Annotated in this window: 452 protein-coding genes, 15 tRNA genes, 1 rRNA gene, 9 pseudogenes, 5 riboswitches and 1 other annotated feature (2 of these 483 cut by a window edge); of the genes and pseudogenes, 133 read left to right on the top strand and 344 right to left on the bottom strand. The window is 50.3% G+C overall.

Features of this window, described 5'->3' with window-relative positions; translation table 11 throughout:
* A protein-coding gene (locus ACLIN2_RS05475) for a protein phosphatase 2C domain-containing protein (protein WP_411503432.1) crosses the window boundary here: on the bottom strand, window positions 1–488 show its 5' portion. It extends 358 nt beyond the left edge of the window; the window shows 488 of its 846 coding nt (coding positions 1–488); the start codon lies at window positions 486–488; the stop codon falls past the left edge of the window.
* Window positions 489–637: 149 nt separating this feature from the next.
* On the opposite strand from ACLIN2_RS05475, the gene ACLIN2_RS05470 reads away from it, so the two are divergent.
* The gene (locus ACLIN2_RS05470; RefSeq protein WP_411503431.1) at window positions 638–1,933 is read left to right on the top strand and encodes a glutamate-1-semialdehyde 2,1-aminomutase; all 1,296 of its coding nucleotides are present in this window, start codon (window positions 638–640) and stop codon (window positions 1,931–1,933) included.
* Between the two features lie 146 nt (window positions 1,934–2,079).
* Here ACLIN2_RS05470 and ACLIN2_RS05465 read toward each other — a convergent pair.
* Window positions 2,080–2,579: pseudogene (locus ACLIN2_RS05465) on the bottom strand (methyltransferase); the annotation flags it as partial.
* A gap of 251 nt (window positions 2,580–2,830) precedes the next feature.
* Here ACLIN2_RS05465 and ACLIN2_RS05460 point away from each other — a divergent pair.
* From ACLIN2_RS05460 to ACLIN2_RS05440, 5 genes are all read left to right on the top strand, one after another.
* Window positions 2,831–2,971 (top strand): hypothetical protein, encoded by a 141-nt coding sequence (locus ACLIN2_RS05460; protein WP_170184504.1) that lies wholly within the window; start codon window positions 2,831–2,833, stop codon window positions 2,969–2,971.
* Between the two features lie 244 nt (window positions 2,972–3,215).
* Window positions 3,216–7,745 carry a glutamate synthase-related protein gene (locus ACLIN2_RS05455; RefSeq protein WP_411503430.1) on the top strand — a complete coding sequence of 1,510 codons (4,530 nt, stop codon included), beginning with the start codon at window positions 3,216–3,218 and terminating at the stop codon, window positions 7,743–7,745.
* Window positions 7,746–7,965: 220 nt separating this feature from the next.
* The gene (locus tag ACLIN2_RS05450) at window positions 7,966–8,649 is read left to right on the top strand and encodes a zinc metallopeptidase (RefSeq protein WP_092267007.1); all 684 of its coding nucleotides are present in this window, start codon (window positions 7,966–7,968) and stop codon (window positions 8,647–8,649) included.
* A gap of 96 nt (window positions 8,650–8,745) precedes the next feature.
* Window positions 8,746–9,564 carry a pyrroline-5-carboxylate reductase dimerization domain-containing protein gene (locus ACLIN2_RS05445; protein ID WP_400588336.1) on the top strand — a complete coding sequence of 273 codons (819 nt, stop codon included), beginning with the start codon at window positions 8,746–8,748 and terminating at the stop codon, window positions 9,562–9,564.
* Window positions 9,565–10,434: an NAD(P)-dependent oxidoreductase gene (locus ACLIN2_RS05440; RefSeq protein WP_400588347.1), complete on the top strand. Its 870-nt coding sequence runs from the start codon at window positions 9,565–9,567 to the stop codon at window positions 10,432–10,434.
* A 132-nt stretch (window positions 10,435–10,566) separates the two neighbouring features.
* On the opposite strand, the gene ACLIN2_RS05435 is transcribed toward ACLIN2_RS05440, so the two are convergent.
* Complete coding sequence (locus ACLIN2_RS05435) at window positions 10,567–11,112, bottom strand: flavodoxin family protein (RefSeq protein WP_411503429.1); 546 nt, start codon at window positions 11,110–11,112, stop codon at window positions 10,567–10,569.
* A gap of 264 nt (window positions 11,113–11,376) precedes the next feature.
* Between ACLIN2_RS05435 and ACLIN2_RS05430 the strand changes: the two genes are divergently transcribed.
* The gene (locus ACLIN2_RS05430) at window positions 11,377–11,916 is read left to right on the top strand and encodes a GNAT family N-acetyltransferase (RefSeq protein WP_092267011.1); all 540 of its coding nucleotides are present in this window, start codon (window positions 11,377–11,379) and stop codon (window positions 11,914–11,916) included.
* 85 nt (window positions 11,917–12,001) lie between these two features.
* Here the strand turns inward: ACLIN2_RS05430 and ACLIN2_RS05425 are convergent, their stop codons facing one another.
* From ACLIN2_RS05425 to ACLIN2_RS05405, 5 genes are all read right to left on the bottom strand, one after another.
* The gene (locus ACLIN2_RS05425; RefSeq protein WP_411503428.1) at window positions 12,002–13,255 is read right to left on the bottom strand and encodes an MFS transporter; all 1,254 of its coding nucleotides are present in this window, start codon (window positions 13,253–13,255) and stop codon (window positions 12,002–12,004) included.
* A 131-nt stretch (window positions 13,256–13,386) separates the two neighbouring features.
* Window positions 13,387–14,601, bottom strand: a complete 1,215-nt coding sequence (locus ACLIN2_RS05420; protein ID WP_092267472.1) for an MFS transporter — start codon at window positions 14,599–14,601, stop codon at window positions 13,387–13,389.
* A gap of 66 nt (window positions 14,602–14,667) precedes the next feature.
* Window positions 14,668–16,428, bottom strand: coding sequence for an ABC transporter ATP-binding protein (locus ACLIN2_RS05415; protein WP_411503427.1), 1,761 nt, complete (start codon window positions 16,426–16,428; stop codon window positions 14,668–14,670).
* A 58-nt stretch (window positions 16,429–16,486) separates the two neighbouring features.
* On the bottom strand, window positions 16,487–17,023 hold the full coding sequence (locus ACLIN2_RS05410; protein ID WP_092267014.1) for a DUF402 domain-containing protein: 537 nt from the start codon (window positions 17,021–17,023) through the stop codon (window positions 16,487–16,489).
* A gap of 48 nt (window positions 17,024–17,071) precedes the next feature.
* Complete coding sequence (locus tag ACLIN2_RS05405; protein WP_092267015.1) at window positions 17,072–17,485, bottom strand: GNAT family N-acetyltransferase; 414 nt, start codon at window positions 17,483–17,485, stop codon at window positions 17,072–17,074.
* 648 nt (window positions 17,486–18,133) lie between these two features.
* On the opposite strand from ACLIN2_RS05405, the gene ACLIN2_RS05400 reads away from it, so the two are divergent.
* Both ACLIN2_RS05400 and ACLIN2_RS05395 read left to right on the top strand, forming a co-directional pair.
* Window positions 18,134–18,280 (top strand): hypothetical protein, encoded by a 147-nt coding sequence (locus ACLIN2_RS05400; RefSeq protein ID WP_170184503.1) that lies wholly within the window; start codon window positions 18,134–18,136, stop codon window positions 18,278–18,280.
* A gap of 136 nt (window positions 18,281–18,416) precedes the next feature.
* Window positions 18,417–18,581 (top strand): YrzI family protein, encoded by a 165-nt coding sequence (locus tag ACLIN2_RS05395; protein ID WP_122924919.1) that lies wholly within the window; start codon window positions 18,417–18,419, stop codon window positions 18,579–18,581.
* A gap of 143 nt (window positions 18,582–18,724) precedes the next feature.
* On the opposite strand, the gene mutY is transcribed toward ACLIN2_RS05395, so the two are convergent.
* Together mutY and ACLIN2_RS05385 are read right to left on the bottom strand one after the other, a co-directional pair.
* Window positions 18,725–19,849, bottom strand: a complete 1,125-nt coding sequence (gene mutY, locus ACLIN2_RS05390) for an A/G-specific adenine glycosylase (protein WP_092267017.1) — start codon at window positions 19,847–19,849, stop codon at window positions 18,725–18,727.
* A gap of 24 nt (window positions 19,850–19,873) precedes the next feature.
* Window positions 19,874–20,242, bottom strand: coding sequence for a hypothetical protein (locus ACLIN2_RS05385; protein ID WP_411503426.1), 369 nt, complete (start codon window positions 20,240–20,242; stop codon window positions 19,874–19,876).
* An 84-nt stretch (window positions 20,243–20,326) separates the two neighbouring features.
* On the opposite strand from ACLIN2_RS05385, the gene ACLIN2_RS05380 reads away from it, so the two are divergent.
* Together ACLIN2_RS05380 and ACLIN2_RS05375 are read left to right on the top strand one after the other, a co-directional pair.
* Complete coding sequence (locus ACLIN2_RS05380) at window positions 20,327–21,322, top strand: metal-dependent hydrolase (protein ID WP_400588333.1); 996 nt, start codon at window positions 20,327–20,329, stop codon at window positions 21,320–21,322.
* A gap of 143 nt (window positions 21,323–21,465) precedes the next feature.
* Window positions 21,466–22,029 carry a pyridoxamine 5'-phosphate oxidase family protein gene (locus tag ACLIN2_RS05375; protein WP_411503425.1) on the top strand — a complete coding sequence of 188 codons (564 nt, stop codon included), beginning with the start codon at window positions 21,466–21,468 and terminating at the stop codon, window positions 22,027–22,029.
* A 65-nt stretch (window positions 22,030–22,094) separates the two neighbouring features.
* Here the strand turns inward: ACLIN2_RS05375 and ACLIN2_RS05370 are convergent, their stop codons facing one another.
* The 12 genes from ACLIN2_RS05370 to ACLIN2_RS05315 all read right to left on the bottom strand — a co-directional run bounded on the left by ACLIN2_RS05370 (window position 22,095) and on the right by ACLIN2_RS05315 (window position 35,686).
* Window positions 22,095–22,955, bottom strand: coding sequence for an alpha/beta fold hydrolase (locus tag ACLIN2_RS05370; protein ID WP_411503424.1), 861 nt, complete (start codon window positions 22,953–22,955; stop codon window positions 22,095–22,097).
* 307 nt (window positions 22,956–23,262) lie between these two features.
* Complete coding sequence (locus ACLIN2_RS05365) at window positions 23,263–23,709, bottom strand: carboxymuconolactone decarboxylase family protein (protein ID WP_411503423.1); 447 nt, start codon at window positions 23,707–23,709, stop codon at window positions 23,263–23,265.
* 75 nt (window positions 23,710–23,784) lie between these two features.
* Complete coding sequence (locus ACLIN2_RS05360) at window positions 23,785–24,672, bottom strand: RNA polymerase sigma-70 factor (RefSeq protein ID WP_411503422.1); 888 nt, start codon at window positions 24,670–24,672, stop codon at window positions 23,785–23,787.
* Entirely contained in the window at window positions 24,672–25,466 is a 795-nt protein-coding gene (locus tag ACLIN2_RS05355) for a dioxygenase family protein (RefSeq protein WP_411503421.1), read from the bottom strand. The genes ACLIN2_RS05360 and ACLIN2_RS05355 overlap by 1 nt, the downstream gene beginning before the upstream one ends.
* A gap of 139 nt (window positions 25,467–25,605) precedes the next feature.
* A complete protein-coding gene (locus tag ACLIN2_RS05350) occupies window positions 25,606–27,294 on the bottom strand; it encodes a methyl-accepting chemotaxis protein (RefSeq protein WP_411503420.1) in 1,689 nt (562 codons plus the stop codon).
* 118 nt (window positions 27,295–27,412) lie between these two features.
* Complete coding sequence (locus ACLIN2_RS05345; RefSeq protein WP_411503419.1) at window positions 27,413–29,128, bottom strand: glycerol-3-phosphate dehydrogenase/oxidase; 1,716 nt, start codon at window positions 29,126–29,128, stop codon at window positions 27,413–27,415.
* Between the two features lie 145 nt (window positions 29,129–29,273).
* Window positions 29,274–29,831 carry a glycerol-3-phosphate responsive antiterminator gene (locus ACLIN2_RS05340; RefSeq protein ID WP_092267026.1) on the bottom strand — a complete coding sequence of 186 codons (558 nt, stop codon included), beginning with the start codon at window positions 29,829–29,831 and terminating at the stop codon, window positions 29,274–29,276.
* Window positions 29,832–29,885: 54 nt separating this feature from the next.
* Window positions 29,886–30,656 carry an HAD-IIA family hydrolase gene (locus ACLIN2_RS05335; protein WP_400588330.1) on the bottom strand — a complete coding sequence of 257 codons (771 nt, stop codon included), beginning with the start codon at window positions 30,654–30,656 and terminating at the stop codon, window positions 29,886–29,888.
* Between the two features lie 36 nt (window positions 30,657–30,692).
* Complete coding sequence (locus ACLIN2_RS05330) at window positions 30,693–32,399, bottom strand: ABC transporter permease (protein ID WP_092267028.1); 1,707 nt, start codon at window positions 32,397–32,399, stop codon at window positions 30,693–30,695.
* Window positions 32,399–33,529: an ABC transporter ATP-binding protein gene (locus tag ACLIN2_RS05325; RefSeq protein WP_400588329.1), complete on the bottom strand. Its 1,131-nt coding sequence runs from the start codon at window positions 33,527–33,529 to the stop codon at window positions 32,399–32,401. Before ACLIN2_RS05325 ends, ACLIN2_RS05330 begins: the two co-directional genes overlap by 1 nt.
* Window positions 33,530–33,544: 15 nt before the next feature.
* A complete protein-coding gene (locus tag ACLIN2_RS05320; RefSeq protein ID WP_092267030.1) occupies window positions 33,545–34,618 on the bottom strand; it encodes an extracellular solute-binding protein in 1,074 nt (357 codons plus the stop codon).
* A 459-nt stretch (window positions 34,619–35,077) separates the two neighbouring features.
* Window positions 35,078–35,686: a superoxide dismutase gene (locus ACLIN2_RS05315; protein ID WP_411503418.1), complete on the bottom strand. Its 609-nt coding sequence runs from the start codon at window positions 35,684–35,686 to the stop codon at window positions 35,078–35,080.
* A 194-nt stretch (window positions 35,687–35,880) separates the two neighbouring features.
* Here ACLIN2_RS05315 and ACLIN2_RS05310 point away from each other — a divergent pair, with 194 nt between their 5' ends.
* Both ACLIN2_RS05310 and ACLIN2_RS05305 read left to right on the top strand, forming a co-directional pair.
* Window positions 35,881–36,648 (top strand): TSUP family transporter, encoded by a 768-nt coding sequence (locus tag ACLIN2_RS05310; RefSeq protein WP_092267032.1) that lies wholly within the window; start codon window positions 35,881–35,883, stop codon window positions 36,646–36,648.
* Between the two features lie 149 nt (window positions 36,649–36,797).
* Complete coding sequence (locus tag ACLIN2_RS05305) at window positions 36,798–38,387, top strand: glutamate synthase-related protein (RefSeq protein WP_411503417.1); 1,590 nt, start codon at window positions 36,798–36,800, stop codon at window positions 38,385–38,387.
* A 266-nt stretch (window positions 38,388–38,653) separates the two neighbouring features.
* On the opposite strand, the gene ACLIN2_RS05300 is transcribed toward ACLIN2_RS05305, so the two are convergent.
* The gene (locus ACLIN2_RS05300; RefSeq protein WP_092267035.1) at window positions 38,654–38,839 is read right to left on the bottom strand and encodes a hypothetical protein; all 186 of its coding nucleotides are present in this window, start codon (window positions 38,837–38,839) and stop codon (window positions 38,654–38,656) included.
* A gap of 20 nt (window positions 38,840–38,859) precedes the next feature.
* On the bottom strand, window positions 38,860–39,090 hold the full coding sequence (locus ACLIN2_RS05295; protein ID WP_092267036.1) for a YneF family protein: 231 nt from the start codon (window positions 39,088–39,090) through the stop codon (window positions 38,860–38,862).
* Window positions 39,091–39,241: 151 nt separating this feature from the next.
* On the opposite strand from ACLIN2_RS05295, the gene ACLIN2_RS05290 reads away from it, so the two are divergent.
* Together ACLIN2_RS05290 and ACLIN2_RS05285 are read left to right on the top strand one after the other, a co-directional pair.
* Window positions 39,242–40,057, top strand: coding sequence for an N-acetylmuramoyl-L-alanine amidase family protein (locus ACLIN2_RS05290; RefSeq protein ID WP_092267037.1), 816 nt, complete (start codon window positions 39,242–39,244; stop codon window positions 40,055–40,057).
* Window positions 40,058–40,074: 17 nt separating this feature from the next.
* A complete protein-coding gene (locus ACLIN2_RS05285; RefSeq protein WP_411503416.1) occupies window positions 40,075–40,371 on the top strand; it encodes a hypothetical protein in 297 nt (98 codons plus the stop codon).
* Here ACLIN2_RS05285 and ACLIN2_RS05280 read toward each other — a convergent pair.
* From ACLIN2_RS05280 to ACLIN2_RS05250, 7 genes are all read right to left on the bottom strand, one after another.
* Window positions 40,356–41,177 (bottom strand): metallophosphoesterase, encoded by an 822-nt coding sequence (locus tag ACLIN2_RS05280; protein WP_400588326.1) that lies wholly within the window; start codon window positions 41,175–41,177, stop codon window positions 40,356–40,358. The two genes, ACLIN2_RS05285 and ACLIN2_RS05280, sit on opposite strands and share 16 nt — an antisense overlap.
* Before the next feature lie 96 nt (window positions 41,178–41,273).
* The gene (locus tag ACLIN2_RS05275) at window positions 41,274–41,903 is read right to left on the bottom strand and encodes a response regulator (protein WP_092267040.1); all 630 of its coding nucleotides are present in this window, start codon (window positions 41,901–41,903) and stop codon (window positions 41,274–41,276) included.
* 8 nt (window positions 41,904–41,911) lie between these two features.
* Window positions 41,912–43,060: a HAMP domain-containing sensor histidine kinase gene (locus ACLIN2_RS05270; RefSeq protein WP_092267041.1), complete on the bottom strand. Its 1,149-nt coding sequence runs from the start codon at window positions 43,058–43,060 to the stop codon at window positions 41,912–41,914.
* A gap of 13 nt (window positions 43,061–43,073) precedes the next feature.
* On the bottom strand, window positions 43,074–43,877 hold the full coding sequence (gene liaF, locus ACLIN2_RS05265; RefSeq protein WP_411503415.1) for a cell wall-active antibiotics response protein LiaF: 804 nt from the start codon (window positions 43,875–43,877) through the stop codon (window positions 43,074–43,076).
* Between the two features lie 36 nt (window positions 43,878–43,913).
* Window positions 43,914–44,471: a class I SAM-dependent methyltransferase gene (locus tag ACLIN2_RS05260; RefSeq protein ID WP_411503414.1), complete on the bottom strand. Its 558-nt coding sequence runs from the start codon at window positions 44,469–44,471 to the stop codon at window positions 43,914–43,916.
* Between the two features lie 91 nt (window positions 44,472–44,562).
* Window positions 44,563–45,258, bottom strand: a complete 696-nt coding sequence (locus ACLIN2_RS05255) for a PspA/IM30 family protein (protein WP_411503413.1) — start codon at window positions 45,256–45,258, stop codon at window positions 44,563–44,565.
* A gap of 57 nt (window positions 45,259–45,315) precedes the next feature.
* Complete coding sequence (locus ACLIN2_RS05250) at window positions 45,316–45,714, bottom strand: LiaF transmembrane domain-containing protein (protein WP_411503412.1); 399 nt, start codon at window positions 45,712–45,714, stop codon at window positions 45,316–45,318.
* A 295-nt stretch (window positions 45,715–46,009) separates the two neighbouring features.
* Window positions 46,010–46,151, top strand: a riboswitch (cyclic di-AMP (ydaO/yuaA leader).
* Between the two features lie 4 nt (window positions 46,152–46,155).
* Here ACLIN2_RS05250 and ACLIN2_RS05245 point away from each other — a divergent pair.
* From ACLIN2_RS05245 to ACLIN2_RS05235, 3 genes are all read left to right on the top strand, one after another.
* Complete coding sequence (locus tag ACLIN2_RS05245; RefSeq protein ID WP_400588324.1) at window positions 46,156–46,686, top strand: C40 family peptidase; 531 nt, start codon at window positions 46,156–46,158, stop codon at window positions 46,684–46,686.
* Between the two features lie 227 nt (window positions 46,687–46,913).
* Window positions 46,914–47,636 (top strand): response regulator transcription factor, encoded by a 723-nt coding sequence (locus ACLIN2_RS05240; RefSeq protein WP_411503411.1) that lies wholly within the window; start codon window positions 46,914–46,916, stop codon window positions 47,634–47,636.
* On the top strand, window positions 47,637–49,016 hold the full coding sequence (locus tag ACLIN2_RS05235) for a sensor histidine kinase (RefSeq protein ID WP_092267046.1): 1,380 nt from the start codon (window positions 47,637–47,639) through the stop codon (window positions 49,014–49,016).
* Between the two features lie 166 nt (window positions 49,017–49,182).
* On the opposite strand, the gene ACLIN2_RS05230 is transcribed toward ACLIN2_RS05235, so the two are convergent.
* The 3 genes from ACLIN2_RS05230 to ACLIN2_RS05220 form a co-directional block, all read right to left on the bottom strand.
* Window positions 49,183–50,523, bottom strand: a complete 1,341-nt coding sequence (locus tag ACLIN2_RS05230) for a cytochrome P450 (protein WP_411503410.1) — start codon at window positions 50,521–50,523, stop codon at window positions 49,183–49,185.
* Window positions 50,524–50,636: 113 nt separating this feature from the next.
* Window positions 50,637–51,200, bottom strand: a complete 564-nt coding sequence (locus tag ACLIN2_RS05225; RefSeq protein ID WP_092267048.1) for a biotin transporter BioY — start codon at window positions 51,198–51,200, stop codon at window positions 50,637–50,639.
* 92 nt (window positions 51,201–51,292) lie between these two features.
* The gene (locus ACLIN2_RS05220; protein ID WP_092267049.1) at window positions 51,293–51,859 is read right to left on the bottom strand and encodes a hypothetical protein; all 567 of its coding nucleotides are present in this window, start codon (window positions 51,857–51,859) and stop codon (window positions 51,293–51,295) included.
* Between the two features lie 132 nt (window positions 51,860–51,991).
* On the opposite strand from ACLIN2_RS05220, the gene ACLIN2_RS05215 reads away from it, so the two are divergent.
* On the top strand, window positions 51,992–52,303 hold the full coding sequence (locus ACLIN2_RS05215; RefSeq protein WP_411503409.1) for a hypothetical protein: 312 nt from the start codon (window positions 51,992–51,994) through the stop codon (window positions 52,301–52,303).
* An 85-nt stretch (window positions 52,304–52,388) separates the two neighbouring features.
* Here ACLIN2_RS05215 and ACLIN2_RS05210 read toward each other — a convergent pair whose 3' ends face one another.
* From ACLIN2_RS05210 to ACLIN2_RS05190, 5 genes are all read right to left on the bottom strand, one after another.
* The gene (locus tag ACLIN2_RS05210) at window positions 52,389–52,913 is read right to left on the bottom strand and encodes an ankyrin repeat domain-containing protein (protein WP_411503408.1); all 525 of its coding nucleotides are present in this window, start codon (window positions 52,911–52,913) and stop codon (window positions 52,389–52,391) included.
* A gap of 370 nt (window positions 52,914–53,283) precedes the next feature.
* Window positions 53,284–53,418, bottom strand: coding sequence for a hypothetical protein (locus tag ACLIN2_RS05205; protein WP_411503407.1), 135 nt, complete (start codon window positions 53,416–53,418; stop codon window positions 53,284–53,286).
* Window positions 53,419–53,560: 142 nt separating this feature from the next.
* Window positions 53,561–53,722: a protein YhfH gene (gene yhfH / locus ACLIN2_RS05200; RefSeq protein WP_411503406.1), complete on the bottom strand. Its 162-nt coding sequence runs from the start codon at window positions 53,720–53,722 to the stop codon at window positions 53,561–53,563.
* Between the two features lie 183 nt (window positions 53,723–53,905).
* Window positions 53,906–55,153, bottom strand: a complete 1,248-nt coding sequence (gene ilvA / locus ACLIN2_RS05195) for a threonine ammonia-lyase IlvA (RefSeq protein WP_092267475.1) — start codon at window positions 55,151–55,153, stop codon at window positions 53,906–53,908.
* 117 nt (window positions 55,154–55,270) lie between these two features.
* Window positions 55,271–55,533, bottom strand: a binding site (T-box leader).
* Between the two features lie 159 nt (window positions 55,534–55,692).
* Window positions 55,693–56,034 carry a hypothetical protein gene (locus ACLIN2_RS05190; protein WP_092267054.1) on the bottom strand — a complete coding sequence of 114 codons (342 nt, stop codon included), beginning with the start codon at window positions 56,032–56,034 and terminating at the stop codon, window positions 55,693–55,695.
* 162 nt (window positions 56,035–56,196) lie between these two features.
* Here ACLIN2_RS05190 and rlmD (ACLIN2_RS05185) point away from each other — a divergent pair, with 162 nt between their 5' ends.
* A complete protein-coding gene (gene rlmD / locus ACLIN2_RS05185) occupies window positions 56,197–57,579 on the top strand; it encodes a 23S rRNA (uracil(1939)-C(5))-methyltransferase RlmD (RefSeq protein WP_411503405.1) in 1,383 nt (460 codons plus the stop codon).
* Between the two features lie 84 nt (window positions 57,580–57,663).
* Here rlmD (ACLIN2_RS05185) and ACLIN2_RS05180 read toward each other — a convergent pair whose 3' ends face one another.
* Window positions 57,664–58,686 carry an HNH endonuclease gene (locus ACLIN2_RS05180; protein ID WP_411503404.1) on the bottom strand — a complete coding sequence of 341 codons (1,023 nt, stop codon included), beginning with the start codon at window positions 58,684–58,686 and terminating at the stop codon, window positions 57,664–57,666.
* An 87-nt stretch (window positions 58,687–58,773) separates the two neighbouring features.
* On the opposite strand from ACLIN2_RS05180, the gene ACLIN2_RS05175 reads away from it, so the two are divergent.
* Both ACLIN2_RS05175 and ACLIN2_RS05170 read left to right on the top strand, forming a co-directional pair.
* Window positions 58,774–59,094, top strand: a complete 321-nt coding sequence (locus ACLIN2_RS05175) for a phosphoribosyl-ATP pyrophosphohydrolase (RefSeq protein ID WP_411503403.1) — start codon at window positions 58,774–58,776, stop codon at window positions 59,092–59,094.
* On the top strand, window positions 59,081–59,461 hold the full coding sequence (locus ACLIN2_RS05170) for an HIT family protein (protein ID WP_411503402.1): 381 nt from the start codon (window positions 59,081–59,083) through the stop codon (window positions 59,459–59,461). Before ACLIN2_RS05175 ends, ACLIN2_RS05170 begins: the two co-directional genes overlap by 14 nt.
* A gap of 84 nt (window positions 59,462–59,545) precedes the next feature.
* Here the strand turns inward: ACLIN2_RS05170 and ACLIN2_RS05165 are convergent, their stop codons facing one another.
* The 10 genes from ACLIN2_RS05165 to ACLIN2_RS05120 form a co-directional block, all read right to left on the bottom strand.
* Window positions 59,546–59,965, bottom strand: coding sequence for a hypothetical protein (locus ACLIN2_RS05165; RefSeq protein ID WP_411503401.1), 420 nt, complete (start codon window positions 59,963–59,965; stop codon window positions 59,546–59,548).
* Entirely contained in the window at window positions 59,962–60,258 is a 297-nt protein-coding gene (locus ACLIN2_RS05160) for a hypothetical protein (protein WP_411503400.1), read from the bottom strand. The genes ACLIN2_RS05165 and ACLIN2_RS05160 overlap by 4 nt, the downstream gene beginning before the upstream one ends.
* 53 nt (window positions 60,259–60,311) lie before the next feature.
* Window positions 60,312–60,704, bottom strand: a complete 393-nt coding sequence (locus ACLIN2_RS05155) for a hypothetical protein (protein WP_411503399.1) — start codon at window positions 60,702–60,704, stop codon at window positions 60,312–60,314.
* 210 nt (window positions 60,705–60,914) lie between these two features.
* The gene (locus ACLIN2_RS05150; protein WP_411503398.1) at window positions 60,915–61,166 is read right to left on the bottom strand and encodes a hypothetical protein; all 252 of its coding nucleotides are present in this window, start codon (window positions 61,164–61,166) and stop codon (window positions 60,915–60,917) included.
* Between the two features lie 200 nt (window positions 61,167–61,366).
* A complete protein-coding gene (gene istB, locus ACLIN2_RS05145) occupies window positions 61,367–62,089 on the bottom strand; it encodes an IS21-like element helper ATPase IstB (RefSeq protein WP_411502515.1) in 723 nt (240 codons plus the stop codon).
* Complete coding sequence (gene istA / locus ACLIN2_RS05140; protein WP_411502516.1) at window positions 62,089–63,597, bottom strand: IS21 family transposase; 1,509 nt, start codon at window positions 63,595–63,597, stop codon at window positions 62,089–62,091. Before istA (ACLIN2_RS05140) ends, istB (ACLIN2_RS05145) begins: the two co-directional genes overlap by 1 nt.
* A 135-nt stretch (window positions 63,598–63,732) precedes the next feature.
* Window positions 63,733–64,773: a site-specific integrase gene (gene xerC, locus ACLIN2_RS05135; RefSeq protein WP_411503397.1), complete on the bottom strand. Its 1,041-nt coding sequence runs from the start codon at window positions 64,771–64,773 to the stop codon at window positions 63,733–63,735.
* A gap of 13 nt (window positions 64,774–64,786) precedes the next feature.
* Window positions 64,787–64,984: a helix-turn-helix domain-containing protein gene (locus tag ACLIN2_RS05130; RefSeq protein WP_411503396.1), complete on the bottom strand. Its 198-nt coding sequence runs from the start codon at window positions 64,982–64,984 to the stop codon at window positions 64,787–64,789.
* A gap of 29 nt (window positions 64,985–65,013) precedes the next feature.
* A complete protein-coding gene (locus tag ACLIN2_RS05125; RefSeq protein WP_411503395.1) occupies window positions 65,014–66,078 on the bottom strand; it encodes a replication initiation factor in 1,065 nt (354 codons plus the stop codon).
* Between the two features lie 239 nt (window positions 66,079–66,317).
* The gene (locus ACLIN2_RS05120; RefSeq protein WP_411503394.1) at window positions 66,318–66,452 is read right to left on the bottom strand and encodes a hypothetical protein; all 135 of its coding nucleotides are present in this window, start codon (window positions 66,450–66,452) and stop codon (window positions 66,318–66,320) included.
* A 162-nt stretch (window positions 66,453–66,614) separates the two neighbouring features.
* Here ACLIN2_RS05120 and ACLIN2_RS05115 point away from each other — a divergent pair, with 162 nt between their 5' ends.
* The 4 genes from ACLIN2_RS05115 (at window position 66,615) to ACLIN2_RS05100 (ending at window position 71,174) form a co-directional block, all read left to right on the top strand.
* On the top strand, window positions 66,615–67,316 hold the full coding sequence (locus ACLIN2_RS05115; RefSeq protein ID WP_411503393.1) for a S24 family peptidase: 702 nt from the start codon (window positions 66,615–66,617) through the stop codon (window positions 67,314–67,316).
* A gap of 97 nt (window positions 67,317–67,413) precedes the next feature.
* Window positions 67,414–68,709 carry a hypothetical protein gene (locus tag ACLIN2_RS05110; protein ID WP_411503392.1) on the top strand — a complete coding sequence of 432 codons (1,296 nt, stop codon included), beginning with the start codon at window positions 67,414–67,416 and terminating at the stop codon, window positions 68,707–68,709.
* A 230-nt stretch (window positions 68,710–68,939) separates the two neighbouring features.
* Window positions 68,940–69,929 (top strand): pentapeptide repeat-containing protein, encoded by a 990-nt coding sequence (locus ACLIN2_RS05105; RefSeq protein WP_411503391.1) that lies wholly within the window; start codon window positions 68,940–68,942, stop codon window positions 69,927–69,929.
* 471 nt (window positions 69,930–70,400) lie between these two features.
* Entirely contained in the window at window positions 70,401–71,174 is a 774-nt protein-coding gene (locus ACLIN2_RS05100; RefSeq protein WP_411503390.1) for a hypothetical protein, read from the top strand.
* A 228-nt stretch (window positions 71,175–71,402) separates the two neighbouring features.
* On the opposite strand, the gene ACLIN2_RS05095 is transcribed toward ACLIN2_RS05100, so the two are convergent.
* Window positions 71,403–71,789 (bottom strand): carboxymuconolactone decarboxylase family protein, encoded by a 387-nt coding sequence (locus ACLIN2_RS05095; RefSeq protein ID WP_327929825.1) that lies wholly within the window; start codon window positions 71,787–71,789, stop codon window positions 71,403–71,405.
* 100 nt (window positions 71,790–71,889) lie between these two features.
* On the opposite strand from ACLIN2_RS05095, the gene ACLIN2_RS05090 reads away from it, so the two are divergent.
* The 9 genes from ACLIN2_RS05090 (at window position 71,890) to ACLIN2_RS05050 (ending at window position 78,431) form a co-directional block, all read left to right on the top strand.
* Complete coding sequence (locus tag ACLIN2_RS05090) at window positions 71,890–72,264, top strand: MerR family transcriptional regulator (RefSeq protein ID WP_411503389.1); 375 nt, start codon at window positions 71,890–71,892, stop codon at window positions 72,262–72,264.
* 99 nt (window positions 72,265–72,363) lie between these two features.
* Window positions 72,364–72,930, top strand: a complete 567-nt coding sequence (locus tag ACLIN2_RS05085) for a DUF4256 domain-containing protein (RefSeq protein ID WP_411503388.1) — start codon at window positions 72,364–72,366, stop codon at window positions 72,928–72,930.
* A gap of 608 nt (window positions 72,931–73,538) precedes the next feature.
* Window positions 73,539–74,312, top strand: a complete 774-nt coding sequence (locus ACLIN2_RS05080) for an Abortive infection protein AbiEi (protein WP_411503387.1) — start codon at window positions 73,539–73,541, stop codon at window positions 74,310–74,312.
* A 122-nt stretch (window positions 74,313–74,434) separates the two neighbouring features.
* Window positions 74,435–75,247 (top strand): nucleotidyl transferase AbiEii/AbiGii toxin family protein, encoded by an 813-nt coding sequence (locus tag ACLIN2_RS05075; RefSeq protein ID WP_411503386.1) that lies wholly within the window; start codon window positions 74,435–74,437, stop codon window positions 75,245–75,247.
* A gap of 83 nt (window positions 75,248–75,330) precedes the next feature.
* Complete coding sequence (locus ACLIN2_RS05070; protein WP_411503385.1) at window positions 75,331–75,762, top strand: GNAT family N-acetyltransferase; 432 nt, start codon at window positions 75,331–75,333, stop codon at window positions 75,760–75,762.
* 140 nt (window positions 75,763–75,902) lie between these two features.
* On the top strand, window positions 75,903–76,373 hold the full coding sequence (locus ACLIN2_RS05065) for a class I SAM-dependent methyltransferase (RefSeq protein WP_411503384.1): 471 nt from the start codon (window positions 75,903–75,905) through the stop codon (window positions 76,371–76,373).
* Between the two features lie 319 nt (window positions 76,374–76,692).
* Window positions 76,693–77,037 (top strand): YojF family protein, encoded by a 345-nt coding sequence (locus tag ACLIN2_RS05060; RefSeq protein WP_092267063.1) that lies wholly within the window; start codon window positions 76,693–76,695, stop codon window positions 77,035–77,037.
* Between the two features lie 23 nt (window positions 77,038–77,060).
* Window positions 77,061–77,717 carry a bacillithiol biosynthesis deacetylase BshB2 gene (gene bshB2, locus ACLIN2_RS05055; protein WP_092267064.1) on the top strand — a complete coding sequence of 219 codons (657 nt, stop codon included), beginning with the start codon at window positions 77,061–77,063 and terminating at the stop codon, window positions 77,715–77,717.
* 171 nt (window positions 77,718–77,888) lie between these two features.
* On the top strand, window positions 77,889–78,431 hold the full coding sequence (locus ACLIN2_RS05050) for a histidine phosphatase family protein (protein ID WP_411503383.1): 543 nt from the start codon (window positions 77,889–77,891) through the stop codon (window positions 78,429–78,431).
* 135 nt (window positions 78,432–78,566) lie between these two features.
* Here the strand turns inward: ACLIN2_RS05050 and ACLIN2_RS05045 are convergent, their stop codons facing one another.
* From ACLIN2_RS05045 to ACLIN2_RS04975, 15 genes are all read right to left on the bottom strand, one after another.
* Complete coding sequence (locus tag ACLIN2_RS05045) at window positions 78,567–78,746, bottom strand: DUF2992 family protein (protein ID WP_411503382.1); 180 nt, start codon at window positions 78,744–78,746, stop codon at window positions 78,567–78,569.
* Window positions 78,747–78,882: 136 nt separating this feature from the next.
* Window positions 78,883–79,170, bottom strand: a complete 288-nt coding sequence (locus ACLIN2_RS05040; RefSeq protein ID WP_411503381.1) for a hypothetical protein — start codon at window positions 79,168–79,170, stop codon at window positions 78,883–78,885.
* A gap of 74 nt (window positions 79,171–79,244) precedes the next feature.
* Complete coding sequence (locus tag ACLIN2_RS05035) at window positions 79,245–80,039, bottom strand: serine hydrolase domain-containing protein (RefSeq protein WP_411503380.1); 795 nt, start codon at window positions 80,037–80,039, stop codon at window positions 79,245–79,247.
* Window positions 80,040–80,102: 63 nt separating this feature from the next.
* Window positions 80,103–80,441 (bottom strand): cupin domain-containing protein, encoded by a 339-nt coding sequence (locus ACLIN2_RS05030; RefSeq protein WP_092267068.1) that lies wholly within the window; start codon window positions 80,439–80,441, stop codon window positions 80,103–80,105.
* A gap of 30 nt (window positions 80,442–80,471) precedes the next feature.
* On the bottom strand, window positions 80,472–81,464 hold the full coding sequence (locus tag ACLIN2_RS05025; protein WP_411503379.1) for an ABC transporter ATP-binding protein: 993 nt from the start codon (window positions 81,462–81,464) through the stop codon (window positions 80,472–80,474).
* Complete coding sequence (locus tag ACLIN2_RS05020) at window positions 81,457–82,452, bottom strand: ABC transporter ATP-binding protein (protein WP_411503378.1); 996 nt, start codon at window positions 82,450–82,452, stop codon at window positions 81,457–81,459. The genes ACLIN2_RS05025 and ACLIN2_RS05020 overlap by 8 nt, the downstream gene beginning before the upstream one ends.
* 15 nt (window positions 82,453–82,467) lie before the next feature.
* Window positions 82,468–83,787, bottom strand: a complete 1,320-nt coding sequence (locus ACLIN2_RS05015; protein ID WP_092267071.1) for an aspartate aminotransferase family protein — start codon at window positions 83,785–83,787, stop codon at window positions 82,468–82,470.
* A gap of 13 nt (window positions 83,788–83,800) precedes the next feature.
* Window positions 83,801–84,973: a hypothetical protein gene (locus ACLIN2_RS05010; RefSeq protein WP_411503377.1), complete on the bottom strand. Its 1,173-nt coding sequence runs from the start codon at window positions 84,971–84,973 to the stop codon at window positions 83,801–83,803.
* A 1-nt stretch (window position 84,974) separates the two neighbouring features.
* The gene (locus ACLIN2_RS05005) at window positions 84,975–85,910 is read right to left on the bottom strand and encodes a succinylglutamate desuccinylase/aspartoacylase family protein (protein WP_092267073.1); all 936 of its coding nucleotides are present in this window, start codon (window positions 85,908–85,910) and stop codon (window positions 84,975–84,977) included.
* A 15-nt stretch (window positions 85,911–85,925) separates the two neighbouring features.
* Window positions 85,926–86,765: a nickel transporter permease gene (gene nikC / locus ACLIN2_RS05000; RefSeq protein WP_411503376.1), complete on the bottom strand. Its 840-nt coding sequence runs from the start codon at window positions 86,763–86,765 to the stop codon at window positions 85,926–85,928.
* 12 nt (window positions 86,766–86,777) lie between these two features.
* Window positions 86,778–87,761 (bottom strand): ABC transporter permease, encoded by a 984-nt coding sequence (locus ACLIN2_RS04995; RefSeq protein ID WP_092267075.1) that lies wholly within the window; start codon window positions 87,759–87,761, stop codon window positions 86,778–86,780.
* Window positions 87,762–87,813: 52 nt separating this feature from the next.
* Entirely contained in the window at window positions 87,814–89,430 is a 1,617-nt protein-coding gene (locus ACLIN2_RS04990; RefSeq protein WP_411503375.1) for an ABC transporter substrate-binding protein, read from the bottom strand.
* A gap of 48 nt (window positions 89,431–89,478) precedes the next feature.
* The gene (locus ACLIN2_RS04985) at window positions 89,479–90,576 is read right to left on the bottom strand and encodes a M24 family metallopeptidase (protein ID WP_400588234.1); all 1,098 of its coding nucleotides are present in this window, start codon (window positions 90,574–90,576) and stop codon (window positions 89,479–89,481) included.
* Between the two features lie 273 nt (window positions 90,577–90,849).
* On the bottom strand, window positions 90,850–92,037 hold the full coding sequence (locus ACLIN2_RS04980) for a M24 family metallopeptidase (RefSeq protein ID WP_411503374.1): 1,188 nt from the start codon (window positions 92,035–92,037) through the stop codon (window positions 90,850–90,852).
* A 222-nt stretch (window positions 92,038–92,259) separates the two neighbouring features.
* Window positions 92,260–92,610: a DUF3870 domain-containing protein gene (locus ACLIN2_RS04975; protein WP_092267079.1), complete on the bottom strand. Its 351-nt coding sequence runs from the start codon at window positions 92,608–92,610 to the stop codon at window positions 92,260–92,262.
* Window positions 92,611–93,181: 571 nt separating this feature from the next.
* Between ACLIN2_RS04975 and ACLIN2_RS04970 the strand changes: the two genes are divergently transcribed.
* Window positions 93,182–94,660 (top strand): Lsa family ABC-F type ribosomal protection protein, encoded by a 1,479-nt coding sequence (locus ACLIN2_RS04970; protein ID WP_411503373.1) that lies wholly within the window; start codon window positions 93,182–93,184, stop codon window positions 94,658–94,660.
* Window positions 94,661–94,854: 194 nt separating this feature from the next.
* Entirely contained in the window at window positions 94,855–95,382 is a 528-nt protein-coding gene (locus ACLIN2_RS04965) for a superoxide dismutase family protein (protein ID WP_400588237.1), read from the top strand.
* Window positions 95,383–95,503: 121 nt separating this feature from the next.
* Here ACLIN2_RS04965 and ACLIN2_RS04960 read toward each other — a convergent pair whose 3' ends face one another.
* From ACLIN2_RS04960 to ACLIN2_RS04940, 5 genes are all read right to left on the bottom strand, one after another.
* On the bottom strand, window positions 95,504–96,334 hold the full coding sequence (locus ACLIN2_RS04960; RefSeq protein WP_411503372.1) for a 1,4-dihydroxy-6-naphthoate synthase: 831 nt from the start codon (window positions 96,332–96,334) through the stop codon (window positions 95,504–95,506).
* Window positions 96,334–96,996 (bottom strand): futalosine hydrolase, encoded by a 663-nt coding sequence (locus tag ACLIN2_RS04955; protein WP_411503371.1) that lies wholly within the window; start codon window positions 96,994–96,996, stop codon window positions 96,334–96,336. The genes ACLIN2_RS04960 and ACLIN2_RS04955 overlap by 1 nt, the downstream gene beginning before the upstream one ends.
* Window positions 96,997–97,154: 158 nt before the next feature.
* Entirely contained in the window at window positions 97,155–101,219 is a 4,065-nt protein-coding gene (locus ACLIN2_RS04950; protein ID WP_411503370.1) for an Ig-like domain-containing protein, read from the bottom strand.
* Window positions 101,220–101,379: 160 nt separating this feature from the next.
* Window positions 101,380–102,033, bottom strand: a complete 654-nt coding sequence (locus ACLIN2_RS04945; RefSeq protein ID WP_327929801.1) for a response regulator transcription factor — start codon at window positions 102,031–102,033, stop codon at window positions 101,380–101,382.
* 8 nt (window positions 102,034–102,041) lie between these two features.
* Window positions 102,042–103,370: a sensor histidine kinase gene (locus ACLIN2_RS04940; protein WP_411503369.1), complete on the bottom strand. Its 1,329-nt coding sequence runs from the start codon at window positions 103,368–103,370 to the stop codon at window positions 102,042–102,044.
* 374 nt (window positions 103,371–103,744) lie between these two features.
* Between ACLIN2_RS04940 and ACLIN2_RS04935 the strand changes: the two genes are divergently transcribed.
* A complete protein-coding gene (locus tag ACLIN2_RS04935; protein ID WP_005830059.1) occupies window positions 103,745–103,945 on the top strand; it encodes a cold-shock protein in 201 nt (66 codons plus the stop codon).
* 67 nt (window positions 103,946–104,012) lie between these two features.
* On the opposite strand, the gene ACLIN2_RS04930 is transcribed toward ACLIN2_RS04935, so the two are convergent.
* A complete protein-coding gene (locus tag ACLIN2_RS04930; protein WP_122924968.1) occupies window positions 104,013–104,342 on the bottom strand; it encodes a YnfA family protein in 330 nt (109 codons plus the stop codon).
* A gap of 314 nt (window positions 104,343–104,656) precedes the next feature.
* Between ACLIN2_RS04930 and ACLIN2_RS04925 the strand changes: the two genes are divergently transcribed.
* Window positions 104,657–105,538, top strand: a complete 882-nt coding sequence (locus ACLIN2_RS04925; protein ID WP_122924969.1) for a YitT family protein — start codon at window positions 104,657–104,659, stop codon at window positions 105,536–105,538.
* Window positions 105,539–105,595: 57 nt separating this feature from the next.
* Here ACLIN2_RS04925 and ACLIN2_RS04920 read toward each other — a convergent pair whose 3' ends face one another.
* Both ACLIN2_RS04920 and ACLIN2_RS04915 read right to left on the bottom strand, forming a co-directional pair.
* The gene (locus ACLIN2_RS04920) at window positions 105,596–106,300 is read right to left on the bottom strand and encodes an HAD family hydrolase (RefSeq protein WP_122961651.1); all 705 of its coding nucleotides are present in this window, start codon (window positions 106,298–106,300) and stop codon (window positions 105,596–105,598) included.
* Between the two features lie 116 nt (window positions 106,301–106,416).
* Entirely contained in the window at window positions 106,417–106,827 is a 411-nt protein-coding gene (locus ACLIN2_RS04915) for an acyl-CoA thioesterase (protein WP_411503368.1), read from the bottom strand.
* A gap of 161 nt (window positions 106,828–106,988) precedes the next feature.
* Between ACLIN2_RS04915 and ACLIN2_RS04910 the strand changes: the two genes are divergently transcribed.
* From ACLIN2_RS04910 to ACLIN2_RS04875, 8 genes are all read left to right on the top strand, one after another.
* On the top strand, window positions 106,989–107,444 hold the full coding sequence (locus tag ACLIN2_RS04910) for a DinB family protein (RefSeq protein WP_411503367.1): 456 nt from the start codon (window positions 106,989–106,991) through the stop codon (window positions 107,442–107,444).
* Window positions 107,441–107,971 carry a GNAT family N-acetyltransferase gene (locus ACLIN2_RS04905; RefSeq protein ID WP_411503366.1) on the top strand — a complete coding sequence of 177 codons (531 nt, stop codon included), beginning with the start codon at window positions 107,441–107,443 and terminating at the stop codon, window positions 107,969–107,971. Before ACLIN2_RS04910 ends, ACLIN2_RS04905 begins: the two co-directional genes overlap by 4 nt.
* Window positions 107,972–108,112: 141 nt before the next feature.
* Window positions 108,113–109,030, top strand: a complete 918-nt coding sequence (locus ACLIN2_RS04900) for a DMT family transporter (RefSeq protein WP_092267478.1) — start codon at window positions 108,113–108,115, stop codon at window positions 109,028–109,030.
* A 184-nt stretch (window positions 109,031–109,214) separates the two neighbouring features.
* Entirely contained in the window at window positions 109,215–110,309 is a 1,095-nt protein-coding gene (locus ACLIN2_RS04895) for an iron-containing alcohol dehydrogenase family protein (RefSeq protein WP_411503365.1), read from the top strand.
* On the top strand, window positions 110,306–111,415 hold the full coding sequence (hisC, locus tag ACLIN2_RS04890; RefSeq protein WP_411503364.1) for a histidinol-phosphate transaminase: 1,110 nt from the start codon (window positions 110,306–110,308) through the stop codon (window positions 111,413–111,415). Before ACLIN2_RS04895 ends, hisC begins: the two co-directional genes overlap by 4 nt.
* 22 nt (window positions 111,416–111,437) lie before the next feature.
* Window positions 111,438–112,451 carry an ABC transporter substrate-binding protein gene (locus tag ACLIN2_RS04885; protein ID WP_411503363.1) on the top strand — a complete coding sequence of 338 codons (1,014 nt, stop codon included), beginning with the start codon at window positions 111,438–111,440 and terminating at the stop codon, window positions 112,449–112,451.
* A gap of 120 nt (window positions 112,452–112,571) precedes the next feature.
* Window positions 112,572–113,369 carry an ABC transporter permease gene (locus tag ACLIN2_RS04880; protein ID WP_122924976.1) on the top strand — a complete coding sequence of 266 codons (798 nt, stop codon included), beginning with the start codon at window positions 112,572–112,574 and terminating at the stop codon, window positions 113,367–113,369.
* A gap of 1 nt (window position 113,370) precedes the next feature.
* Entirely contained in the window at window positions 113,371–114,156 is a 786-nt protein-coding gene (locus tag ACLIN2_RS04875) for an ABC transporter ATP-binding protein (RefSeq protein WP_411503362.1), read from the top strand.
* 753 nt (window positions 114,157–114,909) lie between these two features.
* On the opposite strand, the gene ACLIN2_RS04870 is transcribed toward ACLIN2_RS04875, so the two are convergent.
* From ACLIN2_RS04870 to ACLIN2_RS04845, 6 genes are all read right to left on the bottom strand, one after another.
* The gene (locus ACLIN2_RS04870; RefSeq protein ID WP_400588246.1) at window positions 114,910–115,308 is read right to left on the bottom strand and encodes a hypothetical protein; all 399 of its coding nucleotides are present in this window, start codon (window positions 115,306–115,308) and stop codon (window positions 114,910–114,912) included.
* 161 nt (window positions 115,309–115,469) lie between these two features.
* Complete coding sequence (locus ACLIN2_RS04865) at window positions 115,470–116,915, bottom strand: sensor histidine kinase (RefSeq protein ID WP_310229647.1); 1,446 nt, start codon at window positions 116,913–116,915, stop codon at window positions 115,470–115,472.
* Window positions 116,915–117,610 (bottom strand): response regulator transcription factor, encoded by a 696-nt coding sequence (locus ACLIN2_RS04860; RefSeq protein ID WP_092267095.1) that lies wholly within the window; start codon window positions 117,608–117,610, stop codon window positions 116,915–116,917. Before ACLIN2_RS04860 ends, ACLIN2_RS04865 begins: the two co-directional genes overlap by 1 nt.
* 222 nt (window positions 117,611–117,832) lie before the next feature.
* On the bottom strand, window positions 117,833–119,188 hold the full coding sequence (gene brnQ, locus ACLIN2_RS04855; RefSeq protein WP_411503361.1) for a branched-chain amino acid transport system II carrier protein: 1,356 nt from the start codon (window positions 119,186–119,188) through the stop codon (window positions 117,833–117,835).
* A 193-nt stretch (window positions 119,189–119,381) separates the two neighbouring features.
* Window positions 119,382–120,344, bottom strand: coding sequence for a DNA-3-methyladenine glycosylase family protein (locus ACLIN2_RS04850; RefSeq protein WP_411503360.1), 963 nt, complete (start codon window positions 120,342–120,344; stop codon window positions 119,382–119,384).
* Window positions 120,345–120,425: 81 nt separating this feature from the next.
* Window positions 120,426–121,346, bottom strand: coding sequence for a proline dehydrogenase (locus ACLIN2_RS04845; RefSeq protein ID WP_327929786.1), 921 nt, complete (start codon window positions 121,344–121,346; stop codon window positions 120,426–120,428).
* Window positions 121,347–121,575: 229 nt separating this feature from the next.
* Between ACLIN2_RS04845 and ACLIN2_RS04840 the strand changes: the two genes are divergently transcribed.
* From ACLIN2_RS04840 to ACLIN2_RS04830, 3 genes are all read left to right on the top strand, one after another.
* Complete coding sequence (locus tag ACLIN2_RS04840) at window positions 121,576–123,285, top strand: sigma-54 interaction domain-containing protein (RefSeq protein WP_411503359.1); 1,710 nt, start codon at window positions 121,576–121,578, stop codon at window positions 123,283–123,285.
* On the top strand, window positions 123,276–124,409 hold the full coding sequence (locus ACLIN2_RS04835) for a winged helix-turn-helix domain-containing protein (protein ID WP_411503358.1): 1,134 nt from the start codon (window positions 123,276–123,278) through the stop codon (window positions 124,407–124,409). The genes ACLIN2_RS04840 and ACLIN2_RS04835 overlap by 10 nt, the downstream gene beginning before the upstream one ends.
* A 67-nt stretch (window positions 124,410–124,476) precedes the next feature.
* Window positions 124,477–125,724: an MFS transporter gene (locus tag ACLIN2_RS04830; RefSeq protein WP_411503357.1), complete on the top strand. Its 1,248-nt coding sequence runs from the start codon at window positions 124,477–124,479 to the stop codon at window positions 125,722–125,724.
* Window positions 125,725–125,934: 210 nt separating this feature from the next.
* Here ACLIN2_RS04830 and ACLIN2_RS04825 read toward each other — a convergent pair whose 3' ends face one another.
* The 3 genes from ACLIN2_RS04825 to ACLIN2_RS04815 form a co-directional block, all read right to left on the bottom strand.
* Window positions 125,935–126,771, bottom strand: coding sequence for a TrmB family transcriptional regulator (locus ACLIN2_RS04825; RefSeq protein WP_092267480.1), 837 nt, complete (start codon window positions 126,769–126,771; stop codon window positions 125,935–125,937).
* Window positions 126,772–126,817: 46 nt separating this feature from the next.
* Window positions 126,818–127,705 carry an AEC family transporter gene (locus ACLIN2_RS04820; protein ID WP_411503356.1) on the bottom strand — a complete coding sequence of 296 codons (888 nt, stop codon included), beginning with the start codon at window positions 127,703–127,705 and terminating at the stop codon, window positions 126,818–126,820.
* 120 nt (window positions 127,706–127,825) lie between these two features.
* The gene (locus ACLIN2_RS04815) at window positions 127,826–128,446 is read right to left on the bottom strand and encodes a PilZ domain-containing protein (RefSeq protein WP_301172544.1); all 621 of its coding nucleotides are present in this window, start codon (window positions 128,444–128,446) and stop codon (window positions 127,826–127,828) included.
* Window positions 128,447–128,563: 117 nt separating this feature from the next.
* Here ACLIN2_RS04815 and ACLIN2_RS04810 point away from each other — a divergent pair, with 117 nt between their 5' ends.
* Complete coding sequence (locus ACLIN2_RS04810; RefSeq protein ID WP_170184319.1) at window positions 128,564–128,737, top strand: DUF5325 family protein; 174 nt, start codon at window positions 128,564–128,566, stop codon at window positions 128,735–128,737.
* Window positions 128,738–128,748: 11 nt separating this feature from the next.
* Here the strand turns inward: ACLIN2_RS04810 and ACLIN2_RS04805 are convergent, their stop codons facing one another.
* The 3 genes from ACLIN2_RS04805 to ACLIN2_RS04795 form a co-directional block, all read right to left on the bottom strand.
* Entirely contained in the window at window positions 128,749–129,804 is a 1,056-nt protein-coding gene (locus tag ACLIN2_RS04805; RefSeq protein WP_301172543.1) for a tetraprenyl-beta-curcumene synthase family protein, read from the bottom strand.
* A gap of 73 nt (window positions 129,805–129,877) precedes the next feature.
* Window positions 129,878–130,795 (bottom strand): response regulator, encoded by a 918-nt coding sequence (locus ACLIN2_RS04800; RefSeq protein WP_092267104.1) that lies wholly within the window; start codon window positions 130,793–130,795, stop codon window positions 129,878–129,880.
* A gap of 4 nt (window positions 130,796–130,799) precedes the next feature.
* On the bottom strand, window positions 130,800–132,080 hold the full coding sequence (locus ACLIN2_RS04795) for an ATP-binding protein (RefSeq protein WP_411503355.1): 1,281 nt from the start codon (window positions 132,078–132,080) through the stop codon (window positions 130,800–130,802).
* A gap of 191 nt (window positions 132,081–132,271) precedes the next feature.
* On the opposite strand from ACLIN2_RS04795, the gene ACLIN2_RS04790 reads away from it, so the two are divergent.
* Genes ACLIN2_RS04790 through ACLIN2_RS04780 form a run of 3 tightly spaced genes read left to right on the top strand, consistent with a single transcriptional unit; the run spans window position 132,272 to window position 135,751 of the window.
* Window positions 132,272–133,270 (top strand): TAXI family TRAP transporter solute-binding subunit, encoded by a 999-nt coding sequence (locus ACLIN2_RS04790; protein ID WP_310229659.1) that lies wholly within the window; start codon window positions 132,272–132,274, stop codon window positions 133,268–133,270.
* 12 nt (window positions 133,271–133,282) lie between these two features.
* The gene (locus ACLIN2_RS04785) at window positions 133,283–133,798 is read left to right on the top strand and encodes a DUF1850 domain-containing protein (protein WP_411503354.1); all 516 of its coding nucleotides are present in this window, start codon (window positions 133,283–133,285) and stop codon (window positions 133,796–133,798) included.
* A complete protein-coding gene (locus ACLIN2_RS04780) occupies window positions 133,799–135,751 on the top strand; it encodes a TRAP transporter permease (RefSeq protein ID WP_310229661.1) in 1,953 nt (650 codons plus the stop codon).
* 79 nt (window positions 135,752–135,830) lie between these two features.
* Here ACLIN2_RS04780 and ACLIN2_RS04775 read toward each other — a convergent pair whose 3' ends face one another.
* Complete coding sequence (locus ACLIN2_RS04775) at window positions 135,831–136,736, bottom strand: CvfB family protein (protein WP_411503353.1); 906 nt, start codon at window positions 136,734–136,736, stop codon at window positions 135,831–135,833.
* A 193-nt stretch (window positions 136,737–136,929) separates the two neighbouring features.
* Between ACLIN2_RS04775 and ACLIN2_RS04770 the strand changes: the two genes are divergently transcribed.
* Window positions 136,930–137,709, top strand: a complete 780-nt coding sequence (locus ACLIN2_RS04770; RefSeq protein ID WP_411503352.1) for an undecaprenyl-diphosphate phosphatase — start codon at window positions 136,930–136,932, stop codon at window positions 137,707–137,709.
* Window positions 137,710–137,748: 39 nt separating this feature from the next.
* Here ACLIN2_RS04770 and ACLIN2_RS04765 read toward each other — a convergent pair whose 3' ends face one another.
* Both ACLIN2_RS04765 and ACLIN2_RS04760 read right to left on the bottom strand, forming a co-directional pair.
* Complete coding sequence (locus tag ACLIN2_RS04765) at window positions 137,749–137,973, bottom strand: hypothetical protein (protein WP_310229663.1); 225 nt, start codon at window positions 137,971–137,973, stop codon at window positions 137,749–137,751.
* A gap of 56 nt (window positions 137,974–138,029) precedes the next feature.
* The gene (locus ACLIN2_RS04760; protein ID WP_310229664.1) at window positions 138,030–138,377 is read right to left on the bottom strand and encodes a toprim domain-containing protein; all 348 of its coding nucleotides are present in this window, start codon (window positions 138,375–138,377) and stop codon (window positions 138,030–138,032) included.
* A gap of 147 nt (window positions 138,378–138,524) precedes the next feature.
* Between ACLIN2_RS04760 and ACLIN2_RS04755 the strand changes: the two genes are divergently transcribed.
* The 6 genes from ACLIN2_RS04755 to ACLIN2_RS04730 all read left to right on the top strand — a co-directional run bounded on the left by ACLIN2_RS04755 (window position 138,525) and on the right by ACLIN2_RS04730 (window position 143,973).
* On the top strand, window positions 138,525–138,677 hold the full coding sequence (locus tag ACLIN2_RS04755; protein WP_170184320.1) for a hypothetical protein: 153 nt from the start codon (window positions 138,525–138,527) through the stop codon (window positions 138,675–138,677).
* Between the two features lie 230 nt (window positions 138,678–138,907).
* Window positions 138,908–140,149: an MFS transporter gene (locus tag ACLIN2_RS04750; RefSeq protein ID WP_411503351.1), complete on the top strand. Its 1,242-nt coding sequence runs from the start codon at window positions 138,908–138,910 to the stop codon at window positions 140,147–140,149.
* Window positions 140,150–140,273: 124 nt separating this feature from the next.
* Window positions 140,274–141,608: an ammonium transporter gene (locus ACLIN2_RS04745; protein ID WP_092267112.1), complete on the top strand. Its 1,335-nt coding sequence runs from the start codon at window positions 140,274–140,276 to the stop codon at window positions 141,606–141,608.
* A complete protein-coding gene (locus ACLIN2_RS04740) occupies window positions 141,502–142,671 on the top strand; it encodes a DUF294 nucleotidyltransferase-like domain-containing protein (protein WP_411503350.1) in 1,170 nt (389 codons plus the stop codon). Before ACLIN2_RS04745 ends, ACLIN2_RS04740 begins: the two co-directional genes overlap by 107 nt.
* A gap of 12 nt (window positions 142,672–142,683) precedes the next feature.
* Complete coding sequence (locus tag ACLIN2_RS04735; RefSeq protein ID WP_122961638.1) at window positions 142,684–143,418, top strand: exonuclease domain-containing protein; 735 nt, start codon at window positions 142,684–142,686, stop codon at window positions 143,416–143,418.
* 48 nt (window positions 143,419–143,466) lie between these two features.
* Window positions 143,467–143,973 (top strand): GNAT family N-acetyltransferase, encoded by a 507-nt coding sequence (locus ACLIN2_RS04730; protein ID WP_092267115.1) that lies wholly within the window; start codon window positions 143,467–143,469, stop codon window positions 143,971–143,973.
* Window positions 143,974–144,021: 48 nt separating this feature from the next.
* On the opposite strand, the gene ACLIN2_RS04725 is transcribed toward ACLIN2_RS04730, so the two are convergent.
* From ACLIN2_RS04725 to ACLIN2_RS04665, 13 genes and pseudogenes are all read right to left on the bottom strand, one after another.
* A complete protein-coding gene (locus tag ACLIN2_RS04725) occupies window positions 144,022–144,498 on the bottom strand; it encodes a YbaK/EbsC family protein (RefSeq protein ID WP_411503349.1) in 477 nt (158 codons plus the stop codon).
* A gap of 43 nt (window positions 144,499–144,541) precedes the next feature.
* Window positions 144,542–145,261: an MOSC domain-containing protein gene (locus tag ACLIN2_RS04720; protein WP_411503348.1), complete on the bottom strand. Its 720-nt coding sequence runs from the start codon at window positions 145,259–145,261 to the stop codon at window positions 144,542–144,544.
* Window positions 145,262–145,285: 24 nt separating this feature from the next.
* Window positions 145,286–146,086, bottom strand: a complete 801-nt coding sequence (locus ACLIN2_RS04715) for an NAD kinase (RefSeq protein WP_122925009.1) — start codon at window positions 146,084–146,086, stop codon at window positions 145,286–145,288.
* Between the two features lie 103 nt (window positions 146,087–146,189).
* Entirely contained in the window at window positions 146,190–146,642 is a 453-nt protein-coding gene (locus ACLIN2_RS04710; protein WP_122961636.1) for an NUDIX domain-containing protein, read from the bottom strand.
* Window positions 146,643–146,873: 231 nt separating this feature from the next.
* Window positions 146,874–147,272, bottom strand: a complete 399-nt coding sequence (locus ACLIN2_RS04705) for a YugN family protein (protein WP_122961635.1) — start codon at window positions 147,270–147,272, stop codon at window positions 146,874–146,876.
* Window positions 147,273–147,399: 127 nt separating this feature from the next.
* Window positions 147,400–148,263 (bottom strand): hypothetical protein, encoded by an 864-nt coding sequence (locus tag ACLIN2_RS04700; RefSeq protein WP_122961634.1) that lies wholly within the window; start codon window positions 148,261–148,263, stop codon window positions 147,400–147,402.
* A 115-nt stretch (window positions 148,264–148,378) separates the two neighbouring features.
* Window positions 148,379–149,482: a glycine oxidase ThiO gene (gene thiO, locus ACLIN2_RS04695; protein WP_411503347.1), complete on the bottom strand. Its 1,104-nt coding sequence runs from the start codon at window positions 149,480–149,482 to the stop codon at window positions 148,379–148,381.
* Between the two features lie 98 nt (window positions 149,483–149,580).
* A riboswitch (TPP riboswitch) is annotated at window positions 149,581–149,693 on the bottom strand.
* A gap of 70 nt (window positions 149,694–149,763) precedes the next feature.
* Window positions 149,764–149,988 (bottom strand): excisionase family DNA-binding protein, encoded by a 225-nt coding sequence (locus ACLIN2_RS04690; RefSeq protein WP_311133303.1) that lies wholly within the window; start codon window positions 149,986–149,988, stop codon window positions 149,764–149,766.
* 15 nt (window positions 149,989–150,003) lie between these two features.
* Window positions 150,004–151,353 (bottom strand): annotated as a pseudogene (locus tag ACLIN2_RS04685) (glucose-6-phosphate isomerase); the annotation flags it as partial.
* A gap of 448 nt (window positions 151,354–151,801) precedes the next feature.
* Entirely contained in the window at window positions 151,802–152,752 is a 951-nt protein-coding gene (locus ACLIN2_RS04680) for an aldo/keto reductase (protein WP_411503346.1), read from the bottom strand.
* 91 nt (window positions 152,753–152,843) lie between these two features.
* On the bottom strand, window positions 152,844–153,020 hold the full coding sequence (locus tag ACLIN2_RS04675; protein ID WP_170184322.1) for a hypothetical protein: 177 nt from the start codon (window positions 153,018–153,020) through the stop codon (window positions 152,844–152,846).
* Between the two features lie 51 nt (window positions 153,021–153,071).
* Window positions 153,072–153,221 (bottom strand): hypothetical protein, encoded by a 150-nt coding sequence (locus ACLIN2_RS04670; RefSeq protein ID WP_170184323.1) that lies wholly within the window; start codon window positions 153,219–153,221, stop codon window positions 153,072–153,074.
* Window positions 153,221–153,496, bottom strand: coding sequence for a YqkE family protein (locus tag ACLIN2_RS04665; protein WP_122925019.1), 276 nt, complete (start codon window positions 153,494–153,496; stop codon window positions 153,221–153,223). The genes ACLIN2_RS04670 and ACLIN2_RS04665 overlap by 1 nt, the downstream gene beginning before the upstream one ends.
* Before the next feature lie 113 nt (window positions 153,497–153,609).
* Here ACLIN2_RS04665 and sspK point away from each other — a divergent pair, with 113 nt between their 5' ends.
* Window positions 153,610–153,741 carry a small acid-soluble spore protein K gene (sspK, locus tag ACLIN2_RS04660; protein ID WP_003391014.1) on the top strand — a complete coding sequence of 44 codons (132 nt, stop codon included), beginning with the start codon at window positions 153,610–153,612 and terminating at the stop codon, window positions 153,739–153,741.
* Between the two features lie 29 nt (window positions 153,742–153,770).
* On the opposite strand, the gene ACLIN2_RS04655 is transcribed toward sspK, so the two are convergent.
* Window positions 153,771–154,607: a glycosyltransferase family 2 protein gene (locus ACLIN2_RS04655; protein WP_411503345.1), complete on the bottom strand. Its 837-nt coding sequence runs from the start codon at window positions 154,605–154,607 to the stop codon at window positions 153,771–153,773.
* Window positions 154,608–154,725: 118 nt separating this feature from the next.
* Between ACLIN2_RS04655 and ACLIN2_RS04650 the strand changes: the two genes are divergently transcribed.
* The 4 genes from ACLIN2_RS04650 to ACLIN2_RS04635 all read left to right on the top strand — a co-directional run bounded on the left by ACLIN2_RS04650 (window position 154,726) and on the right by ACLIN2_RS04635 (window position 158,333).
* Complete coding sequence (locus ACLIN2_RS04650) at window positions 154,726–155,079, top strand: DUF3905 domain-containing protein (RefSeq protein ID WP_092267126.1); 354 nt, start codon at window positions 154,726–154,728, stop codon at window positions 155,077–155,079.
* A 104-nt stretch (window positions 155,080–155,183) separates the two neighbouring features.
* Complete coding sequence (locus ACLIN2_RS04645) at window positions 155,184–155,483, top strand: (Fe-S)-binding protein (RefSeq protein WP_411503344.1); 300 nt, start codon at window positions 155,184–155,186, stop codon at window positions 155,481–155,483.
* Between the two features lie 105 nt (window positions 155,484–155,588).
* Window positions 155,589–156,704, top strand: coding sequence for a site-2 protease family protein (locus ACLIN2_RS04640; RefSeq protein ID WP_411503343.1), 1,116 nt, complete (start codon window positions 155,589–155,591; stop codon window positions 156,702–156,704).
* A gap of 288 nt (window positions 156,705–156,992) precedes the next feature.
* A complete protein-coding gene (locus tag ACLIN2_RS04635; protein WP_400588261.1) occupies window positions 156,993–158,333 on the top strand; it encodes a hemolysin family protein in 1,341 nt (446 codons plus the stop codon).
* A gap of 87 nt (window positions 158,334–158,420) precedes the next feature.
* Here ACLIN2_RS04635 and ACLIN2_RS04630 read toward each other — a convergent pair whose 3' ends face one another.
* The 6 genes from ACLIN2_RS04630 to atoS all read right to left on the bottom strand — a co-directional run bounded on the left by ACLIN2_RS04630 (window position 158,421) and on the right by atoS (window position 165,231).
* Window positions 158,421–159,398 (bottom strand): cation diffusion facilitator family transporter, encoded by a 978-nt coding sequence (locus tag ACLIN2_RS04630; protein WP_092267130.1) that lies wholly within the window; start codon window positions 159,396–159,398, stop codon window positions 158,421–158,423.
* A gap of 157 nt (window positions 159,399–159,555) precedes the next feature.
* Entirely contained in the window at window positions 159,556–159,870 is a 315-nt protein-coding gene (locus tag ACLIN2_RS04625; protein WP_122925025.1) for a DMT family transporter, read from the bottom strand.
* Window positions 159,867–160,220, bottom strand: a complete 354-nt coding sequence (locus ACLIN2_RS04620) for a DMT family transporter (protein ID WP_327929756.1) — start codon at window positions 160,218–160,220, stop codon at window positions 159,867–159,869. Before ACLIN2_RS04620 ends, ACLIN2_RS04625 begins: the two co-directional genes overlap by 4 nt.
* Window positions 160,221–160,329: 109 nt before the next feature.
* Window positions 160,330–160,431, bottom strand: a riboswitch (guanidine-I (ykkC/yxkD leader).
* Between the two features lie 85 nt (window positions 160,432–160,516).
* On the bottom strand, window positions 160,517–161,842 hold the full coding sequence (locus tag ACLIN2_RS04615; RefSeq protein WP_411503342.1) for a TIGR00366 family protein: 1,326 nt from the start codon (window positions 161,840–161,842) through the stop codon (window positions 160,517–160,519).
* Between the two features lie 168 nt (window positions 161,843–162,010).
* On the bottom strand, window positions 162,011–163,405 hold the full coding sequence (locus tag ACLIN2_RS04610; protein WP_411503341.1) for a sigma-54-dependent transcriptional regulator: 1,395 nt from the start codon (window positions 163,403–163,405) through the stop codon (window positions 162,011–162,013).
* Window positions 163,402–165,231 carry a two-component system sensor histidine kinase AtoS gene (gene atoS / locus ACLIN2_RS04605; protein ID WP_246070833.1) on the bottom strand — a complete coding sequence of 610 codons (1,830 nt, stop codon included), beginning with the start codon at window positions 165,229–165,231 and terminating at the stop codon, window positions 163,402–163,404. Before atoS ends, ACLIN2_RS04610 begins: the two co-directional genes overlap by 4 nt.
* Window positions 165,232–165,315: 84 nt before the next feature.
* On the opposite strand from atoS, the gene ACLIN2_RS04600 reads away from it, so the two are divergent.
* On the top strand, window positions 165,316–165,777 hold the full coding sequence (locus tag ACLIN2_RS04600; protein WP_411503340.1) for a low molecular weight protein-tyrosine-phosphatase: 462 nt from the start codon (window positions 165,316–165,318) through the stop codon (window positions 165,775–165,777).
* A gap of 82 nt (window positions 165,778–165,859) precedes the next feature.
* Here ACLIN2_RS04600 and ACLIN2_RS04595 read toward each other — a convergent pair whose 3' ends face one another.
* Together ACLIN2_RS04595 and ACLIN2_RS04590 are read right to left on the bottom strand one after the other, a co-directional pair.
* Window positions 165,860–166,660 carry an alpha/beta hydrolase gene (locus ACLIN2_RS04595; protein WP_411503339.1) on the bottom strand — a complete coding sequence of 267 codons (801 nt, stop codon included), beginning with the start codon at window positions 166,658–166,660 and terminating at the stop codon, window positions 165,860–165,862.
* Window positions 166,661–167,542: 882 nt separating this feature from the next.
* On the bottom strand, window positions 167,543–168,103 hold the full coding sequence (locus ACLIN2_RS04590) for a DJ-1/PfpI family protein (protein ID WP_092267137.1): 561 nt from the start codon (window positions 168,101–168,103) through the stop codon (window positions 167,543–167,545).
* 147 nt (window positions 168,104–168,250) lie between these two features.
* On the opposite strand from ACLIN2_RS04590, the gene ACLIN2_RS04585 reads away from it, so the two are divergent.
* Window positions 168,251–168,631, top strand: a complete 381-nt coding sequence (locus ACLIN2_RS04585; RefSeq protein WP_092267138.1) for a winged helix-turn-helix transcriptional regulator — start codon at window positions 168,251–168,253, stop codon at window positions 168,629–168,631.
* A gap of 33 nt (window positions 168,632–168,664) precedes the next feature.
* On the opposite strand, the gene motB is transcribed toward ACLIN2_RS04585, so the two are convergent.
* The 4 genes from motB to ACLIN2_RS04565 form a co-directional block, all read right to left on the bottom strand.
* Window positions 168,665–169,474: a flagellar motor protein MotB gene (motB, locus tag ACLIN2_RS04580; RefSeq protein WP_328210881.1), complete on the bottom strand. Its 810-nt coding sequence runs from the start codon at window positions 169,472–169,474 to the stop codon at window positions 168,665–168,667.
* Complete coding sequence (motA, locus tag ACLIN2_RS04575) at window positions 169,467–170,270, bottom strand: flagellar motor stator protein MotA (RefSeq protein ID WP_092267140.1); 804 nt, start codon at window positions 170,268–170,270, stop codon at window positions 169,467–169,469. Before motA ends, motB begins: the two co-directional genes overlap by 8 nt.
* A 99-nt stretch (window positions 170,271–170,369) precedes the next feature.
* The gene (locus ACLIN2_RS04570; RefSeq protein WP_411503338.1) at window positions 170,370–171,101 is read right to left on the bottom strand and encodes a ZIP family metal transporter; all 732 of its coding nucleotides are present in this window, start codon (window positions 171,099–171,101) and stop codon (window positions 170,370–170,372) included.
* 114 nt (window positions 171,102–171,215) lie between these two features.
* Window positions 171,216–171,818, bottom strand: coding sequence for a flavin reductase family protein (locus ACLIN2_RS04565; RefSeq protein ID WP_092267142.1), 603 nt, complete (start codon window positions 171,816–171,818; stop codon window positions 171,216–171,218).
* 185 nt (window positions 171,819–172,003) lie between these two features.
* On the opposite strand from ACLIN2_RS04565, the gene solA reads away from it, so the two are divergent.
* Entirely contained in the window at window positions 172,004–173,137 is a 1,134-nt protein-coding gene (solA, locus tag ACLIN2_RS04560; protein WP_411503337.1) for an N-methyl-L-tryptophan oxidase, read from the top strand.
* A gap of 56 nt (window positions 173,138–173,193) precedes the next feature.
* Here solA and ACLIN2_RS04555 read toward each other — a convergent pair whose 3' ends face one another.
* The 10 genes from ACLIN2_RS04555 to ACLIN2_RS04510 form a co-directional block, all read right to left on the bottom strand.
* Window positions 173,194–174,012 (bottom strand): protein-glutamine gamma-glutamyltransferase, encoded by an 819-nt coding sequence (locus ACLIN2_RS04555; protein ID WP_411503336.1) that lies wholly within the window; start codon window positions 174,010–174,012, stop codon window positions 173,194–173,196.
* 113 nt (window positions 174,013–174,125) lie between these two features.
* Window positions 174,126–175,037 carry a DMT family transporter gene (locus ACLIN2_RS04550; protein ID WP_411503335.1) on the bottom strand — a complete coding sequence of 304 codons (912 nt, stop codon included), beginning with the start codon at window positions 175,035–175,037 and terminating at the stop codon, window positions 174,126–174,128.
* Window positions 175,038–175,368: 331 nt separating this feature from the next.
* Window positions 175,369–176,067, bottom strand: a complete 699-nt coding sequence (locus ACLIN2_RS04545; protein WP_122961624.1) for an LrgB family protein — start codon at window positions 176,065–176,067, stop codon at window positions 175,369–175,371.
* A complete protein-coding gene (locus tag ACLIN2_RS04540; protein WP_122925038.1) occupies window positions 176,045–176,434 on the bottom strand; it encodes a CidA/LrgA family protein in 390 nt (129 codons plus the stop codon). Before ACLIN2_RS04540 ends, ACLIN2_RS04545 begins: the two co-directional genes overlap by 23 nt.
* Before the next feature lie 97 nt (window positions 176,435–176,531).
* Window positions 176,532–177,416 (bottom strand): LysR family transcriptional regulator, encoded by an 885-nt coding sequence (locus tag ACLIN2_RS04535; RefSeq protein WP_122961623.1) that lies wholly within the window; start codon window positions 177,414–177,416, stop codon window positions 176,532–176,534.
* A 245-nt stretch (window positions 177,417–177,661) separates the two neighbouring features.
* Entirely contained in the window at window positions 177,662–179,047 is a 1,386-nt protein-coding gene (locus ACLIN2_RS04530; protein ID WP_411503334.1) for an Ig-like domain-containing protein, read from the bottom strand.
* 83 nt (window positions 179,048–179,130) lie between these two features.
* The gene (locus ACLIN2_RS04525; protein WP_411503333.1) at window positions 179,131–179,880 is read right to left on the bottom strand and encodes an SDR family NAD(P)-dependent oxidoreductase; all 750 of its coding nucleotides are present in this window, start codon (window positions 179,878–179,880) and stop codon (window positions 179,131–179,133) included.
* A 15-nt stretch (window positions 179,881–179,895) separates the two neighbouring features.
* Window positions 179,896–181,371, bottom strand: a complete 1,476-nt coding sequence (gene pepV / locus ACLIN2_RS04520; protein WP_411503332.1) for a dipeptidase PepV — start codon at window positions 181,369–181,371, stop codon at window positions 179,896–179,898.
* 62 nt (window positions 181,372–181,433) lie between these two features.
* Window positions 181,434–182,351: a homoserine O-acetyltransferase MetA gene (gene metA / locus ACLIN2_RS04515; RefSeq protein WP_092267155.1), complete on the bottom strand. Its 918-nt coding sequence runs from the start codon at window positions 182,349–182,351 to the stop codon at window positions 181,434–181,436.
* 140 nt (window positions 182,352–182,491) lie between these two features.
* Complete coding sequence (locus ACLIN2_RS04510) at window positions 182,492–183,940, bottom strand: nicotinate phosphoribosyltransferase (protein WP_092267156.1); 1,449 nt, start codon at window positions 183,938–183,940, stop codon at window positions 182,492–182,494.
* 130 nt (window positions 183,941–184,070) lie between these two features.
* On the opposite strand from ACLIN2_RS04510, the gene ACLIN2_RS04505 reads away from it, so the two are divergent.
* Window positions 184,071–184,718 carry an MOSC domain-containing protein gene (locus ACLIN2_RS04505; RefSeq protein WP_411503331.1) on the top strand — a complete coding sequence of 216 codons (648 nt, stop codon included), beginning with the start codon at window positions 184,071–184,073 and terminating at the stop codon, window positions 184,716–184,718.
* Between the two features lie 12 nt (window positions 184,719–184,730).
* On the top strand, window positions 184,731–185,417 hold the full coding sequence (gene rluF / locus ACLIN2_RS04500) for a 23S rRNA pseudouridine(2604) synthase RluF (RefSeq protein ID WP_411503330.1): 687 nt from the start codon (window positions 184,731–184,733) through the stop codon (window positions 185,415–185,417).
* Window positions 185,418–185,500: 83 nt separating this feature from the next.
* Here the strand turns inward: rluF and ACLIN2_RS04495 are convergent, their stop codons facing one another.
* The 11 genes from ACLIN2_RS04495 to ACLIN2_RS04445 form a co-directional block, all read right to left on the bottom strand.
* A complete protein-coding gene (locus ACLIN2_RS04495; protein WP_411503329.1) occupies window positions 185,501–185,809 on the bottom strand; it encodes a putative quinol monooxygenase in 309 nt (102 codons plus the stop codon).
* Window positions 185,810–185,832: 23 nt separating this feature from the next.
* On the bottom strand, window positions 185,833–186,663 hold the full coding sequence (locus ACLIN2_RS04490) for an alpha/beta fold hydrolase (protein ID WP_122961621.1): 831 nt from the start codon (window positions 186,661–186,663) through the stop codon (window positions 185,833–185,835).
* Entirely contained in the window at window positions 186,660–187,064 is a 405-nt protein-coding gene (locus ACLIN2_RS04485; protein WP_122961620.1) for a hypothetical protein, read from the bottom strand. Before ACLIN2_RS04485 ends, ACLIN2_RS04490 begins: the two co-directional genes overlap by 4 nt.
* 77 nt (window positions 187,065–187,141) lie before the next feature.
* Complete coding sequence (locus ACLIN2_RS04480; protein WP_411503328.1) at window positions 187,142–187,927, bottom strand: N-acyl homoserine lactonase family protein; 786 nt, start codon at window positions 187,925–187,927, stop codon at window positions 187,142–187,144.
* A 118-nt stretch (window positions 187,928–188,045) separates the two neighbouring features.
* The gene (locus tag ACLIN2_RS04475) at window positions 188,046–189,494 is read right to left on the bottom strand and encodes an aldehyde dehydrogenase family protein (RefSeq protein WP_122961618.1); all 1,449 of its coding nucleotides are present in this window, start codon (window positions 189,492–189,494) and stop codon (window positions 188,046–188,048) included.
* 25 nt (window positions 189,495–189,519) lie between these two features.
* Entirely contained in the window at window positions 189,520–190,851 is a 1,332-nt protein-coding gene (locus ACLIN2_RS04470; protein ID WP_411503327.1) for an MFS transporter, read from the bottom strand.
* Between the two features lie 131 nt (window positions 190,852–190,982).
* Window positions 190,983–191,753 (bottom strand): carboxymuconolactone decarboxylase family protein, encoded by a 771-nt coding sequence (locus ACLIN2_RS04465; protein ID WP_411503326.1) that lies wholly within the window; start codon window positions 191,751–191,753, stop codon window positions 190,983–190,985.
* Entirely contained in the window at window positions 191,750–192,661 is a 912-nt protein-coding gene (locus ACLIN2_RS04460; protein WP_411503325.1) for an NAD(P)-dependent oxidoreductase, read from the bottom strand. Before ACLIN2_RS04460 ends, ACLIN2_RS04465 begins: the two co-directional genes overlap by 4 nt.
* A gap of 40 nt (window positions 192,662–192,701) precedes the next feature.
* The gene (pcaC, locus tag ACLIN2_RS04455) at window positions 192,702–193,079 is read right to left on the bottom strand and encodes a 4-carboxymuconolactone decarboxylase (protein WP_092267179.1); all 378 of its coding nucleotides are present in this window, start codon (window positions 193,077–193,079) and stop codon (window positions 192,702–192,704) included.
* A gap of 338 nt (window positions 193,080–193,417) precedes the next feature.
* The gene (locus ACLIN2_RS04450; RefSeq protein WP_411503324.1) at window positions 193,418–194,065 is read right to left on the bottom strand and encodes a GntR family transcriptional regulator; all 648 of its coding nucleotides are present in this window, start codon (window positions 194,063–194,065) and stop codon (window positions 193,418–193,420) included.
* 234 nt (window positions 194,066–194,299) lie between these two features.
* On the bottom strand, window positions 194,300–194,626 hold the full coding sequence (locus ACLIN2_RS04445; protein ID WP_092267182.1) for a DUF1904 family protein: 327 nt from the start codon (window positions 194,624–194,626) through the stop codon (window positions 194,300–194,302).
* 270 nt (window positions 194,627–194,896) lie between these two features.
* Between ACLIN2_RS04445 and ACLIN2_RS04440 the strand changes: the two genes are divergently transcribed.
* Window positions 194,897–195,727, top strand: coding sequence for an undecaprenyl-diphosphate phosphatase (locus tag ACLIN2_RS04440; RefSeq protein WP_122961616.1), 831 nt, complete (start codon window positions 194,897–194,899; stop codon window positions 195,725–195,727).
* Between the two features lie 108 nt (window positions 195,728–195,835).
* On the opposite strand, the gene ACLIN2_RS04435 is transcribed toward ACLIN2_RS04440, so the two are convergent.
* Window positions 195,836–197,869, bottom strand: coding sequence for an ABC transporter ATP-binding protein (locus ACLIN2_RS04435; protein ID WP_411503323.1), 2,034 nt, complete (start codon window positions 197,867–197,869; stop codon window positions 195,836–195,838).
* Between the two features lie 4 nt (window positions 197,870–197,873).
* Window positions 197,874–199,625 carry an ABC transporter ATP-binding protein gene (locus tag ACLIN2_RS04430; RefSeq protein ID WP_411503322.1) on the bottom strand — a complete coding sequence of 584 codons (1,752 nt, stop codon included), beginning with the start codon at window positions 199,623–199,625 and terminating at the stop codon, window positions 197,874–197,876.
* 418 nt (window positions 199,626–200,043) lie between these two features.
* On the opposite strand from ACLIN2_RS04430, the gene ACLIN2_RS04425 reads away from it, so the two are divergent.
* Entirely contained in the window at window positions 200,044–201,402 is a 1,359-nt protein-coding gene (locus tag ACLIN2_RS04425; protein ID WP_411503321.1) for a TrkH family potassium uptake protein, read from the top strand.
* Window positions 201,403–201,559: 157 nt separating this feature from the next.
* Here the strand turns inward: ACLIN2_RS04425 and ACLIN2_RS04420 are convergent, their stop codons facing one another.
* The 5 genes from ACLIN2_RS04420 to ACLIN2_RS04400 form a co-directional block, all read right to left on the bottom strand.
* Window positions 201,560–202,063, bottom strand: a complete 504-nt coding sequence (locus ACLIN2_RS04420; RefSeq protein WP_411503320.1) for a GNAT family N-acetyltransferase — start codon at window positions 202,061–202,063, stop codon at window positions 201,560–201,562.
* 232 nt (window positions 202,064–202,295) lie between these two features.
* Complete coding sequence (locus tag ACLIN2_RS04415) at window positions 202,296–203,699, bottom strand: M20 family metallopeptidase (RefSeq protein ID WP_411503319.1); 1,404 nt, start codon at window positions 203,697–203,699, stop codon at window positions 202,296–202,298.
* 61 nt (window positions 203,700–203,760) lie between these two features.
* Window positions 203,761–205,020 (bottom strand): amidohydrolase, encoded by a 1,260-nt coding sequence (locus ACLIN2_RS04410; RefSeq protein ID WP_411503318.1) that lies wholly within the window; start codon window positions 205,018–205,020, stop codon window positions 203,761–203,763.
* A 39-nt stretch (window positions 205,021–205,059) separates the two neighbouring features.
* Window positions 205,060–206,577, bottom strand: a complete 1,518-nt coding sequence (locus ACLIN2_RS04405; RefSeq protein ID WP_170184331.1) for an AbgT family transporter — start codon at window positions 206,575–206,577, stop codon at window positions 205,060–205,062.
* 524 nt (window positions 206,578–207,101) lie between these two features.
* The gene (locus ACLIN2_RS04400) at window positions 207,102–208,406 is read right to left on the bottom strand and encodes a hypothetical protein (protein WP_092267210.1); all 1,305 of its coding nucleotides are present in this window, start codon (window positions 208,404–208,406) and stop codon (window positions 207,102–207,104) included.
* Window positions 208,407–208,617: 211 nt separating this feature from the next.
* Here ACLIN2_RS04400 and ACLIN2_RS04395 point away from each other — a divergent pair, with 211 nt between their 5' ends.
* Window positions 208,618–210,264, top strand: coding sequence for a peptide ABC transporter substrate-binding protein (locus ACLIN2_RS04395; RefSeq protein ID WP_092267212.1), 1,647 nt, complete (start codon window positions 208,618–208,620; stop codon window positions 210,262–210,264).
* A gap of 78 nt (window positions 210,265–210,342) precedes the next feature.
* Here the strand turns inward: ACLIN2_RS04395 and ACLIN2_RS04390 are convergent, their stop codons facing one another.
* The 6 genes and pseudogenes from ACLIN2_RS04390 to ACLIN2_RS04365 form a co-directional block, all read right to left on the bottom strand.
* Entirely contained in the window at window positions 210,343–210,780 is a 438-nt protein-coding gene (locus ACLIN2_RS04390; protein ID WP_411503317.1) for an MFS transporter, read from the bottom strand.
* Window positions 210,743–211,402, bottom strand: coding sequence for an MFS transporter (locus ACLIN2_RS04385; protein WP_411503316.1), 660 nt, complete (start codon window positions 211,400–211,402; stop codon window positions 210,743–210,745). Before ACLIN2_RS04385 ends, ACLIN2_RS04390 begins: the two co-directional genes overlap by 38 nt.
* Window positions 211,403–211,568: 166 nt before the next feature.
* Window positions 211,569–212,957: an L-cystine transporter gene (locus tag ACLIN2_RS04380; protein ID WP_411503315.1), complete on the bottom strand. Its 1,389-nt coding sequence runs from the start codon at window positions 212,955–212,957 to the stop codon at window positions 211,569–211,571.
* A gap of 268 nt (window positions 212,958–213,225) precedes the next feature.
* Window positions 213,226–213,474, bottom strand: a complete 249-nt coding sequence (locus tag ACLIN2_RS04375; protein ID WP_092267216.1) for a hypothetical protein — start codon at window positions 213,472–213,474, stop codon at window positions 213,226–213,228.
* Window positions 213,475–213,751: 277 nt separating this feature from the next.
* Window positions 213,752–213,886 (bottom strand): annotated as a pseudogene (locus ACLIN2_RS04370) (RNA polymerase sigma factor); the annotation flags it as partial.
* Between the two features lie 306 nt (window positions 213,887–214,192).
* Entirely contained in the window at window positions 214,193–214,990 is a 798-nt protein-coding gene (locus tag ACLIN2_RS04365; protein ID WP_411503314.1) for a carbon-nitrogen hydrolase family protein, read from the bottom strand.
* 82 nt (window positions 214,991–215,072) lie between these two features.
* Between ACLIN2_RS04365 and ACLIN2_RS04360 the strand changes: the two genes are divergently transcribed.
* From ACLIN2_RS04360 to ACLIN2_RS04340, 5 genes and pseudogenes are all read left to right on the top strand, one after another.
* On the top strand, window positions 215,073–215,651 hold the full coding sequence (locus tag ACLIN2_RS04360; RefSeq protein WP_411503313.1) for a hypothetical protein: 579 nt from the start codon (window positions 215,073–215,075) through the stop codon (window positions 215,649–215,651).
* Window positions 215,652–215,767: 116 nt separating this feature from the next.
* Window positions 215,768–217,246: a sensor histidine kinase gene (locus ACLIN2_RS04355; RefSeq protein ID WP_411503312.1), complete on the top strand. Its 1,479-nt coding sequence runs from the start codon at window positions 215,768–215,770 to the stop codon at window positions 217,244–217,246.
* Window positions 217,243–217,935: a response regulator transcription factor gene (locus tag ACLIN2_RS04350; RefSeq protein ID WP_411503311.1), complete on the top strand. Its 693-nt coding sequence runs from the start codon at window positions 217,243–217,245 to the stop codon at window positions 217,933–217,935. Before ACLIN2_RS04355 ends, ACLIN2_RS04350 begins: the two co-directional genes overlap by 4 nt.
* Window positions 217,936–218,077: 142 nt before the next feature.
* A complete protein-coding gene (locus ACLIN2_RS04345) occupies window positions 218,078–219,559 on the top strand; it encodes an S-layer homology domain-containing protein (protein ID WP_411503310.1) in 1,482 nt (493 codons plus the stop codon).
* A gap of 148 nt (window positions 219,560–219,707) precedes the next feature.
* Window positions 219,708–220,016: pseudogene (locus ACLIN2_RS04340) on the top strand (ankyrin repeat domain-containing protein); the annotation flags it as partial.
* Window positions 220,017–220,072: 56 nt separating this feature from the next.
* On the opposite strand, the gene ACLIN2_RS04335 reads toward ACLIN2_RS04340, so the two are convergent.
* The 7 genes from ACLIN2_RS04335 to ACLIN2_RS04305 all read right to left on the bottom strand — a co-directional run bounded on the left by ACLIN2_RS04335 (window position 220,073) and on the right by ACLIN2_RS04305 (window position 228,049).
* Window positions 220,073–220,771 carry a YczE/YyaS/YitT family protein gene (locus ACLIN2_RS04335; RefSeq protein ID WP_411503309.1) on the bottom strand — a complete coding sequence of 233 codons (699 nt, stop codon included), beginning with the start codon at window positions 220,769–220,771 and terminating at the stop codon, window positions 220,073–220,075.
* A gap of 193 nt (window positions 220,772–220,964) precedes the next feature.
* Window positions 220,965–221,897, bottom strand: coding sequence for an adenine deaminase C-terminal domain-containing protein (locus ACLIN2_RS04330; RefSeq protein ID WP_411503308.1), 933 nt, complete (start codon window positions 221,895–221,897; stop codon window positions 220,965–220,967).
* A gap of 82 nt (window positions 221,898–221,979) precedes the next feature.
* The gene (gene speD, locus ACLIN2_RS04325; protein WP_342769224.1) at window positions 221,980–222,780 is read right to left on the bottom strand and encodes an adenosylmethionine decarboxylase; all 801 of its coding nucleotides are present in this window, start codon (window positions 222,778–222,780) and stop codon (window positions 221,980–221,982) included.
* A 229-nt stretch (window positions 222,781–223,009) separates the two neighbouring features.
* Entirely contained in the window at window positions 223,010–224,221 is a 1,212-nt protein-coding gene (gene lhgO, locus ACLIN2_RS04320; RefSeq protein WP_411503307.1) for an L-2-hydroxyglutarate oxidase, read from the bottom strand.
* A 36-nt stretch (window positions 224,222–224,257) separates the two neighbouring features.
* Complete coding sequence (locus ACLIN2_RS04315) at window positions 224,258–225,571, bottom strand: (Fe-S)-binding protein (protein ID WP_411503306.1); 1,314 nt, start codon at window positions 225,569–225,571, stop codon at window positions 224,258–224,260.
* Between the two features lies 1 nt (window position 225,572).
* Complete coding sequence (locus ACLIN2_RS04310; protein ID WP_411503305.1) at window positions 225,573–226,988, bottom strand: FAD-binding oxidoreductase; 1,416 nt, start codon at window positions 226,986–226,988, stop codon at window positions 225,573–225,575.
* Between the two features lie 347 nt (window positions 226,989–227,335).
* Window positions 227,336–228,049, bottom strand: a complete 714-nt coding sequence (locus ACLIN2_RS04305; RefSeq protein WP_092267226.1) for a FadR/GntR family transcriptional regulator — start codon at window positions 228,047–228,049, stop codon at window positions 227,336–227,338.
* Between the two features lie 313 nt (window positions 228,050–228,362).
* Here ACLIN2_RS04305 and ACLIN2_RS04300 point away from each other — a divergent pair, with 313 nt between their 5' ends.
* From ACLIN2_RS04300 to ACLIN2_RS04290, 3 genes are read left to right on the top strand one after another with little or no spacing between them, the layout of a single operon-like run.
* A complete protein-coding gene (locus ACLIN2_RS04300; RefSeq protein ID WP_411503304.1) occupies window positions 228,363–229,097 on the top strand; it encodes an MBL fold metallo-hydrolase in 735 nt (244 codons plus the stop codon).
* A gap of 47 nt (window positions 229,098–229,144) precedes the next feature.
* A complete protein-coding gene (locus ACLIN2_RS04295; RefSeq protein WP_411503303.1) occupies window positions 229,145–230,011 on the top strand; it encodes a DUF6282 family protein in 867 nt (288 codons plus the stop codon).
* 32 nt (window positions 230,012–230,043) lie between these two features.
* Window positions 230,044–231,321, top strand: a complete 1,278-nt coding sequence (locus ACLIN2_RS04290) for an MFS transporter (RefSeq protein WP_092267231.1) — start codon at window positions 230,044–230,046, stop codon at window positions 231,319–231,321.
* 143 nt (window positions 231,322–231,464) lie between these two features.
* Here ACLIN2_RS04290 and ACLIN2_RS04285 read toward each other — a convergent pair whose 3' ends face one another.
* The 3 genes from ACLIN2_RS04285 to ACLIN2_RS04275 form a co-directional block, all read right to left on the bottom strand.
* Window positions 231,465–231,839: a hypothetical protein gene (locus ACLIN2_RS04285; protein ID WP_411503302.1), complete on the bottom strand. Its 375-nt coding sequence runs from the start codon at window positions 231,837–231,839 to the stop codon at window positions 231,465–231,467.
* 212 nt (window positions 231,840–232,051) lie between these two features.
* Window positions 232,052–232,393 carry a helix-turn-helix transcriptional regulator gene (locus tag ACLIN2_RS04280; RefSeq protein WP_411503301.1) on the bottom strand — a complete coding sequence of 114 codons (342 nt, stop codon included), beginning with the start codon at window positions 232,391–232,393 and terminating at the stop codon, window positions 232,052–232,054.
* Window positions 232,394–232,430: 37 nt separating this feature from the next.
* Window positions 232,431–232,799 carry a hypothetical protein gene (locus ACLIN2_RS04275; RefSeq protein WP_411503300.1) on the bottom strand — a complete coding sequence of 123 codons (369 nt, stop codon included), beginning with the start codon at window positions 232,797–232,799 and terminating at the stop codon, window positions 232,431–232,433.
* A gap of 247 nt (window positions 232,800–233,046) precedes the next feature.
* On the opposite strand from ACLIN2_RS04275, the gene ACLIN2_RS04270 reads away from it, so the two are divergent.
* On the top strand, window positions 233,047–234,435 hold the full coding sequence (locus ACLIN2_RS04270; protein WP_411503299.1) for an SMI1/KNR4 family protein: 1,389 nt from the start codon (window positions 233,047–233,049) through the stop codon (window positions 234,433–234,435).
* A gap of 58 nt (window positions 234,436–234,493) precedes the next feature.
* Here ACLIN2_RS04270 and ACLIN2_RS04265 read toward each other — a convergent pair whose 3' ends face one another.
* The gene (locus tag ACLIN2_RS04265; RefSeq protein WP_092267237.1) at window positions 234,494–235,783 is read right to left on the bottom strand and encodes a DUF1963 domain-containing protein; all 1,290 of its coding nucleotides are present in this window, start codon (window positions 235,781–235,783) and stop codon (window positions 234,494–234,496) included.
* A 98-nt stretch (window positions 235,784–235,881) separates the two neighbouring features.
* On the opposite strand from ACLIN2_RS04265, the gene ACLIN2_RS04260 reads away from it, so the two are divergent.
* Together ACLIN2_RS04260 and ACLIN2_RS04255 are read left to right on the top strand one after the other, a co-directional pair.
* On the top strand, window positions 235,882–236,295 hold the full coding sequence (locus ACLIN2_RS04260; RefSeq protein ID WP_411503298.1) for a hypothetical protein: 414 nt from the start codon (window positions 235,882–235,884) through the stop codon (window positions 236,293–236,295).
* Between the two features lie 136 nt (window positions 236,296–236,431).
* Window positions 236,432–237,001 (top strand): DJ-1/PfpI family protein, encoded by a 570-nt coding sequence (locus ACLIN2_RS04255; RefSeq protein ID WP_411503297.1) that lies wholly within the window; start codon window positions 236,432–236,434, stop codon window positions 236,999–237,001.
* A gap of 115 nt (window positions 237,002–237,116) precedes the next feature.
* On the opposite strand, the gene ACLIN2_RS04250 is transcribed toward ACLIN2_RS04255, so the two are convergent.
* The 5 genes from ACLIN2_RS04250 to ACLIN2_RS04230 all read right to left on the bottom strand — a co-directional run bounded on the left by ACLIN2_RS04250 (window position 237,117) and on the right by ACLIN2_RS04230 (window position 242,681).
* Window positions 237,117–237,620, bottom strand: a complete 504-nt coding sequence (locus ACLIN2_RS04250) for a hypothetical protein (RefSeq protein WP_092267489.1) — start codon at window positions 237,618–237,620, stop codon at window positions 237,117–237,119.
* Window positions 237,621–237,768: 148 nt separating this feature from the next.
* Window positions 237,769–238,368: a response regulator transcription factor gene (locus ACLIN2_RS04245; protein ID WP_092267240.1), complete on the bottom strand. Its 600-nt coding sequence runs from the start codon at window positions 238,366–238,368 to the stop codon at window positions 237,769–237,771.
* A complete protein-coding gene (locus tag ACLIN2_RS04240; protein ID WP_411503296.1) occupies window positions 238,365–239,504 on the bottom strand; it encodes a histidine kinase in 1,140 nt (379 codons plus the stop codon). Before ACLIN2_RS04240 ends, ACLIN2_RS04245 begins: the two co-directional genes overlap by 4 nt.
* A 65-nt stretch (window positions 239,505–239,569) precedes the next feature.
* Window positions 239,570–240,625, bottom strand: coding sequence for a fatty acid desaturase (locus ACLIN2_RS04235; protein ID WP_411503295.1), 1,056 nt, complete (start codon window positions 240,623–240,625; stop codon window positions 239,570–239,572).
* 271 nt (window positions 240,626–240,896) lie between these two features.
* Window positions 240,897–242,681, bottom strand: a complete 1,785-nt coding sequence (locus ACLIN2_RS04230; protein ID WP_411504512.1) for an amidohydrolase — start codon at window positions 242,679–242,681, stop codon at window positions 240,897–240,899.
* 228 nt (window positions 242,682–242,909) lie between these two features.
* Here ACLIN2_RS04230 and ACLIN2_RS04225 point away from each other — a divergent pair, with 228 nt between their 5' ends.
* Window positions 242,910–243,296, top strand: coding sequence for a VOC family protein (locus ACLIN2_RS04225; protein ID WP_092267244.1), 387 nt, complete (start codon window positions 242,910–242,912; stop codon window positions 243,294–243,296).
* A gap of 203 nt (window positions 243,297–243,499) precedes the next feature.
* Here the strand turns inward: ACLIN2_RS04225 and ACLIN2_RS04220 are convergent, their stop codons facing one another.
* Genes ACLIN2_RS04220 through ACLIN2_RS04210 form a run of 3 tightly spaced genes read right to left on the bottom strand, consistent with a single transcriptional unit; the run spans window position 243,500 to window position 244,570 of the window.
* Window positions 243,500–243,973, bottom strand: coding sequence for a GNAT family N-acetyltransferase (locus ACLIN2_RS04220; protein WP_411503294.1), 474 nt, complete (start codon window positions 243,971–243,973; stop codon window positions 243,500–243,502).
* Window positions 243,974–244,357: a DUF4180 domain-containing protein gene (locus tag ACLIN2_RS04215; protein WP_411503293.1), complete on the bottom strand. Its 384-nt coding sequence runs from the start codon at window positions 244,355–244,357 to the stop codon at window positions 243,974–243,976.
* Window positions 244,358–244,384: 27 nt separating this feature from the next.
* Window positions 244,385–244,570 carry a response regulator transcription factor gene (locus ACLIN2_RS04210; RefSeq protein ID WP_411503292.1) on the bottom strand — a complete coding sequence of 62 codons (186 nt, stop codon included), beginning with the start codon at window positions 244,568–244,570 and terminating at the stop codon, window positions 244,385–244,387.
* 151 nt (window positions 244,571–244,721) lie between these two features.
* Between ACLIN2_RS04210 and ACLIN2_RS04205 the strand changes: the two genes are divergently transcribed.
* A complete protein-coding gene (locus ACLIN2_RS04205; protein WP_411503291.1) occupies window positions 244,722–245,153 on the top strand; it encodes an SDR family oxidoreductase in 432 nt (143 codons plus the stop codon).
* A 79-nt stretch (window positions 245,154–245,232) separates the two neighbouring features.
* On the opposite strand, the gene ACLIN2_RS04200 is transcribed toward ACLIN2_RS04205, so the two are convergent.
* The 40 genes and pseudogenes from ACLIN2_RS04200 to ACLIN2_RS04005 all read right to left on the bottom strand — a co-directional run bounded on the left by ACLIN2_RS04200 (window position 245,233) and on the right by ACLIN2_RS04005 (window position 287,921).
* Entirely contained in the window at window positions 245,233–246,381 is a 1,149-nt protein-coding gene (locus ACLIN2_RS04200; RefSeq protein WP_411503290.1) for a Gfo/Idh/MocA family protein, read from the bottom strand.
* A 10-nt stretch (window positions 246,382–246,391) separates the two neighbouring features.
* Window positions 246,392–247,222 carry a sugar phosphate isomerase/epimerase family protein gene (locus tag ACLIN2_RS04195; protein ID WP_411503289.1) on the bottom strand — a complete coding sequence of 277 codons (831 nt, stop codon included), beginning with the start codon at window positions 247,220–247,222 and terminating at the stop codon, window positions 246,392–246,394.
* Window positions 247,223–247,451: 229 nt separating this feature from the next.
* Window positions 247,452–248,621: an MFS transporter gene (locus ACLIN2_RS04190; RefSeq protein ID WP_411503288.1), complete on the bottom strand. Its 1,170-nt coding sequence runs from the start codon at window positions 248,619–248,621 to the stop codon at window positions 247,452–247,454.
* Window positions 248,622–248,627: 6 nt separating this feature from the next.
* Window positions 248,628–249,647 (bottom strand): LacI family DNA-binding transcriptional regulator, encoded by a 1,020-nt coding sequence (locus tag ACLIN2_RS04185; RefSeq protein WP_122961587.1) that lies wholly within the window; start codon window positions 249,645–249,647, stop codon window positions 248,628–248,630.
* A gap of 177 nt (window positions 249,648–249,824) precedes the next feature.
* Window positions 249,825–250,823, bottom strand: coding sequence for a sugar ABC transporter substrate-binding protein (locus ACLIN2_RS04180; RefSeq protein ID WP_122961586.1), 999 nt, complete (start codon window positions 250,821–250,823; stop codon window positions 249,825–249,827).
* Between the two features lie 70 nt (window positions 250,824–250,893).
* Window positions 250,894–251,931, bottom strand: a complete 1,038-nt coding sequence (gene iolG / locus ACLIN2_RS04175; RefSeq protein WP_411503287.1) for an inositol 2-dehydrogenase — start codon at window positions 251,929–251,931, stop codon at window positions 250,894–250,896.
* A 34-nt stretch (window positions 251,932–251,965) separates the two neighbouring features.
* Entirely contained in the window at window positions 251,966–252,964 is a 999-nt protein-coding gene (locus tag ACLIN2_RS04170) for an ABC transporter permease (RefSeq protein WP_310229770.1), read from the bottom strand.
* Window position 252,965: 1 nt separating this feature from the next.
* Window positions 252,966–254,456: a sugar ABC transporter ATP-binding protein gene (locus tag ACLIN2_RS04165; RefSeq protein ID WP_301172446.1), complete on the bottom strand. Its 1,491-nt coding sequence runs from the start codon at window positions 254,454–254,456 to the stop codon at window positions 252,966–252,968.
* A gap of 153 nt (window positions 254,457–254,609) precedes the next feature.
* Window positions 254,610–255,488, bottom strand: a complete 879-nt coding sequence (gene fba / locus ACLIN2_RS04160) for a class II fructose-1,6-bisphosphate aldolase (protein ID WP_301172445.1) — start codon at window positions 255,486–255,488, stop codon at window positions 254,610–254,612.
* Between the two features lie 14 nt (window positions 255,489–255,502).
* On the bottom strand, window positions 255,503–256,963 hold the full coding sequence (locus ACLIN2_RS04155; RefSeq protein ID WP_301172444.1) for a CoA-acylating methylmalonate-semialdehyde dehydrogenase: 1,461 nt from the start codon (window positions 256,961–256,963) through the stop codon (window positions 255,503–255,505).
* Window positions 256,964–257,012: 49 nt separating this feature from the next.
* Entirely contained in the window at window positions 257,013–258,014 is a 1,002-nt protein-coding gene (gene iolC, locus ACLIN2_RS04150; protein ID WP_301172443.1) for a 5-dehydro-2-deoxygluconokinase, read from the bottom strand.
* 4 nt (window positions 258,015–258,018) lie between these two features.
* Complete coding sequence (gene iolB, locus ACLIN2_RS04145) at window positions 258,019–258,828, bottom strand: 5-deoxy-glucuronate isomerase (RefSeq protein ID WP_301172442.1); 810 nt, start codon at window positions 258,826–258,828, stop codon at window positions 258,019–258,021.
* 32 nt (window positions 258,829–258,860) lie between these two features.
* Window positions 258,861–259,760: a myo-inosose-2 dehydratase gene (gene iolE, locus ACLIN2_RS04140; RefSeq protein ID WP_411503286.1), complete on the bottom strand. Its 900-nt coding sequence runs from the start codon at window positions 259,758–259,760 to the stop codon at window positions 258,861–258,863.
* Between the two features lie 14 nt (window positions 259,761–259,774).
* The gene (gene iolG, locus ACLIN2_RS04135) at window positions 259,775–260,782 is read right to left on the bottom strand and encodes an inositol 2-dehydrogenase (RefSeq protein WP_411503285.1); all 1,008 of its coding nucleotides are present in this window, start codon (window positions 260,780–260,782) and stop codon (window positions 259,775–259,777) included.
* Window positions 260,783–260,833: 51 nt separating this feature from the next.
* The gene (iolD, locus tag ACLIN2_RS04130) at window positions 260,834–262,702 is read right to left on the bottom strand and encodes a 3D-(3,5/4)-trihydroxycyclohexane-1,2-dione acylhydrolase (decyclizing) (protein WP_411503284.1); all 1,869 of its coding nucleotides are present in this window, start codon (window positions 262,700–262,702) and stop codon (window positions 260,834–260,836) included.
* Window positions 262,703–262,949: 247 nt separating this feature from the next.
* Complete coding sequence (locus tag ACLIN2_RS04125) at window positions 262,950–263,333, bottom strand: Rid family detoxifying hydrolase (RefSeq protein ID WP_092267272.1); 384 nt, start codon at window positions 263,331–263,333, stop codon at window positions 262,950–262,952.
* A 32-nt stretch (window positions 263,334–263,365) separates the two neighbouring features.
* On the bottom strand, window positions 263,366–264,637 hold the full coding sequence (locus tag ACLIN2_RS04120; RefSeq protein WP_411503283.1) for an MFS transporter: 1,272 nt from the start codon (window positions 264,635–264,637) through the stop codon (window positions 263,366–263,368).
* 19 nt (window positions 264,638–264,656) lie between these two features.
* Window positions 264,657–265,313: a carboxymuconolactone decarboxylase family protein gene (locus ACLIN2_RS04115; protein ID WP_310229780.1), complete on the bottom strand. Its 657-nt coding sequence runs from the start codon at window positions 265,311–265,313 to the stop codon at window positions 264,657–264,659.
* A gap of 22 nt (window positions 265,314–265,335) precedes the next feature.
* Window positions 265,336–266,523 (bottom strand): MalY/PatB family protein, encoded by a 1,188-nt coding sequence (locus ACLIN2_RS04110; protein WP_411503282.1) that lies wholly within the window; start codon window positions 266,521–266,523, stop codon window positions 265,336–265,338.
* Between the two features lie 364 nt (window positions 266,524–266,887).
* The gene (locus ACLIN2_RS04105) at window positions 266,888–267,574 is read right to left on the bottom strand and encodes a helix-turn-helix transcriptional regulator (RefSeq protein WP_400587757.1); all 687 of its coding nucleotides are present in this window, start codon (window positions 267,572–267,574) and stop codon (window positions 266,888–266,890) included.
* 123 nt (window positions 267,575–267,697) lie between these two features.
* Window positions 267,698–269,725, bottom strand: coding sequence for a dipeptide ABC transporter ATP-binding protein (locus ACLIN2_RS04100; protein ID WP_411503281.1), 2,028 nt, complete (start codon window positions 269,723–269,725; stop codon window positions 267,698–267,700).
* Between the two features lie 54 nt (window positions 269,726–269,779).
* The gene (locus tag ACLIN2_RS04095) at window positions 269,780–270,673 is read right to left on the bottom strand and encodes an ABC transporter permease (protein WP_246070840.1); all 894 of its coding nucleotides are present in this window, start codon (window positions 270,671–270,673) and stop codon (window positions 269,780–269,782) included.
* 34 nt (window positions 270,674–270,707) lie between these two features.
* Entirely contained in the window at window positions 270,708–271,886 is a 1,179-nt protein-coding gene (locus ACLIN2_RS04090) for an amidohydrolase family protein (protein WP_122961577.1), read from the bottom strand.
* A gap of 15 nt (window positions 271,887–271,901) precedes the next feature.
* A complete protein-coding gene (locus tag ACLIN2_RS04085) occupies window positions 271,902–272,828 on the bottom strand; it encodes an ABC transporter permease (RefSeq protein WP_092267283.1) in 927 nt (308 codons plus the stop codon).
* A gap of 37 nt (window positions 272,829–272,865) precedes the next feature.
* Entirely contained in the window at window positions 272,866–274,518 is a 1,653-nt protein-coding gene (locus tag ACLIN2_RS04080) for an ABC transporter substrate-binding protein (protein WP_411503280.1), read from the bottom strand.
* A 297-nt stretch (window positions 274,519–274,815) separates the two neighbouring features.
* The gene (locus ACLIN2_RS04075) at window positions 274,816–275,268 is read right to left on the bottom strand and encodes a GNAT family N-acetyltransferase (RefSeq protein ID WP_411503279.1); all 453 of its coding nucleotides are present in this window, start codon (window positions 275,266–275,268) and stop codon (window positions 274,816–274,818) included.
* 68 nt (window positions 275,269–275,336) lie between these two features.
* Window positions 275,337–276,032 carry an FtsW/RodA/SpoVE family cell cycle protein gene (locus tag ACLIN2_RS04070; RefSeq protein WP_411503278.1) on the bottom strand — a complete coding sequence of 232 codons (696 nt, stop codon included), beginning with the start codon at window positions 276,030–276,032 and terminating at the stop codon, window positions 275,337–275,339.
* A gap of 35 nt (window positions 276,033–276,067) precedes the next feature.
* A pseudogene (locus ACLIN2_RS04065) lies at window positions 276,068–276,217 on the bottom strand (permease prefix domain 1-containing protein); the annotation flags it as partial.
* Window positions 276,218–276,328: 111 nt separating this feature from the next.
* Window positions 276,329–277,114, bottom strand: a complete 786-nt coding sequence (locus tag ACLIN2_RS04060; protein ID WP_411503277.1) for an inositol monophosphatase family protein — start codon at window positions 277,112–277,114, stop codon at window positions 276,329–276,331.
* 16 nt (window positions 277,115–277,130) lie between these two features.
* Window positions 277,131–278,252: an ABC transporter ATP-binding protein gene (locus ACLIN2_RS04055; protein WP_411503276.1), complete on the bottom strand. Its 1,122-nt coding sequence runs from the start codon at window positions 278,250–278,252 to the stop codon at window positions 277,131–277,133.
* Complete coding sequence (locus ACLIN2_RS04050; RefSeq protein WP_411503275.1) at window positions 278,252–279,952, bottom strand: ABC transporter permease; 1,701 nt, start codon at window positions 279,950–279,952, stop codon at window positions 278,252–278,254. The genes ACLIN2_RS04055 and ACLIN2_RS04050 overlap by 1 nt, the downstream gene beginning before the upstream one ends.
* 63 nt (window positions 279,953–280,015) lie before the next feature.
* The gene (locus tag ACLIN2_RS04045; protein WP_411503274.1) at window positions 280,016–281,122 is read right to left on the bottom strand and encodes an ABC transporter substrate-binding protein; all 1,107 of its coding nucleotides are present in this window, start codon (window positions 281,120–281,122) and stop codon (window positions 280,016–280,018) included.
* Window positions 281,123–281,160: 38 nt separating this feature from the next.
* A complete protein-coding gene (locus ACLIN2_RS04040; RefSeq protein ID WP_411503273.1) occupies window positions 281,161–281,976 on the bottom strand; it encodes a Cof-type HAD-IIB family hydrolase in 816 nt (271 codons plus the stop codon).
* Window positions 281,977–281,983: 7 nt separating this feature from the next.
* Complete coding sequence (locus ACLIN2_RS04035; RefSeq protein WP_411503272.1) at window positions 281,984–282,985, bottom strand: LacI family DNA-binding transcriptional regulator; 1,002 nt, start codon at window positions 282,983–282,985, stop codon at window positions 281,984–281,986.
* Window positions 282,986–283,162: 177 nt separating this feature from the next.
* The gene (locus ACLIN2_RS04030) at window positions 283,163–283,609 is read right to left on the bottom strand and encodes a HEAT repeat domain-containing protein (RefSeq protein ID WP_122961569.1); all 447 of its coding nucleotides are present in this window, start codon (window positions 283,607–283,609) and stop codon (window positions 283,163–283,165) included.
* 60 nt (window positions 283,610–283,669) lie between these two features.
* Window positions 283,670–284,545 (bottom strand): radical SAM/SPASM domain-containing protein, encoded by an 876-nt coding sequence (locus tag ACLIN2_RS04025; protein ID WP_092267497.1) that lies wholly within the window; start codon window positions 284,543–284,545, stop codon window positions 283,670–283,672.
* Between the two features lie 366 nt (window positions 284,546–284,911).
* Window positions 284,912–285,475, bottom strand: coding sequence for a hypothetical protein (locus ACLIN2_RS04020; RefSeq protein WP_411503271.1), 564 nt, complete (start codon window positions 285,473–285,475; stop codon window positions 284,912–284,914).
* A 398-nt stretch (window positions 285,476–285,873) separates the two neighbouring features.
* Complete coding sequence (locus tag ACLIN2_RS04015; RefSeq protein WP_411503270.1) at window positions 285,874–286,200, bottom strand: hypothetical protein; 327 nt, start codon at window positions 286,198–286,200, stop codon at window positions 285,874–285,876.
* A 173-nt stretch (window positions 286,201–286,373) separates the two neighbouring features.
* Window positions 286,374–286,922 carry an NADPH-dependent FMN reductase gene (locus ACLIN2_RS04010; protein ID WP_328210921.1) on the bottom strand — a complete coding sequence of 183 codons (549 nt, stop codon included), beginning with the start codon at window positions 286,920–286,922 and terminating at the stop codon, window positions 286,374–286,376.
* A gap of 234 nt (window positions 286,923–287,156) precedes the next feature.
* Window positions 287,157–287,921, bottom strand: coding sequence for a sigma 54-interacting transcriptional regulator (locus ACLIN2_RS04005; RefSeq protein ID WP_411503269.1), 765 nt, complete (start codon window positions 287,919–287,921; stop codon window positions 287,157–287,159).
* Window positions 287,922–287,938: 17 nt separating this feature from the next.
* On the opposite strand from ACLIN2_RS04005, the gene ACLIN2_RS04000 reads away from it, so the two are divergent.
* Window positions 287,939–289,156, top strand: coding sequence for an IS256 family transposase (locus tag ACLIN2_RS04000; protein ID WP_411503268.1), 1,218 nt, complete (start codon window positions 287,939–287,941; stop codon window positions 289,154–289,156).
* A gap of 336 nt (window positions 289,157–289,492) precedes the next feature.
* Here ACLIN2_RS04000 and ACLIN2_RS03995 read toward each other — a convergent pair whose 3' ends face one another.
* Window positions 289,493–290,332 carry an ArdC family protein gene (locus tag ACLIN2_RS03995; RefSeq protein WP_411503267.1) on the bottom strand — a complete coding sequence of 280 codons (840 nt, stop codon included), beginning with the start codon at window positions 290,330–290,332 and terminating at the stop codon, window positions 289,493–289,495.
* 500 nt (window positions 290,333–290,832) lie between these two features.
* Here ACLIN2_RS03995 and ACLIN2_RS03990 point away from each other — a divergent pair, with 500 nt between their 5' ends.
* The 3 genes from ACLIN2_RS03990 to ACLIN2_RS03980 all read left to right on the top strand — a co-directional run bounded on the left by ACLIN2_RS03990 (window position 290,833) and on the right by ACLIN2_RS03980 (window position 292,816).
* Window positions 290,833–291,267: a hypothetical protein gene (locus ACLIN2_RS03990; RefSeq protein ID WP_400588552.1), complete on the top strand. Its 435-nt coding sequence runs from the start codon at window positions 290,833–290,835 to the stop codon at window positions 291,265–291,267.
* Between the two features lie 145 nt (window positions 291,268–291,412).
* Entirely contained in the window at window positions 291,413–291,811 is a 399-nt protein-coding gene (locus ACLIN2_RS03985; RefSeq protein ID WP_411503266.1) for a hypothetical protein, read from the top strand.
* Between the two features lie 270 nt (window positions 291,812–292,081).
* A complete protein-coding gene (locus ACLIN2_RS03980) occupies window positions 292,082–292,816 on the top strand; it encodes a hypothetical protein (RefSeq protein ID WP_411503265.1) in 735 nt (244 codons plus the stop codon).
* 492 nt (window positions 292,817–293,308) lie between these two features.
* Here ACLIN2_RS03980 and istB (ACLIN2_RS03975) read toward each other — a convergent pair whose 3' ends face one another.
* Window positions 293,309–294,031 (bottom strand): IS21-like element helper ATPase IstB, encoded by a 723-nt coding sequence (gene istB, locus ACLIN2_RS03975; RefSeq protein ID WP_411502515.1) that lies wholly within the window; start codon window positions 294,029–294,031, stop codon window positions 293,309–293,311.
* A complete protein-coding gene (gene istA, locus ACLIN2_RS03970) occupies window positions 294,031–295,539 on the bottom strand; it encodes an IS21 family transposase (RefSeq protein ID WP_411502516.1) in 1,509 nt (502 codons plus the stop codon). Before istA (ACLIN2_RS03970) ends, istB (ACLIN2_RS03975) begins: the two co-directional genes overlap by 1 nt.
* 152 nt (window positions 295,540–295,691) lie before the next feature.
* Here istA (ACLIN2_RS03970) and ACLIN2_RS03965 point away from each other — a divergent pair, with 152 nt between their 5' ends.
* Window positions 295,692–296,552 carry an RNA ligase family protein gene (locus ACLIN2_RS03965; protein WP_411503264.1) on the top strand — a complete coding sequence of 287 codons (861 nt, stop codon included), beginning with the start codon at window positions 295,692–295,694 and terminating at the stop codon, window positions 296,550–296,552.
* A gap of 152 nt (window positions 296,553–296,704) precedes the next feature.
* Here ACLIN2_RS03965 and ACLIN2_RS03960 read toward each other — a convergent pair whose 3' ends face one another.
* Window positions 296,705–297,013, bottom strand: coding sequence for a hypothetical protein (locus ACLIN2_RS03960; RefSeq protein WP_328210925.1), 309 nt, complete (start codon window positions 297,011–297,013; stop codon window positions 296,705–296,707).
* A 585-nt stretch (window positions 297,014–297,598) separates the two neighbouring features.
* Complete coding sequence (locus tag ACLIN2_RS03955; protein WP_400588548.1) at window positions 297,599–297,919, bottom strand: hypothetical protein; 321 nt, start codon at window positions 297,917–297,919, stop codon at window positions 297,599–297,601.
* 567 nt (window positions 297,920–298,486) lie between these two features.
* Here ACLIN2_RS03955 and ACLIN2_RS03950 point away from each other — a divergent pair.
* The 8 genes from ACLIN2_RS03950 to ACLIN2_RS03915 all read left to right on the top strand — a co-directional run bounded on the left by ACLIN2_RS03950 (window position 298,487) and on the right by ACLIN2_RS03915 (window position 305,741).
* Window positions 298,487–299,218 (top strand): aminotransferase class I/II-fold pyridoxal phosphate-dependent enzyme, encoded by a 732-nt coding sequence (locus ACLIN2_RS03950; protein WP_411503263.1) that lies wholly within the window; start codon window positions 298,487–298,489, stop codon window positions 299,216–299,218.
* Between the two features lie 19 nt (window positions 299,219–299,237).
* Window positions 299,238–299,438, top strand: coding sequence for a DUF3311 domain-containing protein (locus tag ACLIN2_RS03945; protein WP_400588546.1), 201 nt, complete (start codon window positions 299,238–299,240; stop codon window positions 299,436–299,438).
* The gene (locus ACLIN2_RS03940; protein ID WP_411503262.1) at window positions 299,435–300,163 is read left to right on the top strand and encodes a sodium:solute symporter family transporter; all 729 of its coding nucleotides are present in this window, start codon (window positions 299,435–299,437) and stop codon (window positions 300,161–300,163) included. Before ACLIN2_RS03945 ends, ACLIN2_RS03940 begins: the two co-directional genes overlap by 4 nt.
* Window positions 300,060–300,890: a sodium:solute symporter family transporter gene (locus ACLIN2_RS03935; protein WP_411504511.1), complete on the top strand. Its 831-nt coding sequence runs from the start codon at window positions 300,060–300,062 to the stop codon at window positions 300,888–300,890. The genes ACLIN2_RS03940 and ACLIN2_RS03935 overlap by 104 nt, the downstream gene beginning before the upstream one ends.
* A 133-nt stretch (window positions 300,891–301,023) precedes the next feature.
* Window positions 301,024–302,139: a M20 metallopeptidase family protein gene (locus ACLIN2_RS03930; protein ID WP_411503261.1), complete on the top strand. Its 1,116-nt coding sequence runs from the start codon at window positions 301,024–301,026 to the stop codon at window positions 302,137–302,139.
* Window positions 302,140–302,286: 147 nt separating this feature from the next.
* Entirely contained in the window at window positions 302,287–303,606 is a 1,320-nt protein-coding gene (locus ACLIN2_RS03925; RefSeq protein WP_411503260.1) for a spore germination protein, read from the top strand.
* A 3-nt stretch (window positions 303,607–303,609) separates the two neighbouring features.
* On the top strand, window positions 303,610–304,674 hold the full coding sequence (locus tag ACLIN2_RS03920) for a GerAB/ArcD/ProY family transporter (protein ID WP_411503259.1): 1,065 nt from the start codon (window positions 303,610–303,612) through the stop codon (window positions 304,672–304,674).
* Window positions 304,671–305,741 carry a Ger(x)C family spore germination protein gene (locus ACLIN2_RS03915; RefSeq protein WP_411503258.1) on the top strand — a complete coding sequence of 357 codons (1,071 nt, stop codon included), beginning with the start codon at window positions 304,671–304,673 and terminating at the stop codon, window positions 305,739–305,741. Before ACLIN2_RS03920 ends, ACLIN2_RS03915 begins: the two co-directional genes overlap by 4 nt.
* A gap of 64 nt (window positions 305,742–305,805) precedes the next feature.
* Here ACLIN2_RS03915 and ACLIN2_RS03910 read toward each other — a convergent pair whose 3' ends face one another.
* From ACLIN2_RS03910 to ACLIN2_RS03900, 3 genes are all read right to left on the bottom strand, one after another.
* Window positions 305,806–306,360, bottom strand: a complete 555-nt coding sequence (locus ACLIN2_RS03910) for a cupin domain-containing protein (protein ID WP_400588541.1) — start codon at window positions 306,358–306,360, stop codon at window positions 305,806–305,808.
* Between the two features lie 152 nt (window positions 306,361–306,512).
* The gene (locus ACLIN2_RS03905; protein WP_400588540.1) at window positions 306,513–306,830 is read right to left on the bottom strand and encodes a hypothetical protein; all 318 of its coding nucleotides are present in this window, start codon (window positions 306,828–306,830) and stop codon (window positions 306,513–306,515) included.
* A 46-nt stretch (window positions 306,831–306,876) separates the two neighbouring features.
* Window positions 306,877–307,860 (bottom strand): LacI family DNA-binding transcriptional regulator, encoded by a 984-nt coding sequence (locus ACLIN2_RS03900; RefSeq protein ID WP_411503257.1) that lies wholly within the window; start codon window positions 307,858–307,860, stop codon window positions 306,877–306,879.
* Between the two features lie 123 nt (window positions 307,861–307,983).
* Here ACLIN2_RS03900 and ACLIN2_RS03895 point away from each other — a divergent pair, with 123 nt between their 5' ends.
* Window positions 307,984–308,616, top strand: a complete 633-nt coding sequence (locus ACLIN2_RS03895; protein ID WP_400588538.1) for a YczE/YyaS/YitT family protein — start codon at window positions 307,984–307,986, stop codon at window positions 308,614–308,616.
* Between the two features lie 129 nt (window positions 308,617–308,745).
* Here the strand turns inward: ACLIN2_RS03895 and ACLIN2_RS03890 are convergent, their stop codons facing one another.
* The 6 genes from ACLIN2_RS03890 to ACLIN2_RS03865 form a co-directional block, all read right to left on the bottom strand.
* Entirely contained in the window at window positions 308,746–311,955 is a 3,210-nt protein-coding gene (locus ACLIN2_RS03890) for a chromosome segregation protein SMC (RefSeq protein ID WP_411503256.1), read from the bottom strand.
* On the bottom strand, window positions 311,952–312,650 hold the full coding sequence (locus ACLIN2_RS03885) for a hypothetical protein (protein ID WP_327929583.1): 699 nt from the start codon (window positions 312,648–312,650) through the stop codon (window positions 311,952–311,954). Before ACLIN2_RS03885 ends, ACLIN2_RS03890 begins: the two co-directional genes overlap by 4 nt.
* The gene (locus ACLIN2_RS03880) at window positions 312,607–314,013 is read right to left on the bottom strand and encodes a hypothetical protein (RefSeq protein WP_411503255.1); all 1,407 of its coding nucleotides are present in this window, start codon (window positions 314,011–314,013) and stop codon (window positions 312,607–312,609) included. Before ACLIN2_RS03880 ends, ACLIN2_RS03885 begins: the two co-directional genes overlap by 44 nt.
* The gene (locus ACLIN2_RS03875; RefSeq protein WP_411503254.1) at window positions 313,989–315,314 is read right to left on the bottom strand and encodes a DUF2399 domain-containing protein; all 1,326 of its coding nucleotides are present in this window, start codon (window positions 315,312–315,314) and stop codon (window positions 313,989–313,991) included. The genes ACLIN2_RS03880 and ACLIN2_RS03875 overlap by 25 nt, the downstream gene beginning before the upstream one ends.
* A gap of 304 nt (window positions 315,315–315,618) precedes the next feature.
* Window positions 315,619–317,574 carry a GTP-binding protein gene (locus ACLIN2_RS03870; protein ID WP_411503253.1) on the bottom strand — a complete coding sequence of 652 codons (1,956 nt, stop codon included), beginning with the start codon at window positions 317,572–317,574 and terminating at the stop codon, window positions 315,619–315,621.
* A gap of 222 nt (window positions 317,575–317,796) precedes the next feature.
* Entirely contained in the window at window positions 317,797–318,504 is a 708-nt protein-coding gene (locus tag ACLIN2_RS03865) for a DNA alkylation repair protein (RefSeq protein ID WP_411503252.1), read from the bottom strand.
* Window positions 318,505–318,913: 409 nt separating this feature from the next.
* Between ACLIN2_RS03865 and ACLIN2_RS03860 the strand changes: the two genes are divergently transcribed.
* Window positions 318,914–319,309, top strand: coding sequence for a VOC family protein (locus ACLIN2_RS03860; protein WP_400588534.1), 396 nt, complete (start codon window positions 318,914–318,916; stop codon window positions 319,307–319,309).
* Between the two features lie 398 nt (window positions 319,310–319,707).
* Window positions 319,708–320,847, top strand: a complete 1,140-nt coding sequence (locus ACLIN2_RS03855) for a zinc-dependent alcohol dehydrogenase (RefSeq protein ID WP_411503251.1) — start codon at window positions 319,708–319,710, stop codon at window positions 320,845–320,847.
* Window positions 320,848–321,136: 289 nt separating this feature from the next.
* On the opposite strand, the gene ACLIN2_RS03850 is transcribed toward ACLIN2_RS03855, so the two are convergent.
* Window positions 321,137–321,979: an aldo/keto reductase gene (locus tag ACLIN2_RS03850; RefSeq protein WP_400588533.1), complete on the bottom strand. Its 843-nt coding sequence runs from the start codon at window positions 321,977–321,979 to the stop codon at window positions 321,137–321,139.
* A 578-nt stretch (window positions 321,980–322,557) separates the two neighbouring features.
* On the opposite strand from ACLIN2_RS03850, the pseudogene ACLIN2_RS03845 reads away from it, so the two are divergent.
* A pseudogene (locus tag ACLIN2_RS03845) lies at window positions 322,558–322,686 on the top strand (hypothetical protein); the annotation flags it as partial.
* Here ACLIN2_RS03845 and rlmD (ACLIN2_RS03840) read toward each other — a convergent pair.
* A complete protein-coding gene (gene rlmD, locus ACLIN2_RS03840; RefSeq protein WP_411503250.1) occupies window positions 322,670–324,106 on the bottom strand; it encodes a 23S rRNA (uracil(1939)-C(5))-methyltransferase RlmD in 1,437 nt (478 codons plus the stop codon). The pseudogene ACLIN2_RS03845 and the gene rlmD (ACLIN2_RS03840) sit on opposite strands and share 17 nt — an antisense overlap.
* A 107-nt stretch (window positions 324,107–324,213) precedes the next feature.
* Complete coding sequence (locus ACLIN2_RS03835) at window positions 324,214–325,104, bottom strand: diacylglycerol kinase (protein WP_411503249.1); 891 nt, start codon at window positions 325,102–325,104, stop codon at window positions 324,214–324,216.
* Window positions 325,105–325,252: 148 nt separating this feature from the next.
* Between ACLIN2_RS03835 and ACLIN2_RS03830 the strand changes: the two genes are divergently transcribed.
* A complete protein-coding gene (locus ACLIN2_RS03830; protein ID WP_411503248.1) occupies window positions 325,253–326,224 on the top strand; it encodes an ROK family glucokinase in 972 nt (323 codons plus the stop codon).
* Window positions 326,225–326,354: 130 nt separating this feature from the next.
* Here the strand turns inward: ACLIN2_RS03830 and ACLIN2_RS03825 are convergent, their stop codons facing one another.
* The 5 genes from ACLIN2_RS03825 to ACLIN2_RS03805 form a co-directional block, all read right to left on the bottom strand.
* On the bottom strand, window positions 326,355–327,263 hold the full coding sequence (locus tag ACLIN2_RS03825) for an EamA family transporter (RefSeq protein ID WP_411503247.1): 909 nt from the start codon (window positions 327,261–327,263) through the stop codon (window positions 326,355–326,357).
* Between the two features lie 49 nt (window positions 327,264–327,312).
* Window positions 327,313–328,494, bottom strand: coding sequence for an ABC transporter permease (locus ACLIN2_RS03820; RefSeq protein ID WP_411503246.1), 1,182 nt, complete (start codon window positions 328,492–328,494; stop codon window positions 327,313–327,315).
* The gene (locus ACLIN2_RS03815) at window positions 328,494–329,222 is read right to left on the bottom strand and encodes an ABC transporter ATP-binding protein (protein WP_310238745.1); all 729 of its coding nucleotides are present in this window, start codon (window positions 329,220–329,222) and stop codon (window positions 328,494–328,496) included. The genes ACLIN2_RS03820 and ACLIN2_RS03815 overlap by 1 nt, the downstream gene beginning before the upstream one ends.
* Before the next feature lie 52 nt (window positions 329,223–329,274).
* Window positions 329,275–329,739, bottom strand: coding sequence for a hypothetical protein (locus ACLIN2_RS03810; protein WP_411503245.1), 465 nt, complete (start codon window positions 329,737–329,739; stop codon window positions 329,275–329,277).
* Between the two features lie 69 nt (window positions 329,740–329,808).
* Entirely contained in the window at window positions 329,809–330,168 is a 360-nt protein-coding gene (locus tag ACLIN2_RS03805; RefSeq protein ID WP_092267355.1) for a hypothetical protein, read from the bottom strand.
* 174 nt (window positions 330,169–330,342) lie between these two features.
* On the opposite strand from ACLIN2_RS03805, the gene ACLIN2_RS03800 reads away from it, so the two are divergent.
* Entirely contained in the window at window positions 330,343–332,070 is a 1,728-nt protein-coding gene (locus tag ACLIN2_RS03800) for an RNA polymerase sigma factor (RefSeq protein WP_411503244.1), read from the top strand.
* Window positions 332,071–332,257: 187 nt separating this feature from the next.
* Here the strand turns inward: ACLIN2_RS03800 and ACLIN2_RS03795 are convergent, their stop codons facing one another.
* The 5 genes from ACLIN2_RS03795 to asd form a co-directional block, all read right to left on the bottom strand.
* Window positions 332,258–332,794 (bottom strand): YcdB/YcdC domain-containing protein, encoded by a 537-nt coding sequence (locus tag ACLIN2_RS03795; protein ID WP_411503243.1) that lies wholly within the window; start codon window positions 332,792–332,794, stop codon window positions 332,258–332,260.
* 151 nt (window positions 332,795–332,945) lie between these two features.
* Complete coding sequence (gatB, locus tag ACLIN2_RS03790) at window positions 332,946–334,382, bottom strand: Asp-tRNA(Asn)/Glu-tRNA(Gln) amidotransferase subunit GatB (RefSeq protein WP_122960177.1); 1,437 nt, start codon at window positions 334,380–334,382, stop codon at window positions 332,946–332,948.
* 4 nt (window positions 334,383–334,386) lie between these two features.
* A complete protein-coding gene (gatA, locus tag ACLIN2_RS03785) occupies window positions 334,387–335,859 on the bottom strand; it encodes an Asp-tRNA(Asn)/Glu-tRNA(Gln) amidotransferase subunit GatA (protein ID WP_400588528.1) in 1,473 nt (490 codons plus the stop codon).
* A gap of 31 nt (window positions 335,860–335,890) precedes the next feature.
* The gene (gene gatC, locus ACLIN2_RS03780) at window positions 335,891–336,181 is read right to left on the bottom strand and encodes an Asp-tRNA(Asn)/Glu-tRNA(Gln) amidotransferase subunit GatC (protein ID WP_092267360.1); all 291 of its coding nucleotides are present in this window, start codon (window positions 336,179–336,181) and stop codon (window positions 335,891–335,893) included.
* Between the two features lie 525 nt (window positions 336,182–336,706).
* Window positions 336,707–337,549 (bottom strand): archaetidylserine decarboxylase, encoded by an 843-nt coding sequence (gene asd / locus ACLIN2_RS03775; RefSeq protein ID WP_092267362.1) that lies wholly within the window; start codon window positions 337,547–337,549, stop codon window positions 336,707–336,709.
* A gap of 198 nt (window positions 337,550–337,747) precedes the next feature.
* Between asd and ACLIN2_RS03770 the strand changes: the two genes are divergently transcribed.
* Window positions 337,748–338,665, top strand: coding sequence for a diguanylate cyclase domain-containing protein (locus tag ACLIN2_RS03770; RefSeq protein WP_122960181.1), 918 nt, complete (start codon window positions 337,748–337,750; stop codon window positions 338,663–338,665).
* Between the two features lie 15 nt (window positions 338,666–338,680).
* Here the strand turns inward: ACLIN2_RS03770 and ACLIN2_RS03765 are convergent, their stop codons facing one another.
* The 21 genes from ACLIN2_RS03765 to ACLIN2_RS03665 form a co-directional block, all read right to left on the bottom strand.
* Window positions 338,681–339,715 carry an MraY family glycosyltransferase gene (locus tag ACLIN2_RS03765; RefSeq protein ID WP_411503242.1) on the bottom strand — a complete coding sequence of 345 codons (1,035 nt, stop codon included), beginning with the start codon at window positions 339,713–339,715 and terminating at the stop codon, window positions 338,681–338,683.
* Window positions 339,716–339,782: 67 nt separating this feature from the next.
* Window positions 339,783–341,330: an L-glutamate gamma-semialdehyde dehydrogenase gene (pruA, locus tag ACLIN2_RS03760; protein ID WP_122960182.1), complete on the bottom strand. Its 1,548-nt coding sequence runs from the start codon at window positions 341,328–341,330 to the stop codon at window positions 339,783–339,785.
* Between the two features lie 573 nt (window positions 341,331–341,903).
* Window positions 341,904–342,980 (bottom strand): CamS family sex pheromone protein, encoded by a 1,077-nt coding sequence (locus ACLIN2_RS03755; RefSeq protein ID WP_092267365.1) that lies wholly within the window; start codon window positions 342,978–342,980, stop codon window positions 341,904–341,906.
* 106 nt (window positions 342,981–343,086) lie between these two features.
* Window positions 343,087–343,938: a WD40/YVTN/BNR-like repeat-containing protein gene (locus ACLIN2_RS03750; protein ID WP_246011125.1), complete on the bottom strand. Its 852-nt coding sequence runs from the start codon at window positions 343,936–343,938 to the stop codon at window positions 343,087–343,089.
* A gap of 88 nt (window positions 343,939–344,026) precedes the next feature.
* Complete coding sequence (gene ligA, locus ACLIN2_RS03745) at window positions 344,027–346,042, bottom strand: NAD-dependent DNA ligase LigA (protein ID WP_411503241.1); 2,016 nt, start codon at window positions 346,040–346,042, stop codon at window positions 344,027–344,029.
* Between the two features lie 34 nt (window positions 346,043–346,076).
* Entirely contained in the window at window positions 346,077–348,407 is a 2,331-nt protein-coding gene (pcrA, locus tag ACLIN2_RS03740) for a DNA helicase PcrA (RefSeq protein ID WP_092267368.1), read from the bottom strand.
* Window positions 348,408–348,516: 109 nt separating this feature from the next.
* Window positions 348,517–349,341: a VanW family protein gene (locus ACLIN2_RS03735; protein ID WP_092267369.1), complete on the bottom strand. Its 825-nt coding sequence runs from the start codon at window positions 349,339–349,341 to the stop codon at window positions 348,517–348,519.
* A 715-nt stretch (window positions 349,342–350,056) separates the two neighbouring features.
* Window positions 350,057–350,671 carry a hypothetical protein gene (locus tag ACLIN2_RS03730; protein WP_411503240.1) on the bottom strand — a complete coding sequence of 205 codons (615 nt, stop codon included), beginning with the start codon at window positions 350,669–350,671 and terminating at the stop codon, window positions 350,057–350,059.
* Between the two features lie 24 nt (window positions 350,672–350,695).
* Window positions 350,696–351,313 (bottom strand): hypothetical protein, encoded by a 618-nt coding sequence (locus ACLIN2_RS03725; protein WP_411503239.1) that lies wholly within the window; start codon window positions 351,311–351,313, stop codon window positions 350,696–350,698.
* 72 nt (window positions 351,314–351,385) lie between these two features.
* A complete protein-coding gene (locus ACLIN2_RS03720; protein ID WP_411503238.1) occupies window positions 351,386–351,802 on the bottom strand; it encodes a hypothetical protein in 417 nt (138 codons plus the stop codon).
* A 141-nt stretch (window positions 351,803–351,943) separates the two neighbouring features.
* Window positions 351,944–352,303, bottom strand: a complete 360-nt coding sequence (locus ACLIN2_RS03715; protein ID WP_411503237.1) for a hypothetical protein — start codon at window positions 352,301–352,303, stop codon at window positions 351,944–351,946.
* 190 nt (window positions 352,304–352,493) lie between these two features.
* Window positions 352,494–353,513: a galactose/methyl galactoside ABC transporter permease MglC gene (gene mglC / locus ACLIN2_RS03710; protein ID WP_092267373.1), complete on the bottom strand. Its 1,020-nt coding sequence runs from the start codon at window positions 353,511–353,513 to the stop codon at window positions 352,494–352,496.
* 20 nt (window positions 353,514–353,533) lie between these two features.
* Window positions 353,534–355,051 carry a sugar ABC transporter ATP-binding protein gene (locus ACLIN2_RS03705; protein ID WP_400588109.1) on the bottom strand — a complete coding sequence of 506 codons (1,518 nt, stop codon included), beginning with the start codon at window positions 355,049–355,051 and terminating at the stop codon, window positions 353,534–353,536.
* A 240-nt stretch (window positions 355,052–355,291) separates the two neighbouring features.
* Entirely contained in the window at window positions 355,292–356,398 is a 1,107-nt protein-coding gene (locus ACLIN2_RS03700) for a galactose ABC transporter substrate-binding protein (protein WP_092267375.1), read from the bottom strand.
* Between the two features lie 123 nt (window positions 356,399–356,521).
* Entirely contained in the window at window positions 356,522–357,499 is a 978-nt protein-coding gene (locus ACLIN2_RS03695) for a substrate-binding domain-containing protein (RefSeq protein WP_411503236.1), read from the bottom strand.
* 4 nt (window positions 357,500–357,503) lie between these two features.
* Window positions 357,504–359,270, bottom strand: a complete 1,767-nt coding sequence (locus ACLIN2_RS03690; protein WP_092267377.1) for a sensor histidine kinase — start codon at window positions 359,268–359,270, stop codon at window positions 357,504–357,506.
* Window positions 359,271–359,273: 3 nt separating this feature from the next.
* Window positions 359,274–360,878 (bottom strand): response regulator, encoded by a 1,605-nt coding sequence (locus ACLIN2_RS03685; protein ID WP_092267378.1) that lies wholly within the window; start codon window positions 360,876–360,878, stop codon window positions 359,274–359,276.
* 51 nt (window positions 360,879–360,929) lie between these two features.
* Window positions 360,930–361,415 carry a tetratricopeptide repeat protein gene (locus tag ACLIN2_RS03680; protein ID WP_411503235.1) on the bottom strand — a complete coding sequence of 162 codons (486 nt, stop codon included), beginning with the start codon at window positions 361,413–361,415 and terminating at the stop codon, window positions 360,930–360,932.
* 208 nt (window positions 361,416–361,623) lie between these two features.
* Entirely contained in the window at window positions 361,624–362,310 is a 687-nt protein-coding gene (locus tag ACLIN2_RS03675) for a heptaprenylglyceryl phosphate synthase (RefSeq protein ID WP_092267380.1), read from the bottom strand.
* Window positions 362,311–362,328: 18 nt separating this feature from the next.
* On the bottom strand, window positions 362,329–362,619 hold the full coding sequence (locus ACLIN2_RS03670) for a YerC/YecD family TrpR-related protein (protein WP_092267381.1): 291 nt from the start codon (window positions 362,617–362,619) through the stop codon (window positions 362,329–362,331).
* A gap of 116 nt (window positions 362,620–362,735) precedes the next feature.
* On the bottom strand, window positions 362,736–363,794 hold the full coding sequence (locus ACLIN2_RS03665; RefSeq protein ID WP_411503234.1) for a DUF3048 domain-containing protein: 1,059 nt from the start codon (window positions 363,792–363,794) through the stop codon (window positions 362,736–362,738).
* Window positions 363,795–363,976: 182 nt separating this feature from the next.
* Here ACLIN2_RS03665 and ACLIN2_RS03660 point away from each other — a divergent pair, with 182 nt between their 5' ends.
* Complete coding sequence (locus ACLIN2_RS03660; protein ID WP_327929535.1) at window positions 363,977–364,678, top strand: response regulator transcription factor; 702 nt, start codon at window positions 363,977–363,979, stop codon at window positions 364,676–364,678.
* Complete coding sequence (locus ACLIN2_RS03655) at window positions 364,675–366,075, top strand: HAMP domain-containing sensor histidine kinase (RefSeq protein ID WP_092267383.1); 1,401 nt, start codon at window positions 364,675–364,677, stop codon at window positions 366,073–366,075. The genes ACLIN2_RS03660 and ACLIN2_RS03655 overlap by 4 nt, the downstream gene beginning before the upstream one ends.
* 170 nt (window positions 366,076–366,245) lie before the next feature.
* On the opposite strand, the gene ACLIN2_RS03650 is transcribed toward ACLIN2_RS03655, so the two are convergent.
* Window positions 366,246–366,728 (bottom strand): DinB family protein, encoded by a 483-nt coding sequence (locus ACLIN2_RS03650; RefSeq protein ID WP_400588104.1) that lies wholly within the window; start codon window positions 366,726–366,728, stop codon window positions 366,246–366,248.
* A gap of 19 nt (window positions 366,729–366,747) precedes the next feature.
* Window positions 366,748–367,533 carry a GNAT family N-acetyltransferase gene (locus ACLIN2_RS03645; RefSeq protein WP_400588103.1) on the bottom strand — a complete coding sequence of 262 codons (786 nt, stop codon included), beginning with the start codon at window positions 367,531–367,533 and terminating at the stop codon, window positions 366,748–366,750.
* Window positions 367,534–367,633: 100 nt separating this feature from the next.
* Between ACLIN2_RS03645 and ACLIN2_RS03640 the strand changes: the two genes are divergently transcribed.
* Window positions 367,634–369,136 carry an IMP dehydrogenase gene (locus ACLIN2_RS03640; RefSeq protein ID WP_092267386.1) on the top strand — a complete coding sequence of 501 codons (1,503 nt, stop codon included), beginning with the start codon at window positions 367,634–367,636 and terminating at the stop codon, window positions 369,134–369,136.
* A gap of 51 nt (window positions 369,137–369,187) precedes the next feature.
* Here ACLIN2_RS03640 and ACLIN2_RS03635 read toward each other — a convergent pair whose 3' ends face one another.
* Window positions 369,188–370,162, bottom strand: coding sequence for an aldo/keto reductase (locus ACLIN2_RS03635; protein WP_122960195.1), 975 nt, complete (start codon window positions 370,160–370,162; stop codon window positions 369,188–369,190).
* Between the two features lie 216 nt (window positions 370,163–370,378).
* On the opposite strand from ACLIN2_RS03635, the gene ACLIN2_RS03630 reads away from it, so the two are divergent.
* The 4 genes from ACLIN2_RS03630 (at window position 370,379) to ACLIN2_RS03615 (ending at window position 373,962) form a co-directional block, all read left to right on the top strand.
* Entirely contained in the window at window positions 370,379–370,846 is a 468-nt protein-coding gene (locus tag ACLIN2_RS03630) for a MerR family transcriptional regulator (RefSeq protein WP_400588102.1), read from the top strand.
* A gap of 60 nt (window positions 370,847–370,906) precedes the next feature.
* Window positions 370,907–371,524 (top strand): IS607 family transposase, encoded by a 618-nt coding sequence (locus ACLIN2_RS03625; RefSeq protein WP_327929659.1) that lies wholly within the window; start codon window positions 370,907–370,909, stop codon window positions 371,522–371,524.
* Window positions 371,508–372,620, top strand: a complete 1,113-nt coding sequence (locus tag ACLIN2_RS03620) for an RNA-guided endonuclease InsQ/TnpB family protein (RefSeq protein ID WP_400588101.1) — start codon at window positions 371,508–371,510, stop codon at window positions 372,618–372,620. Before ACLIN2_RS03625 ends, ACLIN2_RS03620 begins: the two co-directional genes overlap by 17 nt.
* A gap of 166 nt (window positions 372,621–372,786) precedes the next feature.
* The gene (locus ACLIN2_RS03615) at window positions 372,787–373,962 is read left to right on the top strand and encodes an MFS transporter (RefSeq protein ID WP_411503233.1); all 1,176 of its coding nucleotides are present in this window, start codon (window positions 372,787–372,789) and stop codon (window positions 373,960–373,962) included.
* A gap of 81 nt (window positions 373,963–374,043) precedes the next feature.
* On the opposite strand, the gene ACLIN2_RS03610 is transcribed toward ACLIN2_RS03615, so the two are convergent.
* The 5 genes from ACLIN2_RS03610 to ACLIN2_RS03590 are packed head-to-tail and all read right to left on the bottom strand — an operon-like array spanning window position 374,044 to window position 379,058.
* Window positions 374,044–375,180 carry a M20 family metallopeptidase gene (locus ACLIN2_RS03610; protein WP_411503232.1) on the bottom strand — a complete coding sequence of 379 codons (1,137 nt, stop codon included), beginning with the start codon at window positions 375,178–375,180 and terminating at the stop codon, window positions 374,044–374,046.
* A 15-nt stretch (window positions 375,181–375,195) separates the two neighbouring features.
* A complete protein-coding gene (locus tag ACLIN2_RS03605; protein ID WP_301172346.1) occupies window positions 375,196–375,996 on the bottom strand; it encodes an ABC transporter permease in 801 nt (266 codons plus the stop codon).
* Window positions 375,993–376,835 carry an ABC transporter permease gene (locus tag ACLIN2_RS03600; RefSeq protein WP_122926777.1) on the bottom strand — a complete coding sequence of 281 codons (843 nt, stop codon included), beginning with the start codon at window positions 376,833–376,835 and terminating at the stop codon, window positions 375,993–375,995. Before ACLIN2_RS03600 ends, ACLIN2_RS03605 begins: the two co-directional genes overlap by 4 nt.
* A gap of 3 nt (window positions 376,836–376,838) precedes the next feature.
* The gene (locus tag ACLIN2_RS03595; RefSeq protein WP_301172345.1) at window positions 376,839–377,930 is read right to left on the bottom strand and encodes an ABC transporter ATP-binding protein; all 1,092 of its coding nucleotides are present in this window, start codon (window positions 377,928–377,930) and stop codon (window positions 376,839–376,841) included.
* A gap of 9 nt (window positions 377,931–377,939) precedes the next feature.
* A complete protein-coding gene (locus ACLIN2_RS03590) occupies window positions 377,940–379,058 on the bottom strand; it encodes an ABC transporter substrate-binding protein (protein ID WP_411503231.1) in 1,119 nt (372 codons plus the stop codon).
* Between the two features lie 202 nt (window positions 379,059–379,260).
* Between ACLIN2_RS03590 and ACLIN2_RS03585 the strand changes: the two genes are divergently transcribed.
* Entirely contained in the window at window positions 379,261–380,019 is a 759-nt protein-coding gene (locus tag ACLIN2_RS03585; protein WP_301172343.1) for an IclR family transcriptional regulator, read from the top strand.
* A gap of 69 nt (window positions 380,020–380,088) precedes the next feature.
* Here ACLIN2_RS03585 and ACLIN2_RS03580 read toward each other — a convergent pair whose 3' ends face one another.
* The 5 genes and pseudogenes from ACLIN2_RS03580 to ACLIN2_RS03560 all read right to left on the bottom strand — a co-directional run.
* Window positions 380,089–380,412: an AzlD domain-containing protein gene (locus tag ACLIN2_RS03580; protein ID WP_301172342.1), complete on the bottom strand. Its 324-nt coding sequence runs from the start codon at window positions 380,410–380,412 to the stop codon at window positions 380,089–380,091.
* Window positions 380,409–381,086 carry an AzlC family ABC transporter permease gene (locus tag ACLIN2_RS03575; RefSeq protein ID WP_301172341.1) on the bottom strand — a complete coding sequence of 226 codons (678 nt, stop codon included), beginning with the start codon at window positions 381,084–381,086 and terminating at the stop codon, window positions 380,409–380,411. Before ACLIN2_RS03575 ends, ACLIN2_RS03580 begins: the two co-directional genes overlap by 4 nt.
* Window positions 381,087–381,133: 47 nt before the next feature.
* Window positions 381,134–382,594: a PLP-dependent aminotransferase family protein gene (locus ACLIN2_RS03570; protein WP_411503230.1), complete on the bottom strand. Its 1,461-nt coding sequence runs from the start codon at window positions 382,592–382,594 to the stop codon at window positions 381,134–381,136.
* Between the two features lie 208 nt (window positions 382,595–382,802).
* Window positions 382,803–383,108: pseudogene (locus ACLIN2_RS03565) on the bottom strand (oligopeptide/dipeptide ABC transporter ATP-binding protein); the annotation flags it as partial.
* A gap of 12 nt (window positions 383,109–383,120) precedes the next feature.
* A pseudogene (locus ACLIN2_RS03560) lies at window positions 383,121–383,186 on the bottom strand (hypothetical protein); the annotation flags it as partial.
* A 141-nt stretch (window positions 383,187–383,327) separates the two neighbouring features.
* On the opposite strand from ACLIN2_RS03560, the gene ACLIN2_RS03555 reads away from it, so the two are divergent.
* The 4 genes from ACLIN2_RS03555 to ACLIN2_RS03540 all read left to right on the top strand — a co-directional run bounded on the left by ACLIN2_RS03555 (window position 383,328) and on the right by ACLIN2_RS03540 (window position 386,792).
* Window positions 383,328–383,459 carry a YjcZ family sporulation protein gene (locus ACLIN2_RS03555; protein ID WP_092267506.1) on the top strand — a complete coding sequence of 44 codons (132 nt, stop codon included), beginning with the start codon at window positions 383,328–383,330 and terminating at the stop codon, window positions 383,457–383,459.
* A 157-nt stretch (window positions 383,460–383,616) separates the two neighbouring features.
* On the top strand, window positions 383,617–384,258 hold the full coding sequence (locus tag ACLIN2_RS03550) for a TetR/AcrR family transcriptional regulator (RefSeq protein ID WP_411503229.1): 642 nt from the start codon (window positions 383,617–383,619) through the stop codon (window positions 384,256–384,258).
* A gap of 235 nt (window positions 384,259–384,493) precedes the next feature.
* Complete coding sequence (locus tag ACLIN2_RS03545; RefSeq protein WP_411503228.1) at window positions 384,494–385,681, top strand: HlyD family secretion protein; 1,188 nt, start codon at window positions 384,494–384,496, stop codon at window positions 385,679–385,681.
* A complete protein-coding gene (locus ACLIN2_RS03540; protein ID WP_411503227.1) occupies window positions 385,665–386,792 on the top strand; it encodes an ABC transporter permease in 1,128 nt (375 codons plus the stop codon). Before ACLIN2_RS03545 ends, ACLIN2_RS03540 begins: the two co-directional genes overlap by 17 nt.
* Window positions 386,793–386,863: 71 nt before the next feature.
* On the opposite strand, the gene ACLIN2_RS03535 is transcribed toward ACLIN2_RS03540, so the two are convergent.
* From ACLIN2_RS03535 to ACLIN2_RS03510, 6 genes are all read right to left on the bottom strand, one after another.
* Window positions 386,864–387,571: an ABC transporter ATP-binding protein gene (locus tag ACLIN2_RS03535; RefSeq protein WP_092267402.1), complete on the bottom strand. Its 708-nt coding sequence runs from the start codon at window positions 387,569–387,571 to the stop codon at window positions 386,864–386,866.
* Between the two features lie 15 nt (window positions 387,572–387,586).
* The gene (locus ACLIN2_RS03530; RefSeq protein WP_092267403.1) at window positions 387,587–388,363 is read right to left on the bottom strand and encodes an ABC transporter ATP-binding protein; all 777 of its coding nucleotides are present in this window, start codon (window positions 388,361–388,363) and stop codon (window positions 387,587–387,589) included.
* A gap of 18 nt (window positions 388,364–388,381) precedes the next feature.
* Complete coding sequence (locus ACLIN2_RS03525; protein WP_092267508.1) at window positions 388,382–389,665, bottom strand: branched-chain amino acid ABC transporter permease; 1,284 nt, start codon at window positions 389,663–389,665, stop codon at window positions 388,382–388,384.
* 9 nt (window positions 389,666–389,674) lie between these two features.
* Window positions 389,675–390,628, bottom strand: a complete 954-nt coding sequence (locus tag ACLIN2_RS03520) for a branched-chain amino acid ABC transporter permease (protein ID WP_122926792.1) — start codon at window positions 390,626–390,628, stop codon at window positions 389,675–389,677.
* 245 nt (window positions 390,629–390,873) lie between these two features.
* Window positions 390,874–392,136: a branched-chain amino acid ABC transporter substrate-binding protein gene (locus ACLIN2_RS03515; protein WP_400588093.1), complete on the bottom strand. Its 1,263-nt coding sequence runs from the start codon at window positions 392,134–392,136 to the stop codon at window positions 390,874–390,876.
* Window positions 392,137–392,430: 294 nt separating this feature from the next.
* Window positions 392,431–394,185, bottom strand: a complete 1,755-nt coding sequence (locus ACLIN2_RS03510; protein WP_411503226.1) for an adenine deaminase C-terminal domain-containing protein — start codon at window positions 394,183–394,185, stop codon at window positions 392,431–392,433.
* Window positions 394,186–394,369: 184 nt separating this feature from the next.
* Here ACLIN2_RS03510 and ACLIN2_RS03505 point away from each other — a divergent pair, with 184 nt between their 5' ends.
* From ACLIN2_RS03505 to ACLIN2_RS03490, 4 genes are all read left to right on the top strand, one after another.
* Entirely contained in the window at window positions 394,370–394,954 is a 585-nt protein-coding gene (locus ACLIN2_RS03505; RefSeq protein WP_411503225.1) for a YgaP family membrane protein, read from the top strand.
* A 12-nt stretch (window positions 394,955–394,966) separates the two neighbouring features.
* Entirely contained in the window at window positions 394,967–395,101 is a 135-nt protein-coding gene (locus tag ACLIN2_RS03500; protein WP_258957623.1) for an EYxxD motif small membrane protein, read from the top strand.
* An 87-nt stretch (window positions 395,102–395,188) separates the two neighbouring features.
* Window positions 395,189–395,632, top strand: a complete 444-nt coding sequence (locus ACLIN2_RS03495) for a MarR family winged helix-turn-helix transcriptional regulator (RefSeq protein WP_400588090.1) — start codon at window positions 395,189–395,191, stop codon at window positions 395,630–395,632.
* 11 nt (window positions 395,633–395,643) lie between these two features.
* Window positions 395,644–396,858, top strand: coding sequence for an MFS transporter (locus tag ACLIN2_RS03490; RefSeq protein ID WP_400588089.1), 1,215 nt, complete (start codon window positions 395,644–395,646; stop codon window positions 396,856–396,858).
* A gap of 59 nt (window positions 396,859–396,917) precedes the next feature.
* Here the strand turns inward: ACLIN2_RS03490 and purD are convergent, their stop codons facing one another.
* The 10 genes from purD to purC all read right to left on the bottom strand — a co-directional run bounded on the left by purD (window position 396,918) and on the right by purC (window position 407,486).
* Window positions 396,918–398,198, bottom strand: a complete 1,281-nt coding sequence (gene purD / locus ACLIN2_RS03485) for a phosphoribosylamine--glycine ligase (RefSeq protein ID WP_411503224.1) — start codon at window positions 398,196–398,198, stop codon at window positions 396,918–396,920.
* A 35-nt stretch (window positions 398,199–398,233) separates the two neighbouring features.
* On the bottom strand, window positions 398,234–399,781 hold the full coding sequence (gene purH / locus ACLIN2_RS03480) for a bifunctional phosphoribosylaminoimidazolecarboxamide formyltransferase/IMP cyclohydrolase (RefSeq protein ID WP_327929509.1): 1,548 nt from the start codon (window positions 399,779–399,781) through the stop codon (window positions 398,234–398,236).
* A 221-nt stretch (window positions 399,782–400,002) separates the two neighbouring features.
* Window positions 400,003–400,374 (bottom strand): hypothetical protein, encoded by a 372-nt coding sequence (locus tag ACLIN2_RS03475; RefSeq protein ID WP_328210959.1) that lies wholly within the window; start codon window positions 400,372–400,374, stop codon window positions 400,003–400,005.
* Between the two features lie 150 nt (window positions 400,375–400,524).
* On the bottom strand, window positions 400,525–401,133 hold the full coding sequence (purN, locus tag ACLIN2_RS03470; protein WP_328210960.1) for a phosphoribosylglycinamide formyltransferase: 609 nt from the start codon (window positions 401,131–401,133) through the stop codon (window positions 400,525–400,527).
* Window positions 401,127–402,167: a phosphoribosylformylglycinamidine cyclo-ligase gene (purM, locus tag ACLIN2_RS03465; RefSeq protein ID WP_400588088.1), complete on the bottom strand. Its 1,041-nt coding sequence runs from the start codon at window positions 402,165–402,167 to the stop codon at window positions 401,127–401,129. Before purM ends, purN begins: the two co-directional genes overlap by 7 nt.
* A 34-nt stretch (window positions 402,168–402,201) precedes the next feature.
* The gene (purF, locus tag ACLIN2_RS03460; RefSeq protein ID WP_092267415.1) at window positions 402,202–403,620 is read right to left on the bottom strand and encodes an amidophosphoribosyltransferase; all 1,419 of its coding nucleotides are present in this window, start codon (window positions 403,618–403,620) and stop codon (window positions 402,202–402,204) included.
* Window positions 403,605–405,848 (bottom strand): phosphoribosylformylglycinamidine synthase subunit PurL, encoded by a 2,244-nt coding sequence (purL, locus tag ACLIN2_RS03455; RefSeq protein WP_411503223.1) that lies wholly within the window; start codon window positions 405,846–405,848, stop codon window positions 403,605–403,607. Before purL ends, purF begins: the two co-directional genes overlap by 16 nt.
* On the bottom strand, window positions 405,829–406,521 hold the full coding sequence (purQ, locus tag ACLIN2_RS03450; protein WP_411503222.1) for a phosphoribosylformylglycinamidine synthase subunit PurQ: 693 nt from the start codon (window positions 406,519–406,521) through the stop codon (window positions 405,829–405,831). The genes purL and purQ overlap by 20 nt, the downstream gene beginning before the upstream one ends.
* Before the next feature lie 4 nt (window positions 406,522–406,525).
* The gene (gene purS / locus ACLIN2_RS03445; protein ID WP_092267418.1) at window positions 406,526–406,774 is read right to left on the bottom strand and encodes a phosphoribosylformylglycinamidine synthase subunit PurS; all 249 of its coding nucleotides are present in this window, start codon (window positions 406,772–406,774) and stop codon (window positions 406,526–406,528) included.
* On the bottom strand, window positions 406,767–407,486 hold the full coding sequence (purC, locus tag ACLIN2_RS03440) for a phosphoribosylaminoimidazolesuccinocarboxamide synthase (protein ID WP_411503221.1): 720 nt from the start codon (window positions 407,484–407,486) through the stop codon (window positions 406,767–406,769). Before purC ends, purS begins: the two co-directional genes overlap by 8 nt.
* A 253-nt stretch (window positions 407,487–407,739) precedes the next feature.
* Between purC and ACLIN2_RS03435 the strand changes: the two genes are divergently transcribed.
* The 6 genes from ACLIN2_RS03435 to ACLIN2_RS03410 all read left to right on the top strand — a co-directional run bounded on the left by ACLIN2_RS03435 (window position 407,740) and on the right by ACLIN2_RS03410 (window position 411,609).
* Window positions 407,740–407,892, top strand: a complete 153-nt coding sequence (locus ACLIN2_RS03435) for a hypothetical protein (protein WP_246070859.1) — start codon at window positions 407,740–407,742, stop codon at window positions 407,890–407,892.
* 94 nt (window positions 407,893–407,986) lie between these two features.
* Entirely contained in the window at window positions 407,987–408,361 is a 375-nt protein-coding gene (locus ACLIN2_RS03430) for a HAMP domain-containing protein (protein WP_411503220.1), read from the top strand.
* A 1-nt stretch (window position 408,362) separates the two neighbouring features.
* Window positions 408,363–408,797 carry a methyl-accepting chemotaxis protein gene (locus ACLIN2_RS03425; protein ID WP_411503219.1) on the top strand — a complete coding sequence of 145 codons (435 nt, stop codon included), beginning with the start codon at window positions 408,363–408,365 and terminating at the stop codon, window positions 408,795–408,797.
* 47 nt (window positions 408,798–408,844) lie between these two features.
* A complete protein-coding gene (locus tag ACLIN2_RS03420; protein WP_411503218.1) occupies window positions 408,845–409,099 on the top strand; it encodes a hypothetical protein in 255 nt (84 codons plus the stop codon).
* A 110-nt stretch (window positions 409,100–409,209) separates the two neighbouring features.
* Complete coding sequence (locus ACLIN2_RS03415) at window positions 409,210–410,409, top strand: iron-containing alcohol dehydrogenase (RefSeq protein ID WP_411503217.1); 1,200 nt, start codon at window positions 409,210–409,212, stop codon at window positions 410,407–410,409.
* Between the two features lie 84 nt (window positions 410,410–410,493).
* Entirely contained in the window at window positions 410,494–411,609 is a 1,116-nt protein-coding gene (locus tag ACLIN2_RS03410) for an aminopeptidase (RefSeq protein WP_092267421.1), read from the top strand.
* 133 nt (window positions 411,610–411,742) lie between these two features.
* On the opposite strand, the gene ACLIN2_RS03405 is transcribed toward ACLIN2_RS03410, so the two are convergent.
* Complete coding sequence (locus ACLIN2_RS03405) at window positions 411,743–412,537, bottom strand: DUF169 domain-containing protein (RefSeq protein WP_411503216.1); 795 nt, start codon at window positions 412,535–412,537, stop codon at window positions 411,743–411,745.
* 197 nt (window positions 412,538–412,734) lie between these two features.
* On the opposite strand from ACLIN2_RS03405, the gene ACLIN2_RS03400 reads away from it, so the two are divergent.
* Window positions 412,735–413,319, top strand: a complete 585-nt coding sequence (locus ACLIN2_RS03400; RefSeq protein WP_411503215.1) for a hypothetical protein — start codon at window positions 412,735–412,737, stop codon at window positions 413,317–413,319.
* A gap of 22 nt (window positions 413,320–413,341) precedes the next feature.
* On the opposite strand, the gene ACLIN2_RS03395 is transcribed toward ACLIN2_RS03400, so the two are convergent.
* The 14 genes from ACLIN2_RS03395 to ACLIN2_RS03330 form a co-directional block, all read right to left on the bottom strand.
* Window positions 413,342–414,652 (bottom strand): VWA domain-containing protein, encoded by a 1,311-nt coding sequence (locus ACLIN2_RS03395; RefSeq protein WP_411503214.1) that lies wholly within the window; start codon window positions 414,650–414,652, stop codon window positions 413,342–413,344.
* 13 nt (window positions 414,653–414,665) lie between these two features.
* A complete protein-coding gene (locus tag ACLIN2_RS03390) occupies window positions 414,666–415,349 on the bottom strand; it encodes a pilus assembly protein TadG-related protein (RefSeq protein ID WP_400588079.1) in 684 nt (227 codons plus the stop codon).
* A 1-nt stretch (window position 415,350) separates the two neighbouring features.
* The gene (locus ACLIN2_RS03385; protein ID WP_092267426.1) at window positions 415,351–415,764 is read right to left on the bottom strand and encodes a TadE/TadG family type IV pilus assembly protein; all 414 of its coding nucleotides are present in this window, start codon (window positions 415,762–415,764) and stop codon (window positions 415,351–415,353) included.
* A gap of 4 nt (window positions 415,765–415,768) precedes the next feature.
* Window positions 415,769–416,476, bottom strand: a complete 708-nt coding sequence (locus tag ACLIN2_RS03380; protein ID WP_092267427.1) for a hypothetical protein — start codon at window positions 416,474–416,476, stop codon at window positions 415,769–415,771.
* 28 nt (window positions 416,477–416,504) lie between these two features.
* Entirely contained in the window at window positions 416,505–417,359 is an 855-nt protein-coding gene (locus ACLIN2_RS03375) for a hypothetical protein (RefSeq protein ID WP_411503213.1), read from the bottom strand.
* A 40-nt stretch (window positions 417,360–417,399) separates the two neighbouring features.
* Window positions 417,400–418,467: a hypothetical protein gene (locus ACLIN2_RS03370; protein ID WP_411503212.1), complete on the bottom strand. Its 1,068-nt coding sequence runs from the start codon at window positions 418,465–418,467 to the stop codon at window positions 417,400–417,402.
* A gap of 54 nt (window positions 418,468–418,521) precedes the next feature.
* Entirely contained in the window at window positions 418,522–419,952 is a 1,431-nt protein-coding gene (locus ACLIN2_RS03365; protein WP_411503211.1) for a VWA domain-containing protein, read from the bottom strand.
* Window positions 419,953–420,052: 100 nt separating this feature from the next.
* Window positions 420,053–420,259, bottom strand: coding sequence for a hypothetical protein (locus ACLIN2_RS03360; RefSeq protein WP_092267509.1), 207 nt, complete (start codon window positions 420,257–420,259; stop codon window positions 420,053–420,055).
* Between the two features lie 99 nt (window positions 420,260–420,358).
* Window positions 420,359–421,297: a type II secretion system F family protein gene (locus tag ACLIN2_RS03355; protein ID WP_411503210.1), complete on the bottom strand. Its 939-nt coding sequence runs from the start codon at window positions 421,295–421,297 to the stop codon at window positions 420,359–420,361.
* Between the two features lie 4 nt (window positions 421,298–421,301).
* Complete coding sequence (locus ACLIN2_RS03350) at window positions 421,302–422,228, bottom strand: type II secretion system F family protein (protein ID WP_310236527.1); 927 nt, start codon at window positions 422,226–422,228, stop codon at window positions 421,302–421,304.
* Window positions 422,206–423,582 carry a CpaF family protein gene (locus ACLIN2_RS03345; protein ID WP_411503209.1) on the bottom strand — a complete coding sequence of 459 codons (1,377 nt, stop codon included), beginning with the start codon at window positions 423,580–423,582 and terminating at the stop codon, window positions 422,206–422,208. Before ACLIN2_RS03345 ends, ACLIN2_RS03350 begins: the two co-directional genes overlap by 23 nt.
* 13 nt (window positions 423,583–423,595) lie before the next feature.
* Window positions 423,596–424,753 carry an AAA family ATPase gene (locus ACLIN2_RS03340; RefSeq protein ID WP_400588075.1) on the bottom strand — a complete coding sequence of 386 codons (1,158 nt, stop codon included), beginning with the start codon at window positions 424,751–424,753 and terminating at the stop codon, window positions 423,596–423,598.
* Window positions 424,750–425,535 carry a flp pilus assembly protein CpaB gene (locus ACLIN2_RS03335; RefSeq protein ID WP_411503208.1) on the bottom strand — a complete coding sequence of 262 codons (786 nt, stop codon included), beginning with the start codon at window positions 425,533–425,535 and terminating at the stop codon, window positions 424,750–424,752. The genes ACLIN2_RS03340 and ACLIN2_RS03335 overlap by 4 nt, the downstream gene beginning before the upstream one ends.
* 27 nt (window positions 425,536–425,562) lie before the next feature.
* The gene (locus ACLIN2_RS03330; RefSeq protein WP_246070861.1) at window positions 425,563–426,015 is read right to left on the bottom strand and encodes a prepilin peptidase; all 453 of its coding nucleotides are present in this window, start codon (window positions 426,013–426,015) and stop codon (window positions 425,563–425,565) included.
* Between the two features lie 232 nt (window positions 426,016–426,247).
* On the opposite strand from ACLIN2_RS03330, the gene ACLIN2_RS03325 reads away from it, so the two are divergent.
* Together ACLIN2_RS03325 and ACLIN2_RS03320 are read left to right on the top strand one after the other, a co-directional pair.
* Window positions 426,248–426,439, top strand: a complete 192-nt coding sequence (locus ACLIN2_RS03325) for a CDGSH iron-sulfur domain-containing protein (RefSeq protein WP_310236517.1) — start codon at window positions 426,248–426,250, stop codon at window positions 426,437–426,439.
* Between the two features lie 93 nt (window positions 426,440–426,532).
* On the top strand, window positions 426,533–426,853 hold the full coding sequence (locus ACLIN2_RS03320) for a thioredoxin family protein (protein WP_092267438.1): 321 nt from the start codon (window positions 426,533–426,535) through the stop codon (window positions 426,851–426,853).
* 11 nt (window positions 426,854–426,864) lie between these two features.
* Here the strand turns inward: ACLIN2_RS03320 and ACLIN2_RS03315 are convergent, their stop codons facing one another.
* Window positions 426,865–427,455 carry an AAA family ATPase gene (locus tag ACLIN2_RS03315; RefSeq protein WP_400588073.1) on the bottom strand — a complete coding sequence of 197 codons (591 nt, stop codon included), beginning with the start codon at window positions 427,453–427,455 and terminating at the stop codon, window positions 426,865–426,867.
* A 59-nt stretch (window positions 427,456–427,514) separates the two neighbouring features.
* Window positions 427,515–427,796, bottom strand: a pseudogene (locus ACLIN2_RS03310) (LysR substrate-binding domain-containing protein); the annotation flags it as partial.
* 286 nt (window positions 427,797–428,082) lie between these two features.
* On the opposite strand from ACLIN2_RS03310, the gene ACLIN2_RS03305 reads away from it, so the two are divergent.
* Window positions 428,083–428,289 (top strand): hypothetical protein, encoded by a 207-nt coding sequence (locus tag ACLIN2_RS03305; RefSeq protein ID WP_092267442.1) that lies wholly within the window; start codon window positions 428,083–428,085, stop codon window positions 428,287–428,289.
* Window positions 428,290–428,369: 80 nt separating this feature from the next.
* Here the strand turns inward: ACLIN2_RS03305 and ggt are convergent, their stop codons facing one another.
* From ggt to ACLIN2_RS03095, 42 genes are all read right to left on the bottom strand, one after another.
* Entirely contained in the window at window positions 428,370–429,980 is a 1,611-nt protein-coding gene (ggt, locus tag ACLIN2_RS03300) for a gamma-glutamyltransferase (RefSeq protein WP_411503207.1), read from the bottom strand.
* Between the two features lie 29 nt (window positions 429,981–430,009).
* The gene (locus tag ACLIN2_RS03295) at window positions 430,010–430,540 is read right to left on the bottom strand and encodes a chromate transporter (protein WP_411503206.1); all 531 of its coding nucleotides are present in this window, start codon (window positions 430,538–430,540) and stop codon (window positions 430,010–430,012) included.
* Window positions 430,537–431,118, bottom strand: coding sequence for a chromate transporter (locus tag ACLIN2_RS03290; RefSeq protein WP_122926831.1), 582 nt, complete (start codon window positions 431,116–431,118; stop codon window positions 430,537–430,539). Before ACLIN2_RS03290 ends, ACLIN2_RS03295 begins: the two co-directional genes overlap by 4 nt.
* Window positions 431,119–431,139: 21 nt before the next feature.
* The gene (locus ACLIN2_RS03285) at window positions 431,140–432,126 is read right to left on the bottom strand and encodes an ABC transporter ATP-binding protein (RefSeq protein ID WP_092267446.1); all 987 of its coding nucleotides are present in this window, start codon (window positions 432,124–432,126) and stop codon (window positions 431,140–431,142) included.
* Window positions 432,123–433,097 (bottom strand): ABC transporter ATP-binding protein, encoded by a 975-nt coding sequence (locus tag ACLIN2_RS03280; RefSeq protein ID WP_411503205.1) that lies wholly within the window; start codon window positions 433,095–433,097, stop codon window positions 432,123–432,125. The genes ACLIN2_RS03285 and ACLIN2_RS03280 overlap by 4 nt, the downstream gene beginning before the upstream one ends.
* A 55-nt stretch (window positions 433,098–433,152) precedes the next feature.
* The gene (locus ACLIN2_RS03275) at window positions 433,153–433,983 is read right to left on the bottom strand and encodes an ABC transporter permease (RefSeq protein WP_122926833.1); all 831 of its coding nucleotides are present in this window, start codon (window positions 433,981–433,983) and stop codon (window positions 433,153–433,155) included.
* Window positions 433,983–434,939 carry an ABC transporter permease gene (locus ACLIN2_RS03270; protein WP_092267449.1) on the bottom strand — a complete coding sequence of 319 codons (957 nt, stop codon included), beginning with the start codon at window positions 434,937–434,939 and terminating at the stop codon, window positions 433,983–433,985. The genes ACLIN2_RS03275 and ACLIN2_RS03270 overlap by 1 nt, the downstream gene beginning before the upstream one ends.
* 61 nt (window positions 434,940–435,000) lie before the next feature.
* Window positions 435,001–436,569 (bottom strand): ABC transporter substrate-binding protein, encoded by a 1,569-nt coding sequence (locus ACLIN2_RS03265; protein WP_092267450.1) that lies wholly within the window; start codon window positions 436,567–436,569, stop codon window positions 435,001–435,003.
* Between the two features lie 151 nt (window positions 436,570–436,720).
* Window positions 436,721–437,197 carry an Lrp/AsnC family transcriptional regulator gene (locus ACLIN2_RS03260; protein WP_092267451.1) on the bottom strand — a complete coding sequence of 159 codons (477 nt, stop codon included), beginning with the start codon at window positions 437,195–437,197 and terminating at the stop codon, window positions 436,721–436,723.
* A 249-nt stretch (window positions 437,198–437,446) separates the two neighbouring features.
* Window positions 437,447–437,917: a nucleoside deaminase gene (locus ACLIN2_RS03255; RefSeq protein ID WP_092267510.1), complete on the bottom strand. Its 471-nt coding sequence runs from the start codon at window positions 437,915–437,917 to the stop codon at window positions 437,447–437,449.
* Between the two features lie 118 nt (window positions 437,918–438,035).
* Window positions 438,036–439,922, bottom strand: a complete 1,887-nt coding sequence (locus ACLIN2_RS03250) for an FtsX-like permease family protein (protein WP_400588066.1) — start codon at window positions 439,920–439,922, stop codon at window positions 438,036–438,038.
* Window positions 439,897–440,667: an ABC transporter ATP-binding protein gene (locus ACLIN2_RS03245; protein ID WP_411503204.1), complete on the bottom strand. Its 771-nt coding sequence runs from the start codon at window positions 440,665–440,667 to the stop codon at window positions 439,897–439,899. Before ACLIN2_RS03245 ends, ACLIN2_RS03250 begins: the two co-directional genes overlap by 26 nt.
* Window positions 440,668–440,734: 67 nt before the next feature.
* A complete protein-coding gene (locus ACLIN2_RS03240) occupies window positions 440,735–441,751 on the bottom strand; it encodes a sensor histidine kinase (RefSeq protein WP_411503203.1) in 1,017 nt (338 codons plus the stop codon).
* Complete coding sequence (locus ACLIN2_RS03235; RefSeq protein WP_122926838.1) at window positions 441,748–442,446, bottom strand: response regulator transcription factor; 699 nt, start codon at window positions 442,444–442,446, stop codon at window positions 441,748–441,750. The genes ACLIN2_RS03240 and ACLIN2_RS03235 overlap by 4 nt, the downstream gene beginning before the upstream one ends.
* A gap of 149 nt (window positions 442,447–442,595) precedes the next feature.
* Window positions 442,596–443,111 (bottom strand): RNA polymerase sigma factor, encoded by a 516-nt coding sequence (locus tag ACLIN2_RS03230; RefSeq protein WP_411503202.1) that lies wholly within the window; start codon window positions 443,109–443,111, stop codon window positions 442,596–442,598.
* A gap of 322 nt (window positions 443,112–443,433) precedes the next feature.
* Window positions 443,434–444,729 carry an adenylosuccinate lyase gene (gene purB / locus ACLIN2_RS03225; RefSeq protein ID WP_092267459.1) on the bottom strand — a complete coding sequence of 432 codons (1,296 nt, stop codon included), beginning with the start codon at window positions 444,727–444,729 and terminating at the stop codon, window positions 443,434–443,436.
* Window positions 444,726–445,889 carry a 5-(carboxyamino)imidazole ribonucleotide synthase gene (gene purK, locus ACLIN2_RS03220; RefSeq protein ID WP_411503201.1) on the bottom strand — a complete coding sequence of 388 codons (1,164 nt, stop codon included), beginning with the start codon at window positions 445,887–445,889 and terminating at the stop codon, window positions 444,726–444,728. Before purK ends, purB begins: the two co-directional genes overlap by 4 nt.
* Window positions 445,886–446,374, bottom strand: a complete 489-nt coding sequence (gene purE / locus ACLIN2_RS03215; protein ID WP_411503200.1) for a 5-(carboxyamino)imidazole ribonucleotide mutase — start codon at window positions 446,372–446,374, stop codon at window positions 445,886–445,888. The genes purK and purE overlap by 4 nt, the downstream gene beginning before the upstream one ends.
* 176 nt (window positions 446,375–446,550) lie before the next feature.
* Window positions 446,551–448,089 (bottom strand): M1 family metallopeptidase, encoded by a 1,539-nt coding sequence (locus ACLIN2_RS03210; RefSeq protein WP_411503199.1) that lies wholly within the window; start codon window positions 448,087–448,089, stop codon window positions 446,551–446,553.
* Between the two features lie 20 nt (window positions 448,090–448,109).
* Window positions 448,110–449,639, bottom strand: coding sequence for a M1 family metallopeptidase (locus tag ACLIN2_RS03205; RefSeq protein WP_411503198.1), 1,530 nt, complete (start codon window positions 449,637–449,639; stop codon window positions 448,110–448,112).
* Window positions 449,640–449,686: 47 nt separating this feature from the next.
* On the bottom strand, window positions 449,687–450,994 hold the full coding sequence (locus ACLIN2_RS03200; protein WP_400588060.1) for a histidine--tRNA ligase: 1,308 nt from the start codon (window positions 450,992–450,994) through the stop codon (window positions 449,687–449,689).
* A gap of 346 nt (window positions 450,995–451,340) precedes the next feature.
* Window positions 451,341–452,714, bottom strand: a complete 1,374-nt coding sequence (locus tag ACLIN2_RS03195; protein WP_092267465.1) for an NCS2 family permease — start codon at window positions 452,712–452,714, stop codon at window positions 451,341–451,343.
* A gap of 118 nt (window positions 452,715–452,832) precedes the next feature.
* Window positions 452,833–452,934: riboswitch (purine riboswitch) on the bottom strand.
* A 134-nt stretch (window positions 452,935–453,068) separates the two neighbouring features.
* Window positions 453,069–454,607, bottom strand: a complete 1,539-nt coding sequence (guaA, locus tag ACLIN2_RS03190; protein WP_301172282.1) for a glutamine-hydrolyzing GMP synthase — start codon at window positions 454,605–454,607, stop codon at window positions 453,069–453,071.
* A gap of 212 nt (window positions 454,608–454,819) precedes the next feature.
* Window positions 454,820–454,922: riboswitch (purine riboswitch) on the bottom strand.
* Window positions 454,923–454,942: 20 nt separating this feature from the next.
* Window positions 454,943–457,186, bottom strand: a complete 2,244-nt coding sequence (locus ACLIN2_RS03185; RefSeq protein WP_411503197.1) for a DUF4129 domain-containing transglutaminase family protein — start codon at window positions 457,184–457,186, stop codon at window positions 454,943–454,945.
* Window positions 457,183–458,394 (bottom strand): DUF58 domain-containing protein, encoded by a 1,212-nt coding sequence (locus ACLIN2_RS03180; RefSeq protein ID WP_411503196.1) that lies wholly within the window; start codon window positions 458,392–458,394, stop codon window positions 457,183–457,185. The genes ACLIN2_RS03185 and ACLIN2_RS03180 overlap by 4 nt, the downstream gene beginning before the upstream one ends.
* A 14-nt stretch (window positions 458,395–458,408) precedes the next feature.
* Entirely contained in the window at window positions 458,409–459,362 is a 954-nt protein-coding gene (locus ACLIN2_RS03175) for an AAA family ATPase (RefSeq protein WP_092267469.1), read from the bottom strand.
* A gap of 222 nt (window positions 459,363–459,584) precedes the next feature.
* Window positions 459,585–459,661: transfer RNA gene (locus tag ACLIN2_RS03170), tRNA-Arg, on the bottom strand.
* Between the two features lie 3 nt (window positions 459,662–459,664).
* Window positions 459,665–459,740, bottom strand: a tRNA-Gly gene (locus ACLIN2_RS03165).
* Window positions 459,741–459,791: 51 nt separating this feature from the next.
* Window positions 459,792–459,873 (bottom strand) — tRNA-Leu (locus tag ACLIN2_RS03160).
* 71 nt (window positions 459,874–459,944) lie between these two features.
* Window positions 459,945–460,020: transfer RNA gene (locus ACLIN2_RS03155), tRNA-Lys, on the bottom strand.
* 6 nt (window positions 460,021–460,026) lie between these two features.
* Window positions 460,027–460,101: transfer RNA gene (locus tag ACLIN2_RS03150), tRNA-Gln, on the bottom strand.
* Window positions 460,102–460,108: 7 nt separating this feature from the next.
* A tRNA-Thr gene (locus ACLIN2_RS03145) sits at window positions 460,109–460,184 on the bottom strand.
* Between the two features lie 18 nt (window positions 460,185–460,202).
* Window positions 460,203–460,278 (bottom strand) — tRNA-Phe (locus ACLIN2_RS03140).
* 36 nt (window positions 460,279–460,314) lie between these two features.
* Window positions 460,315–460,391: transfer RNA gene (locus ACLIN2_RS03135), tRNA-Asp, on the bottom strand.
* A 5-nt stretch (window positions 460,392–460,396) separates the two neighbouring features.
* Window positions 460,397–460,473 (bottom strand) — tRNA-Met (locus ACLIN2_RS03130).
* A gap of 30 nt (window positions 460,474–460,503) precedes the next feature.
* Window positions 460,504–460,579, bottom strand: a tRNA-Val gene (locus ACLIN2_RS03125).
* A 4-nt stretch (window positions 460,580–460,583) separates the two neighbouring features.
* A tRNA-Glu gene (locus ACLIN2_RS03120) sits at window positions 460,584–460,660 on the bottom strand.
* 17 nt (window positions 460,661–460,677) lie between these two features.
* Window positions 460,678–460,762, bottom strand: a tRNA-Leu gene (locus ACLIN2_RS03115).
* Between the two features lie 9 nt (window positions 460,763–460,771).
* Window positions 460,772–460,848 (bottom strand) — tRNA-Met (locus tag ACLIN2_RS03110).
* Window positions 460,849–460,874: 26 nt separating this feature from the next.
* Window positions 460,875–460,965, bottom strand: a tRNA-Ser gene (locus tag ACLIN2_RS03105).
* A gap of 7 nt (window positions 460,966–460,972) precedes the next feature.
* Window positions 460,973–461,048: transfer RNA gene (locus tag ACLIN2_RS03100), tRNA-Asn, on the bottom strand.
* 53 nt (window positions 461,049–461,101) lie between these two features.
* Window positions 461,102–461,373, bottom strand: a 23S ribosomal RNA gene (locus tag ACLIN2_RS03095); it runs 2,655 nt beyond the window's last position.

Raw genomic sequence — 461,373 nt, 5'->3', positions numbered from 1 at the left:
TCCGAGTGCTGACGGATACCTGCGGAAATACAGGACTCCCATTTTGCGAAGGCAGCCTGCTCTAAATGACTGACTTGCGGGTGTGTAAGGGGGCGTACCGTATCGTCTGCATAAACAGCAAAAATCATGCAATCCCCGGTTTGGGCATAATCGATAAATTTATCCTCTACGCGAACAACCGCACACGCTGCTCCCCAAAGGGCTTCTTTTTTCTCCAGATTGATCCGGTCATTGCGCATACATGCGTAGAGCCTTTCGTTCGCTGCAGCCAACAGCTCCGGTAAGCTTTGCTCCCCATTTTCTTCCTCCAGATGCTCCTTCACGATTTGGGCCGCAATCGCACCTCCAGTCAGCCCGTCTGCATTTTCATACGGAACGAGCGAAGACACCCCATCCACAACTGCAAAAAGATGCTTCGTCTGATTCGTGACGTACGCATCCTCATTCATCCTGCCGCTGCCGGCGACGCATAGGCATTCCATTTTCATCGTGACATTCGCCTTCTTTCCCCATATTCAGTTGCTGGAAAATTGTATCATTTTTCCTTTTCCCCTTCCAGACATCTCCGTGCATACCCACCTTTTCTTTGGCTGTGGTAAGATAGGGAAGACCTTTTGGACAGAAAGAGGGAAAAAGAATGAACCGTGAAAAATCCGCACACCTGCACCAACAAGCCATGGATGTGATTCTGGGAGGCGTCAACAGCCCATCCCGCTCCTTCAAGGCTGTAGGAGGCGGTGCCCCCGTCACCATGGAACGCGCCCAGGGAGCGTATTTCTGGGACGTGGACGGAAATCGATACATTGACTATTTGGCAGCCTATGGCCCCATCATCACAGGCCACGCCCATCCTCATGTAACTCAAGCCATTTGCGAAGCAGCAGCAAACGGTACGCTGTACGGAACTCCTACTCCTTGGGAAGTGAAGTTTGCCGGTATGATCCGCGAAGCGATTCCTTCCATGGAGCGCATCCGCTTTAACAACTCCGGTACGGAAGCCGTCATGACGTGCATCCGTGTCGCACGCGCCTACACAGGCCGTGTCAAAATCATCAAATTTGCCGGCTGCTATCACGGCCACTCTGATCTCGTCCTGGTAGCGGCGGGATCTGGGCCTTCCACGCTCGGCATTCCGGATAGTGCGGGTATTCCGCAAAGCATCGCCAACGAAGTGTTTACCGTACCGTTCAACGACGTCGATGCATTTGCAGATGCGATGAAACGCTGGGGCAGTGAGACAGCAGCCGTTCTCGTCGAGCCAATCGTTGGAAACTTCGGTATCGTGACGCCAGAGCCAGGCTTTTTGGAAGCTGTCAATCGAATCACGCACGAAGCCGGTGCGCTCGTCGTTTACGATGAAGTGATTACGGCTTTCCGCTTCTGCTACGGCGGAGCGCAAAATCTGCTCGGAGTCGAGCCAGATCTGACTGCTTTGGGGAAAATTATCGGGGGTGGCTTACCGATCGGAGCTTACGGTGGCCGCAAAGAAATCATGGAGCAGGTCGCTCCACTGGGACCTGCTTATCAAGCCGGAACCATGGCGGGTAACCCAGCTTCTATCCGCGCCGGCATCGCGTGCCTGGAGGTATTGAAGCAGCCAGGCGTGTACGACGAGTTCGAGCGTTTGGGTGCCATGCTGGAAGCTGGAATTCGCCAAGCAGCAGAGAAGCACGATGTAACCATCCAGCTCAACCGCGTCAAAGGCGCTATGGCGGTGTACTTTACGGACGAGCCGGTACACGATTACGATGCAGCTCAAAAAGCAGATGGTGAGCTGTTCGCCCGTTTCTTCCGCCTGATGCTGGATGAAGGCATTTGCCTGGCTCCATCCAAATACGAAGCCTGGTTCGTTACTACTGCACATACGGAAGAAGACATTCGTGAAACGATCGCAGCAGTGGATCGTTCCTTTGCCGCCATGAGCGGAAAATAAAGTGGCTTCAAAAGGAAAGAGGCAGTCAGGAAATCTTCTGATTGCCTCTTCTTTGTGTGTATTTATCGTCATGTTACCTTCTGCAAAACAGGCTAGGGACGAGTACCAATCACAATCGTAGCGTCAAGCTCTGGATCCGTTGCCACCTACGGAATGAATCCGCTGCTTTTGAAGATATCGACCGTCTTCGGCACCTGTCGTTCACTCGTCTCAACCAATACGTGACCACCCGGAACCAGCCAGCGTGCAGCTTCGCCTGCCACTCGCCGCATTACATCCAGCCCATCCTCTCCTCCGTTTAAGGCTACAGACGCTTCGTATATTCGCGCCTCTGGGGGAAGCAACCTGATCGACTGGGTTGGTACGTAGGGTACATTGGCTACGAGAACGTCGACACAGCTGAGAAGTGTGGCGGGCAGAGGTCACCTTCGTAGACGCGACCACCCGTGATTGCGATGTTCCTTTGCGCGCATCGTACTGCGGCGGGATCGAGGTCCACTGCATGCAGCTCGATCCTCTCTACATGTAAGGCTAGTACGGCCCCCAGCGCCCCTGAGCCGCAGCACAGGTCGACCACTACGTTTCCTGGGCGGGCAAGGGCGATCGCTTGTCGGACGAGAAACGCGGTACGCTTGCGGGGTACAAAACAAAGACACAGCCGGCAGCACGGAGCTTGTTTTCGATCATTTTAGAAATGAATCATCTACTCCTACTGTAAATTTTTTTATACTCCCTTTCATTTCGTGAATTTCACAAGAAATCCTGTCAAGCCGGTGATCCATCAGACACTACCCACGTAAGCCATAGCAAAACGAGCTCAGGGAACGGTTTCCTATGCCATGACCCAAGCCTTTCGGGAATACTACTCATGCAGTTACCCAAGAGGAGGGATCCCGGTTGTCAAAAGGTGAGCATATGTATCCGCAAGCACCTGAAAAAACGTTGGACTCCAAAGAGAGCTCCAAAATGCTCGAAGTCGTCGGTTTCCAAAAACCAAGAAAAACCGAACATCACAAGACGCAAAATCACGATCGTTAACCATCTGAAACAGACATATCCCTCCGCTTACCGGTCAGGGTGTGTCTGTTTTTTTCGTGAAATATCAACCCTTTTATCGAACAGAAACATTTTCTTGAACAGGAAGCGCTTACATCCTTTCGCGTATCCTGTCCCTTTCTTGTGCTGACCTTCTGTTCGTGTTATCCTAAAACCTACAATATCGTTAGAAATTTCAGAATATTCAACGGGAGGTGGGTGGTCAGTTCCTCTACTGACCGGAATCATGCTGAATAGAGACCAGAAAAAAGAAACCATCGAACAGTTTCGCGAGTATCATCGCATCGAGCATGACAGCTGCGCCATCGTTTGTGTCATTGAAAAACAGGGGAGTCCGACTCGCAGCAATGTAGATGAGACCATTCGCACCATGATTCAGATGGAACACCGCTCCGGCTTTATCAACGGCGAGGGTGATGGCTGCGGGATATTGACGGATATTCCTCGCGCGCTCTGGTCTGATTATCTGGATGACGCCGGACTCGATCGGTCGCATGCCTATGATCCCCGCTTTTCCATCGCTCATCTGTTCATTCCTCGAAAAGGCCATGACATGCGAGCGACTCAACAAGAAATTCGCTCTGCTTTCACCCAAGCGGGGCTGACCATTTTGCTGGAGCACGAAAATGCTGTTGATTCCTCTGTCCTAGGAAAAAACGGCAAGCGGGATGAGCCGATCTTTTGGCAGCTCGCCGTGTGGGCGTCGGAAGAGCTGACAGAAGACGAGTATTCCCGTAAGCTGTTTGCTATTCATGTCACACTAGAGGCAGCCTACCACGTGCATGTCGCATCACTTAGTCCGGTCAGCACGGCTTACAAGCTGATGGGCTCGGCAAATCTGCTGTCCCAATACTTCCACGATGTGGCGGACGGGCGCTTCGTTTCATCTGTTACCATCGGCCATAACCGCTACTCGACCAACACCTTGTCCAACTTCTTTCGCGTGCAGCCCTTCTCCCTGCTAGGTCACAACGGCGAGATCAACACGATCAGCAAGCTGGAGGAAGAGGCCAAAATGCTGGGTGTGCCACTCGTAGATGGTGGCAGTGATTCCCAAAATCTCAACCGGACAATCGAGACTCTCATCCACCGCTTTGGGCTGAGCCTGTTCGAAGCCATGGAAGTCGTCTTCCCTCCGATCCATCACGAAATGAAAAGCCTCCCCTCTCACTTGCAGGATCTCTATGTGTACCTGCGCCAAGCATGGGGACATTTTGCACAAGGCCCGGTCGGCATCGTTTCCCGCTTCTCGTCGGAGTGTGTATTTACTGTAGATGCCCTCGGGCTGCGTCCGCTCTGGATGGTGGAAGGTGCGACTTCTCTGTACTTCTCTTCGGAGCAAGGAGTCATCAGCGTCCACGATATGGCGAGCGAGCCCAAAGCTTTAGCACCTGGCGAAAAGGTAGCGGTGCGCCTTCATAAAGACAAACCCGTAGAAGTCATCTTGCATCATCAGCTTCAACAGATCGTCTACGAAAGATTTTCACAGAAAATTCAGCCGAATGAAGCCCGTCAGCATTTGCATTTTGCTTATGACCTAGAAGCTCTGTCTACGGAACCTGATGTCCCTGCTCCGACTTCCTCCGTTTACAGTGCTTTCGGATGGGACCGTGAACAGGTCCAGCTGGTGGAGCAAATGGCATCCAACGGCGCAGAGCCGATCCGCTCCCTTGGGCATGACGGACCGCTTGGCGCCCTTTCCAAGGAAAGACAGAATCTGGCGGACTACATAAAAGAAAGTGTAGCTGTCGTCACGAATCCTGCCATCGACCGCGACCGTGAGATGGAGCACTTCTCCACACGCATCCTCCTCGGCTCCCGCGTACCGCTCGCCTCCAAATCAGTCACGACACCGCAGCTGGAATTGCCTTCCCCCATCCTTTTGGAAGGGCAGTCCCTGCAAAAAACCGCTCGCCAGCAAGGGACTCTTTCTCTGGAGCAAATCATTCATGCCTTTCATAACCATCCAACCAGCATCGCCATTCTCTCTACTCATTTCCAAGAACAGGACGGGTATGCGGCTGGTCTGAATGAACTGCGCCAGGCAGCCGTCAAAGCTGTAGAAAAGGGAGCAGTGCTGATCATTCTGGACGATACGGACACCCATCAGCAGGAGCATTACTGGATCGATCCGCTGCTCGCCATCTCGGTCGTCGATCAAAGCCTGAAAACGGCGTTTGCAGAGGACGGGATCAGCCTGCGCCGCAAGACGAGTCTGATCTTGCGCTCCGGGGCGATCCGTTCCCTCCACGATCTTGCTCTTTCCATCGGGTCAGGTGCTGACGCTGTTTCTCCCTACCTGATGTTTGCCACTGCCTCTGCCAAAAATACCGAAACGGCTCCAGGTCATTTATATGGAGCTTTGAGCAAAGGCTTGGAAAAGGTCATTTCCACGCTCGGCATCCACGAGCTGCGCGGCTACGGCCGGCTTTTCTCATCGATAGGTCTGCAAGATGAGGTTGCCGCAGCACTTGGCATCGTCAACTTCTGTGGTTCGGAGCATGCCGGACTGTCACTTGCCAACCTGCAGGAGGACAGCATTCGCCGCCATCACGACTTTTCCAGCGAAACGGCACGCGAATCCAAGACGTTCCATATCTTCCCTCGCTTGTGGAAGCTGATCGGACAGATGGCTGCCGGCGATATTCCCTACTCGGACTACGCTTTGAAGCTGGATGAAAACGAGCGGGAAAATCCCATCGCGATCCGTCATACGACTGACTTTGCCTTTGACAAAGCAGCTGCCCATGTAGAACCGGAGCAGGTGGACATCAGCGTCGGGGAGCACTCGCTGCCGTTCCTCATCTCGTCCATGTCGTTTGGCTCCCAAAACGAAACGGCTTTTCGCGCCTATCCTAAGGCAGCGGATCAACTGAATATGATCTGTATGAACGGAGAAGGCGGCGAGATCAAAGACATGCTCGGGCGCTATCAGAAAACGCGCGGCATCCAGATCGCATCCGGCCGCTTTGGCATCAACATCGAGCTGGCAAACGCCGCAAACCTTTTGGAAATCAAAATCGGGCAAGGCGCAAAGCCAGGAGAAGGCGGACATTTGCCTGGCTCGAAGGTCACAGCCAAAATCGCTGCTGCTCGGAATGCCGCGATCGGGTCAGATCTGATTTCCCCTTCCAACAACCACGACATCTACTCCATCGAAGACCTGGCGCAAATGATCACCGAACTGAAAACCGCCAATGACAAAGCCAAGATTTGCGTAAAGGTGCCGATCGTGCCCAATATCGGGACGATTGCCGTCGGTGTTGCCAAAGCCGGAGCGGATTTCATTACTTTATCTGGCTTTGACGGTGGGACAGGAGCTGCCCGCGTCCACGCCCTGCAGCATGTCGGACTGCCTGCGGAAATCGGCGTCAAAGCAGCCCATAACGCCCTCCTCGAAGCTGGTCTGCGCCATCAGGTCGAGCTGTGGTCAGACGGGGGCGTGAAAAGTGCCGCTGACGTCGTCAAACTGATGCTCCTGGGTGCGAATCGTATCGGTTTTGGGACGCTTGCGATGATCGCTGTCGGCTGCACGACTTGCCGTGGCTGCCATCTGGATACCTGCCATGTCGGGATTGCTACCCAGATCGACAGCATAGAGGAAGCCCATGAAAAAGGACTTCGACGCTTCGTTCCCCGGCAAACGGACCTCGCCGTCTCCGGGCTCAAGACATTCTTTGGCTTGTTTGGCGATGAGGTACGGCGCATTACCGCTGGGCTTGGCTTTACCCGCGCGCAGGATTTGGTCGGACGCTCCAATCTCTTGGTACAGACGAGACTGCTGGACAAAATCGATCTTACTTCCCTTTTACACGTCCATCCGCTTACTGGGCAAATGACAGATACCGTCTCCGAAGAGGATCGCATATTGGTCGCAGCAGCCACTTCCCTTCGCAGCCATACCAGCGATTCCTTTTCGGACGGACGCCCCATCCAACATACGTTCAAGCGCATCCTCTCCGGTGAGCGTGTACTGGGCAGCCGCTGGGCAGGTGCGCGGGTCGAAAATCATCTGGATGGAAGCTACACGTCATTGCCAGAGGTTTCTCTGCACTTCGTGGAAGGCAGCGTACCGGGGAATGGTCTAGCTGCCTACAACGTCCAGGGCGTAAATATCCGCGTCGAAGGAGGCGCTCAGGATGGAGTGGGAAAAACCAGCTTTGGCGGCCGTATTTCCGTTCTGAAGGCAAAGGGGCTGCGCGGTGTCTTCGTCAACGGATCTGTCGGGAAAAGCTTTGGCTACGGTGCGCAAAGAGGACTGTTTGTCGTGCAGGGCAATGCTGACTCTCGTGCCTGCATCCGCTTGTCTGGTGCAGACGTCGTTTTTGGTGGAGAAATGACGGAGCCGATCCGCGACGAGCTGGGTGGAATCGGGGCGCGGGCAAACCTGAAGGGCTTCGCCTTTGAATACATGACAAATGGCCGTGCGGTGGTTCTCGGGGATCCGGGCCCATGGATTTGCGCAGGGATGACGGGTGGTGTGGTCTACGTCAAGCTGACGCCGGAGATGGGCTTTGACAAAGCTGCGCTCGAACGCCGGATTGCCAAGGGAGCAAAAGTGTTCCTGTACTCCCTCGACAAGCAGGGCATACAGGATGTTCAGGAGCTGCTCGGTGCGTATGTGCAAGAGCTGCTCGCTACTGCCCAATATGAAACGGCAGGGCGTGTCCAGGCTTGGAGCGATGATGCTGCCTCGCAGTTCATCATGATTTCCCCCAAAAAAGAGCAGGCAGACCCTTCTGTCTCTACCGAGTAATCCCTGTATACCTGCATTTCAAACTCCTCCTAGGTATTGGAGGAGTTCTTTTTGCCATACATATAAGCACGTGATAATATTGTCAAAACATGGTCATGGATTGTACAATAAAAAATGAAACTGCCAGATGGGATATTCGTATACATAGATATGGGACACAATGATGTAATGAAATTGCAATCGTAACGATACGAACGATTACTATAAGGAGTGATTGTAAATGTTTTTTCATCCCATGGACTTTTTGATCATAATTGCGTTCCTGCTTTCCCTGTGGGCCCAATTTCGGGTAAAGGGCACATTTAACAAATATGCAAATGTCCCTGCCTCCTCCGGGATGAGCGGCGCAGAGGCGGCACGTCGGATGCTGGATGCAAACGGCTTGACCAGCGTTCCAGTCGAGCATATCCCAGGTACGCTGACAGACCACTACGATCCTCTCTCTCGTGTTGTGCGCCTGTCGGATCCCGTTTACTTTGGCAACTCTATCTCTTCTCTGTCCGTTGCTTGCCATGAGGTAGGCCATGCGATCCAGCACAAAGTTTCCTATCCGATGCTGGTAGCTCGTCACCGGATCTTTCCGGTCGTCAACCTCGTGTCTGGTGTAGCTCCGTTGCTGTTGTTGGCTGGTTTCTTTTTCAAAATGACCGGACTTCTCTTGATCGGGATTATCTTTTTCTCTGCTGCCGTTGCCTTCCAGCTGATTACACTGCCGGTTGAGTTCAATGCCAGCAGCCGGGCGAAAAAGCTGATGGTGCAAATGGGCTTCATCCGCAACACCGAAGAACGTGAAGCCAGCAAGGTACTCGGTGCAGCTGCTCTCACTTACGTAGCGGCCGCTTTGATCTCTGTTCTGGAGCTGGCGAAGTACATCATGATCTTCCGCGGCTCTGACGAAGACTAATATCCAAACAGCCTCCCAAGGTACAGCTTCCCCTTCGCGGGTGCTGTACCTTTTTTCGTTGGCTTGCGTTACAATATCACCTAGGAGGTTGGGCCAATGAATATCGGAATTATCGGATTGGGCAGTATCGGTCAAATGCTCGTAAAAGCATTTTGCAAAAGCGGTGCTGTCGCTCCAGAGGAACTAGTTGTTTTCAACCGAACCCGGGAAAAAGCAGACAATCTGCGAGCAGAATACGACCTGAAAATTGCTGACACGGCTCAAGCGGTGTGCAATCAGATGGATATCGTCTTTGTCTGCACCAAGCCACTGGAAATTCTTCCCTTGCTGCGCACACTCACCATCCCGGCGAAGACGCATGTAGTCTCAGTCGCAGCCGGCGTAAGCATTGCCGATTTGGAAGGTGTACATACAGGCTCCGTCAGTAAAGTAATCCCGACCGTCACCTCTTCCCAGCTGCGCGGCGTTTCCCTGTTTGCTTGCAGCGAGCGTCTTTCTTCTGAGCAGCGAGAGCAATTGAAATGGCTTTTATCGCGCATCAGCGTGGCACAGGACATAACTGAAGAAGAAATAGAGACGGCGACGATTTTGACGAGCAGCGCACCCGGCTTGATTGCCGGAATACTCGAGTCTTACGCGCAGGCAGCCGTACGCAAGACTCCTGCGCTGTCTATTGAGAAAGCACGGGAAATGCTCGTTGAAACCATGCTCGGAACGGCTACGCTCCTGCAAAACGAAAAGCTCGGCTTTGATCAGTTGATCGAGCGTGTGGCAACCAAGGGCGGCATTACCGAGGAAGGGCTGCGGGTTCTCGGCAAGACGCTCCCTAAAGGATTTGACGAGCTGTTTGACATGACAGCGTCCAAGCATGATACGCTCAAGCAAATGATTCATAAGCAAAATTCAACGCTATAACTGAAAAAGGAGATTGCAACGATGAAAATAGGTTGGATTGGTTTAGGTAACATGGGTATTCCGATGGCGAGCAACCTGCTTGCTGCAGGCTATGAGGTAGCCGTCTGGAATCGCTCACCGGAGAAAGCTTCCCCTCTGCTCGCTCTGGGGGCAACACTGGTCCCTACGGTATCACAGCTGGTGGATCAATCCGATATCTTGTTTACGATGGTCAGTGACGACGATGCAGTAAAAGCAGTCTACAGCGGGCCAGAAGGGATATTTGCTGCAGCCGCACATGGCAAGCTGGCGATCGATATGAGCACGATCTCGCCCGATTCTTCTCGCTGGATCGCGGGTGAAAGCAAGCAAGCGGGCCTACGCTTCTTGGATGCCCCTGTGTCGGGGAGTGTGGGGCCAGCAAAAGAAGGTACTCTCGTCATCATGGTGGGTGGAGATGAGGCAGATTACAAACAAGCCAAGCCGCTGCTGGACAAACTCGGAAAAGCGGCGATCCATCTGGGGCCAAACGGTGCGGGAGCTTCTGCAAAGCTAGCTATCAACCTGCTGCTTGGCATCACCGTCCAGGGGGTAGCAGAAACCTTGTTATTTGCCCGCTCGCTCGGAATCGGCACAGATCAGATGCTGAACATCATTTCTGAAAGTGCAGTGGGAACCCCACTCATTCGCGGCAAAGCAGCGTCTATTTTGGCCGATGACTTTCCAGCTGCTTTTGCCCTCAAGCATATGGCGAAGGATTTGCGCCTGGCGACAGCAGCAGGCGTATCCACTCCTTTGGCGGAATCGGCAAACGCCAGCTACCGGCACGCTTTGGAGAGCGGTCTGGGAGATCTGGACCTGATGGCGATCATCAAGCATTTGGAAGGATAAGAGCTGTAAAGACGCACACCCCCTATTTCCGTCTTTTAAACGGAGAAATAAGGGGTGTTTTTTCATTCTCTTCACGATTCGAATACGGCGGAAGAAATCCCGCGGCCATTCACTCTCGGTCTTTTTCTTATCCTATCTCTTAGCGCTCCACTGCTCGTTCCAAATACTCGCCTCTGCCACCGCTCGCTTATCCGACAGAACATCGCCAGGCTTGTTGCCCTCCCCGATGATGTATCCCGCAAATGGCATGCCGACAAAACCAAAGATGTATTGGAACTGTTGAATGAGAGGCAAGCCCTTCACACGCGGATCATCGCCTCCTGTCGTGATGACAAACCCTTGCTTTTGCGCCAAGGCTTGCTTGAAGCTGTAACGCTTGTCACGCAGGCTCTGCGACCAGCGATCCACGAAATCCTTCATGAATCCAGACATCCCGTACCAGTAAATCGGGGTGGCAAAAACGATCACGTCATGCTCCAGCACGGCTTCAACGATCGCATCGTAATCGTCGTCTACAGCTGTGAAGCCCTCTGGATCATGCCGCTGATCGTGGATCGCCCGGATGTTTTTTTCGCGCAAATGGATTTGTGTATGAGGGATCCCTTGCAAAACAAGCTGACTGAGCTGCTCCGTATTGCCATTTTCTCTCGAGCTGCCTTGCAGTACCAAAATCTTCATCTCTCTCACTCCGTTCATTCAATGGGTGGCTTGGGATGAAGCTTCTGCGCTAGAGCATATCCCTGCCAGCTGCTATTTGCCTCCTATTTTATCACCTTTTGCATAAAAACAAATCTGTATCCTTGGAAGGGAATCGGGATTCCAGTCGTGCCTCCCCTGCTCTCGCCCTGGAAGGACAAGCCGTTGTAGTGCCTGAGTGTTTATTGGCAAATGTGTATAAGCTATAGAGGGTTTATCACGAGTGATCAAGTGGGGGAATAACTCATGGATTGGTATGACCGACTCAATGAATACTTTCCAGAATATGAAATGAAAAAGGAAGGCCAGATTCAGGCGCTCATCCGGGAAACAGACATTTACCGCAAAGTCGATACCGACAAATTCCTTTTGCTGTACGCAGAGTTTCCAACATTTATTTTCATCGATTACCTCCTGATCAATCCTGCCACACGTGGACAAGGGATCGGCACTAAGGTCATTTCGTCACTCAAAAATAGAGGAAAGGACATCATTCTAGAGGTAGAACCTATCGATCGAAATGACGAAGATACCATCAGGAGAGTCCATTTTTATCAAAAGAACGGATTTGTAAAAGCAGACCGCATCAAGTACAGCTGGGAAGAAGAAAATGGCGAGACGTATGAAATGAACATCTATTACTGGAGCCCCCATGAGAATCTGCCTCAGGAGGTCGTCCTCGAGAATATGGCAAAGGCCTGTAAGGAGATCCATAACTTCCGTGCCCAACAATACTACGGCCGCAGTGTGGCCAATCCGGATGAAGTGCTGCATTGGAAGCACTGATGACGTCCCCTCATTTTCCTGCATCAAAAAACCTCCTCTCGATTGCAGGCAATCGCTGCTGTGAGAGGAGGCTTCGTCCTATTTTTTACACATGATCGTTGCTGCCATAGCTTCCGTACTCGCATTCTGTGTGCTGATACTGCAGCCTGCGAAAATGCCAGGCGAACAATACCGCTACACACAAAATACCTGCAGACAAAAAGTACACGGTCCGCGTCCCCAGCCATTCCGCCAACGCCCCCATGACCAGGGCAGAAATCCCGAAAACCATGGTATCAACCGTCCCTTTTGCAGACAGGACGTACGGCAGACGTTCCTCGGGAGTAGCTTGCTGCAGCAAGGTTTGCTTGGAAATGGCATGGACCTCGTACAAGGGACCCAAGGCAAAGGAAAAGAAGAGGGCGAGTAATGGATGCGTGCTGCTTCCAAACCCGACGGTAACCACTGCGGAGCCAATGATCCCTGCCATGATCCAGTGTGGCAAGTGCTTTTGCATCCGCTGCGCCTTGGCCAGCAGAAGTATGCCTCCAATGATAGCACCCAGCAGGTAACCGGCATTGATGTAGCCCCACCACTCTTCTCCTTTTTCCAGCTCCTGCACGGCAAAAGGCAGCATGATCGCTGCAATCCAAACGGCATTCGCCAGCCCGATCACCGCATCCACGGTGACAACGAAACGTACCTTTGGATTCGTGCGGATGAACCTCCAGCCGGTCAGAAGGCTTGGATTCCCTGCCTCCGCTTTTGGTTGGGCACGCTCCCGACCCGCGTCGGGTGCAACCCCTAACATCGCAAGCGTCGATACCAAATACGCAGCGACTGTTCCGGAAATAACCAAGCCGGACCCGATCCAGGCGACCAGTACACCACCCAGCGCCCAGCCGGCAAAGAAAGCCGTTTGATCGGAAGTTGCCAGCAAACCGTTTGCTCTCATCAGCTCTGACCGCGGCACCACCTGAGGAACCAGGGAGTTCCGCGCTGGATTTGACCATCCATCCATAAAAGCAATCGCTGCTCCTACTGCCAAAAGAGCTGAGACGAGCTGAGGTCCCTTATCTTCTGCCAATGGAACAACCAGTACAGCTGCAGCGAGGAAAAGCGTTTTGCTCCCTTGGGATACCACTAGCATCTGCGGCAGTGACAGCCTTCGGAAAACAAAAGGAGCCGTCAACGCCCCCGCTGATTGCGCTGTCAGATTCATGACGGGGATCAGCGAAGTATACATGACAGAGTCTGTCACAGCGTAGACGGCGGAAATAAACGCGACAATATAAAAAACATCCCCCAGGTTGGCCAATGTCTGACCACCCCAAAGGAAAATAAACCTTCTATTCCACATCAAAGGTTCCTCCCAGTCGGCTGCAGATACAGAATATCCGCCTATTTAGTTGAACGTGCCAAAACTCGTTCAAACCGACTCAGAATCACAAGGGAGGTACACCTCTTTTCAGAAATTTTCTCTATTATAGTTTAGCTGCCCATTCCCTGTATAGTGCCTTTGTGACGGAAAAATGTGTAGTACACCCAGCCCGCATTGATCAGCAAAAAGGCGCTCGTCATGAAAAAGACACCCTCGATACTGACATAGCCTGCCAAAAAGCCGCCGATCATGGGACCGAGCATGCTGCCGATACTGACGAAGCTCTGATTGTAGCCGTAAACACGGCTGATCATATGTGTCGGTGTCGCTCGGCGCAGCAGGGCATTGACGGATGGCAGCAATCCTCCCAATGACAGCCCCAGCAAAAAGCGCAGGATGACCAGCTGCCAGACCGTTGCGACTAAGCCTTGCGGAATAAAGATAATGGCCGATGCCAGCAAAGCGAAGAGCAGAACTTTTTGCGAGCCAAACCGGTCCCCCAAAATCCCTAGCCGCGGAGCCGCAACGACGTTTGCCACGCCCATCGCCGCTTGAACAATACCTGCCCATAGCGCGACCCTGCTGCCTTCCGAACCCAACAGCTGCGCGATGTAAATCGGCAGAATCGGTACGATGCTGAACAAGGCAAACTGAATCATCACGGTTACAAAAAAGAGCGCCGGCAGTTCTTTGGACGAGAAGATCATCTGAAAATCTTCCCGCAGATTGGACCGGTCCTTTTTTTCAGGTGGTACAAAGTTCTCTTTCACCGTAAACGTGATGACCAATGTCGCGAGCAGCAGCAGACAGCCCGTGATCACAAAGATCATCCGAAACCCGATACGGCCAGCCAATACCCCGCCAAATAACGGCCCCATGATCGTTCCTGCTGTCACGAAGGATTGAAGCATTCCTTGCGCCCACCCGATTCTGTCCCTTGGTACGGATGAGGCGACGAGTGCAGTGCTGGCAGGGATGATTCCACCGACCAAGCCGTTGATCAAACGCAATGCCAGCAGCTGCCACAGGCTTCCCGCAAAGCCCGTCAGCGCTACCGTGATGGACATGAAATAGCCCGACCGTAAAATCATGATCTTTCGCCCGTGCTTGTCGGCAAGGTTTCCCCAAATCGGAGAAACCAAACCCGCCGTCAAAAAGTTTGCCCCAAATATGATTCCCGCCCAAGCCGTGACCTCGTGCGGATCTTCAATCCCGAAATCCTGCTGAATGTACAGCGGCAAAAACGGCATGATCATACTCATCGCCATCATGACAACAAACAGTGAGCCGCACAATACGTATAGATTACGCCGCCATGTCTCCACCGGCTGCATCTCCCTTCTCTTCTATCCACCCTGCTCTTGTATGCGCGAGTGTAGAAGCCGCCCCGTTTACTTCCCTAGATCCTGAACACTCCACAGGCCATGGTATACCCCTCTATTCTCCAGAAGCTCCTCGTGCTTGCCTTGCTCCACGATCTGCCCTTCCTTCATCACAACAATTTTATCTGCATGCGTGATGGTCGAAAGTCGATGGGCGACAATGATTGTCGTTCTGCCCTTCGTCAAGCGAGCCAGTGATTCCTGGATCATATGCTCCGATTCCAGATCGAGAGCCGAAGTCGCTTCATCCAGAATCAGAATACCCGGATCGCGTAGAAATACACGTGCGATGGCTACCCGCTGCTTTTGCCCTCCCGACAGCTTGACGCCTCTCTCCCCCAGCTCCGTATCGTACCCGTTCGGCAGGCTGGAGATAAAGTCGTGAGCATTTGCTGCCTCGGCCGCCCTCACAACCTCCTCGTGGCTGGCGTCGGGCTTCCCCATCAAAATATTGGCCCTGGCCGACTCGCTAAAGAGGATGTTATCCTGCTGCACCATCCCGATGTGATTGCGCAGGCTGCTAAGCTTGACGTCCCGCACATCCATGCCATCTACGAGGATTCGTCCTTCTGTCACGTCCCAAAAGCGGGGCAATAGACTGATCATGGACGATTTTCCTCCGCCCGACATACCGACGAGAGCAACCGTCTCGCCTGGCTCAATCGTGAGGGTAATGTTCTCAAGCACCAGCGGCCCCTCCCCCCGATAGCGAAAAGACACATTTTCAAAGCGCACTTCACCGCGAATTCGCTTCGTAACAGGGTCTACTGGCAGATTTCGCGCCCCAGGCCGATCGACGATGTCATAGTCCTCATCGAGAAATTCAAACATCCGGTCCATGGAAGCAACGGCCTGCGTCAGTACGGTCGATGAGTTCACCAGACGTCGTAGTGGCGTGTAGAGCCGATCGAGATACGCATAAAAGGCGACAAGCGTCCCTACGCTCATGGAGCCGCCAACCACCTGATAGCCCGCGTAAGCGATGACCAGAAGGGGCGCGATGTCTGTCACCGTATTGACGACAGCAAACGTATTGGCATTCCACCGGGTGTGTGCCAATGCTTTTTTCAAAAAGTGATCGTTTTCCTTGGAGAACTGCTTGCTCTCATGCTCTTCGAGGGCGAAGCTGCGGATCAGCGACATTCCGTTTACCCGCTCGTACAAATGGCCTTGCAGATGAGCCAGTGCCGCTGACCGTTCTCTTGTCAGCTGACGTAAACGCTTGTAGAAATACTTAACGGAGATGCTGTACAGTGGAAATACGATGATCGCGACAATCGTCAGCTCGAGATCCATATAAAACATGATTCCCAGGGTCAGCACGATGGTGATGAGATCCAGCCACAGATTCATGAGCCCTGTTTCCACAAAGGTCTTGGTGGATTCGACGTCGTTGATCACCCGAGAAATGATTTCGCCCGTTTTCGTATTGTTGTAGTACCGCATCGAAAGTCGCTGCAGATGGGAAAACAGCTGATTGCGGATATCGAACAATATCCGGCTGGATACCCACTGGGCATAGTATTGCCTGATGTACTCCACAGGCGCACGAACAACCGTAAACAAAAGGAAGGCTCCGAGCATGAGCCAAAATAATTTCGTCAGCTTTTCTTCCTGGGGAATAGGGCTTGGCAGCAAATCGTCAATGACGTATTTGATCAAAAGCGGCAATAAAAGAGGAATGGCAAACTTGATGATTCCGATAAATACGGTGCCTACGATCATTTTCCAATAAGGCAGCACGTAGGATAAATAACGCCTTATGCTCAATCGCTACACACTCCTTTGCAAACAAGGAAATCCCTCCCCCGGCTTTACGGGAAAGGGATTATTCCTCATCATCTCTTACTAAAAGATAACGCTCGTACCAACGTTGGACAAAGCCACTCTGAAAAGGTCCTCGGCGTGCACGAACCCAATCAAGCACTTCCCGCAAAGCAGTCTGTACCTGTTCCACCACAATCGGAGGATAATTCATCTGCTTGCTATGCAAAAGGAATTCCTCTTCGTCTAAAATGGAATACGTCATGTCGGGATAGACTTTTACGTCCAGATCGTAGTCTATGTAACTCAGCAGTTGCCCCTTCATACTGAATGGCGAACCTATGTTGCAGTAATAATAAATGCCGTCATCACGAATCATGGCAATGGTATTGAACCACTGACCTCGACCAAATGTACAAATAGCCGGTTCGCGCGTACGCCACTCCCGCCCGTCTGCCTCTGTCACCTTGACTCGATCATTTCCCCCAATCACGACCGCATCACTGGTATGAATCAACGTAGATTTGTCCCATATGCGGTGCAACGAATGGTCATGTTTATAACTTTCAATGCGGATGTTGGAGCCTGGAGTCGGCGACATGACTCTCCCCTTTCTTCTCTTCTCTATCTGAATGGGGACAAGCCTCCTTTAAGAAGAGAGCTTTTTGGAAAGTGTAACATATTTTTGCATTTCATAGCCAAGCGAATGGTAAAAGGGCAGAACTTCTGGGTTATCCTGATTCACCATGATCAGTACGCGATTTACGCCTCGTTGCTTGAACCGCTTCTCGATTGCTTCCACCAGCTGTCTGCCTATGCCTGTTCCTTGTTCACTTGGTAAAACGGCAAGTCTGTAAAAATAGGCGCGAGCCCCATCGATGGTGCCAACCACGACCCCTATGACTTTGCCTTCCTTTTCTGCAACCATCACTAAATCGCTGTCCCATGCCAATTGTTGGGCCAAATCGTTCAACGACTCCGTGTCCGATTGGTCCAAACCGGTTTCCTGCCAGATGCTAGTTATAGCCGAATAGTCACCGAGTCGAAACGGACGAATCAGCATACGTTGCCTCCTTCGTTGCCTTCTTCTACTATTGTACACCACTTACACAAGTTTGTCTTGCACGTGACATACTCAGATCACCTGCAAAATCGGTCAGAAATTAATTATACAACTCCCCTCTCTCTTGCGCTACCCGCTTCGCGCACGGAAGATGTTTGGTTCAGATTCGCTGTCCACTTTCGATGCATGGGCATCCTGCAGACTTGTCCAGGCCGCACCATGAACAGTGGGCTTTGCCAGCAATTCGCAAGATAATTATCAGAATATATTTTCTTTTTGAACTTGGGTAAAAAGTGCTTTACACGGGGAAAAAATTCCCATATTCTAAGAGTAAGATTTTACAACTACTCGAAAGAAAGGAGGCTGCAACAAAATGATGACTGTCGTTATGAACCACCTCACTTATGCGGATCGTCTTATGGTTGCTACAACTGAATATCGCAACGCCTCCTGGAAAAACGAATTGTAGTTGTTATTCGTGTCTTTACCAATGACTATTCGTTAAATACCAGACCGCAGGCGTTGTCGCTTGTGGTCTTTCCTTTTGGGAGAGCTGTTTCCAGACCGCAGGCCGTCGTCCGCGGTCTTTTCTGTGTCAAGCAACATCCATTTTTTTCTAAAATCCACCTTGAGAGGAGGTGATTCAATATGGTACTCAACTTTCTTTTCTTCACGATCAAAATTGAACGTTCTTCTGCTGTAGAACGCATGGTTGAAGGCGAACGCTCCCGCTATTTGGAAAAGCGCGCGGAAGCTCACGCATACGAAGCTGCACAACTGCTCAGCCGCATCTAATGCCACGTAAAAAAATCATTCAGGAGGGATGTTTTTATGAAAAGCAGAAAAAAGCGTCAGGTGATGAGGTTTACAGGAGTCAAATCGATAGACGGCGGCTGACTGACCAATTCCTTTGGGATGGGAGGGATATAGAGTGTACATTCCAATGATTTTTTTCACCATCACGATCAAATTCGAAAAGCGGCAATTAACGCCCGCACAACGTGAAGCAAGATGCAAACGGGATCTTGCTATCGCTGAAATGGAAGAGCGCAAGCGTCAAATCGCAGCGCAGTATCCGGAATTTTGGTTTCGTTAATAGACAACAATTGAACTTAGCCTACGTTAGAAAACTTGGCTCCGCCAAGCTTTGCGGTGGAGCCTTAGTTGCACTTATACTGGCTAAGAATCTTATAAATTCTTACTGTACAAGAAAGCCCTGCAAAGAAGCAGGGCTTTTGTTTATCTGGCAGACTCATTTCGTTTTTGCATTAAATCGCGAATTTTGTGATGGGCCCCAGGAAAAGTATAGGTATCCAGTTCATCGATCTCCACAAATCGGGCATGAGGCGGCAATTCCTCACCATCGATCCAGTCACAGGACCTCACTTGCATATTCCATTGCAAGTGGGAAAAGGTATGCTGAACGTCTCCCAGCATATCGATCACTTCGATATCGATGCCGAAGCGCTCGCGAATCCCGTTTGCCAATACTTCCTGCTTGGCAGCGTCACGCTCTACGTCAGTCTCCACCATCGGGAACTCCCACATGCCAGCCAAAAGTCCGGTTTCCGGTCTCTTGTTGATCAAGACTTTCCCTTCTTTCATGATGACACCTACCTGGAGATGAATCGGACGCGGCGGCTTCGCTTTTCCTTTGATCGGGAGGTCTTCCTGTACCCCCTCCTGACGAGCCATGCAATAATCAAAAACCGGACAGGTCAGGCATTGCGGCGTGCGCGGCACACAGACCATCGCGCCCAGCTCCATCAGCGCCTGATTGAAATCGCCGGCTCGTCCATGCGGAATCACCTGACGAACGAGATGCTCGATTTTGATCCGTGTCGCCGGTTTGGCAATATCATCTGTCAAATACAGCAAGCGAGAGAAAACGCGCATCACGTTGCCATCGACAGCAGGCTCTGCTTTTTCATAAGCAATGCTCAAAATCGCCCCGGCTGTATAAGGTCCTACTCCTTTTAGTGTGGCGATTTCCTCCGGCGAGTCGGGTACCACTCCACCGTAGCGCGCCTGAACCTCGCGTGCTGCTGTCTGCAGGTTGCGTGCCCGCGAGTAATAGCCAAGTCCTTCCCACGCTTTTAGCACTTCGTCTTCGGGAGCTTCTGCCAATGCGCCGATCGTCGGGAATTTCTCCATGAAATTCGCATAATAAGGTTTAACGGTTTCTACGCGCGTTTGCTGCAGCATGATTTCCGATACCCACACGCGGTAAGGGTCTCGGTTGATCCGCCAAGGCAGATCCCGCTTTTGCGAATCGTACCAAGCCAGCAAATCGGATGAGAAACCAAAGACATGAAATTCTTCTGGCAATGTATAAGTCAGTTCTTTTGTTTTCTTTCCAGCCATCTTTTGTACGTTTGCTCCTTTTCGTTATCGCTTCACGGCACGGAACGCCCAGACGTTCAGCTTGGCAGCACCGCCTGACACACAGGCACAAAAAGCTTCATCTGCCAAACGCCATGCCTTGATTTTCTCGTACTGCTCGACTTCTTCGACTTCAAACATTTCGACGAACAAGCCTGGCTGATCGATCCCTTCCAAACAGGAGTATGAAGCGGCTCCCATCGCGGACAGCTTTTCAGCCATTCCTTGGAGCAGTATGAGCGCATCCTGTCGCTTGGCAGGGTCCAGCTTATATTCGATAAACACAGTCAGCATCACTTTGTCCTCCCCTTCGAGGTCAATCTTCCTCATCATACTTGTTTGTGGAAAACCGAACAAGATCACAATTTTTTTCAAATGAGGCGGGAATTCTCCTGCTCTCCACGCTATAATAAACCATAATAAATACAACAGGGAGGAAAGGAGGGGTACGCCGATTCCATGGATACCGCCACACATTTTGCTATGGGCTTCGGATTGGCAGGTCTCGCCTATCTCGATCCTGTCGTAGCATCGACTCCAGGACTCGCGGAAGCTGTGATGATCGGCACGGTCATCGGCTCACAAGCACCTGATCTGGACGGCTTGATCCGTATACGCGGCACCGCAGCTTATGTTCGCAACCATCGAGGCGTATCGCATTCAGTGCCAGCTCTGTTTCTCTGGACAGGGGCTACATTTGCTCTTATTCAGACCATCATGCCACAAACCTCGTGGCTCCATTTATTAGGCTGGATCTTTCTGGCGGTCTGCTTACACGTTTTCGTCGACTTGTTCAATTCCTATGGTACCAAGGGGTTGTATCCGTTTCGAGACAAATGGGTCGCTCTGAACGCCATTTTTATTTTTGACCCGTTCATCTTTGCTGCGCATCTGGTTGGCTTTATGCTATGGGCAGCAGGCCTTGAGCCGGGAAGGCTGTTTCTTTGGATTTATGTGATCATCGCCGTGTACTACTACTGGCGATGCCAAGCACAGAAGCGAACGACGGAGCTCGTCCGTCAAAGCATAGGCAAGTCAGGCACCTATACGATCATTCCCACGATTTCGTGGTCAAATTGGACTTTCGTTGCCAAGACCGAGCATCATTGGTACGTGGGCGAGATCCACTCGGGTGAAGTGATCATTCTCGACACCTTTTCGATCAAGCCCGAAAACGAACGAATCGCTGCAGCCAAAAAAAGTCGCAAGGTGCAGTCCTTCCTCTCGTTCACCCATCATGTGCACGTAGAGACAACAGAGCGCCCCTTCGGCTATGAGGTCAAATGGATCGATCTGCGGTATCGTTCACGCTTCCAGGGAAAAAGCCACTACATGTTCGTCGCCGTTGTTTACCTGGGCTTTGATTTGCAAATACGGGATTCGTTTGTTGGCTGGATCCATCGCGGAGAAGATCAGTTGACCAAGAAAATGGACCCCAATCGCCAGCTCGGATAACCTCTCGCCGTCCTCTCCATGGGCGGCTTTTTTGTATTTTGACCTGCCCCTTCTGTGGAAAACTGCCCCTTTTTACCGAGTCAAAAAAGCTCTAAGCTAAGGCTACTACTGCTCGTGGAACTTGTCCGATGGAGGGATTTATCATGATACCCATTCGCTATTCAAAGCGAACGCTAACCGATCAAGCACAAATCGATGCGTTCCTGTCTCATGCCAAAGTAGGGAATCTCGGATTATCCAATGGAGATGAACCGTATATCGTTCCCTTGAATTTCTGTTGGTGGAATGGACAGATTTACTTTCACGGGGCGGACTCCGGTCGTAAGGTCGAGATGATCGACGCGAATAGCCGTGTTTGTTTTAGCGTAACCGAGGAATACGGCACCATCGCCGACCCGATCCCTGCTCATACCGATACCGCCTATATGAGCGTTTTTTTGTCCGGAACAATCGCGCGTGTGCAGGAGCCTGAGGAAATGCGGGATGCCATGCAGGCGATGCTCGACAAGTACGTACCTGGCTACTACAAAGAGCCTCTTTCCCTGCAGCATGTTCTCAAATACCGTTCCTCGATGGGCAGTGTCACGGCTGTTTTCCGCATCACGCCAGACAGCTTGACGGCAAAAGGAAGTCCGGTCCCGGAGGAAAAGCTATATTATCCAGGTAGAACAGTGGGTGACGATACAGGAAAACCCGCTCAGTCGTAGTCTGCTGTATGAATAAAGGGGTTGCGATCGGCGCAAACCGGTCACAACCCCTTTTGTATGCTCACTTACTCTGCCGAGCTCGTATGCCTGTACATACCTTTGATGACCGTTTCCCAATCATCGCTGTGCATCTCATGACCGGTCCCTTCAAGCGTCAATAGCGTCGCGGCCGGAATCTCCGCTGCGAGCGCCTCTGCGTGCGGAAAAGGCAGAATCGTATCATGCGTGCCGTGGATCACCAGTGTCGGTGCTTTGATTTCGGATTGCCGCCCTTCAAAAGCGTCATCTCCCACCAGCTGCGCGTGATTGAACATGCTAAGCAGGTTGTTGGCACGCTTGATTTCCTCCGTGACTTGCGCGTAAACGCGTTCTTCCTCAAAGACGTGGGCAGGACCGCACAAAATGGCTGAGCCTGCTACCAAATAATCCGCAACGGCCTTTTCATCTGTCCAGTCGAGCGAAGCCCCTTTTGCATGATAGGCAAGAACACTCTCGTCCATCGGCGGCAGATTGCGATGATTTTTGTCTGATCCAAACAAGCCGGAAGCAATCAGTGTCATCGACTGCACGCGCTCCGGATAATAGACCGCAATGACCTGCGCGATCATTCCCCCCAGCGACATCCCGACGAGATGCGCCTTTTCAATCTGGTACGCATCAAGCACGCCAACCGCGTCGTTTGCCATATCCGCTACCGAGTAATTTTTTGTCCCTGGAGCATAGACAGTAGAACGCCCGACATCCCGATTGTCAAAACGGATAACGTAGCGGCCCGTCTCAGCCAATCGTTCGCAAAACGCGGTATCCCAATACACCATCGAGCACATGGCCCCCATAATCAGCAAGACAGCTGGATCTTTCGGATCGCCAAAGCTCTGCGCACATATTTCAACACCGTTTACTTGATGGATGGTTTCCGGTCTCATGTGTAGTTCCCCATTTCATTCGTTTTTAGGCAATACGGAAGAAAGACAGACTCAAATAAACCCAAGCATTTTACAGAAAAATGAATGAGCCGCTTGAGAAACTCTCCCCATTATCGCAGACGAATGAATTTGATAATCATGCTACACACCTCGAAGCTACATGGAATTGGGAATACTCCCTTTCCCATTGTACCAGATTCGGCGTCTTTTGATCGATTCGCAATAAATCCTTTTTTAGATAAAAAAAGGAAGGGCATAGGAAAGATCGCTCTCCCCATGCCCCTCATGTTTTTCACTCTCGAACCGCTTACAGCTCAGCGGGTGCCGTCATCCCTGTAGTGATAGCCAGACGATTCCAAGCGTTGATCACGTTGATCGCCATAATCAAAGACACGAATTGCTTTTCATCAAAATGCTTGCGAACCTCTTCGTACAGCTCATCGGATACGCCGCCGACCGAGATCGTGGTAACCGCTTCAGTCAGAGCGAGTGCTGCACGCTCAGCATCTGTGTAGAAGGAAGCCTCTCTCCACGCGCTGAGCAAATAAATGCGTTGCTCGGTTTCCCCTAGCTTACGTGCATCCTTCGTGTGCATGTCGAGGCAGAAGGCGCAGCCATTGATTTGCGAAGCACGGATTTTGATCAGCTCCATCAGGCCCTTTTCCAGCCCGCACTCCTGGACGTAGCCCTCGAGCTTTATCATCGCTTGAAACGCTTGCGGATTTGCAGATCTATAATTCATTCTCGCTTTCATGTTCATCTTTCCCTTCGCTTGTTTTTGGCTTTACATTCTCCTAGACGAGGGAAGGGATACTCTTGTGACCAAAAATCACGCTTTCGGGGAAAAATGGGTCAATTTTTCTGGATTGACCACGAAATAGATCCTTTCGATCCTATCCTCATGCGGATTGAGTACCAGCGAGATGACTCGAATCGGCTGTCCCTCAACGGCTACGATGAGACCCGGCTGCCCGTTGATAGAACGAATCTGCAGATCGACACGGGCGTCTTCCCATTTGCGCCAGATGCCAGTGAGAAATGCCACAATACGCTGATCGGAGAAAATCGGATGCAGCGCAGCACGCGTTTTCCCTCCGCCATCCGAAATCAGCACCGCGTCCTCACTCAACAGCTGCACCAGTGCCTGTGAATCCGCGTGAGAGATCGCTGAAATCAGCTGCTCGACCAGTCTTTTGGAGCGTTCCGGCTGGACTTCTACCTGCAAGCCCGCTCCGTTCAGCTTTTGCTGGGCACGGCTGAGCAGCTTGCGGCAGGCAGCCTCGGATTTGTTCAATATCTCAGCGATGGTACTGTACTCATACCCAAGCGCAGTCCGCAATACGTAGACCACACGTTCATCCGGCGACAAAGTCTCCAGCAGGACGAGAAGCCCATAGGATACCGATTCTTCCATCAAAACTGACTGAAGAGGGTCACTGCCTGTCGCATCATCCGCCAGTGGCTCGGGCAGCCACTCTCCCACGTACTGCTCCCTTTTCCAACGAGCGGACTTCATCGTATCCAGGCAGCGATTGGTCACTGCTTTGCAGAGATAGCTTTTTATGTGTTGAATGTCATCGATGTCGCTCTGCGTCAAGGCAAGAAACGTCTCCTGTACGATGTCCTCCGCCTCAGCCACGGAGCCCAGCATGCGATAGGCGAGGGAAAACATCAGCGATTTGTACTGCCGATAGACATCCTCCATGAGCCTCGTCATTATTCTGCCTTCCCGAATTGCCAGATCGTATGGCTGAGACTGCCATAACGAAAGCTCATATGCAGACGCTGCGCGATGCGATCGTCATCCGCCGCTCCCATCGCATAGACGAGAGGGACAAAGTGCTCACTGCCATAGGCTGGAACCGCTTTTTCAGCGTGGGGTGCCAGCGTGCGATATTGCGCCAGATCGGTCACGTTCCATTCCATCAGCGTTTCCTTGAGCCATTCTTCAAACTGCAGGGACCACTCAAAGGCTCCGCCCGAGGTTTCCCGCATGTCGAGATAGGAGAAATTATGGATCGTGCTGCCGCTTCCGATAATCAGGACATCTTTGGCACGCAGGGGTGCCAGTGCTTTTCCGATCATGTACTGCTGCTCAATCGTCATATTCGGATTCACGGAGAGCGCCACAACAGGCACATCTGCATCCGGATATACTTTTCGCAGCACCACCCAATGACCGTGATCCAGGCCGCGGGAACGGTTCAGGTTGACCGGGATACCCGCCGCTTGCAGCAGCGCTACTGCTTCCTGCGCGATCTCCTCATCCCCTTTTGCGGGATACTGAATTTCGTACAGTGCCTGCGGAAAGCCGCCGAAATCGTGAATGGTCGGGAATGTCTCCATGACACCAACTTCTTGGGCAAACGCTTCCCAGTGAGCAGAGAACATCACGATCGCGCGAGGACGGTGCGGGAGCAGATTCGGCAGGTTATGCAGCGCTTGTGTATAGGAATTGTCTTCTATTGCGAGCATGGGTGAGCCGTGAGCAATGAACAGGGATGGCATCATCTGAAACACTCTCCTCTTTCCTATTTCAACACGGTTACTTTTCGTAAGTATTATAACCGATCCGCTTTCCTTTTTCTATCCTTAGCATCGCCCTGATCGCAATAGGCGCCTTTTCCTCGCCACAATCCTCTGAAATCACCTATCGGAACCACTCAACTGCTCGCTTTAACTCTTCTGCCTGCCTCTCTAGCGAACGAGAGGCAGCATTTACTTCTTCACACGCCCGCACCTGTGTCTGGGTAGCCTCCACTATCTTATACGTTTGCTGGGCTCCCCCCTTCACCACGGAAGCTGTCTGCACAGAAGATGCGGACAATTGCTCCACACTGGCGGACATCTCCTCCGTAATGGCCGATACCTCTTGCACCTGACTCGAAATCTGTCCCATCCCGTGAGTGATTTGCTCAAAAGCTACCTCTGCTTCCTTCAATACGGATGCACCGTAGTGAACGTCCTGAGACATGCTTTGCATGGAAACGACCGCTTGGTTAGCCTCTACTTGTACGTTTTTGATCAGGACGGCGATCTGCTTGGCAAACCGGTCTGAGCTCTCTGCTAGTTGGCGTACTTCTTCCGCTACGACAGAAAATCCTCGTCCCTGCTCTCCTGCCCGCGCTGCCTCGATCGCCGCATTGAGCGCAAGCAGATTTGTCTGGGACGCAATCTGTGTGATCATCTCGACGATTTGATGAATCTTCTGCGAGCTTTCTCCCAACAGTTGTATCGCAATAACCGATTCATCCATCGCCGTAGTAATAGCGTCCATCTGAGTCGTTGCTTTTACTAGCGCGTGAATACCATGATTCGCATCTTGTGCGGCCCAGATCGATGCCTCTGCCAATGAAGCCGTAGACTCGGCCACACGTTGAATGCCAATTGCCATTTCTTCCATGGCCTTGGCGCTCTCATCTGTGCTCGCGACAGTAGCGTCGCTTCCCGCAGAGATTTCTGCCATCGCAACAGCAATTTGGTTGCTTGCTTCAAGCGTCTCCTCGGCATGTCCACTCAATTGTACAGACGAGTGCGTAACATGCTGGGCGGTGGCGTTTACTTGCATGGCAAATTCCCGCAGCTTGTTACGCATTTCATTGACATGTTTGGCCAATTCTCCGATTTCATCCCGATTTAACACGACGAGGTCCGTCTTGCCCAGCTGCCCCTCTGTGACCAGCTTGACCGCATGTACAACCTGCAGCAAAGGACGGCGGATGTGTCTGGTCAGCATAAACGAGAGCAGCAAACTGATTAAGAGGGCGACCCCCATGCTGATCAGCGTATTTTTTCTCCCCGACTCATGTAGAGAAGTGGCCTGAGCTGTTGCAGTCGCCGCTCCCTCCTGACTCATGCGTATCAGATTTTCTAAATAGCCCTCCATCACCTGAAACATGGTGTCTGCTTCCCGTTGTAAATCTGCCACCGAGACTTCCTCCGACTGCTCCACCAGTGTCTGATAAGCCAGTTGATAGTTGGACCAGGAAGCCTTCAAGGATTGAAAATACTTTTCCTCCTCTTTGCTCAAGGGATGGTTTCCATACTCCTCAAATTGCTTTTGGATCTGTTCAAGCGTCTGCTTTGCTTCTCCGTCGATAATGCCTTTTTTGCTCAAATCGCTCGTACTTGCGTATTGAAGCTGCAATGAAAAAAAGTGCTCTGTCTGATATTTGATATGTAAGATTGCTGTCGTCTTGGGAAGCCAGTTTTCATTGATTTCCTCTGCCTTGCTATTGATTTGTGCTTCTGTTCGCAATCCTAGCCAGCCTAAAGTGGCCATGAGGATCAGCATGCACAAAAAACCTGAAAACAACTTCGTTCCCACCGTCTGCCTCATCTCACTCGCTCCCTACCTGAATTTTATAAAAAACGCGCTGCACAGCTGCATGGTGAACCTACAAAAAAGCGGAGAAAAAGAACCTGACCAAATGGGCACTTTTTCTCCAACTCTTTATCTACAACGCTTTTCGCTTTGTTGGTGGATTGGATGTCAGAGAGATTTCCTCTTCATTTTTGGGGAGATGGTAAATCGTTTCCAGCAAATCGTTGACGGCTCCGCGTTCTTTTTCTTTTTGGGCTTCGTTCCATCCCAGCGTGGCCCCCATCATCCGAATGACTGCATCAGCCTTCTCCTCCGCTTTCTTAACCTGAAAATAGGTCCAGCCCGTACGCAGGCGTAGGAAATCGACTGCTGTCGTGGTCATCTCTGCTTCCATCGCATACGAAAGCTGCGCCCACAGAAGCTGCTCTTCACTTTGCTTCTTCCCCTTTTCTTGGAGCATTTCCAATCGGCTGTAAATGTGCAGGGTGTTGGTTCCGTAGGTTTCGATCCATTCCTGTGCAGTGGCAGCATCTACCCCTTTGGACACGCCCGCTTGCAAAAGCTCCTGCTTGCAGGCTGCATAATCGGTATGTCCCATACGTTCACCACCACTGATCACGGTTTGATCTGTACGACAAGCGTCAAATCGACGGCCTGACTCCCTGGATAAATCTACCGCGACCAAATCGACTACTTTTTCAGCCATTTTCCGAAATCCCGTCAGCTTTCCGCCAGCGATGGTGATCAGGCCTGAATCCGAGATAAATATCTCATCTTTGCGAGACAGCTCAGATGGGCCTTTTCCTTCTTCATAGATGAGTGGACGGAGCCCTGCCCAATGAGACACTACGTCTTTCTCTTCCAGCTTCACATCTGGGAACATCGCGTTCACTGCTCGCAGCAAATAGTCCCGATCTTCTTTTGTCGTGCGCGGCTGATCGATGTCTTGCTTGTAGCCTGTATCGGTGGTGCCGACATACGTGATATTCCCACGTGGAATGACGAACATCATGCGTCCATCCGGAGTATCGAAGTAAGCAGATTGCGTAACCGGCAGCTTATCCTTTTCCACAACCAGATGCACACCTTTGGTTAAATAGAGACGCTTCCCTTTCAGTGAGCCATCGAGCTTCCGTACGCCATCCACCCACGGTCCCGTTGCATTGACGATTTTTTTCGCATAAATCTCGTATGTCTTTCCTAAATGACGATCCGTTACCTTGACTCCAACTGCCTTCTGCCCACGGTAAATAAATTCGGTCATCTCCGTATAGTTGACGATGCTTGCTCCTTGTCGCCAGGCGGTCTTCATGATGTCCAGCGTAAGTCTCGCATCATCTGTTCGGTACTCGTAATAGTAGCCTGCGCCCTTCAGGCCGTCTTTTTTCAACAGTGGTTCGAGGCGCAGCGTCTCTTCCCTGCTCATCATTTTGCGCCGTTCCCTACGCTCTACCCCTGCGAGCCAATCGTAGACGTACAGTCCAACAGAGGACGCCAGATATCCGTACGTCCCTCCCTTGTAAACAGGGAGCAGCATCGGAGCCGCAACAACGAGATGCGGTGCATTCTTGTACAAGATGGCTCGTTCACGGCCTACCTCCTGTACGAGTTTGACATCTCCTTGCTTTAAATAACGCAATCCGCCATGGATCAGCTTCGTCGAACGGCTGCTGGTGCCGGACCCGAAGTCGTTCTTCTCCAACAGGCCGACGCGAATCCCTCGCTGACTCGCATCGAGTGCAATCCCCGCTCCCGTAATCCCGCCCCCGATCACCAGCAGGTCCAATTCTTTGTCTGCCATACTGGTGAGGACAGCAGTCCGATTATTCGCAGAAAAATGAGTGTTCATCTCCGCTCTCCCTCTCTATTTGCATGTGCTGGTTGTTCAAAAGAAACAGAAAACCCCCATGAAAAAGAGCAACTTGAACATGTCAAGTTGCAGCTTCTCCACAGGGGGTTCTCTTGTTCTCTTCCCTTATGAAAATGCTATGGTGCTACGACCATAATTCATTTGTTCCGACAGAGACAGCTAGTGCTCCAGCGGCCAAAGCTTCGTTAATCTCTTTTTTGGTATCGATCAATCCACCTGCAATGATCGGCAAAGGCGTCAAGTTCGTCATCTCCTGAATAACGCGAGGCATGACACCTGGCATTACCTCGACTGCGTCAGGCAAGGATTGCTCGATTACTTTTATTCCTTTGAGCACGGCATTACGATCGATCAAAAAAATCCGTTGAATCGCCATCAGGTTCATCTCTTTTGCCACCCGGATCAGGCTGCTTCTTGTCGAGATGATCCCTGTCGGTGCTATATTTTTGGCGACATAAGCGACACCGCTTTTATCTGCTGCGATACCTTCGATAAACTCCATGTGCAAGAATACGTGTTTATCGACGGCTTTGACTCGATCCACCAGCTCTTTAATGTTGAAAATCGACCCTGTAAGCAAAAAGATAATATTCGCTTCGCTTCGGATCGCAATCTCTAAATGCTGTTCGTCCTGAACTGCGGCAATTGTCTGGCATTCGACCAGATCAACAATCGGGTACATTCCATTAACCTCCATTAAACTGGAATCACTACCCTAAATTATAACATGCTTATCTCAGAGGTTAACGATGTCTTTAATACTATTCAGTATATAACGAGGAGTATACTCACTGGTTTCTGCCATCGCGCGAGTAGTGATTCCAGTCAGGACAAGAACAGAGCTCATCCCCGTATCATTCCCCATCTTGATATCTGTTTCCAGACGATCTCCGACCATGTAGCAAGCATCATAATCCAGACCGAGATGCTGAACAGCAGCCTCCGCCGCGATCTTGGACGGCTTGCCGACAACGAGCTGAATGGGCGTACCTGTCGCTCCCTCCAGTGCGCCGATCAGGGCTCCTGTATCTGGAATTTGTCCATCTTCTAGCGGGCATGTACGATCAGGATTGGAGGCAATCACAACGGCTCCCCGAATCGCAGCTTGATACAAGTCATTGAGTCGGTCATAGGTAAACTGACGATCCCAAGAAAGCACGACGTAGCTCACTTCCAGTGGATTCTCGCTCATGGCAATACCGTGATCACGCAGCTCATCACGGATCGGTTCTTCTCCGATCACCAATACCTTATCCTCTTTCTTGCACACATTTTGTAAATAACGAGCGACGATCAAAGACGAATTCAAAATATCGTCTACGCTCGTAGGAATCCCCATCTTGGTCAACTTGTGCGCGTATGACTGCCGGGTCGCTATCGGCTTGTTGGAAAGGAATACGACTTTATCCCCTCTGCTGCGCAAGGCGTGAATAGCTTCCACTGCCCCTTCGATTAACTGGTCTCCCAGATAGACGGTTCCGTCCAGATCAAAAATAAATCCCTTCATTCCTCACACACTCCTGCCTTCCTGTTCTGTCGACTATCAATAGAGCTGATCTTTTGTGATCTTCTTCGCCAGAGCTTGGAGAATAATCACGATCACGATAATCAAGATCGCCATCGCGCACGCCGTATAATATTCGCCGCGCAGCAGGTTTTGGAACACGGCCAAGCTCATGGGTGCCCATTCAGTCGGAGCCAAAAGAATCGAAATACTCGTTTCCTTAATCACCGTAACGAAAACCAAAATGGCGCCTGCTGCAATTCCCGGCAGCATCAATGGACCGATGACTGTGATTGCGGCGATGAGAGAGGAAGCTCCCAAGCTGACAGCAGCCTCTTCGATGTCTTTGCGTATCGCCATCATCGAGCTCATCGTTGAGCGAATCATGTAAGGCATACGGCGAATCGTATAGGCGATGATGAGCAATAATGCCGTACCTGTCAGATGGATTGGCGCTGTGTTAAAGGTCTGGATCAGAGCGATCCCCAGCGCGATACCAGGCACGATCAACGGAATGGACGATACGAAGTCGAGCCCGCCCGATCCGCGACGGACAACAAAATAAGAAACAAAGGTCGAAATCACTACGCTGAGCACCAGCGTACCGGCAGCCAGCACCATACTGTTCCAAATATTCTTACCCGAAGTACTGAAAATGGTCTTGTAATGACTCATGGTATAGCCGTCCGGCAACGCATGGTGTCCCCATGTCGTCGCAATCGAGGATAGGAAAATCGAACCTAGAGCTAAAATGGGAACCAGCATGACCAAAAACGTGTAGATAGTCAAACCTGCAATGGTTCCTTTGTGGTCGTTCAGCTTTTGCTTCGTTGGTTTTCCGGAAATGGTTCCGTACTCTCTCCCTTTAATCACAAGACGTTGCAGCCAGAAGAAGAAAGCTGCGACTAGCAGCATAATGACAGTCAATACTGCCGAACCTGCCCAGTTAAAGAACCCTGCAATCTCCCGGTAGGACTCTACGACAATCAGATTCAATTCCTTTGGTGCCAAAATAATCGGTGTCCCAAAATCGGAAAAGCTGACCGTAAAAATCAATAGCATACTAGAAACGATCCCAGGAACCGCAAGCGGCAGTGTGACTCGCAAGAACGTATACCAGCTCTTCGCTCCCAAATTTTGCGAAGCCTCTTCCAAGGTGACATCACAAATCTTGAATGCGGCAACCATTGGCCACAGAGCATACGGGAAGAAGAAAAAGACTTGAACGAGGACGATCCCCAGCATGGACTGCACATCAAAAATGACACCCTCCCCACCAAAGCTATGGTAGAGCTGCGTCACCCAGCCTGTTTTCCCAAACATCAGGACAAAGGCATGGGAAGAGATAAACGTAGGCATGATCAACGGAATCGTGCACAAAGCCGCAAAGAAAGACTTAAACGGCATCTTCGTTCGAGCAAACGCATAAGCAATGGGCAGTACGATCACTGTAACCAGAACTGCCACGCCTGTCCCCAGCTTCAAGCTGTTCATCAAAGCGGCGAAATAGCTGTTTCCTTCACTGAAGATCGAAGTATAAGCTTCCACAGAAATATTGGAGAGCTTCTTTATCGTAGAGTCGAATATTTTCTGGCTAGTAAAGCTGCCGAAAATGTTTACAGGTTGGCCTGTAAAGCTGACGAGCAAAATCGAAAAGAGCGGTACAAGCAGGAAAACAAAGAAGAACAGATAAATCAGCCACTTGAGAACGGTTAACCCATTAAGCTTTGCGGTCAAACGTTTCATCATAACGCCACCACTCGATTCGGATCGATTTGCAGCTTCACCGTTGTTCCTGATGGCAAGATTGGACTGCCCGCTTCGAACACCGTATCAACCTCAAAGCGCAACTCGCCAACCTTGACATCGTATCGGATCGTCGGGCCCAAATAAGTGGATAGTTCAATCGTTCCATCCAAGATGTTCTCGTCGTCAGCTGCTTTCTCGCTCGTTAACAGGCGAATGCTCTCAGGTCTGATGATGACTTCTACGTCTTTTTTGTTCGTTGGGTATGTGGAACGAAGGAATCTGTTTTCCCCAATCTCAATCAAGGTTTCACCCGAATCATTTACCCCTTTGACCGTTCCGTTCAAGATGTTGGAGGAACCTACAAAATCGGCTACAAACTTGTTTGCCGGGTTGCTGTACAAAGCCGTAGGCGTATCAACCTGCACCAGGCGACCGCCGTGCATGACCGCCACACGGTCAGCCATGCTCATGGCTTCCTCCTGATCGTGCGTGACGAAAATCGTCGTGATCCCTACCTTTTGCTGAATCTGCCGAATCGTGACGCGCATGACGTTGCGCAGCTTTTTATCCAAATTGGAGAGAGGCTCGTCCATCAGCAAAACAGCCGGCTCCATCACAAGCGCTCGAGCGAGTGCCACGCGCTGCTGCTGACCACCGGACAATTGCCCTGGCAGACGATCAGCCAAATGTCCCAATTCCACAAAATCAAGAGCATCCCTGACTTTTTGCTCGGTGGCACGATCTACCTTGCCGAGTCTTCTGTTCAGTAAATGTGCCAATGTCGATAGCTTTGTGCCAAAACCGCCTTCATAAAAACGGCGAATATTTAAGCTGTACGCCACATTTTCGAAGACGTTTAGATGAGGAAACAGTGCATAGCTTTGGAAAACCATCCCGCAATTGCGTTGATTCGCTGGAATCTGATTTACGTTTCGATCACCGATGAAGATAGATCCGGAGGTCGGCGTCTCAAAACCGGCTACACAACGCATTGTCGTCGTTTTCCCGCAACCGGATGGACCCAGGAGGGCGAAAAACTCGCCCTCTTGAATCTCCAGATTGACATCTTCCAAAGCGGTGTTTCCGTTAAATTGTTTGTTTAAGTGCTCAATCTTCACCGATCCCATTGGAAGATCCCCCTCTTATTGGAATTTTTGACGCCATTCGTTACGTACGCGGTCGTAGTTTTGCACGACCCAATCCACATCCATCTCCTGTGCGTGCGGAATGACTTTTTCCAATGTCAGAGGAGTCTTGGATTGCACTTCTTTAGAGATAGGGATATGGTACCAGTCAGCCAATTTTTGTTGTCCTTCTTTGGAGAGTAGGTAGTCGATGAACGCTTTCCCCCCGTCCGGATTTGGTCCATTTTCTACCAAAGAAACAGGATTCACGATGATTGGCGTTTTTTCAGGCACGATGAAGTCTACTTTCTCGCCTTTTGCTTTGTTCTCGTACGCCATAAAGTCAAAGCCAATTCCGATCAAGGCCTCTCCCTTTGCAACCGCTTTCGTAGGAGCAGATCCTGAATCCGGCATCGCACTCATCTGATCCACCAGTTTCTTGAAATATTCCCAACCTGGTTCTTCGCCTTTTTCCATCAACTGGCTAAGTACGAGGAGAGTCGCTGTACCCGAGGCTGCAGGGTTTGGCATTTGAATTTTGCCCTTCCATTTTGGATCGAGCAAATCGTCCCAAGTTTTCGGCAATTCTTCCGGCTTTACCAGATCCGTATTGTAGACGAAGCCAAGTACGAATACCTCAGCACCGATCCACTTCCAATCTTTGTCGCGAACTTTGATGCCATCCTGTACTTCTGGCCAATCTTTGATCGCTTCCGGCGTGTAGGATGTGATGATTCCTTTATCTTTCGCAGACTCGAACGGCAGGAAGCCTCCTCCGCCGTACCAAAGGTCAGCCATTGGATTGTCTTTCTCTGCGATCATGCGGTTTACGAGTACGTTGGTACCAGCGTATTGCACATTCACGGACGAGCCTGGCTTCAATTTTTCAAATGCTTGTCCCATCTCTTTGGTCATATCAGGTGTCTCAGGTGAATAAAACGCGATAGAACCTAGCTCTTTTTTTCCTCCGCCATCCGTGCTTGCCGTGTTACCAGCAGCTGTCCCCTCAGAGGAAGAGCATCCTCCGAGCACAACAGATGTAAGCAATGCTGCTGTTGCAACCCCATGAAACCATTTGTTCTTCTTTTTCATTTGTCAGACCCCTCTCTATTCTTCTTCTGTTAATCGACCACCATAAGTGAATCAAGTATTGGAGACACAAAAAAGGAAAAAACCCTTACACAGCATAAACACACTACTCCCCCATGAGGGTCATGTGTTTACGGGTAAGGGTTTTCTCCATTTTCTCCGCCTAACCGTATGTGAACTGTATTGTCGATTAACAAGTCATTCTAAAGGGATTATAGGCATACTATACATATTTGTCAATGAAAACACTTACATTTATGTTTTTTTCCAATTATGTCACTCGACACTTTTTTTCTCGTGGCCTGTTCAAGGAGGAGCGACCGCGATTTATCAAAAGGTTATTCACATTGGTGAAGTCTTAGCTGCACTATACTGGATGAAAATCTGATCCATTCTTACCTGCAAAAAAAGGCTTGTCGCGAAAATAGAGCGACAAGCCTTCCTCTTTGTGATAAGCAGCTATTATTTCGCAGCAGCGAAACGTTTGCTTACTTCATCCCAGTTAACTACGTTCCAGAATGCGCTGATGTAGTCAGGGCGTTTGTTTTGATATTTCAGGTAGTAAGCATGCTCCCATACGTCCAGACCGAGGATAGGCGTTTTGCCTTCCATTACAGGGCTGTCTTGGTTTGGAGTGGAAGTGATTGCCACTTTTCCGCCATCTGCTACCAGCCAAGCCCAACCGGAACCGAAACGGCCAGTTGCTGCTTTTGCAAATTCAGCTTTGAAGTTGTCAAAGCTTCCGAAAGCCGCGTTGATCGCGTCAGCCAGTTCACCAGCTGGAGCGCCGCCGCCGTTCGGGCTCAGGATTTCCCAGAAGAGAGTGTGGTTCGCATGTCCGCCGCCGTTGTTACGAACTGCTGTGCGGATGCCTTCTGGCAAAGCGTCGATGTTGCTGATCAATTCTTCTACGCTTTTGTCTTGCAGGTCAGCATGAGCTTCCAGAGCAGCGTTGAGGTTGTTTACATAAGTTGCGTGGTGACGTCCATGGTGGATTTCCATTGTTTGAGCGTCGATATGCGGTTCCAGAGCATTGTGCGCGTAAGGCAATGCAGGAAGTTGATGTGCCATTGTAACATTCCTCCTCAAAATATGTATGGGTCAAGCTACAGTTCTATTATAATTCAACAGACTCACTTTTACAACAAATAGGTATGCAAAGTATCGTAATCTATTATTTTTTATTTCAAAGATTTCCATCTTGCAATCGAGTTCGTCCGTGCTAGACTTGGTTTATTACAAACATGGAAAACTAGGTGATTCTCGTGGAAATGGATTTATCGACGATACTTTTTCTCGCATTATTCGGATTTGTCGCCGCCTTTATTGACAGTACGGTAGGCGGTGGCGGCCTGATCTCCCTCCCTGCTTTGCTCGGACTTGGGATGCCCCCTTACCTCGCTTTGGGCACAAACAAGCTAGCCGGCACGATTTCTTCGGCTACTAGTTCCATTACGTTTATCCGGAGCGGCAAATTTGACAAGAAGCTGATGTACATGTTGTTCCCGGTCTCGCTAATCGGAGCCTACTTCGGTGCCAAGACGGTTCTATTCGTTCCGCAGGAGCTCCTGAAAGTGCTCGTGATTATTATGATGGCCCTCATATTCGTTTATACCTTATTTAATAAACGATTCGGGGAAGTAGCCAACTTCAAGGGCTACACCAAGTTCACGCTCAGCGTAGGGATTCCGTTTACTTTTCTGATCGGATTCTACGACGGATTTTTCGGACCGGGTACAGGTTCGTTTTTCGTTTTCCTGATGGTGCTGCTCTTCGGCTATGATTTTGTCATCGCTGCCGGAAACGGGCGCATCCTCAATCTGGCGAGTAACATCGCCGCTCTCACTGTCTTCACTCTCGAAGGCAAGGTCGTTTTCGTAACAGGTCTGGTCATGGGTGTGGCCATGCTGCTCGGGGCTTCGCTCGGAGCTCGTATGGCGATCAAAACCGGCGTGCGCTATGTTCGTCCCCTGTTTTTGATCGTTTCCATCACGCTGATTACCAAAATGGTATATGAATTAATCTTTTCGTAAGCACAACCAACAGCGAGCGTCCACCTGTTTTGGGGGCGCTTTTTTTCTTGCCCTTCGTTTCCCGAAGAAAGAATGAGAATTGGTAATTGGCGGTAAGCTATACCTGTTTCATGATGATCGATGTATACGCTTCGGGAGGTTTTAGCAAGATGGTGCCTACAGTCCTGCTGGTCATACTGCTTCTTATCGTAGCATTGCCTCCATTGATATTTTTCGGCTATATGTACGCCTTATCGAAAAAACCAAAGCACTCCATCATTCGCTCTCACCCCTTCCTAGGCTGGATGCGTTATTTGCTCGAAAAGCTAGGGCCTGAATTTCGCCAATACTGGTTTGACAATGATACAGAAGGGAAACCGTTTTCGCGGGCCGATTTTGTCGGTCTCGTCTATGCCGCGAAATATCGAACGGATCTCATCTCCTTCGGCGGAAGACGCGACTATGAGAAGCCCGGCTTCTATTTATCTAACGCCATGTTCCCTCAATTAACGAGCGAGCTTCACGTAGATAACGAGAAGCTCATACCTGGAAAGAAATATGTGATTACCGATGAGGGGCTGTTTACCAGAAGGGAAAAATTCATAGATGATCAAGTAAAGCCTTGGCTGCTGCATGATGATGACGTCATCGTAGTAGGGGAAAACCGCAAGCATCCGTGGCGCCTGAAAGGCATGTTTGGCGCTTCTGCTACTTCCTACGGAGCTGTCGGCGAGCATTATATTCAGTCCACAGGAAATGGCGCGTTCATGGCAGGCGGCTCTTGGATCAATACAGGGGAAGGCGGGGTGGCAGAAGTGCACTTGGCTACGGGCGCCGATATCGTCTCTCAGATCGGGCCTGGCCTGTTCGGCTTCCGCGATGATTCTGGGCGCTTTTCTATCGAAGAGTATAAACGCAAAGCGAGCATTTCCAACATCAAGGCGTTCGAACTGAAATTTCATCAGGGCGCTAAAATACGCGGCGGTCACCTCGAAGGCACCAAGGTCACCGAAAAAGTCGCAGCAGCGCGCTTAGTGCCTGTAGGCAAGACAGTGAACTCGCCGAACCGCTTTGAATTTCTGACCAATCCAGAGGAAGCGCTTCGTTTCATAGGCACCTTGCAGGAGGAAGGCGGCAAACCGGTGGGGGTCAAAATCGTCGTCGGCGATTCGCACAGGCTCGAGTCGTTTTTTCAGACTATGCTTGCGCTGCATATCTTTCCGGACTTCATTACTGTTGACGGTTCTGAGGGCGGCTCCGGGGCGACTTTCAAGGCAATGGCTGACGGCATGGGATTACCGCTTTTTGCTGCGCTGCTTATTCTGGACGATACCGCGAGAAAATACGGCGTGCGTGACCGCTTCAAAATTTTCGCATCTGGCAAGCTGATCACACCTGACAAAGTGGCCATCGCTCTCGCACTCGGCGCGGACTGTGTCAACTCCGCCCGCGGATTTATGATGGCGAACGGCTGCATTATGGCGCTTCAATGCCACACCGGCAAGTGTCCGACTGGGATTACAACTACTGATTCCAAATACCAAGAAGCGCTGGCCCCGGAAGAGAAGCAATGGCGCGTGATGAACTACATCCTACAACTACGGGAAGGGTTGTTTTCCCTGGCAGCCGCTTCCGGCCTGAGGAGCCCCCGTGAATTCACCCGGGAGCATGTCGTGTTTTCGAACGAAAGCGGCCAAAGCATCCGAGTCGTGGACTTGTTCCCTTACCCCGTCACGAGTAAAAAGGCGTTTGATCGATGATCAGGTGCCTTTTTCAGGTACATGGGCACAAAAAAAGCCTGGCGTTTCGCCAAGCTCTTAAACAAGCCTGGCGTCTCGCCAAGCTCTCGGACAAGCCTGGCGTCTCGCCAAGCTCTCGAAAAAAGCCTGGCGTTTCGCCAAGCTCTTAAACAAGCCTGGCGTTTCGCCAAGCTCTCGAAAAAAGCCTGGCGTTTCGCCAAGCTCTCGAAAAAAGCCTGGCGTTTCGCCAAGCTCTCGAAAAAAGCCTGGCGTTTCGCCAAGCTCCCCTACTCTTCTTTCCCTTTTCTCTGTTTCATTCGCAAGATGATGCCGTCAATCAGCAGGCCGATGCCCGCTCCGTAAAAAGGTGCTGCAAACCGGGTCCCTTCACCCAAAGGCAGCTCTTTCAAATACACGACGAAAACGCCAAGAATAAAACCAATCATCGTGTAGCGCAGACGGGTCGGACCCATAGCGACACCCCTCCGCTTGTTTATTTCCCGAATTTATTTGGCATTTTCATATTTTTCATGGTGCGGCTCATTTGTTTCAGCTGTTTTTGGTTCAAATTCATACCCATCGAACGAGCCATGGCTTGCAGCTGTTTTTCGTCCATTTGCATGTTCTGCATCTGCTTTTTCAAATAATAAGTCCCGCCGGCAAAACCGCCTACCAGGCCGAGCAAAAGTGTAACGATCGGGATTACCCAGTTGTACCAAGCCATCAATACATTACCATCCTCTTTGCGTAATTACGAACCCTTTTATTGTACCATAGTTAGGCCATATGTACATTGTCACTAGGAAAAATGATGAGACTGCCCTCAACATGTTTGCTTTTCCAAGCATATGCTGATTGCATGAGGTGATGAAAACATGGCTCCTATCGTCATTCTGGATGCTGGACACGGCGGCGTGGACCCTGGCGGTGGAAACAGTGCGCAGTTTACGGAAAAACAAATGACCCTAAACATTACCCTCTATCAATACCGCCGATTTCAAGAAATGCAAATCCCCGTTGCCGTGACGAGATCATCCGATGTGACCTTGCCAAGCGAAGATCGTGCGGCGCTAGTCCGAGGCAGCGGAGCTCGTTACTGCATTTCCAACCATATCAATGCAGGTGGTGGACGCGGCTCCGAGGTCATCTACTCCATTTACGGAACTGCTGCCTTTCCACGGCTCATCGCAGAAGAGCTGGAGGCAGAAGGAGTTCCAAACCGGCGTATCTTCACCCGGACACTCCCCAACAACCCGCGTCAGGACTACTATTACATGAACCGCGAGACGGGAAGCGTGGAGACAGTCATCGTCGAATACGGCTTCGCTGATAACCCTTTGGATGCGGATAAACTCAGCAAGGACTGGCAAAGTCTCGCGGAGGCCGTCGTTCGCGCCTTTTGTGAGTACGCCAATCTGACGTACCAGCCGCCAAAGACGGCTCCTACTCCTACCACTACCCCGCCCGCTAGCGGCGGAGGCAGCGGAACGCAAAACCCGGGAGGCGGAAACGGCAACCCGAATAATGGAGGTGGCAGCGACGTGCCCGACTGGAAACAGGAAGCCATCGACTGGATGTTTGATGAGGGACTCTTGACCAATGAGGACTGGCGACATCAGGCTGACAATCCGCTCCCCCTTTGGGCAGAGGCCGTCATTCTGAGACGCTTGTACGAAAAACTGAAATCTTAACAGGGAGTTGGGGCAGCATGGGTTTTGATCTGGGCTTGATTATCGCATTTGCCCTGGCGGCCACCGCTACCCTAGCCGATGTCTTTCGCATTCCGAAAAAGCTGCGAAGCTGGGTAGCAGTGGTCTTGATTATCGGGATCTACATGGTGAATCAGTGGCTGTACGCCCCTGACTTTGACTGGAAGACAGCTCTGATGGAAGGGGTCACTGCCGGGCTCGCAACTGTAGGAATCCACTCCACTTCGAAAAACACCATCGAGCAGTGGACAGCCTCCAAGAACAAGAAGAACAAAGACTCTCAGTCTGCGGTATAACGCGTCAGCGGCGTATCTGACAGACCCGAATAATTTTCCTTTGCCGGTACACTCACAAGCTCGTCCTCAGGATAGCGATAGGCGGTCAGCTTTCCGCCAAATACGCAGCCCTGGTCGATATTGAGTGTACCGTTTTGGCGTTCCGGTTCCGGACGAGGGTCATGCCCCCAGACAATCAAAGGCTCGTACCCTCTTCTTTCTTTGGCCCACTCCCTGCGGATGGGACGCCCGTCTGGTCCGGTACCCGCGACGTCGCCATATCGACAGAACGTGTGCACAGCAGGCGATTCTAGGCCGATGTAATCGTCCTTGATCCCCGCATGGACGGCGACAGCGACAAGCTTGTCGTTTTTTTTGACCATCATGTGGGAAGGAGACGAAAAGAGCAGTCTGCGGCTCTGCTCTCGCAGCAGGGAAGCTTTTTTGGGCCCGAACTCCTGCTGGTATACCCGAAACTCTTCTTCCACCTTCTCGTCACCATGTGCCAAGGTGACCGGTCTGTCGTCCAGCCAGCGGGCAACCTTCCAGCCGTGGTTGCTATCCACCATCTCCGCTACGCCAGCAGCAATATGTTGAATAAAGAACTGTAGCATCTTGATAGAATGTGGGCCTCTACTCGTGATATCGCCGAGGGAAAGGAGCTTTCTGCCCTGGGGATGGCGAAACGTACCTTCTTGGCTTCGCTCATAACCCAAACGCTTCAGCAATTCCATAAATTCGTCGTAACAACCGTGTACATCTCCCACAAAATCTACACCGTTGTCAGCCGAAAGCACCTTGGAGCGTGTCTGAGGTTTGTGCCTCATAGCCCGTCCCCTCCTTTCCAAATCTATTACTTACTATCTTTACCACATAAACAAAAAAAACTCACCCTCTCTTGCAGGGTGAGCTGTTTTCTCTTGTCAGCCAAGGTGGTTGGTGTGCACGTAAATCGCTGCCTGAGTACGATCTTCAACGTTTAGCTTGGCTAAAATATTGCTGACGTGTGTTTTAACGGTCTTGATGCCGATAATCAGCTCGTCGGCAATTTCCTGATTGGATTTGCCTTGCCCGATGAGCTTCAGCACCTCCAGCTCACGAGGAGTTAGCTGCTCGTGTGGCTGTGCTTCTTGACCGTGACGGAAACGGGCCATGATCTTTCCTGCCACCCGTGATTCCAATACTGGCTCTCCAGCGGCTGCGGATCGGATCGCCCTAGCAATTTCGGCTGCCCGGGAGGTTTTCAGCAAGTAGCTGAAGGCTCCGGCTTCAATCACAGGATACACCTTTTCATCATCGATAAAGCTCGTCAGCACGATGACCTTGCTCCCCGGACAAGCCTCTCGAATCCGTCTGGTCGCTTCTACACCGCCGATGCCTTCCATGACCAGATCCATCAGGACGACATCCGGGCGAAGCTCCACCGTCAGGCGCACCCCTTCTTCGCCGTTGCCCGCCTCTGCTACGACTTCGATGTCATCCTCCGTGGACAAATACGCAGCCAATCCCATCCGTACCATCTCGTGATCATCTACCAGTAATACGCGAATCACAGATACATTCACCCTTCCCGTTCCGTCTGTGACATCAGAGGAATCCGCACTTCGATTTGCGTCCCCTTTCCGACCGCGGAGTATATCTCCATCGATCCACCCACTTCTGTTACCCGCTCCTGCATGCTGCGCAAGCCGTACGAGGTCAGCTTCTCCCCTTCCGGATCAAAGCCAACACCGTCATCCGTCACACGCAGTCTCACCTGATCCTGCAACGTAAACAGCTTTACGGCGATCTGGCTGGCTTTGGCATGGCGAAGCGTATTCGAGAGAGATTCCTGCAAAATGCGGAACAAATGGTCCTCGATGCCGCTTGGCAATCCCGCGACCGCTTCGATTTCCCAGGTAATCTCCATGCTATTTTTACGTGTCAGCTCATCCAACAGTTCCAGAATGGCTTCCTTTAGCGTCTTGTTCTGCAGGGTTGCCGGGCGCAGATGCAAAAGAAGGGCACGCATCTCCGCCTGGGCTGCTGCCGCCATTTCCTCTACGAGCTCGATCTGCTGCGCCGCACGCTGCGGATTCTTTTCGATCAGCCGTTTCAGTGCGGCTGTCGTCATGGCGATCGCAAACAGCTGCTGACTGACAGCATCATGCAGCTCACGCGCCAACCGCTGCCGCTCTTCCGTCACGGCAGCCTGCTTGAGCTGGTCTGCCAGTGCCGCATTGTGATTGGACAAACGCTGCAGGGATGCCACCTGCTCTTCCCATTGGGACGCCAGCCGGTTCAGCTGCCAGCCCAGCTCGCCGATCTCATCGACACCAAGCTCCGGAACACGGTAGGATAGCATCCCCCGTCCCAGCTTCATGGCTGCTTCCCACAGAACGCTCACCCGCTTTTTTAGCAGATTCCCGTATATATAGGAGCAGATCAGCCCCACCAATGCACCGGCAGGCAGGGAAACCACGACCGCCATCAGCTGCGCGACCCAATCCGGCTCTGGCGGAAGCTCTATTCCCAAATACTCAACCGTCCACAGATGCACCCGAGGATCCTGTATCAGCTCCGAGTACCAACGGACCAGCTGCGGATCGTCTTTCCAAACGAGATGAAGCGCAAAAAAACAAACAAACGCCACGGTGACCGTAGCTATGGACAATCCCATGCCGTAGCGGACACTTTGCCATTGAATACTCGCTAATCGCTGTCGACGCATTCGCCAGTACCTCCTAGATGTACTTGACTTTGATATCGCCGACAAGCAGCGAGATATGCAAGCTCACTTTATTTACCGCCCGATCGTAATGATCCGAGCGAATCATGATACTGCGATTGATGCCTCCCTGACGGTTACTGAAAACCTCCAGATCGCCGACAGACAGCTCAGCCGATACGGATACCGGCAGATCGACAGGCACGTAGATCGTCACGTCGCCTATCCATCCCTCGATGTTCAGCTGCGCTTCTTCCGTCATCAGCATCGCGCGCGACAAATCAATCACCACATCGCCAATCCCATGCCAAACATGCAAATGACTCAGCTCAAAACGGCCGGAAGTCAGATGAAAGTCCCCGATCAGCGAACTGCGGGAATCTTTTGGTAACGAGCGAGTATGGCTTCGCACCTCGATTGGCTCGGGCTTCGCCACGCTTGGTTCCTCGGGCATTACCGCTCCAGCTGCGTGCTCCTTTTTCGAGAACCACTTGACAACTGGATCCGATTCCCGCGTTTTGCCGCGAATCAGTCGATATCCAAAGTAAACAAACAAGGCGGGGATGACCAACCCAAACAAGTCATCGATCCCGATGCCAAACCACATTTCCAATGCTATGATCACGCCAAGGCAAAATAGGATGCCGCCGCCGACTCGTTTATGCTGCCCCCATAGGCGAAAACCAAAATAGACCAGCACCATCGGCCACAAATCAAACAACCCGAACGAAATAATATGCAAACTGTCTAAAAAGAGACCAATCCCCGTCAAGATGATCAGGACACCAGCCAACATTTTGTGCACGCGGGACAGCTTCACGAAAGTCTCCTCTCTTACGCCCCATGCCGATTATCTTCACTTCTGTCCATTACGACATGTATAAATGAATGCAGGTGGAATGTTCAGCAGAGTAAAATCGGTTTCGACCCAGCTAAATCGCTCCTGCAGCTCAGCTTGGAGTTGTAGCGAATATTGGAATGTAATGAATAGCCCCCCTGGAGCCAGTACGGACTGGACTTGTTCCAGGATTGCTTCCCGTAGTTCTTTCGGAAAATTGGCAAAGGGCAGCCCTGAAATGATGACATCCGCCTGGCCAAGCTTCAATTCCTCCAAGTAGTGAGACAGCATGGTCGCTTCTTCCCGAATCATAACATCGGGAAACCGGGACTGCAGCATGGTCCGAAATTGGGCATCGCGCTCCACAAGCACGTACTTAGCATCTGGACAAATGTTTTGATAGATCCTTTGGGTAAATGCACCCGTCCCCGGTCCAAGTTCCATGATGACATTCGCCTTGTCCCAATTGACACGGCTTAACATTCGCTCACATAAAAACCGAGAGCTGGGGGTAATACTACCGACGCGTCCAGGCTCAGCGATAAATCGTCGTAAAAAGACCAAAAAATCTGCCAAGAATAGAACCTCCTAGGGGAAAAGCAGCCTGGTTGACAGGCTGCCTAATTGCCACAATCTATTCTACATCTGGCGCCCCTGTTCCTGTAAGTCAGGCCTTTGTTTCGGGTGCAGCCGATGTTTTGTTTTCTTTCAAGGATGCTTTGATATTAGCCAGCTCTGCATCCAAATCGTCTTTTTCCAGTTCAGACAGAGCGTTGCTCAAGCCCATGCTCGTTTGACGCCATTGTCCGCTCATTTGCGCTTCCGCTTCCATCCGCATCACTTTTTCTTCCATGCGGGCAAATCCTCGGCCAGCTGTCTGATTCCCGATACCGACGACAGCAGAATTGACCTGCTTTTGTGTGCGAGCTACTTGGGCACGAGCCATCAACGTAAACTTTTTCGCTCGCATCTTGTAAAATTCCTCTTTAAGCTCCGCCAGTTTTTCACGCATCTGGCCTGCTGCTTCCGCTGCGGACAAGTAGAGAGTCTCATATTCCTGAGCACGGCCCTCGTACTGCTTCTTGTCAGCCAGAGCGCGGCGTGCCAGCTCGTCTTCCCCTTCTGTCAGCGCGAGCTTCACTTGGCGATCGCGTTTTTCAACTAGGGCTACAGCTTCCTCCCATTGCTGACGGAACTTTTTCTCCAAAGCTACCTGACGGGCAACCGCCACCTCAACCTGTCCAATTTCCACTTCCATGTCACGCATGTACTGGTTGAGCATAACTACCGGATCTTCCATGGAATCCAAAGCATCATTCACCGAAGCTACTGTCAGGTCACGCAAGCGTCTAAAAATACTCATTTGTTATTTCCTCCTCATCATATCACATCGTTTGGTTTCATCCAAAAACAAGTGGCTCTACTTTTTCGTCATGCCCGATTCCCAATGATCCAGGGCGTCTTCCTTTAAAACTCGTTGTGCCCACTGTCTTTCCCACTCGGCTGGTGCCTCCTTGGGAGAATCTTTATGGCGGAGCAGACTGTATCCGAGATAGATCAACCCAATCGCCAATATGCCGTGAAACAGCAGGTGCAGCTTCCCAATCAGCATCAGAAGACCAAAGGTGAAAATCAGCACTCCCCAGAAGCGGGAGCCTCCATGGCCCAGTACTTTGCGAGCTCCGTAAACCATGATCAAACCGGGAATGACCCATCCTAGAACATCACCAAAATCAATCCCTATCTGATCAAGAAGAACCAGCCCACCGATCAGGAGCAGAACCAGCCCGAGTAAGAACTTGCCAGACCGTTCGCTCATTCCATCCTTCCCTCCAATCACCTTCATTGGTGCAGGTGTTAACCTTATGGCCTTATTGTATCCTCCAGCATAGGCGCCCCATAACGGGCGGACGGTTGGTTTTTGTCTCCGTCCTTGGACGGATGCTCCTTCCTGCCCTAATCGGACATGCCTTTTCCCGCATCTTTCTCTTGCAATTTCGAGCGTTTTCGTTACAGGATCAGACAAAATATTGTGACGAAATTGTGAATAAGTGGTGCAAAAAAAGGAAAACACGGACTTGCAGCGAATCCCTTTAGGAGTGCGTGTAAAAAAACATCGAAAATAGCCGAGTTCCGCTAGGCGGAAACGGGGGAACCATGTATTTCTGGGGTGAATGGTTGCGCTTTTTGGCAGCCTAGGGAGTCCTTTCGACCGAATCCTTCAGCTAACCTCGTAGGCTCTAGAAGGGAGCAGTTTCTTTTGCGCAAGTTGCTAGTATCTTTGTTTATCGTCGGATTGCTTGCAATGGGAACCGGCGCTGCACAAGCTGCGGAGGCGAATTCTCCTCTGACAGATGTCGTCAGCGATCTGTACGGTGTCCCTTACAAATCTGCCGGCACCACGAAAAAGGGCTTTGACTGCTCCGGATTTACGCGCTACGTATTTGATGCGTTAGGTGTAGACCTGCCACACAATTCTGCTGCTCAGTTCAAAGTGGGAACTCCAGTCGATAAAGGCGATTTACAGCCTGGTGATCTGGTCTTCTTCCAAACCAACGGTCGCAGCATCTCGCATGTGGGCATCTACATCGGAAACGGCACATTCGTGCATTCGGAAACTGGTCGCGGTGTCGTGAACACGAAGCTGAGCGACCCCTACTATTGGAGCAAGCGTTACGTTGGCGCAAAGCGTCTGAACGTACCCGCTCTGGTAGCAAAGGCTGAAACTCCGAAAAAGGAAAACGCGGTGCAAGCTGCATCGTTGCCGGAAAATCAAGCAAAAAAACAGTAGTTCGGCAAAAAAATGTAAAGCCAGGGACTTCGCGTCTCTGGCTTTTTCTGACGAAATTTAGGACCTGGTGTCAGGATGTGACCTCACTTATTCGCATTTCCTATTGACTTTGGAGGTTCACTTGCCCTTACCTACTGTTTGCATGGTATGATAGGCATTAGTAATTAAATTATTTTGATTGCCTATGCGCGAACACTTATATAATGAAGTAACTGGGGGTAGATCCGGTGAAAGATCATATTTTGATTGTAGATGACAATCTGGAAATCATCGAATTGCTAGAGGATATATTGGAGAATGAAGGATTCGAGGTGTCCACCGCTGAGAGTGGCGAGGATGCGCTCGATTTGTTGAAAAATGGCGAAAAGAAGCCGAGTCTGATTTTGCTCGACATCATGATGCCAAACATGAGCGGCTACGAGCTTTGCTCCCAAATTCGCCGGGAATGGGATCTCCCTATTCTCTTTTTAAGTGCGAAAGGGAAGGCTGTCGACAAGGTCGTCGGTTTTGAGATTGGAGCGGACGACTACATCACCAAGCCTTTTGACACCGAAGAGCTGCTGGCTCGCATCCGGGCTCATCTGCGCCGCTATGAACGCATTCGCAAGCATACAGAAGAACAGCCGGAGAAGGAATCCGCCACCTCGCCTATTACCATGTTGAAGTTCAAGGACCTGGAAATTCATAAAGAGACGTACTCCGTCTACGTCAGCAACCAAAAAATCGAGCTGTCCACCAAGGAGTTTCAGCTGCTCACCTTCTTGGCGGAAAACGCCGGGATCGTCTTTACCCGCGAGCAGATCTACGACCGCGTCTGGGGATATGGCTACGGTTCACTCAACACCGTCACAGTGCATATCAAAAACCTGCGTGAAAAACTGGAGATGGACCGCCAGTTCATCAAGACGCAATGGGGGACAGGCTACGTATTTATCGGGGAGAAGCTCTAAATGAGTCTGCGCAACAAACTGTTTCTATCTTTTATAGGCCTGCTGACCCTGAACATTTTGCTGTTCAAGTTTGTCTTCCAGGACATCATCGTTGATCAGCTGAAAAACGACCGCCACTCGCAGTATCAGTACGAGAAGGACACGGCGGAAAAGGTGCGCCTGAATCAGCTGCTGCGCTCCAGCAATTTCAAGGACCCGACAGAACGGCAGGAGCTGGAGAAGCAGCTTCCCGAGGATCTCATGTACCGAATGGTCGTAAAGGATGCGAATGGCAACATCATCTTCAACAAGACCTCGCAGGCATACGACCTGAAAGTACCCGCCCCCTCCCCTGCTCGCCCCTCCCCGAAAAAGGGAGACTTGAAGGTTGTAGCCGAATACCATTTTCAGCAGGAGCCTCCGCTTAAAGGGGAAACAGTCATCTACTTTTACACAGACGACTATGACATTATGGCGACAAAAGGCGTTTCCATGATGCTCTGGTTTATTTACGGAAGCATCCTGCTGGTCGGACTGGTGCTTTTAGCGCTCTTCCTTCGCTGGATATTGCGGCCCGTCAGTGAGCTTTCTCGCGTGACGCAGGAAATACGCGAGGGAAAACGCCTGGTCTCCTTTACGTATCGCTCCCATGATGAGTTTGGGCAGCTGTTCCGCTATTTTGGGGATATGGTGGACGAGCTGCGCTATTCCGAGGAACGCCAATCCGAGCTGATCGCGGCGATTGCCCACGATTTCCGCACTCCTTTGACCACGATCAAAGGATATGCTTCGTATATCGGGACCGGGCGCGTGACCGATCTGGCTCGGATTCAAAAGCAAATGAACAAAATCGAGAGAAAAACGCTGGATCTGGAGCATTTGCTGGACGAGCTGCAGGATTTCACGCAGCAGAGCATCGAGGTACGACTCCATATCAGCCGTATTCACGTCAAAACGTTCATGAAAGGAATCATCGAGGATTATGTGGCGAAGATCCAGGAGGCAGGTCTTTCCTTTCAGTGGAAGCTTCGCGTCTCCAACGAGCTCCACATCGAAGCGGATGAAAACCGCCTGCGCCGCGTCATGGAAAATTTGATCAACAACGCAATTTACTACAACAAGCCAAACGGCTCCGTCCTGATCACCTGTGATCAACGGGAAGGCCATGTCTTGTTTTCCGTGATTGATAAAGGGGAGGGCATCGCTGCAGAGGATTTGCCGAAGGTGTTCACCAAGTTTTATCGGGCGGAAAAATCACGGAATCGCAACAACGGCGGGACCGGACTCGGCTTGACCATCTGCCAGAGCATTGTCCGTCGTCATGGCGGTGAAATCACGGTAAACAGCGAATTGGGGATAGGAAGCAGCTTCTCCTTCACCATCCCCTTCTACACTTCGTAGTTTATTTAGATTTATATCCCGTTAACATATTCTTTATTTTTGTTTGATATAGTACAAGATGTAAGCATGTTGCTTTCAGTGATAAATAACCCCCAGTTCGGTATCTGACACAATGCGGCACATCCGTTCGTGAAAAGATGCCTTTTTTTTGTTTTCAGAACGATATTTACCCTCTTTTTTCCATACGCATCCGCAAACCGTTTTTCGGACGCAAGGTCACGAGAGGTTCAGGCTCCACGATCTGACCAGGCTCAGCCAGCCTCAGCTGATAGCGCTGGGCAAACGTAGCTAAGAGCAAGGTGGCTTCCATCAAAGCAAAGTTGTTCCCGATACATACACGCGGACCACCGCCAAACGGGAAGAAGGCAAATGTCGGGATTTGTTTGAGCAAATCTGTCGCAAACCGCTCCGGGATAAAGGCATCCGGGTTTTCGTAGAAACGCTCATCGCGGTGCATGACATACTGACTCATCATCAGCGTTTCCCCTGGCTGATACGTGTGTCCCCCAATCTCCACTTCCTCGACTACTTCCCGGTTGATCGTCCACGCAGCCGGATACAGGCGCAGCGACTCGTACACGACAAGATTGGTATACTTAAGCTCCGGAAGATCCTCTACAGTGGGCAGTCTCTCTCCCAGGACCGTCGCCAGCTCTTCATGCAGCTTCTTCTCTGCTTCTGGATGACGGGCCAGCAGGTAGAAGATCCACGACATCGTATTGGCGGTCGTCTCATGTCCCGCGACAAAGATCGTCATGACCTCGTCGCGCACCTGCTCATCGGTCATTCCGGTTCCATCCTCTTCATCACGTGCTGCGAGCAGCATCCCCAAGAGATCCTTCCCTGGCTCATCATTATTGCGCCTTGCCTCAATCAACGAAAAAATCGTTTTATCCAGCAGCTCATTCGACTCCAAAAACTCGCGGTTGCTCCGCGTCGGCACAGAGAGAGGAATATCGATGAAGGAAGAGGCTTTATTCGCGACATAGCGGAGCCCTACATCGATCGCGTGACCGATCTCGGATGCTCCTTCCTTGACGCTTTTTCCAAACATCGTTTCCGTAATGATCGCCAGTGTGACTTTCATCATGTCGTGATGGATATCGCGTACGTCCCCATCCCTCCACTCGGACATGAGATCCACACCTTGCCTGACCATGACGTCCCCGTAAGTCGCGATGCGTTCCCGATGAAAGGCAGGCTGCATCAATCGGCGCTGCCGCAGATGTTTTTTGCCTTCACTGGTGAGAATTCCATCGCCCACTACCGCCTTTGCTACCTGCAGCCCTTTACCCTTCCGAAAATGGGCTTGCTTGGTGACCAGCACTTCCTTGATATGATCCGGATTGGTTAATAAATAGACATTCCGTTTGGGACCAAAGCGAAACAGCACCACATCACCGTGCGACTTTGATGCCGAGCGGATAAATTGGAGAGGATTGCGCCGAAACGAAAGCAGGTTGCCTGTAATGGGAAGCCCTTTTGGTCCAGTAATGGTCTCGTTCATCTTTTCCTCCTCGTGTCATAAAGCATGTCATCGATAGTATCCGGCACAAAAAGGAGTTTATGCGAAAAAAAGCCATCCGCTGAAGGGATGGCTTCGAGAGATGATTCTGTTTGTTAGCGGATCGTCGGCTGTTCCATTCGCAGCAGGCGTGTCGCAATCAAACGCTCTCTGACCTTGATCCCGATGATCGATGCCAGAACAGCTTTGACGACCCCTACCACCACAAACGGGGTAGCTCCAAATGCCACTGCTTTGTCCCAAGGAATGTCCAGGACGAATTTCAATTGGACCGAGCCGCAGATCAGCGTGATTACCATTCCCACGATGTTTGCGATAATGGCATTTTTCAAAGTGAAGCCCACCTTTTCCAAAATAAGACCCGTGGCGTAAACGGTCAGGATAAATCCGAAAATATACCCGCCTGTTTTCCCAAACAAGACTTGCAGACCGCCGCTCGCTTCCGTGAAGACAGGGAGTCCGATCGCCCCGAGCAGGACGTAGATGAATATCGCCAAGGTACCATAGCGGCTACCCAATATCGTCGCGGTCAGACCTACCGCCAAAGTCTGCCCTGTAATCGGGATCAAGGGCAGCGGAATCGTCAATTGAGACAGGACTGCCATAATCGCAGCAAAAATTGCAGATAAAAGAAGCCATCTCAGTCTTTCGTTTCTCATATGTACGAGCCTCCATTTGTTAACCATTTTATAAATAAGGTTAACAAAATAATAATACGCCTCATGAGAAATGTAAATGGCTGTACCAAAATTTATGCTTGTTTATCCAAATAGACTTGGAGCTGCTGCAAAGACTCTATCGTATGATCGATCAAATCGCGAAGATCATCAATATTGCCCTCATCAATTTTCCGATAAAAATCGAGGGTAATCTGGTTGTCTACTCGCTCAGGAGGCCATTCAAATCGACTCTCCTCCATGCGTGCTTTTAATAGATGCGTGATGTACGGGCGATGGCCCCAGATATCGTTGAGCATACTCGTGATCGCTTTCGCCTCTTCCGGAATCTCGCTTTTCACATTCATGGGCAAATGAAAATGGATGCAAATTGTGCAGCCAATCTGGTCAGTCAATGGCTGCTCGAGCTGCTCCGCCGCAATATCGGCAAGTCCAGTACGCAGCTGCATCTGGGCGGTGACTGCCTCCTCTTTCTCTGCTGCTTCCGCCAGCTTGAACTCGATTTGAAACAAGCGATGAAACGTCGCCATATCCATCACATCAGAGCGTCCCGTAATCAAGATCGCTCCTTCAAAATCACGGTCGTATACCGCTCCCTCCAATACAACCCTGATATTGTCAAACACAAGAGGATGAAACATACTTTCCCTCCTTTTTCTCTTTCCTAGAATGCCCGCTTTTCACTCCTTTTGCAAGTGAACAGCTTTCTTTCGTAGCAAAGAGGTTCTACAGAGTGGTAACATGGTGTTGAACCAACCTATGAGGTGACAGCCATGTTTCTTATTGTCATTCTGGTCGTCGTCGCGATCTTCGGAGAAATCATTCACAGGCTAAACCCTTGGAAAAAGCCGGAGCCTGCCTATGAGGACCTAGTAGCCCAGATCAAGCAAGCCGATTGGTACCAGGAGCTGTCACAAGACGCTGCCTGTAAAGAGATTCTGGAAAATGACCCACATGTCCTGGCCTACTACTCCGGTACGTATGAGGCTCAGCGTTTGCTCACCCAGGAGGGCTTCCAGCTCGGTTTGATCGACTACGTCAAAAAACAAGCACAGGCCAAAACCAGCGCTCCCAGCACACGATAGGAGAGCCCTGTACAAAAGCCGCTGTGGATGAGTCCTCAGCGGCTTTTGTATGCAGTAGGCTCGAATTTATTTTGTGTATGACTGCTCAGATCGCTCCGTTTTGTCGCAGGTACGCCGCGACCTTCTCGTTTCCTTTTTCCAAAGCAAGAGTGAGTGCAGTATGCTTCCCTTCGTTATTTGCTGGCTCGTTGATCGCAGCTCCGTACGCAAGCAGCAGGCGGATGATCTCGACATGCTCGTCGTGGAAGGCTGCCGTGTGCAGACAGGTATGGCCATTGCTGTCAAAGATGTCGGTCTTCGCACCTCGCTCGAGCAGCAAGCGGATCACTACCACATCTCCTTCTCCAGCGATGGCAGCATGCAAGGCCGTATTGGACGGGATATACGCGATTTTGGAATGGGACACGGCTTGTACATTGGCTCCGTGATCCACCAATAAGGCAACCGCCTCTTTATGGCCGAAGTGAGCGGCGTACCCCAATATGGTCAGGCCCTCTTCGTTTTCTATATTAGCAAGTGAGCTGTCTGCCTCTAAAAGCTCGCGCAATTTTGCGAGGTTACCCGTCTGTGCTGCCTGGAACAGTTCCTTTATCATTGCAGCTGTTGCCATTTCCATTCCCTCCCTTTTCCTATCCTCTCGCCCATGGTGGGTCCGAATCCATGGAGAAACGTCTCCCAGCGCTTGTCAGTCATCCATGGTCGCCAACCGAAGCTGTGCTCCTGGCAGCGGTAATTGTGTTGTCGTTTGTTCCCCGAATGTTTCAAGGGATAGCGTCCCGTGAGTGCTGGAATAAGCGTAAAATGAGAAAAGTAGCCTTCATCCACCCATGTCTAGGCTGCTGCTGCATACAGATCCTGATACAGCTCTGCGGACTGTCCGCGAATGGCACTTGCCGTTTTTTCCCCGAAAAGAGATAGCCGACGAGCTCCCCATTTTTATCGCGGCTGCCCCAGACGTCCCTTGTTTATTCCATTCGGCCTCAATCGCGATCGGGGCATCCTGCTCCCTCTCGAAGCGGCAGGGCGGCTGTCGCCAAACGGTCTTTTTGAAGGCGCGAAGCCAGCAGTTTCGCTGCATCCTCCACCATGTCCGCAGTAAAAGGCAAGATATGCATATGACGCCTCCCTCCACCGATTTCCTGCCTATACTCATTCTGGAAATTCCCTGCTATTCCTTCTGTTCTCATTTCAGGCAAACAAAAGAGGCGTACCCTGGCTTTTCACCATGTGGTACACCTCACATATCGACTACTCGCATTATTTCTTTTGGTGATAGTACTTGTAAGCGTCGTAGCTCATTTTCTCCTGGCAAGAGGAGCATTCGTTTGCGTAGGATTCTGCCTGCTCGTGAATGGTTTCACCGCAAGCAGCACAGCATTTTGCCTCCAGGTTGCGGAAAAAAGAAGTGATTGGCGTCATCGATAAAACCCCCTGTTGTGTTGTTATCTGTATTGTATTACAACAGAGTCTGTTTTATAAAAGCTTGTTATAATACATTACGCCGTATTATCTTTTTCTCGCTCCTGTTTTCTGCTGTTTGCTCTTATTTTCGCTGTATTCATACATTTTTGCATTTTCTCAAACTGTTGTAACACAACCACCTTAAATCAACAGATGAAACAGATATGGATCGTTGGTGATTTCCACGTAGCTGATGCCGTGCAGCTTCATGCGTGCCACGAGTGGCTCGTAGTCTTCCTTGCACTTCAGCTCAATTCCCACCAGAGCCGGTCCGTTTTCCTTGTTGTTCTTTTTGGTGTACTCAAAGCGGGTAATGTCGTCGTGTGGTCCAAGCACCTTTTCCATGAACTCGCGCAGTGCCCCAGCCCGCTGTGCGAAGTTGAGTACAAAGTAGTGCTTCAAGCCTTCATGCAGCAAGGAGCGCTCCTTGATTTCCTGCATCCGGTCAATGTCGTTGTTTCCTCCGCTAATGACGCATACCACATTTTTCCCGGCTATCTGATCCCGGTACAAATCGAGAGCTGCGATGGACAAAGCTCCAGCAGGCTCGACCACAATCGCACTGCTGTTGTACAGCTCCAGGATCGTCGTGCACACTTTTCCTTCCGGCACGAGCACGATGTCATCCAATACACTTTGGCAAATCGACATGGTGAGCTGTCCTACCTGTTTCACTGCTGCTCCATCCACGAACTTGTCGATCTCATCCAGCGTGACGACGTCCCCTTTGTCCAGAGCGGCTTTCATGGACGGCGCTCCTGCTGGCTCTACCCCGATGATCCTCGTAGAAGGGCTGACTCCTTTTACGTAGCTGCCGATCCCTGCTACTAAACCGCCCCCGCCAATCCCCGCGATGACGAAATCCGCTGGTTCTTCCATGTCGTTCAAGATTTCCAGCCCGACCGTTCCCTGTCCAGCCACCACCAGCGGATCGTCGAACGGATGTACGAAGGTACGCTCCTCCTGCAAGCAGTACTTCATCGCCTCCGCAAATGAATCGTCAAATGTATCTCCGACCAGTACCACTTCCACGTACTCGCCGCCGAAGAGCTTGACTTGCGATACTTTTTGGCGCGGTGTCGTCGTCGGCATGAAGATCGTTCCTTGGATTTTCAGGTCCTGGCACGAGTAAGCCACCCCTTGGGCATGGTTCCCGGCACTGGCGCAAACGACTCCCCTCTCCCGCGACTCTTCCGACAGGCTGCGGATGAAATGGTACGCGCCCCGAATTTTGAAGGACCTGACCACCTGCAAATCTTCCCGTTTCAAATAGACATTGCAGCCATAGCGTTCGGAAAGCTGCTTGCTCTTTTGCAAGGGCGTTTTTTCTACCACGTCTTTTAACGCATGATTGGCTACTACTACATCTTCCACTCTGACTGTCTGCATTGTTTTTGGCATATCGATAAAACTCCTCTCTGACCGTTCATTGGTATCTATCCTGTAGGAAAGGATTGGAAACGAAAAAAGCCCCCGCCCTGCCAGCAGCGTTATTCACGCATGGCTGGCTGAGGCGAGAGCATCGCGGTACCACTCAGCAATTCTGCTTTCCTCACGAAAAACAGACTTAAGGAAGTTCAATCGAGGAACTCCCGTCCGGTAACGTGGACGAATCCGTTGTTCTTTACTAAAAAAGGGACAAACCTCTTTTTCGAGAACACCGCTCCAAGGTGATTTTCGAATGCATGCTGGCGACCATCCTTTCAGCACGGGGGACGGCTCTCTGAACGCTGCTCACTGCTCCTACTCTTCCTTATCAACGCAATCGTACAAACTAATTCAAATTTTTTCACATTATAAATGTTAAAAGGAACGATTGTCAAAGAGATTGTACTGAGCGCACAGTCAGGAAAAGCCGCTTTCTGTGTACGAAAAAAGGATGCAGCTGCCTAAGACAGCTACATCCTCTTGACCTTTTCTTGCAACTCTTACACGGCTTCGTAGATCGCTTCGTAACGCTTGCCGATCTCTTCGTCGTTCAAGCCAGCTTCACGCAGACGGCCGATCAGCGCGTTTGCCCAAATCTCAGTGCGCTGTGCCATTTTCGCGTATTTTTTCGCTTCCTTCGTTTTGCGCTTTGCACGATCTTCCCCGTTGGACTTGAGATTATCGAGGACGAACAGCATGTGCATCGTGTCGTCTTCGTTCAAGTCTTGCCAGCTGTCGTTTAGGAACGCAACCACTTTTTTATAGTATCCGTCAAACTCGTCAAAGGAAATCTCGGTATCCATATTGAGATATTCTTTCATTTTTTCAAATAGCTCTTGCATCTAGCGCCACAACTCCCTCATGAATTCTCCGCATTATTATAACAAAAACATGCCTTGGGAGGAAGTTGCCATTATCTGTGAGGAATGCCTCCCCCATGCATACTCGATCAATATACTCTATAATAAGGGAACAATCCAATGATTGAGGAGAACCGGTAACTAATGAAACCGTATCAAAAGGAACAAGATGCCAGTATCCGCGTCGGCCAGCAGATGACCCTCACCATCAAAAGTCTGGGCATCAACGGCGAAGGGATCGGCTATTTCAAACGAAAAATCGTGTTTGTCGATAAAGCATTGCCAGGGGAAGTCGTACATGCGGAAGTGACAGAGGTCAAAGAAAAATATGCGCTCGCTCGCCTGCTGCGGGTCGTGGAGAAATCCAAGTCGCGGACCGTCCCACCCTGTCCCGTCTACGAAGAATGCGGCGGCTGCAGTCTGCAGCACATGGACTATCAGGCGCAGCTCGCAAGCAAGAAAGAGATCGTCATCGAATCACTGCGCAAATACGCGCGGTTGGACAATCCCCCCGTCTCTGACACCATCGGCATGGACAATCCGTGGGGCTATCGAAACAAAGCGCAGTTTCAGGTGGGCAAGCAGGACGGAAAGCTCATCGCAGGACTGTATCAGACAGGCAGCCATAACCTCGTGAATCTGGAGGGCTGTCAGGTGCAGCACGATGCGACTAGCCAGATCGTACAGGCAGCTAAGCAAATTCTCGAGGAGCTCGGCATTGCGGTCTACGATGAACGGAAGCGGACAGGCGTCATCCGCACCATCGTGGCACGTGTCGCATTTGGAACAGGTGAGACGCAGCTGACGCTGGTCACTGCCACGCCAGACATTCCTCGCGTCAAGGAACTGATTCTGGAGCTGCGCACTCGCCTTCCCCAGCTTGTCGGTATCACGCAAAATGTAAACGCCCAGAAGACCTCACTCGTCTTCGGGGACAAAACCATCTCGCTCTGGGGCAAGCCAACGATCGCGGAAAAACTGGGGGACCTGTCTTTCGCTTTGTCTGCGCGCGCCTTTTTCCAGCTCAATCCCGAGCAGACGAAAAAGCTGTACGATCAGGTAAAGGATGCGGCGCGTCTCACTGGAAAAGAGCTCGTGCTGGATTTGTACTGTGGAACCGGAACCATCGGACTGTGGCTGGCGCCATATGCGCGCGAGGTTCGCGGGATCGAGCTGATTCCCGAAGCCGTGGACGATGCCAAGCGTAATGCGGAGCACAACCAGATCGACAACGCCAGCTTCCACGTAGGCCGCGCCGAGCAGCTGATGCCCAAATGGGCCAAGCAGGGCGTGCGCCCCGATGTCGTCGTGGTCGATCCGCCTCGAACCGGGCTGGACGACGCTCTAATTCACTCCCTTCTGGATGTGACGCCTGCGCGCATCGTGTACGTGTCCTGTAATCCGTCCACGCTGGCGAAGGATATCGCCAAGCTGCAGACGAAGTACAAGCTGGTGAGCGTGCAGCCGGTGGATATGTTTCCGCATACGAGTCATGTGGAGGCTGTAAGTCTGTTGGTGAAAAAATAACAAAGAAAACCCTTGGTAACCAAGGGTTTTTGTTTTTGAATCTTATTGTTCGTGCATCATTGACCACATTTTGACCACATTAGATTAAAAAACAGGTTCATGTTCATAAATTGGTTCCCAGCGAACAATTAGCTGGTTAATCGCAAATTTATCCATCTCTCTTAGGAAACTCGACCGTTGATTCTCTGTTTTGCCGGTTTGATTTATAAGCGTCTCCCTTAGAGGATGGTGACTGTCTATGAAGAAATTATTTCTTTTATGCAGCCTATCGAGATATCTAGGTCTTGGTATCTGAGCAAATTTACCACCAATTCCACGATTACATGATTGGCACGCTAGTACAAGATTCCAAACACCATTTAGATTAACTCGCGTCAAACTTTGTAAAGTATGTGGGAAGAAGTGGTCAACATCAGCCAGATCACCTGAAGATGGATCAATTGTTATGTTATCAAAGCAGTAAAAGCATTTCCCTTTTTGGTAACCATTAAGTGCTTCTCTTGAAGAGGTAATATCGACTCTTCTTATTTCAGAGTTAATAAAAAAAGTACTATTTTCATTATCATAATCAACCATTAGTAAATTTGGAGTAAGATCTAATGACCAGGCTGTTTCAACTAATCGCCATCTTCCTTCAATCTCAAAATCCAAATTGTTAAATTGACTCGACTCGTTTAACTTATAGATATTGTCTGTTAAAACAATGCCCTTCTTTCGTCCTTCCTGGACGACATCAAAAAACTTGATGGGCAGTGGTACATTGTTGACGTTGTGAAAAGCATCTAATACATTAACAAAGCCGTACCTCTCGGTTGCCTGAATTAATTGTGCTTGAGTAACGCTGCCTTTATTATAATCTCTGCAAGTATTTAAAAAAGTGCTAGATTTAGAAGTTGTCTGCTTATCGTTTATTTTCAGATGCTCAGTTATGTTAGTAGAAAAAGGCACAGACAGTTCTTCGAGACTGATAAAAGTATTTTTCTGATTTGTAAGGCTCAGCAGTGACTTGGCCAAAGCAAATTTATAAGACGCACTATTTTTCCCAAAAAGGATTACGGATCGAAAGTAAGATTCTAGTGAAGGATATTCCTCTTCAAAAATTCCCATTTTACCCTCCCGATGGCAACGGTATACTAGAGATTATTTACCTTTTGTCTAAACCATTCAAACATTTTCTTCGAAAGGTGATGCTAAATGATTGTTTACAATAAGTTAATCAGGGATAGAATACCTCAAATTATGAAAGAGAAAGGTAAAGAGTTTACTATACAGACATTAACAAACGAACAATTCGAGAGAGAATTGAAAAACAAATTGGGCGAAGAACTTCAAGAATTTAATCAGGCGACACCCCAAGAAGAAATTGAAGAACTCGCTGATATGGTTGAGGTTATCTATGCTTATCTCAAGCATAGAGGTGTATCTATTGATGAGTTTGAGAAAGTCCGACTCAATAAACAATATAAACGCGGTGGGTTTGAGGATAAGTTATTTCTTGTAGATGTTAAGGACTGATAAAATGGAATGTATATTTTGTTCCGTAAGGGAAACCATACTCGAAAATGACTTGGCTTTTGCTATTTACGATAAGTATCCAGTGAACAAAGGTCATATTTTAATACTACCGAAGCGACACGCTGCTGAATATTTTTCTCTTACGCTAGATGAACGGTTAGCAATTGATATGCTTCTTTTTGAGGCAAAAGCAATTCTTGAAAAAGAACATCAACCTGATGGATTTAATATCGGTATCAACTGCGGAGAAGCTGCTGGACAAACGGTGTTCCATTGTCATGTGCATTTAATTCCCCGATATAAAGATGATATTGATAATCCTAGAGGTGGAGTTCGAGGCGTAATCCCGGAAAAGAGATTATATTGATACATAAAAATAGGATTAGCTCCATTCAAACTTGGAGTTAATCCTTTTCAGTGTAACTACATATACAGAATTAGCTGCTACTCCTTAGTATCCAAAATCAATATCATCTTCCTTTTGGTCGATTAGTCCTTCCTGTTCAGCTTCAACAACTATATTTGAATCAAGAGCATGCTCGATAAATTTCTTAACTACTTCAATATTTCGCTGTTCATCATATGGTGCTGCCCAGTCAATAGCATTTCCGACGGCGTCTAAAATGGCCAACATGTATTTCTGAAATAGATCGTAATCAGCATCCATATCATGCTTAAAATCTAGCGAACCTATTAAATGAGTAATTGCAGCTAACCTAACGTCTGAATTCCAGAATTTTTTGTCATTACCTTGTATTATTACAGATAAATTAACCCCGTCCTCATCTCCTGAACACGAAATGCCAAAAGGCTTATTAATATCAAAACCATATTCAGCAATTGTCGAAATAAACTTCTCCCTATTGTTCATACAGGTATCTCCATCCCTTCACGTATATAATCCAAATACTCCCACTCGGCACTATCCAAATCTAAATAGTCGATAACATCCCTTCTCTTGTCATAAAAGCATACTGTTGAATTTAACAATGGTTTATATCGTAAAAGACATTCTTTCGCACGACGATGCACTTCTAAATCAGTATCTTTAGTTAGATCATCTCCTATAATAAAATCGTGATAAGCAAAAAACAGTGGTTCTAGAGAGCCGTCACAATCTAGATCGTCCATTGTCTCAAAAAAGATTGCTTGTTCTCTCGTCATAACGATCATTCATCCTTTCGTTTAATTATGGGCTGCAAATAAACCTTACTGTCTCAATTTCTTCTAAATTCCGTATTGGCGAATTCAATTCCGTATTGCCGTATTCTATTATTTCGCTCTCTACGTTTAAGGGCTGCATCTATTACCTCTTGACTAAGCTTTAGAGGATGACATTCTGGATTTATCTTATAGTAAGACGAACAATCCCCTTGACGCTCTATAAGCTCTCTTTTAGTGAAACTTTTGGCACCACTATGAAACCCGATAGCTCTTAATCTTCCAGAGGCTTCCGTGAACAAATGAGGCGTTAACCTGCAATTTTTTCTTAACTCTATTGCTTTCATTACCACGATGCCGTTTGTGGAATTATCCATCATATAATCAGCTAATTTAATGACGGAATCTTGTATTCTTTTTTGATATAGTTCTTTTCTGTCGATCGGCAATTTTATCACTCCAACGTTTATTAAATAGTATTTTCAACTGACACTTCCCCGGAACAGCCCTTACTCAATTGCGTCCCTGCCAGTGCCTAGGGTCCTGGCAGGGAACCCGCTAAAGAAGCCTTCTTAAGTTATATACGCAAGCAGCACTCTCATTCTGGATGGCGATTAAACGTAAGGACACATTCGGTGAAGACGAAAAGCACATTAATGTTACTCTCCAACACCTAAATGTGGATCGTATTCTGTATCAAATACAGTTACCAGCCGAATACGAAGAATTTCTTCTTTATCCAAAACTGTAACCCTATTCAACCTTGTTCTATGAATGAATACTGCATCAAATGCCCCCATCCCGAGTTGCATTTGTGCTCCTATAACTCGTACCTTTTGTTCATTTGTTGGTTCAACAGATATTCCTATGAGTCTATGTCCTTCCCTTGTCTCAAACATCATCTCTTTCATTCTAATTCCCCCTTCTCCTTTTCTGAGTCCTTCAGCATTAAAGCCATATCGAACTTCTTTGCTGCTTCTTTCTGCATGTCACTGGTTACATGACTGTACACATTCATCGTCATAGCAGCATTCGAGTGTCCAAGGTGTTTTTGGCAAGTAAGAAATGTAGCAAATGGCAATTAAAAATGCACCACTTGCCAACCCCTAAATTATTTGCCGTGTAGTAGCGATTCTTTATACCGATGGCTTTCTCCATTAAAGACGATCAAATGAGAGTGATGAATCAAGCGATCGATTACTGCCTCTGTCAAAATAGGATCTCCAAATATATGATTCCATTGGCCAAACTGTAGATTGGTCGTGATAATAATGCTCTTTCTTTCGTAGCACATGGAGATAATCTGGAAAAGCAATTCTGCTCCCTGTTTGTGTAAGGGAATATACCCCAGCTCGTCGAGTATTAACAGATCTAACTTCTCAATCTGGTTGAAGAATCGGCTCAACGAGCCGGTCTCGTGAGCGTCTAACAGCCGATTGACTAATCCAGCGACAGTGAAGAACTTAATCTTTTTTCCCTGCTTCTGAATGGCATGTAAGCCAATGAGAGTTGATAAGTACGTTTTTCCCGTTCCCACACCGCCATAAAAGATCAAATTTTCTTTCTCCTCTATGAATCCACCATGAAGAATATGGTCCTGCGTGAGACCTTGTCCCATCTGAATATGGCCCCATTCAAATGGCTTTCCTGTTATTCTTGGCAGGGAAGACTGCTTGAAAAGCAGATTGATTTTTCGTTCTTCTCGTTGTTGTAGCTCTCTTTCTAAGATTCTGAGTAAGTACTCTTCATTTGTTTTCGCTTCTATCTCCAGGTAATGTTGCCGAACCCAACTCAACTTGAGACGCTTTGCATATTCCTTTATCAATGCTTCCACTAGTGATGACCTCCCGTTCCTTTAAAAAATTCATTATAATGGGCTAATCCTCTAGTGGCAGTTGGAACGGCAGGAACAAAACCTTTCGGTTGAATGGTATCCCTTTGTCCACGACCATTGATGAGTTGATAATAGATCTGCTTAATAGAATCAACGGATGGGTGGCCATTCTCGGAGGCAAGCTGCAAAGCTTGCGTAGGTATTTTCATATCATCGTCCTTTAGAATGACGGATAGCAGCTGGAGAGCTTCTTGCTTCTCTGGGACTGTACAATTCGAGAGATAGGTTTGCCATTCGATGGGCAATTGTTCATAAAAACTTGTGTATTTAATGGCAGTTGGCCGTTTTGCCATCAATGTCAAATATGGCTGCCAAATCACTGATTTTGGCTCTTTGCCATACAGCCTAGCATGCTGCACAATCAGCTCATATTCTTCCGTTAAAATATCCACTCGATCAAATAAGATCTTTGCCAAAACCGTACATTTGGCAAAACGAGGAGACGTTGAGTAGAGTTTATTTTCGACTCGGATATATCCGTATTTATCAGCTTTTACTCGTTCATATCGGATACAATCAAATTCTTTGGCAGGTAATTGAAGAAGGTGTTCCTTGTCTGCCAAATATAATTCGGAAAGCATCGTTTCTTTTACATAATGAGGTCGCTCCCGATCTTTCTCGGCTTTTTTCCACAGGGTTTCGTTTAGCTGATCAAGACTGTGTATCTGTAGCTCTGGCAGAAGAAAGTTGTTGCGAATGTACTTTACCATCGCCTCCACATGACCTTTTTCATTACCACTACCGGGATTACAAAACTCGTATTCAAAATCATAGTGAAAAACGAAGTTTTGGAATTCCTCTGTCAACTCCCGCTGACCGTTCGGCATGATTCTTTTCACCGCTGGTGATAAGTTATCAAAACGAATCACCTTAGGTACGCCACCTATGTAGTGAAAGATACGTTTTAGCCCCTCCAGAAAACATTCTCGGTTCTGAGACTGAAAAACTTGGAAGTAAAACGTATTGCTATGAGGAAATGAGAGAACGAGAAATGGCAAGGTAACACTTTCCCCCAGATATTTAAATGGTGCTTCTCCGAAATCAACCTGTGCTGATCCAGGTTTCGTCTCCAATGGCAATGCCGCAGCATCACTTGTCTCTACTAACTGGTGTTTTCGTTGAGAAACATATTGTCTGACAGAGCGAGATGATCCTGTAAATTGGTGTTCTTCCACTAATTGTGTATACAAGCGTTGTGCTGTTCTTCGGAACTTCTTTTTCTTTTTCAAGTCCTCTTTGATCCACTGATCAAGAATCGGTTTTACTGGTTCCATGACCCTTGCTTTTCGAATTTGCTTGGGCTTTTCTTGAAGATTGAAATCATCCATTTCTGCATACTTCTGAACCGTCCTCGAATCCCGATTCATTTGTTTTGCAATCTTGCTATAAGCTCGTCCTTTTTTGTTTGCCTCATGCCTGATATAATTAATTTCTGCCACTGCTAACATCTCCTAACTTTATACCTCCCGTCGTCAGTTTGCCCAACTGGGAGTGTATTTTGAGAAGGGGACGTTGGCAAGTGGTTTTTTTAATTTATGCAGCCCCTACGGGTCTGCATAAATTAACTGCCATAACCTACATTTTTAGTCTGCCATAAACAGTCCAAGGCGTTCAGAAACGATTTTGACATGCTCCCCTAGCTTCAAAAGTATCGTAGCGTGAGTGTGACGAATATCGTGTAGGCGTATCTTCGGCACTGTTGCCTTCTGGATGGTTCTACGGAAGTGCCCTGTTAGACTTCGGGGATTTATTGGTCTCCCCATTTCATTTGCTGCAATTAAGTCATAATCCTCGTAAGCATTTCTCATCTGTTTTTTGTGTTTCTCTTGTTCCACACGATGAGTCATCAAAACTTCCACAACAGTTTCTGGAATGGAAACCAGTCGGTTAGAACGGCTAGTCTTAGGCTCTAAAAAATGAAATTGTTGGTTGGAATAGTACAGAGTCTGGCAGACGCTTATTTTGCCTTGTTTTAGATCACAATCCTTCCAACGCAGTGATAGTACCTCCCCTCTCCTTAAACCCGTGTAAAGGGCTAATACATACACGACGTAGTAAAAAGGATTGTCCTCTTTTGCTACCTCTAAAAAACGAACAGCTTCCTCAATCGACCACGTCTTTTGTTCTTTACGCCCAATTCTTGGCGGAACTGCGATTTCCACAATATTTTTCGTAATGTTCTGTAATCTAACCTGATGCTTAAAAAAGCTTTTTAAAATCGAATGCAAATACCGTATATACTCAGGTGATAAACCTTCCCTACTCAAAGAGACGTAAAAAGATTGTATATGATCGGGATTAACATTCTTTAGTTTCAAATTGCCCAATACAGGAATGATGCGTTTTCGTATTGCCTTCGAGTAGTTATCAAACGTTGAAATTCGCAAAGTTGACTTTAATATGCTTTCTAGCCAAGCTTCCATAGCCTCCTGCACCGTCTTTTTACTCGGTTCCAGGTAATCACCTTTCGATAGCTGTGTAATCAACTCAGCACACGCCTGTTCAGCCTCTTTTTTGGTCTTGAAACCGCCTTTAGTTTTCTGATTCCTTGAGCCGTCCGTTTTTCTGCCAATGTCTACAGTAAACGACCAAAGATTGCCTCGCTTACGGAAATATCCTTTCATGCGCTATCTCCCTTTAGATATACTGCTCGTTTAACCACTTGAACAGCGCTTCCCTGGTAACACGCTTGCAACGTCCAATACGGATCAATGGAAAACCTGACTTCTCCATGATTTCATAAGCTACTCTTTTAGAAACGCCGATAATTTCAGCAATATGAGTTGCGGTTAAAACCAAAGGATATTCTTCAACATCGGTTGCCTTATTGCTCATTGATTTTTCCTCCGACCTAACGTATTCTATTAAGTAAGCAAATATTTTTTCTGTCTGCGTTCCTTTTCACTATGAAAGGACGTATTTTTTTTATTCAGTGCTATCTCTGCCCATGATTTAAAAACCTGTAGTGTGTCTTCAAGAGATTCATGATCCCCTATTGCTGCAACTGAAAGTAATATTCCTGCACCTTGATCAAGAAGGCTTTGGATGCTCCCCTGTAAAACCTTCTCCCTAACCAATGGAGTAGTATTGTAATCATTACCGGCCTCTTGAATAGTTTTCCATTTCTTTTTCAGTTTCCATCGATACACTTTATCAGGGCTTGGCTGCCTTATTGTCAGCCATTGTTGAGTCAAGTAAGCCCATAATGTACTCTCTTTTTTTATTAAATCCTCGACAGTATTAATACTGAATTCTTTTAATACATTTCTCATCATCTGAAATTCCACACGCCATACTTCCTTATCTTCACACCAATTATTAGCCAGCCAAATTTCTTTGAACCAAGCCTTTCCTGATGTTGGTATCTCGATAGATTTGTTATATACACGCGCCTGCAGCGGACTCCCTTTACCTATCGTAAATCCGGAAAATTCTCGTCCGATAGCGTACTCACCATCTACAAAATACTTTTGTCTTTTTCTAGCAAGTGTCACAACACCTTTAATATCAATTTCCTTAAATGTAACTAAATCAGTATCTGCGCAAATATCTGCTCGAGAAACTTTAGTACCAATTATCGATGTAGAAATTGATTCTAACCAAGAAGAGAATCTCGAGAATGCACCTTCCAATCCAAAAGACCATATGTAACTGGATAAAAACTTGACTGTGATTGGCGCATTCGTTTTTAATTCCTTCTCAGCAAACGAAATGATAAAGTCGTTGCAAGAAAGGTTATACTGGTAGAAACGAATTCCTGTGCGGTGTACTGTCAGAGACAAATCGTTCAAATACACGGTATGCTCAATTCCTGTTTCCTGGGCTATCGCTTTCATTTCTTTAAATCTATCGAGATGTTTCCTGAATACCGAATCGTAATTTTCGATATTGATACCGAATACGATGGTATCAAAACCTCTTAAGATCAATGCTTTCCACCTACTTTCCTAGCTTTCAGTTGGGCTTGGAGCCTAGCATGTTATATGGGCTGCTAGGCGAGAGGCTAACGCCTCAGCCCTGACATGGAGCCTCTGCTAGTGTGCAGGACAAGGCTTAGCGGTCAAGCCAAGTGCGGGCTTGTCCGCTAAACCAGCCTGGCACATCTCGCCACTCCACATCAAGGCCGGAGCCAGTATTCCGCTTCGCTCCACACTGGTATCGGCTTCGCTTACTTCGTTGCTTGCCGGGCTATCGCAATTTTTTCTAATAGCTTTTTTTCTATGCCAATTTGAATCGCTCTTGATTTAGCTAATAATTGAATGTACTTCTCAATTTCTTCAAATACCTGTACAATATTAGTCAATAACAAGTCACCTCCAATATACTTTATTTACTTTTTAGTAACTTAAATCAAAACAACTTACTTACAAGTAAAATAATATACCTGGTGTAATATTGTGTCAATGACTCTTTTACTATTTGCGTTTATTTTTCTTTTTTTTCTGTTGATTGGAGATGGTATACCATGGGATATAAAGAATTACTGTCTAACATGATTTCGAATTCAAACTTAAAACTCAAAGAAATCGCCGATAAATGCGAAGAAATTGGAGTTAAAATAAATCCCTCTTACATTAGTAGATTGCAAACTGGAAATCAGGCACCTGCATCGGATGAAGTCAATACTGCTATTGCAACCGTCTGTGGAGGAGATGTAGAATTACTCCGATTTGAAGCATCGGTAGAAAAGTCTCCAGATATAGTAAAAACATTTGTCAATGAAGTAACTTCTTATTTTAGGGAAACAACAAAACAATTATTCTCAGCTAAATTGCCTGAAGCCGTGTTACCTATTGTTTTAGAACAGATTGACAGTATGTCTAAACTTGATATTGTAAATAACTTTTTAAAAATGGATAAAGCTGATGGGCTAGAAAATAAAGCAGAAATTAATATGGGGCCGAGGATTGAAGATGATTCTATGGAGCCACTTATACCTAAAGGCGCAATTATTAATCTTGAAAAAGAAACGGATATTAAGAATGGAGATTATATAGTGGTAGAGATTGAAGAAGTAGGTGTAATGATAAGAAGGATTGTAATAATAGACGAAAATATCGTACTCCTTCCCGAAAATTCAGCATTTGAATGCTTAGAAACTCTAAAAAAACGTGTTAAAATTCTTGGAAAAGTTATTGGGTACACATTAACAAAGAAATTCAATTAAAATTTTGAAATTAATTAAGACCTGCCTTCAAAACATGGCAGGTCTTTTTTGGTACAATTATTTTACATTTAAGAAAAAAATAGGGGGGGTTGAAGCAATGGTAAAGAAAAAAGTAAAAAAGAAAAAAACAATTCCTAAAATTAGAGAAAACAAATCCTTTAAAGAAATGGATTACCAAATGAAATCCATTAAACAATTAGCCACAATAATGACAGAACAACAAAGAGCACAGTTAATAATGCAGGAGGCTCAATTCAAAGAATTAAGAGAACTCCCTGATAGATTCAATTCCCTGTTTGCTAATAAAGGGTGGATTGCGTATGAATCAATGAATCTTCCAATCATGAGGGAAACAGTTCGATTAGGAAATCAAGGAAAGTTTGATGAAGCAGAGGCTGTTTTGACAAGTTATTATTCAGAAGAGAATGTACGGTTTTTGTTATCAAGATTAAAGGGAATAGAAGAATATAGAGATCGTATCTATTTGACATATCAAGTATTAGACGATTATTTAGCAGGGCGTTACTATGCTTGCGTTCCTGTACTTCTAATGATGATAGATGGATTTGTTAACGATTTAGGTAACTTGGGTTATTTCGCCTCTAATGTGAACCTTACAGCTTGGGACTCGATTGCTGCTCATCATTCAGGTTTACAACAGTTACAGTTAGTAATGAACAAAAGTGTTATGAAAACCTCATCGGAAGCTGTCACCGTTCCCTATCGAAATGGGATCCTTCATGGAAGAATCTTAAACTATGGTTCTCAGATTGTTACAGCCAAATGTTGGGCCACATTATTTGCAATTGGGGACCTTGCTAGGTCCATAAAGGAAGGAAAACGTGAAGAAGAGCCGGTATTTCACCCCCCTACTCTTGAAGAAACTGTAGATATTTTAATGGAAACAATAGAAATACAAAAAGAAACTGAACGGCAAAAAAAAGCTATAGCTGGATGGGAGCCTCGTCAATTAACTGTCAGTGATAATGTCTCTTCAACTGGTAATCCCAGTGACTATCAAACAGGAACTCCAGAGAAATGCTTAGCAGAATATCTATCGTATCTTAGTAAAGGTAACTATGGGAAAGTAGCCATGATGAGCACAAGAGTTTTTTCTAAAGATACGAATATATCGAGACAAGCTGGGGAACTTCGAAAAAAATATGAAGGCATAACTTTAATTCAATGGGAGTTTATTCAAATTCGCGATACTACTCCGGCCGTAACTGAAATAGATGCCAAACTAAAATTTGCAATGCAGGATCAAAATGAATCAGAAAAAGAACAGACATTTCGACTATTGTTTCAAGGGGAAAATGATAAACCTTTAGCTCGTGGTTCTGATAATGGCCAATGGAAGGTGCTGTTTAATTTCAACTTTGTATTAGATTAAATTTAACATTTTTTGTGACGAGGTTCGGGCTTTTTCAGATGTTAATTTTCTTAATGAAGATTTAAATTACTAGGTAATATCTCTAATTATCTTTGAAGGACGATAAATTCGATAAGTTTGTATTATACTCTCGGTTTGGCTCAAAATCATAGCCTTGTCTCAAGGCTTAACATATAGGACTTAGATAACCCATATCTTCTTACAATTATTATAACAAGGGATGATTAATAATGTATTTTCCCACAAAACCATGGGATCAAATGACAGAAAGTGAACATGAATTTTTTAATGAACTCTCAGAAGAAGTACTTATCGAGCGGTGGAACTCAGAAGAAGGACAACAAATTAGAAAAAAAATTATAGAAGTAAATTTCAACAAAGGTAAAAGTAAAGCTTATGAGGATTTCCTTGGGACACTAAAACAGAATTATCACAGATATAATCGGCCAAAATTCGACTTGCGCGGAATAGATTTGTCAGATTTTAGCAATTTGCATAACGATGACGAATATTTCAGTTTTGATTTTTCAAACTGTTTACTTCACTATGCCAATTTTGCTGGTTCTGAGTTTGCCTACTCAAACTTCTCAACCTCAAATATACTCTATAGCGACTTTTCATATGCAAAGCTTGATGGATGTAACTTTTCAAAAACTAATTTAACATTTACTGACTTTTCACATTCTAATCTTGAGCATTCAAATTTCAAAGGTGCTTGGATGACTTCTGTGAAGTTTAATGAATCTGATTTAGGATATATTAAATTTGATAATCATACAGATTTTTACAACATTGAAACAGATGGGTTTCTTGGAACTACAAATCCCTTATTTATTGATTTAGTGAGAAAAAAACAATACCTAAAACATTTTAAGGAACATAGTATTTCTAATAAAATAGTTTACTACATATGGAAAGCTATAAGCGATTGTGGCCAAAGCTTTTTTAGATGGTTCGGATGGTCTATAGCAATTTCAATATTGTTTGGTTATTTATATAGTGTATTTTCGGATTCATTTATTATTTCTAGCGGTCGTTCATTAACTCCATTCTCATTTTATTATTACAGCATAGTTACTTTTTCAACCTTGGGGTATGGAGATATTACTCCCAAAACCCTATTCGGAGAAATCCTCGTAACAATCGAAGTAGTACTAGGGTATATTATGCTTGGTGGCTTACTTAGTATTTTTGGGGACAAATTTATACCTAGAAAATAGAAAAGTGGGTATATTTATCACTTCACATCATTTGTCATTTGCATGGGATGCCGTCGAAAATTGAATAGTAAGTATTGCTTCGAAATGAGGTATCACTTTACTCATGTCTGACAAATATATTTGACCACATTTTTGACCACACAGTAATGTAACAAGAGATTGCTGATGGTGAAATAAATTGCCTTAGACATGCTCAATACAGCACATAAATAAAGATTTGGCGGTCAAAATTAACACCAGTAACATGCATCCCCAAACGAGTCATGTTGAGGCTGTGTCGCTGCTAACACTCAAATAACAATAGAAACAAAGGCTAAACTCTCTAGATATACAGAGTTTAGCCTTTCATTTAGATGTACGCCTATTCAAAACTACTCTTCCCACTATCTATCTATCATCTAGCAAGTCCTTTATAATCAATACCACCAAGAAATAGCTGGGATCACCCACGGAGCTTTCATGGAGGAAAAAATGTCGGACAACTCCTTTCTAGAAAACGTAAAGCGATTAATCCAAATGCATAGCGAGGGCCTGCTTGGCGGAGAAATCATGCCGGAGGACGCTCTCATTGGGATTGTTCCTGAGTGCGAATTGCCGAACGTGTTGACACTGGGTATGGCCTTAAATTACCAAAGAAATTCATACACGCTCTGGCAATCCATCGCAGCTGCCTATACGGATGAGAGTACCCGTTGGATATTTACACCGCTTGTCGTAGCAAAAAGCAGTATAGATGACCTGCGATTGGCTTTGCTTGAGTACCGCGTCGCCTTGCAACCTAATCGCCATCCAGAAATTTGGAAATCCGTCTCATCGGGGATTGCTCGCTCTTCATCGAAGGGTGACGTTGCGGGATTGATGGAATCTGCTCACTACGATATTGCCTGTTTAAAGAGCATGATGCAGACAACGCGCAAATCAGAATTTCCGTATCTATCCGGACCGAAAATTTTTAATTACTGGCTGTACGTCATGGAGACCTATACAGGGGTGAAGTGGCAATCCCGTGAGTTGATTACCGTCGCTCCTGATACTCACATTATGAAGGCTACAGTGAAATTAGGGTTATGCACTTCGGATGTGCTGAATGGAACTGCGGACGATAGAAAGCTGGTTGCGGAAGCGTGGGAAAAAGCACTGAAAGGCAGTGGTTTGGCTCCCATTGACGTCCATACTCCACTATGGCTATGGAGCCGGGCAGGGTTTCCGTCCCTAGCTGTTGAATCTCTCTTCACCACATCCTGACAAAGGATATTGTCAAGCTACAGGTGAAGTACAAGTTGGTAAGCGTGGAGGCAGTGTCGGTCTTGGTCAGGAAAGACAAATCGTGGAGATGTATTGGCGAATATAAGTAAAGAGGGGCGAACCCCCTCTTTTTTCATGTCATCGTGATTTATGCAGCCTAGATATGAACAGTATGCATCTGATGAAGCCTTTCCAAATGCCATTTCCTCCGAATAATTGGCGTAGGCTTTACCTCCTTAATTCCTTTCGTTCTTGAAAAACACGTTTCGCTACAAAAATAGCATTTAGTACGCGTGGAAAGCCTGTGTAGGGAATGCAATGCGTGATCGCTTCAATGATCTCTTGAGGGGAGAGCCCCACATTAAGAGCCGCGTTAATATGAACCTGTAGCTGTGGTTCGCATCCGCCTTGTGTGGTTAAGGAAGCGAGAGTAACGAGCTGCCTTTGCTTGAGGTCCAGGCCGTCTCTGGAATAAATGTCTCCAAAAGCAAATTCAACAATATACCTGCCAAGGTCAGGAGCAATGTCCTGCAATGACTCTATCACCTTCTCCCCGCCTTCCCCGTCAATTTCCATTAGTTTTTCCCAGCCACGTTGATAGCGCTCTGTAGTCATGTTTAGCCTCCTGTAAGTAAGTGATCAAAATTGTTTCTGATGTCATGCTACACTTTCGAGCGCACTCTAAAGCAATGCTTTTTCTGTTATAATCAGTCTCATGAGCAAACAATTTACTATTCAGCAAATTTCGCAAATAACTGGGCTAACCGCCCATACTTTGCGTTACTATGAGAAAATTGGTCTACTGGACGGCGTAGCACGCAATGAATCCGGCTATCGTAAGTACGGGGAGTCTGATCTGCTATGGATAGATTTTTTAATCCGATTACGGGAAACGAGAATGCCCATCAGCGAAATGAAACAGTTTTCCGACTTACGGAGTCAAGGAAAAGCTACCATAAAGGAAAGGAGGACATTGTTAGAACGGCATCAAAATAAAGTAACGAAACAAATAGATGATCTAAAGGAAAATTTGCTCAAAATCGAGCATAAAATCGCCCACTATAAGGCGTTAGAGGAAAAAGACGTTTGAACATTCCTTACAAGTTCACTCCTACCGCTCAGTGACCGACAGATATGTATAGTTCGAATATGAACCGAGAGTAGCCTATTTTGAGGGGGACGATTTGAAATGGCCAATCATAGTAAGGAGCTGTCACCGGAACAAAGCCAAGAACTACTCCAAACCTTGAAAACCCGTTTTGAGAAGAACATGAACCGCCATCTGGGGCTTGAGTGGGCTAGCGTGCAAGCAAAGCTCGAAGCTCATCCGGACAAGCTGTGGTCGCTCCATGAAATGGAGAGAACTGGCGGCGAGCCGGATGTTGTTGAACATGATGCCACGACAGGTGAATACGTTTTTTACGATTGCTCAGCGGAAAGCCCCAAAGGACGCAGAAGTGTTTGTTACGACCGTGATGCCCTGGAATCACGGAAAGAGCATAAACCACAAACGAGTGCGATTGAAATGGCAGCTGCCATGGGTATCGAGCTTTTAACCGAAGAACGGTACCGGGAGCTGCAAAAGCTGGGAAACTTTGATTTGAAAACCTCGAGCTGGGTCATTACGCCAGCTAGTATTCGCAAGCTCGGCGGTGCCCTCTTTTGTGATCGTCGCTATGACACTGTTTTCGTATACCACAATGGTGCAGAGTCTTACTATGCTGCTAGAGGGTTCCGCGGCTTGCTGAGGGTCTAAAATTTGCTTACTCACGGCTTTGTTCGAAAACACTGCATGCCCAATGCGATGCAGTACCTACGATTGGAAAGGAAGTTTGTAGAAAAAGCTTATAATGGAAACAGACAAGGGCTATGATTAACCTCCTTGCTCTTGCTGCTTCCGGTATGTTTTAGTAATTCACATCTGCGTATCCGGCTTTGTTCCAAATTGTCTTTTAGCAAAAGGACAGAGCCTGCGCAGCTTGATCTAATGCAGCCTCGCAAAATCAACGACTGCAGGTATTTATTCCTTTGCCAATCTTTGCTCCAATATTTAATCATATCTATAATCTGCACATGAGCCATCCTATCCCCCATATCATAATCTACTTTCTCCTTTCCCCGCTTTTGTATCAATACTGAGTTTCTTGCTTAACGCACTTTATGTCTATAACGTTATTTTTTTCTACTCTTATAAACTCATGATTCCTTTTTATTCGAGTTGGAACTGACTTTTTAAATAATGTATTCACATTTTAATTTCTGCATACGTTTGGTGTGAAATTCCTCAATAATTGAGTTATAATTTTATAAAAAACGTCTACACTTAAATGTATATGTGTACATTTTTAAAATGAGGTGATTTTAGTGTCGGACACAGAAAAAATAGATTTCAATCATATCAAAAAGACTTTTTTGAATGCCCTCACTCTTCTTGGCCAAGACGAGGAAGAATTTTTTCAACTGATTCGACGATATCCGAATATAACCCGAGTAGAAGATCTACTACTAGCAATTAAAGATGAAAATGAAAAAAAGCAAGAAAAAACGCTTTATCCAGATATCATAGCAGTGTTTCGAAAATACAATGGGATTGTTAATTCAAGTATTCTTAAACTATATAAAATTAATTACTACCAACTTAACAAACTTATAGAAATGGAGAAGATTTTCAAACTAAAACGTGGAATATATGCTCTCAAAGATATGAATTACATTGTCAACGAAGTAGTTGAAGCAGCACTTCTTGTACCGAAAGGGGTCCTATGTCTTTATTCAGCCCTTGCCCATCATGAACTAACTACCTATACTCCAAGTGAATATAATTTTGCAATATCCAGAAAGGAGAGAAAACCTATTCTTCCGGATTATCCCCCGATACGGCTATTTTCTTATGATGACGATACTTTTGACGTGGGGATTGAAAATATTGAAAAAGATGGGCATATAATAAAAATATATGATTTGGAGCGAACAATTTGTGATACTGTAAAATACAGGAATAAACTTGATGCAAATGTCGTAAAGGAAAGCTTGAAAAATTACTCAAATAGTAGAAAAAAAAGTTACACGAAGCTACTTACTTATGCAGATAAAATGAGAGTAAAATCTATCCTATATAATTATCTTGAGGTGCTATAGTTGACCACAAATGTTGCTGCTTCAATTATTGATAGACTGAAGAATGTTGCGAGAGAAAATAAAAAGCATTTAATGTCATCTCAATTCTTTATTATCAAGAACGTTTTTTAAAACGATTATCAATGTCCAGCTATAAGGATAATTTCATCCTCAAAGGTGGGTTGTACTTATATTCCGTAACACAATTTAAATCTAGACCAACGAGAGATATGGATTTCTCAGGCCGTAGACTAACTAATGATGCAAATGCATTGGTAAAAATCGTCACTTTTATATGCCAATTGCGCCCTGATGACGTTGATGATGGGATTATCTTTCACACTGATCAAATTATATTTGAAATTATTAAAGAAGATGCTGAATATGAAGGTGTTCGAATAAAAATTCCCTGTTCGCTCGGGAAAATGAGGGAAGTGCTGCAACTCGATATAGGTTTTGGTGATGTAATCGTACCAAGTCCTCAAACGATAGACTTCCCAGTTCTTTTATCCACTATGGAGAATCCAGAAATATTGGTATATACAAATGATTCCGTTGTAGCAGAAAAGTTTGAAGCAATGATATCTCTTTCCATAATTAATAGTCGTATGAAGGATTTTTTTGATATCTACACGCTAGCCCGCACCTCTGAATTTCAAGGTCTTCATTTGTACGAAGCTGTATCTGAGACTTTTAAACGAAGACTCACACAAACTGAAAGAGATCACATTCTATTCACTGCTGAGTTTTATACGGATAGCCGTAGAGTAGCTATGTGGGAAGCATTTATAAAGAATTTAAAGCTTGATAATTCGCCAAATTTCCAAGAAGTTATGGAACTCATTTATACTTTTTTAAAACCAATTTATGATCATGTACTAGCTGAAAATGAGTATTTTGGTTGCTGGAATCAACACTCTTTGAGTTGGCAGGATGGACAGATTACTGTCCTTTAAACAATGCATATGCGAGGGGATTTTTCTCATCATCCGGGTAATCTCGGGATCTGTATCTTCCATGCGAAAGAGGTTTTCGAGGGATGGCAAACAAACCAATTGAAATCGTCGAGCGTCCCCCAACCTCAAAGGAGCATCAGTTGCTATGGGAGGCAGTTGGTTGGGGGAAGTACCATGCAGAGATGGCTGAAAAGTCTCTTGCCAACTCTCTCTACTGTCTCGTTGTCCAAAGCGAAGGAAACGCGGTTGGAATGGGACGGATCGTCGGCGATGGGGCGATGTATTTCTACATTCAAGACGTAGCTGTCCTCCCTGAATACCAAGGAAAAGGAATCGGCAAGCAAATCACGGACAAGCTGCTCGCCTACATCCAGAATACCTGCGCGGGGCCAGCGTTTGTTGGGCTTTTCGCAGCACAGGGAAAAGAAGAATTTTATCAGCGGTTTGGTTTTATGGATCATTCCCCAGGCATGACAGGGATGTTCCTAGTGATGGAGAAGGCTACCTCTTTATGAATTGAAATCTGCCAGATCCTCGCCTCCATCGCGATTGGCTTCGACCTCACTCCATTGAATGGTACGGGCAGCTCGGAAGACTGGCCGGTCAGTTCGCATATCCGTGGAACTCTACGCTCGAGGAGCCGAATGGAGAAACGTTGTTTGCCTCCGAAATAGAGCAGGTAGTACGAGACAAAAACGTACTGGATATCGGATGTGGACACGGTGCGTTTACTATGAGCTGGGGCCCTCTCGTCGAGCAGATTACAGGCTTGGATGTCACCAGTGATTTCATCCATTCAGGCGATCCTCCCTGCCCTGCAAATGTGCGTTTCTTTACCTCCAATACAAAGGCAGGGCTTCCTTTCGAACGGGAAGAGTTTGATGTCGCCTATAATCGCAGAGGTCCTACTTCCGCTTATCTCGATGTGAAAAGAGTCGTGAAAGAGGGTGGGATGATTCTGGGACTGCATCCCGGCGACAAGCTTTCGGTCGAGCTGTCCGAATGGTTTCCCGGTCTGTTTGAACCGCTCCCACCAGGACCCCCCGTACTGGAGAACCTCCTTCAAAGACTGGAACAAGGTGGCTTGGGTCACGCTGAGCTTCGCAATGTGAGCAGCATCGAATAATTGCATGAGCCACTCGATGTCATTCGCATGAGATGCTTCGGGCAAACACCTCTCCTTTTCCAGTGGGTCACCAGCCTCAGCCTAAGCGAAGTTACACAAATCTTTGAAAGGAAGGCTACGAACAAGGGACTTCCTATCACATTTGATCGCTATTATGTAAAAGTTACTGTTTGAAGTGATTCGTCTCCTTGCGATCTTATTCGAATGTTGCTCATTTCCACACTTCTGCCCTCGTTCTATCTTGACATCGGGGAAGAGGTTTTCTAATGTAAGGGAATGTAAGACCGCTGTTCCATAATTAAAGATAGGGGGCACCATGATGCAGCTTATCATTCCAACGGAAGTACAGCGAAGAATAGACAATCTGAAGGATCAGGATCTGTACATCCACCTAGAAATGACGACGGGAGCGTATGCCGCCCATTTTGATAGCTCCAAGCATCCAGCAGCAAACTTCATCACGAATGCGATCATTCGCTTTTCACACGGCTCGATCTCTGGCAATGGCCCGTTTCGAGTAGGTTTGAAAATGGAGCAAGGCTGGATCTACTCCGAAGGCTTGACTCATTTTGAAGAGAGCGAAGCAGAGAGATTGATCTTGGCTGGGCATGACAGTCAAGGCAAGCTGGTCGTATCGTTGCAATTAAGCCGTCAGCCCTTCTAAAGGAAGAGGAGATGAAACATTCTATGGAACGACATATTCTTGTGGTGTTGCCTCATCCGGATGACGAAGCGTTCGGTTTGTCCGGAACATTAGCCAAGCATATCAAAAATGGGTCGCAAGTGACTTATGCCTGCCTGACCTTAGGTGAGATGGGACGCAATATGGGCAATCCCATTATTGCCTCGCGGATCACACTTCCGTCCATCCGCAAGAAAGAGCTACAGGATTCCTGCGACGCTATCGGCATTCAGGATCTGCGCATGCTCGGATTCCATGACAAGACGATTGAATTCGAGGATCAAGACCTTTTGGACTCGCGGATCGATGCCATTATTAAGGAAGTAAATCCTTCCTTGATCTTCACCTTCTACCCGGGCTATAGTGTTCACCCCGACCATGATGCGACGGGAGCTGCTGTCGTTCGCACGGTTGGCAGAATTCCAAAAGAACAAAGACCTCCTGTATACTGCTTGGCCTTTGCCAAAAATCTGGAGGAAGGCATCGGTCAACCGAACGTCTTTAACGATGTAAGAGAGTTTTTGCCTCAAAAGGTTCAATCCATTCTCGCACACCGCTCCCAGTTCCAAGTAGCTGAGCTGCTCGACGAAGTGGATTACACCTCCAAAGAAATTGTTGACCGTTTTGGCACAGAGCGCTTCTGGATTTATCCATTCGATTAATCGATTCATCGCGCAGAAGTTTTGAACGAACTGACAGAGCCTACGAGAAGCCTTTTGAAAGAATTTGCTTTGGTACTTCCCTCCTGACTGGGTGATCCAAGCTTCAAGCCTTTCAAGAGGCTTCTTTTCTGTATCGAGAACGACAACCGGAAAAAAAGGAGCACACCCTTCATGAAGCATATTTATATCGTTCGTCATTGCCAGGCGACGGGACAAGAACCCGATGCCCCCTTAACGGAACGAGGGCAGCAGCAAGCCGTGCAGCTCGCCTCCTTTTTCGCTGAAACTGCGATTGATTTCATCCTTTCCAGCCCCTTTGAAAGAGCGTATCGCACTGTTTCCCCGCTGGCTGAAAAGCTCGGCTTGAAGATCGTGACGGACGAGAGACTGACAGAAAGAGTCCTGACTGGACAAAACCATCCGAACTGGCGCGAAATGCTGCGGCAAACGTATGACGATTTGGACTTGTGCTACGAAGGCGGCGAATCCAGCCGTGGCGCGATGGAGCGAGCTTCTTCGGTAGTAAGAGAAGTCCTCGAAAGCGAGCACACCCATACCGTCATCGTGTCGCACGGCAATCTCATCTCCCTGCTGTTGAAGCATTTTGACTCACGGATCGGATTTCCTGAATGGGAGTCCCTCTCCAATCCCGATGTGTACCACCTTTCTTTTGCGAGTGAACAGCCAGCCATCGCGCGGATTTGGCGGGAATGAGGCGCGGCTCTGAATCTGTGCTCCTATTTGGCGAGGACGACCTGCTACCGCTGCTCTCCACCTCACGAAAAGAGCCTGGTCACGACTTTTTCCATCGTGATCAGGCTTCTCGTGTTTTCTTGTCTTAGCAAAACGTTATTTCCCGCGGTGCTTGGCTTTCGCCTTTTGCACCTTGAGCTCTCGCTTGCGCTCCTTCAGCTCTTCCTTTTGCTGACGGGAATCGACCTGCTTCTCTTTCTTCCGCTTTTCATACTCCAGCCGCAACGCTTCCTGAGCGTAAGTGGAAACACCTCTTTGCTCCATTTCGCGTGACACCTGCCTGTGCGGATCATCATGGCCATGCGCCCGGACTACCAGCCGGACTGTGTTTTTTCGCGCTCGCTTGAATCGATTGAATTTACGCCTTTATTGTAGCACCAGATCCCTTTTCTTTCCATAAACGCATGGTTGTTCAATAATCGTAGAGGCCCACTGACGTATCGAGCGGCACTTTCTCCAACGGATCGTACACTTCGAATATTCGCAGGCGCGGCTCCTCCTTCACGATCCCTTTGACCGCCTCGCAAAAATGCGGAAACATGATAGCGTTTGCCGACTCTCCCCTGTGATCTTCAAAGAAATAGGAATTCCCGCGAAAGCCTTTTTGCGTACGGGATATGACATTCAGCTCCTGGACAACCTTCTCTGCAGCTTCTCGGCTTCCTGGCTCCAGCTTGAAAAAAACCATCCGTGCAAACATAGGCTCCCTCCTCCTTCTCACCATGTAACACTATATGAATCAATGCGTTGGCATAGTATGAAGGGAATGCGTGTCTAATTCGAAAGGGCTTGATAGGCAGTGGTCCAAAAATCGGAGAAGACTCGTGGTGGCTCAGGAGATTGCATCATCCGCTGTGTCATGAGGATGCCTACCATGTTCTCTGCTGGATCCGTATATCCGGATGTGCCCACCCCACCGTCCCAACCAAATCTCCCTGGCGTCGACCACAAGCTGTTCCGGCGGATGTTAACGCCCATGCCAAGCCCCCAACCGCTATGGTCCTCAAAGAAGATATGGGCCTGCTCTTTTTGCTTCTGCGTAAGTTGATCCGAGGTCATCAGCTCAACAGTTGAAACCAGTCCGCCACCACCCGATTCAAACGCTGGATTCGCCCATCGACTGTCTTTCGAGCCGTCATGGACGACGAGCTCCCCTGTTCCTGGCTTGACCATCATCCCAAAGGGGGTAAAAAGTCGTTCTGTCAAAAATTGTTCCAGCGTCATACCAGAAGCACGTGAAAGGAGTACACCTAAGATATCCGAGCCCGTATGGTACATCCACGACTCCCCTGGCTGATGAACGAGCGGCAAGCTGGACAACCTACTCATCCATTCATCTGGAGCAATTATGGGCGGGTTTGGTCCCGGAGCAAGCCCTGCAGTTTCTATCGCTTTTTGGATGGGAAAGCTGCCAGGAGGGGCTAATACCGCTCCAATCCCTAAGCGAAATGTTAGGAGGTCACGCAGTGTAATCGAGCGCTTTGCGGGTACAGTATCATCCAGTGGTCCATCGATTTGTCTCACTTCTCCCTTGCTCTCTCCACCGATAAATTTCTTATCGATATGCAAACAAAAACAGTGCCTACCAGGTATTCCCGATAGACACTGCTTGCCCGTTACTCTCTTTAGATCTTACGAACGCCTTACCAACGCCCACACCAGAATGCATTCTTCTTCACCATCGTTGTAAACGGCGTGCGCCTCGCCGGCAGGGATCAACGTCGAATCACCTGCTTGAATACGATGCTCTACTTCTCCAATAGTTGTCACCATCGTCCCTTTGACCAGAATCGAATACTCGTCCTCATCATGCGGCGCCAAGCCTTTGACGGGAATCCGTGCGCCTGGCGGAATCGCCACAATGCCAAAGCGGGTTTTGCCATCCTCGATGCAGTCAAAGGGAAGCATCGTTTTCAATACGACATCAGGCACTGCCTCTGCCTGTACTGCCTCACCTCGGGCAATCAGCATCTCCTTCACTCCTCTCCATTCTCATTTGCTCTATGCGTACAAATGGCAAGCCACCAGCTGACCACTGCCCACCTCTTTTAATGGCGGAATGTCTGTTTTACATACGTCCATACAGCTCGCACACCGCGTGTGAAACGTGCAGCCTGATGGCGGTTTTGCAGGGCTAGGTACATCTCCCCGCAGAATGATCCGCTCCTTTTTGTCCCCCGCCACCTCAGGAACAGCCGACATCAGTGCTTGTGTATACGGGTGAAGAGGGGTTTCAAACAGCTTTTCCTTTTCCGCCAGCTCCACAATTCTGCCCAAATACATGACTGCTACCCGATCCGAGATGTGGCGTACCACGGACAAATCATGCGAAATAAACATGTATGTCAGCTTGTACTGGTCCTGCAAATCCTGGAGCAGGTTAATGACTTGCGCCTGAATCGAAATGTCGAGTGCCGATACAGGTTCGTCCGCGATAATCAGCTGGGGCTGCAAAACGAGCGCCCGTGCAATTCCGATCCGCTGCCTTTGGCCACCGGAAAATTCATGCGGATACCGCTTGGCGTAGCTCCGATTCAGCCCGACGTTGTCCAGAAGCTCCAGCACGCGATCACGCTGCTCTCCCCGCGAACCGATTCCGTAGACGAGCATGGGCTCGATCAGGGTACGCTCGATCGTCCAGCGTGGATGCAGTGACGCGTATGGATCCTGAAAGATCATCTGCATGTCCCGGCGAACAGCTCGCAGCTCACTTGGGGCGAGAGAGGTCAGCTCTTTGCCTCCAAAGCGAATCGAGCCTTCCGTTTCCTGAAGCAATCGAATCACCAGGCGCGCCGTAGTGGACTTGCCGCAGCCTGACTCTCCCACTATCCCCAGCGTCTCCCCCCTCTGAATAGAAAAGCTGACGCCATCCACTGCTTTGACTGTGCCTACCGTCGAGGAGAAAACTCCCTTTTTGATCGGATAGTGCTTCTTCAGGCCGCTCACTTCGAGCAAGGTCTCCGTACCCGCAGCCGCTTTTGACTGATTAGGCATGCTGCTCTCCTCCTCCCTCGCTCACAAGCCAGCAGGCAGCCTCTGAAGCTGGTCCCGCTGCAAACAGTCCTGGCTTTTCCCGGCGGCAGCGGTCCATGACATGGGGGCATCGATCCGCGAATCGGCAGCCCGCTGGCCACTGCAGCGGCGGTGGCACCTGACCTGGGATGTAATTCAGTCGATGATTGCCTTTTGCATTTTTCGGCAACGAAGCCAAAAGTCCCTGAGTGTACGGATGCTGGGGACGATCCAATATCTCTCGGACAGGTCCCTTCTCCACGATCATCCCGGCATACATCACGATTACATGGTCGCACACCTCAGAGACAACCCCCAAGTCGTGGGTGATCAGCATCATCGACATGTTGTGCTTGAGCTGAAGCTCCTTCATCAGCTCCAGGATTTGCGCCTGGATCGTCACATCCAAAGCGGTGGTCGGCTCATCAGCGATCAGCAGCTCGGGATCGCAGGCCATCGCCATCGCAATCATGACACGCTGCCGCATGCCGCCAGAGAGCTGATGGGGGTAATCCGTGATAATTTCTTCTGCACGCGGAATCCCCACCATCTGCAAAAGCTCAATTGTTCGGGCTTTTCGTGCCGATCTCCCCAGCTTGGTGTGAATTTTCAGCGCTTCCGAAATCTGATTGCCGACCGTATAGACTGGATTCAGCGATGTCATGGGTTCCTGAAAGATCATGGAAATGCGATTTCCGCGAATTTCGCGCAGCTCCTTTTTTCCGAGGTAGATCAGGTCCTTTCCTTTGAACAGGATCTGTCCGCCACTAACCTGACCGGGCGACTTGATCAGTCCCATGATGGAGAGGGACGTGACACTCTTGCCACATCCCGACTCGCCGACCACGCCAATCGTCTCGCCCTGTCTGATCGAAAAGGTGATTCCGTCTATGGCATGAAACGATTGCCCCTGCGAACGGAAGGTGGTTCTCAGGTCCCTGACTTCCAAAACAGGCTGTTGGCGCTCCATAGTCCCCTCCCCCTTTTACTTGGCTGCTTTTGCGATCGCTACCTGTTGCAAGCTCTCGTCCATATCTGCCACGAAGGATTCCAAGATCACATCGTCATGTGCCATTGAAATGGCATGATGCAAGAGGTAGTTGGGCAGGCAGTAAACCTGCTTTCCGCTTAAATGACTGATGAATCTGGCGTAATCTGCCTTGTCGGAGGCCTGTGCCTCTCGGTAATTCGCGATAGGCTCGTCGGTAAAGTACCAGTGGAAATGACCGCCGCGTCCTTGCATTCTCGCCGCGATACCGTGTTTTTGTGCCAATCGGTCAAATTCGCTGATCAATTGACTCGTCCGGGTCTGCAGGGTTTCAAACACGCGTTTTTCCTTATACAGCTCCATGAACGCCATGGAAGCAGCGAGTGATACCTGATGGCCATTGTAGGTCCCGATAAAGGAGCAGGTCCCTTTGCCTGGTGTCACCGTTTCGAAGATTTTGGCTTTTCCAGCAACCGCTGCCAGCATGTAGCCATTGGCGATCGCCTTCCCGAATGTAGCCAGGTCTGGCACGACTCCATAATGCTGCTGCGCTCCACCCTCACTGTCCCGGAAGCCTGTCAGAAGCTCATCAAAGACCAGCACGATGTTCAGTTGATCACACAGGCGTCGCAAGCCCTGCAGATACTCCTTTTTGGCCGGAATATAGCCGATGTCGATCATCGTAGGCTCAATGATCAAAGCAGCAATCCGATGCTGGTTGGCCGTCAAAAGCTTCTCTGCCGCAGCCAAATCGTTAAACGGCAGTACCAGCGTGGTTTCCACGACCTCCTTCATCAATCCGGTCGTGCCGGGCAACGAATTCGGTGCAGAATGATCGCCAGCCAGATTCATATCCGGCCACGTGCTGACGTAAACCGCATCATGCCAGCCATTATAGGCTCCCTCGATGACCGCGACGTGCGGTTTTCCGGTATAGGTGCGGGCCATCGTCATCGTGTGCATGGTTGCTTCCGTACCAGTATTCGTGTAACGCACCTGCTCCGCCGTCTTGACCAGAGACAAAAACGTTTCCGCTGCCTGGACACTCAGCTCAGTCTCGAGTCCTGTCACAATGCCGCTTGTCATATAGGAAGCCATTCGTTCATTAAAATCCTTGTCGTTATGTCCGAGAATGATGGCCCCGTTGCCCATGACTACATCCAAGTATCGGTTGTTGTCGAGATCCCAGATATAGGCACCTTCCCCCTTTTTATAGTAAAGCGGATGGGGAGAACGAAAACGAGAGTTGGAATGAACGCCACCTGGCACGGATCGATTTGCAGTTTCATAGAGTTCCTTCGATTTTGTAAAATCCATGTTGACCACCTCTTTAGCCAAATTGTTTTACTGTGTCCGCCGATAGCATGCGTTTGTAAAGGAATTGATAAAACGGCTGATGCTCACTTGGTGCTAGACGGCTGTATGCTTCGTGCACGGCTTCGTTTCCACGCCAGTAGCTAAAGATGAACGGAGCGCGCAGAGAATGGGTGACAAAGCGCAGGCGAGACGCCACCCAGTTTTCCTCTCCGAAAGCAAACTCCTTCAAATAGAGTCCTGCCTCTTCGACCGTTTTGCCCTCGGCGTGTATCATATGGGCGGCATTCATCCCGGAAATCGAGCGTATTTGCTGATAGATTTCATAGATGTGATCATCGGCCGTATAGCCCCAGCTGATAAAGCGCATGCCGTTGTCTGCGATTCCTTCGAACACTGAGCTGGAGGCAGTATTGGTAATGACCAGCCCTGCATCCAAAGGAAGCTCTCCCGCTTTTAGCCCTAGCTCGCGAATGTACATATGCGTCGTATGTCCGGGAAAGCATTCGTGTGTGACCAGATGCTTCAATCCCTCGTACGTGTAGGCGAGATCTCCATTAAGATACATCTTGCCGTTTACGTAGTCGCAATAGGCATTGTAGGGAACGCCATAGACAAGAACAGGGGCCACTTCTACGTCTGCCACCTGTGGAAACATCCGCTCGGCGACCAGTGCTCTGGATGTTGCCAGCATCTCGCGCAGGACGCTCTCCAGCTCCTTAGCAGGAACGCGCCGTTCTGCTTCCCATGCCGCCACTTTTTGGTGGAGGGCCCCTTTGTATCCCCGCTGTGTTAAGACCTTATCCAGAAGCGCATGGAGTCTTGCCTGCTCTGCATACGTTACGGGGTTTTCATTGACGTACAGAAAGCCGCGTACCTTTTCTCGAAATGGCAAATCCGTACCTGAGCACCATCTCGCAAGTGAGTCAATGGACCCTATCTGCTGTTGCATGTAGTTGCGTCGCACTTCGTCCGAAATCTTCGCGTAATCACCAAGCAGCTTGCGCAAATCATCGCGCACCTCGGACCAGTCGGTATAAGGGTTAGCGGCTACTTCGGTCAGATTGATCGGCACGAGTCCTTCTCGATCAAAGGAAGCTTCCCCGGTCGAACCCTTTCCGCTCCGGTACAGATTGTCCATCCCCAGCACAATGCGGCAGTAGGTTTCTGACAGCTGCAGATCGAGCATATTATGCCTCCTCAGCAGTATCGAGATTTCCGATCATGAAGCCGTAATCGCCCGGATTTACCTTGTTTAGCTGACCACGCATCAAAATCACCAGATTTCGCTCAAATGGCGTATGAATCACTTCCAGCTCCTCAAATGTTTGCGGGTTATAGGTGCGGGAGAGAACCTGCTTGCCCTCGATGACGGAGCCGACAGCGTTGAAATCGAAACCTGGCACCAGAAGTCCACCCTGTGTCGGGCGAATGATCTGAATTTCAGTCATGACAACCTGCTCTGGCGCTGGTACGACTTCACCCGGCAGCATTTTCAAATGGCGCATGCAGTTGAAAATACCTTCTACCCCACGTTCGACAGCTTGCTCGTAGTTTGGTCCGCCACCTACCTCGACCGTTACGCTAGGAATGCCTTTTGCAGATGTGTAAGTGGCAGTTGTACCTTCATAAGGATGGGCAGGTCTGTACAGCACAGGGAAGTTAAAGGCACGGGAAAGGGCTTCGTCGTTTTGGATGTATACATAGTCAACAATCGGCACCGCTCCGCCTGCGTGCAGATCGATGTAAGCATCGAGCTTGTCGAGGAAATTGGTCACGATCGCATGGGCTAGCTGTTCAGTTACCCAGCCCTGTGGATCTCCTGGAAACACGCGGTTGAGGTTGTTCATATCCAGTGGGGTATTTCGAGTCAGCGATTCAAAAGCGAGTGGGTTGGCAACCGGCATGAGTAAAACTGTTCCGGACAGCTCTTCCTCATTCAGACGCTCATAGACACGACGCAGAATTTCTGCACCAATGATTTCGTCGCCATGGATGACTGCGGACAGTCCTAGCACAGGTCCCGCTTCTTTGCCATAAATGGTGTGCAGCGGCAGCGTGACTTTTGCCCCGTTGGACAGATGGGTGACGGGGATTTCGTTATATTCGCGTTTTACTTGGCTCATGGATAAAACCTCCTCTTATTTTTGCTTCAGTTTGGTATCAGTCAGGTCGCGGATTCCGTCACCCAAAAGGTTAAAGCCCAAGACGGTGAGCATGATCGCCACACCGGGATAAATAGAGAGGTGCGGGGCATCCTGTATAAATTTCATCCCGAATGCCAATGTCCAACCCCAGCTGGATTCGGGTGGCTGGATTCCAAGACCGAGAAAGCTGAGTGTCGCTTCTGCCACAATCGCCTGACCAAGTCCCAGCGTCGCCACCACGATGATCGGCGCCAGGCAGTTAGGCAGGATATTGTACACGATGATCCGAAAATCGCTGGAGCCAATGGTGCGCGCAGCCTGTACATACTCCTCTTCCTTGATCGACAGGACCGTAGCACGTACCAGTCTGGCGTAGCTGGTCCAATAGACCAGCGCCAGCGCGATGATCACATTTTCAATTCCCGGCCCGAGAGCAGCTACAAAGGCGATGGCTAGCAAAAGCACGGGAAACGACAAGACAATATCGACAAATCGCATGATTACGGTATCAATCCACCCACCGTAATAGCCGGAAATCAGTCCCAGCGTCACGCCGATGACCAGTGCCAGACTGACGGAGACAATCCCTACCTCCAGCGAGACTTGCGCACCGTAGAGAATCCGCGTGTACAAATCACGCCCAAATTGGTCTGTCCCAAGCAAATGGCCACCTTCCAACGGATCAAGCAATCGTTCCTTCACATTCATTTCATAGGGGTCATGTGTAGACAACAGCGGTGCCAAAATGGCTGCCAGCACAACGGCCAGCACGATGATTCCCCCAATCAACACAGCCTTGCTTCTGGCTGCATTTCGTAGCAGATTGACGTTCATCATCCTCCCTCCTTATCTCTGCTGTATCTTGGGGTTGACGACAGCGTACAGAATATCGACGATCAGATTGGTCAGCGCGAACAGGAACGCGATGATGAACACACTGCCCTGGACCACTGGAAAATCGCGCTGACTGATCGCGGTGATAACCAAACGCCCGATGCCCGGCCAAGCGAAGACCGTCTCCGTTACGATGGCCCCTCCCAGCAGATTGCCAAACTGAAGGCCCACAATCGTAATGACCGGAATGAGCGCATTGCGAAACGCGTGCTTGACGATCACCATGAATCCGCTGACCCCTTTTGCTTCTGCTGTCCGTACGTAATCCTCTTTCAGCACCTCCAGCATGGTCGAGCGCACCATCCGGGTAATCAGTGCTGCACTCATGACTCCAAGCGTCAAGGCGGGCAGGAACAGGCTGCGCATGCTTTGTACCAGGTCGTAAATATTTCCTGTGGTGATCGCGGTCCACAACGCTTCGGTGAGAGGCTCTCCTCGACCAAAGGAGGGGAACCAGTTGAGATTCACAGATAGCCCGATGATGAGCAGCATTCCCATCCAGAAAACAGGAATGGATACACCGAGCTGAGCAAAAAACATGCTGATGTAGTCGACCCAGGAAAACTGCTTCACGGCAGACAGGATCCCAAGCGGAATCGCGATAACCAGCGCGATGAGCATCGCGACGACAGCCAGCTCCAGCGTTGCCGGCAAATGCTTGGCAATTAACGAAAAAACAGATTCATTCTGAAAAATGGAATGACCCAAATCTCCGGTCGCAACGTTTTTCAAAAAAGTAAACAGCTGGACGTATAGCGGCTCATTTAAGCCCATCAGATTGCGCAAGCGTTCAATCTCGCTCTGACTGGCATCCTGCCCTAAAAGCACCATCGCCGGATCGCCCGGAATCATGTGCAGCAGGAAAAAGACTATGACGGATATACCGATTACTACAGGTATCATTTGGAACAATCGTTTTATGAGATACGTGACCAAAAGGATCGCTCCTTACGCTGTAAGTGGAGGGGAGAGAGATCTCCCCTGCCTCCTATTTTTTCACTTCCACATCTTTGAGGTTGTACAAGCTACCTTTCGGGTGTTCCTTGAAGCCTGTGAGATTGTTGGCGTACATCGCGACATAGCCCTGATACAGGACAACGTCGTACGCAACCTCATCTGTAACGATTTTGGCTACTTCCTGATAAATCTTAGCTCGCTCTGCCTGATCCAGTGAAGCACGGCCTTTGTCCAAAAGCTCATCTACCTTCGGATTATTGTACTTGCCGTAGTTGTTCTCACTTTGCGACTGGAATTGGCCGTACATGGCGCGGTCCGGATCAACCAGACTCAGCCAGCCCAAAAGCGCGATATCAAATTTTTGCGCCATCATGTTCGCAGAGAAGGTCGGCCACTCGGTAGTCGTTACCTTCGCGTCTACCCCCGCTTTGGTGAACTCATTTTGCAGGAACTCCACTGTTTGCATCCGATTCGGGTCTTCCGTATGCGTGGACAGAGTAAGAGTCAATTTTTTGCCGTCCTTGTCTAAAATGCCGTCATTATTGCTGTCCTTCCAGCCCGCCTCTTCAAACAGTGCCTTTGCCTCCACAGGATCGTAGGAGTAACCCGTGATGCTTGGATCATAAGCCCATGAAGGAGGAATCAAAGGTGATTGCCCTGGCTTATCCATTCCTGCGTAGAGACTGTCCGATATCAGCTTCTTATCTACGAGATGGGCTAGCGCTTGACGTACTTTGACATCTGACAAAATCGGATTGGTCGTATTGTAGTTAAGGTAGGTATAACCGAGCCCCTCTGTCTCCTTGACTGTGAATTTGCTGTTGCTCTTGATTTTGGCAATGTCCTGCGGAGAGAGCGGAGAATGCACCAGATCGACGTCTCCTGCTTCCAAAGCGGAAACGCGCGTGCTGTTGTCCGGGATGATGAAGTAAGTCAGCTTTTTGGTTTTCGCAGGGCCACCCCAGTACTGCTCATTTGCTTCAAAGGAAATCTTGCTGTTTTTATCCCACTTCACCATTTTGTACGGACCGGTTCCTACCGGATTGGAGGAAAACGCCTGTGGATCCTTTTCAGCCAGGCTCTTTGGAACAATGCCCAAATCCAGATAGCTCAGAAGTGGTGCGTATGGCTGCTTCAAAGTAAATTTGACCGTCTGCTCGTCAACGACTTCCACTTTGGAGATCGGTGCGTAAAGCTTGGCATACGGCGCTTTGAAATTCGGATCTAGGAGTGAATCGTACGTGAACTTCACGTCCTCAGCGGAAAAGGGAGACCCGTCATGGAAGGTCACGCCCTTTCGCAGCGTGAAGACCCATGTCGTAGGATCAGGATTTTCCCACTTCTCCGCCAAGGCTGGCTGTGCTTCCAATTTGTCGGACAGTCGGATGAGCCCATCGAAAACCACATCCGTTACCCGAGCAGCCGTCGTATCTCTGGAGAGCCTTGGATCCATCGTTCCCGCATCTACATCCAGTCCAATCTTTAGCTCATCAGCTGTTCCCGTTTGTGCAGGCTGCCCCTCTGTCGTTGCATGCTGCTGAGTGCCCCCGGATGATGAGCTTTCCGGTGCCTTGTAGCTGCAGCCAGTCAGAGCAGCACTCACCAGAAACGCAACGGAAAGCAATGCGCAAAAGCCTTTCTTTTTCATCTCAACTGATCCCCTTTCGAAATAAGCTTTCTATTTTTCTCTTCTTTGTTACCCCTCACGAATGTCGATGTAGCTAATCTCCTTCGGACTCTGCGTCAGTATCTCGCAGCCCGCCTCTGTCACTACGACGATATCCTCTATGCGAACCCCAAACTCTCCTGGCAAATAGATCCCGGGCTCGATGCTAAAAACCATTCCTGCCTGCATCTCCTCCTCATTTTTCTGATGCAGGAACGGTCCTTCATGCAGCTCCAGACCCAATCCGTGGCCTGTTCGATGTGTGAAAAAACGATCGTAGCCCACTTTAGCAAACTCGCTGCGAATCATTCGATCTACATCCGCAAAGCGAACCCCCGGCCTGATCATTTCAATCGCCTTTTCCTGCGCAGCGCGGACGATTTTATAGATTTCTTCAAATCGTTGGTTCTGCTTGCCGTAATAGAGCGTCCGGGTGATGTCTGAGCAGTAGCTGTGATAAACCCCGCCCATGTCGATCAAGAGTGCTTGCTCAGGTATCAAACTGGTCATGCCGATCTCATGATGTGGATTCGCACTGTTTTTCCCGAATCCAATAATCGGCTGAAAGGACAGATCATGCACTGAATGCTCTCCGAAAAAGCTGCGGATCGTCTCAGCCATTTCTCGCTCTGTCGCAGGATAATACTGCAACTCGACAACTTGGTGCATAACGGCATCGGCAATACGCGCAGATTGACGCAGCGTGTTGACTTCGCACTCATCCTTGATTTCCCGCAGCTTCTCAACAATGTGGCTCTTCACAGGCAGCAGCTGTGGTCGCAAACGCAACAGATCAATCAGATAGGAGCTGGACCAGGTAAGATCAATGGCAATCTCACCATCTGTGCCTACATGCTCTGCCAGAAGAGCTACCGGGTCGTCTTCATCCGCCCAAAGGATGGTCTCGATTTCTTCCGGTAAGGATAGCTGCCCCGCAAACATTTGATGGATAAACAGCTTAGGTTTGCTCTCACCGTCGAAGTATAGACAGCTGAGACGCTCTCCCGTGGAAATGGGTTGCCCGGTTAGGTAGTACAAGTTGGCTGTGGAACTGACGAGTAATCGGCTCATCCGCTCTGACTGCATGGACAGGATGCAACGCTGCAAGCGTCCTGTAAAAGGTTTCATAAAGGGATGCTCCTTTCTTGGCTGCCACACGCATGCACGAAAAAGACCAAGCCAAACACTCGTCCCGACTCATACTGAGGAGACAAATGATCAGCTTGGTCATAAACTCCGAGTGTATGAATAGGGGCTGCCTATCCACAGGAATTTAGGCTTGCTGTGAACATCTGTTGTTTTCTTTTGATTGTTAATATTCTTACTTTTGTATCTTATCTTATTTTTAACAAAAATACAATAATTTAATTCTCATTAAAATTATTTTTCTCGACAACTTTATCAGCAAATCAATGATTCCAAATCTCGTGGGTAGTACGTCAGCATTTCCATCCCAGCACCTGTTACCACGATCGTCTCGGCATGGCGGAAACCTCCTAGGCCATTCACGTAGATTCCTGGCTCAACGGACATGACCATGCCCGCTTGCAGAATCGTTTCCTCTCCCAGGTCAAAAAACGGTGCTTCATGATTCATCAAGCCCAGTGCATGCCCCGTATGGTGACGTGTCAGGTGGGTAACCCCGTTATCGCGGAAATAGCGCTGTACTTCCTCCTCCACTCGCTTCGCCGGAATCCCCGCCCGAATGGTAGCAAATGCTGTCTCTTGCGCCCCTAGCATGAGCTGAAAATACTTCTCCTGCTCCTTGGTCGCTTCCCCTACAAACATCGTGCGCTCCAGCTCACTGTGATAGCCCCAAACAGCAGCGTCTGCCCCGGTCACCAACGTATCCCCGTGCCTTAGAGTGATACTTTGGGTCACCGCGTGAGGAATGGCTGACATGGGACCTACCTGCCCTCGGAAAACGGCGATGACATTGTGGCCGTATCCCCCGTACGGCTTGTAATCCGGTCCAAGCGCTTCCAGCATCATCATGGAAGCTTCGTGGCTCGCTCGTCCTTCAATCTCCATCGCGTTGCTCCCCTCTTTGGAGTACTTTTGCAACAGCCGATGAGCGAGATGAGACCAACGCAACGATTCTTTGATCAGCTCCAGCTCATTTGCTGACTTGACCGCCCTTGCTTCCTCCACCCAGCCTCGCAGGGAGACGAATGCCTTGGCGTCTACCAGCTCGCTGACCCTCGGCCCTCGATATCCCATCGGCGAACCATAGCCATCTGCATCGAGTCCTATTGTTTTGCCTTGTAAATCAGCTGCGATCAAAGCATCTTTCAAGTACTCCATCGGGTGACGCAAGCCCGGATACTCTGGATAAGAGTGCACCCCATCTACGGCAGCGTACTTCTCAGCGTGCTCGTGCTCTAGCGCGGGAACAAACAGATGAGATTTCCCATTCGGCGCAAAAAACAAACCGATGGGTCGCTCTGTCGGATGAAAATGGAATCCCGTCAAATAAAAAATATCCGTGACGCTAAATAGAACGGCACCCTCCACCCCGTTTTTCTCCAATCTTGCCAGAAAGGCTGCTTGCCTCTGCCGGATTTCGGCTATAGGAATCGCCAAAAGCATCTTTCGTCCCCCATTCCCTGTTTTGAGTAAGTATCTGCATGCAAAAAGGACCAAACCAAAACAATCCGAACGCTGGTAAGCGCCAGGATCATTCAGCTTGGTCCGTACGTCCCGTCTGGTATGAACAGGGGATGCCTGCCCACTGGAACACCGTCTTGCTGGAATTCATCTGTTAGGGGTCATTATACCTGCATCTGACCCAATTTTCAATATACTCTGTTTTTACTCTGACGCTGCCTCTGCATACGTCATGGATTTATAAATTTCAAACTGATTGTAGGCATCGCGGATAGCTGAGACGATCGCTTTTTTTCCCAGTCCAAAATAACGTCGTTCGAATTTTTGAATGGGGAGATCCACTCCGTTTTTCAAATCGTGCCCAACCAGAATACTCTTGATAAAATCATTGCACATGTTGGTAACAAAGGTGCATGAAGCATTGACGATTTTGTCTGTCTCCGGATCAATCTCAAACCCGACTCCCATGACCCCGTACAGATTTTTAGCCGCCATTCCATCAGGCAAACGTGAATAGCCCGTACAAAAAATCGTTTCATCCTTTCTTACGTCCATGGTGAAATCCTCCCTTCGATGCCTTCTATCAGAATTATTTTACTTCTTTTGCAACAAAATGCCTACGGTGAATGAGTACAACGATTCTGATTCTAGCATCAACTCGAAAAAAAGAAACCACCTAAACGAAAAGAGGAAATCGACAACAAAAAAAGAACACCCCATCCGGAGCGTTCTCTAGGAATAGAATAAATCTGACCATCGATGACGTCCAGAGTTTTTTCCTTCTCTTGTCACCCTTTTTCTGCATTTTCGACCAAACGTCCATTTTTTTGACACATCTCGCCCCGTGTTGAAACTTAAAACTGAATGTGCTATTGTAAAAACAAACATAACAACTGGAGATGAAAAGATGGATAATCTTTCTTGCTAATGAAGCGAAGCATAACCAAATCAAACGGGCAGAAGATGCCTCTTGTTTTGTTGTGCTTGTGCGAGCAAGAAAGATCCATTCTTTTCACTCAGACCATATATCCTCGTCATGCCTTCTTTAGGCTTGGCTTTGCTGTATGTATGAGCTGTGAGAATGTACTTTCTTGCAGCTCATTTTCTATATACAGGAGGATCATGTATGTCTTTAATAAACGTTGCAAACCTGACTTTTGCCTATGACGGCAGTTACGATAACATCTTTGAAAAAGTGAGCTTTCAGATCGATACTGACTGGAAATTAGGCTTCACGGGGAGAAATGGTCGCGGGAAAACCACATTCCTCAACCTGCTGCTCGGCAAGTACGATTACAGCGGCAGCATCTCTGCAAAGGTCTCCTTCGAATACTTTCCATTCCAGATCGCCAACAAAGAGGACAACACCACAGAAGTCTTCGCCAGTATCTGCCCCGATGCCCTCGAGTGGGAAGTCATGCGTGAGCTGTCCCTGCTCCAGGTATCTGAGGATGTTCTTTACCGCCCCTTTGACACCTTGTCGAACGGAGAGCAGACCAAAGTGATGCTGGCCGCATTGTTCCTGAAAGAAAACAGCTTTCTGCTGATTGATGAGCCGACCAACCACTTGGACCGGCACGCAAGGAAAATCGTCAGTGACTATCTCCGCTCCAAGCACGGCTTTATCCTGGTCTCTCACGACCGAGCCTTTTTGGATAACTGCGTGGACCACATCCTGTCCATTAACAAGACCAACATCGACATCCAAAAAGGCAACTTCTCCTCCTGGTGGCATAACAAGGAGCTGCAGGACAGCTATGAGCTAGCCGAGAATGAAAAGCTCAAAAAGGACATCAATCGCTTGTCCGCTGCCGCCAAACGCACCTCGGACTGGTCCGATAAAGTAGAAAAAACGAAGAATGGGACCACGAATTCCGGCTCCAAGCTGGATAAAGGCTATGTAGGTCACAAAGCAGCCAAGATGATGAAGCGGTCGAAGTCCATCGAGTCCAGGCAGCAATCCGCCATGGACGAGAAGGCGAAGCTCCTCAAAAATGTGGAAAGCTCCGAGAAGCTCAAGCTTTCCCAGCTGAGCTTTCATACAAGCCGCCTCGTTGAGCTGGACGATGTCTCCCTCTTCTATGGCGAGAAGGCCGTATGTGAGGATATCAGCTTTTCCATCGAGCAGGGCGACCGCATCGCCCTTTCCGGCAAAAACGGTTCAGGGAAGTCAAGCCTCCTGAAGCTGATTTGTGGCGAAAACATCTCGCACACCGGAACCTTCCGCAAGCCTAGTCAGCTGAAAATCTCCTACGTCTCGCAGGACACGGCTCACCTGCGCGGCAACCTGACCGCCTTTGCAAAAGAAAATAGCATCGACGAAAGTCTGTTCAAGGCGATTTTGCGCAAGCTCGACTTCTCTCGCGTTCAATTTGAAAAGGACATCGCGGCTTTCAGCGGTGGTCAGAAGAAAAAGGTGCTCATTGCCAAAAGCCTTTGTGAACAGGCGCATCTCCATGTGTGGGATGAACCGCTCAACTTCATCGACGTAATCTCCCGCATGCAAATCGAAGAGCTGCTGCTCGAATACTCCCCCACGATATTGTTTGTGGAGCATGACAGCGCGTTCTGCAAAAACATCGCTACCAAAATCGTTGAGCTGTAACCGAAAAATACAGCTTGCACCAAACCACGAACACCTACTGACCCTATTTCTCCCGTTTCCTGTGACATACAAAAAAGAGAAAGCCTTCTCGCGTGTCGAGAAGGTTTTTTATTGAAAAATAGAACCGGAACCCAGCGCCTACCTACGACATATGCTACACCAGAAAAATCCAGATAGTGAGGCTGACATTTCCTATGAATTGGTATCAACCGTACGGATACTTTCCCCAAACGGTTTCCTCTCAGCACGTCTTCACGCCTACAAAGGCCATTGCAGAAATCCAGGGAGGTCCTTTGGCTCCGAATCTACACGGCTATATTGCTTTTTTGGATGTCCCCTACGGCACCGAGGTCTTTGTAGAGGTTAGCGGTCTTCCAGCTTATCGACCTGCGAGCGGCGACCACCCGCCTATCGGTCCCTTCGGCTTTCATTTACACGACAACAGCTCTTGTGCCGTCGGCGATCCCCAAGATCCGTTTCAATCCGCCGGCTCTCATTGGAACCCAACTGATCAGCCCCATGGCAATCACGCCGGAGATTTTCCTCCTCTCTTTTCCAATGACGGCTACGCACGTATGAGCTTTTTCACAAACAAGTTTCGTGTCGCGGATGTCATCGGCAGGACGGTCATTATCCATCAGAACCCCGACGACTTCCGCACACAGCCAGCGGGCAACTCAGGCAAACGCTTGGCTTGCGGTCTTATACAGGCCGCTGGGTAGCTCCACCGGCTATTTGCGCTTTGTGCCTTGCTTGGGCGGAAAATACTCCGAACGCAAAAAACTCTGTAGCCATCCCACCCTAGAGTGGCTACAGAGTTTCTCTTGCTTCCATTCGGTTTGATTACGCACGCAAAAGAGCCAAATCAAATTGGGGAACCAGACCTTCATCAGCAGCCCTGGAGAGCAAGCCTGAGATGGCTTCGAACCCGTCATCGCCCAGATCTCTCGTAAACTCGTTTACGTACAAATCGATGTGTGCTTGTGTTACCTCCGGCGCCATTTCTTGAGCATGCGCCGCTACATAGTCTCTGGATGCCTCCGGATGTGCCCAAGCGTACTCGACAGAAGCACGAGTCCATTTGGTCAAAGCTTCAATATCCATAGAGCGGCGAGCGATGATGGCACCCAGCGGAATCGGCAGACCTGTGTCAGACTCCCACCAGCTGCCCAAGTCTTGCATCATGGTCAAGCCGTAGTTTTGATAAGTAAAGCGTGCCTCGTGAATGACCAGACCCGCATCGATCTTGCCATCCCGTACGGCAGGCATGATTTCATGGAAAGGCATCACGACAATCTCCCCTACGCCACCCGGGACATTTTGCGCTGCCCACAAGCGGAACAGCAGATAAGCGGTAGAGCGCTCGCTAGGAACGGCTACGCGTTTACCAGACAGCTTGGCCGGATCGCTGCTGTCCTGTGTCAGAACAAGCGGACCGCAGCCTCTCCCCAGTGCTCCGCCACACGGTATCAGGGCGTAGTCTTTCAAAACCCAAGGCAGGGCCGCATAGGAGATTTTCATTACCTCCGGGCCTTCTGTGTTGATCGCCAAATGGTTGGTGATGTCAATATCTGCGTACATAATGTCCAGCTCAGGAGCACCGGGAACCAGCCCATGCGCCCATGCGTGGAAGACAAAAGTGTCATTTGGGCATGGAGAAAAAGCAATCTTCATCATAATACCTCCCGTAGTACAGAGCTGGCTGCTTCCAGAGCAGCAAAAGCCTCTTTCATTCGCCAAGCAGATTTGTCACGTGGGCCAATCGCATTGGAAACAGCCCGAATTTCTAATACCGGTATTCCTGCATCCTGTGCGGCAACCGCTACGCCATACCCCTCCATCGCTTCCGCAGCGGCATCAGGCATGCGTCGGGCTAGCTCCGCAGCTGTCTGCGCGGTACCGGTCACCGTCGACAAGGTCAGGATCGGCGCCATTTTCACTGGCATTTTTGCTGCCCGCAGCGCCTCGGTAACACTTGCTGCCAGCTGTTGATCTACCGGGACGTGGGCAGAACCGAAGCCGAGCTCGTCCAAGCTGCAAAAGCCTTCAGCCGTTTCCGCGCCGAGATCGGCACAAACAATCTCACTGCCGACAACCAGCGAGCCTACCTCTGCCTGACCGACAAACCCTCCACTGATCCCGGCACAAATGACCAGATCAAACGGCTCCTCTGTCGCCAGTATCCGCGCTGTTCGCGCCGCTGCTGCGATAGGACCTACTCCTCCGATGCGGACTGTAAAGCGACCATCGTTACCTAGACCGCGCAATATCGCTTCACGCTCAGGTTCGACTGAGGTTACTACTAGCACTCGCCTCTTTTTTCGAGAATCCTCCATTTGCAAATCGCCTCCTTCCCCTCGTCATTTTTTCATGCTTGCTAGGCTTTCATCCCATCTCCAACGTTATCGCTACTTTTGCTCGCTGTAAAGTTGTTTACGCAGTTTGTCCGTTTTACTCATTCCCGGATCATGCGAGTGAACAGCACGGACTATCCTTACCGTACCGTAATGGTAATCTCCTTCTCTATTCCTTCGTACGTCGCTCTTATCGTCGTCTTGCCTGCTTTGATCCCTGTAACCACTCCATCCTCAACTTCGGCAATCTCCTCGTCTTCCACGCTCCATTTCACTTGCTTGGTCACGCCTTCCTTAAAGCCCTTTTCATACAGAGCTGTGATGATGACAGAGGCAGATTGCTCCACTTTTAGCTTCAGACTGGAGCGATTTACCTGCAGCCTTTTCGCTTTCTTTTCATCCAGGACAAGAACGCTAATCCTCGTCACCCTGCCCCCGTACTTGGCTGAAAGATTCGCCGTTCCTTTTTCTAGCGGAATCAAGGTGCCATCCTCCATTACCTTCACCACATTCTGTGTACCCACTGACGACCAACGCACCCGTTCCGTAACATCTATCTCTTCTTTATTGCTCATAGTAGCAAGGATGCGCAGCGTGTGCTCATCATCCATTCCCAGCACAACCTCTTTGTCGGATCCACGAAGGAATTGGACCTTTACTTTCGAAATGACGACAGGAATGACGAGTTCTTCCCCTTGGTAGTGGATCGTGAGTTCAGTCTCTCCCTCTTCCTTTCCTGCTCTCAATCGTCCTGGCGAAATCTCTACCAGCCTCTTGTCGTCAACACTGAATGAGGTATGCTTGTCTCTGGTAATCAACTTGCGTTTGCCTTTCTCGACTGCGTATACGCTAAAACGGATCGTTCCATTCGGCACAAGCAAGAACGTCGATTCGGAGGCCTCGAGCACCACACAATCTGGTTTTTCTTTCTCTATCGTGATCGTGATCGTTTCTTCTTCACCCCGATAATGAACCGTCATTTGAGATGCTCCCGTTTTCTCGCCGGCTGTGACTCTTCCCCTTTTTACACTGACGAAATCTTTGTCAAAGCTGTAGCTGATCGCTTTGTCATTTGTGATCTCTTTACGTTTTGTTCCCTCCAAGACATAAACTTTGAAAGTTTTGGAGTCACCCGGAAACAGCTGGATGGAAGCAGGAGATACTTCCAGCTTAAGCTTTCCTTCCTCCTGTTTTTCCAGGACAGTCACTATACTGCTAGCCGTTTTGCTGCCATCGAGGGTTGTTACGGTGATGGTAGCCGTTCCTGCCTTTTTCGCCGTTATCCTGCCGTTTGTATCCACCTCAGCCACACTCGGGTTGCTGCTGCTCCAGCTTACAGCCTGATTCGTAGCGTTGGACGGTGAGATCGCCTCATCCAAAGCCACGGACTCCTCGCCTATCGTCAGGGTCAAAGCTCTCGGCGCAAGCGTAATTCCATTGACCGGAACCACAGCAGGGGAAGGCGGGGGAACAGGACGATCGATGACACGCACCGTGCGCTCAACCGGAATTGCCTGATTTCCTGCCCAATCTTCTGCCGCATATTGGAGGATATACGTACCCCGTTTTGTGGCATCTACTGTCCCGGTAATAGTCGGTGCCAAGCCGGTCGCGATATGGTCCGTGATCGTCACTCCTGGATCTTGGAATACGCTTCCTCGATAAATGTTCATCGTTGCGGCTCCATGTAAAGTAATGACCGGAGCCGTTTTGTCGATACGCACCTGTGCTTTTGCTGACTCGCTTACACTTTGCTCGTCATCTACCTGCCTGATGTAAATGGGGTAGCTCCCCTCCGCTGTCATGACGATCGAATCTGGGGTCAATGGGTCGGGATCAGGCTGCCAATCCTGACCGTTGGTGCTAGACGCAAGCCTTGCCCCTTCTACTCGATTATTTACGGTTATCGTCACATCCTGATCGGTCCAGTCCGAGTGGCTCAGGACAAGATCAGGTTTGGGCAGGCTGCTCAGTGTCACCGTATACGTCTTTACGGCTCCATCCTTTGCCGTTACCCGGATTTGGATCTCGTTTTCGGTGTTTCCCAATTGCAGCTCCTGCTCGGCTCCACTGACTGCGGAAGACCACGCACCCTCGCCGATTCTCAGCTCTACATCCGCTGCCGGATCTTGCAGCGTTGGGGTAAGCTTTATTTGGGTCACGCCGGTGTTCACATATACTCGATAGCTCGTCACTGTACTTGAAAATTCAGGAGTTAATACAAAAGCTTTATTGTCCCCTTTTATGAGCAGGCTTTTCAGTCGAGCCTCATTATCTTGATATTCATAAGCCCCCATATCGATACTGTCTCCTACCCAGCGTGGCTTGTCCTCCATGTCGGAGGTAATGGAAGACAGATCAGGAGTCTGACCTGCAGCAAAATACGTAGGGCTGCCCTGATCGATAGCTGGTGAGCCTGAGCCAAGGCGATAATTTCCTTGGGCAGAATCGATAAAAGCAGGATCTGCAGCATATATATTTCCACGGTTCCCATTATCATCTGCCCGGTTTTGATTACCTAACAGGGAATGATTCATGTGAATCGTAGAGTTTGGCGTATAATAGAAAATGTCGTCCCCCGAATTGCCCCAGACGATGCTGTTACGAAGAGAAGCAGAAGTGGAAGCCCACGTGTACATGCCACCACCAGACCCATTCGCTTCGTTCCCGCTAATTGTCACATTGGTCAGGGCAGGATTGCCGCCAAAATTATAGATTCCGCCACCGGACACATTCGCCTGATTCCCGCTAATCTCCGCATTCGTCAGAACATTGGCACCGCCGTTGCTATAGATCCCGCCGCCTGAGTTGCCCGCGCGATTTCCTTTCACTTCTGCCCCGGCAATTTTGGGACTTGCACCATAATTGAGGATCCCTCCACCATCACCAGAAGCCTCATTCTCGCTGATTTTCACATCCGTCATGACATCATTACTATAGCTGTTATAGATCCCGCCGCCACTTTTCGCTTTATTCCTTTTCATCTCTACATGGTTGAGTGTCGATTTGCTGTTGCCGAAGTATACCCCGCCGCCTTTCTCTTTGGCCGTGTTTTCATTTATCGTCACACTGGTAAATACTCCGCCATCTGAGGAGTGATACACCCCACCTCCATCCGTGCCAGCCATATTCAGGCTAATCACTACATCGCTCAACACGGGATTGCTATCGTAGTTCACCATCCCGCCACCAGAGCCAGAAATCGCTTCATTCTCGATCATCTTCACATCCGAAAGCACAGGATTGCTGCCTGCGGTGTTTACCACTCCGCCGCCAGAAGAATTTGCCTTATTCTGCTTGATTTCTACTCTGGTGAGTATGGGACTACTGGCAAAGTTATACATCGCACCTCCAAGTGAACCTGCCCCATTTTCGCTGATCTCTACATCCGTCAAAGCGGGATTGCTCTTATAATTATTGATCCCTCCGCCATAATACTCTGAAGTATTCCTGGTTACCCTCCCATTGCGCAAAATAGGACTGCTGTTGTCTCCGTTATGCATGCCGCCGCCAATTTGCGCCTTATTGTCTTCCATCACTACATAGGTAAGGTCAGGGCTGCTATCATTCGAATTAGCCATCCCCCCGCCTTGTCGTTTTGCTGTATTCCGGACAAAGGTTACATGTTGCAGAGTAGGACTGCTTTGGTAGTTGTACATTCCTCCACCGTCCTGATCGTACACATAGTAGCCTGAGGCATTCCCCCCCGTAACCGTGACACCATCCAGCTTCGCGGTCTGGTCTACGTTCCTGTTATAGAAAACATGGTAGGCATTATCGGAAGGATCACCCTCAATGCCGATATCACCGCTAAGAACAGTCGGATAATCAGTCGCATTCCTCTCTGTTCCGACGCCAGAATACCCGCCGGAAATGTCCACACCGTTTTTCATCTGGAACGTTTTCGTTCGTACATCACTGGCATAAGATTCTTTCGTCGGATAGTAGGTCCCTTTTGCCATCCAGATCTTATCTCCTGTTTGTGCCGATTCCAGAGCTTTTTGCAAAGTGGCGAAAGCATCATCCCAGGCCGTTCCGGTACTGCCGTCGTCTCCCCCATCCTCCTGCATCTTCACATAGTAAATCGTTCCTCCATCTCCTCCTGCTGCTGCCATAGCCCCTGGCATAGGCAGCAGCTGGCCAGAGCAAAGCAAAAACGCAAGTGCCAGCATCCAGAACCGCGCTGTTCTTTGATTCTTCTTCATTCTCTCCTCCTTGTAAACAAGACCAATTTGTAGCGAGAATACCATGCACATTCTGTAGACAGGAAGTAGACAGTTTTATGTCTACCATGCCAAAAAAATAAGCCGTCCTCCTTCTTGCCATTGGCAAAAAGGAAGACGGTTCCCCCCGAAACTCTATCCGCTAGCGGTTATCCTGTTTGTCACTCTCAAGCTCAAGCAGCCCCCACTTTTGACATTTATCTGCCAATTCGCTGCTAGACCGTTCCCAATTGAACTTCTTCATGATTCTGCCCACATGCTTTTTCACTGCTGCCAGACTCACATGGAGCTCCTTTGCTATTTGGGATTGGGTCTTTCCGTCATCAATCAGAATGAGCAGCTGGCGATCTCCGTCGCTTAGCAGGCTTTTCTTTTGCTCATGAACCATCTTTCTCAACCGGTCGCCATATTTGGAGCTCTGGTTGTGCATGGCCGCGCAGATGACATCGGGCAACTTCTCGAATTCATTCTTATAGAGATAATCATAGGCCCCATTCAAAAAGGCTTCATAAAAGATGTCATCGTTGTCATCCAACGAACTGAGCATAATCACTTTTACATGGGGATACTGAACTGAAATATCAAGCGTGGCGTCAAGCCCTGAAGCTTTGTCGTCTCCAAGCATGATGTCCATGACGACAATGTCGGCTGGATCCCTGCGAAGCAGAGCGAAACACTCTTCCCTTGTAGCAGCACAAGCGTAAAGCTCTATATTCTCGTGTCCGAAGAAAAAGCTTTGCAATCCTTCTCTCCAATCGGGATCGTCTTCCACATAGAGAACTTTTATTTTACTCATCATTTTTCTCAACCTTTTGATGGAAATGTGAGGACAATGACTGTCCCTTTGTTGGGTGTGCTACTGACCTCTACCTTGCCTTTATGGGCTTCGACCACTTTTTTCACCTGATACATGCCGAGACCGAAATGCTCACCCGTTCGATGCTTCGTGGAATAAAAGGGTTCAAAAATGTTCTGCAATTGTATGCTGTTCATTCCGCGACCCGTGTCACGAATCGTAAGCAATACCTTGTTGGTGCGCTTGTCGAGGGAGACATGGAGCGATCCATTTTCCCACATCGCTTCCACGGCGTTGTTGCAAATATTTTGAAGACATTCAGTGATGAGCATTCTGTCGATCAGCAAAAGCGTCGGCACATACCGCTTCTCGACTCGAACATTCGGAAGTGCTTCCACGGATTCCAAAACTTCGTCCAAAACGACGGAGATATCATGCATTTCCCGCTTTGGTCCGAGCTTGTCGCTCGTGGCATGCGAAATTTTGGACATCATCGCCATCATCGCTTCGTGTGTCTTCAATAAGTTTCCAACGTATGTTTCAATTTCTTCATACTGTCCCAGTTGTACATTTTTCCGGATATTCAATGCGTTCAGTTTGATCTTTCCGATCGTGTTTTTTAGGGAATGGTGGATTAATCCGGTTCCTACATGTACGGTATGTAACGACTTCCTTCTGATGCCTAAGAAAGCATCTCGCAAGTAGAAAACGGTTATGAGCAATAAACTTGTGATACAGATGTACGGGATGATGGCTATTAGCTGATCGCTTACGGGTGCAGCAGAAAAATGATAGACATTCAAAGCAATCAGCGGAACGAGAAAGACAATGGCAATCGAAGCGTGATTGACCCGTTCCTTGGGCGTATTCGCCTGTATCATCGGACGAACAGCCAGCCAAGCCATAAAGCATATATAGCAGAGACCCCATACAGCTACGAATCCATTATGAACACGATTCGCCATCAAATCCGTCTGAAAGAGCAAAGTCACTACCGGCGGAATGCCGAGAAGAATCGGAATCCATTTCTGATACGTAAAGAAGCCATTATAGATCAGATAAAAAAGCAGCATTCCGTAATAAGGGAACGTATTGATGAGCATGTTTAAAAGCGCCGTCACAAAAATGGATGCACGAACTACGGTCGCACTCAGCTTGTGGTCGATTGCATACGGGACCCAGCCTTTTTCAAGAAGCATCTGCAAGCCGCCCAATCCGGCGCACAGGATCACCAATGCTGCCCAAAAAATCAGACGGTTCCCCCGATGATTCACCCATAAATAGATACTTAAAGCTGTCAGACTGACAAACATGAGAAAAAACATGAAGAAGAACATGGATACCCGCCCTTGTACAAGATGGTCATTTATCTAAAGTATACATGTTCATTCGACAAAATAGAGAGGCGAATCAGAAGCTGTAAATGCCCTCCTATTCCTTCTATAACATAGTAATTCTCTTCGCCATATCACATAAGTAGACATTTCATTGTCTACCTAGAAAAAGCGGCAAAACACCCAGCTTTGCCGCCTACTTATTTGATTGCTTTCCCAGAAGAGCTGTGGTAGTATTTATTCAAACAAAAGATTTCTAAGTGTTCACATATTGTAAAGGGTTTACATGTATGTTTGAACCTTTTCCAATGTGTGAATTTTTATTTTACCCATAAATAAAAGTTGCATATTCATTTTATTTTTTGGAGGTAACACCCATGCAAACAGGTACAGTAAAATGGTTCAACGCTGAAAAAGGCTATGGCTTTATCGCAGTTGAAGGCGGAAACGATGTATTCGTACACTTCAGCGCAATCACAGGCGAAGGTTTCAAAACCCTCGAAGAAGGCCAACGCGTTGAGTTCAACGTAGTAGAAGGCAACCGTGGACCACAAGCTGAGAACGTTGTAAAACTGTAATCGGCTTTCAAAAGCTGCCACCTCTGTAAAGAGGGGCAGCTTTTCTTATTCAGCCTGCTTTCTCCCTCTACGACGAACGTGGCGCCCACAAGATGACACTCACGCCAATTATGCAGATGAAAGCTCCGATCCAGTCGTACAAGTCAGGTGTTTTTTTGTCGACCAGCCACCCCCACAGTACAGCGAGAACGATGAACACACCTCCGTATGCCGCGTACACCCGCCCAAAGGAAGGAAAGCTCTGCAAGGTCGGAATCACCCCGTACAGAACCAAAATAATGCCCCCGATGATACCATATCCAATCGGTTTGGACTCCCTGAGCCAAAGCCAGACCAAATACCCGCCGCCAATTTCGGCCAGACCAGCCAGTACAAACAAGAGCACGGTTACAAACATCCCTATTCCTCCTTTCGACCCAAAAAGAAAATCGTATGAAAACGACTCGTCTCACATACCATGTAGTGTATTTTTCAGATATTTTGCCTACCATCGCCATTTTGCCATGGCTGATAGGAGCTCCCCGATTTCTCACTAGTAGAAAGTAGCAATCTCCCTCTCCCCTGTCAATGTCAAAGTCATAAGCGGCTGCTAATTACCCAAAAATCAGATGTGAATGTACTTTTTTTACGCGACAGCACATTTAAGCCTTAGGCATCAGACAAGGAATGGTATAATGAATAGGTAAACAATCAATATTTGGGAGGGGAACGATGGAACAAACATTGTCAAAATCGACTCACCAAAGATTGCCGTTGGGAAAATTGCTCAAAAGAATCTTCTTCATCCTGATCGGTGCTTCTCTCGTCTCGGTTGGTCTGGAAATCTTTCTGGTTCCGAATCAAATTATTGACGGCGGTATTGTAGGCATTTCGATTATTGCGTCTCACTTGACTGGATGGACTCTTGGCATTTTTCTATTTTTACTCAACTTACCATTCCTGATCGTCGGCTACAGGCAGATTGGAAAGACGTTCGCCATCTCTACGCTTTTTGGCGTCACCATCATGTCGATCGGCACCGCCTTGCTGCATCCGGTTCCAGGATTGACGGATGACCCGCTGCTCGCAGCCGTGTTTGGCGGAATCATTTTGGGAATTGGCGTTGGGCTCGTCCTGCGCAATGGAGGATCACTGGACGGCACAGAGATTATTGCTGTTCTGTTCAACAAGAAAACCCCCTTCTCCGTTGGTGAGATCGTGATGTTCTTCAACTTTTTCATTTTGGGCAGCGCCGGATTCGTATTCGGATGGGATCGTGCGATGTACTCGCTGATCGCCTATTACATTGCATTCAAAATGATCGATCTGACCATCGAAGGCTTCCAGGAATCCAAATCGGTTTGGATTATCAGCGACAGCTACAAGGATGTTGGAGATGCCATCGTAGCTCGTCTGGGACGCGGAGTCACCTATCTAAAAGGAGAGGGCGGCTACACAGGCGATGAGAAGAAGGTCGTCTTCTGCATCATTACCCGCCTGGAAGAAGCAAAGCTCAAGATGATCGTCGAAGAGATTGATCCGAGCGCCTTTTTGGCAGTCGGCAATATTCACGACGTCCGAGGCGGACAATTCAAAAAGAACGCAATTCACTGACTATATGCACAAAAGGAAAGTGCCTCCCTGTATTCGGAGGCACTTTTTCACTCTGACCTATAACCAGGACGCAAGCTGCTCCAGCCGCTCGATCGTGGCCAGAGGCTGATGGCTCGTTGGCTGCTTTTTCCCACGCGGGTTGATCCAGACTGCGGACATACCCGCCTCCATCGCTCCAGCGACATCCGCCTCCCATGTATCTCCTACAAACAACACCTTGGAAGCTTCCACATCCAGCGCTTGTAAAACGGTGGCGTAAATGCGCGGATCTGGCTTGTGGTAGCCGATCAGCTCGGACAGAAACACGCGCTCTCTTGGGAAATAGTCAGATAGTCCAAGTCTCTCTAGCTTGATAAACGCCATATCCACGGGGCCGTTGGTCACGATCCCGAGCGTGAAGCGCTTGGACAAATCCGCGATCAGCTCATTCACATGCCCATCAGGAGTGACCGCATCCATGCACGCTGCCGCATAGGCTTGCTGAAAGCCGTTGATTTCCTCCACGCTGATTTCCCGGTTGAAATCTGCCATGGACCGTTGCAGCCGCAGCTGGCGGTATTGGGTAAAATCGTATTTTTTCGCAATGACATCAACCCAGAGCGCATCCCCATGCCGTCGTAGCGCTGACAGCAAAGCCTCTCCATCCAAGTCGTGGGTCAGCGGATGTGACGCGATCGTATTCGTCATCCCTTTTTCCCAGCAAGCCGAAAAGTCAAACAAAGTATCATCTAAGTCAAACAATATCGTTGTGAAAGCAGACACCTTGGCGTCACTCCTTCTCTCGTTTCTCCGTCTGGTTCTCTCTTGTTCATTGTAACGGAAAAAGCGCGCCTTCTGGGGAGCAACCTGTACAAAGATGCGGAAATGGATGCTTCCCGCTATTGCTGTGCCAATTCAGCCGACAGCGCCTCACGCAGCTCTGCTGGCATTTCCGTAGCACGGCGGGAATGGGCATCGATCATGACCATCGTGACATCTGCATCTGCCACGAGCCTCTCCTCCTGATTGAACAGCTCGTGGCAGATGACAAAGCTTTTCTTGCCCAGCTTGACCGCGGATGTTCGGGCGATTACCTGTTCATGAATGCGCAGTTCTTTTCGATAGTTGATGTTAATGTTGACCACCACCGGCATGATGGCGCGACGCTGCAGCTCGTCGAGAGTCAGTCCCGTCTGCCAGAGCCAGTCAAACCGGGCCCATTCCATGTACTCCAAATACTTTGCATTATTGACGTGTCCAATGAAATCCAGATCGGTTGAACGAACCGGAAACTCAATTTGATGCGGCATCCCCATCACTCCTTTTTCTTTTCTCCAGTATAACGAATTTCCAGAACTGAGTGAACATTCATTCGCAATATTCAAAATGATTCGTCTGTTCTTTTGTCCTATTTTACCTATAATAAGGGTAGTATGTATATTCCAAGCCCCATGGAAGGATGATCAAGCTGATGTTCGAACAGACACTGCTGCCTGCCCTGAAAACCGCACGTTCTCGTTATATGGACGTACTAGTCAATCTAGAGGAGAAGGAGCTTGTCTGGAAATTGGCTCCTGGCTCCAACTCTATCGGCTTTTTGATTCATCATATTGCGGAGGTCGAGTATCGCTTCTGTATGATGTTTTTTCAGCGTCCGCTGCCAGATGGCCTTACGCTTGCAACGATTGGAAACGTGAAGGATGAAGGCATCTATACGGAGCTTGCCCCGCTTCATGTCATTCGGGAAGCCTCTTTTGCCCATCTGCTCGATTCCCTCTCCTCCCTGCCCGAAGAGGCTTGGGACATTCCTTGCGTGGCGCCGATCGGGACACTCACTCCACGACAGGCGCTGGGACGCCTCATCTACCACAACGGCTATCACGCGGGACAGATCGGCCTGATCCGAAAATACGGTAGCGCCCAATGAGTCTTTCCTTAACGGGAGAGCGCCTCGTCCTGCGGGAAACGATACGGGACGAACTTCCCCAGCTTCTGAACATCTACAACAGCAACCCGGGGTACAATCAACTGCGCAATGGCTTTGGAATCGTGACATTGGCAGAGCTGGAAACCGAATATGATTCTACAATGGGAATACCTTCAGGATATTGGCTGACAGTGTACGCAGGTGAACAAATCGTTGGCATCATGCACCTGATCGTCACCAATCCCGCGGATCAAAAAAGCTGGATCAGTCTGCTGCTAATCCATGCTAACTTTCAACGAAAAGGCTATGGCAGAGAAGCTGTCCAGCTGGCAGAAGGTCTCTGTGCCTCTGAGGGCAGCCTCCACGTACATCACGGAGTTTATCGCTCAAAACGAGCCGGCCCTGCTGTTTTGGGGCAAGCTCGGTTACGAACAGTATCGCCAGGTTCTTGCACCAGTCGGTCGTCTGGAGCAGCCTGTTCTTCTCGTAGCCAAATGGCTGTCACCGTCACCAGAATAAGGAGGTGAAACCAATGACAATCCACTTGTTTGAATGTGATGTACCTGCCGTCCTCTCCTAGTCGGGAGGGAATGGATCGATGGTACATTCTTCCCCTCGGCTACGGAATATGGGCTTTCATGATGAACATTCCGAGAGGGGACCTATACATGATTCAATCACAATGGAAACAGCAGTTATTCGGAGCGATCTGCCTGACGCTGGCTGCAGCGATCTGGGGAGGCGTGTATGTCGTAAGCAAAGTCGTGCTGGAAGTCATTCCTCCGTTTACCCTATTGATCCTGCGCTTTGCGATCGCGCTGATCGTGCTGGGGGCCTTCGTCATCTCCCGCAAAGACTACATCGCCAAAAAAGACTTTCCCATGATCATGCTGATTGCTTTTGTTGGCATCACCATATCGATTGCCGCTCAGTTCCTAGGAACCAAGCTCTCGACGGCTCATATGGGCGCACTCATCACCTCCGCTTCCCCTGCCTTCATCGCGATTTTCGCGGTGTGGCTGCTAAAAGAGCGCATCCAATGGAAGCAGCTGATCGGCATCGTGCTCGCGACGGTAGGCGTCTTCATCGTCATTGGTGTGCCGGATCAAGCCGATGCGCAATCCTCCTTTGCCGGAAATGTGATTCTGCTCGTTGCGGCTGTCAGCTGGGGATTGTACACGGTACTCAGCAAAAAGGCGACACAGCTCTACTCTTCTCTCGCTGTGACTACCTATGTAGCGCTGTTCGGTCTGATTTTCACAAGCCCCGTCATGATCTGGGAAATAAGCGTTACTCCGATCTCCTGGAATTTCGGCTGGGAAATTTGGGCGGGTGTCTTGTATATCGGGATCATCTCTACAGCAGGTGCCTTTTACCTGTGGAACAAAGGCTTTGAGATGATGCAGGCGGGGAGCGGAGCTGGCTTTTTCTTCGTTCAGCCGATCGTCGGATCCTTTCTGGGCTGGCTGCTGCTGCATGAACATCTAGGGCTGAGCTTTTTTGCTGGAGCTGCTTTTATCTTTTTAGGAGTAGCGCTATCCAATTTGCAGCAGTCGAAAGCACCTAAGCAGTCGCATCATTCGTAGCAAAATATACCATTTTCTTACTAAATACAGCTGTTGTCTGGCTAATGCTGGGAAACAGCTGTTTTTTTACACTATATTTCAGAATGTTATAAGTCGTTTATATTGACAAACGATAAGTTAAACCATAGTATAATCTATTGTATATTCATTCACTCCCATGAATAATGGTACAGGAGATGTCGTTATGTTTACTATACCAGGTCCTGGTAAATACGTACGTGAAGTAGAGCTTTTGAATGAAATTGGTGCCTATATCCAGGGTTTTGGAAACAGCGCGTTGATGATCGGTGGACAAACGGCTCTGTCGAAAGTCCAATCCGTCATTACAGCCAGCCTGGAAAAGCAAGGAATTGAAAATAAAGGCTTCACCTGGTACGGCGGCGAATGCTCATGGGCAAAAGTCGAGGAGCTGCGTGCAATCGTACAGGAGAAAAAGCCCGAGGTACTCGTCGCAGTCGGTGGCGGCAAAGCGATCGATACGGTAAAAGCAGTTGCCTTTGCTGAAAATCTGCCATTAGTCGCCGTTCCAACGATTGCCGCTACCTGCGCTCCAGCTACACCGATTGCGATCATGTATGACAATGAAGGAACGTTTATCGAGATCAGCCATCGCTCCAAGGCTCCGAATGTCGTTTTGGTAGACACGAAGATCATCCGTGAGGCGCCTTATCGCTTCCTCGTCGCAGGGATCGGCGACACCTTGGCAAAATGGTTCGAATCTTCCGTATCGGTGAAAAAGAGCCAGCCTACTGCTTTGAATCAAAGCGCGGTTCGCTTGGCGGAAGGTCTCTATCAGATGCTTTTGGAAAAAGGACCTTCTGCTATTGAAACCATCAAGCTGGGAAAAATCGACGCAGCGGTTAATGACGTCATCGACAGCATCATCCTGATCAGCGGAAGCGTGAGTGGCTATGGCGGCGACGATTGCCGTACAGCTGCAGCTCACGCGATCTACTCCGGCTTGACCATTTTCCCTGAGGTACACGACACCTACCACGGTGAGATCGTCGCTTTCGGGATCTTGTCCCAGCTCGTACTGGAAGGTAAAAGCGAAGAGGAAATCCGCGAGCTGATCTCCTTCTATCAAAAGGTAGAGCTGCCTTATACACTCGAGGACATGGCGATTACCGAGCTTTCCGCAGAAGAGTGGGAGCGCCTGGGCACCGTCACAGTCGGCATCGAAGACATGGACAACATGCCTTTCGCGGTCACGCCTGAAATGGTCGTACACGCCATCCAGGGTGCCGATGCCATCGGAAAGAAGGTCAAACAACTATGAAGCTAGATCAAATGGTCCGCAGCGTCTACCCGAACCTGACGCCTTATACGTGCTCTCTTGCCGATCTGCCCGTGGAAGAAATGAAGCAGGTACTGGGTCTTGAGCAAGTATACAAGCTCTCTTTTAATGAAAATCCGTTGGGCCCCTCGAGCAAAGCGCTGAATGCCATGCAGCAAGCTCTGTCCCAGCTGAATCTGTATCCGAGCTCCAGCGGAGAAGCCGTTCAAGGCAAAATCGCAGAAAAAGAAGGCGTCCTCCCAGAAAACGTCATTCTGTCCAATGGGGCAGATGAGATGATCATTCTAGTAGCCCAAACGTTTCTGGAGCCTGAGGACGAGGCGATTATCCCGGAAATCTGCTTTGTGCAGTACATGGCTTCGACCTATTTGATGGGAGCAACCCCTGTTTTCACTCCGATGAAAGCAGATTTGGGTATCGACCTAAAGGCCATTCTGCAAAAGATTACCGAGAAAACGAAGGTCATCTTCCTCTGCAATCCGAACAACCCGACAGGAACCGTCATTCCTGCCGATGAGCTGCAAGCGTTCATCAAGCAAGTGCCAGAAAACGTGCTGGTCGTCATCGACGAAGCCTACCACGAATTTGCGGATGGAGATGGCTATCGCTCCTCGGTAGAGCTGGTGAGTGACTTTGCCAACGTGTTCGTCATCCGGACCTTCTCGAAAGTCTATTCGCTGGCTGCTGCCCGGATCGGTTACGGGATCGGACAAGCTGCGCTCGTCGATGCCATCAATCACGTTCGCCCTCCGTTCAATGTCAACAGCATCGCACAAGCTGGTGCATTAGCCAGCCTTGATGACGCCGAGCACGTAGCCGAGTCCAGACGAATCAATCAATTTGGCAAGCAGCTTTTGTGCAAAACGCTTGACGAGCTTGGGCTGTCCTATCTGAGCAGCCAGGCGAACTTTGTTTGTGTCAATACAGGCAAGGATGGTCAAGAGGTGTTTGATCGACTGGCTGAACGCGGCTGGATCGTACGCAAATTGACTGGCTATGGGCTAAACAGCTCCCTTCGCATTTCCATCGGTCGTCCTGAGGAAATGGAAGCTTTTGTTGAGGTATTTAAAGAAGTTCTATCTAAATAAAAACAGATAAGGGGAAATTCAAGTGAAAAAGTTTCTATTTTTGCTGCTGTCCGTCATGGTTGCCCTCACTGCAGTCGGTTGCGGTTCTTCCAATCAAGCAAGCGAATCGAAGCCAGCAGAAGGCGGCAATGCTGCTCCTGCGGCCAAAACTCCTTTGAAGGTGACACTGCCTACATGGACTGGCTATGGCCCACTTTTCCTGGCGAAAGAAAAAGGCATTTTCGAAAAGCACGGTCTGGATGTAGAGCTCTCCATCATCGAAGGCTTGGCTGAGCGCAAACAAGCGCTGGCTGGCGGACAAGTCGATGGCATGGCTACTGCTCTCGACGTTCAAGTAACGCTGGCTGCTGCTGGTGTTCCGATGCAAGTCGTTTGGCTCTTGGATGACTCTTTTGGCGGCGACGGGATCATCGCGAAAAACGAAATCGCTTCTGTCGCAGATTTGAAAGGCAAAAAGGTTGCGTTTGAACAAGGCTCCACTAGCCACATGCTGATCCTTACTGCGCTGAAGCAAGCAAACCTGACAGACAAAGATGTAGAAATGGTGCAAATGTCCGCTGGTGATGCGGGTGCTGCCTTCGTTGCTGGCAAAGTCGATGCAGCTGTTACGTGGGAGCCATGGTTGAGCAAGGCTTCGCAAGCAAACGGAAAAGTTCTGCTCTCCACCAAAGATTTGTCCGGTATCATCGTCGATACGGTAGGCTTCAAAAAAGACGTAATCGAAAAGCGTCCTGACGATATCAAAGCATTCGTAGCTTCTATGGCAGAAGCAATGGATTACTGGAAGCAAAACACAGACGAGTCCAACGAAATCATGGCAAAAGGTCTGAAAATCGAACTGGCTGAATTCATAGGAACGGTTACTGGCCTGAAATTCCTGCACAAGGAAGAGAACAAAGAGCTGTTTGGCGATGGAAAAGGCGCTATTTATACTTCCACCAAAAATGCGATCGACTTCTACATGGAACAAAAGCTGATCGACACGGCTCCCAAGCCAGAAGACGTATTGAATCCAACTTTTGCTGGGGGACTGTAAGAAAACTTCTATCGAGGCCCGTACAAGGTGGAGCGACCGCGTTTGCACTCCCTCTTGGGGGCCTCCTTTTCTCTTGCTTGACCCTATCAAATGACTACTTGATCAAAAGGAGGGATGACGATGTGGAAAAATGTTTTCACCCCGAATAAAGATATCGCCAAACCTCTGTACACAGGGGCGGGAATCGCGACCTTTATTCTTTTGCTGCTGTTCTGGTCCATCCTCAGCTACGGAGGCTTCGTCAATCCGCTGTTCCTCCCTGCTCCGGACAAGATTGTCAAATCTGCGATCACCATGTTCCAGAGCGGTGAAATTTGGACGGATATCGGCATCAGCTTCTCCCGTGTAGCTCTCGGCTTTATTCTGGCTGCCGTGATTGGCGTACCGCTGGGCATGCTGATGGGCTCCTTGCGCGTCATGCAGGGTGCTTTTGAACCGATCATTGGCTTTATTCGCTACATGCCTGCTTCTGCTTTTATTCCGTTGTTAATTTTGTGGATCGGCCTTGGTGAGGGCGAAAAAATGGCTGTCATCTTCCTGGGCACCTTCTTCCAGCTTACCTTGATGGTCATGGACGTAACGAAGAACATCCAGAACGAGCTGATCGAGGTCTCCTACACGCTCGGTGCAAAGAGCTTCCAGCTGTTCAAACGGGTCATCCTCCCTGCTTCACTCCCTGGTATTGTCGATACGCTTCGCATTACCTTTGGCTGGGCGTGGACGTACCTGGTTGTAGCCGAGCTGGTCGGGGCTTCGGACGGTCTCGGATTTATGATCATGCAGGCCTCCCGCTTCCTGAAGCCGGACAAAATTATCGTCGGAATCCTGATCATCGGGGTACTGGGATTGATCATGGACCTGATCTTTAAAGCAATCTATCGCGCATCCTTCTCCTGGATGAGAAAGGAAGGATCTTAAGATGACGACAACACCGAAATTAGTGATCGATAACGTAGGGAAAGTATTTTCCACCAAGAGCGGACAGGTTGTCGCTTTGGATCAAACTTCCTTCTCGGTCGAGGAAGGCGAGTTTGTTACCATTCTGGGGCCTTCCGGTTGCGGGAAATCGACCATTCTGCGTGTCGTAGCTGGCTTGGAGGAGCCCTCTTCCGGCCATGTCTACTTGGATGGCAAAGAAATCAAAGGACCTGGACCTGACCGCGGCATGGTCTTCCAGTCGTATACCCTCTATCCTTGGCTGTCGGTAAAGGACAACATCACCTTTGGTTTGGACTTAAAAGGCGTTCCCAAGAAGCAGCAGGACGAGATCGCGTTTCACTACCTAGATTTGATCGGTCTGAAAGGCTTTGACAAGCATTATCCGATCCAGCTGTCCGGTGGGATGAAGCAGCGTGTAGCGATTGCTCGGGCGCTCGCCAACGATCCGCAAATCCTTTTGATGGACGAGCCGTTCGGGGCGCTGGACGCACAGACGCGGACGATCATGCAGGAGATTCTTTTGAAGGTATGGGAAGAGTCAAAGAAAACCATCCTGTTCATCACCCATGACGTGGAGGAATCGATCTTCCTCGGAGACTCGATCTACGTGATGACAGCGCGGCCAGGACGCTTGAAGAAGAATATCAAGGTGCCGCTCCCACGTCCGCGCGACTATCAGAACAAGCACAGCGAAGACTTCCTCGCCTTGAAGCTGGAGCTGCTTGACCTGATTCGTGAGGAAAGCTTGAAGTCGGTTAATCCGTAAGGGACCACTACGATCGAATAGATAGGTGAAAACCCCAAGACGAATGGCAAGTGTTTGCGAGCCAGTGTCTTGGGGTTTTTGTTTCAATGGTCCGTTCTAATGCGGAAGTGAGTTTTGAAAAAGAGATAGCTTATAGGCAATCTCTTCATAATCCCCTTCTCGTATATCTCGGGGAGAAAGCGTCTTTGTAATTAACCGTAGAGCATCCCCATGGTTTTGTAGTTTCTTTTTCGTGGTAGCTGTATCTAGATCGAGTGACAATTGGTGGATATACGTATGTAGATCAGCAACAGTTAAGGCGGATTCGTTCTGTACAATATAGAAATTGACTTCATTCTGGTCGAACAAGGCTTGTAAGTGGAACAAAGCTGCATGTGCCCTCTCTACTTTTCGTAATAAATAGATGCCCTCTTTGATCTGTTCTCCTCTGTGTTTTGAAAAGATATCCTCTAACTCCGTTCTGACATCCCGAAGCTGGCCATATTCACCTGATAAGGTATCGATGATTTGTCGTACAGCGTCCGCCTCGCCTTTTTTATAATAATATCCCCCAACTCAATAGGCGGAATTCATGACATGAGTGAATATTCCTTTCCCAAGACAAAAAAAATAGGCGGCAGATCGCCACCTAAAAATCAGGTATATGGTAAACCCGGGGAGGGAAGTAGAGGAGTACAAACGAACAAGTTGGCTTCTTGTCGTCAATGCTCGATTACTCGATAACAGTTACTGTACAGCTACAATCATACTGCGTTATTGCTTCGGTGCGTCAGTCGTGCTGGACTGGTCAGAAGAACCGCTAGTCTCCGTACCTGTTGTTCCGGATGCATCTGTGGAGCCTGCATCAGACTTGGCGTCTGTGCTGCTACTGTCACTCGATGTAGTGGAATCGGATGACGTGCTGGAGCTGTCAGACGAACCAGCGGTACCTGCTTCAGAGCCGCTTGTTGCCGCATCAGGTGTAGATTGATCTTGGGAAACCGAGCTATCGGTCGATTCACTAGTCGTGTTGGTGGAGCTCTCCGGTGTAGTTGCGGCGCCCCCCTCTTGTTGTGTCGCAGGTTCTGGAGTGCCCGTATTGCTGGAGCAGGCAACCAAGCTACCTGACAGGAGCAATGCGACAGCTGCGATGGAAACCCATCTCTTATTCATGTTCATTCCCCTTTCATTTCCTTGGTGTCGTGACTCTCTCTCGGCCACAACTACATACTACAGGCGAAAGATAACCATTCTGTGAGGAAAGTGGGAAAAAAGCATGATCAAAAGATGAAAAAAGTATGACCATCCTGTCAAAGGCGAAACGGCAAGCAAACTTACGTCGTTTGGCGATAGCTCGCTACAGTTGGCAGCCAGACGGTAAACGTACTTCCCTCGCCCAGCTCGCTCTCGACCTTCCATTTGCCGTCATGCAGCTCTACCAGTTCCTTGACGATTGCGAGGCCCAAGCCTGTTCCCTTGTTGTTTTTAGAGCGCCCGCGATCGACTTTAAAGAAGCGTTCCCAGATTCGATGCACGTCCTCCTGGGAAATCCCGATCCCCGTATCTGCCACCTGGATCCGGACATAGGCTTCCTCTGCTTCCGCACGTATGCGAATCTCGCCTTGCTCCGTGAACTTCACCGCATTTTTTACGAAGTTTTTCAGAATCTGAGCGACCCGATCCCGATCGGCGTAGATTTTCGGAAGCTCGTCAGGAAGCTCCACATGAAGCGCAATCCCCTTCTCTTCCGTCTCTGCCCGAAATGCAAAAGCCACCTTGCCCATGACTTCTCCCACATCGACGGGGAACTTCGCCAAATTGATTTCATTATTCTCCAGCTTCATCAGATCCATCAGGTCATCGACAAGCCGATTGACCTGCATCGTTTCCGAATACATCACGGCGTAATATTTCTGCCGTGCCTCTTCCTCCTCGACCAAGCCGTCTTGGAGCGCCTCCAGAAAGCCCTGTATGGCCGTGAGAGGCGTCCGCAGCTCATGGGACACGTTTGCGAGAAAATCATTGCGTACCTGCTCCAGATGGTGCCGCTCTTGCTCGACCTTCTCCAGCTTTTCTGCCATCGTGTTGATCGTCTGCGCCACATCACCGATTTCGTCAGACGTATCGACATGGACCCGCTCTGCATAATTCCCTCGCCCAATCTCTGCCGCAGTCCGCTCAATCGTCCGCAGCGGGCGGGAAATCGACCAGGACAGGTAGGAAACCATCGCTGTGGAGAGCAGGACACCAAACAGCGTTGCCCACAGGATCGTCTCTCTCATCTGCCCGAACGTTTTCTCAATTCCCTCGATAGGAGCATGCAGGATGATCCCGCCGTACACTTCCTCTCCCTCGCCCCACGGCACGGCTACGGAAAGCATCGGGTCTTCCAGCCCTTCGATTTGCAGCTCTGTGACCGCACTCTTCCCTTTGAGCACTTTGTCAGCAATGGATACAGCGATCGACTTGCCCGTAAATACTTCATCTTTCATAGAGGTCGCCACGATTTTCCCATCCTGGTCAAATAGCCAAATCCGGGTATCGAAGGCTTGATCCAGTGAGACCAGCTGATCGACCAGCCGTTTGTTTACTTTATCGTAGTCCTGAATCGCCACGTTGACCTTTTTGGCCATCCGCAGCATCTCTTCTTCCTTGGAATCATAGATGTACTCGCGCGCAAAAAGCGAAATGAGCAGGCCGGAAATCCCTAGCCCGACAAGAACGGTAGCCAGAAAGCTGAACAGCAGACGGCGAAAAATGCTCTTCGATGTCCCTAGCATCAGGCGTCCACCCCGAACTTGTAGCCGATCCCCCAGACAGTATGAATGCATTCATACGGAAGCTTATCCAGGCGCTGCCGGATCTTTTTGATGTGGACATCGATCGTACGCACGTCTCCGAAATAGTCAAAGCCCCATACCAGCTCAAGCAGCTGCTCACGTGAGAACACGCTGCCTGGAGACTTCGCCATCTGGACAAGAAGATCGAACTCCTTGGGTCGGAAGCTGACTTTCTCTCCTGCAGCAACGACCTCCCGCTTATCCAGATCGATTGTCAGCTGATCAAACGTCAGCGGGTTCGCGACATCCTCTACCGCTTTTGCTTTGGGCTGCATTCGCCTCAAAATAGCTCGAATCCGCGCCACCAACTCGCGCGGACTAAAAGGTTTCGTTACATAATCATCCGCGCCGAGCTCCAGCCCGAGTACGCGATCAAATTCTTCGTCTTTTGCTGTCAGCATGATAATCGGTGTATCCCACTTCTTGCGGATCTCCCTGCATGCCTCAAATCCATCCATCTGCGGCATCATCACGTCCAGAATGACCATATCCGGCGCTTCTTTTTCCATCAGTTCAATGGCTTGCTTTCCGTCTCCCGCGACGACGAGATCGATTTGCTGCTTCGAAAAGTACAAGCTAATAATTTCTCGTACATTCGGATCGTCGTCCGCTACCAAAACTTTTGTTTGTGCCAATGCCAACAACCTCCCTTCAGGCAGGCTTTTACCTATGGTATCACAGATGCAGGAGATTGTGGACAGATGGAAGACCTAGCCAGCTGGAACTAGAAGGAAGCTCTTCCGTTAATCGACTTCTTTACGATCCGTCTAGGCTGCATGCCAAAAAGCGAAGGGGATAGAAAAAAGCCGGGCGCAAGGTCCCGACTTCTGCTTGTTTTCCTCGGTAGAGGTTTGCTTTTACGAATTGCTCGGTTTCTCCTGATATGCCTTCTGTTCTCCTTTGCGCTTTGGACGCAGGCTTCCCCACAAATAGCCCAGCAGTGCACCGGCAATCGCAGGAAGCAGCCAACCGATACCTTCCTTATACAATGGCAAATTCCCGTATACTTCGGTGATACTTTCAACCGGCAAGCCGATGAGAGCAGCACCATCGATCAGGCTGATGGCCGCAGTTACCACGATCGCACCAATATAGACAGAAGAGTAGCCTTTGAACAGCTTGTGGGCAAAAGACAGGAGCATCAGCACGATGCCGATTGGATAGATCGCCATCAGTACCGGAACGGAAAAGGCGATCAGCTGTGTCAAGCCGACGTTGGCTACTGCCGCGCTGAACACGCTGATAATCGCTGCCATAGTCTTGTAAGAAACCCCCGGAATCTTCTCCGAGAAGAAGCTGCCGCATGCCGATACCAGACCTACCGATGTCGTCAAGCAAGCCAGCATGACAGCCAAGCCCAACAGCATGGAGCCAAGCGGTCCAAACAGATGCTGCACGACGCCTGTCAGAATCTGTCCACCATTTTCGGAATGCCCCAAAGCAAAGCTGGTAGCCCCCATATAGCTCAAGGCGAGATAAACCAAACCCAGGCCGATCGCTGCGATAATGGCAGCCTTAATCGTAGATTTTGTGATTTTCTTCGGATCTGTGACCCCTACAGCCTGTACGGATGTGGTCACCACGATTCCGAAAACCATCGCCGCCAGAGCATCCAGCGTCAAATAGCCTTCCAAAAAGCCCTTGATGAACGGTGATTCCTGATACGCACCTGTCGGCTGCCCCATTTCCCCGATCGGATTCAGCAGGGTCCCGACGTACATGACGCCAATAATGATCAGCAAGGCTGGCGTCAAGATTTTCCCGATCCGGTCAACCAGCTTGGACGGATTCAGGCAGAGCCAATAGGTCAAGGCAAAATAGATAATCGTGGTAATGAACAGCGGTACCCAGCTTCCTTTTGCCGAATCAGGTAAAAACGGCAGGATGGCCATTTCAAACGTTACAGTCCCTGTACGCGGAATCGCCATAAACGGACCAATGGCCAAATAAACAATAAACGTAAAGACGACTGCAAAGAGAGGATGCACTCTTCCTGCCAGCGTCTGCAGATTTCCTCCACCGTATGCTACTGCGATGACTCCCAGCAATGGCAAGCCTACACCCGTCGTGATAAAGCCCAGCATCGCTGTCCATACATCCGTACCTGCCGCTTGTCCCAAGGCAGGTGGAAAAATCATATTGCCCGCTCCGAAGAACAGGGCAAACAGCATGAGTCCCACAGTGATGGTCTCTCTCGTTGATAATTCTCTCATGTTGTTCCCCTTTAATATTTTATTATTTTTAAATTTTATTTATTATAGCTTAAATTTTCGCGCAACTACAACCTTCTTTTTATTCGAAGTTATTGGAAACATTCCCGTTCTAGGATTAGTATTTGTACTTGTCCAGCTTTCCATTCCAGCTGCCAGACCTTGAGGGGGAGAAGGCATAATGCTAGTCTGCCCGTTACTCCCAGGTCTCCTTTCTTCTGACAGCTCCGACCGCTTCCCATATGTATAACGAATAGACGCTGCGCCAAGGCCGCCAGTCTTCCCCAATCCGGCGAATTTCCTTTTCATCCGGTTTTTCTGCCAGCTCATAGACCATCTGCAGTCCGTTTCGCAGACCGATATCTGCTGCCGGGAGCAGGTCAGGACGTCCCATGCCAAACATCATCAGGCACTCGACAGTCCATCGCCCAATCCCTCTTAGCGCGGTCAGATGCTCGATGATCTCATCGTCCTCCATCTGCCAGAGCCGATCCAAATCGACCGTTCCGTTGACAATGGCACGAGCGTAATCGATGATGTATTCCGCTTTTCGCTGACTGAATTGCAGGGGACGCAAATCCGCCGGCTCCAGTCTGGCGACAGCCTCCTCTGTCGGAAACGCCATAAACTTATGCCCTGTTTCATCCACCATCACATCTCCAGCCAGCTCCATTAACCGCTGCGTCAGAGAGGCGGCAAACGCCAGATTAATCTGCTGCCCGATGATCGTCTTTACCATCGACTGAAACAAGTCAGAGTCGAGCATCAGGCGCAGTCCACGAAATCGTTCGGTCAAAATCACCATAGGCTGCTGCTGGCGCATATGCTCATAAATGGGATTCAGGTCGAGGTCGGCACTAAACACATGCCGGATCGTTTTTTCCAAGAGCTGCTGCTCCGACACAGACAGAGTCGCCTCGGTATGCAAACGAATGAAGGGCTGCTCCATCGTGCCTGCAAATTGAAGACTTACTAATATCGGACGTGTCCCTACCCGAAATACCCGACGCAAAGTGCTTTCCTGCACATCGACTAACAGCTGCGGGTCCGGATGCGTCTCCAACCGGCGCAACAGACGCTCAAACGAATACGGGGGAGTAAGCGAGATGACAGACGAATACACGAGCATCTCTCCATTCTTTATATGATGGTTCGCCATTACCATATCCTACTAAGATAACACAAAACACCTCCGGACTCATCCGAAGGTGTTCAATCGTCATTTCACGATCTTGCTGTTTTACTTGGTAAACATCCCTTTGAGGACGAACTTCACGTTTGCCGGGCTTTCCGCCAGACGACGCATGAAGTAGCCGTACCAGTCGTTGCCGTATGGTACATAGACACGCATTTTATAGCCTTCGCGAGCCAGATCGATCTGCGACTGACTGCGGATCCCGTAGAGCATCTGGAATTCAAACTGTGTGCGCGGGATGTTTTGCTCCTTCACCAGCTTTTTCACATACTCGATGATCGCATCGTCATGCGAAGCAACCGCTGCATAGCCGCCGTTCAGCAAATGCTGCTTGATGATTTTTTTGTAGTTTTCATCTACATCTGCCTTGTTTGGGTAAGCGACTTCAGGGGATTCCTTGTATGCGCCTTTTACCAGACGGAAGTTGACCTTTTTGTCTTTCAGACTGTCGATGTCGTCGGATGCCTTGTACAGGTATGCCTGGATTACGGTCCCTACGTTATCATAGTCCTCCAGCAGCTCGTTCAAAATTTCCATCGTTACGTGGTTGTGCGCGTAGTCTTCCATGTCGATTCGAACGAAGATGTTTCCGTTCGCCTTCGCAGCATCCAGAATGCGGCGCATGTTCTGCATGCACAGCTCGCGGCTGATGTCGAGACCGAGCGAGGTCATTTTCAGCGACAGGTTGCAATCCACACCGGATTCATGAATCGCCTCAAGAGTCTTGATGCAGTAATCGGCCGATTCGTTTGCTTCCTCTACGCTAAAAACGAATTCACCCAAGTGGTCCAACGTGCAGACGAGTCCCTTTTGATTCAGGTCGCGAACAGCGCGGATTGCCTCAGCGATGGTCTCCCCGGATACAAAACGGCTCGCCCCAAAGCGCAGGCCCCATTTTTTTGCGGCATTGTTCAGTGCTTGGTTTTTGGATAAGAATAGAAAAAAGTCCTTCATAGCTTGTTCCATCGTTGACTGTCTCCTCCTCAACGTACTCTGCGTCTTTATTCCTGCATGAATCATGCCAAAGTATTCTTCGGCTCTAGGTCTCATGATTTATGCCGGGAGTCAGAGCAAGGAACGTACATTTTAGACACTTCTGTACATATCGTGTTTATTCTTGTACACTTTTGAATAGATGTTCCTCTGTGCACGGCATGAAAAACTCACTTTATTAGTGTGGTTAGGAAGTGATGATTTGAAACCCTTATTTTCACTGGATAGTGTTGTCCTCTCCCTCACTGTACCCGTCAGCCCTGATAAGATCAGCATACGCGCTGGCGAAAGTGAAGGTGTTTGGCAGCACGATGGGCATACCACCAAGATGCTTGTGGTCGCAGAAACAGCCACTCTGGCGGAAGTCACCAAGCTTCTCCGCCATCATCTGACGGAAGCGTCGATACCAGGTATTGTCACTGTCAATGAAGCACAGAAGCCAACCGGCATGATTGCCCCGGACCAGTTATTTTCAACCTATCTCACCCTGATCCAAAACCAGTCGGTGCTGCTACGCACCCTAATGGATACGATGAGTGAGGCGACGACGATCGTGGATTCCCGTAACGTTGTCCAGCACTGGAACCGGGCAGCGGAAACGATATATGAAATTGACCGGGCTCAGGTGATCGGCACCTCCTTGGATAAGCACTTCGCCAGCGAATCTATCCGCCTGCTGGACGCCCTGGAGCAAGGAACGTCCGTACAGCGTGTCTACCACATCCCACGTCCGGACAGCCACGTCTTGATCAACGCCGCTCCGATCCGGCTGGAGGGCGATATCATTGGGGCCATTTCCATCGAGCAGGACATCACGGAGCTCGTGCGACTGAACGAGCAGCTTTCCCATACCACCGCCCATCTGCATACCCTGCAGCAGGAAATGAGCCGCTTTCAGGCGGGAGACGACCCGTTTTATGCGATCAAAGGCCATTCCGCTTCCATCCATTCCGCCATCCTCTCCGCCCGGAAAGTAGCGCAGACTGATGCAACTGTCCTCATCTACGGGGAGAGCGGTGTGGGTAAAGAGCTGTTTGCCAAAGCCATCCACCAAGCCAGCCGGCGTCGGGAAAAGCCGTTTATCGCCATCAACTGCGGTGCGATTCCTGCCGCTTTGTTCGAAAGCGAGCTGTTTGGCTATCAAGGTGGAGCGTTCACTGGAGCTGAAAAAAAAGGGAAGCCCGGAAAGCTGGAGCTAGCTCATGGAGGTACGTTGTTCCTGGATGAAATCGGCGAGCTGCCTTTAGAGCTGCAGGTCAAGCTGCTACGCGCCCTGCAGGAGCGTCAGTTCTATCGTGTCGGTGGAACAGAGCCCATCACCGTCAATACCCGGATCGTTGCGGCTACCAATCGTCAGCTGGAACAAATGATCGCAGACGGGCGCTTCCGTGAAGACTTGTACTATCGGCTCAACGTGTTTTCGCTGGAAATCCCGCCTTTGCGCGAACGCCCCGAAGACTTGCCTGAGCTGGTGCAAATATTCATTCAGGAATATTCCGTTGTCCATGAACAGACTGTCCCGCGAATCGCCCCTGAGGTCATGCAGGCCCTGTCCGACTACAGCTGGCCCGGAAACATCCGCCAGCTGCGCAATGTCATCGAGCGCCTGTCCATTTTGCAGGAAAACGGGGTCATTCAGCCGGAGCATCTGCCTTCTACGATTCGCTCTCAGCACAGTGTCGAGGCGGTTCCTGCCTATGCGCCGCCCATCCAGCCTCGTCCAATGCCGCAGCCGCTGTACGCTCCTGCACCAGGTTTGGCAGGCACGGAAAAAGAGCGGATCACAGCTGCACTGGAGCGAACTTACGGCAACAAAAAAGCGGCTGCCGAGCTGCTTGGCATTTCGCGTGGGACGCTGTACAACAAGATGAAAAAATACGGCTTGCACGAGGAGTCGTTTCGATGGGAATAATTTCATGGTCTGACGAGCTGTTTCAAGTCCATTATGCCGATGAGACGATTACGCTCCTGCCCAAGGAGTATGCCTTGTTTCACTACCTGTTCACGTGGAAAAACCGGACGTTCAGCCGAGAAGAGCTGCTCGATCGCGTATGGCCTTTGGAGGACCCGACCGATCGAACTGTCGATGATCACATTTACCGTTTGCGCCGAAAGCTGCAAAAGTGGTCTCCTTTATTTACCATCGATACGGTGAGGGGAGTTGGATATCGCTTGACGTGGAAGCAGCAGCAGCCTCCCCAGCCCTCGGTGCTCAACCATGAGTTTGCAGATACGATCCGCAGCTTGATGGAGACCTACCACGGCATGGGAATGGGTGCAGCCATGCAGACACTGCAAGCCAATCAGGAAGTGCTCGGTTTTTCCTTGGACCCTTTTTACGAGATGTACCTGCATTTTATTCGCGGTGATTTTCCGTGGTTTGTGGAAAATACGTCTTTTTCCTTACCGGAGCGGCTTTTTTACCTTTTTCATATTTACTACATGGCAGAGACAGAGATGGAAAAAACCGTGCACTTGTTGAAACGGGTAGAAGCGTATGCTGGACAGATGCCCCCCACGTTTCGCGATGAGGTGCAAATTACAGCCGTCGCAGTCTTTGCGCTGGCAGGACTGCGGAAAGAAGCGGAAGAACAGCTTGTAGTGGCAAGGCAGGTGGTTGCCAGCATGGAATCCAAAAGCTTCACCCTGTTTCTGCACGCCCAGCAAGTGCTGCTCGCTCTTGTGTCCAATCGGCCGGAAGAAGCGGAGGAGCTGATTTTGCACGCTGCGGCGAACCTGCAGCTGGTGCCTATGCAGCGGGAGCTAGGCAGCTTCATCGTTTATCGGGGAATCTGTCTTTACATGCGGGGAGACCGTACAAAAGCTCGCCAGCAAATTGACGAAGGCGTAGAGATTATCCGTTCCACCAAATTTATTCCACATCTCATCTATGCGGTGAAGACCGTTCACTTTTTCCTTCTCACTCATCCCTATGATGAAGAATGGCTGCGAAAATACTCGAAGCTGTGGGAAGAGCTGAACCGTGAATATGCACTGGAACGTTTGAAGAAATCGATCCTCTGCGCCCTTTCTTAAGCCCTTTGATATTCCTCTGACAATTCTCCCGTATCCTCAAAAGGAATAGTTGGTTGGAGGGATCAGATTGCTTAGAGAAAACAAAACCTTTCGCATCTTGTTTTTTGCCTATGGACTATCTACATTAGGGGACTGGTTTGATTTTATTGCCGTATCCATCTTGCTGGGGTTTGTCTGGAAGGCAGACCCGATGACCATGGCGCTCTTGCCTATCGCCTATGCGGTACCGGGCATTCTTTTGGGGCAGCTTGCCGGGGTGCTTGCTGATCGAGTGAACAAGGTCAAGATGATCATCGTCATGAACCTGATTCAGGCAGGCACTACACTGCTTTTGCTCGCCATGCCCAATCCTTTGTGGTTTTTAGTCGTAATCGCCCTGCGGTCCTGCGCTTCTGTCTTTAACGATCCTGCACAGCAAACGTTGACTCGGCAGGTCGTTTTCGAGCATCAGCTCCTGCAGGCTTCCTCCTTAAACGGTGCCGTCTTCCAGATGGGCAAACTGATCGGGCCGCTGCTCGGCGGAATGGTCGCTGCCTTCTTTGCTCCTGCGATCTGTCTGATGGTCAACGCTTGCAGCTTCTTGCTCTCTACGGTGCTCCTGCTACCTATACGGCATGTAGATAAGAAGCCCGCTGCTGCTCAGACAAAGACTCGTGAAAAGGCGCTTCCGTTTCACCTGGCCTGGAAGGAAGGCTGGGGAATCTTTTTTCAAAACCGCGTCCTGCTGTTTAGCACCATCTTCTCGCTCTTTGCCATGATGACCATCCAGCTTGCCGATGCACAGCTGCCCGTGATCTTTCGGGATAAGGTCCCGCTTCACCCCGAAATGGTCGGGTACTCGGTGAGTGTGATTGGTCTGGGTGCACTGCTTACCGTAACCTGGCTTCATCGTCAAAAGGAGCTGCGATCTTACGGCTGGGTATTGGGCGGCGGTGTCTTTCTGATCGGCATCGGCTTTACCTGGATCGCCCTGTATCAGCCGGAAACGAGTCGCTTCTGGCTGCTTGTCGCCTCGCTGTTTGCTGGTGTCGGAACAGGGCTGACCACTGTCGGTTCCAACTACCTGGTACAAAAAGAAACACCCAAGGAGGCCTTGGGCAGGGTTCGCGGTATTATCGACTCCCTCACAAGCATGACGTTCATCGTCGCTCCGCTCTTGGGAGGCTGGCTGATGACGGTATGGGGGTCCAGCCTGGCGTTTCTATGGGTCGGCTCGGGGATAGTGTCGATTGGCTTATCCGCGCTTCTGCTCCAGCGTTTTATCTGGGGCAATCAGAAGGCGAACGCTACAGTTGCTTCGCAGCAAGCTGGATAATGCGGTCGTCCTTATCGAGTGGCGTACCGCGACCGTCACGGTTATTGGTCAACAGATAGAGAGTACCGTCTTCGCTCCAAACACATCGCGCAGCCGTCCGTCCTTTCCTTGCCAGGGCACGGCTGCTTCCTTTACTCGATCCGGCTGTTCGGCGTCCAGGCGGTTTCCGCACTGTGCAGGATCTGCGCGGTCATTCCTTCTTATTGCTGGTCATCTTTTCCCTTCACGACCTTCCCAGTAGGATTCCGGCAGCATTTTCCGCCCAAAGAAGTGCTCCATCTCCGGAAGAATCCACTGGTCCAGCTGCTCCTGACTCCCTGCTTCGACAAGCCGATTCACCAGAATATCGTGCCAGATATAGTCCTCCAGCAAAAAGATATGTACCGGATCGTCCGTGTAATACGCATTGCCTTTTCGCTCAGCGGAATGTCCGTACATCAGCTCCTTGCCATCCACCGCCAGCACGAACCAGCGCTCCTCTGTCTTTTTGTTGATGTACTCGTTAATCCGGTGCTTATACAAGCCTTCCAGCGGATGCTCCACATCAAACAGAATGCCTTTGATCGCACAGCCCTTCTTTTCCTTTTCGAGAAGATCCGGCAGCAATTTTTCGTACATCGGCTCCCACATGGACAGCACCACTTGCTCCTTCGCCCGCCGGATCATGATACGGCAAAAGGACAGAACGTTTTCTTCCCCACGCACCGTCGTGAGGGAAACTTCTGTTTTCGCCTCCCGCTTCTCCAAGGAACGCAGCTCCTCGCCGACCTGACTCCACGACTCCTCGAAGGTCTGCTTGGCTTGTTCGAGAAACACATCGACAGGCAGCGGCGAATAGCTCTTCGTTCCATCTGCAGCTTCTTCCAGCAAGGCGAGCCCTCGCTTCACGAGCGTCTCCAAAGTATCGTAGATTCGCGCACGCGGGATTCCCGATTCCTTGCTGATTTGATACGCATTGGAGGTACCACGGCCAACCAGCGCCGTATACGCCTTTGCTTCATATTGATTAAACCCGAACAGCTGCAGTTGTTCCCATAACGTACTCAACGTCATTTCTCCTTTTTTCCCCAAATACGACTAGCCTGCCCCTCCGTTAGGGCAAGTGATTCATGACCAGCATCAGAGTAAATGGACTCAAGAGTGTCGTCAGCAAAATGACCATCGCCAGAGCGGATGTATCCCGCTCCTGATCCTTTGCCAGCAGAAGCAGATTCAGCGACGTAGGCATTCCGAACATGAGAATCATGACCCCCTGCTCTACCGGATCATCCGTCATCCAAAGCGCCAGCGGCCAAGCGACCAATACAGGCAGCACCAGCTTTAGCACACTCACCTTCGCCGCGTCCCACAGCTCGGAGCGCTCGTAGCGATTTTTGCGCATTTCCGCTCCTGTCAGCAGCAGGGTCAAAGGCAGTGTCGCGCTTGCGGCCAGATTCAGAAAAGCGTCCAGCGAGTCTGGCATGCGCAAGTCCATCCACCGCCAGATCAACCCAGCACCGACTGCATACAGGTACGGATTTTGAAAGATCCGCTTGATCCGCGCCTGCCACTGCTGCTCATCGCCTACCTGTGAAAAGCCGAAAATCGCCATGTACAGATTGAATGCCAGGGAAACAGCAACGGCGTAAGGGACAGCATGCTCCCCAACAGCATAGCGGATCACGGCCAATCCAAAATACCCGACGTTTGCCAGTGTCGCGGCCAATACATTCCATTTCAGCACCTCCTGCTTCCAGCCAAAAAGACGTCCAACGACATACAGCAGAAGGACGTACACGATCAGGGTCGTCACGAAAAAATGAAGGACGATCATGGCGAGCGACTGAACGGAAACTCCCGTATGCACAAAAGACTGAAAGATCAGAATGGGAATGAGGTAATAAAGACAAAGCTTCGCCAACGAGCGATTTTGTTCCTCTTTGCGTTGTGCAAAATAGCCCAAAGCCATAAACCCAAAAACAACGACCATCGCCTGCAGCATATGAACCCCCCTTTAGTAACTACTGTAATAGTAACTACACTTCCAAGAGAATTCAACGGGCAAACTGCGGTTTTGGGCAACAAAAAAATTGGCCCTCATCGAACCAATTCCCAAAATGGTCTATTCGATTGTCACCTTCCTGCGTTCCTCGATTTGCCGTTGCAGGATATATTTGCGCAAGTTATGAAAATGGCGCGCGTTGATTCCATTGATGGTACACCCAAACAGGTGGTTGGGTCCCACAATGCGCTCATGAATGATCTTCAGCTCCGCTTTGATGACACCGTCAGGACGATTTCTGCCGTACAGCTCTGCGGAAAAAACGATGGCTTGCTCCTCCGGAATGGATTTATCCGTTCGGAATGCCAATCCACCCAGGCTGAGGTTGACCAAATCCACCATTTGCGAGTATACGGAAAATAGCGAATCCGGCTCTTGAGATGGATATTGAATCCATCCCTTCATTTCCATATCAAACCTCGGGTAACGGCGTCTTTGCTCACGAAATTCGCTGGCAGTCGGCGAGTGGAACAGGAAGAGCCTGTTTTTTTCCTTCGCGACGACTACCGCCTCGAAATTGCTAATCGTCTCGTAGTCACTCGTCATGAGGCAAGGGAGCTGATCTCCGACCGTCACATCCAGTAGACTCGGGAAAACAGCTTCGATCAGATCCCCTTCTTCGTAGGTGACTTGGCCCTCTATCATCCGATTGTCTCTTTTGATTTGTAAAATGCTTTCCATCTGCGGTCTCCACCACTTCGCACAATATTTTACCGGGTTTTCAAATTCTTTACCTGGATGTTTTTCGCGGAAAATAAGGTATAATGGGAACATTGACAGATAGGAGGTTACAGTCCGATGAATCGTTATCAATTGGTAACATTGGCTTTGGCATTTTGCGTAACCGCCTGTCTCATCGGAGTTGGCATTGCCATTGGGGAAAAAAGCCCCTTAGGTATCCTTGGCTGTATCGTTGTTGCCTTCTCATTGATGGGATTTGGCTTTTCGTACAAGCGCAAGCACATGCGCTGACCCCTTCTCCGTTACCTTCTCACAAGCAAACTATTCACATAAAACAGCAGCGACGGCAAACCTTTCGCCTGCTTTAACAGCTGTTTTGCAATGGTGTAAATATGTGGCTGGCTCCGGTTTACCTTGCGATCCGCCAGGTAAAATGCGATAAGCCCGTCCACGATCATACGGTGAAATGAAGGATTTGGCAAGCGTCTAACGCTTGCCTTTGCTTGTTTGATGAAATATTGCAGCCGATCCGTTGCGTCCCGTTCTGAGTCATAATAGCTGACAAAGTTTAAATCTCCGCCCAGTCTGTCTTCTTCCAGGTCAATCAAATAGTCAAGCAAGATATGCAGTCCACACATCCATGGAAAGTAGGCTTCACTCACTTCACGGATCTGTTCCTCTGACACGGCTTTCTGCGTCGCCAAGCAAAACAGAGCAAAAATCCCGATCGTAGAGCCAGTCACGGCTGCAAACTCCTGCCAATGCAGTTCTCCGTACCGTTCCTTATACTTGTCCCACCACTTCAGCAGCTCCTCTTCCCGCAAATGCGGAGCGATGTGCTTGTACACCTGCAAATCGCTGTAGAGGCTGGAAAACTCCACTACCTTTTCTTGTATTTTATCATAGGCAGGCAACTTTCCCGCGTGTTTCTGACAGGTTTCAACCAAAGAAGCCAAATACCCGCCGTCATCCTTGTCTTCCCGATACAAATAGTAGTCGCGCAGAGGTGCTCCCGGTGTGAGTGCGTCCTGCATGGATACATGCAATTGCCGAAAGTCCTGAGGATCCAGCGACGTGCTGCGATCGCACAGGTTGTCCAGGTAGTCGCTGATCGTCTGATAGGCCACAATCAACGGAACGATCGTCTCTACATACGGCACCACCTGAGCCGCATACACCGATCCTCCCTGACAGTGAAATTTCTTTGTATTCATACTGTCTAATGCCTGCTTCTTGAGCTCCGGATTGGGAATGGCCTCTGCTCGTTTCCGCCAAGCCGCAAACTCCCGTTCCAGAACAGGTTGAACATGGCGATAGACACGATATAGGAGCTGCCATGGATTACGCAGTTCGCTCACTTGCTTCCCTCCCAATACAACAATAGTGATATCTTACCACATTTGCTGTCCTGCTCCAAAAAGGCATTTTCATTTAACCAATCCTTCTCTTTGACTCCAAGTACAAGACGACCATAAACTTTTTTGTGTTAATCTTGGTAGCGGATAGTCCTGTTCTTTTCTGTGATTCCAGCTCCCGCATACGCTTGCGCACCTCTGTAAAGTCAAAGAACATTGTCGCATACGATTCGAATTTGGGATGGGCGTAATCCGTTAGCCCGAGCGAGGCCAAATGGGTCAGCGCCTGATAAATGGCACGCCGGACGCGCTGCTCGGCAGCCTTCATTTCTTTTTGGACAAGGGATGAATCCTCTGTCCCGAGCTTGTTTGCCGCTACCTGCAGAAAAATTCCCTTTAATGAAGGAAAGCTTTCTTCACCTGCCTTCTCTTTTTCCCACTTGTTCAGATATTCAACCATATCAAGCAAATCCTTCGTTCCTGATTCACTGATCATCCCTAATTCCGTCAACAAAAAACGCGCCGATGCCACCAGATTTCGCTCCGTATCCGTTTGTCCCCGTTGGCTGTGACCTGACTGTCCGGACAGCACGTTTAAAGATCGCTGGATGCCTTCGATGGATCGCTGTAGCAGGATTTTCTCCCGCACCTTTCGCAGAACACTGATCACTTCAAACCGGTTTACCGGCTTCGTAATGTAGTACTCAATCCCTAGCGAATACGCCTCCGCGATCATATTTTTAGACTCGATTTGAGAGATCATGACGATTTTGCCGCTATACTCATTCAGATCGCGGATGGTTTCAATCCCGTCCCGGTTTGGCATGAGCAAATCAATCAAGAGGATATCCACTCGTTTCCACTCCAGAAAATCTCGGTCAATCTGCGAGCCATCCTCCGCCTCCCCGCACACCTCTCCCAAGTCAGCATCTTCAATAAGCTGAGCAAGCATCGAGCGAACGGCCGGATCATCATCGGTAATAAAAAAACGCATACTTTCACCCTTTCTGGACGATGCTGGCGATTGGCAAACGTATGGTAAAATAAGTTTCCTTCTGTTCTCGCTTTTCCGTTATTTCAATGCTGCCCTCTAGGTTGTCGATGACTTCCTTTATATAGCATAGACCGATCCCCGTAGACGGCTTACCGCTCTCATCGTATTTGGTTGTAAAGCCAGGCATGAACAGCAGAGTCGGATCCTTCACCTGAATCCCGGGTCCGTTGTCAGCAACGGAAAATTGTATCCATTCACGCGATTCTGACAACGAGACTTGGATTGATATGCTCCCTTTATCTTTGATCGCCTCCACTGCATTGGCTACCAGATTGTTTACCAGTGAGAGCGTCGTGTAAATATGGCAAGCCAGGTACGGTATCATGACATGGGATTCAAATCGTATCGTCTTGCCCAAAAGGCTCGCATACTTTTCTTGCGCCCGAACGATGATCGAAATTAATTCTCCCAACGGCATGTAGTCACGTTCGTTTTCGTCTGAAATCAGTTTGGAAAGCCCTGCGTAAATGCGCTGGTTGTCCTTTTTCACTTCATGGACTTGTCCTGCGATCGACAGCGCTTGCTTGGAGTAGCGACCTGCCCACTCCTTTGGCACCTGTTCCTTTATGCTCCGGTACAGCTCGTAGCAGTCCCTCGTGATCTCCTCCACCTGATACAGCGTCTTTTTTAAATGAACGGATTCCTCATACAAGTTGGAGACCAGCATCAGCATCCGCTCGTTTCGGTTTCGCTGCTGCTTCTCCAGCCACGTGGCTTGGCGGAGCTGAATGATGTTAAAAAAACTGAGTACGAAAAAGCTGCGAATGAGGGCGATCGCGACGATGGGTCCAATCACCGACCAATGCCCTACAGGTTCGATAGAGCGAAAGCGGACACACAGCTCGACCAGATTGGCTCCGATCTCAGCCACCGTACCGAGCAAGCCTACCCAGAGGGGCAAATGGTGAAATAGATTCACACGTAGAAGAGAAAATAGTCCGGCAAATGTGGCGTAAAAGAAGAAAGCTGGTATATGCAGGGAAAAGGAGCTTACAAAATCAAAATCGTCCACGGACATCCAGTCAAGCCCGACTCGAAACAAAACGACAGTCATACCGGTCAATAAGCCTGCAAGAAACGAAGGCCGCAGCCAGAGCAGCAGGAAAAAAAAGGCTGTTGTACCAAAGCTGATCCGAAAGTCATCCTGAAACGGATGAAATTTCAGTTCACCTGCAATGGGTACGGTGAGAAGCATGACAATTAGTATATAGAGGTTTTCTCTCATCGATGACCTCATGATCCCTCCATCCCAGAACGAGGAAATTTTTCCAAATACACTGACCATTATTTTACTATATTCTTTTATAGATTTTCGTAGTTTTTTATAGCTTCCTCCTTACAATTCCATGTGACAGTGTCCAGATCACCTCTGGCACTCTCTTTTTATCTTCGACATTTAGATAAGGGGGAATTTCCATGAAAAAACAAAGTCGTCTCCTCTCACTGGCCCTGCTCCTGACCATGTCTCTGGTGACAGCCTGTGGGGGTGGAGGAAACGCAGCTCCAGGCGGGCAAGGCGGCGCTGCTGCAGGCAGCAACGACCCTTCTCAATTGATCGTCGCAACAGGTGGTACGGGTGGTACTTACTATCCGCTGGGCGGCGGAATGGCTGATCACATCACCAAAAACGCGGGTATAACGGCAACGGCGCAAGCTACCGGTGCTTCCGCTGAGAACATTCGCCTTTTGCGTGACAAAAAAGCAGATATCGCCTTTACCCAAAACGATATCGCTGAATATGCAGCAAAAGGTACAAACATGTTTGAAAAAGACGGAAAAATCGAAGCATTTAAGGCTTTAGGTGCTCTTTATGATGAAACCATTCAGATCGTTGTTTCCTCTGACAGCAACATCAAGAGCGTAGCGGATCTGAAAGGAAAGCGCGTATCTGTTGGGGCACCGGGAAGCGGTACCGAGGTAAATGCGCAGCAAATCCTGGAAGCATATGGTCTGAAATTTGAAGATACACAGCTGCAGCGCCTTTCCTTTGCGGACTCCGCTAAAGCCATCCAAGACGGCCAGCTGGATGCTGCCTTCCAAACAGCAGGTACACCAACTGCTGCAATCACGGAGCTTGCTGCGACGAAAGGTGTAAAAATCATTCCGATTGAAGCTGATAAAATTGATGCGATTATTGCCAAATATCCGTTCTATGTAAAAACAACGGTACCGGCTAACACCTATCAAACCGTTCCAGAAGAGGTTACCACTGTTTCTGTAAAATCGATGCTGGTCGTTCGCGCTGATCTGAGCGAGGATCTCGTCTACAAAATCACAAAGGCTATCTTTGAAAACACTGACAAGCTTGGACATGCGAAAGCAAAAGAAATCAAGATGGATAGCGTACTGGCTGGTGTAAGCCTCCCTGTGCATCCAGGAGCGAAAAAATTCTTTGATGAAAAAGGCGTTAAATAGGTCTCGATGTTTATGTCACTCCAGAAAGGGCGGACCGGGTTCCGCCTTTTCTCCTTACTGCTTCTGCTTGCAGCGGTCGCTCTCTTTTGCTTCATCCCAGTAATCCCTTCCTTGGTCGTTCGCGATACGCTGTCCCATGAGCTCAAGTGGAGCCGCAGCATCACAGCCGATACTACGTTTGGCATTCGTTGGACTCATTCCATTCATCGCTCTTTAATCGAAGAGCAGTACCGCATCCAGAGCGGGCAGATCGTTTTGTCGGAAATGTCCTTCCATGACTACGGCATCGGCATGGAAAACGAGTTGTCCCCAGGTGAAGAATTAGTCATCTCGGATGGAGTATTCCGTATACGTCACATGAACCGCATCTTTCCCGCCCTCCACCTGTTTATCGGTCAGGTCAGGGCTAACCATACCTTGCTTTTTGCTGGTGAGGAGATTCCCCTAGGTACCATTGACAGGCCTGGCTCCGCTATTACCATCCAAACGGAAACACGATCCATATTTAGTATGATAGGAGGCTACTAGATGGGCACAACTACGTCAACAAACCTAAGTCAGCAGGAAATGGATCAACTGATTGCCCAATACGATAAGGAATCAGCTGTTCGTCAATTTACAGGGCCGATGAAATGGATCACGTTCATCCTTCTCGTACTCTTTTCCGTTTATCAGCTGTCGAGCACACTCTTTTTCACGATTCCTCCGCAAATTCACAGACCAATCCACTTGGCGTTTGGTCTGGGGCTCGTCTACCTGCTGTACTCCGGGACCAAGAAGGGAAAGGGCAGCAAAGTAGGCATCACCAACCTCATTCTCGCCTTGCTGGGTGTCATCGTTTGTCTCTACTGGGTCTTTGATTATGAAGGCCTTGTTACACGCACAGGAAACTATACGACGCTGGACATGCTCGTCGGCGGGGTTGCTATCCTGCTTGTCCTGGAAGCAGCTCGCCGTGTCGTAGGCGTGCCGATCACACTCATTGCGTCCATTTTCTTGCTCTATACGTACTTTGGCCCCTACATGCCTGGCTTCTTGGAACACCGCGGCAGTGATGTGGAGCGTATCATCGGCCATAGCTACTACACATTAGAGGGTATTCTCGGCACACCTCTTGCAGTTTCCTCCACTTTTATCTTCCTGTTCGTCTTGTTCGGTGCATTTCTGGAGAAAACGGGCGTCGGTGAATACTTTAACGATCTATCTCTCGTCATCGCTGGACGCCGCATAGGTGGACCTGCGAAAGTAGCGGTCTTCTCCAGTGCGCTCCAAGGAACCATCAGCGGAAGTTCGGTCGCCAACGTCGTAACCTCTGGTGCCTTTACCATTCCGATGATGAAACGGCTCGGGTACCGCTCCGAATTTGCCGCTGCAGTAGAAGCCTCATCCTCCACCGGCGGACAGATTATGCCTCCGGTTATGGGAGCAGCTGCCTTTTTGATGGCGGAGTTTATCGGGGTTCCGTATCTTGAGATTGCTAAGTCTGCTGCACTGCCAGCCATCCTGTTTTTCGTCGGAATCTGGATCATGACACACTTTGAAGCCAAACGTCTCGGATTGCGGGGGCTGACGAAAGAAGAACTCCCGGACAAAAAGGAAGTACTGAAGAAGATGTACCTGCTGCTGCCTATCGTCATAATCATCACTGCATTGATGATGAACTTCTCTGCTGAACGTTCGGCCATTATCGGTATCGTCTCGACCATCGTCGTGGGAGCTTTCCGCAAAGAAACGCGCATGTCCATTACTGATATTTTGGAAGCACTCGCGTCCGGAGCAAGAATGGCGCTGGGTGTCGTAGCCGCAACGGCCTGCGCCGGCATTATCGTAGGGACCATCACGTTAACCGGGATCGGCCTTAAGCTTGCAAACGGTCTGATCGATTTGGCAGGTGGACAGCTCTTCCTGACGCTGTTCTTCACCATGATCGCATCCCTCATCCTCGGGATGGGTACGCCCACTACGGCGAACTACATTATTACCTCCACCATTGCTGCACCTGCCTTGGTACAGATGGGGGTACCCGAGATCGCTGCCCATATGTTTACGTTTTACTTCGGGATCGTAGCCGATATTACACCACCGGTTGCCCTCGCCGCCTTTGCTGCCGCGGGGATAGCCAAATCAAAGCCGATACGAACGGGAGTAGAATCCACACGATTGTCTGTCGCAGCCTTTATGGCACCTTATATCTTTGTCGTGTCACCCGCCTTGCTTTTGATTGATACGACCTTTTTTGAATCCATCTGGGTCATGTTTACCTCCACCCTCGGAATGGTCGGGGTAGGTGCTGGCTTGATTGGATACTGGATGGCAAAGCTCAATCCATTCGAGCGCATCCTGGCTTTCGCCGGCGGCATTCTTGCCGTCATCCCTGGCATTGAGACCGATATCGCCGGTATTGTCCTTCTCGGACTCGTCTTCGGTTATTCTTTGTACAAATCTCGCAAACAAAGGCAGCCACTGCAAACCACTGCCTAAAGCTGTTTCATAAAAAGAATCCCTCTCATACGCTTGTTCCACACGAACAGCGTACAGGAGGGATTCTTATTTGCCTTGCCTAGTCTTCTTGCTTGATCACTTTCGTCCAGCCATCGACCTGCTCGACTCTTCGCTCTTTCATCAGCTTGCCCAGCGCCCGCTTGAAGCTGGATTTGCTCATCTGGAATTTCTCCAGGATGATGTCTGCATCGGACTTGTCCGTGTACGGCATGGCACCGTCGCGGTTGTTCATATAACGTAGCAGCTTTTCGGCATCTTCTCCGTACTGGACTTCCTTGCGCTCTCTCATCGATCCATTCAATCTGCCATCCTCGCGCACGAAGCTGACACGGCAACGAACGGTTTGACCGAGTCTCATCCGCTCCGTCATCTCGTCGCGGTGAATGAACATGATGTGGTCGTCCTCGGTCAAGAGAAACGCTCCTGCTGCAATGACCTTGTACACGGTAGCTTCCACATTTTTGTTTCTCATGCTCTCATCGGCTTGGACAGAAATCTGCAAAACCTCTTGTTCCGTTACAGGCTTTGCCAGCATTCGGCCCTGCTTGTCCTGCTTTAGAGCGACCAGCAGGCGATCTCCCGGACGCGGCCATTCATCTCTGAGCTTGGGCAAATCGTCAATAAACACCAGGAGATGCTTATTGATTCCGTTGTCCAAAAACACGCCCATTTTGGAGGAGAGATCCACTACCTCCAGCCAGCCGTACTCTCCCATTCCTACATAAGGCAGATCCATCGTGGCTGCCAGCCGATTTTCATGGTCGTGGTACAAAAAGACCTCGACTTCTTCGTCCATATCCAAAGGTCCATGGGCCTCATTTTTATGCAAAAACACTTCATCTGCGCCCGTCTTCAAAAAGTAGCCGATGTCCGTTTTCCGAGCGACTGTCATGAGAAGTATCGTCCCTGCCTGCAAACGACTTGGCGCTACACTTTTCCGAACTGGCTTTTGTCCCTTGTACATTCCTTCCATTCCTCACTCTCGTCCACTATGCACACTAACTATACCCGTCTGGCAGGTGAAAATACCACAACTTTTTTCCAATCAAAGACAAGGACAAACAAAAAAGGCAAGTCTTTAACATGCAAACATACACATGAAAGTGTGTAGACATGCTCCTCTTCCATTTCCAAGACGTTAGGAGTGACGGATTGCCATGCTGCTTTTGCTCGAACATATCTTTCTGGGCATTGTTCAAGGCTTGACGGAGTTCTTACCTATTTCCAGCACAGGCCATCTCGTCTTGTTCCGCAAGCTGTTTGGCTTGCAGGAGGCGGGCTTGTTATTCGATACGATGCTGCACTTCGGTACACTCATCGCTGTCGTGATTGTCTTTTGGCCGCAGATTCACTACATCCTCATCAATCCGTTCAGCAAGCTGACGCGGCTGCTCGTCGTCGGGACCATTCCTACGGCGGTCATCGGGCTTGCCTTTGAAGACTATTTTGAAGAAATATCGCAAACGGGGGTAACGATCGGATGGGAATTCCTCGCGACCGGTGCCATCCTCTGGTGCGTGGAGTCGCTGCGCCGCGGTCGCCGGACCTTTGATCAGATCAACTATACAGACGCTTTGATCATCGGCGCTCTGCAGGGAGCTGCCATCCTGCCTGCCATTTCCCGCTCGGGCTTGACGATTGCCGGTTCCCTCATGCGCGGGATCGAGCGAGCAGACGCCGCACGCTTTTCATTTTTGCTCTCGTTGCCCGCGATTCTCGGTGCATGCGTCCTGCAAACCGCCAAGCTCGCCAAAGCGCCAATCGAGACTACTCTGCTCATACCGATGATCATCGGGACGATGTTTTCTGCGATTGCGGGCTATTTCGCCATTCGCTGGATGCTCAAGCTCATTAGCACCGGCTCCATGAAAGGCTTTGCGATCTATGTGTGGATCCTTGGCCTTTTCATCCTCTTCCTGCAATGGCAGGGCTGGTAAACAGGCATATAGGTAAAGCCGACTGCAGCGAGTCGGCTTTCATTTGCTTTCTTCCTTATCCTTGTAATAATTCCCGATCAGCTTCCCGACCAAAATCACAGCCCCGTAAAAACAGGTAGCCAGAAGAGCTGTCGTAAACCACGTCGCTGTTCCCAAGGCTATATACAGTGCGGCGTGAGCAACAAAGATACCAGCTAACCATACGAGGGCATTCATACGGTTGAAGAAACGCATCACACTATGCAAATCGGATTGCACCTCCACCTCATCCATCTACCTATTGTTATAGCCGATGAAAAGATGTTTTATCCCCCTGTCGCTCAATCGAGTTCAAGGTGCTCCGTGTTCACTGCAAGCCCGGCGCGATCCAAAATTTCAGCCAGCACCGAAAGAGGGGTATTGGCCACTTCTCCATACATTTTTTGCGTGTGCAGGTGTACGCCCCGCGGAAAATCTTCCATTAAATGTGCACGCAATTTTTTTCCACTATAATCTTCATCGGTAAACAGGTAGATCTCGTCTGCGTCCTGTGCTTGCAGGAGGAGCTCCTCTCCCCGTTCCGAATGGTAGGTGCCATATGTACAAAGAATCGTTACCGGCTCTGCCAAAACCTTCAGCAGCCGCTCTTTGTCCGTCTTTCCTTCCACAATGATCACACATCCAGCCATTCCCTCACTCCCCTACTCGCTTGGCCTTTGTCCTTGTAGTATACCTGATCGATTCCATTCCAACATCCCGGGCAAGAAGTGGATGAGTAGGGATGACGTTTCTTCGGGCATGGTAAAGGGGAGATCCATCACAAAGGAGCGATCTACATGGGCAAATTTAAAAGCGCAAAAAACTTGAATCAAAAAGGACTGGCGGTAACCGGATTGACCAGCAGTACTGTTGCCGATGATACGCATACAGAAAACAACCAGGGATCTTCTTCACAGCATCAGCAGCAAAATCAAACAACCTCCCGCTAAAAACCTTTTGGCGGAGCCTTCGTATCCAAAGGGCACAAGTCTTGTTCGAAGTTTCGCTATGCTGCCCAATCGGATACCATTCTTACTGCGCGAAAAAAGAAGCCGCCCATCGGCTTCTTTTTTATGGGGCTGGCCCTTTTCGCTTGAATCCCTTTACATTCCCTCATCGCCTTGCTACGCTAATTAAAAAATATTTTTCCGAATATTTGACCGGATAAAGGAGATTTCAAGTGGAAGCTTCATTATGGAAGAATCGCTCGTTCCTGAAGCTCTGGCTGGCACAGCTGACCGCCAATATCGGGGACCAGTGCTATAGCTTTGCTTTGCTCTGGTATTTACTGCAGGCGACCAAATCGGGATCAGCCCTCAGTCTCCTCGCCATCCCGGAAATGGTTGCAGGGCTGCTGTTTTACTTGATCGGAGGCGTGCTTGCGGATCGTTTTAGTCCTCGCCTGCTCATGGTCGGAGCAGACATCGCCCGCGTAGCTGTCGTGATTGGCGTCGGTGTGATGGCCGCTTACGGCATAGAAAACCTCGCATTCTTTTTAGCTGCTCAATTCTTGCTTGGTGTGTTCTCAAGCGTATTTCAGCCGGCACGAACCGTGGCGCTGACCAACATCATCCCGCTCGAATCTCTGAGTCGGGCCAACGGAATTCTGGACACCACGTTCCGTACCATCCGGATTTTGGCACCCATGACGATTGGCTTGCTCGCATCGGCAGTTCCGCTGTCTACCTTATTTTTCGTCAATGCGGGAAGCTACCTGGTTTCGGTCTTTTTCGTTTTTGCCATCCAATATTCCCCTCGCTCCAGGCAGGTGGACCACACAAGCAAACTGACCATCCAGCAGTACAGGCAGGACATTTCTACAGGTGTTTCTGAGCTTCGGCAAAACGAGCCGCTGTTTCTGGTCCTGCTCTTTGGGAATATCGGGTACCTCATCTGGCTCGTCACGTACAATGTCGGCTTTCCTTTCCTCGCCGAGCGAATGAATCAGGGGGATGGGAGCACGCTGGCCATGCTGATGGGCTTTTACGGAGTCGGCAATCTGCTTGGCAGCCTGTATATGTCGCGTGCTTACTACACCCGTCATCTGTTTGTGATTCTTATGGGCTGGATGATGCAGGCAGGGGGATTCCTGCTGCTGACAGGCGGCATCTCTCTGCATTGGATTGCCTTTCTCGGCGCTGCACTGGCAGGCATAGGAGGACCGCTCATCGGAATCCCTACTGTAACTGCCATTCAGATCAAAGCCTCAGAAACCAATGTAGGAAAAGTTTACGCGATCAATATGCTGCTCTTTACTTTCTTTGGCATGCTATCCAGTATTTTAGGGGCTGTCTGGCTTGGGAAGCTGCCCGTACAGCAGCTGTTCTTGATCAGCGGCTTGTTCTTAGCGGTTCTCACAGTCGTTGGCCTGTATGTAGAAAAGCATAAAAACGCAAAAAAACACCAATCTTTCGGCGCTTAGTCTAAAGGATTGGTGTTTTCATTATTTTTTAAAAAAAGATTTGCATTGCAACTTTTCATGTCATATAATCTGACATAAATAAACGAAGTGTTAGATAACCTAACACCAAAAAGGAGTGGATTGAATGGAACCGACTCTAGCGCAACTCTCTTCTGCCATTGATGCCACGTGGGTCATGGTATCCGCGATTCTGGTCATCCTCATGCAAGTTGGCTTTGCACTCTTAGAGGCTGGATCGACTCGCATGAAAAACGCTGGTCATGTCGCCGGCAAGACTGTCCTTACTTTCGGTATCTGCTCAATCGCATTTTGGGCCCTGGGCTTTGGCCTGACCTTCGGAGACGGCAACTCATTTCTCGGCCTATCCGGATTCTTCTTTGATGGAAACTCCACGGACTCTTTCTCTGCTTTTTCTGCAGCAACCGTTCCGATTTCGATTCTCTTCTTGTTCCAGCTAGCTTTTTGCGCGGTATCACTCGCGATCGCCTGGGGCGGCTTCGCTGAGCGTGCCAAGCTGTCGATCTACTTCATCTTCAGCGTGTTGTTTACTGTCCTTATCTATCCTGTAGTCGGTCACTGGGTATGGGGCGGCGGCTGGCTGGCTCAGCTCGGCATGCAAGATTTCGCCGGTTCCACAGTCGTCCACTTGCAAGGCGCGATCGTCGCTTTGGTCGCTACGATTCTTTTGAAGCCGCGTCTCGGTAAATACAACCGCGATGGCAGCTCCAATCTGATTCCTGGTCACAACCAAGTGTATTCTGTCCTCGGCGTTCTTTTCCTGTGGATCGGCTGGTTCGGCTTCAATGCCGGCTCCACGCTCGGCAGCACGTCCGGATTTTTCGGCTATATCGCCATGACGACCAACCTCGCTACCGCAGCAGGAGCAGTCGCAGCTTTGGCAATTTCCTGGATTGTCATGGGGAAAGCAGATATTCCAAGCATGCTGAACGGCGTACTGGCTGCCCTCGTTGCGATTACCGCTTCTTGCGCGTTTGTCGATCCTTGGGCGGCTGTCCTGATCGGTGCCGTGTCGGGTATTCTGACATTCTACACATCCATCTGGTTTGACCGAATCGGCATTGACGACCCGATCTTCGCCTTCTCCGTACACGGAGTCGCCGGGATCTGGGGGACTTTGTCTACAGGCCTGTTCGCCACACCTGAGCTCGCAGAAAAAGTCGGCGTGGGCGGCGCTGGTCTGTTCTACGGCGGCGGCTTCCACCAGCTCGGTGTGCAGGCGCTCGGTCTGGCTGGCGCGATTGCCTACGTATTCGTTATCTCTTATATCATTCTGTCTGTTTTGAAAGCAACAATCGGTCTTCGCGTAACCGAAGAAGAAGAGGTGGTTGGTCTTGACCTTAGCGAACACGGGGGATACGGTTATCCCGAACTTCTCCAACCTGAACGCGTACACCCCACTGCAACCGCCAAAACAAGTGCCTCTCACACTCTCACCTGAGCAATTGGAGAGAATCAGCAAGGCGGAGTCGTTTCAGGAGCTATCCCTGATTCGTCAGGAATTGCTGGACGCGGCTCCCTTGCGAGTCTTGACTCGGGCTGGCGAGCTGGCACCGTATACCATCGTCGTCAATCTGATTCATGACAACATCATCCGTCAGAGCATACTGCTGTCCGTCAATGAACTGGCAAAACGGGGCGTGGGGACACCTCCCGTCCCTTTTGCCTTTCTTTCGTTCGGCAGCGGGGGACGTTATGAGCAGGCACTCATCAGCGATCAGGACAACGGGCTCGTCTACCAGCTCCCTGATCATCTGGATGCTGCCGGCAGAGAGAAAGTGCACAGCTATTTTCATCTGTTGGGAGCGACGATCGTACAAGGACTGGAGGAAGCAGGCTATCCTCCATGTCAGGGAAACGTGACTTGCGTGTCACAAAAATGGCGTGGAAGCGTAGAACAATGGATCGAGCGACTGGAAACGTGGGCCACCCACCCCATCTGGGAAAATGCACGTTATTTGCTCCTCGCGAGCGACGCCCGCGTACTATGGGGCGAATCAGCTATTTTCCAGCCCGTTCTCGATCGCTTCCGCCAGATGCTTACAAACAACGCTTTTCTGATGAGCCGTCTCGTGAGCAACACCCTGCACTATCGGGTTCCACTCGGGCTATTCGGACGAATCCTGCCCGAGGTCAATGGCCGATTCCGCGGCGCGATCAATTTGAAGTACGGCATTTACCTCCCCATCGTCAACTGCATCCGTCATTACGCCCTTTTCAACGGCATTTTCTGCAGCTCATCACTTGAGCGTCTGGCTCTGCTGCGCGAAAAGGGAATTTGGGAGAAAAGCTTTTGCGATGACGTGGAAAATCATTTCCGGCAGCTGCTGGGACTGCGTCTCGTCGCTCCGCTCCATTGGGAGGACGGACAATACGCCAGCAACAGCTACATTAAACTCGGGGAACTGTCAGCCGATACCACGACGATGGCGCGGACTGCCATGAAGCTTGCCATCCGTCTGCAGCGAATGACAGCAAAGCTCCCTTCCGTCTTCAGAGGGTAGGAGGGAACATTTTTGGCAAAATGGGATCTGTTTGGACGCTTATGGCATATAAACCGCGATACAGCAGGCATACAAGGTGAGTGGAACATCGGACACAACGACGGCGACAAGCAGCATCTCGCTTATTTACGCTCCCTGGGCAAACAGCGACAGCAGGCCGATTCAGGCGCAGACATCCCCCTTGATAATCTGGAGGTGGTTGTTGTCGACTTGGAGACGACAGGCTTTTATCCGGATCACGGGGATGCAATCATCTCGATCGGTGCGGTAGCGATGAAAGGCGACAGGCTGCTTCTGGGAGATTCATTTTACACCATGGTCAATCCAGGGCGCAGGATTCCACCTCACGTATGCTCTCTAACCGGGATCTCAGATGAAATGGTTGAGGATGCTCCCGATCTCTTGCAAGCCATGTCCCGCTTCTTTCAATTTGTTGGCGATCGTCCACTCGTCGCTCACCACTCCCGTCACGAGCGCGAATTTTTTCGGGCTGGCCTGTGGAAGACGAGTCGGCGTCCCCTGACACACCGGATGCTGGATACGATGCTGCTGATCCGCTTGCTCAGCAAACCGATCGGCAATGGCTCGTTGGATGCCCTTTGCGCCCAACATGACATCCCTATCTCGCGACGGCACCATGCCTATTGCGATGCCGTGGCAGCCGGTACGCTCTGGGGAAAATACTTGCTCAAGGCTCAGGAGGCCGGGTATACCAATCTGCGGCAGGTTTACGAAGCCCTGCGCTAGCCTTGCCAAGCTTATTCTTTTACAACGAATGACAAACGAGGGATTCCCATGATTCACATTCGCGATGCATATATTAATGATTTGCCTGCCATGCTCCAGATCTACAACCAAGCCGTGAAAACGCTCGTAGCCACCTTTGATCTGGAGGAACAGAGTCTCACACAGCGCGAGGTCTGGTTTCGCAAACACGGGGAACGCTACCCGCTGATCGTGGCGGAAGAAGAAGGCGAGGTCGTCGGGTATTGCTGCCTCTCCGCTTTTCGCGAAAAACCTGCTTATGCAGGTACGGCAGAGCTTTCGATTTACATTGCCGAAAATCAGCGCGGGAAGCACATCGGCTCCTCTTTGATGGCAGAAATCCAGCAGCGCACGCGAGAGCTTGGCTACCATGCGGTCATCAGCGGGATTACGGCGGGAAATGCTGCCAGTGTCAAGCTTCATGAAAAATTCGGCTTTCACCTGGTTGGGACGCTTCGAGAGGTGGGCTATAAATTCGGGGAATGGCATGACGTCCATTATTACGAATGGATGGTGAGTGAACGACAAATCTCGTAGAATACAAAAATCCGTCCGCATAATCGCAGGACGGATTTTTGTTGTTGTTTACTCGGCCGAAGCAGCATCAATCACCTTAGCTCCCGTGATGTCCAGCAGCTGCCGAAAGGAAACCGCCAACAGCGATTCCGCAATTCCTGCCGCTGTGTACACGACATCAAAGCGCTGCAGAGAAGCATCTACAAAAACAGGAACCTCCTGAAGCAGGGCAAACGGGCAGACCGCCCCGACCTGAAAGCCAGTCACAGCTTCTACCTCGTCTGGAGAAGCCATCTTCCCTTTTGCCCCTTGAAAAACAGCCTTGATCTGCTTGGCGTGAATGCGCACGTCACCAGCAGCGACAATCATGGCGAACTGATCCTGAGCGCGAAACAGAATGGACTTGGCGATCTGACCGACCTCCACCCCCAGGGCATCCGCTGCCGCTTCTGACGTTTTCATCGGCTCTGGAAAAATCAGAGGTACCAGTGCGGGATCAAACTGCTGCACGAAATGCTCGACTCTTTGCAATGGACTTGTCTTCATCTCTTCCTCCATGTGTGGCACCTGCTAAAGGAATGCTGCCGCCCTACTCGGATACAAACACGATGTCCCCTTCTGCCAGCTTTCCAGGGGTAATCACCGAAGCGTACACGCCAAAATGATTGTCGTGCCGCTTCACACACGTTTTCAAAACGGCCAGGTTTATTTCCAGCGTGTCCGGATCGATATTGACGTACATGCATCGCTCGCAATGTCGGTTGACCTGCAGCGTGACGTCATTTATATTAATCTGTTTCCCGATCCAACCATCCTCAGTAAACGGCTCGTCTTCGTCCAATACGATCACGAGATTTCCTCGAAAGCGTCTGGGATCAATCTCTTGTTCACCGATCAGCCGGGCGATTTCGCGCAAGGAGGCGTCTGTCACAAGCAAGATATGATCCTCCCAGTTCCTCCCGCCCTCCTGAGGCGTGCTTCTTCCCGGCTGAACAGCCCTTTTCGCCGTGTCAGCCACGTGGGAAAACAGGGATTCCCCCCACGCATGCCTGCTTCCGTCTTTCGCTGCGACCTGCACCTCGGGATACTGCTGATCCATCGCTTCTCCTACAAAGGTTGCCGTATAGCCGAGCATCGCTGGTACGACATCTGCACTCAAGTATTTTCCGTTGCGCGACTCGTCCAGAAAATAATAGCCCCGATCTCCGTACAAGCCAAAAGCGTCCACTTGGCACGACGTCAGCTGTTCTCCCCCCATCGCTTTGACCGGATGCCGAAAGATGCTTTGCAATTTCCCCACTTGCTTCACAAAACCCTCTCCTTTATACGCTCTCTATCCTTTAATAAACGAATTGCGTACGCGGCTCCAAAAGGTCAGACGCTTGTAGCGGGCAAACTTCACCTTCTCCTGTCCGACTCGACAAGCAATGGAGCGAACGTCCTTCCAGATCGCCTGCTCGCGGTCCAAGCCAATCATGATCTCCGGGTTCATCACGATGAGCTCGACCTCGTGATGCTTGGGCAAAACCAGAGAGCTGTTGATGGTTCGATACGCCTGATTGTTGATCGAGGCGATCTCCGACAGCTGAATCGCTTCGATGGAAGGGTGCACAATCGCTCCATCGACAGCCTTATTGTAAGCAGTGCTCCCCGAAGGCGATGACACGATCAAGCCGTCTCCGCGGAATGTCTCCAGCTCGTCCCCGTTGATGTACACACATGCGACCAGCGTAGAGAGGGAGGCATTGCGCAGGACGAGCTCGTTCAATGCCCATTTGTCAAAAACCTGCCCGTCTCTCATGGTGATCCGGCACTCGACTATCGGATATTCCACGATCGCAGGCTCCGCTTGCTGCACCAGTCTTTCCACAAACTCATCAAGTTCATCAGGACGCCAGTCTGCATAAAACCCCAGATGGCCTGTATGTATCCCTACATAAGCCGGTTCGATCCCGTATTGATGAACGGCTTCGAGCAGCGTTCCGTCTCCCCCAATGGATAGAACCATATCCGGGTGCTCGTCAGGACCGCTCACGAACTCACAGGGACTTTTCGTTGCTCTCAGCTTATCCTTTAAGGCTTGTTCTACTTCTCGCGTATAATCGTCATTTCGCAGTACAGTCGCAATCTTCATGCTGATCTGCCCTCACTTTTATCCTTGCAAGCGCCAAAAATCGCTTCTCTTTTCCCTCACTATACCACAGGAAATTACCAGTTGCATGGAAACTCCCTCTGGCCTACCAGCGATCTTCTTCAAAAGCCTGCTGTCGAAATTCTTCCAATCGCCGGAGGGTGGCAGGAGACAGATCATCCGGAAGCTGATCCCATTGGAAAAACTTCCTATCCGCTACTTCCCCGTCGTCCCTCGCCCAAGCCGGATTGATTTGCCCGTCCTGAACATGAAAGAGCGCAATATGATCACGTTTCCCTTCCCGTTCGCTATAAAAAAGATGGCAAAGCTTGATTTCCCCCGCCAAGAGACCGCATTCTTCCTGCAGCTCTCTGCGTGCGGCTTCAAAGAAGGACTCCCCTCTTTCGACACCACCGCCAGGCAAATACCATCCTTTCACGTACGTGTGGCGAATCAACAGCACACCCTCTCGTTCATCGGTCACGATTACGCGCACGCCCAGGGTGACCGGCTTGCGGATTTTCCAATACCATCTTTGCAGGGAATGGTACCATGCCATACTTTCCTCTCTCCCGTTTACCGTCATTTCCTCTCTCTTGCCAGCAGCCATACTCTGGTGTATCGATGGCTCATCTTACCCTAATGTATGTCTTCTCAAGCAAATGCGATATCCCTGCGCTCTATTATGTGTTCCTGTCTGGTCGCGCTAGACTGTTCGTCTCCTGATAACAACCTTATCCACGCTTCCTTTGTACAAGAGAAAAGGCGGGCCCATCATCAGGCCCACCCTCTATGCCAGTCGATTCTCCAGTTCACGCACGATTGCTTCTGCCTGATGGATCCAACGGGAAGATACCTTAGCATCCTTGTCCAGTGGCTCCTGAAATTGATTCATCGCCGAGGAAGCCAGCGGCTCGTAATAACCGATATCTTGTTCTACACCTGTCTGATACACATGCCGGAGAACAAAGGGAGTCCCCAGCTCCACCCACGCATCCGCACTGTCGAGCTCTCCCTGAAGCACTTTGATGGGCAAGCGCAGATAGACCATATTTTGATCGTCCAGCGCTTGATCGAAGTACCCTTGCTCATAATCCCAATTTGCCAGGGTAAAGTTGGGACCAAGAGCCTCACGGAAGAAGCCGAACGTCCCTCTCGTTCCCGGCAAGCTGCTTTGAATCGATTTCATCGCTTATCCCTGCCTTTCCAGATTCTGATTGTAGTGTGCGACAAAGACAGGGGTTGTAATCATGAAAAAGAGCAGCAAGTCTGTTGTCCCAAATACCCGGGCAATAGACTTGCTGCTCAGCTGGTTGTTAGAGCAAAGCGATGGTAAGCAGCGTGAACAGTGCCAATGGAATGATCTTGCGGCCGCTTCGGCAAGGGCGGCGTCTTCTCCTCGGAGGAGGAACGATGACGGCCGCTTGCGGTGGTGGTGGCGGCGGTGGAGGTGGCGGCATCATTGGGTAGCAGGGCATCGGCTGCGGAAAAGGCGAGAAATAGGGATTGAGATAAGGATTTTGTCCGCCGAACGGACTTACCTGGGTGGGATAGTTGTGATCAGCGTATGGACTTACTTGACTGAACGGCGGCGCATTTTCCCCGTACGGATTGCTGCTGCTCCCGTATGGGCTGACCTGTCCATACGGATTAGCGCTGCTGCCAAACGGACCAAATTGCCCATACGGATTCATTTGACCGTAGGGATTCATTTGTCCGTAGGGATTCATTTGTCCGTAGGGATTCATTTGTCCGTAGGGATTCATCTGCCCATAGGGATTGCTGCTGCTGCCAAACGGTCCGAACCCTTGAGACGGAGGATACCCACCATGGAATGGACTTACATCACCGTACGGGTTGAAGCCGCCGCCGTATCCACCATAGGAGGTCCACTCTGGATAACCACCGACAAAGTCTTCTCCCCATGGCTGCCTGCTTGCTACCTCTTCTACCTCCAGCTCATCTATCTCTGCTTCCGGATCCTCCACTTCGACATACACGTTTTGATCATCGAAATCCACGATCACGCCTTCGAATACTTGGCCGTCGATCGCTTCAATGCGCACCTTTTTCTCCAAATGCTCCTTGATTACGTTGTGCACATTATGGCGTATATCCTTAATCATGCTGACTGTCTGAAAGTCAACCTGATAAAGGTTTTTGTCATCCTCAGACTGCATGGAAACTCCTCCCCTTCTGGTGTTTCTTTATTACCATATACAAGAGCCCATGGGGAGGTGTACCGTTTTCCATGCAAGACTAGCCCAATTTATCGAAACGCAGCTCTAAAGTGGATCACGAAAGGAACCGACTGGGCAGGAGGGGCTCGAGCCCCACTGTCTGTCCGCTCTCCAGATAATCGGCCATGCGTATCGCGGTGACTGGCGACAGCAAGATGCCGTTTCGGAAGTGTCCACCTGCAAGCGAGAGCCCCTCCCAGCCAGGCACAGGTCCGAGCAAAGGCTTGCCGTCTGCTGTCGCTGGACGAAGCCCTCCCCATGCCTCCAAAAACGCTGCCGCGTGCAGGGCAGGCACGTACGGCATGACGCCGTTCAGGACACTTGCCAGTCCAGCCAACGTAACTTCCCGCTGAAAACCGCTTTCGTCCTCTGTGGCTCCGATGACGATCTTTCCGTCCTTCTTCGGCGTAATGTATCCCGATGTTCCAAAAATCACAGTACGCAAAGGAATACCTACAGAGGATACGGCTGCGATCTGACCGCGTACCGGTCTCACCGGAATAGCCAAATCGAGCATTTCCAGCATGATCCCTGCCCACGCACCAGAGGCAACGATGGTATGATCTGCACGGATAGGTCCCGAGGTCGTCTCTACACCGATCACACGACCCGCTTTTACAGCGATCCCTTTGACCACACAACCAGACAAAAGCGCAACCCCCTGGATTTTGCAGGCAGTCACGAGGGATCGCAGCAACAGCCGATTGTTGATATGACCTTCTCCTGGCGAGTAAATGCCCGCCTGCACGCGATCTGTCAAAAGCGGTTCCACTTCTAGAAGCTCTTTGCAGCCCATCCAGTGAACATCATACCCGGCTTCCTTTTGCCACAGGTATTTGGCACGAAGCTGTTCACTCTCCGCCTCGTCCATGGCAACGGTAACGAGGCCTTCCAGACTCAGCTGGACATCGCCAGCCGTATGCTCCTCCAGTTCCTGCGCCCACTGCGGATACAAGCGCAGCGAATCCATCCCAAGCTCCACCATCGGGCCAGGCGCAGAAAATTCTTTTAAGGGCGCCAGCATGCCCGCTGCTGCCGAGGATGCTTGCCCGCCCCATTCTCCCTGCTCTACCAGCGTGACAGACATCCCCCGCCGAGACAGCTCATACGCCAGGCTAAGCCCAATAATTCCTCCGCCGACTACCAGACAATCACTCATCTTTTTCTCTCCCTCTCTCTTGTCCATAGGCAAAAAGCCCACCGATTCCCTCACAGGAAAAGGTGGGCTCATACGCATACGACAAAAAGCCAAGCGCTGTTCGCTCGCAACCACTTCCCTGCGCCGGCATGATCCGGATCAGGTGCAATGGGTCGATGGTCGTCGCTGCCATCCTCTCAGCCCCGCATGAAGGACTCCCCAAGTTGCTTTCACGTTATGTCATTTTCTTTGACCAGTATAGACCTCTTTTTGCCGATCTGACAAGTAGGAAAACAGAATGATTAGTCCTCGTCCTTCACATCGTAGCTCTCAGGGATCGGCTCGTGGCGAGCAGCTTCCTCCCACTCGCGCAATCTGCGCATTTCCTCCAAGTGGTGCTTGAACTGATCCTTGTTAATCAGGTATTCATTGCCATCGTGGACGGCCCGAATCCGCCCTTCCTTGATCTTTTCCAATATGAACGTCACCGGAAGCTCCAAATATTCAGCTGTTTCGGCAACGGTCAAGTACGTCTTGTTCTCTTTCAATCTAGCCTCCAGTTCCGCTTTCTGCCGTTCGTAGCCAGGCTTGCCCAGCAAGGCAAACATATTGGCTTTGTAAGCCTCCACCCCTGGCTGATCAAACGGATTGACGCCCAGCAAATAGCCGCTGATCCCGCACGCTTTTTCAAAAAAGTAGATCAGTCCGCCCAAATGATAGGCGTTTGCTTCTGGTATTTCCACCAAAAGATTCGGTACCCCGCCATCTACATGGGCCAGTACCGTTCCTTCGAAAGCCTTTTTATTGACAAACCCCATCTGCTTGCCCGAGAGGAAGTTCAATCCATCCACATCAGTAGGATCCTCCTGAACGGTCACATCGACAGCGGGAGTTTTTACGGAAATGACGGTCTCAAACAACGTCCGCATGCCATCCTGTATGTACTGACCCATCGAATGCAAATCGGTTGAAAACTCCGCCGAGGCAGGAAAGATCCCTTTCCCATCCTTGCCCTCTGATTCGCCAAAGAGCTGCTTCCACCATTCAGAGAAATAGCGGAATTGCGGCTCGTAGCTGACCAACAGCTCCACGTTCTTGCCCTTGCGATACAGGGCGTTGCGGATCGCGGCATATTGATAGCACGGGTTTTCCTCCAAATCCTGTTTCAAGTACCGTGCACGGGCATCGGCTGCTCCCTGCATGAGTGCATCCAGATTGGCTCCGCTCACCGCGATGGGAAGCAATCCGACTGCTGTCAGTACCGAATATCTGCCACCGATGTCGTCAGGAATGACAAAGCTTTCGTAGCCTTGCTCATCCGCCAGTTTTTTGAGCGCACCACGGGCCCGATCGGTCGTGATGTAAATGCGCTTCTTCGACCCCTCAGGTCCGTACTTCTTGACCAGCCAGTCGCGAAGCAAGCGAAACGCGATCGCAGGCTCTGTAGTCGTGCCTGATTTGGAAATAACGTTAATCGACACATCTTTGCCATCCAAGACGTCCAGTAAATGGGAGATGTAGACGGGACTAATATTGTTCCCGACAAAATAGATTTCCGGGGCGCGCCGCTTGGCCTTGGGCAGCAAATTGTAAAAGCTGTGTCCCAAAATGTCCAGTACCGCCTTTGCCCCCAAATAAGAACCACCGATTCCAATTACCAAAAGCACATCTGAATCAGACTGAATACGTGTTGCTGCCCTCTGAATCCGCTTGTATTCACCGCGATCATACTGTTCGGGCAGATCCACCCACCCGAGAAAATCTCTGCCTGGTCCTGTCTTTTTGTGCAGCATCTCATGTGCTTGTCCAATCGCTGGAGCGAGCAGCTCCCATTCATGTGGCCTGACAAAAGCAAGAGCATTGGAGTAATCAAATCGGATCGCTTGGTTCATGGCTCCCCTCCCAGGAACGTTCTTCCTCCCTTATCTTATCACGCAAAATCCGCAGAAAGTACTTTCCGTCAAAACATAGCAAAATGTGACCATAATATGAACGTTTCGTCACGTGTGTTACCTTTTTCTACAGATTCCGTACAAGTCTTCGGGTAACGAAATAACAGAAATGGAAAAAACCAAGGAGAAAATGATCATGAAAAGACGCTGGTGGATCATCGGTTCCGTAGCAGCCGTACTGGTTGTCGGAGTCGTCGGTTTCAATATGATGGGCTCCAAACAGGCAATGGGTCTGCCCGTAAACATCGGAGCTGCGACCAAATCTGTATCCCGCGAACAAAGCAGCCAAGCTGGATCCGATCGAGGCTCTGCGCTACGAATAACAGCGAATGAAAAAGAGGCATTTCCACAGGTGGTACAAAACGGCCTGCGGACTGCCTCTTTTCGTTTATCTCGCCACTGCTGCGCGGATTTCTGCCAACGTCGCATGATCCAGCTCTACCTCAGCAGCGGCCAGGATGCTCGTGATATGCTCTGGTCTGCGTACCCCTACAATCGCACTGGTCAAAGCAGGATGTGCCAGTGCATACCCGATCGCCAGCTGCGGCACCGTGATATCCAAACGAGCGGCGATGCTTTTTAGTTTCTCCACCCGATCCATGTTGCGTTTGAAAGACTCACCCGTATACGCCTTGTGCTTCGAGCGCCAGTCATCGTCTGCAAAGCGCGTATCGTGCGTGTATTTTCCCGAAAGCAATCCGGAAGCCAGCGGGCTGTAAGCGACGACGCCGACGCCCTGCTCCAGGCAGTACGGCAAAAGCTCCCTCTCCGCCTGCGGCACGAGGATAGAGTACGGCGGCTGGAGCGAGTCCACATGACGGACTGACATCGATTGCTCGATCAGCGGTACCGTGTAATTGCAGAGCCCGATGTAGCGTACCTTTCCGTCCTTAACGAGCTGCTCCATCGCCCGCATCGTCTCGTCCGCAGGAGCATGCGCGTCCGTATCCGGATAGTGCACTTGATACAAATCGATAGTATCCGTGCCCAGTCGACGGAGAGAGGCTTCGGCTTCCCGCATGATCGAATCAAAGGTACCGTTCTTGACGAGGCGCTGATTTTCGTCCCACAAATATCCGCATTTGGTCGCGAGCACGACTTGATCCCGATCGCTCCCCAGCGCTTTTCCGATCAGCTCCTCGGCATGCCCCAACCCGTAAACCGGTGCGGTGTCAAAAAAGGTCACCCCGGCATCCAAGGCAGCGCGAACGCTCTCCATCGACTGATGATCATCCTGGTCTCCCCAGGACATCTCCCAGTTGCCTCCACCGATCGCCCATGAGCCAAAGCCGATCACAGAGATTTCCGGTCCGTTTTTACCCAGCTTCCGATATTTCATGTGTTTGCTCTCCCATCCTTTGCACACAGGCTTGTCCATTCCTTCACGTTGAAAAACATGCATCTGTTGGCAACTGCCCGCAGATGCATGCTTACGTCGGCAAAGTATCCGTCATCAGCTTTAAAAGAAAAAACAGGGCGATCCCTGCAACGGCTACCACCCACCAGAGCGGCTTGCTGTCTGCCTTCCCTGTCTTGTATATGCCGATCAGCTTCCAGGTGCCCACGGCCACACAGAGGAGACTGATCAGGAGCAGGACTGTCCCCATGATCTCCCTCCTTTCCCTCCTCCTAGCTATATGGGAGGGAAAGAAAAAAAATCACTCTTTTGGCCCGTCCTTTTTCCCTAGGCGACCCAATACCGCGCGGCCGCGCTGCTTGATAGACTCATCTTTTAGCGTCAGCTCGCGTTTTTTCATCATGCCGTTCTTCGATGTGTCCGGGCGGTCGTTTGGCTGATCCTTGCGCATTAGCTGTACTTTCCTTTGCCCTTTTTCTCGTATTCCTCGAGCAGCTCGCCAAAGCTCTTGTTCTTTTCACGCTCTTCCTGCTCGCGGCGTTTTTTCTCCGCAGCCTCCTGCGCCTGTCGTTCACTTTCTGCCTTCATATCTTTTTCCAGCTGCTTTAATTTGCCAAGGGCATCTGCATTCAGCATCTCTTTCAGATTCAGCCCATTTTTTGCTTCTGTTGCCGTTGCCGCCTCTTGAGACGGACGCTGCGGCTTGCGTTGCTGTTTCTTCGCCATCCTTCTTCCAACCCTTTCCACTCGCGGATTAATCCCCTCATTCATTCGCCCGTCTTCGGTCATACTATCTACGTCAAGACGCTGTTTACTCAACCAAAAGAGGAGGACCTGACATGGTGCGAAACAAGGCAAAAGACTTTGGGAAAACCGCTGAAATTCGTGGGCCAAAAGCCCAATCTGAAGCTGTCCGATCTGACGGCTCCATTAATAGTGAACCACAAGAGCGGTTAAAAGAAAACCGTTGAGACTGCCCGCAATCTGAAAACCGCCGATCCTACGGGACCCGGCGGTTTTTCCTCGTCTGGCTCTGTTCCCTTGCTTTTCGGATGACCCGTTCCTGCTTGATCAGTGTGAGCTTGTCGGCAAACTGAAATTGGCAGCCTTTTTTCCACAGTCTTTTGGCCAAATCCCGTTCCATCTCGATTCGCGTAAGTTCCTTGCATCCACCTGCCTGCAGGAAGGTGGAACGAAGAGACGATACATGCTGTGTCTGAAACAGCGTCCAAGGCGATCGGTGATGGGCCAGCCTCGGTCCGTATTTTTGCCGAATGGCTTGACGCCTCTCTGCATCCGGACAAGGCAATCCGATGTGAAAGAGCTGCCCACCTGCGATCTGGCTCTCCTCCAGCAATGGGACGGTCGCGTTGTGGGTATGCGGACGCTTGATATGTGGATACTGTTCCAGCCATTCCCTGCACTCCTGCTGCTGGATGGGGCTGAAATCGGGTTCGTATACGGAGTAAATGCGCCTGGTTCCCAGACCCAGCAGAACCAGCTCACCTGCATGCTCGTGGGCCTGCTGATGGACCCCGATGAACTCACGCGGAACGATCATGTTGCAGGATAAAAGGATCACCACTTCCCCGCTCGCCTTCGCAAGACCTGTATTCAACAAGTAGTAGTATGGCATTCTTTTGCGAAAACGGATGATCTGCAACGGATAGTGAGCATGAAAGCGCTCGATCCTATCTCCGAGTCCGTCACAGGATGCGTTGTCGATCACGATCACTTCATATTCATCGAAGTCCGTGAATTGCAAATTCAGACTGAACAAGGTGTACAGGAGCTGATCGGCTGCATTTCTAACCGGAATGACGACACTCGTAAGCATCGGATCTCCCCCTTTTTATAGCGTATGCGAAAAGTCCAAAGATGGGCTGGGCGCACAGGTATAAGGGGAATGGTCTTGATGCATCTTAAGGAAGAAAGCCTCAAAGGAGGTCCTACAGATGAACAAGGACAAGCGGGATAACAAGGAAACGAAAGATATCGCGATCGACGGTACACTGCCGCATCAAATCAGCGCTCCTGACTTCAAGAACTCGACTCGCTCCATTCAAAAGCCGTTCGTCAACGAGTTTGGCGTCGTCATCGGGGACAGCCTTTACGATTCGCAGGAATCGCCCATCAACAACTGGAGCACCGAGACAGATCCTTCTGTCATGGCAGGCGATCAATGGGTTCACCCTACGAACGACATTGGCTGGAATTCGTACGAAAATCGAGAGATGCTGGAGGACAAGCCATTTGTAGGAGCTCGTTTTTCTCACCCTACTCATGACGTGAGCAAGGGCAAAGACTAAAGCTTCCTTTCATGTGTAAGGCCCATTTGGCGAGAGCGACTTCGCCGGATGGGCTCTTCGTTTGTGGTACAATGGGCGTGACTGAGAGGAGAGGAAAATAACCCATGAGTATCACGCTACATATCGAACCTGCTTTCGCTCTCGCCTATAAACGCTACGCCGAATTTCAAGCGGGAGACATCCTGCGCTTGTACGTTCGGACGAGCGGTCCCGGCACGGGCGGTTTATTCTACGCTATTGAAAAAGATACAGTCATGACAGACGATGCCATTTTCGATGTCGAGGGACTGCGCTTCGTCATCCGCCCTACTGACTTCTGGTATTTTGACGGCGGACAGTTCACCTACAACCCCGCCTTTGGAGAATACGGCTTTTCCTTTTCCAATCCTCGGCTGGAAGACTGACCCCTTGTAAGAAGAATCCAACCTCAAAGCACACACATCCAGAAACTTTTTTTCGAGATAGTCGTATAGTTCAGTGACTGTGATGACGTATGGGAGGGACCTTGAATGAAAAAAAGCCGTTCGGTCCTCTTGGCCATCGGCGCCTTTTTGCTTACCAACTTAAAATGGCTGCTCGGTATCTTAAAATTTTCCAAATTCGGCACTACCCTGCTATCGATGATTGTCAGTCTGTGGTTTTATGCCGTTTTCTACGGCTGGAAGTTCGCCGCTGCTCTTGTGTACCTGATTTTTGTCCATGAAATGGGCCATGTGCTTGCAGCCAAACGAAAAGGCATCGCGACCTCTCCTGCCGTCTTCATCCCGTTCGCGGGTGCTTTCATCTCCATGAAGGACACGCCAAGGAATGCGAGTACAGAAGCATACCTCGCCTACGGGGGACCGCTGGCAGGCATGATCGCCTTTTTACCAGCCTTGCCGCTTTACTGGTGGACGCAGGATCCGTTTTGGGCTTTGGTCATTTATCTGGGTGCCTTGCTCAACTTGTTCAACCTGATGCCTATTTCCCCGCTGGATGGTGGGCGCATCGTCTCTGTATTATCGACCAAGATCTGGCTGATCGGTCTGATCGGTTTGGGAGCCATGCTATTTGCCAATCCGGGACCGCTGATGGTCTTCATTTTTATCATTGGCCTCATCACCTGGTGGAGCCGACTGCGGGAGAGCTATCAGCACCAGGTCCTGCAGTATGAACGGGGAAGCCTGCTCGCCTTTCTCGACGAAATCACGAAATGGCCCCAGCTGGAGTCTTCGTGGAATAAGCGTGTCGAGCTTGGGGAGGAAGCTACCTTGCTCGATCGATCTGTGCCGCCCAAAGGCTTTCTCATCCCTTTTTTACAGGACGAAAAACGCCTCAAGCGCGACCGCCTGCGCCTGGATCGGGTTTATGCCCATCGGAAGTGGGATTTGTTTAAACAATGGGAACGTGAACCGGTTGCGTTTCTCGACAGCGATCCCTTCCGGCCAGCCCCATCTGCGATCTTGAAAGAAGCGGAGCAGACGGCGATGCAGCGTCTGACAGAAGTCGAGGAACAAATGCACCGCCTAACAACGTATTATACGGCACCGGCATCCACGAAATGGAAAGTATTGATTGCCTATCTCGCTCTGGCAGCTGTTCTTTCCGGCTTCTACATGTATGCGCAGCACCTGCTGCCCCGGTGATCCAGGAAGCTACAAACGTCCGGGAGAAAAGCAACCGGACGTTTGACCATCTATGACCTTCTAAGAGGTCAAAAACGTGCGATACGGTTATCTGACTGATGCTCTTCACAACCAGCAAGGCTGTAGCGCCTACTACGGAGATTTATCGGCTTTGTCGGACTTTCCTTTTCTCTGTAAAATGAGAAGTGTACACTCAGACCAAATTCCAAAACCTGCGCTTGGGAGTGAGCAGACGCCGCGTCTTTCATCCCGTAGCGTAATACAAATCCAGAGAGGATGACTTTTTACTTGGATAGCGTTCCGATAGTGCTCAACCTACTGCTTGTTGTTTTTCTCGTTTTTCTGAACGGCTTTTTCGTAGCAGCCGAGTTTGCTCTCGTGAAGGTGCGCCAAACGCGCCTGACCCAAATGGTCAATGAAGGGAACAAACGAGCAGCCTTCGCCCAAAAAGTAACCCAAAAGCTGGACGGATACTTGTCTGCCTGTCAGGTAGGTATTACGCTTGCCTCGCTGGGTCTTGGTTGGGTCGGGGAACCGGCTATTGCCCACATGATTGTGGAACCACTCCTGGGCTCTACAGGACTTCCGGATTATGCGATCTCTGCCATTTCGTTTGGTGTCGCATTCGCGATTATCACGTTCTTGCACATCGTACTCGGAGAGCTGGCACCAAAATCACTGGCTATTCAGAAAGCAGAAGCAACTTCGCTGTGGGTTGCCGCGCCATTAATGTTCTTCTATAAATTGCTCTACCCGGCTATCTGGTTCTTGAACGGGACAGCCAACGCGCTCATGAAACGTCTAGGTATGGAACCTATTTCCGAGCATGAAGCCGCACATACGGAAGAAGAAATTCGCATTCTCGTAAACCAAAGCCATCAAAGCGGACATATCGACCAAACCGAGCTGTCACTGGTGGAACACGTATTTGATTTCTCTGAAACCTTGGCACGGGAGACGATGATCCCCCGTATCGACATGGTTTGCTTGTATACCTCGAATACGTTTGAGGAAAATCTCGAGATCATCCGTACACAGCGTCATACGCGATTCCCTGTAGCAGATGAGGACAAAGACAATATCATCGGCTTTGTCCACGCCACGGACTTTTATCTGTCCGCCCTCCAAGATGGATATGCCGATTTGGCGAAGCTGCTCCGTCCTGTATTGACGGTTCCCGAAACGATGGAAATCAGCACCGTATTGCGCCTCATGCAGAAAAAACGTTCGCAGCTTGCGATCGTCATCGATGAGTACGGCGGTACTGCTGGTCTGGTCACCATGGAAGACATCCTGGAAGAAATCGTCGGCGACATCCAAGACGAGTTTGACGAAGAGCGCCCTGAAATCGAAAAAGTGGAAAACGGACTGTCTGTCTCCGGTATGCTGACCCTCGCAGACCTGAACGATCACATCCCGTTTGATCTCGAATCCGAGGATGTGGACACGATCGGTGGCTGGTTGTACAGCCAGCTGGAAGAAGAGATTGCCGTCGGTGCTTTTGTCGAGTGGGAGAATTACTTGTTCACCGTCAAACAGATGGATAATCACCGTGTGACCCGCGTTTTGATCACGGAGCTGCCTCCGCAAAATACGGAAGCTTCCGAAGAGTTGCAGACTGTCTCCTAACCGAGTCCTTACAAACGCAACGCCCCCTTCCAGCCATGATGGCTTTGGAAGGGGGCTTTTTTGGTACAGTAACAATCTCTATTGATTCTAGGTTCCCTCGACCGCTTTTCGTGGCTCCCAGTCTCGGACGCCATTGTCCTCGAGTATTCCCATCGTCACATCGCTGATATCGGGATCGGTGAGCACGCTGTCGCGAATGCGGTATTTGATGTCGTCCGCCACGGAAAGCATCAAGCCTGAACGCAGCTCGACATAGCATTCGACGTGGTAGAAGCGACCTTCCTGAACGATGCGCAGCTTGTTGATGTCCGTCACGTCTGGATCGGCCAGTATGATCTTGGCGACGCGATCCTCCACCTCTTTTGGCGCTGCTACTCCGATCAAACCTACCATGTTATCGTAGCCCACTTTAAAAGCAACGCCGATCATCAATACGCCGATCAGCATGGTGGCGATTCCGTCGAAAAGGGTAATGGTAGAGACCTGGCTGACGATGACGGCGATGAGAGCGAGCAGAGCGCCTGTAGTGGCAACGATGTCTTCGTAAAAGACGAGGCGCGTCGGCGGTGCAGCGCGTCCTACGTTTCGAAAAGCAGCAGGAATGATCGCCATTCCAGTCGCCTCCGCACGAGTCTCGTGTACGATTTCTTTCATGGCTTTCACCAAGACATAGCCATCTACGACGATCGCCAGAAGCAAAATCCAAAAGTTGATCCAGAAGTGCGTTGCGTGAGCAGGTTCTTTGATGAGGTGCCAGCCTTCTGTAATGGTCTCGTACGCCATTACCGTCACGACTATTACTGCGATCATGCAAAAGAGATTGATCACACGACCAAACCCGGTAGGAAAGCGCGGTGTCGGCTTTTTCTCGGCCAGTACGCTCCCGAAGAAAACGAAGCCTTGGTTCACCGCATCTGCAACCGAGTGCATGGCAGATGCAAACATGGCTCCGCTGCCGCTGTAGGCAGCTGCCATTCCCTTTACGATGGCCAGCCCTGTATTGCCCAAGGCTGCCGTGGCCGAAGACATGTTGCCCTTTTTTAACGTTTCCCAAAGAGTGCCCATCCTGCTATGTATCCTCCTCGTAATTGATGCGCATTTTATTTATTATACTATTCCCAAGGAGAGCACAGATGGGGCTTTTTACTGAAAAGGAAAATATTTGTTAGTGGGACAAGCGTAATGCTTCTGCCTGCCCCTTAGTTACCATGACACTGTTATTTTAAGCAATGAGTTTAAGCCCTGCGACAGATACGATCACCAGAGCAATGCAAGTGATGCGCAGCTTGTCTTTTGGCTCACCGTACACCAGCATGCCTACCAAAGCACTGCCGACCGTACCGATCCCTGTCCAAACGGCATAAGCGGTCCCCATGGCGATTTCCTTCATCGCAAACGACAGCAGAATAAAGCTCAGCGCAAATCCACCCACCAGCACCAGATAAGAACGCAGGGATGGCTTCTGGTTGACCTGTGTAATCCCCATGACACCTACGACCTCAAAACATCCTGCCAATATCAAGGCTACCCAAGTCATGCAGCTTCCCCTTCCTTTCGTGGATGATCATCATGCTCATGCGTCACCAATTTCAGGCCGATAATTCCGACCAAAAGCAGGGCGATCAACCCGATCTTGGCCCAGCTGAACGGCTCACCGAACACGACCATTTCACTGATGACGGTACCTGCCGTCCCTAGCCCGACGAACACGGCGTAGACCGTACTGGTCGGCAGCCTTTTCCCCGAGTAGACAAGTACCCCAAAGCTGACTAGAATCGCAACCGCTGTAAGCGCCCATGCCCAAACGCTATCCGCATGCTTGAGTCCCGCAACCCATCCGACCTCAAACACGGCAGCGACGATCACGAGCATCCAGTTTTTACTCATCACGCAAACTCCCCTCTCTTTTCCGTATCATTCCCCTACCCGGCGGGAGCACGAAGTCCCAGCGCCTTTTTCCACGCAAAAAAAGCCGCGGTCGAATACCATCTCGATATTCTCCCGGGCTTTTATCCCTCCGTGTACACGGCTATGCCGTGGGTTTTCTCTCGGTCCAGACCGGATGCTTTGCCTCCGCGGAACCCTAGAAAACTCTGGGTATGAAATTAGGTTTTGTATCTGGAATTGCCTTTACTTTATCACAAAAGGATTTTGACCTCAATGGATTTTGCTGGCCCCGACACTTAGAAAAAGGACAGACCGATGGCGAAAATAACACCGGATACGAGCAAAGTCGTAACGCAGTACCCCATGATGTCACGCACGCCCAAGCCCGCAATAGCAAGCGCCGGCAAGGCCCAGAACGGCTGAGCCATGTTCATCCACGCTTCCCCGTAGGCGATCGCCATGGCCGCAATCCCCGAGTCCACGCCAAGCTGCTGTGCGGCCGGCATGATGAATGGTCCTTGCACGACCCAGTGACCTCCGCCGGATGGAACGAAGAAGTTTACGAAACCAGAGCTGAGGAACGCCAGAAACGGGAACGTCTCCGGAGTCGAAATCGAGATAAAGGCGTTTGTCATCATGCCGCCCAATCCAGACTGCTCCATCATGCCTTGAATCCCTGCGTAGAACGGGAACTGAATCAAGATACCTGCAGTCCCTTTTGCTGCGTTACCCACTGCTTTCATGTAAGAGAGCGGCGTTCCGTGGAGGAGTAAGCCCGTGATGAAGAAGAGCAGGTTGACCGTGTTGATATCTACTTTGAAGCCTTTGTTGGCAAAATAATAAATCAAATAGGAGAAGCCCAATACACAAATGATATAAGTCAAAATCCGGCTGTTTTCCATGACCGTTGCAAATGTTTTCTCAGTCGGAGCAGCTTCAGCAGTGGCTGCTACTTCCTCTTTTGCAAACAGCTGTGGATCGATTTCAACGACTTCTTTACCCGTCGGCATCATCAAACGCGTCATGATTGGCAGGGCAATCAACAGGGCAATGGTAATGAACAGGTTGTATCCGGTGAAGATCGTATCCGTAAGCGGAATCAGCCCGGCTGTTTTTTCCAGAGGGTTACCCGGCGTTGCCGCTGTCAGCGGGACAGAGCCTGAGAGACCGCCATGCCAGGTCAAAAAGCCGATGTACGCACAGGCGATCAAAAAGCGATAGTCGGAGCCAGGTACGCGTTTGGCAACCTCTTTTGCAAACAAGGCGCCTACAATCAGACCAAAGCCCCAGTTGAGCAGACAGGCGATAGCCGAACCAAGCGTGACCAGAATGACGCCTTGGACTGGTGTTTTGGCAATGCTCGCGAGACGAGTCAGGCTGCGGCTTACGAGCGGCGAGCTGGCGAGCGCATGACCTGTCACCAATACCAGAGCCATTTGCATCGCGAAAGCCAGCAGATTCCAGAAGCCGTTCCCCCAGAACTGCACCATTTGAATCGGACCGTGATCGGTAAACACAAGACCGCATACAAACAAGATAATCGTCAAAATGAGGGCAAAGACAAATGGATCTGGCAAAAACCTTTGCACCAGAGTCGAGAAAAAACGTGACAACGCTTTCATGAATGTCCTCCTTGCTTCCTTAGCTTTGTACCCTCTCCTCTCTTTTCAAGAATCGTACCAACTGTTTCTCAGGCCAAAAATCGCGCCAATCCTGGACTTGCCTCGGCGTCAAGATCAAAAAAGTGTGCAAAAAGTAAACCTTCCGCCTACTTTTTACACACTTTCCCGTTATTCTTCTGAAACGTCGATTTCGTACATCTCCATCTTGTACAGCAACGCGCTGCGCGAGATTCCAAGCCGTTTGGCTGTCCTCAGCCTGTTGCCCTTCTCCCGTTGCAGAGCGCGGGTGATCGCTTCCTTTTCCACTTCCGAAATGATGTCTTTCATCGTTCGATCTTCAAATCGAAGACCGCTCTTTTCCTTTGTCTCATTGGGAGTTTGCCTCGTTTCCTCTAGATGCACCTGCACATGCTCTGGAAGAATGGCTTGCCCACTTGCCAGCACAACGGCCCGCTCGATCGTATTCTCCAGCTGTCTCACATTGCCAGGCCAATGATAAGCGTTCAAAAGCTCGACAGCTGCGGGAGACAAAAAACAGTCCTCCTTGCCTGTTTCACGTCCAAACTTGGTTAAAAAATGCCGGATGAGCAGGGGAATATCTTCTTTTCGCTCGCGAAGGGGAGGCATTTGAATCGGGACGACATTCAGACGGTAGTACAGGTCCTCGCGGAAAAGCTCCTGCCGGATTCTCTCCCTCAAATCACGGTTAGTGGCGGCGATGATGCGCACATCGATCGGGATCGGCTCAACGCCCCCGAGCCTGACCAATGTCCTCTCCTGCAAAACACGCAGCAGCTTAACCTGCAGAGATGGTGTGAGTTCCCCTACCTCATCGAGAAACAATGTCCCTCCGTTTGCTGCTTCAAACAATCCTGGCTTGCGTGCGACAGCTCCTGTAAAGGCTCCCCGCTCATACCCGAACAATTCGCTTTCCAGCAGCTTCTCCGGAATCGCTCCACAGTTGACAGGAATCAGAGGCTGATCGGCTCGCGGGCTGTTGCTGTGAATCGCCCTCGCAATCAGTTCCTTCCCCGTCCCGCTCTCCCCCTGGATCAAGACGGTCGCTCTGGACATGCTCACTTTTCCGACCAGCTTGTACACTTCTTGCATGGCGGGGCTCAACCCCACCAAATACCCTGGGTAATCCGGCTGTTCATCCTGCGAAGGGCGCATGGTTCCCTCTTCGTCCCCTGCATCCGGCTGCTGCAGAGCTTTTGCCACCACCTGCTTGACCTGCGTGAGATCGAACGGCTTTTGTACATAATCGTAAGCACCCAAGCGCATGGCTTCCATCACATCATTTGCAGAGCCGTAAGCAGTCATCATAATGACGCTGGGCTGGGCTGATTTTGCCTGCTTAAGACGGCGAAGTGTCTCCATCCCGTCCATTTCCGGCATGCGAAGGTCCAGCAGCATGACATCCGGCTCGTACTGTCCTATCTGTTCCAGAGCCTCTGCGCCGCTCGCTGCCTCTTTTGTATCGTAGCCTGCCTTGCGCAAGCTCGTAGACAATGCTTTGCGCACATTGACTTCATCATCGACTAATAGAATGCGTCTTTTCATCTCTCTGCCTCCTCCCATCTCCCTGGCAGCGCCACTGTAAACCGGACGCCATTTGCTACATTTTGGGCAGTGATATGTCCTCCGTAGGCATGCACGATTCGCTGGGAAATCGCCAGTCCCAGCCCCGTTCCAGACGGCTTCGTCGTGTAAAACGGCTCAAATACAGAGAGCAAATGCTCTTCGGCAATGGGTTGGCCGTCATTAGTCACATGGATACATGCCTGATTGCCATCCTTTTCCGTTTGGATTTGGATAACCCCCCCATGTGGCATCGCCTGGATCGCGTTGATCAAAATGTTTAAGAAGACCTGCTTCAGCAAATCTGGCGATGCGAGAACAAACGGCGCATGATCCCCGAAGCATCTCTCCACCTGAATGCCTTTGCCGGCCGCACTTCGCTCCATCAGCAGCACAGTTTGATTGATCACATCCCACAGATGGATGGGGACATGAGCCTCCTCATCGGGGCGGGAAAAGAGCAGCAGCTCGTCCGCAAAGCGGTTCAGCCTCTCCACTTCCTCCACGATGATTTCCGTGTACTCCCGACAGCCATGCTCCTCTGGCAAATCTTCTTCAATGATTTGCGCGAAAGCCTTTATCGAGGTAAGGGGGTTTCGTACCTCGTGGGCAATACTCGCTGCCCATTCCCCGATAACCGCTAGACGCTCTGCCTGTGCCAATCGCAGCTCCATCCGTTTCCATTCCGTTCGTTCGTCGAGCACGACAATGACCCCAAGCACTTGATCAGTCGGGCTCACCCAGATCGATGTCCCCACTTTCACATAACGATGCCCCCGCTCAGGATGCTTGTACTCCCATTCGGCATCGCGGATCGTCCTGCCATGCACCAGCGTTTCTGTCAGCAAGCCGACGAACTCCTCGCTTTCCGCAAACACTTCCGTATGCGCTTTGCCCATGACCTGCTCTGCGGATCGTCCCGTTATTTTGGCTGCCGCCTCGTTCCAGGACGTGATTCTCCCCTGATCGTCCAAAGCCAGTACACCGCTATCCATGCTCTGCATGATGGTTTCCGTACGGGTCCGGCTCGCCTGAAGCTCGCCTGCCATCCTGTTGATCGCCTCAGATATTTCTCCTGGTTCTCCAGCCAAACGTCTCATGCGATGCGACAGATCCAGACTGATGGTTTTCAGCCCTGCCTTGATCTCCTCCAGAAGGGCTTCCAGTCTGTGCACCATCAGGCCGCTGACTAAAGCTGCTATCAAGCAGCCGACACCCGAGATGGCGAAAATGCTCCTGCGCATCCCTGCCAGCTGTACATCGATATTGCTCATCAGCTCATTTGCCCAAGTATAACCGATCATCTTGCCGTTTCGATTCAGCGGGTACATGGCATTCATGATGTTGCCCCTGACCTGCTCTCCGATCGCGATCTCCGGTTTTCCGCTTTCCATGACCAACCGTCCGAAATGCTCGGGTGAAATCGACTCACCCACGTGAAACTTCATTTCCTGACTCGGCCCGTATGTTACAATCGCATCCAGGTCGGCGGCATAATAACCGACACCGATACCCGGATGCTCGTCAGCGATCCGATCTGTAAGCGGTTGCAGAGCTTGGTTCAAATACTCAATTTTCTGCTCCCGAGTCGCCTCCTGCACCCCAAGCCTTTTGGTCAGGTCGTCATAATCTTTTGGCAACGCAAAATCCAGCTGCTGTGTGATCGCGATCAGCTTTTGTTTTTTTTCCTCGAGCAAAGCCTGCTCGGCCGCATGAAGAAGCACAAGCCCTGTGATCAAAATGGGCAGGATCGTCACGGCTACAACAGAGGCTATCAGGCGAATCCGATAAAAATAAGCTTTCAACATGCATACCTCGCTCTACGTTTCCTCTTCTATGTTATTCTAACATATAGAATCCATCTCATATTGCTTTCGAAAAGGAGCATACCCATGACACATGTTCTGTTTGTCTGCCTGGGGAATATTTGCCGCTCCCCGATGGCAGAAGCCGTCTTTCGTCATCTCGTCGAACAGCGAGGGTTGTCCGCTCAGATCGCTATCGATTCATGCGGCATCGGCGACTGGCATGCTGGAGAGCGCCCTCATACCGGTACGCAGAAAATTTTGCGTAAAAAGGGAATCGCCCACGACACCTTGCGCGCCCGGCAAATTACTTCGGATGATTTTGCGACCTACGATTACATCGTTTGCATGGACGAGGAAAACCTGTCTGCTCTAAAGCGTTTGGCGCCTGCTGGCAAGAAGGTGTACAGGCTGCTGGACTTCGCGACCGCTGCCAAGGAGCAAAACGTTGAGGACCCGTACTACACCGGGCGTTTCGGCTACGTCTACGATCTGGTCGAGGACGGCTGTCAAGGATTGCTGGCACATATTTTGAAAGAAGGGAAGTAGCCCGTTCGTTTGGACGGCACGCCTTTGTCCATGAAAAGAAGGGATAGCCGCTAGATGGGCTATCCCTTTTGTTATTTGCTCTCTATGAGACCGCCAGCGTAGTCTGCTCGGTCTGTTCCCGCAGCCATTTTACTGTGCTGCCGATCAAGCGCTGATAACCGTCTGCCGTCGAAAAGGTATGGTCTGCACCGATGACGACCTCCGTCTCGCAGCGTCCCCGTCTGCGCAAGCGCAGCTCCCGTTCATAATGGAACATCGCATCGACTGAAATAACATCATCCCGGTTTCCGTGCAGGAGTAGAGCATCTCCTTCAAATTGCTTGGCTTGGCGCAAAGGGAGCACCCCGTTCAGCGATTGGAAAAAGCGATCTTGCAGCAGGTAGCCGTGATGATCTGTTCTTCCGGTCAGCAGTGCCTCCTGATAGCCCCTCTCCCCCACAATCCGTACGATGTCGTCATACGGACGGGCAACTGCCGCCCAGAGAACGAGGGAGTGGATTCGTTTATCCGTACTGGCGGTAAGCATGGAAACGGCACCACCAAGGCTATGGCCAATGAGGCTGACACGCTCAGGATCGATGCTATCCAGCTGGAAGGCAAAGTCGAGCACATCCCGTGTCTGGCTGAGCAGGACGTCCAGTCCGCCTGCACCGTAGTCCCCGCTGCTTTCCCCGCACCCACCGTAGTCAAAGCGCAAGATGGCAAAGCCATTGGCGGTCAGCTCTCTGGCAGCTTTGACAAACAGGCGATCGACTCCGATGCGACTGCCGATAAAGCCGTGGCAGATGATGACAAGGGGAAACTTTTCACCTGACTGGCTGGGCTCATGCAGAGTTGCCGTTAACGAGATGTCTCCGCTTGGGATTTGAAAAGTCCGTTCCATTAAACTCACCTCATTTATTTTCAGTATTCCGAGTAGTTTACTTTGTTATAATTTATTATGCGGGTTTTCAGAGCTGTTGTCAATAAATATGGCGGGTCGGAATCATTCATCTCGGGGAAAAAGCCCCACCAAGATACATTTTAGGGATCACGATTCGGGAGCAGACGCTGCTTAGCTCCACCTCGTTCTTATGTACAGCACAATACTTATGGGTTTCAAGTACAAGCATTGCTTACACGATTTATAGGTCTTCGACGTTTCACGAATTCCTTTTGCCAGTCTTCGTTCCTCCATCGAGAAGTTTCTTAGCGGTTGTGAGACAGGCCGAGTCTCCTTTAACGGTGCCGTCGCTGAAGGCTCCGGCTTTTTTAGGGAATGATCTATTTTGGAACATATCGCTCACAACTGAATTTCAGTTAGGCTTTTGGGAATTCGGATGAATGATCTTCCGTCGACGCTTTCACTTGAACGGTTAGTAGGATTCTTCTTTACGTAAGATTCGATAACCGTGAAACGGTATTTTTTCAAGATCTGCAATATACTGTTGATTCGACTATGCTCGTAAACTTTGATGATAGAGGAGAATTTGGAGATCACCTCTACATCTGTAAAAAGGAATTAATCCACGATGAGATCAATAGTAGGTGCAACTCGCGGGGGTGTTAATGCTCGCAAGGGAGCAGTTCCTCTGCGGGCAAAATCTGGTTTCGTAGAAGTTGTGATCCTTCCCAATCGAGCCTCCCCATAAGACGTTCATCCTGGGGAGTTTATTACCTTTTTCCTCTATCAGGTAAACCCGCACCCACTCATGAAAAAACAAAAAACAGCTGTCATCTCGCACGACAGCTGTTTTTCTCAAGCCATATTTCCCCGACCCTTTCCTTAGGCCATTGCATTTACTTGTTTCACAAACTCCTTCATCAGCACGGGGAGGTCGTTCCAGGCATGCCCGGAGATGAGGTTACGGTCCACGTGGAAGCGCTTCTCGATATACTTCGCTCCAGCAGCCTCTACCTCTGGGCGGCATGCGAAGTAGGCGGTCATCTCACGCCCACGGATATCGTCAGCGATTACCGTCAGGGCAACGCTGGCATGGCACAGGATCATGATTGGTTTGTCCTGTTGGAAGAAGTGGCTTGCGATTCGTCCAAAATCTTTGTGCAGGCGGATGTGCTCGGGAGCTCGTCCACCTGGAATGATCAGGGCATCGTACCCGCTCGGATCAATCTCGTCAAAGGACGCATGGGCTTCGAGCTGATACCCGCGTTTCTCTGTGAAGGTCTGCCAGTCTTCAAAGTCATGCACCACGGTATGCAGCACTTTCGCATCAGTCGGGGATGCGATCGTCACTTCGAATCCTTCCTCCAGAGATCGGTAATACGGGTAATAGGCTTCCAGAGCTTCAACGGCATCGCCGGTTAGAATCAATACTTTTTTAGACATGAGGTCCTCTCTCCTTTACAATAAAACCTAGGTGTATCTGACAAGGATGATTATACGCAGGATCAGCACCTAACGTAAGAATGCACTTTTTTGTGCGGAGGTTACCAATAAGGTACTATTGGCAAATGCCATTAAGGAGAGTCACTTATGTCCGATATTCGTAAGGAAACACTGGAAAAAATACAAAACGGTGACTTTAACTGCTCGAAGGAACTGACTTTGTCCATGTTCAGCGGAAAATGGAAAGTCGTGATCCTCTGGCATCTGGGTGTGGAAGGTCCCCATCGTTTTAGCCAGCTACAACGGCTATTTCCCCGAATTACTCATAAGATGCTGACCAGCCAGCTAAAAGAGCTAATCGAGGACGGTATCGTGCATCGAGAAGTCTATCCGGAGGTTCCCCCTCGTGTCGAGTATTCCATGACGGAGCTGGGGATGACTCTTTTGCCGATCATCGAAATGATGTATGAGTGGGGCGAAAAACGGATGGAACAACTAAAGCTCGGCGTCGAATCAATGGAAAAATGAAAGAGGATAGCACCCCTTGTGCTATCCTTCTTTTTACGGATTCATTGTATTTTTCGGTGGTGCCGCCAGATCGCGCAGGATCGCGACCTCTACCCGTCTGTTTTTGGCACGTCCATCAGCGGTAGCGTTCGATGCTACAGGGTGGTATTCGCCCATGCCTGTCGCGCTGAACTTGGTCGGATCGAGATTTCTGTTTTCCAGCAGTACCTTGAGGAAGTTAACCGAACGCTTCGCACTCAAATCCCAGTTGGACGGGAAATCGGCCCGGTGGATCGGCACGTTGTCGGTATGTCCAGTGACGGTCACCTTTTTCGGATGCGGGACCAGCATGGACGCCATCTCCGCAGCGAGCTTTCTTGCTTCTGGCTTGAGATCGGCTTTACCTGAGTCAAACAACGCATTGTCGAGAATCGTGATGAGCAGCCCCTCTTCGGTCAGCTTGGTCTGCAGCTTGTCCTGCAGCTTGTTTTGCTCGATGTAGCCTTCCAGCTGCGTCTGCAGCTTTTTCAGATCCTCTGTCTCTTTGCGTACCGCTTCCTCCAGCTTCTTCTCTTCCTCGGTCTTTGGTTTTTCCGCTTCCTGTGCCCCTTTGTGGATGGTCTGCTGCGCCATGTTCGGGTCCAGTGGCACCGGACTCGGCTGATTCAGCACGCCCACCCCACCGTTCAAGGCAACGTTGAAGGATTTCACCAGCTGGTCAAACTTCTTCGCATCCATCTCACTGGAGGCAAACAATACAATAAACAAGGCAAGCAACAGGGTGAGCAGGTCAGCGTACGGAATCAGCCAAGTCTCGTCCATATGCTCTTCATGCTGAGCATGTCTCTTCGGTCGCTTAGCCATTTACCGCAGCTCCTTCCTCCTTCTTCTCTTCCTTCATCTCGGCACGCTCTCGGTACGGGATGTACACAAGCAGCTTCTGTTCAATCGCAGCCGGGGATACACCAGCCTGAATCGAAAGCAGACCTTCTACCATGATTCTCTTGATTTCAATCTCTTGCTTAGATTTGCGTTTCAGCTTGTTCGAGAAAGGATTCCACAAAACGTAGCCTGTAAAAATACCGAGCAGTGTCGCGACAAACGCAGCGGCAATGGAAATACCCAGCGCATCGATGTCACTCAGGTTACCAAGCGCCGCGATCAGGCCAACTACCGCACCCAATACCCCGAGTGTCGGCGCGTAGCTGCCCGCCTGGCTGAAAATCAGTGCACCCATCTGGTGACGCTCTTCAATTGCATGAATCTCTTCGTTCAACACATCGCGGACGAAATCCGGTTCGCCTCCATCGATGATCATCTTCATGCCGTTTCGCAGGAATGGATCTTCTATTTCATCGGACGTATTTTCAAGGGCCAACAATCCTTCACGGCGAGCGATCGACGCCCAGTTCATAAATTGGCCAATCAGTTCACGTTTGGCAGGGAGTTTTTGCTCTTTAAAAAGTACCTTGAAAAGGACGGGAACCTTTTTGACTTCCGACATGGGAAATGCGTTTAAAATAGCGGCAGCCGTACCCACCATGATGATCATGAATGCTGCTGGGTTTAATAATGAGGCGGGACTGGCGTGCTTCAAGATCATCCCGACAACTACTGCAACGATACCTAGTACTAAACCTAGCAAGGTCGATTTTTCCATCGTGACACTCCCTACTTCCATAATCGAAATCTATCTATATATGGTTTCGGTAATTTGCGGTCAAATTGTGAGGGGAACTTATGAAAAACGGAACTCTTTTTATCCAAACTGCTGAACCAGCCCGATCATCACCAGCAGCCCGATAATAAAGGAGAACGTGGCTGAGCGAGCATGTCCGTCTCCGTGGCTCTCCGGAATGAGCTCCTTGTAGACGATATACAGCATGGCTCCGGCAGCAAAGGAGAGTCCGTAGGGAACCAGCCCACCCACAACCGAAGTCAAATAATAGCCAATAAGAGCCGAAACGATCTCTACTGCACCGGTCATCGTCGCCAAAAGAAAAGCTTTGAGCCGGCTCACCTGCTGATTAATCAGAAATAGCGCGACCAGAAATCCTTCCGGCGCGTTCTGCAGTCCGATCGCAAAGGCGACCAAGCCACCCAGACCGGTTTGCTCACTGGAGTAGCTGACCCCAACTGACAGCCCTTCTGGAATGTTATGTAAAGTAATGGCCGACAAAATCAAGAGCGCCTGAGAGTCCATTGAAATATTTACTCTCGTATGCTCCAGATCTATATGCGGGATGAAGCTCTCCAAGACTGTCAGCGTCAGTGTTCCGGTGAGCACCCCCAGACAGATGACGATAATCGATCCGTTCTCCATCGCCTGTGGAATCAAGCTGAAGGTCGCGGCCGCCACCATGATGCCAGCCGTAAACGCGAGCAGAATATCACGCCAGCGATGCGTAACCGTTTTGAAAAACAGGATGGGCAGCGCCCCTGCTCCTGTCGCCATTGCAGATAGAAAACTCCCTATCAAAAGTTGCTCCATATGGTACCTCCGCCTCGTATATACCCTTCTTTTGATCATACCACTATATAACCGTTGGAGGATATCTTCCAGCATGCAAAAACGCCACTTCACATGGCGTTCCCTACTGTTATTCTATGTCTCGGATCGATAAGTCTTTCCTTTTTCTTCCCCGAGGCCAAAATAGTGGCGAAAATTATAAATGAGCGGATTCCAAGCCTTGGGATCTACGTAGCGGTCACCGATGGCGATTCTCTCATCAGCGTGCACCTGCACCACCTCTGTTTCTACGATGGCAAAGCTCTCTGCGTACTCTGGAATCCGAATGTGGCGAACCTCTGCCTCCAATTGAAGGGGACATTCCGCAATCCGCTCGGGACGCACCGACTTAGATGCTGCTCGGGTGAAGGATCCAGCGGCGAACTTATCCTTTTCATAGCGAAAGCCAATCTCCTCTTTATACGCAGGTACCGGATTTTTTCCGGTCAACGATGCGAGTGCCTCGACCTGGCGCCACATTTCCGCATCAGGCAAATTAATGACGCACGCTGGCCGATCTTTCAAATTTTCCAAGCCCTGTGATCCCACCCCTAAGCCTAAAATAACGAATGAACCTAGTGCCCACGAGGAGGAAATAGGGCTGATGTTGGTAGAACCGTCTGCATTCTCCGTCGACAGCAGGACGACGGGTGCACCGTAGTACAAAATTTTCGGGTGGATGGTAATATGGCTGATCATTTCTGAGGTCTCCTTTGTGATGGAATGGCAACTGCTCCCTCATTCTATCCCGCCATTGTTTCCATCTCCATCGAAGTATGCCTGCTTTTTTCAGGGCAAGCATCTCGCTTTCCTCCCCGCCTTGTAAGATAATAGAAACAGACCAGATGAACGTATAAGTGATCAATGATTTTGGAGGGAGACGTATGGAAAATTACGAGGTCATCATAGTCGGTGCCGGATCAATGGGGATGGCTGCCGGATACTTTTTGGCAAAGCAAGGGGTCAGCACCCTTTTGCTAGACACCTACGATCCACCACACACGATGGGAAGCCATCACGGAGATACCCGGATCATCCGCCACGCTTACGGAGAAGGCAAGCAATACGTTCCACTCGCGTTGCGTGCTCAGCAGCTTTGGCAGGAGTTGGAGGCTGTATCGGGAACGAAGCTTTTTGAACAGACAGGCGTTCTGAGTGCCGGCCCGCTGAAGGATTCCTTCCTGCAGGAGATTCGTGAAAGCGCCGAGACGTACTCGCTTCCTCTGGAGGTCCTGCGTGCCTCTGAAGTCAATGAACGCTGGCCCGGCATCTCGCTGCCCGATCATTATTATGCGTGCCTGGAGACCTCCTCCGGTGTCCTGTATTCAGAAAAGTGCATCAGTGCGTATCGCGAGCAGGCGATTGCGGCAGGTGCTACCCTCTTGCCCCATACACCCGTGACCGCCATTCAACCAGATGGAGATGGTGTCATCGTCCACACAGAAGCACACACCTATCGCGCGGGTAAGCTGCTGCTCAGCGCAGGAGCCTGGAATCCAGCCCTGCTTGCTTCCCTTGACTTGTCTCTGCCGCTATCTCCTACGCGCAAGACGGTCGCCTGGTTCGGATCCGAGGAGGACTTGTACCGTGCTGATAAATTCCCTGCGTTTATTTTTAAGCTGGCCGACGAAACCTCCTACTACGGATTTCCAAGCATCGATCAGGCAGGGGTGAAAATCGGTCGACATGACGGCGGTGTAGAGATCGATCCGGATCGTCTGGAACGCACGTTTGGCGCCCTCTTATCTGATGAAGGTGACGTTCGCTCGTTTCTCGAGACGTACATGCCGCAAGCAGCCGGTGCATTGCGCCAGGGACGTGTCTGCATCTACACGATGACACCGGACGAGCATTTCATCATCGATCGTCATCCTGAGTACTCGCAGATCGTGATCGCTGCCGGCTTTTCCGGTCACGGCTTCAAATTTGCCAGCGCGGTAGGCGAGGCAGCCAGCGAGCTACTTACACAGGGCAAATCTACCCACGATCTGTCCATGTTTTCCCTCCAACGTTTTTAGAAAAGCATTTGAAAAAGCCTCGTTGCCCTATACGGCGCGAGGCTTTCTTTCGCAGACTACCCCCGCCAGCGCTGAGAACCAACTCGCGCCACGATGCGGGTATCGGCCAGTCTACCGTAGACGCCGGCAGTCCGATCGCTAAATCTCGACAAGTAAGCAAAGCCCGGACGCGTCGCCTGTTGAACGAGGTAGGCAGACTGATACGATCCTGGTCTTCTCTCTTCATTCAAAAAGTTGATCAGCATTCCGGCCGTCTTGATACCAGCCCCATGCCCGTAATACAGTCCTCTGCCCAAATCCACGACGTTTTCCCCTTGCCACCAGGGCTTAGCCGGGTTGTAGTCCGGATTGGCAAAATAGAGAATATCTCCCGGCAAAAACGTGTGGGTACTGGCTGTCTGCAGATCCAAATCCTGATCATAGCGCCAGTCGTAAAGCAAAATATCGGCAAACATCCGCTCGAAATCAGCTGTTCGGATCGACTGCAGTGTCGCATGGTACAAAATGATGACCATCGCGGTCGCACACTCGGTCGCGTACAATCTGCCATTTCGGAAGATGTCAATGATTCCCTGCGAAGGCAGTATTCCCTCGCGCAGCCGGAAGCCGCCAAGCTCTGTCCGGTGCCAATAATCCTCATTGCAGCGCGAATCTACAAAAGTAGAAAAAGAGATTCCGCTATCATTCAGCGCTCTGGCCGATCTCACCAGATGATCCCGCATTTTCAGTTCAAATTGCAGCAGCTCAGGCGTCGGGTATTCAAAAGTTTCCGGACTTGCCGCCATTTTCTCGACGACTTCCGTTTGTACCCCGTTTAATCCCCAGCTTCTCACCAGCTCAGACGGGCTGACCTGTCTTCCCGCAATCAAAATCATGGGTATCCCCCTTCTCACACTCCATCATCCTTATGTCTATGCAAAAGTCTAGGTACATGTGTGCTAGAGAAAAACCCCGCCTATTGAAAGGGCAGGGTTTGCGGGATCTGTCTTTAGATTTCAGCCTGTGTCATGCCAGACTTTCTTTTCAAGGAAACATTCTTCAAACGGGAGAAGAGATAGCATCCGATGATGACGATGACACTCCCGAGCAGCTGGGTCGCAGTCATTCTCTCCCCTAGCAAGAGAAACGCCAGGATCGCGGTAAACACGGGGTTGAAGTTCAGGAACATCCCGGCTGCCGTCGCTCCCACCTTTTGCACGCCGACATTCCACATCACCATACTTACGACAGTCGCCAGTACACCTACGTAGAACAGAGACAGCCAGAAGGACCAGGTCGTATTTTGAACGGTGAAGGTCGACAGATTAATTGGCAGCATCAGAGCCACGCCGAAAACGCCGGAGTACAGCGTCGACATCAGAGGAGTCACTGTCTTCATCGCCCACCGCGCACAGACGGAGTAAATGCCCCACATCGCTACAGCTGCCAGCATCCACAAATCGCCTACATTAAAGTGAAGATTGGAAATATGCGACAAATCCCCTTTGCTCATGACCACCAGTACGCCACCAAAGGAAATGAACATCGCGACAATCTGGAGCGGTTTGATTTTATCCTTTACCAGTAAAAAGGAAAAGATGGCAATCGATACTGGATTCAGCGTAGATAACAGACCGACATTCGTCGCATTCGTTCTCTCCAGCGCCCAAAACATAAAAAGGTTGAACAACGCGACACCCGTTACCCCCATCAAAATCAGCGGGAGCACAGCCTGCTTGGTCGGCAAAATCCGCTTTTCGCGAAACCAGACCATAGGGATCAGAAAGACGACCGCGATCATCCAGCGTAAATCAGTCAGCGTCAGGGACGAAGCATGCCCGACCAAAAACTTCCCTACAACAAAGTTCCCTCCCCAAAGAAAGCTCGTGCACAGCAAGAGGGCGGCATAGATCGGTTTCATAAAGCCTCCTTGATGAATAAGTTCATAGCTAGTCTGTCCCCTATCATACACCTTTCGCAGACGTTTGGGCGGGCGTAATCCATTTTTCCATGAAAATCAGTTCATCTCGGTTAAAATGATTAATCCAGTTTCTTTTGGATTTTCTCGGGTGTATCGGAGCGTGACAGCTGTATGCCGGCACGACGCCACAGGGCGACGACCTCCTCCCATTGCTCCAGAGAAAACGATCGGATGTTCATGACAACCTCATTCTTTCCTAATAAATATTTATGCAAATATTTTTATAATTATACAATTTTCCCATAAGAAAAAGGGGCTGTTTTTGGCCCCCTTACATTCCCATCCACGTCAAAATTACCGGAAGCAGAATAAATGCCCATACCACGGTCATGACCGCGCCTGCGATGACGGCGAGCGTCGCGCTGCTGCCTTCCAGATCGCCCTGCTCCAGGGCTTTCGCCATTCCCAGCACATGCGCGCCCATGCCGTACATCAAGCCGATCGAAACCGGATGCCGCAGTCTCAGGTGCTTGATGAGGGTCGGTCCCCAGAATACGCCGGCAAAGCTCGTCAGCATCACGAACAGGGCCGTCAAAGACGGAATTCCCCCGATTGATTCCGACAGACCCACCGCGATCGGCAAAGTGATCGAGCGCGGAATCACACTGATTGCCGCTTCTTTTCCCAAACCAAGCAGCATCGCGGTCGAAACGCCAGCCAGGATCGCGATCAATGCCCCAGTAGCCAAACTGCTCACGATCATCCGCCAATGGGACATCAGTATGCCCCAGTTGCGATAGAGAGGGATCGCAAAAGCAACTGTGACCACGCCAAGCATTTCACTTAAAAGCTCTGTGCCCGCCTGATATTCCTGAAAAGGGACTCCGCTCACGAGCAGCAAGACCATAATTCCTAAAGGGGCGACGATAGCCGGTGAAAAGAGCAAGATAGGCTTTTTTCGATTCAGCTGTTTGGCTGCCACAAAGAAAAGGATCGTGACGAGAATGCTACAAATTTTCCACAGAGTCACGCCGCTTCACCTCACCCAATTTGAACATCCGCTCAGCAATCACGCCTGTCGAAATCATCACCAGTGCTGACCCACTGACGACGATGATCAAAACGAGCAAGCCTTTCATGCCCAAAAGCCACGGATATTGCATGATCCCGGCGATGGCAGGTACGAAAAACAAAATCATCTGGGAAAACACCAAAGTCGCTCCTGCCTGTACCCAGCTCAACCGAATCCATCCGAGCTGCAAGCACAGAAACAGCATCCCCATACCGATCAGACTTCCTGGAATATGTAACGGCAAAACCATCGAAATCCATTTTCCTGCCCAGGCAAACACGTACAGCAGCAAAACCTGCGGCAGTGCTAAGAGCCATGATCTCATCCTGACCACCCCGACTTCTCATGTTGGTAGGTCCATTTTATCTGCTCTCTGCATTATTCGTACAATACATAAACATCATGAACTCTATTCCATTTGGTTATGGAGAAAGATGCTGCTCAGCAAAGGAGATGAACGCTCGTGCTGCGTGCGAAAGGTAGTGGTCCTTTCGAAAAATCAGTGCGTACTGCCAGTCGATCTTCGGGGAAGAGATATTGATCGTCCGCAGCTCACTGTTGTTCAGGCGTCTCACAATCGAACGGGGAACGAGCGATATCCCGAGCTGCGTCGCCACCAGCTCCCCGACGAAATCCCATAGCGAGCTCATGTAAGCGACCTGCGGCTCAAAGCCTGCGCGCAGACATGCCTGCTTGACCACATCGTGAATGGCGTACTCTTCCGTAAACAAGATAAAGGCTTCCTCACGCAGCTCCGCCAGGCTGATTGACTCGCGTTCGGAGATCCAATGCTCCCGATGGACGATCGCGACCAAGTCTTCTGCCTGCAAGGGAACTGCATCGAACTTTTCCGTATCGGCAGGAAGAACGGTCAGACCTACATCAATGCTTCCCTGCTCTACGTGTACCTCCAGCAGCTTGGCGCTGTATTCCTTCATCTCGATATCGATGCCCGGATACTGCTTTTTAAACAGAGCGATGACATTCGGCAGTAAAAACGATCCTACCGTCGGCATCATGCCCATTTTGACACGTCCGCGCTCCATGTTGCGTATTTCTCCGATGGATAAGGCCAGACTGTCCATCAAGTGAAGCACCTTTGTCGCATGATCGTAGACCAGCTCCCCTGCATCTGTCAGCTCCATTTTTCGCTCGGACCGATCCAGCAGTACGACACCCAGCTCTTCCTCCAGAGCTTTCATCATTTTGCTGATGGAGGGCTGCGAGACGTGCAGGGTGTTGGCAGCCTTGGTAAAGCTTTTCTGTTTTGCCACTTCCACAAAGTACTGCAGTTGCCTGATGTCCATGAGATGCCCCCGTCGTGTCCTGTGCTGTGCGTGCGAAATTCTTCTTTCTACTAGCTTACCACAGGGCTGCAGCTGCCCGCGTACACCACGTTAGAAAACTTGGCTGCGCCAAGCCTTTTGCACCCAAAGGGTACAGGTCGCAGTCTTAGTTGCACTTATACTGGATAAGAATCCTATAAACTCTTACTGTAAAAAAAAAAGACCGCCATCGTGGCAGTCTTCCTTTTCCTGATCCTGATCTTTCCCTATTTTACTGTCACAGAGACACTGACGATCTTTCCGTTGTAGGTCACGATCACATTTGTGCGGCCTGCTTTGACAGCGGTAATCTTGCCGCCTTCCACTGTTGCCACTTTTTGATTCACCGAAGTCCAGTCAGCCTCGAGCGTTACATCTGCTTTCGTCTTATCTGTGTAGAGCGCGGACGCTTTCAATTCCTTCGTCTCGCCCTCTTTTAGCGTCACTTGCTTCGTGTCCGCCTCCAGCTTGGACAGCACAGCAGACTCTACCGAAATCGTGACGGTTTTGCCTCCGTACTTGGCGGTCAGCTTTGCCTTTCCTGCTCCTACACCCGTTACTACGCCACCTTCTACCGTAGCCACTTCCGGATTGCTCGTCGTCCACTCTGCTTTTTCCGTTACGTCTACCTTGTCACCGTTTGACAAGCTCGCCGTCAGCTTAAGGGACTCGGTTTTCCCCGGGTGCACGTACGCGACCTTCTTGTCCAGCGCCAGCTTGGAAATGATATCGACTTCCACGGGCAGCGTCACGGTTTTTCCTCCGTACGTTACCGTAATTTTTGTTTTGCCTGGTCCTACCGTTGTCACAAGCCCTTTGTCCACGGTGACAACTTCACTGTCGGCACTTGTCCATTTTGCCTCTTCTGTGACGTTTGCCGTCTTTTTGTCCGTATAAGTAGCTGTAGCTGCGATTTGCTTGGTCTCATCATTGCGCAGGACGAGTTTTTTCTGATCCACTGCCAGCTTGGAGATGATGTCGACCTCCACGGGCAGCGTCACGGTTTTGCCTCCGTATTTTACCGATACCTTCGTTTTTCCTGAGCCTACTGCAGTCACAAGTCCATTCTCGACTGTAACCACTTCACTGTCCCCACTGAACCATTCTGCTCCTTCTGTGACAATTGCCGTAGACTTGTCCGAGTAGGTCACCGTAGCAGTGATTTGCTGGGTCGCTCCCTCGCGCAGCGTGAGCTTTTTCTGATCCACGGCCAGCTTGGAGATGATGTCGACTTCCACGGACAGCGTTACGTTTTTCCCGCCGTAGCTCGCCTTGACTTTGGTCTTTCCGGAATCTACCGCTGTTACCAGCCCCGCTTCCACTGTGGCAACTTCGCTGTCGGAGGAGGTCCAGTCGGCTTTTTGTGTGACGTCCTCTTTCGTTTTATCCGTGTAGGTAACCGTCAGAGCAAGCTGCTGGGTCCCATCCTTTTTCAGCTTCACCGATGTGGCACTGGCACTGAGCTTGGATATTTTCTTTTGTGTTTGATCCGTTTTTTCCGTTTTCGCATACACAGGTACTTGACCCGCACCTGCCAGTACGACTCCGCATGTCAAAACGGCCGCTAGCATGGCTTTCTGCCAGCTGCGAACGAGCTTGCGGTCTCTCTTCATGTTGATCTCTCCTCTACACGCCATTTTCCACTTTTTTCTATATCGGCATTTGAAGAGTACGTGTGAATAGGAACTTTGCTCTATTATCTTCCACCGCTCACATTGAAAATCTCACCCGTAATGTAGTTCGCAGAATCCGACGCCAGAAAAGCAATCATCTCTGCAACGTCTTGCGGCGACCCTGCTCGTTTCAAGGGGACTGTCGGCAAAAACTGCTGCAGCCTCTCCCCTGATGAAAATTTCTCATGCCACGCTGTGTCGATAATACCAGGCGCAACCGCATTGACGAGAATTCCCTGATCGGCAAATTCTCTCGCCATCCCGATCGTCAGCGTGTTGACTGCTCCTTTGGCAGAAGCATAGTGCACACTTTCCCCGGCCCCTCCAAAGCGAGCCGCCCCTGATGAAATATTGATAATTTTCCCTTCCCCTCGAGGCAGCATGTCGCGCAGTACGGCCTGCGAGCAAAAAAGCACGCTTTTGACATTGACCGCGTAAGTCTTGTCCCACAGCTCCTCCTGAAGCTCCATGAACCTGCTCGGCTGTATGCCTGCGCCTGCATTGTTCACCAGGACGTGAATCGACCCGAACCGCTCCAAAACCTCAGAGGCCATCCGGTTCACTTGGTCTCTATCCGACACATCGGCAGAAAAGAGAGCACAGTCACCACCCTCTGCCCGGATCTGCGCCGCTGCTTCTTCCGCTCCTTGCAGATTGGAATGGTAGTGGATCGCCACTTGTGCCCCGCGAGATCCCAACAGCTTTGCAGCAGCACACCCAATGCCAGAGCTCGCACCCGTTATAAGTACAACCTTCCCTTGCAGATCATGCACGTCTCATCCGCTCCCCTACTCTTCCTCGTGAAAATCTGCATTCGCAAGCTCATAGATCGCTCTCGCATACATCGCGGCGGACAGCAGCAGATCTTCCACCTCGATGTACTCATCTGCCTGATGAGCGAGCGACGTTTTGCCGGGGAAGAGCGGACCAAAGGCAACGCCATTGCCAATGTGGTACGCATACGTGCCTCCACCGGTTGACAGGAGCACTGGCGCAAGCCCCGTCATCTCCTGGTACACGCGCTGCAAAATACCGATCATCGGATGGTCCTTTGCTACATGATGACCTTTTTTCAAGAGCGGAGGCTCGATGACAAAGCCGTATTTCCCGACTCTTTCGGCGATTCCCTCCAAAATCCGGCTCGCCTCATCCGTCACCGGGTAGCGCAAATTGATGTGAAAAAACGATTCGCCATCCGGCTCATACTGCAAGATCCCACTATTGATTGTGAGTGCCCCAGATATCTCGTCCGCAGAGGCAATCCCCAACGCTTCTCCGGCGTAGTCCTCAAACAGGTACTGATCCACGCAACGAAGGAATCGCTCTGCCTCCTCCTGAAAGGAATGCGCAACGAGAAAATGCACCAGCTCCAGAGCCGCATTGATCCCAAGCTCGGGCTCCATACCGTGCGCCGCTTTTCCTTCCATCGAAAGGACCAGCTGCTCTGCCTCGATCCGTGCTGCCCCCTTGCTTCCACGAGACTCGCAGTAGAGACTGTAAGCTGCTGCCATCTCGCTTAGCCGCTCTGTCTCTACTGCCGTAAGCACTGCCCGAGCTGACTTTGGCACCATGTTGGCAGTGCCGCCACCGAAAAAGGAAAGCAGACGCCACGGAGCTGCCGTTCCCTGTCCAGCGACATTCCTCACCGCCACAGACGGGTCAGACGTCCTTTTCCCCAGCATGATCCGTGTATTGATCTGCCCTTTTTCCGCATGAACGATGGGAAAGTCCGCATCTGGCGTAAAACCTGCGAGCGGCAGCTTTTCCGTCTCGCGGTATCGCGCCATACAGCGGCTCCCGCTCTCCTCATCCGTCCCGAAAATGAAGCGGACGTTATGCTGGAGGGAAAGCCCCAGCTCCTTGATCATTTTCATGCCGTAGTAGGCAGCGAGGGTCGGTCCTTTGTCATCAATGGCTCCACGGGCAAACAGCTTGCCCTCTCGCATCGTCGGCTCGTAAGGCGGTGAAGTCCAATCTCCCGTCGCTGCTACGACATCCAGATGTCCCAACACCGCTACGTAATCATCACTCTCGGAGTCCCCAAGCTGGGCATAGCCGACGTAGCCCTCCAGATTTGCCGTTCGAAAACCATCTCGCTCTGCCAGATCCAGCATGTAGTCCAGTGCGCGCCCGATTTCCTTTCCCATCGGTGCACCGGGCTCACTCGTCTGTCCATCCTTTACGCTAGGGATTCGCAAAAGTCCGTATAGATCCTCGAACAAGCTTTCTTTTCTCTTGCTCACTTCATCCTGCCAGTTGATCATAGTTACCCTCCTCTTCTATGCAAAAAACCATCCGATCGGCTCGGATGGTGAAACGGCGGTTTTTACTTGCTTTGTTTCAAATCGTAAGGCGTTTCCTGGTAGACGTAGTAGTTCAGCCAGTTGGAGAACAAGAGGTTGGCATGCGCGCGCCAAGTGACGATCGGCTGACGGTCGGGGTCGTCTTTTGGGTAGTAGTTTCGTGGTACCGCTATGTCCAGACCTTTGTTGATGTCACGCCTGTACTCGTCCTGCAACGACGTCGGATCGTACTCCGAGTGACCGGTCACGAAAATCTGCCGTCCGTCCTTGGTAGCGACGAGATAGACACCGGATTCCTCGGATTCCGACAGAATTTCCAGCTCTGGCACCTTTTCGATGTCCTCCCGACGGTTTTCCGTATGACGGGAGTGCGGGATGTAGAAATAGTTGTCAAATCCGCGCAGCAGTTTCACGTTTTGCTTGTTCAGCGTATGCGGGAAAATTCCGAACATCTTCTCTGGCAAAGGATGCTTAGGAACGCCGAAGTGATGGTAAAGTCCCGCTTGCGCTCCCCAGCAAATGTGGAGCGTCGAAGTAACGTTTTCCATCTTCCAGTCAAGGATTTCCTTCAATTCATCCCAGTACGTCACTTGTTCGAATTCGAGCTGTTCAATAGGTGCTCCCGTGATGATCATCCCGTCAAAACGCTGATCCTTAATTTCTTCAAACGTTTTATAAAACATCGACAAGTGCTCTTCCGATGTATTTTTCGACGTATGGCTGGACATGTGCAGCAACACGATCTCCACCTGCAGCGGTGTATTCCCCAGAAGGCGGAGGAGCTGAGTTTCCGTCGTTTCCTTGACAGGCATCAGGTTTAAAATGACGATGCGCAGCGGCCGGATATCCTGCGTGAAGGCTCTGCTCTCCTTCATCACGAAAATATTCTCCCCCGCCAGTATTTCGGTTGCTGGCAATTCGTCAGGCAATTTAATTGGCATGTTTAATCCCCCTTCCCATCCTTTGCAAAAAAGCAGGCAGAAAAAATAATCCGACTAATTTGAAAAAGCTACATTCCTATCTGCTAGGATAATAGCTGGAAAGTAAAAAAGCAACGTCCTTCAGAACGTTGCTTCACACGTTACTTCGACATATATTCTTTCATTAACCGATTCTTCGTCTCCCATACCTCATCACTCATATACAAGCGGTAGTGCTCCGGATTGAGCATCCGCAAATACTCGGGCCAGAACAGGTCCAGCTGCTGGCGATGATAGAGGCGGATCTCCTCGAGAGACGGCAGCTTATACACGAGCTCGCCATCGAGGAAGACCGGTACCAGAAGCGCTTCGGATTTGTACTTTTTCAGCTGCTTGTTCAAGTACGGATGGCTCGGATTAAACAGATGCAGGGATTCCCCTTTCGGCACCAGCTCCTCATGCGGGAAGCACAGGTAGTCCGCAATGGCTTTGTTCGTCTCCGGATCAATCAAGCGGTACATATCCTTGATACCCGGATTCGTCACTTTCTCCGGGTTGCCCGAGATCTTGATTGTCGGCAAATATTCTCCGTCTGCCCCTTCGCGCGCAACCAGCTTGTAAACGCCACCCAATGTCGGCTGATCCGCTGCTGTAATCAGCTGTGTTCCGACTCCCCAGCTGTCTACACGGGCTCCTTGTACTTTCAGATTCATGATGGTGTGCTCATCAAGATCATTGGAAGCGACGATCTTCACGTAAGGCAGCCCTGCTTTGTCCAGCATCTCTCTGGTTTTGATAGAGAGGTAGGCAAGATCTCCGCTGTCCAGTCGTACGGCAGACAGTCGCTTGCCTTCTGCCTCCAGCCGCTTGCCCAGCTCAATGGCGTGCGGCACGCCGCTGTTCAACGTATCGTACGTATCCACGAGCAGCGTCACTTGACCGGGCAATGCCTGTGCGAAGCGGTCAAAGGCTTCTTCCTCGCTGTCAAAGCTCTGTACCCAGGAGTGGGCATGCGTGCCCTTTGTCGGGATGTCAAACATTTTGCCTGCCAGCATGTTGGAGGTAGCATCAAAGCCTGCCAAATACGCCGCTCGCGTCCCCCATAGTGCAGCATCCGCTTCCTGTGCCCGCCGCGTACCGAATTCCATCAGGATGTCAGAGCCTGCCACGTTTTTAATGCGGGAGGCCTTCGTTGCGATCAGCGTCTGGTAGTTCATGTAGTTCAAAAGCGCAGTCTCTACCAGCTGAGCTTCCATCATGCGGCCCTCGACTCGGATCAGCGGCTCGTTCGGAAATACCAGTGTCCCTTCCTTTACGGAGTACAAAGAGCCTGTAAAGCGCAGCTGCTTCAGCTCCTCGAGGAACCCGGGATCGTAATTTTCCTCCTGCTCACTCAAATAGACCAGATCACTTTCTTCAAAACGGAGATTTTGTATGTAAGCGACAATTCTAGCTAGTCCAGCCGATACCGCATAGCCGTTGCCAAAGGGCAGCTTGCGGAAATAGGCTTCAAACACCACTTTTTTGTTATGCGTCCCATTGATCCAGTGGGCGTACATCATATTAATCTGATATTTATCTGTGTGCAGTACCACACCTGTCGATTGCATGAACATAAGCCTCCTGTATCTTCCTTTCCCCCATCATACCAGAGTTGCCACAGGATGTCCCGCCGGGCAGTGGTAGGAAGTGGGGTTTTGTTATAGTATGAGGAGAGTGCACATGTAGGGAGTGGAAACTATGTCGGATAGAAAAATCGTTTACGTAAGCAAAGGCTTGCCGAAGAACATGACATATAATGGACAAGAATATCTTTCTGGCATTTGGAAGGAGCAAACAGACGAGCTTCACGTCGCCACCCAGCAAATCGCCGAGGACGATGTCGCGAACCCTGCATACCACGGCGGTCCAGATCGCGTCGTCTGTCTCTATCCTTTTGAACATTATGCTCATTGGGAGAAGGAATTCGATCAGCCCTTGGAAAAGGCGGCATTTGGGGAAAATGTAACTGCAGAAAACATGCGTGAGGATCAGGTGTGCATCGGGGATGTCTATCAATTCGGGGATGCCATCCTGCAAGTTTCGCAAGGCCGCTATCCTTGTGCTACGATTAATAAGCGAAATCACAATAACCAACTGCTAAAGCAAATCATTGCAGCCGGGTATACCGGGTACTTTTTCCGTGTCCTGCAAGAAGGGACGATCAAGTCAGACTCACCGATCATCCAGCTGTCTGCCCATCCCGCCCAGGTGACGGTCGCTTCGATCCACCATCTGTATTTTCACGAGAAATCGCCAGATCCCAAGGTGCTCGCACGAATGCTCGAGCTGGAAGAACTCGCGACACCTTGGCGCAATAAACTGATCGAGAAGCAGCAAAAGCAATGAAAGGAACGTTCCATGCGAATCAATAAATACATAAGCGAAACCGGTTTTTGTTCACGCCGGGAGTCAGACAAGCTGATAGAAGCAGGACGCGTGACGATCAATGGACGAATGGCAGAGCTGGGCAGTACCGTTTCGCCCGGTGACGACGTTCGCATCGATGGCAATCCGCTAGGCGCCAAGAAAAAGTCCGTCTACATCGCCCTCAACAAGCCCGTCGGCATTACCTGTACGACCGAATTGCATGTAAAAGGAAATATAATCGACTTCGTGAATCATCCAGAGCGCATCTTCCCTATCGGTCGGTTGGACAAAGACTCCCAAGGCCTGATCTTGCTCACGAATGACGGCGATATCGTCAATAAAATCCTGCGAGCGGAAAACAACCATGAGAAAGAGTACATCGTCACGGTCGACAAGCCAATCACCCCGCTATTCATACAGGGGATGTCCGGCGGTGTGCGCATCCTCGGCACCGTCACCAAACCGTGCAAGGTCACCAAAATCAGCGATCGCGTCTTCAAAATCGTTCTCACCCAAGGACTGAACCGGCAAATCAGACGGATGTGCCAGGCGTTCGGCTATCAGGTGCGGCAGCTGAAACGGGTCCGGATCATGAACATTGAACTGGGCGAACTCAGGGTTGGTCAATGGCGAGATCTGACCGAGCGAGAGCTGACGGAGCTGAACAAGAGTTTGTAAGGAGTACTTCATTTTGAGTATGCTTTTCGCAAGCATAATAAAGGCCCCTGAAGAGCCATTACGTGCTCATCAGGGGTCTCTGACTATTTCTCCCTGGTTTCGTCAGGGACTACCGCATCAAAGGTCACAATCGTATACGGCTCTGCGATCAGCTCTGCTACGTCTGCCTTCCACTTGTGAAAATGATCAGTGGTGCGATGCTTTGCTTGGTCGTCCTTCGTGCGATACACCTCGGTCAGCAGAAAGCGGGTCGGATCATCCTGCTGCTGCAGCACGTCAAAACGTATGACACCTTCTTCTCGCAGGCTGTTTTGAGCGTTTTGCATGGTCGCTTCCTTGAAAGCGTCGATGGCCAGTTCTTTTACAAGAATGGAAACGTGAACGATATACATCTCTCTCACTCCTACTTTCGTATCTAGCATAACTTGTCCAGTACGGGCCGCAGATACTCCATTAGCAGATCCGGATTTTCGCTCATAGGGAAATGACCCATCGTTTTCATGACGTGAAATTCGGCTCCGGGAATCAGCGCGGCCGTCCTGCGTGACATTTCCGGCGAGCAGGAGTAATCGTACTCGCCGGTAAACAAGAACACCGGACATTGGCTCGTGTCGATTTTCCCTACCCGATCTGTGGCATTCCAGTCTTCGCTGTAGAAGGAAATATCGCCGTAGTACACGCCAGGCGCTCCTTGGCTGTAAATCCACCACACATCTCTGCGCAGATGCTCCGGGCTTTGCGGGGCCATAAGTCCGTATACATTTGTTGCGCACATTTCCCCGCCATTGATCTGCGGATGGAACAAATAGTCGTTCAAACGACCACCCGTAGCGGCAGCCGCTTCCAGCGCAATCACTCCCCGAAACTTTTCGGGGAAGCGGTACGCCAGCTCAAGCGTGATATTGCCTCCCATGGAGCATCCGAGCATGAGTGGCTCCTCGATGTCTGCCGTTTGCAGAAAAGTCATGATGAACTCCACGTACAGGTCCGTAGTCAACCGGTATGGCTCCAGCCACCATTCCTTCGGCGGCATCGAGCGCCCGTGAAACGGCAGGTCAAAGGCGATCACCTGAAAGCGGGACAGCAGCTCCCGATTTCGCAGCAGCTCCTGATACTGGCGGGAGTCTGCCCCCGCCGTGTGTAGGCAGACGAGTGGGACTCCCTGACCGGCGCTTTCGTAATAGATACGGTAATGCTTGCCCTGCACGGTCATTTCTACATATCTTCCTGTCACCGGGTCCTTCATCTCGTTTCCCCTCCAACCTCGCGTACGAGCGACATCATTCTCGTCAGAGAGCGGATATGCTGCATCGCTTTCAAACGGTTTCCTGTCAATCGGCATTCCGGCAATCGGGTGACCATCCCGAGCAGGTCATAGTACATCGGGGGAGGAAGCGGCTGCGCAAACTTGCTCCAGGCCTCCTCCGTTCCCTCGATGGCAAAATCCCAGCTGTCGTTCCAGGTAGGCGCCACGACCGAAATCACCTTTCCGCCCACGACGTGAAACAAGTAAACCGCTTCTCCGACCCGCCAGACAAAATCGCAGGTCATCCATCTCGCAATCCAGGACAGCTCCCGGTCTTCGTTGACGACCTGGCGGAATTGTTCCATCCACTCGGGCGAGAACATGTGCAGGCTGTTTGCCATCTTCTTGCCACCTCCGTTCCTTCCTGTGAAAATCCGAAAGCCAGCCACCCGTAGCTAGGGTCCTCTGACTTCACCCTTTAGGCGATCCGGACTACGATACCCTCCAGCTCGTCGGAAGCCGCCGGGAACCGCTCCATCACCAGCGGATCGTGGCCCGGGATAATCAGCTCCGGTGAATCCGCCAACGATTTGACCAGCTCGAACGCATCGTACATTTGCGGCAGATGAGTCACGACCCAAAACGGGCGGTCTTCATTGATATTCTTGTAGTAATGAGTGGCGTCGGAAGCGAGCACGACTGTCCCCTTCTCCGTCTGCACCTCAACGATCTGCAAGCCGGCGGAGTGGCCGCCTGCCTTGTGCACCGTTACGCCTGGGAGGATCGCTTTGCTGCCATTGACAAACTGCACTCTCCCTTTGAAGTTCTCCTTGACGAGGTGAACGACATCGTCGGTGGTAATATGGTGGAGAAAGTGCGGCTTGGAGGCGTACTTCCCCGTCCAGAACGCCATTTCTTCCTCCTGCACCACGAAGGTGGCGTTTGGAAACTTGTCCAGATTGCCCAAATGGTCGTAATGCATATGAGTAATGACCACAAGTGGGACAGACGCCGGGTCGACCCCCAGCTTGCCCAGGACGCTTGCTGGGCAGCGCAGGAAGTTGCGCTTGCGCTCTGCGGCTACTGCTTCATTAAAGCCGGTATCGACGACGATCACCTGATCTCCCGCCTTGATCAGCCAAATGTAGTAATCCATAGGCATGGAATAGTTCTCGTGAGGATCGGCAGCTCCGTAAAAATGATCGCTGCAGACGGCTTCCCGTGTCGAATACTTGATGGCATAGACTTCATGTGATTTTGTCATGTTTGTTCACCCCTCCACTTTTTCTGCCGCCAATGCCTGCTTCTGACCGAAAGAAATCGGCAGTGTCCGGGAACACATGCCGAAGAAAAGAAACATTTGTTCAAAAGAGAAGCGTCTACTACAGCTTGATCCCGATAAACTTGATCTCGGTCATTTCCTCGATCGCATAAGCCACGCCCTCTTTGCCGATTCCGCTCTGCTTGACCCCTCCGTACGGAATGTGGTCGTAGCGGCGGATGGACGCGTCGTTGATCCAGACGCCGCCCGTTTCCAATGCCTCTGCCACGCGCAGGGCGCGGCTGATGTCTTTCGTGAATACACCCGCATGCAGTCCCAGATCTGAAGCGTTCGCCTGCGCAATCGCTTCGGCTTCCTCGTCGAACGGAATAACGCTGAAGACTGGCGCGAAGATTTCCTGGCAAACCACTTTCATTTCATGGGAGACATTCGTCAGGACAGCTGGCTCCAGCAAAGCCCCGCTGCGCTTCCCGCCGGTCAGAACTGTTGCCCCCTGCTCGGCAGCTTCGCGAATCCACTCCTCGGCGCGGGCCGCTGCTGCTTCCGTGATCATCGGCCCGACGTCTGTGGCCTCGTCCAGCGGATTTCCGACGCGCAGCGCACGCACGCCGTCGACCAATTTGTTCAACAGAGCCTGGTACACACTTCGCTGAACGTAAATTCTCTGCACGGAAATGCACGCCTGCCCCGAGGTCACGACCCCTCCGCGAACCAAGGCTGCGGCAGCAGCATCCAGGTCGGCGTCCTCGAAGACAAGATTGGGCGCATTCGAGCCCAGCTCCAGCGTGACGTTTTTATGGCCCGCCAGCTCCTTCAGCTTCCAGCCCACCTGGCCGCTTCCCGTGAACGTCACGCGCTTTACCCGTGGATCTTTCACCAGAGGCTCCGCCAAATCCTGTCCCGGGCCCATCACAATGTTCAGTGCCCCTGCCGGCAGCCCGGCTTCCATAAACAGCTGGTACAGCATGACAGGCGACAGCGGCGTTTTTTCGGCAGGCTTCAGCACGATGGTGTTCCCGGCGGCAATCGCCGGGGCAACCTTGTGCAAGACCAGATTGAGCGGGAAGTTGAACGGCGTGATCGCCACCACGACGCCAATCGGATACCTTTTCGTAAACCCAAACTGATTCTCCCCGCCATGGGCGCTGTCCAGCTGGATTTCTTCCCCGTGAATTTGCTTGGCTCCCTCGGAAGCGAACCGCAGCACTTGCACGGCGCGGTCTACCTCCACGCGAGCCTCGCGTATCGGCTTGCCCGTCTCCAGCACGAGCAGGTTTGCGAAAGACTCCGTCCTGCTCTCCAGCAAATCCGCCGTCTTGCGCAAAATGTCCGATCTGCGGTAGGCAGGCATTTTCTTCATCGTCTCTTGAAACACCCGCTGGGAGACGGTGATAGCCTGTTCTACATCCTCCTTCGTTGCGCAGCTGATTTTCCCAATCAGCTGATTGTTGTACGGATTGCGCACCTCCAGGACGGCGCTTTCCTCTGATTTTACTTCCTGGCCGTCAATAAAGGAGCCAAAGTAGAACCGCTCTGTTTGTGATAGCATATCCCTTCCTCCTTCTCCGTCTTGTTTACTCCGCTTGGTTAAAGTCCACATCTTTCGTTTCCGGCCCGAGATAGGCACCTACCGTTCCAATCACCGCACCAATGATCAGGAGTGCGATAATCGTCGAGTTGTACGACATGATCCCGCCCAGCCAGTTCATGTAGAAAGCGTAGAAGGACGGGAGAACGACAGAAGCACTAAAGCCCAGTCCGAATCCAGAAGCACGCACTTCGGTTGTAAACCGTTCATTGATATACGTGACAATGACACCCCACGGCGCCGTGACAATGACTGAAAACAAGACGACTAGCAGCATGATGAGAGGCAGCGGCAGCGCTTTTCCGTTGAGTATAATTGCAAGCAAGACACTGCCCACAAGGACGATGGCTGGACCAAGGATCAGGAAGAAACGGCGGCGACCAATTTTTTGCCCGATCACGCCTGCCGCGATGTAGCTTCCGAAAAGAACGGCGTAGCTGATAAACAATGTCAGAGTGACCTGAATCCCATCCAATCCAAGGATGGTGCGCAAGACTGTCGTAGGAAGGATCAGGGTGACGATATTTTGCGTCAGCCAAAATCCGGTCATCATAATAAATACTTGAAAGAAGCTTCGTCCTGTCTTTCCTCTGAACATGCTCGCCAGCGAATTTTTTTCTTTCTTGGAACTCTCCCAGGTTTCGGACTCAGGAACCTTCCGAATATAGTACGCAGCCAGCCAAAATGCCAGCAATGCGCCAATCACAAACGGAATCCGCCAACCCCATACGGCGTACGGCGAATCTGGTCCGGCTTGCGGGATTAAAGCAAACGCTGCCAAACCGAGCAAATTAATGACGATGTAGGCCAACGGAAACGCCGACAAAATGAAAGCGCCTACAAAACCACGCTGATGCTTCTCGGAGTATTCCATAGCCAAAGGGTGAGATCCTGTGTAGCCTCCGCCCAAAAATACCCCATCGAGAAAGCGCAGCAAAACAAGCAGCCAGTAGGCAGTAATACCAATGGAACTATAGCCAGGTAGAAGGGCAATTAGTAATGTAATAATGCCGAAACCGAGTACGGATGAGATAGTAGCCTTCCGACGGCCGATCTTGTCTCCAAGTGCCCCGAAGATGGTTGCGCCCAGTGGTCGCCCGAGCAGTGTGGTCACGAAAACGAGTGAGGTCAAGATACCCGCCATGCCTTGTGGCAGCTCCTCTGGCTGAAAGTAGCTCAACGCCGGTGTCAGGATGATGGTCGGTAAATAAATGTCGAACATATCCACGAATTCGGTAAAGAACGCTCCCTTAATGGCCGCATTTCTCTTCTCGACGATCTTGCTTTTCTCAACCGTGCTTTGCACCTGAGATGTCATAACGATCCTCCTTTACGTATACAAAATTTTCTTACTCTTTTCTGTGCTAGAGAAAAAGAGCAGCCGGGAATGAAACGATGTGTATGGAATTTCATCCCCGCTGCTTTAAGTCCCAAAAGGCGGTTGCCGTGTTATTCGTTGCCTTTGTTCACCAATCTAGACAAGATCGGCACACTTACTGTTGCCGCATGGATCCCTAAAGTGCTGGCAAGCTCGAGGACCTCCATGATTTCTTCTTTCGTGGCTCCGTATTGGAGGGCGTTGCGCATATGCACCCGAATCCCCGGTTCGTAAAGATGCGTGGCTGCAGCGTCAACTGTCAGGCAAATGAACTCTCTGATTTTCGGATCTAGATGATTGTGTTTGAAGGCAACTCCGGAAAACTCCAGATACGCCTCGAAAAAGTCAGGATCAAGCAGCAATACGCTATCCCACATTTCGGACCAATAGCCTCTTTCATCGATAAATACCTGCTTGAGTCCCTTTTGGCGAGGGGTCAATTCCGCATCAACGGGCGTGCCATTCTCTGCGAGCACTTCCATGAGAATCGGGGAAGCCACTGTTGCTGTGTGAATCCCGAGAACGCTGGCCAACTCGATCACTTCCATGATTTCCTCGGGAGTTGCTCCGTAGCCCAGTGCATTTTCCATATGCTGCCGTGTTCCCGGCTGATACATATGTGTTGCTGCCACATCGAAGGCAATGTAAATCAATTCTTTTGTCTTCAAATCAATGTGACTGTGATTTTTTTGGAAGGGCACCGCTGAAAATTTCAGGTAGGCTTTGAGAAAGTCGGGATCAAGATGTAGCACATCCTCCCAAATCTCCGTTGACCAGTATCCTCGCTCCTTGATAAAAGCTTCTTTGATGGCGGCTTGATGGGGAGTTAGTTTTTCGTTCATATCAATCTCTCCTCGCTCGCTTCCACTCGGACTTTGGCCCACTCCTCGAATAGCCGGACGACTTCGGTTGTATCTGAATCGGCCCCGAGATGTTCCTTTGTCAGTTTAAAAAATTCCTTTACGTTGCTTCCAATCCACATCGTGGCCCCTAAGCGGTCCGCTTCGTGCATGCACAACGCAACATCTTTGTACATGAGACCGGATTTGAAACCGTAATCAAAATTGCGGTTCAGCACAGCAACCGGGAACTTATCCAGTGTGGCGCTGTTGCGGCCACTGCTGACATTGAATACATCCAGCATCGTTTGCGGATCGAGGCCAGCCTTCACTCCTAATACCATGGCTTCCGAGGTCGCAATCAAGGCTACGGCGGACAGGTAATTATTGGATATTTTGAGCGTTTGTGCCTGGCCTGCCTCAGGTCCCACATAAAAGGTTTTGTTTCCAATGATTTCAAGCACAGGGAGATTGGCATCATAGGCTTCTTTGGGTCCTGCCACCATAATGGACAAGGTGCCCTTTTCAGCGCCCGGCACACCACCACTGACAGGAGCATCCAAGCAGGCAACGCCGCGTTCGGTAAGTGCAGCAGCAATTTGTTGAGCAGCTTCGGGGCCAGTGGTTGATAAATCAATGTAGGTTTGAAAGGGCCTTCCGGAGGTCAGCCCATATTCTCCGAGGGCTACGATTTTCGCTACTTGCGGATTTGGCAAGCTTACGAGAATCGTATCCGCCAGTTGGGTGATTTCTGCTGGCGTCGATGCGATGACAGCATTCGGATAAGCCTGGAACGGCTTCAACGCTTCCTCCCTGGCATCGAGTACGGCTACGGAATGCCCGTTTTCGAGGAGCCTCCGCGCCATGTGAAACCCCATATTTCCCAAGCCGATAAAACCCAGCTTTGTCAATTTGCTCAACCTTCTTTCGTTTTAAGTAGTGTCCTGATGTTTATTTTTGCAACTCAGCAAGAACACGCTTGCCGACTTTAAACGCTTCCACACCTGCAGGCACACCACAATAAACCGCTACTTGATAAAAGACTTCGGTAATTTCTTCGGGTGTTACACCATTTGTAATGGCTCCTCGTACGTGCAAGGCTAGTTCATCAGGTCGGCCAAGAGCGCTCAGCATCGCAAGGTTAAGCATGCTGCGATCTCTGCGAGAGAGACCCGGGCGTGACCAGCATGTTCCCCAGCACCATTCTGTGGTGAGTTCTTGCATGGGCATGTCAAAATCCGTAGCGTTTGCCAGCGAGCGGTCTACATGCTCAGCTCCCAGTACTGCTCTGCGGATCTCCAAACCTTGATCAAACTTTTCACTTTTCATGTTCGTTCAGCCTCCCGTCGATTTTTCGATCTGTATCCGCTTTCATTTCCTTGTGAAACCCCTTCATCATTAATTAATTTCAACTTTTTGAAATTAACAGATAATAGTGGTCAGTTTGAAAAGAATCGGATGACTTCTTTGCCTTCTCATTGTACATCATTGAATACTATATTGTCGACAATGTTGTATAAAAAAATAAACTTTTCTGACACTGAACCGTTGAAATGATTTGCGTGGCTCCTCGACGCTTGACCGCTGCGCCCGCATGTATCCTGCGCCAAGCCTTTGGCGCAGTCTTCTGTATAAAAAAATCCGGTTTGTTACTGCCGGATTTTTCTCTACGAAGGATAGACTATGTCGAGCGTTTTCAACGAACGGCTTTCCTGATCGCGAATGGCTTGAATTCCTGCCTCCGTATCCCGCTTTTTCAAAGCATCAAGTTGACGGCTGTGTTCTTCATAGGACGAGTACATGTTCTTTCCTTGGCCTATATTTAACACGCTTAATGGACGAGTAGACCTGCGCATGGAATGATGCATTTCGGCCAGAAATTCATTGTTTGCAATGGCAAAAATCGTCTCGTGAAACTTTTCATTGAGAGAATAGTATTCAACAACATCCTCTTTTTGAATGGCAGACCATTGAGCTGCTAGGATCTCCTCCAGCTCTTGGATATCACGATCCGTCACATTTTTAACCGCCTTGGCCATCGCGATTTCTTCCAATCGAAACGTAGCGTCATACAATTGGTGGATTTCTATTTTGCGAAATTTTTTGACAACAAACCCATGATGCGGAACGCGTGTCACGAGCCTTTCCTTTTCAAGCATCAACAACGCTTCGCGGACAGGAGCTCTACTCGTGTTAAATTCTTCGGCGAGCTTGGTTTCCACCAAATGTTCGTTTGGGCTGAGAATACCTCGTGCGATTCTTTGTGAAAGTTCTTCCGCTAATTGCAAGGCAATCGTTTTCTTCGTTTCCTTCACTTCCTAAATCTCCTCTAAGTTTGGATTTACGTTCATTCATTTCATTCACTCTTATTATAGTCTATTTGGTATAAAAATAGATAATCCCTTTCTACCCTTTACTCAAAAAGAGCCGCCCTTACTACCTAGCCATAACTGCTCCTCCTGCCACCAAAAACCAGTCCATTCTTCATCAAGAATGGACTGGCCCATTTGCTCCTGTCGAAAACAAAAAATCTTTCCCGGGAAATCTGTCTAAAAATGTTTCCCGTTCGCGTAGTAGCTTTCCTTTTGGTACGTGATAAATGCCATTTCCACCTCAGGTATGTCGAGGGATAGTATGTACTTGGTCACAATTTCAGCGAACTGATCACGTGTCTCCTGCCCGCGCTCAAACCAGGCTACCTCGATAAAGGGATAAGATTCTACCACTTTTCCGCCAAATACGCCGGTCGTATGCAAGCATTCTATCGTGAAATTATCCGTGCCGCATCCGCAAAGAACGGCCAGCTCCTCGAGGAGTGGTTCACTGATGGCCGCCAATTTTTCTGCCTGGATTCCTCTTACGATTAGTTGGGGCATGCGCTCTTCTCCTTTGTATGCAATGTGAGATAGACTTCCTACTCTCATCATACCTTCCTGAACATGAGTTGAGTAGTTACTTTCCTGGCTGATCTTTTTTTCTTCCTACCCGTACCCTTTGCTCGCGGTCATTCGTATCTTCCTTTGTGGTTTGCGAGTCATCAAGGAAAGGCTTACTATTTCACGTCTTTTGTATTAAAGTGGATGAGGGACAACTCCTATTAAAACGTGCGCCATACGAGAGAGGCGTTTTTGGAAAGGTGAGTAACCATGGATCTTTGGCATATGTTCGTGGCGTTTGTGTTGGGACTTGTAGAAGGCCTCACAGAATTCGCGCCCGTCTCTTCAACTGGGCACATGATTATCGTCGACGATACCCTTTTGCATTCAAAAGAACTGTTTTCCCCGGAAGTTGCGAATACTTTCAAGGTGGTCATTCAGCTCGGCTCAATTTTAGCGGCTGTGATCGTCTTTAAAGATCGTTTTCTCAGTCTGCTCGGACTCAAAAAAGTCTCCCCGGACGGCAATGGCCCAGGCCACAAGCTTCGGTTGTCGCAGGTCTTTGTCGGACTGCTGCCGGCTGCCGTACTCGGTTTGTTATTTAATGATTACATCGATGAGTATCTGTTTTCCATCAACACCGTTCTCATCGGACTCGTAGCCGGCGCTGTCCTGATGATCGCTGCCGACTGGTTCCGTCCTGGAAAGCCGAAAGCTGCGAGCGTCGACCAAATCACGTACAAGCAAGCACTCATCATCGGGCTGTTTCAATGTATTGCTCTGTGGCCAGGCTTCTCCCGCTCCGGCTCTACGATTTCCGGTGGGGTAATGCTGGGGCTGAGTCACCGCGCAGCCTCTGACTTTACGTTTATCATGGCTGTTCCTGTCATGGCGGGCGCGAGCTTTCTGTCGCTCCTGAAGCACTGGCAGTACATCACGGCGGACACACTGCCCTTCTTTATCGTCGGATTCATCAGCGCGTTCATCTTTGCTTTGCTGGCGATTCGTTTCTTCCTGAAGCTGATCAACAAGATCAAGCTGGTGCCATTTGCTCTGTATCGAATCGTGCTGGCTGCGCTCATTTTCTTCTTCGTGATGTAAAGCCAAAAGAGCATTTGCATGCACTCAATCGAAAAGCGGCCTTCCCTACTACTGAGGAAGGCCGCTTTCTTCTATATTATAGGACTGTTTTTGGCCATGCTCCCCGCTTTATGGCGACGTCAAAGCCATGCCAGTAGACGCGTTTTCTCCCTGCTGCAATTGATACATTTGAAAATACTTCCCGCGTTTTGCCATCAGGTCTTCATGTCGTCCTCGCTCTACGATACTTCCCCGATCCAGAACAAGAATCTGATCCGCATTTTTGATCGTGGAAAGCCGGTGAGCAATGATGAAGGTGGTCCTGCCTTTTTTCACCACCTCCAGCGCCTGCTGAATGATCCCTTCCGTCTCCGTATCGATATTGGCCGTGGCTTCGTCCAGTACCAGAATCGCAGGGTCAAACGCAAGGGCACGGGCAAAAGAAATAAGCTGGCGCTGTCCGGCAGACAAGGTACTTCCCTTTTCGATGACCGGCTCGTCAAAACCATTTGGCAGCGTCCGCAGCAGCTGATCTGCCCCGACATCGCGCAATGCCTTTTCTGCCCTCTCCCGTGAGATCGAAGGGTCTCCCAACGTCACGTTGGACAGGATCGTCCCCGTGAACAAAAACGGATCCTGCAAAACGATTCCCATGTGCTGGCGTACCTGCTGCTTCGTCATTTCCATCACGTTGCGCCCGTCGATCATTACTGCGCCCTGGTTGACGTCATAAAACCGGAACAGCAAATTAATGATCGAGCTTTTTCCTGAGCCGGTATGACCGACCAGAGCGACTGTTTCTCCCGGCCACGCTTCCAAGGACACCTGCTTTAGAACGTACTGATTCGGTTGATAGGCAAACGAAACGTTGTCAAAACGGACATTTCCCTGATAGCACGCCGCTTTCCCACGATCGACCTCGATTCCTTCCTCGTCCAAGAGTTCAAACACCCGCTCTGCCGCAACGCGCGCCTGCTCCAGCAAAGCCAATTGATTGACGATTTGTGTGATCGGCTGAAACAGACGATTGAGATAATCGACAAATGCGTATAAGGCACCGAATGTGAAGAGCGTGCCTACTCCCGCCGATGCTCCGCCCACATACCAAATAAACAGGATAAAAGCGGTGTTGCGCAGCAGCTGCACGAGATTAAAAGAAGTGATGGAATTGAGTCGCTGCAGCTTTTTTTGGTAGGAAAATATCTCTTCATTCAGCTCGTTAAATTCCTCTTTGGTCTCCTTCTCCCGGCGAAATGCCTGGATGATCGACATCCCTTGAATGGACTCGTTGATCATTGCATTGATGTCGCTAAGCCTGCTGCGTATGGCGTGATTAAAGGCCGCAGCGTATCTGCGGTACAGGATGACCCAGACCACCATGATCGGCAAAAGCAGGAGACAGACCGATGCCAGTCTGACATCAAGGAGGAAGAGGGCGGTAAAAATCCCAATCAGATAAATGCTGCTGCTGAAAAACTGATCGAGCACTTTCGTAAACAACTCACGCACTGCCTCTGTATCATTGGTGACGCGGGCCACCACTTTTCCTGCCGGCAGGTTGTCGAAATAAGTGATCGGCAGTCGCTGAATATGCGCAAACACATCGACGCGCAGCTTCTGGATGACCTGGTTCGCTGATTTTTGCAGCATGAACTTCTGCCCATAATGAAAGACAGAAGCCAGCATCAACAGCCCCATGTACGCTGCTGCCAGCATAATCAAGCCTTTGGTCTCCGGGCGAAAGAACGCAAAAACCTCGGAGTTGGTCAGTCTTTTTGCGGGATATTCTGCTGTCCTGCTGCTGCTTTTGATGGTTAGCTTCCCATTTTGCACCTCTCGTTGACCATCCTCTGCAATCGGCTGTCCGACGAAGTAATAGTCGCGGCCTACCTGCAGGACACGCACCTGCGCACCCGCTTTTTCCCCCTCGCTCAAATGATCCTGGCGTGTGTACCATTTTCCCTGATACAAGGCAGAATCCCCTCGCTGCGCAGTCTCGTACCAAGGCAGCTCAATCCCGAGAATATGGGTATCGATCATCTTTTTGGCCAAAAAGGGACCGCTCAGCTCGGCCGCCACCGCGATGGACAGCATGAGCAGCCCAAGCAGGATCGTTTTCTTAAATAAAGCCGCATAGCGAAATAGTCGCTTTCCCGTTGTCATGCAATCACTCGCCTTCCGTCAGTTGTGCCTCCATCTGTTGAAGCACGTACTGTTCCTTGTACCACCCGCCCAGCTCGATCAGCTGCTCGTGTGTGCCTTCCTCAACGATTTTCCCGTCTTCGAGCACCAGAATCCGATCCGCATGCTTTACCGCTGATAGACGGTGTGTCGTAATCAGCGTGGTCTTACCCGAGCGTTCCCTGCGGATATTGGCGATCATCTCCGCCTCCGTCTTTCCGTCAACCGCCGACATGGCGTCATCGAGAATCAGGATTTCAGGCTGAACCAACAGCGCTCGGGCGATCGATACGCGCTGCTTTTGCCCGCCAGACAGTGCTACTCCTCTTTCGCCGACGAGTGTTTCTACTCCACCCTGCAAAAATTTCACGTCCTTTGCGAAGGCTGCCAAGCGCAGCGCCTCCTGCAGATCTTCCTCCGTACCTTCCTTTTTACCGAGCAGCACATTTTCCCGGACCGTTTTGGAGAACAGGATCTGCTCCTGAGGGACGTAGCCAATCCAGCGCTTGAGCTGATCGAGCGGTATTCTTTCCACTGGCGTTCCCGCAATCGAAATAGACCCGGTACCGAGCGGAAACTCTCGCAGCAGCTGTCGCACCAGCGTCGTCTTGCCGCTCCCGGTCCTTCCCACGATCCCCAGGGTTTGCCCCCGTTGCAGCGTAAAGGAGACTTCCCTGAGCGACTCCACATGCGCAGAAGGATAGCGGAAGGTGACGCGATCAAAGCAGATGGTCTCCGGACTTTGTGGCGAAACGGGCTGTGCATGGTCTGTCACGTCCGCGGGATACGCCAAGGTCTCGTTCACCCGGTCAAGCGAGGCACTTCCCCGCTGCATGATGTTGATCAGCTCGCCGATCGCAAACATGGGCCAGATGAGCATCCCCAGGTAGACGTTAAAGGAGATCAGCTCCCCCAGGGTCAGCTCCTGATGAAACACGAGATATCCCCCGTAAATCAATCCGATCATGTAGCAGATGCCGACCAAAATTTTGACGGTAGGCTCGATGAGGGAATCGACTTTCGCTACCGCGATGTTTTTTTCATAGACTTCTCTGGTCTTCGTACGGAAGCGCTTTTCATCTGCCGTCTCCTGTACATAGGCACGAACCACACGAACGCCGGCAACCGACTCCAGTACTTGATCGTTCAGCTCGCCGAAAGCATCCTGGGCCTGTGAGAATCGTTCGTGAATCTTCTTCCCGTAGCGATGAATCGCATACGCCATGAATGGAAGCGGCAAAATGGACGCCAGCGTAAGCTTCCAGCTGACGAAAAAGCCCATCGTCAAAATGATGACAGAGGTAAAGCTCGCGGAGTCCACCAGCGTCAAAATACCGAAGCCGGTCGTCATCGACACCGCCTTGAGGTCGTTTGTGGCCCGTGCCATCAGGTCTCCAGTTCGATTTTTCTGGTAAAAGGTCGGGGTCATTTTCAAAAAGTGAGTCATCAGCTTGGAGCGAAGCGAGCGCTCTGCCAGATAGGCACCTCCGAAAAGTTTGTTCACCCAGACGAGGTTCACCAAATAAAGAAAGACAGCTAGAGCTGCATAACCCATCACAATCTGTCCCAATCGCTCTGCTGTCATCGTCCCCATCTGAAGCTCGTCGATGGCGATTCCCACGATCTTGGGCGGAACAACCTCGAGGATCCCTCCCAATATCAACAGTGAAATCGCGATTATATACTGCTTTCTATGCTCGCGAAAAAACCAATTCAGCTTCGTCAAAACGGAAAACATCCGCTGTCAGCTCCTCTCATGATCGATCTGTAAAAAAAAGACAGAACGCCCGTAAGCGATCTGCCTTTTCCTCTATGTAAATAGAAAAGCGCCGGTTACGAAGACAAGTAACCGACGCCTATATGTGCATATGCGTACAAAAATCTACACAACTCGCCCATCAGGTGTGGTTACGTCATGTATGCAGTTTTGTGTGCAAGAAACATTCATCCAAATCATGACAACCCCACCTTTCGAGAAAATGTAGTTCATTTCCAATTTGATACATTCTGAACTTTATCATTCTTCCCACAGCATTGTCAACGTCTGATTTTACCTGTATCCCACAGCTGCGCAGGTCTTCCTGCCACCTATTTTGGCTTGCATGCTTTTTCTGGTATGATTACCCTTATGAGTATGAACCAGGGGGCCGTTCGTTTTGCTATCATCATCCCAAAAGCGTCGTTTGACATCTGTGCAGATCATTGTCTTTTTTTACGTGGGACTTATTCTCATTTCCACGATTTTGTTGATGCTGCCATTCTTTCATATCCCGGGAGCTTCGCTTTCCTTTATCGATTCGCTCTTCACCGCCACGAGCGCCATCAGCGTGACAGGGCTTACGGTCATCACGGTCCATGAGGTCTTCAACGAATGGGGCCAGCTGTTTTTGACGCTTCTCTTTCAAGTGGGCGGGATCGGGATTATGACACTCGGGACCTTTTTCTGGCTGCTGCTGGGGCAAAAAATCGGGCTTGAGCAGCGCATCTGGATCGCGACCGACCACAACCGCTCCACGTTGTCCGGACTGGTCGATCTGATGCGCAACATCCTCGTCATCGCGCTCATGATTGAGATTGTCGGTACGATTTTGCTGGGCACTCACTTTCTGATCGCCGGCTATTACACGGATTGGTACACCGCTTTCTACCACGGCTATTTTGCTTCAGTCAGCGCCTTTACAAATGCCGGCTTTGATTTGTACGGCAACTCCATGATGAACTTTACCCATGACTACATCTTTCAGGCGATCGTCATGATTCTGATCATCTGCGGAGCGATTGGGTTTCCGGTGCTGGTAGAGCTGAGAAGCTACCTGTCGTATCGCCGGGCGAAGCAGCGCTTTACCTTTACCCTGTTTACCAAAATCACGACGCTGACCTTCTTCTCCCTCATCGTCGCTGGCGCTCTGCTCATTTACCTATTTGAGCGCACCGCCTTCTTACAAGGTCAGACGTGGGATCAGGTTCTGTTCTACTCCTTGTTCCACTCTGTCTCTTCGCGAAGCGGCGGCTTGGCTACCATGGACATCAGCCTGCTCTCCACCCCTACGCTGATCATGCTGTCCGGGATGATGTTCATCGGAGCATCGCCAAGCAGCGTGGGCGGCGGGATTCGGACAACCACCTTTTTTGTCCTGATCGCAACGGTATTCGCCAATATGCGCGGGTTTAAAGACGTGAAGGTGTTCGGGAGAGAGCTCGTGGAGGATGACATCATGCGCTCGTTCATGGTCTTCTTCGTGGCGATCATTCTCGTCTTCACCGCCGTGATGCTGCTGGTCTGGCTGGAGGACCTGCCCTTCCAGCACGTCCTGTTCGAGGTCTGTTCTGCCTTTGGTACGACAGGTCTGTCGACAGGGATCACATCGCATATCGGTCCTGGCGGAAAAATCATTTTGATCTTCATGATGGTCATCGGTCGGATCGGCATTATCAATCTGCTGCTGTTCCTGAAGCGAAAAGAGCAGATCGTTCGCTATCATCATCCGAAAGAGCGTGTGATCATCGGGCAGTAAGCAAAAGAAAAAGGCCTGTGTGATTTCCTTTCACACAGGCCTTCTCCGTGGTAAAACCGTCCCAACCTACTACTACGATATCAAAACTATGCACCGTCGAACGGAGTATCGGCGAACGACACACCCGCCTTAATGGCAACGTTTTCCTTCTCCATTTTTACAATAATGGGTTCGCAGCCACTCCCGCCTCTTTATCCGCAAGCTTTGGCATGGCTAGCAACGGCAGCTCCATAATATTGCGCTGCTTGCCGGTCCCATAGTAATCCTCTTCCTTTTTCGCGAGTGCAAAGCCGAATGCTTCTAAGGCACGGATGGATTTGACATTCGTTTCGCTGACGGTGACGAGGACACACTGAAGGGTATGGTGTTGGCGCAGAGCCTGCAAACGCGCTTCCACCAGCTTCTTGCCGATGCCTCTTCCCTGATACTCCTGGTGCACATTGCTGAATAGGAGCCAGCCCGTCGTCTGGTACATATCGATTCCCGCACAGCCAAAGCCGATTAAGCGCCCTTCGTGTGTTGCCTTGAAAATGAGCTCAGGAAACAGTTCGATGTACTTCTTCAATTCATGCAGGTTCATTCGATCCGGCAGCGTCAAATCCGCCAGCTGGATCATCTCGGAGAAATCCTCCCGCTCTGCCTGTTCGATCCGTACGTCCATCCTCCCACGCCACCTCTCCCTGCGAATATACCCTCACTCTAGCAGAGCCATGTTAAGTCTGAATGGATGGCGTGTGGAAGATGTGTAAAATTGATCATGGGTCAGGCTGGAGCGCAGAGCAGTAACCTGCTTCTCCCTGCCTCTGCTATATTGGGACAGAAAAAGCCGACGATTCCATTCATTCGGAACCGCCGGCTTGGGAAGAGCTTGCTGTTTTGTTGACTAGAAGCGCTTATTTCTTGACAGATGGCATGACGCCTTCTGGAATCGGATTCACATATGCGGAGTTGCCCATGCGATCTTTCAGCTCCGCTTTTGCTTTTTCAATCAGCTCAGGATTGTTCAGCATGTCAATCGCTGTGGACGCCATGACCTTCCCTGCATGCAGCATCCCTTTATGCGCGATGGATGTCGCACCCAGCGTGACCCACTGCCAGGAGTGAAGCGAGGAGCCGTTGATATAGCAAGCTGTCGTGCATTGGGCAGTTGGCGTGATCCAGCTCACGTCCCCTACGTCTGTAGAGCCGTTCAATGGACGTTTGGTTCCATCGTACTCGTTCAGCCAGGTCACCATATCCACGTCAGGGCCCCCTGGTGTTTGCACTTCAGAAGTGCGGTGCTCTTGTTCGCTCAAAGTAGCACGCACCGCTTTTGCCAGCTCCAGCTCCTGCTCATCGTGAACCGGAACACCGAGCTCTTGGAAGTTGCGGTACATGACCTGTTCCACGGTCTTGTTTTGAATCAGGTTGGAGCAGGCCTTGTCGAACACGATTTCCACTTCGGTTTCGGTCATGAGGGCTGCACCCTGAGCGATTTTGCATACCCGCTCGTAGATCTCCTGTACTTGATCGACGATTGGTGCGCGCACCAGGTAGAGCACTTCCGCATTCGGCTGCACAACGTTTGGAGAAAGTCCGCCCGAATTCGTGATCGCATAGTGCACGCGTGCTTCCGGAATAATATGCTCGCGCAGGTAGTTCACACCGACGTTCATCAGTTCGACCGCATCCAAAGCGCTGCGTCCGAGATGTGGGCTTGCTGCCGCATGGGAGCTTTTCCCTTTGAACTTGAAGTAGACCTGATAGTTCGCCAAGGAGTCCATCGCCATGATGCTGTTGTAGCCCATCGGATGCCAGCAAAGGGCAAAGTCTACATCGTCAAACAATCCGGCACGCGCCATGAAAGTCTTGCCCGAGCCGCCCTCTTCACCTGGGCAGCCATAGTAGCGGACAGTACCTTTGATGTTGTTTTCTTCCATGTATTGCTTGACCGCTACGGCAGCTGCCAGGGAAGCTGTACCGAGGAGGTTGTGCCCGCAGCCGTGTCCGTTTGCTCCTGGCACCTCGGCTTCCTGCTTGGCAATCCCTTTCTTTTGGCTCATGCCGGAGAGGGCATCGAATTCTCCCAAAATCGCCACAACCGGGCTGCCGCTTCCGAAGCTTCCGATAAAAGCCGTCTTGATCCCGCCGACGCCTCTCTCTACGGTAAACCCTTCGCTCTCCAGGGTGCTCGCGAGCAGTTCAGCCGATTGGTACTCTTCAAAGCGCGTCTCCGCAAATTCCCAAATGCGGTCCGCAACTTTGATAAACGACTCTCTTTTGCTTTCGATCATGTCTGCAATCCGTTGTGTATGCATGTAGAAACATCCTCTCTATTTACTGTAAGGTTTGGCGAGTGTGTCTAATAGAAAGGTTTCTTTACGTAAGAAGCCGTTTCGCAATACGAGTGAGCAGCTCGACAGCGCGCGGAAGAATCTCTTCCTGGATATCGAACTTCGGATGATGGTGAGGAGCAGGAATATCTGTCCCAATCGACATGTAGGTTCCTTTGCCTCCGCGATCTTGAACTCGCTTGATCAGGAAGCTTGCATCCTCACTGCCCATCGCGTTGTGCTCGCCTTTTTTAAAGGAGTGGAACCCTTCGACTTGTCTAGCCTCTTCCAGTGCCAGATCCGCCATTTCATCATCGTAGTTGATCGGAATGGCTCCCCCGATGACTTCAATTTCATGGTCCAGCTCATGCATCGCCGCAGCACTAGCGATGATGTTGCGTACGCGTTTTTCCACCTCTGCGTTGACATCCTCTGACTCGGAGCGAGTCTCGACGATCATCTTCGCGTAGGCTGGAATAATATTTGCCGCAGTTCCGCCTTCCAGCACACCCACATTGACTCGTGTGGCAGCTGAGCTAAAACGTGTGATCGCATGAATGTTAAGCAAAGCAGTGGCTGCTCCCAACAGGGCATTTTTCCCGTGCTCAGGAGATGCTCCGGCATGGGAGGATACGCCATGGAAGTGTGCCAGCATTTTGGTCGTTGCCAATAGGCCGTGTGAGCCGCCATGCACTTCACCCAGTGGCACATTTACGCCCAGATGGTGACAGAAGATAAAGTCTACGTCATCTACAATTCCTTTTTGTACGATCGAGTAGGCGCCACGCACGCCCTCCTCGGCTGGTTGGAAAATCAGTTTGACAGTACCGGAAAAGTTGCCATCTGCGAGCTTTTCCGCCAGTCCCAAACCAATGGTGGTATGTCCATCATGGGCACAAGCGTGCATGTTTCCTTCGTATTGCGAGCGGAAGCCGTTTGCCTGCGGAAAATGGTCCGCGTCTTTGCTCTCCAATACGGGCAAAGCATCCATATCGAAGCGGAAAGCGACCGTTGGGCCATCTGCTTTCCCTTTTTTCACACCGATCACAGCGGTGAAGCCGCCACGCATTTTTTCGGCAATAGCGGGGTTCGCACCATCGCGCAGGGCACGCTCGTAAGCTTCCTCCAACACTGCCTGCGCGGGCAGGCCTCTGCGAGAAGGCCCGTCCAGCGCGTCTTGTCCATAAATCACTTCATAGCCGAGGGAAGTCAAAATTTCCACGACTTTTGTAGCAGTGCGAAATTCAGTAAAACCAACTTCCGGGTGCATGTGAAAATCTCTTCGCAGTGAAACCAGATCTAACATCTTTTATACCTCCTGTTATCTCCGGGGCAAATCTCAAGCTTAGAGATGAGGATATACCCCAGGTCCGATAGGCAAACCTACGAAATACCATACGATCAGCATCAAAGTCCAAAGGATGAAGATCGCGATCGGGTAAGGCAAAATCAAGGAATAATAGGTACCCAGCTTGGCGTCTTTTTTGTATTCCTGCAAGAAGCCCAGGAACAGCGGGATAAACGGCGACACGATCGCGAACGGAATCACGGAAGAGTCGGCTACCCGGAATGCAATTTGCGCGAAAGCAGGGTGGAAGCCCAAAGCCATGAACATCGGAACGAACACCGGCGCAAGCAGTGACCAGATCGCAGAACCACTGGCGATAAACATGCAGAGGAACGCGGACAAAAACATCAGACCAATAAAGACAGGTGCACCGGTCATGTTCATTTTCTCCAGCACGTCTGTAATAGACAATGCCAGGAAGCTACCCATGTTGCTCCAGTTGAACATCGCCACGAATTGCGACAGCGGGAACACCATGACGATGAAGCCAGCCATGCCCTTGATTGGATCTGTCAGCAATGCAGGAATGTCATTTTGCTTTTTGATCATGCCTACCCGGATACCATAGGTGATCGCTACGGTGAAGAAAAACAACAGAATGACAGGCACAATCCCAGAGATGAACGGAGAAGGAACGACAGTACCCAGCTTAGGATCGCGGAGCAGACCGTTTGCAGGTACAACCAACGCTGCCATGATTGCGATGAAAACCAGTGCTGCGATACCAGCTGCACGCAGGCCTTTCTTTTGCAAATCGGACAAGTCTTGAAGTCCTTTACCTTTTTCACCTTTGTAGACACCCAGCTTTGGTTCGACAAACTTGTCTGTGATGAAACCGATAGCCGCGGACAGCAAAATAACAGAAGCGGACATGAAGAACCAGTTGTCCAAAACGCTGACGGTTACATTCGGATCAACGGACTTGGAAATCTCTGAGCTGATACCGGAGAGCAACACGTCGGTGGTCACAATCAGGATGTTCGCGGAAAAACCGGAACCAACCCCTGCGATCGCAGCGAGCAAACCGGCTACCGGGTGACGGCCAACAGCCAGGAAGATCAAAGCTCCCAGTGGCGGCATAATAACGAATGCTGCATCAGAGGAAACGTGGCTGAAAAACGCGATGAACGCTACCAGATAACTCGCATACCGGGCACTCACTCGCAAAGACATTTTGCGGATAACCGCTTCCAAAAGACCAACCTTCTCAGCAAGCCCAACCCCGAGCATCAGAGTCAAAATCGAGCCAAGCGGCAAGAATCCAGAGAAGTTTTTAATGATATTGGGAAGCAGCCATTGAAGTCCCTCTTGGCTCAGCAGGTTTTTGACTGCAACTTCCTCATTTTTAATCGGATCAATCGCCGTTACATGAAAAAACGACAATAGCGCGGTGATCACCATCAAAATAGCAATCAAGTAAAGGAAGAGCATAAATGGATTCGGCAGCTTGTTCCCTACACGTTCTACCCATTTGATTAGTCCGACTCCACCTGACTGTTGCTCATGTTGGTTCATGTTTACTGGTTGCGCACTCATAGAGCAATCCCCCTTGGGCTGTATTTCTTGAATCTATTCTCTTTTTGTAAGTGACACTGAGTGATTGATCAGTCTTGATACTGCCAAATTGAAAGCCCTTTCAATTTAGACTCAGCTTTTGGTAAGCATGTACTCCTTTCACATGATGTCGACGATTTCGCATTATACGAATATAAAAAGACAATTTCGCTTAATTGGATTATATAGCTTGATTTAATATTTTTCAATACAATTGTTTGACTTCTTGCAAAATACAAAAGCTTCCACTTACATTTTGATTTAAGAAAAGCGCGGGATGAGAGAATTAGCTTTCCCCATGATTAACATCCAAAACAGGTGGCTAGAATCCGCAAAAGCTCGCAGGGTGTAAACGGGGCCCCGCCGAACGCGAGCGATAGCTTGTGTTCGGTGGGTAAAGACCGGAGCGCAGATCGGAAATCTGCTTCTCCTCACTATGGCCATGTTGCTATACAAAAAAACACCCGATAGAATCGAGTGTTTCCTCACTTTTTCAGCCTATACATTTTCTTCGGCCTACCCCGCATCGCTTGCTGCTCTTCTCCTTTTAGCTCAGCCAGATCATACTCGCACAAGCTCCCCATGATTCGCTGGGCGTTGCGCATCGTCATCGACAAATACGTAGCGATATCTGTAGTCGTAAAGGTCGTCCAGCCCATCCTCTGCACCAGTGCTTCAATCTTGTGATAGGTTTTCACACTGACATTGGCTTTGTTCAGCTTTTCCAGGAGGTCCTTGTCATTGGAACGATAGGAGTAGCTCAACTGGTCGGACTCGCCGACCGACTCCACAATGACGCCATCATCCTGAACGATGACGATCCCGAACTCCGGTCGTTCTTTCGCGTGCTGAATCGCTTTTCGCGCATTGTTTTCCGCTGAAAAGGCCGTCTCCCCAAAGCCTACCCCGACAGCAACCGGGACATCTGCTTCTAGCGACAGCTGTTGCACGGTATTACGGAGGATGTCGATTTCCCGTTGGATCGCACCGCGCGTACTAAAAATCTGATAACGACCATTTCCGTTCGCCAAAAGCGACCCGTCCAGCTTCTCACACAAAAGCAGCAGAATCTGCCTGATCTTCAGCTCCAAATGCTGGAGGTGAAATCTCGTCTTGGCTCGCTCTGCGATCTTGTCCATCTGCTCCAGCTCGATGATTTCTACGCCGATCTGCGTATCTTTAAAATACGAGCTTTTCGCCTTTTCGATCACGATTTTCATCGCTTGGCGGATCTCCATTTTGGTCATCAGCACACGATAGACAGGGATGCCTTCCTTTTGCAGCGCACGTTCTACGGAAAAAAGCGTCGTAAAGGCGCCCTGGGTTTTCCCTGCCCGCCAAAGGTCGAGGTGAAACTGCGTGATCTTTTGCGCATCGTAATTTTCGTCATAGGTCATCAAATGCTTGTCCTCGTCAGGAATATCCAGCTCGCCTAGCGACTCCTGCAAGTAAATGCCTTCCGACTCAATCATGTCGACGGATACCCGCTTCACGATCTCATTGCGATCCACCGACATTTGGATAAAGCAACGGTACAGATTGGACCCTGTCGGCGGGCAATACACGATGTTGGCTTCCGGGCTCAACACATTTTTGGCAATGGTATACGGGATCGGCCCTGAGAAAAACCAGCCGTTGAACTCGCGGCTATGTTCAGATACGATACTGCTCACCGATTTGGCATCCTCATACACGAATGGGACAAATTCGATGCCGTGCTCAAACTCATTCGCAACTGCCAAAATCCGCTCCACAGATGGAGGCGGCCCCACCACACCGATTCTATACATATGGGCGATTACTCCTGATTCATCTGGATTTTCTTTGTTCTTACTACTATATCAAATTTTACACATCCTACGTAGTACTCTCCCAAAAATCGACGGCAATCGACTGAATTAACAGACTTTTTTCAATCAAATTTTTTTTGGAATTGCCTTTAGCGCGATAAAACAATACTCTAGTTTATATCTGTTTATTTTCTTTTCAAGGGGGATCACTATGAAAAAGGGTATTGCACTGGCAACATGCCTGTCCTTGCTGTTAGGCGGGGTACTCGCAGGCTGTTCCAACTCGTCGCAATCATCTTCGCCAGCATCATCCACGTCCGCACCAGCAGCACAGACCGAGGAAAAAAAGACAGAACCGATGGTGTTGCACTGGAGCATTAACAGCGAGCCGCCTTCCATGGACCCGGGCATCGCAGTGGACGCGGATTCGTTTGACATGATCTACGCAGCGTTCGAAGGGTTGACCAACTACGATCTGAACGGTCAGCTTACCAACGCAACCGCAGAGAGCTTTACCAACAATGATACCTTCACCCAGTTTACCTTTAAAATTCGCAAGGACGCGAAATGGAACAACGGCGATCCCGTGACGGCAAACGACTTCGTTTATGCGATTAAACGAAATCTCGACCCGAAAACGGCCTCCGAGTACGCCTATCAGCTGTACTACATCAAAGGCGGCGAGGAGTTCAACACCGGAAAAGGCAAAGCAGAGGATATCGGTGTGAAAGCTTTGGATGATTACACCGTCCAGTTCGATCTGAAAGCACCTACGCCTTTCTTCCGTGAGCTGACCTTCTTCCCGACCTTGTTCCCGCTGCACCAAAAGACAGTCGAGGGCAATCCAAATTGGGCGGCCGAAGCCAAGACGATCGTCTCCAACGGTCCTTTCAATATGGAGTCCTGGGAGCACAAGAGCAAAATTGTCTTCACCAAGAGTCCTACCTACTGGGATAAAGACAACGTGAAGCTCGATCGTCTCGAGATTGTCATGATTGACGATAACAACACCGCCTTCTCCATGTTTGAAAACGGCGAAGTCGACTGGGGCGGCTACCCTGCCTCTACGCTTCCGGCTGATGCCATCCAATCGATCAAAGATCAAGGCAAGCTGATGGTCGCAGACAATCCCGGTACACAATCGGTCGTCTTTAACACCACGAAGCCGCCTTTCAACAACAAAAAGATCAGACAAGCTTTCTCCTATGCCATCAACCGTCAGGAAATCATCGACAATATCCTGCAAACAGGCGTGCCGGCAGCTTATGGCTGGGTACCTACCTCCATGGGCCTGAAGCCGGATGGATACTTTAAAGAAGATGCCGAAGGGGCGAAACAGCTTCTCGCAGAGGGTATGAAAGAGCTGGGACTGACTACGTTCCCAGAAGTGACGTATACGTTTGACACCACAGACGTGAACAAAAAAGTCGCCGAAGCGCTGCAAGACCAATGGAAAAAAGTGCTCGGCGTCCAAGTGAAGCTCTACACAGCTGAGCTGAAGGTGTACCGTGACATGCGTTCCCAAGCCAACTTTGACATGATCCGCTTCCAATGGGGTGCCGACTTTAACGACCCGATCAACTTCCTGGAAATGTTCCGTGACAAAACAGGCGGAAACAACCATCCAGACTGGGAAAATCCGAAGTTTAAAGAGCTGATCGACAAGAGCTACCAGGAGTCTGACCTGGAAAAACGCAAACAAATCCTGCTCGAAGCAGAAACGATCCTCATGGATGAAATGCCGCTTGCTCCTATCAACTTCCGCGGCAGCCCTTACGTGAAAAACGACAAGGTCAAAGACTTCATCATCTACCCACTGGGTGGCGCTTACTTCAAATTCACTTCCGTTGTCCAATAAGTAGACAGAATGCAACAAGCTGCACCGTCTCCATAGACAGTGCAGCTTGTTTTTTCTTATTCATGCGTTAAGCAGCCGTTACTGCTGATCTACGGCCTGCGTTTTCTTCGGCGCAAAAACGTTTCCCTTCAACGCCACGATCGCACAGATTACCGTTAAGACCTGCGTGCCAATCAGCAGAGAGAAGCCGGCTGAAAAGCTTTCTGCCCCATTCCCTGCAATCATCGCCCCCATAACGGTCGGCATGAGCGCTGAGACGAGGTTTCCGACACCGTTTACAATCCCGTACGTACTTCCCACGCTCTTATCCGGAGAAGCGTACTGGACAATACTCGGAATGGCAGGTCCTTGAATCCCCCAGAACAGGTTGGCGACGATCAAGCCAATCGCGGAGGTGACGGGACTCGCTGCATAGATGGCGATCGATATGCTGATAGCCGTACCCAAACCGCCCACCACAAACAGCATGGAAACACGCTTAGGCGATATACGGTCGATGATGTAGCCGTTGAGCACCGTATCCGCTTGCTTGCGCTTTCCCTTTTTTGCCTGTTTCCCGTATGAACAACAAGATCAACGGCAATCCGATAATCAAATTTAGGAGTCCGAGAATGTAATAGGACGCTTGCCAATGTGAATGCAGTACGATGTAGGTAACGATCGGGAAGCCCACTGCCAAGCCGATCGATACACCCATAGAGCTGACCGCATTTGGTTTTCCGCGCTCATGTGCCGCGAACATGTCTTTGATGTACATGGTCTTCAAAGAAAAGAGCGGCCCTTCACTCGCGCCAAGAATAAAACGGATCAGCAGCAAGAGACCAATCGAGCTTGCAACAGGTGAGACGACCGTCATGACCGCCCAGATCAGGATGCTGATGATCAGACCTTTGCGTACGCCAAAAAACGTTTCGTACAAGGGACTGAGGAAAAAAGCGGCAATCCCGTATCCGATCAGGAACAAAGACATGAGCTCACCCTGGGCTACCCGATCTCCCTTGATGCCAAAGTGCTCCAAAAAATCATTGTTTGTAATCAGGACAGACACGTTCATACGGTCGACGTACGAAATGATTACAATCAAGAGCAGCGTGATGACACCCCACCAGCGCAATTTGCCAGGATTATTTGTTGTCATCGAGAACACCTCCTAGTTTGTTTTATATACAAAACACTAGTTTTGCATATAAAAATATTAGCGCTTATCTAGGTAACAGTAAATCTCGATCGTTCATATTCATGCCACGAATTTAAAAATAGCTGCACAGCTCAGGAAGCGAGCCGTGCAGCTATTCTATAAGGCTTTACGCAGTAATCGAGGTTTCTTTTACCTCGTTATAGATGGTTGTATCGAGGTCCTTCGTCGCTCTGCTAGTAAGCAAGCCAGCCGTCATGCTGCCGCTCACGTTGAGAGCTGTACGTCCCATGTCGATCAACGGTTCTACGGAGATCAGCAAACCTACGATTGCGATCGGCAGATTCATCGAGGACAGAACCAGCAGGGCAGCAAAGGTAGCCCCTCCCCCTACACCAGCTACACCAAAGGAGCTGAGAGCTACAACCGCAACCAGCATCAGGATAAACGATGGGGTCAACGGGTCAATCCCGGCAAGCGGTGCAACCATGACAGCCAGCATCGCTGGATACGTACCTGCGCAGCCATTTTGCCCGATCGACAGTCCAAACGATCCTGCGAAGTTGGCGATTCCTTCTGGAACACCGAGGTCTTGTGTTTGGGTTTTGACATTCAGTGGCAAAGCACCTGCACTAGTCCGGGAAGTAAAGGCAAACGTGAGTACCGGGAACGCCTTTTTCACATAGGTAACCGGGTTCAAGCCTGCAAATGTCAACAATAGCAGGTGGACGATAAACATAACGATCAAAGCCACATAGGATGCAACCACGAATTTTCCAAGCTGCCAGATCGCATTGTAGTCACTGGTAGCCGTTACTTTTGTCATGATCGCGAGCACGCCGTACGGAGTTAAACGAAGAATCAGAGTCACAACCCTCATGACAATCGCATGGAGAGTATCGACAATTTTGGAGAACAGCTCTGCGTGTTCCGGATTTTTACGCTTGATACCCAAAAACGCTGCACCGATGAAAGCCGCAAAGATCACGACTGCTATAGTCGAGGTTGGACGCTCACCTGTAAAGTCTTGGAATGGGTTGGCTGGCAAAAGGGAAACGACTTTTTGCGGAAGCGACGTGTTTTGTACATCTCCCAGCTTTTGTTCTACCTGTTCGATTCTTGTCTTTTCCGCATCGCCCTGCTGAAGCTTTGCGCCGTCCAAACCAAATGCCAGCGTAGAGGCGATCCCGATGGCAGCGGCAATCGCAGTGGTTCCTACCAGGATGCTCAAAATAAGCGAACTGATTTTTCCAATATTGTTCGATAGCTTTAATTTGGTAAATGCTGAAACGATGGAAATGAAGACCAGTGGCATCACGATCATTTGCAGCAGCTTCACATAGCCGTTACCGACGATGTTGTACCAATCGATACTGGTTTTTAACACTTCTGACTTGGCTCCGTAAATGAATTGTAGAACCAGACCGAACACAATCCCGATTCCCAGACCCAGGAATACCCGTTTCGAGAACGAGACATGCTTCTTTTGCAAAGCATACAAGCCAAGAATGAATAATAGCAAAATAAAGATGTTGACGATAATCAAGAGCGTAGACATGCTTCCTTCCTCCATTTCCATTACTTTCTTTTTCTCTAAAGTATAAGGTTCATTCTCTATTTATATTCGTACAAATCCGATTTGTAAAGTATGATTTTGAATACATACCTAGATACTTGGTTTTTTACGAATTGTCCGGCAATTCCCGCACGATAAAATCTTGGCTGCGCAAAGCTTTTTCGTGGTCTGATCCGATCTCATTCCTTTCTTTACGCACAAAAAAACCAGGAATCGCAAACGAGGCGACTCCTGGATCCCACACTTCCTGCTACTTCAATTGCTTGCTGACGAGATTCCAGAGCCAGACCAGCACGATACCGCCAATCGCTCCGGCAATGACGTTAAATCCAGCCAGCATCCACAGCCAGTTCCCCAACAGGAGATCGCCCAGCCAAGTACCCAGCAAAGCGACGATCAGCGAGGCCAACCAGCCATTTCCACCTGCTTTTCCAGTCATAAGCGTGTTCATGCCCCACCAGACGATCAAGCTGACCAATACCCATACGAGCCAGAACATAAGACACACACCCTTTCAAAATGATGGTAACGCTTACATGAGGACCATAAAAATTATAGTTATCTGTTACCATCATATTGAAAACTTTCGGATATGTTCTTGGGTACATGCCTGATTTCACGCAAAAACCACCATCAGCACCTGACTGGCGCAAGCCGACACGACGAAAAGAATCGAACCAGCCCCAGTGCGTAATCACTGACACACCAGGGCTAGGGCTGAATTAAAGCTTTTTTACCATTTCACTGTGAGGCTGATGATATCACCCTTGTCCATTCAGGGCACGAATGAAGGTTTCCTGGACCAGATCATCCGTATCTCTTCGTCCTGTATAGTAAACGAGAAAACGATAAACATCATTGCTGTATGCGCGATACCATTGTTCGATCCCGGCTCCGGCGTAGTCATCCAATTGTTTTCCACCTCCTTTTCCACTGTAAAGACGAAAGCGAGCAGGCTGTCTTTCACTTTTCCTTGAAATATTTTTGCTAGCTCTGCCTCTTTTGCTTGGAGTGATTTTGGCAAAAAGGAAGCAACCCGTCTCCGTGTTATCACCGGATTTAAGGTTGCTTCGGTTTCTTGCCAGTTAGAAAACTTGGCTCCGCCAAGCTTTGCGGTGGAGCCTTAGTTGCACTTATACTGGCTAAGAATCTAATAAATTCTTACTGTACAAAAAAAGGGGGCTAAAAGCTCACGCCCCCTTCCGCACGAAACGAGATTAATTGATATAAAACTCAGGACGACGGTTAGCCACGCTTGGCAATTTGCCGCGAACGCGCGATATCCGGTCCATGTCAAGCTCGGCGACGATGAGTGCTTCTTCCTCTCCGGCACTCGCCAGAAAGACCCCCATCGGATCCACGATCAAGCTGCGTCCTGCAAAAATATTCCCCACCTGATCGGCTGCGCAGACGAACATCGTGTTCTCGATCGCGCGCGCGCGTACAAGTGTCTCCCAGTGGTCTTCCTTCATAGCGCCAGCTACCCAGCCCGCAGGTACGAACAGGATGTCCGCCCCCTGCAGTGCAAACTGTCTAGCAATCTCGGGGAATCGCACTTCGTAGCATACCATCAGCCCGATTTTGCCGAACTCCGTTTCAACCACCTGATACGGATTGTCTCCAGGTGCGATGGCGTCCGACTCCACGAATGAAAACGCATCGTACAGATGAGTCTTGCGGTACGTATGGATCAGCTCTCCGGAGCGGTTGAGGAACACCGTCGTATTGTAGGCACGGTCAGGATCGTTTGGAATCGATTCGTAGATTCCGCATACGACGTAGACACCCTGCTCACGTGCCGCATTTGCCAGCCCGGTCACGAACGGACCGTCCAATGGTTCGGCTACCTGTGCTGGTGTCACACCCGTTTTCGGCGTGGCGGGTGCGAGATACATCTCAGGCAGGATCACAAAATCCGCCCCGGACGCTTTCGCCTTCGCGATGTACGCTGCCGCCTTTTGCAGGTTTTCTGTTTTATCCATCGTGGAAGTAAGCTGCGCGATTGCTACTTTCATCTCTTTTTTCCGCCTTTCACGTAGGTCTCATACTTACTGAATAGTATAACTGATTTTATCTTTTTGTAAGTAGCGGCTTCTAATGCTAGCTCGACGTCTTCGCATGCTCAATCGCCCCGCTCAGCGTAGACAGCGAGATACCCGAATCGATTTTCTGCTTTATCTCGATTTCCGCATGCTGTTTTTGCAGAGCGATCCTGCCGAAGCTCTCTGCCTTTTGTGGATTGATGACAAAGACGCCGTCGTCCCACTCTCGCCCTGTTTTTCTGGTCTGCGGAAAGGAAAATCAAGAATGATCGCCCGTGGTGTCCCTGCCATGACAGGGTTAGCTATTTTTATCGTCACCATTTATCTGGCCTCGATTACCTCCGATCCTTGGCTCAATGTTCTCTGGCTGTCACTGGCTTTGGGCTCTCTCGGGCTGCCCGTCGTCACATCGTGGGCGATCGCGGCTGACAAAGGCGGCGAGTTCTCCGGTTCGGTGAGTGGCTGGATGAATACATGGGGAAATGTGGGCGCTGTCTTTTCCCCTATTATCTGCGGATGGATCGCGCAAAACATGGGGTGGGATATGGCTTTGCTCTCGAGCATCATCCCTATTTTGATTGCGATTTTCTTATGGTTTTTGATTAAGCCTGATGATTCTTTGGCAGAGATATAATCGCCAGTAAAATTACGCTCTCTTCCCCTCATTGCGGAAGAGAGATTTTTTTATAGGCTTTACCGAATCATCGGCTTGTATATAATGGACTTGTCACGACTGACGGAGGTGAGTCCATGTCCATCCGTATCAAACTGTTGCTTTCCTACACCGGGATGTTGGTCCTGAGCCTCTTGATGTTTGGGGTGACGGCGGGCTTGTTTACCATTGCCGCTACGGGAGATCTGCACAGCTTACGCGATTTTTACAAAGTCCATTATCAGCTAAATCCACTCACCGAACAGGAAGAATCGATCTTCCTCGAGTTGAAATACCTCGCCAAGAACGACCCGGACGAGCTGCTGAACAAAGACCTGCTCGTCGACTATGACTTCAAGCTGCGGACGGTTAGAGCCGGACTTTACGTGCGCCGGGAAAGCAACCAGGTTTTTGAGTCCTTTACCTTTCATCAGCCAGAGCTGGAGCAGTTTCTGCCCCCCTATGATTTAAACAACAGCCAGATTCGCAACACCTTTAACATCGGGGAGCGCTTTTACGCCTACGCCAAATTCGACTTCGTCTACTCGGATGGCGCCAAAGGCAGCGTATTCGTCATTCGGGAACGCAGTCCGTTTGCTGAGGTGACTCGCCGCTTGCTTCCGATCCTGTCGTTTATCTTGATCGGCGTGCTCGTCATCGCCAACATGCTTCTCTACCGCTGGATTACCAAAAGCGTGATCAAGCCGCTGAATCTCCTGCGCAGCTCGGCGGAGCGCATCCAGGAGGGCGATCTGCAATTTGCCTTGGACCTGCATTCAAAGGATGAGATCGGCAAGCTGAACGAAGCGTTTGAAAACATGCGAAAACGGCTTCAGGAATCCGTCCAGCTCCGTCTGCAGGACGAGGAGAACCGCAAAGAGCTGATCTCGAATATTTCTCATGATCTGCGAACGCCAATTACCAATATCAAAGGCTACATTGAGGGAATTCGGGACGGGGTCGCCGATACGCCCGAGAAAATGGACAAATACGTGCAAATCATCTACTCCAAAGCTGTCGATTTGGACAAATTGGTCGACGAGCTGTTCCTCTACTCCAAGCTGGACTTAAAGCAGGTGCCGTTTACGTTTGAGCCCGTGAACCTCGCTTCGTTTCTCGATGACTGCATCGATGAGCTCCATTACAGTTTGCAGGAGCAGGGCATCCAGATAGCTTGGACCCGGCGGACGAGCAAGCCGGCATGGGTCCTTGCAGATGTGGAAAAGCTCAAGCGCACGGTCGTCAATATCATCGACAACGCCCAGAAATTTATGGACAAACCGCAAAAACGGATTGATCTGGCACTGACTTTGGATAGTCAGTGGGTCACCGTGGAAATCCGCGATAACGGCATGGGAATCCCTCCAGAGGCCATCCCTCATCTGTTCGAACGCTTTTATCGTGCGGAGCAGTCGCGCAACTCGTCGACAGGTGGCAGTGGTCTGGGGTTAGCGATTGCCCGTGAAATCATCGAGGGACATGGCGGGAAAATTTGGGTGACCAGCGAGCAAGGCAGTGGCACCAGCCTGTTCTTCACTTTAAAACGCACGTCTGTACACGGAGGCGAACACGCATGACACGAATCCTGATCATTGAAGACGAGACGACGATCGCCCAGCTGGAACGCGATTATTTTGAGCTTAACGGCTTTACTGTCGACCTGTGCCATCGTGGTGATGCAGGCTTGCAGCTGGCTTTGCGCGAGGAATACAGCCTGATCATCGTCGACCTGCAGCTTCCCGGATTGGATGGCTTTTCTTTGTGCAGCAAGATCCGTGAGGCCAAAGAAGTTCCTATCCTGATCGTCTCAGCCAAAAAAGAGGAGTTTGATAAAATCCGCGCCTTCAACCTCGGCGCGGACGATTATATTACCAAGCCGTTCAGCCCAAGTGAGCTGGTCGCCCGGGCCAAAGCGCATTTGACTCGCTACGAGCGGCTGCTGGGCAACCAGGAGAAGTCGCCTCAGGACGAGATCCATATTCGTGGACTCATCATCGATAAAGCGTCCCGCCGGGTATATGTACGAAATCAGGAAGTCATTTTCACGACGCGCGAATTTACGCTGCTTGAGTTTTTAGCGACGCACCCGAATCGCGTTTTCAGCAAAAATGAGCTGTTTGAACGCATCTGGGGTATGGACTCCAGCGGGGACATTGCGACAGTGACCGTGCATATCCGAAAAGTGCGGGAGAAAATCGAAATGGACCCGTCCAATCCCCAGTACATCGAGACTGTCTGGGGGGCAGGATACCGCTTTACGGTTTGATTAAACCCGAGTTTAGCTTTTTTTAATATCTAGTTTCGTTTCTTTTAAGACCACGTTTCTAGGCAGTTTAGGTCTCTCCTCTATCCTATGAGTAAGGCAAGCGACACCAGCCAACACGATCCGATACGAGGAGGACTTTCTTATGAAAAAGATTTCAAATAAAGTAGCCGCTATGGTACTGACTGCTGCATTGGGAACTGCCTCTCTCCCCTTTGCAGCACTGACCACTCACGCCGCCACTTCCCCACTCACAGCCCAGGAAATTACCGAAGCCGTAAACCAGCTGGCTCGCCAAGGAGTCATGCACGGCTACAGCGATCACTCGATGGGCGCCCACAACCAAATCAACCGTGCCGAGCTGGCCAAAATGGTCGTAAAGGCGTTTAAACTGGAAGGCAAAGCAAAGAACCCCGCACAGCTGACAGACGTACAGCCGAAAGCATGGGCATACAAATACGCTTCTGAGCTGGTCGGACTGGGAATCATGCAAGCTGCGAACGGACAATTCAATCCCACCGGAACAGTCACAGATGCCGAGCTCGTTCAAATCGTCTCGAAGGCTCTGGGCCGTGACGTGAAATCCGTAAACTACTGGATGGAGCGCTTCTACTCAGGTAATCAGGCTGCTTCTCGCGGCGAGGTTGCCTACCTGCTGAAAACAGCGCAAAAAGCGATCCCTTCCGAGAAAGCGAAAATTACAAGCGTACAATCGTTGAACGCCATCACACTCATCGTTACCTTCGATGCGCCACTGACTGCCGAGAATGAAGTGTTTGCGAAGGCAAAGGCCGATTTCGTCTTCAATGACGGCCTGACACTGACAAACCTGCCGCGGCTGAAAACAGGCTCCATTTCCACTTACATCGTACCGACTTCCGTGCAAAAAGCAGGTACAACCTATAACCTGACCTACAAAGGCAATAAGGCAGGAGCCTTCACAGGAAACGCAACCTTGCTGCAAATGAACGAAAGCAGACAGGTTACCAACGATACCTTTGAGGTCGAAGCACTGAGATCCGACAATGTCACCGACTACGGATACGTCATTTCCGCCTACAGTGCTGGCCGTGGAGACAATGCTTTCGTGCTGGATCAAAACAACCGGGCGAACGGCACTACCTATCAAATCATTTCCTCCATGCAAGCTAGAGAGGTCACGATCACACCTGAGGGCGGTCAATCGATTGTGGCGAAATACGTGCCATTTACCCAGTCCACTGATGGCGTGCAGGAACCGAAATTCCGACTGCCTGAAGGACAAGTATTGACTCCAGGTGTGAAATACACGGTCACTTCTGATTGGGCAACGATCAAGAATCCTTCGTTTGTCGCAGAAGAGATCGATCCACTCGAAATCACCGAAGCAGAAGCACTCTCGGAAACGTCGATCGCCGTCACTCTGGCAGATGATCCACGTGATGAGCTGTTCTCCGGACGCAGTGTTGAGCTGACGGCAGAAAATGGCGAGAAGCTGCTGGCAACCTATAAGTACTCCAGCCGCAAAGGGGCAGTCGGTATCTTTGACATCCAGCAAAACGGCAAGCTGTCTGCAGGCACCACCTACACCGTTACCCCTGTTGGCGATTGGGCTGGAGATTCCCAAGCTGAGCTGACTATGGAATAATAGGAAAAATGAGCCATTTCAAGTCAGCAGAAGGGGGAGGGGTCGCCTTGCTGCCCGTGATCATGAGTACAAAATCATTGATTGCGATGACACTGCTTCTATCCGGCTGTGAAATGAATATGAACACCATGCTCCAGAGCCACGAGCAACAAGCCGCTTTGGCGGAACGGGTCTGATCCCTGCGGCAGACCGTGGCCATGTCGAGATCGTCGAAGAGCTGTTGACCCACTCCGATGTCGATATCGATCATGTCAATCGCCTCGGCTGGACAGCCCTGCTGGAAGCCGTCATCCTGGGCGATGGCAGCGAACGACATCAGAAGATCGTCAATCTTCTGATCGAACATGGCGCCGATGTGAATTTGGCAGACCATGACGGGGTCACGCCACTCCAGCATGCGAAAAGCCGTGGGTATCTGGAAATGGCGGAAGCCTTGAAGCGTGCAGGAGCGAAGTGAAATTTTTCCTGTATGAAAAAACGGTCGGAATCGCTCCGGCCGTTTTCTTCGTTTTTCTACCCGTTGATGAGAGTAGGATCATCATTCGTTTTGCTCGCTTTTGCTCTTTTAAACAAGTACGTATACAGCTTGATGTACTGCCCCACCAGGATCGCATTGATGATCGTACCTTCTCTTATAAACTTGATCTCCCCCAGGAAAAGGAGACCAATGCACGCGGATACAACCAGCAAGGAGCAATCGAAAACCGTTTTGATATTCCCCCATTTCTTTTGCGTCTTTTTAAAGAGAGTATTCACGAACAAATCGACAGGGATCAGGACGAGGTTGGCTTGAATCATGAGAAAGAGTCCAAAGGCCAAGGCTGCATCTGCAAATGCGAGAAGGATGACTTTTGCGTAGTAGACTTCGAGCTGTATGAAGCTGGTCAGCATCAGATTTAAATCCAAAAACAAGCTCAACGCGAGGGCAGGAATGAGCCCGGCAAAGTTCTTCAGCTTGAAATCCTTCGGCAGGACCAAATACGCGAATAAAAGCATGAGGAGCTCCAGCATGAACGAATACGTTCCTTGGGTAAGTCCCGGATAAATCAGTGTCATCGTTCTGGTCAAGCTGCTCTGCGGCGAGATCCCAATGCCTGCTCGGATCGCCAAGCTGATGCCAAGAGTCAATATATAAATGCCCACTAAATAAATAATCCATCGCTTGGTTAATGTCCCGCTCATTTGCAGCTCGCTCGAGTGATTCCTTTGCATATACCATCCCTCTTTCTGATGAAAATTCACGATCCGTACAGGTGAACCATTTTTTTCGAAACGCAGGGATTTTTGTTACCGCTTACAAAAGCATGAGTTTGCAAGGGCAGGGCGATGCTTCTTCTCCCCAGCACCGTCCCGCCCAAGCCCTAGAACCCACTTCCTATCCTCTGCCCGCTACTTTCTCTCTCTTTTATTCCATGAAGCGGAAGCGATGGAGGGAAATAAACAAGCTCAAAAGCTTATTTACAACCGGCTCCCCTTCGTTCCGGTTACCCAGCTCCTCCAAGGCCGCATCGATCGCACTCGCACTCGAGGTCAGCTCATCCACGGTCATATTCGTCATCATGCCGTAAATTTCAATCGGCATAACGCTTTTGTTGGCATGGCTCTCCGTTACGATGCAAGCTCCTGAATACTTGTCCGCCTCTTTGACGCAGTAAGCCATTTCATCACTTTCCTGCCCGACTACGACAAAATAAGGGATGGGGGCTGGCCACGAGGTTGCGACAGCACCGCGCTCCACAAACACACCTTTAAACAACCCATTGACGACATGGCGTTTTCCATCTGCATAGCGGCGAATGACAGACAGGCGGCTATACGTTTCGCCTTCGTATTCTGGTACGATCTTGCCATCTTTTACGGGCACCCACACCTCTTGATAAAATTTGGCGTGGCCGCGGCCGTACACATCGAATAGATACACCTTTGCTTTTGTACCGTCTTCAGAAATTTCCAACGGTTCAATATCCAGCTGCTCCGGTGCCAGGTCATCCAATCCGGGTATGCCCTTCGTGACCATAGCCGAGTAGTCTATTTCCGAATTCTTTACCATTTTTTTATCTTTTGCAATCAGTTCCCCGTCTTTAAAGACGTAAAGCGGATTAATTTTCGACAGGCTATCCGTCAAGACGATGTCTGCGAAACGTCCCGGCGTCAAAGAGCCGATGAGATGATCCATATGGTAGGATTTTGCGGTATTGTACGTCGCCATCTTGATCGCCTTGATCGGATGGATGCCCATCTCCGCACACAAGGAAATGATCCAATCCATATGCCCCATTTTCAGCAGACGCTCAATCGAGATGTTGTCCGTGCACAGCCAACTTTTTGCTGCGAACATACTGATGATTAATCCTCTTCTCCCTTTTTTCCGCATAGGAAAAGGAGCCGGAATCCCTCCTGCTCCTTTTAGCTTGCTTTCGCTACCGGATAATATTTTTCCCGTAATAAATTTCGTCCATCTCGTTGTGCAGCCGCTCTGTGATTTCCCGCTGCTCCTCGGGCGACAGCTTGTCCTTGGTATAGCCGAACAGGTAATTATTTAAATCAAAGCGTTTCAGCTTGCATTTGGTGTGAAAAATATTTTCCTGGTAGACGTTCACATCGATCATGTCGTACAGCTCGATGACTTCATCCGGGATGTAATTTTGGATGGAGCTGATATCATGGTCTATGAACAGCTTGTTGCCATCGATATCACGAGTGAAGCCACGGACGCGGTAATCAATGGTCATCGTGTCCGTCTCGAACGAGTGGATCAAGTAATTGAGGGCTTTTAGCGGAGAAATCTCTCCACAGGTCGACACGTCGATATCCGCGCGAAACGTACTGATTTCTTCGTCGGGATGGTATTCCGGATACGTATGGACGGTGATATGGCTTTTATCCAGCTGCATGACTACCGAGTCGGGCAAAGGTCCCGGCGATTCTTCGTACGACTCAGTTGGGACCTCCACGACCGGCCCCTCCGAGACGAGAAAGGTGACACTTGCTCCCTGTGGGACATAATCCTGCTTGGCAATATTCAAGACGTGAGCACCAATGATATCCGAAACGGTCTTTAAAATATGGGTGAGACGGTCTGCATTGTACTGCTCGTCTATGTACTCGAGGTACGCTTCCCGCTCTTCTCTCGTTTTCGTATAACAAATGTCGTACATATTAAAGCTCAGAGACTTGGTCAAATTGTTGAAGCCGTGCAAGGTGACATGCTGCTCTGTCATCGGTTTCACGTTTTCATCTCCCTTCCGCTATGCACTCTTTGCTAATTTACCCAATTGCATGCTTTCACCATCATGAAAAGGAAATTTTCTATGCCACAAGTCGCAAGTCCATTTTCTAGACCGAATAGGATCAAAAAAAGCTGAAGAAAAACGAACATTTCCCCAGCTTCTTTACTCTATTTAAGGGCTTTTTCAGCAGCTCCCTAAGATGTTTTTTTGCATGTCCCTTTTATAAGACAGCTGCGAGCAAATGGGACTGCTCCGGGATGCGGCTGACGATTTCTTTACCGATCTCGATCGAAGCAGTAGCAGCCGGAGAAGGCGCATTGCACACATGGACCGTACGTTTTCCTAAAATAATGTGAAAGTCATCCACCATATTGCCATCGCTCTTCAACGCCTGGGCCCGTACCCCTGCCGGTGCCGGGATCAGATCGTCTTCTTGAATCTCGGGAATCAGCTCTTGCAGACTGGCTGTGAAGCGCGCTTTACTGAAGGAACGATAATATTCTTCCATCCCTTCCTTCATAAATTTGCTGGCCAGCTTCCAGAAGCCTCCGTAGGTGAGTACCTCAGCAAGATCCGCCAGATTGATGTCCGTTTTCCGGTAGCCTTCCCGCTTGAAGCTGAGCACAGCGTTTGGTCCCGCGTCCACTTCTCCGCTGATCATGCGAGTAAAATGCACTCCGAGAAACGGAAATTTCGGATTCGGCACCGGATAAATCAGATGCTTTACGAGGTACCGCTTTTCTGGTTTGAGCTTGTAGTATTCCCCACGGAACGGTACGATTTTCATGTCTGTTTGATAGCCGGCGGCGGTCGCTAACCGGTCACTATGCAGTCCGGCACAGTTTATCGCCATCCGCGCCTTCACTGTGCCTCGGTTGGTCTCTATCGTTACCGCATCCGCTTCCTCCCGGATATTCTCCACTTTCGTCCCCAGACGAATTTCCCCGCCATGTCCGCGGATGATTTCAGCAAACTTCTCACTCACCTGTCTGTAATTCACGATTCCCGCCATGGGTACGCGGATAGCCCCCAAGCCTTTGACGTGCGGCTCGATTTCTTTTAGTTCCTCTGCAGTAATCTTTTGAATCGCCAGCTCATTTTGCAAGCCGCGAGTATATAAGTTATCGAGCAGCGGCAGCTCCTCGGGCTTCGTCGCCACGATCACCTTTCCGCATATATCATGATCGATTCCATGCACCTGACAAAATTCCGTCATGGATTTGCTGCCTTGTCTGGCAAATCGCGCTTTAAAGCTGCCTGGCTTGTAGTAAATGCCAGAGTGAATTACTCCGCTGTTATGACCAGTCTGGTGCTCTGCTACAGCCACTTCTTTTTCAATCACTACCACTTTCGCATTCGGATATTGTCGATACAGGGCCATTCCCGTAGAAAGACCGACAATTCCTCCCCCAACCACTGCAAAGTCGTACATGTATTCTCCCCCACATCTTTGGCGTATGTTTGATTGTCAGTTTTCGTCTGGTACCGAAATGCCAGCTGCCTCAGCAAGATACTCGATCAGGTGGAGAACGCGAACCGATTGGCTCAATCCTTCGCGTTCGACTCCGAGCTTCATTTGCAGCAAGCAGCCAGGGTTTGTCGTAATGATGATCGCTGCATCAGTTGCCTTTGCATGCTGCATTTTTTCATCCAAAATCTGCATCGAAGCATCGTAATGCACAATGTTGTAGATACCAGCGGAGCCACAGCACATCTCTGCCTGGTCCATCTCGACAAACTGTATGCCCGGTACACGCTTCAAGAGGTCGATTGGTTCCTTTGACACCTTTTGCACATTGGTCATATGGCAGGAGCGTTGGTAGGTGACTCTTTCCTCTCGCGGATTGAAAGGCGGTAAATCGCACAAGGCCAGGATCTGGCTAATGTCTTTGGATTTGGCGGAAAAAGCTTCTGCCCGCTCTGCCCACTCCTCCTCAGAAGCTAGCAAATGACCGTATTCGACCTTCATAGCTCCGCATCCACCCGCATTGTTCACGATATAATCCGCATTGACTTTCTCAAATGCTTCAATATTTCGCTTCGCAAGCTCCTTGGCTTCTTCCATTTCTCCGGAGTGGGCATGAAGCGCTCCGCAGCAGGTTTGATTTTGCACGACGATGACATCACAGCCTGCCTCTGACAGCAAACGAATCGATAACTGATTGATACGATGAAACATGGCATCCATGATGCAACCGGTAAAAAAGGCGATGGTGAATTGCTTCGCTCTCCTTGCCTTTACTTCCCCGGGCGCTCTCTTCCGCTCAGCTGGCGACACAGGCGGAGGTACGATCGACTCGAAAGCTCCCAGATGAAAAGGGAGCGCTTTCGTAATCCCGGACGTACGCAGTGCCTTTTTCAGTCCACTTTTCTCATACAGCCACATAGCGTCTCCCGTCAGATTCATCATCTTTCGACTTGGAAACACCTTTTTCAGCATCGACTTGCGCAGCATGCGAACAGGTACCGTAAATCGTTTCCGTCTTACGATAGCAGCCCGCGTCGCCTCCAGAATCGCACCGTATTCCACCCCAGTCGGACAAGCCGTTTCACATGCGCGGCACCCCAAGCAATAATCAAAAGGCTCTTCCAAAACGGACAAATTCGTAATCCTGCCTTCTCCTACCATTTTGACGAGGTTAATCCTGCCGCGAGGGGAATGTGTCTCTTTGCCGAAGGCCACGTATGTCGGACAAACGGGCAAACAGTAGCCACACTGGACACAATTGTTGGTTTTATCGTATAGAAGCTCTTCTCGCAATTGCTTTTGTGTCGAATCCACCCTAACTCAACTCCAATTTTTGTCCCGGAACTGGAAAAATCTTTCCAGGGTTCATGATCTCATTAGGGTCCCACGCATGCTTGATCCGCCTCATCATATCCAGGCCAGCTGCGCCAAGCTCCATCTCCATAAAAGGAGCCTTCATCGTGCCAATGCCGTGTTCACCGGAGAGAGTTCCTCCCAGCTCGATGGCTGCTTTGAATATCGCAGTAACAGCCTGCTCCACTCGCCGCATTTCTTCCTCATCCGTCTTGTCACAGATGATATTCGGGTGAAGATTACCGTCCCCAGCATGCCCGAAAACGACGAGATGGATTTTGTACGTTTCGCGAATTTTTTGCAAACGCTCACACATTTGCGGAATTTTGCTTCGTGGTACCGTCGCATCCTCTGAAATCTTCGTTGGCTTGATTCTTACAATCGCGGGAGAAACGAGCTTTCGCGCTTTCCACAGTTCTGCTTCTTCTTTTTTATCCTTGGCGATTCGCACTTCTCTCGCCCCGACAGCTTGGCACAAGGCAGCTGCCTGTTCCGTTTCTGCCTTTAGGGCAAGGGGGTGCCCATCCATTTCAATCAAGATGAGAGCAGCAGCATCTGTCGGAAGACCCAGTGGTTCGTACTGCTCGACGGCGACGATCGACGCCTGGTCCATCAGCTCCATTTTGGAAGGCAAGATTCCTGACGATAGAATTTTGGAGATTGCACTTCCCGCATCAACAAGGGAATCAAAGATTGCCATCATCGTCGCGGTTTGCTGTGGCTTGGGGATTAGACGCAATATTGCTTTTGTAATGATGCCGAGCGTTCCCTCCGACCCTACGATCAGTTTGGTCAGGTCATAACCGGTCACATTCTTTACGGTTCGTCCGCCTGTTTGAATGATCTCTCCTTCGGGTGTGATGACTTCAAGCCCGATGACATAATCCTTTGTCACGCCATATTTCAAGCCCTTGGGACCACCTGAATTTTCCGCCAAGTTTCCTCCGATCGTCGAGACGTGGGAACTGCTTGGATCAGGCGGGTACATGAGTCCTCGCTGTTCTGCCGCTTTGTGAATCGCTGCCGTCAGCACACCGGGTGAGACGACGGCGACGAGATCCTCCTCGTATACTTCTAAGACATCATTCATGACGGATAAATCGAAGACCATTCCGCCTTTAACTGGAAGCGGTCCACCGCTTAAACTTGTCGATTGCCCTCGCGGATAGACAGGGATCTTTTCGCGGTTCGCGAGCTTCACAAGAGCAGCCAGCTCATCGACGCTTTTCGTCTGAATGACAGCATCCGGCAAATATGTTCCAAACGAACCGTCAAAAGAATAGCTGAAAAGGTCGCTCTCATCCGTCAGTACCCTACCAGTGGCTACGATCGCTTGGATCTGGGTCAGATGTTCGGCAGTCAATACCTTTCTTCGCATATTTCCCCTTCTTTCTTTAACCGTTTTGGTTAAAAACAGTTTATTTGCATTACAACTATTAAAACAATAAGTTCGCCAAACGAGAATTCACCTTTATAAATTGCAATTTTACAAAACAATAATAATATTCACAGGTGTGTTTGGCAAGAAAAATCACGTTATTTGTATTACAAATTTCGTTCCGTTATGGAAACTAAAAAAACGGCAGCACAGGAGGCGTGCTACCTAGCCATCCAGACTGCCGTTGCATCTCTTCAACTGTCAAACAGACCTCTGCATTTTTACTGATTCAAACACTAATTCAACGTCAACCTGATAACGATATACTTCTGGTCGCGGGCAGTTCCTCAATCCATTCCTTCATCATCGTTAAATAACAAGAACAGCTTCTTCTCAGCATTTTTTAAATGTATGGAGCATTGCACTTTGGCCAGCTCCGGCTCCTCCGCTTCGATCGCGAGCACAATATTTTGGTGCTCCTTGTAGACGATCTCTCGTTTCCGCTTCAGCCCGATATTTTGCTTGAGCGTAATCGCAAGTGTACTCATGTAAAGAGAAGACAAGCTTTCCATCGTTTGAATCATCACTGGATTGTGCGTCGCCTGGATCAAGGCGCGGTGAAACGCAAAGTCTGATTCAACGCCAGTCTTGTCCTCAGTAGAGAGATCGTCCTCTAAGAGCTTTAATACTTTGTGCATTTCCGCCAAATCCTCGGGTGAACGTCGCAATGCTGCTAGATAGGCAGCCTGAGGTTCTAAAATTTGTCTCATCTCAAATAGATACCGGATATGCTCCGCATTTCCACCGTGCATGTTGAGATGCTGAATCAAAGAGAAAGGTTGGATATCTTCTACATAACTCCCCCCACCTTGCTGCGAAGTAATGATTCCCATCGCTTTCAACACACTGAGTGCTTCGCGGATTGGCACTCTGCTAACCCCGAACCTGGCACTTAACTCCATTTCTGTCGGCAGCTTAGAGCCTGGGGGAAACTTACCTTCCTCAATCATCGTCAGTAGCTCACGCGAAATTTTTTGCGATATTTTTTCTTTTTTATCCATATGTATCCTCCGCGTTTTTTTCTATGCGGTTCATGCGATGCTTCCGTGATGTGTTTTTCTGATTGTAACGATAGAACTAGGTTCTACTCAAGAACAGGTTTTAAAAAAAATCACGGAGCTCACTCATTACAATAAATTTGTATTATAACTATCGAGAAATCATCAATTAAAAGTAGACAAATTCCTCGACCTTTTGTATTCTATATGAGTAATTGTACAAGTTTTTTCTATTTCACACAATAGAACGCTGTATTTGTAACACAAATTTGTATTACAAATTTTCATTTCATTCTATTTTTAGAAAGGAGTCCTCATGCAAGTAGACATTTTATACGAAGGCTTCCCTGGTAAATCAAGCAGAGGCTTTTTAGGGTGGAGCAGCTGCGCATTGATCCGACCGAATCACTCGAAAGCGATCTTGTTTGATACCGCTGGATTTAATGAAAGATATTCATTACTCTCTAGGCTGGATGCACTGCAAGTCGCCAACGAACAAATTGGAAGCGTTTTTATAAGTCACTTTCATTTTGATCACGCAGTCAATTACCCCCTTTTTGAAAATGCTCAATTTTATATGCACGAAAATGAAGTCGAGCACATCCGAATGAATGGAAGGACCGATCTAGCCGTCCCGGTAGAAATGTACCAAGCTCTCGCAGAAAGTGGACGGCTCACGCTTCTTACTGGTAGCGCGGGAGAAGTAGAAGGAATCCATTGGCGACTCACCCCGGGACATACGCCTGGACTGTGCTCCCTGTTTTTTGAGTATAATCACGAAAAATGGGTCCTGGCATCAGACGCAATCAAAAACAGATACGAGTTGATGACAGAAAAAGCAGCCATGACCTGGGACGATGACGAAAGCACAAAAAGCATCCAGATGATCAAGGAGTGGGCAGATATCGTCGTAACCGGACATGACGGAATCATCAAAATAATTCGTGAGCAAACCGGAACCATGGTCAAAGCACTGACGAATCCAACAGTAGAGATCACACTTCCCAACGATGCCAGCGGGAAACCAGACATCCGCTCGTTAAAGCTCTAATTTCAACGAACGATCATACACCATTCATCTAGGAGTGAAAGAAAAGCATGTTAGGGATAAAAAATGCAATCGATATTCACGTTCATTCCAGTCCAAGCATTTTCCCGCGTTCTGTTGACGATTTTGAGTTGGCTGAGCAAGCTCTGGCAGCCGGTATGCGGGCTATTGTTCTAAAAGCGCACGAGGAATCTACCGTCTCCAGAGCCAAGATCGTAACCAAATTTGTTAAAGGGATAGAAGTGTATGGCTCTCTCGTGCTAAACGAATACGTCGGAGGGCTGAACCCTTATGCGGTAGATATAGCAATCCAGCAAGGCGCCAAAATCATTTGGATGCCTACTGGCTCCGCCAAGCACCACCTAGATTACTACGGAGGCAAGAGCGATTACAAGGAGCAAAAATCCACCATTCGGCTTCTGCCGCAAAAAGGAATCACGATTTTTGGTAATGACGGACAAGTTCTGCCTGTCGTATATGAGATCGTCGATTTGATCAAAGGCTCCGATGCTGTCCTCGCGACCGGACACCTTTCTCCACTGGAAACGAAGGCACTGGTCAAGATCGCTTCAGAACGCGGACTTGAAAAGATCCTTGTCGCCCATCCGGACCTGAAGATTAATAAAATGGACCTCTCGCTTCAGCTAGAACTGGTAAAGATGGGGGCATTCGTAGAGAAGTCGATGTTGACGCTGATGCCTAGCTGGCAGTCCATCCAGCCTGACGAACTCATCCACGGTATGAAGTTGCTCGGTTTCGATCGGTGTGTTCTGCAGACAGACTTTGGACAAGTCAACCATCCGACTCCAACCGAAGGCTATTCCCAATTTATCCAATTGCTATTTGATCATGGATTAAAGGAAGAGGAAATTAAAAAAATGGCCTGTGATGTCCCCGCAGAGCTACTTTCCTTATAAAAATAGAACATAAAGAGAAGAGAGGTAAGTAAATGGAAAAAGTCCCGCAAATGAAAACTTCTTCCCGTCCAATTCCCTGGTACCGGGAAATCAACTCCAAACAATGGAAAACCCTAGTAGCCGCAAGCACCGGTTGGATGCTGGATGCGATGGACGTGACTTTATATGCCATGATCATTGTATACATTATGGCCGACCTGCAAATGACACAAACGACCGCAGGATTGTTGGCTTCTCTTACTCTGCTCAGTTCCGCTTTTGGCGGACTCATCTTCGGGATGATAGCCGATAAAAAAGGAAGAACGACTGCGCTGATGATCAGCATGATTGTCTTTGCCCTGTTCACAGCGCTGGGTGGATTTTCCCAGACAGTCACACAACTGGCGATTGCTCGCTTAATCGTCGGTCTCGGCATGGGCGGTGAATGGGTAGCAGGTGCCGCTCTCATCACAGAAAGCTGGCCCGCCAAGCACCGTGGGAAAGCCATGGGCCTGGTGCAAGGTTCATGGGCGATCGGTTACGGTCTAGCCGCTGTTATCAGTGGTCTCGTCCTCCCTACTTTTGGCTGGCGCGGCGTTTTCTTCGTTGGAATTATTCCTGCTCTGTTTGCTATTTGGGTCCGTCTCGGAACAGATGAGCCTGATATTTGGGTAGAAAAACAAAAAGAAAATGCAAAAGCGACCCACAAGGAAAAAGGCAGTAGCGTCGGTAAGCTGTTCGATAAAAAAGTTCGTCGCTGGACCATCTTGGGCTCGGCATTAAGTATTTGCGCGCAATTTGGATATTGGGGCTTATTCACCTGGATCCCTACCTACTTGGCTACGCCTGTTGCAAAAGGCGGCGCTGGACTTGATTTGATGAAGCAAACGAGCTGGATTGTCATTATGCAGGTCGGGGCATGGCTCGGCTATGTCATCTTCGGGCTACTGGCAGATAAAATTGGTAGACGCATCACGTTCATCCTGTTTTTTGCCCTAGCTGCAATCCTTGTACCGCTGTACGGCTTCTCGCAAGACCCTGAAAAACTGCTGTTGCTTGGACCTCTGGTGGCGTTTTTCGGTTCTGGGTACTTCAGTGGTTTTGGCGCTATTCTTGCGGAGCTATTCCCGACCGCCATTCGGGCAACAGGTCAAGGCTTCTGTTACAACTTTGGTCGAGCCGTTGCCGCTTCCGCTCCCTTTACCATTGGTATATTGGCAAATACTATGGGGCTTGGAGTCGCATTTAGCATTACATCTGTCGCTTTTGGTCTTGCTGCTCTGCTTGTGCTGTTCTTTTTGCCTGAGACAAAAGGAAAAGAACTTGCCTGATCCAGAGCAAGTTCCAAGAGCCTTTCAAAAGTCGGCTATCCCTCTAAGCAGGAAAGCCGGCCTTTTTCTTTTGTGAGGAAAGCGAACGATATTTCCCACCTTCGTTGCCTTATTAAAGAACCTTTTTAACAAGACCTCTGCTGCTAGCGGCTCAACCGGACGTGGGTGACAGCAGTCCATGTCCCGGTCTCTCCCGCACGTATAGAAGGATACCTCATCGCAACATTTCCTTGCAGGACGTAATGGCGCAGGTTCAGCAGCTGTTCATCCTGGCTGAACAAGGTTCCCACATAAGAAGCAAATTCGGTTTCAAAAGCAATTTGTCTGGCCGCTTCGTTCCAGATTCCTTGAATGGGAATAAACGTGCCGCGAAAGTTCACAGCACCTTGCAGCCTGCCGTTGATGACGTTTTGAAGAAACAACGTCCCCTGCGAGGTCGGTCTCCCTCCAAATCTGGCCTGAATGTCCCAGGTCGTCGGGTAAGGCAAGCTTACTCTCGTCATTTGTCCGATTGCCACGGCTACCCTCTCCTTCATGCATGATGGTTACGATCGAGCAGAAAGGTACCCTACAGTATATGAACCCATGGGGAGGTGTCACGTAGGCAAACGTACATTATTGGGATAGCCTTTTTTGCAGGGACAATCCAGTGCTCCATCGCCGTCGAAATCAACAATAGCAGTTTCGCTGCCATAGTAGAATATTTCCGTAAAAATTTCTGTGATAAAGCTCACAAAAAAGGCAATCCTTCTTTTTTGAACTTGCGGCTGAAATAAAACTCGTCATGATAGCCAATCTGATGAGCGATGTCTCGCAGCTTTGTCGGCGATTTCGCCATCAGCTGCTTTGCTTTGTTCAGCCGCACCTCCCCCAGATAATCCATTGCACTGATGCCAAACGTCTTTTTATAAAGATCGACGAAATATTTGGGGCTTACCTGCGCGATTCGGGCAAGCTGCTCGATCGACAGATCCTCCGCATAATGTTCTTCGAGATAGGCTTTTGCGAGCTTTACCGCATTTTTTGAATCGTTGCCGATGAAGTTCTGGTGCTTGAAAATATGCAGAAGCAATTCAGAGAAGGCGAGCTGTCCCTGAAAGCGGCCAAAGCTATCCTCCTGCTGCCAGTGGCCCAGTATGGTATGACAAAGGATTCCAAGCTGCCCTGCGGATTGGATAGGAATCTCGCCAATGAAGGCTTCCAGCTTTTCTCTCTATTTCTTCCAATGATTTTGAATCGATCCCAAAGGTAGCGTGAGGCGGGCACAAGTAAACCGCGTCCTTGCGCAGCTGATGTCCCTCTGTCTCCAGTGTCAATCGCCCGTTGCCTCCCGTGACGACAACCATCACGTACGAGGGCGTAAACTGCTGCTGCAGCCGCCCGTGACGATATCCTTTTACCCATTCAATGTCCCGCAGCTTGAACAACACATCTCCAAGCCCGTTCTGCAAAAAATGATGAAACGTGGATGAATCCATATCTACCACCTCAACCTTCGTAAACTCCATCTATGCATGATAATGATTATCAATTACAATTAACCGTCAGGAATCAGGTCGTATCATTTCCATTATTTTGCTATACTCGTTATGTTTGGTGGAAAGCATACCCTTTAGATTAACCAGAAAATTGCTATTCCCATGTAAATTCGTTCATGATCAGGGCTGCAGCAGACTGCTTGCCCCTTTTCGATTCAAACGAAAAATAACCGTTTGGGAGGCCGCCATGGACCAATCGCTTATGGAACATTTGAGCCAATTGCACGAAGAAGACGAGCATCAGGAAATTGTGGACTTGCTCTTAGCCATTTCCGAGGAGGAACGGGACTATGAGGCAGTCAACCGACTCGGCAGAGCGTACAACAACTTAGGACTATTTGAAGAAGCTCTCCGGGAATTGAATAAAATTGCTGACGGAGGCAAGGAAGATCCACTGTGGCATTTTCGGGTAGGCTTTGCTTATTATCACCTCAGGAGGTATGAGGAAGCCGTACAGGCATTTCGTGATGCAGACAGGCTGGAAGCGGAAGATCCGAATACCGAAATGTTTTTAAAATGGAGCCTGCGAAAGGCGGAGAAACAGCAAAAGGATGAACAGCGGATGGCCGCCAAAAAAACAGCCTCGAAGTCCCAAGAGTCTGAATCAAAGCAGGTTCCCTTTTCAGGTCTGTCACTGGCTGACTTTTGGGAGGACAGTGAATACGCACGCAAGTCCTATCAATCCGACCCACCCACTGATGAAGTCTTCGCCTCTATCGAGGAAGAGCTGGGATACAAGCTGCCCTCGTCCTATCTCGCACTAATGAAGCAGCAAAATGGCGGAATACCGAGGAACACCTGCTTTCCAACAGAAGAGGCAACCTCCTGGGCGGAAGATCATATTGCGATTTCAGGCATTCTAGGGGTGGGGCGCGAGAAAAGCTATTCCCTCTGCGGGGATCTCGGCAGTCGGTTCATGATTGAGGAATGGGGGTATCCCGACATTGGCGTGGTGATCTGCGATTGTCCATCAGCAGGTCATGACGTAGTGATGCTAGATTATCGGGCATGCGGCAGAGACGGTGAACCTGAAGTGATACACGTCGATCAAGAGGATGATTATGAAATCACTTTCCTCGCTGAAAACTTCGAAGCGTTCATCATGGGCTTGGTGAGCGAAGAGGAATTCGATACCTCTGCGGAGGACAAGGAAGCGGACCTATACAAAGTCAGCCACGGGAAGTTTTCCACCCTGCTCGAGGAGCTTTGCACTCGCGTATCGGAAGTGGACCAGATCGAACAGAAAATTCGCAGCATCTGCACACGAATTGTGGAAGAAAAAGGCCATTTTTCTTTTCATGCAGATGAGCTGTCGTATCTGATGTACGATGTGCAGTTTTGGCTTTACACCAAGTCATACCCCGATACCAGCCGCGAACAGTATGTAGCTGATTATGAGAAAATGATCGCTTTCGGTACCGGTGGTGAATTCCGTCAAGGCGGCTATGCCCCTGGCTGGATTACCGACTGGCTTGACAAACGCATGCAGGAAGGACGTATCCTTCAGGAAAAGGGTCGCCTGCTGCCCGCGGAATCATTCGTTGCAGAAGTGATTCGCCAGCTGCAAGAGGTCTAATAGAATGGCCCCGTTCAGGCAAGCAACGAGAAGAGTCCACGTTCATCGCGGGCTCTTCTCAGCTTTGCTGATACAACGTTGCTGTCACATTATCCTCTGGACAAACGAACATATAAAAAATGCCTTCACCCAGATGAACAAAATCCGCCCAGTCGATCTGACCGATAAAGCGCATGCGTTTGCCACAGCATGGGCAGCTCGGATACTCGGCATCCTGCACCCAGCTCGGGTGACCACCGATCTGTGAATTCTGCTGGTCCAAGGTCCAGATCGCAGCAAAAAATGGAGAGTGCGGCGCCGGTGACAAGGTCAATCTGTAATCCGATACGCCACTGTAATCGTCGGGATCTATGCTTCGTAAATAATCAGGCTTGTGGTTAAATCGGCTCCATACGGGCACGCCCTCACTATCTACATCCATGTAAATGGTGCAGAAGCATCCGCAGCGCTCACACGTCTGTATTTTCAGACGTTCCAGGGAAAGCGCGAGATAAGCAAGAGAAGGATGCGTAGTTGCCACATCCATGAGAACGGTCAGGTTCCCTTCACACCAAGGACAAGTAGAAGTACTCGTTGTCAAAAAGCGAGCAGCGCACACTTCGTCTTCTGAATGCGGTTTCTCACTCGTCACCCGAATCGCATAGCTCAAGCTGTGGGTCAAATCGCGTCTATCCCCCTCCTGCGTGAGCTCCCAGCCCCCTTCCAAGGCGTAGAACTCCGGCTGTACGAAAAGCCGCTCTCCCCACTCAGGTGGTTGCAGCCTCCATTCCTGGAATCGCCGAACGACCAAAGGATCTCCTATCCAGCTTAGCGCGAGTAAAAGCAGGTTTCGATTCTCATCATCCCATTCTACCTGCTCTAGCAAACGATCTCGAACGGCGGGAGAGGCATCCTTATATAACAAGGCGGGATAGTACATGCCTTGCTCCATGAGCGCAGGTAGAGCTGCGGCGATATTTTCATTCCGGTAGCACACGAGCGACGATAGTATCCCATCTACTTGCTCTTCGTCTCCCTCAGCCAAAAGCTCCAGCGCGTGCTTCAGCATTCTGCCAGCCTCATCTGTTGCTAAGGAAACATATAGCTGCTCCTTGCTCATCGGGTATGGGACATATTGAATCAGCGGATCGTGCCTTCTCGGTACATGCATGATTTTGAGAATTTCCACGGGGTCACTCAGGTTTTCATATACGTTTACCGTTTTACGGTGCTTCTCCACATAGTCTCGGCGTTTCTGCCGTTCCTGCGCCTGATGGCAGGGCATGCAGATCCCGCCTGTTTCAGCGGCTGTCGCCGGGAGAATGGTTGCTTTGCACCCATCCGTTTTGCATGGAAGACGTTCTGTCACAAGCTATTCCTCCTCTTTTCTTGATCTTCACTCACTGTTTTCCACACCTAACAGATACATGTTCCGATTTGCACAATAACGAGGAAGGAGGCAAGATCATGCACATGTATAAAAAGGCGGGTACGCTTGCTTGTCTCCTCCCTTTCCTAGCGATTTGTATTTTTGCAGCTCGTCCTCCCTTTCTCTACCCTGCCTTGCCCTTCGATTCTGTACCTAAATCCACTGTCGTTTCGTCGTTACAAGAAAATCCAACCGACCGCGTCAAACTACTGGCTGTCGATGGGGAATATGCTTGGTATGGGACAAAGGCCAGCCAAGGGCTTGCAGCCGAAAGACTCAAATCCGCACTTGAAGCAAAGGGATGGCTGTTTTTACAACAAGAGGGCTCTGGTTACTTCTTTGAAAAAGACAGGAAAAAAATCGTGATCACTTCTCAGATGTGGACCAGGGAATTTGTTTTCTTCAAAGCACCCAATTGGATTACGTATGAAACTCCAATTCGTTCCATGTGATGACCCCTCCTTTTTCTTTTATAGCAGACGCCCCTTAAACCAAGTATTGTAAAAAATAGAAATGGCGATATATACTAATCAAATAGATTTGATCGAAAAATGCTGCTTCCTCCACTTCATTCAAAGGGTGATCTCGTTGAAAAAAATATTGCTGTTCCTCTATGATTCCTTCGCAGAATTTGAAATTGTTACTCTCCTAACAGCGCTCAAGGGAACGGATTACACCCTCGTCACTTTTTCGACCAAATCGGAAGGCGAAGCCGTTACCGGGTTATCGACAATGCGCTACCTTCCTGCCTTATCTGTGAATGACATCGTGGTGGACGAGTACGCAGCACTGGTTATTCCCGGAGGCTCGCCCCACCCTCTTTTGCAAAGCCAAGAACTGATCAAAGTGATTCGCGCCTTCTATGATCAGGGACAATTGCTCGCAGCCATTTGCGGCGGTCCTTCCTTGCTTGGTGCAGCAGGCATTTTACAGGAGATTACGTATACAGCCTCACTGGAGCCGACAGACCTTGAGTACCGTGATGTCATGAATTGGGAAAACAAACGAAGCGAGCTGCTGGTCATCGATCAAAACGTGATTACCTCAACCGGCTCCAACTATCTCCAATTTGCCGAGGAAGTTCTTCGTAAGCTTGGTGCTGTACTTCCAACGGAGGAGAACCCGCTGCAATACTTCCGCGAACCCTCTCTGTCGTAGCAACATAAAGAAAGATCTCCGCTTTTGCAGTAACCTCATCTAGTAGGGAGAAACGAAAAGACAGCCAGTGCTTTTGCTGGCTGCCTTATTTATTTGGGCTCCACATATCCGCTTTCTACGAAATGGCTCCCCCCGCTTTTCTCGCTTGTCTTTCGTGTAATTTCTTCATGGCAAATCGCGCTATAGGCTGTGCCAACAACAGTTCAATCCATAAAGCGATGCCAAAGTTTCTCGGCCAAATATGCAAGAACTTCTCAAACGGAGCCAAGCTGATTTCTCTCATCCCCACCCAGGTTCCGATAATCGATAACCAAAGGGATAACACGGTTACATTTAGTAAAATCGTGAAAAGGACTCGCGCATTGAAGCCATCTGTCTGTCCCACGAATTTTGGCAAAAGCTTGCCCACAATCGGTCCTGCAATCAACCGTACGGATAAAACGGCGATGACCCACATAAACGGAAGAATCTTTAGCGTTTCTAAGTACGTTTCCTTACTAAAGCCACGTTCCAACCCCACAATAATGGGTGCGATCGTGTTTACAGAAATGATTGAGATAATCAATAAAAACAGGATGCCTTCTTTTCCGTTTCTAGGCAGCCTTGCATCTGCGTACATTTTGTTCGTCACCTATGCATCATCCTTCTTTGTTTTTAGTCATGTTATAACAGGAGGAGGGTCCCTCATAAGTGAACATTCCGTGAACTTCCCCACATCATTTTGGCCCATATACAAGAAAAAAGAAGCCGGATGATCCGAGCTCCTTTTATTTAAACCAGCCTTTTTCTTTAAAATGGGTAATCGCCTCGATGCGATTGCTGACCCCGAGCTTGTCGAGAATCACGGAGATGTAGTTGCGAACCGTCCCGGTGGTGAGGAAAAGCTGACTGGCGATTTCCTTGGTGTTTTTCCCGTCGGCGATCAGCTCCAGCACTTCCTTTTCCCGCTCCGTCAACGGGTTTTCCTGGCCGTACGCTTCGTCCACCAGCTCGGCGGCGTAGATCCGTCTGCCTGCCATGATGCTGCGGATCGAGCTGGCCAGCTCCTCACTGGGGCTGTCCTTGAGCAAGTAGCCGTTCGCTCCTGCACGCAGCGCCCGTTCAAAATAGCCAGGGCGGGCAAAGGTCGTGAGAATCATCACCTTGCAGCCGCAGCCCTTCAGCTCCTCTGCCGCATCCAGTCCGCTTTTAATCGGCATTTCGATATCCATGATACAGATGTCCGGCTTGTGCAGATGAACGAGCTTGACGGCATCCTCGCCGTTGCTCGCTCGTCCCACGACCTTCATATCCTCTTCCAAATCGAGCAGCGAAGCCAGCGCACCCAGCAGCATCCGTTGGTCCTCAGCAATGACGATACGAATCATACCCCAGCCTCCTTTTCCGATTGTTTGAAGACGTTTGGTACTTTGATCGTAACAGTAGTGCCATTTTGAGCCGAGTCGATCTCCATGCTTCCATTTACAAATTCGAGACGTTCTTTCATACCTCGCAAGCCATTTCCGCGCAGGTAGGCGCATTCCTCTGCCATGCCGATTCCGTTATCTTTCACCTTGAGCAGAAGATCGGTACGCAAAGGCTCGATTACGACAGAGCAAGTCGTCGCACCACTGTGCCTCACTACGTTTGTGACAGCTTCCTTCAGGCACATGCTGAGGACGTTTTCCGTCATCAGCGAGGTATTTTGCAGGTTTGGGTCTCCCTCGAGCACAAAATCAATCTCGGCGGCCTTCGTGATCTGCCGCACCCGAAACACCTCGTCCTCCAGCCGTGTCCCGCGCATCTGCGTGACCATCTCACGCACTTCTTTCAGAGCGATTCGCGCCGTTTGCCGAATCTCCTCCAGCTCCGTCTGCGCTCGGCTCGGATTTTTGCTGATCAGCTTGGAGGCGAGATCGCTTTTCAGCCCGATCAGACTCAGCTTTTGTCCCAGCGTATCGTGCAGATCGCGAGCGATTCGCTGCCTCTCCTCCAGTTTGACCAGCTCGGAAATCCGTTTGTTCGCGTCCTCCAGCTGACCTTGCAGCTTCTCCCGCTTGTTCCAGTTATAGGTCGTGACCGGAAGCAAAATCACAGCCACGAGACTGACGAGGACAAAGGGCAGCTGGTTGAAGAACTCCGCATTTTTCGATAAGAAGCCCATATTGATCGTGACGACCGTACTGATCAGATGAATGGTGTACAGGGTAAAGAAGCCGATCTTGTTTTGAATGTGTCCGATAAAAAACGCCAGAAACAGAGAAAAGTACACGTAGCCGAACAGGACGGTCATCGCAATCGATATAATGATTTGCCAACTCGTCCAGAAGTAGACTGCCCATCCTTTAGACAAAAAGGAGAGCACGTAGCATACAAAAAACATCAAGATCATCACGATCCCAATCACCACTTCGTACGTGGAGGAGGACCGGAAGATGAAATAAAACGGAAGGATGTAAAAGACCACCCAGACATACGGACTAAGCCCCGTATTTCTATGAAGAATTTGATACCATTTCTGCATATTTTGCCCACCTATTTCTTTGCACTTACGCTAAGTGTAGCGGAAACGAAGAGGGATTGGCAGGGTTATTTTCCTTCCAAGCTCGGTCTTGGTCCGGAGATCGCTTCCGCCATTGGCTCGGCATGAGCAGCTGGACGGCGAATCTCCTGAAAGCCGATGAATCTTTTCGCCTCTTCATCCCACAGTCGGAAGCGCAGTGATTTCAAGCTGGACTTCAAGGTGATTGTCGTAGCCATCTGGAGCGGCTTGGTTTCGTTGTGCGCTCTCTCCAGGTTGTAGTTGGGAACCTTTGGACTTAAATGATGCACATGATGAAACCCGATATTTCCCGTAATCCATTGCAGAACCTTTGGCAGCTGGTAGTAGGAGCTTCCTTCTACGGCTGCTTTTACATAGCTCCACTCGGCTTCTTCTTCAAAGTAGGAATCTTCAAAGGTATGTTGGACGTAGAACAGCCATACACCCATCAAGCCCGAGAAGAAAAAGATCGGACCTTGAATCATCAGAAACGCTTGCCAGCCGATGGCCCAGATGATCAGTGCGTACAGACTGGCAATCAAAGCAGACGTCAAATACGTGTTGAGACGCTCTTTACGGCGTGCGCCCTTGCGATTGACTCGGTATTGGAAAACGAACACAAAAGTAGGTCCGAAAATAAACAATGTGATGGGATGGCGGTACAAACGGTAAGCGATACGATGCCACAGCGGTGCAGACACGTACTCTTCGACCGTCATCATCCAGATATCGCCCACTCCACGTTTGTCGAGGTTGCTGCTGGTTGCGTGGTGGATGGCATGGCTATTTTTCCACTGCTCATACGGACAAAGGGTCAAAACACCCGTAATATTTCCAAGAATGTCATTGGCCATACGGCTTTTGAAAAACGACTGATGGCAGCAATCATGAAAGATGATAAACGTGCGGACCGTAAACCCGGCAGCGACAAGCGTCAGGGGAAGTGTCAGCCAATACGAAACAGACAGGCAAAGATAAGCCGCGTACCAAAGCAAGATCAGTGGTCCAATCGTGTTGATCACTTGACGAATACTTGCTCTCGTATCCGTTTTTTCATAAGGAGCCACATCTTTCTTCAGATGGGCAATGTTCGCTTGATGCATGGGGTAGCCTCCTCGGATCTGACGCGCGCTGGACAAGAGTCAAACGCTGTTTTCTTAACCTTCACTATTATTGTAGAAAATACAGACTTTTTGCTGTAGTCATAAACGTCAAGTCGAGGATATGACAAATGTCATACTTGAAAGCGATTTCTTCATGATTTTTACCAGTAAAAGAACCTTTTGGAAGGAAAGTTATTTGCGTGCAAGCTTTACAAAAGAAAAATGACCCGCAAGCCGATTCGTCGGCTTGGGGTCACCTGTCTGTCTTTCCTTATTTCTTTTCGCCCGCTTGGCTCTGATAGACCGGCTTTCCTTCCACCAGCGTCAGCAAGACCTGCACGTCCTTGATCTTGTTGGCCGGAGTCGTGAACAGATTTTGATCCAGGATGACCAGATCGGCTTTTTTACCTGGCTCCAGGGACCCTGTGATGTCTTCCACATGATTGGCATAGGCGCCATCGATGGTGAAGCTCGCGATCATATCTGCCAGTGTCGCCCGCTCATCCGGATTGGCGATCTTGTTCGGGTCAGTTTCTCCATCTGCGATCCGCGTTACGCCTTGTTGGATACCGTGCAGCGGATTGAATTCAGGGGTCACGATGTAGTCACTGGAGGAGGCAATGTGTACACCTTTATTAATAAAGCTCTTCATCGGATATTCTTTTTCCGCACGCTCTTGTCCCAGGTACGGTACTTCGATCTCATCGTAGTAGCCATCCTCCTGCATGAACCAGAACGGCTGCACGATGCCGACTGCGCCGAGCTTTTTAAAGCGCTCGATGTCCGTTGGGTTCACTAGCTGCAGATGCACGAGGGAATGGCGAGCGTCGTGTGCACCATTTTGCTTTTCCGCATACTCCATACCATCCAGCGCGATGCGAGTGGAAGCGTCGCCGATCGAGTGAACGTGCAGCTGGAAGCCCGCTTTGTCCGCAGCTGCGGCGGTCTTGTTGTAATTGTCTACCTTCCAGATCAGCTCACCGTTTGTTTCTTTATGCTCGTACGGTTTTTCCAGGTAGGCGGTAGCACCCTCGACAACCCCATCCATGAAGATTTTCACCGCGTTCACTTGGAACAGCGGATATTGTTCGCGCTCTCTGATTTTTACGAAATCCGCAATCTGCTCCGGTCCTTTATCCGGGTTGGCGGTAACTGCATTGCGGAAACGAATCGTCAGCTTGTTTTCTTTCGCCAGCTCTTCATAGGCTTCCAGCACGTTCGGATAACGCAGCATATCCGGGTCGCGGACAGTCGTGACACCGCGCTCTACTGCCTTCTGCTGATACTCTTCAATACCCGATTTATATTGAGCAATCGTGTACCCACCGATTTTTTTCAGGACGAGATCCATCGCTTTTTCACGCAGCGTTCCAGATGGCTCTCCTGTCTTCGGATCGCGCTCGATGATCCCGCCTTCTGGATTCGCCGTATCTTTGGTGATACCCGCCAGAGCCAGCGAAGCAGAGTTCACCCACAGGGAATGTCCGTCATCGGATGTCAGGGCGATTGGCGTTTTCGCATCGATTTCATCCAGCACCTCTTTGCGTGGACCGATGCCAGGTGCTACCGGGTTGGTCCAACCGCGTCCCTGCAGGGTTGGCTCATTCGGATGTTCCTTGATAAAAGCTTTGATGGTCGCCACATACTCTTCGATGGACCCACCGTCAAACAGGTCGATGGAAAAAATCAGTCCTGTCGTTTTGCTCGCATGTGTGTGACTGTCGATGAAGCCTGGCAGCACCATTTTGCCTTGCAGGTCTGAAACCTTGGTCGTTTTGCCAATGTACTTGTTCGCGCCTTCGCTGCTGCCGACGTACACGATCTGATCGCCGCGAATTGCGACAGCCTGCTCTACGTTGCGATTGCGGTCTACCGTGTACACGACACCGTTTGTAAATACCTGGTCCGCTGGCTGCAAAACGGCTACCGCCGCAGGTGCTAAAGGCGCCCCCGACGCTAAAGGCGCCCCCGGCGCTAAAGGCGCCCCTGTTACCGTCCCTTGCGCAAATGCCGCCATCGGGCTCATCATGGCCGTTATCAGCAATGCGCTTGTCATTTTCTTAAACAAATAGATCCCCACCTATGCTACTTTGTTGCTTTTCTCTCTATTCGATCTGAAAGCACAAGGACGATTGTAGCACTGCAACTCAGAAAATTCCATGAGTTTCCTCGTTTCGGTATCTTCTCCCTCTATCAGCCTCCACCAATCCAGACTTGACACCTCGGAATTAAATCTCTTAAATGGACGTAGACAATCATTTCAAGTGAAATGGGGCGTAATCAAATGGCCAAAAAACGGATCGATCACGTAGGTATGGTCGTAAAAGATTTTGAGAGGGCAATTGAATTCTATCAAACCATCGTAGGCTTTGAGCTGAAAGGGAAAATCACACATACAAACGGCGTCTTCCAGCTCGCTTTTCTAGGGTTCGGCGGCACGGATGAAACGGAGCTGGAAATCATCCACGGCTACAACGACAACCTGCCCGCAGAAGGAAAAGTACACCACTTTGCCGTCCACGTCGACAACCTCGAAGAAGAATACGGGCGCGTCAGCAAGCTTGGCGCAGCCTTCGTCGAAGAAGGGATCGTCGAGCTGCCCAATGGCTATCGTTACTTCTTCATCTTTGGTCCAGAAGGCGAGTGGGTGGAATTCTTCCATCGTCCCTAATCAGCTTTATTAGAAAACTTGGCTCCGCCAAGCTTTGTGGCGGAGCCTTAGTACCCAAAGGGCACAAGTCTTGCTATCTCACTTCGTTCGAAGTCTCGCTATGTTGCACTTATACTGGCTAAGAATCATATAAATTCTTACTGTAAAAGAAAGGAGCCACTCTCTTTTTGAGAAGGTGGCTCCTTTGCATGGATCGAACGAATCTAGCACTTTTCCTGGGCAACCGTTTTTCGCATGACCAGCTCGCCGTCATATTGCTCACCAGTCTCCACAAATCCCAGACGACGGTACAGCTGCAAGGCGGCAGCATTATGCGGATAAACCGTTAGCCTTACCTCCTGGCACTGGGAGAAGCGTTTGGTGATGTACGCAATCATCTCGAGCATCGCTGCTTTTCCGTACCCTTTCCCCTGGTGGGCAGCGTCGATGAGAAAGCCGTTGATCCAGTACATATCGGTTGTTTCTTCAACAAATGCATGCATGATGAAGCCTACCAGCTGCTCCCCGTGATAGATCGCAAAGGGCAGATACACCACACTGTCCCCATCCGGTTTGATGGATACCTTCGCGAGTGACACTGCCACCGCCGGGACAAAATCCTTTTGATCCTCGCTTACTTGCAAAGCGATAGCCGCGAGCCAGTTCTCTCTCGTCACTGGTTTCAATCGAATGTTCATCTAAGCTCCCTCTTCCGTGTCGATTTGATGCAGGACGTCCAGTGCTTTCACTACCGTCGGCAAAAACCAGACACTGTTCCCCTTGTTGCTCTCGTAAATGAAGTCGTTCAGGCTTTTGCTGTTGCAGCTGGCAAACTCCCCTACAATCGCCAGCTTCACCTGGTAGTTCGTATATTTTTGCAGGATTTCCCCAGCCAGCTTCGTCTTGAGCTCGAAGAAGTCGTCCACGATCTGTTCCTTTTTCAATATGATCTTATCGCAGCCCTCGTTGTACTGGACGCTCACCATCAAGTCCAACGCATCTTGAACATTTTGGATCACCATATCCTCACTCACCACGACTGCTACCTTCGAATCATTTCTTTGATCCACTCTGATTTCCATGGAAGGCTCCTCCCTGTGCTGGCTTGCCTAGATCCACCCTCTGCGATACTTTTCCCCGATCGCGTGCGAGCGATTTTGCGCGCCCAGCTTCTTGATGGCCGATTTGATGTACTGCTTCACTGTAAACTCACTGATGCTCATCGAGTCCGCCATCTCCATTGTATTTTCACCCCAAGCTATTCTGCGCATAACCTCCAGTTCCCTTTTGCTCAATACCTGCAACTGGACCTTAGCAGATTTGTACGACAAGGTCTGGATGGTGGATGTAATGCCGACACCACCCTCTATCTCAGAGCCGATTCATGGTACACCGGCGCCAATATCGCGGGCAAGCCTCGCAGCTTTTTGATCTACCTCGGCGGCTTTGCCGTCTACCGCAACATCTGTTTGGACGTCGCAAGCAAAGGATACGAGGGCTTCTCGGACTCAAGCACGTGCTCAAGGTCATGGAGCAGCAGCAATCCGGTTCATCGTCAATACCTCCTCGGCTGCCGGAATCGAGAGCTGCCCTCATCTCGGCGTCTATGCTGCGAGCAAGCATGGCATAGTCGGCTTGACGCGTACGGCAGCAGTTGAGTATGGCCCGAAAGGCATCCGAATCAATGCCATCTGTCCTGGAGGTGTCGTGACGAATATGACCAAAGGGATGGACATGATCAATCCCGAGCAGAACGGACCTGCCCGCCGCCCGGCTTCCCCGGATGAGATCGCCAATGTCGTCCGATTCCTGGCCTCTGATGAAGCCAGCTACATGAATGGCGCGATTATTCCGGTCGATGGCGGATTGACGAGCTAAGTCGAAAAGGAAACGGGCATGATCGCCACGCTACGGAAAGCGCACGCCATCATGCCCGTCATCCATCGTCCCTCCCTGATCACATGGACTGCACTGACGCCCACTGTCTCGACAGGATCGACTGCTCCACTGCCTCCAGCACATATTGATTGCGCAGGCCGTCCTCGAAGCTCGGACTAGGACTGACGCCTGTCGAAATCCCTTGCATGAAGTTGACCATCAGGTTGATAAACGTATGCTCATAGCCGATGCTGTGACCCGTTGGCCAGTAAGCGCTCGTGTAGGGATGGTGCTCTCCTGTGCAGTGAATCGTCCGGAAGCCTTGCAAGGCGGGCTCATCATCCTGAAAATAAACCTGCAGGCTGTTCATGTTCTCCAAATCCCAGCGGATCGAGCCCTTCTCCCCGTTTATTTCAAAACGGTTGCCAGCGCGGTTTCCCCCGGCAAATCGGGTAGCTTCGAAAACGCCCATCGCTCCGTTATGGAAACGGGCAAGGAAGGAGCATGCATCATCAACGGTGACCTCGCCCATCTCCGTGCTGTTTTCCCCGAGTGGCCGCTGCTTTACAATCGTATCCCACATCCCTACGACTTCGCTGAATTCTCCGACCAGGAACCGCGCTAAGTCAATAATGTGGGAGCCGATATCTCCCAGCGTGCCTGTGCCTGTCACGTCCTTTTGCAGACGCCAGGTAAGGGGGGTATTCGGATCCATCAACCAATCCTGTATGTACTGCGCGCGAATGTGACGGATCTGTCCGATTCTCCCTTCCTCGATCAGCTTTTTGGCAAATTGAACAGCAGGAGCGAATCGGTAGTTATGGCACACCATGTGCACGACCCCTGCTTTTTGTACGGCATCAAGCATCTGCCTGCCCTGCTCTGTCGTCATCGCCAGCGGCTTCTCACTAATGACGTGCTTGCCTGCCTCTGCGGCCGCGATTGCGATATCCGCATGCATGTGATTAGGAGTCACTATGTCGATCACGTCGATGTCGTCACGCTCGATCAGTCTTCGCCAATCGGTTTCATACGTAGCAAAGCCCAGTATCTGTGCCTCGCGCTTGACTGCGTCTTCATCCCTTCCCGCAATTCCTTGCAGGATCGGAACAACCTCCGTATCAAAGAAAAAGGGAACGCCCCGGTACGCATTGCTATGCACCTTCCCCATGAACCTGTAGCCCACCATGCCCACACGCACGGTTTTCTTCCCTGCCTGTCTCATCATCTGCCGCCCCCTATTTTGGTGAATGCATCTGTCTTAGCACGGCTTCCGTCGCCGCCCTCGCTTTGATCGCCAGCTCCAACGGCTCCCACGCATAATACTCTTCGCGAAACAGCTCAACACTGGCCATTTTGTCGTACCCGGTTGCCAAGAGCGTCTCGATAAACGCTGCAAGCCCGATGACTCCGAGCCCAGGCAATACGCGGTCTGCATCCGTAAGCTGATCCTTCGGCACATCGTCAGCATCATTGATATGGAAGAGAAAGATTTTTTCTTTATCGACTCCTCTCAAATCCTCCAGCCGCGAGCATTCATAAAAATGAAAGATATCCACAGAAAGACCGACGTTCTCTCTGTCTACCTCCTTCACGATTTCATAGGCTTGAGCCAGCTCGTTTACCGTACAATTTTGAAAGCCGAGAAACTCCAGGGCCAGACCCAGCTGGTACTTCGCCGCTACCTCCGACATCCTGCGCAGCACCCGAACTGTCTCCTCGTGAATCTGCTGCCGGCTGACTCCGGGAACATTTGTACTTGGGCAAATGACCAGATAAGGAATTCGGAGGGCTCGCGCCATTCTTCCCATTTCGTGGAGCGTCTCCAGCATCTGCTCCTCTTCTTTTTCCGAGAGAAAGGAAAACATCGTCAGCGCATTGAGGGAATAAGGCTCTAACGGACTGCGGTCAAAATAAGCCCTCAGCTCCCCCAAGGAATGGGCTTGTTCGTATTCTTTTAATTTGGCAAACGGGACCTCGTAGTAATGAAATCCCGCTTCTTCTGCGACCTGCAAATCCATTTCCAGTGGGGCGCGCGTACTTTGTCCATTCAGTCCAAGTCTCATCATTAGGCAGAACCTCTTTTCCCATGGATTTGTCGACCAGATGATCATATGAAGAACAGGGTAATCGGTTAACCAAATATAAATAAAATTTGAGGCCGAATGTCGTGACGTGTGTAGGGTAACCGCTTTCCTTATCTATCTCTAATGTTATTTTACTATTCTTAATTATTCAACATATTTTCTTGAACCAGCCCATACAAAAAAGCCCAGTATTTGACGTCACAGCCAATACTCAAGCTTTTTGTGCCAGATTCTTCTTCGTTTTTTGAAAGACCAGCGTAAGAGCCGCTCCCAGTACACTAATGCCCGCCGCCAGTACGAACCCACTCGAGAGGCCGAGCGAATTGCTGATCACTCCTGCAGTAAGAGGCCCAACAAACATCCCCACCGCGTAAACAGCTTGGTAAAAGCCCATAGCCGTTGCCCGCTGACCGTGCGCTACGTTTTGGATGGACATTGCGGACAGCAAAGGAAAGGTCAGCCCCAAAGCAAAGCCATTCAAAGCTTGTGTCAGACAAAGCCACTCGATCCGTTCAAGAAAAGGAATCAGAAACGTGAAAAGTCCGCTCCCGATCAAGCCAACCAGCAGCGTCCTCCACTCCCCCAGCCGCACCGCCAGCACTCTGACCGACAAGAACGCAGCCAGCGCATGCGGGATCATAAAGGACAAGACGAGATAGGTCAGCTCCCTCTCCGTTCCTCCCAAGCTCTGTGCGTAGGTAGGGGTAAATCCGAACATCGTGGCAAACAGCACCATATGGGCGAAGATCGATAGAACGGATGCCTTCAGAAGCAGCGGTTCTTTGACCACTATCGAAATATCCGCCAATCGCATGGAAGTTTGCGTACCTCCCTGTTCCTTCTCATCACGGATGAAAAGCGTCAGAAGCACCCCAGCCGCCCCGAGAAGAGCTGAGAACCAAAACGGACTCTTGATCCCCCATTGATCCACCAACAGAGCGCTAAGACTCATCCCGCACAGCTGCGCCGTTACGGTCACCAGCTGCAGATTGCTCATCGCCTGCGCGCTTTTGCCTTGATAATAGCTCGCATACACAACCGTGAAAATCACCCAGGTAGACGCAGTAACCCCGGAGAGAGCACGAAAAAGCAGCGTCCATTCCAGCTGCTCGGTGAGGGCAAATCCAGCACTGCTGATGAGCAGAGCAAGCATTCCAAACGTCAGGAATGGCCGCCGAATCCGCAGATAATCAGAGAGAATCCCGAGCGGCAAACGTACGATCACCTGCATCAAGCCATAGCTGCCCAAAACAATGCCCATAAAGCTATAGGACGCCTGCATGGTATCGAGATAAGCAGGCAGTATGGGCACATACAAAAACAAAGAGAACCAGAAGAGAAACGCCACCCACAGAAACAGCCTCTGCTTGTGCTTTTCCATTTCTTGCTACAGGGGCCGGGTAGAGTCGCGTTTGATCAATTCCGGCGGCAAAATGATGCGGCTGCTCATCCGATCTTTATCCTGCATCCGATTCAACAGCAGCTCCATTGCATTGCGAGCCATCTCTGCCATCGGATGGGCCACAGTTGTCAGTCGCGGATCCACAATGGTGGACAGCAGCGTATTATCAAACCCCACGATGGACACATCTTCCGGCAGCTTCTTTTTGTGCTCTCTGGCCGCCTGCACCACACCGATGGCCAGGACATCGTTCGTCGCAAAAATGGCGGTGGGACCGCTTTTGCCTTCAAAAAACTTCGCGCTGGACGCTCGACCGGACTCGACGGAGGAATCGCAAATCACGAGATGCTCTTCGTGAAAGGGAACCTGTGCCTCCGCCATCGCCTGGCGTATGCCCCGTAGCCGTTCAATACTGCTCCATCGCAGCTCCAAGGTACCCGCTTTCCAGTTTTCAGCCAGAACCCCGATCGATTTATGTCCCAGCTCAAGCAAGTGCTTTCCTACGATATATCCGCCAAAAAAGTCATCCGTCGATACACTGTCCATCGTGCGTGTCGGAAAATCCTGCGCCACCATGACGACCGGAAACTTTTCTTCAATCAATTCCTTTAAAATTTCATCATTGATAAATCCAGATGCCAAAATAAAGCCGTCCACCCGCTTCTGACGCAGCAGCTCAATGTACTTGGATTCCTTTTCGATATTGTGATCGGTACTGCACATTACGACACTAAAGCCATTCTCCTGAGCCCGATCCTCGACATAGCGGGCGATCTCCGCAAAAAATGGGTTCGCCAAATCCGGAATGAACAAACCGATGGTAAACGTCTGCTTACCGGTCAGAGCTGATGCGACAACGCTAGGCTGGTATTTCATTTTCTCCATGATGGCAATGACACGCTGCTTGGTTTTGTCGCTGATCCGCCCTGAGTCATTGATTACTTTGGAGACGGTTGCTATGGAAACCTGCGCTTCCCGTGCCACATCGTATATCGTCGGTTTCATAAAAACACATCCCATTTTCATAAATTTCACTTAATTCATTATACATTAAGCGCTTAACCGTGCAAGGCGCGAAAAGCTCCACCATGGCCCCCTGATTGACGGGCAATCGCCAGCTTTAGCTGCTCTGTAAAAAAACAGGGTAAGAGTTAATCGATACTCTTACCCTCCCTCTGTTTTCTATTTGGAAAGACCGTTCAGGAACTCGATTTTCTTTTGCGCATTATCTTTCCCAATAAATTCTGCACCCGAGTCGATGCGTTTTTCGATTTGCTCGCCTTTGATCATCTTCACGGCGTTCTCAACGCCTTTGTATCCCATGTCATACGGGCTTTGGGCTACCGAGCCGAACAGCTTTCCTGCAATGACCTGCTCGAGCGCATCGATGTTTCCGTCGGTACCGATGATTTTTACAGCTGCACCTTTTGCTTCGATCGCACGGAGAGCTCCCAGCGCCATGTCATCGTTGGCGGAAAACAAGCCTTTCACATCCGGGTTTGTTTGGAGAATATTCTCCATGACAGACATCGCCTTTTCCTTGTCACTGTCAGCTGGCTGCTCTGCCACCACGTTCATGCCAGCAGCGATCAGCGCCTCTTTCGCCCCTTTGATCCGATCATCTGTCGCATTGTTACCCAGAGCACCTGCAATCAAAGCCACTTTGTCGCCCTTCGTCAGCTGCTTGGCCAGCTCCTCCCCGCCAAGCTTGCCTGCTGTGTAGTTATCCGTTCCGATGAAGGTCGCTTTTCCATCCCAGTTCGCGTCCGTATCGACGAGCAGAACGGGAATATTCGCTGCCTTGTATTTGTCAAACACAGGGATCGCGGTATCAGGCTGGGACGGAGACACAACCAAGGCTTGCGGTTTTTGGTTGAGTGCATCCTCCATCATGTTGATCTGCTCCATGACTTGTGATTCGGCTGCCGGACCGATGACCTTGCCGTCCACCCCGAGATCCTCGAATGCTTTTTTCGCGCCTGCCTCTACGTACTTCCAGTATTGACTGCTCAAGGTCTTCAGAACGACAGTCACTTTTGGCTTTTGACCGCTGTCCGGCGCTGCTGCCTGTGGTGCAGCTTCCTGCTTCGGTTGGTTGGTTGGAGCCGCGTTTCCTCCGCACCCTGCCACAACTGCCATTAACGTACACAAAATGATAGAATGTACAGCCAGCTTTTTCATTGAAGCTTTCCCCCTCTTATTTTGTAAGCTATTAAATGCTACCCGCTGTTAGGGATAGCGCTTAACCTAGTTACACAACGGAGCTGTCCTCAGGTTTGGTAGGAGTATGTAATGACACAGCTGCACCTGCTTCAAACGATTGTCTGGCAGCAATGGCGATAGCAAGCGCCGCCCTGCCATCCTGCTGTGTAACGGAAGGCTTCTGCCCTTTGCGAAGACTCTCAATAAAATGCTCCATTTCCAGCAAATACGATTCACGAAAACGCTGTGGAAAGGCGGGAACGATACTGTGCGTCTTGCCCTGCGCATTGAGAATGTGCACATCATGGTACTTGTGCGAGCCGATCATCAAAGTGCCTTCTGTTCCGACTACTTCTCCGCGAATGTCGTAGCCGTAGCTGGCGTTGCGGCTCGCTTCGATGTCGCCAGCTGCTCCCGAATCAAATGTGAGGTACGTGATTGCTTGATCCACATCGCTGAATTCCTGCATGAAATCATGAAGGAGAATCCGACCGTGCGCAGACACACTCTCGACTTCCGCATCCAGCAAGAATCGGGCGATGTCGTAATCGTGGATCGACAAGTCCAGAAAAATGCCGCCGCTGTGCCGGATAAATTCCGGAGGCGGTGAGCCAGGATCCCTGGAGATGCCCTTGTAGTAGATGGGCTTGCCAATGTCTCCTGCAAAAATCCTTCTCTTTGCCTCTGCATACGCGGGGTCGAATCGTCGCATGAAGCCGACCATGCAATGCACGCCTTGCCTTTCAATAACCTCGATCAATTCGTCAGCCAAATCCAGACGGGACGTAATCGGTTTTTCTACGAAAATATGCTTTCCATGCGTGGCCGCCAGCTTGATCATCTCGGCGTGCGTGCTGGTAGGGGTCGCGATGATCACCGCGTCAATCGCAGGATCTGCCATGACTTCCTCAGGAAATTGGCTAAAGGCAGCGACCCCGAGCTCCCTCGCGACCTTTTCTGCCTGCCCTGCTAGTGGATCGACGACTGAAGCCAGCTTTGCCCCTTTTACTTTCGCCGCCAGATTTTCTGCGTGCCAGTATCCCAATCTGCCCAGCCCCAGTACGGCACAACGGATTTTTTCCTTCACGTCTTTTTCCCCCTCGCCTGCCTGGAGTATTCGTTTATTTGTTCTTCTTGGCTCCCCTTTGACGCAGAACATCCACGTAAACAGCTGCGATAATCACGATACCGATGACCGTCATTTGAAAATCAGCCGGAACATTCAGTAAATTTAGCCCATTACGAAGCACTGCGATAATGAGAGCACCGATCAGCGTTCCCCAAACGGTACCGACTCCACCGAAGAAGCTCGCTCCACCAATGATGCACGCCGCGATCGCGTCCAGCTCATAACCCAGACCTGCGAGTGGAAAAGCGGAGTTCACACGACCTACCAGCACCAGCCCCGCTATCGCTGCCATCAGTCCGCTGATCGAGTAGACCAATACCAGGACTTTGTTGACATTGATTCCTGACAGCCTCGCCGCTTCCTTGTTACCACCGATCGCATAGATGTAGCGGCCTGTTGCCGTTTTGGTCAGGAAGTAATGAAAGCCGATGTACAGGACGAGCACGAGCAGAAAGCTGACCGGGATAGGGCCGACAAATTCGTTCCCTACAAACTGCACGGCAACAGGAAATCCAGAGATAGGTGCCGCCGCTGTGACGATCAGCGCGATCCCCCGAGCCACGTTCATCATCCCGAGCGTCGAAATAAACGGATGCGGCAGCTTCAGCTTGGTCAGCAGAATCCCGTTCAACCATCCGCACAGAAGCCCGACACCGATACAAACGAGAATGCCGACGATCGCTCCCAGCTTCATTTTGACGGCAAAAACGCCCATGATCATGATGGAGATGCCTAGTATGGAGCCGACAGACAGGTCAATCCCGGAGGTCAGGATCGGCAGCAGCATGCCCAGGGCCAGGATGGCGTTGATCGAGGATTGACGAGCTACGTTCATCAAATTGTTGACGGTCGCAAAATTTTCCGAGAGGATCGATAAAATAGCACATAAAAGAAATAGGCCGATCAGAGGTCCAAACTTGCTGGAGAGCTTTTTCAGCGTCCCTTTTCGCTTCAGCTCCTCTTCCTTTTCCTGTAGCGCGATTTCTGACATGTTACATCCCTCCTGTAGCAGCCTTCATGATCCCTTCCTGGGTGGCGTGATCACGCAAAATGTCCGCTGTTATTTGCCCTTCATGCATGACGAGGATTCGGTCGCATATCCCTAGAATTTCCGGCAGCTCCGAGGAGATCACGATCACGATCGCCCCGTTTTTCACCAGCGTATTCAGCAGGCGATACACCTCGACTTTGGCCCCTACATCGATGCCGCGAGTCGGCTCATCAAAGATAAAAACTTTCGCGTGGGTAGACAGCCACTTCGCTATGACGACCTTTTGCTGATTGCCGCCGCTCAGCTTCCTCGCATGCTTCTGCACGTCTCCGGGCTTGACCTGAAGCTCGGTTATGTACTCCTTGGCGATTTGCGTCAGCTGCTCCAGTTGAAGGAGGGAGCCTTTCCGAAAGTTTTTCAGGCTGGCGATCGTCATATTGAATTCCAGCGTCTGGTCGAGGATCAGCCCTTCTGCCTTGCGATCCTCGGTAATAAACGCGAGCCCCGCTGCGATCGCATCCTGCGGCGATTGGATCCGAACCTCTTTCCCTTCCACGTATACTTTTCCTGATTTCACCGGATCGACTCCGAATATGCCACGCGCGATCTCCGTTCGACCAGCGCCTACCAGACCGGCAATCCCTAGTATTTGCCCTTGATAGGCTGCAAAGCTGACCTCCTTTTCCGAGCCCTGCAAGCAGATTCCCTCGACGCGAAAGCCCTCTGCCCCCAGCTGGAACTGCTCCTTTGGGTACTTCTGATCCAGATTGCGCCCTACCATGTACTGGATCATTTCATCGGTACTGGTTTCTTTCACCGGAAGTGTGGCAATCTTGGCGCCGTCGCGCAGGATCGTGATGCGGTCGCCAATCTGCTTCAGCTCCTCCAGGCGATGAGAGATATACACGATGGCAATCCCTTGCTTGCGAAGCTCCATGATGGTCTCCAGAAGCTGGGCTGCCTCACTCGCACTTAGGCTGGACGTCGGCTCATCGAGAATGATCATTTTCGCGTTTATGGTAAACGCTTTCGCAATTTCAACCAGCTGCTGCTTGCCGATACCGAGATTGCACACCAGCTCCTCGACTGGAATGTCTTGTCCGAGCCTTTGCAAATATTCCTTTGCTTTCCTTTTCATTTCCTGATGATCGAGAAACCGGAATGGCGGACCTTTCCTGATTTCACGCCCCAGAAAAATATTTTCGTACACAGACAGCTGCGGGATCAGATTCAGCTCCTGATAGATTGTGGCGATCCCCAGATTCATCGCATCAACGGGACTTTGGATCTCGATCTTTTGATTTTCCCAATAGATCTCCCCCTCGTCCTTGGAATACGCACCCGTCATGATCTTGATCAGAGTCGATTTTCCCGCCCCGTTTTCCCCTAGCAGGACGTGCACCTCACCAGGCTCAATATCCAAGCTGACGTTTTTCAAGACGGGAATGCCGGAGAATCCCTTCTGTATATGGCGAAGTTCAAGAAGACTCACTTCTTTATCCCCCCTTGCATGACAATGGCTCGTTCGTCCACCTAAGTGATTCCATTTTTGTCAATGAAAGCGCTTAACCATCTTATTACCGATTATATTTACGCCCGGACGAAAAAGAAAGCGTTTTTTTCTAATTTTCCGATAAATTTCTCCTTACCTATTTTCCCTGCTTACTCTATTTATGCTGCCAAATTCCCTCATCTTTCTCTTTACGCTTTCCCTCACAGCATCTCTACCAGGTCCGAGGTAGCGGCGTGGATCCCATTCGCTCGGATTGGCCTTCAGGTACTCTCTCACGGCAGTCGTGCAGGCCATCTGGTTTTCCGTGTTCACATTGATTTTAGCGGTACCGAGCAGGATCGCTTTTTGAATATCCGCGTTCGGTATGCCTGTTCCCCCGTGTAAAACGAGTGGAACCCCAGTACGCTCCTGAATCTCTTGCATGCGCTCAAATCCCAGCTTGGGCTTCGCTTTGTATGGACCGTGCACGGAGCCCAAGGCAGGAGCCAAAAAATCTACAGACGTCTCTCTCACCAGTCGTACGCACTCGTCCACAATGGCATACATCGCTTCCGCTTCCTCGACGACCAGGTCATCTTCCCGTCCGCTAATGCGCCCAAGCTCGGCCTCTACCGTAACGCCATGCTCGTGAGCGAGTGCTGCCACTCGCCCCGTCATGGCTATATTCTCGTCAAGCGGTCGATGCGACCCATCGATCATGACAGAGGTAAAGCCGGCTTTGATCGCTTTTTGGCATGCTTCAAAAGAGGAACCGTGATCCAGATGCAGCGCTACCGGAACGGCAATCTCGTATTCTTCCATCAGTGCTTTTACCATCGCGACAACCAGTGTATACCCGCCCAGATATGAGATGTAGCTTTCACTCACGCCGAGAATGACGGGAGATTGCTCTTCTTGAGCGGCTAATAGAATCGCCTGGGTGAACTCCAGATTGTTCACATTGAACTGACCGACAGCATAGCGATGCTCGAGGGCATGGCTCAGCATCAGTTTCATGGATTCAAGTGCCAAAAGGATCGCTCCCTTTACAAAAATCGAGAAGTAATCATTTTCTTGCGCGTATAGAACTCAACGCCATCAGCGCCGTTGGCATGCAGATCGCCATAGAAGGATTTTTTCCAGCCCGAGAACGGGAAAAATGCCATCGGAGCAGGTACTCCTACGTTCACGCCCAGCATCCCGGCATCCATGTTTTCGCGGAATTCCCGAATCGCTTTGGCGCTGTCCGTATAGAGGCAGGCGCCGTTGGCAAAATCGGATTGATTTGCCAGCTCGATCGCTTCCTCCAATGTGTTCACCCGCGCAATTGAAAGCACTGGTGCGAAGATCTCATCCTGCCAAATCTTCATCTCCGTGGAGACTCTATCAAAGATGGTGGGTCCGACAAAATAGCCTTTTCCCTCTGCTTCCGGATCACGGCGACCGTCGCGCAGCAAAATCGCGCCCTCATTTTCTCCCGTTTCGATGTATGTGACCGTGCGCTCCTTATGCGGTCCGCGAATGACCGGTCCCAGGAAAGTTTCCGGGTCCAATCCATTTCCAATGGTCAGATTGTTGGCTGCTTCCACGAGCTTTTGGACCAGTTCATCGCCAATTTCTCCGACCGCTACGACGACCGAGCACGCCATGCAACGCTCGCCTGCTGAACCGAAAGCCGCTCCGATGATTTGCTGAACCGCATTTTCGATATCGGCATCCGGCATGACGATCGAATGGTTTTTCGCACCCGCCAAAGCTTGAACACGTTTGCCATGAGCTGCACCGCTGCGATAGACATACTCGGCAACAGGCTGCGAGCCGACAAAGGAAATCGCTTTGACATCCTTGTGTTCCAAAAGGCCGTTTACGACTTCGTGCGCACCGTGGACGATATTGAGAACGCCGTCAGGAAGGCCCGCTTCCTGCATCAGCTCCGCCAGTCGATTCGCCAAAAGAGGGGTGCGTTCAGAAGGCTTCAGGATAAACGTATTGCCGCATGCAATCGCTAATGGGAACATCCAACACGGCACCATCATCGGAAAATTGAACGGCGTAATCCCACCTACTACCCCAATCGGGTAACGGAACATGCCTGACTCGATGTTGGTCGCGATGTCTGGCAGTTGTTTGCCCATCATCAAGGTAGGCGCACCAGCGGCGAATTCGACACACTCGATCCCCCTCTGCACCTCTCCGTACGCCTCTGTATAGCTCTTGCCGTTTTCAAGCGTAATCAGCTTGGCCAGCTCTTCCCATTTCTCCACCAAAAGCTGCTGATAGCGGAACAAAATGCGGGCGCGGCGCGGCACCGCTACCTTGCTCCACACTTTGAAGGCTTCCTGCGAATTTTGGACAGCCTGCTCAAGATCTGCCACAGCGGACAGCGGAACATGGGCCAGTATCTCTTCTGTAGCCGGGTTGTATACAGGTGCAAATGTGGTGGAGCTGGACTCTACCCAGACTCCCCCGATAAAATTTTTAAGGGTTTGAACGTTGGTCTCAGACATACAGCAAGCTCCTCTCCCTTTCCCTATTGCCTCGCACTTCATTGATGAATCAAACAATTATACCCTTTTCACATTGGTCGATATAGTCCGTGATTTCCTGCACAGTCGGCATGGCCTCCGAGCAGCTGTGCCTAGAAATTACGATCGATGCGGCAGCACCGCCGAAGGACATGCAGCGATCGATCTCCCAGCCTTGCAGCAAGCCGTAAATAAAGCCAGCTGCGTAGGAATCTCCCGCACCGAATGTTTTGAGCACTTTGGATGGATACGCTTTTCCTTTGTAAGAGGCGTCCCGGGTATAGGCAATCGAGCCTTCCTTCCCGTGCTTGATGACGACGATTTTCGCATGATAGCCAAACCATTTTCGCGCGGTGATCCGATCGTCCCGCTCTAGATTTTGCTCGAAGCACTCCATCCTGTCGAACTCTTCCCGTGTCCCGATGATGACGTCGCATTTTTCGGCAGCCAGATTGTAGTAAATCGCCGTTTCCTCCGGTGATGTCCACGTATAGGGACGATAGTCGATATCGAACACGACGATGACGTTATGCTTACGGGCGTATTCCAAGGCGATGAACACGGCTTCCCGCGACGGGCTTTTTGCCAGTGCCGTTCCTGAAATCAGCAGAACCTTGAATTGCTTGATATACGCCTCACTGACCTCGCTGGGCTGCAGGAGCAAATCGGCTACGTTGTCGCGGTACATGAGAATACTGCAATCGGTCGGGCTTTTGATCTCCGTAAAGGCAAGCCCCGTCATCGCACCAGTCTGATCCACGACGATGCTGCTCGTGTCGATCTGATTTTCCTCGAGATAGCACTGTATGTAGCGGCCCATCTGGTCATTGGCGACTTTGCCGATAAAGCCCGTCTTTTGCCCAAGCCGGCTCATCCCGATCGCGATATTGGCCGGAGACCCACCGACGTATTTGGTAAAGGACCGCGTCTCTTCCATCGGGCGGTTGAACTCGTTGGCATTCAAGTCGATGCAAAGTCTGCCGATCGCAGCAAAATCCTTGGCTTTTGTCCTGTCAAACAGAATTGGATTCATCGTCTTATCCCCTTTTCTGCATGAGCCATTCATGGTCTGCATCATTGTGAAACTTCCAGGTTCGCACAGGTCCAGCCATTACATTCAAATAATAGAGCTGATAGCCTGGAGGGGCCGAGCAGGGATGATACCCTCTGGGCACGAGGACAGCGTCACCATCCTGCAAGACAATCGTTTCATCCAACGTGCGATCATCCGAATAGACGCGCTGTATGGCAAAGCCCTGGGCAGGCTCAATGCGATGATAATAGGTTTCTTCCAGGTAGGACTCATGCGGCAAGTTGTCCTCGTCATGCTTGTGGGGCGGATAGCTGGACCAGTGTCCGTCCGGGGTATACACTTCTACGACCAGGAGACTATCCGCGTCCTTTTGTTCCGGTAAAATGTTGTGCACGAGCCTTTCGATGCTGCCGTACCCACGCACCTCGACGCCTACTTCCTCTGGAGTAATCAGGCGTGCAGGGTACGTTCCTTTTCCCGGCGCTTTGCAAACGGCTACCTCCAGCTTTGTTTCCGCCAAAACGGAGTACTGATCAAAGGCTGGAACGTACACGGAAAAGGGCGGCGTTTTTTCAAATACACCCATCCGCTTGCCGATCCCCACAAAGGCTTCCTTGCTGGTCTGCACCGTAGCCACTCCTGCCAAAAGAACGAGACAAACCTCCATGTCCTCCGTTTCCGCGCGCAGCTCTTGCCCTGCTTCAAGTGTATAGACCTCAAATCCGACATACGACCAGCCCGCGCTTTGCGGCGTAATGCACAGGACATTCCCGTCTTCACGCGGCTCTCTTCTGCTCGGTACACGCAAATCCATCCGAACCATCTCCCTTCCTGATTCATGCTCTCTCACAAATTCCCCCAAGTGGACGCAATATACGTTTTTGCCCTTTCTGCATAGATGACAGGGTCTGCCAGCGTCGGGTCCTGCTCGGCTTCGAGGATGATCCAGCCCTGGTAGTGACGATCCCGGATTTCCCGAAAGATCGGGGCAAAGTCGATGCAGCCATCTCCAGGTACGGTGAACAGGCCTTTCACGACCGCTTCCGTAAAGGAAATGTTGTTTTCTCTTTTCCAGTCGAGAACTTCTTGGCGAACGCTTTTGATGTGCATGTAGGCGATGCGGTCAAAATGCGTCTGCAACAGCTCGAGTGGATCGGAGCCTCCATAATAGGCGTGACCGGTATCATAGAGCAGACCGACCAGCAGAGGATCTGTGAGCTTTAGCAGCTTCTCTATTTCCCTCGGTCCTTCGACCACTGTACCTGCGTGGTAGTGGTAGACGAGCTGCAGCCCTTTGGAGTGGCTATAGGCGCCTGCCTGATTCAATCCCTCCACCAGATGCGCCCACTCTTCCTCGGTGAGCGGCTCTACCTGGACAGACGTGGCTTTGCGATAATCCTGAAAGGAATTGGTAATCTCGCAAACAACCACATGCTTGCAGCCCATCTCCTCCAGAAAATCCACATGGTCACGAAATGCCTGCATTTCCTGCTCGCGTACGAGCGGGTCTGTAAACAAGACTGACTTCCACTGACTGGTTAAACGCATATCGTAAGCCCGCAAAACTTCCTGCAGAGCTTTGGTGTTTTTCGGGAACTTCCGGCAGTTCTCCGTCCCGTGAAAGCCGAGCCTCTGCATATCCGCGAGAACCTGCTCCCCCGTGTAGTGATCGCCGACCGTCCATACATCCTCGTTTACCCAGTTGATCGCAGAAATCCCCAATTGAAATGGATACTCGTGGCTCATCCTATCTCTCCCTCTCACAGCTCTGAAAGCTTCACTGGACGTCTCTCGCGATAGGATTTGTCGCATGCCCTGGCGATCAGCTCCGCCGCAAGCCCGTCGTATCCGTTTACCGCCACAGGTTTGTCTTCGAGAATGCATTCGATAAACTGGTTTGTTTCTTCTACATAGGCTTGGTTGTACCGGTCTAAAAAGAAATAGTGCGGCTTATCCCGGTAGATTCCTTCGCTCGTCATCAGCTCTGCCGAGTTGGGGAATTCATTTTGAACCGAGATCGCGCCACCCGAGCCAAACACTTCTACCCGCTGGTCGTAGCCATAGACGGCGCGGCGGCTGTTGTCGATGACCCCGAGTGCGCCATTGCTGAATTTCAATGTCACGAGTGCCGTATCGATATCTCCGCATTCCTCGAAAACTGGATCAACCAGCACCGCTCCCTGCACGTACACCTCTTCTACCTCTGCCCCCGTCAGGTAACGAGCCATGTCAAAATCGTGGATGCTCATGTCCATGAACAATCCGCCCGAATGGAGAATGTATGGTTTCGGTGGTGCGTCAGGGTCGCGTGACGTGATTTTAACGATGTGCGTATCCCCGATCTTCCCTGCGCGAATGGCCTGGGCGACATGCTTGAAATTACGGTCAAATCGCCGATTAAAGCCGGTTTGGAACTTCACGCCCGCGGCCTCTACTACGCGCAGCGCTTCTCGTGTCTGCTCTGGATCAAAGCTGACGGGCTTTTCGCAGAAAATATGCTTCTTTGCTTTTGCTGCCTCTATGATGAGCTGCGCATGCGTAGTGGTAGGTGAACAAATAAATATCGCGTCTACCTCGGGATCCTGTATCAGCTCGAGCGGCTCCGAGATCACTTTGGAAATACCGAGCTTCGCCGCCCATTCCTCCATTTGAGCGGCAAACGGGTCCGCGATCCCTGCGATTTGTACCTGGCCGTTTCGCACCAGATTTTCCGCATGCAGCTTCCCGATCCGGCCAGCTCCGATGATTCCGATTCGCACTTTTCTCATAGTGAGTACCTCCGTTGTTTAGGTTAAGCGCTTACTTTATCAACAAAAAAATTACATCCTGCCCTTCACTTGATCGATCTTACTCTGCATCTCGGCGTAAGCCCTTTGCACTTTTTCGCTCGTAGAGACTTCTGCCACCCCTACCTGCCACCACGATTCGTACCCATGTGTGTTGGTCCCCGGCAGAACCTTGATATCGATCAGCGTGGAGCCTTTTTCTTTTTTCACGGCTTTTAGCGCTTCCTGCAGCTCCGAAAGCGTGCTTGCCCGATACGTTTTCACTCCGAGCGCTCCCGCATAAGCGGCAAAGTCGATGGAGAGGAAATCACCGTTCAATCGCCCTGTCTCAGCCGAACGCTTGCGGAACTCGTTGCCGAAACCTTCGCTGCCGTTTTCTCTCTGCAGGTTGTGGATGCACTGGAATCCGTGATTGTCGAAGAGCAGCACGTTGATTTTTTGGCCTTCCTGTATGCTGGTCAAAAGCTCTGAATGCAGCATCACGAAGCTGCCATCGCCTACCAGGGCGTATACCTCCTGTTCGGGATTTGCGAGCTTGATGCCGAGCGCTCCTGCTACTTCATACCCCATGCAGGAAAAGCCGTACTCCATGTGATACGTCCTCGGCAGCTTGCTTCTCCACAATCGATGAAGATCCCCTGGCAAGCTCCCTGCAGCACAAACGATCACATCGCCCTCCCCCAGCGCGCGATTGATTTCTCCCAGCACGCGCGTCTGGGGGAGACCTTCCGAGCGCTCCTCGCTGTACAGCCGATCGACTTCCTCCTCCCATTCCTTGCGCAGAGCCTGTATTTGTGCATCCTCATAACTGGATTTGTACTCTTTTTGCGTCAGCTCCGCTTGCAGGGAGTTAAGCGCTTTCTTCGCATCCGCCAAAACGGCCGTCGCATCGAGCTTGATCGCATCGAGCGGACTTACGTTTATCGCCAGAAACTCGACTTCCTCGTGCTGAAAAGCATACTTGGAAGCCGTCGTAAAATCACTGAATCGCGTACCGACCCCGATGATCAAGTCCGCTTCCTTTGCGACCCGATTGGCTGCCAAACTGCCAGTTACCCCGATGGCCCCCAGATTCAACGGATGATCCCAAGGAACGGCGCTCTTGCCAGCCTGTGTCTCCACCACCGGGATCTGAAGGGCTTCTGCAAACGCAATCACATCCTGGGTCGCCAGCGAATAGTGGACACCGCCGCCCACTACGAGCAGTGGCTTTTCCTTTCGCAAAATCAGCTCCAGCGCACGTGCTTTTGTACTGTCCGTCAGCTCGCGGCGCTCGATCAGATGGATGCGCTTTCTAAAAAAGGAAGCCGGATAATCGTACGCTTCCACCTGGACATCCTGCGGCAGGCACAGCGTCACCGCACCCGTTTCTACGGGGTCCGTCAGCACTCTCATCGCATTTACCGCTGCCGTCATCAGCTGCTCAGGACGACTGATCCGATCCCAATATTTACTGACGGGCCGAAAAGCGTCATTAGCCGATATGGTGTAGTCCCCGGGAATTTCGATTTGCTGCAGCACGGGATCAGGCTGGCGGCTGGCGAAAATATCCCCCGGCAAAAGCAGCACTGGAATGCGGTTCACCGTCGCTGTCGCTGCTGCCGTCACCATATTTAAAGCCCCCGGTCCAATCGATGTCGTGCACGCGAAGATTTGCAGCCGATTCTTTTGCTTGGCAAAGGCAGCAGCTGCATGCACCATCCCCTGCTCATTCTTTCCCTGAATGAAGGGCAGACCGTCTTTGTCCTGCTCCAGAGCCTGACCTATGCCGGTAACGTTGCCGTGCCCAAAGATGCCCATCACGCCTTTGACGAACTTGATTTCTTTCCCATCTATTTCGACGTACTGATTGTCTAAAAACTTCAGTAAGGCTTGTGCTAAGGTTAAGCGGATCGTATGCAAGCTCCTTACCTCCTTCGTTTTAGGCTAAAGTTAAGTTAAGCGCTTTACTAAACAGAATTATACAAGGAGCCCCTATTAAATGCTACAAAATTCTAATAATTTTTAACATTTTATTTATTCATCACCAGGCAGCAGCACACTATGGTGGGAGAGACTTTCTCACTTCTGCCCTCCCACCTTTCCCCAAATAAAAAATGGAGGACGGTTCGCCTCCATTTCCATTCCTTGCTCTCCATTTGTGTATTCCTTATGCCCAGTTAGCAACCGCTTCGATTTCTACCTTTGCCCCTTTTGGCAGTTTGGACACTTCCACCACAGCTCTGGCAGGGATTGCTCCCTCCTGAAAGAAGGACGCATATATTTTGTTGATCCCGTCAAAGCAATCCATATCGGTGACGTAGATCGTCGTTTTCACGAGATTTTCAAAGCTAAGGTCTGCTTCTTTTAAAATCGCACCAACGTTTTTCAGAGATTGCTCGGTCTGCTCGTAAATGTCCTGAGATACCATTTCATTGGTCTTGGGATCGATGGGAAGCTGTCCGGATATGTACAAGAATGCCCCCCTTGCCGCGACTGCCTGTACGTATGGACCTACTGCCTTTGGTGCTTCCGTGGTTGCTATTCTTTTCATCAGAATGGCTCCTTTTCTTCCTACCGTTTTATTCACATCACACTGGACATTTGATTTTCCTTTGGCTGTGCCGGTTTCTGGTAAAAGGATCGCAATGTCGGGGAGAAAATCAGCATCAAGACTACGAGAATGACAAAGCTGCCGCCTGTTGTCAGCATGTTCATCTTGGGTGGGATCATCTGGCTTAGGGATCCGTACAAGAAGTTGCCGAATGCCATCGCGCCGGAAGCAAGGATGAAGTTGACACTCGCCACCCGTCCGCGGTATTCGTCGCTCGTCCTCTGCAAGAGAAAGGACAGGTTGATTGCCATGAAAACGGCCTGGGAAGCTCCTACTGTGAGACCGACGATAAACGCAAGCACAGGCGTATAGGTGAAGCCGAGAGCAAACAGCGAGAGACCGCTTGCCACTGCCATCGTCAAGTAGAGGATTCCCTGTCCCCGTGGGGTCGAAATGGAAGCGGTGCTCAAGTTTCCAATAATCGCTCCAAGCCCGATCAGCATCATGAGTGTACCGTAGATCCCGCCGTCTGCTGCCAAATCATCACGAATGAACTGCGGCAGAAGCGACGTATAGGCCATCGTCAGCAGACAGTGCAGCCCTACCATGACAATCAAAAGATTCAGCACAGGTGTCTGCCGAATATAGCGGATGCCCTCCAGAATCGGGTGAAACAAATTACCGGACAGAGGTGCGGCACTGTAGTGGCGAATCGCTGGACGAAACGAAATCGCCTGGGACTGCACACATGCCGCTGTATACAACAGACAGCACAGGGTAAAAACAGCTACCGGCCCTACCCACACGAGCAGCGGACTGGCTAATGCGGATCCCAGAAAACCCGCTCCATGCTGCACACTTCCTTGGAGGGCAGTGGCATTAAACAGCGATTGTTTCGGGATCAGATCCGGCATGATCGCGTTGGTGCAAGTCATTTGCAGGTTAAAGAAAACACCCAAGAAAAACGCGCTGGTAATGACGACAAACGGGTTGATGACTCCTAGTCCACTCAGGATCGCCAAGCACCCGGTATTGCAGGCATTGCACAAGAGAGCAATCGACAGCAGCCATTTCCGATCAAAGCGGTCAACCATCACACCAATGACAGGCCCGAACAAGACTCCTGGGATCATGGTAGCAAATACAGCTGCTCCAACGAGCGCAGTCGAATTGGAGAGCGAAAAAATCAGCCAGCTGGCGGCGACGGTAAACGCGTATTGACCGGAATTGGCCATCGCTGTACTCAGCCACAAAAAACGGAAATCGCGAATCCCCAGCGAAGCAAACATTTTAGGAGTTTTCATCTCGCATCCCCTTTAGGGCCTATTCATCGTACGCCACGAGTGCATTGATGCTATGTGCGAGCGCTGCCCCAGCTTTCAACGCGGTTGCAACCAGAATGGTCTCTGCCAGCTCTTCTTTTGTCATTCCCAATTTTTTCGCCTTTTTGGTATGCGCATCGATGCAGTACGCACATCCTGTGACATGTGCGACAGCAACTGCAATGCATTCTTTCTCTTTTTCACCTAATTTCCCCGCCTTCATCGCTTGGCTGGAAAACTGTACATACGCCCGGAACAGCTCAGCGTTTTCTTTGCGGAACTCATTGTAGTGCGTCATGTTTGCCAGTGTGTAAAGATCGTCCTCGCCCGTTTCGTCGTAGGATGCAAGGGCATTGGCTCCATGGGCCATCGCCGAGCCTGCCTTCAGCGCCGTTGCGACCAAAATCGCCTCTGCCATCTCTTCCTTCGTCGCTTCCAGGCGCTTTACTTTTTTGACGTGAGCATCAATGCAATACGGGCAGCCGGTTACGTGTGCGACTGCCACAGCAATCAGCTCTTTCAGCTTGACGGGCAGCACTCCCTCCGCCATCGCCTGTTGATTAAAGGTGTTGAATGCCTGAAACGTGGTCGGTGCCAATTTTCCTAACTCTGCGAGTCTGCGACTGTTCGAACGTTTGTACAAGCTATCGTTGCTCATGGGTATTCCTCCACTCCTCTTTTTAATTGGCTACACTTCGGCAGCTGCTTACCGCCTTTGCAATTCTCTCCAGTCCTTCTTCGATCAACGAACGTGGGCAGGCCATATTCAACCGGATAAACTGCTCTCCACCTGGACCGAAGACATGCCCCTGATTCACGGCTACCTTCGCCTGCTTCCCCATAAATTCCTGAAGGCCTTTTGTGTCCATGCCCAGCTCTCGGCAGTCCAGCCAGACGAGGTAGGTGCCTTCCGGTTGAATCACCTTGATTCCTTTAATATGGGTCTCGATATACTCCGTTAAAAAGTCGAGGTTGCCCTGCAAATACACGAGCAGCTGATCCAGCCATTCGTCGCCATGCCGGTACGCCGCCTCAGTCGCGACGACCCCGAACGTATTGGTCATTCTCAGTACCAGCGTGCTCATCATTTTTTGGAAAGCTTCGCGATACTCTTGATTCGGGATGATGATGTTGGAGGTTTGCATGCCTGCCATGTTAAAGGTTTTGCTCGGAGCTGTGCAGATGATGCTGTTTTGGGCAAACTCCTCGGAAATAGCTGCAAACGGGATGTGCTTGTGCCCTTTCAATATCAGGTCGCCATGAATCTCGTCAGAAATGACCATGACGTTATTTTCGAGGCAAATATTCCCGAGCTCCGTCAGCTCCTCCTTCGTCCACACTCTACCACCAGGATTGTGCGGGTTGCACAGGATGAGCAGTTTGACGCTCGGGTCCATCTTCTGGCGCAGATCCTCGAAATCCATAAAATAGCGTCCCTGTTCGTATTTCAGAGGATTGTGGACGACCTCCCGTCCGTTATCGGCGACCACGCTGGTAAACGGATGGTAGACAGGCGGCTGGATGATGACCTTGTCTCCCGGCTGGGTAAAGACTTGAACCAGATAGCTCAAGGCGGGCACTACGCCCGGACAATGACAAATCCATTCCTTTTGCACGGACCATTGATGTCTTCTCTCCATCCATCCGATCACGGCCTCATAGTAGCTCTCCGGTCTTTCTGTGTAGCCGAAAATCCCGTGTTCTACGCGCGCTCTCAGTGCATCTGTGACCGGAGCCGGAACTTGAAAATCCATGTCGGCCACCCAAAGCGGCAGAAGATCTTTATCGCCAAAAATCCGATCTACTTCGTCCCATTTGACCGAGGCGGTATTCAATCGATTGATTACTTTGTCAAAATCGTAGCGCATTCGGCGCCCTCCTCTTTTCTACTCCGCTTTTCTACGAAAGGTTACGAACAGCCCCGCGAACAAAACAAGAACCATACCGCTAGCTACCCATCCTGCTGCCGACCCACTTCCAAAAGTACTCGTAAAAAACGCGGCTAAAGATGCTGCATCATGAATACAAGTGGGCATGCCTGATCACCTCCTTTAATAATAATTTATTTACATGATAAAATATTATCAAACAATAGTCAATCAACCTTTTTAAATTTTCAGACATTTACGAAAACGACCCTTTTCCAGCCAGTGAACTTCCTCTCCTTACTCCATGCGGATGGATGTTTCTCTGATCTAGTTAGGGTCCCTGCGATCCTGTCTGGCTGTCGCTTTACTGATCAATTTTACTGTTGTACCTGTACACCGTCGCTTCGGATGTCTTCAGATGCTTGGCGACCTCAGCAACAGCGCCTTTGATTAAAAATACACCCTTTTCAGACAAGCGTTGTACGACTCTCATCTTCTCTTCGGGCGACATTCTGTCTGGTGGAACCTCTACCTCAGAAAGCGTTTTCATGATGATCGAAGTAGTAAGATCTTCAATCGAGGTGTGCAGATCTTCAATCGGATTCACAACCGCATCCAGACACTTCCCTTCCAGATTTAAACCGCCAGGAGCCGCGATACTTACCCCTTGAATCAGTTCCTCCAGATGATTTCGCGTCTCTACCAGCGAGCTGACATCCATATTGATGCAAAGCATACCAGCTACATTGCCCGACTCGTCCTTAATGAAAAACGTGGAAGAACGCACTACCTTGCCATCCTTTGTCTTGCCGGAGTAGTTGATCAGAAAGTCTTTTTCCAGATACGATTTTTCCTTCAGAATTTGCAAAGCCAAATCCGTCAAAGAGCCTCCGACTTTCCTGCTGCTTACATGACTGTTTTTGATCGCTACAATGGAGCTTTCAATGTTGCTGACATCATGAAGAACTACTTCGCAATGGCTCCCTAGCACACTTCCCAAAAATTCTACCAGGGGCACGTAGTTGCTGAGCTTTGATTCCAAACCTTTCACCTCGTGAGAATAATTTATTTCAATAATAATTTGTTTTCCAAGTAAGGTCAATCATCCTGCCTTTCGCAGGCAAAGGAAAGGAAGCCCCCAGTGGCGTACCGAGGGCAGCTAGGTGTATGCCTGCTACATGGCGAAGTGACAGGAAACCCAATGTCCCTTGCCCACTTCTTTTAGCTCTGGTATCTCGGACTTGCAGCGTTCTGTCGCCGCAGGACAACGCGTCCGAAAACGGCAGCCCGAAGGAGGATTGGCAGGAGAGGGAATCTCCCCTTCCAGCTTGATCGAGCTCCGCCTCCTCTCCGGGTTCGGTACAGGAATCGCGGAGAGGAGTGCTTTTGTGTACGGATGCGTGGGGTGCGTGAACAGCTCGTCGGTCGGAGCTACCTCCACGAGCTTTCCTAAGTACATCACTCCGATTCGGTCGGAGATATGCCGGACAACATCGAGACCGTGGGCAATAAACAGGTAGGTCAGGCCCAGCTTGCTCTGCAGGTCGCAAAGCAAATTAATGACCTGTGATTGAACAGAGACGTCCAGCGCCGACACGGCTTCGTCGCCCACAATGAATTTGGGCTGTAAGGCAATGGCTCGGGCGATACCGATTCTTTGGCGCTGTCCCCCTGAGAATTCATGAGGGTAGCGCTTATACCAGGCCGGGTCCAGACCAACCCACTCCAGCAGCTCTTGCACGCGATATTTCAGGTCTTGCCCTTGCAAAGAGCCATGTGCGCGCAGCGGTTCCTCGATAATATCGCCGATTGTCCAGCGTGGATTCAGCGAGCCATACGGGTCCTGAAAAATAATTTGCATCTCTCTGCGCGCCTCACGCATCTCCTTCCCATTCATCTGAAAAAGATCGCGGTCTTCAAATAAAACGCGCCCGCTTGTCGCCTGTTGCAGGCGAAGCAAGGTACGGCCGAGGGTGGTCTTGCCGCAGCCCGATTCCCCGACAAGCCCAAAGGTCTCTCCTTGGAAAATTTGAAAAGTCACGCCATCGACCGCCTTGATTTGCCCGGTTACGCGGTTCAGGATTCCTTTTTTAATCGGGAAGTACTTCTTCAAATCCTGGACGTCGATCAGCACTTTTCTGTTAGGATCCTCTTGGGTACCTGCCTCCGCTCGTTGTTTCTCTCCGCTTGCCGGCTTTGCCTGAAAGAGAAGCTCGTCTTTGTCTCTTTCCGCGATTTCCTTTGCATGCCAGCAGGCTACCTGCCGCCCGTCCAGCTCTGCCAGCATGGGCTCGTGGGACTCGCAATGCAGGGTTGCATGCGGACAGCGAGGCTGGAAGCGACAGCCAGAGGGAAGATTCGTCAGGCTGGGAATCGTCCCCTTGATGGAGTGCAATCTGCCTCCTCTTTCTACATCAATAGAAGGAATTGATTGCAGCAAGCCCTGGGTATACGGATGATAGGGCTGCTCAAACAGCTGATGGACAGTGGCTTGCTCCACGACCCTCCCTGTGTACATCACGATTATCCGGTCAGCCATTTCCGCCGCTACTCCCAAATCATGCGTTATCAACAAAATGGACATTTGAAACTCGTCTTTTAGCTCACGCAGCAGGTCGAGTATTTGCGATTGAATCGTGACATCCAGCGCCGTCGTCGGTTCATCCGCAATCAGCAGCTCAGGATTGCACGCCAAGGCGATGGCAATCATGGCTCTTTGGCGCATGCCGCCCGACAGCTCGTGCGGATACTGGTTCATCCGAATCTTTGGCTCAGGAATCCCGACGCGCTGGAGCAAATAGACGGCACGCTTCCAGGCGTCCTCCTTGCTCACGGGCTCATGGCGGAGAATGACCTCCATAATCTGAAAGCCAATCGTGAAAACCGGGTCCAGAGCTGTCATCGGCTCCTGAAAAATCATCGCGATCTTCTTCCCGCGTATTTTGCGGATTTCCTCTTGCTGCATTTGTGCGATATCCTGCTGGGCAAACCGTATCGTGCCGTCCGCGATTTGCCCGTTTGCGTGCTCGATCAGACGCATAATCGACAGCGAAGTGATGGTCTTACCGCTCCCCGATTCGCCTACCAGACAGACGATTTCTCCTTTTTTGATGTGAAAGGATACTTCGTTTATCGCGGTCAACAAGCCGGTTTTCGTCATAAAGTCAACAGTCAGGTCCCTCACATCTAAAAGTTCTTCCACGCGGCTTCTTCCTTTCCGAAAAGATCAGATCGAACGACCGGCTTTTACATGCATTCATCTCTTATGGCTGATTTTGGGGTCAAAGATGTCCCGCAGTTCATCCCCAATCAAGTTGACCGACAGAACGAGGAGCGTGATCGCTAGCCCCGGAAAAGTCGCAATCCACCACGCTACGGTGAGATAGTCCCGACCATCGGAGAGAAGCTGCCCCCAGCCTGGAATTTCTCCTTGCGAGCCCAGACCAAGAAAGCTCAGACCGGAGCTGACCAGAATGGAAACTCCTACTCCTACTGTCCCTACAACCAGTAGCGGAGAGAGGGAGTTCGGAAGAATATGCCGGAACAAAATGTGGGTGTGAGAAGTCCCTACTGCCTGTGCTGCATCGATAAATGTACGGCTTTTGACGCTGAGTACCTGACTGCGCATAATGCGGGCATAACTCGGCACAGATGAAATACTGACGGCTATGATAACATTCATCGTACTGGGGCCCAGAACAGCTGCAATCGTCAATGCCAGCAATATACCCGGGAGCGTCATCAGAATGTCAATGAAACGCATGAGCAGCATTTCGGTCACTCCGCCTGCGTACCCCGCAATCAATCCGATGGCTCCCCCAATCACGGCCCCAACCAAAACGGATGCGATCCCGACAATGAGCGATTCGCGGCTGCCGTAGACAACCAGACTGAAGACGTCTCTGCCATAATGATCGGTTCCGAACAAATGCTGGATGCCAGGTCCCTGCAGGAGAGCGGTACTGTCCATTTCAGTCGGTGTCGAAGTAGCGATCAAACTGGGAAAGATGGCACAAAGAACCGTGAATGCCACGACCATGCTGGCAAAAATGACAGGCAGCTTTTTGACGTAGCTGAGTTTAGGGGCATGCCTGACCTTTGTCTTTTGTACGGTGCCTTTTACGGACGCAGGGGTGATTTGAGAAGACACTTTCCTTCCTCCCTTCTCATGAAATAGGACTGCCTTACAGCTGGGCAAAATCAGGAACGGTTCCTGCTCGCATGACCCAATCGACATTCCATAGGTCCGAAATATTGCTGAGGGGATTGCCGTCGACTGCGATGATGTCTGCTCGCATTCCCGGCGCAAGCGTTCCCACCGTTTGATCGATCCCACAGGCTTCAGCTGCGACGATCGTTGCGCTTTCGATGATCTCCTCGTTGGAGAGGCCCACCATCTGAAGGGCTTCCAGTCCTCCGACGTACTTGTCATGCGGAACCAGATTGATTCCCGCATCTGTCCCCGCGATAAATTTCATCCCCAACGCCTTCATCCGACTGATGTTTTGCAAACGTTCCTCCAGCCATTGACCGCTCATTCTTCCCCAACCCACATTAGTCGTCAAGCAGATGTGAATTCCTTTTTCCACGATTTTCTCTGCCGCTTCCTCCGAGTAGTCGTAGCCACTGGAAGTGACCCACGAACAGTGCTCGATCGTATCAACGCCGACATCGACAGCATCCTTGATCCCTACCGCTCCATGGGCATGGACGGCAATTTTTTTGTCCAGCCGATGTGATTCATACGTAGCGGTTTCCAGCTCTTTGCGATCAAACTGGTTGTACCAGGGCGCTGAACCTTTCGTCATGAACCCGCCTGTATGCATGATCTTGATGAAATCTGCGCCTGCTTTCACATGATCGCGAACGGCTCTCTTGACCGCTACGGTATCGTCGCATTCGCAGCCCATAAACCAGCAGTGCCCACCGGTGCTGGTGATGGGACGATTGCTTACAAGCAGGTTTGGACCGACAGCTGTTCCTTCCTCGATCGCCTCTTTCACGACCAGGTCCAGGAAGCTTCTCGCTCCCATTTCCCTGGCAGTCGTTACTCCAGAGCGCAGGAGCAGCCTCGCATTGTACAGCATGAGCACCAGAAGCTGTTCGTCGGTGCTTTTTTTCATACGTGTCACTGGATCTGCACTTCCGTCGAATCCCAGATGGACGTGACAGTCAATCATTCCAGGCATCAGTGTCCGTTCGCCGAAATCGATCACCTTCACATTGGGATCGATATGTGCGCCTACGACATCTGCTGACCCTACGGACACGATTGACTCCCCATCTACCAATACAGCACCATTCTTGATGACTTCCCCTTTTCTTCCGCTGAGAACGCGTTCTGCTTTCAACAAATATTTCATGGATGGCTCATCTCCCTAATTGGATGTTCGGACTCTCGGATCAATCACCGAGTAGGAAACATCGACGAGAATATTGACGACGACGTAGACGATTGCCGTAAACAGTACCGCTCCTTCCACGGTGGGAAAGTCTTTGTTCATGATGGCATCGACGATCAACCGCCCCAACCCTTGTCTGGCAAAAACCGTTTCGATAATCACCGCTCCTGCGAGCAGCTCACCGATTTGCACGCCAACCATCGTGACGGCAGGAATCAGTGCATTTCGCAAAGCATGCTGGTACATGACGATCCTCTCTGACAGCCCCTTCGAGCGCAGTGTCATAATGAACTGTTCATTGATGACCTCCAGCATACTGTTGCGGACCATCCGGACAATAAAGCCTGCGCCCACCAAGCCGAGGGCACAAGCAGGGAGCACCAGCCTGCTGAAGCCGCCTGATCCGGTCGCGGGAAACCAGTTCAGGTGGACGGAGAATATGAGTATCAATAAGATCCCTGACCAGAAAGTAGGCATCGAAATCCCCAGTAAACTGATGATCCGAATGACAAAGTCTGCCCAGCCATTTCGATGAATGGCGGAGATGACCCCCAGTACCGCTCCCAGTACGACGGCAATTACTGTGCTCGCCAAGGTCAGCATCAGGGTAGAGACGAACTGCTCTCCAATCATCCCCATCACAGGCTCACTTCTGACAAAGGATTGCCCAAAGTTCCCAGTGGCGATATGTCCCAAAAACGTGAAGTATTGCATGATTAATGGCTGATCCAGTCCGAATTGCTGGCGCAGGTTGTTCATCGTCTCCTCGTCTGCCGGAGCACCCGCGAGCATGAGCGCGATCGGGTCGCCAGGCAGGAGGCGGAGAATGAAAAACACCAGTGTAGCTACACCGAATAGGACCGGAATGGCAGCGAGAATCCTCCGCACTAGAAAACCAATCATGGAAACCGCCTCCTACTTCTCCTCCAGCGTGGTTCTACTATTGTGTTTTCGCGACATCGTAGAACAAGGGGTACGCGCGCGAGTCAAACTGAATGCCCGTGAATTCCTTTTGCGCCGCAACGGTATAAGGAAATACATAAGTTGGCAGGGTCAGTGCATTTTCGATCAGATACTCTTGTACTTTGGCGTAAATGTCAGAGCGAACCTTCAGATCTGTACTCTTTAAGCCGTCCATTAATAGCTGGTCGATTTCCGGGTTTTCCAAGTGTCCGAGATTAAAGGCGAATTTTTGGGGAGTAGGTGTGTTGATAGAGTGGTAAATGGAGCGCAAGACATCTGGGTCTCCCTGTACGAGACTTGTCCCAGTCATGTCATACTGCCCATTCATGATAGCGCTGACGACGGCGTTGGTCGCTTGGAGATCGATTTTTACGGAGATTCCTATTTGCTTGAGCTGCTGCTGCATCATCGTACCGATATCATGGCGTTTTTCCCGGTTTGGCGTTCCAATCAGATAGTTCATCACCAGTGGCTGACCGTTTTTCATCCGGGTGCCGTTCGCATCCCGCTCGGTCCAGCCAGCCTCGTCGAGCAGCTGATTTGCTTTTGCCGTATCAGGCTTCCAGGAGTTTTCTACCTTTGGATCATAGCCTGCAGTGGAGGGTGTCAATGGCCCCCATGCCCTTTGGTAGGTGCCCATGTACAAGGTTTTTACGATGGTGTCCATGTCGATCGCCAGCATGACTGCTGTACGTACCTTGACATCATCCCACGGCTGTTTGGTTGTATTGAGCATAAGCGTGTAGGGGGAGCCAGGCGATTGAGCTTCTAGCATCTGGATGTTGCTGTCGTTCTTGAAAGCAACAATGTTTTGCGGAGGAATGGTTTCCGCTGCGGCGATCTGACCGCTTTGTACAGAGCCGACTCGTGTGGAATCCTCAGGGATGATGCGGTAGATCAATTTGTCCAGGTAAGCTGCCCCTGTGTGGCCTGCGGTTTCGGGAGCCCAGTTGTAATCAGGATTTTTATTTAAGGCGATCTCACTCTTCTGAATCCATTTCTCAAAAACAAAGGGACCTGTTCCTACTGGGTTTTGTCCAAACTTGTCACCGAACTTCTTCACGGCAGTCGGAGATGCCATTCCTAAAAATGCCTGGCTCAATGCTTCCATGAATGGCGCATGAGGCTGTTTGAAATTTACGCGGATGGTGTACTCGTCAATCACTTCCGAGGAATCATAGGGGCCGATCAGGGAGACGGCAAAGCGTGATTTTGTCTTTGGATCTACGATGCGATCAAAATTGAATTTCACAGCTTCCCCATTAAAGGGAGTTCCATCGTGGAATTTTACATCTTTTCGCAGGTGAAACGTAAACTGCTTGGCGTCAGGGCTGATCTCCCACGAGGTAGCCAGCCACGGCTTAAAGCTGTGATCGGCTGTCTCTACCACGAGGCTGTCAAATATCTGGCGGAACACCCGGTAGCCGGCAGCGCTCGGTTCTACACCAGGGTCTAAAACAGTGGGCTCACTAGCAAGACCGAAAATAAATTCTCCGCCGCTTACCTTTGCCTCCGTACCGGGCGTACCTGATGCTGGGGCAGGCGCAGCGCTCTCCTTTCCACAGCCGGCCAAGAGAGATGTCACGAGCAAAAGCGAACAGACTACCTGTTTCGTTCGGGTCAATCGCATATTCTGTATGCCCCCTTAGACTAGACCTTTTCACACGAATGAGAAGAAATTCTTCGCACGGCACGACAGTCGCTAAGACTTGCTACAGGTAATCACCCCGCTATTCCTATGTAATTTTCGTTTCTCTCCACTGATTTGATAATGATTTATTATCATGATAAATTATGTTTATATACTAGTCAATATATTCTTAATATTTTGTTTATTTAGTCTTTTTCTATACCCCATAGAAAACTTGCTGGCTAATAAAAAAGACCAAATGCAATCTGCGCATTTGATCCTGCCTAGCCTAGCCCATCAAAGCTTCAACTTCATCCCTTCATGAGTCGCCTGAAAGCCTAAGCGTTCATAAAAGACATGGGCATCCTCTCTCTTTTTATCTGTTGTCAGCTGAACAAGGTGGCATCCACGCGCTTTTGCACGATCGATGGCCCATCCAATGAGCTGGCTGCCGATTCCTCTGCCTCTTACCGACGATGCTGTCCGCACTCCTTCTATCGTAGCTCTCCAGCTCCCCTGGTGCGTCAAATAAGGAGTAAACGTAATCTGCTGCACCCCCACAATTTCTTCCCCGAGGCAAGCAACCACTAACTCGTTATTTTGGTCGGAGCTGATCGCTTCAAAGGCCTTTACATAGCTTTCCGGAAGAGGCGTTTCGTAGCGCTCCCTCGTTTTTCCGAGCTCATCGTCGGCCAGCATTTGTACAATTTGATCCAAATCGTTTGCAGTGGCGATTCTAAAGGTAACCATACCAGCCCTCCAAGCCGTCTCGTTTTCTATTCATCTTACCCTATGAAAGGAAGATTTTGGGCAAGAATCTATCGGCTAGCCGCAAGTACCGTGATATCCTTTCTCCGATACACACTCAGGATGATCCCAAACACCGCCATTTGAAGCACAAATTGTGTGCCGCCATAGCTTATAAACGGCAGGCTGACAGAGAAGATTGGAACGATGCCCAGCGCCATCAGAATGCTCCAGAAGAATGGCACGAAAAAGACAGCCATCAAGCCCCGGATCAGCAAGCTGCCAAAGCGGTCCTTTACTTGACCCATCGCTCTTTGAATACGATACAGCAGCACAATCCCGATCAATAGCACGGCTCCTCCTACGATCCAGCCAAAGCTGTAAACCAAATAGGCGAATACGAAGTCAGACTCCGTCACCGGCAGCTCTGCCAGCTGCGCGCCAAACCCATGCCCCCACCAGCCTGCAGAACGAATCGCTTCGATCGATTGGACCGTTTGGTAGCCTGCACCGAGAGGATCCTTGTAGGGATCAAGGAAAGCGAGCAGAGCATTAGCAAAAGCGTCGCCGCATACAGATGCCTGCAGTACGGCAAAAGCCTGCGGTAGTCGGTAAATAGGAGACCAACCAGCACAACAGCGCCCAGAATGAGGAAAAGAATCTGGCGTTGAAATTGCGAGGCTGCCAAGGATTGACTGTCCAGCAAAGAGGAGAGCGTAAGCAGTCCCAAGCCGATCAAACCAGCGATCATGCCTAGAAGACTCCACTCGACTCGCGGTTTATGGGTGTGATGCAGCTCTTTTCCGATCAAAAGAGGATCGCCCATTTGCAAAATGGCTCTATCCACCGCGTCCGCTTCGCTCATACCTTCACTCTGGTAATCCTCGATCCGATCCGCAAAATGCCCCTCCAGCTCTCGTGAAATGGCCTCATGGACTGAAAAAAAAATCACCGCTCTCCGCTTGTGGAAGGGTGATTTTGGCTACGTATTTTGCTTGTATGTGCCTGCTGGTTCATTTCTGTTCGAAGGTCCCTTCGTCTCCTTTTTCTTCGGAAACGTCCCTTACTCTACCAGAATGTCTAGCAAAGACTCATGAAGGTATCTATTGCTGGCGACGACGCCTTTAGTCGTTAAGTCAAAAGGTGCGCCGTGTGCGCTCGTGACACGTCCTCCTGCTTCCTGCACGATCAACGTCCCTGCAGCCGTATCCCATATATTTAGTCCTGGCTCCCAAAACGCGTCCAATCGCCCCGCCGCTACATAGACCAGATGCAATGCTGCCGAACCTAATACGCGGACATTCAGACAGAGGGGTCCCAGCTTTTGCAGCTGACGCAACACTTGCGCGCGATGCTGATGGATATCTGAGGGAATACCGGTAGCCACCGTACTTTCATTTAGCTTAGATAGAGTCGACACCTGTAGCTGCTTCTGATGGAGATACGCTCCCTTGTTCTTCTCTGCCCAGAAAAGCTCTTTCGTAGTCGGATCGTAGACGACACCGATGATCAGCTCTCCACGGTATGCCAAACCAATCGATACCGTATACCCCGGAAGCCCTTTGATAAAATTGTTCGTCCCGTCGATCGGGTCTACCAGCCAGACGTACTCGGCGTTTTCCAAAGAAACTACCTGGCCCTGGTACATTCCTTCCTCTCCCAGAATTTGATGCTCGGGAAAGGCTTGGGTAAGCCGCGAGCGAATCATCTTTTCTGCTTCCTGATCTACCTCGGTCACGAGATCATAGGGCGAAGATTTCTCTGTTATGATGACGCTGCTCCCTTGACGTTCCTTGATCATTTTTCCTGTTTCCACAGCTGTTTCCAAAGCTACCTGCAAGAATCCCATATGATCCTCCTTCCGATTAGCTTCTGGCCGGGATGATGCGAACCGCTTCCTGGTTCAAACGAAGCTTGACGTCTGTGCCTGCTTCTCTCCAGCCGTGCTGATGATGGGCGTAATCTACGAAAGTGACATCTTGATTGCCTAGGACGGCTTCGTATTCCACGTACGTCCCCAAATAAGTAGCTCGCGTTAATCGCGCTGTAAACTCGCCCTCCTCATCGAGTGTAAAGAATTCGGGGCGAACCACACAGTCAACCGCGTCTGCGACCTGCACCGGAATGTTCCTATCGACTTTTACGAGAATGCGGTTGTTTTCCAGCGAGACGATCCAGGCGTCTTTTTCCCGGCCCTCGATCTTCCCTGTGAGAAAGTTCGCTTTCCCCATAAAATCGGCCACAAAATGATTGACTGGCTTCGTATAAATCTCATGCGGAGAACCTACCTGCTGAATGACGCCTTTGGTCATGATCACGACTTGATCGGAAATCGCCATCGCCTCCGCCTGATCATGAGTCACGTACAAGCTGGTAATGCCCAATCGCTGCTGCAATTTGCGCAGCTCATCCCGCATGTATTCTCTCAGCTTGGCATCCAGATTGGAGAGCGGTTCGTCAAAAAGCAGCACCTTGGGCTCGGTCACGACAGCTCTGGCGAGAGCTACCCGCTGCTGCTGTCCACCCGACAGCTGAGAGGGAAGCCGATCTTTGAATTCCTCTAAGTGCATCAGCGCAAGCACACGGTTGACCCTCGTCTTCAATTCCTCTTTCGGCACCTTTTTGATTTGCAGCCCGTACGCCACATTCTCATAAATGGTTAAGTGAGGAAAGAGTGCATAGCTCTGAAAGACCATGCCGATGTCTCTTTTATTTGGTGGTGTAAAGGTCACATCTGTCTGACCAAAACGGATTTGCCCGGACGTCGGAATGTCAAATCCGGCGAGCATTCGCAGCGTTGTTGTCTTGCCGCAGCCCGATGGTCCGAGAAGTGTGACGAGCTTCCCCGGCTGTATGTCGAGTGAGAAATGCTTGACTGCGTAGTTCTCCTCTCCAGCTGCGGATAGATAGGTTTTGACTAAATCTCGCATGCTTACCGAGGAGGAGTTCGTGGAAAGCGTCTCTTCCATTCTCTCTGCCAATGCCATTAATGCGCCCCCCTTTTCGAGCTTCCCAAACGATTGACGATTAGCTCCAGGAAGCCAATCACGATCAGGATGATAAAGATTAGGATCAAGCAATACGCGGCAGCTACACCAAGGCGGCTCGACTCTACCTGAGACAGGATGGAAACCGTCATCAGATTCCAGTTCACCGAGACCAGGAAAATGACAGCGCTGATCGACGTCATTGACCGGACAAAGGAGTAAACCAGCCCCGAAAACATAGCGGATTTCATCAAAGGCAGGGATACGCGCCAAAACGTGGTTAAGCTGTTCGCGCCCAAGCTCGTCGATGCCTCCTCGATAGACGCATCCACCTGTCTCAGGCTGTTGGACCCGGCTTCTATACCGACTGTCATATTTCGGAAGGTAAAAGCAATAATCAAAATCGCAGCTGTTCCGGTCAAAAGCAGTGGCTTTTCGTTAAAGGCGAGAACGTAGCCAATCCCCACAACTGTGCCCGGTACAGCAAAGGTCAAGATTGTGGAAAATTCCATCAGCTTCTTGCCCACAAAGTTTTTGCGGATGATCAGATAGGCGATCAGCATGCCGAGCAAAGCGGTGATTGGCGTTGATGCCGTTGCCATGATCAACGAGTTTTTTACAGAATCCAGGCCGAGTGTGAAAATGTACTTGAAATGATCCAGCGTCAGCGTGTAATTGACTCCCCACACCTTCACGAATGCTCCCCAAGCGACGGTTCCGTAAAATAGCAGGACACTCCCTGTAAGCAAGCTGCAAAAGGCGAACAACGGCCAAACAATCCGCTTGTCACCGATTCCTTTCGAGGATTGAGAAGGCTTGCCCGTGACCGTCACGAACGATTTTTTCGAAAGCCAATATTTCTGGATCATGTAGGCGAGCAGGGACGGAAACAAGATCGCGACTGCCATGAAAGCCCCTGCCTTCAAATCGTACATGCCCGTAATTTCCAAGTAAGCTTGAACCGCCAGGGTAGAATAATCCCCTGCAATGACCATCGGATTGCCGAAGTCTTCTATCGATTTGATAAAGACAAGCAGAAGCGAGCTGAAAATGGCAGGCAGAGCCAGTGGAAACGTCACTGTCCGAAACACTTCCCACCTCGAAGCACCTAGGCTGAGACTCGCATCCTCTAAAGCACCATCGATCGATTCGAGCACGCCCCGCAGGTTGAGGTACGCCATCGGGAAGAAGCCTAGCGTCTGGATCACGACCAGACTCGTCAATCCGTAAATATCAGAATCCTCGATGCCGAGAAGACCGCTCGAGATCATCCCGTTTCGACCAAAGAGCAGAATCATGGAAAGCGCCATGACAAAGGGCGGAGAAATAATCGGCAGCATCGCGATCAGGTGGAAGAACTTCTTTCCTCGCATCTGCGTGCGCGTCACGGCAAAGGCAAATACAAATCCGATCGCCGTACCGAAAACCGCGGAAAGAATCCCCAGCTGCAGGCTGTTCCATAAAATTTGAAAGAAATGGGCGTTCAACACTTCTGCCACCTTGTCAAATTGAAAGCCTGTTTCATCATATACGGTCAGCTTCAATACCTGGAGGATGGGATACACGGAAAACAAAAACAGCGAGATGAACAGCAAAATGATGATCCCGAGCAGCCACGGCTCCTTGCTCAGCATTTTCAGTCGCGTTCGTTGCGTTTTCAGCTGATGTTGGAAGGCAATGCCTGTGTTTCCTCTTTGCAACGATACCCCTCCTTCTTTAAAAGGAGGACTCCCTTTTGCAGAAGCCCTCCTGACCTGATCAAACTACTTGACCCCTTCCTTGCCGCGAACCTGACTCTCAAATTTTTTCACCAGGGCATCGCGATTCTCTCCGGCCCAAACCGCATCGTAATTGATGACTTTCAGGTCCGTCAGCTTGGTAGCGCCTTCTGGAACGGTCGCATCTGGATTCACTGGCAAACGGAACGATTTCGACGTTTCATAGAGATCCTGCGCCTCTTTGGTGATCGCCCAATCGATAAATTTCTTCGCGTTTTCCACTTCATCTGCGGGGCCGTTTTTGATCAGCGCAACCGCGCCCACTTCATAGCCGGTTCCTTCTTTGGGGAAGGACAGCGTCAACGGATATCCTTCGTTTTTCGGTGCCAAAATATCATGGGCGAACGAGATTCCTACTCCTGTCTCACCCAGTCCGGCTTGCTTGGCAGGAGCTGATCCCGACTTCGTATACTGACGAATGTTTTCATTCAGCTTTTTAAAGTAATTAAACGCCTTATCTTCGCCCATGATTTGGACCAGCGTCGCCAATACCGTATAAGAAGTACCCGAGGAGCCCGGATGAGCCATCGTGACGTTCCCTTTATACTCAGGCTTCAACAGATCATCCCAGCTTTCCGGTGCGGGAATTCCCGACTTTTTCAACCAGTCGGAATTGACGGCAAAGCCTAGAGCTCCTACGTAAACAGGCGACCAGTAGCCGTCCTTGTCCTGAAAGTTTTCGGGAATTTTATCGGCATTCTGGGGCTTGTACTTTTCAAGCAACCCTTCTTTCGCTGCTGCAATAAACGTGTCCGACGGTCCACCATACCAGATGCTCGCTTGAGGATTGCCCTTCTCAGCCTGGAGTCTCACCAAGGTTTCTCCGGCAGACAAACGTACAAATTTCGCTTCAATCCCTGTCGCTTTTTTAAACTCGTCAATGTACACGACGGCTTCCTGTTCCGGATACGCCGTGTAGATCGTCAAATTTTTTGATGCAGGTGCTGCGGGTGCTGCCGATGCTGGAGTCGATGCCACCTGTGAGGTGCCTCCTGCCTCTTGCTTGGGTGCCTGTGTTCCAGATGAACATCCTACCAATCCAAGCGTCGTTGCCATCATGAGAGACCCTACGGTACTTACCCACTTTTTCATGAACACGTTCCCCCTGTAACCGTTTTCAATTCGGTTTATTAAGATGAGCGCTCTGTCTTCTCTATCTGTTTTAGTAAATCGTCTATGATTTTGGCGATGGCATGCTGTTCATGATGTACCGTGATTTCATCGGCTATTTTTTTCAGCTTTGGATGAGCGTTTTCGACTGCGACCCCTTTGTCAGCTGTTTGAATCATCGTCACGTCGTTCAGATTGTCCCCAACAGCAATCGTATAGATCGGAAAGGGATACAAGCTAACCAGCTTTTTCAGTGCCGTTCCCTTTGAAACACCCTCAGGTAAAATCTCCAGGTAGTTCACCTCCGAATAAACAAAGTCCAGAGGTAATCCGCTAGCTACTGTCGCTAGCTCAAACTGCTTCAATCGCTCTGGGTTGTCTGAGATGATCAGCAGCTTGGTGACTTCTTCATCCAGACTGGCGTGCTCCATGGCTCCACAAATCACGCTGTCCTTTTTCTCATGCTCAGTCACAATCTTATTGACCCAAGGCGTGTACACTTTGCCCTGCTGGTACAACAACAGCCCGACATCCTCCTGCAACAGATCGAGATAGCACTGCCATACATGCCGGGGAAGCCGCAACCCTTGTTCATAGAGAGCTGTCTGGGTAACCGGACAGTAAATCTTCGCACCATTGTACAGAATCATCGGAGTATTCAGTCTCATTTTTTCGATGAAGGGCCGTACAGATGCCTCCATCCGCCCCGTTGCCAGCGTGAACATTCCCCCCGCGTCTTGAAACCGTTTAATTGCTGCTCGGTTTTCCTCGCTAATTTGTTGATCTGTCGTCAAAAGTGTGCCGTCCATATCGGTAACAATCATGATCGTGCGCAAAGTTCTGTCATACCTCCCTGCAGGTGTTTCTCTGTATCAGCTCGGGCTCGAAAAAGACGGATTGCGCCTGATAGGTTTCTTCCCGGATCATCCGGTCGATGATGCGTGCTGCCTCTTCCCCCATTTGCTTTCGAGGCTGAGCGATCGTCGTCAGCTTGATCCAGTGCAGACTTGCCACCTCCAGATTGTCAAAGCCCACTACCGACATTTTCTCCGGTACGGGAATCCCCTGGATAGCCAGCCATTCTAAAGCACCGATCGCCAGCAAATCGTTGGCAGCAAAAATCGCCGTCAGGTCTTTGTTCTGCTCACAAATTCTAGACATGGCTTCCCGTCCGTGGGCAATCGTTCTCCCGCCTCGCGTAATCGCATTCGGATTGGGCGTCAATCCATGAGCATGCATCGTATCCACATACCCTTGATAGCGCAGCTCAGCCAAAAAGGACAACTCCGGCATGCCGATAAATCCAATATGACGATGTCCCAGCCCGATCAGATGCTCCATGGCCATGCAAGCTCCTTTGTAATGATCGACATCTACAAACGGTGCGGCCAAGCCTTCAGGAGAGCGGCGTCGCAGAAATACGACCGGAATCTGCAACCGCTGAAACTGCTCAAGCAATTCTTCGTCCATGAAGTTCGGCGTCACGATCAGCCCGTCCATCTGCCGCTCTTTTGCACTCGATAAAAAGAGCTTTTCTTTGTCCGGATTCCGCATGGTGTTGCCGTACACCACCTGATACCCTACCTCGGTGAGCACTTCCTCTACTCCATTGGCGATCTCGGAAAAGAAGGGGTCGGCAATATCCGGGATCATCAGGCCGATCGTGTTCGTCTTTTTATGAATCAATCCTCGTGCCAGAGCGTTCGGCGTGTAGTTCAGCCGCTTCATCACCTCCAAAATCTCTTTTTTGGTCTGTTCTTTAATATCAGGATGATTATTGAGGGCTCGCGATACCGTGGATACAGAAATCCCTAGCTCTTTTGCTACATCTTTGATAGTTGCCATTTGGTCTACTCCCACGACTGATTTTTTCTGGTAAGGTTTCCGGGAACGTTTTCGGTAACGTTACCGAAATACTAACACCCTAAATGTTACCAAGTCAATTATTTTTTAAACTTACAGAATAATTGGCAAACAAAAGGGTGGAAAGAATGCGCTTGGCATCCCTCCACCCTCTCGTCTTTATTCCATCGAAGCCCACGTACTTTCCAGCCACTTCTCAAAATCCGTTCCTTTTTCACCCTCGTAGGCATCATAGATATCGGTTCTCATTTTTTGCAGCTTCTCTTTAAAATCTTCAAACGTATGCCCCTTTGGCAAGCTTTTCTTGATCCGAACCAAGCTTTTTGTCGTGCCTTTAATTAAATCTCCTTTTTTCTGTGGCGGCAGCTCAACATCCTCGCCAAAGTTCTGGAGCTTTTGAAAGGCTGCCTCTTGAACCTTGTAAACGGAATCGTTGATCAACAACCGTTTTAATAGATTGATAGTTTGGGGATCTCTCCATCTGCCCAGCTCTTCCACTGCTTCCAAACGCTCCCGCCAATTAGAAGTTCGGTTCGCAGACTTTTTCAGATCCTCAAAATGAGGGGGAAACCCGTTTGTTATTTCACTCGTTTGCAAATTGCTCATTCTCCTTTAGTATCTCTTCTCTACCAGTATTCCCCACTCTCCTGTGAGCAACACTACTTTTTACGCTCCAAAACGCTGACGATACCCACATCTTCTACACATCTCCTCGACTGCCTCTCTACGTGAAAAGCCGTCGATGAGATTCGTTGCCCGCTCGCCATTGATAATATCAGAAAAGGATGCTTGATTGATATTCCCCAGATCGATGACCCCTTCTCCATCGAGACAGCATGGCACGACCGTCCCGTTCTCAAGGATCGCCGCCTGCGTGCGAAGCCCATGACAGAAGCCTTTACCGTCATCCTCAGGGGCAGTCAGGCTTGGCCATTGGAACTCAATGTCCTGATTCAAATAAACGGTTTCGGCGATTCTGACACCGCTGCCCGGCACGACCTTCTCTTCAATCCTGTAATCCAAGCCAAACTCTTTTTCAATGATCTCCAGTGTCTCGCGGTTTCTGCTCTTTTGCAAGTTCGTAGCGTTGTCCTGCGTCAAATTCCAGAGGCGGAACGAGAAAATGACTTTATATTCTTCTGCAGCACGAACAAAGGAGAGGATTTCCCGCAGGTATCCTTCGCGGTTCGTAGAGCCCTCGTGACCATCGAAGCTGTGCAAGGAAAAGTTCATTTGCCGCAGCGCCGGTTTGCCCAGCAGCTTGTGACGATTCTTTGCGATCAGCGTTCCATTCGTCGTGATATTGACCTTGAAGCCTTTCTCATGGGCGATATCCAGCAGCTCGTCGATTTTCGGATGCAAGAGCGGCTCGCCTTTGACATGCAAGTAAATGTAGTTGGTGTGCGACTTGATCTCATCCAATCTTTTCGCAAAGTCCTCGACCTTGATGAAGCTCTTCGCGCGCTCAGTCGGCGGGCAAAAGCTGCAGGAGAGATTGCAGACGCTGGTAATTTCTATATAAACCTTTTTGAACGTTTTCAAGATTTTGTCCCCATTCCGGCTGCCTGTGACAGGAGGTTGTTGGTTTACGATCATAACCTTCATAGTATCATAGGAGCCGTTTTACGGGTAACGGTGCTTTTTGGAGAGATGCAGCGATGAAATCATAACCGCAGATCTGAGCTGCGGTTCCGCTACACTAGACAATTTTTGATTTCAGCCAAAGTTGTTAAATAATGATCGTAGCCGTTTACCCAATGAGGATGAACGAAATGCTGCTCGGGATTGATGGTGTGTTCGAATGGCTGTGCACCAGCGGTAAATAGATGGTGAAATGGATTGGGTGATGCAATAGCCTCACCTTCAGTCATCTGAGGAGTCGCACTGCTTCCTAAAGTTGAAAAGGGATCATTTTCCTGAAAGTTTCGGCACCGTAAAGGATTCTGGAACATAGTAGGTGACCTCCTGTTTAAAGATTTGCATATGCTCGTCCGCTAGGGAAACGGATCCTTGAACGGCTTCAACCAATGCTTCTTTTTTCGTCAGTACACTTTCATCGATCGGCAGCTGTTTAAACGTATAATACTCAGCCATTCTGCCTAGCAGCTTTTGCTTCACCAATGGGTCGCCAAGTATTCCCCCCTGGTAAGACTCGGCAAGCTCTTGAAAAAAGGAAGTAACGGACTGATTCATCTCGGATACGTAATACGGCACAAGTATAGACATGAAATGCTCATAGGCATCCAACGCTTTTCTCATAAAGAAGTCGAGGCGAAGATTTTCGTTGGACTGCTTCAGTTCTTCCATCCGCTTCATGTCTGCTGCGTTCATATACGAATTGATTCCCATAAAAACCCCAGGCAAAACTAAACTGATTCCACCTGTGAGAGGTGCCAGCGCCAGTCCGATTCCCCCTACCGCCAATGCTGCATTTCTACCGCGCTTGGTCTTCTCCTTAATGAACTCATCCATATCTTTTTTCAAAATTATAAAGGATGAAACAGCAGACAGAGCATTCTCAACCTCACTAAGGGAATGTCTGATCTGTCTGACAGGCTGGTCAAATTTCGCTGCAGCTGGCGATATGGCTGCTGCGGAATAGGGAGAGGAAGCAGTGAGCGATCCTCCCGTTCCCAAAAAGCAGGCAAATAGATTGAAACGGTATCTAATCTCTTCCTTTGACTTTGAATCGCATAGTACAAAAAGTTAATCATCTCCAGATTTCGAGAATCCCTATTTGCATTAGTCGCAGTAATCTCCCGTATCCCTTCCTGAATGGCAAATAACTGGCCAAACAAATCATAGCTTAGATAGTCATTGGAGTGACGAGCGTAGCTTAAATACAATTGCTCCACAGGCACGGTTCGTAATTACTCTATGCTTTTCGCTAGTAGAAAAGAAAGTAACGCCGCTTGCATCATGGATAAACCAAAACGGTGAATCCCCAACCAGTTACCGTTTAACAAATAGGTCCCAACCAACAAACGATGCTGGTCAAAGTAAAGGTTTTTCGTAAAAAATGCCTCCGTCCTTCTCTCTTCCACAACGTAAACAAATGGCTTTTCCCCGACGACGATGGCCAGCTGATCTTGCTTATTGTAATACCAGCTGTCTTGCGTTTTAGAGAATGTCTTGATCACTTGGAGCGAAATGCTATACTCCCCTGAACGAAGCCTCTTCCTTACGTCCTCAATCATCTGTTCCTCCAGTGAATCATTGATGAATAATTACCCTTCTATTGTACTAGGATACATTGCCTATCTAAAAAAAACCTAGACTTCCTCTTTTACTGTTTTATAGCAAAAAAAGAGCAGTGCAGCGGGTACCTTTTGCCCCTGCTTCCTGCTCTTGCGAGATCACCATACTCAAGTTATCGGAGGGTCTTCAACGCCCCGCTCCAAGCTACCACCTGATCCAGCATGCCATTGATATTGGTCAGGTGAAGACTCGACGGCTTGAATACCGAAAAGTTCTCGAAATCCGTAAACAAGGATAAGGTAGGATGTGTTCGGACGTCCGCCACCAAAAGCTCACCCAATATTCCCCGCAAATGCTCGGCAGCTCTTGCACCGCCTGTAGAACCGTAGCTTACGATGCCGGCCGCTTTGTTGAACCATGGATCGCGTGCCGAGTCCAGCGCATTTTTCAAGGCACCGGTGATGCTGTGATTGTACTCCTGAACGATGAAGACAAATCCGTCCAGACTTTCAATTTTTCCCTTCCACGCAGCAAGTCCAGGCTCTTGTCCGGTTCCTTCGCCAAAGAAAGGCAGTTTGTACTCCGTAATATCCACCACTTCGTACGCAGCATCTCCACGGCCGTCCGCAATTTGCTTGACCCATTGGCCAACCTGCGGGCTCACACGTCCTTGCCGAGTGCTTCCCAGGATAATGCCGATCTTCAGCTGTTGGTTTGCCATCCTCATACCTCCAAGACATTAGGTTATTAACTTACTTTATGTTACTTAGGTGATGGAGCTTTTAGAATGGCTTCATAAAAATTAATGCGGCTCAGTTGGCAGTTATGATGAAGAATGATGACCTCATGAAAAAAAGCACAACAAGACTTGTCTGGTCATGCCTTTTTCGTAATCTGGAGCCCTGTCTCACTCCATCGTCGTCAAATCCTTTTCCTCTACGACCTTCAGCTTGTATTATTTGAAGCGCCGTGCGATATAGGCTTGCGTTACCCCGAGCCTCGCTGCTGCTTTCCTCGTGCTTTGCAGCTGTCTGTAGGTTTCCTCGATGATCTCCCTTTCGATTTGATTGAGGTATTCGGTCAAGGTCTGGTTGGCTGGCAAAGCATGCAGGGAAGAGATTTGCCCCAGCTGCTCATTGCGAATTTTATCCGGAAGATCCCGCAGGTCAATTTCCCTGTTTTCAACGGTAATGACCAATCTCTCCAGCAGATTTTCCAATTCCCGAATATTCCCCGGCCAGTCGTAGTTGTAGAAAACATCGGTGAGGTTGCCGGACAAGGTATGGTCCTTCTGATATTTGTTATTGTATTTCTTCAAATAAAAGTCCAACAGCGGGACAATGTCTTCCCTGCGTTCCCTAAGCGGTGGGATGTTGAGCGGCAGGATGTTGAGCCGGTAGAATAAATCGGCACGGAACTGCCCGGTTCTGGTCAGCTCTAGCAGGTTGGTATTGGTTGCGGCGATGATGCGGACATCCGCCTTCTGTACCTGAGAGCCGCCAACAGGGATATAGGTTTTGTTTTGCAAAAACTGAAGCAGCTTTGACTGCAGATGCAAAGGCAGCTCGCTGATTTCATCCAGGAACAGCACACCGTTTTCTGCCGCTGCGATGAGACCTGTCTTGCCGTTTTGATTCGCACCCGTAAAAGCACCCTTTTTATAGCCAAACAGCTGGTTTGAGAGCGTAAAAAGTTTTGTGTAAATGGTTAAACCTCCCATTAAGGAGATGATCATCTATGCAAGACAAAAGAGACATGACGATCAAGGAGCTAGCGAAGGATTGCCGCACTATTGAAGACGTGCACGTCATGCTAAAAGATTTGTTCCGTGACACCATCCAGCAGCTGTTTGAAGCAGAAATGGATGACCATTTAGGCTACGCCAAACATAGTGTCGATGGCGATCATTCAGGAAATAGTCGGAATGGGTATAGCAAAAAAAAGCTGAAAACGAAGTTCGGAAATACAGACATTCGTGTACCTCGTGACCGCAACGGTGAATTTGAACCACACGTCGTGAAGAAGCATGAAACAACGGTCAATGGTTTGGAGGAGCAAATCATTGCACTCTACGCCAAAGGCATGTCTACACGAGATATTGAGGACCACATGAAGGATTTGTACGGGATTGACGTTTCTCCTGGCATGGTTAGCAAGGTGACTGACAAGATTATGCCTATGGTGGCGGAATGGCAGTGCCGACCGTTGGATCGGATATACCCTATCGTATTTCTGGACGCAATCCACTTTAAAGTTCGTCAAGAAAGTCGAATTGTCAACAAAGCAGCGTACAGCGTTCTCGGAATCTCAATGTCTGGTCATAAGGACATTTTAGGGATCTGGATCGGTGAGCACGAAAGTGCGAGCTTTTGGCTCAATGTGTGTACAGAGCTGAAAAGTCGCGGTGTAGAAGACATTTTGATTGCCTGCAAGGATGGACTCTCTGGCTTCTCCGAAGCAATCAACGCAGCGTTCCCAAGAACCCAGATTCAATTGTGCGTCATTCACCAGATACGCAACTCAATGAAATATGTACCGTTCAAGGAAGAAAAGGTAGTTTTGGCAGATTTAAAGAAAGTTTATCAAGCCCTTACGTTAGAAGAAGCTGAGACTGCGTTTTCAGCATTCAAAGACAAGTGGGAGAAAAAGTATCCTGTCATAATTCGTTCCTGGGAAAATAACTGGATCGAGTTAACCGCCTATTTTAGCTATCCTCCAGAGATCCGCAAGATGATCTATACGACCAATGTCATCGAGGGTTATCACCGCCAATTAAGGAAGGTCACCAAAACAAAAACGGCGTATCCAACCGACGACGCCCTACGGAAGATCATCTATCTGGCTACCGTAGATGCATCGAAGAAATGGACTATGCCGCTTCGGAGTTGGAAAGAATGTATATCGCAACTTGCCATTCAGTTTGAAGACCGATTGCAAGGGGAGCTGTCCGCCTAATCCAACTGTTGAGTCGGCTTGACATGGAGCCTCTACGGGCATGATCTCTTGCGATTGGGCAATGCCAGTGAAACATGCATCGCACGGCAAACGAGCCTATCATGCCCGCCTCTCCATGTAAAGCCGTTGTCGTAACCATCCGCCTGTTAAAAACCCATTTACACAAAAAAATTTACATTCCCATTTTCCATTTCTTTTAGATAGGAAGCAGCAGCACTGGTGCTATCCTTTTTGGGCCAAGCTTTTCTACCCAGATTCAAAGAGGCTTCTGGCTTGTCCAAAAGCTTCCTTATCCGGGGCATACCGAGGTTCCCCCCGGTATGCCCTCCCCCTTTCTTATCCCTCCTGTTCCTCTTGGTATTTCACTCCTAAGATATAATCCACGCCTTTTTGTGCCAGTCCTGCAGCTTGTACAACCCACTTCTTTTCATTTTTGAGCACTCGGAGCCAACTTTGTACATATGAAGCGCTATTCTGAATCGTACTGTTATCAACCCCTGCTGTCGCACACAGCATAGCAGCTCCAATCTCTGCGACTAGCTCTTCTTTGGAGTAGACTTCACTGCCAAAAGCAGCGACCGTTTCAATCCCAGGTCGGTTCAGGCGGTCTTTATGCCCGGTGCTGTGCATCATTTCATGAAACAAGGTGCAGTAGTATGCCTCCCCTTTTGGGTAATCGCTGATTGGTGGGACGCTGATAAAATCCTTAGCCGGAACGTAGTAGGCGCTCCCGGAATGAAAGCGAATCGGAGGAGCATCTAAATATCCTTCAATTATCTTTTCAGCCTCCTCGATCGGGTCATGCTCAAATGAGGTTTCCCCTCGTCTACTCTCTAGCCCCTCGCACTGCGTGTTGATTTCAAAAACATTGTAGTAGCGCAGGAACGGAACCTTTTCAATCTCATGCGTTTCCTGATTTTCGACCTCGAGCCACCGCCAAAAAACAGCGATATGACTTTTCGCTCCTTTTTTCACCTTCCCTCCTGCCTCTGTTACTTGTTTAAAGGTCGCGTACTCGCCGGGAGGTAGTAGAAGAGTATTAATGCCTCTATATGGTTTCTGTGTTTTCCAGTTTACAGACGCGTTGACTACCCAAGGTCTACGCCAAGGAATTGTGCCTTGCTCCAGCATGTTCATGATTCTTTCCGTGATCATCTCGTAAATTTTTTGGGACATTTTTGTTCGCTCCTTCGTGGGTATCGTCTGATCGGAGGCCCCGGTGGGCCATCGCGTGGCTCAGACGTACCACGAGGCGCGAGGCTCACTGTACCCGCCAGGGCAACACGGCGCAGCCGTAAGGAGTATGGCGCAGCCATATACGGTGAGTAGCCCGTGGTAGGCTGTGTCACAAGGCGATGAGCCTGCTTTTTAGGGGCCGCAGGCTTCTGGCCAGACGGAAGGCATCCATCCTCTCTCCTCCCTGGTATGAACCCTCATGCGTTAGGGGCCGGAGGGATTCAGAAGTGAACAGGAACCTAGAGGGCTTTGTCGGGCGCTCGCGGCCGACTAGGGCCTCTGGTTATCGGGCGATTCCCCGACCCCCGGCGGCTCTGCCGCAACGCAAAATAAGATCCAAATGCTTACGCACTTGATCCTAAAACTGCCGATTATTGGCGTTGAATTTATAGTAAAGTTATGGAAAATGGAATTTACAGACGAACGGAGGCAAAACCAATTTGGAAGAGAAAAAAACCGTCCTCAGTGCAGTTGAGACATTAATGGACGATTTATATGCGGAATTAGGAGAAGTGTATTCATATACCTACCATAAGCAGCTGCAAAATAGATTGGTGGATTTAGCTTCTCAATTTAACTGTGTCGGGGAAGCCGAATATAAAATAATAGGAAAAAGCGTTGATGTCGTTTGGAAACGACGAGAAAAAGTGATGCTCGCAATAGAGATAGACCGTCGGCTAAATGAAAATTCTTTTATTAAATTCGAGGCGATCAAACGGATCGGTGGTAAAACATTGTGGGTCAGCTATTCTCATAAAAAGGATGAGAAAATCGATCAATTTTTACAAAAGGTTAATCCAAATAATGATACGCATACCATTCGTAAAAGACTAAAATTCAAAAAAACCATCCGTAAATACCATGATACAAAGTAGCCAGCAATTTTACTGGCATGCCGCCCTAAACCTTAAAACTGCACTCTTATCAGAAATGGCAACTTCCCGATCAACCACCCTACCATCCATTCCCTGAAAAAAAACAACAGCGTGCATGATATGGTTTTGTTGGGAGGTTATTTTCATGCAACAATCATTAGTACACCGACCCTTTTCTCCAATGCTTTTGGCTCAATCCGAGACACCACCGACAGGAAATTACCTGGCTCAAGTAAAATTTGATGGCCATCGATGTATTTTTTCATATAACGGAAACGATGTGCGGCTGTTCACGAGGGAACTAAACGACTGCACACAGCAATACCCGGAAGCACAATTTCGCATGCCGGTACGAAATGTCGTCTTGGATGGTGAAATGATCGCATTCGATGAAAAAGGAAAGTCGTGCTTTGACTCTCTTATGACACGGTTTCACTGCTCCAAGGACAGCACGATCCGTTCTTTCTGTTCTTACATGAAATCGATCCCCTCCCACTTCTTTGCCTTCGCTCTTTCGTGGGAATATAAGAAGATTGCCAACTGACGGTCCTCCTGATTTTGAATCACCAGAAGTATCGTTCAATAAAAGTAAAAAAACCGATCTTCTGATTAGGGAAGAGTCAGCTAATAAAGTGAATTCCCCATTTATTCTAAATTCAAAAAACCATTTTATGTAAGAAGCGTCCGGATTCTTTTTCCGGGCGTCTATGATATATGGGATAACGTCACTGCCTCAGATCCAAAAAAAGATTGATTATTTACCAAATTATTGGTATTCTTTCAATTATTAAAAAGAAATTGGAGGAAATTACCAATGAAAAAGGCACTTTTTGTTGCACTTTCACTCTCACTAGTGACTTCAGCTATGTATGGAGCCAATGCAAACACAGCGCATGCAAGCGAAAAAGCAACACATGTAAGTGAAAAAACAATTATCCAAAATGAATTGGAAAATTTAAACCTTCCAGTTGAAACACAAGAAAAAATTCAAAAATTAATGGAATCAAAAGAAGCAAAGTTACTTTTTGAGGGTTTGGACGATTACAAAGAGTATTATACTGTTGATGAAAGTGGCTACCACTTTACTAAAGATGCAAAAGAGAACATCCCTGAAGAAATTTACATTTTACTAGAAGATACATTTAAACAAGCTAATGAATTCAGCAAGGGAATCAGCAAGTCGAAGTCGAAATTAAATTCCTCTGGTCCAATTGTATATGCACCAGATCCTGGGACAGGTGGAACGACATATACAGGTAAAGACAAACAAACATATTTGTATGTTGGCCCTAACAATGATGTTGGAGTATGGCTATATATGAGTGATGACGATACAAGAACCATCATTGATGTTCTGATCTATACAGCTGCAATTACAACTATTACTGCTACGGTCTTAGCATTGTTCAAACAAGCATTGCCTGCAGCATCAGCTACGGTATGTTCAGTTATTGCAGGAACTGCTGCCTCAGTTCTCAGTAATCGAAATAAAGGCAATGGTGTTATAGTAAGAGCGTACAGCGGAGGTTCTGCAATCTACTCAAGGTGATGTGATGACAATGGGACTGGCGGATAATGTAATAGTTATTTTTTGGCTATTAATTCTTGCAACATCCCTATATGATATTTTTAAGAAAAAATGGATTTTTCGCCCGATTAACGGTGGAGCTATTAGTATCTTGATATATCTCATTAGCCCTAACCAATGGTGGATAAGCCTATTATTATTAGTTTTCTTCTATGGATTTGAATTTTGGAGACAACATAAGCAATGACATAGGGATACCAAAGAAAAGATGTTTCTGCAGAAGCAGAAGCATCTTTTTCTGTTCAGAAGAATTCTCCACTTCATATGGTAACTACCGCAAAACCGGCCGGGAAAAGATGAAAAGTTCTATATCTCTTCCATCCATTCCCTGCAAAAAACGGCCACTTGCATGATATGGTTTTGTTAGGAGGTTATATTTCATGCAACATGTTTTTGGCAAGTAAGAAATGTAGCAAATGGCAATTAAAAATGCACCACTTGCCAACCCCTAAATTATTTGCCGTGTAGTAGCGATTCTTTATACCGATGGCTTTCTCCATTAAAGACGATCAAATGAGAGTGATGAATCAAGCGATCGATTACTGCCTCTGTCAAAATAGGATCTCCAAATATATGATTCCATTGGCCAAACTGTAGATTGGTCGTGATAATAATGCTCTTTCTTTCGTAGCACATGGAGATAATCTGGAAAAGCAATTCTGCTCCCTGTTTGTGTAAGGGAATATACCCCAGCTCGTCGAGTATTAACAGATCTAACTTCTCAATCTGGTTGAAGAATCGGCTCAACGAGCCGGTCTCGTGAGCGTCTAACAGCCGATTGACTAATCCAGCGACAGTGAAGAACTTAATCTTTTTTCCCTGCTTCTGAATGGCATGTAAGCCAATGAGAGTTGATAAGTACGTTTTTCCCGTTCCCACACCGCCATAAAAGATCAAATTTTCTTTCTCCTCTATGAATCCACCATGAAGAATATGGTCCTGCGTGAGACCTTGTCCCATCTGAATATGGCCCCATTCAAATGGCTTTCCTGTTATTCTTGGCAGGGAAGACTGCTTGAAAAGCAGATTGATTTTTCGTTCTTCTCGTTGTTGTAGCTCTCTTTCTAAGATTCTGAGTAAGTACTCTTCATTTGTTTTCGCTTCTATCTCCAGGTAATGTTGCCGAACCCAACTCAACTTGAGACGCTTTGCATATTCCTTTATCAATGCTTCCACTAGTGATGACCTCCCGTTCCTTTAAAAAATTCATTATAATGGGCTAATCCTCTAGTGGCAGTTGGAACGGCAGGAACAAAACCTTTCGGTTGAATGGTATCCCTTTGTCCACGACCATTGATGAGTTGATAATAGATCTGCTTAATAGAATCAACGGATGGGTGGCCATTCTCGGAGGCAAGCTGCAAAGCTTGCGTAGGTATTTTCATATCATCGTCCTTTAGAATGACGGATAGCAGCTGGAGAGCTTCTTGCTTCTCTGGGACTGTACAATTCGAGAGATAGGTTTGCCATTCGATGGGCAATTGTTCATAAAAACTTGTGTATTTAATGGCAGTTGGCCGTTTTGCCATCAATGTCAAATATGGCTGCCAAATCACTGATTTTGGCTCTTTGCCATACAGCCTAGCATGCTGCACAATCAGCTCATATTCTTCCGTTAAAATATCCACTCGATCAAATAAGATCTTTGCCAAAACCGTACATTTGGCAAAACGAGGAGACGTTGAGTAGAGTTTATTTTCGACTCGGATATATCCGTATTTATCAGCTTTTACTCGTTCATATCGGATACAATCAAATTCTTTGGCAGGTAATTGAAGAAGGTGTTCCTTGTCTGCCAAATATAATTCGGAAAGCATCGTTTCTTTTACATAATGAGGTCGCTCCCGATCTTTCTCGGCTTTTTTCCACAGGGTTTCGTTTAGCTGATCAAGACTGTGTATCTGTAGCTCTGGCAGAAGAAAGTTGTTGCGAATGTACTTTACCATCGCCTCCACATGACCTTTTTCATTACCACTACCGGGATTACAAAACTCGTATTCAAAATCATAGTGAAAAACGAAGTTTTGGAATTCCTCTGTCAACTCCCGCTGACCGTTCGGCATGATTCTTTTCACCGCTGGTGATAAGTTATCAAAACGAATCACCTTAGGTACGCCACCTATGTAGTGAAAGATACGTTTTAGCCCCTCCAGAAAACATTCTCGGTTCTGAGACTGAAAAACTTGGAAGTAAAACGTATTGCTATGAGGAAATGAGAGAACGAGAAATGGCAAGGTAACACTTTCCCCCAGATATTTAAATGGTGCTTCTCCGAAATCAACCTGTGCTGATCCAGGTTTCGTCTCCAATGGCAATGCCGCAGCATCACTTGTCTCTACTAACTGGTGTTTTCGTTGAGAAACATATTGTCTGACAGAGCGAGATGATCCTGTAAATTGGTGTTCTTCCACTAATTGTGTATACAAGCGTTGTGCTGTTCTTCGGAACTTCTTTTTCTTTTTCAAGTCCTCTTTGATCCACTGATCAAGAATCGGTTTTACTGGTTCCATGACCCTTGCTTTTCGAATTTGCTTGGGCTTTTCTTGAAGATTGAAATCATCCATTTCTGCATACTTCTGAACCGTCCTCGAATCCCGATTCATTTGTTTTGCAATCTTGCTATAAGCTCGTCCTTTTTTGTTTGCCTCATGCCTGATATAATTAATTTCTGCCACTGCTAACATCTCCTAACTTTATACCTCCCGTCGTCAGTTTGCCCAACTGGGAGTGTATTTTGAGAAGGGGACGTTGGCAAGTGGTTTTTTTAATTTATGCAGCCCCTACGGGTCTGCATAAATTAACTGCCATAACCTACATTTTTAGTCTGCCATAAACAATGCAACAATCATTGATACATCACCCCTTACCTCCAATGCTTTTGGCTCAATCCGAGACACCACCAACAGGAAACTACCTGGCTCAAGTAAAATTTGATGGCCATCGCTGTATTTTTTCATATAACGGAAACGATGTGCGGCTGTTCACGAGGGAACTCAACGACTGCACACAGCAATACCCGGAAGCACAGATTCGGATGCCGGTACGAAATGTAGTCTTAGACGGTGAAATGATCGCATTCGATGAAAAAGGAAAACCGTGCTTTGACTCACTCATGACACGGTTTCACTGCTCGAAAGACAGCACCATCCGGTCTTACATGAAATCGATCCCTTCCCACTACGTAGCCTTCGATCTCCTCTACTTAAATGATGAAGACTATACAAAACGCCCCATCGAGGATCGCTTAGAGGCATTGGAATCGATTGTGGAGCCTTCGAACGCAATCTCGGTCTGCCCTACGTTTGACGATGGTCAAAAGCTCTTTCAATCTGTAGCCGCGCAGGGAATGGAAGGCATCGTATCAAAACGTCGAGGAAGTCCCATCGAGCTTGGAACCAGGAGTAAGAATTGGATTAAGACAAAAGCGTGGAATTATGAGGAAGTGGAAATTCCCGCGATCCGGAAAGGGAAATTTGGTTGGTCCCTAACCCTAAATAGGCGATATGTGGGTGTAACGGAATTTGTCCCACCCAAAGAACGAAAAGCTTTCTTTCCGATCGCGCTGCAGCTGAAAACACATGAGGATCCAAACTGGATCTACCTTCAACCCCTCATACGCTGCAAAGTAAAATTCCAGTGCTATTCAAAAAAAGGACACATGCGATCACCCTCTTTTGTTTCTTTCGTGGGATTATGAGAAGGCTACCAAGCAGGTAGTCTTCTTTATTGTTTAGCACTAAGCTTCAAGGATCCGATACGGCGGATCCCCACTTTCGCCAGGTGGCTGCGGATTAGGGCAGCCATCTGGCGAAAGTGCGGCGCGCCAGGAGAAAAAGCTAGGGAACTCCCCTAGCTATTCTTGTTTTTCCGGGCTTGCAACCCTTCCACATCGACCAAGCAATCCTCAAGAATTAGCCAACCTTCCTCTACGGATCGATCTTGCAGCGTTTTTCCAGTCCGTGATTCTAGCACCTTTTTCACATTCTGGCGATTGCTCAAGTATCCCTGATTTATCAATGCCTGCTTTATATCTTCCTCATGCCAACGAATGACTGAAAAGTACCCTTTTTCCTCTACGTTCGGATACCCGACCTCCCTGAACTGAGCTTGAATTTCTTGTAACCGGTTCAAAAAATCCAAGGCTTCGCTTAATAGCATTCCTGTTCCTTCATGAACCCCTTCCCCTTCATATGGCTGTACCCATTGGATATAATCCTCTAGCCGATCTTCTACAGCGCCTATCAAAGAGTCAAAATGGGTGTTTTCGAGTAATCGAATAAAGTGCAGTCATTGGATTTTTTTGTTTTTTTGACTTTTTCATCTTGGCTCAGCCTCCAGTTTTTTTCTCGTGCTTACGGTGCAGGCGAACCACGAAACGACTCTCTTTCAAGATTGGGCGATTGAATAAGGGAGTGAGGGCAGGCGATCAAGTCTGCCCTGGCTCCTCTTCCCTGATTGTTCTTCGCCCACCGGAGGCTATCTTGAAAGAGAATGGGAGTGGAGTGGTAGAGTCAAACCGTAAGCACCCCCCTGAAGTTGATAAAGATACCGGTAGCAGACCGGTATCCTCCTTTCATGTGCTTTCTCTGCTCTGCAGCCTGCGCTTTCATTTAGCAGTTGGCGATGTGAAAAGCTAGGGATAAAACCCTAGCCTCATCCGTTTTTCGCTTTTGCAATCCATCTACCTCATCTAAGCAATCCTCCAGATCAGCCACCCTTCTTCCACTGATCGATCCTGCAAAGCTATTCATCTGTGTAGTCCATGTCCTCCTGTCTATAGAATCTATAGCCGTCCTCCTCGTTGGTGTAGTAAACCATTGTGTGCCATTCACCTGCGTAACCGTCCTTCTCCATCATCCGGATAGTCTCTTGCAGACCTGCGGTGAAGTCTTCGTGAAAGTTGAAGCTCTCTACATCAGAGGGAATGTCGCGTATGCTTACGCATTGAATGTTCAGGCGAATAGGGATTTCCGCAAAGTATCGGTCCTCTTCCGTATTTGGATAGCCGATTATGCTGAGCTGCGCTTGAATCTCCCCTAGTCGATCATTTACCGAACTAATCAAGGAAGTTGGATTTTTTTGGTCTTTTTCATCTTGGTTCAGCCTCCAGTTTTTTTCTTGTGCTTACGGTGCAGGCGAACCACGAAACGACACTCTTTCAAGATTGGGCGATTGAATAAGGAGTGAGGGCAGGCGGCAAAGTCTGCCCTGGCTCCCCTTCCCTGATTCCTCTTCGCCCACCGGAGGCTATCTTGAAAGAGAATGGGAGTGGAGTGGTAGAGTCAAACCGTAAGCACCCCCCTGGAGTTGATAAAGATACCGGTAGCAGACCGGTATCAACCGATGAGTTGCCTTTGAGTTACCTTTAATCAAAAGAGGACAGACAAATGGCTGACCTCTTTCCATACCGGCTCAGCCGGGAAAACAGGCTTCTGGCTGCCAGAAGCTTTCCTTATCTACGGAGCATTTTTTTAAAGGGGCCGAAATAGAGGCCCCTTTGTTCTTATCAATCAGTTGTGGGTGTGCAAAGATAATAAAGTTTTAGACTGATTAATAAAGTATTAGACTGGATAATAAAGTTCTAGACTGAGGCAAAGTTAAACTAACGGGCAGATATCATACGTTACAACATTGACGTTCGGGAAAATAGCTCTACTGCGATGCCCAACCAAATTCACGGACAAAACCCGCTGTGTCCTGCTTCCCTATCCGTCCAATCCATGCGGAGCGATTCTGAAAGAAGACGAGCTGCAGGACATTGCCTCTCTTTTACTTGATAAGGATGTTTTCATTCTTTCAGATGAGATTTACAGTGAATTGACGTATGGAACTGCCCACAGATCGATTGCCTCCTTTCCCGGCATGAGGGAAAAAACCATCGTCATTAACGGTCTATCCAAATCCCATGCGATGACTGGCTGGAGGGTCGGATTTATTCTCACCCCCAAATACCTCCTAGAGGAAATGATCAAAATCCATGTGTACAACACAGTGTGTGCGACCTCTGCGAGCCAGTATGCTTCCCTGGCGGCGCTGGAAACGGATTTGCCTGAAGTGGACAGGATGATCGAGGAATACCAAAAAAGAAGAGATTATGTCTATGACAGGATCACTTCCATAGGGCTGCCTGTCGAACGGCCAGATGGATCGTTCTATGCATTCCCTTCCATCGAGAAAACGGGAATGAGCTCGGAGGAATTTACCCACAAAATGATCCAGGAAGCAAAAGTCGCCGTCATTCCTGGCAGCGCTTTCTCCACCTATGGAGAAGGATATATCCGGATTTCCTATGCCAACTCGATGGACAATCTGAAAGAAGGCTTGGACCGAATGGAGCAGTTTTTAGCAAAAATGAACGTATAAGAAAATCGGAGGTGCCTCGATGAAATGGTATAACTGGCTTGCCATCTTCCCGTTCCTGGGATTCCTGGGCGGATTGGGATTCGCCAACCGCATTGAACCGTTTGTGCTTGGTCTTCCCTTTCTGCCATTTTGGATCGTGCTGTGGGTCGTCCTATCCTCGCTGATTCTTTCTGTGATTTATAAAGTCCACTACTCCAAGGATGAGGAGGAAAACCAATGAATGCATCTATTTTTGTCATTCTCGGATTTCTATTGATCAGCATTTATTGGGCCATTGGCGCCAGCAAAGGCCAGCAAAAGAGCATTGAGCAATGGGCCTTGGGCGGCAGGGGCATGGGAACGATTATTACGTTTTTCCTGCTCGCAGGAGAATTTTTCACCACGTTCTCCCTGACGGGGTTGGTCGGTCTTGGGTACAACAGTGGTGTCTCCGCCATGTATTTCATGACCTATATTACGCTAGGCTGCGTGGTAGGATTTTGGCTCCTGCCTGCCATCCGCCGCTACGGCTCCAAGCACAACCTCATTTCTCAATCCGACTTCTATGCGAAAAAATACGACAGTCCCCTGCTAGGAAGATTGGTTACGTTAGTTGGGGTCGTCTCCATGATTCCGTTGATGATCATTTCGTTAAAAGGCCTAGGCATTCTCGTATCCGTCGCTTCGTACGGTAGTATTAGCCCTACCATGGCGATCTGGATCGGTACCATTGCCGTAGTCATCTATACCATGCTGTCCGGCTTGCACGGTTCATCCCGGGTTGCCTTGAATCAAGGACGTGCTGACGTTCGGGATTCTGGTGTTCCTCGGTATCTATCTTCCCTACCACTATCACGGCGGGATCGCCTCCATGCTGCAAGGTGTCAGCGCGGTCAAACCCCAGCTTCTCACTTTGCCGGGAGTTGGCATGAGTGTGACCTGGTTTATCTCTACAGTTGTACTTAGCACCGTGGGCTTCTTCATGTGGCCAAATGCGTTTTTGTCTACCTTCTCTGCCAAAAGCGACAAGGCGCTGCGCAGAAACTCCATGATGCTGCCCCTGTATTCGCTGATGCAGCTGTTCTCCATCATGGTCGCGTTTACGGCGGTACTGAGCATTCCCGGATTAAAAGGTGCGGAAGGCGATCTGGGCTTGATCAAGCTTGCTTTGCAAACCTTCGATCCGTGGTTTGTCGGATTAATCGGTGCTGCCGGATTACTAGGCGCTCTGGTACCTTGCTCCGTTCTTTTGATCGCTGCCTCTTCGATGCTGACGAAAAACGTCTACACGTCCTTTGCGCCAGCTTCCTCTGATCTGCAGCTTGCCAAGGTGGCAAAGGGGATTACACTGCTTCTGGCTCTTGTCGTCCTGTACTTTACGCTAAATGCCGGCAGCGCTCTCATCACGTTCTATTTGATGAGCTACAACTTCATCACACAGCTGGCACCCGCACTGTTCTTCAGCTTGTTGAAGAACAACTTCATCACGCGTCAGGGGGCCATTTCTGGAATGGTTGTCGGCCTATTGCTGGCCATCTACGTAGGCATGACCAATATGACAACGGCGGCGCTCTTTCCAGCCATGCCTTCGTTCATTCAAGACATCAACATCGGCCTGCTCATTCTCATCCTGAATCTGGTTACGATGTTGATTGTCAGCTCGATTACCAAGCCAAAGGACGTCGCGATTTGAGAGGAGAAGAAGATTTTAGGAGATCACATCGAAATAGTAGAGGTCTCTACCGAAACAGTAACGGCACGAATCTTATTTGAGGGGGGCATCGCCTTTCGCGATCTCCCTCTACTACAAAGGAGGCAGGCTTACGATGGAAAAGAAAAATTTGGAGTTAGCCGTGCAGCTGCGTCATGAATTGCACCAGCATCCGGAGGTTTCGAATCATGAGGTATGGACCAAGCAGCATTTAATCGATTTTCTAAAAACGCACACCCGTCTGGAAATTGTGGATCGAGGAAGATGGTTCTATGCGATCTATCGCGCAGGGGAAGGAAAGCCAAACATCGCCTTCCGCGCAGATTTTGACGCGCTTCCGATGGAGGAAGGAATCGATCTCCCCCATGCATCCATGATTCCGGGAGTCTCTCACAAATGTGGACACGATGGCCACTCCGCTACACTGGCCGGATTTGCTCTGGAGGTCGACCAAAAGGGCGCGGACAAAAATATCTTCTTCCTTTTCCAGCACGCAGAGGAAACGGGTGACGGCGCTGCCGAATGCGCTGTATTTATCGAGGAACATCACATCGAAGAAATCTTTGCCTACCATAACATGAGTGGCATGCCGCACAACTCGGTGAACGTGATCGATGGCACCGCCCATTGTGCGTCCAAAGGAATGACGATCCATATGGAGGGCTCACCTGCTCATGCCAGTCAGCCCGAAACGGGGAAAAATCCTTCTTTTGCAATCGCCAAGGTGATCGATGCGATCCCTGAGCTCATCTCGCCAAAGAATAATGAGGGCTTGGTTCTCTGCACGGTTGTTCAGGTCCATATTGGAGAACGGGCATTCGGCATCGCAGCAAGCAAAGGCGACCTGCTCTTGACCATCCGAGCGCTCTACGAGGCAGAGCTGGAGAAGCTACAGAAAAACCTGGAGACCCTGGCACAGGCACAAGCCGAAATCTACGGTCTGAAGGTCAGCTTCTCTTACAACGACGTATTCCCGGAAACCGTCAATCACAAGGAAAGCTCGGACAAAATCAGAAGAGTCGTAAAGGACAAAGGACTCACACTCGTGGAAATGAAAGAAGCCTTCCGCGGTTCGGAAGACTACGGACATTATACGAAGCTGACAAAAGGGGCCATGTGCTATATCGGAAATGGGGAAGATTATCCGCACGTTCATACGTACGAGTACGATTTCCGAGACGATATTATGGAGACGGCAGTAGAGGTTTTTAAAGGGCTAGCTACTATGTAGGTTCATCTGTTTCTACAAACTTTGTATATCGCCCATTTGTTAACTGCACTTTGCGGTCGACAAATGGGTTTTTTGCTGGAAAAGAATGCATATATTTTCTCTTTGTTCGGGAAAGCTATTTCTAAATTATTTCAAATGGAGAACCACATGGACAATCTTGAAATGCGGGATCATCACCTCATCCGTCAATTCGAAAACAACTCAGACTTTAAAAGCGAGTATTCGGAGATGTGTGGTGTGGAGGTCCTCATCTGCTATTTAGACACCTTAGTGGACACCGCCGCTTCCGTAGAGCTAAAAAAACTAATGAGAGAACTGAACGTATCCCCTGAGTCCTGGAAGCCACTTGATGCTGAGATCAATGTCGGCATCGATCAGCTGGAGAATGCCATTTTAACAGGGCGTTTGGTCATTCTTCATGCAACGGGCAGCCTTGTGCTCAAACCGAAAATGCGGCAGCTGGAGCGCTCGGTCACAAGTCCAGAAAGTGAAACCTCTATTCAAGGTTCTTCCGATGCATTTACGGAGAGCATCCTGTACAACATCGGAATTCTGCGAAAGCATCTGCGGTCATCACGCTTAACCATACAAGAGATGGACATGGGAGAAATATCGCGGCGAAAAATCGCTGTTTGTCATCTCCCTGGTACTCCTAGCGAGTCCATCGCCAAGCGAATTCTCGCGTTATTACAAGCTCGAAAGAACCGGGAAATAAACAGCGTCCAGGATTTAGCAAAAGCTTTGGGACAACGATATTGGAGTCCAGTACCTCTATTTTTCACATCGGAGCTGCCGGAAGATACTTCTACTCTCTTGTTGAAAGGACGAGTTGTATTACTCCTGGATCAGCTGCCTTTTGCACTGGTCACTCCGACTATCATATCGGATTTATGGACCGTTGACTCAGACAAAAACATGTCGCAAACCATTGTTGTAACGCTATGTGCCTTGCGAATCATCGGCATCATCATCTCCTTGCTTGTCCCTGGTCTATACGTCGCGCTTGTCAGCGTCAATCCAGAGCTGTTTCGAATCGAAATGGCTTTATCCGTAGCCAAGAGCAGAGAAGGCGTACCCTATCCCGCCATTATCGAAATGATATTGATGCTGATCGTCATTGAAATGATTGTATCCGCCAGCATTCGTCTCCCCAAAACAGTTGGTCCCACCATTACCATGGTAGGTGGGATTATCTTGGGTCAAGCCGCTGTTCAGGCGCAGCTCGTGAGCAACCTACTCCTTATCGTCCTGTCCGCAACCGTCATTTCCAACTACACCTTCGTTGGTACACAGAATGCCCTGATGATTCGACTGTTCAAATACTGTAACGTCCTGCTAGGATCGATATTTGGTGTTCTAGGAATCCTTGCTGGATTAGTCGGAACTCTATTTTACTTTGCCAGCATTACCTCATTTCAAGTTCCATTTTTAGGCCTGGGAATGAGAGCAGAAGGGACTGATGAGTAAAAAATGAGATTGTCGGTAGTTTTCATCGCGATTCATCTCAGTGTGATTTTTTACTTATACCCTAGTGATATTATAGGAGCCTCCCATTTTGGGCACTGGCTATATATTATTACCGGATTCTTGTTGGAATTTCTGCTCCTGTTCCTTTACCTATCTGGCCTCTCTACTTTTCCCAAAGAGGACATTACCAGTATCGTAAACAGATGCGGTCCCTGGTGGGCTAGACTGCTTCTGCTCCCTCTCCTCGTCTATTTTTTCATGAGCTTTGTATTATTAATCCGCAGTCATGCCGAACTATTAACCATCATCTTCTTGCCGACGACACCGATCTGGGCCATACTGCTTCTGTTATTCATCATCCCTCTATTTGTTTCCATCCATGGCCATCGAACGATTCTGCGCGGCTCGTTTGCCTTGATGATCACCATCTTGCCGCTCATCTTATTTTCTTTGTTTTCCTGCTTTCAAAATATCAACATCCATTTCTTCTTTCCCATAGAACCCGTGCCCACTTTTTGGTATGACGAGCATTTTTTAAAAAGCTTGTTGGCTCATTCTCCCTTTTTAAGTTTAGGCATTTTTTCGAGATACTTGAGCTTTGCCGTCTCCCAGACACGGAAATACCTCTACGCAGCGATGCTGTTTTTGCTTCCCTTTTACTTGCTGTCAGTCTATATTCCCATACTGACATTTGCTCCCGATACAGCCCAGAAGCTGCGTTTTCCGATTCCCGTCGCACTGGATACTGTAAATTTGGAGTGGCTTTTTTTCGACCGGATCACTATGTTTTATGTGGTCGCAACTGTCTCTTTCATTTATGTGAACACGTCCGTTATGGTTTGGATCATGTCCACCCTCACAGTAAATTTATACACTTCCATATCTCGCACAAAAATATGCTGGGGGATTATCGGAGTCGCTTATGTCATTTGTATTTTGGTGCCTGATTGGGAAACCATTGACTGGCTCATTTCCTTGGATACGCCCTTACGCTTGTACTGCATTATCTTCATCCCCCTACTCATTTATGGAATTGGCTTTTATTACAGGAGGCGCAATCTCACATGAAGCGATTTACATTGGTTTTCCTGAGCCTGCTCCTTATTTTTCCGCTCGCAGGATGCTGGGACGCAAAATCGATTGATAAGCGCTTGCTTCCTGCCATCATGGGTGTGGAGCTGGACAAGGATAAAAAAACCTACATTGTGAGCCTGCGAATTCCCGATCCACAAAGCAAGGATTTTCATACGGTACACGCCAAATCCAAAACGATCAGCGATGCCCTGGATAAGATTCGCATGAATGAAGAGCGCAGTATCGACGTTTTGCATCTCACCCTCATCATAGTAAGTGAAGAGCTCGCGAAAAAAGGAATTGAAGAGTTAATTGAATATGCCATTCGATCGCGTGAGATTAAATCAAAGGCCCTTCTTGCCGTTGCCAAAGGAGACATCTACACGTTGCTGCAAAGCAGAAAGAATTTACGGAAAGAAAAAGGAATTGAAATGCTGGATTTATTTAGCCCCAATGCTGGCTGGACACCCAACGTTTCGCTGAACTACATATGGGAAGCTTACCGAGATATTCAAGCAAGTACGGTAGATATGGCTGTCCCTCTACTCAAGGAAGGTACAGAGACCCTTTTTGAAATGGAAGGCTCAGCTATCTTCCACAACGATAAGCAGGTAGGCACGATCTCAACAGACGAAACCTTTTTATATAATTTATTTCGGGATCGATTTACCAGCGGGATCGTGGAAATTACCCCCTCTGCTAGTCTTGAAATTGTCGATGCAAAAATAAGCCATCGAACATCCTGGGTCTCGGATCGACCTAAAATATTTAGCACCTTGCATCTGAAAGCGATTGTCGTTGAGGCTGACGAGAAAACCAGATTGAACACCAACACCTTGAAGCTGGAGCTGGAGAAGCTCCTGGAAGATCGCTTTCAAAAGCTTTTTGGCACAGCACGCAGTAAAAAGGCGGACATTTTCATGACGGGTGTCATTTTCCGCAGCAAGCTCGCACTCGATCAGGTTGATTTATGGGAAGACCAGCTATATGAAAAGCTGATCATGGATTTAAAGACGGATGTCATTATTCGAAACACAGGGAATGTACGTTTAGGACAGTAAATAAAAATGGAGGGAAGATGTAAAAAAGCACCCTACCCGGGTGCTTTCAAAGGAAAACGACAACTTACGTATGGTTTCTTTCTGAAGCCATAGCAATGGCCTTCGTTTCATGAACGGTGCCAAAGGGATGCTCGGGTGGCGCATAGATCGCGTACACCTTCAGTGGGGTATAACCCGTGTTGATTACATTATGCCATGTACCTGCAGGAACCATAATGGCATCGTCGTCACAGACTCTTTGTTCAAAATCCAATCGATCTTTACGGGGGCCCATTTGCACAAGCCCTTGCCCTTCTTCAATGCGTATGAATTGATCCGTCTCGGGATGGACTTCCAAACCGATGTCATCTCCAACATCGATACTCATGAGCGTTACCTGCAGGTGCTTTCCAGTCCACAAAGCAGTGCGGTACGTATTATTTTGTAGAGAGGCCCGGTTTATATTCACGACTGCTGGCTGTGGCCCATAATCTCTTAATACGAGGCTTCTGTTGTAAGGACTCCGGCTATAGCTTCCCTGGTAATAGGGTGGACCCCAATTGTAGCTCCAGCTACTCGGGCTCCAGCTGCTGGGCATCAGATGATACCACGGGTAGTGGTTATGGATAGGTCGATACATGTCTAAGCTCCTTTCTTCATACCTTGCACGTCATTATCCTATGCACCTGCCCATGAGAAGGTAACCGATTTGGGCATGAGTCCAGTAGCAAAAGAGACGGACCCGACATGTGTCAGATCCGACTGAAAAGATTCTATGAATATCCATGCTCCCTACTTTGTCTGTGCCGATCCCCTTTTCGGCTCGCCTAGCAGAGGCGTAGACAGAACGTAGATGCCGTGATTAGAGAACGCCCACACCAGGTTGCGATCCCACTCTACGAAAATGGAGTGGACTGGGTTGGAATGCTCGCTCGTTTCAAACCCACTGCCATCGTTGCTCAAGTATTCGCCAGACATCTTGGGCAGGAAGTAAGCACCGATGGTAGGCTTTTTCGGGTCTTTCAGATCAAAGATTTGCACTCCTGCATTGTAGAAAGCATACGGCATCACCTGCTGATTTGGTGTGCCTGGCTGGATCGCTGCAAACACCCGAAGGATCGCCTCTCGCAATCGTTCGGGTCTGTGCAGACAAGCTTTACGTCGATTTTCTCTCTACCAAAACCGGCAGCAGCACCTGCTCTTCTTTCCCCCATACTTTTCCCTGGTTGATGATCCGCTCGTGCAGCATTTCAAATGCGTACTTGCCCATCTGTTTGCTGGAGCTGGAAACGGTCGTAATCTCCAGCAACTCGCCGATGGGCTGATCATCACAGCCGATGATCGCGATGTCTTGGGGTATGTTTAGGCCCAGCCTGCTTGCCTCTTTGTACAGCCCAGCTGCGATGTGATTACAGGAGACGATCATCGCGGTCGGCCGATTCTCCAGCTGCATGAGCTTGCTGGCGACCTCCATCCCGTCTTGGATCGTCACGCAATCCTCAAAGGCCCACTCAGGGTCTGGAGTCATGCCAATCGAGCGCAGATTTTCCTCGTACGCACGCTTGCGATGCTGGCTGTTGAAGCTGTTTTTTCGTCCCAGGCAGTACCCGATCCGGCGATGTCCCTTCTGGATCAGATACTCCATCCCGATGAGAAACGTCTGGTAGTGGTCGATGTGCACACTCGAGACTGTCGTCGTATCATTGGCTTCACAGGTGATGATCGGTCCGTATTCCGCATACTCCGTGAGCGTATCGCAGGAATTGGCCCTGGAAAACATGATCAAGCCGTCGATTTTTTTATTGGTCAGCAGCTGCAAAATGCTGCGTTCATGTTCAAGACTGTTGTTTGTCTGGCATACCATCATCTTGTAATCGTGAAGAGCCGCTTCCGCCGCGATCCCCTCGAGAATGGTGCTGTAATACTGGTTGTTTACCATCGGAAGCGTCACCCCAAGCACCTTCGTTTTTCCCGTCGAGAGGTGGACAGCGTTACTGTTTTGTATGTAATTGTGCTCCTCGATAATCTGGAGGACCCTCGCTCGTTTTTGCTCGTTTACGTATTTGTGGTTGTTTAGTACACGTGAAACCGTAGAAACCGAAACACCAGCCAATTTCGCAATTTCTTTTATATTAGGCACTCGGATAACCCCTCTGACTTCTCTTTCATCAAGTTCTATCACCATCAAAGCATATTCCGCTTGCTCTGAAAAGCGTTTCACATGGTATGCTCGCCTTATGTAGAAGGAAAGGAGTCATATATTGTGATTCGCTTAAAATTTGAATACGTTTTGTTTCTAGTCGGCTTGCTGATTTTGGCGCTCGGCATCAACATGATGACGACCATTACCTCCTTTGGTCTGAGTCCATACGATTCGCTCTTTATTGCCCTCTTTCAAAACTTCGGGATCTCCATCGGCTTCTGGATGTTTGCCATTAACTTTACCTTTGTCTGCATCGTCTTTTTCATGGATCGCAGCTATATTACGGTGGGGTCCCTTTTGGTTATGATTTTGATTTCTGTCTTTGTCGATCTGATCGGGTCGATCGATACGCTCATGGCTGGCATCCGCACATTACCCCCGCTTCTGACGATGGCGCTCGGAAACATCTGCATCGGCAGTGGCATCGGGCTGTATGTATGTACACAGGTGTGCACTGCTCCACAGGAATCATTTGTGCTCGTCATGTCGAAGCGATTGAAATGGACATTCAGACGGACGGAAATTTTGCTGGCTTGCCTGTTTTTGAGCGCCAGCTTTCTGTTAGATGGCCCCATTTATTACGGAACGATCGTCCTGTCCTTTACCACAGGATACATTATTCAAGCAGCAATTAATGTGGGGAATAAGCTGCTCCAGCGGGTAAATGGCCCAAAGGAAGTGCAGGCAGCGTAAAGGCTAGTCTGGAATTTAATAACAACGGAAAAGAGCCCAAGCGATTGAAATAGAGATCGCTTGGGCTCTTTGTGTACGTTTCCTATCCAACTGGATTTTCTCGCTAAATTTTGTACATAGCCAAAGCAATTAGACTCCCTCTACTCTTGCAATTCCTATTACTTTACTTCTTGTTTCAATCGGATCATGGTGTACAACAAATGCCTTCGAAAAACGATTCATATACGATTGTTCATGTGACTTTGGAGTCAAAACGATCATTTTCCTTCGAAGCTCATGCACATACAAATCAAAAACCTTTGATTTTCGATTTTCATCAAGCGCGCTGTCAAATTCATCGAGAACAATGAATCCCGGAGCTGTTTGGATATTTTGCAACAGCGCTAGAGCAAATAAAAGGGAGCTGAGCGATTCTTCTCCTCCCGATACTCCTTTTCCTACTTTCCCGCCACGTGCTTTGATGCTGACATCCTCCATAGATCCGCGATGCCCTTCCTTCCGAACCTTTATATAAAGTTTGAAATGGACACGCTTTTTATGGTCCTCATAGGATTCCCAGTTGATGTCCCCTTCAAATTGGAAATGGCCCAAGTACGTCTTGAAGCGCTGCTGGATTTCCAAAACACGCATGTTTATCGTCGTTTCCATTTTATCGCGGAGTTGTTCGGCTCGTTCCTTGTCTTGTTCAAGCAATATGCTTGTCCGCTTGAATTCGTTGTCCAGTCGATCAAATTCGTTTTTGGCTGTCTCATAATTTGCAGGTGCTGCCGGATCGATACCGTCTTCCATCCTGGCTTGATTCCAAATTACCTTTCCTCTTTCACAGTCATTCTTCCATTGCTGAAGAGACCCCACTCTGTCTTCTGTATGCTCCGCGACTACCACAGCATACAAATCTGGCATCAAGCCCTTCATTTCAGTTCCTTCTTTGATCATTTGCACAAGGTCACTTTCTGCCAGCTCCTTTTCATGCTCGCAGTTTTCCTTTTGCTTCTGTCTGGAACGAACTCCTATATCTATATTTTCCAGGTCGTCGGACATTTTTCTGATTTTACGTTCGGTCTGTTTGAGCTTACCGTCTAAAAGCTCGATTTCTTGCTCCAGCTTTGCAGACTTGTCATTTTCCTTCTTCTTTTGTTCCCTTTTCGCATCCGCTTGCTTGTCGAGTTCGTTTCGTTCCTCGTATTTATCCTTCAACCTCCCCAGTTCCTTGTAGAACTGTTCTTCTTCGCACAATTGCTCCTCCAAAACTCCATGCTTGTATTGAAGGCGTGTATAAACTCCAATCTCTGTTTCCAACCGTTCTATCTCCTGCCTGAGTACCTCTTCGTTGCCCTGTTCTTCCTTCCATTTGTTTTTTAATACTGTCCGCTCATACTGCTTCGTCATGAAGGCTTCCGATTCTCTGACTTGCTGGATAATACTATTTAACTCCTGCAAAGTCTTCGTATCTGTCCGGATCTGCTCCTCTATCCATGACAGCTTCTGGGAGAGCTGGTCGATCATTCTGTGTATTTCCTGTTTTCGGACTTGCAATGCTTTGGCACTCAGAATAAACCTTTCTTTCTCTTGCGGCCCCCGCATCCCTACCGAGTCGATCAAGATCCCATTTTGAATAGAAATCCTGTCACCTTTGAAAAATTGCTCGACCCACCAAAGCGCTTTCATTGCATGGGGAATCTCTTCCTCCGTCAGCCCTTCCTTGACCCTGCAATGAAGGTCAGGCAGTTCCGTGACAGAACGGTCTGGTACGAGCTTCATCAATGACACATGGTACAGGTCATTAGGCGGATTCACATCGAGTCCGTTGAAAAAAACCGTGTATTTGATCGCCTGAAACAGTTGCTCGTCCTGTAGCTTGGCTGTTTCGGTCATTTCAATGAGCTCACGCAAAGGGTATGCCTTTATTTGTCTGGAACGAAACCACTTCATGGATTCCACTTGACGGGCAGACAAATCGCGTCCTTCTTCAAGCAACGCCTGTTCATCCTTTAGCTGACGCAATTCCTGGGAGATGCTTCTTTTGTTCTCTTTATTCCCGTCGATCCTTTTATCAAGGGCATCCATTTGCGCCTGCACCGTATGACTGCTTTTATACTCACGAAGCCTTTCCTGATGTATCACTTCCAGCTGTTCTGCAGACACCACTTTTTCTTTCAGCTCGGCAATTTGCCCAACCTTTTTTCGCCAGGTTTGGTTTCTCTCCGCTAACGCAGTCTTTACTTGGTCATAAGCTTTGTTCGTTTCTTCTTTTTCCATCCGTAGCTTTTGCAGGGCAGCTTTGACTTCTTCTTCTGATCTGGTAATTTTGCTTTTGCGTTCCGTAATATCCTTCAGTTCTTTATCCAGCTCTGCGATGCGTTCCAGAATCATACGGAGCTCTGTTTCGACCTGGTCGATAGTTTGTCTCGCAGCTTCCATCTCAGATTCCCTTGTTACAATCTCTTGCTTGACTACTTCCATACCTTCTTCGACTTTTTCTTTTTGAATCTTTTGTAAAGCCTGATCTTCCCTTAGTTCTGCCATCTCAGCTTCCAACTGCTGCATCACATCAAACAACCGGTCTTTTTCCCTGTGATAATGGCGCTCTAACCGCAGCAACGACCGAATATACAGCTCTCCTCCTTCCCGCAGTCTATTTTGATTGTCCACATACCGGTCGAGAGCCACCTTTTTCATGGACAGCTCTTGTTTCATTCTCTTTACATTCAATTCAGAAGACCTCAGCGTTTCCTCCGTCTCCTTCAGCTTTTCCATGCTCTCTTCCCAGTCGCGCTGAACCTTGTCGATCCCATGCATTTCACTAAAAATCCGAAAGCGCTCCTCCGGATGCATGACCGCGAATTGATTGACCTCTTGCTGGTACCAAATCAAGTAGAACAAATCCGGGTCGATTTTGTATTTATACTGCAAGTCTTTTTTGTAAGCCGTAAAATTGTAATAACGATCACCCGACGTGTAGGAAACCGTTTCTTCCCATTGATCGATATGATCCCCTTTTGAAATCGAAAACCCCTTTTTAACAGGCTGCCCCGGTTCTTGGACCATATAAAGATTAAATTCAATAAAGGCGGGAGCATCAATCTTCATCAAGCCATCGTTTTTAAAAAGTAAGGATATTTTCGCTCTCCATGTTTCATTAGCCTGCAAATTACGGGATCTCAGCCCCTCAGCATCTACTTTGGATGAATACAAGACCGCTCCCATGCAAAAGGAAATGGTAGATTTCCCTGCTCCGTTTGGCCCTGTAATTAATATGTGGCTATCAAATCCAGAAACATCCATCAAGGTTGGCGGATAGTCTCTTACCCCAGAAAAAGTAAGCCTCCACGGAATCATTCTTGTTCCCCTTTCGAGTAAAGATTATAGCGCCGGAAAAACTTCAAAACCTCTTCTTTGTTCAGCTGGTGCGATTGGCTGAATTCCACTGTGCGACGCAAAAAAGAATCCGAGAATAGATTCGCCCCTATAGCCGTAAGCTGGTATGCCTTTTCCTGAGAATTCGTATCGTACTCTTCAATGGCCCCGATCTTTTTCAATGGGTCGATGTTCAATAAAATTCGCTGGTTCGCTTTGGTAGTTTCATGCCCCAAAGCGTTCAACAGCTGATCAAACAAAGTAAACTCATGCTGCAAGACTTCCTGTTGGTAAAACATGTAAAGAAGTATCCCCAAGCTTTCTTTGGTCAACGTATTGCGAGCCGCTCGTGCTGGCACCCTCATTAACGCAACAACATGATCACGCTTCTCGTCATAAATCACTCGAAAATACCGGCTAACGGCTTGATTGAGCCTGGTTAAAAAGGAGTGAAATTTTTCGGCGTCATCTTGGATTTGCAGTTGCTTTTCCACTTCTTTTCGAGAAATACCAAAATTCCCGGATCGAATGGAGGCAGAGGAAGAGAAAAGAATATTCATAAAGGTCAGCTCTTCTACCTCCGTTAAAATGCCTTTTAAAGACTGCATGACATTTAGTGGATTCACATTTATTTCAGCTCTTGCTTCGCTTTCGGATGATATTGGCTCGGTCTTCATGATTCATCCACTCCCATTTTCTCTCATACTCACGTAACCCTATCTCTTCTGTTTTTTCGATTGTCATTTGTTTATTGCCGACTAATGCAGAAATCGCGGTAAGAGCATTCACTGCATCGCTCCACTGGTCAGTCGTTGCTTCAATTACTACCTGTTCAATCTGTGCTTCTTCGTGCTTGGTCATATAAGATTCGATCTGTCCCGTTTCGATCATGGCTTTTGTGAGCATCCATTTCGATTCCCCCAATAAAGCTTCCATTTCGTGGATCGATATTTCTTCTGCTAGAAATGCCAATTCCTCTTCGTTTTCGGCTAAGGGTTCCACATAGGGCTCGTAAGTCTCTAAATAGGTGACCGCTTCCTCAATGGCAGCAGCAGGAAGGGGTGCAGCAAACTTGACAGGAAACCACATACCGTCGACTGCCTCTTCTTCATACTGATTCTGCTCCATGAAGCTCAACATCTGATACACATTCGGTACATCCGATTCAAGCGGAGGATCAAACATTTGAATGATAAACTCACGCACTTTTTCTGGTTGGATGGAGGAGGTCAGAGGCGTTTTTTGCATATGCGTAAATTTCAGGTACTTGTTAATCATCCCCAGGCTTAAATTGGTTCCTTCTGCTAGAACGGCCGTCCCGTTTTGCATCAAGCTGGCCAGAACAATACTGTCTTCCAATGTTTCAAATTGCCGAAGCCGTTCCTGCAGTTTTTTATCAAGCTCCTCCATTAACTGATGAATCAGCTCGAGCTGTGGGAGGGCATTGCGGTCTGCCAGCATTTCCAGCTCACGCTCCTTCATCAGCTGAATGGCATTTTCGACATTGCGAATCATGCTGGCGATCTTATTCCCGCCGGAAATCCCATGATCGTCGTATGCTTCACTGATTTCAGCATCTCGTTTCGCCTGGAAAAGAGAACGGCCTATGTCATCTTGCATGTAATAGGCCAACGAATCATTAGCCAGGCGAATCAGTGCGTCCATCATCCGCTTCCCTAGATCCCTCATCTTCAACTGACGCGACTGTTTGGACAACCAGTTGTATTTCACCAAGATGTTAATAACCAGCTCCACGCTTTTTTTAGAAGGCGGTTCTGGGTCTTTGTAACGATTCCGATAGCGGTAATAGACAGTCTCTGCATTTTCAATCGGATCATCTAGACCAAGCGCCTCTTCATTTAATAGTTGAATGATACGTAAAAAACGCAAAATTTGGCCAGGTACGTGAAATGAGGCATGTGAACCTAATTCACTTAATACCCCTGACAAAGACGCGAGATCCCGCATCGACTGCATGATCTCAGGTCCAGACTCCTCGGACTGAAAAATGGAAATCAAAGGGCGATCCACTTTTTCCAATCTGCAGCACCTCCTAGAGCTTGTTCCTGTTCCGCTCTATATTGTTTCAAAAATGTTTTCATGTATTCTTCGTATTCCTTCCAGGAGGTCAGTACAGCAAAGTCATGGGTAATCCATTTGAAAGCCACCGGGTGCTGATCTACAGCCAAATAAAGTTCTTTGGCAATTAGCAAGCCATCAGGATCATAGTCACTCCAGATGATGATTTGCTCCGGTGCTCCGTTTTTCACCAGCTGCCGAATGCAGAGTCTGTGCGAGCTTCTGAGATGCCCATCAACACAAAGGACGAGAGAGTTTGTGTCCTGCAAAAAGCCTTGTTCGGCAGCCATTCGTGTCAGTATCGCCCGATTTTCAACCAGCCAAATTGTCGTTGCTTCCGTCGTGTACTCTTCTTCGGCAATTGCCAGATCTGTCAGAGCATGCACGGGTCCGAACCGATAAGCTGAAAACTGTCCTGCAATCATTCCTGAAAAATAAAGGGGTGTAATCTTCCCCAAGCTGGTCATTCCAAGAGAATCTGCCGGACATTGTGCCCATTCTTCTAATTGAGCAAGAAATTCATCCTTATAGGAATCAAATGCCTTCGATCCCCCAATCTCCCGATAATAATTGGCCCCAATTTCCTTCCAATCAAAATTCGCTCTTGAAAAGGCTAGACGTATGAATGCCACGATAAAGTGAAGAAAATTCATACGTTTGGAAACAGACCATCTTGCCGGAAAATGAGAGGACGTCCCTAGCTCGCTAGGCATTTGAGCGGTTATTTCCGAAATCAAGCTGGCCAATGCCTGCAACCCCCTTTTTCTATGAGTCGCAACGGGGATTTCAGAGCTGTCTCCAAAGGCAGCCGCACTCTCTCCCAAGGATTGAAGCAGCTCTTCAACCGCATATTTTCTCTGCAGAGCTTTCTCGGATTCGTATTTGTAGAAGCAATACCCCATTCGATAATGCATGGAGTCTACTGTTTTTCCATCTTTATTAAACCGGACCTCCCTGATCACCCAGCCAAGCTCCAACCATCGCATTGTTTTTGGTTCCCGGTCATCTAACGTGATTTTCCTTTTGAATGAGAAGAGCTTGATTAATTCTTCATCGGGGTTCTCTACTGAAGCGTCCGGCTGGTTCGTCGATAATGTCAGCACTCCTGCTACCCGATAAGTTCGTTCCGTCCGTTTGATTATATTTACATCGATAAATGGCAATCCGGGTTGGTTGTTGCCCGTATCCATTTCGAGTTGCTCGGAGCCTTTCAGTATACTTTTTTCAATGTAGGATATGAGTAAAGGATCTAGCTTGTCCATCGTTTCCCCCTCTTCTTCTATTCCTTATAGTAACAAAACAATTCATTCCCGTTGGGTGGAATATCAGGGAATTTTATGAATACATACCCAAGCTTTTTCGACTGAGCCTTGTGAACATGGCAGTGAAGAGAAACCTCCTTTTTCCCAAATGAAAAAGACGGATCGAAACATACGTCCAGATCCGCCTGAAAAGATTCTATCTATTGATCAAAGGTTTTTAACTCTCGGTTTCGCCAAGTAGAGCAGTTTCCTACAGGTAGAAACTACTTTTTCTATTCGTAATGAGTATATTTCCAACTATCTTTCAAAGCAGATGCATCTTAGCCTCTGCTTCCTCCCACGGCACCGAGTAGCCGGCCCCTTTGGCGCAGAAGATCGAGGATGACGTATAGAGAGGATCGGCGTCTTTCTGGTAGCCTTTCCACTCGATCACTTCCTCCGCGTTATGGCAAAGGTCGTAACCGCCAAACACGCAGCGGATACTGCCTCGCCCATGCGTAAAGGAAGCAAACTCCGTGCTGTAATTCATAAATGTGGACACTGGGACCCTCCCCGTAATCACTGCATGCGTATCCGACATCTGCGGTGGCTCAAACGTTCCTGCTGCCCGCTGTATATCAGACAGCACTCTCCCCATCTCGTCCATACCTACCTTGATTTTGACGTCATAATAAGGCTCCAGCAGGAGGTTTTCCGCTTTCTCCAGTCCCTGCCGAAGCGCACGGAAGGCAGCTTCGCGGAAGTCGCCCCCATGGGTATGCTCGTTATGCGCGCGACCTTTTAGCAGTGTGATCTTCACATCGGTGACCGGCATCCCGGTTAGCAGCCCATGATGCTCCCTTTCGTAGAGATGAGATTCAACCAGATTTTGGTAGCTAAAGCTAAGATTGTCCGGATGACAAACGCTCGTGAATTGGATTCCGCTGCCCCTCTCCCCCGGCTCCAGCAGGAGATGCACTTCTGCATAGTGCCTGAGCGGTTCAAAGTGTCCATACCCCGTCACCGCAGACTGGATCGTTTCTTTATACAAAATCTCCGGTTGGCCGAAGGAGACTGCGAAACCGAAGCGCTCCTTCACTACCTGCTCCAGCACTTCCAGCTGGATCAGACCCATGACGCGAATGTGGATCTCCTGCAGGCTCTCTTCCCAAACGACATTCAGAGATGGGTCCTCCGCGTTCAGCAGGCGAAACGCACCGAGCACTTGCTGTACGTGCAGGGAGCTGTCGAACTGTACTTTCGACTGCAGCGTTGGCTCCGTCTCGTAAGCAAATTTCTCAGAGTACAGCCCCACCCCGTGCCCAGCCTCCGCTTCAGACAAACCAGCGACTGCAAACAAATCTCCCGCTGCCACTTGCTCCACCGGCTGCGATTTACTTCCGTTAACCAAGAGGATTTGGGTAATCTTCTCTTCATAGGGAACCCCGCCGCTCTCGTAGCTGAGCAGCTCTCGCACCTTCAGTGTGCCGCTCACCGCTTTGATAAACGTTAGCCTTTGCCCGTTTGCCGCATGCCGAATTTTATAAATGCGCCCCCCGAACGGAGCCGTTTCGTCATACGACACGGTCGTCAGCAGATGCAGCTGCTCCAAAAATTCTAAAACGCCCTCATCCTGCAGCGCCGAACCATAGCTGCAGGGAAAGAGATGCCCCTCTCGCACCATCCCCTGCATCGCCTCCAGCCAAAAAGAGGAATCGTCCCTTCCCTCCAGAAACGCTTCGAGCAAAGACTCGTCCCGCTCCGCCATCAACTCCCGGAGCCCTTCATGGATGCTGCCCTCGAGCAAGCTGCCCTTGATAGAACAGACATCCTCCGTCAGCTGACGGCGTATTTCTTCCTCCGTTCTGCCTGCATCCGCCCCGGTCCGATCCGTTTTGTTGATGAAGAAGAACGTCGGGATCCGATGCTTGCGCAGCAGCTGCCAGACCGTCTCCGTATGACCTTGGACGCCTTCTACCGCACTGACAATCACGATGGCGTAGTCCATGACCCCAATCGCCCGCTCCATCTCGGAGGAAAAATCGACGTGTCCCGGCGTGTCGATCAAATAATAAACGTCGCCTTTGTAGTTAATAACCGCCTGATCGGCGAACACGGTAATGCCCCTAGTCCGCTCGATGTCATGGCTGTCCAAAAAGGCATCCTGATGATCCACCCGCCCCCGCGACCGGATGCTGTTCGTATGGTAGAGCAGCTGTTCCGCAAAAGTCGTCTTGCCCGCATCCACATGGGCAAACAAGCCGATTGTTAGACGCTTCATGTTATCCCTCTTCCGTAGCTATTCTTTTACCATTAAAGCATAAGAATCGAGTGGGCAGGTAGAGGTACCCTTTCTTCGATCACGATGGAACGCTGAAGCGTCAGGGAAATGCTCAACGAAAGCTTGAAAAAAAACAGGGAAAAGATTGGAGGCAGCTGGTTCCCGTTTTCCTCGATCTTTTCCCCGGAATGAAATTTGTCTTTGCAGCCATCCGTGCATGTATTAACACCTTACATGCTTGCGCTTGAAACCCAGCTGTTTTTTCTCTATCGCCTTTTGAATATTATCTGCAGCAGAAAGAAAGCTGCTTTTTCCCTTGATTCGTTTGCCTTCTACTTGCCCTACTGCTTTTGCCGTTTCTACCGCCAGATCATGGAGCGGTAAATAAGAAACCGCTACGGTGTAAATGAATTGATTCATCGCATACCTGGCTCGTAGGGGTGCTCCGTGAATCGTGTTTTTCACCGTATCTAGCATGTCGGCCATTTTGCTTTCGGAAAACTCACTATCCGGGCGATTTCCCAAAAGCCAGCAGTAGCAGCTCCATCCTGCTGACATTCGCAGCTCTTCGCCACTCGCAATCCATTTATCGGCAACCTCTTGCGCAATATCCGCTTCCGCCAAGGTGACCGCAACCACATAATCGGACAGCATGTAAAAATAGGCCCCATCCATCCAGCGATCAAAATCCGCCGCAGTCATCGCCTTTGGATCCGCGATTATCCCGGCAAAGTACATGGCGTCGTAGTTCCCTGTAGCGTATAGCTCCTCTGCCAACGGTTGATTGATCTTAATTTTCCTCACGATCGGCTTCATTTCACCAGTAGCCACACCAAAAAGCGGTTCGTGCGCGCCGTTGGCCATGTACATTTTCTTTAAGCGCTCCTTGCCGAGTGCTTCCAGCTCCTGCATGACCGTTTCTGCGTTCATGGTTTTTATCTCCTTTCTACTTACAGATTGTACGTATATCTCATTGTTGATCATTCTCATCAGTTTAACACTGGTAGGAACAACAAAAACAGCTGCTGTCGTAGCAACCGTTTTGGAAGGAAGGGCCTTTTCCCGTGTCTATCTGAGTATTGGAACACAATGAAGACCGGTATGCAGGCTTGCGCCAAACTTTACGGATGAACCAAATGGGTGATGCGGATACCCAAAGAGCAAAAGGTTGCAGAAAACCATAGATTTGGACTTGCTCATATCCATTCCATCCCCTATTAGAAACGACCATACTCTTACTCCGTGCATATCGAATTTGTAAAATTGACTTGTAGGAGTATCAAAACTAGAAGTAGAATACACAATAACAAATAAAGGAATAAAAAATCAGGAGGGAATCATGGGAAGATTAGTTCATTTCGAAATTCATGTAGATGATATGGAGCGCGCTAAAAAGTTTTATGGAGAGGTGTTTGGGTGGGCATTTGAAGATTGGAGTGAGTATGCCGGAATGCCTTATTTTGGAGCTGTGACTGGTGATGCAACAGAGCCTGGAATAAACGGAGCTTTGATGAAGCGTCAAGGCGCTTCCCCAGAACCTGGCAAGCCTCTGAATGGTTATGCCTGTACAATGGGAGTGGAAGATTACGATTCAACAGAAGCAAAAATTCTAGAAAATGGAGGCAAGGTCGCCCTTCCCAAGTATGCTCTGCCTGGAATGGCGTGGCAAGGATATTATATGGATACCGAAGGCAATATTTTTGGTGTTCATCAGCCAGATGTGAATGCAAAATAGAATTTTCCTATGTTTGAAGAAAGAGAGTACTTCCAAAGAGGTACTCTCTTTCATTTGGTAAAGACTAGAATGCTTTTTTTGCATGACAACACCTCACCTCCTTCTTTCTCCCTACATCAAAAACCATAGTGGTCTGAACTAACAAAATTTCAGCTGTCAATCTAATTAATAAGTATCAAATACATTTGGTGAAGGATTTGCTACGAATTGAAGTGTCTGGTCGTAATAATCTATAGTTTATATGTTTGAAAATTGCATAAAATAACGGCTTATCTTGTTTCTCCTGCCAACGCTTGTAGCCGTGTGTCCGTTTGTCGATCGAAATCCAGAACAAAAAGGTAGTGTCGGTCAAGTTGTTGACAAAGGGTATTAAGGCATGTCATAGCAGGAGGGCGATTATGAAGGCTGTAACTTTCCATGGTATGAAGAACATGCAAGTGACGCAGGTCCCGGATCCGACGATTCAGAAAAAAGACGGGATTATCGTTAGGATCACCTCGACCGCCATATGCGGTTCCGATCTCCATATATACCAGGGGGCGATTCAAGCCCAAACTGGATACGTGGTCGGACATGAACCGATGGGCATCGTCGAAGAAGTGGGCCCTGAGGTGACAAAGGTCAAAAAAGGGGACCGGGTCGTGCTCCCGTTCAATATCTCGTGCGGCAGCTGTCATTACTGCCAGCATGAAATGGAGAGCCAATGCGACAACTCCAATCCCAATCCCCAAGTAGATACGGGAGCTTACTTTGGGTTTACAGAACGTTACGGGAATTATTCGGGCGGACAAGCCGAATTGCTTTACGTGCCGTACGGCAATTTCATGCCGTTCGTTATTCCGGAGTCTTGCGAATTGGAGGATGAGAATCTCCTGTTCCTATCCGACGTGCTGCCGACGGCCTATTGGAGCGTGGACAACGGCGGCGTGAAGCAGGGGGATACGGTGGTGGTGCTCGGCTGCGGTCCCGTCGGCTTGATGGCGCAAAAATTTGCCTGGATGAAAGGGGCCAAACGGGTCATTGCGATCGACAACCTCCCGTACCGGCTGAACCATGCCAAAAAAATGAATAACGTTGAAATCTTCAACTTTGAAGATTTCAACGACATGGGGCTGCATATTAAAGAAATAACGAGCGTAGGTGCGGATGTCGTCATCGATTGTGTCGGAATGGACGGCAAGAAGACCCCATTGGAGGAGGAAGAGCAGAAGGCCAAGCTGGTTGGCGGAACAATCAGCCCGATCAACATCGCGATGAATGCGGTGCGGAAATTCGGCACGATTCAGATTACGGGGGTATACGGTTCTAAATACAACCAGTTCATGTTTGGAAACATTTGGGAACGAAACGTAAAGCTGACCATGGGACAGGCGCCCGTGATTCATTACATGCCGATGCTGTACCAAAAAATTATGGCAGGCGAGTTCGATCCGACGGAGATCATCACGCATAAAGTGCCGCTCGATCAGGCGCATAATGCGTACAATACCTTCTACAACCATGCGGACGAATGCATTAAATTCGTCCTGAAGCCTTAACTGATAGCATGAGAAGAGGGGCTGTGCCACGGGGTATTGTACCCTTAGGGACAGCCCCATATGTTTAGCCGATTCCGCTGCGTGAATCAACATTTTGGCGACTTCCAGAGTGATAATCCCTGAAATAAAGAAAAGCCGCTGCTCCTCCGCCCATCGTGCCGCATGTACTACAAGAGAGAACATGGAGAGATGTGCTACAGTTGTCGAAACTGACGGAAAAGCAGTGGTTTGGAATTCGGTAATCCATCAAACAAGTCTAACCTGCGGGAACCTTCATGTGAAGGCTTTCTTAAATAATGTCGAGCTGAACCTTTCTAGTCGGTTTGGGGAACGCCTCATCCAACATCCCCAAGTCTTCCTCGGTAAGCTTAATCCGTTCCGCCTCCGCATTCTCTTCGACATGCGCTACTGTCGACGCCTTAGGAATGGCAATCACGTCACCGCTTCTAATGCACCAAGCCAAGAGAATCTGAAGCGGCTTCACGCCATGTCGATCAGCAATCTCCTTAACCGCTGGATGCTCAACCAACCCTCTTCGTAAGGTGCCCGCCTGGGCGAGCGGACTGTAGGCCATCGTCGGGATTTTTCGCTCTCTCAACCAAGGAAGCAGGTCGTATTCTATGCCGCGGGAACCGAGATGATACAGCACCTGATCGACCATGCAATGCGTCCCTCGCGCCGCGTCGAATAGTTCTTTCATATCGTCCGTGTCCAGGTTCGAGACGCCCCATCGCAAAATTTTCCCCGCTTCGACCAACTGCTCCATCGCTTCTACCGTTTCGCTTAGAGGAATGCTTCCTCTCCAGTGAAGAAGATACAGGTCGAGGCGGTCTGTCTTTAACCGCTTCAAGCTTTGTTCGCAGCTGCCGACGATGCGATTCAATCCCGCGTTGTGCGGGTATACTTTGGATACCAGAAACACTTGATCTCGTATCCCTTCGATCGCTTCTCCAACCAAGGACTCGGATCTGCCGTCGCCATACATTTCAGCCGAATCGATAAGGTTCAATCCAAGCTCCACACCGCGTCTTAACGTGCGAAGCTCTTCATTTTTCTTGGACGGCTCATCCCCCATATACCACGTACCTTGACCGATTCTGGGCAAAGTTGTCCCATCAGGAAGGGTTACCACGCGCCCGCCCCCTTATTTTTTATAATATTTTTCCCACAGCTCCCCGTCCTATTCTCCATAGAGAATAGGACGGGCGATGTTTTTGAGGTGGTCTCCCATAAAAGCTGTCACTTCGTTGGTGAAAGAAAACTTGGAATCCAACGTGCATGCAGAAATCAAACACTACATGGGAGAAGAGCCAGGCGGCGAGCACAATAGTGGCAATGGCTACTGCAAGCAGCAGTTTATGAATTAGCCATCTAACTACAACGACTACAAATCTCCCCTTAAATAAGTCCGACCTGCAATTTCTTTTAGATCCTCAAAGTAATAAAAAATTGATGCATTTTTTGTAGAATGGGCATACTTCTTCAAGTGTCACCCGAAAGTGAGATTGAAAAACTGAAGACTCGAAAAAAGAAGGCTCGTGACAAAAATTTAGATGGTGAGATGTCTGACGTGGAATTCTCTGAGTATGTTCGTAGCACGAACCAAGAGATAAATGAATTGATTCAAAAGAAATACCGAATTGAAGAATCAATTAAGAACAGCAATGGAACATCGGCGTTCACTGAACTAAAAAACATCTCGAAGAATTTACATCCTTCAAGGAGCTATCACCAGAAATCCTTCATCGTCTCATCGACCGAATTGAAATTAAAGCAGATGGGAGTTCGATAATCTTCTATAGATTCTCGAACTCCCATCTGTTTATTCTTTGCTTCTAACTATCAACGCACAGCACTCCACATGCCCCGTATGCGGGAACATATCCACCGGCTGCACTTCCACGACCTCATACATTTCCGCCAGCACCTTCAAATCCCTCGCCAGCGTGGACGGGTTACAGGAAACGTACACGACCTTCTGCGGTTGCATCTCCAAAATGGTCGTGAGCAGCGCCTCGTCGCAGCCTTTTCTAGGCGGGTCGACCACGATGACATCCGGTTTTATCCCTTTCTCTTTCCACGCAGGGATCACGACCTCGGCCGGGCCTGTCTCAAACGTTGCATTCTTGACGCCGTTCAGCTCTGCATTGCGGTTGGCGTCCTCGATCGCTTCCGGCACGATTTCTACGCCGTAGACGTGCTTGGACTTCTGCGCCAGAAACAGCGAAATGGTCCCGATCCCGCAGTACGCATCGATGACCGTCTCGGTACCAGTCGCTCCTACATATTCGAGCGTCTTGTTGTACAAGACCTCGGTTTGCGCCGGGTTCACCTGATAGAACGAGCGCGCCGAGATAGCGAATTTGATAGCGCCGATATAATCGTAGATGACATCGCTGCCCCATAGCGTCACGGTCTTCTTCCCGAAAATGACGTTGGTCTTGTCCGGATTGACGTTTTGCACGATGCTGGCCACGCCGGTCACTTGAGTGCGGATCGCCTCTACCAGCTCTTCCACGCGCGGGATTGTCTCCTCGGTCGTTACGAGCACAACCATGACTTCTCCCGTTTTCACACCAACTTTTACCACGACATGGCGCAGCAATCCGCTGTGACGCACTTCGTCGTAGGGCGAAATGTTCAGCGAGGTGGCGATTTTCTTCACAGCAGCTACGGCTTCGTCATTGGCCTGATGCTGGATCAGGCACTCGTCCATGTCAATGATCGAGTGGGATTTCTCCGCGTAAAAGCCGCCTACGAGCGCGCCGTTTTCCTCGCCGATCGGTACCTGGGCTTTGTTGCGATAGCGCCATGGATCGGTCATGCCGAGTGTCGGGTGAACGGTGATCGCTCCATCTCCCTCTACGGAAAAGCCGCCAATGCGACGTAGATTGTCTTTGACGATCTGCTGCTTGTGACGCAGCTGCTCCTCATAGACGAGATGCTGCAAGGAACAGCCTCCGCAACGGTCGTAGACGGGACAGGGCGGCATCGATCTCGCTGTGCTAGCCTCCATGACACTCGCCAGCTTCGCGAATCCGAAATTTTTCTTCACATGATCGACGCGTGCGCGCACTTTCTCTCCCGCAAGTGCACCGTCTACAAAAAGCGTATATCCTTCAATCCGGCCTACACCGGCTCCTTCGTGATTCAGTCCGGTAATCTCCACTTCCACGGTTTGTCCGACACGCACAGGCACATTCAGCTCTGCTTTTGGTGCCTGCTGCGGTCCGCGCCGCTTCTTTGTCATCTTCGCCACAGTTTCTTTGCTCCTTTATTCGGCACTTGCCTGATTCCCATCGGGACAAACGTCAGGGATGCGTCGATGGCATCCCTGAAGTAGTTGCTATTCATTTTACTATCTTCCTACGGCACGAACAACTCGATATGGCCTGGCAATGCTTCCACCACGCAGGGGAGCTGTCCTCCGAGCTCACCATCCAGGTTGAGCTGCACGGTTTCCGTTCCTGGGGAGGTCGCCTTGATGTAGTCTGCCTGGAAATATAAAATGTTCGGGTCCTTCAAGTGCTCGCCGCGCACAGCCGACGTCGCCAAACGAATAAATTCGGCGATGTTCATCTTTTTCACTACGATGACGTCCAGCTTGCCGTCTGAGAGGTCCGCATCTGGGGCGAGCTTGTCGAAGCCGCCGACAGAATGGCTATTGGCGATGAGGAAAATCATGATCTCTTCGTCCAAAAGCACTTCTTTGCGGCTTTCCAGACGAACGCGGATCGGGTGCAGGGAGGGCAGCTTTTCCAGCCCTTTGACGTAATACGCCAACTGACCGATCATCGTCTTCAGCTTGCTCGGAACCTCGTACGTGAGATTCGTCAGCGAGCCTCCACCTGCGATATTGATAAAATAACGGTTATTGATCCGACCGAGGTCGATTTTCTTCTTCTTGCCTTTGGAGATAATCTCGCAAGCCCGGCTGATCGATTTGGGTATGCCGACAGCGCGGGAGAGGTCGTTGCTCGTACCACACGGAATGATTCCTAAGGACGGACGTGATTTCAGCTCGGCCATCCCGTTTACCACTTCATAGATCGTTCCATCTCCACCTGCAGCGATGATCAGGTCGTATCCCCTGGCAACAGCACGTGCTGCCGCCTCGGTCGCATCCCCTTCACCCTTCGTTGCATGGCAGGATGTCTCGTATCCGGCGGATTCCATATAATCAAGGATATCCGGCAATCTCCGACGCACGATCTCCCGGCCGGAGCTCGGATTGTAGATTAATCTGGCTCGTTTCAAGCAGATCCCTTCTTCCTTCCCTCGCTCACGGATATTATCGTTTCTCTACCCATCATATCCTGTATAGCCATTTTTGGGAATCGCTATGCTGTCTTGGGCGTGATAAGATAGAAAAAGATGGGAATGAAATGGATGGGAGGGGACAGTCGTGCAGCAAATCATCGTAGGTGTAGACGTAGGTGGAACCGCGATTAAAATGGCCTTGATTACCCCGGATGGAGAGCTGGTGGCCAAGACGCAGGAGCCTACTCCCGTCGCACAAGGTGAAGACGGGGTCCTGCAAAAAATCGCAGAGATGGCTGATGCACTTCTCGCGCAGCACGAGTACAGTAAAGCACAGACCCTTGGAATCGGCGTGGGTGTCCCCGGTCCGATCGACGCAAAAAACGGGATCGTCATGCAAGCTGTCAATCTGCATTGGCGAAAGCCTGTCCCCCTCCGTGAGAAACTGAAAGCGCTGACAGGTCTGCCTGTGGCAGTGGAAAATGACGCCAACATGGCTGCTTTGGGCGAGATGTGGCAAGGTGCCGGGCAAGGTGCGGAAGATCTCGTCGCCATTACGCTCGGAACAGGTGTGGGCGGCGGGATCATCGTCCACGGGAGTGTTGTTCACGGCATCAATGGCGTCGGCGGCGAAATTGGGCATATCACCATGACACCAGGCAGCGGCTCGATCTGCAACTGCGGCAAAACCGGCTGTCTGGAGACCTATACCTCTGCTACTGCCATCATCCGCGAAGGCAAGCTGGCTGCCACGAACGGCACGAGTCCCGCACTGGCCGCGGCACTGGCACAGCACGGTGAGCTCAAGGCAAAAGACGTTCTCGATGCTGCCAAAGAGGGCGACACAGCCTCACTTGCCATCGTCGATCAGGCCACCCTCTACCTTGGTCTAGCCCTGTCCCACCTGGCAATCTTGCTGAATCCCGCCAAGATCGTCATCGGCGGCGGTGTGGCGGCAGCTGGGGAGTTTCTCTTTTCGCGAGTCCGTGAGTCTTTCGCCCGCTTCGTCCCCTTCCCGTACGTGGTAGAATCCACGCAGATTGTAGCCGCCACATTGGGCAACGATGCTGGTGTCTATGGTGCCGGCTGGCTCATCCGCTCCCAAATGACCGAATAAACCGCAGCATCTGAAAATATAAAAGACGCTCCTGCGATGAACTGCACCCCATTTGTTAGACACATCTAACATTTAGAGGTGCAGTTCACGTTCGCTTGAGCGTCTTTTTTCTGCCGATGCCTAAGTCTATCTAGGAAACGGCTTCCACTTTTTCTGCTGCTTGTCCCGCCGATTCTTCCTTCCCCGATACGATGAGAACTGCTCCCCCAAGCACGGCCGCGCCTCCCACCAGCTGAAGCCAGGTAAAGGATTCCCCTAACAGCAGGGCCGATGCGACAAAGGTCACGACGGGCTCAAATGTGCTGAGCACCGAGGCTTTGGTTGAGCTGATCAGCTGCAGGGCACGGAAGAATGTGCTGATGGCGACCACGGTAGAAAAGACTACGATACCCGCCAAGGCAAACCACCCCTGCACGTCAAAGGACAGATCGATCCCGCCATCCTTTTGAGCGACCAAAAACGTGGAGAAGCAGGCAAACAGTGTGATGTAAGCAGAGGTCACATACGGAGACAACCCCTTTACCACCCGATTACCGACAATGATGTACACGGAGTAAAAGATCGCCGCGGCCAGCGCGAGGAATACGCCAAGTGGATGAATCTCCCCAAAGGAAAGCCCCAGTACCATCGCCAGCCCCACAAATGATATGGCCATCGCGATGATCGTTTTTTTGCGCAGCTTCTCCTTCTCTACGAAAAAGCTGAGGATCGCCACAAACGCCGGAAACGTATACAACAGCAGGGCTGCCATCGATGTCGGAATATACTGAACCGCAGAGAAAAAGCTGAGCGACTGCATCGTGTACAGAATGCCGCCCAGAAGAAACAGGCTTATCAGTTGTTTTTTATTGACGCGTACGGACTCCTTCTTCCAGAGGATCAGGCCGAAGAAAATCGCTGAGGCAAACAAAAACCGCAAAAACAGCAAGGTCGAGACCGATACGCCTGCCCCGTAGGCAAATACGGCGAAAATCGTCATGACACCGAAGGCTGCTGCTGACACAAATACCAGAAGGACACCCAAATAAAGCGGATTCACTCGCACTCACCAGCTTTCAACATTCATACCAGCAACAGGGCGACTCGTTTTAATTTTTTACGACGGCTCCCTCCCTCCGGAATAATCGAGAGCTCCAGGCAATAATGACAACAACGTACAGCAAAGAAGTGCCAAGTCCAACCAATCCGTGTACCGGATCGACTCTTCCGTAAAAGACTTCCTTGCAGAGAGCGACGCCATTGAAGACGGGCAGCACGTAGTACGAAAAAGGAATATCCACCGGGTTCAGCGGCATCAGCATGTAGGAGGGCACCATCGCTACGAAGATGATTCCGCTCATATACGTCTGCCCTTCCTTAAAAGACTTCGCGATCGTGCTCAGAACCAGCTCCAAACCGGCAAACATCGCGGCAAGCAAAAGAATGGTCAGCACCAAAACCAACAGGGTGGCAGGCGAAAAAAAGCCTAGGGAAAACCCAGCCCCTTCCGTATCCAACGGTCCAAAGCTCAGCACCAGAGACACCGAGACCAAGGAAGCCAGAGCGCTCATCGTACTCATCACCATCACAGCCAGCAGCTTGGCGGTTAAAATATGATTGGCGGCAATCGGGGCCGTCATCAGCGACTCCAGCGTTCCCCGCTCTTTTTCTCCTGCGACCAGATCATTGGCGGCGGCAACTCCCCCAGAGGCCAGAGAAACAACAAGCATCAACGGAATGATACCGGCCAGCATGCCACCGGACAAGCGTTCCTCCGTGGCCACGTTTTGATACGTCGAAGCGATCGGCTCGATGGCCTTTGGAGAAAGCCCCGCATGCTGCAAGCGTTGGGCTACGATCTCCTGACTATACGCTTTCACCGTCTGCTCGATCACATCCCGCGCGTAGACGGATTTTTGATTGGTGGAGTCGTAGGCAACCGTCAGCGCCCCTGTTCTCCCCGCGGCAATCGTCTCGTCAAAGCCGGAAGGGATCGTCACTATAGCCCGCAGCATTCCCGCCTGCAGCGCCTGCTCTGCATTTTCCGGCTCCAGGATCCTTGCACCTGGTATTTTTTCTAGGGCAGCAGTCAGTCCGGATGTTCCATGAATCGCGATCGGTACGTAGGCACGCGCCTCTTTTTCGACATTGCTATAGGACATTCCCAGCAAAAAGAAAACGAACGGAATAATGACCAGAGGCACCAGAAAGGTTCCCAGCAATGTTTTGCGATCACGAAACAGGTCGAGAAACTCCTTTTGAAACACCGTCCAGATGACACGTCTGCCCATCAGTTCTCGCTCCCTTCCACCACGGCCATGAAAATGTCGTCCAGGTCATGAATCCCGTACTGCTCCCGCATGCTCTCCAGTGTGCCTGCAAAGCGCATGCTCCCTTTGTGAATCAAAGCCACTCGTTTGCACAGCTTGTTAATTTCCCCCATGTTGTGGCTCGAAAACAGAATCGTTTTTCCTTCCTCCTGCATACGGGCGACCATTCTGCGAAAAATGTTGGCGGCCGTAACATCGAGTCCCGTGGTCGGCTCATCCAGAAGAACTACATCGGGATCGTGTACGAGGGTACGTGCGATCGCCACCTTCTGCTTCATCCCCCGAGAAAAGGAGCCGACCCGCCTGTCGATGAATTCTTCCATATCCAGCATTCGGCTCAGGCTGTCGATCCTCTCCTGCAGCCTGGCCTGCTCCAGACCGTACAAGCTCCCGAAATACGCGATGTTTTCTCTTGCCGTCAACCGATTGTACAGCCCGACATCTCCCCCAAAGAGGATGCCGATCCTGCGCCGTACCTCGACCGGATCCCGCTGGACAGAGAAGCCGCTGATCTCGATATCTCCTGTAGTAGGCTGCAGAATCGTCGCCATCATGCGCATCGTCGTCGTTTTCCCTGCGCCGTTCTCCCCCAGAAGACCGTATACTTCCCCTGCCTCCACACGAAACGACACATCGCGAACGGCAGTAAAATCGCCAAAGCGTTTGCTGACTTGCTTGACTTCAATCATCCGCACTCCTCCTTCCCGATGCATGCGGAAACAGCCCTTGAAGCATTTCTCTCTAAAACTTTGCTTTCACGTAAAAAGCAGCACGCTTGCCTTTTTCTCCGGTGAAAGTCACCTGAATGGCGCCCGTTTGCCCAATCAGCAGGCGAGGAATAGCGGCAGAGACCACAAACTTGCGCTGCCTGTCGTCTACTCGCGCCTTTTGGACCGTTCCCGGCGGCGAAAAGATCTGATCCCCCTCCAGGTTGTAAAACGTCATCGAGATCTGCCCTGTGCCGCCGTTTGCTTCCCCATCGAAAAGAATAGTAGGAAAGGACGTTGGCCCAGCCGAAACCTTGCTAAGCCGAAACAGCGGGTGGCTTAGCTGAAGCTCTGTTCCTTTTTGCCAGTGCTTGAGATAGACATCGTACTCTTGAGTGGCGAGCTGATGAAAAACCGGGGCGGTAGCTGTTGTTTGGTGTGGGGCAATGAACGGCTCTCCAGTGGCAGCTAGAGAAAGAGACAATAACAGAGAAAGCATGCTGATCAACTCCAATAATTGGATGCCTATAGCATGCCCTACCCCTGCTATGCCGTATGTGAAACTTCTTTACGCAATCGAGTGTACGATAATGCCCGGGTAACGTTCTTTCCATTTCGCGAGCGAGAAATCCTCAAACAGTGCTAGGAAGTCTTCCGTATTGTTGATGTAGTGTCGTTTTTCCGGAAGGTTCGGATATTTATCCGCAAACAAGAGGGCAACCAAATGAGTGACAGGGATCCCCTCTGCCTCTTGATCGTAAATACCGCGTTCAGCCAGGACCTTTACGAAGTAGCGGACATAGGTAACGGTCAATGTCGTTTGCTGTCCGTTTTCCTCCCAGGTGGCTATCGAGCGGTCAAACGTCTCTGCAGGAGAGCCTCCTTTGCTCGGTGGAACGTTTTCGCCCGAAATAGAAATCAGCTTCATATCTGTCCTTCCCCCTCTTCAATCATTCGTGTATGTTCATTATAGGGGAGAGTGGAAAACGTTACAAATAATCCCTTTCGAGAAGGCTAACAAAATTTTTTCTACTCCTTTGTCAGAAATCCCGCATCGCTTAAGTCTATGTATCAAGTCAACAAATTAGCGAGGAGTTTTACGATGGATGCCAAGATCTTGAATCGATATGAAGACCAGGAAGAGGACATGACAGCAGACGACGTTCTGGTGGAACGAGCGAAGGATGGAGACGGGGAGGCGTTTGGAGAGCTGGTCAGACGGCATCGTGCCAAGGTTTATGGATATGCTCGCTCGTATACCCAGGAGCCGTTTCTAGCCGAGGACATCGTGCAGGAAGCGCTGATTCGAGCTTTTTTACACCTGGGGAGCTTGATGGACAGTCGCCGCTTCTTGCCTTGGCTGCATCGGATCGTCCGCAACCAGGCTTACACGCGTCTGCAAAAAGGACCGCAAAAGCGCGAGCAACCGTTCTCTGGCCTTCAAGAGAAGACAGACTGGGAGGACTTGGACAGCATCCTGCACCGTTTGGGACGCAGATGGTCACAGCCCGTTGATCCCGCGACGGATCCTGAGGAAATCATGGTCCGCAGAGAGCTGCTCCAAACGATCACGAGCTTACTCCACTGTCTCAATCCACGGGAGAGGAAAATCGTCGAGTCTCATTTCTTCGATCACCTGTCTCCACTGGAAATCGCCCAACTGTTCCAGATCTCCCAAGCCAACGTGTACCAGGTCCTGTCGCGTTCACGCAAAAAGCTGATTCAGGAAAAAACTCGTGTCGTTGTTGACCAATACGTGCAATCACGAAAGGAAGCGGGAATTATGAAAAAGGTCGTATTGAACACACCAGAAGCATTCTCTCTCCACACTTGGGTTACTTGCGTCATGGCTCTTCGAGGTATGCTCGAAGCAGCGAATCGAAAATTGACTCTTCCGATGGTAATGGGATTGAGCGGCCACGCCTTTCGATTGACTGTAGTGCCTGAGCATGTACACATTGCAGGACCGACCATGTTTGAATTTGGTCCAGTGCTAGCCCGCGGCCTTCGCAACCTCGGATTCACTTCTCGCTCCATCAGCGACTTCAAGCAAGCTGCCGGAATCGAAATAAATGCCAACCTCGTCGAGCCTTCCCTGCTAGGCGCGAATGCACGCGAAAAAAGACAGCTCTCTCAAGTGCTCCCGCAAGCGCTGGAGTTGATTCATCGCTCTGTAGATCGCGGTTACCCTGTATTGGCTTGGGATATGTTCATTCCCGAGTTCGCCCTGATCTACGGGTACGATGACGAGCAGAAGCTGCTTCATGCAGGCGATAACTGCGGCCACCTGGGGACGATTCCATACGATCATTTGGGACGCGGGTTGATCGAAGACTTGTTTGTACTCGCGCTGGATGAGTCGTTGGAAACAGACCAAAGGCAAATGCTGATCGGAGCGCTGCAAATGGCAATTTCGCATGCTCGCGGAGAGGAGCCTGCGTTTGGAGCAACGCATGGACTTGACGCCTACGCTGATTGGCTGAATGCGTTTGAGAAACGAACCATCGAGCCAAACGGAAATGCATACACGCTTGCCATCGCCCATGACGCCCGCCGCAATGCCTCTGACTTTTGGAAGGAGATCGCGGAAACGTGGACTGACACAACCTTTGACGCGATTCGTCCAGTCTGCCTGCAAGCCGCTGATCTGTACGGAGCGATTGCCGACGAATTTGCCCAGCTCTGCCGCCTCTTCCCATTCCCTGCTGGAGGGGAGCCAAATGATCCTCAGCAAAGTGCGCAGGCGATCGCGCTGCTGACAAGTATCGAGGCGAAGGAGCGCCAGGCTTTGATTCTGCTGGAAAATATGCTGCACGCGCTGACTGCGTGATAGCCGAGGAAATGGCTGCCCTGTATGCTGGAATTCCAGCGGCAGGACAGCGCCCTCTTGCCTCTTCCTCTGAAAGCTGCGGAACTGGATCGGGCAGCGTGCCATCAAACCAGTTGCGTTTGTCATGCACTATCTCCCCTTGCAAATCGACGGTCACCTGCAAATCATTTTCCAGGAAAGGAACCGACTATTCCTCACGAGTAAAGAAAAAGGAATAGGCTCCCGCCTGTGGTGGATACGGATTCATTTCCTCATACAGATTTTGCCCCTTCGTATGCAGCAGCTCCATTGGCGCAACAGCTGTCAAAAACTGCTGTGCCGCTTGCAGCGCTTCCTGCCGGGAGATCAGCTTGGCGTCTGCAGCCATTTGCTTATCACTTTTCAGCTGCGAATAATTGAGCAGCTTGCCTGTGACAGCATCCACTGTGATCCATTTGTGCTCGGTCTCTTCTTCCCCCTTGCTCCAATCGGCAGTCCATGCCAAACGGCCACTCTCAAAGGACAGCTGATGATCCGGAAACAAATCCGCCAGCTCGTATCCCTCCAGATCGATTGGCAATGGCTTCGCGAATGCAACGGCTTGTGCTTTCGTGAGCTTTACTGCCTGTTCGGAGGCTGCAAGCACAACATTTCCCCTGGACCCGTCCATAGCAGGAGTAAGCGCATAAAAACACCCAAGTACCCCCGTCAGTATGGCCGCCTCCCTCAGCTTTGCAAATCTCATAGTCCCCCTCATTTTCCTATCATTTCCTTATTTTCACATTACTTATTCTGCTCGAGAAAACGGGGATCGTCATCTTTGGGTCGTGCATGAGCAAAAAAAAGCGCCCTCCCATTGAATCAGGAGAACGCTTTGGCAGTTGTCGGTCCAATCCTTACATTTCTTTCAATACTTCTGCAATCAGCTTGTTCACCATCGGCGGGTTCGCTTTGCCTTTGGTTTGCTTCATGACTTGACCAACGAAGAAAGCGGCTGCTTTTTCGTTACCGGACTTGTAGTCAGCAACAGCCTGCGGGTTGGAGTTGATCGCATCGACGACGATTTGACGCAGCGCGCCCTCGTCGCTGATTTGCACCAGGCCTTTTTCCTCTACGATCTTCTTCGGCTCTTTGCCTGTCTCGACCATTTCCTTGAAGACCGTTTTCGCGATCTTGGAGGAAATCGTGCCGTCTGCGATCAGCTTGATCATCTCACCCAGTCCTTGCGGCGTCATTTTCACGTCGGCAAAGACCAGATTGTTGGCGTTCAAGTGAGCCAGGAGATCCACCATCAGCCAGTTCGCTACTGCTTTTGGCTCCGCCCCTGTCTTGACTGTTTCGTCGAAGAAATCAGCCGTTTCCTTGGACATCGTGAGGACACCAGCATCGTCCTTGGACAGTCCAAAGTCGTTGACGTAGCGCGCTTGGCGAGCATCCGGGAGCTCAGGAATCGTCGCGCGTACCGCTTCGATCCACTCTTCGGAAATTTGCATGCGCACGAGGTCAGGATCTGGAAAGTAGCGATAGTCATGCGCTTCTTCTTTGGAACGCATAGTCAATGTCTTCTTGTTTGCCTCATCCCAACGACGTGTTTCCTGTACGACTTTTCCACCGGAGGAAACCACTTCGGTCTGACGCATCACTTCATATTCCAAGCCCATTTGCACATTGCGGAAGGAGTTCATGTTTTTCAGCTCGGCCTTGGTCCCGAATTCCTCTTGACCATACGGACGGATCGACACGTTGGCATCGCAGCGCAGGGAGCCTTGCTCCATACGTACGTCAGAAACCTCGGTGTACTGAATGATCGCTTTGAGCTTTTCCAAATACGCACGCGCTTCTTCCGGTGTGCGGATATCTGGCTCGGATACGATCTCCACCAGCGGAACACCGACACGGTTGAAGTCTACCAAAGACTCTCCGCCGAAGTCACTGTGCGTCAGCTTCCCTGCATCCTCTTCCAGATGCAGACGAGTGATTCCGATGCGTTTAGTCTCGCCGTTTACTTCGATATCGATCCAGCCGTTGTAGCCGATCGGCTGGTCGAACTGGGAGATTTGGTACGCTTTTGGAGAATCCGGGTAAAAGTAGTTTTTGCGGTCAAACTTCGTCTCACGGGAGATTTCGCAGTTGAGCGCCAGCGCGGCTTTCATCGCGAATTCCACTGCCTGCTTGTTGGTCACTGGCAGTACGCCTGGATGCCCCAAGCAAATCGGGCATGTATGGGTATTCGGCTCCGCACCGAATTCGGTTTTGCAGCCGCAGAAAATTTTACTGTTGGTGGACAGCTCGGCATGGACCTCCAAGCCGATGACGGTTTCGTACTTGCTCATGCTCTTACCCCCTCACCCATTCCGGCTTGCGCGTATGGAAGCCTACAGATTGTTCATAGGCATGTGCCACGCGCAGCACGGTGGATTCGTCAAACGCTTTCCCGATGATCTGCAAGCCGATCGGCAGACCTTTCCCGGAGAATCCGCATGGTACGCTGATCGCTGGCAAGCCCGCCAGGTTTACAGGCACGGTGCAGATGTCTTCCAGGTACATTTTGACCGGATCGTCCACGTTTTCCCCGATTTTGAACGCCGTAGATGGCGTAGTCGGATGCAAAATCACGTCAAAATCAGCAAAGATGCTGTTGTAGTCCTGGATGATCAGGGTGCGCACTTGCTGTGCTTTTTTGTAGTACGCATCGTAGTAGCCGGACGACAGGGCATACGTCCCGAGCATGATGCGCCGTTTTACCTCTGGACCGAAGCCTTGGCTGCGGGACTCTTTGTACAGCTCGATCAGGTTGGACGCATTGTCGGCACGCACACCGTAGCGTACGCCGTCAAAACGAGCCAGGTTGGACGATGCCTCTGAGGAAGACAGCAGGTAGTAAGCAGGCACCGCGTACTCGGTATGCGGCATGGATACCTCGCTCCAGGTCGCACCCATGCTCTCCAGCTGCTTCAGCGCTGCCAGTACGGCGTCGCGTACCTCTGGATCAATACCTTCCCCGATCAGCTCTTTTGGCACACCAATGCGCAGCCCTTTTACATCTCCCGTCAAAGCAGACAGGAAATCAGGAACTTCTACATTGGCGGAAGTGGAATCGTACGGATCATGGCCTGCGATCGCTTGCAGGACATAAGCGGAGTCTTCTACGTTTTTCGTTACAGGTCCGATCTGGTCGAGAGAAGAAGCAAACGCCACGAGACCAAAACGGGATACACGGCCATAGGTCGGCTTCAGACCAACCACGCCGCAAAATGCTGCTGGCTGACGGATGGAGCCGCCTGTGTCCGAACCGAGCGTAAAGTAAAAATGACGTGCAGCCATTGCTGCCGCCGAGCCACCGCTGGAGCCGCCTGGAACGTACTCGGTGTTCCACGGGTTTTTGGTTGGGTAGAAGCCGGAGTTTTCGTTGGAGCCGCCCATGGCAAACTCGTCCATGTTCAGCTTCGCCACGATGACAGCATCGGCATCCTTCACTTTTTTGGAAACAGTCCCGTCATGGACAGGATCAAAGTTGGCCAAAAATTTGCTGGCGCAGGTGGTGCGTACGTCTTTGGTGATGAGGTTGTCCTTCAAGCCTGCAGGCAGACCATACAGCATGCCCAGCTCCTCGCCACCTTTCGCGAGACGCTCGTCCAGCTGACGGGCATGAGCAAGAGCCCCTTCTTCATCAACATGCAGAACGGATTTGATTTCGTCGTCGTGCTCCTTGATGCTGGCGATGGATGCCTGCACCAGATCCGTCACGGACAACTCCTTTGCGCGCAGGGCGCTATGTATTTCAGACAATCGCTTGTCGAACAGCGACACAGTAGGTTCCTCCCTTCACTTCTCCAGAAATTTACTCGAATACAGCCGGTACTTTGAACTGTCCTTCTTCGTGGTCCGGTGCGTTTTTCAGCACTTCCTCACGCGGCAGGGACGGACGATTGACGTCTTCACGCATCACGTTTTTCACATCTGTCGCATGACTGGTAGGCGCTACATTGGACGTATCCAGTTCATTTAACTTCGCTGCGAATTCCAAAATCGCGTTGAGATCCTTTGTGTATCGTTCTGCTTCATCTTCTGTCAGTTGCAAGCGAGCCAGGTTGGCTACGTGCTCCACTTCTTTGCGAGTAATGGCACTCATGTTTCCACCTCCGAATCGTATCCATAACTTTGATCTTACTTGAAAACAGCGGGTTCAGTCAATTTTCGACGGGTTTCTTCTATGGTAAAAAAAGATTTACTAGCTTTAACTTAACTCAGGCTGTTGTGGAGGGGCGGAAAAAGCAGAAAACGCTACAGGCTAGTAGGGCCACTTGCTCTGGGGTCATTCCTGCACGGCTCCATTTCAAAAGCGGAACCGCGTCCAGAAGTGGCGTTTTCAGGGATGCCTCCCAGAGTTGGACGCTAAATGCGTGTTCCGCTTTTTCCACTCCGCCTCGGCTGTGTCCCTAATGCCTTTCGCTTTTTTTCTGCTTTTTCCAGGTCAGCTCATCCTGTCGTTCACACCTTCAAAGATTTTTAAAGCAAAGCTTGTTAGCATTGCTCTGGAGCTCTTATCAGCGTTCGTTAATCAGAAAAGCACTCCTATCCAATGAAAAAAGCCCAAGGGCTGAAATCATCAGCAGCCTTGGAGCTCTGTTGGCACGCAATCCTTGACGTGAATCCTTTATTCAGCCTTCTCTGCCAGCAGCTGGCCCATGAGCAGGCTTTTGCCGATCTCGATTCCTTTTGCCCACTCCAGCTGGTTGGATTCGAGCAGCAGGATGACCGTAGAGCCAAACTCGAACCAGCCGAGCTCTTCCCCTTTTTGGTAATGCGGGGTGTCCATGATGGGCTCATTGGTTTGGCGGCCATGCTTGATATTGGTAGTCGCGGTATTGTAGGAGACCTTCACACTTCCGACGAAGAGGGCACCTACTTTGACCAGTGCCAAATCGCCCATGTCTTTTGTTTGAATGTACGTGACGAGCCGTTCATTACGTGCAAAAAGGCGATCCACATTTTCAATCCCCAGCTTGTTCACTGGATAGAGACGTCCCGGCAAATAGCTGTACCGGATCAAGTCTCCCTCGACTGGCATATGAATGCGATGGTAATCTCTCGGGCTTAAATAAATGGTGATGAACTTTCCTCCGTAGTAGCGCTTGGCCTCTTCTACGGAACCACCGAGCAGCTCGACGACATCGAACTGTTTTCCTTTCGCTTGAATCAATGTACCTTCGCAAATATCTCCCATTTGAGAAACGGTACCATCCACTGGGCTGACGATGACGTGTTCGCCCGGTGCTATTGGCCTTGCTTCCGGTTTCAGTCGGCGGCAGAAAAATTCCTTCAAGGTACGATATTGACTTACCGGCTTTTCGATCACGGTAGAATCGATGTGATAATGGCGGATATAGCGTTGAATCGCCAATCGGCTAAATCTTGATGCAGTTATTTTCCCCATCGTCCGAGACATCGCGTTTTGTGGCAACCGATGAATCAAGACAGGAAGCAGCTTTTTACGCATAGGACAACTCCTTGTTTTTCCGATAAAGATACTTCGATCGAATTCCCAACCAAGAAGCTGAAAAAAGGATATCCTTACTTTACCACCTCAGCCAATACTCAGTAAACCCCGCACTCCTACCATCGCCTCATCATTTTCTTTCGCAATCTTGCTATACTATAAGATGGTGGACAAGCCTACTTTCAGGAGAAAACAGACATGTCAAAGCTCGACATTGAAACATTAATCAGTCAATACGGGGATATCCTGACCAGCTTTTTTCATCATATGTCAGACATGTTCTTTCTTATGTCTGTAGAGGAGTCTGAAAGTGAGGGACTCCAGTTTCGCTATGTCTTGATGAACCCTGCTGCGATGCAAGTAGCCAAGCTGACCGAAGAGGCTTACGGGAAGCGAATAGAGGACGTCTATCCCGAGGGGAAGGCATCCATTTTGAACCGTATGTACAAAAAAGCCGTTCTGAGTGGAGCACCGATCCATTATACCAGCGAAGGGGAAGTGATCGGCGAGTCGATCCTTTCCCCTATCTATAATAAAGACGGCGTATGCACCCATGTGTTCTCCGTTACTCGTGACATTACGGAACGCAAACAGCTGGAATCCAAGCTGGAGCATATGGCGTACCACGATGTGCTGACCGGCTTGCCAAACCGTCGTCTGCTCTACATCCATCTGCACAATGCACTGGCTGCGGCAAAAACCAATAAGGATATGGTCGCCGTCCTCTTTCTGGACTGTGACCATTTCAAGCAAATCAACGACACTTGGGGCCACAATACAGGCGATCAGTTCCTGCAGCTGCTCGGGGCCAGACTGAGCTCCTGTGTACGGGAGGGAGACACGGTTGCCCGTCTGGGAGGCGATGAATTCGTCATCATCCTCACTTCCATCCAGAACCAGCAGCAGGTCGAAAAGGTTTCGAACCGGATCATCCGCGCACTTCAAGAGCCGTGGATACTGGAAGGACATACGTTTCGCAGCACGACCAGCATCGGGATCGCCCTCTATCCGACGACTTCCAGCGATGCCGATCAGCTCTTGACCCACGCCGATAAGGCCCTCTACTTGGCAAAGGCCTCCGGACGAAACCAGTTTCGTTTTTATCAAGCGGAGTAATCGAGTGACCGGCCCTCAGATCTTCTGAAAATAAAACAGAAACAGCGACAACGCCGAGAACAAAAAGCTGACCACATACAGGACCACAACGGTCTGTTTAGCAGTCAGACCATGAGACATCAGCCGATGATGGACGTGACGACGGTCTGCCTGATACATAGGCGACCCTGCAAGCAATCGGCTGATCATGACCTGCAAAGTATCGATGACTGGCAATCCCAAAGCGAGGACTGTCACCACAAGCGAGATGAGCGTAGCCCCTTTCATCGTTCCCTCGAGAGAAATGATTGCCAGTGCAAATCCCAGGAACATCGACCCCGCGTCTCCCATGAAGATTTTGGCCGGATAGAAATTAAAGCGTAAGAAAGCCAATGCCGCCCCCGCCAGTGCCACTGCCAGCAGCGCCGTCAAATCCTGCCCCTTTACCATCGAGAGAAAGAACAACGTCACCGCTGAAAAAATAGTCGCTCCTGCCGCCAATCCGTCTACTCCATCCAAAAAGTTCACCATGTTGACCAATCCAACGATCCAAATCACCGTAGCAAGAAACGAGATCCACAACGGAAAGGTAACAAAAGCACCGTCGTCTCCCCCTAACCAGGTGAGACTGACGCCTCGAAAACGGATGTCGAAGAAAAATACCATCATTCCTACCGAAAGCTGTATCAATAATTTGGGTAACGCAGGAAAATCTTTTTGCTTGGCTTTATACGCATCATCGACCCATCCGATCGCCATTAATATGGCTCCGCCTACTGCCAAAACCGCAACCGTTTTTTGCACCCCTGCAAAAAAAGCTGACACGATGAGCATACCGACAAACATCGCGATTCCGCCCGATAACGGCATCGGTTGGCTATGACCTTTTCTTCCCCGAGGGATATCCAGCAGCTGCGTTTTCCACGCCAGCCAATGAGCGACCGGCATCAACAGATAGACGAGAAAAAAGGCGGATAATCCTGAAACTACATACGTAAACAGTGCTCTCACCTGCCCGCACGTCATTTTGTTAGTAGTGTGGACAAAAGGAGCGCAAAGAAAACTTCCCATTGCACAAGCCTGCTGGCGCAAAGAAAAAAGCCGCCCCGGATTCGAGGCGACTTTTGGAAAGCAAGTTTTACAGTTTTTCGGAAACCAGTTTTGCTTGAGTGAACAGTAAGAGGTAGTCTGGGCCGCCTGCTTTGGAGTCTGTACCGGACATGTTGAAGCCGCCGAAAGGATGTACGCCTACCAAAGCGCCTGTGCACTTGCGGTTGAAGTACAGGTTACCTACGTGGAACTCTTCACGCGCGCGCTCCAGGTTTGCACGGTTGCGGCTGATGACAGAACCAGTCAAGCCGTACTCGGTGTTGTTCGCGATTTCCATCGCATGGTCAAAGTCGCTCGCTTTGCAGAATGCCACTACAGGTCCAAAGATTTCTTCCTGCATGATGCGTGCATCTGGAGCTACGTCTGCAAATACAGTTGGCATAATGAAGTAGCCGGAGTCTGGACCCTTTTCGCCACCTGCAACCAGTTTGCCTTCTGTTTTACCGATCTCGATGTATTCCAAAATTTTGTTGTACGCTTTATCATCAACGACTGGACCTGTGTAGAAATCGTTGCTGCGGATATCGCCTACAGTCAGGTTGTTCGTCAGTTCGACTACGCGGTTCAGCACTTGATCGTATACGTCTTGGTGTACGATCGCACGGGAGCACGCCGAGCATTTTTGACCGGAGAAGCCAAATGCAGATGCCACGATGGATTGAGCAGCCAGCTCGATATCGCAATCGCTGTCTACCACGATGGAGTCTTTACCACCCATTTCAGCAACCAGACGCTTCATCCATTTTTGTCCTGGACGATGTTTAGCAGCCAGCTCGTTGATACGCAGACCTACATCGCGGGAACCAGTAAAGCTGATGAAACGAGTTTGGATATGCTCAACGAGGTAGTCACCGATTTCGCTGCCGGAGCCCGGTACGAAGTTTACTACACCTGCAGGTACGCCAGCATCTTCGAGTACTTCCATGAATTTGGCTGCAATTACAGGCGTTGTGGAAGCAGGCTTCAGCACTACTGTGTTACCTGCAACCAGAGCTGCTGTCGTCATACCAACCATGATGGCGAGAGGGAAGTTCCATGGTGGGATTACGATCCCTACACCAAGTGGAACGTAGTACAGCTCGTTATCTTCATCCGGGATGCGAGGAAGATCATGGCGCTGGGACAGCTTATCCATTTGGCGAGCATAGTACTCCATGAAGTCGATTGCTTCTGCAGTATCCGCATCCGCCTCTGGCCAGCTTTTTCCTGCTTCTTTTACGAGCCAAGCAGAGAACTCATGCTTACGACGGCGCAGGATTGCTGCTGCTTTAGTCAGGTAGCGGGAACGGGAAGTGCCAGGAACCTTTTTCCAGGTTTCGAATGTGCTTGCTGCTACTTGGATCGCTTTTTCAGCCAGTGCTTGGTCAGCCTGGGAAACAACACCCACTACTTGCTCTTTATTGGAAGGGTTGATGGAACGGGATTTCTTCTCGGTTTTGATACGCTCTCCGCCGATGATCAGATCATATTCACGGCCCAGCTCGCTTTCAACTTTTGCGAGCGCTTCTTCAAACGCCTTTTTATTTTCTGGTAAGCTAAAATTGGTAAACGCCTCGTTTTTGAATTCTACTTGCATTGTGACGCCTCCTTATCGAATTCTTCCATGTTTGGTTTCATTCTCTATACATATGCAAGGATCGTACCAACAAAACCGACTTCGCACACACTCGGATAGTGTTTGCATTTTTCTCGAAAAACAACAAGCGATGTCCACGAACAGACATAGACACTTTTGTATATCTCTGTACACTTTTGCACACATGTGTTAGAAAGGACGACAACCTCTTACACTACTGGTTCATGCGAGAAAAACGCGGGAAGTAAAAAAGGTGCCTAGAAACCACAAAGGCTCGCTGGAGAAGCAGGTTTCCAGGCGGAGCGACTCCGGAACCCTACTTAGCTCCACAACGAATTCACGGGTTCCAGAAGCGGTACCCCTGCGTTCCCTGCGTAGCGGCTACTACTTTACCGCTTCCCCGTGAATCGTTGTGGAGCGGACAGTCTCATCTTCTACGTAGGGTGTAGGCCGGAGCGAAGAAACGGAAACCTGCTTCTCCTCACCCCAGCTATGTTGATAAGCTCCTCTTTTTTCATCGTTATAAGTAAAAAAGACTCCTTCCCCATTTCGGTGAAAGAGTCCTTTGCTTTTTTACTGTCGGTATATGTGCATGTACGGCTCACCAGTGGCTGGTCGAATGTAGATCGCAAGCGGCTTGTTCATCGACTGGACATATAGATTGATATGCACGCTCTTGTCGAACAGCTGGTTGATGCTGCCTGCCGCAAATTGCGTAAACTGCAAGACCTCTGTGCGAGAGTCGTACTCCGCCGTAGCGGTGATCGTCAGCTCTGTCATTTTACCGCCCATGAATCTTCCGACACCCGTCATCCCCACATACTCGCCGAAATACGATTGCACCTGACGCATCAGCTTGTCGTACTGCAAAGACTGCTGGGCGTACTTGCTCTCTACGTCCGAGCTTGGGAATAAATAGAACTCCTCATCAATCGGCTGCCATTTGGAGACCGATGCTTCATTGGCATTGACTGTCCCCGACATAATAAAATGCCCTGGCACCAGCGATGAGTTGGCTTCCGGTACTTGATACAGCAAGACCAGCATCGGCACCGTCGGGGTATTGACCCGGATCGACTGGACGATACGGGCAGCCAGCTGCTGACCCTTCGCCTGCAGCTCCTGCGTCGTGTACATTTTATCCTGTCCGGTCGCATCCTGATACTCAGGAGACAGGGACAGACCCAGGACCATTCCTTCCAATTGCCCCAAGTGATCCTTTTCCTTGCTGAGGTAATCATGCTCGAGTACGTGTACCAAGATCCCTTTTTTCTTTTGTCCGTTTGCCGCGCCTGCCTTCTCCTGCGCGATCCATTCCGTCACCTGCTCCTGTTTGATCTGCTGCCCTTCCTGGAACAGATATTCGGAGGTCGGGAACGTTTCACGGGCAAACTCCATCAGTCCCAGCTCAAGGTGGCTGAAATCGATCCGGTATTTGGTATCACTCAGCATACCGCGAGTCTGGTTTGGTTTATACGGCGGAATACTGCCGTAATAATCTTCGGAAACTTCTACCACCGGCGACAAGGATGGAGTTGCAGGCTCTGGTCCTGTTTCCTGGCCACGCGGCAGCAGCGAGCAACCCGTTGTGGCAATCACGAGAAGTAAAGCTGTCATCAGCTTGCATCCTGTCAAAAACTTCGCATTCATACGTTACTCCTTTTACTCCTAGAAAACTTGGCTAAGGTCTCGCCATAGGTGCAACTTGTACTGGATAGGACTTATCGTTCCTATCTGTGCTGTAAAGCAGGGCACCCTAGTTCCATTTGACCCATCGGTTATCGGAAAGCTTGTAAATCAGTGCAGATTCCCCTACTCCGACCCACTTTGTCTCTCCTTCTCCCGACGAGATCATGATCAGCTTCTCCGGTGAGCGTGCATCCAGAAGACGCCACTCGCCTTTTATTTTTTCAAAAATGCCCTGCTCGGTTGCCACAGCCAAAATGCCCGTGCGCTTGTCGACAGATAGAGAGTAGATCTGCTGCGCTTGCGGAAGCACCTCTGTCTTCCATTCCCCGTCCTCATTATAGAGCAAGCTGAATTGCGCCGCTACATAGAGACGATTTTCCTCAGGGTTGAAATCCATAGCAAAAACTTCCTGGTCCATCGGCTGCCAGATGCTCCAGTTGTCTCCGCCGTCCGATGATTGGTAGATGCCCTCTCCGGAAACGAAAGCAAACAAGCGAATCTGGTCTCCCTCACGAATCCCTGCAAAGCTGCGGATATCGGCGGGAGAAGGCAAGCCAGACCCGATGGAGGTCCATTCCTTGCCACCGTCGCTCGAATGCATCACACCCTGATTTCCTGCTGCGTAGATCTGATGTGGGTCTTTGGGATCGACAAACCAGCCGACAATGTCTTGATACTCGAGCTCAGTAGATAAAAGACTCCACAGCCCGCCAGGTGTCGAGCTGTACAGTCCTGAGTGAGTGCCTACCCAGATTCTTTCTGCGTCTGTCGTCATAGCCAGGTTATGTACCGTTTCCCCTTTTTCCAGCACATCCTGGTAGGTCAGGTCACCCTTTAGAGCCGCTGCCGTTACCGTGGGTGGTGGAGCTGGTTTGTTCTGCTCGCTGTCGTTGCAGCCAGACAAAAGTACCAAAACCATTGCTCCATATCCCCATCGTAGGAAGCCCTTCATGCTCTTCACGTCCCTTTCCTTGCTCTTCCGTCTGCCGTCGCCAAGGAATGATTGGCTAGCCGTTGCTTTCTAGGACCTGCAGGAAGCCTGCCTCGTCCATCACAGCCACACCCAGCTTCTCGGCTTTCTCCAGCTTGGAGCCAGCCTTATCACCTGCAATGACCAGATCGGTTTTTTTACTTACGCTGCCCGTTACTTTCCCGCCGAGGCGGGCAATTGCTTCTTCTGCTTCTTGACGCGACATTTGCGTCAGCGTACCGGTAAGTACAATCGTTTTTCCTGCAAATGGCAGATCAGCCCCGCTCTCAACACGCAAGCCTTTGTACTCCATATTGACTCCAGCCGCTTTCAATCGCTCGATGACGGCTTTGGCCTGTGGCTGCTCAAAGTAGTTGACCAGGCTAGCTGCCATCTTCGGACCGATTTCATCGATCTGGGTCAGATCCTCTTCACTAGCTTGCAAAATCGCATCCATGGTTCCAAAATGCTCCGCGATGACTTTTGCCGCTTTGGCACCCACCAGTCGAATCCCCAAACCGAACAGGACTCGCTCCAGTGAGTTTTCCTTGCTCGCCTCGATCGCTGCGAGCAGATTGTCCACGGACTTCTCCCCCATGCGCTCCATGCCTAGCAATACATCGCGCTGCTGGTGCAGGTAATAGAGATCCGCCACACTGTGAATGATGCCGTCGTTGAAGAGCTGAGCTACTACTTTCTCGCCCAAGCCATCAATATTCATCGCGGTGCGGGAGACGAAGTGAATCATGCCCTCCCGAATCAGCGCCGGACACATCGGGTTGATGCAGCGCAGCGCTACCTCTTCCTCCAAACGGACCAGATCACTGCCGCATTCCGGGCAATGGGTCGGCATGCTAAACGGCTGCTCTGCCCCTGTACGGCGCTCTGGGAGAACTGCAATGATTTCCGGAATGATGTCTCCCGCTTTTTTCACGACGACGTGGTCGCCAATCATCAAGCCTTTTTCCCGAATGATGTCTTCGTTGTGCAGCGAAGCGCGTTTGACTGTCGTTCCCGCCAAGCTTACCGGCTTGAGCAGTGCAGTCGGCGTCACAGCACCGGTGCGCCCTACAGACACCTCAATGCCCTCAAGCAGGGTGACTGCTTCTTCCGCAGGGAATTTGTAAGCGATGGCCCAACGCGGGCTTTTTGCTGTAAATCCAAGCTCCTGCTGCTGAGCGTAGCTGTCCACCTTGATGACCATGCCATCGATTTCGTATGGCAGACTCGGCCGTTTTTCCGTCCAGCTCGCGATAAACGCGATCAAGTCATCGATGTTGTCGAACACTCGACGCTCCGGGTTGACTGCGAAGCCCAATGTCTCCAGCAAATCCAGTCCTTCGCTGTGGGATTCGACGGATTCTCCCTGCAATTCACCGATGCCGTAGATAAAAGTATCCAGCTGACGGGAAGCGGCAATCTTGGGATCGAGCTGGCGCAGGGAGCCTGCTGCCGAGTTGCGCGGATTGGCGAAAAGCGCTTCGCCTTTTTCTTCGCGCTCCTTGTTCAGCCGCTCAAAAGCGCCCTTGGACATGTACGCTTCCCCACGCACCTCCAGCGTCAATGGCCGGGTCAGACGCAGCGGAATGGAGCGAATCGTCCTGAGGTTTTGCGTAATGTCTTCACCCGTGGTGCCGTCCCCACGCGTCGCTCCCCGAACGAACTTCCCGTCTTCGTAGCGAAGCGAGACTGCAAGTCCGTCGATTTTGAGCTCACCTACATAGCGTACGGCCTGATTCCCGACTGCTTGGCGGACACGGCGGTCAAAATCCCGCAGGTCCTCTTCGTTAAAGGCGTTGCCGAGGCTTAGCATCGGTGTTCTATGTACCACTTTTTCAAAGAAAGGAAGAGGTTCTCCCCCTACTCGCTGGGTCGGAGAGTCCTCGGATGCCAGATCTGGAAAGCTGCTCTCCAGCTCTCGCAAGTCCCGCACCAATTGATCGTATTCCTGGTCGGAAATCTCAGGCTGATCTAGTTCATGGTAAAGACGGTTGTGCCGCTCAATTCGTTTCGTTAATTCCGCAATTTTTGTTTCCGCCGTCAGTCGATCCATCTACTCCACCCTTTACTATACCGATTCCACTACATTAACCCCGTTCGATTGGAGCAAATTTGGCCAGCAGCTTCTTGATTCCGGTTGGGCTTGGGAACGCAATATCCAGCTCTTTGTCGTCTCCGGTTCCTTTTACTTTTACGACTGTCCCTGTGCCCCATTTGCCATGCTTGACCCTGTCGCCAACTTTCCAATCCACGCCAGCCGCAGCACCGTGGCCTGGGAGTTTGTCTCCCGCTTGGGCTGCCGCCGGACGAGCAAACGGCGAGCCTGCTGTCGCTGCAGAGCGCTGTGCCATGCCTACGCGAGGTGCACCTGTTTGGAAGCCTCCGCCACCAAAAGCAGAGCGTCCGGCTTCACGTTGACCGAAGCCTCCGCCCCCACCGCTGCCGTAGCCTCTATCTGCAACGGGACTGCCATCGAGCAGCTCTGCCGGAATCTCCTGCAAAAATCTAGAAGGCGCATTGACATTCGTCCGTCCAAAAAGAGTCCGCATCCGGGCGCAGGTCATAAACAGGCGCTCCTCCGCACGAGTGATTCCTACATACGCGAGGCGGCGCTCCTCCTCCATCTCGGACTCGTCAAAGAGCGAGCGGCTATGCGGGAAGACCCCTTCCTCCAAGCCCACGAGATAGACGACCGGAAACTCCAGACCCTTGGCACTGTGCAGCGTCATCAGAACGACCTGTCCTTCCGCAGAAACTTCCTCCTGCGCACCGTCATCGCCCAGCGAGTCGATGTCTGCCACCAGCGCGAGATCCGTCAGGAAGGCGAGCAGGCTTTTGTCTTCGTTCTTGCGCTCGAACTCTTGCGTAACGGAGAGAAACTCCTCGATGTTCTCCAGACGCGCCTGTGCTTCCAATGTTTTGTCTTCCTTCAGCATTTCGCGGTAACCCGAGCGCTTGAGCACTTCCTCCACCAGCTCTGTGACGCTCAGATAGTCTGTCATTTGCATCAGACTCGTAATGAGGTCGTTAAAGGACAGGATCGCATTGGTCGTGCGCGCAGGCAGCCCCATGTATCCTGCCTCCTGGATCGCCGTGAACAGCGACTGGCCATTTGCATTGGCGTAAGCTTGCAGCTTGTCTACCGTCGTATCCCCGATGTTGCGCTTCGGTACGTTGATCACGCGCTGCAGGCTGATGTCGTCATCCGGATTGGAAATCAGGCGCAAGTAAGCAAGGATGTCCTTGATCTCTTTTCTGTCGTAGAACTTCGTACCGCCCACGATCGTATACGGAATGTTCGACTTGATGAACACTTCCTCCACCACACGGGACTGGGCGTTCGTCCGGTACAGGACGGCGAACTTGTCGTAGCTCTTGTACTGCGCCATTTGTCTGCGGATCGAGTCCACGATAAAGTAAGCCTCGTCATGCTCGGAATCGCCCTGGAAGCAGCTGATTTTCTCACCGCTTACGTTTTCTGTCCACAGCTTCTTTTCCTTGCGCAGCTTGTTGTTCGCGATGACCTGGTTGGCTGCTTGCAGAATCGTTTTGGTAGAGCGATAGTTTTGCTCCAGTTTAATCATTTTCGCTTCGGGATAGTCTTTTTCAAAGTTTAAAATGATGGAAATATCTGCACCGCGCCATTTGTAAATACTTTGGTCAGCATCCCCTACACAGCAAACATTTCGATGCTTATCTGCCAGCATGGAAATCAACAGATACTGGGCACGGTTCGTATCCTGATACTCGTCGACGTGGATGTAGCGGAATTTTTTCTGGTAGAATTCCAGCACTTCCGGCACTTCTTTAAACAGCCGGACAGTCGTCATGATCAAATCGTCAAAGTCCAGAGACTGATTGTTTCTCAGCTTCTTCTGGTATGCCTCGTATACCTTGGCCGCCACCTGGGAGAACGGATCCCCTGCCAGACGTGTGAACGTCTCTGGGTCGGTCAGCTCGTTCTTCGCCGTGCTGATCGCCGCCAAAATAGAGCGCGGCTCATACTGCTTCGGATCGATGTTGAGATCCTTCAAGCATTGCTTGACGACGGACAGCTGATCTGACGCATCCAGGATGGAGAAGCTACGGTTGATCCCCAAACGGTCAATATCTCTGCGCAGGATGCGTACGCACAGGGAGTGGAAGGTCGACAGCCAGGCATCCTGTGCCGCTGCCCCTCCGATGATGCTCGCTACGCGATTTTGCATTTCCCGCGCGGCTTTATTCGTAAATGTAATCGCCAAAATACTCCATGGCGCTACTTGCTTGACGCTGATGAGATAAGCGATGCGCTGAGTGAGCACCTTGGTCTTGCCACTACCCGCTCCGGCCAGAATCAATACGGGCCCTTCCGTGGTCAGAACAGCTTCCCGCTGCTCCGGATTTAAACCTGCTGTGATGCGATCAACAGAAGACATATGTATAAGTCCACCTTTCACGTTCCTAAAGACGAAAGCATATGTTCCTATTTTCTCACAGAATGGAGCCAAGTTCCAGTTTGTATACGGAATAGGAAACATCCTCCTCTTATTTTTGTCCGGATTGCCTACAGACAGCCTCTGGCAAGAGTGGCTCATACATCATCATCGCTCGATTTTCCGTTATCCATTCTTCCTGCAGCCACTCTCCGTCCAGTGCGTACACATGGCGGTAAAGTTGGTTGGCACGCTCATATCCTCCCCATAGGGATGGCTGCATGGTGTGTTCTTTTTCTACAATCTCATACTTTCGTGTCGGCGGCATGTCTGAACGCCATTCCCCCATCAAATGCGTATCCGTCACATAAACGTGGAGCTGAAAGGCATGGCTGGTCCGATTGGCGATCTGCAAATCGAGGTAGTTGTAAAAGCAGGTCGCTCCGCTGCCAAACGGCTGCGTGCGATTCGCATCCGGAAAAACATCGTAGCTGTGCCGATGCCGCTCCGTCACGGATAGTGGCGTGTGCAGGGTCATCCAATACAGCAGGTTGGATAACTGGCACAGTCCGCCCCCCACTCCTGCCATCACTCTTCCATGTGACAGCAGCATCCCGTCTAGATAGCCTTTTTGACGAGTCGGCTTGCCAATCAGCCGCCAGTAGGAAAACGTCTCCCCTGGCTGCACCACGATCCCGTCCAGACACTGCGCAGCGAGCCGCAAATTCGTGACTTTGTTGTGCTGCATCCACATCTCGACGTCCTGAAGCTTTCGCAGCAATATTGTCTGGTGCTGAAAGTGGACATGCGGCAATAATTCAGTCTGACGTTTGCGCGCGTATTCCTTTCGCCCTAACAGCCATTGCACATGCCGCTTCCACCGATAGTAGCAAACGCCAGCAGCCAGTCTCCATCTGCTGCGATTCATCGGTTTCATCCCGTTCCCTCCCATACTTTTCTCATACAGGAGTAGACGAAATAACATTCCATTTTGTTACAAATGCACCATCATCCGCAGACATTTTGACCCAGTAGAAAACTTGGCTTGCCAAGCTAGGTGGCGTAGCCGTAGCTGCCCTTATGCTGGACAGGAATCTAGTAAACTTCTCTCTGTATAAAAAACCCCCGAACCAGTGGGGAGTGTTGACAAAAGGGTTAGGATTTTTGTCCCAACCCTTTTGTCATCGATTTTTTATCTTAATCTCCTTAATACATTCAAAGTTTTTGCCCAGTCCCCGACTAGGTTCTTGCTTTAATCATTCGTTTTATGTTTTATGTTTAAAGCCAACGCTGAGGAGAGGCAGTGTTCGAGTGTGTTTCGAATGCCTCTCTTGTACGTTTTGGCTAAATTGTGTGCGCGTTTCATGGTAATGTGAAAGAGGACCCTCTTTATTTTTCGAAACGGTCTTGACCCGGTAAAGCACTGACCCCGCAGCGGGCATTCCTTGCAGCCTTTTTGTTTTGGCAGCGTAATTTTTTTGTAGCCTTCCTTACCTCCATCTCCATACATAATTTCACAATTTGGTCGAACCCATCTTGAGAAACGGTGCTTTATTACTTTGTCAACACTCCCTTTAAGCCTATGTGCCTTTTTCTTCTACTTGCTACTTATTCAAATGAAGTGTTCAAAATTTTATCGTTTCATAAATATCTTATTGAGTATATTTTTTCAGATTTTCTTTCTTTAATTTATTGAAGTGTTCAACTTCATCCCCAAGATATTCTCTATCCTGTACGTCCTCGTAAGATCTAAATTTTTTGAGTTCCTTTAATGTACTAGTCTCATTTAAATCATACTTTCCTTGATACAAACCTAAAACAGAATAGTTTCCATCCTTTTTAGTTCTTAAATACAGTAGATATTTCCCTTTTTTATTCATCAAGTTATATCCTTCAATTGAATAAAAACCGTTCTCACTTATGTATGCTGGCTCGTAAACTCCTATTTCCTCTCCTTTAGAAACCTCTCCCTGGTGTACTTTCTTCACCTCAACACTTGTTAATGTATTCGTGTAAGTGTCTCCCTCTTCGTACCCCCAAACCTTGGTCTCACGTTTTCCAGAGAATTTTACTTCTGCAATAATGTCTGCAGCGTTCTCGAGTGCCTTTATATCCGTGAATGATGCATAAGAAGCATCACGTATGGAAACATCTTTTTCTATTGAATTTGTTTCGTTTGCCGCTTTAATACTTGTTGAAGTTGAAAAATAAAGTGAAGAACCTAGTATTAAAGCGATTGCACTAACTGTAAATAAAGTCTTTTTCATTTAACTTAACCTCCTTATAGCTTATTAATATTTATAGTCCAGATTATCTAAATCGAGTTGGGTAAACTCGTCGTAATCAAAGAATATTGGATTACCCCAAAAACTCGTTTCAACTGTTCTCATGACCGAATCAGCTTCTGGGTTGTGCTTTAAGGAGAAAACGTGCCCGGTCTCATGTAAAACTGTCCAATCTCTATTAGCAGCAGTCATACCATCGTTGTCCATTAATTCATAATTTAATTGAATCTTTGCCCTATCCCACTGATCTCCAAATTGGGCCTCTACATAATTATCACTTGAGTTAATTTTATATGGCGTCATTAATCCATACCAATCATCGGTATAGTCGTTAGCATAATATCTCAACTCTGCGTCACCTGAAGAATTTACTCTCCAAAAGTTAAAGTCAGAACCGATTTCATTATTCACTTGATTTTCAAAAACTAATCTTGCATTTGCAGTCTCGTCATCAAGGTTGTATGTATCGATTGTAGAACTCTCCCAATAATCAAAATCTTCTATTACATTTTCTGAAAACCCCCCTAACCACAATGCATCCCTTCCGTGAAGATCTGCATAGGCAATGCTTGATATTGATGTCAGAGCTGTGAGTAGGGATAGAGTAACAACAATTTTATTCAATTCAATACCTCTATTGACAAAATATGTAATATTTTGTCATTCTAACAGAAATGAATATAATTGGAAATATATTCATTTGAATATTTTTGAAATCTCAATTATTTTTTCAATAATTTCGGAATCACCTGAAGCTGAGTAGTATTTCTTATTAATTTCAATAATCAGATTGTTGTTTTGTGATGTATCCATCTTTTCAAGTGGAACGATAATTGTTGCATGATCATAAGAACCTATAAGATTCTTTGATTTATAGGGATCATACTCTTGAATTTCACCAGAAATTTTAATTGTAGGAAGTAGATCATCAAAAATTTCATCAATTTCTTTTTTTGTTGATGGCGTCCATTCAGCCACAGCTGAACTGCTCTGGAAATCAACTAAGTCATCTTCATTAACTAAGATCTTTATTTGTTCTTTATACTGGCTGTTATCAACCTCTGAACTGCACCCACTTATTAATAACAAAGAGATAAGATAAAAAGCTCTCATGTTAACCCTCCCAATAAACTTTTTTAAATTATAACCATAAAAAGTAAAAAATGGGTCTATTTTTAAACTCCCCAACCAATCCCAATTATCCTATTAGCAGAACTCAGAAACAAAAAATCTGCACTTATGCACTTACCCCTTTCAAGTAGACAGACATAAAAAAGCATAAGCAACCAGTGTGTTTTTGTACGCAACGGGAGCACACTGGTTTAGTTGCTTGCCATCCTTCTTCGGAATGTATTGACGCTTGACGGGCTGCGGATGGTGGTTGCCTTCTTTAAGAAGTCGTTGACATTCGTGTAAGAAAAACACTTCGCCTCGCTTCTCAATGTCCGCTAACGTCTCTCCGTCAATCCCATGCCGAGCCCCGTACGCCGGAGGATTCTTCGCAGTCGCTCCCAGCTCTAAACAGCTTCCTTGGCCTTCATCCATATGAGCGAGATTCGGCTTCCACTTTTCCCTCTTGCACTTCGATACGCTTCTGCGCACAGATTTCCCCATACGCAGGTATCCTAGCTACACGGGGGCGTTTCCCCTCCCGCGACCGGACTTTTACCAATTAGAAGATGCCTCTGGGCACGCCTCAAACATAAAGAAACCGTATAGAAAAGTTCTACACGGTTCAGGTTCCTGGAAAACCCAATTATTCATTATTTTGTCAATATTCCAATGCAATCGGGGGAAATACGTCTTATTTCTTTGCCAAGTATTTGCGGATGTCAAACGCAACAGCCGCTACAATAATCAACCCTTTAATAATCAGCTGCCAGTACGGATTCACACCGATAAACGTCAGACCGTAGTTAATGACACCAAAGATCAGGACACCTGCCAAGACACCTGGTACGGTACCAATCCCACCCGATGTCGAGACACCACCGACGACGCACGCCGCGATGGCATCCAGCTCGTACATGTTTCCGTAGTTGTTGGTGGCACCGCCCGTACGCGCCGACTCCAGCACGCCGCCCAAGCCGTAGAGACCGCCAGCGATTGCGTAGATAATCATCAGGTTCCAAGCAACGTTGATCCCGGAAACAGTCGCCGCCTGCATGTTGCCTCCGATGGCGTACATGTTCTTTCCGAGCCGTGTCTTATTGAACACGACCCAGACGAAGAAGGCGACTACGATGGCGATAATGACGATGTACGGGACAGAATAGGGGCCGCTCGGGCCGATGAATCCTGTCCCCAAATGCCCGAAGTCCTGCCGCAGTCCTCCAATCGGCTGCGACTGGTTGGGTTCCATATCAAAGTAAATCGAGTTGACGCCGTAAACGATGACCATCGTACCCAAGGTGGCGATAAACGGCGGCACGCTGAAGCGTGATACGATGATCCCGTTGATCAGCCCAACAAGCAAGCCTGCTGCGATCGCGATCAAGATCGGAATCAGCAGCGGCAAATCAGGCAAGTCAGGGAAAAAGCGCCGCGGATAATCCTGTGATTGCAGCATGGAGGCCGAAATGACAGCCGTCAAGCCGACCACGCGACCTGCGGAAAGGTCTGTACCGCCTGTGATCAATACGAATGCCGCCCCCAAAGCAATGATCGCCCGGGTCGACGATTGCAGCAAAATATCCCGAAGTGTCGTAATCGAAAGGAAATTGGTATCGTAGACAGCGATTCCGGCGATCAGCACGACCAGAACGATGTAGATGGCATTTTGCGTAACGAAGCCTTGTATGCGCTTTTGAGTCAAACTGCTCATGTGAGATCCTCCCTCCCTGGTCAGCCCAAATGCATGGTAGCCAGTCGCATGATTTCTTCTTCTGTCGCATCTGCACCGGCAATGATACCGGAGAGTCGTCCATCGCACATGACCATGATCCGATCTGACATCCCGAGCAGCTCGGGCATTTCAGAGGAAATCATGATAATGCTTTTCCCTTGCCTTGCAAGATCTGCAATGATGGAATAGATTTCGTACTTGGCGCCGACGTCTACACCACGTGTAGGCTCATCGAGCAGCAAAATATCCGGTTCAGTCAAAAGCCACCTCGCCAGCAGTACCTTTTGCTGGTTGCCGCCCGACAGGTTTTTGATCAAAGTCTTCATGGAAGGCGTCTTCACCCTCAGCTTGTCGATGTTCTGACTGACATCCTCCCGGCGCTTGCGTTCGTTGAGCAGCAGGTAGCGGGTCTGGTAGTTGGCCAGATTGGCGATGACGGTGTTTTCCAGAACAGGCAGGACGGGAATGATCCCGGTTACCCTGCGTTCCTCGGTCAAAAGCGCCATTTTGTGCTTCTTCGCTTCTTTCGGAGACTTGATTCGCACCTCTTTGCCATGCAGATGCACCTTCCCCGAGCGGATGGACCGCAAGCCGAACAGCGCTTCGATCAACTCTGTCCGCTGTGCCCCCACGAGTCCCCCTACCCCTAGAATCTCGCCTTTGTGCAGCTCGAAGGAAACGTTTTGGAAAGATTCTGCAAAAGCAGACGTCAACCCCTCAACCTTCAGCACGACATCCCCTGGCGTATTGCTTTTCTGCGGGTATCTCTGGGTCAGATCGCGCCCTACCATTCTGGAGATAATCAGATCGGTCGTCAGCTCCGAGGCAAGCCACGTCCCGATCAGCTTGCCGTCGCGCATGATGGTCACGTCATCGGAGATTCTCAGGATTTCCTCCATCTTGTGAGAAATATAGATGATCGCGACTCCCCTGCTCTTCAGTTCATGGATGATGGTGAACAGCTGCTCCACTTCGTTTCCTGTCAAGGAAGACGTAGGTTCGTCCATCACGATGACTTTGGAATGATAGGAGACCGCCTTGGCGATTTCAAGTGATTGCACCTTGGAAACGGAGAGATTGCGCACGATTTCATGCGGGTGCAAATCCATTCCCAGATCCTCAAACAGCTTTTTGGTGTCGTTCACCATTTTTTTCTCATCCACAAACGGAAAAGGACCAAGCTTTTTGACTGGAAACCGGCCCAGCCAGATATTCTCCATCACATTTCGAAAAGGAACGGGATGCAGCTCCTGATGGATCATGGAGATTCCCCGCAGCAAGGCATCCTTCGAGCTGCCCAGTGTCACACTCTCGCCGTTCAGTACAATTTCGCCGCCGTCCGGCTTGTATATTCCAAACAGGCATTTCATCAAGGTTGACTTGCCTGCCCCATTTTCCCCCATCAAGGCGTGCACCGTTCCTGGCCGTACACGCAGCGTAACGTCGTCGAGTGCCTTCACACCTGGGAACTCTTTCGATATATTTTTCATCTCGAGCAAATAAGCGTTTTGAGCCATGCCGATGCCTCCTCGCTGTGAAAGTCTACGTCATGAAGTATGTGTCTGGTGTGTTCCCCACCAGTATGCGTCTGGTGTGTCCCCCACCAGTATGCGTCTGGTGTGTTCCCCACCAGTTTGAATCTGGTGTGTCCCCCACCTAAGCAGGAAAAAAGGCAAGGGAGACAGATCGATTCTTCCATCAACCGACTCCCTCGCCTTATCCTCGTCCCCTGTCAGCCCACTGCCAGCAAGAGGCTTTTATTTCGCGTCCGCCATGTTTTCTTTCGTGATTTTTTTATAAGGAACCCAGACATATTTGCCGTCTGTGATGTCAAAGCCAGTGGTATCCTTGTTTGGCGTTTCTCCTTTTGCCAGAGCTGCCGCGATGTTCAGTGTCGCTTTTCCTTGGTTGTTTGCGTCGTTGAGCACCGTACCGAGCAGAGTGCCAGACTCCAGCTCTTTGAGCGCTGGCGCTGTCGCGTCTACCCCGACGACTGGCATGTATTTTCCGTTTGTAAAGTAACCCGCTGCCTTCAACGCTTCGATCGCACCCAGTGCCATGTCATCATTGTTGGCAAGCACGGCTTCGATCTTGTCGCCGGATGCAGCAAGGAATGCCGCCATTTTCTCCTGTCCTTTTACGCGATCCCACATCGCTGTATCCTCGGCCACTTTTTCCACCTTGATACCAGCGTCTTCGATAGCTTTGACGGAGAACTTCGTGCGCAGCTCGGCGTCCTGGTGACCCGGCTCGCCTTTGAGCATGACGTACTGCAGTACGCCGTCTTTGTTTTTATCCGCTTCCGGATGAGCCTTCCAGTAGTCGACGAGCAGCTGGCCGGAGATCGTACCGGACTCTTCTGCTTTCGCGCCTACGTAGTAAACTTTGTCCCACTTCTGCATATCCTCTGGCATCGGCTCGCGGTTGAAGAATACGACTGGGATGTTCGCTTGCTTGGCTTTGTCGATGATGACACCAGCCGCCGTACGGTCAACCGGGTTGATGGCGAGAGCGTTTACTTTTTTGTTGATGAACAAATCTACTTTGTCATTTTGCGTTGGCTGAGCATTTTGGCTATCAACGATGTCTACCTCTGCCTTGCCTTCAGCCGCTTTGGAAATCGCGTTGCGTACACCCGTCATGAACGTGTCGTCAAATTTGTAGATCGCCACACCGATTTTCGGGTTGGCTGCCGGTGCTGCTGCAGGAGCTGGTGCTGGCGTGGAAGACGCAGGTGCTGCGGCTGGTGCCGGCGTGCTGCCACCCCCTGATGCGGCGGGCTGCGAACCTCCAGAAGATTGGGAACAACCGACCACCGAAAGAGTGACCGCTGCAACCAGCGTAGTTGCCATTAGCTTTCTCATGAAAACTTCCCCCTTTATCCCCTATGTGTACATCTGATATATAAAAAATGTAAGCGTTTTCCATCGCGGTTACCATCGAAAATCCTACGCTTTTTTATCAAAATTCTCATCAGTTTTTCTTTGTTATTTGACGAAGGGGAACAGCAGCTTCTGATTTTCCGACCAAAACATGTTTTCCCGATCGATCACCTTGGTTCCGGTGTCTACCCTTCCCGGCACCTGCTTGCCCTCGCTCGCATCCAAAGCGTATTTGATGCCGAGATAGCCCATCGAAAACGGCTTCTGGATGATCGTCGCAGAGATGACGCCTTCCTGCAAATACTCCAGTACCTCCGGCGGGCTGTCGATCGCCACGATTTTGACTTCGGACTGCATGCCCATTTTCTCGATTTCCTCGGCAGCTCCGATGGCTGTATTGGCGTCCAGCGCAATCATTCCTTGGACACCTGGATTGTGATGAATCAGCTCGCGGGTCAGCTCTCCTACCAGCTTTTTGTCCAACTGGACGTAGTCGACAGGCACGAGCTCTACCTGCCGATCCTGCTGCAGGACGTCACGGACGCCTGCTTCTCTGCTCATGACATTCGCTGTACTTCTGCTTGTGCCGAGCAGAGCGATTTGCCCTTTCTTGCCGATCAGCTGGATCATCTTTTCGGCTGCCTTTTTGCCCATATCGTAGTTGTCCGTCCCGATATAGCTTTTTACCTTTTCCGCCTGGCCCTCGGTATCGAGTGTGAGGATCGGGACCCTCTCCCCGCTCAGCTTCATCGCCTCTTCCAGGACACGGTCTTCGCTCGGCGCGACCACGAGCGCGTCATACCCGTCGAGCGTCGCCTGCTGGACAAGCTCCATCTGGCTCTGCGAGTCCTCTTCGTAGTCGGGCGCGTAAAAGTTGAGATTGAGGTCGTATTCCCTCGCCGCCATTTCCGCTCCCAGCTTCACCGTACGCCAGTAGTCACCATGCTTCATACGCACGATCAGGGCAATCGTCTTTTTCTTGTCCGACCTCGGCGCATCCAGCCGAGATTCACAGGCGTACAAAACACCTACCGCCACCAAAAGCACCACAATGAATAACGCGTATCGTTTCATGGATCCCATATGGTCAACCCTCTTGTCCGTAGCCCTGCAAGCAGGGAATCCACACCTTGACCACGGTCCCTACCTCCAGCTCGCTCTCGATTTCTAGCCCGTACTCATCGCCAAAGGTTAAACGGATTCGCTCGTGAACGTTATGAATACCGACACCCGATCCCCCCTCGCTCTTGTACGAGCCTGTCAGGACTTGCTCACGCACCACTGGCAACATCCCGAGGCCATTGTCCCTTACCTGAAGCAGGACTTTTCCCTCTGACAGCGAGGCGGATATGTGGATCTCGCCTGGGTCTGCCATGTGCTCAATGCCGTGGTAGATCGCATTCTCCACGATCGGCTGCAGCAGCAGCTTCACCGTTTTGCAGGCGAGCACCGCATCCTCGGCTTCGATCTCGTACTCAAATTTTTGCTTGTAACGCATTTTTTGAATGATCAGATAATGCCGAACATGCTCCAGCTCTTCCTGAACCGTAATCATATTCTTCCCTCTGCTTAAGCTGATACGGAACAGCTTGGACAGCGATGTGATCGTCGTAATCACGTCTTCGTTTTTCCCGATGCCGACCATCCGGACGACAGAATTGAGCGTATTGTAGAGAAAATGCGGGTGAATCTGCGCCTGCAGCACTTCCAGCTCGCTCTTGCGCTTGGCCTCCTGCTCCTGGATGATTTGGCTCATCAGCTCCCTGACTTTCGCCATCATCAGGTGAAAGCGCAAAGACAGCTGCTCGACCTCCTGGCTCCCTCGTATCGGTTCATTGACCGTAAAATCACCCTGCTCCACCCGCTCCATCGATCGCTCCAGCATCTTGATCGGCTTTGAGATTTTTGCCGAGATATAGGAGAGCACAAACAGCACCATCACGATGACAAAGATCAACAGCCAAATAATAAACCTGCTGATCTCGCTTTTCGTGGTGGCGATCTCATCCATGTAGGAGACACCGATGATCTTCCAGCCGAGCTGATCGACCGTCTTGATGGTGATGAGGCGCTTGTCACCCTCTGCCTCGTCCACGTAGCTGCCGTACGAATACTTCAGCGGCAGCGAGCGGTTTTCGTTTTTGAGGCCCACGTAAATGAGCTGCTGCTGTGGATGGTAGACGATATTTCCGACCAGATCAATGATGTAGGCATACCCTCGCTTGCCCAATCCGACTCGCTGGCAAAGCTCGTCGATTTCCTTGAAATTCACATCGACCAAGAGTACTGCCGGAATATCTCCCCGATCTCCTTTGATCGTGATTCCCCGACTCATGGATACGACCCATGTATACTCGCCTTTGAACAGATTTTGAATATGCGGCAAAGAAAAGGACAGATTGTTCGGATCATCGATGGCAGATTGAAACCAGCTCTGCTCCGTCAGCTTGCTGTTTTTGCGCATCGGCTTTGACGGCGTCCCCATCAAAAGCTCTCCCTTTCGGCTGAAAACGGCGATGGAAACAATATCCTTCCGTGTTTCCACGATAGCCTCCAGCTGCTCGTTCAGCTTTTCGGAGGTGATGCTCTGGCTTCGTCTGATCTTGTCGTCCACCAGCTCAAAAATCTGCGTCGTCCCGTTGAGGTAGCTGTCCAGATTGTATTTGACCTGCTCGAGAATTTGCTGGGTATTGAGGAACGCATTCTGTTCGGCGGTCTCCGAGAACTTGCTGTACAGCATCACTCCCACAAACAGCACGACGAGCACCGTGACGAGCGTAAAGGAGGTGGTAATGATAAACTGAATGCTCTTGGCCTTGATTGCGTCCACCACGCCAAACAGGAGCTTTTTCATCGCCTACTCCTCTTTGCCGCTGCTGTTGCGATATTCTTTGGCGGACAAGCCCACGTGCTTGCGGAAGCAAAAGCTGAAGTAGTTCGCGTCGCTGTAGCCGACCTGCTCCGCGATCTCAAACGTTTTCAAATCGGTTGTTCGCAGCAGCTCCTTTGCTCTTTCCATGCGCAGCTGCAAGAGATAGGTCACAAACGTCGTTTTGGTTTCCCGCTTGAAAATACTGCTGAAGTAACCCGGACTGATATGCAGATCCGCACACACCTTGTGGATGGAGATGTCTGGGGATTGGAAATTTCGATGGGTATAGGCAATCGCCTGATCGACGAGCCGCTTATAAGTATAATGCCGTCCGCTCGCGATGCTGCTCATGATTTTCTCACAAATGTCGATGACCCGATTTTTGGCTTCCTGCACATTGTTAAAGGTGGCGATCTCTGCAAGCAGATGCGAATGACCACCGAAAAGCTGATCCATATCCAGCTCCGCTCTCTGGGCTGTTTTCAAAATCGTAGTGATCATTTCCAGTAAATAGATGCGGTAGTCCTGAATAGAGATGTTGCCTTCCTCGACCTCGAAAAACAGCTCGTTTACGACGATATGCAGCTCTGGCAGCGTTCCCATTTTAATACAGCGGACCAGCTCGTGCTCTTTGCGCTCATCAAAACGCACGCTTTCTCTCGGCTGCTTTTCCACGTCATCGATAAAAATGAGGCGGTTGTTTCCGAGGATGCCTTTGTAGTCAAGGGCCACTGCGGCGTCTTGGTAGGAATAGGAGAGTTGCGTCACATCGCGGATCACCGTTCCGATCCCAACCGTTACAGTCACGCTCAAATACTTCTCGACTGTTCGCCGGATTTCTTCGGCCAGCATCTGCATCTGATGCTCCAGTTGGTCCTCCGTTTCCGTTTCCTTGCGCAGCAGGAGCACGACCAGATCGTTGTGCAAAAAAACGAGGCATGCATAAGCTCCCAGCTTCACCTGCTCCTGGGCAATATTTTTCACGGCAAACAAAAGAATCTGCTGCTCGTCCTTTTTCTTCCGATCGAGGCAAAGGACCGACACGAGAAACTCACTTCCTTGCAGCTGAACACTGTACTCACTGGCTTTGGCGAAAATGTCTGCCCTCGTCAGCTGGCGGGTCAAAAGAGAGGACAAAAAAACTTCCCGCAATACCGGCAAGCTTTTTCGATAGCTCTCACGCAGCAATTGATTGTTTTCCCGGTGGGCAGCTTCCTCATCCATCCGGTTTTTCACCTTCAGCAGTGCATCGATCAGCTCGATCGCAGAAAAGGGTTTAAGCACGTATTCGTCAATGTGGAGCTTGACTGCCTTTTGGGCATATTCAAACTCGTCAAAGCCTGTGAGAATGATAATACGGGTCGCGGGAAACTGTCGACGTACGGCCTCGGCGAGCTGCAAACCGTCCATGAACGGCATCTTGATATCGGTCACGACTACATCCGGTCGCAGACGCTCCACCAAATCCAGCGCTTCTTTGCCATTCTCCGCTTTTGCCAGCACCTCGAAACCATGCTCGTGCCAATCAATTTCCTGACTGACCCCTTCTCTCACGTCTTCTTCGTCATCTACCAAGATTAATTTGTACATAGGCACCCCCCGCTGATTTACATGTACAACGGGGGGCGTGCGAACTCCTGCCTACCAGGTTTTATCGAGATCGTTTGCGTAGAACAGCAGCGCTTTTTTGTAGGCGAAAACGGTCGGATCACTCGTCGTCTCCGCAAGGTTTTGCAAAAGCAGTGTCATCGCCTCGTGATGCCTGCCGAGGTTGTAGTACGCCATGGACAGAAATACGGGAAAGGAACGATCGTCCGGGAACCGCTGCATGCCTTTGGCTAGCGTCTCTGCTGCCTCTTCATAGCGTCCCAGTGTGCGGTAGGTGCTGCCCAGCCCAAGCAGGGCACCTGCCAGATCGTCCTCGGAGGAAAGTCCCAGCTCAATCGCCTTTTCGTAGTACGGGACGGCTTCTTCCTCCAGCCCGGCAGTATCGTGGCACCAAGCGCATTGATACTGGGCGACCGGGTTTTCCGCCTCTGTTTGAACCAGCTCTTTGGCAAGCGCAAGCGCTTCGTCCAGCTTGCCTTCTTTTCGCAGCGTCGTAATTTGCTCGATGGCGGGGTTCATCCGTGACCTCCTTTGCTAAGTAAAAAGTCAGTCGTGTCTCTTTCCCCAATCATATCAGCACGAACCGCCTTTTTCGCCCCGCAAATTAGAAAACTTGGCTCCGCCAAGCTTTGCGGTGGAGCCTTAGCTGCACTTATACTGGCTAAGAATCTTATAAATTCTTACTGTACAAAAAAAGAGACCCTCGAAAAGGTCTCTACTCACGGCTCTACCCTTTTACCGCCGCGACGGTGCTTAAGGCTGCCTGCAAATCCTCATAAATCACATTTCCGACAACGATCGTATCCGCAATCGCAGCCATTTCAGCCGCTTGCTCCGGTGTACGAATTCCTCCGCCATAGAAGAGGTGCGCTTCATCGGCACCTGCACGGCAAGCTCGAACAATCGACGTATCTCCATAGGCACCGCTATACTCGACGTACACGATGGGAAGCCTGCAGATCTTCGTCGCTACCTGCGCATAAGCTTTGGCCTCTGCGGTACTCTCGATGGAGCGAGCTTTCGTCAGGTGGGCTACACCCGCATCCGGGTTGGCGATCAGATAGCCCTCCGTAATGATGTCATCCCAATGAATGTAGGAGCCGTACGTTTTTAGACCAGACACATGAGGCGTAAAGATCCACTCCGGGTCACCCGCATTGATGACAAGCGGAATCAAATACGAATCAAAGCCCGGTACAACGGCATCGAGGGAAGAAATCTCCAGAACAGCTGGAACTGCATAGCGGCGAATGCGGGACATGAGCTCGAGCGTATTGTCAAAGGTGACACCGTACGTGCCGCCGACGATAATCCCATCTGTGCCCGACTCGCAGATCGCCTCCAAAGCTTCCTCGTCGATGGATTTGTCCGGGTCTAATTTAAACGTATGGCGCCAGCCACGATAGTCAATCAACGATGCCTGCCTCCTACTCTATTTGCCGATCCGCTCCAGCGCCATCTGATACCCGTCATTGCCGTAGTTCAAGCAGCGCTTCACACGGGAAATGGTAGCAGTGCTGGCACCCGTCTCTCCCTCGATCTGGTTGTAGGTAAATCCTTTACGCAGCATGCGAGCTACTTCCAGACGCTGAGCGAGTGACTGCATTTCGTTTACCGTGCAAAGGTCGTCAAAAAATTGATAGCATTCTTCGATCGTTTCCAAGGACAAAACTGCTTCAAACAGCTGCTCAATACCCTTGCCCTTCAGTTTTTCCAATTGCATATTATTCACCCCGTTATCTGATCCGTTTCCGGTTTCCCACTTTACAATTTTTAAGCACTAAAGCCTTTTTATCATTATCTTAGAAGAAACCGGCGTGGTCTGCAACCCTTATCTTCCTACTGGAACTTCAAGGATTGCGCCAGCCCGGGGGATGTAGGCAAAATTTCTACCCAGGTATTCCCTGGCAAAAGAGGAAGCTCCTCGGTGAGAGCCTCATCTGCATAAGCGCGAATTACGCCGCCCGAGCGTTTCCATTTGATCTTTTTCGCTTTACCTTGCTGGAGCAGATAACCGTCTCCTGGTCCTACGACATCGACTTGACGTCTGCCTTCGCTGTCCAGCACACGGTGCTTGGTGGAAATCACCAGCAGGTTGGTCACCGCGATCTGTTTGTTGTCCGTAAGATCTACATGCGGTTTGCCCGCTGTGAATCGCATATATTTCTTTTCCTTTTCGTCATAGACAAAGCCCGCTTTGTTCAGGGAGTGAAAGGTCAGATCCACCTTAGTCGCTGGTTCGCCCTCTGTAATAACGGCATCCTGCGGCAGAAACGTAAAATGGGGAAGCTCTGCTGTCGCCCTCATATTTTTATCCTGCATGGCCTGCTCTAGCAGCTCCGGCTTGGTGTACAGATTGTGCGGAGCTTTACGGAAGCTCTCTCTCCAGAAATAGCGGCTGTTTTGAATCTCGTCGAGGTGGCTGTAATCAGAGCGTGCGAGCGCAGTCAGCGCCTCCTGACTTCCTCCGGCGTGGACGAGCATCGCGTCGAAACCGATTCCGATTTGGATAAAATAGGGACGTATACTTCTGACGGGACCGATCACCTCGGGCTTCTGGCTTTGGAAAATGGAAAGAAAACGAGTCATTTCACCTTCCGCCAGCACTTCGTAAACGATGTCTGCCTTGCTGATACCGCTTTGCGGACGGGCAGGAGGAGCGTTGTTGATCATCACCATGAGCGGCCTTTTGTTGTTTAAGTCCTCCTGGCTCCCAAGACCTGTGAGAGGTGCCGTATATGGGTATTGCGGCGGCTGTTCGACTGGCGGAGGGGTTTGGACGGTCGGAGCGGGTGGCTCTGGAGCCGGTTTGGGCTGTGTTTCAACGGGTTGACCGGTACAAGCCGTGAGCAGGAGTAGTGATAGCAGCACGAGAGACGTTTGCATGCGCTGTTTCATGTGGTCGCTCCTTTCCAGATGTCTGGGATAGCTTTCCTAAATGTTTTCGCGAGGGCGACAGGGAATCCTGCTTCCACACGTTTTCCACGATTCTCTTACGGGACTGCCACACAACCCCATTTTTCCTATGCTACAATACACTTACAGTTATCAATAACAGATGCAAAGCGAGGGCGAACATGATGAATACCCCTTACCTCGTCTATCTGGTGGACGATGAAACCAATCTCTTAGAATTGCTGCAATCCTATTTAGCCAGCGCGGGCTTCCAAGTCAAAGCGTTTTCCAGCGGGAATGATGTACTCCCATATCTCGACGAGTCACAGCAGCCCCACCTCTGGATTTTGGATATTATGATGCCGGACATCGATGGCTACGAGCTGCTCAGACTGATCCGCGAGAAGTCAAATGTTCCGATCATCTTCATCTCAGCACGTGATCAGGACGTCGATAAAATCATCGGGCTCGAGCTGGGCAGCGACGATTATTTAGCCAAGCCGTTTCTCCCGCGAGAGCTGGTAATCCGTGCGAAAAAGCTGCTGCAGCGGACCTACGAAAAGCCAGGCAGTGCAGCTGCACAGCCCCAGACCTTTCAGGATTGGGTAAATGTGGGTCCTTATATGATCTCAGAAAAAGGACGCCAAGTAAAAGAGAACGACGAACTGATCGATCTGACGACCAAGGAATTCGAGCTGATCGTCTACCTGCTCCACAACCAGGGGCTTGCTTTGAACCGCGAGCAGATCCTCACCTCGATCTGGGGGGAGGACTATATCGGCTCCGACCGTGCCGTAGACGATCTGGTGAAACGCATCCGTAAGAAAATGCCGAAGTTCCCCTTGGAGACGGTCTATGGATTCGGCTATCGGATGACGCGTATATGAGGAAATTCCGTCTGAAAGACCTGCCGCTCTCCCGGCAGATTCTCATTTTGTTCATGATCCTGACCAGCGTGCTGGGCATTGGACTTGGGGTAGGCTATCCGCTCGCGGTGAAGCAATACCTGGTTTCCAATACCTACGCGCTGCTTGAGGACGAGTTTTACACGCTGTCTGAGCATATTACCTTCAATGAAAACAACGAGCTGCTTCCCGTTCCCGCGGCAGCCCCCTACTTTTTGCAGCTGCTTTTGTCTCGCTACGAGTACTCGTTTGACATGATCGTGTACGCCGAAAACGGGAAAGAGCTGGGCAGCCGCAGTACGGAGCGGATTCCTTTCAGCGACAGCCGGGAGCTGTTCGCCCGGGCTGCTGCTCATCCGAACAGCCAGCTACAGCACGGAACGTTGGAGCGTGGCGATGAAAACTATTTGTTCGTCAGCAAACGGATGGACTATCACGGCTTCCCGTACTACATGGTGCTGTTTTCCAAGGAACAGGAGCTCAACCAGATCAACTCGATCCTGACCCGCCAGTTTTTGCTGGTTTTTAGCCTGCTGCTGTTGGTCAGCTGGCTGTTGGCGATTTGGTTCAGCGGCTATTTGAGCAAACCGCTGCGAAGTCTGGAAGAGCTGTGCAAAAAAATCGCACGCCGCCAGTTTGATATCTCCCTCACGATGGACCGTGGCGATGAGATCGGACAGCTGGCTCGTTCATTCGATTCGATGAAAAATCAATTGAAGGAGTACGACGAGTCCCAAGGCTATTTCATCCAAAATATTTCCCATGAGCTAAAAACTCCAATCATGGCGATCCAAGGCTACACCCAAGGCCTCTTGGAAGGCGTGTTCACAGGCCCTCAAGCTGAGAAGGGGCTTGCGATCATCATGGAAGAGAGCAAGCGTCTGGAAAAGGTCGTGGGGCAGCTCTTGTACTTGACGAAGATCGAGTCTTTCTCGCAGATGGTACAGATCGATAAGGTCGATCTGGCAGAAATGATGCACCTCTTGAAGCAAAGACTCTCTGTCCTCAATCAAAATGTCGAGTGGGAGCTGAACCTGCCCTCGGAGCTGATAGTCGAGGCTGATGGAGAACAGCTGAGCACAGCCTTTGTGAACATCATGGAAAATCAGTTGCGCTATGCGAAAAGCCGCCTGATGATCACCGGCAGAATGATTGGTCAAAATGCCGTCATCAGTATCGCCAACGACGGCCCACCCATCGAGGAGGCGTTGCTTCCCAACCTGTTCCAGCGTTTCCGAAAAGGAAAATCTGGCAAGCACGGTCTGGGTCTGGCAATCGCCCGCGCTGTGTTCGAAGCGCATAAAGGAACGATCGTCGCACGCAACGATCCGGATGGTCCTTGCTTCTCCATGACGATCCCCATTGATTTCAAAGGGTAGCAAAATTAGGCTCCGCCAAGCTTTGCGGTGGAGCCTTAGTACCCAAAGGGCACAAGTCTTGCTATCTCACTTCGTTCGAAGTCTCGCTATGTTGCACATATACTGGCTAAGAATCTTATAAATTCTTACTGTACGAGAAATCCCCTTCCCATTCGGTAGGGGATTTTCATTTAGTCTTTTGGAGAAATCAGCTGCTTGCCGATCACATTTGCTGACACCGGCTTTTTGCCCACCTCACGTGCCCAGATGGACAACTGCCCCAGATGATGAATTTGATGAGCAATCACGTGGCGAACGACTTCTCCCCAAGCGTCTGTGACGATCCCTCCGCCAGCTCTTGGATCGCAAAAGGGCCTGCTTTCCATGCTGTCCTCCCACGCCATAACAAACTCCTCTACTTCTGGACGGTAATTTGCATCCAGCATGCGAACTTTTGCCAAGCTTCGGAACTGCATAAAGTCGTCCTGGATATCGGGCTTTCCCTGCAAGACACGAATCCAGCTACACTCGACGTCGATGATATGATACAGCGTATAGAGAATAGATCCCGCTCCCCCGATCCTCTCTCGAAGTAGCTCTTCCTCCGGCACGTCCACGCACCATTGATACCATTGTTCCCGTACCATCCAGTTGTATTGAAAAAAGGTTTTCATCGGTTTTTCCTCCTTTTTACTACCACAGAAATGTGACGAATGCATACCGTTCTACAGTCGTAAACCCGAGCCGCTCATAGACGCGAATCGCCGCTTCATTATCGGCAAAGACAAACAGATACACATTCGGTGATTTTTGCAGGCCGATCCGGCAAATGTCCGAAGTGATTTGCATGCCTAGCCCTCTTTTGCGATACTCCGCTGACGTTCCGATATTGCCGATTTCGACGAAGTCATCCTCGTAGACATGGAAGCCGGCCATGGCGGTCAGTTCACCCGATTGGGAGGATAGCGCGATGTGCGGCATTTCCCTCACTTCCTCGGCTCGAAAGCTCAGCATGCCAACCTTATTCGCCAGCTGTTTCACTGCTCCTCCTCTATCCTCCTCCACCAGGAAAGACTCACCTCGGGGCAAAAGCCTGTCGGCAGAGGTCAGCTTCATCAGCAGCATGGTTTTACGCTCAAGTGCATGTGGGATCTCCAAACGAGCAACGCACGATTCCACAGCCGTGAGAACCCCTTCCCGCTGCTCGCCTTCTCCCACTTTGAGCCTTTTGCGAAATTGTTCCAGCATTCCTTTCACCGAATACGAGCCTGTTTCTTCTATTAGACAAAACGTGAAAGCGTGAAAGGGCATCCCTTGCAGGTACGCGCCTGCCGCCGTCCATCCTTGCTCACCTGCTTCCGCCAGGAAAAGAGTACGCTTTGCTCGAAGCCGTAAATTACCATAAAATATGTAGGATTTCTCCAGCTCCAATTGTTTCAATAATTCGATTTCTTCTGCAAGATTGAGAGATTTAAACAAAAAACACTCCACCTTTCGATTCCCTATTGACGTTATTACGTTTTCACGGTTAACATGATAAAAATTCTCTAATAAAAAGAATTCATAGGAGGAGAGAGTAGTGGCTTTTTATTACACAGAACCATCTCGGACGTTCAACGAGTTTTTGTTGCTTCCTAACCTCACCACAAAGGAATGCACGCCTCAAAACGTTGACCTATCCACCCCCATCACCAAATTTAAAAAGGGCGAAAAGCCAGCCATTTCACTAAACATACCGTTCTCATCTGCAGTCATGCAAGCTGTATCCGACCATCACATGGCGGTGGCTTTGGCTCAATGTGGCGGTATTTCATTTATTTTCGGCTCCCAGTCGATTGAAAGCCAAGCGACTATGGTACGCAAAGCAAAAGCGTACAAGGCAGGCTTCGTTGTCAGCCGCTCCAATCTGACTCCAAGCCATACGCTTAAAGATATCCTGGAGCTAAAAGAGCAAACCGGTCACTCCACAGTAGCCATCACAGAAGATGGTTCGGCAAAAGGCAAGCTGCTCGGGATCGTAACGGGCCGCGACTATCGAATCAGCCGCGACTCTCTGGATAAGCCAGTCAGCGAAATCATGACGCCATTCTCCTCCTTGATCGTCGGCAAATCGGGTCTGTCTCTCTCGGAAGCAAACGACCTGATCTGGGAACACAAGCTGAACTGTCTGCCAATCGTAGACGAGAACCAAAACCTGGACTTCCTCGTATTCCGCAAAGACTACGATTCGCGCAAAAACAACCCGCATTCTCTTCTCGACGCAAACAAGAGCTACATCGTCGGAGCCGGGATCAATACGAAGGACTACAAAGAACGGGTACCTGCTTTGGTGGAGGCAGGAGTGGATGTCCTCGTAATCGACTCTTCCGATGGCTTTAGCGAGTGGCAAAAAGATACGGTTCAATATGTAAAAGAGAACTACGACAACGTCTACATCGGTGCAGGTAACGTCGTCGATAAAGAAGGCTTCCGCTATCTGGTAGAAGCTGGCGCGGACTTCATCAAGGTCGGAATCGGCGGCGGCTCCATTTGTATCACTCGTGAGCAAAAAGGGATTGGCCGTGGTCAAGCATCCGCAGTGATCGAAGTGGCAGCAGCTCGTGACGAGTATTTCAAAGAGACCGGCATTTACGTACCGATTTGCTCCGATGGCGGTATCGTTCACGACTATCACGTGACGCTCGCTCTGGCAATGGGTGCAGACTTTGTCATGCTGGGCCGCTACTTCGCACGCTTTGACGAGTCTCCAACCAAAAAAGTGAAGATCGGAAACAACTTCGTAAAAGAATATTGGGGTGAAGGCTCCAACCGTGCCCGCAACTGGCAGCGTTACGACACCGGCGGCAAGCAAAGCCTGGTGTTTGAAGAAGGCGTAGACTCCTATGTTCCTTACGCGGGCAGCCTGCGTGAAAACATGGACCGCACTCTCCACAAAATCAAATCGACCATGTGCAACTGTGGTTCGCTCTCCATCACTGAGCTGCAGCAAAAAGCACGCATTACGCTCGTATCGGCAACCAGTCTCGTCGAGGGCGGCGCACATGACGTCATCCTGAAAGAAAGCAGCATGGCTGCAGAATAAGGCATAAGAAAAGCGATCCCGCACTGAGGATCGCTTTTTTCCTTTCACGAATCAGGACAGTCGATAGACGGCAAATGGCTCCCCACGGCGATACGGCTCACTTAGCTGGTCCAGCTGGGCAAGAGCCGCTTCATCCAGCTTGATGGAGGTGCTCAGCGCATTATCCACAAGCTGTTCTACTCGTGATGCTCCTACGATCACAGACGACACAACGGGCTGGTGCATCAGCCACGCTAGCGAAATCGCGCTCGCAGAATGTCCCAGCTCTTGAGCAAGGCCGTTTACGCGCTGTCCGAAGGCGATTTTATCCTCGTTCAAGAAGCGGGTAAAGCGTGGTTCCTTTTCCGCACGCGAGCCTTCGGGGGCTTTTTCTGTCGATGTGTATTTTCCTGTCAGGATGCCTCCTGCCAAAGGAAAATACGGAATGATCCCGACCCCTTGATCCAGGCAAGCAGGTACGAGCTCAATCTCCGGCGTACGATCGGCCAGGGAATAGCTGACCTGTGTGGACACAAATCGGTTCAGTCCCTTATTTTCACTGATCCCTAAAGCTTTGACCAGCTCCCATGCTGCGTAATTGGACGCTCCGATATAGCGCACCTTGCCTGAGCGAACCATGTCGTCTAGCGCACGTAGCGTCTCCTCCAGAGGTGTTTCTGGATCAAAGGTATGAATCTGGTACAAATCCACGTAATCCGTCCGCAAACGTCGCAAGCTGTTCTCCAGCTCCATCTGCAAATGGTACCGGGATGAACCCCTCTGGTTAGGACCTTCTCCCCGTACCAGTCCCGCTTTGGTCGCGAGGACCACCTCGTGCCGTCTTCCCTCCAGCGCTGCTCCGATGATTCGCTCTGATTCCGTATTCGTGTAAATATTCGCTGTATCGATGAACGTAATGCCAGACTCAATCGCCTGGTGGAGAATTCGTGTGGAGGTAGCTTCGTCTGCTCTTCCTCCAAAAGAATTCGTTCCGAGCCCCAATGCCGAAACCTTCAAGCCGCTGTTGCCGAGACGACGATATTGCAATCGTTTCACCCTCTTTTCTTCTCTCACAAAATGTAGGTAGGTTCTTCTGTTATCCTTCCATAAACGCTAGCTGTCTCCCTGCACAAATCGCGTACTTTTTGGAAAACATACCCTTAGACGTGAACATTTCACATTGCAAAACTATTACGTTTACGTTAATGTTATCGTTGTTGTTTGAAACTCGTGATAAGACTTAATGCGAATGGAGGGAACGCGTTGTACAAAATCGATGAAGTCGCACAAAAAACCAAATTGACCAAGAGGGCCCTCCGTTATTACGAAGAACTGGGACTGGTTTCTCCATCGGGGAGAACCGAGGGCGGCTATCGCATGTATACGGATGCGGACGTCGAGCAGATTCTTCACATCATCGACATGCGTGATTTGCTCGGAGCTTCCTTGGCTGAAATAAAGGAAATGGTCGAGCTCGGCCGACTGTATGAGGAGCAAAGAGAATTTTACAATCAGCATTACAAAAACCGCGATCTGGATGGGCCTGAGCTGCTCGAACGGATCGAGATGCTGCAAAAGCTGGAGGATACCCTCACTCCTCAGCGCGATTTTTTACAAACCAAAATCGCACGGATGCAAGAGCTGCTCGCAGACTTCGATAACAAGCTCGAGAGGATTGTCAGCAAGCGAACCGAGCTGACTGAGGAATTCAAGGGGGTGAATAACTGTTAATCAAAACCATAAACATCTTTGTATATAAATACCGATAGTCTACAATATGTTTAGGTGGTGATAAACATGTTTTCTATCGGAAAGTTCGCCAAGATGATAGGTGTAACGCCAAAAACTTTGAGGGAATGGGACAAAAGCGGAAAGTTTGTTCCTGCCCTCGTCAAAGAAAATGGATATCGCTATTACACAGAAGAGCAGCTTTATGCTTACTTAAGAAAGCCTGCGATCCAACAAGAACGTATCACAATCGGGTATTGCAGGGTATCTAGCGGCAAGCAAAAGGGCGATTTAGAGCGCCAGATCGAGAACGTAAAGGCGTTCATGACTGCCAGGGGCTACTCATTCGATGTCATTACCGACATCGGAAGTGGCATCAACTATGAAAAGCGAGGTCTGCTTTCCCTTGTCGATCTAGTCATTCAAGGGAAAGTCGAGCGAGTGGTCATTCTGTACAAAGATAGGTTGGTTCCATTCGGTTTTGAATGGTTGTCCCACCTTTTTAAACGTTTTGGCACCGAGATCGAAATCATAGACAACGCAGAAAAAACAGAGGAGCAAGAATTGGTTGAGGATTTAGTTCAGATCGTCATGGTGTTCAGTCACAGGTTGCAAGGTAAGCGTGCGTACAAGGCGCGGAAGTTGGTAAAGGAGCTGCTGGCTGATGATCTTAGCGAATAAGGTCAGGTTGAAGCCAACTCCCGAACAAGAAAGCCAACTGTGGAAGTCAGCAGATACTGCGCGCTGGGCTTACAACTGGACACTGGCTAGACAGGAAGAAAGCTACCGAAATGGTAAAAAATTCATTCCGGACAGATCGCTACGCAAGGAACTGACGCAACTCAAACAAACAGCTGAGTATTCGTGGCTGTATGACGTGTCCAACAATGTGACAAAGCAAGCGGTCAAAGATGCCTGTGACGCATACAAACAGTATTTCAAAAAACTATCTGACAAGCCGCGTTTCAAAAGTCGTAAACGTTCCAAACCAACGTTCTACAACGATAACGTAAAACTGAAAGTGAAAGGTGATTCTGTCTTGATCGAAAAGGTTGGATGGGTAAAAACAGCCGAATACCTACCAGACGCTGCAAAGCATATCAATCCCAGAGTGTCGTTCGACGGAAAGTATTGGTATCTGTCGGTAGGTGTCGAGAGAGAAGACGAAAAAACCAACTGGACTGGGGAAGTTATCGGTGTAGACGTAGGTGTAAAGGAACTAGCTGTATGTTCAAATGGAATGGTGTTCCACAACGTTAACAAAACAAAAGTTGTAAAGAAAACCGAGAAACGCTTGCGCAGGTTGCAGCGTAAAGTTTCTCGTCAATACGAAATGAACAAGGAGGGAAGCCGTTTTGTCAAAACATGCAACATTGTAAAGGTCGAAAATCGCATACGTTTGCTTCATCGGAGACTAACGAATATCCGCAAAAATCACATTCACCAAGCCACTGCTGCTATCGCGAAAACCAAGCCTAGCGCGGTTGTTATGGAAACGTTGAATATAAAAGGCATGATGAAGAACCGACATTTGTCAAAAGCTGTAGCGCAACAAAAATTGTACGAGTTCAAAAGACAGTTACAGTACAAATGTGAGAAATACGGCATCCGATTCACAGAAGCAGACAAGTGGTTTCCATCATCGAAGACCTGTTCTGATTGCGGTCAATTCAAAAAAGATTTGAAGCTATCCGATCGAATATTCAAATGTGATTGTGGGCTAAAGATGGACAGAGATGTAAACGCTGCTCTCAATTTAGCCAAACTGGCAAACTAACACCAAAACGTTACTGCTGGTATGTAGGATTCGTTGTATCCGAATTTACGCCTGTGGAGTGTTACACCAAATGTGAGTAGCTACGGCAAAAGCAGACACGTTGAAGCAGGAAGCAAACAAAAGATGTGTAGACTTTTACAGTCTTTTGGCAACGGAAACAACTAAGATGTCTTCAGATGCCCATTCACTCCGTACCATTTTCAAGCAGACCAAATCTGCTTATGCCGTTGCTTTTGCCTGCGTCGTCGCGTTCATGGGGATCGGTCTCGTCGACCCGATCCTCCCGGCTATTGCCAGCAAGCTGAACGCCACACCCAGTCAGGTTTCGCTATTATTTACCAGCTACATGCTGATGACCGGGATTACCATGCTGGCTACCGGTTGGCTGTCCAGCCGTATCGGTCCTAAACGCACCATGCTGTTCGGATTGCTCGCGATCATCCTCTTCTCCTTTTTAGGCGGGATGGCGAATTCCGTAAACGGGATTGTGTGGTTCCGCGCAGGCTGGGGATTCGGGAATGCCTTTTTTATTTCCACGGCGCTCGCGGTTATTGTCAGCGTAGCCAGCGGTGGTACTGCTTCTGCCATCGTTCTGTATGAGGCCGCTATTGGTCTTGGGATGTCAGTCGGTCCCTTGCTGGGTGGTCTGCTCGGCGGAATCAGCTGGCGCGGTCCATTCTTTGGTGTAGCCGTCCTGATGGCGATTGCTTTTTTGGCCGTATTTGTTTTGCTGAAGGACATACCCAAGCCTGCGAAACGCACCTCGCTGCTGGATCCGTTCCGTGCGCTGCGTTACCCAGGTCTCTTTACCATGGCTGTCACTGCTCTTTTATATAACTTCGGATTCTTTACCTTGCTCGCCTATTCGCCGTTTGTTCTGAACATGGACGAGCATAGCTTGGGACTCGTCTTCTTTTTCTGGGGTGTCCTCTTGGCGATCACTTCTGTGATTGTCGCTCCGAAATTGCAGGATCGCTTTGGATCGGTACCGACTCTGTTTGGAATGCTTTTGCTGCTGGCTATTGACCTTGCTTCCATGGGTTTTGGGGTTACTTCCCAGACAGGGCTAGTCATCGCAATCGCTATTGCAGGCGGGATTCTCGGTGTCATCAACACCATCCTGACTGCTTCCGTCATGGACGTAGCGCCAGTAGAACGGGCTGTCGCTTCTTCTGCCTACAGCTTTGTCCGATTTGTGGGAGGTGCCATCGCTCCCTGGCTTGCCGGCAAGCTTTCAGAAGTATTTACCGCCAGCATTCCCTTTTACGCAGGAGCACTTGCTGTCCTGATTAGTATGCTCGCCCTCTTTATCGGACGCCGTCATCTGACTGAACTGAAATAAAGGCCATACAAAAGGCACCTGCCTCGATGTGACTATCTGTTGCTCACATCCCGCAGGTGCCTTTTTCTCTTTTTTCTCTCTCTATACTTCTTCGATCAAACGCGCCAGCAGCGCAGCGCGGACCGCTATTTCACCCAGTTCGATCCATTCATCCGGCGAGTGCGCCAATCCTCCCTTGGAGCCGAGACCATCCAGAGTGGGGGAGCCGCATGCAGCAGCGAAGTTCCCATCACTTACCCCGCCTGTCCCCGCTTCCTCAAGAGCGAGCCCCAATTCGTTTTGACCAATCGTTTTGGCCAGCTCAAACAAAGCTCCGGTCTCTTCCGTTCTCTCCATCGGAGGACGCCTGATGCCTCCTGTGACGTGCACGCTCGTTCCCGCAAGAGTCGGCCTAAGCTCGCGAATCACCCGTTCGATCCGCTTGGCCTCCTCCATGGAAACAATGCGCACATCGACTTGTGCCTCTGCGTAATCAGCGACCACATTTGAGCCGATCCCGCCGCTGACCGTGCCGACATTGATTGTCGTTCCCAGGTCATAATCGGTTAACGAATGCAGGTACTGAATCTGCCGAGACATTTCTTCAATGGCGGAAATCCCTTTTTCGTGATCTACCCCGGCGTGAGCAGAGACCCCGTGTACCTGGATGGTAAAGTGAGCGCTGCCCTTGCGCCAGGTCTTCAAGGCTCCGATCGGCTCGGTCGGCGGCTCCAGCACAAAGCTGGCGATCGACTTCGACGCCTCCTCCTCTACCAATGCACGAGAAGTGGGACTCCCGATTTCTTCGTCGCTGTTTAACAGCAGAACGATTTTTGTATCCTTTGGCAAACGGTCAAGCTGGACCAGGGCTCGCATCGCAAACATCGCTTGCAATACGCCTGCCTTCATGTCGTAAACGCCAGGACCGTATGCTTTTCCATCCTGAATGGTGAAAGGCCGGCGAGCGGCTTCCCCTTTTAGCCACACGGTATCGTAATGACCGATGATCAGCACTTGTCGATCTCCGCTGCCCAATGTACAGCGGACTTGATCACCGTACAGAAAGTTCGGTATTAGCTCCGCCATCCCCCCGGTCAAACGCTGGAATTGAAGGGCGAACCACCCCGCCATTCTATCACCCAACACTTTATCCCGCGATGGGGAATCCATGTTGACCGCTTCTTCGAGCAGCTTCAGAAAGGTTGTCATGTTGTCTTCTATATACGTGTGAATTGACATAGTGCCTCTTCTTCCTTAGTGGGATTGAGAATTGAGTCCGAATAGGCGCTCCAGTCCGTACACCTTTTCCAGCAGGATGATAAACACCAGACTTAGCAAAATGACAACGGACGAGATGGAAGCCACCAGCGGGTCCAAAGTCTCCTGCATGTAAGTGAAAATCGCCAGCGGCAGTGTCGTCGTGTCCGGTGCCACCAAAAACAGCGATACCGTCACGTTATCAAACGATGTCAGGAACGAGAAAATCATTCCGGACACAATCGCAGGTCTCAGGAGCGGCAGCGTAATGTCCCAGAACACCCGAAACGGATGTGCTCCCAGCATGTATCCCGCTTTTTCCAGCGTGTAGTCAAACGAGCTGAGCCCCGTCAATACGAGCCGCACCACATACGGAATGGAAATCAGGATGTGAGCGAGCAAGAGCCCGGTAAATGTTCCGGCAATTCCGATTCTCGTAAAGAACAGCAGTGCCGAGATCCCGATAATGAGCGATGGGACTGTCAGGGGGGAGAGCATCAACGCGTTGAGCACGCCACTCCCGCGAAACTTGTACTTGGACAAAGCAAATGCCGCAAGCGTCCCCAAAAAGGTCGCCAAGACAGCCGTAATCGCTGCCAGCTTGAGACTTGTCCAAAGCGAGTCAATAAACTCCGGCCTGTCCAAAATCATCTTGTACCACTGCCAGGAAAAGCCCTCCGGTGGGAATGCCAGGTACCCTGCAGCCGTAAACGAGCTTGGAATGATGACCAAAAACGGCAAATTGACCAGAACCAGCACCAAAAAGGTAATAAGCCCAAGTATGTTGATCTTTTTCATGACGCAAACACCTCTTTGTACCTCTTGGTTTCAATCAGCTTGGTGTACAGGGTAACGAGAACGATCGTGCTGCCGAGCAGCAGGAAGGCAAGCGCTGCACCCAACGGCCAGTTTAGCGTCGCCATGATTTGCTCATAGGCGATGACCGGCATGACTTTTACCGACGTTCCCCCCATCAGCGCAGGTGTGACGAAAGCACTCATGGACAGACTGAAAACCAGCGTCGTTCCTGCGATGATTCCAGGCAGGGACAGCGGCAGCGTCACGCTGAAAAACGTGCGGACGCGCGAAGCACCGAGAATCGATGCCGCTTTGTTCAGCGAAGGGTCGATCGCGTACATGCTCGTCGCAAGTGCCAGCACCATGTAAGCGATAAACGAGTCGGTCAAACCGATTACCACACCCAGCTCATTGTACAAAAGCCGCAGCGGCTGCTCGATGATCCCAAGAGCGATTAAGGACTCGTTGATCCAGCCCTTTTCCCCCAGCACGACCACCCAACCGAAGTTGCGGATGACCACACTGATCAGATGCGGGGCCAGGATCAGCATCGTCACGATCCCGCGCATTTTTCCGGTCGCCTGCGCCATGTACATCGCGACCGGGTAGCCGAGCACCAGCGTGGCGAGTACCGTCCAAAGGCTGACGCGAATCGTTCGCCACAGGATTTGCACATAAAACGGATCCTGCACAAACAAGGCATAATTTTTTAGCGAAAAGGCTTCATTTTCATCCTGGAAACTGAGCAAGAGCATCAGGAGCATGGGAATCAGGAAGACTCCTAAAAGGACAATCATGGCTGGAGCCGTAAGCAGTGTAATCGAGAGACGCTTGCTCATCCGTCATCCCCTCTCTGCCGGCATGACCAGCACGTCTTCCGGATTCCATTGGCAAAATACCTGTGTACCTGGCTCACGTTCTGCGGATCGGTCGCTCATCTGCACTTTCACTGACAAGGTATGACCGCCAGTGCGCACCTCACATTCGGTGTACGAACCGAGGAACGATGCTAGCTGCAGCTGTCCTTCCACCTGGTTGATCCCCGGTCCCGCCGTATCCGTAAGCAAGATTTTCTCCGGCCTTACGAAGACAACTACCTTCTGACCATGGGCAAACGGCCGTTCCTGCTTGCCTGCATGAATCGTCATTCCTTCTTTGGTGCGAAGGGTGAGTCGCTCACCTTCTACTCCGATCACTTCGCCTTCCATTCGGTTCGTTTTTCCGATAAACGTATGGACGAACTCCGATGCCGGCTGATTGTAGATCTCCAGCGGGGTACCGATCTGCTCCACGAAGCCGTGATTCAAAACCACGATGCGGTCAGACAAGGACAGCGCTTCCTCCTGATCATGCGTAACAAAAATCGTCGTCACGCCGATCTCCTGATGCAGACGCTTCAGCTCGTCGCGAAGTTCCTCGCGCAGCTTGGCGTCCAGGTTGCTAAGCGGCTCATCCAGCAGTAACAGAGATGGCTCGATAACCAGAGCTCGAGCGATTGCGATCCGCTGGCGCTGACCACCGGAAAGCTGCTTCGGGTAGCGGTCTGCGACGTTCGGCAGCTTCACCAGCTCCAGTACACGTTTTACCCGCTCCTGCATTTCGGCTTTGCCTATTTTTCTCAGCTTCAAGCCATAGGCGATGTTCTCTGCTACGGTCATGTGCGGGAAGAGGGAGTAGGTCTGGAACACCATCCCCAGCTCCCGTTTGTATGGAGGCACGCCGTTCATGCGCTGCCCCTTGATCAAGAGATCACCGCCATCCGGGTCGAGAAAACCCGCGATCATATTCAGGGTCGTGGTTTTACCGCAACCAGATGGACCGAGGAAGGAAATAAACTCGCCTTGCTCCACCTGCAGGTTGAAGTCTTGAACCACGACATTGTTTTGAAATTTTTTCATGATGCCGCGTAGTTCGACGTCAATCACCTTGGTCACGAAAGACACCTACTTTCCTGTGTTGGGGGCGATCTCTTTGTTGAAGCGATCCAGCCAGTTGGATGTTTCTTTGCTGAGCACTTCGTAGTCGAAGTTCACAACCTTGGAGCGGTCAAATTCCAGTGTTTTCGCGACATCGTCCGGAAGCTTCACTGGAGTTGCCGGATTGTAGTACAGCTTGGTCGCATACGCAGTTTGTACTTCATCGGTCAGCAGGAAGTCGATGAACGCTTTGGCTGCTTGTGGATGCTTGGCTCCTTTAACCATGGTCGCAACGTTTGGCACGATGTTTCCGCCTTCTTCAGGGAAGACGAACTCCACTGGCAGCCCTGTTTCTTTTTGCGTCAGGCTGCGAGCCATTGTCCACGTGGTGTACGCTGCGCTCTTGTTTTGCAGGTTTTGCTGCAGCTGTGCGGCACTCTTTGCAAAAGTCGGCATGTAGCCTGCGATGGTCGCCATCTTTTGGAAGCCTGGCTCGATGTTCTTTTCCGATCCACCGTTGGCATAAGCCAGCATGATCATCGTAGAGCGTCCGAAGTTGCTCGCTACGTCTGTCATTGTGATATTGCCCTTCACTTCCGGCTTCGCCAGGTCGTTCCAGGACGTAGGTACTGGCAGGTTCTTTTCTTTCACCAGCTCGGTGTTATAGGTGATTCCCATCGGTGTGAAGTTGACCACGACTCCGCTATCATCCTTGATTTTCAGGTCTGCCGGCACGTTTTTTATATTCGGAATGTCGGTCGCAGACACAGTCTCCCACAGGCCTTCCTGACGGCCTTTTTCCTGCTCGCCGCCCTCTACGATTGTCAGGTCAATTTGCGGAGAGTTCTTTTGCGCTTTGACCTTCGCTACGATCTCCGTGGAAACACCGGAAACGTACGTCAGCTTCACATTTGGGTATTTTTCATTGAACTTTTTGAAGAACTCATCCTTCATCAGCTTTTCAACCGTAGCTCCGTTACCTGCTACGACCAAGGTATCTTCCAGCTGTACCTGCGCGGAAGCTCCTTCTTTTGAACCAGATGGCTGTGCTGGCGCTGCGGCTTGCGGCGCTGGCGAGCCACATCCCGCGAGCAGAGATCCTGTCAGTGCAAAAATGGAGAGTACAGATAATGCCTTTTTCTTCACAGTGTTCAACCCCCGATTTTATCTAAGTTGTTCACGAATAGAGAACGACGTTTGCTATTCAAGAACGATAGTTGTATACTACCATATAAGAAACTGACTATTCAAGGTAGTCCAATAAAAAAAACCATTGGCTCAATTCTTGGAGTAAGCGTTTTCGTTTCATGGTAGAATAAAACCAATGAGCTTCTAAGGAGACGGTTTCATGGATCAAGTGCTCTCATCAGTCCGCAATAGCTGCCGGCTGTTAAAAATTTTTCTAGATTCACCGAAGGAGCTTGGTGTGACCGAACTAAGCAAAATGCTGGAAATGTCCAAGGGGGCGGTACACAAGCTGCTCTCCACTTTGGAATCCGAAGGCTTTATTCGGCAAAATGAAAAAACCAAGCAGTACACGCTTGGTTACACCCTTCTGGAGCTTGGGACCAAAGTCTTGAAGAACCACGACATCGTCGATTTTTCGATGCCGTATCTGAATCGCCTCGTTTCCCGCACGAACGAGCTGGTTGTTCTGTGTGTAAAAGATGCGCGTGACGCGATCTACGTGGCAAAAGTGGACTCGCCCCATCCGATTCGGTTTACAGTCGAATCGTTCCGGCGCTTCCCGCTGTACTCTACGACTGCAGCACGTGTGCTGCTCGCCTACCAGCCAGCCGAGTTCCAAGAGGATATTCTCGAGGAAGCGACGCTCAAGATGTACACCCCACACTCCTACACCTCGATCGAATCGATCAAGGACGATCTGCTGGTGATCAAAGCACGCGGGTACGAAATCAGCTCCAACCGCCGCAACAACGGCGTAACGGGGATCGCCGCACCGATCTTCGATGCATCTGGTCAGGTAACCGCTTCGATCAGTGTCATCGGCCCTTCGGATCGTGTGCTCCCGCAGCAAGAGGAGATCCTGCACGAAACACTGGCAACCGTCCAGGAAATGTCCGCCCATCTCGGATATCGTTCTTGAAGCCATTCGTAGCAAAAATGAAAAAGAGGCAGCCTCGGACATTTCCCGTCCCAAGCTGCCTCTTTTCACTTACATCCATTCAACCAGCTGACGCCAGAGCGCAATCACAACGACACCTGCCAGCAAAGCCCACACGATCTGCTTTTTCCAGATACCTACCGACAGCGAGACGATCCCCGCCACGAGATACTCCGGGCTCCATTCCCCTTCTGGCGCGTGAAACAAGATCGGTGGAATAGTCATGGAGCTGAACACCCCAACCGGAACCATCGCCAAGCCGCGTTTCAGCCAGACGGGGATTTCCCAGCGCGAGCTGATCAAAAGCATCGGAAAGCGGGTCAAGTAGGTGATCAAAGCCATCCCTATGATATACAACAGCACGTTATCGCTCATTGCTCGCCACTCACCGCCCCAATCACCACGGCCGTCAAGGTTCCGGCAATAATCGCAACAGTCGCGCCACCCAGCCAGTAGCCGACACATGCGACGGCGGTAGCGCATCCCGCCACTTTGACATGGAAGGACGACACCAGATTAACAGCCAAAAACCCGAGAAAGGTCGCCACAAAAGCGAAGTCCAGTCCGTACGCCTCTGTCTGTGTAAACACGGTACCAAACCAGGCTCCCGCAAATGTACTGATATTCCAAATCAAGTAATCCGCCGCACTCGCTCCTGCGAAGTAAGAAAGGCTCGGTTTGGCTTCGTTCGCCAAATACGTTACCTTCAGTGCATAGGTCTCGTCGTTGAGCCAGCCTCCCATCAGCGCCAGCTTCCACGGTGATGTCCCCCGAAATTTTGGGCCGAGCGAGAGCCCGTACAGCAGATGTCTTGCATTCAGCAAAAGAGTCGATACCAGAATCGGCCATCCAACGATCCCTTGCGAAATTAAGCCAACGGCAGCAAATTGCGACGATCCTGCATTGACCAGCAAGGAAAACAGCATGGCTTCGGTCACCCCAAGGCCCGCTTGCCTCGCCAGAATCCCGAATACCAAGCCATCGACGATTCCTGCTGCCGCGACAGGAAAGATCTGCTTCATTCCCTTTACAAATAGGGAGGATGACAAGCTGCGTGCCTCTCTCTTTTCTTCGTACCCTGTCTCGATATGCTCCCTTATCCCTTCTTTATCAAATAGGGCTGCCACACGTCTGCCAAGAGCCGAATTCCTGATTCGATGTCTTCAATCGATTGCCCTCCAAAGCCAAACTGGAAGGAAGGCAGCCTGTTTTCTAGCGCCTTGATCCATTTGTGACAAGCCGGATGTACGCGAATTCCTGCTTTTTCGGCGAGGTCAGACAGCTCTTTGGAACTGTACATACTCTGAACTTCCACGGTGACCGACATTCCAGCATCCTGGCCCGTGATCCGAATGGATGGACCCATCTCTTCTTGCAAGACGCGCAGCAACGCTTCATGCTTTTTCCGGTACAGCGTCCTCATCTTTCGGATGTGTCTCACCCAATCGCCGTGCTTCATGAAGAGCGCCAATGTCTCTTGATGAATGCGCGACGCGGTCTGATCAAATTCGATCAATCTCTCATGGAAAATCGGCAGCAGCGAATTGGGAAGAACCATGTAGCTGATTCGTATGGTCGGCAGCAATGCCTTGGAAAACGTTCCTAAATAAATGACGCGTCCCCCTGTATCCAGCCCTTGCAGGGAAGGAATCGGCCTTCCGCTGTAGCGAAATTCGCCATCGTAGTCGTCCTCCATGATGTAGCCCCCGGTCCGGTCTGCCCATTGCAGCAGCCTGAGACGTTTTGCATACGGCATCACGATCCCTGTCGGATCCTGATGGGAGGGCGTGATATAGACCAGCCTTGCCCCGCTTTTCTCCAACAACTCCACATCGATGCCATCCTCCTCCAATGGAATCGGCAGGACTTCGAAGCCCAGTTGCTGAAAAACCGCACGAACACCGTTATATCCGGGATTCTCCATCGCGACAGCTTGTCCGCGCAGACCAAACATGAGGCCGAGCAGCGTGATCATGACCTGCGTCCCTGCTCCAAGCACGACCTGTTCGGCTGTGGCCTGCACACCACGGGCTTGTCCGAGATAGCGGGCGATTTCTTCGCGCAGCGCCAGCTCTCCCTGACGATCCCCATAATAGAGCACACTGTGGTTTTCCCGCTGCATGCATTGATTCGCATACCGCCGCCACAACTCAAACGGAAAATGCTCGGCATCGACCTGTGCCTGATGAAAATCATAGCGTATGGCAGCGTGCACCCCGCGTACCGTTGTCAAGGGAACAGGCTCCTCCATATTCCCCGTCTGCACAGGCTGACGGCTGCTTTGGGGCCCGGCAGACACAGAGCCATCCCACCCCACATCCACCACGTAAAAACCGCTTCGCTCCCGGCTTTCCAAATAGCCTTCCGCGAGCAGCTGATGATAGGCGGTTTCCACGGTTGTCTTGCTCACGCGCAAATGATGGCTGAGTGCTCTCACCGAGGGAAGTCTCGTTCCGGACGGCAACCGCCTAGACTGAATTTCTCCACAAAAATATCGATACAGCTGCAAATACAGCGCTTCGCTTCCTTCCACCAAGTGAGGACTGATATCCAGCACAGCTCCCCCTCCTCTTCCCCCAGACTGACCCTTCTATCATTTGTAAAATAGCAAAAATGAAGAATGCCAATAGTGAATAAATTCATCATAGCAGAAACAAAGAACAGATGAATGGACAAATCAAGAAAAAGAAAAAAGACGCAGAACAAGGTTCTACATCCCTTTTACCTGGCTTGGCTGGTTTTTCACATGCTATTCGTCAGCTTTCCTACCCCTCATACAAATGACAGGCTACCACATGACCCTTCGCCGCTTCTGCTCTCGTCGGGGCTTCCGTTTTGCATACGTCCATCACATACGGGCACCTCGTATGAAAGATGCATCCGGACGGCGGATTCATGGGTGACGGGATTTCTCCACGCAGGATGATCCGCTCCTTCTTTTTATACGGATTGGGGAGCGGAACGGCTGACAATAGCGCTTGCGTATACGGATGAAGCGGATTTGCGAACAGGCTGTCTGTCGGAGCATACTCGACCATCTGCCCCAAATACATCACGCCAATGCGATCTGAATGCCCCTCCGTGGGATCGGTAAGCCGCAGGATGGTTCGTCCCATCGTACTTTTGCCGCAGCCGGATTCTCCTACCACGCCAAGGGTTGCATGGAAAACTTTATTCGCTAAGAGAGCGGTTACTCCTCCGTCCACCTTACACACTCGTTCGCGAGGCGCATCCTATTCGTATTCCCGTATTTCCACTCCTGACCCTCCTCATTTGTCCAAGCAAATGGGATGCCTTGTTCATATCCTGAGAGCAGTCCGAAAATAAAGGGGGGAAAGATCATGGGATTGTTCGGTGGAGATGATTTCGCCTTGATTTTGGTGCTCTTTATTTTGCTGGTAATCGTAGCTTGTGAATGCTAATTCATTCTTAGAAACAGCAGCCCAGTAAAGAGGGAGACGGTGCTCTTCCTCTTTTTGCTGTCGGGAAAGACTCTAATGAACTTAGTGTTGATTAATGATCATTCTGTTAACTATAATGTTTGGTACATACACCACGCCTAGGGAAAGGGGAGGTTCTATGTCTGAACAGAGCGTTGATCCACGGATCGTCCGTACAAAGAAAATGTTAAAAGAAGCACTCGCTGAGCTGATCGAGGAAAAAGGCTTCGATGCCATTACAGTCAAAGATTTGACGACAAGGGCAGGCCTGAATAGAGGGACCTTCTATCTCAACTACGACGATAAATACGACTTGCTCGAGAAGTCCGAAGAGGAAGCACTTCAAGGACTCAGTGAAATTACCAGGCATACCAATCCTTCAGAGGTAAGGCAATACCTCGCGAGGAAGGAAGTCTATCCCCCATTGATACGCGTGTTTGAGTACTTGAGCGAGCACAAAGCCTTTTTCAAGGCGATCCTTGGCCCAAAAGGGAATCCCACCTTCCAGAAAAAGCTGCGGGATTTTATGGAAACGAATTTCTATGAAAAGCTGATCCCCCTACATACCCATGATGCCGCGAAAGTCGTTCCCATCGATTATTTGATTTCCTATTTCACTTCTGCCAATCTCGGAGTCATCCAGCATTGGTTTGAGTCTGGCATGAAATACACACCGCGAGAGATGGCCACCATGATGGCTTCCCTCTCACTCAACGGCCCGACCGGACTGCTTTTTTCCACAATCGCGCACCCTGCGAAAGAGCCTCCTGATCATCCATAGGCGCCAGTCGGACAAGGCTGCATTTTCTCCAAAACAAAAGAGAGTGCAGTCTTTTTTCCTTTTTCCAAAAACTTGCTGAACACTTGCGTATCCCGCTGTTGATTTATGAACAGAACAAGCCCATGTTGATTATTGAACTCCTTTTTCCAGTGGATATAATGGAAATGCACTCCATGATTATTAATGAACAAGGTGTTGCTTTTCTATCTATTCGATCCAAAGGAGAGGAAAATCGGTGTCGAATAATAAGCGAATCATCCCTTACCTCCTCGTGCTCGCCGCCCTCGGTACAGGCGGAACACTCATGGCCATGAACGGCACCGACACAGTGACGATGGCATCCACCGAAAAAAACACCCTGTTGACCGCAGACACGGTGAATGCAGCTTTTCAAGGAGTGGGCGGCAAGATCACGTCCATCTCTGTTGTAGAAGAGCAGCCCGTCAAAAAGGGCGACATCCTCATGAAGCTCGATACGGCAGACATCGACCTGCAAATCCGCAAAGTACGCGCAGATATGGAGCAGCAGGATGTACGGATTAAGCAAGCAAAGGAAGCTCTCCAAAACGGGTATGCCAAAATTAGCACGCAGGAAGAACAGGCACGCATCGGAATTGCAGCCGCTCAAGCTTCCGAAAGCTTATTGAATCAAGGAACGCGCGCCGAAGATCTCGAACGGCAGAAGCTCGCTTTGGAAGCAGCCCGCCAAGCATTGGATTTAGCGACTGTCAATTACGAGCGGACCAAAGCCCTCTTCGATAGCGGCGCTGTCTCTTCGGCTGCTCTCGATACGGCGAGCAATCAGCTACAGTCGACGCAAAACAGCGTGGCCCAGCAGCAAGCACTCCTGGAAAAGCTGCAGTCCGGCGCAACCAGCCAAGAGCGCCAGCAAGCACGCCTCCAGACCGAGAAAGCCAAAACCTCCATGACACAAACCTCGCAAGCCCGGCTCGATCTGCAAAACAGCGCCTACAACATCGATCTGCTCGTCGCACAAAAGGAAGCATACGCCATTCAACTGCAAGCGCTAGAGCTGCAAAAGCAGCGCATGGTCCTTCCTTCTCCTGCTGATGGCAAAGTAACGCGCATCGTTCCCAAAGTCGGCGAGATCGTTGCGGCGGGAGCCCCTGTCGTCGTCGTGGAATCCGATCAGCTTTACTACAATCTGTATGTAGACGAATCCCAGATCCATCACTATCAAGTCAACGGCCAAGTCGTTGGGCGTATTGTCGCCTTGAATCAGGATATCAGTGGAAAAGTACGCTACATAACTTCTGCTCCCCAATACGCCAGCATGCGCATGAGCCGGGAGAAGGGCCAATCGGATGTAAGCTCCTTCCTGGTTCGCGTCGATGTGCCACGCTCCCCGTCGCTACTGCCAGGAATGACCGTGGAGGTGAATACGGGTGCGAACCATCCTTGATGAGTGGACACACATCCTCCGCGGCAAATTCGTCATCCTGATCCTGATTGTCCCGCTCGTGGTTGCCGCGGTATTTGGTTACATTTTTCAAAATGGCACCGTGAACGAAGCTTCTTTAGCGGTCGTCGATCAGGATCACAGCCTATACAGCCGCCAGCTGTTGAGCAAGCTCGATGCCTCTCAATATCTTCAGGTTAACGGTGTCTTTGACAACTACATCGAGGCAGACCAGCTCCTCTACAACGAAAAGTATTCCGGCGTCCTTTATCTTCCCGCGGGACTGGAGTCTGCCTATCTGCAAGGAAAGCCAATTAACGTCGGCCTGTATCTCGATATGACGTTGACCGCCAGCGCCAACAGCATACGTACAGGAGTAAGCGAGGTCATCGGGATGGAAAACGGCACGAAAACCGGTCCGTCTCCACTCACTCTGGAACAGCGCTCTCTCTATAATCCGACCAGTCAAACCGTCATGAGCTCTGTCATGATGTTCGTCAATGTCGTCCTGCTCGTTCTGCTCGGCATCAACACCATCACGATCGTTCCACGCTTGCGGGAACAGGGCAAGCTGGAAGAGGAGCTGAAACACCCGGTAGGCATTGTTTTACGTGTCGTTCCTTACGCTTTATTAGGCTGCATCTCCTGCTACCTGGTCATCGGAGTCCTGAAACAAGTGGGCGGCCTGCGCTTTGAGGCACATGTGCTGCAAATCTTCCTGCCCTTCTTTTTGTACACCCTATGCACCTGCCTCTTGGCTATGCTGATCGGCTGGACAGCTCCTGTCCCTGCGAAGGCCGCCGGACGCATCGTGATGCTCATCATGCCTTCCTTTTTGCTCAGCGGTGGTCAGGTGCCCGTCGCCTTGCTTCCTGAACTGCTTCAATGGGTAAACAAAGCGATTCCGCTATCCCTTCATTTCCAGATTTTACGCGGTCTCGGCTATAAAGGCGGCGACATCCGCTACTTTATCCCCGAGCTCGGCCATTACTTGATCCTGATCAGCGTCATTCTGCTTGGCATCTTCCTCCTGGTGGTAAAGGAGTGGAACAGACAGTCCAGTGAGCAAGCCGAGACTTCCTCGCCCATTGCAGAACCTGCCGGAAATAGCTGATTGCCCTTATCCCGCAAAAAAGCCTCGTGTCCACTCTCGGAACACGAGGCTTTCTCTGTTTTCATCTCTCGTTACGCCAAGTACGCCTCGCGAACCTGCGGATTTGCCAGCAGAGTCTGCGCATCGTCCTTCAAAATAATCTCACCCGTCTGGATCACATAGCCGCGATGGGCTACGGACAAGGCCTGATTCGCGTTTTGTTCTACCAAGAGGATCGTCATGCCCTCTTTGTTCAGCTCGGTAACGATGTCAAAAATCTGCTCAACCAGAATGGGCGCCAATCCCATCGACGGCTCATCCAGCATCAAGATTTTTGGTTTCATCATCAAACCGCGAGCGATCGCCAGCATCTGCTGCTCCCCGCCGGACATCGTTCCGCCCTTTTGATTGATCCGCTCTTTCAGACGAGGGAAGTACGCAAAAGCGCGTTCCACTCCTTCGTCGATCACTTTTTTGTCTGTGACGGAGAATGCCCCCATCTCCAGGTTTTCCCGTACAGTCAGCTTGGGAAAAATACGACGTCCTTCCGGCACATGTGCGATTCCCATCAGAGCAACATCGTGGGTACGCTGTGCCGTAATATCCTTGCCATCAAAAATGATTTTGCCTTCGCGGGCACGCGTCTGGCCGCAGATCGTCTTCAGTGTGGTCGATTTCCCCGCACCGTTCGAACCAATCAACGTCACGACTTCACCCTGTTCAACTGAAATGGTCAAGCCTTTCAACGCGTGGATGCCGCCGTAATAGGTGTGAATGTTATGCAATTCCAACAATGCCATATTCGTTTCCTCCTCCTACGACACTTCCGACGCGCTTTTTCCGAGATACGCCTCGATCACGTTCGGGTTGTTGCGGATTTGCTCCGGTGTTCCCTCGGCGATTTTGCGTCCGTAGTCCAACACGTGAATATATTCGCTGAGGCCCATGACCAGCTTCATATCGTGCTCGATCAGAATGATCGTCAGGTCCAGCTCGCGCTTCAAGCGGCGAATGAACTCAGTCATCTCTACCGTCTCGCGGGGGTTCATCCCGGCTGCTGGCTCATCCAGCAAAATGATGCTCGGGTTGGTTGCCATCGCGCGGGCAATCTCCAGACGCCGTTGGAGACCGTATGGCAGACTGCCTGCTGCCTCATTGGCAACATGCGCGATTCCGACGTACTCCATCAGCTGATACGCTTCTACGCGAGCCTTTTCTTCCTCTTCCCGCACACGCTTCGTATTGAACAAGATTCCAAGCAGCCCAGCGGACAACCGGCTGTGCACACCCACCATGACGTTTTCCAATGCCGTCATTTCCTTGAACAGACGAATGTTTTGAAACGTCCTCGTAATTCCGCGGCTTGCGATTTGGTCTGGGCGAAGTCCCTTGATGCTTTTTCCGTTCAGCAGGATTTCGCCTTCATCGGGCTCGTAAAAGCCTGTGATCATGTTAAAAAAGGTCGTTTTGCCGGCACCATTCGGGCCGATAACAGCCGTAATGCTACCTGTTTCAATCGAAATCGAAACGTCCTGGTTGGCAACCAGTCCACCAAAGCGCTTCGTCAAGTTTTTCGCTTCTAACAATGCCATGTTATTCCCTCCTTGTCCCTACGACTGTTTGCCCGAAGAAATTTGGGAGATCTTGCTGAGAATCCCTAGCTTCACTTGGCCAAACTTGCTCGCTTTGATTGCATCCAGATCGTTTTTCTTCCGTTTCGCCGGGATCAGACCGTTCGGACGATACAAGGCCACGAGAATCAACATGATCCCAAAGACGAGACGCTGGAACTTGGATGGGTCCAACTGGTTCGGCAAATTGATGATGCCTGCCTGCTGCAGCGAATGCAGGAAGTTGGAGAATTCCTTCAAGAGCTGTACCTGCAAGATGGTTACGAAAGCTGCCCCCAGTACAACACCTGGGATGCTGCCGCTGCCACCCAGAATGACCATCACGAGAATTCCGATCGACTCCATCAACGTAAAGGATGTAGGGTCGATAAAGGTTTGCTTCGCTGCGAAGATGACACCGACGACACCTGCAAAGGATGCCCCTGTCGCAAAGGCAGCGAGCTTCGTGTTCAAAAGCGAAATCCCCATCGATTGGGCTGCCAGTTCGTCTTCGCGAACCGCAATCCATGCACGCCCCAGACGGGAATGCTCAAAGCGGATATTAGCCAGTACGATAAAGGCAATGACGAACAATACGATAAAGTAAAAGTAGAACGGCGTACCCATCTTGAAGCCGAACAGCTCCGGTGACGGAATTGGCGTGATCCCTTGAGGACCATTCGTGATGTTGATCGGTTTGTCCAGGTTATTGAAAATAATCCGAATAATCTCCCCAAAGCCCAGTGTAACGATAGCCAGATAGTCACCTTTTACACGGAGTACGGGCAAACCGAGCAAGACCCCAAATACGGCTGCGACAATCAAGCCGACAATCAGGAACGGCCAGAACCACTCCCCTGACAGCGGGAACAGGTTGCCTGCAATGAACTCATTGGCTTGCGACGTAGAGAAGATCGCGTAAGCATAGGCACCTGCGGCAAAGAACGCCACATAGCCCAGGTCAAGCAAACCAGCAAAGCCTACTACGATGTTCAGACCGAGCGCCATCGCCACGTAGATCCCTACCTGCGAAGCTACCTCCATGTAGTAGCGGTTGTCACCCGCGACCAACGGAATGACGATCAGCAGCACCAAGGCACCGATCACCATTTTGATTGCTTTGGATGTATTCGTGTAATAAACCAGAACGATCGAGGAGAGAATCCCCAGGAATGCGATAACGGACTTATCCAGGAAGTGCAGGGATGCTGCAAATGCTGCGATCCAAATCAGCGTGACGAAAAGTGGTATGCCTTTGAACGATTTCCATTTCATGTTTGCCATCCTGATCACCTACACTTTCTCTTTCACAGCTTCGCCAAACAGCCCTTCCGGCTTGAAGAGAAGCACGAGGATTAGAATACTGAATGCAAACACGTCTTTGTACTCGGCACCGAAAGCCCCGTTCGTCAATGGCCCCATGTACGCTCCCGAGAGAGACTCCAGCAAGCCGAGCAGCACTCCCCCTACCATGGCACCGCGAAGATTACCGATACCACCCAAGACCGCTGCAGTAAATGCCTTCAAACCAAGAATGAAGCCAATATACGGGTCGATCGTTCCGTAGTTTTGGGCAAACAGAACACCTGTCGCTCCCCCAAGACCCGAGCCGATCAAGAATGTCAGCATGATAACCTTGTCTACATTTATAGTCATCAGCGATGCCGTGCTTCTATCCTGTGCTACGGCGCGCATGGCGATTCCCCACTTTGTTTTGTTCACAAACAGAGTCAAAGCCACCATCATTACAATCGCAATTACAATTACAACCAAGCCTTTTGCCGGTATCGTGGCGATGCCACCCAAAGAGATCGGAGTAGTGAAAAGAGTAGGAGTGTTCAGATAAAACTCGTTGCGAGCCAACGCTTCTGTAAAACGAACCAGGTCCTGCAGCAAAAACGATACGCCAATAGCAGAAATCAATGGAACCAGACGAGGAGCTCCCCGAAGTGGTCGATAAGCCACTCTCTCAATTAGAACACCCAGTGCCCCAGTAACAGCCGTAGCAATCACTAAGGTAATAAATAAGGCAACAAACGGATTCATGCCTTCAAGTGCTCCCAGTGCGTCCGTGATCAGCAATACCTCTGTCCCCACGAAAGCACCCACCATGAAAATTTCCCCATGAGCAAAGTTGATAAATTCCAAAATACCGTAAACCATGGTGTAACCAAGTGCTACAACAGCGTACATGAAGCCAAGCGTTAAACCGTCAACCAGCACCTGAGGCAAAATGTTGAGCAGCATGCTTTTCCATCCCTCATTTCTTCGTAAACTTGTAGAAATTTTCTGCATTCAATATTGCAAGTGACGAATGCCCATAAAATTTGTCGAGGTCTGCCCAAACGGTGCGACCCGGTGTCAGAGGATGGCAACTCTCTCTGAATCAGGTAGTTCTCCCACACAGCACATCCTTTTTAAGTAAAATAAGGGGCGCACATCATGTGTCGCCCCTTATTTCGATGAGGCTGAAGGTCTACGATGTCAGATGCTTACTGTGCCTTACCTACAAAGTTGGATTTGTCTTTGTCGTACTTATAAATAAATACGTCAGCGTTGGTGTTATCACCTTTGTCGTCAAAGGTAACTTTTGTAAATTGACCTTGGAAATCTTTTGTTTTGTGCACGGAATCGAGGACTTGCTCACGAGTAGGCTTATTGCCGCCATTCGCTTTGATTGCTTCCAGCACACCGTTGAGGATGACGTTCATGGAGTCATAGCCGTAAACGGAATAGGTTTCGAGAGGTTTGTTCGTGGTTTTTTTGTACTCGTCTGCCCACTTCTTGCCCTCTTCGGTTTGCGTCACGTCACCGGCAACAGACGTGAATACTACACCTTCAACGGCAGGACCAGCGATTTTAATCATATCAGAAGAGTCCAAGCCATCGCCACCCATAAAATATCCCTTGTAGCCTTTTTCACGGGCTTGTTTTACTAAGATACCACCTTCTGGATACAATCCGCCAAAAAAGATGATATCTGGATTTTTCGCCGTTACTTGGTTCAGTACCGCACTGTAATCTTTCTCGCCTTGAGTGATTCCTTCGTAGCCGAGCATTTGCACGCCATCTTTTTCAAATTGCATTTTCACTTGATCGCCCAGACCTTGGCCGTAAGCTGTCTTGTCATGGATGATGAATGCTGTTTTTACGCCCAACGTGTTTTTCGCGTACATCGCAGCTTTTGGTCCTTGTGCGTCGTCACGCGCACAAATGCGGTGTACGGTTTTCTTTCCTTCTTCCGTCAGCTTGACCGCGGTATTCGCGGGAGACACCATGACCAGCTTGCCTTCTTCGTACTTCACGGACGAAGGAATGGCAACACCGGAGTTCAAGTGCCCAACTACACCGTATACATCAGGGTCGGAAATCAGCATTTCCGCATTCGATACCCCGATTTTCGGGTCAGCCTGGTCATCCTGAGGGAAAAGCTGGATGTCAAAGCCCAATGCCTTGAATTCTTCCTTCCGCTTGTTCAGAGCGTACTCTGCACCCGTCTTGATCGCGTCCCCGAGGGAGGACTGGTTCCCGGAGAGAGGGGTTTGCGTTGCAATTTTGATAACTCCACCATTTGCAGGAGCTGCTGTACCGCCACTACTTCCGGAAGTGCTTGGCTGTGTCTGTGCCGGCGGTGTGCTGCTGCCGCCGCTTGCATTGTTTCCTCCTGCTGAGCTGTTACCACCTGCGCAACCTGTCAACGCAACGCTTGCTACCAATACCGCAGATAGAATGCTGATGTGAGAGCGCTTTTTCATGCGGAATTGAATCCCCCTTTAATATTTCTTTATTTTTGGTTTTTCCCAGCCCAGCTCTTTCCTTTACCAGGTTGCGACTTTGTAAGCACTTCTTCTAATAGGTATAAAGATAGATATGGCCTGGTTCTTCTTTATTGTAAAATAAATCGAAAAATTTACAAGAGAAAAAATATAATTTTAAGATACATGGTTAACCAATACATACTCATCGATTTTGGAATCAGATTGAACTTAAAATAATATATCATTGCTTTCACGTGGCAAAGCATTAACTTACGAATAAAAAGCTTCCACTCAAGGGAGTGGAAGTGATGGAATCACGATTCGACTGCTTTTGACATCGACTATGCCGTCTGCTGTCAAACGCGCGTACGGCAAGTGGGTCGCGGTGAAAAATAACAGGGAGTAGATTGGATCGAAATGCCTATACCCTTTTTCCTGCAGCAGCTCTGTTAACGCCACTGCCATATCTATAACCTCTGGCATAGGGGCGTCTGAAAACTTCCCTGCCAAAGGCAGCGGGCATTCGCAGACGATTGCTCCTCGATCCATGAGGACAATCCCCCCGCCCATTTCCCGGACTCGCTTTAGTGCTGCCGTCATAGCATTCGGATCGCGCCCGATGACGATCCATTCTCCTGATGCCGTATAGCTGCTCGCCAACCCCTCTAGATCCCGTCCGTACCCCCGCAGCACCGCAGCGCTCCGCCTTTGCCCGACAGGGTCAATCAGCACGAGAAAGGCAAGCTCTGGATCGTCTTGAATGGAAACATCTCCACGCTCGTCTGTGGGCAGCTCTTCCATTTCCAATCGCGTGATGACAGCATTGAGCATGTGAACCACAGGTGCTTTTCCCTCTATCGGTTGCAGCCGGAACCACTCTGCGCAAGTCCGCTTCTCTAACGGGTCAAATGCCGGGAACGAGCAGTCTTGCCACCTTTGTTCGACAGTCGGCACGAGAATCTCACCGCCTTCTGCCGCTCGTACCCCATTGGCAAAGACGACGGCAGGTGTCGGATCATGTTTATCCGATAAAAGCAGCATATCGGCGATTCTTCCCGGTGCAATGCCGCCTATTTCAGCGTCGAGCCCGTAGTAAACGGCCGGATTCAGCGTTGCCATGACGTACGCTTCTTCCGCTGGCATGCCCGCTTCGATCGCCACCCGAATCGTTCCGTCCATCAATCCGTTTCGATGCATCGGAGGCGTGCTGCCGTCTGAAGTCAGCATCATTCGCGAGGACCACGGAAGTCCCAGCTCGAGCCAGCCTTTGACTAGATCAGGCAAGTCCGGGCGAATCGAGGAGTGCCGCAGCGTTGCATACATCCCGAGCTGCAGGCGAGACAAAAGGTCTTGTGCCGTGATCCCCTCGTGACAAGCCGTGATGCCTGCGGCTCCCGCTGTATTAAGCGTCTCCACCGAGGCACCCGGGTGATGGCCCTCCATGCGTTTGCCCAAGTCGCGTGCGTGCTTGAGTCCAAACAGGATTTTCTCGTCCTCCCCCAGAACCCCTTGCCAGTCTGTCAACTCTCCGCCTTGCACAACAAGCGGGTGCTCCAGCATCCGTGTCAGGCCTTCCCGTGTAAACTTCCGATGTTCTTTTCCTGTCTGCGGGTCTAGTCTCGCCCAATAGTATTGCTTCACAGGATGAGCAGAGAGCGATTCCATGATCGACGACACCTGGCTAAAGGGCAGGTTCATCAGCATCAGCGTATCGGAAACCAGTGTAGTCGTCCCTCTTTGCAGCGCAAAATCAGCGAGCGTATACGGGTTGTACCATTGAAAAGGGTGGGCGTGCGGCTCGAAGTATCCCGGCACCAGGTATTGCCCGCTTGCATCCACAATTTGCGTATGCTCATCGACCAGCGGCTCTTTTTCCCCTACATAAGCGATTCGATCACCGGAAGTGACTACATGGACGTTTTGCCACGATTTTGTATAGACATTCAAAACTTGCGCACCACGAATCCATATTGTGGCCGGCGAAAGCCTTCTGCTGACGCGGATCAGTTGCAAATGGGCCTCTGCAGATATCGGTCTTACACGCATTTTCTCTCTCCTCCTCGTCTTTTTCTCCACCAACTGAATGCTCATTCATTACGATCACTTACTCCTTCGCCGCTAAAAGACAGGAGTCCTGCTCGCCTCCTAGCAACAATTTCCGGGGGTGTATCCCTTCCGAACAACAAAAACTATCCCTAGAAAAAAGGATTCGCATAGGAGGCAGATTGCGATGCATAAGAACCTCGGAACAACAGATGCCATCATCCGAATTACCGGAGGACTTTTGGGACTGGCTTACGGCATCGGCAAAATGAGCCGACGCCCCTACAATGCCCCTTGGCTTCTCATGGCTTTTTCCGCAATGAAAGTGGCTGAGGGTGTGACCAGACATTGCATGATGTACCGCGCTCTGGGCATCAATACTGGCTCGGAAAAAGGAATGCGGGGAATGCAGGACATGATCGCCCAAGCGAAAGGCAAAGGCTTTCAAATGGTGATGGGTCAGGTAGCTCGTACCTTGAACGCCCGAAAGAATGTAGAGACGAAGGCAAGCAGCACAGAGAACAGCAAAGCGAGCTCTGCTCCTTCTATGAAACAAAATCATGATGGTTCCAATGGCCCTCACCTGTCCCCTGAGGATGAGCTTATGGAAAAAGCAGCGAGGGAATTCGTATCGTTTCGCTCAGAGGACAAGGAATCCAAGGCTACATCAGCCTCCGCTTCGAACACGTCCTCCTCTACAGAATCGACAACCGAGAAAAGTCAATCCGAACACTACAGTCACGACGAGCATCGATATCCAACCTATTCCTAGGAGGAGAAGGGCATGCTGAACGGACCTCCGCTTTACGAATGGCTTTCCCACAACCTGTTTGTCATCGCTGCCATAGTCGGGGTAATCGCTGTGATGGGCTATTTCGTCTATGCGAGCTCCAAAAGAAAAGGAAGATACCGCCAATAATTTTTGGCGGTACTTTTTCTTTGCAAAATTACTTGTTTAGCATATAATTGTCACAGCAAGTATTTTTAATGAAAGAAGGATCGACCCTTGAACGACTACTGGCAGGATGAATCCATTGGTTTTCTGATGGGCAAGACGTATCGGAAAATCGTCATGCATGTCACCACCTATCTGCGGGAATTTGATTTGACCCCGGAGCAGTTTTCTGTTCTTTTTTGCTTGAGCAAGCAAGAGGGCATCAATCAAAAAGAGCTGGCAATCCGCACCACCAAGGACCAGCCTACCATTACACGAATTCTTGACGCTTTGGCAAAAAAAGGCTTCATCGAGAAAAAGCTCAGCGAGACGGATCGGCGTGCTTATTTGCTCATGCTCTCTGACAAAGGACGGGAATGGATTGAGCTCGCGACACCTGCTGAAGCAAAGGCCATTTCGGAGGTAGTCGACGGGATGAGCGAAGAGGAGCTGCAGATACTAAGGCAAACCTTGATCCGAATTGCCGAGAACGTAAACAGACATACAAGAGAATAGGAGTGTCATCTGTGGGAGAACAGCGAGAGAAACTGTGGTCTAAGGATTTTATCCTGATCACACTGAGTAACTTCTTTTTATTTCTGATCATTCAAATGCAATTACCTACCTTTCCTACTTACGCAAAGGAAACTTACTTAGCTAATGACTTTACAGCAGGTTTAACTGCCAGCTTTTTCGCTTTAGGGGCAGTCGTTGCCAGGGTATTTACGGGCGAGTGGTTGAAGAGTAAAAGCAGTAAGAGGATTCTGATCGTTGGCTTGTGTATAGTCGGTCTTACAACCGCCGGGTATTATTGGACCAGCTCCATGACTCTTCTGCTCATCATGCGCGCCCTGTTTGGTTTCGGATTCGGGATCAGCAGTACTACTCTCCCAACGGTCGTGACGAATGCGATCCCTTCCAAACGGTTAGGAGAAGGGATGGGCTACTACGGTCTGTCGCAAAGCCTTGCGCAAGCTTTGGGTCCGATGATCGGACTTGGCGTTCTGTCCGCGTTTGGTTTTGGGTCCATGCTGTCCGTTGGCGTGGCTGCTATCGTGTTGATTTTCCCGATCGTCTCCATTATTCGCGCTTATAGACAGCCTACTTTGGGCGCACATGCGCAGGAAAAGGGACTGAAACGGTTTTACGACAGAAAAATTCTGCTGCCCGCTTTCCTGAATTTTTGCATGTCCGTCACATACGGCGGGTTGGTTAGCTTTCTCGCCCTTTATGGCAGAGAAGCAAATATCGAGCACATCAGCTGGTTTTTCCTCTGCAACGCGGTCGCAATCGTCCTCGTTCGCCCCATTTCTGGCAAGCTTTTCGATAAAAAGGGGCATATCGCCGTCTTTCCTCCGGGAGCCATCTTCATTATTCTCGGCTTGATCGGTCTATCCTATGTAAAGAGCGATGTGATCCTCATTATCTCCGCTCTCTTGTACGGTGCTGGCTATGGATGCATCCAGCCGTCTACCCAAGCCTGGATGGTAAAAGAAGTGAAGCCGGAGCAACGCGGTATGGCCAATGGCTTCTTTTTAAACTCCATCGACTGCGGGATCGCTGTCGGCTCCATCCTGCTCGGCACCATCGCTGCACAAACCAGCTACGCGATGATGTACCGTTTGTCGGCGCTTTTAATGGTGTTGTTTTTGATCGTTTATTTTCTGGCGAGACTGTCTGCTGTCAAGCAGCGCAAACGTGCCTCTGTCCCTGTCAGCGTAAGCCAGAACATCGAAGCATAGTCTCATTTAGCGAATACGACAGCAGCCCAGGCGCGAAAATGCCTGGGCTGCTGCTTTTGTTATCGGCTGTTATTTTGATGACGCATTGCTTTTGCGGCAATGTCTGTCCGATACTGCGCTCCCTCAAACGAGATGGCCTGCACCGTTTCATAGGCGGCTGCGCGCGCTTTCTCCAGATCTTCTCCCGTTGCGGTCACACCCAACACGCGTCCGCCACTGGTGACGATGCCCTCTTCGGCAGCCTTCGTTCCTGCATGGAAAACGGTAACGTTCTCTCCTGTGCGATCCAAGCCTTCAATCAGCTGACCTTTTGGATAGTCCCCCGGATAACCCGGAGCTGCCATCACAACACATACAGCGCTGCCTTTTTTCCACTTCACATCAACGGTATCCAGCTCACCCTTGATGGTAGCGACTACGATCTCCAGCAGGTCTGTCTCGAGCAAAGGCAGTATCACCTGCGTCTCGGGATCTCCAAAGCGCGCGTTGAATTCCACCACTTTCGGACCTTGCTCCGTAATCATTAAGCCGGTGTAGAGAATGCCTTTGAACGGAATTCCGTCTTGCGCCATTCCTTTTGCCATCGGTTTGACGATCGTCTCCACGATCTGGTCAACCAGCTCCTCAGACATTTGCGGAACCGGAGCGTACGTCCCCATGCCCCCTGTGTTCGGGCCGCGGTCATCGTTGAAAATTCGCTTGTGATCCTGAGAAGTGATCATCGGCTTGACAGTTTCTCCGTCGACGAAGGACAGCAAGGAAAGCTCCTCGCCAAACATGCACTCCTCGACGACCACACGCGTGCCTGCTTCCCCGAAAATACTCTCCTCCATGATCTGGCGAAGGGCTTCCTCTGCCTCTTCCAGCGTTTCGGCTACGACGACGCCTTTTCCGGCTGCCAGGCCATCGGCTTTGATGACGATTGGTGCACCTTGCTCACGCACGAAGGCGATTGCCGATTCGTAGTCAATAAAAGATTCATACGCCGAGGTCGGGATGTTGTAGCGCATCATCAGGCGTTTGGCAAACGATTTGCTGCCTTCGATCATAGCCGCTCTGCCATTTGGACCAAAGATCGGCAGGTTGCGTTCCTCGAAAAAGTCTACGATGCCTCCCAAGAGAGGATCTTCTGGGCCGACAACCGTCAAGTCGATCCCTTCGTCTTTGACAAACTGGGCCAGTGCCGCGAAGTCATTGACACCAATCGGTACATTTTGAGCGATTTGCGCAGTCCCGCCATTTCCCGGCGCGCAATACACCTTTTTCACCTGCGGGCTTTGCAGCAGCTTCCATGCAATCGTGTGCTCACGACCGCCACTGCCGATTACCAGAACATTCATCGTATTTCCTCCTGTGCTAGAGGTCATGCGCTCTATTAGTGTTTGAAGTGACGAGTACCTGTGAAGATCATGGCAATCCCAAAGCGATTGCAAGCGTCGATAGACTCTTGGTCACGTACCGAGCCGCCTGGCTGAATAATCGCTGTAATCCCGGCTGCTGCCGCTGCTTCAACCGTATCAGACATCGGGAAGAAGGCATCAGAAGCCAATACAGAGCCTTTTGCCAGATCGTTGGCCTGCTCGATCGCGATCTTCGCGGAGCCGACGCGGTTCATTTGACCTGCCCCTACACCGACAGTCATGTTGTCTTTCGCCAGCAAAATGGCGTTGGACTTCACATGCTTGACTACTTTCCAAGCAAATTTCAGCTGTTCCATCTCTTCCGCAGTTGGCTCGCGATCCGTCACGACACGAACTTCGGATTCCTCCAGCTGTTTCAGATCGTAATCCTGAACCAAGGCGCCGCCAGCAACAGGTGCTACGCGGAAATGATTCGCTTTTACCGAAGCCTCATTCAAGGTAGGGATGCGCAGGAGACGCAGGTTCTTTTTCTCGGTCAATACAGCCAGCGCTTCTTCTGTAAAGTCTGGTGCGAGGATAATTTCCAGGAAGATCTCTTTCATCGCAAGTGCCGTGTCACGGTCAATCGTGCGGTTGGCTGCGACGATACCGCCAAAGATGGATACGGCATCTGCTTCGTATGCTTTCTGATAAGCTTCGCGAATGGTTGTCCCGATTCCTACTCCACAAGGGTTGGAATGCTTGATCGCCACAACAGCCGGCTCCGTGAACTCACGGACGATCGCAAGTGCTGCATCTGCGTCGTTAATATTATTGTAAGAAAGCTCTTTGCCATGCAGCTGCTCCGCGTATGCGATACTTGCAGTGCCCGCCAGCGGCTCGCGGTAAAAGGCTGCACGTTGGTGCGGATTTTCGCCGTAGCGCAGGTCTTGTGCCTTCTCATAGGTCACTGTGAAGCTCTCTGGCAAGAGCTCGCCCACCTGTTCGCTCAAGTAACGGGAGATGAGGGCATCGTACGCTGCTGTGTGACGGAATACTTTCGCAGCCAGTTTGCGGCGAGTCTCAAGCGTCGTGTCCTGGTTCGCTTCAATCTCGGATGCCACTGTCTCGTAATCAGCCGCATCGACGACGACACTGACAAACGCGTGGTTTTTCGCAGCGGAACGCAGCATAGTCGGTCCGCCAATATCAATATTTTCAATTGCCTCTTCAAATGTAACATCTGGCTTGGCAATGGTTTCTTTAAATGGATACAGGTTCACGACAACCAGATCAATGGTCTCGATCGCAAGTTCTTTCAACTGCTTTTGATGAGCTTCATTATCGCGCACAGCCAGAAGACCGCTATGGATATTCGGATGCAGCGTTTTGACGCGGCCGTCCAGAATTTCTGGAAACCCGGTTACTTCGGAAATGCCGATGACAGGAACACCCGCTTCCTTCAAGAGAGAAGCTGTACCTCCGGTTGAAATGATCTCTACTCCGGCAGCAGCCAGACGACGAGCAAACGGTATCAATCCTGTCTTGTCAGAAACGCTGATCAACGCTTTTTTCACACTCACGGATAGAACCTCCTGGACTTTTGGATAGTTTACCTCAGAAAACCACTACGAGGCTGTTCTTCGATGCTTGGTTGCGTATTTTTCAAACAAAACACGAACATTCCATTCCTATTAAAACATAAATGTACGTTTTCATCAAGGTTTTCGTCAGGCAAAACAAATGCAGCCGCCTGTGCTTGTTCTGCACTCGCGACTGCTTTTTTCTATCCATATGCACCTATTTACCGGTTTTTCTTTTTCTTGGCCGACAACTTTTTCACACGTTGCGCGAGTGAAAGCGGCTTGCCTCTTCCTGCTGCCGGCTTCGGTTTTTTGACTTTGCTCCGCTTCCCTTTGACGTCCTTGCGCATCAGGCTTCCCAGCTCATCCATCGTCAGGGATTTTCCGCTTTTCATCCGTTCCTTCACTTTTTCCTTTGTTTCTTCCGGAACATTCAGCCCCATATCGGACAGCTCACTCATGACCGCGTCTATGTCCTGGGAGCCGCCTTTCGGGAATTTTTCGGCAAGCTTCATAATGTCGGCCAGTGTCCATTCCCGCCCTGTCTTCTTGCTTAGCTTGCCCAGCAAATCGGCAACAAAATCTCCGCTCAAATGGGCCCCTCCTCGATTACGGCTTTGCTCTTCTATTCACCATATGTCGAGAGACTCCATTTGGTTTGCTATCTCCACGCTTGTCATGGTTTCACGAAAACGAAAAAAGCGCTTGTTCCAAGAACGTAAGCGCCTTTCCTACCTATTGAATTACACCAGCTGGACATGGCGTCCTTCCAGCTTCACTCGTCCTTCTACCAACCAGCCGATCACGTCTACCAAAAGACCATGCTCGACCTCATGGATGCGCGCCGCCAATGTTTCCGCTGTATCGTTTTCCTGCACGGCTACGGGAATCTGTGCGATGATCGGCCCGGTATCCAGTCCGGCGTCCACCACATGTACCGTTACCCCCGTAATCTTTACCCCGTATGCCAGTGCCTGACCAACCGCATCCTTGCCCGTAAATGCTGGCAAAAGGGACGGATGCAGGTTGATAATGCGGCCTTCATAGGCAGCAAGCAGCGTCTCTCCAACCAAGCGCATGTAACCAGCCAGGACGACGAGAGAAACACCGCGCTTTTGCAGCTCTGCCACGATCTCGGTCTCAAATGCCGTTTTATCCGCATACGCTTTTGGCAGAAACACAAACGCCTCAATACCGAGACGCTCTGCGCGCTCCAACACTTTTGCTCCCGGCTTGTCGCAGATGAGCAGCGAGACCTCCACACCCTTCAGTCGTCCGCTTTGTACGGCTTGCACGATCGCTTCAAAGTTCGAGCCGCTGCCCGAGGCGAAAATGGCTACCTTTTTCACCATTCCACCCCGTTGTATACGACCTTGCGTTCACCCGCCTGAATATTTCCGATCAGGTAAGGCTTTTCTCCGAGCTCCTGCAGTTTCTCGATCACTGGGACAGCATCCTCTTGTTTGACAACCAGCATCATGCCAATCCCCATATTAAACGTTTTGTACATGTCCGGATAGGAAATGCCGCCCGCTTCCTGAACGAGAGAGAAGATCGGCAGTACAGGCCAGGAACCGACATCGATCACAGCTTGCGTACCTTCTGGAAGGACACGCGGGATGTTTTCGGTGAAGCCGCCGCCTGTAATATGCGCCAGCGCTTTGACTTCAAACGATTCCAGGACGGAGAGAACCTGCTTCACGTAAATGCGGGTAGGGGTCAACAGCTCTTCGCCCAGCTTTTTCCCAAGCACATCTACATGATCGTGCAAGGACATGCCTTTGTCCGCCAGAAGCACCTTGCGCACGAGAGAAAAACCGTTGCTGTGCACGCCGCTGGACGCCAGGCCAATCAACACATCGCCTGCTGCGACAGTAGAACCGGTGATCATCTTGCTCTCGTCTACAACACCTACGGTAAAGCCAGCGATATCATACTCGCCTTCCGAATACATGCCCGGCATTTCCGCCGTTTCCCCACCGATCAGGGAACAGCCTGCCTGGGAGCAGCCATCTGCAATCCCTTTAACGATCGCTTCGATCTTTTCCGGAATCACTTTATCGACAGCCAGGTAGTCGAGGAAAAAGAGCGGCTCTGCCCCTTGCACAACCACGTCGTTCACGCACATTGCTACAGCGTCAATGCCAATGGTATCGTGCTTATCCATCGCAAATGCCAGCTTCAGCTTTGTGCCGACACCGTCTGTACCCGATACGAGTACCGGCTTTTCGTATTTCTTTGTATCCATGCGGAACAGCGCACCGAAGCCGCCCAAATCGGTCAGCACCTCGGGACGGAATGTCCGTTTTACGTGTTTTTTCATGCGCTCGACAGCTTCGTTCCCCGCGTCGATATCTACGCCTGCTTGTTTGTATGCTTCACTCATCGTTTCTCCCCCTTGGACGAGGTGCTAGCCTGCCCTAGCACTTGAGCGCTGGCAACGCTTCTTCAAAATCGATTTCAGTCGGGTATTGTCCGGTAAAGCAAGCAAGACAATGGCCTCTATTCGGAGCCGAGTCTTCGCGGCCGATCGCTTCGAGCATTCCTTCTACAGACAGGAACGAAAGCGAATCTGCCTCGATAGCCAGGCGGATTTCCTCAATGGATTTGGTAGCCGCGATCAACTCTTCACGAGACGAGGTGTCAATGCCGTAGAAGCACGGATTCATGACAGGCGGAGAGCTGATGCGTACATGGACTTCTTTTGCACCCGCTTCACGCAGCATACGGACAATGCGGTTGCTCGTAGTACCACGAACGATGGAATCGTCAATCATCACGACGCGTTTGCCTTCCACTACCTTGCGTACAGCAGACAGCTTCAGATGAACCGCGCGTTCACGCAGCTCCTGGCTCGGTTGAATAAACGTACGGCCTACATAGCGATTTTTGATCAAACCGATCTCATAAGGAATACCTGTCGCTTCCGCAAACCCGATAGCAGCGGAAGTACTTGAATCGGGTACCCCGATGATGACATCTGCATCAATGGAAGCTTCTTTGGCAAGCTGCTTGCCGAGGCGTTTGCGCGCCATGTGCACGTTGATCCCGTCGATATCGCTGTCGGGACGTGCGAAGTAAATGTATTCAAAGATGCACATCGAGCGCTGTGTCTTTTCAGTGTGCGAGGTTTCTACAATGCCGTTTTCATCCACGATAATGAGCTCGCCTGGTTGAACATCGCGCCAGTACTCGGCACCGATGATGTCAAACGCACAGGTTTCAGAAGCGACACAGATGGCGTCTCCCAATCGACCAAGAGACAGCGGGCGCAGCCCGTTTGGATCGAGAGCGATCACCAGCTGATTTTGGTTCATGACACACAGCGCATAGGCACCTTTAATGTGCTGCAGGGCATCTTTTACCGCGCCCGGCAGATCAGGACGCTCCGAGCGTGCAATCAGATGGGCGATGACTTCTGTGTCACTGGTTGTTTGGAAAATGGAGCCTTTTGCTTCCAGCTCTTTGCGGAGTACAGCCGCATTCACTAGGTTTCCGTTGTGCGCGACGGCCATGCTGCCCTGTGCGTAGCGGAAAAAGAGCGGCTGCGCGTTTTCGATTTTGCTGGAGCCTGCTGTGGTATAGCGTGTGTGTCCAATAGCGATGTGACCTTTGAACTTCTCCAGATCGCCTTTGCCAAACGCTTCCGATACGAGGCCCATTCCACGGTGCTTATACCACTTCTCGCCGTCGGAGGCGCAGATACCTGCGCTCTCCTGACCGCGATGCTGCAGAGCATGCAGCCCCAAGTAAGTCAGCTGGGGAGCTTCCTTGTGGTTGTAGATGCCAAAGACGCCGCATTCTTCATTCAGTTCGTCCCAGATTACCCGATCAAACATGGAATCGCATCCTTCCAGGCTGCTTTCACCTCTTGAATCGAAGCGTTGACCGCTTCTGTACCGTTCACGTTGATCACCAGTTTATCTCCGCCTGTCGTTCCGATTTGCTTCGCTGGCACACCATGCTGCGCTGCCAAAGCAAGCAGAGCCTGCGCCTTGCCCTCGGATGTACTGAGCAAGATACGGGATTGCGACTCACTAAACAAGAGAACGTCTGGACGCAGTTCGGATTCCAGAGACACCTTCGCACCGAAGCCCTCTCCGAAGCAGGATTCTGCCAGGGCTACACCCAGACCGCCTTCAGACAGGTCGTGAGCAGACTTGACGAGGCCTTGACGGATCGCAGCCAGCGTCGCCTTTTGAACAGCTGCTTCTTTCGCCAGATCGATTTGCGGCGGACGGCCCGAGATAGCGCCTGTCGCCAGCTTTTGATATTCGGAGCCGCCCAGCTCCGCGAATGTCTCACCCAACAGGATGATCGCGTCGCCTTCGTGCTTGAAGTTTTGCGTAGTGATGTGATCCACATCCGTGATCAAACCAACCATACCGACAGTAGGAGTCGGGTAGATCGCGTCGCCGCTGCGCTCGTTGTAGAAGGATACGTTCCCGCCGATGACAGGGGAATCCAACGCTACGCACGCTTCGCTCATCCCTTCGCACGCTTGTTCAAACTGCCAGAACACCTCAGGCTTTTCCGGGCTGCCGAAGTTCAGGCAGTCTGTGATCGCCAGTGGCTCTGCTCCGGAGCAAACGACGTTACGAGCCGATTCGGCTACCGCAATCGCGCCGCCTACTTTTGGATCGAGGTAAACATAGCGTCCGTTGCAATCCGTGCTCATCGCCAGCGCCTTGCGCGTGCCGCGAACCATCACGACCGCTGCGTCAGAGCCAGGCTTGACTGCGGTGTTTGCACGCACGATGTGATCGTACTGCTCATACACCCACGATTTGTTCGCTACAGTAGGCTGAGCGAGCAAGCTTTTCAGCGTTTCGTTCAGGTCAGCAGGCTGGCTGATAGCCGCTACTGCATCCACATTCGCATTTGCTTCATAGTAAGCAGGTACTGCCGATGGACGGTGGTACACAGGCGCTTCATCTGCCAGGCTGTTTACAGGTACTTCAGCAACGACTTCGCCTCTGTGCAGCAGGCGCAGCAGGCTGTCTTCCGTTACTTTACCCACGACCGCAGATGCCAAGCCCCATTTATCGAAAATCGAAATCGCTTCTGCTTCCTTGCCTTTTTCTACGACAACGAGCATGCGCTCTTGGGATTCGGAGAGCATCATTTCGTAAGCAGACATGCCTGCTTCACGCTGTGGAACGAGATCCAGATTCATTTCGATACCGTTGCCCGCTTTGGAGGCCATCTCGGAGCTGGAGCTGGTAAGACCCGCTGCACCCATGTCCTGAATCCCTACGACGATCCCAGTGTCGATCAGCTCCAGGCATGCTTCGAGCAACAGCTTTTCCATGAACGGGTCGCCCACTTGTACAGCTGGACGCTTTTTCTCCGATTCTTCGGTGAGCTCTTCGGAAGCAAAGGTCGCTCCGTGAATACCGTCGCGTCCCGTGCTGGAGCCTACGTAAATGACGGGGTTGCCAATACCGGAAGCCACACCCTTTTGAATCTTGTCATGGTCGATGAGGCCGACGCACATCGCGTTTACCAGCGGGTTGCCTTCATAGGTCGGGTCGAAGTTCACTTCGCCGCCTACTGTCGGGATCCCGATGCAGTTGCCGTAGCCAGCGATACCAGCAACCACGTGTTCAAACAAATATTTCACGCGAGGAGTTTTCAGTTCCCCGAAACGAAGCGAGTTCAATACCGCAATCGGACGAGCACCCATGGAGAACACGTCACGGATAATACCGCCCACCCCTGTCGCTGCACCTTGGTAAGGCTCGATTGCAGATGGGTGGTTATGGCTTTCGATTTTGAATACAACCGCTTGCTTGTCGCCGATGTCTACGATACCGGCACCTTCCCCTGGACCTTGCAGAACGCGTGGACCCTTGGTAGGGAAACGGCGCAAGACAGGCTTGGAGTTTTTGTAAGAGCAGTGCTCCGACCACATAACGCTGTAAAGACCAGTCTCTGTCCAGTTCGGCTTGCGGCCGATGATGTCTACAACGCGTTGGTATTCTTCATCCGTCAGACCAATCTCGCGGTAGAGCTTCTGATCGGCAATTTGTTCGGCTGTCGGTTCTTTATGCGTGAGTTGTGACACTGCTTTTTTCCCTCCACGTCTTCAGGATCGAGGTAAACATACGGCGTCCGTCATCGGAAGTCATCCAAGTGTGGACAGCACGCTCTGGGTGAGGCATCATACCGAGCACGTTGCCACGCTCGTTGCAAATGCCCGCGATATCTTCAAGAGAGCCATTCGGGTTTTCACCGTGATAGCGGAAGACGATCTGGCCATTGGCTTTGAGCTTTGCCAGTGTCTCTTCATCACAGTAGTAGTTTCCTTCGCCATGAGCGATCGGAATATGAATTTCTTCCCCAACCGCATAGTCGCGGGTAAACGGGGTATCGTTGTTTTCCACGCGCAGCGCAGACAGCTTGCAGCGGAACTTGAGGGAACGGTTGCGCAGAAGAGCTCCTGGCAACAGTCCGACTTCGGTCAGGATCTGGAAACCGTTGCAGATCCCCATAACCAGCTTGCCTTCCTCTGCTGCTTTCACTACTTGTTCCATGACCGGCGAAAAGCGGGCGACGGCGCCACAGCGCAGGTAATCTCCATAGGAGAAGCCGCCTGGCAACAGGATCGCGTCATATGGAGAAAGATCTGTATCCGAGTGCCATACGTAATCTACCGGCACTCCCATGACGTCTTCAACCGCGTTGTACAAATCGATGTCGGCATTGGAGCCGGGAAAGACGATAACCGCTACTCGCATGACGTTAGCCCTCCACGATCTCAAAGCGATAGTCTTCAACCACCGTATTGGCCAGAAGCTTTTCAGCCATTTCACGAACGCGCTCTTCTGCTTGTGCACGATCGTTCGTACCCAGCTCAAGCTCCATGTACTTACCGATGCGTACGTTGTTCACTTCATCAAAACCAAGGGAATGCAGGGCACCTTTCACTGCGTGGCCTTGCGGGTCCAAAACGCTCTCGCGCAAAGTTACGTATACGATTGCTTTAAACATGTACGTCTCCTCCCAGTCTCTTCAGCATTTCCTGATAAGCTTCTTCTACGTTGCCCAAATCACGACGGAAGCGGTCTTTATCCAGCTTTTCGTTTGTTTCGGAGTCCCAGAACCGGCATGTATCCGGCGATATTTCATCGGCGAGGAGAATCTCTCTGTCCGCTGTTTTCCCAAATTCCAATTTAAAATCGACAAGTGTAATATTGCGCTCCCGCAAGTATGGACGCAGCACTTCATTAACTGCGAGACCCATTTTCTCCAGAGTCGCTTGATCGCTTTCGCTCGCGATCCCCAACACTTTGATGTGAGAGGCATTCACCAGCGGATCTCCCAATGCGTCGTCTTTGTAGTAAAACTCGACAACAGGCTGCGGAAGAGGGGTTCCTTCCTCCATACCCAGCCGCTTCGCCAGAGAACCTGCTGCGATATTGCGGACGACTACTTCCAAAGGGATGATTTCCACTTTGCGAACGACTTGCTCAGTGGCTGACAACAGACGAACAAAATGGTTGTCGATCCCACGCTCTTTTAGCATCGTAAAAAAGATTGCCGTAATCCGGTTGTTGAGCTCGCCTTTGCCCGTGATTTGCGCTCTTTTTTCTCCGTTAAATGCTGTTGCGTCGTCTTTATACTCCACCCAGTATTGATCAGGCGTCGATGTCCGATAAATACGTTTCGCCTTACCTTCGTAGAGTTGTTCCTGTTTTTCCACTGTAGGAGCCACCTTCCCAGCTAAAAAGGTTGAGTTACTGTTAATTCACGAACGATTCAACTACATTAAAACACAATCATACGCATTTATCAACGAAAAATGCGTGAACTACGTTCGACAATAGTTCGGAAATTGCTAGTAATTCATGTGAACACCCTATGTAAATATTCGTTTACAAACCCTCCATACCAGCTTTACATTTTCTCCTTACAATAGATGGATGAGTAGGTCATTTTGACTAGGAGGAACATCTGTGAAAGTCAACGCAATCATTGCAGCTTTGATCGCACCATTTTATCGTCTACATCGCCATACTCGATTACGCACCAAGATGATCGTTCCATTGCTCGGGATTTTGCTCATCTCTTCTTCTGTGATCGGTTTCACCTTCTATATGAGGGACTAAACGTCAGCAATACCTCGTAAAAGCAGGGGAAATTCATCCCATTGATAACGTAACCAGTGGGCCAATCGATATTCCTCAGGATGTGGCTCGCCAAATGGAGACGGAACGATTTGGCGTCATGCATGTCAACGTAAACGGCACCGTACATACGCTTGCTTTTACTCATTCCCCGGATGAAAATTTCATCTACGTCATCGATGTTCTCCAGGATGAGTATCTGGGTCCCTTGCATCAAACCACTCGGCTGATCTTGTCTACCGTGGCGATCAGCCTGCTGGTATCCGCCCTTTTATCCTGGTTCATTACCAAGGGGATTACCGCCCCTTTTCAAAGCATGATAAAAGGCATGCAGCAAGTAAGCCTCGGCGAGCTCACCCAGCGCACCAATTTGGATAAGGAAAGCCCAGAGATTCGCCACGGCGGCCTCAACGGTTGCAGCTACTTCCGCCTATCACCATATGAAAAATGACATGGACGAGCTGTTCAGCCAAATCGGAGCTATGCTGCATGCAGGGAGTCAAATGGAGCAAGTGACTCAGACCGGGTATCAGCACATCGACGATCTGAACGCCTTGATAACTCGCTTTGCCACTACTTATACCGGTTTGGACCAGCGAATGACGGGCCTGCGCGACCAATCCAACTCCATCGGCAGAGCGGTAATGCTGATCCAATCGATCGCGAAGCAGACCAAGCTTCTCGCCATGAATGCCGCGATCGAGGCAGCCCGAGCAGGCGCCTCTGGCCGTGGATTCGCGGTTGTAGCCGACGAGGTCACCAAGCTCGCTACCGAATCCGAACAGGCGACAATCGAAATCACTAAAATGATGGAGGGCGTCCAAAAAGAAACACTCCAGGTCACAGAGGAACGAGCCAAGCGCGGAAACAGCTCCAGCAAAGCCTGAAAAAGCTGTCAGAAGCAGAAGCGACCTTTACCTAGCTGCGCACTGCTGTGGGCCAGACTTCTGGAGAGCTTCAAGCAGCCAACACGCGACTGGACGGCATATCCTCTGGCCTGCAGGAAGTAGATCATACCCTTATTACCTTTGTGGCTATCTCCCAGGAGACTTCGAGCAGTACAGAAGAAATGGGAGCCGCTTCCCGCGATCAGGCTGCCTCCATTGATAAATCGCGACAGCTGGCAAAGCATTTGCTGCTGCTCTCCGAACGCCTGCGCGATATCAGTGAAACATTCAAGATCGCTTGATGCCCAACGCCGCATGAATGCCAAAAGGAGCCCTAAAAATGGGCTCCTTTTCTAAGCATGTGATAAACTATTTTTGGTGCAACCTATACGGAAAGAAGGAAGGTATTCAGATGTTTCCCTTTGAGGTATCGTTTCCTACCCACATTTACTTTGGCCTTGGTGAGTTGAAGCGTTTGGGCGAGGCTGCAAAGAGTTTGGGCAAAAAGGCGTTGCTCGTCACCGGCGGCAATGCTGCAAAGCGCACAGGGCTATTGGACCGGGTACATGCGCTATTGCAGGAAGCGGATGTAGACAGCATCCTGTTTGACAAGATCGAACCAAACCCACGGACGGCTACTGTCGATGCCGGAGCAGCCCTCGCTCGACAAAACGGATGCGACTTCATTCTCGCAGTCGGTGGCGGCTCTGTCATGGACGCATCCAAGGCGATTGCTGCTGCAGCCCGCTCTGGACGTCCGATCTACGACTATATGCGCGGCAACCCAAGCGGCACGGGGAAAGAGCTCGTCCCCGTCCAGGACGCTTTGCCCCTCCTGACTGTCCCGACTGTAGCAGCTACAGGCTCGGAAGCCAATAACATCAGTGTTCTGACACATTGGGATACTCATGAGAAATCGTCCATTAACGGTCCTGCTCTCTATCCGAGGATTGCCATATTGGATCCCTCTATTACGTACACCGTTCCTGCTCGCGTCACAGCAGAAGCGTGCGCGGACATTTTCTCGCATCTGTTTGAAAGCTATTTGATCAGCGCAGCGGGCACCCATGTGCAGGACGGATTATCAGAGACACTGATCAGACTTGTAGTCGAGCATTCCCTCACCGCCATCGAGCAGCCTGACAATGAAGAGGCTCGTTCCACCCTGCTCTGGGTAAGCACGCTCGGGATCAGCCCGTTTGCCAATGCCGGTCGAAATGCGGGCATGCCCTTGCACGGCGTGGAGCATCCACTGAGTGGCATCTACGACATGGCACACGGTCGAGGACTTGCGATCCTATCTCTTCCTTATTTTAAGCAGGTGATTCTCGCGGACCGGCCAGAGCGTCTGGCACGCATGGGACGTCACTGCTTCGGCGTCACTGCAGAGGATGAGCTGGCAGCAGCTGAGGCCACGATTGACGCTGTCCAGCATTGGTATGAGCGCATGGGAATTACCGAGCGTCTGTCTGATTTCGGGGTGACACGAGATGCCTTGAAGCGGATGGCTGACGAGGCTGTAACCATCGGTGGACGAGGCGTAGGATACTTGCCCAGCTCCCGCAGGCTGAACGCGGAGGACATCATAAAGATCTACGAAGCGTGCTTATAAGCTTTTGTATATACACTGGCAAGCAATCGTGAATTTTGCGATAATACTTTTAGTAAAATAATTTTTATTATGGAGGTTGCGAAAATGGCAGATCCACGGATTAATGAACTCGCAAGCCGTCTTGTCCGCTACTCGCTCAATCTGCAAAAAGGGGAAAAGGTCCTGATCGAAAACACAGGCCTGCAGCCCGAACTGGTACGTGCTCTTGTTCGTGAAGCTTTTGCGGTAGGCGCTTTGCCTCTGGTAACCCTGAAGGATCAGGAAGTAAACCGCGCCCTGTACCAGGGAACAAGCGAAGAGCATATGGCCTTGATGGCAAAATACGAATACGACCGGATGAAAGACATGGATGCGTACATCGCCGTGCGCGCCTATGACAACATCAATGAATATGCCGATGTTTCCGAAGATAAAATGGGCATCTATTCCCGCGTGCTGTACCAGCCTGTACATACAAACGAGCGGGTACCAAACAAACGCTGGGTAGTCCTTCGCTACCCGAACAAATCGATGGCACAGCTGTCCAGCATGAGCTTGGAAGGCTTCGAGGACTTCTATTTCTCCGTCTGCAACCTGGACTACGCAAAAATGTCCAATGCCATGACGCCGCTCAAGGAACTGATGGAACGCACCGACCGCGTCCGCATCGTTGGACCGAAAACCGACCTGCGCTTCTCCATCAAAGGCATTAACGCCATCAAATGCGACGGCAAACGCAACATTCCTGACGGAGAAGTATACACCGCACCTGTACGCGATTCTGTAGAAGGCACCATCTTCTACAACGCTGCGACCAACTACAACGGTATTTCCTTCACCGATGTGCAGTTCACCTTTAAAGAAGGAAAGATCGTGGAAGCCACCAGCTCCAACACCAAGGCCTTAAACGACATCCTCGACACAGACGAAGGTGCTCGCTACATCGGAGAATTCGCGATCGGCTTCAACCCGCACATCCTGCATCCGATGCTCGACATCCTGTTCGATGAAAAAATCGCCGGCAGCTTTCACTTCACGCCAGGCAATGCGTATACCGTGGCAGACAACGGCAACCGTTCCTCCGTTCACTGGGATCTGGTGCAAATCCAGCGTCCCGAATACGGCGGCGGCGAAATCTGGTTCGATGACGTCCTGATCCGCAAAGACGGCCGTTTTGTCCTGCCAGAGTTGGAAGGCTTGAATCCGGAAAATCTGGTGTAACCCACGAATGACATCAAGGACAGTCTCCATCGTCATAAACAGGCGATAGAGGCTGTCCGTGCCTGGCAACAGCTTTGAAAAAACAAAGCCAGCGAGTCTCGGTCCCACCGAAACAGCTGGCTTTTTCGCTTTCCTAGGAAGTAAGCTCTTTTTCCTTGCCTTCTCCGAACATACCAACGAGCTTCTGATAGGTCGGCGGAAACTCGGCCTGGTAACGCAGAAACGATGGTATCGGATACCGTACGCCACCTTTTTGCGTCCCGGCTAGTCCCTCTACCAGCTCCTGTGCGTCGCGGAAATGGAAGCTGAACGCCATCTCATGGTCCTGTGTCTGCGCAAACAGCCTGTCGCCGTAACAGGGAACAATCACTTGCGGCTCTCCTGTCTGCAGCGGTTTGATCGCGATATCGGCACAGTCAGCGCGACTGGAAAAGGTTGACGGAATAGAGCCACCACGCTTGTAAAGCATGCCGGCTACCAGTCGCATCACCTGCGCCGAGTTTCCGTATATGACGACTACATCCGGGTCTATTTCCGCCCTCTCCAGCGGATAGGACACATAGTATCCGGTCTCTTGTGCGGAGAGCTTGGGTACATCCTGCTCGCTTTTTGCTCCTGTCTCCAAGGAGTCGGTGTACATGCCACAGGCAAGATTTCCTTCCGAGTAAAACGGCAGCTGCTCTTCGTAGCCAAAAGCTACTTGAGCGATCGGACAGGACAGATCCGCGCCGTTCATCGCGATGCTCCATCCATAACGGCGAGAAAATCCAACTGCTTGGCAGATGGTGATTTGGTAGCCCAGGTCTCGCGTTGGCCGCTTCGCCTTCCGTGGAAGGTTCGCTTCCTCCTTCACCAAGGAAACACCTACCGGAAATGTTTCCGTTCTCACATAGGTTTGAATGGCGTCACTTAGCTCTTTTGCATTCATGCCCGTTCCCCCCTTACGTTAATAACCGTACTCCGAATATTTCGTCTTTTCACTCAAAAATTCCTTTGTTTTCCACAAATACGTAGGTAATCCGAAGCTTACAACTTCGTAAGGTACTGGAAAGGAAAATCGATTTCGGGCTGGCTCAAACCCTGCTACTATAGAACGTGACTTCAAGGAACATACGGAGGATCCGAATGAAAACGTATATGAGGATCATGCTGCTTCTGCTGGTTGTCGTTTTAAGCGGCTGTACCCCTATCGCTTCCCCCGAGCAAGTACAGGGCTTGACCAAAGAAGAGGCCGCTCAGATCGCATCTGCTGCTGTCAGACAATACTATCGTGTCGACGTCGACACCATGGATCGGGATATTACGCTGGAGGACCCAGCCAAGCTGGTGGAATCGACGACTGGCGAACCTATTTTTAGAGGCATTCCCGTCCACGTTGTTCTAAAGCGTGACCCAGCCCCAGGCGAAATCACTGCCTACCACGCCATCATCGACCCGAATTCCAAACAGGCGCTGTCCGTCTCCATCGATGTCGCCGAGCCCGATGACAAACCGTCTCCTGCAAGCAAGGAAACCGATCTGGAGCAGGCTGCGGCTGAGTTTATCCGCAATCAAAAGCTGCTCACCCCTACAGCCTTTCAGCTGGTCAAATCATCCTTTGCCAACCCGGATGATCTGAAGCGATATTTTTACTACACCGATGGACTCAAGGCGATCGCGATTGGAGTTGATACGCAGTTGCAGCAAGTGGTTACCTTCACCTATATCTAGGATCGAACAAAACAGCGGGGCATCAATTCCCGCTGTATTTTTGTTCGATATCGCTTTTCATTTCCTGATAGGTCTTGTTGGTGAGATGGACAAGATAATCTGTCAGCTCATCCTTGGCAGCTGTCGCCAATTGCTCCCTCCCCGCTCTTTGCGAAAGGAGAAATTCCTTGGCCTGGCTGCCGATCTTCCCCGTCGCCTCCAAATAGTCAAGGGCTGCTCCGATATTCAGACTCTCTCGCCAATTTTTCTCATACCAGTCGCGATCGTACGCATCGATCCATTTCCGCCTGTCGATGAGCACTGCATCCATCTCTGTCATCGCATCCTTTTTCCACTGCTCCCACTTCTGAGCGATTTCCTTGGCTCTCTCCAGCTCCTGCCGAAATTGATCGCGATTGGTTACGTTGGCGTACAGCCCTTCCGAGGCCTGAGCGATTTCCTTCAGCTGCTTTTGCCCTTGGGCATCTACGTCAAAGCCAATGACGTTGAGCAGGGGCATAACATCAGACTGGGACAGGTCTTTGGCTACCGCGACCGGGTCTCCCCCGCACGTCTCGATGCCATCGCTGACCAGGTAAATGACGTTCGTATTTTGGTCAGCCGGGAATGCAGCTAAATCTTCCCGGGCTTTTTGCAAGGAGTACGCGAGCGACGTCCAACCAGCCGGCTCAAACAAACCGAGTGCTTCGTCCAGCCTCTGGGCATCGTAGGACTGGAGCGGATAGACGATGTCGCTGCTGCTGCAGGATCGCTGTTTGTCCGCATCGGAGCCGGTTCCCTGATGACCGTATACGCGCAAAGAAATCTTGGCCTCTTCCGGAAGGGCTTCGGCAAACTCCTTGATCGCTTCTTTTGCCAGCTCCATCTTGGTTTTCTCTCCGATTTTCTCGCGCATGCTTCCACTGGCATCCAGGATGATTTCTACGTTGAAATGCTCCCGGAACAAAAAGCGCGCATCGCCGATATCCGGGCTGCCGAACGATGCCATCTTCCACCGATCTACTACCATCTGCGGGCTCAAATAGTCCTCGGAAAACAGCCTGAGCAAGTCTGACCAGTAGAGTCTCAGCAGCGATTCATCCATGCCGTCCAGGAGAGGAGGTAATCCATCGAGGATCTGCTGAATTTTTTCACGCTGAGGATGCTGCGGCAGGTAAAAGGAAATGCCGGACAGCGGTCCTGGTGCAGCCATGATCAGCTCCTGTGCAGTCTGGGGAAGCTGTACTTCAGGAGCGGAAAATACGGAGCCTGCTGCGCCGACTGAGCAGCCTGCCAGCAAGAGCGTCACGAGTATGCCTCCAAGGATACGCTGCCATCTGCGCTTTTCTCTCACGTATACCGCCTCCTTAGAGCGTCTTTCCCTCTGTAAACACCTGGGGGGGCTGCTTCCATCCTGTCACCTTGATAAAGCCAATGCTCCTGCTTTCCCCTGTCTGATAGATTTGCTCGTTATGCAGAGGCATGAAATCCAGCCCGAATGATTGGCTCTCATAACGGACCGATGTCCTCACCTCGATCCGGTCTTCTCCGTTAAAAAGCTTGAGGGAGGAGCCGCCGAGAGTGCTTTTGTTGCTGGCCAGAATTTCCCTTACGACGCCTGGAATCTTGGTCGAGGCATCATGCAATCCCTTTAGCACATGTGCCTCAAGCGTTGGATAAGTCGGAATGGCAGCGAGCAATACGCGATCGATCGCTTCCGCCCTCACTTCACTCGAAGACCAGTCGGGATGGGAAGCTTGGATGGTATCCATCTGCGCCTCTACCAGCTCCCAGATAAAGACCGGGTCCACCCAGCTCTCAATGGAAAGATCGTACACTTTGATGGCCTCCTCCACCTCATCGTAAAGGATATCCGTCGCCGCCAGGCTGGCCAGCTGGGCGCTGTTTGCCGCTGCCTCCTTGTCGACGAAGATGGTGGAGATGTTAAACAAGACGGAAAAGACCACCAAGAGCAGGAAGAAAAAAATGGTCAGCACCAGGATCGTGACATTTCCTCGTTCATTGCGTACGTGCATGATCGCCTGTCTCATTTTAATGAATCACCCGTCCCCGCAGCTCTCTCGAGAAGGAGATCACCCTGTCTTCCTCGCTCATATTATCTTTGATGAAGTCCGGCAGAAAAAACAAATCCAGGTTCACGCCGACCCTCGCCGTAAAGTAACTGCCGTCACCGGAAATGCTCGACTCACCGCCATTATAGGCAATGCCCCCACCTGCACTTCCCACAATGTGCTGCGCAGCATCCAGTGCCTCGCCAGAATTTCCGGTGATGGCGTACACCTTTGCCGCTTCATTAGCAGCCGACTGCGCGATGATGACCGCGTACACGCCGGTCAAAAACTGCCACAAGATCAGCAGAATCAAAAATACAAAGGGCAGGATGCCGATGAACTCCACCGTTACGGAGCCCCGTTCATCCTTCAGCTTCGCACGTAATTTTCGCATGGTATCATCCTTCCAGTGCCAGTACGTCCTCCACCCGTTCCCGCTCTGTACTCCATTTGTAGGTATACATCGTAAACAGGATCGCTACAAAGGGAAAGAGAATCACGTTCAACAGCATTTGCGTGAAAAATACAGCCCCGAAGCTGGTCGTGATGAAAGTCACCGAATAAAGCCCGATCAAACTGATCACCCATTCGATTGCACTTGCCAGCAATAGCAGACCAAGAATTTGGACAAAATGCTTTTTCCCCATATCCAAAGCCGTTCGCAGGCACTGCCATGGCGATTTTCCTTTCATCACGACCAAATAGGGCGTGAGGTAAAACAGCAAAAGCAGGATCAGCCCCGGAATGACAAAGAGAAGCATCCCTGTACATACTGCCAGTACGTAAACGACACCAAACAGGAAGACGGCAAAGCCATGCTCGGCGAATGCCCGGAATGCCTTGCGCAGCGGACGCTCCTCGCCTTCCAGGTCACAGAGTACGAACTGGGCAAACGGGATTTGCACGATCATCAAAAACAACAGCAGCAGGAACAGATTCAGAAAGCTGGAGACGACCTTGGCTCCCGTGATGGCAGCCAGGAAATTCACGTAGTTGAGGGTCATGTTGTGTACGATCAAGAAAGGCATTACGATGACGGCGGACAGCAAAAGCAGCGATTCAATATTTCGTGTATAAAAATGGATGCTTGCTCTCATCGGATTCATGGCTTCTTCCTCCCTGCCTCATCCAATTTTACGTATTTCGAATAATGGGAACGATCTTGGTCTGAAAATGAAATTCCTGCTTCTTCTCAAACGCATCCACCAGCTGCTGCTTGGACGAAAAGGGAACGGGCTGCCCTGACGCAACAGCCTCGAATCCTTTGATGGAGTCGTCATTGGTGGCCCTCAGCTTTTTATCTCTGTAGGAGTCCAGCAAATCGAGCAATTTTTGGCGCTTGGACTTCAACTCGCCAGGAAGCGGCACCTCAACCTTTTGCAGGAATGCAGCCAATCGATCGACAGATTCCCTGATTTCTGCCTGGCTGCGCAAACCCACGTAGAGCTTGTAATTCGCCTCGTGAAACAAATCGTCCAGATCCTTTTTGTCTTCGGAAGTGACATAGCCTACCCTCAGCACATGATTCAGCGAGTCGACCCCTTTGTCATAGAGAGCCTGGAGCTGATCCCGTGTTTCTATCACGTACTGGCACACGTCGATAAGACTTTTCATGTCCCGGCGAATGGCAACTTCCATTTGCTCCTCGTAATGGGGCTGCAGGGCTTGCAGGCAATCCCGCTTCCCCGTGTACATCCAGATCGGTTTGTCTTTAGCTGGGGCCAGTTCCTTGTTCAGTTCGTGCGCAGCCACATTGTGAAGCATGAACAATCGCAATACCGGCACCGCTTCTTCCCGCGGCACTACGTCTCCGTCCGGACTCAGAATGAGGTAACCGGATGCCTCGCTCTTGCCCCACTTCCAATACTGCACGTTGTAGTAAAGCCGATCATTGATTTTGGCCGCATGGTTAAACAGCTGCGGTTTTTCCAGGAAGCGCTTGTTTTTGTCGATCTGCGCTCGGATCGGTGCTGTTTCTGTCACTTTCATCGGACGAAACCTCCGTTATAAACTGAGAATCAGGTTATCACTAGCTCGAAAATATCGACTTCATCCAGCCTACCGCTTTGCCGATTCCATCTCGAATGCCTCGGGAAACCGCGCCCTTCGAAAGCTTGTCGCTCCACTTGACCAGCTTGCTCACGCCCCAGAGAATGCCTCCGGTAATGACCAATACGCCGGCTACTGTCTGTCCTCCCGGTATGACAGAAGCGATCACTCCTGCATCCATTAGCGTGCTGCCCAAAGCGCCTACGCCATCTACGAACTTTTCGTTTTGCTTATCCTCGCTAAGACTGCTGTCAAACGCCTGACCAAATTTGCTGAACGTCTCATACGTGTCAAAGGGAAGACTGATCGCGGCGACCCCCACGTTCAGTCCTGCAACTAGTCCAGGAACTCTGACTTGATTTGCGGCATTGGCAGCATTTGCTGCATTGGAAAAAGAACCGAGTGTGTTGATGTTTGCCCCTGTATTCAGAGGGTTTTGCTGCAGGACAAAACGATAGCTGTCATAGGCGGCTTTCCCATCCAGGCCATCGAGGGTCAGGCTCGTCACATTGCCCAAGGGTGTATCCTTCGCAGCGATATCTACGCCTTTCAGCCCTACCTGCAGCAAGAAGAATCCGTATTTTCCTGCGCCAGTACGCAGGTCCACTTCTCCCTGCTGGATCAGGTCAGCTGAATACGACATGGTCCCTCCCATCATGTCTTTGATGGAAAGTTTCATGATGTCGTACTCTTTCTTTTCACTGAATGGCTCCGGTGCTTTTGGGTCCGTTGACAAATCCGTAGGCTGATGCGGCTCCACGTTTCTATCTGGCGCCTGCAGATTGGGCACGCCCTGATTTGGTGCCTGCAATTTTGGCGTATCCCACTGCGGGGACTCCAGCATCGGCGTTTCCCACTGTGGCGGCTCCAGGTTTGGCGTATCCCAGTCCGGTGCTTGCAAATCAGGAGGCTGATAGCCCGGTGCCTGCAGATCCGGGACGGGTAATCTGCTGCTTGCTGCCATGACAACTACAGGGAAGCACTGCAACAGAAGAAGGAAAAATGCAAAGGTCCCTGCCAAAACGGGACGAATAAACCTGCTCTTCACAATCGCAACCTCCCGGCCAAGAATTCACGGCATAAAAGTGGTGTAGCTGGCGTGTCAATTGGTCTTCACATTTGCGTGAAACTGCTTGTCGATCGTCTCTTTTGCTTCCTTGTACGACTTGTCGTTCAACGTATCCAGAAACTTCTCCAATTCGTCTGCCCGCGAAAGCGCTGCGTCCAGCTGCTTCTCTTTGATTTGATCGAGTGCATCTGTGATCGGATCAGGCAGGATTTTTAAATACCGAAGCGAGATAATCGCAGAATTCAAATTGTAGCTTTCGTTTCTGGCGATCGCTTTCCAGTCCAAGGCAAAGTCTGAAATATCAACCGACTGCGAGATATGCTTGGTAAGTGCGTCATGGGAAACGTCACTCTTCCAGGCATTCCACCTGTCCGCCATTTCCCTTGCCCGGTTCAATTCTTTTTCCAGCTCACTCTGGTCCTGGATCAATACATAGCGCCCACCTGCCGCCTTGGCCACTTCCTTCAGCTGCTTCTGGCCTTCTCCGTCCACACCAAAGCCGACCACATTGACGATCGGGGTGATATCGGAGCTGCCCAGCTGCTTCGCCACCGCGACAGGATCCCCGCCGCATGTCTCAATTCCATCGCTCACCAGATAGATGATGTTCGTGTTTTTCTCGCCTCTGAACTTGCCAAGATCGTCTTGTGCCTGCTGCATGGCCAAAGCGAGCGGAGTCCACCCGGTAGGCTTGAACTGGTTCATGGCAGCTGAAAGTCCCTGTGCCTGATAGGGCTGCAGTTGGTAGACCAGCTCACTGCTCTTGCAGGATCGGGCTTTATCCGAATCCTTGCCGCTGCCTTCATGGCCGTACACCCTCAGGGCAACATTCGCTTTTTCCGGCAAGGATTCGGCAAAAGCTTGAATCGCCTTCTTGGCTGCTTCCATTTTTGTCTGCCCGTTCACGTTTGCCGCCATGCTGCCGCTCGCATCGAGCAGGATTTCCACATTGTACTGCTCCTTGAACTGGAAGCGAGGGTCATCGATTTCCGGGCTGCCAAAGGAAGCAAGCTTCATCTGCTCCATAATATCCTGCGGGTCTGGATAGTCCTCCCCAAACAAACCTAGCAAGGCGCGGTAATACAGCTCGATCGTTTCCTGGTCCGGGTTATCAATCGCCGGAAGCTGCTTCAAAACCTCTTCGATTTCTTCACTCTTTTCCCCGTAGAGGATACCCGCGTAACGTCCAGGCGATTGCGTGTAGAATTCTTCTGTCGTTTCCGGGATTTTGGATACGCTGTCCGGAATCAAAGCCTTCAAGGCGTCCAGCTTTTGCTCTCTGCTCGGCTCATGGGGGGGCTCTGACTGCTGCTGTGCAGCACTACTGTCTACTGATCCCGCTGGCTGTGCGGGTTCCGTGGTTGCTGCAGGTGGGGGCGGTGCTGTCGTCTCGGAAGAGCAAGCATGCAGAAGCAAGAAGCTGGGAATCAGGACAGCCAGTACGAATGGCTTGATACGTTTCAAGCGGATAACCCTCCCTGCTGGTGATTTCAACCGTTATGTATGTGTAGCAGAGGTGCCGGCGACTGGGGCATCCCCTTTTCACCGGCACCGTCCAGATGGATCAGTCCAGTTTTCCGATAATATTGGAGAGTGTTTCGGATACCGCTTTTCCGACTGCCGTATCGCCATCGAATACCGTTTGAATGGCCGCAAATACAGCCAGAATAACTCCTGCCAATGCAATCCATTCAATGGCTTGTGCTCCCCTCTGGTTGCGTAAGGAATGGGTTACCTTTGCATACAGGCTTTGCATTATGTTTGTCATCATCATTTCTTCCCCTCATTCTCGTCAATTATTTTGCAAGTAACTACAATTCCAGATATATCCTTCCTTCCGAGGGGCATCACCTCCTTCACAGTTCTACCTTTATTTTCCAAACAAATTCGAAAACAGGCTTACGTTCTCCATGATGTTGAGCACCATCAACCCACCTATGAGCATGATAGCTGTCGGTGCTACCACAAAAGTCGTGATCAGCGTCACCTTGGGCGAAGCCTTCGCTGCTTTTTCCTTGATTAGCTCCTTGCGAATGCGACGCATATTTTCTGATTGGATTTTAAAGGTGACAGCGATCGGAACCCCGAGCCGCATCCCTTGGATCAGCGCCTTGATCAGCATTTGAAACTCCGGATTGTCGTTTCGCCGCAGCAGCTGTTCATACGCTTTTTCACGCGGGACCCCCAGATCCAGCTCCTGATTGAACCGGGAGAATTCCTCCCGCAATGGTCCCTGGAAAAACTGGATGACGTCGCGCAGTGCCTGATCGAGGCTGACCCCAGCCTGAAGGGTGACGCTTACCGTGTCGAGAAATTCCGGAAGGTCGTAGCGCAGCTGGTTTTGCCTCTCGCGCGCTTTCCTTTTCAGCAAAAATATCGGCAGGAAGTACCCAGCTAACGGCCAGATGATCAAGCCAAACTGTGCGAACGGGAATCCCAATAGGAAAAACGCTATTCCCGCGATAAAGCCGAACAAGGCAAGCAGGATTTTTGCCCCCTGGAACCGTGCCTCTGTCAAATCGAGTGGACGTCCCGCCTTCAGCAGCCACTCCTCCACCTCGTGAGACTCACTGAAAAAATTGACGCGCTGTCCCAGTGCCGCGTAGTCATCGCTGTAGGTGAGTAACCGCTTGAGCCACTTTTGCGAGGGGGTCTGCCGCTTTCGCACATCGTAAACCTTGTTGCCTGTCGTATCATGGACGTGCGCAATCAGCTTTTCCTTTTCGACTGAGTATTTAAACGCTTCTTTCAAAAAGATCACGAAGAATAACAGAAACAAGAACAGAACCGTGATGATCAGGGCGTCCATTTTCTCACACCTTTATGTTGGTGACTTTTTTGACCAGGACGTAGGAAAGAACGGTACCCACGATGAAGAAGCCCAGCAGGACAAGGCCAAAGCCTGAAAACAACGGATCGATGAAGCCTTTGTTCATCGCGTTCATCATGAGCACGAGAGCGATCGGCATGATGGGGACGAGGATGGACACGTATCGCTGCTCAGCCGTCATGGTCTTGATCTCCTGATTGACGATGCGGCGATCCTCCAATGTCTCTGCCATCTCCTGAAGCACCTCGCTCAGGTTTCCCCCCGCTCTACGCTGGATGAACAATGTAGCGGCGAAGATGCGGAAATCCCTTGTTGGAATTCTCTTTTCCATTTCTGACAGCGATCTGTCAAAGCTGACACCCAGCTGCAGCTCACGCGCCATGCGGCTGAATTCCTGCCCAGCCGGCTGCGGAATCTCTTTTGCCACCAGCTCAATTCCCTGTGAGAGCGTCATACCTGCCCGCAAGGAATTGGCGAGCAAGCGGCATACCTCTGACAGCTGGTCGTTCAGTCTCTCCTGGTATTTGTTCCGCCGCATAATAAACATCAGGTTTTGGGCGATGTACATGCAAGCCGCGCCACCCACCAGGTTGATTGGAGCGTGCAGACCTACGACACTATTCAGGAAGAAAGCGACACCCATCGCCCCGATTAGCAGAATGCCGTAATATTCGGACGGTGCCAGCGCAATATTGGCGCGTACCAGCTTTTGCTGGACTTCCTTTGCGTGCGAGGTGCGGTCAAAACGATCCCCCCACACGATAATGAAGCTCTTCCGTTTGGCTTTGATGTCGTACCATTCCTCCGTGCGCTTTTTCCACTCTGTCTTTTTCGCACGGTAGCCGAGGTATTCGTACATCCCCCAGATCGCCAGCAGCACCGAGAGACTAAACAGGATAGAGATGCTCACGCTTGTTCACCTCGCCCATCGTAAACATGGATTCGTCCAGCTCGATTCCAAACATCCGCAGCCGCTCCAGACTGTGGGGAGTCTTGCCCGTCGGAGTGAAATACCCCAGCACCTCACCCTTTTTTCCCATCCCGATCCGTTGGAAGCGGAAGATCTCATTTACGACGACTTGTTTGTCTAATCCTGTGAATACTTCCGAGATAGACACCATTTTACGCGTCCCGTCTGAAAGCCTCGTAACCTGCACAATAAAATCCAAGGCACTCACGATGTACTCGCGGATAATGGAGGAGGGCAGCTCCATTCCCGCCATGACCACCATCCCCTCCAGCCGGGTAAACGCATCCTGCGGAGAATTGGCGTGGACCGTCGTAAGCGAGCCTTCGTGACCGGTGTTCATCGCCTGCAGCATGTCGAATGCCTCTGCACCGCGAACCTCCCCGACGATAATGCGATCTGGCCGCATCCGCAGCGAGTTCTTCACCAGATGCCGTATCGTGATTTCCCCTCTTCCTTCCATATTGGGCGGACGTGCCTCCAGCCCGATGCAGTTGGAACGATCCAGCTTGAGCTCCGCCGAGTCTTCAATCGTAATGACCCTTTCATAGGAAGGGATCGACCGCGAGACCGCATTGAGCAGTGTCGTCTTCCCGCTCCCCGTGCCCCCTGAAATGAGCACGTTCATTTTGGCTTCTACGATCGCCTGCAAAAAGCGGCACATCGCTCCATCGAATGACCCGAAATTCATGAGATCCTCCATGGAATACGGTTCCTTGCGAAATTTCCGAATCGAGACGAGCGTCCCGTTGAGGCTGATCGGCGGTATAACCGCGTTCACACGGCTGCCATCCTTCAGTCTGGCATCGACCATCGGAGAGCTTTCGTCAATCCTGCGGCCAAGCGGGGCAACGATCCGGTCTACGATATGTCGAAGATGCTCCTCGTCACGAAACTTCAGATCGGTCAGCTCCAGCCTGCCTTTTTTCTCGATGTACACCTCCTGATGACCATTGATCGAGATCTCGGTAATTTCCGGATCAGCGAGCAACGGCTCCAAAGGTCCGAGTCCTACCGATTCGTTGATCAGCCGCGTCAAGAGCACTTCCTTTTCATTGCGCGGGATAACGACTTTCTCTTCCGACATGTACTGGGATACCATGCGCTCGATCGCGAGACGCATTTCTCCCGGGGCGAGACTCGTCAATCTCTCGAGATTGGTCTCGCGCAAAAGCTTTGATTTGTAATGCTCCGCCAGCTCGTCGATGTACGGATTGTGATACGCAGGAGCCGCTACCGGGCGCGGGGCTTCTTCTGTCAATACGTGCTTTTCCTCTTTTCGCCTGAACAACGCCATGGCAATCCCCCTCCTACGACAGCTTGGTCAGCACCCATTTTCGAATTTCCTTCGCCGCAGGAATCAGCTTTTTTTCGTTGGCTTCCCGTTGCAAAGGCAAACCCAGATTCACCGCAGCCTGAATACCTTTGTGATCACGGCTGATTTCTGCGGCGATCGGAGCCTGTATCAATCCCTTCAGATCGGATACCGTCAGCTCGTTATCCCTTCCGACCTGATTGACCACGACCTCAAGCCGCCCCTCTGTATCAATTCGCAGCCTTCTAAACAGCTCTTCGGTCAACCGATAGATTTGGACAGACGGCGTATCCAGATTCATCACGTAATAAATGAAGTCTGATTCCTCTAGAGCCGTATACGTCAGCTCATTCATATAAGTCGGCAGATCGATAATCACAAAGTCGTAGCTGCGCCGGCTTGCTCGAATCAGTCTGGTGATGAATTCCTCGGACATGTTTTCTGCTGTTTCGGCATCACGCGGACTGGCGAGCACCTCCAGCTTGGAATGCGTCTCGCGCAAAGACACGTTGCGAATATGATTTTCGTTCATCTCGTTCATGACTGGGACCAGGTCGGCCAGCGTCCTACTCTTATCGAGCGAGAAAAACGTTTCTACCCCGCCATACTGGAGATTCAAATCGATCAACAGAACGCGTGCGGTCGATTCCAGCTTGAGCGCCTGAGCAAACCCGGTCGCCAGCTGCGTGCGTCCACTTCCGCCTTTTCCACTGTAAAAGGAGTACACTTTTCCTCTTCCGCGCACAAACGCTTTGCCGGAGCTAGCCGTCCCCTTTTTCCGCTGCCGCTGCTCCCCCAGCTCGGCGATTTTCTCCAAACGATCCGTAAGCAACGCCAGCTCATCCGGCATGACAATATACTCGATGGCCCCTGCACGGACGATATCACGGAGCAAGCCAAAGTCTTGCCTTTCCGTCAAAAAAATGACGAGCCCTTCCGGAAGCTCTCCCTGTATGTATTGCACCAGCTCGACCCCGGAGCCGTCCTCTGGCTGAACGATCAGAACGACATCAGGAGCGATTCGGTCGATTTCTTTTTTCACTTCACGCGACGAGGTAAATTGGACATTGCCATATTGGCTGAGAGCCTCGCTCAGCATGCTCTTGATCGAGTCGTAATCAGCGACGACTAAAATTTTGGTATCTGGATTCATGACTTGCCCTCCGGTTTGACGACAGATGTCGGTTGAGCAGGTTTCGCAGGCGTCTGCTTCACAGATGCTGGCTGACCATTAGTGGGCTTTGGCTGGCTCTTGTCCCCAGCAGCAGGTGCCGTGGTTTCCTTTGGCTTTTGATCCTGGAACGGCTGCGGGATGCCCAGCTCGCCTTTGCCTACATTCGCCTTCAAAATCCGCATGACCTCAGCATAGTGCTGCTGGTGAATAAAGGCGGGAACCTGCTCAAACGGCATTTCCAAGGCGACTCCTTTAAACTGATCGTCCGTCTTCGCGACCATGGCGACCGGCACATCCTTCATAAATACTTCCGTTGCACTCTTCCCATTCACCTCGTGTGAGACAATAATATCGACACGATCCAATGCCTCGAGCTGCTGATCAAATACGATATTGCCGGAAGCATACACCGTCACGAGCCGATTGTTCTGGTCTCTGACTGTTGCAGCGGGCTTAATGATGTTTTTCGTAATGATGTCTCCTTCCGACAAGGGAACAACGGTTACCTGATTCTTCAAACTGAGCTTATCCGTCACATACGAGTGATCTGCATACTTTTTAGGTATTTGCATGGTCTTGATTTGGTCAGGCGCTATGAGCGACCGGGAGGCGATATCTGTACTCGCCACGTAAATGTCCACCATTTCTCCGAGCTGTGAATTCAGGTCCTTGATTTTTTTCAAGAACAAAAAGCCTGCTGTCGCCGCCAGGATCAGAGACAGCGCTAAAAAGATGATTGCTCTTCGCTTCGATTCCAACATCGAGTGACTCCCTCTCCCTCTCCATCATCAGATAAACGCTACAGCCATGAGCAAGAGGCTCGTTCCACCTGCAATAAAAGGAGCCAGAGGAATTTCCCGTCCTGCCGCCTGCCTCCCTGACACTTTGGCTGCCAGCCAGATCGGGATAACGATGAGTCCTGCGAGCAGGTAAGTGAAGCACAAGATATACAACCCAGCTTCCCACCCAACTGCCGCTCCTACCAGCGTAAACAGCTTGATGTCTCCTCCTCCCAATTGCCCATTGCTCACGACCGCCATCAGCAAGGTGACTCCTCCGATCAATATGACCCCCAGTCCATACGTAGTCCATTGGTCCGGATGGGTAAATGCATGGTAAATGAGAAAATAGGCGATTCCTGGCAGAGTAAGCCAGTCATAAATGAGGCGGCTGCGAAGATCGGTATACACCGCAATGGTCATGACGAGAACTACCGGAATGACGACGAAATTGGACAGCACCCCTTGCCCTCCTTCCATCTTTTAGGAAACCCTATCGCACTCACAGACGGGAATTCGGGAAATTTTGTTGCACGTACAGGAGAAAAACTTGGGATTTTTTTCTTAAAAAGGGGGAGGCATCCAAAACTGTGTCGAAATGTAACAGGAAAGGGGGCTTATTTTCCATACTTACGGCATGTGTATTCATTCTCATTTTGTGAAAAAATAACCAGTAGGTAGAGGAGGTGAGAAAATGTCAGATATCAAGGTGCTAGATAATGGTCCACTGCTCGTGACGGGAGAGTTCACCCTGCTGGATGGTGAGGGAAATCCCATGGAAACAAAGGAAAAGGTGCATCTCTGTAGATGCGGCTTGTCCTCGAACAAGCCTTACTGTAACGGGGCCCATAAAGGACAGTTTGAAAGTGTCGTAAGAGCGGAGTAGTAGATAAGACGCAGAGCCCTCTGTATCATCAGAGGGCTTTTTGCTATCATGGTGGGGTAAATTCATCATGCTTGGAGAAGGGGGAATAGACAGATGCGCGAATACAACGATCTATCCGAGCTTACCGCGGACATTGCCAAACACCCGATGAGTTTGCTGTTCGTAAAAATGCCGAACTGCGGCGTATGTGACGCGACTTTTGAGAAAACCAAGGAGCTGCTGCAGTCCTACCCGCAGGTTCCTTTTATGGTCGCCTCGATCGAAAAGCTCCCCAGCCTGTCCGGAGAGTTTCTCCTCTTTACCGCTCCGACTATTCTATTGTTTCGTGAAGGGAAAGAAGTCTTTCGGCAATCGCGGATCGTGGTGTTTGGGGAATTGGAGAGGTCTATCCAACTATGGAGTGAGTCGCTGTGAGCACTTGATTGTCAGTCTTTCCATAGATTTGCTATCAACGGCAGTACCCTCGCTTCTACCGCCTCGACATCGAGAGCGTCTACCGGGAGCACCGTCGTCGCAGGCAGCCTGGAAAACCATTCTTTTTCGTATGGAAGCATGCGCATCGCTTGGGCAAAAGAGCCGCGGCTTCGGGTCGCGTCACCTTCTTTTCTGGCGGACAGTGTTTTTGTCTGGGCATCCAAATAAATGATGGTATCCGAGCGGCATGAGCGCAGCTCTTTTAGCTCTGCCTTCAATTGTCCCTCGATATCCCACTCCTTCCCGATGCTCAACGGATAATGCAGCGTGTAGCACTCGATGTCCTCCGGTCCGCGATCGTAGATGATGTTTGCATCTGGCAGCCGCCGAAAACGCTCTACCTCGTGCTCGATGAACATCCTCTGATTGACGATAAAGTCTTTTTCTTTTTGCAGATCGAGGGCAAGCTCTTTCCTTTTTTGCACAAGTGCTGACGGATCTTCATAGATAACCCAAGCATCGCTGATGGCCCTCTCCAATCGTTTTGCCAGCGTCGTCTTCCCGGCAGCCATACCACCTTGGAGTGAAATAACCCGCTTCATCTAACTTCCCCCCTTTATCGGAAGAATGGTTGTTCTTTTGCTTCATGCGAACGTCTCTATCACATAGTTGCGAAACAATTCCGCCGCTGGTGATAACGTATGTCCTGAAATGCAGGAATAATCGTCACCCCGAGCCCGGAGGAAACAAGAGCCGCTATGGTAGGAATATCTTCTCCCTCGAATTTGATCTGTGGTGTAAAGCCAGCCTCCCGACAAAAGCCGTCTATGGCCTCCCTCATCCCCAAACCTTTCCTGATCCCGATAAAGCCATCCTCGGACAGCTGCTTCAATGCGATGGAAGTCCTCCCCGCATAACCGTGATTCGCCGGAACATACAAAAAAAGCTCCGATCGTGATTTCCAGCGTCTGCAGAAATCTCAGCGCCACCGTTCCCGTATAGGGATTTTTCAAATGCTGAATCTCCTGTACGCCCATTGCAAGCTCTTTTGCCGCCTGTCCAAAGTGCTCAAGCCTTGCCACTACGCGAAAATACTCTAGCTGCTGCCATTCCATGAGTAGCGAACCGATAACAAAAAGGTATCATTTTGATAGAAATAATACATTAGACGCTATCGGTATACAAGGATTACACTCGATAAAGATAAGTAGAACGAGGAGAGGTTTTTCATGTCTTACATCAGGATCGGCAGCACCGTTACTTTTGCCATCCTCTATGGCCCGCAAACATTGATCCATACCTTTTCGGAGTCCTTTGGCATTTCTCCATCTACGGCAAGCTTTACAGTCTCTTTGGCCTTGCATCGGACCCTTCGTTTGGCAAAGCTTGCAAGCCGAGGAAAGCCTGAGCAGATCACCCCTGTCTCTAGTCCATAGATGATCAAACAGGTGAGAAACGCAAAAAAACCGTACGGATTTGATTCCCGTACGGTTTTTCTTATTCCGTCTCTCTGCTCTTACCAAGCCGCGATGCTGCTGTCTGTACGCATGTCGGTACCACCGGAGAGCACGCCATTTTCATCGCGCCAGATGATCTGGCCGCGACCGAAGTAGTTGCCCAGCGACGCCCATTTGATCTGGTGGCCTTTGCGCTCGAGTGCCAGCGCCAAATGCTCAGGGAAGTGACGCTCGAGCTCGACGACCTTACCTTCTGTCCACTGCCAGCGAGGCGCATCCAGGGAAGCTTGTGGATTCAGATGGAAGTCGATGGTGTTCATGACAACCTGTACGTGTCCTTGCGGCTGCATGAAGCCACCCATGACGCCAAATGGTCCGACTGCCTTGCCGTCTTTCGTCAGGAAGCCTGGGATGATGGTATGGAACGTTCTTTTTCCTGGCTCCAAGCGGTTGTCATGAGCAGGGTCCAGCGAGAAGTTGTGTCCGCGGTTTTGCATGGAAATACCGGTACCCGGAATAACGACGCCAGAGCCGAAGCCCATGTAGTTGCTTTGAATGAAGGACACCATGTTGCCTTCCCCGTCAGCCGTAGCCAAGTAAACGGTACCACTGGAGCGAGGATTTCCTGGCTCAGGAGTCAGCGCTTCGGAACCGATCAGTGCACGGCGAGTGTCCGCATATTCATCGGCGAGCAGCTCTTCTGCCGTCACGCTCATCTGGCCGGATTCGGTGATGTATTTCAAACCATCGGTAAATGCCAGCTTCATGGCTTCGATCTGTTTGTGGTAGGTTTCTGTCGTGTCTTTGGCATCGAAGTCAAAGCCCTTGAGGATATTCAACGCCATCAGGGCGATCATGCCTTGACCGTTCGGCGGAATTTCCCAAACGTCGTAGCCGCGGTAGTTGACGCTCAAAGGTTTTACCCACTCCGGTTCAAATGCAGCCAAATCCTCTTTCGTCAGGAAGCCGCCGCACTCTTTGGAGAACGCATCGATTTTCTCCGCCAGCTCACCACGGTAGAAGCTTTCCGCGTTCGACTCTGCGATTTGGCGCAAAGTAGCGGCATGACCCGGTGATTTCCAGATGTCGCCTGCTTTCGGCAGTTTTCCGCCTGGAATGAAGGTTTCGAACCAATGCGCAAATTCTGGTCCTGTGCACAGCTTGGAAAATTTCTTGTAAGCCACGCTCCAGTAGTGAGCGAGGGTCGGGGAAAGCGGATAGCCGTTTTCTGCGTAATCGATAGCCGGTTGCAAAACTTCTGTCAAAGGAAGCTTGCCAAAACGTTTCGACAGCGTTGCCCAGGCAGCAGGTGCACCCGGAACAGTCACAGGCGTCCAGCCGTATGTCGGAATTTCCTCGTGGCCTTTTGCTTTTACGGCTTCGATCGAAATGCTCTGTGGAGCAGGTCCACTCGAGTTGAGACCATACAGCTCATCCTTTACCCATACCAACGCGAACGCGTCACCGCCGATGCCGTTGGACGTCGGTTCTACGACCGTCAGGCATGCCGCCGTTGCAATAGCAGCGTCGATGGCGTTTCCGCCTTTTTTCAGGATATCCAAGCCCGCCTGTGCTGCGAGCGGCTGGGAGGTTGCTACCATCCCGTTTTTCGCAAAAGTGGTCATGCGCCGTGATGCATACGGGTATTCCATTGCGTCATAATTAACCATGTAGTTTGCCTCCTTATTAACAGTTGATCCTAGCCAATGAAGATGTACCCGTACACCATGGCTGCTACGATGACAATTGCCGGATGTACTTTCCAAGCCTCCAGGAGCAAATACGAAGCAACGGACAGAATAATCGTTTGCATCCACCCGATTCCTTCCACCGCTCCCATGATAAATTGGTATGTCATGGTTCCCAAAAGTACAGTGACCATTGGACGAACCGATTGGGTCATGGCTTTGACTTGTGGAGCACTACGGAAAATATTGATGAATTGCAAAAGCAGGATCATGGCGATCGCGGTAGGAGCTACCGTCGCAAACAGCGCTATGGTCGCGCCGGGTACGCCTGCTACCTGATAGCCGACATAGCCCGCGAGCTTGGTCGCAATCGGACTTGGGAGCGCATTCCCTACCGCCAGCATTTCCCCGAATTCTTTCACCGACATCCATTTGTAGTGATCGACGACTTCGTTCTGAATCAGCGGAATGCTGGGAGGGCCCCCGCCATACCCCAAAATATTGGAAATGAAAAACGCCCAGAATAACTGAAAGTAAATCATGCTGCGCCCTCCTTGCCGTCCTTTTTCTTGCGCTTCCGGACCGACCAGGTGGAATAAGCAAAGGAAATCACCAAAGCGATTGCCACGACAATTCCTGGATGCCAGTCAAGAAACAGCAAAGCGACCATGGATAAGGCGAGAGAAACACTTACACCGGTTTTGTTGGGAGCGCCTTGCCAAGCCTTCTGCAAAAACTCCCAGGTGAGCACGCCTGTCATCACTGCGATTACAGGACCGATCGCCTGAATCATGCCGTAAACCCCCGGTGCATCCTTCCACTTGTAGATGACTTCCAAGAGCGCGATCATCACGATGACAATCGGCAGTACGACACCGATGTTTGCCACCAGTGCGCCCTTCCAGCCCTTTACCCGGTAGCCGATAAACGCAGCCAGCTTGGTTCCGATCGGTCCCGGAAGAGCGTTCCCCAGTGCCAGGTTATCTGCAAAGTCTTCGTCTGTTACCCATTTATACTTTTTCACGCACTCGGTATGGAACAGGGGAACCATCGTAGGTCCTCCCCCGAATCCGAAAATACCGATACGGAAAAACGCGATAAACAATTGCCAGTAAATCACGGTTGTTCCTCCGTCCTGCCTCTAACGGCGAAGTTCACCCGATTGCACCAGATGGCAGGATACCAGTTGTCCGGCTCCAATATCAGCCAGGCTCGGTACTGTCGTTTTACAAACATCCGTTGCGTAAGGGCAACGTGGATGGAAGGTGCAACCGCTTGGCGGATTTGCCGGACTCGGCAGATCGCCTGTAAGCAAGATCCTCTCCCGCTTCTGGCGGGGTTTTGCCACTGGTACAGCGGACAGCAAAGCCCGCGTATACGGATGGCTCGGATTTTCAAACAAGGTTCGTTTATCGGCAATTTCTACGACACGGCCCAAATACATGACGGCGATCCGGTCGCACAAATGCTTGACGACTGACAGGTCATGCGAAATGAACATGAGTGTCAGATTGAATTCTTTTTTCAAGTCTTTGAGCAAATTGAGTACCTGCGACTGAATCGATACGTCCAGCGCGGATACGGGCTCATCGGCAATGATCAGCTTTGGTTTGACAACAAGTGCACGCGCGATTCCGATCCGTTGCCGTTGTCCACCCGAGAAATCGTGGGGATGACGGTTCAGATGCTCTTTGCGAAGACCAACGATCTCGATAATCTCTTCGATCGTTTTCTCACGCTCTGCTATCGTACCTATATTGTGTACCATCAGCGATTCCATCAGAATTTGCTTAATCGTCATACGCGGGTTCAGCGAAGCGTATGGATCCTGGAAAATCATTTGCAAGTCCTTGCGCATTTTGCGCATTTCTTCTTTTGGAAGCTTTGCCAAGTCTTTTCCGTCAAACCATACTTCCCCCGAGCTCGGTTCCAAGAGGCGCATGATGCTTCTTCCTGTCGTGGACTTCCCGCAGCCAGACTCTCCTACGATTCCAAGCGTTTCACCCGGAAACACCTGCAAGTCGATACCGTCGACAGCTTTGACATACCCGGCCGTCTTCTTTAAAAATCCGCCCTTGATGGGAAAATGCTGTTTTAGCCCTTTTACTTCCAACAGAGGTTTCGTCATGCTTGTTCCCCCCCATCCTGATACAGCCAGCAGCGGCATTTTTGACCGCCCAGCTGCAACAGCTCAGGCGGCTGTTCATTACAGATCGCCATCGCTTTCGAGCAACGAGGAGCAAATCGGCAGCCTTTTGGCATTTGCTGCGGCAACGGTACGGCACCTGGGATGGTTTCCAGGTACTCGCGTTCGTCGTCGAGCTCCGGAATCGAATTCATCAAACCAATCGTATAAGGATGCTTTGGACTTTCAAACAAGGTGTCTACATCTGTCTCTTCTACGACCTGCCCCGCGTACATGACAATCACGCGGTCGCACATCTCCGCTACGACGCCCAAATCGTGCGTAATCAGCATGATGGATGTTCCTGTTTTTTCTTTGAGGTCACGCATCAGATCGAGGATTTGCGCCTGGATCGTTACGTCGAGAGCAGTCGTCGGCTCATCCGCGATGATCAGCTTCGGATCACAGGACATCGCCATTGCGATCATGACCCGCTGACGCATCCCACCGGAGAGCTGATGCGGGAATTCGCCGTAGATTTCTTCGGCACGCGGCATCCCTACTGCTTTGAGCATGGCGATCGCCCGTTCTTTCGCCTGTGCCTTGCTCACTTTCATATGAAGCATGACTGCTTCTTCAATCTGTCTGCCTACTGTATGCAGCGGATTGAGGGAAGTCATCGGCTCCTGGAAAATCATCGCGATTTCATTACCGCGAACGCGCTGCATGTCTTTTTCCGACAGCCCGAGCACGTCTTTTCCATTAAAACGGATGGTTCCTTCCGACTTACCGTTTTGCGGCAGCAACCGCATAATCGACAGGCTGGTTACGCTTTTTCCGCAGCCTGATTCACCTACGACTCCGAGCGTCTCGCCGGCACGGATGGAGAAGTCGACGCCGTCAACGACACTGACGACACCGCTGTCTGTGCGAAACCGGGTTCTCAGCTGTTCCACTTCCAAGATGGTCGTCATCTGCTCCACTCCCTTCGTTATTTCGTGACCATGTGAATCTTCAATATTAGCTTACCTATTTACGTGAACGCGGATCTAGAACCTGTTGCAAGCCATCACCCAGCAAGTTGAAGCCAAGTACAACTAAGAAGATCGCAATACCTGGATAAAACGTTGCATAAGGAGCTACGGACATTAATGTTTGAGCCTGGTTCAGCATGCTTCCCCACGACGGTGTAGGTGGTTGTACCCCTAGACCCAGATAGGAAAGAGAAGCTTCAGCGATAATCCCTGACGCCATCGCCAGTGTCGCTTGAATCATGATCGGGTTGAGCGCATTCGGCAAGATGTGGCGGAAAATGATGCGAGCATCTTTGACGCCGACCGATCTAGCTGCATGAATGTACTCCATATTGCGAAGAGTCAGTACTTGACCGCGTGTGATACGTACGAAAGCCGGAGCAAAACCGATACCAATCGCCAGCATCGCATTGCCGAATCCAGAACCGAGTACGGCGGAAATCGCCAGAGCCAAGATCAGGAATGGGAATGCCTGCATCGCGTCAACGCTGCGCATAACTACCCACTCGTCCCAAAAGCCGCGGTAGTAACCGGACAAAAGCCCGATCGGTACGCCGATCAGCATCGCAATCCCAACGGAAATCAAGGCAGCTTCCATGGAGATACGCGCCCCGTACACAACACGGGAGAAAATATCGCGACCGAGGTCGTCTGTTCCAAACAAGTGATCGCCGCCAGGAGCAAGCAGGATCTTGTTGTAATCTTGTGCGTTCGGGTCGTAGGGAGCGATCTGAGGAGCAAAGATTGCTATGATGATCAGTCCGAGGATGATCACCGCTCCGATGACACCCAACCCGTTTCGGAGAAATTTGCCTAGGGTTTTCATTACTCACCCGCTCCTTTCCCGCTCTTGATGCGTGGATCGATTACTGCGTACAAAATATCTACAGCCAGGTTTACGAGTACAACCAGTACAGCCGACACGAGAATCGCACCTTGTACCGTAACATAATCCCGTTTAAATACAGATTCTACAATCAGACGACCAAATCCAGGAATGGAGAAGATCGACTCCGTAATGACCAGACCACCCAAGAGACCGGCGATCATCAGACCAGAAGTCGTTACAACTGGCACCATCGCGTTGCGCAATGCATGTCCCAGAATCGTGCGTGCTTCATTCAAACCCTTTGCTTTTGCTGTACGGATAAAGTCCATGTTTACCACATCAAGCAAGGAAGAGCGCAGCATGCGCATGAGGACAGCGGATTCACGAAGGCCAGTCGCCACACAAGGAAGAACCATGGCCAACAGGTTTTGCGTTGGATTTTCAAAGAAGGAGACGTAGCCCGATGAAGGCAGCCATTGGTTTTCAACCGCGAAGTAGATAATCATCATCATCGCCAGCCAAAAGCTTGGGATACTCATTCCTCCCAGTGCTGTAAAGGTACTTGTGTAATCAATCCAGGTCCCGCGTCTCGTCGCCGCTAGGATCCCCGCAGGAAACGCGATGAGGATCGCTACGAGGAAAGTCCCTATGGTCAACTCCACCGTCGCAGGCAGCCTTTGCTTGATCAATTCAGAGACCGGAATCCGGTCCGTGATGGACATCCCCAAATCACCCGTTACCACTTTTCCCAGCCAGGAAAAATATTGCACCACGATCGGCTTGTCTAAACCAAGCTCTGTTCGCAGTGCCTGATAGGCTTCCGGTGTCGCCTCTTGTCCTAAAATGACCCGGGCAGGATCGCCCGGGATCATATGGATCAAAGAGAAAGTCAGAATCGACACCAGCAGGAGAATCGGGATTGTCAGCAGTAGACGTCTGACCACAAACATCATGACAATTCCTCCTCGCTCTTGCTGTTATAGTGTAGTCAAGCTTGAAGCAGAAAGCTTAAGCTTATTGCTTGTCCAGAGTTGCTGTACGGATCAGACCGTCTGGTACATACGTGAAGCCTGTAACTTTTTTGTTCATACCGATCAGCACATATTGATGGTACATGTAAGAATAGCCAGCTTCGTCTTGCAGAAGCTTCGTAGCTTCTTCATACAGAGCTTTACGTTTTGTTTCATCTACTTCACTGCGTGCTTTCATAACCAGCTCGTCCAATTTTGGCAGATCAATACGTCCGTCGTTGTTGGAAGCGCCTTTTACTACGAAGTCATGGAAGTTTTGGTCTGGGTCTTGACGTCCGGACCAGCCCAGTTGCAGTGCATCGAATTCGCCTTTTTCACCTGTTTCCAGCAATTGACCGTACTCGAGTTTTTCCAGTGTGGCATTAATGCCGTGTTGCTTCCACATATTTTGCAGGACAGCACCCAATTGTTCGTTTTCAGGAGAAGACGTGATGTACAGTTTAAAGCTGAAGCCGTTTGGTTGTCCGCCTTTTGCCAGCAAGTCTTTGATTTTCGCAGCGTCAGGAGCGATTGGTGCGTTCAACGCTTCGTCGTACGCCAGACTGCCTTTAGCAAATGCTGTGCGAGCAGGTGCTGCATAGCCGTTAAACAGTACTTTTACCAATGCCTCACGGTCGATCGCAGCGTCTACCGCTTGACGCAGATATTTGTTGTCAAATGGTGCACGGGAGTTGTTCAGGTACAGACCTTGGTAGCCCCATCCGGATTCTGCCGTCAGCGTGAGGTTGGAATCGCCTTTTACTGCCGGAATTTCCTTCACTGGTGTATCGTCGATGATGTCCAGCATGCCGGAGCGCAGGTTTTGTACTTTCGCAGTACCGTTCGTGAATACTTTGTAAGTCACTTCATCTACTTTCGGTGCGCCACCCCAGTAGTTTTCGTTCTTTTTCAGGGTAACGTGGTCGCCTTTTACTTGCTCAACAAATGCGAAAGGCCCGGTTCCCACTGGATGGTTCAGATATTGATCGCCATACTGCTTCACAGCTGCTGGTGAAACCATGGTACCACCACGGTCAGCCAGGATGGACAGGAACGGTGCAAATGGCTCTTTCATTTGTACCTTAACGGTGTTTTTGTCAACAACAGTAACGGAATCAACGAACTTCATATCGCCTTTGCGTTTGGACTTCTCGTCGTTCATGTTGCGTTCGAAGTTGAATTTCACCGCTTCAGCATCGAAATCAGTTCCATCGTGGAACTTAACGCCTTGCTTCAGCTTGAACGTATATGTTTTACCATCTGGTGTAACCTCGTAGGATTCAGCCAGCATTGGCACGATTTTCCCGCTTGGATCGATTTCGAACAGCTTGTCGTAGAGGCTCGCGTATACTTGGCGATCATACAATGAAGTCGAGATGTTCGGGTCCATGGAAGGTGGGTCTGCTTTCAGACCGATATTAATTACTTTTTTACCTGTAGATGGTGCAGGTGCTGCTGCGTTTCCGCCATCTGTGCTAGGAGCAGCTGTTCCTCCACCTCCACAACCTGTTACCAGCAGCATTGTTCCCAGTACGGCACTCATCAATGTTTTGCTCGCTTTTTTCGAAAACATAGGATGACCCCTTTTCTCTTTTATTGTCTGCCCTGATGAAAGTATGTCGTATCTTGGATGTCTCACTTTTTCACTCTAATTACTTCATGGAATGATTGTCTCCCAACGGCACTTACTCCGATGGCATTCCCCCTTCCACTGTCGCGATGTCCTAACGAACGAACTTGTACTTGGACTTTAGGATTTTCAATTCATTAATCACGTTCACCCTGGTAACTCCCGGTATCTTGTTGAGGGTTTTCATCAAAAATTGTGACAATTCCTCGTAGTTGCGAACCAAAATTTGCGTGATCAACTGGTAATCCCCAGAGGTCAGAACAACCAAGCGTACTTCCACGATTCCGTTCAACACCGCGACTACATCGTCCAGCTTGTCCGCCTCTGTGGCAATCTGCACAAAAGCCTGTACGTTTAGCCCTGCTTTGACCGGATTGACGATGCCAACCAGACTCAAAACTCCCTCATCCTGCATTTGCTGCACGCGCATCCGGATTGTCTTCTCCGTAACGCCCAGCTCTTTGGCTATTTGAGTAAAAGGTAGACGTGCATTCTCTTGTAAGGCACGGACAATACCGTAGTCGATGTCATCTAATTCTGGATAAAGAGATCGTCGGAATTTTTCTTCCATATCATCCCTACCTTATTCGTCTTTTTCCCTAATTTTTGGTCCTTTAAACAGTCGATTTATTTTCAATAATGGACGAATTACGTTATTGTTGTTGTTACTATAATACGAATTTCGACAATATGCAACAGTTTATCTGAAAATTTGATTTTGAAAGCATTTTCAATATTTTATTTTCGTTTATCATATTGTTAACTGATATAAAGAAATACAAAAAAAGAAGCAACCGCACGTTGCGATTGCCCCCTTGCCTTAATATTCTACCTTGCTCTGTGAGTTTGCCCATGTCACGAATGGAATCTGATAGTTTTCTGGTTGAATTTGCAAGAAAGGAATGGTCCTTTCGGCAAAAGGGATCCCGATCTGCTCGTAGATAAACTGGTCATCAAATCCGACTTTCGCCGCATCCTGCTTGGTACTTGCAAAGTAAACCGCCTTTGGCCGTGCCCAGTAGATCGCTCCCAAGCACATCGGGCAAGGCTCACAGCTGGTGTACAGTTCGCAATCTGTCAGCTGAAACGTATTCAGGTTGCGGCAAGCGTCCCGAATCGCCTGAACCTCCGCGTGTGCTGTCGGGTCATTTGTTGCCGTTACCTCATTACTGCCAGTGCCCACGATCTGCCCATCCCGGACGACAATCGCCCCAAAAGGCCCTCCATGACTCCGAAGTACGTTCTCCCATGCGATAGTGACGGCTTTCTCCATCCAGGACTGCTGCTCCATCTCCATCTCATCTTCCTCCTCGCATTGTCCTACTCCTTATTCTATGTATGTTTTCCTTCTCCCATGAGAAGACCTCGTCAGTCGGACTTGTGGATCCACTTACGAGGTCTTCTTTTTCTTATTGAGATACAGATCGCTTGAGGTGGAACAAATACCGGTTGCGAATGATCCAGAAGTAAATCGCCTGGACAATCACGAAGCTGAGCAGCACGATTGCCGTCGGCTTGAAAACGGAAGCGATGAGCATGAGCTTCAGCAGGCTTTGCAAGGAAACGAAAGCAACTATGCTATGAATGATTGCTACCACGATCGGAACGAAGAACAGCAGTGCGATCTGCGTCGTCACCACTCGGGACAGCTCTCGATCCGAAAGTCCGATTTTCGATATGGCTCCGTACTGCCGTTTGTCATTTTCCAAATCGGTGTACAGCCGGAAGTACAAAAAGCTGGCGGCCGCCACGAAAAACAGAACTCCTACGAACAGCCCGATAAAGAGTAGCGTATTCGCCATTTGCTTCATGGAGTGGTAGACAGGGGCACGGGCGCTAAAATAGTAGTGCTCGCCGTAATGCTCGATCTTCTCCTGCAGGCTCAAGCTGATTTCCTGCGTATCCTTCCATTTTGGTACCACATATCCGTACCGCACCTCTTCATTCAGACCCTTCAGCTGGTCGTAGACGCGATCCGGAATGACAGCCAAACGTTCGAAATCCAGTCCACTTAGCAGCGGGTTGATTTTCGTATCCGTTTTTACCGCCAGCTCGTTTGACCCGACGGTAAGCATCTTGCTATCCACGGAGTCTCCAAACCAGCGAACGACCAGGAACGCCTCGTTGTCCCCGAGCTTCAGCTCCCGCGAATTCGCGGCCAAGGCAAATTGGTTGTAGTCCGTCAGCTTGACCACACCGACAGTCTCATCGTTAACCTTTTGCGGCAAAAGACGCATCGTCGCTTGATGCTTTTCAAAGGAAAAACCGTTTTGGAGCAGGCTGTTTTCAATCAGCGCGAGATGCTTTTGCTCCTCCAGATTCCCTTTATTGGTTTGATATTCAAAGGCAAACGGATTCGTTTTCACGACGGTTTCCTGGATCGAGCCAGCCAGAGCGGCCAGCGTCCCAATGGCACAAAAGGCGATCGTGGATACGATGCAGACGAGGAAAAACATGCGCGCGTTATCCTTCATCCGATTATCCAAATCAGAGAACGTAATCAGATTGGTTCGTTTCCAGTAAATCGAGCGCCTTTTTTTCAAAAAACCGATGAAAAAGACACTGAGCTGTGTAAAGAGCAGGTACGTGCCTGCGATCGTCAAAGCCGTTACGGGCAAAAGCAGGACCACGACAGAGATGCCATCGGCAGTCAGCGCCAGGACATAGGCGATTCCCAACAATCCCGCCGCTAAAAAAGAGAGAACCACCGATGCTTTCGTCTCCCTCTTTGGACGTTGACTGCCCTGGAGCAGATCCAGCAGGCTTTTGCTCCTGAGCAGCAATACCGTAAAGATCGAAATCGCAGCGAACAAAATGAGAAACGCCACGAACGTCAAGCCAATCGCTTTCCAGGGAAAGTAAAACTCCAGTGCCTGCACATCCAGCAAAAAGCCGGCAAATTGAAAGAACAGCTTAACTAAAACCAGCCCCAGCACGATCCCGCAAAGAATGGAAACGCCCCCGATCAGCATCGTTTCCAAAAAAATCAGCAGGTTGCGCTGCTTTGCCGTCATTCCATGCATGAACAGGATACCGAATTCCTTTTCCCGTTTCTTCAAGAAAGCACCGACGCAATAGAAAAGAAAGAAAAAAGCAAAGAGAAAAATGATATACTCCGCGACGATCATGCCTGTCGCGACAGATCCATGAATCTCTTCATCATCGATGCCCGGATGGAAAATGAACATGGCATAAACGAAAAAAATCATGACAGAAAAGACGCTGCTCAAAAAGAAAGCCGCATACGTTCGCTTGTTTCGCAGGACGTTGTTACACGCGAACTGTCGAAAGGTCATAGTTGTTCCCTCCCAAAAAAGACAGCGCATCAATGATCTTTTGGAAGAACACCTGGCGACTTTCCCCCCGGTACATTTCGTTGTGCAGCTGACCATCCTTGATAAAAATGACGCGATGGCAGTAGCTCGCAGCCAAAGCATCATGCGTGACCATCATCATCGTCGTATTTTCCGATTTATTGATAGATTCGAGCGTCTCCATCACAGTACGGGACGACTTCGAATCCAGATTTCCCGTCGGTTCATCCGCAAGCAGGAGGGACGGCGTATGAATAATGGCACGGGCAATCGCCGTACGCTGCCTTTGGCCACCCGAAACCTCAAAGGTGCGCTTGTCCAAAATCTCCTGAATGCCCAGCTTCGTCGCGATCGTCTGCAGCCGCTCCTCCATGACGGAGACGCTCTCTCCCTCCAAAGTCAGGGGCAGCACAATATTTTCTCCAATCGTCAGCGTATCCAGCAGATTAAAATCTTGAAAAACAAAGCCCAGCTCTCTGCGTCGAAACAGGGCCAGCCTATCCTTTTTCAACAAATGCGGGTTGGTCCCTTTCAGCAGGACGGCCCCGGATGTAGGGGTATCGATGGTCGCAATCATGTTCAACAAGGTGGTTTTCCCACTACCTGAAGGACCCATAATCCCGACGAATTCCCCTTCTCGAATCGTTAAATCTATATCCGTCAACGCGCGGTAAGTTACCTTGCCTCCGTAGATTTTGCTCAGACTATTCACCTGCAACATGTCCATCGGTCTTACCCCTTTCTCGCACTTCATACCCCACTATACGAAAAGCGCGCAACCTACCGCCATCGAATTAACTTTCAGCTTTCTTACGATCTTGTAAGGTTGGAAGAACCCCCGACATAATCAGCCGTACCGTCGTTCCGTTCCCTACCTCGGATTCCAGCTCTACCCCGTGATGCAGCCGCCCGCAAATTTCTTTTACCAGATACAGCCCCATGCCCGTAGATTCCGGGTATTTGCGGCCATTTTCTCCTGTAAAATAAGGCTGAAACACGCGGCGAATGTCCTCCGGAGGAATCCCGATCCCATAATCCTGTACCTCCAACGCGACACTCGGTCCCAGCTCGTAAGCGCGGATGGACACCTTGCTGCTCTTTCCTGCCGAATAGCGCACAGCATTGGTCAACAGCTGATTGAGCACAAAGGAGAGCCACTTCTCATCCGATTCCACACGCCACGTCTCGTCGATCTTTACCTCCGGGTAGACCTGATTGCGGATGAAGAGCCGCTTGTTTTCCGCGAGAACGTTCTGGACCAGCCTGCGAAGAGTTACCTGTTCTACCAGGAAATCCTGCTCGAACCGATCCAGCCGGGCAATATACAGTACCGTTTCCAGCCCGCGCTTGATCCGATCCACCTCTTCCCGGACGCTTTCCGCCGTCGGATCATCCTCGTTTTGCAGGAGCAGATGAATGACCGAGATCGGCGTTTTCATCTGGTGCACCCACTGCTGGATAAAAGTCGTATAGTCTCGCTGCTTGTTTTCATAGGCATGCAGTTGTTCCTTGTACAGCCGATAATGCTCCAGAAATGTCTCGTCCATCGCCCGGCACAATGCCGCATTGCCGTGTGTCTGTGTCAGCTCCTCGAGCGATTGTACCGGGCTGCTCAAACGCTGGTAGATAGCCCGATGCGTCAAATAGCGCACGACTAGAAAAGCCCCTGCGAAAAAGACCGACAGGAACATGGCGTAGATCATTAAGGATTGGTTCCAGTATCCGTCCAACGTAAAGATCAGCAGCAGCAAGATGAGCTGGACGAGGAAAAATACCGCAAAAGCCCATTGATCCCGGAGGAACAGCTTCATTGCCCATCCTCCCAGACTGCCCTCAGACGGTATCCCGAGCCCCGTACCGTTTCCACTGCTCCTTCGAGCCCCATGTCCTTGAGCTTTCCGCGCACCCGCGTAATGTAGACGTTCAACGTATTTTCATCTACAAACTGCTCATCCCAGAGCTTCTCCAGCAGACGCTCCCTACTGACGACACGCGGGTATTGATTCATCAGCGCCTCCAGCAGCAAGGCTTCCTTTTTGCTCAGCTCTACCTTGGTATCGTGTATGGACAGCTCCATCCGTTCCAAAAACAGCTTGAGCCCTGCCACCTCTACCGTCCGCTCTCCCTCCTGAGGGGCGTACAGACCGTAGGCGCGTCTCAGCTGGCTGCGAATCTTTGCCATGACCACATCGTAGTCAAACGGCTTTGTGATGTAATCATCGGCCCCGTTTTCCAATGCCATCACCTGATCCATTTTGCTATCCCGCGCAGAGATGAACAGGATCGGGCAGTTCGATTCCTGGCGCATTTGGCGGCACCAGTAGAACCCGTCGAATTTGGGTAGATTGACATCCAGCAGGACCAAGTCTGGCCGAACCTCTGCAAATACGTCCATGACCCGGTCAAAGTGTTCGACATTCACTGTATGATATCCGTATTTTTCCAACTGACTCTGCAGTAATTGATTGATTTTAGGATCGTCCTCTACGATCATAATGGTCGACATCGCTATGTACCCCTCTCTTTCCTAAGTCTCCATCATTCCATCCTCTACTATACCTTAGGAAAACTAGGCTTGTCGCCAAGTCCCACAGCAAAAATCCAAACTTTTCCTTTTTCTCTCCAAAAGAAAAGAGGATGGACCAAATGTCCACCCTACGCTTGCGCCTTCATCATTTGTTGAAGCTTCTTGATCCCGCGGAAGTGCAAGATTTTGACCGATGCCTCGGTTTTCCCGAGGATTTCCGCGATCTCGTTCATTCTTAGATCAGCCAGGTAACGCAGCTGAATCACATTGCGCTGATCGACCGTCAGCGTATGTACCTTTTGCCACAGTACATCGGTGGATTCCTGTGTAAGGAGGCATTCCTCCGGCAGCTCATCCGTAGCTTTGAGCGAGGAAAAAGTATCCTGATCGACCGGGCACTCCCGCTTTTTGCGCATGTAATCAATCAAGGCGTTGTGCGCGATGCGGAAAATCCACGCGCCAAATGGATGGCGTCCATCGTATTGCTCCAGCTTGGAATATACTTTGATAAACACTGTCGTGGTCAGGTCCTCAACATCCCAAACATTTTTTACACGATAGCGGAAATAGCGATGTATTTTGGCGGAGTATTCTTCGTAAATTTGCTGATGATTCATTTTTGGATAAATCAGTGCGGTATTCATTATCGATCTCCCATTTCATGATCCGTATGAGTTGATTTCATTGTATCGGGGATCTGATGTGGGAACTATCGAGTTAACTTTCAGGAACCTTACACTTTTGTAAGTTTTTCATGCTGTTGGCGTAATCCATCCCCACTGCCCCTATGTCGGACAACCTTACTATAGCAATCCGCTGTGGCAGAAGCGCGTAAAGAATGTGGAAAGGTGTGGGAAAAGGGCATCTCTTTTTTAGCGTTTTGGACACATGACCGCCATCCTGACATGGAAAAGCCGCCAGGAGGCTTCCTGACGGCTCAATGCTAGAACATGTATAGGTTTTTTCTTACGCCAGCCCAAGACGTTGGAAAATGGTATCCACATGCTTGAGGTGATAGCGGTAGTCGAAGCACGCATCCAGCTCTTCTTTGGTCAGCGTAGCGCTGATCGTAGGGTCTTCCTCCACGATGGCACGGAAGGAACGCTGCTCTTCCCACGCTTGCATCGCGCGCGGCTGTACAGTGTCGTAAGCTTGCTCGCGGCTCATGCCTTTTTCGATCAGGCTGAGCATGACATGCTGTGAGTAGATCAGACCAAAGGTACGGTCCATGTTGCGCTTCATGTTTTCCGGGAAAACAGTCAGGTTTTTCACGATGTTGCTGAAACGGCGCAGCATGTAGTTCAGCGCTTGTGTCGCGTCCGGCAGAATGATGCGCTCTGCGGAGGAGTGGGAGATATCGCGCTCATGCCACAGAGAAACGTTTTCGTACGATGTCAGCATATAGCCACGAATGACGCGCGCCATACCGGTGATGTTTTCGCTGCCGATCGGGTTGCGTTTGTGCGGCATCGCCGAAGAGCCTTTTTGTCCTTTGGCAAACGCCTCTTCTACTTCACGCATTTCGCTCTTTTGCAGGCCGCGGATTTCTGTTGCGAATTTCTCCAAAGAGGTAGCGATCAGAGCCAGTGTCGCCATGTACTCGGCATGACGGTCACGCTGCAGCGTTTGGGTAGAGATCGGAGCAGCAGACAGGCCCAGCTTTTCGCACACGTAGGCTTCCACGAACGGGTCGATGTTCGCATACGTACCTACTGCACCAGAAATTTTGCCGTACGCCACTTCTTTTTTCGCTGCGCGGAAACGGGCGAGGTTGCGCTTCATCTCTTCGTGCCACAGGGCCAGCTTCAGACCAAAAGTTGTTGGCTCCGCATGTACCCCATGCGTGCGGCCCATGCAGACCGTATCCTTGTGCTCGCGAGCTTTCTCAGCCAGAACCGCGATGAAGTCCTCGATGTCTTTTTCCAAAATTTCGTTGGCTTGACGCAGCAAATAGGAGAGGGCTGTATCGACTACGTCTGTAGAAGTCAGACCGTAGTGCACCCACTTTTTCTCTTCGCCCAATGTTTCCGATACCGCGCGGGTAAAGGCCACTACGTCATGGCGCGTTTCTTCCTCGATTTCATAAATGCGCTTGATGTCAAAGCTGGCTTTGTCCCACAGCTTGTTTACATCTTCCTCAGGGATGACACCCAGCTTGGACCATGCCTCGCACGCGAGGATTTCCACTTCCAGCCACGCTTGAAATTTGTTTTGCTCTGTCCAGATGGCGCGCATCTCTGGGCGGGAATAACGTTCGATCATGATTGTACCTCCGCATTTTTCGTCCATATTTGCAGCTGCTCGATTGTAGCGAGCGCTTCTTCCACTGTTGGGGCGAGAACATTGATATGTCCCATTTTCCTCTTCACTTTGCTCTCCGCCTTCCCGTACAAATGCAGCTTCGCAGAGCTAGGCAGTCGATCGATTCCATCTAAGACCGGCTGCAGATGCTCTCCCAAAATATTAACCATCACGACCGGCGAGAGCAACTCTGTAGATCCCAAAGGCAGGTTGCATACCGCCCGAACGTGCTGCTCGAACTGCGAGGTGACGCAGGCATCCATCGTGTAATGTCCCGAATTGTGAGGGCGTGGAGCCAGCTCGTTCACGTACAGCTCCCCATCCGCCGTCAAGAACATTTCTACTGCGATCAGGCCGATTACATCCAGCTTTTCGACGATGGTCCGCGCTATAGCTTCTGCCCGTACCTTTACGTCTTCACTTACACGTGCAGGCACAATGCTCAGGTGCAAAATGTTGTCCTGATGAACGTTTTCTGCTGTTGGAAATACGGCCAGCTCCCCAGATGGGTTACGCGCGGCGATAACGGAAAGCTCCAGCTGAAAGGGAACAAATTGCTCCACGATCAGCTCTGTACCTGCCTTTGCCAGCGTTTCATACGCTTCCGCAAGCTCCGACTCACTTTTAATGACCCATTGTCCTTTTCCATCGTAGCCGCCAGTTGCTGTTTTCATGACCGCAGGCAGGCCCAGCTCACGTACCGCCTTTTGCAAATCCTCCAGACTTGCTACGACATGGAAAGGTGCGACTGGTATTCCGATTTCACGGATTGCCGTTTTTTCGCGAATCCGGTTTTGTGTAACGCGCAGCAACCGACTTCCCTGCGGCACGTACGCTTGGCTTTCCAATACTTCTGCCACCTGGGCATCTACATTTTCAAATTCATACGAGATGACATCACTCACGGACGCCAGCTGCATGGCTGCTTCTACATCATCATAGTTGGCGACGATTTGTCGATCCGCCGTCTGTCCACATGGAGCATCCTCGGTTGGATCCATCGTAACAAAGCGATAGCCCATAGCTCGTCCAGCGAGAGCGATCATTCGTCCCAGCTGTCCTCCGCCTAGAATGCCGATCGTAGAACCTGGCTTGATCTGCTTATTGGTTGCGTTTGTCATTCCAGCTCACTAGCCTCCAGCACTTTATTCCGAGTCGCATCCCGTCTAGCGACGAAGCGCTCTTGAATTTCCTGATATTTGATTCCCAGAATCTGCGCTGCCAAAAGTCCGGCGTTGATCGCTCCTGCCTTGCCGATCGCAACCGTAGCCACAGGCACTCCGCCCGGCATCTGAACGATGGATAAGAGAGAGTCCAGTCCATTGAGGTTCGAGGACTTCACAGGCACCCCAATCACGGGCAGCTCTGTTTTGGCCGCCACCATTCCTGGCAGATGAGCGGCTCCTCCCGCTCCTGCGATGATAACTTCCAGACCGCGTTCCTTGGCGCTCTGCGCATACTCAAACATCAAGTCAGGCGTCCGGTGCGCGGACACCACCTTCTTTTCATATGGTACTTGCAGCTCGTCCAAAATCGCGCATGCTTCCTTCATCGTTTCCCAATCAGACGTGCTGCCCATTATGACACCTGCTAACGGTTTGGCCATGGCACCCTTCGCCCCCTATGTCAGTATCATCAATAGAAAACCCAACCGACTAACGGCATGCAAGGCCGTACTCATCGCCTGGGCTATTCGAACTCGTTTCAACTTCCTCAGTGTAGCAGGGAGAAGTTTTGCCTGTCAACCTTGTATCCGAACGTTTCGAAAAGAGATTAATGGCATTATTCGTGTTTACCTTTATTCACCCATGCTTCTGCCGCCTCTTTTTGCTCTAGCCTGAGTTTCAGCCAAAAATCGACGAAGGGAGTAGCGTCTGCACCTGCCTCCGCCGACAACCGCTCCATCAATTCCTGCCCTTTTGCCTGTCCGTACTGATTCTCCAGGACGTATTGTCGCAGCAGTTCATGCAGACGATCCTCCCCCCAACCTTCCCGCAGGGCCCACCACATCGCCGCTCCTCTTCCGTAGACAAGCTCTGTATAGCTTTTCCATGTCGGGAACTGCTCTACCGACTGCCAGACACGCAGACCTTTTGCAGCGTATGTCTCGGCTGTCTTTGACTGCGCGAGCCGCAGTTGGATGTAGCCTCGCGCACGAGCAGGGTCGACACTTTGCAGATAAGCCATGGTCGCATAGTCCGTCAAGCTTTCATCCACCCATGCCTCGCGTACTTCATCGTTTCCAACCAGACCGTAGAACCATTGATGGGCGGTTTCGTGGGCGACGATCGCATCTGCCACCTGATCCGTTCTGCTGAAGTACTCATCTTGGATAAAGACGATGCTCGGGTACTCCATTCCCCCGAAAAATCCCCCTGTTTTGACCACATCGTATTCCTGATACGGATACCTGCCAAACTGGTTTCCGTAATACGCCAGTGACTGCATGGCAACCTGATGCAAATGACTGGCCACCTGCGGGTCGTCCCCCTCCTGCGACCAAGTCCGCACGACGACATCCCCGACTTTTCCCGACTCCTGGCGATACGAATCGTCCAAGATTACCAAAGCAAAATCACGAACATTCCACGCATCCAATTCATAAATTGATTGACGCTGGGGACGAGTCTGCGTTACGACTGCGACACTCTCAATCCCGCTAGAAGCAAGCTGATAGCCTTCCTCTATTTGTACGCGCAAATGGTAATTGGCCATCTCGCTGAAAAAAGGATCGCCGATCGAGGCATACGGATCTAGCCTCCAGCCGTCTGCACCCTTCATCGCGAGTATCGGCAGCCAGTTTCCTAGCCACATAGCATGGTCGTTGTAGGAGAGTCTTCCGTTATTAAAAGGAACCTGAAGGGCAAAATTCATTTCGACTTCTGTTTGCTCCGCAGATGACTTCCCCAATAAAGGCACGGCAAGCAGCGTATCCATGCTCCCTTGCAGCTTGTAGGGGACACTCGCACCATCGACGCGTACCTCCGAGATTTGGATACTCCCCGGCTCTCTTTGCTTTCCGAGGATCTGCTCCCAATTCTCCCCACCCAAATCGGCCCTCTCCTGGAAGACGTTCGGGTAGAGATGGAAGTAAGCCTTGTCATCCTGAGGAGAAAAACGCACAGCCAATGTTCCCGTGACGGTGTGGGCCTTCATATCGACCCGCACATCCGCACGATACGAGGCAGCGGCAGGGACTTGTTGTGGCAGCCATGTTTGAACCTCATCTACTCCAGCTCGTATTGTCCACGGCTGCGTCCATAAAATACTGATCAACGCGACTCCAATCATCAGGCTGCCGATCCACCTATTTCGCCGCATGGCGCTCCCCTGCCTTCAGGTTACTTCTCTGCCTTTTCCTTCTCCATAGGATGCCCATGATTCTTTTGATTTTGCCGCAATTTTTCCAGCCAAATGGCCGCTTCTCCCTGCTTGCTCATGTCGAGGTTGATCCAGTAGCTGAGAAAAGCGCCCGCATCTTCTCCTGCGGCTTCAGAGAGAGTCGCTTTCCAGGATGCCGCATTTGCAATACCAAAGCGGTTCGTGCTCACATAGCGACGGAGCACTTCATGGAGCCGTTCTTCCCCCCATGCTTCTCGCAGCATCCACAGCATGGAAGACGTTCGCGAGTATACAAGATCGCTATAGCTTTCATTGTCAGGAAACGCGTGGAGGGTCTGTCCAGGTCGCAAATGCTCCTGAACGTAATACGGGGTGATCGTTCCCTGTTTGAGACGACGAAGGACACGGTCTGCCCCCACCTTCGGGTATTTTGCCGCTAGAAAGGCGAGCGTCGCGTATTCCGCAAAGCCTTCGTCCAGCCAAGCCTCGTCGACCTGATTGTTGCCGATTAGCGAATAGAACCACTGGTGTGCCGTCTCGTGAACGACGGTGACAAAGGCATTGTCTCCATTGGGCAAGAAATGGCGACCATCCAAAAACACGATGGACGGATATTCCATCCCATTAATGCTTCCCCCGACACGGACGACATCGTACTCGGTATAGGGATAGGTTTCAAACTGGCTATTAAAATATTGCAGCGCCTCGACCGCCGCCGTATGATTGCGTGACGCTTGCTCCTCGGAATCACCGTTTCGATACCAGGTTCGTACTTCTGTATTTCCGACCTTTGTTTCTTTGAAATGATACGTAGAATCCATGATGACGAGTGCAAAATCCCGGACGTTGATGGCATCCAGCTGAAATTCTCTTTGACCTGGCGTCGAGTGATCCACGATAGCAGCTTGATCTGTTGCTGTGCTCGCCAACTGATAGCCATCCGGTAAAGTCACATTGACCTGGTAGTCGGCGTTTTCACTGAAAAAAGGGTCTCCGATTGGCTCATAAGGATCGAGATGCCATCCCCGCTGGTCCTTGACTGCAAGAATCGGCAGCCAGTTCCCCAACCAAATGGCATGCTCGTCGTAGGACATCCTGCCCTCGTTCTGGGGGAGCGTCATAGTAAAGTCCATGCTTAGGACGATCGGGCGGGACTGCTCTTCGCTCAGCGGCACTTCGATGACATTGCCTGTCCGCTTGACTGCGACGGACTTCCCTTGCACGAGGATTCTATTCTCATCATACGTTCCTAGTTCCACTTCTTTGCCTAAAAGTTCGTCCCAGAGCTCACCTTTATGCTCTTTTGTAAAAGCCAGCGGATAGACATGCACATAAGCGTGCGAGGCATCCTTTGGCCAAAACTGGATCTCTACGCTTCCTTCGACCTGCTTCTTCTTCGGATCGATGTGCACATCCGCTTTGTAGAGTGTTTGCTCTGGCCTTGGTCCTTCTTTTTCATTCGCGACTGCGGGGAAAGAAAGCGACAGCGACAATACGGTACTTACCAGCACGATAAGCCATTTTCTCAAACAAACTCCCCCTTTTCTCCTATCGTACCGGAGCTGGAAAAAAAACACTACAGATTCGTGATCGCATCCGCAATTTGCTGCTCCAGCAACGCCAGAGGCACCGTCTTCTCATCCCCTTTTCTCATGTCACGCAGCACGACCGCCCCCTTTTCCACTTCATTCTCCCCATAGATCAGCACGAGAGGGATCTGCTCCTTGTTTGCGTAATCAAGCGCCTTTTTCAGCTTGCGGCCAGACAGCTCCAGCTCTGTCTTGATTCCGGCCAAGCGAAGTCGATTGGCCAGCCCTAAACTGAGCGCCTCTGTTCCCATGGGTACGACTAAAATATCAGCAGTGCGCTCGTTAATTTCCATTGGCTTTAGCGTCAATGCGGTCAGAATCACATCCTGGCCAAACGAAATCCCGACTGCCGGATACTCGCGTCCATCGCCCAGAAACTGTCCGATGATCCGATCGTAGCGCCCTCCACTGCCAATGCTTGAGGTAATGCTTTGATCCTGCAAAAAAATCTCGTAAACCGTCCCTGTATAGATGCCGAGCCCCCGAGCGAGAAACGGTTGAAAGCGCACCTCTCCTGTTACATGTGAGCCTTGCAGATACGAAAAGAGCTGTTTGAGCTCTTGAACCCCCTCCTGCACCAATTCCGAGGAAAATCGCTCCTCCAATCGAGCCAAAGTCGCTTCTCCTTCCTGCAAAAACCCGCCGACCGCCTCGATTAACGCGTCCTCTACCCCACGCTCCCGCAAATCCTCCAGCACGCCCTTTATCCCGATCTTCTCCAGCTTGTCGAGTGATAGCATCACATCTCCTGCCCGATCCTCAGGAACCCCCAACTCCTGCAAAATCCCTGACAGCAGCTTGCGATTATTGACCTCGATGTAGACGTCCAGATCCAGGCGCTCAAAAGCGGCAAACGCCATGCTAATCAGCTCAGCTTCTGCCAGCATCGACGAAGATCCGACGATATCCACGTCACACTGGACGAATTCGCGGAACCGTCCTGGTTTTACCGGCCCGTCCCGGAATACCTTGCCGATCTCATAACGCTTGAAAGGCAGCCGCATTTCCGGGTTCATCCCGACCACCTTTGCCAGCGGAACTGTCAGATCGTAGCGCAGCGCTAGCTCCCGCTCTCCTTGGTCACTCAACTGATAGACTTCCTTTAGGATCTCTGCACCTCCTCCGTACTTGGAGGCAAGCAGCTCGTAGCTCGACAGCATAGGGGTTTCCAAGGGCTTGCACCCGTAAGCTTCAAACACTTCCTCAAGCGTTCTGCGTATCCGATTGCGCAGCATTTGCTCCTGTGGCATGAAATCTTTCGTACCTTTGACGTTTTTCAAGAGACTGTTTTCCATTGTGTAACACCCCTTCTTCGTTTTTGTTTGCTGACGAATACAAAAAAGCCATGCAAGGCTGCAATGCCCGCATGGCTTTCCTTCACCACCGCAGGCACAAAGCACAAGAAGCGCTTGCACCTGCGGAAAAATTCCCGAAGATACAAACGCTCTAGCCGTGGTGATGCTGTTGAAGGAATGCGTATAGACTGGTCATTTGGACCATCCTCCAAAAAAGATTTTTCCTATCATACCCCAGAAAGCTGTACAAATGCAAGACAGGAAGTGCCCTGTGCTGCTGTGGCGCAAAAAAACGGCCTCCCCCCAAAAAGGAAGGAAGCCGTTTGCTTCGTTTAACTCGTGAATCCTATTCGCGGAGCCAGATGAAATAAGCCAGGAAGACGAAGAACAGCACGTACATAGCCGGATGTACTTCGCGCGCTTTCCCTTTCAGCACTTTGACGATTGGATACACGATAAAGCCGGCAGCCAAACCAGTCGCGATACTGTAAGTGAGTGGCATCAGGATGATTGTCAGGAACGCTGGGAAAGCCTCATCCATCTCACCCCAAGCGATTTGCGTGATGTGAGATGCCATCAGTACCCCAACCAAAATCAGCGCAGGAGCCGTAACTGCCGGTGTGACGATCGCCAGAAGCGGCGAGAAGAACAGGGCCAAAATGAACATCAAGCCTGTAACCAGCGCAGTGAAACCAGAACGTCCGCCTGCCGCTACCCCTGCTGTCGATTCTACATATGCAGTCGTCGTAGAGGTACCGAGGATCGCCCCAGCCATACCTGCAATCGCATCAGACGAGAACGCGCTGCCCGAGCGTGGAAGCTTGCCATCTTTCAGCAGACCTGCTTGGCTGGCTACACCCAGCAAGGTTCCTGTCGCATCGAAGAAGTCTACGAACAGGAAGGTCAGTACGACAATCAGCATTTTCACACTGAACAAAGAAGAGAAATCACCGAGATATTGGAACGCTGCACCAAAGGTAGGTGCCAGGCTTGGTGGAGCAGAAACCACTTTGTCAGGCAGGCTCACCAGACCGAAAATCATACCTACAACAGCCGTTACAACCATACCGATAAAGATCGCCGCATTTACTTTGCGAGCCATCAGAACAACGGTAACGAGAAGACCGAATACAGCGAGCAGTGCATTTTTCGCAGCCAGAATTTGCTCCGGCTTCATACCTTCATGGAAAAAAGTAAAGTGCCCCAGGGATACAAACGTTGCATCATTTGCTACCACGATACCGGCATTTTTGAAACCGATAAAAGCAATAAACAAACCAATCCCTGCAGATACTGCATATTTTAAACCCTTTGGAATCGCATTGATGATTGCTTCACGCACACCTGTCAGAGACAGAATGAGGAAGATCGTACACGAGAGGAAAACCCCCGCCAGTGCTTGTTGCCAAGGAATTTGCATAGTCAACACAACAGTATAGGTGAAGAATGCATTCAATCCCATACCCGGTGCCTGCCCGATTGGCAAGCGACCGATGAAGGCCATCAGCAAAGTCCCGAGAGCTGCTGCCAAAGCCGTTGCCGTAAATACAGCTCCGAACTCCGGATAGTTCGCTTTCAGATCGGCTGGAAGATCAGCACCGCTGAGCATGAACGGATTTACTGCCAGAATGTACGCCATTGCCAAAAACGTGGTGATACCCGCGATAGTCTCGCGACGGTAGTTGGTGCCTAGTTTGTCGAACTCAAAATACTTGCGCACCGATTGTTCCCCCCAAATTGTCGTTGTGGCAATAAAAAAGGCCGTAGCGCATTTCTACGCCTGGCCATTGCAACAAAACATTCCGGGAACAATTTCGATAATAATAACAATTAACGCTTCCCGTTGACATTTTGTTCGTAGCCAGGTCATTTATGGCGACCTCGTAGAAACTCTTGAGCCATATTCTCAAGAATATACGAACCTTCTTATATTACCTGTTCACATTGAGAAGTGTATCAGGTGACATAAGGAATGTCAACGAAAAAGACGAACATTAATTTTTTACCACAGTCAAACATCCGGAATTTAGCGATTTGTTGAATTTGCTTATTCAATTTTCGTCTTTTTTACTACCTATTCCCACTCAATCGTTGCAGGTGGCTTGGACGTAACATCATAGACGATACGGTTTACGTTGTCGACTTCGTTTACGATACGCGTCGAGATTTTCTCGAGTACATCCCAAGGAATGCGTGCCCAGTCAGCAGTCATTCCGTCAATCGACGTTACGGCGCGAATCCCAACCGTGTAGGAATAGGTACGAACGTCTCCCATAACCCCTACAGTCGTCATGTTCGGCAGAGCCGTGAAGTATTGCCAAATTTCCCGATCGAGACCCGCTTTGGCGATTTCTTCACGAAGAATAGCATCTGATTCACGAACAATCTTCAGTTTTTCTTCGGTTACTTCACCCAAAACGCGAATTCCCAAACCAGGACCTGGGAATGGTTGGCGCCATACGATTTCATCTGGCAGTCCCAGTTCGGTACCCAGCTTGCGTACTTCGTCTTTAAACAGAGCTTTCAGCGGCTCAATCAGCTGGAACTTCATATCCTCAGGCAAACCGCCTACATTGTGGTGCGATTTGATGGTTTGTGCGGTTGCTGTTCCGCTTTCCACGATGTCTGTATACAGTGTGCCCTGTGCCAGGAAGTCCATGTCAGTCAGCTTGCTTGCTTCTTCATCAAATACATAGATGAATTCATTACCGATGATCTTGCGCTTTTGCTCAGGATCGGAAACGCCTTTGAGTTTGCCTAAGAAACGCTCGCGTGCGTCGATCTTGATCACTTTCATGTGGAATTGGTTGCCGAACGTCTCCATGACGCTCTCTGCTTCTCCTTGGCGCAAAAGGCCATGATCCACGAACATGCAAGTCAGCTGATCGCCAATCGCTTTGTGAATCAGCGCTGCAACTACGGAGGAATCCACACCGCCGCTGAGTGCGCACAGCACTTGCTTGTTGCCCACTGTTTCACGGATGCGTACGATTTCATCCTCGATGAAGGTTGTCATGCTCCAATTCGCTTCACATCCGCAAATGTTGAACAGGAAGTTGGAGATGAACTCGGTGCCTTTTACCGTGTGGCGAACCTCTGGGTGGAACTGTACCCCGTACAGCTTGCGGTCAGGATTGCTGATCGCCGCTACTGGACAGCTGTCGCTCACTGCATCTACGCGGAAGCCTGTTGGCAGCTCTACCACTTTATCCGAGTGGCTCATCCAAACGATTTCGTTTGCATCCCATTTTTCGTACAGATTGTGTGCATCCTGCAGGCGCAATTCTGCTTTCCCGTACTCACGCTTGCCTGCGCGCTCTACTTTTCCTTCGAGCATGTGGCTCATCAGCTGCATGCCGTAGCAAATCCCCAAAACTGGCAAGCCCAGATCAAAAATAGCCGGGTCTACTTTCGGTGCCCCTTCTTCATATACGCTCGCAGGTCCACCAGAGAAAATAATCCCTTTTGGGTTCAGCTCTTTGATTTTTTCTACCGGCGTATTGTAAGGCAAAAGTTCGCTGTAAACGCCCAGATCGCGGACACGACGCGCGATCAACTGGTTGTACTGGCCTCCGAAATCAAGTACGACGACCATTTCCAATGACTTGTCCATCTTATCCCCCTTCTCCTGTCTTCCACAGGACTCACAAAGCACCGTTGCCTGAAGCAACCCGGTGACTTGCTCGTTTCATAAAGTTCCGCTTCTCTCGGATGAGTCGCACGCAATTGTCGCATATTTGCAAAAAAACCGGGACTGTTACCTCCGATTGTTGATACGGAGGCAGCGTCCCAGCTTGTGTACACATGTGCGGTTGCATGTACAAAAATCCGAAGTGCTCTCCTCGTAGTCGCCCAATTTACGGTTGAGCGGTAGAAACTTTCAGGCCCTATTCCTGATCATTATACGAGACTCATTGATCGTCATTCTAGCAGATGACACGGCTTTGTTCAAGGCTTCAGTTGACGGATCAATCGTTCGATCAATTGCTCCGCTGTTGACCGTGCTTTTTGCTCCATTTCTTTGTAGCCGTAAATCATGCGCTCATACAGCTCTGTCAGATAGCGCAGATCCTGTCTCTTGTCACCCGGTATGGTAATCCTGCCTACGTATTCACGCAAGGTCTCACCTTCCTGGCGACGCGTGTAGACGTTCTCCATAATGCGCATCATCAGGTTGAAGCGCACGTTATACTGGGTGGTTCTCTCGTTTTTCATTTGCCTGCGCAGCCACCAGACGTTCAGATCCTGCCTGCGTTTCCATGTCATGTATGCGGCGACACCAAGCAAGACGATGATTCCTGCATTTACCTGCCAAGGAATCGAGAAGCCTCCACTTGCGCTCGTGTCTCCTTCTTCCAATTCATCCAGGCGCCCGTCTCCCCGATCTGGGGTTGGTGTATTGCTCAAATCAGGCAGAGGAACTGGCAATTGCGGTTGAGATGTCACCAAATCATACTTGAACCGCACGGGAGACATAAACGTGCTGGTCGCTTCAAAGGGAACCCATCCGTGATGGGGGAAATACACCTCTACCCACGAGTGAGCATCCTTGTTCCGCACTTCCATCAGTCGATTTCCTTGATCATCTGTCCCGACTTGTTCCCCGGGCGCGAAGCCTTTTACCCATCTTGTCGGAATGTCGATCGATCGGAGCATGACGGCCATCGCGGTGGAAAAATGGTCACAGTAACCACGGTAGCTATCAAACAGGAAGTGGTCTACAAAATCCTGACCTTCTTTCGGGACAGGAACATCCTTCGTTTCATACTTATATTTACCACTCGAGCGCAAGTAATTCTCGATTGCTCTCACTTTTTCATAAGGAGTTTTCGCGTCTTTGGTGATTGTTAGGGCCAGCTCCTTGACCCGATCTGGTACGGTTGCGGGCAGCTGCAGATAGCGGTCCGTGATTTCCTTTGGATACGCGGTTCCAGCTTCCGTCACGGCTTTCTCGCTCACGATCGGCAATTCCGACTCTACCTGATACTGGTTCAGCTTCAACAGCAAGGTATTGGGACCTGTCTGCGGCTGATTACCCGTATTGTCCGTATGGTTCGTCTGCAGCAGCTTGATCTTGCCTGCACGTACCTCGAGCTGCTGGTTCATTTTATCGTAGACGACCGTTGCATTCGGTGGACGATAGTTACTCACCTTGGTCAACTGCCCAGGATAGAACACGGTGGCAAACTGCTGTGGACCTCTAAAGTCCAGCGTTGCTTTTACCTTTTTCGTTTCAAAGCCTGTAAACAGCGAATCTTTCCATTCATATTCGTCCGGATCCAAAATGGAATCGTATTCGCGGATCCCCTTTTCCCAGCCAGCTCCCGTGTAGAGATCCTTGGCATCTCCACGCCAGTAGCTCTCTTCCGGAGTCGTACCGATGAAGACGAGCGTGTCATCCTGTAAAAACGGACCCCCGAGTCGTTCGTCGTTGTTGTCATAGCCTACCTTCTTCATGGCTCCGACAGCGCTCCCCTGATCCTTTCCATTAAAATAGGAGAACGGATCCGGCCAGCTTGCATCCAGCTTCGGAGCGGTATAAGCAACCCCTACGCTTACTCCAATAATCAATATCGGGGCAATCAAAGAACGCATCATGATCCAGCTTCGATTCCCGGAGATCGTCGCGTGCCTGGTCATCGTCGTCAAGTGACTGACGGCAAGCAACAAAAAGCCATAAATCAGTGTCCGAATGATCCCTCCGTCGCCTTCGTACGGCAAAAAGGTATCGAGAACAGCCAAGTACAGTTCCGTCAATACGACAAACCACAATCCCTGACGCTGCTCGAGAACCAGATAGGTAATCATCGATAGCAGGATCATGAGGAGTAGATCAAACAAGGCGTTTCGAGATACCGGCGACATCGATGCCCAATCTTGATGTACAGCGAGGGGGATGTCCCGTAATATTTGTCCTGCCAGATCCTTTATCCACTCCATCGCAAACAGCGGAGTATCGTATAAGGTGTAATGCAAGAGCAGCAGCATCCAGACCAGCTTGACAGGCAAAGTCAGCCATCGATAAGGAACCAGTGCGTCAATCACCACTACGCCTGCTGCAATGACGAGAAAGGGCCAGAGATAACCGGTATCGGTCAACTGCTGCAGAGGCAATAGCCACTCCCTCAACATCAGGAACAGTAGAATTGCCGAGACCCATTCCAACAGATTCGATCGTTTCCATATGCTCATCCGACTACGCCCCCCATCCGTTTCCACTCGGTTTCCCCGATGTGAATGGAAGTACAAGACACCTTGTTAGCCGACAGCAGCTGCAGTGCCCGTTTCTGCTCGGGCGAAGGTGCAGTATCCGCGTGAACCAGGAACAGCTGAATGCGTCTGCCTTTTTGGGATAAGGCAATCAAACGTTTCATTAACTCTTTCTCCACATTCGGAGTCACCAGAATCAAAGTCACGCCAGGGGGTTGCTCCAACGCTTCCCTTCCGACGATTCTTGAAAAGGAATCGCTCCCCTGCGGCATTACACGGGCCAACTGATCAAACACATGGAGAAAGTGCGCATGCGATAAAGCTGGTGCAATAGACATCCGCTCAGACTGCTTGTAGACCAGCCCGTAATGGTACTGATTGCGGTTGGCATAGGCGATCAGACTCGCTGTCAGCTTCACCGCCGTTTCAAATAAAGCATCTGGCTGCTTCTGATAGCTTGCCTTTTCGACATCCAGGAAAAACACAGCCTGGTTCATCGCCTGGTGTTCAAACTCTTTCGTTTTTAAACCAGTCCCTCTTGCAGAGGCCCTCCAGTGAATCTGGCTGAGACGATCCCCACGATGGTAGTCCCTCACACCACGAACAGCAGCCACATCATCTGATCGACGATGAGACACATGCACATTTCCACTGAAGCTGCCGTCTCCCATTGCCCAATGCTCCACGTTCTGATAGGTGGGATAGACGAGAAACTCATGCGAGAGCGGGAAAACCTTGCGACGTTCGATAAAACCGAAGAAATCCCCGCCGCTCACAACACAATCTCCCAAACGGTAGTATCCACGCGGCAAATTCGGAATGACGTAACGAAACTCGACTTCCCGTTTGAACCAAGGAAACACGAGCTGTCGATGCGGCTCATACACGCCTGCCAATCGATCGGGCAACGGTTCCAGTACCATGTTCCATCCCAGTGGAAACCAAAAGCGCCGACGCAAGCGGATCGTGACAATCACATCGTCGCCATCCTGTAGGCGATTGCGGTCGATTTCGCGGACGACATCCAACGAAGTGAACAGTAGAAAGTACGTGAACAATTCATATACAAAAACGACCAGGCTGCTGTAAAACAAGAACCAACTAGCAAACCCGCCCTGAAATTTAGCAAATACATACGTGAGCAAGACCAGTCCGATTACTTTGACTTTGCCCCATCTCTGTTGTCTCATTCGCCGTCACCGCCTCAGCTGACCGGTACGCGGGTTTCAGACAGGATTACCGTCAGCACCCGATCTACGGTCGCTCCTTCCAAACGCGCTTCCGGCTTCACAATCATCCGGTGAGCAAAAACAACAGGAACCAGCTCTTTCACATCATCGGGAATGACATACTCCCGGCCGCGGACGAAAGCAAGCGCCTGCGAAGCCCGGAAGAGCGCCAATGCCCCGCGTGGACTAACCCCCAGATAAATATGGTGATGATCGCGTGTCCGATGGCATAGACGGACCATGTACTCTTTGATCCCTTCTGATACTTTGACCGCAGACACCTGCTGCTGAAGCTGACGCAATTCCTCGACGTCCAATACAGAGTCCAGCTGATCCAGCGGGTTCTCTTCAGAAAAACGGCCCAGCATGCGCATCTCTTCCTCTACGCTAGGGTATCCCAAGCGCAATTGCATCAGAAAACGGTCCAGCTGCGCCTCAGGCAGTGGAAACGTTCCTTCGTATTCCAACGGGTTTTGAGTTGCCATGACGAAAAATGGATCTTCCAAACGATACGTGAAACCATCTACGGTTACCGAACGCTCTTCCATCGCCTCCAAAAGCGATGACTGCGTTTTTGGAGAGGTACGGTTAATCTCATCCGCCAAGACGACATTCGCAAACAGCGGCCCTTGACGGAACTCAAATTCGAGGCTCTTCTGATTAAAAATTGCAACACCTGTTACGTCTGTTGGCAGCAGGTCTGGTGTAAACTGAATTCGTTTAAAGGCTCCGCCAATCGATTTGGCCAATGCACGTACAAGCATGGTTTTCCCCACACCAGGCACATCCTCCAAGAGTACGTGTCCATTCGCCAAAACGGCAGACACCATCAGTTCGATCACAGAACGCTTTCCAATCAAAACCTTTTGTATATTATCAATTAACTTCGTTACAGCAGGATGCGTATTTTCCAATTTGATTGGGTTCATGTTGATACAACTCCTGTTTCATTAGATTCTTCAGTCAGGTTTGTAACAGCCACTCCTACGCGGTTTATCCCCATTATCACACATAAGAGCATCCTAATCCTAAAGTAATGGATGCGTTTGGGAGATACAAGGAAAAAATACTTAAAATTTGTAAAATAGCTAGCAAATGATACAAAAAAGAGTAGGAGGTTTTCCTACTCTTCGATTTCATATGAAAGAAAGTGGCGTGCCCTGAGAGATTCGAACTCCCGACCTTTTGATTCGTAGTCAAACGCTCTATCCAGCTGAGCTAAGGGCACATATGGAGCGGACGAAGGGTCTCGAACCCTCGACCTTCGCCTTGGCAAGGCGACGCTCTACCAATTGAGCTACGTCCGCATCGTAATTAGGAAAGGTTTGCTCTGGCTACAAAGCCTTTCAATTCAAGTATGGTGCGGGTGAAGGGACTTGAACCCCCACGGTTGCCCGCCAGAACCTAAATCTGGTGCGTCTGCCATTCCGCCACACCCGCATGGTACATAAAACAGAAAAGGCATCGATATGGCTATCGTGCTGCTAACCGTTTATGTTGTAAGTAAAAACTGGTGAGCCATGAAGGACTCGAACCTTCGACCCTCTGATTAAAAGTCAGATGCTCTACCAACTGAGCTAATGGCTCGCAAAATGGCTGGGGTACTAGGATTTGAACCTAGGAATGACGGAGTCAAAGTCCGTTGCCTTACCGCTTGGCTATACCCCAACGATAGTGGTGCCGGCAATAGGACTTGAACCCACAACCCCCTGATTACAAGTCAGGTGCTCTACCAATTGAGCTATACCGGCACGTTTTGAAAGTGTAAATGGTGGCTCGGGACGGAATCGAACCGCCGACACGAGGATTTTCAGTCCTCTGCTCTACCGACTGAGCTACCGAGCCTTACATTTTTTCAATCGCCATCTCTTTAAAAGATAATGGCGGAGCTGACGGGACTCGAACCCGCGACCTCCGGTGTGACAGACCGGCGTGAACTCCAACTTCACCACAGCTCCATATTTGGTTGCGGGAGCAGGATTTGAACCTGCGACCTTCGGGTTATGAGCCCGACGAGCTACCGAGCTGCTCCATCCCGCGACAGGGACCTAATCGGTCAAGTAATGAAAATGGTGGAGGCTGACGGGATCGAACCGCCGACCCTCTGCTTGTAAGGCAGATGCTCTCCCAGCTGAGCTAAGCCTCCATTATGGTGACCCGTAGGGGATTCGAACCCCTGTATGACAGCGTGAAAGGCTGCTGTGTTAAACCGCTTCACCAACGGGCCAAGTCTGATAATACTTATGGTGCGGTCGGCGAGACTCGAACTCGCACGGGTCGCCCCGCCACCCCCTCAAGATGGTGTGTCTGCCAATTCCACCACGACCGCAACTCAGGATGGTAGCGGCGGAGGGAATCGAACCCCCGACCTTTCGGGTATGAACCGAACGCTCTAACCAGCTGAGCTACACCGCCAAATTGCTATGCTTTTAAAAATGATATGGCGGAGAGTGAGGGATTCGAACCCTCGCTACGCTTGCGCATACTAACGGTTTAGCAAACCGTCCCCTTCGGCCTCTTGGGTAACTCTCCGTATATATGGCTCCTCGGGACGGACTCGAACCGCCGACCGATCGGTTAACAGCCGATTGCTCTACCAACTGAGCTACCGAGGAACGTTTGAAGGATTCACACCTTCAAAACTGGATCTGCATGTTTGCTAAGATGTGTGGATAAGTCCTCGACCGATTAGTATTCGTCAGCTCCACGTGTTACCACGCTTCCACACCGAACCTATCAACCTCATCGTCTATGAGGGGTCTTACCAGCTTGCGCTGTGGGAAGTCTCATCTTGGAGGGGGCTTCACGCTTAGATGCTTTCAGCGCTTATCCCGTCCGCACATAGCTACCCAGCTGTGCCACTGGCGTGACAACTGGTGCACCAGCGGTGCGTCCATCCCGGTCCTCTCGTACTAAGGACAGCTCTCCTCAAACTTCCTA

It is taken from the genome of Brevibacillus centrosporus, from assembly GCF_046622605.1.
Classification (GTDB): domain Bacteria; phylum Bacillota; class Bacilli; order Brevibacillales; family Brevibacillaceae; genus Brevibacillus; species Brevibacillus centrosporus.
This window is presented reverse-complemented; position numbering and strand designations above follow the sequence as displayed.

Coding starts and splice junctions, on each gene's coding strand:
- ACLIN2_RS05470 (WP_411503431.1), top strand. CDS start 638: ATGAACCGTGAAAAATCCGCACACCTGCACCAACAAGCCATGGATGTG.
- ACLIN2_RS05455 (WP_411503430.1), top strand. CDS start 3,216: ATGCTGAATAGAGACCAGAAAAAAGAAACCATCGAACAGTTTCGCGAG.
- ACLIN2_RS05450 (WP_092267007.1), top strand. CDS start 7,966: ATGTTTTTTCATCCCATGGACTTTTTGATCATAATTGCGTTCCTGCTT.
- ACLIN2_RS05445 (WP_400588336.1), top strand. CDS start 8,746: ATGAATATCGGAATTATCGGATTGGGCAGTATCGGTCAAATGCTCGTA.
- ACLIN2_RS05435 (WP_411503429.1), bottom strand. CDS start 11,112: ATGAAGATTTTGGTACTGCAAGGCAGCTCGAGAGAAAATGGCAATACG.
- ACLIN2_RS05430 (WP_092267011.1), top strand. CDS start 11,377: ATGGATTGGTATGACCGACTCAATGAATACTTTCCAGAATATGAAATG.
- ACLIN2_RS05425 (WP_411503428.1), bottom strand. CDS start 13,255: ATGTGGAATAGAAGGTTTATTTTCCTTTGGGGTGGTCAGACATTGGCC.
- ACLIN2_RS05410 (WP_092267014.1), bottom strand. CDS start 17,023: ATGTCGCCGACTCCAGGCTCCAACATCCGCATTGAAAGTTATAAACAT.
- ACLIN2_RS05405 (WP_092267015.1), bottom strand. CDS start 17,485: ATGCTGATTCGTCCGTTTCGACTCGGTGACTATTCGGCTATAACTAGC.
- ACLIN2_RS05400 (WP_170184503.1), top strand. CDS start 18,134: ATGGTACTCAACTTTCTTTTCTTCACGATCAAAATTGAACGTTCTTCT.
- mutY (WP_092267017.1), bottom strand. CDS start 19,849: ATGGCTGGAAAGAAAACAAAAGAACTGACTTATACATTGCCAGAAGAA.
- ACLIN2_RS05380 (WP_400588333.1), top strand. CDS start 20,327: ATGGATACCGCCACACATTTTGCTATGGGCTTCGGATTGGCAGGTCTC.
- ACLIN2_RS05375 (WP_411503425.1), top strand. CDS start 21,466: ATGATACCCATTCGCTATTCAAAGCGAACGCTAACCGATCAAGCACAA.
- ACLIN2_RS05370 (WP_411503424.1), bottom strand. CDS start 22,955: ATGAGACCGGAAACCATCCATCAAGTAAACGGTGTTGAAATATGTGCG.
- ACLIN2_RS05365 (WP_411503423.1), bottom strand. CDS start 23,709: ATGAAAGCGAGAATGAATTATAGATCTGCAAATCCGCAAGCGTTTCAA.
- ACLIN2_RS05360 (WP_411503422.1), bottom strand. CDS start 24,672: ATGACGAGGCTCATGGAGGATGTCTATCGGCAGTACAAATCGCTGATG.
- ACLIN2_RS05355 (WP_411503421.1), bottom strand. CDS start 25,466: ATGATGCCATCCCTGTTCATTGCTCACGGCTCACCCATGCTCGCAATA.
- ACLIN2_RS05350 (WP_411503420.1), bottom strand. CDS start 27,294: ATGAGGCAGACGGTGGGAACGAAGTTGTTTTCAGGTTTTTTGTGCATG.
- ACLIN2_RS05345 (WP_411503419.1), bottom strand. CDS start 29,128: ATGAACACTCATTTTTCTGCGAATAATCGGACTGCTGTCCTCACCAGT.
- ACLIN2_RS05340 (WP_092267026.1), bottom strand. CDS start 29,831: ATGTACCCGATTGTTGATCTGGTCGAATGCCAGACAATTGCCGCAGTT.
- ACLIN2_RS05335 (WP_400588330.1), bottom strand. CDS start 30,656: ATGAAGGGATTTATTTTTGATCTGGACGGAACCGTCTATCTGGGAGAC.
- ACLIN2_RS05330 (WP_092267028.1), bottom strand. CDS start 32,399: ATGAAACGTTTGACCGCAAAGCTTAATGGGTTAACCGTTCTCAAGTGG.
- ACLIN2_RS05325 (WP_400588329.1), bottom strand. CDS start 33,529: ATGGGATCGGTGAAGATTGAGCACTTAAACAAACAATTTAACGGAAAC.
- ACLIN2_RS05320 (WP_092267030.1), bottom strand. CDS start 34,618: ATGAAAAAGAAGAACAAATGGTTTCATGGGGTTGCAACAGCAGCATTG.
- ACLIN2_RS05315 (WP_411503418.1), bottom strand. CDS start 35,686: ATGGCACATCAACTTCCTGCATTGCCTTACGCGCACAATGCTCTGGAA.
- ACLIN2_RS05305 (WP_411503417.1), top strand. CDS start 36,798: ATGGTGCCTACAGTCCTGCTGGTCATACTGCTTCTTATCGTAGCATTG.
- ACLIN2_RS05300 (WP_092267035.1), bottom strand. CDS start 38,839: ATGGGTCCGACCCGTCTGCGCTACACGATGATTGGTTTTATTCTTGGC.
- ACLIN2_RS05295 (WP_092267036.1), bottom strand. CDS start 39,090: ATGGCTTGGTACAACTGGGTAATCCCGATCGTTACACTTTTGCTCGGC.
- ACLIN2_RS05290 (WP_092267037.1), top strand. CDS start 39,242: ATGGCTCCTATCGTCATTCTGGATGCTGGACACGGCGGCGTGGACCCT.
- ACLIN2_RS05285 (WP_411503416.1), top strand. CDS start 40,075: ATGGGTTTTGATCTGGGCTTGATTATCGCATTTGCCCTGGCGGCCACC.
- ACLIN2_RS05280 (WP_400588326.1), bottom strand. CDS start 41,177: ATGAGGCACAAACCTCAGACACGCTCCAAGGTGCTTTCGGCTGACAAC.
- ACLIN2_RS05270 (WP_092267041.1), bottom strand. CDS start 43,060: ATGCGTCGACAGCGATTAGCGAGTATTCAATGGCAAAGTGTCCGCTAC.
- ACLIN2_RS05255 (WP_411503413.1), bottom strand. CDS start 45,258: ATGAGTATTTTTAGACGCTTGCGTGACCTGACAGTAGCTTCGGTGAAT.
- ACLIN2_RS05250 (WP_411503412.1), bottom strand. CDS start 45,714: ATGAGCGAACGGTCTGGCAAGTTCTTACTCGGGCTGGTTCTGCTCCTG.
- ACLIN2_RS05235 (WP_092267046.1), top strand. CDS start 47,637: ATGAGTCTGCGCAACAAACTGTTTCTATCTTTTATAGGCCTGCTGACC.
- ACLIN2_RS05230 (WP_411503410.1), bottom strand. CDS start 50,523: ATGAACGAGACCATTACTGGACCAAAAGGGCTTCCCATTACAGGCAAC.
- ACLIN2_RS05225 (WP_092267048.1), bottom strand. CDS start 51,200: ATGAGAAACGAAAGACTGAGATGGCTTCTTTTATCTGCAATTTTTGCT.
- ACLIN2_RS05220 (WP_092267049.1), bottom strand. CDS start 51,859: ATGTTTCATCCTCTTGTGTTTGACAATATCAGGGTTGTATTGGAGGGA.
- ACLIN2_RS05215 (WP_411503409.1), top strand. CDS start 51,992: ATGTTTCTTATTGTCATTCTGGTCGTCGTCGCGATCTTCGGAGAAATC.
- ACLIN2_RS05210 (WP_411503408.1), bottom strand. CDS start 52,913: ATGGCAACAGCTGCAATGATAAAGGAACTGTTCCAGGCAGCACAGACG.
- ACLIN2_RS05205 (WP_411503407.1), bottom strand. CDS start 53,418: ATGCATATCTTGCCTTTTACTGCGGACATGGTGGAGGATGCAGCGAAA.
- yhfH (WP_411503406.1), bottom strand. CDS start 53,722: ATGACGCCAATCACTTCTTTTTTCCGCAACCTGGAGGCAAAATGCTGT.
- ilvA (WP_092267475.1), bottom strand. CDS start 55,153: ATGCAGACAGTCAGAGTGGAAGATGTAGTAGTAGCCAATCATGCGTTA.
- ACLIN2_RS05190 (WP_092267054.1), bottom strand. CDS start 56,034: ATGCAAGAGCTATTTGAAAAAATGAAAGAATATCTCAATATGGATACC.
- rlmD (WP_411503405.1), top strand. CDS start 56,197: ATGAAACCGTATCAAAAGGAACAAGATGCCAGTATCCGCGTCGGCCAG.
- ACLIN2_RS05180 (WP_411503404.1), bottom strand. CDS start 58,686: ATGGGAATTTTTGAAGAGGAATATCCTTCACTAGAATCTTACTTTCGA.
- ACLIN2_RS05175 (WP_411503403.1), top strand. CDS start 58,774: ATGATTGTTTACAATAAGTTAATCAGGGATAGAATACCTCAAATTATG.
- ACLIN2_RS05170 (WP_411503402.1), top strand. CDS start 59,081: ATGTTAAGGACTGATAAAATGGAATGTATATTTTGTTCCGTAAGGGAA.
- ACLIN2_RS05165 (WP_411503401.1), bottom strand. CDS start 59,965: ATGAACAATAGGGAGAAGTTTATTTCGACAATTGCTGAATATGGTTTT.
- ACLIN2_RS05160 (WP_411503400.1), bottom strand. CDS start 60,258: ATGACGAGAGAACAAGCAATCTTTTTTGAGACAATGGACGATCTAGAT.
- ACLIN2_RS05150 (WP_411503398.1), bottom strand. CDS start 61,166: ATGAAAGAGATGATGTTTGAGACAAGGGAAGGACATAGACTCATAGGA.
- istA (WP_411502516.1), bottom strand. CDS start 63,597: ATGTTAGCAGTGGCAGAAATTAATTATATCAGGCATGAGGCAAACAAA.
- xerC (WP_411503397.1), bottom strand. CDS start 64,773: ATGAAAGGATATTTCCGTAAGCGAGGCAATCTTTGGTCGTTTACTGTA.
- ACLIN2_RS05130 (WP_411503396.1), bottom strand. CDS start 64,984: ATGAGCAATAAGGCAACCGATGTTGAAGAATATCCTTTGGTTTTAACC.
- ACLIN2_RS05115 (WP_411503393.1), top strand. CDS start 66,615: ATGGGATATAAAGAATTACTGTCTAACATGATTTCGAATTCAAACTTA.
- ACLIN2_RS05110 (WP_411503392.1), top strand. CDS start 67,414: ATGGTAAAGAAAAAAGTAAAAAAGAAAAAAACAATTCCTAAAATTAGA.
- ACLIN2_RS05105 (WP_411503391.1), top strand. CDS start 68,940: ATGTATTTTCCCACAAAACCATGGGATCAAATGACAGAAAGTGAACAT.
- ACLIN2_RS05100 (WP_411503390.1), top strand. CDS start 70,401: ATGTCGGACAACTCCTTTCTAGAAAACGTAAAGCGATTAATCCAAATG.
- ACLIN2_RS05095 (WP_327929825.1), bottom strand. CDS start 71,789: ATGACTACAGAGCGCTATCAACGTGGCTGGGAAAAACTAATGGAAATT.
- ACLIN2_RS05090 (WP_411503389.1), top strand. CDS start 71,890: ATGAGCAAACAATTTACTATTCAGCAAATTTCGCAAATAACTGGGCTA.
- ACLIN2_RS05085 (WP_411503388.1), top strand. CDS start 72,364: ATGGCCAATCATAGTAAGGAGCTGTCACCGGAACAAAGCCAAGAACTA.
- ACLIN2_RS05075 (WP_411503386.1), top strand. CDS start 74,435: ATGTCCAGCTATAAGGATAATTTCATCCTCAAAGGTGGGTTGTACTTA.
- ACLIN2_RS05070 (WP_411503385.1), top strand. CDS start 75,331: ATGGCAAACAAACCAATTGAAATCGTCGAGCGTCCCCCAACCTCAAAG.
- ACLIN2_RS05060 (WP_092267063.1), top strand. CDS start 76,693: ATGCAGCTTATCATTCCAACGGAAGTACAGCGAAGAATAGACAATCTG.
- bshB2 (WP_092267064.1), top strand. CDS start 77,061: ATGGAACGACATATTCTTGTGGTGTTGCCTCATCCGGATGACGAAGCG.
- ACLIN2_RS05050 (WP_411503383.1), top strand. CDS start 77,889: ATGAAGCATATTTATATCGTTCGTCATTGCCAGGCGACGGGACAAGAA.
- ACLIN2_RS05040 (WP_411503381.1), bottom strand. CDS start 79,170: ATGTTTGCACGGATGGTTTTTTTCAAGCTGGAGCCAGGAAGCCGAGAA.
- ACLIN2_RS05030 (WP_092267068.1), bottom strand. CDS start 80,441: ATGCTGATTGCCCGAGGTGAGGCAGTACAGGCAGAGGCAGTGCCTGAT.
- ACLIN2_RS05025 (WP_411503379.1), bottom strand. CDS start 81,464: ATGCCTAATCAGTCAAAAGCGGCTGCGGGTACGGAGACCTTGCTCGAA.
- ACLIN2_RS05020 (WP_411503378.1), bottom strand. CDS start 82,452: ATGGAGCGCCAACAGCCTGTTTTGGAAGTCAGGGACCTGAGAACCACC.
- ACLIN2_RS05015 (WP_092267071.1), bottom strand. CDS start 83,787: ATGGATTTTACAAAATCGAAGGAACTCTATGAAACTGCAAATCGATCC.
- ACLIN2_RS05010 (WP_411503377.1), bottom strand. CDS start 84,973: ATGCTCGATCTGCAGCTGTCAGAAACCTACTGCCGCATTGTGCTGGGG.
- ACLIN2_RS05005 (WP_092267073.1), bottom strand. CDS start 85,910: ATGAGCCAAGTAAAACGCGAATATAACGAAATCCCCGTCACCCATCTG.
- nikC (WP_411503376.1), bottom strand. CDS start 86,765: ATGAACGTCAATCTGCTACGAAATGCAGCCAGAAGCAAGGCTGTGTTG.
- ACLIN2_RS04990 (WP_411503375.1), bottom strand. CDS start 89,430: ATGAAAAAGAAAGGCTTTTGCGCATTGCTTTCCGTTGCGTTTCTGGTG.
- ACLIN2_RS04985 (WP_400588234.1), bottom strand. CDS start 90,576: ATGAAACCTTTTACAGGACGCTTGCAGCGTTGCATCCTGTCCATGCAG.
- ACLIN2_RS04980 (WP_411503374.1), bottom strand. CDS start 92,037: ATGCTTTTGGCGATTCCTATAGCCGAAATCCGGCAGAGGCAAGCAGCC.
- ACLIN2_RS04975 (WP_092267079.1), bottom strand. CDS start 92,610: ATGGACGTAAGAAAGGATGAAACGATTTTTTGTACGGGCTATTCACGT.
- ACLIN2_RS04970 (WP_411503373.1), top strand. CDS start 93,182: ATGTCTTTAATAAACGTTGCAAACCTGACTTTTGCCTATGACGGCAGT.
- ACLIN2_RS04965 (WP_400588237.1), top strand. CDS start 94,855: ATGAATTGGTATCAACCGTACGGATACTTTCCCCAAACGGTTTCCTCT.
- ACLIN2_RS04960 (WP_411503372.1), bottom strand. CDS start 96,334: ATGAAGATTGCTTTTTCTCCATGCCCAAATGACACTTTTGTCTTCCAC.
- ACLIN2_RS04955 (WP_411503371.1), bottom strand. CDS start 96,996: ATGGAGGATTCTCGAAAAAAGAGGCGAGTGCTAGTAGTAACCTCAGTC.
- ACLIN2_RS04950 (WP_411503370.1), bottom strand. CDS start 101,219: ATGAAGAAGAATCAAAGAACAGCGCGGTTCTGGATGCTGGCACTTGCG.
- ACLIN2_RS04945 (WP_327929801.1), bottom strand. CDS start 102,033: ATGAGTAAAATAAAAGTTCTCTATGTGGAAGACGATCCCGATTGGAGA.
- ACLIN2_RS04940 (WP_411503369.1), bottom strand. CDS start 103,370: ATGTTCTTCTTCATGTTTTTTCTCATGTTTGTCAGTCTGACAGCTTTA.
- ACLIN2_RS04935 (WP_005830059.1), top strand. CDS start 103,745: ATGCAAACAGGTACAGTAAAATGGTTCAACGCTGAAAAAGGCTATGGC.
- ACLIN2_RS04930 (WP_122924968.1), bottom strand. CDS start 104,342: ATGTTTGTAACCGTGCTCTTGTTTGTACTGGCTGGTCTGGCCGAAATT.
- ACLIN2_RS04925 (WP_122924969.1), top strand. CDS start 104,657: ATGGAACAAACATTGTCAAAATCGACTCACCAAAGATTGCCGTTGGGA.
- ACLIN2_RS04915 (WP_411503368.1), bottom strand. CDS start 106,827: ATGCCGCATCAAATTGAGTTTCCGGTTCGTTCAACCGATCTGGATTTC.
- ACLIN2_RS04910 (WP_411503367.1), top strand. CDS start 106,989: ATGTTCGAACAGACACTGCTGCCTGCCCTGAAAACCGCACGTTCTCGT.
- ACLIN2_RS04905 (WP_411503366.1), top strand. CDS start 107,441: ATGAGTCTTTCCTTAACGGGAGAGCGCCTCGTCCTGCGGGAAACGATA.
- ACLIN2_RS04900 (WP_092267478.1), top strand. CDS start 108,113: ATGATTCAATCACAATGGAAACAGCAGTTATTCGGAGCGATCTGCCTG.
- ACLIN2_RS04895 (WP_411503365.1), top strand. CDS start 109,215: ATGTTTACTATACCAGGTCCTGGTAAATACGTACGTGAAGTAGAGCTT.
- hisC (WP_411503364.1), top strand. CDS start 110,306: ATGAAGCTAGATCAAATGGTCCGCAGCGTCTACCCGAACCTGACGCCT.
- ACLIN2_RS04880 (WP_122924976.1), top strand. CDS start 112,572: ATGTGGAAAAATGTTTTCACCCCGAATAAAGATATCGCCAAACCTCTG.
- ACLIN2_RS04875 (WP_411503362.1), top strand. CDS start 113,371: ATGACGACAACACCGAAATTAGTGATCGATAACGTAGGGAAAGTATTT.
- ACLIN2_RS04870 (WP_400588246.1), bottom strand. CDS start 115,308: ATGAATAAGAGATGGGTTTCCATCGCAGCTGTCGCATTGCTCCTGTCA.
- ACLIN2_RS04865 (WP_310229647.1), bottom strand. CDS start 116,915: ATGCTAGGGACATCGAAGAGCATTTTTCGCCGTCTGCTGTTCAGCTTT.
- brnQ (WP_411503361.1), bottom strand. CDS start 119,188: ATGAGAGAATTATCAACGAGAGAGACCATCACTGTGGGACTCATGCTG.
- ACLIN2_RS04850 (WP_411503360.1), bottom strand. CDS start 120,344: ATGGCGAACCATCATATAAAGAATGGAGAGATGCTCGTGTATTCGTCT.
- ACLIN2_RS04845 (WP_327929786.1), bottom strand. CDS start 121,346: ATGGAACAAGCTATGAAGGACTTTTTTCTATTCTTATCCAAAAACCAA.
- ACLIN2_RS04835 (WP_411503358.1), top strand. CDS start 123,276: ATGGGAATAATTTCATGGTCTGACGAGCTGTTTCAAGTCCATTATGCC.
- ACLIN2_RS04820 (WP_411503356.1), bottom strand. CDS start 127,705: ATGCTGCAGGCGATGGTCGTTGTTTTTGGGTTTATGGCTTTGGGCTAT.
- ACLIN2_RS04815 (WP_301172544.1), bottom strand. CDS start 128,446: ATGGAAAGCATTTTACAAATCAAAAGAGACAATCGGATGATAGAGGGC.
- ACLIN2_RS04810 (WP_170184319.1), top strand. CDS start 128,564: ATGAATCGTTATCAATTGGTAACATTGGCTTTGGCATTTTGCGTAACC.
- ACLIN2_RS04800 (WP_092267104.1), bottom strand. CDS start 130,795: ATGCGTTTTTTTATTACCGATGATGATCCGGCCGTTCGCTCGATGCTT.
- ACLIN2_RS04795 (WP_411503355.1), bottom strand. CDS start 132,080: ATGAGAGAAAACCTCTATATACTAATTGTCATGCTTCTCACCGTACCC.
- ACLIN2_RS04790 (WP_310229659.1), top strand. CDS start 132,272: ATGAAAAAACAAAGTCGTCTCCTCTCACTGGCCCTGCTCCTGACCATG.
- ACLIN2_RS04785 (WP_411503354.1), top strand. CDS start 133,283: ATGTCACTCCAGAAAGGGCGGACCGGGTTCCGCCTTTTCTCCTTACTG.
- ACLIN2_RS04780 (WP_310229661.1), top strand. CDS start 133,799: ATGGGCACAACTACGTCAACAAACCTAAGTCAGCAGGAAATGGATCAA.
- ACLIN2_RS04775 (WP_411503353.1), bottom strand. CDS start 136,736: ATGTACAAGGGACAAAAGCCAGTTCGGAAAAGTGTAGCGCCAAGTCGT.
- ACLIN2_RS04770 (WP_411503352.1), top strand. CDS start 136,930: ATGCTGCTTTTGCTCGAACATATCTTTCTGGGCATTGTTCAAGGCTTG.
- ACLIN2_RS04760 (WP_310229664.1), bottom strand. CDS start 138,377: ATGGCTGGATGTGTGATCATTGTGGAAGGAAAGACGGACAAAGAGCGG.
- ACLIN2_RS04755 (WP_170184320.1), top strand. CDS start 138,525: ATGGGCAAATTTAAAAGCGCAAAAAACTTGAATCAAAAAGGACTGGCG.
- ACLIN2_RS04745 (WP_092267112.1), top strand. CDS start 140,274: ATGGAACCGACTCTAGCGCAACTCTCTTCTGCCATTGATGCCACGTGG.
- ACLIN2_RS04730 (WP_092267115.1), top strand. CDS start 143,467: ATGATTCACATTCGCGATGCATATATTAATGATTTGCCTGCCATGCTC.
- ACLIN2_RS04725 (WP_411503349.1), bottom strand. CDS start 144,498: ATGAAGACAAGTCCATTGCAAAGAGTCGAGCATTTCGTGCAGCAGTTT.
- ACLIN2_RS04715 (WP_122925009.1), bottom strand. CDS start 146,086: ATGAAGATTGCGACTGTACTGCGAAATGACGATTATACGCGAGAAGTA.
- ACLIN2_RS04710 (WP_122961636.1), bottom strand. CDS start 146,642: ATGGCATGGTACCATTCCCTGCAAAGATGGTATTGGAAAATCCGCAAG.
- ACLIN2_RS04705 (WP_122961635.1), bottom strand. CDS start 147,272: ATGAAATCGATTCAAAGCAGCTTGCCGGGAACGAGAGGGACGTTCGGC.
- ACLIN2_RS04700 (WP_122961634.1), bottom strand. CDS start 148,263: ATGCAGTCTGAGGATGACAAAAACCTTTATCAGGTTGACTTTCAGACA.
- thiO (WP_411503347.1), bottom strand. CDS start 149,482: ATGAGTGATTGTCTGGTAGTCGGCGGAGGAATTATTGGGCTTAGCCTG.
- ACLIN2_RS04680 (WP_411503346.1), bottom strand. CDS start 152,752: ATGAAATATCGGAAGCTGGGTAAAAACGGACCGGAAATCTCTGTGATC.
- ACLIN2_RS04675 (WP_170184322.1), bottom strand. CDS start 153,020: ATGGGGACAGTCCTGCTCCTGATCAGTCTCCTCTGTGTGGCCGTGGGC.
- ACLIN2_RS04670 (WP_170184323.1), bottom strand. CDS start 153,221: ATGCGCAAGGATCAGCCAAACGACCGCCCGGACACATCGAAGAACGGC.
- ACLIN2_RS04665 (WP_122925019.1), bottom strand. CDS start 153,496: ATGGCGAAGAAACAGCAACGCAAGCCGCAGCGTCCGTCTCAAGAGGCG.
- sspK (WP_003391014.1), top strand. CDS start 153,610: ATGGTGCGAAACAAGGCAAAAGACTTTGGGAAAACCGCTGAAATTCGT.
- ACLIN2_RS04655 (WP_411503345.1), bottom strand. CDS start 154,607: ATGCTTACGAGTGTCGTCATTCCGGTTAGAAATGCAGCCGATCAGCTC.
- ACLIN2_RS04650 (WP_092267126.1), top strand. CDS start 154,726: ATGAACAAGGACAAGCGGGATAACAAGGAAACGAAAGATATCGCGATC.
- ACLIN2_RS04645 (WP_411503344.1), top strand. CDS start 155,184: ATGAGTATCACGCTACATATCGAACCTGCTTTCGCTCTCGCCTATAAA.
- ACLIN2_RS04640 (WP_411503343.1), top strand. CDS start 155,589: ATGAAAAAAAGCCGTTCGGTCCTCTTGGCCATCGGCGCCTTTTTGCTT.
- ACLIN2_RS04630 (WP_092267130.1), bottom strand. CDS start 159,398: ATGGGCACTCTTTGGGAAACGTTAAAAAAGGGCAACATGTCTTCGGCC.
- ACLIN2_RS04625 (WP_122925025.1), bottom strand. CDS start 159,870: ATGACTTGGGTAGCCTTGATATTGGCAGGATGTTTTGAGGTCGTAGGT.
- ACLIN2_RS04620 (WP_327929756.1), bottom strand. CDS start 160,220: ATGAGTAAAAACTGGATGCTCGTGATCGTCGCTGCCGTGTTTGAGGTC.
- ACLIN2_RS04615 (WP_411503342.1), bottom strand. CDS start 161,842: ATGAAAGCGTTGTCACGTTTTTTCTCGACTCTGGTGCAAAGGTTTTTG.
- ACLIN2_RS04610 (WP_411503341.1), bottom strand. CDS start 163,405: ATGAAAAGACGCATTCTATTAGTCGATGATGAAGTCAATGTGCGCAAA.
- atoS (WP_246070833.1), bottom strand. CDS start 165,231: ATGTTGAAAGCTTATTTTTATCGGATTCGCCTGATAGCCTCTGTTGTA.
- ACLIN2_RS04600 (WP_411503340.1), top strand. CDS start 165,316: ATGACACATGTTCTGTTTGTCTGCCTGGGGAATATTTGCCGCTCCCCG.
- ACLIN2_RS04595 (WP_411503339.1), bottom strand. CDS start 166,660: ATGGAACGGACTTTTCAAATCCCAAGCGGAGACATCTCGTTAACGGCA.
- ACLIN2_RS04590 (WP_092267137.1), bottom strand. CDS start 168,103: ATGTCTAAAAAAGTATTGATTCTAACCGGCGATGCCGTTGAAGCTCTG.
- ACLIN2_RS04585 (WP_092267138.1), top strand. CDS start 168,251: ATGTCCGATATTCGTAAGGAAACACTGGAAAAAATACAAAACGGTGAC.
- motB (WP_328210881.1), bottom strand. CDS start 169,474: ATGGCTAAGCGACCGAAGAGACATGCTCAGCATGAAGAGCATATGGAC.
- motA (WP_092267140.1), bottom strand. CDS start 170,270: ATGGAAAAATCGACCTTGCTAGGTTTAGTACTAGGTATCGTTGCAGTA.
- ACLIN2_RS04570 (WP_411503338.1), bottom strand. CDS start 171,101: ATGGAGCAACTTTTGATAGGGAGTTTTCTATCTGCAATGGCGACAGGA.
- ACLIN2_RS04565 (WP_092267142.1), bottom strand. CDS start 171,818: ATGATCAGCCATATTACCATCCACCCGAAAATTTTGTACTACGGTGCA.
- solA (WP_411503337.1), top strand. CDS start 172,004: ATGGAAAATTACGAGGTCATCATAGTCGGTGCCGGATCAATGGGGATG.
- ACLIN2_RS04555 (WP_411503336.1), bottom strand. CDS start 174,012: ATGATTTTGATTGCGGGAAGACAGGTCAGCCCGTCTGAGCTGGTGAGA.
- ACLIN2_RS04550 (WP_411503335.1), bottom strand. CDS start 175,037: ATGAAACCGATCTATGCCGCCCTCTTGCTGTGCACGAGCTTTCTTTGG.
- ACLIN2_RS04540 (WP_122925038.1), bottom strand. CDS start 176,434: ATGAGATCATGGCTCTTAGCACTGCCGCAGGTTTTGCTGCTGTACGTG.
- ACLIN2_RS04535 (WP_122961623.1), bottom strand. CDS start 177,416: ATGGACATCAGGCAACTGCAGTACTTTGTGGAAGTGGCAAAACAGAAA.
- ACLIN2_RS04530 (WP_411503334.1), bottom strand. CDS start 179,047: ATGAAGAGAGACCGCAAGCTCGTTCGCAGCTGGCAGAAAGCCATGCTA.
- pepV (WP_411503332.1), bottom strand. CDS start 181,371: ATGATCAACTGGCAGGATGAAGTGAGCAAGAGAAAAGAAAGCTTGTTC.
- metA (WP_092267155.1), bottom strand. CDS start 182,351: ATGCCAATTAAATTGCCTGACGAATTGCCAGCAACCGAAATACTGGCG.
- ACLIN2_RS04510 (WP_092267156.1), bottom strand. CDS start 183,940: ATGCAATCGACAGGTGTGGTACTGCACACAGATAAATATCAGATTAAT.
- ACLIN2_RS04505 (WP_411503331.1), top strand. CDS start 184,071: ATGTCGGATAGAAAAATCGTTTACGTAAGCAAAGGCTTGCCGAAGAAC.
- rluF (WP_411503330.1), top strand. CDS start 184,731: ATGCGAATCAATAAATACATAAGCGAAACCGGTTTTTGTTCACGCCGG.
- ACLIN2_RS04495 (WP_411503329.1), bottom strand. CDS start 185,809: ATGTATATCGTTCACGTTTCCATTCTTGTAAAAGAACTGGCCATCGAC.
- ACLIN2_RS04490 (WP_122961621.1), bottom strand. CDS start 186,663: ATGAAGGACCCGGTGACAGGAAGATATGTAGAAATGACCGTGCAGGGC.
- ACLIN2_RS04485 (WP_122961620.1), bottom strand. CDS start 187,064: ATGGCAAACAGCCTGCACATGTTCTCGCCCGAGTGGATGGAACAATTC.
- ACLIN2_RS04480 (WP_411503328.1), bottom strand. CDS start 187,927: ATGACAAAATCACATGAAGTCTATGCCATCAAGTATTCGACACGGGAA.
- ACLIN2_RS04475 (WP_122961618.1), bottom strand. CDS start 189,494: ATGCTATCACAAACAGAGCGGTTCTACTTTGGCTCCTTTATTGACGGC.
- ACLIN2_RS04470 (WP_411503327.1), bottom strand. CDS start 190,851: ATGACATCTCAGGTGCAAAGCACGGTTGAGAAAAGCAAGATCGTCGAG.
- ACLIN2_RS04465 (WP_411503326.1), bottom strand. CDS start 191,753: ATGAACGAAAAACTAACTCCCCATCAAGCCGCCATCAAAGAAGCTTTT.
- pcaC (WP_092267179.1), bottom strand. CDS start 193,079: ATGAAAAGTGAAAAGTTTGATCAAGGTTTGGAGATCCGCAGAGCAGTA.
- ACLIN2_RS04445 (WP_092267182.1), bottom strand. CDS start 194,626: ATGCCCCAACTAATCGTAAGAGGAATCCAGGCAGAAAAATTGGCGGCC.
- ACLIN2_RS04440 (WP_122961616.1), top strand. CDS start 194,897: ATGGATCTTTGGCATATGTTCGTGGCGTTTGTGTTGGGACTTGTAGAA.
- ACLIN2_RS04435 (WP_411503323.1), bottom strand. CDS start 197,869: ATGACAACGGGAAAGCGACTATTTCGCTATGCGGCTTTATTTAAGAAA.
- ACLIN2_RS04430 (WP_411503322.1), bottom strand. CDS start 199,625: ATGTTTTCCGTTTTGACGAAGCTGAATTGGTTTTTTCGCGAGCATAGA.
- ACLIN2_RS04420 (WP_411503320.1), bottom strand. CDS start 202,063: ATGGACGTACGGATCGAACAGGCAGAGCGGGAGGATTTCTCCGAGATG.
- ACLIN2_RS04415 (WP_411503319.1), bottom strand. CDS start 203,699: ATGCATACACAACGGATTGCAGACATGATCGAAAGCAAAAGAGAGTCG.
- ACLIN2_RS04410 (WP_411503318.1), bottom strand. CDS start 205,020: ATGTTAGATCTGGTTTCACTGCGAAGAGATTTTCACATGCACCCGGAA.
- ACLIN2_RS04405 (WP_170184331.1), bottom strand. CDS start 206,577: ATGAACCAACATGAGCAACAGTCAGGTGGAGTCGGACTAATCAAATGG.
- ACLIN2_RS04400 (WP_092267210.1), bottom strand. CDS start 208,406: ATGTATAGAATCGGTGTGGTGGGGCCGCCTCCATCTGTGGAGCGGATT.
- ACLIN2_RS04395 (WP_092267212.1), top strand. CDS start 208,618: ATGAAAAAGGGTATTGCACTGGCAACATGCCTGTCCTTGCTGTTAGGC.
- ACLIN2_RS04385 (WP_411503316.1), bottom strand. CDS start 211,402: ATGACAACAAATAATCCTGGCAAATTGCGCTGGTGGGGTGTCATCACG.
- ACLIN2_RS04380 (WP_411503315.1), bottom strand. CDS start 212,957: ATGTCTACGCTCTTGATTATCGTCAACATCTTTATTTTGCTATTATTC.
- ACLIN2_RS04375 (WP_092267216.1), bottom strand. CDS start 213,474: ATGTTCTGGCTCGTATGGGTATTGGTCAGCTTGATCGTCTGGTGGGGC.
- ACLIN2_RS04365 (WP_411503314.1), bottom strand. CDS start 214,990: ATGAAAGTAGCAATCGCGCAGCTTACTTCCACGATGGATAAAACAGAA.
- ACLIN2_RS04360 (WP_411503313.1), top strand. CDS start 215,073: ATGCTAGCTCGACGTCTTCGCATGCTCAATCGCCCCGCTCAGCGTAGA.
- ACLIN2_RS04355 (WP_411503312.1), top strand. CDS start 215,768: ATGTCCATCCGTATCAAACTGTTGCTTTCCTACACCGGGATGTTGGTC.
- ACLIN2_RS04350 (WP_411503311.1), top strand. CDS start 217,243: ATGACACGAATCCTGATCATTGAAGACGAGACGACGATCGCCCAGCTG.
- ACLIN2_RS04345 (WP_411503310.1), top strand. CDS start 218,078: ATGAAAAAGATTTCAAATAAAGTAGCCGCTATGGTACTGACTGCTGCA.
- ACLIN2_RS04335 (WP_411503309.1), bottom strand. CDS start 220,771: ATGCAAAGGAATCACTCGAGCGAGCTGCAAATGAGCGGGACATTAACC.
- ACLIN2_RS04330 (WP_411503308.1), bottom strand. CDS start 221,897: ATGTTCGCAGCAAAAAGTTGGCTGTGCACGGACAACATCTCGATTGAG.
- speD (WP_342769224.1), bottom strand. CDS start 222,780: ATGACAGAGCAGCATGTCACCTTGCACGGCTTCAACAATTTGACCAAG.
- lhgO (WP_411503307.1), bottom strand. CDS start 224,221: ATGTACGACTTTGCAGTGGTTGGGGGAGGAATTGTCGGTCTTTCTACG.
- ACLIN2_RS04310 (WP_411503305.1), bottom strand. CDS start 226,988: ATGCGAAGAAAGGTATTGACTGCCGAACATCTGACCCAGATCCAAGCG.
- ACLIN2_RS04305 (WP_092267226.1), bottom strand. CDS start 228,049: ATGGATAAAAAAGAAAAAATATCGCAAAAAATTTCGCGTGAGCTACTG.
- ACLIN2_RS04300 (WP_411503304.1), top strand. CDS start 228,363: ATGCAAGTAGACATTTTATACGAAGGCTTCCCTGGTAAATCAAGCAGA.
- ACLIN2_RS04295 (WP_411503303.1), top strand. CDS start 229,145: ATGTTAGGGATAAAAAATGCAATCGATATTCACGTTCATTCCAGTCCA.
- ACLIN2_RS04290 (WP_092267231.1), top strand. CDS start 230,044: ATGGAAAAAGTCCCGCAAATGAAAACTTCTTCCCGTCCAATTCCCTGG.
- ACLIN2_RS04275 (WP_411503300.1), bottom strand. CDS start 232,799: ATGGATTCATCCACGTTTCATCATTTTTTGCAGAACGGGCTTGGAGAT.
- ACLIN2_RS04270 (WP_411503299.1), top strand. CDS start 233,047: ATGGACCAATCGCTTATGGAACATTTGAGCCAATTGCACGAAGAAGAC.
- ACLIN2_RS04260 (WP_411503298.1), top strand. CDS start 235,882: ATGCACATGTATAAAAAGGCGGGTACGCTTGCTTGTCTCCTCCCTTTC.
- ACLIN2_RS04250 (WP_092267489.1), bottom strand. CDS start 237,620: ATGTACGCAGATGCAAGGCTGCCTAGAAACGGAAAAGAAGGCATCCTG.
- ACLIN2_RS04245 (WP_092267240.1), bottom strand. CDS start 238,368: ATGATTCGTATCGTCATTGCTGAGGACCAACGGATGCTGCTGGGTGCG.
- ACLIN2_RS04240 (WP_411503296.1), bottom strand. CDS start 239,504: ATGCAGAAATGGTATCAAATTCTTCATAGAAATACGGGGCTTAGTCCG.
- ACLIN2_RS04235 (WP_411503295.1), bottom strand. CDS start 240,625: ATGCATCAAGCGAACATTGCCCATCTGAAGAAAGATGTGGCTCCTTAT.
- ACLIN2_RS04230 (WP_411504512.1), bottom strand. CDS start 242,681: ATGACAAGCGCATTGCTGATAACGGCCATGATGAGCCCGATGGCGGCA.
- ACLIN2_RS04225 (WP_092267244.1), top strand. CDS start 242,910: ATGGCCAAAAAACGGATCGATCACGTAGGTATGGTCGTAAAAGATTTT.
- ACLIN2_RS04220 (WP_411503294.1), bottom strand. CDS start 243,973: ATGAACATTCGATTGAAACCAGTGACGAGAGAGAACTGGCTCGCGGCT.
- ACLIN2_RS04215 (WP_411503293.1), bottom strand. CDS start 244,357: ATGGAAATCAGAGTGGATCAAAGAAATGATTCGAAGGTAGCAGTCGTG.
- ACLIN2_RS04200 (WP_411503290.1), bottom strand. CDS start 246,381: ATGATGAGACAGGCAGGGAAGAAAACCGTGCGTGTGGGCATGGTGGGC.
- ACLIN2_RS04195 (WP_411503289.1), bottom strand. CDS start 247,222: ATGATGAGACTTGGACTGAATGGACAAAGTACGCGCGCCCCACTGGAA.
- ACLIN2_RS04190 (WP_411503288.1), bottom strand. CDS start 248,621: ATGGAAAAGCACAAGCAGAGGCTGTTTCTGTGGGTGGCGTTTCTCTTC.
- ACLIN2_RS04185 (WP_122961587.1), bottom strand. CDS start 249,647: ATGAAACCGACGATATACGATGTGGCACGGGAAGCGCAGGTTTCCATA.
- ACLIN2_RS04180 (WP_122961586.1), bottom strand. CDS start 250,823: ATGAAAAAGCTGGCTGTACATTCTATCATTTTGTGTACGTTAATGGCA.
- ACLIN2_RS04170 (WP_310229770.1), bottom strand. CDS start 252,964: ATGTCAGAAATCGCGCTACAGGAAAAGGAAGAGGAGCTGAAGCGAAAA.
- ACLIN2_RS04155 (WP_301172444.1), bottom strand. CDS start 256,963: ATGTCTGAGACCAACGTTCAAACCCTTAAAAATTTTATCGGGGGAGTC.
- iolC (WP_301172443.1), bottom strand. CDS start 258,014: ATGAATCCAATTCTGTTTGACAGGACAAAAGCCAAGGATTTTGCTGCG.
- iolB (WP_301172442.1), bottom strand. CDS start 258,828: ATGGATTTGCGTGTACCGAGCAGAAGAGAGCCGCGTGAAGACGGGAAT.
- iolE (WP_411503286.1), bottom strand. CDS start 259,760: ATGAGCCACGAGTATCCATTTCAATTGGGGATTTCTGCGATCAACTGG.
- iolG (WP_411503285.1), bottom strand. CDS start 260,782: ATGAGAAAAGTGCGAATCGGAATCATCGGAGCTGGCCGGATCGGGAAG.
- ACLIN2_RS04125 (WP_092267272.1), bottom strand. CDS start 263,333: ATGAAAAGAATAGCAACCACGGAAGCACCAAAGGCAGTAGGTCCATAC.
- ACLIN2_RS04120 (WP_411503283.1), bottom strand. CDS start 264,637: ATGAAAACTCCTAAAATGTTTGCTTCGCTGGGGATTCGCGATTTCCGT.
- ACLIN2_RS04115 (WP_310229780.1), bottom strand. CDS start 265,313: ATGAGCAACGATAGCTTGTACAAACGTTCGAACAGTCGCAGACTCGCA.
- ACLIN2_RS04110 (WP_411503282.1), bottom strand. CDS start 266,523: ATGCGCTACGATTTTGACAAAGTAATCAATCGATTGAATACCGCCTCG.
- ACLIN2_RS04090 (WP_122961577.1), bottom strand. CDS start 271,886: ATGAAATATTTGTTGAAAGCAGAACGCGTTCTCAGCGGAAGAAAAGGG.
- ACLIN2_RS04085 (WP_092267283.1), bottom strand. CDS start 272,828: ATGATTGGTTTTCTAGTGCGGAGGATTCTCGCTGCCATTCCGGTCCTA.
- ACLIN2_RS04080 (WP_411503280.1), bottom strand. CDS start 274,518: ATGCGATTGACCCGAACGAAACAGGTAGTCTGTTCGCTTTTGCTCGTG.
- ACLIN2_RS04075 (WP_411503279.1), bottom strand. CDS start 275,268: ATGGTTACCTTTAGAATCGCCACTGCAAACGATTTGGATCAAATTGTA.
- ACLIN2_RS04060 (WP_411503277.1), bottom strand. CDS start 277,114: ATGGGATTCTTGCAGGTAGCTTTGGAAACAGCTGTGGAAACAGGAAAA.
- ACLIN2_RS04055 (WP_411503276.1), bottom strand. CDS start 278,252: ATGGCATTGGCAGAGAGAATGGAAGAGACGCTTTCCACGAACTCCTCC.
- ACLIN2_RS04045 (WP_411503274.1), bottom strand. CDS start 281,122: ATGAAAAAGTGGGTAAGTACCGTAGGGTCTCTCATGATGGCAACGACG.
- ACLIN2_RS04035 (WP_411503272.1), bottom strand. CDS start 282,985: ATGGCAACTATCAAAGATGTAGCAAAAGAGCTAGGGATTTCTGTATCC.
- ACLIN2_RS04030 (WP_122961569.1), bottom strand. CDS start 283,609: ATGAGCAATTTGCAAACGAGTGAAATAACAAACGGGTTTCCCCCTCAT.
- ACLIN2_RS04020 (WP_411503271.1), bottom strand. CDS start 285,475: ATGGATGAGTTCATTAAGGAGAAGACCAAGCGCGGTAGAAATGCAGCA.
- ACLIN2_RS04015 (WP_411503270.1), bottom strand. CDS start 286,200: ATGATTGAGGACGTAAGGAAGAGGCTTCGTTCAGGGGAGTATAGCATT.
- ACLIN2_RS04010 (WP_328210921.1), bottom strand. CDS start 286,922: ATGGCAAACCAACAGCTGAAGATCGGCATTATCCTGGGAAGCACTCGG.
- ACLIN2_RS04005 (WP_411503269.1), bottom strand. CDS start 287,921: ATGGGAGGTTTAACCATTTACACAAAACTTTTTACGCTCTCAAACCAG.
- ACLIN2_RS04000 (WP_411503268.1), top strand. CDS start 287,939: ATGCAAGACAAAAGAGACATGACGATCAAGGAGCTAGCGAAGGATTGC.
- ACLIN2_RS03995 (WP_411503267.1), bottom strand. CDS start 290,332: ATGTCCCAAAAAATTTACGAGATGATCACGGAAAGAATCATGAACATG.
- ACLIN2_RS03985 (WP_411503266.1), top strand. CDS start 291,413: ATGCAACAATCATTAGTACACCGACCCTTTTCTCCAATGCTTTTGGCT.
- ACLIN2_RS03980 (WP_411503265.1), top strand. CDS start 292,082: ATGAAAAAGGCACTTTTTGTTGCACTTTCACTCTCACTAGTGACTTCA.
- istA (WP_411502516.1), bottom strand. CDS start 295,539: ATGTTAGCAGTGGCAGAAATTAATTATATCAGGCATGAGGCAAACAAA.
- ACLIN2_RS03965 (WP_411503264.1), top strand. CDS start 295,692: ATGCAACAATCATTGATACATCACCCCTTACCTCCAATGCTTTTGGCT.
- ACLIN2_RS03960 (WP_328210925.1), bottom strand. CDS start 297,013: ATGCTATTAAGCGAAGCCTTGGATTTTTTGAACCGGTTACAAGAAATT.
- ACLIN2_RS03945 (WP_400588546.1), top strand. CDS start 299,238: ATGAAATGGTATAACTGGCTTGCCATCTTCCCGTTCCTGGGATTCCTG.
- ACLIN2_RS03940 (WP_411503262.1), top strand. CDS start 299,435: ATGAATGCATCTATTTTTGTCATTCTCGGATTTCTATTGATCAGCATT.
- ACLIN2_RS03930 (WP_411503261.1), top strand. CDS start 301,024: ATGGAAAAGAAAAATTTGGAGTTAGCCGTGCAGCTGCGTCATGAATTG.
- ACLIN2_RS03925 (WP_411503260.1), top strand. CDS start 302,287: ATGGACAATCTTGAAATGCGGGATCATCACCTCATCCGTCAATTCGAA.
- ACLIN2_RS03920 (WP_411503259.1), top strand. CDS start 303,610: ATGAGATTGTCGGTAGTTTTCATCGCGATTCATCTCAGTGTGATTTTT.
- ACLIN2_RS03915 (WP_411503258.1), top strand. CDS start 304,671: ATGAAGCGATTTACATTGGTTTTCCTGAGCCTGCTCCTTATTTTTCCG.
- ACLIN2_RS03910 (WP_400588541.1), bottom strand. CDS start 306,360: ATGTATCGACCTATCCATAACCACTACCCGTGGTATCATCTGATGCCC.
- ACLIN2_RS03890 (WP_411503256.1), bottom strand. CDS start 311,955: ATGATTCCGTGGAGGCTTACTTTTTCTGGGGTAAGAGACTATCCGCCA.
- ACLIN2_RS03885 (WP_327929583.1), bottom strand. CDS start 312,650: ATGAAGACCGAGCCAATATCATCCGAAAGCGAAGCAAGAGCTGAAATA.
- ACLIN2_RS03875 (WP_411503254.1), bottom strand. CDS start 315,314: ATGGACAAGCTAGATCCTTTACTCATATCCTACATTGAAAAAAGTATA.
- ACLIN2_RS03870 (WP_411503253.1), bottom strand. CDS start 317,574: ATGAAGCGTCTAACAATCGGCTTGTTTGCCCATGTGGATGCGGGCAAG.
- ACLIN2_RS03865 (WP_411503252.1), bottom strand. CDS start 318,504: ATGAACGCAGAAACGGTCATGCAGGAGCTGGAAGCACTCGGCAAGGAG.
- ACLIN2_RS03860 (WP_400588534.1), top strand. CDS start 318,914: ATGGGAAGATTAGTTCATTTCGAAATTCATGTAGATGATATGGAGCGC.
- ACLIN2_RS03855 (WP_411503251.1), top strand. CDS start 319,708: ATGAAGGCTGTAACTTTCCATGGTATGAAGAACATGCAAGTGACGCAG.
- ACLIN2_RS03820 (WP_411503246.1), bottom strand. CDS start 328,494: ATGGGCAGACGTGTCATCTGGACGGTGTTTCAAAAGGAGTTTCTCGAC.
- ACLIN2_RS03815 (WP_310238745.1), bottom strand. CDS start 329,222: ATGATTGAAGTCAAGCAAGTCAGCAAACGCTTTGGCGATTTTACTGCC.
- ACLIN2_RS03810 (WP_411503245.1), bottom strand. CDS start 329,739: ATGCTTTCTCTGTTATTGTCTCTTTCTCTAGCTGCCACTGGAGAGCCG.
- ACLIN2_RS03805 (WP_092267355.1), bottom strand. CDS start 330,168: ATGAAGCTGATTTCTATTTCGGGCGAAAACGTTCCACCGAGCAAAGGA.
- ACLIN2_RS03800 (WP_411503244.1), top strand. CDS start 330,343: ATGGATGCCAAGATCTTGAATCGATATGAAGACCAGGAAGAGGACATG.
- ACLIN2_RS03795 (WP_411503243.1), bottom strand. CDS start 332,794: ATGAGATTTGCAAAGCTGAGGGAGGCGGCCATACTGACGGGGGTACTT.
- gatB (WP_122960177.1), bottom strand. CDS start 334,382: ATGAGCAAGTACGAAACCGTCATCGGCTTGGAGGTCCATGCCGAGCTG.
- gatC (WP_092267360.1), bottom strand. CDS start 336,181: ATGAGTGCCATTACTCGCAAAGAAGTGGAGCACGTAGCCAACCTGGCT.
- asd (WP_092267362.1), bottom strand. CDS start 337,549: ATGCGTAAAAAGCTGCTTCCTGTCTTGATTCATCGGTTGCCACAAAAC.
- ACLIN2_RS03770 (WP_122960181.1), top strand. CDS start 337,748: ATGTCAAAGCTCGACATTGAAACATTAATCAGTCAATACGGGGATATC.
- ACLIN2_RS03765 (WP_411503242.1), bottom strand. CDS start 339,715: ATGGGAAGTTTTCTTTGCGCTCCTTTTGTCCACACTACTAACAAAATG.
- pruA (WP_122960182.1), bottom strand. CDS start 341,330: ATGCAAGTAGAATTCAAAAACGAGGCGTTTACCAATTTTAGCTTACCA.
- ACLIN2_RS03755 (WP_092267365.1), bottom strand. CDS start 342,980: ATGAATGCGAAGTTTTTGACAGGATGCAAGCTGATGACAGCTTTACTT.
- ACLIN2_RS03750 (WP_246011125.1), bottom strand. CDS start 343,938: ATGGTTTTGGTACTTTTGTCTGGCTGCAACGACAGCGAGCAGAACAAA.
- ligA (WP_411503241.1), bottom strand. CDS start 346,042: ATGGATCGACTGACGGCGGAAACAAAAATTGCGGAATTAACGAAACGA.
- pcrA (WP_092267368.1), bottom strand. CDS start 348,407: ATGTCTTCTGTTGATCGCATCACAGCAGGTTTAAATCCGGAGCAGCGG.
- ACLIN2_RS03735 (WP_092267369.1), bottom strand. CDS start 349,341: ATGAAACCGATGAATCGCAGCAGATGGAGACTGGCTGCTGGCGTTTGC.
- ACLIN2_RS03730 (WP_411503240.1), bottom strand. CDS start 350,671: ATGAAAAAGACTTTATTTACAGTTAGTGCAATCGCTTTAATACTAGGT.
- ACLIN2_RS03720 (WP_411503238.1), bottom strand. CDS start 351,802: ATGAGAGCTTTTTATCTTATCTCTTTGTTATTAATAAGTGGGTGCAGT.
- ACLIN2_RS03715 (WP_411503237.1), bottom strand. CDS start 352,303: ATGGGGAAATCTGTGCGCAGAAGCGTATCGAAGTGCAAGAGGGAAAAG.
- mglC (WP_092267373.1), bottom strand. CDS start 353,513: ATGAGCAGTTTGACTCAAAAGCGCATACAAGGCTTCGTTACGCAAAAT.
- ACLIN2_RS03705 (WP_400588109.1), bottom strand. CDS start 355,051: ATGGCTCAAAACGCTTATTTGCTCGAGATGAAAAATATATCGAAAGAG.
- ACLIN2_RS03700 (WP_092267375.1), bottom strand. CDS start 356,398: ATGAGAAAGCTAATGGCAACTACGCTGGTTGCAGCGGTCACTCTTTCG.
- ACLIN2_RS03695 (WP_411503236.1), bottom strand. CDS start 357,499: ATGGGATCCATGAAACGATACGCGTTATTCATTGTGGTGCTTTTGGTG.
- ACLIN2_RS03690 (WP_092267377.1), bottom strand. CDS start 359,270: ATGAAAAAGCTCCTGTTTGGCGTGGTGGACGCAATCAAGGCCAAGAGC.
- ACLIN2_RS03685 (WP_092267378.1), bottom strand. CDS start 360,878: ATGTACAAATTAATCTTGGTAGATGACGAAGAAGACGTGAGAGAAGGG.
- ACLIN2_RS03680 (WP_411503235.1), bottom strand. CDS start 361,415: ATGAACCCCGCCATCGAGCAAATTACGACGCTGCGAAAAGAAGGCAAG.
- ACLIN2_RS03670 (WP_092267381.1), bottom strand. CDS start 362,619: ATGCAATTGGAAAAACTGAAGGGCAAGGGTATTGAGCAGCTGTTTGAA.
- ACLIN2_RS03665 (WP_411503234.1), bottom strand. CDS start 363,794: ATGAAACAGCGCATGCAAACGTCTCTCGTGCTGCTATCACTACTCCTG.
- ACLIN2_RS03660 (WP_327929535.1), top strand. CDS start 363,977: ATGAATACCCCTTACCTCGTCTATCTGGTGGACGATGAAACCAATCTC.
- ACLIN2_RS03655 (WP_092267383.1), top strand. CDS start 364,675: ATGAGGAAATTCCGTCTGAAAGACCTGCCGCTCTCCCGGCAGATTCTC.
- ACLIN2_RS03650 (WP_400588104.1), bottom strand. CDS start 366,728: ATGAAAACCTTTTTTCAATACAACTGGATGGTACGGGAACAATGGTAT.
- ACLIN2_RS03620 (WP_400588101.1), top strand. CDS start 371,508: ATGATCTTAGCGAATAAGGTCAGGTTGAAGCCAACTCCCGAACAAGAA.
- ACLIN2_RS03615 (WP_411503233.1), top strand. CDS start 372,787: ATGTCTTCAGATGCCCATTCACTCCGTACCATTTTCAAGCAGACCAAA.
- ACLIN2_RS03610 (WP_411503232.1), bottom strand. CDS start 375,180: ATGTCAATTCACACGTATATAGAAGACAACATGACAACCTTTCTGAAG.
- ACLIN2_RS03605 (WP_301172346.1), bottom strand. CDS start 375,996: ATGAAAAAGATCAACATACTTGGGCTTATTACCTTTTTGGTGCTGGTT.
- ACLIN2_RS03600 (WP_122926777.1), bottom strand. CDS start 376,835: ATGAGCAAGCGTCTCTCGATTACACTGCTTACGGCTCCAGCCATGATT.
- ACLIN2_RS03585 (WP_301172343.1), top strand. CDS start 379,261: ATGGATCAAGTGCTCTCATCAGTCCGCAATAGCTGCCGGCTGTTAAAA.
- ACLIN2_RS03580 (WP_301172342.1), bottom strand. CDS start 380,412: ATGAGCGATAACGTGCTGTTGTATATCATAGGGATGGCTTTGATCACC.
- ACLIN2_RS03555 (WP_092267506.1), top strand. CDS start 383,328: ATGCCTTGTTCATATCCTGAGAGCAGTCCGAAAATAAAGGGGGGAAAG.
- ACLIN2_RS03550 (WP_411503229.1), top strand. CDS start 383,617: ATGTCTGAACAGAGCGTTGATCCACGGATCGTCCGTACAAAGAAAATG.
- ACLIN2_RS03535 (WP_092267402.1), bottom strand. CDS start 387,571: ATGGCATTGTTGGAATTGCATAACATTCACACCTATTACGGCGGCATC.
- ACLIN2_RS03530 (WP_092267403.1), bottom strand. CDS start 388,363: ATGGCATTGTTAGAAGCGAAAAACTTGACGAAGCGCTTTGGTGGACTG.
- ACLIN2_RS03525 (WP_092267508.1), bottom strand. CDS start 389,665: ATGGCAAACATGAAATGGAAATCGTTCAAAGGCATACCACTTTTCGTC.
- ACLIN2_RS03520 (WP_122926792.1), bottom strand. CDS start 390,628: ATGCTGCTCAACATTTTGCCTCAGGTGCTGGTTGACGGTTTAACGCTT.
- ACLIN2_RS03515 (WP_400588093.1), bottom strand. CDS start 392,136: ATGAAAAAGCGCTCTCACATCAGCATTCTATCTGCGGTATTGGTAGCA.
- ACLIN2_RS03510 (WP_411503226.1), bottom strand. CDS start 394,185: ATGCGTGTAAGACCGATATCTGCAGAGGCCCATTTGCAACTGATCCGC.
- ACLIN2_RS03505 (WP_411503225.1), top strand. CDS start 394,370: ATGCATAAGAACCTCGGAACAACAGATGCCATCATCCGAATTACCGGA.
- ACLIN2_RS03500 (WP_258957623.1), top strand. CDS start 394,967: ATGCTGAACGGACCTCCGCTTTACGAATGGCTTTCCCACAACCTGTTT.
- purD (WP_411503224.1), bottom strand. CDS start 398,198: ATGAATGTTCTGGTAATCGGCAGTGGCGGTCGTGAGCACACGATTGCA.
- purN (WP_328210960.1), bottom strand. CDS start 401,133: ATGGTGAAAAAGGTAGCCATTTTCGCCTCGGGCAGCGGCTCGAACTTT.
- purM (WP_400588088.1), bottom strand. CDS start 402,167: ATGAGTGAAGCATACAAACAAGCAGGCGTAGATATCGACGCGGGGAAC.
- purF (WP_092267415.1), bottom strand. CDS start 403,620: ATGTTTGATCGGGTAATCTGGGACGAACTGAATGAAGAATGCGGCGTC.
- purQ (WP_411503222.1), bottom strand. CDS start 406,521: ATGCGAGTAGCGGTTATCGTCTTTCCCGGCTCCAATGCCGACATCGAT.
- purS (WP_092267418.1), bottom strand. CDS start 406,774: ATGTTTAAAGCAATCGTATACGTAACTTTGCGCGAGAGCGTTTTGGAC.
- ACLIN2_RS03430 (WP_411503220.1), top strand. CDS start 407,987: ATGGAGACGGAACGATTTGGCGTCATGCATGTCAACGTAAACGGCACC.
- ACLIN2_RS03425 (WP_411503219.1), top strand. CDS start 408,363: ATGGACGAGCTGTTCAGCCAAATCGGAGCTATGCTGCATGCAGGGAGT.
- ACLIN2_RS03415 (WP_411503217.1), top strand. CDS start 409,210: ATGTTTCCCTTTGAGGTATCGTTTCCTACCCACATTTACTTTGGCCTT.
- ACLIN2_RS03410 (WP_092267421.1), top strand. CDS start 410,494: ATGGCAGATCCACGGATTAATGAACTCGCAAGCCGTCTTGTCCGCTAC.
- ACLIN2_RS03405 (WP_411503216.1), bottom strand. CDS start 412,537: ATGAATGCAAAAGAGCTAAGTGACGCCATTCAAACCTATGTGAGAACG.
- ACLIN2_RS03400 (WP_411503215.1), top strand. CDS start 412,735: ATGAAAACGTATATGAGGATCATGCTGCTTCTGCTGGTTGTCGTTTTA.
- ACLIN2_RS03390 (WP_400588079.1), bottom strand. CDS start 415,349: ATGAGACAGGCGATCATGCACGTACGCAATGAACGAGGAAATGTCACG.
- ACLIN2_RS03385 (WP_092267426.1), bottom strand. CDS start 415,764: ATGCGAAAATTACGTGCGAAGCTGAAGGATGAACGGGGCTCCGTAACG.
- ACLIN2_RS03380 (WP_092267427.1), bottom strand. CDS start 416,476: ATGAATCCGATGAGAGCAAGCATCCATTTTTATACACGAAATATTGAA.
- ACLIN2_RS03375 (WP_411503213.1), bottom strand. CDS start 417,359: ATGAAAGTGACAGAAACAGCACCGATCCGAGCGCAGATCGACAAAAAC.
- ACLIN2_RS03360 (WP_092267509.1), bottom strand. CDS start 420,259: ATGATGACAAACATAATGCAAAGCCTGTATGCAAAGGTAACCCATTCC.
- ACLIN2_RS03355 (WP_411503210.1), bottom strand. CDS start 421,297: ATGGACGCCCTGATCATCACGGTTCTGTTCTTGTTTCTGTTATTCTTC.
- ACLIN2_RS03345 (WP_411503209.1), bottom strand. CDS start 423,582: ATGGCGTTGTTCAGGCGAAAAGAGGAAAAGCACGTATTGACAGAAGAA.
- ACLIN2_RS03340 (WP_400588075.1), bottom strand. CDS start 424,753: ATGAATCCAGATACCAAAATTTTAGTCGTCGCTGATTACGACTCGATC.
- ACLIN2_RS03335 (WP_411503208.1), bottom strand. CDS start 425,535: ATGTTGGAATCGAAGCGAAGAGCAATCATCTTTTTAGCGCTGTCTCTG.
- ACLIN2_RS03325 (WP_310236517.1), top strand. CDS start 426,248: ATGTCAGATATCAAGGTGCTAGATAATGGTCCACTGCTCGTGACGGGA.
- ACLIN2_RS03320 (WP_092267438.1), top strand. CDS start 426,533: ATGCGCGAATACAACGATCTATCCGAGCTTACCGCGGACATTGCCAAA.
- ACLIN2_RS03315 (WP_400588073.1), bottom strand. CDS start 427,455: ATGAAGCGGGTTATTTCACTCCAAGGTGGTATGGCTGCCGGGAAGACG.
- ACLIN2_RS03305 (WP_092267442.1), top strand. CDS start 428,083: ATGTCTTACATCAGGATCGGCAGCACCGTTACTTTTGCCATCCTCTAT.
- ggt (WP_411503207.1), bottom strand. CDS start 429,980: ATGGTTAATTATGACGCAATGGAATACCCGTATGCATCACGGCGCATG.
- ACLIN2_RS03295 (WP_411503206.1), bottom strand. CDS start 430,540: ATGATTTACTTTCAGTTATTCTGGGCGTTTTTCATTTCCAATATTTTG.
- ACLIN2_RS03285 (WP_092267446.1), bottom strand. CDS start 432,126: ATGACGAAACCTCTGTTGGAAGTAAAAGGGCTAAAACAGCATTTTCCC.
- ACLIN2_RS03280 (WP_411503205.1), bottom strand. CDS start 433,097: ATGACGACCATCTTGGAAGTGGAACAGCTGAGAACCCGGTTTCGCACA.
- ACLIN2_RS03275 (WP_122926833.1), bottom strand. CDS start 433,983: ATGAAAACCCTAGGCAAATTTCTCCGAAACGGGTTGGGTGTCATCGGA.
- ACLIN2_RS03270 (WP_092267449.1), bottom strand. CDS start 434,939: ATGATGTTTGTGGTCAGACGTCTACTGCTGACAATCCCGATTCTCCTG.
- ACLIN2_RS03265 (WP_092267450.1), bottom strand. CDS start 436,569: ATGTTTTCGAAAAAAGCGAGCAAAACATTGATGAGTGCCGTACTGGGA.
- ACLIN2_RS03260 (WP_092267451.1), bottom strand. CDS start 437,197: ATGGAAGAAAAATTCCGACGATCTCTTTATCCAGAATTAGATGACATC.
- ACLIN2_RS03255 (WP_092267510.1), bottom strand. CDS start 437,917: ATGGAGCAGCAGTCCTGGATGGAGAAAGCCGTCACTATCGCATGGGAG.
- ACLIN2_RS03250 (WP_400588066.1), bottom strand. CDS start 439,922: ATGACCTTTCGACAGTTCGCGTGTAACAACGTCCTGCGAAACAAGCGA.
- ACLIN2_RS03245 (WP_411503204.1), bottom strand. CDS start 440,667: ATGGACATGTTGCAGGTGAATAGTCTGAGCAAAATCTACGGAGGCAAG.
- ACLIN2_RS03240 (WP_411503203.1), bottom strand. CDS start 441,751: ATGAAGCTGTTCCTCCGGGATCAATGGGCTTTTGCGGTATTTTTCCTC.
- ACLIN2_RS03235 (WP_122926838.1), bottom strand. CDS start 442,446: ATGTCGACCATTATGATCGTAGAGGACGATCCTAAAATCAATCAATTA.
- ACLIN2_RS03230 (WP_411503202.1), bottom strand. CDS start 443,111: ATGAATACCGCACTGATTTATCCAAAAATGAATCATCAGCAAATTTAC.
- purB (WP_092267459.1), bottom strand. CDS start 444,729: ATGATCGAACGTTATTCCCGCCCAGAGATGCGCGCCATCTGGACAGAG.
- purK (WP_411503201.1), bottom strand. CDS start 445,889: ATGACAAACGCAACCAATAAGCAGATCAAGCCAGGTTCTACGATCGGC.
- purE (WP_411503200.1), bottom strand. CDS start 446,374: ATGGCCAAACCGTTAGCAGGTGTCATAATGGGCAGCACGTCTGATTGG.
- ACLIN2_RS03210 (WP_411503199.1), bottom strand. CDS start 448,089: ATGCGGCGAAATAGGTGGATCGGCAGCCTGATGATTGGAGTCGCGTTG.
- ACLIN2_RS03200 (WP_400588060.1), bottom strand. CDS start 450,994: ATGGAAAACAGTCTCTTGAAAAACGTCAAAGGTACGAAAGATTTCATG.
- guaA (WP_301172282.1), bottom strand. CDS start 454,607: ATGGACAAGTCATTGGAAATGGTCGTCGTACTTGATTTCGGAGGCCAG.
- ACLIN2_RS03185 (WP_411503197.1), bottom strand. CDS start 457,186: ATGAGCATATGGAAACGATCGAATCTGTTGGAATGGGTCTCGGCAATT.
- ACLIN2_RS03180 (WP_411503196.1), bottom strand. CDS start 458,394: ATGAGACAACAGAGATGGGGCAAAGTCAAAGTAATCGGACTGGTCTTG.
- ACLIN2_RS03175 (WP_092267469.1), bottom strand. CDS start 459,362: ATGAACCCAATCAAATTGGAAAATACGCATCCTGCTGTAACGAAGTTA.